General features: G+C 44.7%; 350 protein-coding genes and 8 pseudogenes (2 of these 358 running past the window's edge). 94 read left to right on the top strand and 264 right to left on the bottom strand.

Going from position 1 to position 461,373, the window contains the following annotated elements:
• On the top strand, nt 1–1,146 hold the 3' portion of the coding sequence (gene pdxR / locus NKT06_RS16455) for a MocR-like pyridoxine biosynthesis transcription factor PdxR (RefSeq protein ID WP_253436587.1). Its footprint begins 246 nt before the window's first position; the window shows 1,146 of its 1,392 coding nt (coding positions 247–1,392); the start codon falls outside the window, past its left edge; the stop codon is at nt 1,144–1,146.
• A 207-nt stretch (nt 1,147–1,353) separates the two neighbouring features.
• On the opposite strand, the gene NKT06_RS16450 is transcribed toward pdxR (NKT06_RS16455), so the two are convergent.
• From NKT06_RS16450 to NKT06_RS16440, 3 genes are all read right to left on the bottom strand, one after another.
• Nucleotides 1,354–2,187: an EamA family transporter gene (locus tag NKT06_RS16450; protein WP_253436584.1), complete on the bottom strand. Its 834-nt coding sequence runs from the start codon at nt 2,185–2,187 to the stop codon at nt 1,354–1,356.
• A 53-nt stretch (nt 2,188–2,240) separates the two neighbouring features.
• The gene (locus NKT06_RS16445; protein WP_253436581.1) at nt 2,241–3,206 is read right to left on the bottom strand and encodes a hypothetical protein; all 966 of its coding nucleotides are present in this window, start codon (nt 3,204–3,206) and stop codon (nt 2,241–2,243) included.
• Between the two features lie 288 nt (nt 3,207–3,494).
• Nucleotides 3,495–4,022, bottom strand: a complete 528-nt coding sequence (locus NKT06_RS16440) for a DinB family protein (protein WP_253442611.1) — start codon at nt 4,020–4,022, stop codon at nt 3,495–3,497.
• A gap of 397 nt (nt 4,023–4,419) precedes the next feature.
• Here NKT06_RS16440 and NKT06_RS16435 point away from each other — a divergent pair.
• Nucleotides 4,420–5,457 (top strand): annotated as a pseudogene (locus NKT06_RS16435) (DJ-1/PfpI family protein); the annotation flags it as partial.
• Between the two features lie 197 nt (nt 5,458–5,654).
• Here the strand turns inward: NKT06_RS16435 and NKT06_RS16430 are convergent.
• The 3 genes from NKT06_RS16430 to NKT06_RS16420 form a co-directional block, all read right to left on the bottom strand.
• The gene (locus NKT06_RS16430; protein ID WP_253436574.1) at nt 5,655–6,653 is read right to left on the bottom strand and encodes a glycoside hydrolase family 43 protein; all 999 of its coding nucleotides are present in this window, start codon (nt 6,651–6,653) and stop codon (nt 5,655–5,657) included.
• 463 nt (nt 6,654–7,116) lie between these two features.
• Nucleotides 7,117–7,698, bottom strand: a complete 582-nt coding sequence (locus tag NKT06_RS16425; protein ID WP_253436571.1) for a TetR/AcrR family transcriptional regulator — start codon at nt 7,696–7,698, stop codon at nt 7,117–7,119.
• Nucleotides 7,699–7,790: 92 nt separating this feature from the next.
• The gene (locus NKT06_RS16420; protein WP_253436568.1) at nt 7,791–8,801 is read right to left on the bottom strand and encodes a fumarylacetoacetate hydrolase family protein; all 1,011 of its coding nucleotides are present in this window, start codon (nt 8,799–8,801) and stop codon (nt 7,791–7,793) included.
• 165 nt (nt 8,802–8,966) lie between these two features.
• Between NKT06_RS16420 and NKT06_RS16415 the strand changes: the two genes are divergently transcribed.
• Together NKT06_RS16415 and NKT06_RS16410 are read left to right on the top strand one after the other, a co-directional pair.
• Nucleotides 8,967–9,989: an MBL fold metallo-hydrolase gene (locus NKT06_RS16415; RefSeq protein ID WP_253436565.1), complete on the top strand. Its 1,023-nt coding sequence runs from the start codon at nt 8,967–8,969 to the stop codon at nt 9,987–9,989.
• Nucleotides 9,990–10,554: 565 nt separating this feature from the next.
• A complete protein-coding gene (locus tag NKT06_RS16410) occupies nt 10,555–11,706 on the top strand; it encodes a glycosyltransferase family 2 protein (protein WP_253436561.1) in 1,152 nt (383 codons plus the stop codon).
• A gap of 478 nt (nt 11,707–12,184) precedes the next feature.
• Here the strand turns inward: NKT06_RS16410 and NKT06_RS16405 are convergent.
• Nucleotides 12,185–12,397: pseudogene (locus NKT06_RS16405) on the bottom strand (winged helix-turn-helix transcriptional regulator); the annotation flags it as partial.
• Nucleotides 12,398–12,411: 14 nt separating this feature from the next.
• Here NKT06_RS16405 and NKT06_RS16400 point away from each other — a divergent pair.
• The gene (locus tag NKT06_RS16400; RefSeq protein ID WP_253436558.1) at nt 12,412–13,050 is read left to right on the top strand and encodes an SDR family NAD(P)-dependent oxidoreductase; all 639 of its coding nucleotides are present in this window, start codon (nt 12,412–12,414) and stop codon (nt 13,048–13,050) included.
• A gap of 404 nt (nt 13,051–13,454) precedes the next feature.
• On the opposite strand, the gene NKT06_RS16395 is transcribed toward NKT06_RS16400, so the two are convergent.
• The 4 genes from NKT06_RS16395 to NKT06_RS16380 form a co-directional block, all read right to left on the bottom strand.
• Nucleotides 13,455–14,414, bottom strand: coding sequence for an NAD-dependent epimerase/dehydratase family protein (locus NKT06_RS16395; protein ID WP_253436555.1), 960 nt, complete (start codon nt 14,412–14,414; stop codon nt 13,455–13,457).
• A gap of 36 nt (nt 14,415–14,450) precedes the next feature.
• Nucleotides 14,451–15,641 carry a glycine C-acetyltransferase gene (locus NKT06_RS16390; protein ID WP_253436552.1) on the bottom strand — a complete coding sequence of 397 codons (1,191 nt, stop codon included), beginning with the start codon at nt 15,639–15,641 and terminating at the stop codon, nt 14,451–14,453.
• Nucleotides 15,642–16,096: 455 nt separating this feature from the next.
• Nucleotides 16,097–16,465 (bottom strand): nuclear transport factor 2 family protein, encoded by a 369-nt coding sequence (locus NKT06_RS16385; protein ID WP_253436548.1) that lies wholly within the window; start codon nt 16,463–16,465, stop codon nt 16,097–16,099.
• Nucleotides 16,466–16,847: 382 nt separating this feature from the next.
• Nucleotides 16,848–17,798 carry a YheC/YheD family protein gene (locus NKT06_RS16380; RefSeq protein WP_253436546.1) on the bottom strand — a complete coding sequence of 317 codons (951 nt, stop codon included), beginning with the start codon at nt 17,796–17,798 and terminating at the stop codon, nt 16,848–16,850.
• A 12-nt stretch (nt 17,799–17,810) separates the two neighbouring features.
• Here NKT06_RS16380 and NKT06_RS16375 point away from each other — a divergent pair, with 12 nt between their 5' ends.
• From NKT06_RS16375 to NKT06_RS16365, 3 genes and pseudogenes are all read left to right on the top strand, one after another.
• A complete protein-coding gene (locus tag NKT06_RS16375) occupies nt 17,811–18,626 on the top strand; it encodes a DUF6492 family protein (RefSeq protein WP_253436544.1) in 816 nt (271 codons plus the stop codon).
• Between the two features lie 11 nt (nt 18,627–18,637).
• Nucleotides 18,638–20,017 carry a sugar phosphate nucleotidyltransferase gene (locus NKT06_RS16370; RefSeq protein ID WP_253436541.1) on the top strand — a complete coding sequence of 460 codons (1,380 nt, stop codon included), beginning with the start codon at nt 18,638–18,640 and terminating at the stop codon, nt 20,015–20,017.
• Nucleotides 20,018–20,083: 66 nt separating this feature from the next.
• Nucleotides 20,084–20,514, top strand: a pseudogene (locus tag NKT06_RS16365) (transposase); the annotation flags it as partial.
• Nucleotides 20,515–20,588: 74 nt separating this feature from the next.
• Here NKT06_RS16365 and NKT06_RS16360 read toward each other — a convergent pair.
• Nucleotides 20,589–21,032, bottom strand: coding sequence for an ASCH domain-containing protein (locus tag NKT06_RS16360; RefSeq protein ID WP_253436537.1), 444 nt, complete (start codon nt 21,030–21,032; stop codon nt 20,589–20,591).
• 234 nt (nt 21,033–21,266) lie between these two features.
• Between NKT06_RS16360 and NKT06_RS16355 the strand changes: the two genes are divergently transcribed.
• The 4 genes from NKT06_RS16355 to NKT06_RS16340 all read left to right on the top strand — a co-directional run bounded on the left by NKT06_RS16355 (nt 21,267) and on the right by NKT06_RS16340 (nt 24,017).
• A complete protein-coding gene (locus NKT06_RS16355) occupies nt 21,267–22,103 on the top strand; it encodes an alpha/beta fold hydrolase (protein WP_253436534.1) in 837 nt (278 codons plus the stop codon).
• Nucleotides 22,104–22,402: 299 nt separating this feature from the next.
• The gene (locus NKT06_RS16350; RefSeq protein ID WP_253436532.1) at nt 22,403–22,864 is read left to right on the top strand and encodes a nuclear transport factor 2 family protein; all 462 of its coding nucleotides are present in this window, start codon (nt 22,403–22,405) and stop codon (nt 22,862–22,864) included.
• Complete coding sequence (locus NKT06_RS16345; RefSeq protein ID WP_253436529.1) at nt 22,861–23,442, top strand: TetR/AcrR family transcriptional regulator; 582 nt, start codon at nt 22,861–22,863, stop codon at nt 23,440–23,442. The genes NKT06_RS16350 and NKT06_RS16345 overlap by 4 nt, the downstream gene beginning before the upstream one ends.
• Nucleotides 23,443–23,546: 104 nt before the next feature.
• Nucleotides 23,547–24,017 carry a DinB family protein gene (locus NKT06_RS16340; RefSeq protein WP_253436526.1) on the top strand — a complete coding sequence of 157 codons (471 nt, stop codon included), beginning with the start codon at nt 23,547–23,549 and terminating at the stop codon, nt 24,015–24,017.
• Between the two features lie 247 nt (nt 24,018–24,264).
• On the opposite strand, the gene NKT06_RS16335 is transcribed toward NKT06_RS16340, so the two are convergent.
• The 5 genes from NKT06_RS16335 to NKT06_RS16315 all read right to left on the bottom strand — a co-directional run bounded on the left by NKT06_RS16335 (nt 24,265) and on the right by NKT06_RS16315 (nt 28,719).
• Nucleotides 24,265–24,801, bottom strand: a complete 537-nt coding sequence (locus NKT06_RS16335) for a GNAT family N-acetyltransferase (RefSeq protein ID WP_253436523.1) — start codon at nt 24,799–24,801, stop codon at nt 24,265–24,267.
• Between the two features lie 328 nt (nt 24,802–25,129).
• Nucleotides 25,130–25,555 (bottom strand): MarR family winged helix-turn-helix transcriptional regulator, encoded by a 426-nt coding sequence (locus NKT06_RS16330; RefSeq protein ID WP_253436519.1) that lies wholly within the window; start codon nt 25,553–25,555, stop codon nt 25,130–25,132.
• A gap of 236 nt (nt 25,556–25,791) precedes the next feature.
• Complete coding sequence (locus NKT06_RS16325) at nt 25,792–26,523, bottom strand: NADPH-dependent F420 reductase (protein WP_253436516.1); 732 nt, start codon at nt 26,521–26,523, stop codon at nt 25,792–25,794.
• A gap of 97 nt (nt 26,524–26,620) precedes the next feature.
• Nucleotides 26,621–27,361 (bottom strand): oxygen-insensitive NADPH nitroreductase, encoded by a 741-nt coding sequence (nfsA, locus tag NKT06_RS16320; protein ID WP_253436513.1) that lies wholly within the window; start codon nt 27,359–27,361, stop codon nt 26,621–26,623.
• A gap of 20 nt (nt 27,362–27,381) precedes the next feature.
• A complete protein-coding gene (locus tag NKT06_RS16315) occupies nt 27,382–28,719 on the bottom strand; it encodes an NtaA/DmoA family FMN-dependent monooxygenase (RefSeq protein WP_253436510.1) in 1,338 nt (445 codons plus the stop codon).
• 267 nt (nt 28,720–28,986) lie between these two features.
• On the opposite strand from NKT06_RS16315, the gene NKT06_RS16310 reads away from it, so the two are divergent.
• Nucleotides 28,987–29,340 (top strand): winged helix-turn-helix transcriptional regulator, encoded by a 354-nt coding sequence (locus NKT06_RS16310; RefSeq protein ID WP_253436507.1) that lies wholly within the window; start codon nt 28,987–28,989, stop codon nt 29,338–29,340.
• A 358-nt stretch (nt 29,341–29,698) separates the two neighbouring features.
• Here the strand turns inward: NKT06_RS16310 and NKT06_RS16305 are convergent, their stop codons facing one another.
• The 4 genes from NKT06_RS16305 to NKT06_RS16290 all read right to left on the bottom strand — a co-directional run bounded on the left by NKT06_RS16305 (nt 29,699) and on the right by NKT06_RS16290 (nt 34,281).
• Nucleotides 29,699–30,415 (bottom strand): class I SAM-dependent methyltransferase, encoded by a 717-nt coding sequence (locus tag NKT06_RS16305; RefSeq protein ID WP_253436504.1) that lies wholly within the window; start codon nt 30,413–30,415, stop codon nt 29,699–29,701.
• A 252-nt stretch (nt 30,416–30,667) separates the two neighbouring features.
• Nucleotides 30,668–32,272, bottom strand: a complete 1,605-nt coding sequence (locus NKT06_RS16300) for an extracellular solute-binding protein (RefSeq protein WP_253436501.1) — start codon at nt 32,270–32,272, stop codon at nt 30,668–30,670.
• Nucleotides 32,273–32,405: 133 nt separating this feature from the next.
• On the bottom strand, nt 32,406–33,296 hold the full coding sequence (locus NKT06_RS16295; protein WP_029880772.1) for a carbohydrate ABC transporter permease: 891 nt from the start codon (nt 33,294–33,296) through the stop codon (nt 32,406–32,408).
• A gap of 28 nt (nt 33,297–33,324) precedes the next feature.
• Entirely contained in the window at nt 33,325–34,281 is a 957-nt protein-coding gene (locus tag NKT06_RS16290; protein WP_253436498.1) for an ABC transporter permease, read from the bottom strand.
• 222 nt (nt 34,282–34,503) lie between these two features.
• On the opposite strand from NKT06_RS16290, the gene NKT06_RS16285 reads away from it, so the two are divergent.
• Entirely contained in the window at nt 34,504–36,261 is a 1,758-nt protein-coding gene (locus NKT06_RS16285) for a cache domain-containing sensor histidine kinase (protein WP_253436495.1), read from the top strand.
• A 67-nt stretch (nt 36,262–36,328) separates the two neighbouring features.
• Here NKT06_RS16285 and NKT06_RS16280 read toward each other — a convergent pair whose 3' ends face one another.
• The 7 genes from NKT06_RS16280 to NKT06_RS16250 all read right to left on the bottom strand — a co-directional run bounded on the left by NKT06_RS16280 (nt 36,329) and on the right by NKT06_RS16250 (nt 53,171).
• Nucleotides 36,329–38,449 carry an alpha-galactosidase gene (locus tag NKT06_RS16280; RefSeq protein ID WP_253436492.1) on the bottom strand — a complete coding sequence of 707 codons (2,121 nt, stop codon included), beginning with the start codon at nt 38,447–38,449 and terminating at the stop codon, nt 36,329–36,331.
• 167 nt (nt 38,450–38,616) lie between these two features.
• Complete coding sequence (locus NKT06_RS16275) at nt 38,617–43,194, bottom strand: S-layer homology domain-containing protein (RefSeq protein ID WP_253436489.1); 4,578 nt, start codon at nt 43,192–43,194, stop codon at nt 38,617–38,619.
• A 298-nt stretch (nt 43,195–43,492) separates the two neighbouring features.
• Nucleotides 43,493–45,025, bottom strand: a complete 1,533-nt coding sequence (locus NKT06_RS16270; RefSeq protein WP_253436486.1) for a response regulator — start codon at nt 45,023–45,025, stop codon at nt 43,493–43,495.
• A gap of 100 nt (nt 45,026–45,125) precedes the next feature.
• Complete coding sequence (locus NKT06_RS16265) at nt 45,126–47,456, bottom strand: glycoside hydrolase family 95 protein (RefSeq protein ID WP_253436482.1); 2,331 nt, start codon at nt 47,454–47,456, stop codon at nt 45,126–45,128.
• A gap of 100 nt (nt 47,457–47,556) precedes the next feature.
• The gene (locus tag NKT06_RS16260) at nt 47,557–49,629 is read right to left on the bottom strand and encodes an alpha-galactosidase (RefSeq protein WP_253436477.1); all 2,073 of its coding nucleotides are present in this window, start codon (nt 49,627–49,629) and stop codon (nt 47,557–47,559) included.
• A gap of 129 nt (nt 49,630–49,758) precedes the next feature.
• Nucleotides 49,759–52,134 (bottom strand): glycoside hydrolase family 95 protein, encoded by a 2,376-nt coding sequence (locus tag NKT06_RS16255; RefSeq protein ID WP_253436474.1) that lies wholly within the window; start codon nt 52,132–52,134, stop codon nt 49,759–49,761.
• Between the two features lie 608 nt (nt 52,135–52,742).
• Nucleotides 52,743–53,171 carry a MarR family winged helix-turn-helix transcriptional regulator gene (locus tag NKT06_RS16250; RefSeq protein ID WP_253436471.1) on the bottom strand — a complete coding sequence of 143 codons (429 nt, stop codon included), beginning with the start codon at nt 53,169–53,171 and terminating at the stop codon, nt 52,743–52,745.
• A gap of 164 nt (nt 53,172–53,335) precedes the next feature.
• On the opposite strand from NKT06_RS16250, the gene NKT06_RS16245 reads away from it, so the two are divergent.
• A complete protein-coding gene (locus NKT06_RS16245; RefSeq protein WP_253436467.1) occupies nt 53,336–54,646 on the top strand; it encodes an amidohydrolase family protein in 1,311 nt (436 codons plus the stop codon).
• 72 nt (nt 54,647–54,718) lie between these two features.
• Here NKT06_RS16245 and NKT06_RS16240 read toward each other — a convergent pair.
• The 12 genes and pseudogenes from NKT06_RS16240 to NKT06_RS16185 form a co-directional block, all read right to left on the bottom strand.
• Nucleotides 54,719–54,929: pseudogene (locus tag NKT06_RS16240) on the bottom strand (LysR family transcriptional regulator); the annotation flags it as partial.
• Nucleotides 54,930–54,936: 7 nt separating this feature from the next.
• The gene (locus NKT06_RS16235) at nt 54,937–56,841 is read right to left on the bottom strand and encodes a DUF2961 domain-containing protein (protein ID WP_253436464.1); all 1,905 of its coding nucleotides are present in this window, start codon (nt 56,839–56,841) and stop codon (nt 54,937–54,939) included.
• A 77-nt stretch (nt 56,842–56,918) separates the two neighbouring features.
• A complete protein-coding gene (locus tag NKT06_RS16230) occupies nt 56,919–58,709 on the bottom strand; it encodes an L-fucose isomerase (RefSeq protein WP_253436461.1) in 1,791 nt (596 codons plus the stop codon).
• A gap of 25 nt (nt 58,710–58,734) precedes the next feature.
• Nucleotides 58,735–61,452, bottom strand: a complete 2,718-nt coding sequence (locus NKT06_RS16225) for an alpha-L-rhamnosidase (protein WP_253436458.1) — start codon at nt 61,450–61,452, stop codon at nt 58,735–58,737.
• Between the two features lie 21 nt (nt 61,453–61,473).
• Nucleotides 61,474–64,458, bottom strand: a complete 2,985-nt coding sequence (locus NKT06_RS16220) for a glycoside hydrolase family 2 protein (RefSeq protein WP_253436455.1) — start codon at nt 64,456–64,458, stop codon at nt 61,474–61,476.
• A 45-nt stretch (nt 64,459–64,503) separates the two neighbouring features.
• On the bottom strand, nt 64,504–67,554 hold the full coding sequence (locus tag NKT06_RS16215; protein ID WP_253436451.1) for a family 78 glycoside hydrolase catalytic domain: 3,051 nt from the start codon (nt 67,552–67,554) through the stop codon (nt 64,504–64,506).
• Between the two features lie 105 nt (nt 67,555–67,659).
• Nucleotides 67,660–69,408: an extracellular solute-binding protein gene (locus NKT06_RS16210; RefSeq protein WP_253436448.1), complete on the bottom strand. Its 1,749-nt coding sequence runs from the start codon at nt 69,406–69,408 to the stop codon at nt 67,660–67,662.
• A 78-nt stretch (nt 69,409–69,486) separates the two neighbouring features.
• Nucleotides 69,487–70,407, bottom strand: coding sequence for a carbohydrate ABC transporter permease (locus NKT06_RS16205; RefSeq protein ID WP_253436444.1), 921 nt, complete (start codon nt 70,405–70,407; stop codon nt 69,487–69,489).
• Nucleotides 70,408–70,432: 25 nt separating this feature from the next.
• Complete coding sequence (locus NKT06_RS16200) at nt 70,433–71,374, bottom strand: ABC transporter permease (protein ID WP_253436441.1); 942 nt, start codon at nt 71,372–71,374, stop codon at nt 70,433–70,435.
• A 251-nt stretch (nt 71,375–71,625) separates the two neighbouring features.
• Nucleotides 71,626–73,449 (bottom strand): cache domain-containing sensor histidine kinase, encoded by a 1,824-nt coding sequence (locus NKT06_RS16195; protein WP_253436438.1) that lies wholly within the window; start codon nt 73,447–73,449, stop codon nt 71,626–71,628.
• A gap of 5 nt (nt 73,450–73,454) precedes the next feature.
• Nucleotides 73,455–75,068, bottom strand: coding sequence for a response regulator (locus NKT06_RS16190; RefSeq protein ID WP_253436435.1), 1,614 nt, complete (start codon nt 75,066–75,068; stop codon nt 73,455–73,457).
• 3 nt (nt 75,069–75,071) lie between these two features.
• Nucleotides 75,072–76,424, bottom strand: a complete 1,353-nt coding sequence (locus tag NKT06_RS16185; protein ID WP_253436432.1) for a glycoside hydrolase family 140 protein — start codon at nt 76,422–76,424, stop codon at nt 75,072–75,074.
• Between the two features lie 313 nt (nt 76,425–76,737).
• On the opposite strand from NKT06_RS16185, the gene NKT06_RS16180 reads away from it, so the two are divergent.
• On the top strand, nt 76,738–80,340 hold the full coding sequence (locus tag NKT06_RS16180) for a chitobiase/beta-hexosaminidase C-terminal domain-containing protein (RefSeq protein ID WP_253436428.1): 3,603 nt from the start codon (nt 76,738–76,740) through the stop codon (nt 80,338–80,340).
• A 226-nt stretch (nt 80,341–80,566) separates the two neighbouring features.
• Nucleotides 80,567–81,001, top strand: coding sequence for an Rrf2 family transcriptional regulator (locus NKT06_RS16175; protein WP_253436425.1), 435 nt, complete (start codon nt 80,567–80,569; stop codon nt 80,999–81,001).
• Nucleotides 81,002–81,054: 53 nt separating this feature from the next.
• On the opposite strand, the gene NKT06_RS16170 is transcribed toward NKT06_RS16175, so the two are convergent.
• The 6 genes from NKT06_RS16170 to NKT06_RS16145 form a co-directional block, all read right to left on the bottom strand.
• Entirely contained in the window at nt 81,055–81,417 is a 363-nt protein-coding gene (locus tag NKT06_RS16170; protein ID WP_253436421.1) for a VOC family protein, read from the bottom strand.
• A gap of 166 nt (nt 81,418–81,583) precedes the next feature.
• A complete protein-coding gene (locus NKT06_RS16165) occupies nt 81,584–82,069 on the bottom strand; it encodes a nitroreductase family protein (protein WP_253436418.1) in 486 nt (161 codons plus the stop codon).
• 17 nt (nt 82,070–82,086) lie between these two features.
• Nucleotides 82,087–82,662 (bottom strand): nitroreductase family protein, encoded by a 576-nt coding sequence (locus NKT06_RS16160; RefSeq protein ID WP_253436415.1) that lies wholly within the window; start codon nt 82,660–82,662, stop codon nt 82,087–82,089.
• Nucleotides 82,663–82,667: 5 nt separating this feature from the next.
• Nucleotides 82,668–83,165 carry a MarR family transcriptional regulator gene (locus tag NKT06_RS16155; protein WP_253436412.1) on the bottom strand — a complete coding sequence of 166 codons (498 nt, stop codon included), beginning with the start codon at nt 83,163–83,165 and terminating at the stop codon, nt 82,668–82,670.
• Nucleotides 83,166–83,482: 317 nt separating this feature from the next.
• The gene (gene ilvD, locus NKT06_RS16150; protein WP_253436409.1) at nt 83,483–85,174 is read right to left on the bottom strand and encodes a dihydroxy-acid dehydratase; all 1,692 of its coding nucleotides are present in this window, start codon (nt 85,172–85,174) and stop codon (nt 83,483–83,485) included.
• A gap of 17 nt (nt 85,175–85,191) precedes the next feature.
• Nucleotides 85,192–85,857: a GntR family transcriptional regulator gene (locus tag NKT06_RS16145; RefSeq protein ID WP_253436405.1), complete on the bottom strand. Its 666-nt coding sequence runs from the start codon at nt 85,855–85,857 to the stop codon at nt 85,192–85,194.
• 261 nt (nt 85,858–86,118) lie between these two features.
• Between NKT06_RS16145 and NKT06_RS16140 the strand changes: the two are divergent.
• Nucleotides 86,119–86,244, top strand: a pseudogene (locus NKT06_RS16140) (Rrf2 family transcriptional regulator); the annotation flags it as partial.
• 65 nt (nt 86,245–86,309) lie between these two features.
• Here the strand turns inward: NKT06_RS16140 and NKT06_RS16135 are convergent.
• From NKT06_RS16135 to NKT06_RS16105, 7 genes are all read right to left on the bottom strand, one after another.
• Entirely contained in the window at nt 86,310–86,738 is a 429-nt protein-coding gene (locus tag NKT06_RS16135) for a GyrI-like domain-containing protein (RefSeq protein WP_253436401.1), read from the bottom strand.
• Nucleotides 86,739–87,253: 515 nt separating this feature from the next.
• Nucleotides 87,254–88,423, bottom strand: a complete 1,170-nt coding sequence (locus NKT06_RS16130) for an LOG family protein (protein ID WP_253436398.1) — start codon at nt 88,421–88,423, stop codon at nt 87,254–87,256.
• Nucleotides 88,424–88,732: 309 nt separating this feature from the next.
• Nucleotides 88,733–92,536, bottom strand: coding sequence for a GH32 C-terminal domain-containing protein (locus NKT06_RS16125; protein ID WP_253436395.1), 3,804 nt, complete (start codon nt 92,534–92,536; stop codon nt 88,733–88,735).
• A 368-nt stretch (nt 92,537–92,904) separates the two neighbouring features.
• Nucleotides 92,905–94,953: a glycoside hydrolase family 16 protein gene (locus NKT06_RS16120; protein ID WP_253442609.1), complete on the bottom strand. Its 2,049-nt coding sequence runs from the start codon at nt 94,951–94,953 to the stop codon at nt 92,905–92,907.
• Between the two features lie 155 nt (nt 94,954–95,108).
• On the bottom strand, nt 95,109–96,650 hold the full coding sequence (locus tag NKT06_RS16115; RefSeq protein ID WP_253436392.1) for a response regulator: 1,542 nt from the start codon (nt 96,648–96,650) through the stop codon (nt 95,109–95,111).
• Between the two features lie 3 nt (nt 96,651–96,653).
• Nucleotides 96,654–98,492 carry a sensor histidine kinase gene (locus tag NKT06_RS16110; protein WP_253436388.1) on the bottom strand — a complete coding sequence of 613 codons (1,839 nt, stop codon included), beginning with the start codon at nt 98,490–98,492 and terminating at the stop codon, nt 96,654–96,656.
• A 74-nt stretch (nt 98,493–98,566) separates the two neighbouring features.
• Complete coding sequence (locus NKT06_RS16105) at nt 98,567–100,219, bottom strand: extracellular solute-binding protein (RefSeq protein WP_253436385.1); 1,653 nt, start codon at nt 100,217–100,219, stop codon at nt 98,567–98,569.
• 198 nt (nt 100,220–100,417) lie between these two features.
• Here NKT06_RS16105 and NKT06_RS16100 point away from each other — a divergent pair, with 198 nt between their 5' ends.
• Nucleotides 100,418–100,675 (top strand): GlsB/YeaQ/YmgE family stress response membrane protein, encoded by a 258-nt coding sequence (locus tag NKT06_RS16100; RefSeq protein WP_105598914.1) that lies wholly within the window; start codon nt 100,418–100,420, stop codon nt 100,673–100,675.
• 261 nt (nt 100,676–100,936) lie between these two features.
• On the opposite strand, the gene NKT06_RS16095 is transcribed toward NKT06_RS16100, so the two are convergent.
• The 9 genes from NKT06_RS16095 to NKT06_RS16055 all read right to left on the bottom strand — a co-directional run bounded on the left by NKT06_RS16095 (nt 100,937) and on the right by NKT06_RS16055 (nt 108,451).
• Nucleotides 100,937–101,788, bottom strand: a complete 852-nt coding sequence (locus NKT06_RS16095; protein ID WP_253436381.1) for a type II CAAX endopeptidase family protein — start codon at nt 101,786–101,788, stop codon at nt 100,937–100,939.
• A 365-nt stretch (nt 101,789–102,153) separates the two neighbouring features.
• On the bottom strand, nt 102,154–102,945 hold the full coding sequence (locus NKT06_RS16090) for an SDR family oxidoreductase (RefSeq protein WP_253436378.1): 792 nt from the start codon (nt 102,943–102,945) through the stop codon (nt 102,154–102,156).
• 498 nt (nt 102,946–103,443) lie between these two features.
• Nucleotides 103,444–104,331: an RCC1 domain-containing protein gene (locus NKT06_RS16085; protein ID WP_253436375.1), complete on the bottom strand. Its 888-nt coding sequence runs from the start codon at nt 104,329–104,331 to the stop codon at nt 103,444–103,446.
• A 443-nt stretch (nt 104,332–104,774) separates the two neighbouring features.
• On the bottom strand, nt 104,775–105,143 hold the full coding sequence (locus tag NKT06_RS16080; protein WP_253436372.1) for a YhjD family protein: 369 nt from the start codon (nt 105,141–105,143) through the stop codon (nt 104,775–104,777).
• Nucleotides 105,127–105,495, bottom strand: coding sequence for a YolD-like family protein (locus NKT06_RS16075; RefSeq protein ID WP_253436369.1), 369 nt, complete (start codon nt 105,493–105,495; stop codon nt 105,127–105,129). The genes NKT06_RS16080 and NKT06_RS16075 overlap by 17 nt, the downstream gene beginning before the upstream one ends.
• Nucleotides 105,492–106,709: a DNA polymerase IV gene (locus NKT06_RS16070; RefSeq protein ID WP_253442607.1), complete on the bottom strand. Its 1,218-nt coding sequence runs from the start codon at nt 106,707–106,709 to the stop codon at nt 105,492–105,494. The genes NKT06_RS16075 and NKT06_RS16070 overlap by 4 nt, the downstream gene beginning before the upstream one ends.
• Before the next feature lie 315 nt (nt 106,710–107,024).
• Entirely contained in the window at nt 107,025–107,393 is a 369-nt protein-coding gene (locus NKT06_RS16065; RefSeq protein WP_253436366.1) for a DUF4180 domain-containing protein, read from the bottom strand.
• Between the two features lie 13 nt (nt 107,394–107,406).
• Nucleotides 107,407–107,829 (bottom strand): GNAT family N-acetyltransferase, encoded by a 423-nt coding sequence (locus NKT06_RS16060; RefSeq protein ID WP_253436363.1) that lies wholly within the window; start codon nt 107,827–107,829, stop codon nt 107,407–107,409.
• A gap of 40 nt (nt 107,830–107,869) precedes the next feature.
• Nucleotides 107,870–108,451, bottom strand: coding sequence for a TetR/AcrR family transcriptional regulator (locus NKT06_RS16055; RefSeq protein ID WP_253436360.1), 582 nt, complete (start codon nt 108,449–108,451; stop codon nt 107,870–107,872).
• 197 nt (nt 108,452–108,648) lie between these two features.
• Between NKT06_RS16055 and lpdA the strand changes: the two genes are divergently transcribed.
• From lpdA to NKT06_RS16025, 6 genes are all read left to right on the top strand, one after another.
• Nucleotides 108,649–110,049, top strand: a complete 1,401-nt coding sequence (lpdA, locus tag NKT06_RS16050) for a dihydrolipoyl dehydrogenase (protein WP_253436355.1) — start codon at nt 108,649–108,651, stop codon at nt 110,047–110,049.
• 72 nt (nt 110,050–110,121) lie between these two features.
• Nucleotides 110,122–110,544, top strand: a complete 423-nt coding sequence (locus NKT06_RS16045) for an HlyD family secretion protein (protein WP_253436352.1) — start codon at nt 110,122–110,124, stop codon at nt 110,542–110,544.
• A complete protein-coding gene (locus tag NKT06_RS16040; RefSeq protein WP_253436349.1) occupies nt 110,528–111,676 on the top strand; it encodes an ABC transporter permease in 1,149 nt (382 codons plus the stop codon). The genes NKT06_RS16045 and NKT06_RS16040 overlap by 17 nt, the downstream gene beginning before the upstream one ends.
• Before the next feature lie 128 nt (nt 111,677–111,804).
• Nucleotides 111,805–112,368, top strand: coding sequence for a GNAT family N-acetyltransferase (locus tag NKT06_RS16035; RefSeq protein ID WP_253436346.1), 564 nt, complete (start codon nt 111,805–111,807; stop codon nt 112,366–112,368).
• 40 nt (nt 112,369–112,408) lie between these two features.
• Nucleotides 112,409–114,139 (top strand): sensor histidine kinase, encoded by a 1,731-nt coding sequence (locus tag NKT06_RS16030; protein WP_253436343.1) that lies wholly within the window; start codon nt 112,409–112,411, stop codon nt 114,137–114,139.
• Nucleotides 114,117–115,733 (top strand): response regulator, encoded by a 1,617-nt coding sequence (locus NKT06_RS16025; RefSeq protein ID WP_253436340.1) that lies wholly within the window; start codon nt 114,117–114,119, stop codon nt 115,731–115,733. Before NKT06_RS16030 ends, NKT06_RS16025 begins: the two co-directional genes overlap by 23 nt.
• Before the next feature lie 102 nt (nt 115,734–115,835).
• Here the strand turns inward: NKT06_RS16025 and NKT06_RS16020 are convergent, their stop codons facing one another.
• The 4 genes from NKT06_RS16020 to NKT06_RS16005 form a co-directional block, all read right to left on the bottom strand.
• Nucleotides 115,836–117,521 carry an extracellular solute-binding protein gene (locus NKT06_RS16020; RefSeq protein ID WP_253436337.1) on the bottom strand — a complete coding sequence of 562 codons (1,686 nt, stop codon included), beginning with the start codon at nt 117,519–117,521 and terminating at the stop codon, nt 115,836–115,838.
• A 46-nt stretch (nt 117,522–117,567) separates the two neighbouring features.
• Nucleotides 117,568–118,446 (bottom strand): carbohydrate ABC transporter permease, encoded by an 879-nt coding sequence (locus tag NKT06_RS16015; RefSeq protein ID WP_253436334.1) that lies wholly within the window; start codon nt 118,444–118,446, stop codon nt 117,568–117,570.
• Nucleotides 118,447–118,463: 17 nt separating this feature from the next.
• The gene (locus NKT06_RS16010) at nt 118,464–119,429 is read right to left on the bottom strand and encodes an ABC transporter permease (protein WP_483311576.1); all 966 of its coding nucleotides are present in this window, start codon (nt 119,427–119,429) and stop codon (nt 118,464–118,466) included.
• A 234-nt stretch (nt 119,430–119,663) separates the two neighbouring features.
• Nucleotides 119,664–122,330, bottom strand: coding sequence for an endo-1,4-beta-xylanase (locus tag NKT06_RS16005; RefSeq protein WP_253436330.1), 2,667 nt, complete (start codon nt 122,328–122,330; stop codon nt 119,664–119,666).
• 437 nt (nt 122,331–122,767) lie between these two features.
• Here NKT06_RS16005 and NKT06_RS16000 point away from each other — a divergent pair, with 437 nt between their 5' ends.
• Nucleotides 122,768–123,424 (top strand): TetR/AcrR family transcriptional regulator, encoded by a 657-nt coding sequence (locus tag NKT06_RS16000; protein ID WP_367399897.1) that lies wholly within the window; start codon nt 122,768–122,770, stop codon nt 123,422–123,424.
• 74 nt (nt 123,425–123,498) lie between these two features.
• On the opposite strand, the gene NKT06_RS15995 is transcribed toward NKT06_RS16000, so the two are convergent.
• The 7 genes from NKT06_RS15995 to NKT06_RS15965 all read right to left on the bottom strand — a co-directional run bounded on the left by NKT06_RS15995 (nt 123,499) and on the right by NKT06_RS15965 (nt 134,822).
• Nucleotides 123,499–125,724, bottom strand: a complete 2,226-nt coding sequence (locus tag NKT06_RS15995) for an MMPL family transporter (protein ID WP_253436327.1) — start codon at nt 125,722–125,724, stop codon at nt 123,499–123,501.
• A gap of 207 nt (nt 125,725–125,931) precedes the next feature.
• Entirely contained in the window at nt 125,932–126,603 is a 672-nt protein-coding gene (locus tag NKT06_RS15990) for a response regulator (protein ID WP_253436325.1), read from the bottom strand.
• Nucleotides 126,604–127,815 carry a sensor histidine kinase gene (locus NKT06_RS15985; RefSeq protein WP_253436322.1) on the bottom strand — a complete coding sequence of 404 codons (1,212 nt, stop codon included), beginning with the start codon at nt 127,813–127,815 and terminating at the stop codon, nt 126,604–126,606.
• 220 nt (nt 127,816–128,035) lie between these two features.
• Entirely contained in the window at nt 128,036–128,788 is a 753-nt protein-coding gene (locus NKT06_RS15980) for an SDR family NAD(P)-dependent oxidoreductase (RefSeq protein ID WP_253442605.1), read from the bottom strand.
• A 294-nt stretch (nt 128,789–129,082) separates the two neighbouring features.
• The gene (locus NKT06_RS15975) at nt 129,083–130,315 is read right to left on the bottom strand and encodes a cytochrome P450 family protein (RefSeq protein WP_253436319.1); all 1,233 of its coding nucleotides are present in this window, start codon (nt 130,313–130,315) and stop codon (nt 129,083–129,085) included.
• 119 nt (nt 130,316–130,434) lie between these two features.
• A complete protein-coding gene (locus NKT06_RS15970; RefSeq protein ID WP_253436316.1) occupies nt 130,435–131,862 on the bottom strand; it encodes an MFS transporter in 1,428 nt (475 codons plus the stop codon).
• 230 nt (nt 131,863–132,092) lie between these two features.
• Complete coding sequence (locus NKT06_RS15965) at nt 132,093–134,822, bottom strand: glycoside hydrolase family 78 protein (protein WP_253436313.1); 2,730 nt, start codon at nt 134,820–134,822, stop codon at nt 132,093–132,095.
• Nucleotides 134,823–134,975: 153 nt separating this feature from the next.
• On the opposite strand from NKT06_RS15965, the gene NKT06_RS15960 reads away from it, so the two are divergent.
• Nucleotides 134,976–136,199 carry a helix-turn-helix domain-containing protein gene (locus NKT06_RS15960; protein WP_253436310.1) on the top strand — a complete coding sequence of 408 codons (1,224 nt, stop codon included), beginning with the start codon at nt 134,976–134,978 and terminating at the stop codon, nt 136,197–136,199.
• A gap of 35 nt (nt 136,200–136,234) precedes the next feature.
• Here the strand turns inward: NKT06_RS15960 and NKT06_RS15955 are convergent, their stop codons facing one another.
• The 7 genes from NKT06_RS15955 to NKT06_RS15925 all read right to left on the bottom strand — a co-directional run bounded on the left by NKT06_RS15955 (nt 136,235) and on the right by NKT06_RS15925 (nt 143,098).
• A complete protein-coding gene (locus NKT06_RS15955; RefSeq protein ID WP_253436306.1) occupies nt 136,235–138,481 on the bottom strand; it encodes a glycoside hydrolase family 3 C-terminal domain-containing protein in 2,247 nt (748 codons plus the stop codon).
• 179 nt (nt 138,482–138,660) lie between these two features.
• Nucleotides 138,661–138,993, bottom strand: coding sequence for a chaperone CsaA (gene csaA / locus NKT06_RS15950; RefSeq protein WP_253436304.1), 333 nt, complete (start codon nt 138,991–138,993; stop codon nt 138,661–138,663).
• Between the two features lie 25 nt (nt 138,994–139,018).
• Nucleotides 139,019–139,342: a putative quinol monooxygenase gene (locus NKT06_RS15945; protein WP_253436301.1), complete on the bottom strand. Its 324-nt coding sequence runs from the start codon at nt 139,340–139,342 to the stop codon at nt 139,019–139,021.
• Between the two features lie 67 nt (nt 139,343–139,409).
• Nucleotides 139,410–140,261 carry an SDR family oxidoreductase gene (locus NKT06_RS15940; RefSeq protein WP_253436298.1) on the bottom strand — a complete coding sequence of 284 codons (852 nt, stop codon included), beginning with the start codon at nt 140,259–140,261 and terminating at the stop codon, nt 139,410–139,412.
• A gap of 359 nt (nt 140,262–140,620) precedes the next feature.
• Nucleotides 140,621–141,196, bottom strand: a complete 576-nt coding sequence (locus NKT06_RS15935) for a TetR/AcrR family transcriptional regulator (protein ID WP_253436295.1) — start codon at nt 141,194–141,196, stop codon at nt 140,621–140,623.
• A 121-nt stretch (nt 141,197–141,317) separates the two neighbouring features.
• The gene (locus NKT06_RS15930; RefSeq protein ID WP_253442603.1) at nt 141,318–142,418 is read right to left on the bottom strand and encodes an L-dopachrome tautomerase-related protein; all 1,101 of its coding nucleotides are present in this window, start codon (nt 142,416–142,418) and stop codon (nt 141,318–141,320) included.
• 293 nt (nt 142,419–142,711) lie between these two features.
• A complete protein-coding gene (locus NKT06_RS15925) occupies nt 142,712–143,098 on the bottom strand; it encodes a hypothetical protein (protein WP_253436292.1) in 387 nt (128 codons plus the stop codon).
• Nucleotides 143,099–143,179: 81 nt separating this feature from the next.
• Here NKT06_RS15925 and NKT06_RS15920 point away from each other — a divergent pair, with 81 nt between their 5' ends.
• From NKT06_RS15920 to NKT06_RS15900, 5 genes are read left to right on the top strand one after another with little or no spacing between them, the layout of a single operon-like run.
• A complete protein-coding gene (locus NKT06_RS15920; protein ID WP_253436288.1) occupies nt 143,180–143,422 on the top strand; it encodes a spore gernimation protein GerQ in 243 nt (80 codons plus the stop codon).
• Nucleotides 143,423–143,433: 11 nt separating this feature from the next.
• Entirely contained in the window at nt 143,434–143,820 is a 387-nt protein-coding gene (locus tag NKT06_RS15915) for a spore coat protein (RefSeq protein WP_253436285.1), read from the top strand.
• Entirely contained in the window at nt 143,817–144,953 is a 1,137-nt protein-coding gene (locus tag NKT06_RS15910) for a zinc-dependent alcohol dehydrogenase (RefSeq protein ID WP_247897573.1), read from the top strand. Before NKT06_RS15915 ends, NKT06_RS15910 begins: the two co-directional genes overlap by 4 nt.
• Before the next feature lie 31 nt (nt 144,954–144,984).
• Nucleotides 144,985–145,185, top strand: a complete 201-nt coding sequence (locus NKT06_RS15905; RefSeq protein WP_253436282.1) for a hypothetical protein — start codon at nt 144,985–144,987, stop codon at nt 145,183–145,185.
• A gap of 11 nt (nt 145,186–145,196) precedes the next feature.
• Complete coding sequence (locus NKT06_RS15900; protein WP_253436279.1) at nt 145,197–145,493, top strand: spore coat protein; 297 nt, start codon at nt 145,197–145,199, stop codon at nt 145,491–145,493.
• A gap of 120 nt (nt 145,494–145,613) precedes the next feature.
• Here NKT06_RS15900 and NKT06_RS15895 read toward each other — a convergent pair whose 3' ends face one another.
• The 4 genes from NKT06_RS15895 to NKT06_RS15880 form a co-directional block, all read right to left on the bottom strand.
• On the bottom strand, nt 145,614–147,062 hold the full coding sequence (locus NKT06_RS15895; RefSeq protein WP_253436276.1) for a glycoside hydrolase family 1 protein: 1,449 nt from the start codon (nt 147,060–147,062) through the stop codon (nt 145,614–145,616).
• A 15-nt stretch (nt 147,063–147,077) separates the two neighbouring features.
• The gene (gene licT / locus NKT06_RS15890) at nt 147,078–147,917 is read right to left on the bottom strand and encodes a BglG family transcription antiterminator LicT (RefSeq protein ID WP_253436272.1); all 840 of its coding nucleotides are present in this window, start codon (nt 147,915–147,917) and stop codon (nt 147,078–147,080) included.
• Nucleotides 147,918–147,961: 44 nt separating this feature from the next.
• The gene (locus tag NKT06_RS15885) at nt 147,962–149,860 is read right to left on the bottom strand and encodes a beta-glucoside-specific PTS transporter subunit IIABC (RefSeq protein ID WP_253436269.1); all 1,899 of its coding nucleotides are present in this window, start codon (nt 149,858–149,860) and stop codon (nt 147,962–147,964) included.
• Nucleotides 149,861–150,243: 383 nt separating this feature from the next.
• Entirely contained in the window at nt 150,244–150,672 is a 429-nt protein-coding gene (locus NKT06_RS15880) for a nuclear transport factor 2 family protein (protein WP_253436265.1), read from the bottom strand.
• Nucleotides 150,673–151,000: 328 nt separating this feature from the next.
• Between NKT06_RS15880 and NKT06_RS15875 the strand changes: the two genes are divergently transcribed.
• Genes NKT06_RS15875 through NKT06_RS15865 form a run of 3 tightly spaced genes read left to right on the top strand, consistent with a single transcriptional unit; the run spans nt 151,001 to nt 153,939 of the window.
• Nucleotides 151,001–151,960, top strand: coding sequence for a phosphatidylinositol-specific phospholipase C/glycerophosphodiester phosphodiesterase family protein (locus NKT06_RS15875; protein ID WP_253436262.1), 960 nt, complete (start codon nt 151,001–151,003; stop codon nt 151,958–151,960).
• The gene (locus NKT06_RS15870; RefSeq protein WP_253436259.1) at nt 151,950–152,648 is read left to right on the top strand and encodes a response regulator transcription factor; all 699 of its coding nucleotides are present in this window, start codon (nt 151,950–151,952) and stop codon (nt 152,646–152,648) included. The genes NKT06_RS15875 and NKT06_RS15870 overlap by 11 nt, the downstream gene beginning before the upstream one ends.
• A complete protein-coding gene (locus NKT06_RS15865) occupies nt 152,623–153,939 on the top strand; it encodes a sensor histidine kinase (RefSeq protein WP_253436256.1) in 1,317 nt (438 codons plus the stop codon). The genes NKT06_RS15870 and NKT06_RS15865 overlap by 26 nt, the downstream gene beginning before the upstream one ends.
• A 124-nt stretch (nt 153,940–154,063) precedes the next feature.
• Here the strand turns inward: NKT06_RS15865 and NKT06_RS15860 are convergent, their stop codons facing one another.
• From NKT06_RS15860 to NKT06_RS15850, 3 genes are all read right to left on the bottom strand, one after another.
• On the bottom strand, nt 154,064–154,768 hold the full coding sequence (locus NKT06_RS15860) for a hypothetical protein (RefSeq protein WP_253436253.1): 705 nt from the start codon (nt 154,766–154,768) through the stop codon (nt 154,064–154,066).
• 126 nt (nt 154,769–154,894) lie between these two features.
• The gene (locus NKT06_RS15855) at nt 154,895–156,247 is read right to left on the bottom strand and encodes a sensor histidine kinase (RefSeq protein ID WP_253436250.1); all 1,353 of its coding nucleotides are present in this window, start codon (nt 156,245–156,247) and stop codon (nt 154,895–154,897) included.
• Between the two features lie 71 nt (nt 156,248–156,318).
• Nucleotides 156,319–157,035 carry a response regulator transcription factor gene (locus NKT06_RS15850; protein WP_253436246.1) on the bottom strand — a complete coding sequence of 239 codons (717 nt, stop codon included), beginning with the start codon at nt 157,033–157,035 and terminating at the stop codon, nt 156,319–156,321.
• A 154-nt stretch (nt 157,036–157,189) separates the two neighbouring features.
• On the opposite strand from NKT06_RS15850, the gene NKT06_RS15845 reads away from it, so the two are divergent.
• A complete protein-coding gene (locus tag NKT06_RS15845; RefSeq protein ID WP_091029919.1) occupies nt 157,190–157,447 on the top strand; it encodes a GlsB/YeaQ/YmgE family stress response membrane protein in 258 nt (85 codons plus the stop codon).
• Between the two features lie 240 nt (nt 157,448–157,687).
• Here NKT06_RS15845 and NKT06_RS15840 read toward each other — a convergent pair whose 3' ends face one another.
• The 3 genes from NKT06_RS15840 to NKT06_RS15830 all read right to left on the bottom strand — a co-directional run bounded on the left by NKT06_RS15840 (nt 157,688) and on the right by NKT06_RS15830 (nt 160,132).
• A complete protein-coding gene (locus NKT06_RS15840; RefSeq protein ID WP_253436243.1) occupies nt 157,688–158,119 on the bottom strand; it encodes a universal stress protein in 432 nt (143 codons plus the stop codon).
• A gap of 5 nt (nt 158,120–158,124) precedes the next feature.
• Nucleotides 158,125–159,357, bottom strand: coding sequence for a CynX/NimT family MFS transporter (locus NKT06_RS15835; RefSeq protein WP_253436240.1), 1,233 nt, complete (start codon nt 159,355–159,357; stop codon nt 158,125–158,127).
• 214 nt (nt 159,358–159,571) lie between these two features.
• A complete protein-coding gene (locus NKT06_RS15830; RefSeq protein WP_253436236.1) occupies nt 159,572–160,132 on the bottom strand; it encodes a helix-turn-helix domain-containing protein in 561 nt (186 codons plus the stop codon).
• Between the two features lie 148 nt (nt 160,133–160,280).
• On the opposite strand from NKT06_RS15830, the gene NKT06_RS15825 reads away from it, so the two are divergent.
• On the top strand, nt 160,281–161,255 hold the full coding sequence (locus NKT06_RS15825) for an NAD(P)-dependent oxidoreductase (protein ID WP_253436233.1): 975 nt from the start codon (nt 160,281–160,283) through the stop codon (nt 161,253–161,255).
• Nucleotides 161,256–161,417: 162 nt separating this feature from the next.
• Here the strand turns inward: NKT06_RS15825 and NKT06_RS15820 are convergent, their stop codons facing one another.
• Nucleotides 161,418–162,053, bottom strand: a complete 636-nt coding sequence (locus NKT06_RS15820) for a TetR/AcrR family transcriptional regulator (protein WP_253436231.1) — start codon at nt 162,051–162,053, stop codon at nt 161,418–161,420.
• 128 nt (nt 162,054–162,181) lie between these two features.
• Between NKT06_RS15820 and NKT06_RS15815 the strand changes: the two genes are divergently transcribed.
• Nucleotides 162,182–163,756: an FAD-dependent monooxygenase gene (locus NKT06_RS15815; RefSeq protein ID WP_253436228.1), complete on the top strand. Its 1,575-nt coding sequence runs from the start codon at nt 162,182–162,184 to the stop codon at nt 163,754–163,756.
• Between the two features lie 242 nt (nt 163,757–163,998).
• Here NKT06_RS15815 and NKT06_RS15810 read toward each other — a convergent pair whose 3' ends face one another.
• From NKT06_RS15810 to NKT06_RS15795, 4 genes are all read right to left on the bottom strand, one after another.
• Nucleotides 163,999–165,930 (bottom strand): fructose-1,6-bisphosphatase, encoded by a 1,932-nt coding sequence (locus NKT06_RS15810; RefSeq protein ID WP_253436224.1) that lies wholly within the window; start codon nt 165,928–165,930, stop codon nt 163,999–164,001.
• Nucleotides 165,931–166,017: 87 nt separating this feature from the next.
• A complete protein-coding gene (locus NKT06_RS15805; RefSeq protein ID WP_253436221.1) occupies nt 166,018–166,422 on the bottom strand; it encodes a VOC family protein in 405 nt (134 codons plus the stop codon).
• A gap of 985 nt (nt 166,423–167,407) precedes the next feature.
• Nucleotides 167,408–168,244, bottom strand: coding sequence for an ABC transporter ATP-binding protein (locus NKT06_RS15800; RefSeq protein ID WP_253436218.1), 837 nt, complete (start codon nt 168,242–168,244; stop codon nt 167,408–167,410).
• A gap of 359 nt (nt 168,245–168,603) precedes the next feature.
• Nucleotides 168,604–169,233 (bottom strand): histidine phosphatase family protein, encoded by a 630-nt coding sequence (locus NKT06_RS15795; RefSeq protein ID WP_253436215.1) that lies wholly within the window; start codon nt 169,231–169,233, stop codon nt 168,604–168,606.
• A 245-nt stretch (nt 169,234–169,478) separates the two neighbouring features.
• Here NKT06_RS15795 and NKT06_RS15790 point away from each other — a divergent pair, with 245 nt between their 5' ends.
• Nucleotides 169,479–171,035: a glycine betaine uptake BCCT transporter gene (locus NKT06_RS15790; protein WP_253436211.1), complete on the top strand. Its 1,557-nt coding sequence runs from the start codon at nt 169,479–169,481 to the stop codon at nt 171,033–171,035.
• Nucleotides 171,036–171,209: 174 nt separating this feature from the next.
• Here the strand turns inward: NKT06_RS15790 and NKT06_RS15785 are convergent, their stop codons facing one another.
• Both NKT06_RS15785 and NKT06_RS15780 read right to left on the bottom strand, forming a co-directional pair.
• Complete coding sequence (locus tag NKT06_RS15785) at nt 171,210–171,371, bottom strand: hypothetical protein (protein ID WP_253436208.1); 162 nt, start codon at nt 171,369–171,371, stop codon at nt 171,210–171,212.
• Between the two features lie 210 nt (nt 171,372–171,581).
• Nucleotides 171,582–172,508: a LysR family transcriptional regulator gene (locus tag NKT06_RS15780; protein WP_253436205.1), complete on the bottom strand. Its 927-nt coding sequence runs from the start codon at nt 172,506–172,508 to the stop codon at nt 171,582–171,584.
• Nucleotides 172,509–172,651: 143 nt separating this feature from the next.
• Here NKT06_RS15780 and NKT06_RS15775 point away from each other — a divergent pair, with 143 nt between their 5' ends.
• Entirely contained in the window at nt 172,652–173,671 is a 1,020-nt protein-coding gene (locus NKT06_RS15775) for an alpha/beta fold hydrolase (RefSeq protein ID WP_253436202.1), read from the top strand.
• A 155-nt stretch (nt 173,672–173,826) separates the two neighbouring features.
• Here the strand turns inward: NKT06_RS15775 and NKT06_RS15770 are convergent, their stop codons facing one another.
• Entirely contained in the window at nt 173,827–174,576 is a 750-nt protein-coding gene (locus NKT06_RS15770; RefSeq protein WP_253436199.1) for a pentapeptide repeat-containing protein, read from the bottom strand.
• A gap of 241 nt (nt 174,577–174,817) precedes the next feature.
• Here NKT06_RS15770 and NKT06_RS15765 point away from each other — a divergent pair, with 241 nt between their 5' ends.
• Together NKT06_RS15765 and NKT06_RS15760 are read left to right on the top strand one after the other, a co-directional pair.
• Nucleotides 174,818–175,477 (top strand): TetR/AcrR family transcriptional regulator, encoded by a 660-nt coding sequence (locus NKT06_RS15765; protein WP_253436196.1) that lies wholly within the window; start codon nt 174,818–174,820, stop codon nt 175,475–175,477.
• A gap of 111 nt (nt 175,478–175,588) precedes the next feature.
• Nucleotides 175,589–176,749, top strand: a complete 1,161-nt coding sequence (locus NKT06_RS15760; protein WP_253436192.1) for an alpha/beta hydrolase — start codon at nt 175,589–175,591, stop codon at nt 176,747–176,749.
• Nucleotides 176,750–177,091: 342 nt separating this feature from the next.
• Here NKT06_RS15760 and NKT06_RS15755 read toward each other — a convergent pair whose 3' ends face one another.
• The 3 genes from NKT06_RS15755 to NKT06_RS15745 all read right to left on the bottom strand — a co-directional run bounded on the left by NKT06_RS15755 (nt 177,092) and on the right by NKT06_RS15745 (nt 179,030).
• Nucleotides 177,092–177,238: a hypothetical protein gene (locus NKT06_RS15755; RefSeq protein ID WP_253436189.1), complete on the bottom strand. Its 147-nt coding sequence runs from the start codon at nt 177,236–177,238 to the stop codon at nt 177,092–177,094.
• A gap of 186 nt (nt 177,239–177,424) precedes the next feature.
• On the bottom strand, nt 177,425–178,330 hold the full coding sequence (locus tag NKT06_RS15750) for an alpha/beta fold hydrolase (RefSeq protein WP_253436186.1): 906 nt from the start codon (nt 178,328–178,330) through the stop codon (nt 177,425–177,427).
• 88 nt (nt 178,331–178,418) lie between these two features.
• Complete coding sequence (locus NKT06_RS15745) at nt 178,419–179,030, bottom strand: DUF2239 family protein (protein WP_253436183.1); 612 nt, start codon at nt 179,028–179,030, stop codon at nt 178,419–178,421.
• Nucleotides 179,031–179,189: 159 nt separating this feature from the next.
• On the opposite strand from NKT06_RS15745, the gene NKT06_RS15740 reads away from it, so the two are divergent.
• Together NKT06_RS15740 and NKT06_RS15735 are read left to right on the top strand one after the other, a co-directional pair.
• A complete protein-coding gene (locus NKT06_RS15740; RefSeq protein ID WP_253436179.1) occupies nt 179,190–179,357 on the top strand; it encodes a spore coat protein in 168 nt (55 codons plus the stop codon).
• A gap of 322 nt (nt 179,358–179,679) precedes the next feature.
• Nucleotides 179,680–180,063: a collagen-like protein gene (locus tag NKT06_RS15735; RefSeq protein WP_253436176.1), complete on the top strand. Its 384-nt coding sequence runs from the start codon at nt 179,680–179,682 to the stop codon at nt 180,061–180,063.
• Between the two features lie 196 nt (nt 180,064–180,259).
• On the opposite strand, the gene NKT06_RS15730 is transcribed toward NKT06_RS15735, so the two are convergent.
• Nucleotides 180,260–181,999, bottom strand: a complete 1,740-nt coding sequence (locus NKT06_RS15730; RefSeq protein ID WP_253436173.1) for an ABC-F family ATP-binding cassette domain-containing protein — start codon at nt 181,997–181,999, stop codon at nt 180,260–180,262.
• Between the two features lie 222 nt (nt 182,000–182,221).
• A complete protein-coding gene (locus NKT06_RS15725; protein WP_253436170.1) occupies nt 182,222–183,082 on the bottom strand; it encodes a DUF421 domain-containing protein in 861 nt (286 codons plus the stop codon).
• Nucleotides 183,083–183,598: 516 nt separating this feature from the next.
• On the opposite strand from NKT06_RS15725, the gene NKT06_RS15720 reads away from it, so the two are divergent.
• The 3 genes from NKT06_RS15720 to NKT06_RS15710 all read left to right on the top strand — a co-directional run bounded on the left by NKT06_RS15720 (nt 183,599) and on the right by NKT06_RS15710 (nt 186,122).
• Nucleotides 183,599–185,371, top strand: coding sequence for a methyl-accepting chemotaxis protein (locus tag NKT06_RS15720; protein ID WP_253436167.1), 1,773 nt, complete (start codon nt 183,599–183,601; stop codon nt 185,369–185,371).
• A gap of 225 nt (nt 185,372–185,596) precedes the next feature.
• On the top strand, nt 185,597–185,848 hold the full coding sequence (locus NKT06_RS15715; protein ID WP_253436164.1) for a (4Fe-4S)-binding protein: 252 nt from the start codon (nt 185,597–185,599) through the stop codon (nt 185,846–185,848).
• Nucleotides 185,841–186,122 (top strand): GNAT family N-acetyltransferase, encoded by a 282-nt coding sequence (locus NKT06_RS15710; RefSeq protein ID WP_253436160.1) that lies wholly within the window; start codon nt 185,841–185,843, stop codon nt 186,120–186,122. Before NKT06_RS15715 ends, NKT06_RS15710 begins: the two co-directional genes overlap by 8 nt.
• Before the next feature lie 138 nt (nt 186,123–186,260).
• Here the strand turns inward: NKT06_RS15710 and NKT06_RS15705 are convergent, their stop codons facing one another.
• The 9 genes from NKT06_RS15705 to NKT06_RS15665 form a co-directional block, all read right to left on the bottom strand.
• Entirely contained in the window at nt 186,261–187,928 is a 1,668-nt protein-coding gene (locus tag NKT06_RS15705; protein ID WP_253436157.1) for a glycoside hydrolase family 13 protein, read from the bottom strand.
• A 59-nt stretch (nt 187,929–187,987) separates the two neighbouring features.
• A complete protein-coding gene (locus NKT06_RS15700) occupies nt 187,988–189,616 on the bottom strand; it encodes a glycoside hydrolase family 13 protein (RefSeq protein ID WP_253436154.1) in 1,629 nt (542 codons plus the stop codon).
• A 36-nt stretch (nt 189,617–189,652) separates the two neighbouring features.
• A complete protein-coding gene (locus tag NKT06_RS15695; protein ID WP_253436150.1) occupies nt 189,653–190,546 on the bottom strand; it encodes a carbohydrate ABC transporter permease in 894 nt (297 codons plus the stop codon).
• A gap of 13 nt (nt 190,547–190,559) precedes the next feature.
• Nucleotides 190,560–191,474, bottom strand: coding sequence for an ABC transporter permease (locus NKT06_RS15690; protein ID WP_253436147.1), 915 nt, complete (start codon nt 191,472–191,474; stop codon nt 190,560–190,562).
• 61 nt (nt 191,475–191,535) lie between these two features.
• The gene (locus tag NKT06_RS15685; RefSeq protein ID WP_253436144.1) at nt 191,536–193,272 is read right to left on the bottom strand and encodes a type 2 periplasmic-binding domain-containing protein; all 1,737 of its coding nucleotides are present in this window, start codon (nt 193,270–193,272) and stop codon (nt 191,536–191,538) included.
• A 252-nt stretch (nt 193,273–193,524) separates the two neighbouring features.
• A complete protein-coding gene (locus NKT06_RS15680) occupies nt 193,525–194,928 on the bottom strand; it encodes a response regulator transcription factor (RefSeq protein WP_253436141.1) in 1,404 nt (467 codons plus the stop codon).
• Nucleotides 194,925–196,637, bottom strand: a complete 1,713-nt coding sequence (locus NKT06_RS15675; protein ID WP_253436137.1) for a sensor histidine kinase — start codon at nt 196,635–196,637, stop codon at nt 194,925–194,927. Before NKT06_RS15675 ends, NKT06_RS15680 begins: the two co-directional genes overlap by 4 nt.
• 179 nt (nt 196,638–196,816) lie before the next feature.
• On the bottom strand, nt 196,817–197,314 hold the full coding sequence (locus NKT06_RS15670; RefSeq protein ID WP_253436134.1) for an SMI1/KNR4 family protein: 498 nt from the start codon (nt 197,312–197,314) through the stop codon (nt 196,817–196,819).
• Between the two features lie 155 nt (nt 197,315–197,469).
• Nucleotides 197,470–203,856, bottom strand: coding sequence for a rhamnogalacturonan lyase family protein (locus NKT06_RS15665; RefSeq protein WP_301289955.1), 6,387 nt, complete (start codon nt 203,854–203,856; stop codon nt 197,470–197,472).
• A 208-nt stretch (nt 203,857–204,064) separates the two neighbouring features.
• Here NKT06_RS15665 and NKT06_RS15660 point away from each other — a divergent pair, with 208 nt between their 5' ends.
• On the top strand, nt 204,065–204,937 hold the full coding sequence (locus tag NKT06_RS15660; RefSeq protein WP_253436131.1) for a helix-turn-helix transcriptional regulator: 873 nt from the start codon (nt 204,065–204,067) through the stop codon (nt 204,935–204,937).
• A gap of 126 nt (nt 204,938–205,063) precedes the next feature.
• Here the strand turns inward: NKT06_RS15660 and NKT06_RS15655 are convergent, their stop codons facing one another.
• Nucleotides 205,064–205,801: an SDR family NAD(P)-dependent oxidoreductase gene (locus tag NKT06_RS15655; RefSeq protein ID WP_253436128.1), complete on the bottom strand. Its 738-nt coding sequence runs from the start codon at nt 205,799–205,801 to the stop codon at nt 205,064–205,066.
• Nucleotides 205,802–205,977: 176 nt separating this feature from the next.
• Between NKT06_RS15655 and NKT06_RS15650 the strand changes: the two genes are divergently transcribed.
• Nucleotides 205,978–206,592: a TetR/AcrR family transcriptional regulator gene (locus tag NKT06_RS15650; protein ID WP_253436126.1), complete on the top strand. Its 615-nt coding sequence runs from the start codon at nt 205,978–205,980 to the stop codon at nt 206,590–206,592.
• A 23-nt stretch (nt 206,593–206,615) separates the two neighbouring features.
• On the opposite strand, the gene NKT06_RS15645 is transcribed toward NKT06_RS15650, so the two are convergent.
• The gene (locus NKT06_RS15645; protein WP_253436123.1) at nt 206,616–208,685 is read right to left on the bottom strand and encodes a helix-turn-helix domain-containing protein; all 2,070 of its coding nucleotides are present in this window, start codon (nt 208,683–208,685) and stop codon (nt 206,616–206,618) included.
• A gap of 146 nt (nt 208,686–208,831) precedes the next feature.
• On the opposite strand from NKT06_RS15645, the gene NKT06_RS15640 reads away from it, so the two are divergent.
• From NKT06_RS15640 to sdaAA, 4 genes are all read left to right on the top strand, one after another.
• Nucleotides 208,832–210,076 carry an MFS transporter gene (locus tag NKT06_RS15640; protein ID WP_253436120.1) on the top strand — a complete coding sequence of 415 codons (1,245 nt, stop codon included), beginning with the start codon at nt 208,832–208,834 and terminating at the stop codon, nt 210,074–210,076.
• A 91-nt stretch (nt 210,077–210,167) separates the two neighbouring features.
• Nucleotides 210,168–211,613 (top strand): M20 family metallopeptidase, encoded by a 1,446-nt coding sequence (locus tag NKT06_RS15635; protein ID WP_483311575.1) that lies wholly within the window; start codon nt 210,168–210,170, stop codon nt 211,611–211,613.
• 4 nt (nt 211,614–211,617) lie between these two features.
• Entirely contained in the window at nt 211,618–212,286 is a 669-nt protein-coding gene (sdaAB, locus tag NKT06_RS15630) for an L-serine ammonia-lyase, iron-sulfur-dependent subunit beta (RefSeq protein WP_253436116.1), read from the top strand.
• Between the two features lie 44 nt (nt 212,287–212,330).
• The gene (gene sdaAA, locus NKT06_RS15625; protein WP_253436113.1) at nt 212,331–213,206 is read left to right on the top strand and encodes an L-serine ammonia-lyase, iron-sulfur-dependent, subunit alpha; all 876 of its coding nucleotides are present in this window, start codon (nt 212,331–212,333) and stop codon (nt 213,204–213,206) included.
• A gap of 302 nt (nt 213,207–213,508) precedes the next feature.
• Here the strand turns inward: sdaAA and NKT06_RS15620 are convergent, their stop codons facing one another.
• The 6 genes from NKT06_RS15620 to NKT06_RS15595 all read right to left on the bottom strand — a co-directional run bounded on the left by NKT06_RS15620 (nt 213,509) and on the right by NKT06_RS15595 (nt 220,899).
• Nucleotides 213,509–214,240: a hypothetical protein gene (locus NKT06_RS15620; RefSeq protein ID WP_253436110.1), complete on the bottom strand. Its 732-nt coding sequence runs from the start codon at nt 214,238–214,240 to the stop codon at nt 213,509–213,511.
• A 51-nt stretch (nt 214,241–214,291) separates the two neighbouring features.
• Nucleotides 214,292–214,642 carry an SH3 domain-containing protein gene (locus NKT06_RS15615; protein WP_253436106.1) on the bottom strand — a complete coding sequence of 117 codons (351 nt, stop codon included), beginning with the start codon at nt 214,640–214,642 and terminating at the stop codon, nt 214,292–214,294.
• Between the two features lie 183 nt (nt 214,643–214,825).
• Nucleotides 214,826–216,481, bottom strand: a complete 1,656-nt coding sequence (locus tag NKT06_RS15610) for a glycoside hydrolase family 43 protein (RefSeq protein ID WP_253436102.1) — start codon at nt 216,479–216,481, stop codon at nt 214,826–214,828.
• 62 nt (nt 216,482–216,543) lie between these two features.
• Nucleotides 216,544–218,520, bottom strand: a complete 1,977-nt coding sequence (locus NKT06_RS15605) for a YjhG/YagF family D-xylonate dehydratase (RefSeq protein ID WP_301289954.1) — start codon at nt 218,518–218,520, stop codon at nt 216,544–216,546.
• Between the two features lie 16 nt (nt 218,521–218,536).
• Nucleotides 218,537–220,003 carry an alpha-ketoglutaric semialdehyde dehydrogenase GucD gene (gene gucD / locus NKT06_RS15600; RefSeq protein ID WP_253436099.1) on the bottom strand — a complete coding sequence of 489 codons (1,467 nt, stop codon included), beginning with the start codon at nt 220,001–220,003 and terminating at the stop codon, nt 218,537–218,539.
• 20 nt (nt 220,004–220,023) lie between these two features.
• Entirely contained in the window at nt 220,024–220,899 is an 876-nt protein-coding gene (locus tag NKT06_RS15595; protein ID WP_253436096.1) for a fumarylacetoacetate hydrolase family protein, read from the bottom strand.
• A gap of 373 nt (nt 220,900–221,272) precedes the next feature.
• Here NKT06_RS15595 and NKT06_RS15590 point away from each other — a divergent pair, with 373 nt between their 5' ends.
• The gene (locus tag NKT06_RS15590; RefSeq protein WP_253436093.1) at nt 221,273–222,187 is read left to right on the top strand and encodes a helix-turn-helix domain-containing protein; all 915 of its coding nucleotides are present in this window, start codon (nt 221,273–221,275) and stop codon (nt 222,185–222,187) included.
• Between the two features lie 123 nt (nt 222,188–222,310).
• Here NKT06_RS15590 and NKT06_RS15585 read toward each other — a convergent pair whose 3' ends face one another.
• Nucleotides 222,311–223,732, bottom strand: coding sequence for a family 43 glycosylhydrolase (locus tag NKT06_RS15585; RefSeq protein WP_253436089.1), 1,422 nt, complete (start codon nt 223,730–223,732; stop codon nt 222,311–222,313).
• 135 nt (nt 223,733–223,867) lie between these two features.
• Between NKT06_RS15585 and NKT06_RS15580 the strand changes: the two genes are divergently transcribed.
• The gene (locus NKT06_RS15580; RefSeq protein ID WP_253436086.1) at nt 223,868–224,707 is read left to right on the top strand and encodes a helix-turn-helix transcriptional regulator; all 840 of its coding nucleotides are present in this window, start codon (nt 223,868–223,870) and stop codon (nt 224,705–224,707) included.
• A 206-nt stretch (nt 224,708–224,913) separates the two neighbouring features.
• On the opposite strand, the gene NKT06_RS15575 is transcribed toward NKT06_RS15580, so the two are convergent.
• The 6 genes from NKT06_RS15575 to NKT06_RS15550 form a co-directional block, all read right to left on the bottom strand.
• On the bottom strand, nt 224,914–225,075 hold the full coding sequence (locus tag NKT06_RS15575) for an ROK family protein (RefSeq protein ID WP_253436083.1): 162 nt from the start codon (nt 225,073–225,075) through the stop codon (nt 224,914–224,916).
• Complete coding sequence (locus NKT06_RS15570) at nt 225,053–225,796, bottom strand: ROK family protein (RefSeq protein ID WP_253436080.1); 744 nt, start codon at nt 225,794–225,796, stop codon at nt 225,053–225,055. The genes NKT06_RS15575 and NKT06_RS15570 overlap by 23 nt, the downstream gene beginning before the upstream one ends.
• Nucleotides 225,797–226,054: 258 nt before the next feature.
• Nucleotides 226,055–227,008, bottom strand: coding sequence for an alpha/beta hydrolase (locus NKT06_RS15565; RefSeq protein ID WP_253436076.1), 954 nt, complete (start codon nt 227,006–227,008; stop codon nt 226,055–226,057).
• Nucleotides 227,009–227,071: 63 nt separating this feature from the next.
• Nucleotides 227,072–228,124, bottom strand: a complete 1,053-nt coding sequence (locus NKT06_RS15560; RefSeq protein WP_253436073.1) for an LLM class flavin-dependent oxidoreductase — start codon at nt 228,122–228,124, stop codon at nt 227,072–227,074.
• A gap of 29 nt (nt 228,125–228,153) precedes the next feature.
• The gene (locus NKT06_RS15555) at nt 228,154–229,032 is read right to left on the bottom strand and encodes an NAD(P)-dependent oxidoreductase (protein WP_301290372.1); all 879 of its coding nucleotides are present in this window, start codon (nt 229,030–229,032) and stop codon (nt 228,154–228,156) included.
• 150 nt (nt 229,033–229,182) lie between these two features.
• Nucleotides 229,183–229,767, bottom strand: a complete 585-nt coding sequence (locus NKT06_RS15550) for a TetR/AcrR family transcriptional regulator (protein ID WP_253436067.1) — start codon at nt 229,765–229,767, stop codon at nt 229,183–229,185.
• 142 nt (nt 229,768–229,909) lie between these two features.
• On the opposite strand from NKT06_RS15550, the gene NKT06_RS15545 reads away from it, so the two are divergent.
• Nucleotides 229,910–230,119, top strand: coding sequence for a hypothetical protein (locus NKT06_RS15545; protein ID WP_253436064.1), 210 nt, complete (start codon nt 229,910–229,912; stop codon nt 230,117–230,119).
• Nucleotides 230,120–230,284: 165 nt separating this feature from the next.
• On the opposite strand, the gene NKT06_RS15540 is transcribed toward NKT06_RS15545, so the two are convergent.
• The 8 genes and pseudogenes from NKT06_RS15540 to NKT06_RS15505 form a co-directional block, all read right to left on the bottom strand.
• Nucleotides 230,285–231,457, bottom strand: coding sequence for an MFS transporter (locus NKT06_RS15540; protein WP_253436060.1), 1,173 nt, complete (start codon nt 231,455–231,457; stop codon nt 230,285–230,287).
• Between the two features lie 24 nt (nt 231,458–231,481).
• Entirely contained in the window at nt 231,482–232,300 is an 819-nt protein-coding gene (locus NKT06_RS15535) for a MerR family transcriptional regulator (protein WP_253442595.1), read from the bottom strand.
• A 252-nt stretch (nt 232,301–232,552) separates the two neighbouring features.
• On the bottom strand, nt 232,553–232,972 hold the full coding sequence (arsC, locus tag NKT06_RS15530; RefSeq protein WP_094939782.1) for an arsenate reductase (thioredoxin): 420 nt from the start codon (nt 232,970–232,972) through the stop codon (nt 232,553–232,555).
• A gap of 25 nt (nt 232,973–232,997) precedes the next feature.
• Nucleotides 232,998–234,319, bottom strand: a pseudogene (locus NKT06_RS15525) (arsenic transporter).
• A 48-nt stretch (nt 234,320–234,367) separates the two neighbouring features.
• Nucleotides 234,368–234,694 (bottom strand): ArsR/SmtB family transcription factor, encoded by a 327-nt coding sequence (locus NKT06_RS15520; RefSeq protein WP_253436058.1) that lies wholly within the window; start codon nt 234,692–234,694, stop codon nt 234,368–234,370.
• A 186-nt stretch (nt 234,695–234,880) separates the two neighbouring features.
• On the bottom strand, nt 234,881–237,349 hold the full coding sequence (locus NKT06_RS15515; protein WP_253436055.1) for an FAD-dependent oxidoreductase: 2,469 nt from the start codon (nt 237,347–237,349) through the stop codon (nt 234,881–234,883).
• On the bottom strand, nt 237,346–237,660 hold the full coding sequence (locus NKT06_RS15510) for an ArsR/SmtB family transcription factor (RefSeq protein ID WP_253436052.1): 315 nt from the start codon (nt 237,658–237,660) through the stop codon (nt 237,346–237,348). The genes NKT06_RS15515 and NKT06_RS15510 overlap by 4 nt, the downstream gene beginning before the upstream one ends.
• A gap of 231 nt (nt 237,661–237,891) precedes the next feature.
• On the bottom strand, nt 237,892–239,706 hold the full coding sequence (locus NKT06_RS15505; RefSeq protein WP_253436049.1) for a glycoside hydrolase family 43 protein: 1,815 nt from the start codon (nt 239,704–239,706) through the stop codon (nt 237,892–237,894).
• A gap of 256 nt (nt 239,707–239,962) precedes the next feature.
• Here NKT06_RS15505 and NKT06_RS15500 point away from each other — a divergent pair, with 256 nt between their 5' ends.
• Complete coding sequence (locus NKT06_RS15500) at nt 239,963–241,327, top strand: alkaline phosphatase (RefSeq protein WP_483311621.1); 1,365 nt, start codon at nt 239,963–239,965, stop codon at nt 241,325–241,327.
• A 67-nt stretch (nt 241,328–241,394) separates the two neighbouring features.
• Here the strand turns inward: NKT06_RS15500 and NKT06_RS15495 are convergent, their stop codons facing one another.
• A complete protein-coding gene (locus NKT06_RS15495) occupies nt 241,395–242,117 on the bottom strand; it encodes a DUF421 domain-containing protein (protein ID WP_367399896.1) in 723 nt (240 codons plus the stop codon).
• A gap of 316 nt (nt 242,118–242,433) precedes the next feature.
• On the opposite strand from NKT06_RS15495, the gene NKT06_RS15490 reads away from it, so the two are divergent.
• The 3 genes from NKT06_RS15490 to NKT06_RS15480 all read left to right on the top strand — a co-directional run bounded on the left by NKT06_RS15490 (nt 242,434) and on the right by NKT06_RS15480 (nt 243,689).
• A complete protein-coding gene (locus NKT06_RS15490; RefSeq protein WP_253436042.1) occupies nt 242,434–242,640 on the top strand; it encodes a hypothetical protein in 207 nt (68 codons plus the stop codon).
• A 26-nt stretch (nt 242,641–242,666) separates the two neighbouring features.
• Nucleotides 242,667–243,125 (top strand): hypothetical protein, encoded by a 459-nt coding sequence (locus NKT06_RS15485; RefSeq protein ID WP_253436038.1) that lies wholly within the window; start codon nt 242,667–242,669, stop codon nt 243,123–243,125.
• 93 nt (nt 243,126–243,218) lie between these two features.
• A complete protein-coding gene (locus NKT06_RS15480; RefSeq protein ID WP_253436035.1) occupies nt 243,219–243,689 on the top strand; it encodes a ferritin-like domain-containing protein in 471 nt (156 codons plus the stop codon).
• 124 nt (nt 243,690–243,813) lie between these two features.
• On the opposite strand, the gene NKT06_RS15475 is transcribed toward NKT06_RS15480, so the two are convergent.
• The 12 genes from NKT06_RS15475 to NKT06_RS15420 form a co-directional block, all read right to left on the bottom strand.
• Nucleotides 243,814–244,701, bottom strand: coding sequence for a cation diffusion facilitator family transporter (locus tag NKT06_RS15475; RefSeq protein ID WP_253436032.1), 888 nt, complete (start codon nt 244,699–244,701; stop codon nt 243,814–243,816).
• Nucleotides 244,702–245,031: 330 nt separating this feature from the next.
• Nucleotides 245,032–250,107, bottom strand: coding sequence for a golvesin C-terminal-like domain-containing protein (locus NKT06_RS15470; protein WP_253436029.1), 5,076 nt, complete (start codon nt 250,105–250,107; stop codon nt 245,032–245,034).
• Between the two features lie 262 nt (nt 250,108–250,369).
• Nucleotides 250,370–251,578 (bottom strand): SGNH/GDSL hydrolase family protein, encoded by a 1,209-nt coding sequence (locus tag NKT06_RS15465; RefSeq protein ID WP_253436026.1) that lies wholly within the window; start codon nt 251,576–251,578, stop codon nt 250,370–250,372.
• Nucleotides 251,579–251,595: 17 nt separating this feature from the next.
• Complete coding sequence (locus NKT06_RS15460) at nt 251,596–253,812, bottom strand: FAD-dependent oxidoreductase (RefSeq protein ID WP_253436024.1); 2,217 nt, start codon at nt 253,810–253,812, stop codon at nt 251,596–251,598.
• A gap of 111 nt (nt 253,813–253,923) precedes the next feature.
• Nucleotides 253,924–255,534, bottom strand: a complete 1,611-nt coding sequence (locus NKT06_RS15455; protein WP_253436020.1) for a response regulator transcription factor — start codon at nt 255,532–255,534, stop codon at nt 253,924–253,926.
• The gene (locus NKT06_RS15450) at nt 255,527–257,272 is read right to left on the bottom strand and encodes a sensor histidine kinase (RefSeq protein ID WP_253436017.1); all 1,746 of its coding nucleotides are present in this window, start codon (nt 257,270–257,272) and stop codon (nt 255,527–255,529) included. Before NKT06_RS15450 ends, NKT06_RS15455 begins: the two co-directional genes overlap by 8 nt.
• Before the next feature lie 93 nt (nt 257,273–257,365).
• Nucleotides 257,366–258,949 (bottom strand): extracellular solute-binding protein, encoded by a 1,584-nt coding sequence (locus NKT06_RS15445; RefSeq protein WP_253436013.1) that lies wholly within the window; start codon nt 258,947–258,949, stop codon nt 257,366–257,368.
• 65 nt (nt 258,950–259,014) lie between these two features.
• Nucleotides 259,015–259,884 carry a carbohydrate ABC transporter permease gene (locus NKT06_RS15440; protein WP_253436011.1) on the bottom strand — a complete coding sequence of 290 codons (870 nt, stop codon included), beginning with the start codon at nt 259,882–259,884 and terminating at the stop codon, nt 259,015–259,017.
• A gap of 13 nt (nt 259,885–259,897) precedes the next feature.
• Entirely contained in the window at nt 259,898–260,845 is a 948-nt protein-coding gene (locus NKT06_RS15435) for an ABC transporter permease (protein WP_091018885.1), read from the bottom strand.
• A 247-nt stretch (nt 260,846–261,092) separates the two neighbouring features.
• Nucleotides 261,093–261,848 (bottom strand): class I SAM-dependent methyltransferase, encoded by a 756-nt coding sequence (locus NKT06_RS15430; RefSeq protein WP_253436008.1) that lies wholly within the window; start codon nt 261,846–261,848, stop codon nt 261,093–261,095.
• A gap of 17 nt (nt 261,849–261,865) precedes the next feature.
• Nucleotides 261,866–264,154, bottom strand: a complete 2,289-nt coding sequence (locus NKT06_RS15425; protein ID WP_253436005.1) for a preprotein translocase subunit SecA — start codon at nt 264,152–264,154, stop codon at nt 261,866–261,868.
• 116 nt (nt 264,155–264,270) lie between these two features.
• The gene (locus NKT06_RS15420; protein ID WP_253436002.1) at nt 264,271–266,568 is read right to left on the bottom strand and encodes a copper amine oxidase N-terminal domain-containing protein; all 2,298 of its coding nucleotides are present in this window, start codon (nt 266,566–266,568) and stop codon (nt 264,271–264,273) included.
• 228 nt (nt 266,569–266,796) lie between these two features.
• Between NKT06_RS15420 and NKT06_RS15415 the strand changes: the two genes are divergently transcribed.
• Genes NKT06_RS15415 through NKT06_RS15405 form a run of 3 tightly spaced genes read left to right on the top strand, consistent with a single transcriptional unit; the run spans nt 266,797 to nt 270,459 of the window.
• Complete coding sequence (locus NKT06_RS15415; RefSeq protein ID WP_253435999.1) at nt 266,797–268,260, top strand: spore germination protein; 1,464 nt, start codon at nt 266,797–266,799, stop codon at nt 268,258–268,260.
• Complete coding sequence (locus tag NKT06_RS15410) at nt 268,253–269,341, top strand: GerAB/ArcD/ProY family transporter (RefSeq protein ID WP_253435996.1); 1,089 nt, start codon at nt 268,253–268,255, stop codon at nt 269,339–269,341. The genes NKT06_RS15415 and NKT06_RS15410 overlap by 8 nt, the downstream gene beginning before the upstream one ends.
• Complete coding sequence (locus NKT06_RS15405) at nt 269,338–270,459, top strand: Ger(x)C family spore germination protein (protein ID WP_253435993.1); 1,122 nt, start codon at nt 269,338–269,340, stop codon at nt 270,457–270,459. Before NKT06_RS15410 ends, NKT06_RS15405 begins: the two co-directional genes overlap by 4 nt.
• Before the next feature lie 94 nt (nt 270,460–270,553).
• On the opposite strand, the pseudogene NKT06_RS15400 reads toward NKT06_RS15405, so the two are convergent.
• A pseudogene (locus NKT06_RS15400) lies at nt 270,554–271,037 on the bottom strand (GyrI-like domain-containing protein).
• A gap of 105 nt (nt 271,038–271,142) precedes the next feature.
• Here NKT06_RS15400 and NKT06_RS15395 point away from each other — a divergent pair.
• Complete coding sequence (locus NKT06_RS15395; protein WP_253435990.1) at nt 271,143–272,117, top strand: helix-turn-helix transcriptional regulator; 975 nt, start codon at nt 271,143–271,145, stop codon at nt 272,115–272,117.
• Between the two features lie 164 nt (nt 272,118–272,281).
• Here the strand turns inward: NKT06_RS15395 and NKT06_RS15390 are convergent, their stop codons facing one another.
• The 7 genes from NKT06_RS15390 to NKT06_RS15365 form a co-directional block, all read right to left on the bottom strand.
• Nucleotides 272,282–273,511 (bottom strand): multidrug effflux MFS transporter, encoded by a 1,230-nt coding sequence (locus NKT06_RS15390; protein WP_253435987.1) that lies wholly within the window; start codon nt 273,509–273,511, stop codon nt 272,282–272,284.
• A 139-nt stretch (nt 273,512–273,650) separates the two neighbouring features.
• Nucleotides 273,651–274,874, bottom strand: a complete 1,224-nt coding sequence (locus NKT06_RS15385; protein WP_253435983.1) for a macrolide family glycosyltransferase — start codon at nt 274,872–274,874, stop codon at nt 273,651–273,653.
• A 70-nt stretch (nt 274,875–274,944) separates the two neighbouring features.
• The gene (locus NKT06_RS15380; RefSeq protein WP_253435980.1) at nt 274,945–276,309 is read right to left on the bottom strand and encodes an MFS transporter; all 1,365 of its coding nucleotides are present in this window, start codon (nt 276,307–276,309) and stop codon (nt 274,945–274,947) included.
• A gap of 195 nt (nt 276,310–276,504) precedes the next feature.
• Nucleotides 276,505–276,792, bottom strand: a complete 288-nt coding sequence (locus tag NKT06_RS15375) for a HesB/YadR/YfhF family protein (protein WP_253435978.1) — start codon at nt 276,790–276,792, stop codon at nt 276,505–276,507.
• A gap of 23 nt (nt 276,793–276,815) precedes the next feature.
• Nucleotides 276,816–277,175: a HesB/IscA family protein gene (locus tag NKT06_RS15370; RefSeq protein ID WP_253435976.1), complete on the bottom strand. Its 360-nt coding sequence runs from the start codon at nt 277,173–277,175 to the stop codon at nt 276,816–276,818.
• Nucleotides 277,165–277,512 carry a winged helix-turn-helix transcriptional regulator gene (locus NKT06_RS31910; protein WP_367399861.1) on the bottom strand — a complete coding sequence of 116 codons (348 nt, stop codon included), beginning with the start codon at nt 277,510–277,512 and terminating at the stop codon, nt 277,165–277,167. Before NKT06_RS31910 ends, NKT06_RS15370 begins: the two co-directional genes overlap by 11 nt.
• A 12-nt stretch (nt 277,513–277,524) precedes the next feature.
• On the bottom strand, nt 277,525–278,883 hold the full coding sequence (locus NKT06_RS15365) for an MFS transporter (protein ID WP_253435974.1): 1,359 nt from the start codon (nt 278,881–278,883) through the stop codon (nt 277,525–277,527).
• A gap of 166 nt (nt 278,884–279,049) precedes the next feature.
• Between NKT06_RS15365 and NKT06_RS15360 the strand changes: the two genes are divergently transcribed.
• Both NKT06_RS15360 and NKT06_RS15355 read left to right on the top strand, forming a co-directional pair.
• Nucleotides 279,050–279,709, top strand: coding sequence for a helix-turn-helix transcriptional regulator (locus NKT06_RS15360; protein WP_253435972.1), 660 nt, complete (start codon nt 279,050–279,052; stop codon nt 279,707–279,709).
• A gap of 194 nt (nt 279,710–279,903) precedes the next feature.
• The gene (locus NKT06_RS15355) at nt 279,904–280,308 is read left to right on the top strand and encodes a VOC family protein (RefSeq protein ID WP_253435970.1); all 405 of its coding nucleotides are present in this window, start codon (nt 279,904–279,906) and stop codon (nt 280,306–280,308) included.
• Between the two features lie 192 nt (nt 280,309–280,500).
• On the opposite strand, the gene NKT06_RS15350 is transcribed toward NKT06_RS15355, so the two are convergent.
• Nucleotides 280,501–281,181, bottom strand: a complete 681-nt coding sequence (locus NKT06_RS15350) for a TetR/AcrR family transcriptional regulator C-terminal domain-containing protein (RefSeq protein ID WP_253442591.1) — start codon at nt 281,179–281,181, stop codon at nt 280,501–280,503.
• A 136-nt stretch (nt 281,182–281,317) separates the two neighbouring features.
• Here NKT06_RS15350 and NKT06_RS15345 point away from each other — a divergent pair, with 136 nt between their 5' ends.
• Complete coding sequence (locus NKT06_RS15345) at nt 281,318–282,670, top strand: MATE family efflux transporter (protein ID WP_253435968.1); 1,353 nt, start codon at nt 281,318–281,320, stop codon at nt 282,668–282,670.
• 67 nt (nt 282,671–282,737) lie between these two features.
• On the opposite strand, the gene NKT06_RS15340 is transcribed toward NKT06_RS15345, so the two are convergent.
• The 6 genes from NKT06_RS15340 to NKT06_RS15315 all read right to left on the bottom strand — a co-directional run bounded on the left by NKT06_RS15340 (nt 282,738) and on the right by NKT06_RS15315 (nt 292,131).
• Nucleotides 282,738–283,721, bottom strand: coding sequence for an alpha/beta hydrolase (locus tag NKT06_RS15340; protein WP_253435966.1), 984 nt, complete (start codon nt 283,719–283,721; stop codon nt 282,738–282,740).
• Nucleotides 283,722–283,877: 156 nt separating this feature from the next.
• Complete coding sequence (locus tag NKT06_RS15335; RefSeq protein WP_253435962.1) at nt 283,878–285,176, bottom strand: NCS2 family permease; 1,299 nt, start codon at nt 285,174–285,176, stop codon at nt 283,878–283,880.
• Between the two features lie 375 nt (nt 285,177–285,551).
• Nucleotides 285,552–285,680 (bottom strand): DUF6254 family protein, encoded by a 129-nt coding sequence (locus tag NKT06_RS15330; RefSeq protein ID WP_219845137.1) that lies wholly within the window; start codon nt 285,678–285,680, stop codon nt 285,552–285,554.
• 107 nt (nt 285,681–285,787) lie between these two features.
• Entirely contained in the window at nt 285,788–290,245 is a 4,458-nt protein-coding gene (locus NKT06_RS15325) for a carbohydrate binding domain-containing protein (RefSeq protein WP_253435959.1), read from the bottom strand.
• A gap of 41 nt (nt 290,246–290,286) precedes the next feature.
• The gene (locus tag NKT06_RS15320) at nt 290,287–291,165 is read right to left on the bottom strand and encodes a carbohydrate ABC transporter permease (RefSeq protein ID WP_253435956.1); all 879 of its coding nucleotides are present in this window, start codon (nt 291,163–291,165) and stop codon (nt 290,287–290,289) included.
• A gap of 15 nt (nt 291,166–291,180) precedes the next feature.
• Complete coding sequence (locus tag NKT06_RS15315) at nt 291,181–292,131, bottom strand: ABC transporter permease (protein WP_421889768.1); 951 nt, start codon at nt 292,129–292,131, stop codon at nt 291,181–291,183.
• A gap of 146 nt (nt 292,132–292,277) precedes the next feature.
• On the opposite strand from NKT06_RS15315, the gene NKT06_RS15310 reads away from it, so the two are divergent.
• Together NKT06_RS15310 and NKT06_RS15305 are read left to right on the top strand one after the other, a co-directional pair.
• Nucleotides 292,278–293,987 (top strand): sensor histidine kinase, encoded by a 1,710-nt coding sequence (locus tag NKT06_RS15310; protein ID WP_253435953.1) that lies wholly within the window; start codon nt 292,278–292,280, stop codon nt 293,985–293,987.
• A gap of 11 nt (nt 293,988–293,998) precedes the next feature.
• Complete coding sequence (locus NKT06_RS15305) at nt 293,999–295,639, top strand: response regulator (protein ID WP_253435950.1); 1,641 nt, start codon at nt 293,999–294,001, stop codon at nt 295,637–295,639.
• A gap of 159 nt (nt 295,640–295,798) precedes the next feature.
• Here NKT06_RS15305 and NKT06_RS15300 read toward each other — a convergent pair whose 3' ends face one another.
• From NKT06_RS15300 to NKT06_RS15270, 7 genes are all read right to left on the bottom strand, one after another.
• A complete protein-coding gene (locus NKT06_RS15300; protein ID WP_253435947.1) occupies nt 295,799–297,484 on the bottom strand; it encodes an extracellular solute-binding protein in 1,686 nt (561 codons plus the stop codon).
• Nucleotides 297,485–297,674: 190 nt separating this feature from the next.
• Nucleotides 297,675–298,388: a beta-glucanase gene (gene bglS / locus NKT06_RS15295; protein WP_253442587.1), complete on the bottom strand. Its 714-nt coding sequence runs from the start codon at nt 298,386–298,388 to the stop codon at nt 297,675–297,677.
• Between the two features lie 348 nt (nt 298,389–298,736).
• Entirely contained in the window at nt 298,737–299,441 is a 705-nt protein-coding gene (locus NKT06_RS15290; protein ID WP_253435944.1) for an ankyrin repeat domain-containing protein, read from the bottom strand.
• Between the two features lie 10 nt (nt 299,442–299,451).
• A complete protein-coding gene (locus NKT06_RS15285; protein WP_253435942.1) occupies nt 299,452–300,960 on the bottom strand; it encodes an S-layer homology domain-containing protein in 1,509 nt (502 codons plus the stop codon).
• Between the two features lie 119 nt (nt 300,961–301,079).
• Entirely contained in the window at nt 301,080–301,772 is a 693-nt protein-coding gene (locus tag NKT06_RS15280; protein WP_253435939.1) for a response regulator transcription factor, read from the bottom strand.
• Between the two features lie 6 nt (nt 301,773–301,778).
• The gene (locus NKT06_RS15275; RefSeq protein ID WP_253435936.1) at nt 301,779–303,248 is read right to left on the bottom strand and encodes a sensor histidine kinase; all 1,470 of its coding nucleotides are present in this window, start codon (nt 303,246–303,248) and stop codon (nt 301,779–301,781) included.
• Nucleotides 303,249–303,968: 720 nt separating this feature from the next.
• Nucleotides 303,969–305,048 (bottom strand): collagen-like protein, encoded by a 1,080-nt coding sequence (locus NKT06_RS15270; protein ID WP_253435933.1) that lies wholly within the window; start codon nt 305,046–305,048, stop codon nt 303,969–303,971.
• 623 nt (nt 305,049–305,671) lie between these two features.
• On the opposite strand from NKT06_RS15270, the pseudogene NKT06_RS15265 reads away from it, so the two are divergent.
• Nucleotides 305,672–305,806: pseudogene (locus NKT06_RS15265) on the top strand (helix-turn-helix domain-containing protein); the annotation flags it as partial.
• Nucleotides 305,807–305,826: 20 nt separating this feature from the next.
• On the top strand, nt 305,827–306,051 hold the full coding sequence (locus NKT06_RS15260) for a cupin domain-containing protein (protein WP_253435930.1): 225 nt from the start codon (nt 305,827–305,829) through the stop codon (nt 306,049–306,051).
• Nucleotides 306,052–306,110: 59 nt separating this feature from the next.
• Here the strand turns inward: NKT06_RS15260 and NKT06_RS15255 are convergent, their stop codons facing one another.
• The 6 genes from NKT06_RS15255 to pdxS all read right to left on the bottom strand — a co-directional run bounded on the left by NKT06_RS15255 (nt 306,111) and on the right by pdxS (nt 315,804).
• Entirely contained in the window at nt 306,111–306,959 is an 849-nt protein-coding gene (locus NKT06_RS15255) for a stalk domain-containing protein (protein WP_253442585.1), read from the bottom strand.
• Nucleotides 306,960–307,142: 183 nt separating this feature from the next.
• A complete protein-coding gene (locus NKT06_RS15250; protein ID WP_253435927.1) occupies nt 307,143–308,225 on the bottom strand; it encodes an ABC transporter substrate-binding protein in 1,083 nt (360 codons plus the stop codon).
• Between the two features lie 301 nt (nt 308,226–308,526).
• Nucleotides 308,527–310,800 carry a beta-glucosidase gene (locus NKT06_RS15245; RefSeq protein WP_253435922.1) on the bottom strand — a complete coding sequence of 758 codons (2,274 nt, stop codon included), beginning with the start codon at nt 310,798–310,800 and terminating at the stop codon, nt 308,527–308,529.
• 19 nt (nt 310,801–310,819) lie between these two features.
• Nucleotides 310,820–312,052, bottom strand: coding sequence for a PTS sugar transporter subunit IIC (locus NKT06_RS15240; RefSeq protein ID WP_253435918.1), 1,233 nt, complete (start codon nt 312,050–312,052; stop codon nt 310,820–310,822).
• 203 nt (nt 312,053–312,255) lie between these two features.
• Entirely contained in the window at nt 312,256–314,715 is a 2,460-nt protein-coding gene (locus tag NKT06_RS15235; protein WP_253435915.1) for a GH39 family glycosyl hydrolase, read from the bottom strand.
• A gap of 204 nt (nt 314,716–314,919) precedes the next feature.
• A complete protein-coding gene (gene pdxS, locus NKT06_RS15230) occupies nt 314,920–315,804 on the bottom strand; it encodes a pyridoxal 5'-phosphate synthase lyase subunit PdxS (protein ID WP_253442583.1) in 885 nt (294 codons plus the stop codon).
• Between the two features lie 146 nt (nt 315,805–315,950).
• On the opposite strand from pdxS, the gene pdxR (NKT06_RS15225) reads away from it, so the two are divergent.
• The 3 genes from pdxR (NKT06_RS15225) to NKT06_RS15215 all read left to right on the top strand — a co-directional run bounded on the left by pdxR (NKT06_RS15225) (nt 315,951) and on the right by NKT06_RS15215 (nt 320,192).
• On the top strand, nt 315,951–317,441 hold the full coding sequence (gene pdxR, locus NKT06_RS15225) for a MocR-like pyridoxine biosynthesis transcription factor PdxR (protein ID WP_253435912.1): 1,491 nt from the start codon (nt 315,951–315,953) through the stop codon (nt 317,439–317,441).
• Between the two features lie 60 nt (nt 317,442–317,501).
• Nucleotides 317,502–319,523, top strand: coding sequence for an ATP-dependent DNA helicase (locus NKT06_RS15220; RefSeq protein ID WP_253435909.1), 2,022 nt, complete (start codon nt 317,502–317,504; stop codon nt 319,521–319,523).
• Between the two features lie 141 nt (nt 319,524–319,664).
• The gene (locus NKT06_RS15215) at nt 319,665–320,192 is read left to right on the top strand and encodes a DinB family protein (RefSeq protein WP_253435906.1); all 528 of its coding nucleotides are present in this window, start codon (nt 319,665–319,667) and stop codon (nt 320,190–320,192) included.
• A 77-nt stretch (nt 320,193–320,269) separates the two neighbouring features.
• Here NKT06_RS15215 and NKT06_RS15210 read toward each other — a convergent pair whose 3' ends face one another.
• The 5 genes from NKT06_RS15210 to NKT06_RS15190 form a co-directional block, all read right to left on the bottom strand.
• Nucleotides 320,270–321,211 carry a family 43 glycosylhydrolase gene (locus tag NKT06_RS15210; protein ID WP_253435903.1) on the bottom strand — a complete coding sequence of 314 codons (942 nt, stop codon included), beginning with the start codon at nt 321,209–321,211 and terminating at the stop codon, nt 320,270–320,272.
• 30 nt (nt 321,212–321,241) lie between these two features.
• Entirely contained in the window at nt 321,242–322,957 is a 1,716-nt protein-coding gene (locus NKT06_RS15205; protein WP_253435899.1) for a discoidin domain-containing protein, read from the bottom strand.
• Nucleotides 322,958–323,028: 71 nt separating this feature from the next.
• The gene (locus NKT06_RS15200; RefSeq protein WP_253435894.1) at nt 323,029–324,714 is read right to left on the bottom strand and encodes a type 2 periplasmic-binding domain-containing protein; all 1,686 of its coding nucleotides are present in this window, start codon (nt 324,712–324,714) and stop codon (nt 323,029–323,031) included.
• 24 nt (nt 324,715–324,738) lie between these two features.
• Entirely contained in the window at nt 324,739–325,608 is an 870-nt protein-coding gene (locus NKT06_RS15195; RefSeq protein ID WP_017688372.1) for a carbohydrate ABC transporter permease, read from the bottom strand.
• An 18-nt stretch (nt 325,609–325,626) separates the two neighbouring features.
• Nucleotides 325,627–326,421 (bottom strand): ABC transporter permease, encoded by a 795-nt coding sequence (locus NKT06_RS15190; protein ID WP_253435891.1) that lies wholly within the window; start codon nt 326,419–326,421, stop codon nt 325,627–325,629.
• A gap of 408 nt (nt 326,422–326,829) precedes the next feature.
• Between NKT06_RS15190 and NKT06_RS15185 the strand changes: the two genes are divergently transcribed.
• Together NKT06_RS15185 and NKT06_RS15180 are read left to right on the top strand one after the other, a co-directional pair.
• Nucleotides 326,830–328,539: a sensor histidine kinase gene (locus NKT06_RS15185; protein WP_253435888.1), complete on the top strand. Its 1,710-nt coding sequence runs from the start codon at nt 326,830–326,832 to the stop codon at nt 328,537–328,539.
• Nucleotides 328,539–329,888, top strand: a complete 1,350-nt coding sequence (locus NKT06_RS15180) for a response regulator transcription factor (protein WP_253435884.1) — start codon at nt 328,539–328,541, stop codon at nt 329,886–329,888. Before NKT06_RS15185 ends, NKT06_RS15180 begins: the two co-directional genes overlap by 1 nt.
• Nucleotides 329,889–329,991: 103 nt before the next feature.
• Here the strand turns inward: NKT06_RS15180 and NKT06_RS15175 are convergent, their stop codons facing one another.
• The 9 genes from NKT06_RS15175 to NKT06_RS15135 form a co-directional block, all read right to left on the bottom strand.
• Nucleotides 329,992–330,441, bottom strand: a complete 450-nt coding sequence (locus NKT06_RS15175) for a GNAT family N-acetyltransferase (RefSeq protein WP_253435881.1) — start codon at nt 330,439–330,441, stop codon at nt 329,992–329,994.
• A gap of 182 nt (nt 330,442–330,623) precedes the next feature.
• Complete coding sequence (locus NKT06_RS15170; RefSeq protein WP_253435878.1) at nt 330,624–331,478, bottom strand: AraC family transcriptional regulator; 855 nt, start codon at nt 331,476–331,478, stop codon at nt 330,624–330,626.
• A 108-nt stretch (nt 331,479–331,586) separates the two neighbouring features.
• On the bottom strand, nt 331,587–332,711 hold the full coding sequence (gene dnaN / locus NKT06_RS15165; RefSeq protein ID WP_253435875.1) for a DNA polymerase III subunit beta: 1,125 nt from the start codon (nt 332,709–332,711) through the stop codon (nt 331,587–331,589).
• A 27-nt stretch (nt 332,712–332,738) separates the two neighbouring features.
• Nucleotides 332,739–332,975, bottom strand: a complete 237-nt coding sequence (locus tag NKT06_RS15160; protein ID WP_253435871.1) for a ribbon-helix-helix protein, CopG family — start codon at nt 332,973–332,975, stop codon at nt 332,739–332,741.
• Nucleotides 332,976–333,294: 319 nt separating this feature from the next.
• Nucleotides 333,295–333,903: a class I SAM-dependent methyltransferase gene (locus NKT06_RS15155; RefSeq protein WP_367399895.1), complete on the bottom strand. Its 609-nt coding sequence runs from the start codon at nt 333,901–333,903 to the stop codon at nt 333,295–333,297.
• 59 nt (nt 333,904–333,962) lie between these two features.
• Nucleotides 333,963–334,844, bottom strand: a complete 882-nt coding sequence (locus tag NKT06_RS15150; protein ID WP_253435865.1) for a phosphotransferase family protein — start codon at nt 334,842–334,844, stop codon at nt 333,963–333,965.
• A gap of 578 nt (nt 334,845–335,422) precedes the next feature.
• On the bottom strand, nt 335,423–336,661 hold the full coding sequence (locus NKT06_RS15145) for a DUF418 domain-containing protein (RefSeq protein WP_253435862.1): 1,239 nt from the start codon (nt 336,659–336,661) through the stop codon (nt 335,423–335,425).
• Nucleotides 336,662–336,826: 165 nt separating this feature from the next.
• The gene (gene map, locus NKT06_RS15140; protein WP_253435859.1) at nt 336,827–337,567 is read right to left on the bottom strand and encodes a type I methionyl aminopeptidase; all 741 of its coding nucleotides are present in this window, start codon (nt 337,565–337,567) and stop codon (nt 336,827–336,829) included.
• A 332-nt stretch (nt 337,568–337,899) separates the two neighbouring features.
• Nucleotides 337,900–339,840 carry a glycoside hydrolase family 127 protein gene (locus NKT06_RS15135; protein WP_253435855.1) on the bottom strand — a complete coding sequence of 647 codons (1,941 nt, stop codon included), beginning with the start codon at nt 339,838–339,840 and terminating at the stop codon, nt 337,900–337,902.
• A 129-nt stretch (nt 339,841–339,969) separates the two neighbouring features.
• Between NKT06_RS15135 and NKT06_RS15130 the strand changes: the two genes are divergently transcribed.
• Nucleotides 339,970–340,821: an AraC family transcriptional regulator gene (locus tag NKT06_RS15130; RefSeq protein ID WP_253435853.1), complete on the top strand. Its 852-nt coding sequence runs from the start codon at nt 339,970–339,972 to the stop codon at nt 340,819–340,821.
• Nucleotides 340,822–340,970: 149 nt separating this feature from the next.
• Here NKT06_RS15130 and NKT06_RS15125 read toward each other — a convergent pair whose 3' ends face one another.
• The gene (locus NKT06_RS15125) at nt 340,971–345,023 is read right to left on the bottom strand and encodes an S-layer homology domain-containing protein (RefSeq protein ID WP_253435848.1); all 4,053 of its coding nucleotides are present in this window, start codon (nt 345,021–345,023) and stop codon (nt 340,971–340,973) included.
• A 296-nt stretch (nt 345,024–345,319) separates the two neighbouring features.
• Between NKT06_RS15125 and NKT06_RS15120 the strand changes: the two genes are divergently transcribed.
• Nucleotides 345,320–346,444, top strand: coding sequence for a GerAB/ArcD/ProY family transporter (locus NKT06_RS15120; RefSeq protein ID WP_253435845.1), 1,125 nt, complete (start codon nt 345,320–345,322; stop codon nt 346,442–346,444).
• A gap of 165 nt (nt 346,445–346,609) precedes the next feature.
• Here the strand turns inward: NKT06_RS15120 and NKT06_RS15115 are convergent, their stop codons facing one another.
• From NKT06_RS15115 to NKT06_RS15100, 4 genes are all read right to left on the bottom strand, one after another.
• Nucleotides 346,610–347,878, bottom strand: a complete 1,269-nt coding sequence (locus NKT06_RS15115; RefSeq protein ID WP_253435842.1) for a cytosine deaminase — start codon at nt 347,876–347,878, stop codon at nt 346,610–346,612.
• Nucleotides 347,847–349,124 carry a cytosine permease gene (gene codB / locus NKT06_RS15110; RefSeq protein WP_253435839.1) on the bottom strand — a complete coding sequence of 426 codons (1,278 nt, stop codon included), beginning with the start codon at nt 349,122–349,124 and terminating at the stop codon, nt 347,847–347,849. The genes NKT06_RS15115 and codB overlap by 32 nt, the downstream gene beginning before the upstream one ends.
• A 769-nt stretch (nt 349,125–349,893) precedes the next feature.
• Complete coding sequence (locus NKT06_RS15105; protein WP_253435836.1) at nt 349,894–350,928, bottom strand: ketopantoate reductase family protein; 1,035 nt, start codon at nt 350,926–350,928, stop codon at nt 349,894–349,896.
• Nucleotides 350,929–350,942: 14 nt separating this feature from the next.
• Nucleotides 350,943–351,689, bottom strand: coding sequence for an acetoacetate decarboxylase (locus tag NKT06_RS15100; RefSeq protein ID WP_253435834.1), 747 nt, complete (start codon nt 351,687–351,689; stop codon nt 350,943–350,945).
• Nucleotides 351,690–352,074: 385 nt separating this feature from the next.
• On the opposite strand from NKT06_RS15100, the gene NKT06_RS15095 reads away from it, so the two are divergent.
• On the top strand, nt 352,075–352,962 hold the full coding sequence (locus tag NKT06_RS15095) for a LysR family transcriptional regulator (protein ID WP_253435831.1): 888 nt from the start codon (nt 352,075–352,077) through the stop codon (nt 352,960–352,962).
• 95 nt (nt 352,963–353,057) lie between these two features.
• On the opposite strand, the gene NKT06_RS15090 is transcribed toward NKT06_RS15095, so the two are convergent.
• Nucleotides 353,058–354,464: a family 4 glycosyl hydrolase gene (locus NKT06_RS15090; protein WP_253435828.1), complete on the bottom strand. Its 1,407-nt coding sequence runs from the start codon at nt 354,462–354,464 to the stop codon at nt 353,058–353,060.
• A 176-nt stretch (nt 354,465–354,640) separates the two neighbouring features.
• Between NKT06_RS15090 and NKT06_RS15085 the strand changes: the two genes are divergently transcribed.
• Complete coding sequence (locus NKT06_RS15085) at nt 354,641–355,492, top strand: helix-turn-helix transcriptional regulator (RefSeq protein WP_367399894.1); 852 nt, start codon at nt 354,641–354,643, stop codon at nt 355,490–355,492.
• Nucleotides 355,493–355,600: 108 nt separating this feature from the next.
• On the opposite strand, the gene NKT06_RS15080 is transcribed toward NKT06_RS15085, so the two are convergent.
• The 5 genes from NKT06_RS15080 to NKT06_RS15060 all read right to left on the bottom strand — a co-directional run bounded on the left by NKT06_RS15080 (nt 355,601) and on the right by NKT06_RS15060 (nt 362,513).
• On the bottom strand, nt 355,601–356,671 hold the full coding sequence (locus tag NKT06_RS15080) for a phosphotransferase enzyme family protein (protein WP_253435822.1): 1,071 nt from the start codon (nt 356,669–356,671) through the stop codon (nt 355,601–355,603).
• Nucleotides 356,672–356,896: 225 nt separating this feature from the next.
• Nucleotides 356,897–358,363 (bottom strand): glycoside hydrolase family 1 protein, encoded by a 1,467-nt coding sequence (locus NKT06_RS15075; RefSeq protein ID WP_253435819.1) that lies wholly within the window; start codon nt 358,361–358,363, stop codon nt 356,897–356,899.
• A 42-nt stretch (nt 358,364–358,405) separates the two neighbouring features.
• The gene (locus tag NKT06_RS15070; protein ID WP_253435815.1) at nt 358,406–360,343 is read right to left on the bottom strand and encodes a beta-glucoside-specific PTS transporter subunit IIABC; all 1,938 of its coding nucleotides are present in this window, start codon (nt 360,341–360,343) and stop codon (nt 358,406–358,408) included.
• Between the two features lie 158 nt (nt 360,344–360,501).
• Complete coding sequence (gene licT / locus NKT06_RS15065) at nt 360,502–361,350, bottom strand: BglG family transcription antiterminator LicT (RefSeq protein ID WP_036615740.1); 849 nt, start codon at nt 361,348–361,350, stop codon at nt 360,502–360,504.
• A 230-nt stretch (nt 361,351–361,580) separates the two neighbouring features.
• The gene (locus NKT06_RS15060) at nt 361,581–362,513 is read right to left on the bottom strand and encodes an ArsR/SmtB family transcription factor (protein WP_133384811.1); all 933 of its coding nucleotides are present in this window, start codon (nt 362,511–362,513) and stop codon (nt 361,581–361,583) included.
• A gap of 225 nt (nt 362,514–362,738) precedes the next feature.
• On the opposite strand from NKT06_RS15060, the gene arfA reads away from it, so the two are divergent.
• A complete protein-coding gene (arfA, locus tag NKT06_RS15055; protein ID WP_301290366.1) occupies nt 362,739–364,232 on the top strand; it encodes an arabinosylfuranosidase ArfA in 1,494 nt (497 codons plus the stop codon).
• A 569-nt stretch (nt 364,233–364,801) separates the two neighbouring features.
• Here the strand turns inward: arfA and NKT06_RS15050 are convergent.
• The 7 genes from NKT06_RS15050 to NKT06_RS15020 all read right to left on the bottom strand — a co-directional run bounded on the left by NKT06_RS15050 (nt 364,802) and on the right by NKT06_RS15020 (nt 371,274).
• On the bottom strand, nt 364,802–365,383 hold the full coding sequence (locus NKT06_RS15050; RefSeq protein WP_253435808.1) for a hypothetical protein: 582 nt from the start codon (nt 365,381–365,383) through the stop codon (nt 364,802–364,804).
• Between the two features lie 506 nt (nt 365,384–365,889).
• The gene (locus NKT06_RS15045; protein WP_253435805.1) at nt 365,890–366,453 is read right to left on the bottom strand and encodes a GNAT family N-acetyltransferase; all 564 of its coding nucleotides are present in this window, start codon (nt 366,451–366,453) and stop codon (nt 365,890–365,892) included.
• Nucleotides 366,454–366,652: 199 nt separating this feature from the next.
• Entirely contained in the window at nt 366,653–367,672 is a 1,020-nt protein-coding gene (locus NKT06_RS15040) for an alpha/beta hydrolase family protein (protein ID WP_253435802.1), read from the bottom strand.
• Nucleotides 367,659–368,306 (bottom strand): GNAT family N-acetyltransferase, encoded by a 648-nt coding sequence (locus NKT06_RS15035; protein WP_253435798.1) that lies wholly within the window; start codon nt 368,304–368,306, stop codon nt 367,659–367,661. The genes NKT06_RS15040 and NKT06_RS15035 overlap by 14 nt, the downstream gene beginning before the upstream one ends.
• On the bottom strand, nt 368,303–369,094 hold the full coding sequence (locus NKT06_RS15030; protein ID WP_253442581.1) for a helix-turn-helix domain-containing protein: 792 nt from the start codon (nt 369,092–369,094) through the stop codon (nt 368,303–368,305). The genes NKT06_RS15035 and NKT06_RS15030 overlap by 4 nt, the downstream gene beginning before the upstream one ends.
• A 177-nt stretch (nt 369,095–369,271) precedes the next feature.
• Complete coding sequence (locus NKT06_RS15025; RefSeq protein ID WP_253435795.1) at nt 369,272–370,114, bottom strand: CPBP family intramembrane glutamic endopeptidase; 843 nt, start codon at nt 370,112–370,114, stop codon at nt 369,272–369,274.
• Nucleotides 370,115–370,359: 245 nt separating this feature from the next.
• Complete coding sequence (locus NKT06_RS15020) at nt 370,360–371,274, bottom strand: DsbA family oxidoreductase (protein ID WP_253435792.1); 915 nt, start codon at nt 371,272–371,274, stop codon at nt 370,360–370,362.
• A 130-nt stretch (nt 371,275–371,404) separates the two neighbouring features.
• Here NKT06_RS15020 and NKT06_RS15015 point away from each other — a divergent pair, with 130 nt between their 5' ends.
• The gene (locus NKT06_RS15015) at nt 371,405–371,752 is read left to right on the top strand and encodes a winged helix-turn-helix transcriptional regulator (protein WP_253435789.1); all 348 of its coding nucleotides are present in this window, start codon (nt 371,405–371,407) and stop codon (nt 371,750–371,752) included.
• Nucleotides 371,753–371,961: 209 nt separating this feature from the next.
• Here NKT06_RS15015 and NKT06_RS15010 read toward each other — a convergent pair whose 3' ends face one another.
• On the bottom strand, nt 371,962–372,426 hold the full coding sequence (locus NKT06_RS15010; protein ID WP_253435785.1) for an NUDIX domain-containing protein: 465 nt from the start codon (nt 372,424–372,426) through the stop codon (nt 371,962–371,964).
• A gap of 111 nt (nt 372,427–372,537) precedes the next feature.
• The gene (locus NKT06_RS15005) at nt 372,538–373,422 is read right to left on the bottom strand and encodes a LysR family transcriptional regulator (protein WP_253435782.1); all 885 of its coding nucleotides are present in this window, start codon (nt 373,420–373,422) and stop codon (nt 372,538–372,540) included.
• 124 nt (nt 373,423–373,546) lie between these two features.
• On the opposite strand from NKT06_RS15005, the gene NKT06_RS15000 reads away from it, so the two are divergent.
• The 4 genes from NKT06_RS15000 to NKT06_RS14985 all read left to right on the top strand — a co-directional run bounded on the left by NKT06_RS15000 (nt 373,547) and on the right by NKT06_RS14985 (nt 378,235).
• Nucleotides 373,547–374,557: an alpha/beta fold hydrolase gene (locus NKT06_RS15000; protein ID WP_253435779.1), complete on the top strand. Its 1,011-nt coding sequence runs from the start codon at nt 373,547–373,549 to the stop codon at nt 374,555–374,557.
• A 186-nt stretch (nt 374,558–374,743) separates the two neighbouring features.
• Nucleotides 374,744–376,348 (top strand): type 2 periplasmic-binding domain-containing protein, encoded by a 1,605-nt coding sequence (locus NKT06_RS14995; RefSeq protein WP_253435774.1) that lies wholly within the window; start codon nt 374,744–374,746, stop codon nt 376,346–376,348.
• An 87-nt stretch (nt 376,349–376,435) separates the two neighbouring features.
• The gene (locus tag NKT06_RS14990) at nt 376,436–377,326 is read left to right on the top strand and encodes an ABC transporter permease (protein ID WP_253435771.1); all 891 of its coding nucleotides are present in this window, start codon (nt 376,436–376,438) and stop codon (nt 377,324–377,326) included.
• Between the two features lie 18 nt (nt 377,327–377,344).
• Nucleotides 377,345–378,235, top strand: a complete 891-nt coding sequence (locus NKT06_RS14985) for a carbohydrate ABC transporter permease (RefSeq protein WP_253435768.1) — start codon at nt 377,345–377,347, stop codon at nt 378,233–378,235.
• A gap of 104 nt (nt 378,236–378,339) precedes the next feature.
• On the opposite strand, the gene NKT06_RS14980 is transcribed toward NKT06_RS14985, so the two are convergent.
• A complete protein-coding gene (locus NKT06_RS14980; protein WP_253435764.1) occupies nt 378,340–380,085 on the bottom strand; it encodes a cache domain-containing sensor histidine kinase in 1,746 nt (581 codons plus the stop codon).
• 28 nt (nt 380,086–380,113) lie between these two features.
• Entirely contained in the window at nt 380,114–381,730 is a 1,617-nt protein-coding gene (locus NKT06_RS14975; protein ID WP_253435761.1) for a helix-turn-helix domain-containing protein, read from the bottom strand.
• A gap of 187 nt (nt 381,731–381,917) precedes the next feature.
• Between NKT06_RS14975 and NKT06_RS14970 the strand changes: the two genes are divergently transcribed.
• The gene (locus tag NKT06_RS14970) at nt 381,918–382,193 is read left to right on the top strand and encodes a hypothetical protein (RefSeq protein ID WP_253435758.1); all 276 of its coding nucleotides are present in this window, start codon (nt 381,918–381,920) and stop codon (nt 382,191–382,193) included.
• Between the two features lie 95 nt (nt 382,194–382,288).
• On the opposite strand, the gene NKT06_RS14965 is transcribed toward NKT06_RS14970, so the two are convergent.
• The 10 genes from NKT06_RS14965 to NKT06_RS14920 all read right to left on the bottom strand — a co-directional run bounded on the left by NKT06_RS14965 (nt 382,289) and on the right by NKT06_RS14920 (nt 396,534).
• Complete coding sequence (locus NKT06_RS14965) at nt 382,289–384,949, bottom strand: FtsX-like permease family protein (RefSeq protein ID WP_253435755.1); 2,661 nt, start codon at nt 384,947–384,949, stop codon at nt 382,289–382,291.
• Nucleotides 384,942–385,631 carry an ABC transporter ATP-binding protein gene (locus NKT06_RS14960; protein ID WP_253435751.1) on the bottom strand — a complete coding sequence of 230 codons (690 nt, stop codon included), beginning with the start codon at nt 385,629–385,631 and terminating at the stop codon, nt 384,942–384,944. Before NKT06_RS14960 ends, NKT06_RS14965 begins: the two co-directional genes overlap by 8 nt.
• 111 nt (nt 385,632–385,742) lie before the next feature.
• Complete coding sequence (locus tag NKT06_RS14955; protein ID WP_253435748.1) at nt 385,743–386,990, bottom strand: HAMP domain-containing sensor histidine kinase; 1,248 nt, start codon at nt 386,988–386,990, stop codon at nt 385,743–385,745.
• Nucleotides 386,987–387,682, bottom strand: coding sequence for a response regulator transcription factor (locus tag NKT06_RS14950; RefSeq protein ID WP_253435745.1), 696 nt, complete (start codon nt 387,680–387,682; stop codon nt 386,987–386,989). Before NKT06_RS14950 ends, NKT06_RS14955 begins: the two co-directional genes overlap by 4 nt.
• Before the next feature lie 304 nt (nt 387,683–387,986).
• Nucleotides 387,987–388,613 (bottom strand): hypothetical protein, encoded by a 627-nt coding sequence (locus NKT06_RS14945; RefSeq protein ID WP_253435742.1) that lies wholly within the window; start codon nt 388,611–388,613, stop codon nt 387,987–387,989.
• 163 nt (nt 388,614–388,776) lie between these two features.
• A complete protein-coding gene (gene cydC / locus NKT06_RS14940; RefSeq protein WP_253435739.1) occupies nt 388,777–390,504 on the bottom strand; it encodes a thiol reductant ABC exporter subunit CydC in 1,728 nt (575 codons plus the stop codon).
• Entirely contained in the window at nt 390,501–392,285 is a 1,785-nt protein-coding gene (gene cydD / locus NKT06_RS14935; protein WP_253442579.1) for a thiol reductant ABC exporter subunit CydD, read from the bottom strand. Before cydD ends, cydC begins: the two co-directional genes overlap by 4 nt.
• Before the next feature lie 53 nt (nt 392,286–392,338).
• Nucleotides 392,339–393,352: a cytochrome d ubiquinol oxidase subunit II gene (locus tag NKT06_RS14930; RefSeq protein ID WP_253435736.1), complete on the bottom strand. Its 1,014-nt coding sequence runs from the start codon at nt 393,350–393,352 to the stop codon at nt 392,339–392,341.
• Nucleotides 393,352–394,716 (bottom strand): cytochrome ubiquinol oxidase subunit I, encoded by a 1,365-nt coding sequence (locus NKT06_RS14925; protein WP_253435733.1) that lies wholly within the window; start codon nt 394,714–394,716, stop codon nt 393,352–393,354. The genes NKT06_RS14930 and NKT06_RS14925 overlap by 1 nt, the downstream gene beginning before the upstream one ends.
• A 423-nt stretch (nt 394,717–395,139) precedes the next feature.
• Nucleotides 395,140–396,534, bottom strand: coding sequence for an MFS transporter (locus NKT06_RS14920; RefSeq protein ID WP_253435730.1), 1,395 nt, complete (start codon nt 396,532–396,534; stop codon nt 395,140–395,142).
• A gap of 109 nt (nt 396,535–396,643) precedes the next feature.
• Here NKT06_RS14920 and NKT06_RS14915 point away from each other — a divergent pair, with 109 nt between their 5' ends.
• Nucleotides 396,644–397,519 carry a LysR family transcriptional regulator gene (locus tag NKT06_RS14915; protein WP_253435727.1) on the top strand — a complete coding sequence of 292 codons (876 nt, stop codon included), beginning with the start codon at nt 396,644–396,646 and terminating at the stop codon, nt 397,517–397,519.
• 30 nt (nt 397,520–397,549) lie between these two features.
• Nucleotides 397,550–398,116, top strand: coding sequence for a GNAT family N-acetyltransferase (locus NKT06_RS14910; protein ID WP_253435724.1), 567 nt, complete (start codon nt 397,550–397,552; stop codon nt 398,114–398,116).
• Nucleotides 398,117–398,197: 81 nt separating this feature from the next.
• Here NKT06_RS14910 and NKT06_RS14905 read toward each other — a convergent pair whose 3' ends face one another.
• The 4 genes from NKT06_RS14905 to NKT06_RS14890 all read right to left on the bottom strand — a co-directional run bounded on the left by NKT06_RS14905 (nt 398,198) and on the right by NKT06_RS14890 (nt 402,071).
• Nucleotides 398,198–399,169, bottom strand: a complete 972-nt coding sequence (locus tag NKT06_RS14905) for a hypothetical protein (protein ID WP_253435721.1) — start codon at nt 399,167–399,169, stop codon at nt 398,198–398,200.
• Nucleotides 399,169–399,660, bottom strand: a complete 492-nt coding sequence (locus tag NKT06_RS14900) for an RNA polymerase sigma factor (RefSeq protein WP_253435717.1) — start codon at nt 399,658–399,660, stop codon at nt 399,169–399,171. The genes NKT06_RS14905 and NKT06_RS14900 overlap by 1 nt, the downstream gene beginning before the upstream one ends.
• A gap of 166 nt (nt 399,661–399,826) precedes the next feature.
• Nucleotides 399,827–401,407 carry a histidine-type phosphatase gene (locus tag NKT06_RS14895; RefSeq protein WP_253435716.1) on the bottom strand — a complete coding sequence of 527 codons (1,581 nt, stop codon included), beginning with the start codon at nt 401,405–401,407 and terminating at the stop codon, nt 399,827–399,829.
• A 244-nt stretch (nt 401,408–401,651) separates the two neighbouring features.
• Nucleotides 401,652–402,071, bottom strand: a complete 420-nt coding sequence (locus NKT06_RS14890; protein ID WP_253435714.1) for a DUF3237 family protein — start codon at nt 402,069–402,071, stop codon at nt 401,652–401,654.
• A gap of 142 nt (nt 402,072–402,213) precedes the next feature.
• Between NKT06_RS14890 and NKT06_RS14885 the strand changes: the two genes are divergently transcribed.
• Both NKT06_RS14885 and NKT06_RS14880 read left to right on the top strand, forming a co-directional pair.
• A complete protein-coding gene (locus NKT06_RS14885; RefSeq protein WP_253435712.1) occupies nt 402,214–403,416 on the top strand; it encodes an MFS transporter in 1,203 nt (400 codons plus the stop codon).
• Complete coding sequence (locus NKT06_RS14880; RefSeq protein WP_253435710.1) at nt 403,409–404,053, top strand: TetR/AcrR family transcriptional regulator; 645 nt, start codon at nt 403,409–403,411, stop codon at nt 404,051–404,053. Before NKT06_RS14885 ends, NKT06_RS14880 begins: the two co-directional genes overlap by 8 nt.
• Nucleotides 404,054–404,162: 109 nt before the next feature.
• On the opposite strand, the gene NKT06_RS14875 is transcribed toward NKT06_RS14880, so the two are convergent.
• The 8 genes from NKT06_RS14875 to NKT06_RS14840 all read right to left on the bottom strand — a co-directional run bounded on the left by NKT06_RS14875 (nt 404,163) and on the right by NKT06_RS14840 (nt 417,520).
• Nucleotides 404,163–406,424: a glycoside hydrolase family 3 N-terminal domain-containing protein gene (locus tag NKT06_RS14875; protein ID WP_253435709.1), complete on the bottom strand. Its 2,262-nt coding sequence runs from the start codon at nt 406,422–406,424 to the stop codon at nt 404,163–404,165.
• A 153-nt stretch (nt 406,425–406,577) separates the two neighbouring features.
• Entirely contained in the window at nt 406,578–407,498 is a 921-nt protein-coding gene (locus NKT06_RS14870) for a carbohydrate ABC transporter permease (protein ID WP_215077816.1), read from the bottom strand.
• Nucleotides 407,499–407,513: 15 nt separating this feature from the next.
• Nucleotides 407,514–408,455 (bottom strand): ABC transporter permease, encoded by a 942-nt coding sequence (locus NKT06_RS14865; protein WP_253442577.1) that lies wholly within the window; start codon nt 408,453–408,455, stop codon nt 407,514–407,516.
• Between the two features lie 175 nt (nt 408,456–408,630).
• Nucleotides 408,631–410,304 carry an ABC transporter substrate-binding protein gene (locus NKT06_RS14860; protein ID WP_253435708.1) on the bottom strand — a complete coding sequence of 558 codons (1,674 nt, stop codon included), beginning with the start codon at nt 410,302–410,304 and terminating at the stop codon, nt 408,631–408,633.
• Between the two features lie 41 nt (nt 410,305–410,345).
• The gene (locus NKT06_RS14855) at nt 410,346–412,007 is read right to left on the bottom strand and encodes an ABC transporter substrate-binding protein (RefSeq protein ID WP_253435707.1); all 1,662 of its coding nucleotides are present in this window, start codon (nt 412,005–412,007) and stop codon (nt 410,346–410,348) included.
• 120 nt (nt 412,008–412,127) lie between these two features.
• Nucleotides 412,128–413,867, bottom strand: coding sequence for a sensor histidine kinase (locus NKT06_RS14850; protein WP_253435706.1), 1,740 nt, complete (start codon nt 413,865–413,867; stop codon nt 412,128–412,130).
• The gene (locus NKT06_RS14845) at nt 413,849–415,435 is read right to left on the bottom strand and encodes a response regulator (protein WP_253435705.1); all 1,587 of its coding nucleotides are present in this window, start codon (nt 415,433–415,435) and stop codon (nt 413,849–413,851) included. Before NKT06_RS14845 ends, NKT06_RS14850 begins: the two co-directional genes overlap by 19 nt.
• Before the next feature lie 102 nt (nt 415,436–415,537).
• Nucleotides 415,538–417,520: a hypothetical protein gene (locus tag NKT06_RS14840; protein ID WP_253435704.1), complete on the bottom strand. Its 1,983-nt coding sequence runs from the start codon at nt 417,518–417,520 to the stop codon at nt 415,538–415,540.
• 159 nt (nt 417,521–417,679) lie between these two features.
• Between NKT06_RS14840 and NKT06_RS14835 the strand changes: the two genes are divergently transcribed.
• Nucleotides 417,680–418,531, top strand: coding sequence for an AraC family transcriptional regulator (locus NKT06_RS14835; RefSeq protein ID WP_253435703.1), 852 nt, complete (start codon nt 417,680–417,682; stop codon nt 418,529–418,531).
• 132 nt (nt 418,532–418,663) lie between these two features.
• Here the strand turns inward: NKT06_RS14835 and NKT06_RS14830 are convergent, their stop codons facing one another.
• The 15 genes from NKT06_RS14830 to NKT06_RS14760 form a co-directional block, all read right to left on the bottom strand.
• Nucleotides 418,664–420,976 carry a glycoside hydrolase family 95 protein gene (locus NKT06_RS14830; RefSeq protein WP_253435701.1) on the bottom strand — a complete coding sequence of 771 codons (2,313 nt, stop codon included), beginning with the start codon at nt 420,974–420,976 and terminating at the stop codon, nt 418,664–418,666.
• Between the two features lie 297 nt (nt 420,977–421,273).
• Entirely contained in the window at nt 421,274–421,465 is a 192-nt protein-coding gene (locus NKT06_RS14825; protein WP_253435699.1) for a hypothetical protein, read from the bottom strand.
• Between the two features lie 180 nt (nt 421,466–421,645).
• A complete protein-coding gene (locus tag NKT06_RS14820; protein ID WP_253435697.1) occupies nt 421,646–422,608 on the bottom strand; it encodes a GGDEF domain-containing protein in 963 nt (320 codons plus the stop codon).
• Nucleotides 422,601–423,236 (bottom strand): chemotaxis protein CheC, encoded by a 636-nt coding sequence (locus NKT06_RS14815; RefSeq protein ID WP_253435695.1) that lies wholly within the window; start codon nt 423,234–423,236, stop codon nt 422,601–422,603. The genes NKT06_RS14820 and NKT06_RS14815 overlap by 8 nt, the downstream gene beginning before the upstream one ends.
• On the bottom strand, nt 423,226–423,600 hold the full coding sequence (locus tag NKT06_RS14810) for a response regulator transcription factor (protein WP_253435693.1): 375 nt from the start codon (nt 423,598–423,600) through the stop codon (nt 423,226–423,228). Before NKT06_RS14810 ends, NKT06_RS14815 begins: the two co-directional genes overlap by 11 nt.
• Before the next feature lie 282 nt (nt 423,601–423,882).
• Nucleotides 423,883–424,785 carry a carbohydrate ABC transporter permease gene (locus NKT06_RS14805; RefSeq protein WP_253435691.1) on the bottom strand — a complete coding sequence of 301 codons (903 nt, stop codon included), beginning with the start codon at nt 424,783–424,785 and terminating at the stop codon, nt 423,883–423,885.
• A 12-nt stretch (nt 424,786–424,797) separates the two neighbouring features.
• Nucleotides 424,798–425,700: an ABC transporter permease gene (locus NKT06_RS14800; protein ID WP_253442575.1), complete on the bottom strand. Its 903-nt coding sequence runs from the start codon at nt 425,698–425,700 to the stop codon at nt 424,798–424,800.
• Between the two features lie 173 nt (nt 425,701–425,873).
• Nucleotides 425,874–427,529, bottom strand: a complete 1,656-nt coding sequence (locus NKT06_RS14795; RefSeq protein ID WP_253435689.1) for a type 2 periplasmic-binding domain-containing protein — start codon at nt 427,527–427,529, stop codon at nt 425,874–425,876.
• Nucleotides 427,530–427,668: 139 nt separating this feature from the next.
• Nucleotides 427,669–429,210: a response regulator transcription factor gene (locus NKT06_RS14790; RefSeq protein WP_253435687.1), complete on the bottom strand. Its 1,542-nt coding sequence runs from the start codon at nt 429,208–429,210 to the stop codon at nt 427,669–427,671.
• A gap of 13 nt (nt 429,211–429,223) precedes the next feature.
• Nucleotides 429,224–431,005: a sensor histidine kinase gene (locus tag NKT06_RS14785; protein ID WP_253435685.1), complete on the bottom strand. Its 1,782-nt coding sequence runs from the start codon at nt 431,003–431,005 to the stop codon at nt 429,224–429,226.
• Between the two features lie 4 nt (nt 431,006–431,009).
• Nucleotides 431,010–432,125, bottom strand: a complete 1,116-nt coding sequence (locus NKT06_RS14780) for a response regulator transcription factor (protein WP_253435683.1) — start codon at nt 432,123–432,125, stop codon at nt 431,010–431,012.
• Nucleotides 432,126–432,508: 383 nt separating this feature from the next.
• Entirely contained in the window at nt 432,509–433,348 is an 840-nt protein-coding gene (locus NKT06_RS14775; protein ID WP_253435680.1) for a formylglycine-generating enzyme family protein, read from the bottom strand.
• A 134-nt stretch (nt 433,349–433,482) separates the two neighbouring features.
• Nucleotides 433,483–434,118, bottom strand: a complete 636-nt coding sequence (locus tag NKT06_RS14770; RefSeq protein ID WP_124114710.1) for a glycoside hydrolase family 11 protein — start codon at nt 434,116–434,118, stop codon at nt 433,483–433,485.
• A gap of 72 nt (nt 434,119–434,190) precedes the next feature.
• Nucleotides 434,191–434,964 (bottom strand): alpha/beta hydrolase, encoded by a 774-nt coding sequence (locus NKT06_RS14765; RefSeq protein WP_253435677.1) that lies wholly within the window; start codon nt 434,962–434,964, stop codon nt 434,191–434,193.
• A gap of 41 nt (nt 434,965–435,005) precedes the next feature.
• Nucleotides 435,006–436,289, bottom strand: coding sequence for an SGNH/GDSL hydrolase family protein (locus NKT06_RS14760; RefSeq protein ID WP_367399860.1), 1,284 nt, complete (start codon nt 436,287–436,289; stop codon nt 435,006–435,008).
• A 290-nt stretch (nt 436,290–436,579) separates the two neighbouring features.
• On the opposite strand from NKT06_RS14760, the gene NKT06_RS14755 reads away from it, so the two are divergent.
• On the top strand, nt 436,580–437,722 hold the full coding sequence (locus tag NKT06_RS14755; protein WP_253435674.1) for a family 8 glycosyl hydrolase: 1,143 nt from the start codon (nt 436,580–436,582) through the stop codon (nt 437,720–437,722).
• 195 nt (nt 437,723–437,917) lie between these two features.
• Here the strand turns inward: NKT06_RS14755 and NKT06_RS14750 are convergent, their stop codons facing one another.
• The 14 genes from NKT06_RS14750 to NKT06_RS14685 form a co-directional block, all read right to left on the bottom strand.
• Nucleotides 437,918–439,576 (bottom strand): ABC transporter substrate-binding protein, encoded by a 1,659-nt coding sequence (locus NKT06_RS14750; protein ID WP_483311574.1) that lies wholly within the window; start codon nt 439,574–439,576, stop codon nt 437,918–437,920.
• A gap of 20 nt (nt 439,577–439,596) precedes the next feature.
• On the bottom strand, nt 439,597–440,526 hold the full coding sequence (locus NKT06_RS14745) for a carbohydrate ABC transporter permease (RefSeq protein WP_253435665.1): 930 nt from the start codon (nt 440,524–440,526) through the stop codon (nt 439,597–439,599).
• 27 nt (nt 440,527–440,553) lie between these two features.
• Entirely contained in the window at nt 440,554–441,528 is a 975-nt protein-coding gene (locus tag NKT06_RS14740) for an ABC transporter permease (protein WP_253435662.1), read from the bottom strand.
• A gap of 156 nt (nt 441,529–441,684) precedes the next feature.
• A complete protein-coding gene (locus tag NKT06_RS14735) occupies nt 441,685–444,045 on the bottom strand; it encodes a helix-turn-helix domain-containing protein (RefSeq protein ID WP_253435660.1) in 2,361 nt (786 codons plus the stop codon).
• 247 nt (nt 444,046–444,292) lie between these two features.
• Nucleotides 444,293–445,996 (bottom strand): RICIN domain-containing protein, encoded by a 1,704-nt coding sequence (locus tag NKT06_RS14730; protein WP_253435657.1) that lies wholly within the window; start codon nt 445,994–445,996, stop codon nt 444,293–444,295.
• A gap of 276 nt (nt 445,997–446,272) precedes the next feature.
• The gene (locus tag NKT06_RS14725) at nt 446,273–447,220 is read right to left on the bottom strand and encodes a carbohydrate ABC transporter permease (protein WP_253435654.1); all 948 of its coding nucleotides are present in this window, start codon (nt 447,218–447,220) and stop codon (nt 446,273–446,275) included.
• Nucleotides 447,221–447,237: 17 nt separating this feature from the next.
• Nucleotides 447,238–448,083 carry a carbohydrate ABC transporter permease gene (locus NKT06_RS14720; protein ID WP_253435651.1) on the bottom strand — a complete coding sequence of 282 codons (846 nt, stop codon included), beginning with the start codon at nt 448,081–448,083 and terminating at the stop codon, nt 447,238–447,240.
• A gap of 53 nt (nt 448,084–448,136) precedes the next feature.
• Nucleotides 448,137–450,713: a DUF5696 domain-containing protein gene (locus NKT06_RS14715; protein ID WP_253435648.1), complete on the bottom strand. Its 2,577-nt coding sequence runs from the start codon at nt 450,711–450,713 to the stop codon at nt 448,137–448,139.
• A gap of 17 nt (nt 450,714–450,730) precedes the next feature.
• Nucleotides 450,731–451,366, bottom strand: coding sequence for a YIP1 family protein (locus tag NKT06_RS14710; RefSeq protein WP_253435645.1), 636 nt, complete (start codon nt 451,364–451,366; stop codon nt 450,731–450,733).
• On the bottom strand, nt 451,350–452,813 hold the full coding sequence (locus tag NKT06_RS14705) for a hypothetical protein (protein ID WP_253435643.1): 1,464 nt from the start codon (nt 452,811–452,813) through the stop codon (nt 451,350–451,352). The genes NKT06_RS14710 and NKT06_RS14705 overlap by 17 nt, the downstream gene beginning before the upstream one ends.
• 15 nt (nt 452,814–452,828) lie before the next feature.
• Nucleotides 452,829–453,710, bottom strand: coding sequence for a carbohydrate ABC transporter permease (locus tag NKT06_RS14700; RefSeq protein ID WP_442029942.1), 882 nt, complete (start codon nt 453,708–453,710; stop codon nt 452,829–452,831).
• The gene (locus NKT06_RS14695) at nt 453,707–454,663 is read right to left on the bottom strand and encodes a carbohydrate ABC transporter permease (RefSeq protein WP_253435636.1); all 957 of its coding nucleotides are present in this window, start codon (nt 454,661–454,663) and stop codon (nt 453,707–453,709) included. Before NKT06_RS14695 ends, NKT06_RS14700 begins: the two co-directional genes overlap by 4 nt.
• 19 nt (nt 454,664–454,682) lie before the next feature.
• Nucleotides 454,683–457,580, bottom strand: coding sequence for an extracellular solute-binding protein (locus NKT06_RS14690; RefSeq protein WP_253435633.1), 2,898 nt, complete (start codon nt 457,578–457,580; stop codon nt 454,683–454,685).
• Between the two features lie 105 nt (nt 457,581–457,685).
• On the bottom strand, nt 457,686–459,041 hold the full coding sequence (locus NKT06_RS14685; RefSeq protein WP_253435630.1) for an ABC transporter substrate-binding protein: 1,356 nt from the start codon (nt 459,039–459,041) through the stop codon (nt 457,686–457,688).
• Between the two features lie 275 nt (nt 459,042–459,316).
• Between NKT06_RS14685 and NKT06_RS14680 the strand changes: the two genes are divergently transcribed.
• A complete protein-coding gene (locus tag NKT06_RS14680; RefSeq protein ID WP_253435627.1) occupies nt 459,317–460,084 on the top strand; it encodes a response regulator transcription factor in 768 nt (255 codons plus the stop codon).
• 129 nt (nt 460,085–460,213) lie between these two features.
• Here NKT06_RS14680 and NKT06_RS14675 read toward each other — a convergent pair whose 3' ends face one another.
• Nucleotides 460,214–461,373 carry the 3' portion of a response regulator gene (locus NKT06_RS14675; protein ID WP_253435624.1) on the bottom strand. It continues 466 nt past the right edge of the window, so 1,160 of the gene's 1,626 nt are visible here — the last part of the coding sequence; its start codon lies beyond the right edge, outside the window; its stop codon occupies nt 460,214–460,216.

Raw genomic sequence — 461,373 nt, 5'->3', positions numbered from 1 at the left:
CTACAGCCTGAAGAAAGGATCGACATGGATGAGGATGTCTCTCCAGCCGGTGGGAGTCGTTTATCCTATATCGATTTTCGTCCCAGCTTTCCTTCTCTTGAGCATGTTCCTCTCCAGAAGTGGAAAAGAGTTGCACTCGATGTGTACCATAATTTCCCTCCTTCTATACTCGGATATCAGGAGGATATGGCTGGTGATATGGAGCTTCGACAAGCAATTGGTGATCATCTTCTCCATATCAAGGGCCTTCACTGCCTGCCTTCGCAAATTATCGTTACGGCTGGAGCAACCCAGGCTTTTTCGATACTCGGCAAGCTTTTATTGACAGCTGGTGAAACGATTGCAATGGAAGACCCAACGGCAACATTTATTCATAATATCTTCGCTGAAACGAGCGCCCGGATTGTGCCTGTGTCCGTAGATTGCGATGGTCTATGTGTAGAGCAGCTGCCAACCGATGTGAAGCCCAAATGTATTTTTGTAACGCCGTCTCATCAATTTCCGTTTGGGAGTATTCTATCAATTAGCAGACGCCTCCAATTACTTGACTACGCTCGAAGCACAGGCGCCTACATTATAGAGGATGATTACGACAGTGAGTTTCGTTACGGGGGAATGCCTGTTCATGCCTTACGAGAGCTTGATACAGAGAGGGTAATCTATGTAGGAACATTTAGTAAAAATATGTTCCCTGCATTAAGGCTCGGTTATATTGTAGCCCCACAAGAGTTGGTAGAATCAATCGTACAGCTCAAACGTATGGCCGATATGCAGTGTCCTGCCTTATCACAATTAACATTGGCCCGCTTTATGAACGAAGGACACCTGAAACGTCATATTTTGCGAATGAAACGAATCTATCATAAACGAAGAACTCACCTGCTTCATGCGTTAAGGGATACATTTGGAGAGAACGTGCAAATATCGGGTGATGCTGCGGGTTTGCATCTTATCGCAACTTGGCCAGGACGACATGCCGATCTTTTGACTGCAATGGAACTGGAGGAACATCGTATCAAGATCTACCCAGCCGAGCGATATACCATTCGCAAAGATCAGCATAATGATAGTCTGATCATGGGGTTTGGCAATGTGAACGAGGCCCAGATTTCGGAAGGGATTCAAACGCTTGCGCAATTTATATAATATAGTGAGCAGTTATGTTCAGCTAACCTGACTATCTAAACATCACAAGTAAAAAGGAAGGGCCTCTGCCCTTCCTTTTTTGACATTTATTTTATTAGATAATCAAATGATTCCCTCATCGAAATAGGATACCTGAAGGTATGTGAATCATTCGTGCTTGTAATCAATGAATAGACGGTATGCACTCTGTTCATCCTCTACCCCTTTCTAGATGCTTACGATAATGACTCCGAGAAGAATAATGCCAATACCTGTCAATTGACTCTTCGTCAGCTTTTCTTTCAAAATCCATCCGGCCATAAGTATAGTAACGACACTATATAAGGATGTAAGTGCTGTTGTGCTCGTGGTATAATCAACGGTTTGTCCCATATTAAAAGCGAGTAAAGCTCCTGTATCCAGCAGAGCGGCTACAACCAGAATCAGACCGGTAGACAGGCCTATGCGCGGGAGTTGGATTTTTTTTACCCGAAGAAGTATGAACGCACAGAAAAATTGTATGATCCGTGTGACGAGTACAGGAAGAGTCACCCCCAGATGAGGAGTGATGTATCCGATTGCCCAAAAATAAAAACCGATGCAGATTGAGGCGATAATTGCCTCCGGTATGCCCGACAACGTCACTTGTTGTCCAACGTTTTTACTTGATCTCGTTACCGTCAACACACCAATAATGAGCAGTATGACACCAATAATTGAATTGAAAGGCAATCGCTCACCGCCCACAAAAGCAAGAACCGCAGTCACCACAGCAAATCCCGAGCCAATTGGAGAAACGATGGATAGAGTCCCCTTTTCAAAAGCCCGATATAACAGTAACGTACCTACAAAATTGACTACACTGATGCCGGCTATAGCAGTCCAGACCATTAGGTTTTGATCCATATGCGGGGATTGCGTAAGTATATACCCTCCCAGCAAAAGTGAGGCAATGAACTGAATCCCGAGCAAGGCAGGCAAAGTTTGAACTTTTCTGGTGGCCTGGGTAACCATAAAGTCCGACAAACCAAAACATAGTGCTGCAATCAGGCCAAATATCATACGTTTATCCTCCAAATTTCGCTTTCTGCCCATGCACCCGAATTATTTATTGTTCATGATGACACAGAATTCTGGCCGCAGCTCTTATTCTGCTCCAGCTGATGTTTACGGTTCAGAGTCCTCTTTTCCCCATATTTGTATAACAATACGAAGCTGAACATAAACAGACTTGCAAAAAACGTGACAAGAGGTAAACTCCAAACATTTTCTTTGGGGAAAATAAAGGTTAACAGCGGTATAGCGTACAGAGCAGGAATTCGGGCATGAAAAAAGCGGGATATCATGACGACTACAATCATATCGATAAATGCAGCCAGTACCTGCGAATCCACCTGCATAAAAATGAGAACGCCAACGGCAGCAGATAGCGTTAGCGTAGATCCCTGCTTAAACGCAATTTTTGCTGTGTACATCGGCTTTTGGAGCGATTCGTAAACGACTACAAAAATAGGCGGAATCACTGCCATTTGTTCATAACCCAGTAACGAGCAAACACTAAGCCAGCATAGCGAAATTCCTAGGAAGATCACCATGTATTTGTATTGGATCATCGACTTTGTTGCGAGATGTTTATGAAGCTGAGGCACAACAACTCCGGCCATTAAAGTCAATGTGAAACCAAAGACAATCCATACAAATGACCAATCCTCTGTATGAATAGCGAGTGGTAATAGACCTGTAGCAATGGCGGGTGCAAGATTCGAACGTATTAACCTCAGAAAGAACATCATGATCATTAGTGTAAGTACCACTTTGATCGGATAAAGGATCTGAAACTGATTAATGACCAGTCCTATCGTAGCTGTTACGGTCGGTGCAATGAAGATGACAGAGGGTCGTCTAATCCACCCTGGTTCTCTATATACCCACATGGCGATAGCCATCGCTGCAACCTCTGGTAAAATGATCTCTGAATGTTGTAACCCTACGGATAAACTGATCATGAATAGAATAAATGATATCGCAATAACGTAAGGCCACTTGCCTGGTTTGTTCGTTGCGGAATCGGCTAGGCTCATATGCTCCCCTTTCGTTCCAACTTCACTATATCGCTGCTGTTGAATCGTCATAGCTATGATTGATTTGCGTTTTTACAGCATGCTGTTAGATTTATGCTAACATGAACATTTTGAATGTTTTAAGTACCACTATATGAATTTTTTTGCATACCAATTTTGAGTTGCAGTGAAAGAAGAAAGTAAATATGTAATGATCTTCAGCGTTATTCTTTACAAATGGTGTTGTGTAGGGTGTTGTGTAGAACAAAAAAAGTCGCTAGATTAGCGACTTTAACACGATATATGAAATTAACTTCTGTTTAAAATGCCCAGATAAGCACTCCAGGGTCCAACATCAGTCCTGTATCTTTCCGCCATCCCCCTGACAATCTGCGCAATATGCGTAAAATCATGAACGACCCATGCTGAGAGAAGCTCCCTCAACTTTACCAGGCCAAATTCCGGATGCAAGCCAGTCTTCTCCAGATTGGGATGTGAAAGAATGATATCGTTGAGCGAGGAGATACTTTTCATTCTGCTCATGCTAAATTCCTGTAGTGCCTCTTCCACGGTTCGTTCCGATGTCTCCTTCAAGTGGGAGAAACGGTCGAAAGCAGGGAACAACTGATGTTCCCCTTCCAATACAATGGATTCCACTCGGGGAATCCAGTTATGCTTCTCTGCTTCAATGAGATGTTCAATCACTTCTTGTACATTCCAAGTTCCTTCACCTTCATTAGTTTGCAGCCATGTGTCTGAAAGACCAGATAAGAAGCGCTCCAGAGTTTGCGGTGTACGCTCCAAAATTTCAATAGCTTCATTTAAACGGAAATTAATATTCATGCACCTCACTTTAAAATAATATCATTCAATGAATTTTACTGTGCCACTACCTTCTATCCTTACTAATATCTCGAACGCAAACTAACAAAAAGGCTCCACGGAGTTTCATTAAGATTCTGCTATTTCTTCTTTCTTTAACATTTGTCTTTTTCCTTCTTTTCTTTAAGCTTTCAGATTAAATTCACCGAATTGAAAAACTTTCACCACGTCAAACGAAGAGTATAGCTCTAATGAGTCTTGTAGAAAAAACAAAACAGACTTAAGTCCAGTACCTCTTCCACCCACAGTCAAGGGCTGCAATCCATCCTTGGCCAGGTGTGTTTTAGATCCTCAATTGATATATTTTTTGAGGTAAAATATTATTTAGTTGGAAGGGGAACGGTAAGTTGCTGATATGGACCAAATGCTTGGCAAAAGTCCAGATATTATCGTGATTCCTTTTATGCCGATTCTGGATGAGAAAAAATATGCTCCCGTCCGTGAATGGATTCGTAAGCATACGAGTGAAAAAACCATACTATTATCCATATGTAATGGTGCAGAGAATCTGGCCGATACGGGGTTGCTGAACGGTAAAAGTGCTGCGACACACTGGGGAGACATTCAACGTTTGATCAAAAGTTACCCCGAAATTCAGTGGGTGAAAGATCAGCGTTATGTTCCCCAGGGTAACATCGTCTCTTCAGCTGGTCTTACATCTGGAATGGATGCAACCCTATATGTCATATCTCAGCAGTTAGGTGAGGCAGCCGCGAAGCAGGTAGCGAATACACTCCAGTATCCTTCCTACCATTATGTCATTGAGCCGAAAATGGAACCATTCACGGCAGGATTGAGTGATATTACATACATATTGAATCAATCCTATCAATGGAACAAGGCAAAAGCAGGCGTACTGCTATATCCAGGTGCAGATGAATTAGATTTGTCTGCTGCCTTTGATACCTATGGAGCATCTGGGACAACAACGACTTTAACGATATCACGTGAACATCAACCGATTGTAACCAAGCACGGTTTGAATTTGGTTGCGCGCTATCAGATGAATGAGGTTCCCACTCTGTCCAAGATGATTGTTGTTGGCCCTCAGGCCGAGACTGCAGCTGCTGAGGATATCGGGCAATGGAAACAGCTGAACAACAATACGGAATTGCTATTGTTACACAAAAATATGCAGGGAAGATTTGCAATGGACCCTGCGTTTGAAGATTTATCTAAACAAGAAGATGTTATGACTGTTGAATTTGCTGCCAAACGTCTTGAATATCGTGCGACAGACCATTTAAAACTAGAAGGAGCCCCCTTCTCAAATGAATCGTTTGGAGTACCCGTGATCCTTGTTCTGCTCTCACTGTTGGCAGGTTATTTCTTGGATCGGCAATTATTTGTTAAAAAACGAAAGGTAATTTATAGAGTTCGAATCTGGTAGACCTCACAAAACAGAATGATAGCAGTCTTGTCTTTCTTTTTAATCCCCCTCCACTTCTCAAATATTCTTTGTTCAGCAGAGATTTTCTCCAAGTTTGAGTGACACAACTGATTCTTCTACTCAAAAAAGCAGCCCCATCAGGAGCTGCCTCATGTTATGCCTTATCTTGTAATCTTCTCTGTTTCTAACCCGCCAGCTTACTCGGCATCCTGATAAGGATTGATCTTCTGGATGGTTCCGTCTTCGTTGTATTTCAGCTCGGAATATTTAACGCAGCGCTTGTGGTTGACGCCTTCCGACAGGGAACTGTCGTGATAGAACAGATACCACTTGTCTTCAACTTGCACAATGGAGTGGTGGGTTGTCCAGCCGATAACCGGAGAGAGAATCTCGCCCTTGAACGTGAATGGTCCCATCGGGTTTTTGCCGATCGCATATACGAGCTTATGCGTGGTTCCTGTAGAGTAGGATAGGTAGTAATAGTCGTTATATTTATGCATCCATGGGCCTTCAAAATATCTCCGTTCCTCATCCCCGGCCAGAATCGGATTCCCGTCTTCATCGACAATCGATATCTCGGCAGGCTTGCCCTGGAAGGACAGCATATCGTCGCTAAGCAGTGCAACTTGCGGTCCAAGTGCCGGCTGATCAGGAGCCGGTCCTTCTGCATCTGGCACGAAGCTGCCGGTCTGCCATTTCTCCAGCTGGCCGCCCCAAAGTCCGCCGAAATAGATGTATGACTGACTGTCGTCATCCACCAGTACGGCCGGATCGATACTGAAGCTGCCTTCCATATAATTCGGCTGCGGCGTGAACGGGCCTGCCGGAGACTCTGATGTTGCCACACCCAGACGGAAAATGCCGTCATGATCCCGTGCCGGGAAGAACAGAAAATAGGTATTGTTCTTATAAGCGGCATCCGGTGCCCAGAGCTGCTTGGAGGCCCACGGAATATCTCTCAGATGCAGCGCTTCGCCGTGATCGACCACCGGCGAATCAAAGTTGTTCATCGAAAGGACATGATAGTCTTCCATTTTATACTGGTCGCCGTTATCGTTGCTCGGCTCGTCATGATCGAGGTCATGGGAAGGATAGATGTAGATTTTGCCCTCGTAGACATGGACGGACGGGTCCGCAGTGAAGATGTGGGTTACAAGCGGCTGGTGGGGCTTAGGTAGTTGTTGTTGTTGATTCATAAGGCATCTCCTTTGTATTGGAATTGTTCTCCTTTAGTTTCGGGCGTGAAGCAAGCGTTTACAAGTTCTAATATTATTGTACAAGCCCCGCCTGTACTTTCCTATACACATAGTAAAGATCTTCCCCCTAAAAATGTACAATTCCCGCCTCTCCCATTAGGCCGGGAATATACACTAATTTCTCGCATTTTGCTTGCCTGGGTGGGCATTTTTGAATACTTTTAAGTGATGGGATACGGTTGGACGGGATAGATACACCATCATTCTAATACTTTCTTTTCTTCTGACAATAACATTCATTGGTTACAACCAATTCGCCTGGTTTAAACCAGGCAGAAAAAAGGCGCTCTCCCGCCAATAAGGCTTCCAGAATGGGCATAAATCGATCAGACCTCTTATAAATGAATGGTAAAGTTAGTCGAGCAAAAGCAGCCTTTGGCATATTTAAATAAATCAACAAAGCTTATGACTGAGACAAAATTCCTTTTACAAACAATGAGACACTGTGTCTGTAGAAATCTTCCTCGGTGACGAGTTGGGTCTGATATTGCCGGTGAATCAGCTCGCTCATCTGAAATCCGTAACACATCGAGAGAAAAGACATGGCGGTAAGACGCTCATCCTGTATGGCTATAACTTTTTTCTTCTGCAGGCGTTCAAAATATTCAACGAGCAAGGAGTGCAGCTTCACCGGCGGATCGGCCAGCACTCTGTCCAATTCGGGAAACATTCCTTTGTCGCGGATGCCAATCAAAATGATGTCCGAATTTTTATGAAAAAACAGTCGGTACTGCTGACTTACATTCAGCAGATCGACTTCCGGATTGTCGGTCGCGTCCTCTTTTAACAGCTTCTCAAATTGCGGGATATCCGAATGTCTTTCAATGATGGCTTCCAATATGCCTTGCTTACTTCCAAATTGCCGGAAAATCGTAGATTCATTGACTTTAGCTTCCGTTGCAATGGCTTTGGTGCTTACTCCCCGATAGCCATTCTTTTTGATGAGCCGTGTCGCGGCTTCAATGATTCTGTCTGAAGTTTGCATTGTATTTCTCCTTTTGCACATGTTAACCCCATTCTACTACAAGTTTTGCAGATGAAGCAGATTCAGAGTTCATCATTTTGATAAACGTTTATTTAAGGTAAATCGCTTCTTCTTTCCCAGCGGCTTGCTTCCGTAATCTTGACATGATCAGGCACCAATTGCGTGAGCGTGCCTAATTTATCAAATGTAATCTGGATTCGGTCAGAGGGCAGCAGCCATTCTTCGGTCTCGATTGCGCAGCAATCCGGTATCGTCCCCATTCCTATAATCGTGCCCGGGAGTGGCGTGAAAACTTTGAGAACCTCCTCCATCACTTTTGCAGGGTGTGCTGCATACTCGGATGTGCTTCCCTTCCAGTGCAGTCTCTCCCCGATGCGTATATCCACATCCAATCCCAGCGGGTTGTCGATTTCATCCGGCGTTACCAGAAATGGTCCTATTCCTTTGCTACGATCGAAATCTTTGCAGCGCGTCGGTCCGGTCATCGCCTGGAAATCCGGCCACTGCACATCGCGGACAGTACTGTCGTTAAAAATAACATAACCTGCGATGCAATTCCCCTTCCCTGTTACAAAGGCCAGCTCCGGCTCGATATCCAGGTATGAAGAGTATGATGGCCAATGAATCGTATCCCCATCGCCAATTACAGCATTATGGTTACATTTGTAATAACTGAAATTCACTTTATTCGGATCTTGCTGGAATTTTTCGGCGATTTTCCGTTTAAGTTCTTCTCTTTCCGGTCCTGTATATTCTCTTTGCAGCAGATTTACGCCAGCATTTCTCAGATGTCTTGGCGTCAGCCCGAAATCGATAAGCGCAGCCGGATTCGGAACCGGCGGTAGGAGATTTACCGCTGTAATCGGGCTGATTTCATTTTCATTGAATTGATGCAACTGTTCGATAGCATATTGCATCATTTCCTTAGCAGCATCATAACTCGCCGGCAAATAATGAAGATAGCTGTTCATACTTTCAAGACTGTCAACGAATGTTCCCTGCTTTTTCATGATTGCAGCAAAAGACATGACAAATCTCTCGTTAATTACAAGCCCAAACAAAGGTTCCTGGGATGTATTGGTTTGAAAGGTTACTAGTTTCATGTTGCAGCGCCTCCATCCATGTAGTGTGATGTTGTTCTATTAGTAGCATACAGTATGGGAACAATGCATGCAAGTACATGCTTGCATTTCTGTTTTCCATTTTCTATAATGAGGACATAGTCAGTATGACTTACCAAAAAAACATATACACGAAGGAGAATTTTTATGAAGTATGGACGTATTATTCAAAAACCTCGCGTTAAATTTTTTGAAGTCGCAGATGATGTCTTTGCCGGTATTTCGCCGTATCGTGGCATCAGTTGGGCCAATGCCGGGTTCATCAACAAGGGTGAAGGGCTGGTGTATGACACGTTTTTCGATTTGTTCCATGCGCGGGAAATGCGGGAGGCTTTTAAGGAAGTAAGCAACGGCGGCTCTCCCGCATATGTAGTGAACTCGCACTATAACAGCGACCATGCTTGGGGAAACAAAGCGTTTGAAGATGCTTGCATTATTATGCACAAGGAAGCATCCAGAGAGCGTCTTACCGAAAATATCGCCTGGATGGACAGCGTCATCAGAAGAGGAAAGGATTCTCCGGAATCGACTTCGGGCGAGCGGTTTTTTGCAGCGGAATTTGAAGGATTCGACCTGGAAGGCGTAGAATGGGTACTCCCGAATATTGAGATAAAGGACGATATTAATATCCGTCTTGGCGATACGGAAGTCATGATTTACAACGTAGCTCCGGCCCACTCCGACAGTGACTTGCTGCTGTGGATGCCAAAAGAAAAAGTGCTGTTCGCCGGGGATGTTGTGTTTAACGGTTGTACGGCATACAGCGAAGAGGGAACCCTCAATTGGGTTAAAGTGCTTGACCGCATTATTGATGAAATTAAACCCGAAATCGTTGTACCAGGACATGGCGCCATCTGCAGCCTGGACTTCGTGAAGGAGCAAAGAGACTACCTTCTGAACCTGATCAGCGAGTTCAACAAGCATTACAATGACGAAATTGATGCCTTGTCCCTGACTAAGCAAATTGATATTTCCCGCTTCCTTCATTGGATTCAGCCAGAACGCTTATATGTTACAGTGGACATCCTATTGAAAAGCAAACGAGGGTTACCACCCCTTCCAATTTGGAACGAGGTGCCTGCTAAGCTGGAAGATATGAAAACTTTTCTGGCCGGAAAATATGGTAATCAAATCAAGCCATGGGACCCTATGAGTGTTTGGCAAGAGTGAATAGCAATTTGAAGTTTGCCTAACGAAAAACAAAAACGACCCTGTCGCAGACGATGCGAACAGCGGCCGTTTTTTTTGATTTGTTCCACGGAATTAAAATGGAGTTGCACTTATGACTTACTTTTCCGATGAATCAAAATGGAATTCATTCTAAAACAGCCCATCATCAGGCAGATTCCAATTGTCAGTCTTTTACTCCATGACCGTTTCATCGCCTCACGTCGCTCCATTTAATTCGTATCATTGAAAAGCAACTTTGTCATCGCTCCTCATAAAGTTACCGTTTGCTCGCTGTAATGGATATCCTTCATGATTGCCCTATATATCCAAAATTTGATATTCCCTTCCGCAGCACAGGATTTGCACATCCATGCAAGAGATCAGGATCACCTTTCCAGATTGAACGGTAAGCAAAAGAAGGAGATCGGTCGAGCCCGTTTCCGAAATCATAGGGTGTTTGACCAGTCGCTGCTACATATATGGAATAAACTAATATCACTTCTTACTTGAACGTGTTCGATCTTTTTCATAAGGAGCGTCCAACAACGTGAAGGAGGAAACAGGAATGGCAATTCGCTACAGCGTCATTATTCCAACCTATAATCGGGCCCATCAGTTATCGCTTACACTGGCAGCCCTTGAGACACAAACCTATCCGAAGCACCTTTTCGAAGTCATCGTAGCTGATGACGGTTCCACTGATGGAACGAAAGAACAGATCCAGGCATTCCAGTCTTCATATCCTTTGACCTACGTATCGCAGACGGAGCAACGTGGCAGATCAGCGATACGGAATTTGGGACTTCAGCATGCCAAAGGGCTATATGTTATCTTCTGTGATGCTGACTTTCTGGCATTACCCGAATTTATCCGAACCGTGCGTCAATATCATCGTAAAAATCCCAGAGCCGTCGTTTCGGGTTTTCCACATTCTTTTGCGGATGCTTATACCCACTACTATCCAGATTTCTCGCCATCGGAAAAAGATCATTGCCGTTCAATCCTCACCCCTTCAAACTTATGGCGTCCCGAATTTGATGCAGCGAATGAAATCGTCCCACTGGTCACACCGGAAGATATCATTCATCAGACAGATACATTGTCCAAAGTGATTTTCCCAACCAAAATACCGCCTGGTGTTATCAAACAATTTGCCAGCACCGATGTGGCTCCATGGATGCTGCTCGTCACGCGGTGTGTTTCCATTCGCCGAAGCCTTCTGAATCGAGTTGGAGGTTTCAATGAACGGTTTGTACTCTATGGGCTTGAAGACTGGGATCTGGGCTACAGGCTGCATCGTTTGAAAGTGCCCTTCTACTGTATGAAAGAGGTCGTAGGTTATCATCAGGAACATCCCACTCATTTCCGAGGGGAAGTGCTCAATACAGAGAATCTGAAAATCATGCTTGAAACCTATGGATTCAATGATTCCGCACTCAATTTATTCTGCGTTGTACCACCATCAGCTGACCTCGAAACCTACAAAAAAACGCTGCGAATCTTGCGCAGAGGCTTCCGGTCCAGAAAAACACGATCTTCCGCACGATTGTTAAAAAAAACATTACGGATTGCCGCCAAACACTTCGTGCTTCCAACCGATGTGGAAGCGTATAAAAAGTCACTCGCAAGAATACAGAGAAAAGCAAAAGGCAGAAAAAGTCGGGTGGCTCGCGTTTTACAGGATATGTCGCAGAGGTCTGAAAAACTGGTGGAGTAGTTAGCTGTATCAATAATTTCGCCCATACCTACTCCTGCTCCAATTGCATTCACTTTTTTTCATACAACAAAAAGCTCATATCTACATCTTTGTGGTATTATCCCCTTTAAGTAGACACTTAAAAAAAATATGATGTTATCATGGGGGTTCAAGTGACACTTCGAGGGGATATTTTTATGGCGAAAAAAGGGCAATCATTTCAGACGTATACCAAAGAATTCAAATTGAATGCAGTTAAATCATATGTCGAAGGTTCTTCAAGACACAAGGTGGTTTCTGAGCGCAAGGGGATTCGAAACTGTTCATAACTGAAGGTGTGGGTCAAAAAGTGGAAAAACGAGGAATCGTTCGATGAGTGAAAAAACAGTATCCCGAATCCACTGAAGGGACATCCCCGTGCAGCCTTTGGCAGCGTGGAGCGACATCTCCCTGTTCAGGCAGTCCGCCCAGAACCAAATTGAATCCCGCTATGAAAGACTTAGGATAGAAACTCTTTACCCCATACTCTTATAGAATCGATGATACTAGACAATTTATTTCCTTGTTCAGTTAGGAAGTATTCTACTTTGGGTGGCACAGTGCCATCCACTACCCTCTTCACAATCCCATCCGCCTCGAGTTCCCTGAGTTGTAAAGTCAACATCCGTTGTGTAATCCCTGGTATTAATCGTTTAAGTTCATTAAATCTGACTAAGGGTATTGGTTTTGAGACAGCAAGACAATTGGGAAGAAAAAGGTCATGAGGCCGTAACACACTTGGAAACGGAGAACATTAACGCTAAAAGGGTGGTTCTTGATGTCACAAAACCCAGCTCCGTTCTCTCCGCAGTAGAATGGATTGAACAAGAATATGGATACCTTGATATCTTGATTAATAATGCAGGCGTGTTTTTTGAAGGCAACACATCTCCAAGGGAACTGGAACTGTCCGTTCTCAAGAGTACTTATGAGACAAACGTTTTCGACGTATTTTCTGTCACGAAAGCATTACTTCCATTGCTCCAAAAATCTTCTGCCGGAAGAATCGTAAATCTTTCCAGCGCATTAGGTTCCTTGACTTTGAATTCAGACCCAACGTCGGAATTTTATAATGTGAATTCGCTCGCCTACAATAGTTCCAAAACGGCTGTAAATGCTTTAACTGTTTTCTTTGCTAAAGAATTAAGAGATACGCCTATCAAAATCAACTCGGTTTGCCCTGGATTTACAGCTACCGATTTAAATGGTAATAGTGGCTATCGTACAGTCGAACAAGCCGCTTCCAGTGTAGTTAAGCTTGCCACAATCAATAATGATGGTCCAACCGGTAGCTTTTTTGATGAAAATGGAGTTGTGCCTTGGTAAAGAAAATCTCCAGTGGTACAGTCTAATGTAACGTTAGAGCCAACAACAGCAAAAAAAGGTGAAGAAATTGTGTTAACATGCAAGCTGGATGGTACCTACGACGAGACTGGTCTACTCGATCCACTATTACTGAATTTTCATTTCGTTATTGTTGACGATAAGATCGTCAGCCTATCCATTTTTAAAGATAACCACATAATCCAAAATGACACAATGTTCTTGTCCTTAGCTTGGGACAAGAAAAAAGCCGCTAAAATAGCGACTTTGATTGGAACAATGTTCTTGTACCCCATTGGCGATTGACGTTGTTCTTCCCTTCATTTTATCCGGGTAGCGTCAAACCTCCTCTTGATGCAGGTTCTTTTGTATCTCTACTCGCTTTGTACAGTATATTTATAATAACTTTAAGCTTTGCGAAGCATTTGTCTCTCGCTTAGCTGTGATAGCATATCCTTCGTCATAGCCTTCAAGTCGTAGCGGGCATGAAATCCCCATTCTGTTTTTGCTGCCGTCGCATCAATGGAATGCGGCCAGCTATCGGCTATCGCCTGTCTCTTCGGATCAACGTCATATTCGAGGATAAAGCCGGGAAACTCCTCCCGAATCGCTGCAGCAATCGCCTCTGGATCCACGCTCATTGCGGTGACATTAAATGAATTTCGGTGCATCAACCGGGATGAATCCGCTTCCATTAAATCGATGATAGCGTTCAGGGCATCCGGCATATACATCATGTCCATGTTTGAGTCTTTGGCGATATACGATGTATACCGGCCTGCCGTCACGGCTGCGTAATAAATTTCCACCGCATAATCCGTCGTTCCTCCGCCGGGAGGCGTCATATAAGATATCAATCCTGGGAATCGCAGCCCCCTAGTATCCAGGCCGTACTTGTGAAAATAATAATCACAAAGCAGTTCGCCGGACACTTTGTTCACGCCGTACATCGTATTGGGCCGCTGGATTGTATCCTGCGGGGTATTGTATTTCGGAGTCGTAGGGCCAAAAGATCCAATGGAGCTTGGAGTGAACAATTGGCAACCGATCTCTCTGGATACTTCAAGTGCATTTATCAATCCGCCCATATTCAAATTCCAGGCAAGCAGGGGTTTCTCCTCTGCGGTAGCCGACAGCAGCGCAGCCAAATGCATGATGGTATCCACTTCGTACCGCTTGGCGATTTCGAACATCGCCTTATCATTCGTCACGTCCAGTAGCTCGAATGGTCCGGATCGGGTAATTTCGTGGGCTGATGACCTGAGATCCGTAGCAACGACGTAATCCGCACCATAAATCTCACGTAATTTAACAACTAACTCAGAACCGATTTGGCCCAGTGCCCCGGTCACCAAAATCTTGTTCATAAGACATTCCTCCCGAAATATACTCCCGCGAATGCACTAAATCAGCTTCATTTCCTTGCCAACTTTCTCATAAACAGAGATCACTTGGTCGAGCATCTCCTTGGTATGGGCAGCTGTCGGCATGTTGCGTATTCTTCCAGTTCCTTTCGGGACCGTAGGAAACAGGATTGCCTTGGCGTAAACGCCTTCTTCATAGAGCCGTTTGCTGAACTGTTGGGTGGTTACTTCATCGCCAATGATACAAGGTGTGATCGGAGTTTCGCTTTGGCCTACATCATATCCAAGCCGGCTCAAGCCATTTTTCAAATGATTGCCGTTCTCCCATAACTTCTCAATCAGCTCTGTGTCATTCATCAAAATGTCGATAGAAGCGCTACAGGAAGCGATTGCAGCCGGAGGTAGCGATGTCGAGAACAGAAACGGACGGCTTCTCAGCTTCAACCATTCGATCAGTTGTTTTTTACCCGCCACATAACCGCCGACAACGCCGATCGCCTTGGAAAGAGTACCGATTTGAAAGTCAATGCGGTCGGACAATTCAAAATGCTTTACGGTTCCTGCACCTGCTCCGAGAACGCCCGAACCGTGGGCATCATCCACATAAGTAATCAGATCAAATTCTTCTGCTATTTTCACGATTTCGGGCAGCTTTGCTATATCACCATCCATGGAGAAAACCCCGTCGGTGATGACCATAATTTTACGGTACTGACCGGATTCCTTGGCCTCTTTTGCCTGCTGTCTTAAATCATTCATATCCGAATGCTTAAAGCGAATCACCTTGGCTCTCGACAGGCGGCAACCATCAATTATTGAAGCATGGTTCAGCTCATCGGATAAAATCGCATCATGCTGGTCCATTACCGCGGATATAGCAGCCATATTACAGTTAAATCCCGATTGATACACGATAACGGCTTCCGTTTTTTTGAAACGAGCCAGTTTTTCTTCAAGCTCAATATGAAGATCCATCGTACCATTAATTGTTCTCACAGCCCCTGCCCCTGCCCCGTATGTCTGCGCCGCCTTAACTGAAGCATCAATCAGGCGGTAATCTGTTGCCAAGCCCAAATAGTTATTAGAAGACAAATTGATTAGGGACTTTCCGTCAATACGAATAACAGGACCATTTGCACCCTGCAGTGTATCGATGAAGTTATATAGACCTCTATTCTTTAGATCTTCGATGTTCGAACTTAAAAATTGGTCCAATGCTTGACTTGACATTCGATTCCCTCCTTGATATACGTTTGTCCTTGTACAGGAGACATGTCATTTTGCGAAAAAACCTTGTTATAAAGGGGGTTAAACTGATTTTAATGTAGCATCTTTTTTGTTCTTTGTACACATGTGGAGGACAAAAATCAAAAAAATACGCAAATAAACATAGTGATTATTCCCTCATCCCCGGAAGCAATCGCTATTTACCCCAGTCCAAACGGGGTTCTTACGTGGCCAACGCAATGAGATGACTCCGTACGGAAGCGATTGTCGAAGTTAGGCTCTCCTGACCACTTTGAAACTCATCTAATCGAAAAAAAGAATATGTTCTTTTCCATTTCGCCAATCGGTAGAATTTCTTGTCTTTGGTTTGGGGCAAGAACTTCTACCGATAACATAAAAAAGCCGCTAAAATATAGCGACTTCAATTCAATGGGGCCATGTTCTTGTCCACGACATCTTTAATCAATCTTACATGGTCTAAAAGTTTCATGTTTGGCTTCATACTCTTCTATTAATCGAATTTTATCTCCATCAAATCTAATCATTGATATACCATCAAATGAATAAAGTTGTTTTTCTTTTGCTTTAAAATACCATTCTACAAAAAATAGATTTTCATTTACTTGATGAATATTTTTTATCTTCCATTCTAAGACAACTTGCTTCAGTAACATTTTTTTGATCCACAAATGGACTTCCTCTATACCCACATACATTGCTCCATAACATTCGCGGTAGATAATATCATCAGAAAAATACGTATCTAAAAATGTAAAATCTCTAGTTACCCACATAAAGAAATATTTTTTTATAATTTCTTCTTTCATAAGTACTCCTCTATTTTTTAATTAGCGCAGTTCTTAACTAGTGTTAATTAGATTTTCTAAAATATTGTTCATCTTAAGCACTCCATTGTTAACAGACGATGAATCTTTCTGAATTATATCACGAGGAAAGGATAATTGTTGTATTCCTTAGAGGCAACTTACACAATTCTAAGACGGATCTTCTATTTTCAAACTAACCTGCCCGTTAGCCATCCATGCCCCTCTCGGGGCACTACAGCGTACAGTCACTACTTTGAGCAGGGACAGCAAGAAGCGATCGTAGGACAATCCAGACGAAGGCTCGAGAATCATGGTTTTCAGGTTGCGCTATCTACCTTCGAGGCCTCTTTGGAGTGATATTGTTATAAATAAAAGAGAAACGTTACTTTGTTTTTTTAGCAGCATGGCGGTAATATTTTATCACCCTGTGATACATTGTCTTGTCCTTTAATTGATTGAAAATATAAGGGTCCGGTTTGACGTTCACCTCAATAATCCAGGGTTTCAAACTCCGGTCTAGCCCAATATCCACGCCGATTTGCTTAAGGTACGGGTATTTTTTCTTCATGTGGCGTGCAATACGTAATCCAAGCTCATTCATCTCCTGGATGAGTTCATTTCTGCGTTTCAGGGATGCATGTGATTCCAGCAGTCTGTGAACATCCATTGGTTTACCACCGCTGTGATAATTGGTCACGATTTTTTTCGGATGACCGAGTCGGCCGATGATTCCCGTAGCCTCCCACTGATTGTCGGGACTTAACTGTATCATCACTCTTATATCAAAACGCCTCTTGTTGTGCTTAAGCAGATTGATTCCTCTCTGAATGAGATAGCTTCTTTTATGCACCAGACGTGCAAGACTTGCATGGAACGAGTCAAAGTTGTCAAACGACAGGCGTTTTTCTTCAATCTGATAGGCAAAATTCTGATGACTCACCATCTCCGCCTTTATGACACCCATTCCGTAAGTGCCAATCTCGGGTTTAATATAAACCATACCGTATCTGCTGAGCATGGACCGCAGGTTGGCTTTGTTATATCGCTGCGTATCAGGTATAAATGGTTTGATAGAACCATTATTGAGGATCACTTTTGTTTTCAACCATTTGCTTCTTAACGGCTTCAATTTATCAACCTCCATATAACACACACTTCTCCTTTCAGCAAATGAATCAAACCCTGCTGTTTCATCAAGATCATGCATTATATGTAATACCGATAAAACAACCCTAAACAAATGCCCTTGTTCGTGAAATTGGTATATTCGCACATGCCCTGACCAAACCAATTTTGCACACATATCATGAACAAGATGTAACCATTTGTCCAAGGAGTTGAGAAGATGCCAGTTCGGCATGGAATACAGTTAAATCGTGAGCCTATGATCGATGTTCTTATACCTGCGATCGAAAAAGATTTGAGCACGCTTCCTAAAGTTATCGATAGTATTCGCCGTTATGTGCGGCACCCGATTGGACAGATTTATATTGTTTCCCCGACCAGCAACAAAATCAGAAACCTTTGTTCCCGCAAACACTGCATTTTTGTTAACGAGCGGTCAGTCCTGCCTATCACGAAAAACGATATAGACTATCAATCATCCCGCTGGGACCGCTCAGGCTGGTTATATCAACAACTGCTTAAAATGAACGGGGATCACATTGTGAGAGCGAAGCACTTTCTGGTGATGGATGCGGATACGGTGCTCATTAAACCTCATTCATTTATTGTTGAAAATAAGACGGTATTTTACTGTCGCGACTGGAGTCAGCCGGAATATTTCAACACCTACCGCAAGCTGTTAGGCATGAAAGCGCCGCGCCCACGCTCTTTTGTCACCCATTATATGCTGTTCGAAAAATCGAAACTTTCTGCTTTGAAAAAGAAAATTGAAACGATCCATCAGCTGCCATGGTACAAAGCGATTATCTCGAATATCAATAAGAAAAAGCAGTTTGGGTTCTCCGAGTATGAAACCTATGCCAATTTTATGTATTCGAAAAACCCGGCCAGCATGATTCTGAAGAGTTCCATGAATAAAAGTCTGAACATGAACGCTTCGTCGTTAAAAGAACAACAAATTCGCAATTTTGCGCTTAAATACCGGTCTCTTTCCTTTCACAAACGTAAAATCTATAGCAAAACTAAAGGAGTTTAAGGAGGAAGCCCATGCATATTGTACTGCTATGTGGCGGCGCAGGGAAAAGGCTTTGGCCGCTGTCCAATGAGCTTCGCTCCAAGCTGTTCGTGGATATACTTCCGTCACCTGCAGGCGGAAGGGAATCCATGATCAGCAGAGTATGCCGCCAGCTTGACAGCTCAGGCCTACTGGATTCAACGCTCATCATTTCACATCAGGACCAGACCGACATTACAGCCCGTCATACCAAAGGCAAGATACCGGTCATTGGAGAACCTTTTAAGCGGGGGACTTTTACCGCAGCTGCCTTGGCGGCTTTGTATCTGAAATCCTCCGGAGCAGCTGAACCTGACGATATGATATGTATCGCGCCAGCGGATGTGTTCGCAGATGAGGACTTTTTCAGGAACTTCAAATTACTTCCGGATATATTGAAACAGACGCATGCCGATATCATTTTAATTGGGACAAGGCCCACATACGCTTCAGAACAATATGGATACATCCTACCAGGAAGAAAAGAACCTAATGGTTATGCACCGGTTACACAATTCATAGAGAAACCTGAATTGGATGTCGCTGAAACCCTGCTACAGCATGGCGCATTGTGGAACTGCGGGGTGTATGCCTTCTCTCTTGCGTTTATGTTGTCCCATATTGAAAGAAATGGCCTTCCGGTTCATTACGAACAATTTTTAACCCTGTATGAACAGTTGCCTGAACGCAGCTTTGACAAACAAGTTGCTGAACAAACGCAACGGGCTGTTGTACTGCCATATGAGGGTGTATGGCAGGATATCGGGAGCTGGGATGCTCTGTGTGATCAGTTGGATTCCAATGTATTGGGATACGGCAGAATATCGGAATCCTCCCCGGATTCCTACATCGTTAACGAGCTCCCCTACCCGATCCACGTCATCGGAGTCCCAGGTATTATCACTGTCGCAAGTCCGGACGGAATTCTCATAGCCAACAAAAAAGATTCAAATGAAATTAAAGAGCAATTGGGCAGCATTCCATTGCAACCAATGTACGTCGAGGCAACTTGGGGCAACTATCGCGTCATGGAGAGATCGGTAGAAGACGATAATACAATCGTAACCACATTGAATATGACGCTTTTGCCTGGCAAACATATCGGATTGCGCCAGCATCGATCAGGGTGCCGAGCATGGACTGTCATTTCAGGCAGTGGGCAGGTGCTTATTAACGGGCAGATCAGGCAGGTGACCACAGGCAATCAGATTGCGATTACCATGAATAGCCTCTTTTCTATTCTGGCCGAAACCAGGATGGTCATTCTTGAGGTCCAGCTTGGCGTACCGGAGAATGAAGTAAGCATGCCTTATGAAGCAGAGGATTGGAATGTAATGATTGAGCTTGCAAGATCTTATAAATCACCGGAGTAATGCAAGATGAAGAAAAAAGCCGCCCATATGGCGACTCCTTATGCTTTCTAGACAAAGGTATGCCTATGTATGCGCCGATCCGAGAGTTGGGCAAAATCAAAAGCAAAAGCATTACTGGCTGCAGCGGAACGGAATCATTTCGAAAGGCTCCGTTCCCCACCCATCTTATCAGCATTGAAATGTACGTGAGCATATTACTTCATTATCGAGAGCATCTGAGTATCCTAGAAAAGCAAATGGATGCCTTCGTTAATGAATTGGTGGAAGAATATCAGATTATCCAATCGATTCCCGGTATTGGTGAAAATCGCGGCAACGTTTATTTCGGAAATCGGTGAAATCGATTGGATTAATCACCCCAAGAAGTTGGTCGCGTTTGCTGGCGTAGATCCTGGCTCCCACATATCGGGGAAGTTTACAGTAACACTCAACCGATTACAAAACGTTGCTCCAGTAGGCTTCGACATTCCTTATTTTTGGCCGGCCTGGGATCATGTTGTTGTTCCTCGACATTTATTTCATGTTAATAATGTCAGAACCCACGTTAATTAATATTAATTGTTTACATAAGTCATATCATTAACTCTTCGTCTATCGGATATTCCCATAGTCCCAGTTTTCCCTTCACTGGAATATAGGGCTTCAGCAGACGGAAACCCGCTACTTCCCACGCAAAATAACCTGGACTGTAATCCCCTAACAGGAAGTCCTCTCCCGTCACAACCTTCCCGCAATCCAGAATGGCTGACGTATGATTAGCATCGATGACTTGATAACAATTTGAAAGCTCGCAAGTTGCAAGGATAACCCCCGTAGGGAGGTTTTGTTCCGTATAGCCATTCTTGGCGAGTAAAGAACGTATGGGTTCATTTTTGCAGGCCTGCTTATCGACTTTCTGGCTTGCATGAATGGCCAACGGACCGCGATACCGGGTCTTCCAGGATCTTGTTTCATAGAGAGTCTCGCCTTGGACAAGCAGAGTCGCCCATGGTTGAATCATAGATAATACTTTCATTCCTCTACGCTCCATTTCTGTTCATAATGAATTATGATTCCCCAAACATTCTCGAGACTTTCCATACCCGCAAGTACCCACGCTAAGATATGAGCTTGCAACTATAAACCGATCGGTTTATACTAATACAAACGGTATATAAAGTAGGTGATCCATGAACAAGCCCCATTCATATTTCTGAGCCAAATAGTCTCTGTATAAACAAAAATATAACAACTAATGGAGGTATTTTCCATGGCTAAAGTAAATGTAGGCGCTGAGAATGAACAACCAATCGAACTGTATTATGAAGATCATGGTGCGGGAAAACCAATTATTTTAATTCATGGCTGGCCTTTGAGTGGACGATCCTGGGAGAAGCAAGTTCCTGCACTAATTGAAGCAGGCTACCGCGTTATCACATATGACCGTCGTGGATTCGGTCAGTCTTCTCAACCTTGGGATGGTTATGACTATGATTCATTTGCATCGGATTTGCATAAATTGATACTGCACCTTGATCTGCGTGATGCCACATTAGTTGGATTCTCCATGGGTGGCGGAGAAGTTGCACGTTATGTGGGAACCTACGGGACAGAACGCGTTTCTAAAGCCGTATTTGCGGGAGCGGTTCCTCCCTATCTCTATATAACCGAAGACAATCCTCAAGGCGGATTGGATGATGCAACGATTGCAGAATTCCAAAACGGGGTTAAAGCGGATCGGCTAGCATTTTTGGATGGTTTTACAAGCAACTTTTTCGCTGCTGGAGACCGTGCAGACCTTGTGAGCGAACCATTCCGTATCTATAACCGTGATATTGCAGCTCTGGCTTCACCTAAAGGCACATTGGATTGTATTGCTGCCTTTGCCCTTACGGATTTCCGTCAGGATCTGGAGAAGTTCAACATTCCAACACTGGTTATCCATGGCGATTCAGATGCCATCGTGCCTTTGGAGGTGAGTGGACAACGTACTCATGAATCCATCCCTGGCAGTCGTCTGGTCGTTGTCGAAGGTGGACCACACGGATTCAATGCGACCCATTCTGAACAATTTAATGCAGCATTGATCGAATTTTTGCAAGATTAAATTTAATTCGACTGATCATTTTAGCTAAAAAAACAAAATGAGAGAAAAAGTAGAACGCCTCCTATAGAGGAGACGTCCTGCTTTTTCATTATTTCATAGGATATGCATATGAAGAATGAACACCCTCTTGATCATTGGTAATACACAAAAAGAGCCACTACGCATAAGATTGATGGCAACTTGGTACATTATGAGTCTGAACCGATTCGACATTTGTATTGAATTTCGGATATAAACTTGCACTTATAAACCGATCGGTTTATATTAATACAAACGGTATAGAAAGTGAGGAAGATTTAATGAATAATTTAACTCCCCCATTCACTCGTGAGACAGCAATCCAAAAAACACGTATGGCAGAAGACAGCTGGAATAGCCGAGACCCTCAGCGCGTCTCACTTGTGTATACTGAGGATTGTTATTGGAGAAATCGGAGCGAATTTATAACAGGCCGCCAAGAAATTGTCTCTTTACTAACTCGAAAATGGGCCAAAGAACTGGACTACCGCCTTATCAAGGAGCTTTGGTCATTTACGGATAACCGTATTGCAGTTAGATTCGCATATGAATGGCGTGATGATAGTGGCAATTGGTTCAGATCGTATGGAAACGAAAATTGGGAATTTGCTGACGACGGCTTGATGCAGCGCAGATTTGCTTCGATTAATGACATGCCGATTAAGGAAGAGGAACGAAAATTTCATTGGCCTCTCGGCACGCGCCCCGCTGAACACCCAAGCCTAAGTGAGTTAAACCTATGACGCGCACTGTTTTTGAAAAATCTGATGTCATCCCTCTCGTTACTGAGGTATTTCGTGAATTAGGTTATGAGGGTGCATCTATGAGTAAAATTACAGCCCGTACAGGTCTATCTAAAGGAAGCTTATATTATTTCTTTCCGGGTGGAAAAGATGAGATGGCTGCTGAAATTCTTGCTCACATTGATCAATGGTTTATCAAGAACATTTTTGAACCGCTCGAAAAGAATGAACCTCGGGCAGCCATTGATCATATGTGGCAAGAGGTCGATACTTATTTTCAATCTGGTCAGCGTATATGCCTTATTGGTGCATTTGCTTTGGACGAAACAAGAGATCGATTCGCTGCTGTAATTCGGCAATATTTTATAAGATGGATTGAAGCCTTAAGCGCGGCACTAGTTCAAGCAGGTATCTCTAAAGAGACTGCTGACCAAATTTCAGAAGAAACCATTGCTAGTATTCAAGGGGGATTAATTCTGAGTAGAGGACTTCATGATGAATCCTTTTTTGAACGTACATTGGCAAATCTGTCACAACGAGTCTCAACTTATGTTTCTAAAAGCAACTCTGGTCAGTGACACAAAAGTGTTCTTTAGTAAAACTGGCGGAATTTCTTCTCCTCAAAAAAACAAGTAATTTTTTCTTGACGATTTCATTAGCGACTTTATCGGAGGTCAATATCATGAGCAATTTTGTCGTAAAACAATTGGGATTTGTTCGCCGTCAGGCAATTGATTATGTGAGGAATATAAATGACTCTGCCTCGGAAATCATTCCAACAGGTTTGAAAAACAATATAAAATGGAATCTAGGCCACATGTATGTTATTCATGAGAAATTCGCTTTCCAACTTAGTGGACAAGAAACCAAATATCCTGCTAATTTTAGCAAGTTGTTTGAATCAGGAACTAAACCGTCTGACTGGAATATAGAGCCTCCAACGATGGCACAGATAATCGAATTGTTAACTGAACAAATGGAAAGGGTTGAATCGGTACTTTTAAGCAAATTGAAAGAAGAAATCAATCCTCATTACAAGTCTTCTACAGGACTTACCTTTACAAATGTTGAACAATTACTGGGTTTTTTGATTTACCATGAAGCAATGCACTTTGCAACAATTAAAAATATCAAGAGCATAATTGACAGTTAGGATTAGTAAAGAATTTGTTAAAACCAATGTCTCGCCACGAAATATTGAGTTTTCTTATTAATCTTGTCCCTCGACACTTGTTTCGTTGATCTATTGCCTTTTAGTCATTGAACTATCCTGCTCGCTAGTTAAAACGAAAAGCAGCCAATCACATTGATCAGCTGCTTTCTTCGTTTTATTGAGCAAACGTCACTATACTCTATAACGTAAAGCTATATGGACACAGTACTACTCATATTCTAAAGAACTAACTGTATGGGTTAAGAATCGCGAGTATCTGATGATCCTCCCATTTTCCATTAATATGAACATTCTGTCGAGCAATGCCTTCTTTTTGAAAGCCAACCTTCTCAAGCACTCGAATTGAAGCGATATTATGCGTCATTGCCCCTGCTTCAATTCTATGTAATTTTAATTTATGGAAGCCATGGTCAACGACTAACCGAACAGCCTCAGTCGTGTAGCCTCTACCATTACTTTTTTGATCTAAGTCGTATCCGATATATGCACTTTGAAGAGGGCCCCGCATTACGTGAAAAAGGCTTACCGTCCCCACTAACATATTATCGGTGTTTGTGAAGATTCCAAAATTATATGCTTGGTCATTTTTTCTAGCTTCGACCTGCTTTTGAATATGCTTAAGCTGTCCTTCCAGCGTATAAAATTCGTCGGTGCGTATCGGTGCGTAGATTTCAAAAAAATCACGATTTTCTTTCTGCAACTGGAGTAGTCCAGCAGCATCATCGACGGAAATATCCCTAATATGTATGTTGACGCTTCTCAAAGTAAGCCCTCCTCTTATAAATATTTGTGTAAATGATAGCATATGTACTATTCAAACTCAAAAATGTAACCTCATCGAATTTAAAACTATCCTGCCCATTAAACTGAGAATATTAAGAGTTTTGGAAATCTAAGTACAAGACATCAAGCAAGTTAAGGGATTTCAATATGTTCTTGTCCATTCCGGTAATCGGTACAGATAAAATAAAAAAGCCGCTAAATTAGCGACTTAAGTGGAAACCTGTTCTCGTCTCGCGACATTCGGTCAGTGCTGCCGCGTATCTTCGCTCAATTAATTACATTTCAGCAAAACTGCAACCGATCCCCGGTCATATTATATTCCTCTCCATTTGCTGCATTAGCTTTCTTAAGATCAGGCGTTCTTCCTCAGAGATAGAGTGAAGCAATTTTGCTTGTTGCTCCCTCCATTTTTTATCGACTGGTTGCTCTAATTCTTTTCCTTTTTCGGTCAGGTAAATACGCATGACTCGCGCATCTTGTACATCACGTTTGCGATATATAAATCCGTTATGCTCCAGTGATTTAACCATATTTGTTACTGTTGGAGGCTCACACTTTAAGTGTTCACATAGCTGCATCTGTGTTACGCCGTCACCCATCCACAGACGATAGAGCAAATTATCCTGCCCTACATAAAGATTAAGTTCCCGCAGTGATTCACTATAATTTCGACGCATTTGGGAGGAAATCCGATCTAAAGACTGTCGAATGTCACAGTCTACTGCATCTGTCATGTATGTTCCCTCCCTTTAAGCGATTAATATTAAGCAAACTAAATGTATCACGACGTTATTTTAGGAGTCAATTCACTATCATGTTAAACTCATCCCGGTGCAGATCCATCATTTTTAGCAAATATCTCTCTGGGAATCGTACTGCATGTGACCCGAAATTTCAAAAAAACGACAGATAGACATTATTGTGTGTCCTCATCTGCCGCTTCTTCTAAATTAGTATCAGAGTTATTACTTTAGGAATTATACATCTCTCTATTTAGATTGACGATTTCTTCATGCGAAAATCCACCAGAAACCGCGATCAGCTTCTCCATAACTTTGTCCCGCAGAAATGGGGCTTGTTCTTTTTTTGCCTTTTGAAGTGCTTCACTTAATTCCTCTTTGGTTAGTTCTGTGCAATATGCTGGTGTTCCAGGCTGCTGTCTCCATGAATCATTTAAACTCCCGCTATCCACTGTATCGAAACCTACTTCGCTGACTATGCTCATAATTGTTTGCTTTTGCTGAAGATCGTCACCGGCAATAGCTGCCGCAATGCGACGACTGCTCCCTTCCGGTTTACCTTCATATTCTAAAGTATAGGCTAACAAATTATTAAAAGCTTTGATAATTGATCTGCCTAATTGTTTTGTGACCCAGACACTTTCAACCATCCCGTTCTCGATCTCTTCAATTTTCACTCCCATTTGAGGATAGTAATTGGAAGTGTCAACGACAATAACTTCATCCGCCGCTTTTTCAACTACACTACGAATATTAGGCAGCGCATGAAGAGGAATAGATATGATGAGAACATCAATATTGGAAATGACATCTTCTACCTTCACAGGAGTTGCATTAAGTGGTTTCCCTTCGAGACGTTCTACACCACGAGCATCTGCAATTTTCACATCGTGATTATTATTTACCAACTTTTTCGAAATAGATAATGCAATGGGTCCCGCGCCAATGATTCCGAATCTCATTTTGTTCACTCCTATTTAATATTTAATATTTAATAATGGTGTCATTTTACCTCATACATGTCATTTTGATACTCGGAAAGGTTTCCGTGAGCAATGGTTATTTTTTAGCAAATCCTTGTTTGTTCAAATAGTCCATCATTTGAGGTAGGATACTTCTTTGAAGATGATCCTGTATGTGATCACTCCATCCTGTTACTTTTTTCACTGTAAAAGGAGCTCTTATTGGACGATTCTCATAGTATTTCAACATGGTTTCGTCATAAATAGCCAATTTATCTTGGTCGAGTGCCCGATACTGATTTTCAAGTAAAAGCATAGATTGAGGCAGACGAGGTTTTAGTTCAGGTTTATTTCCCGTGGGACTGCCTATGCATAATCCCACTAACGGAATCACATACTTCGGTAAGCCCAACAAGTCTGATAATTCCTCAATATTAGCTCTGACCGCACCAATAAAAACACCGCCTAGTCCCATAGATTCAGCCGCAGTTAATGCATTTTGTGCCATGAGCCCGGCATCGAATGAACCAATCAAGAGGAATTCAATATATTCGATGTCTACATCCGGAGCAATTTGATGGTTTCGGTTAAAATCCGCACAAAAAATCCAAAACTCTGCCGCCTCTTCAATATAAGGTTGATCAACACAAAGTTTTCTCACCTTTGTTCGTAGAACCGGATCAGTGATACGAACAATGGACACGGCCTGCAAAAGACTGAACGATGAAGTTTGATTGGCGGCCTTAAAGATCGCATCGACTTGTTCCTCTGCTAAAGGTTGCGATGTGTACGTACGATACGATGTGTGATTATGAAGCAACTCAAGTGTGTGATTCATGTAATCTCTCCTTTATTTGTTTATTTCAATTCCCGCATCCCATATTCGTATGGAACGCCCATGTTCTCTCGAAGGGTTTTTCCTTCGTATTCGGTGTGAAACAAACCACGTTTCTGTAAGATAGGCACAACCTGGTTTACAAAATCCGCAACGCCATCAAAAGCTATATCGGGGACGACTGAAAAGCCGTCACACGCTTCAGCCAAAAACCATTCTTCTAAAAAATCAGCAACTTGTGTGGGTGTGCCTGCAACGACAGGATGATAATTAATGACCCCATGGGCAAGAACATCGCGTATGGATAGCCCTTGCTGCAGTAATTTCAAGGCTTTTGGTGATCTTGGGTCCATTGGATGAGCATATGCATGTTTCAACAAGTCAGCAGGTAATCCCTTATCAATATCTATCGAGTTTACCGACAAGGGTAAACCGATCATTGAACCGAGATAACTTACCCGACTAGGAATCTCCTGAGGATTAAAGCTCATAAGCTGTTTTCGACGTGTCAAGGCTTCTTCTTCGGTTGAAGCTAGCGAAAACATAAAACCCGCAAACATCTTGATATCATCAGGTTTTCGGCCAAAATGAACGGCACTTTGCCGAATCGCTTGTCTTTGTTCACGAGCAGATTCGATATCATATGGATTCGCGTACACACCCGAGGCATATCTCCCAGCTAATTCTAATCCCTCATCCCCTCCTCCCGCCTGAAAAATAACAGGTTGGCCTTGTGCAGAAGGGGGAATTGGCAAAGGACCACGAGATGCATAATATTGACCTTGAAGGTTTATTGGCTTGATTTTGTCCATATCAGCGAATGTTCCTCCTTCTACATCAAGTGTCCAAGCATCGGACTCCCAACTCCCCCACAAAGCCTGAACAATTTGTATACTTTCATGTGCTTTGTCATACCGTTCTTTACGGTTGGCAACTTTTGCACCAAAATTGGCAGCTGCTGAGGGGTCGGATGTAGTAACCGCATTCCAACCTACACGTCCTTGACTAATTACATCCAGTGCTTTGAACTGACGTGCAATGTTGTATGGATAGTTGAATGTCGTAGAAAGTGTAGCAACAAGTCCAATGTGTTTCGTTTCTCGGGCTACGGCCATTAGAGCCAACGTTGGATCCATTGGGAACGCAGGCGTCTGAGGGCCTAAGTTCACAGTTAATGAAGGAGTATCGGCAATAAAAATCATTTGAAACTTCCCCTGTTCGGCTATCTTCGCCCGTTCTACATAACTATCTATATTTGTATAAGCTGCTGGGTCAGTGCCAGGCACTCTCCAAGCGCTGAATTCACCGCCGTATCCTGAAACCATCTGTAGAGCCAATTGCATCTTCTTGTTTTTTTGCATATAATTTTTCTCCTTCATTCCATATAAGCAAGTAGTGGATTTGAAATACACAATAAATTTAATAGTCTAACTTGCTAACGATGACATTGAAAAATATAATAATTACTTAGCATGCTAAATATATAACTAAAAATTTTTTTTTTTTAAAACAAATTAAATTGTTTTGGTTGTTGACCCAATCTTAAGTGTGTTCGTTTGTTTTGCAAAGAGGGCAATATAAATGTACATAGTACATCTTTCTGTACCTATAGAATAGGAGTGATATCAATGCGGGTTTGTAATGAAGGATTTGAGCAAGAGTTCATCGATGGAAATAGTGATATGTACGCGATAGCCTTTACCCAGAATGTTCTTTCCGGACGGTGGAAGTATTTTATATTATGGTATCTAAAAGATGAAACACGTCGTTATTCGGACATCAAAAAATTCCTTGGGGATCTCTCTCAGGGCTCACTTACCAAGCAACTTAAGGAATTAGAGAATGATGGCGTTATTCAACGTGATATTTATCCGGAAGTTCCTCCACGAGTCGAGTACTCTTTGACAGAAAAGGGAATGAAGTTACTTCCAATCCTTGAAAAGATGGAGGACTTCGGTAAAGAATTCGGTGGAAACCGATGATTTGAAGATAGTTTTCTTCACAGCCCTAACACTTGATGCTTGATATTTGATCATAATTTTTTACCGTTATGAATAAAGTGAGGATTCTGAAAAGGTCCGGCTTGTACATCGATGATCAATAAAGCTGGCTTGTCGAACATAGCTATCCCCCCGCTTAATTCTTCATTCATTTCTAAGGTTAGAATTTCCTTAATCTCAATAAATAAAAGCAGCTGATCAATACGATCAGCTGCTTTCTTGGTATGATTAAGCTATCGTTTCCCGTTAGTTTAATCACTAGATAGAATTAAATTAAAGTTTGATCAGTTTTCAACTTATCCTTATTTAAGGAGCACTATTATAGTGCATTTTAATGACTCTATTTTACACAATGAAAAATAAAGGATCGATTTTTAGAATTTGCGTGTTCAAATTCCCAATCGCCATATGTTTCAATTTCCGAAAACCCTGTTTGTTTCAGCGACTCATCCAATTCTCCTTGATTTCGAAATCTGATCTGCATTTTTTCATGAACTAGGACTTCGTCTGTTTTTGTATTTTTCACAGTTTCATAAAAAGTATAGATATCTCCCTCAAACCCTTCATATTCTGTATAGATTTCGAGAGGGTCTCCACTTCGCATATCTTTAGCCAAGTCCGGAGTCCTATCCTTCTCCCACTCTTCCCACACTTTGGCCAAAGGGTTTCGAATATCAAAAATAAAGTGACCGCCAACTTTTAGGGATCGAAATATGTCTGAGATTACTTTCTTCCAACTGTCATCAGTAAGAAATACCTGTGCCACATTGGCAGTCATAATAACCGCGTCATAGGTATTGGTTTGTAAATTCGAGCTATCCCCTACAATCCAATTCACATTGCCTGAATTATCTTTAATTCTCGCCATTTCAATCGCTTCTTCATGGGGATCAATAGCTGTAATTTTATAACCGTACGGAACAAGATGAGTAGTCCATCTTCCTGTTCCGCAGCCTAAGTCAACGATAGACTCTATTTTTAATTTCTTTAGCAATGCAAGGAAAAATTCGTCGTCCCTTCCCCAATGGTTAATCTGGTCATATACTAATGGAATCATAAATTTCGTTTCCCACTTTCTATAGCATTTTTACTAGTTCAACATATAAGAAATGGTTTAGTCAACACTTCGTTCGGATGATCCCGGACAAGTTCAACGATGAACCTGAATATTACATAAAGTATAAACTGATATTCTTGATCTTGAGATAGTTCAACTGAGCTGCCCGTTAGCTTATGATAAAATGCGTCCATAAATAAAAAGCGCCCGGGCAAGCACCCGGGACACTCCAATTTATAAGTTGATTTCCAATTATTTCGAAGACCACAGTTCCATACGCTGAGCATATTTCTCGTTAATGATATCTTCCACTTTTTCATCGCCAGCCTTCTTCATATCCTCCAGCATCTTGTCAAACACAGAGTTGGCTTCAGCTTCACTTGGAGCAATAATGGCTCTCGTAATGCTCTGATCCATAATATCCTTCACCTTCTGGGCGGTAAGTGCTTGAGGTGTTCCCCCATCTGGATTCAGGTTATCATACTGCGCTGTATCCCATACAGAATCCCCAAGACTCTTAATGGCCAGTTCATCCACTTCACTGCGTTGGAATTTAACGGCCATGTCATAAGGCTGTCCATTCGGATCCAGACCATTTTTGATAAACCATAACCATTTACGAACGCCACTTTTCTTCACCGTATCATCCCAGTTATCCTTGAAACTCTGCAGGAATGCAGGGTCTGGTTGTCGCTTGCCATCCACCATGGTATATTGTTCGCCTTCCTTACCCCACAGCAGCAAATGCTGTCCTTCATCACTCGCCAGATAATTAAACAGCTTTATCGTTTCTTCCGGGTGTTTGTTGTTTTTGGTAATGGCGATTGCATCCCATCCAAGCGAGCTTCTTGGGCCAAATGACGTTTGGGCCGGATCTACACCTGGAGCAACAACCTTGTATGCGAACAACTGATTCTTTTCCCCGCCATCCTTTTTCAGGGCCGCATTGCCGTTACCTGGGTCCCAATATGCTCCTGGGGTAGCGAATACCGCACCAGTTGTCAGCTTTTGAATCCATGTCTGCGTCTTGCTAATCGCAAATTCCTTCTCAATCAGACCTTCTCTATATAACCTATTCATGTATAAAAGCATTTCACGATATTTAGGGTCCTTAACATCATATTGCAGACGTCCGTTGTTGTCATAATACGTTTTTAAACCCCACATGCCTTTGAATGTTCCCAGATTCGCGCCCATGTTTTCACCGTTCATCGTCATGGGAATGGATTCTTTGCCATCAATCGTGTTGTATTTTTCTTTGAAATTTTTCAGGAGTGCTTCAAACTCGTCCGTGGTGAGTGGCTGTGAACCATCGGCTTTGTCTGGAAGGAACTCTTCCAACAGACTCTGTCTCATCAGCATGCCGAAGACCGGATCACTGTCGAGTCCATACCAGTTTGCCAAATAGTAGTTTTTGCCGTCTGAATATCGTGTTTTGGTCAAGGTTTCGCCGTACATTTCTTTCAGATCCGAACCATACTTTTCAATTAACTCATCCAGTGGAATGAATGCGCCGCTTGAAATGTACTTATCGAGGGAAGCATCTCCACGACTCATGACCACCACATCCGGATAGTCACCACTCGCCAGCATCAGACTCAGTTTTTCCGTTGGATTCCCCGTTGGCTGTTGGATGGAGATCTCTATGCCCGTCTTTTTGGTAATTTCCTGGGCCACTGCATCGGTAAAAGGTTCTCCTTTGGTATTGCCATCAAACCAGGTCAGCGTAATCGGCCCTTGTTCCCCGTCTTTACCCGCTGTGTTGTTCTCCCCATCACTGGAGGAGCAGCCCGCAAGCAAACCAACGACTAATGCAGCTGTAATCCCCATGGTCATCCATTTTTTTGTCTTTGTCATTGACACCCTAATTCCTCCCAATGAATAAATTCCTGTCGTGCTAGATGGAGCATTTCCAAAACGATCTCTGCCCACCCCCTTTCAGGAAGAGGCTACCGGACAAGCCTTCCCTGCAACCGGATTATGGAATAGATTAACTCTTCACCGCTCCCAAAGTCATGCCTTTGACAAAGTATTTTTGCAGGAACGGATATACCATAACGATCGGCAAGGTAGCTACCATCGTAGCAGCCATTCGAATGGTATCGCTTGAAACGGCATTTCGTTTGGCCGAGTTGGCCAGCATTTGCGTTTGAGAGATCATGCCACCCGTCTGGAATTGATTCAATATTTTCACGAGCACGGCTTGCAGAGTCTTCAGGTCCGAACTATAGGTGAACGCATAGGAATCAAACCAGGCATTCCAATGCCCAATGGCTTGAAAAAGCCCGACTGTTGCAAGTACTGGTGTTGTCAGCGGCATCACAATCCGAAAGAAAATCGTCAGATCGTTAGCCCCATCCACCCTCGCCGATTCTTCAATCTCATGGGGTAGCTGCTCCATAAAGGTACGGACGATAATCATATAGAAGACATTCATCAAACTTGGCAAAATGAACACCGAAAATGTATCGATCATGTTCAACGCCTTAAGTACCATGTAGAACGGAATCAGTCCGCCACTGAAATACATGGTGAAGATAAAGTACAGGTTCCATCCTTTGCGACCGATGAGATTCCGCCGACTTAGCGGATACGCAAGCATCGTAATGACGAGAACCGATAGCGGTGCGCCAATCAGCGTTCGTTTGACGGTTACCCACAGCCCGTTTAGAATCTCGCTATCTTTCAAAATCTGCTGATAGCTGTCCAAGGTCAAGTCCCTGGGCCACAGATAAACGCCGCCCCGTACCGTATCCTCCGCGCTGTTCAATGAAAGAACGAGTATATTCCAAAACGGAAGAAATGTAACGAGTAATACGAGAATAAGGATGAAATACACAATAATTTTGAAAATACGATCCCCGAATCTGTTCAGAATCATCACAAGCGCTCCCCTCTGTCTTTTATAATTAGAACAACGCCTGGTCGTTCACTTTTCTGGAAATCCGGTTCACGATGAGGACAAGAATAAAGGCAACAACGGATTTGAACATCCCCACGGCAGCCCCGTAAGAGAACATGCTGTTCTGTAGTCCGTATTTGTAGGCATAAATATCGATAACTTCGGAGTATTCAAGCACGGTATTATTTTGCAGCAGGTATTGCTGTTCAAATCCTGCATTCAAAATGCCTCCGACCGCAAGAATAGCCAATATGACAATGGTAGGGCGCATGGATGGCAGTGTAATATGCCACATTTGCTTAAATCGGCTGGCTCCGTCCACCCTGGCCGCTTCGTAAAGCTCCGGATTAATGGAAGCGATTGCGGCGAGATACATAATGGCGCTGAACCCCATCTCTTTCCACATGTTCGACAATGCGATAATCCACCAGAATAGAGGCCCGTTCTGCAAAAATGCAACTGGTTCTTTGATGATGCCCAGCAGAACCAGAATATTGTTAAGCATTCCATCCGAAGCCAGCAGCGTAATCACAATGTTGGCTGCGATAACCCATGAGATAAAATGCGGCAGATAAGAAACCGTCTGTACAAAACGCTTGAAAAATCCCTGTCTCGCTTCATTCAGCACAAGCGCGAGGATGATCGGGGCAGGAAATCCGAAGAACAGTGTCAGCAAGCTTGTCGCAAGCGTGTTACGCATAACCCGGTAGAAATCTCCTGTAGTAAAGAAATACCCAAACCATTGGAAACCTACAAATTCGGCATGGAAGAACTGGTAAAAGAATGATCCCCCACCCGGCTGATAATTCGTAAACGCCATATACAGTCCAAACATCGGACCATAGGAAAATAACAATGTAGCAATAAAGGCAGGAAGCATAAGCACGAATAACCATTTTTGCTCTTTTAGTCTGCTTATCAGATTATTGCTCCTGACTGTTTTGATAGCGCTTACCTTATGCATTAAATACCCTCCCTTTTTCTATACAGCAGCATGGCCGGCCATATCTGGATTCAACTTCTCTCCTATTATCATAAATTTGACGCCAATCGCTTGCCATAGTCGAATTCTCCGAAAGATACCGCTTTTTAAAGATGTTTTTGTAAAAAGTGAGGATTGGATTTCCATATTCACTCTGCTATGATGAACTGTGCAACGAATAATCAGTCAAGAGAGGGCTCCCGAATGCGCCAATTCTATCGAAAATACATATACATGCCTTTTGTTAACCTGAGCTTTCGTTCCAAATTGTTCATGGTATTTGTTCTGGTCACCATCATTCCAATGATGCTATTGGTTTATTTTTCCTATGAACTTACCAAAACGAAACTTACCGAGCAGATCTACATCAATATGACGAACTCAACAGCTCAGATCACCAAAAATCTGGAGAACAAGCTGGACAGTTATGAACATATTTCCGCCTCTATTTATTTGGATAACCGCCTTGCCAATTACCTGACGAACGAGTATCAGGATGATCCATCCTATCTGGACGTCTATAATTACATCGGCAATCGGATTGACACGGTGATGGCTGCCTACCCTGATTTTGATAGCGCATTCATTTATTCGGACAATCCATCACTGCCCAAAGACAATTATTATATCCGGCCAATTACACCCGAAGTTCAGAACACGGAACTCTTCCATAAGTTGAAACAATCCTATGGGAACATCATTCATCTCTCATCGCCGCAGACCGAGAATGGCCCTGCCATGTTTACCCTCGCCCGGATGCTGAACAACAATAGTAATCAGTACCCCTACGGCATGCTGGTCTTTCAAATCTCAGAGTCGGTCATCTATTCCTTAATGGAAAAGGAAGCAGGCGGAAAAGATATTTTCATCATTAATGACAAGGGAATTATTCTGTCATCAGCGGACAAACAGTTAATTAATACAAGCCTGCCCGAACTTCTTCATCAACATTTTGATGATACGGCTTCAGGGAGATTTGATACAACGTATCAAGGCGTAAAGGCTCTAGCGGTTTATAATACGCTCAAAAACGGCTGGAAAACGGTATCCATCTTCCCTTACGACAGTATTATCAAGGATGCCAAAGCTCTCTCTCAGCTTATTATCAAAATTTCACTAGGCTTCATTGGCGTGGCGTTGCTGCTCATTTATATTACCGCATCGCTGTTCAGCAAACGCATCAGGACGTTAATACGAATGATTCGGCGCATTGAGCGGGGAGATTTCAACCCTACCCATGAGGAACAAATGGGCAGTGATGAGATAGGACAGCTTCACTTTGCATTCGAACAGATGACAACCCGGTTGAAAAGCCTGGTGACGGAGGTCTACCAGAAGGAGCTGCAGAGCAAGGAAGCCGAGCTTGACCTGCTTCAAGCACAGATTAATCCTCATTTTCTGTATAATACACTCGGCTCGATCTCCTCTCTGGCCGTAAAGCATCAAGATCCCCAGATTCAGGATATGGTCCTTCATCTGGCCAAGTTTTATCGGATATCCCTGAATAAAGGAAAGAGCATCCTGACCATCAATGAGGAACTGAAACTGACGCAGAGCTATAATGCCATTCAGCTTATTCGATTTAAGGGCAAGCTCAACATCATCTACACGATAGATCAATCGATCCTGCCCTACTCGACCGTGAAGCTTGCGTTACAACCTTTTGTGGAGAATGCAGTCATTCACGCTCTTTGGAATCAAGATCGGCCCCTAAATATTCATATCAAGGGCGTCATCGAGAACAATAGCATTATCTTATCTGTTATAGACGATGGAATGGGCATGCGGCGTGAGACGCTTCAGTCTTTGTTTGAAGAGAAAGAAGGTCGAGGCTATGGCATTTCAAATGTGGATCGGAGAATTAAGCTGAAGTTCGGTGAATATTACGGTGTTAAAGTGTATAGCAAACTAGGCATGGGAACCACGGTCCAAATTCGTCTGCCACAAAAAGAGATCCAATAAAAAAGGAGTGCGATGCAGCCACTATTGGCTTGCAAAGCACTCCTTTAATCCATTCTACAGCATCCTTTTATACCTGCTCACGGATACGGTATACCAGACTGTCGAAATCGCCACGTAGAGGCAGCTCCACCCCGATGTTCATCAGCGCACGGCCACTGACCGATAACCCCAGCTCTTCAATGAGATAGGTCTTGTCAGCCTGAAGACCTGCCAAACGCAGTCTGGGCAACGGTTCACCCAGCTTCTGCGAGTGAAGAAAAGCGAACAGCACATGGTCACTTCCAGCTGCATCGCTGTACTGTACAGCGGTAACTCCCTTATGACGAAGCGCAGTCAAACGGAATTGTCTACCGAATTGTACCAGGTGGCGAATGGCTTTGTATTGTCCGATGAATTCCCCGGACTGCTCGATCCATTCATCACTCCACTCGTTCAGATTAGAACCAATACCAAGCGTGCCCATCATTGCACTGTGGAAACGATACTTCAGGGAGACGTTTCGACCGTTCATTCCTGTAGGTGACTCGGTCACCCAACAGGTCATCATACGTGGTGTATACGTATAGGAGAAGCCTTCCTGAATGCTCAGACGGTCGAACGCATCCGTATTGTCACTCGGCCAGGATTGGTCCGCATAACGGAAGATGCCCAGATCAATCCGCGAGCCACCTCCTGCGCAAGTCTCAAACTCCACATCCGGGAACTTGGCTCTCAGCTGTGCCCATATATCATAGAGACTCTGGACATGCCTTACCCATACCTCTTTCTGGCGGTTAATAGGGTGCCCCTTCATGCCAGGCTCCGTGATGGTCCGATTCATGTCCCATTTAATGAACTTAATCTCATGGTTGCCAAGCAGTTCGGTCATAAAATGGATAATGTATTGCTTAACCTCAGGCTTGGAAATATTCAGCAGCAGCTGATTGCGAAGCTCCGTACGTCCCCGGGTCTCAAAATGATATACCCAGTCTGGATGTTCTCTATAGAGATCACTATCCGGGTTGACCGACTCCGGCTCTACCCATATGCCGAATTCCATCCCAAGTCCGTGAACCCGGTCAATCAGCTCCACAAGTCCGTTCGGAAATTTCTCCTGATTCACGTTCCAGTCACCCAACCCCGCACGGTCGGAATGCCGCTGCCCAAACCAGCCGTCATCCACGACAAATAGTTCCACACCCATCTTGGCTGCCCGCTCGGCAAGCGCCATTTGGTCCTGTGCGTTCACATCGAAGTAGGTAGCTTCCCAGGAGTTGTACAGCACTTTCCCGATTTCACTGCGAGGCAGTATGTACTTGTATTGATATTGATGCAAGCGGTGGCTCATTCCGCCAAAGCCTTCTGGGCTGAATCCGCCGACAAAGACAGGCGTCTCAAACGTTTCGCCCGCACCCAGCAACCATTCATTGTCAAAATCACTGATGCCACCTGTTACCCGCACATGCGTGAATGGGGTCTTCTCCGCAACAATCTTCCAGTTGCCGCTCCAGGCCAGAGCACCAAACCATACCCCACCGCCGCTTTCTGTCGAAAGACCATCATCAATCGCAAACCATGGGTTGGCATGACCGTCCGTGAAACCTCTCCGCGATTCAAGTACCTTTTTTCCCTCTGTCAAAATGGTATTGCGCAGTTGGAATTCACCCGACCATTTCCCCGTAACATGCGTCAGGCGGTAATCCTGGAGATATGGCAAAGTCCAGGCTGCGGATTGCATGCTTTCCAGCACAATATCCCCCTGTCCCTTATTTACGATATTGGCGTAGCGCTCCACCAGGTCAAATTCGGGGATAACCCGATATACCAGCTGTGTTTCAAGTGCATATACCTGATCCTTCAACGTGATCATCAACGTCTGTCTGCCATCCTGTTTAATGATCTCGTGACGGTCATACCTTACCTGAAGATCGCGGACACCATCAGACATACGCAGCTTCAAAGATGGCTCTGTATAAGATGCTCCTCCCCAGAAGCTATACTCCTCCACCTCTCCTTCCACTTCCGCGTCAAAAGAGCTGTGGGATTGTAGATGGAGCAACGGAGCGCTGTCCTCGATGTCCACGGGGTTACCCCAATACAGATGCTGGAGGTGTTCCCTCTCATTAATTCCGAAAATGTAGGACGAATTTAGCGTCTGTATTGCAAATATACGTAGTTGTTCATTATATTGAATCGTCAAGTTTATCATCCTTTCGAGTTCCTGTTACCCTCGTGCTGTGTGTTGTGAACATACTTATTATTGTAGGAAGCAGGAGTTACATTAGCCATATCGCATTCTTACAATCCATAGGGGAAATCGTCTGTCATTTCAAAGGTATGAAAATAAGGCTGCGATTGAATTCGCAGCCTTAAAGCCTACTTCAAAATTAAGTTATAGATGACCTGAGCCGCCTCTGCACGGGAAGCTATCCCTTTAGGCAGGAACTGCCCTAGTTTTTGGCCTTGGACCAGTCCTAGTCGGGCTGCATCCTTCACCGAAACAGCTGCCCATGAAGAAACCTGAGCCATATCGGTAAACAAGATATCTGTAGAACCAACAGGCACTTTCCCATCATTCAGTTCGTATGCTTTCATCAGCATCACCGTAATTTCTTCACGGGTAATCTGTGCGTCCGGTTGGAAACGGGCTGCGCTTCGGCCGTTGACAATACCGGCTTGGGTCGCAATCGAGATGGGTTCCGCGTACCAGGCATCTGTCGCTACATCTGTAAATTGTACTTTTCCCGCTGTGGTCAGTCTCAGAGAATGAACGAGCATGGCGGTGAATTCAGCGCGAGTGACTGCCCGTCCTGGCTCAAATTGATCCGCGTTTGTGCCTTCGACATACAGCTTAGCTGCCAACTCCTTGATTACAGAGCTGGCCCAATGATTGCCCGGAACATCGGCAAACGTTCGATTCAGTTCCAGAACGGCATACTTGCTGAAGTGGCTCACTTTAGTTGTTAATACGCCATTCACATAATCCGATTTGAGAAATTCCAATTTCCCATTTTCGTTAATATAATATATTCCTCCCTGTGAAGGATCGAAGCCCTCAGCTGCTGCTAGGCTCAGCGTAATGGGGTGATCAAATACAGACAGTGTTTCGGTTGTACCTGATTTAGTTGTTGCGGAAAGACTGAATTCATAGATTTCTCCCTTAAGAGCAACGGTTGCCCGAGATGATGATTCCACAGAGGCAATGACCTCCCTGGCCTTGCTGCCAAGCGGAACCATTTTCAGGGTAATTGTACTATCATCCTGTTGCCCTGCTGGTAACTTATCCAATAGCTGCTGAAACAAACTCGAAGGAATTTGCAGGGTTAGCTTGCCTGATTTCACTTCCAGTGGATGGTTGCCGAGCTGGCGTAAAACAGCAGATGACAATTGTAGCTCCTGAGTACCAGCCTTGATGTCCACAACGGCTTTCCCTGCCCCACTGTCCACTTTCAGCATATCGGCTGTAATGACCAGTTTTGCTGTATCGTTCTCCGGAGTCGCGCTGCTGCTGGAGTTTCCGCTAGTATTATTGGTATTGTCATTGTTGCCAGGGTTGCTTGGATTACCTGGATTACCTGGATTACCTGGATTTTCCGGATTGCCTGGTTTTTCGGTCAATTTAACCAACTTCGATGCAGCCGGTCCAAGCGAGATGGACCATGAACCCGTGGCTGACGAAGATTCACCTGTCCACAAGTCTTTTAAAGTATAGGTTTTGGAATCATTCAGTCCGGCGCGGCCCAGATCGATCGTTTTGTTTGCTGAACTGTTGCCGTTGTAATTAAATACAGCAAGGTAATAATCATTGCCTTCCTTCAGAACAAACGTATCTGCGGCGTTGGCGTTTGTATTTCCTTCAAGTGGTTTGAATACTTTGCCTTTCAGCGCCACTTGGAGAACATCCGTGTTATTGTACAATGCTGTCATGTACTCCTGTGCCTTCGGATCATTCACATCATCGGAATCTAGCATCACCGTACCGGCAATTACACCGGAATTCACCCGGCTGCGGGCTTCCTCTAGGGTTGAAGCACTGCTTAATGCCAAATGATCTGGGTCTGTATAGGAATAAATCGTCCCATTTTGCCAGAATCCATATGTCAATGAATTAAGCATGTACTCCGTCTCATTGATTTTGCCATAGGTGTCACAAGAGATCCGTCTGCTATGCGCATACTGACTTGGAAAAATCGGTGCAATGGACGCACTAATAAACATTTTTCCATCCAATCGCTCTTCAACATAACGCATCCCTTCATTGTATGCCTGGATTCCTGTCGTCACGGTAGTGTCATAGTGTTGGCCTTCCAGTGAGCCATGGGTCAGGAAATCCAGTTTAATGAATGTGAATCCAAGTGATTTAAACTTATCCAGAAAATAATCCATACGCATTTGACTCCCCGGATGTGTCACATCCAGTGCATATGCTCCATCCAGTGTAGGCAGAGGTTTCCCTTCAGCATCCTTAAGCACAATATCACCATACGTATATTGCCCGTTGGTACCATCCACTTTTTGGCTCATATCGTTGCCCCAATACACAAACGGTCCCCAATAGATGCCTGCATGCTGACCATTGTTCTTAATTACGGATACGGCTTGGGCAAGCTCTGCATCACTCAGATTGTCCCAGTAGGAATCCATATTAATGAATACATTGCCGTTATTGTTGAACTTCTTAAGATTGTTCTTGAAATAATTGGACACATCCACTACGTTCTGATAAGACAGCCCGCTATCATAAGCTCCCCAGCTATTCCAACCTACTGGAACACCTTGTGCCAGCTCCGGATTCAAGGCTAGGGGAGGCGTGATTATCGCATTGGCTTTACCGTATTCTTCAAGTCCTGTACGATAATCACTGAAACCGCCTACCATAATCATAGGTGAGGATATTTCAGTACCGGTCAGGCTGCCATGTGGCTGAGTATCGCGGGTAACGTCACTGGCTGCACCACCATATACAGCAAATTCATTCAACCGATTAGCTGAGCCTTTCCAGTCAATACCTGTCTTCCAGGTGTCATGGGTTACTGAACCGATCACAAGACCGTTACGTGTTGAGTTATTGAACACCGTTGTCATTTCGTAACTGGTATCCGCCCGGTTCATCGTTTGAGATTTATAGCGAATCCAGGCATCGTTGTCAAAAGGTACCGTAAGCACACGGTTATCCGAGCTGACACCGATATCCACACCACCTGTATTTTTCACGGTAATTGGGGACATGTAATTACTCTGGATGTCTGTATCACTGATGGCGTCCAAACGGTTGAGGAAATACAATTGATCTTCATAAAACCGGTAGACTTGCTTCAGGGTTGGTTTTCCAGTGGAAGTATGAACAAAAGTCAGCTCCACGCCTTTGCCGAATCCATCCTGAATCTCCAGCGGTGCTCCACCGCTCGCATGACTCTCATAACCTTTGGTTTCCAAAAGGCTCTCGCCAAGTTTAATGCTGCTGAAAATCCCCCGCATCTTCTGCCCTTCTGCCCAGCTATAGCCGACGAATCCAGTTTGGGTATTATAAGACACTTCGTATTGTCCGTTCGATACCTGAAGGCCATACGTGTAATCAGTCACCGTAATATCCCCGTATCGTTGAGAGTCACCCGGTGTTCCCAGATCGTCATCTCCTTCACCTGGATTTTCGGGTTCTGTCTCTATCGCAGGCTCTACGATAATCCGGTCCAGATCGGGAGAATAGCCATTATTGTCTGAAAAGGTAATCGTATTCTCGCCTTCAGTTAATGGGAGTGTAAGATCATACGTACCTACCGTATCCCAATCCGGGGTTTTGGGCAGATCGTGGAACTGCTCTTCCCCATCATTCGCATGGACATAGAAACTCCGCGGATCACCGGAAAAATAATCTACCTTAACGCGGTAATCACCTGTCATGGGGGCTATAATTTTATTGAACGTCAAAGAGCTCCCGCCATTCAGATAGCCGACCTTTTTGCCGCCGGAAGCATTCGGGCTCTCTGTTACGCGTGCTTCACCAGTCAGTGTATTGCCCGAATCTTCGGCTTCATAGCTAAGCGTATACGGGATCACTTCAATTCGGTCAAAATCGGGGGAGTACCAATCATGATCCGAGAACGTGATGGTATTCACTCCCTTATGGAGGGAAGCTTCCGCATCATACGTGCCTACCGTATTCCAGCTTGCCGTTTTGGGCAGATCAATCATCTCATCCGTCCCATTGTTCACCTGCATATAGACAGGTCGCTGGTCACCAGAAATATAAGATATCCGGATCAAATATGTACCATCTGCCGGTACGTTTACATTCGTAAATTGCAGTGAACTGTTTTTGTTCATATCCGTTACTTTTTTTCCGCCTGAACTGATACTGCTGTCCACCACCTTGGCATTGCCTTTCAAAATATTGTCGGCTGCTTCTGCCTCAATGATTGCACCATGCAAATTTTTCTTCCAGTCGTCTCCGCCCCCTTCTCCCGGGTGGTCACTGTCCAAACCGCGGATCACAATCTTGTCGATGTCAGGAGAATACCAGTTGTTGTCATCAATCAGGATGGTGTTGGTACCCGCGTTCAACGGAAGAGTCACATCATACGTTCCCACCGTATCCCAGTCGACTGTCTTGAGCGGTTCTTCAAATTGCTTTTCCCCGCCATTCGCACTAATATTAAACGGCCGCGAATCACCTGAAATGTAGTAAATGGAAATCTTATAATTTCCTGCCTCACTTACAGTAACATTGTTAAATTGCAAGGAACTGCCTTGATACATGCCTCCGACCTTTTTGCCGCCTGAAGCCGTCGGGCTATCGGAGATTTTCGCGTTACCAAGCAAAATATTCCCCTCGGCCTCGGCTTCATAGGTATTCATATCATCGGCGTGAGTTGTTCGGACGAACTGGCCCCCGCCAACTACCAAGCAAAAAATGATTAAGCACACCAATCCTTTTTTCATCATCCGTCCCAACATAACATGCCTCCATTATCTTTTGATTGAGTCAGGTCTCCATATGCCTATCCTGCGGTGGTTCACAGCCATTATCTGTAATCGCTTTCATAAAGAGCTGCTAAATCCCATCTCTCCTCCTTCCTTTCCTATATGCCTAATTGTAAAAAGGAGGAGAGGGATGTTCCATACCACAATGTTACTATTCATACAGGAAAGCCTCTTTCATTTGCCATATCATGGGTTACTCAGAGGGAGCCTATCCAAAATCATGTTCAAGGAAAACGGGAGGATCATGATCGTTACCAGACAGCCTGTATCGTCATATACTTTTCCTGTATTCGTTGGGTGTTACGCCCTGTGTCTTCAGGAAAAGAGATATAAAATAAGATGTACTTTCATAGCCCACGTTCTGCGCGATATCGTGAATCTTGAGCGAGCCATCTGCCAGCAGTTCCCTGGCTTTATCCAGTCTGATGCGTGTCAGATAATCGTGAATGGTCATCCCTGTTTTGTCCTTAAATATGGATCTCAAATAGTTCGGTGACAAATAGACCTGATCAGACAGGCTGTTGATGGTAATCGGCTGATTGTAATTCTGATCGATGAGGGTGCGGACCTTGTGAATCAATTTTGCATTTTTGTCCATAAACCGCTCACCCAGCATACTCACCGCATCTTCCGCAGTACCGAGAATCAGATCCTCGATCTCATGCAGAGTCAGTGCATTATAGATGGAATGATACAGCTCAGCCCGCTTTGGAACAGGTTTATGAAGCTGCTCCAGCAGCTCATTAACGAGATCTATTGACCAGTCGCAGATGATTTTTTTCTTGACTCGCAGTGTTGCCAATCCCTCAATATACCCATGCAGCTTCTGTGCAGCCCATTCAAAGTCTAGTCGGTTAATGGCCTCAAACCATTCCTTTTGTTCAAAAGGGGGCATATGCTCTGTATAAAACTGGTTCGAAAGCTTCTCCGCATGAATAATCGTGCCTGTACCTTCATAGAAACGCTCGTTCAAGATGGTTCGCGTCTGTTCATACAGACAGTGAATGTTGGATAACTCGGTCTCTTGTCCGCCTACAGCAGCCGTTACCGTAAAATCCAAGGCACTACGAATAGCCTCCGCCAAGTCTTCCCACGCATAATGTCCCGGCTGTTGGGACGCTTCCATAAATACACCGGTCTCTCCTTCCTTGTAATCCACAAAGATCGCTTTCAGGTTCTTCGCTTTGAAGAAATGATCGAGAAAAGACACCAGCCGAGCCGTACATTCCTCCAGACTTTGCTGTTCCTCTTCAGCCTCCTTGGGATCGATACTAAACAAGGCCATTGCATATCGTGTGGTCTCAGATTGTCGGGTTAGACGGCTGAAACTACAAGCGAGATCAAGAGCACGATCCTCATTTTTTTCGTAAGATAACTCCTTCAGGATATTGGCTTTGGCCGCCTCCATGGAACGGTTCTTCATTGCAACTTCGTCACAACGCTGTTTAACTTTACTGATAACGCTTTCAATTTCATTTAAATCCAAAGGTTTTAGCATATATCCCACGGCCCCTACGTTGATAGCCGATTTTACATATTGAAATTCATCGTGCCCGGTCAGAAACATCACTTGGATCGAGTCGTAGCTCTCATGTATCTTTCTCGCCAGATCAATACCGTTCATGATCGGCATCTGAACATCGGTAAGAACGATATCAGGCTGGGTGGCCTCGATCTTCTCCAAGGCCTCCCTGCCGTTACTCGCCGTTCCCATGATATAGATACCCATCTCTTCCCAACGGATATAATCCCTCATCATCTCAAGTCCCAGCTCTTCATCGTCTACCAAAAAAATACTATACATCAACGTCCCCTCCCTTTGTCTCTGTCTATCTCTATTATATGTTTTTCCCCCCGTGAGACCATGGTCCATATAAATGAAAGTTATTTTCAAGTATAGATCGTTATTTTACCAACTCCAGCTCGCTATTGAAATAGTAACTTTCGCCTGCTTCGGCATGAAGGATCGTTCTATGGTTGCCCCAACAAATGGTGAATGTTTCCGGCGAGAAAGTGTGAATGTTCGTAGAGGTCGGCCTTCCATTCTCCCAAACGATGTCAACCTCGGCATTTCCTTTTGCTCTCAACCCGGTTATCGAGCCGGTGCTCCATGCCTGTGGAAGCGCTGGCAGAAGGTGAATCTCGCCCGCATAACTTTGCAGCAACATCTCCGCTACGACAGCTGTACCGCCGAAATTTCCATCAACGACAAAAATATTACTCTCAGCTCCAGCAATTCCGGATTTGGAATAGGTGAATAGATTATCAAAGCACAGGCCGCCGATCAAATGTGAGAGGTGTTTATATGCCGTCTCCCCATCGTGCAATCTCGCAAAACCCAGTCCAAACACAGCAGCTGTAAATTCAACATCCTCCAGCTCTTCCTGGACCATGCGGTTCTCCAGCGTTACTCGTGCTGCCGCACTGAGTTCCGGTGTATGGTCAGGTGTAATCTGATTGTCCGGATACAGCGCATACATATGAGACAAATGCCGATGCTCCGGCTGCACCTCTTCATAATCTTCCAGCCACTCCTGTAACTGGCCTTTCTTGCCGATCTGTAGAGGTGGAAGCTTGCTGATTGCTTCTTCCAGCTTGCGTCCGAGTTCCTCGTCTTTATTCAAAAGTTCAACTGAATGAAGACAAAATTCGAAGAGCCTGCGCACCAGCATCTGGTCCATTGTTGTTCCCATAGACAGCTGCTGTGCCGCCTCTCTCGAATTATCGGGATAAAAATGATTCTCCGGCGAATTAGAAGGACCCGTCACCAGCCAACCGTTCCGAGGATGCTCACACATGTAGTCCAGATAGAAGGCCGCGGATTCCTTAAGTACAGGATAGGCCACATTCTCTAGGAAAACACGATCCTGACTATACTCATAATGCTCAATCAGGTGTGTAGCCAGCCATAATCCACCTGTAACGTTCAGCCCCCATGAGGTCTCCCACCCAGGCAACGTAAAGCCCCATACATTGGAGAAGACATGAGCGATCCAACCTTCGCATCCATATACATTACGAGCCGTTTCCCTGCCCGCCTGTGCCAGGTCCTCAACATACCGAAATAACGGAAGATGGCTCTCTCCAAGATTCGTAATCTCTGTGGGGTAATAATTCATCTGGGTGTTCACATCAAGGTGATAATCACAGCTCCAGCCCATTCGACACGCTTCACCGTCATTCCAGATTCCCTGGAGATGAAGTGGCAGCGGTGAGTTCTCACGAGAGCCCGCAATGGTCAGATACCGTCCATATTGAAAAAATAATGCAAACAGCTGCGGATCTTCAATCCCCTCACCCTGTTCCAACAAACGAATGCGTTGGTCTGTAGCCAGACCGGATTTCCCCTTGTGCCCCAACTGAATATCTACCTTGTCATATTGATCACCGTAATCACGGATATGATCCTCCCTCAGCAAGGCATAACCCTTCTCTAAAGCCCTCATCAGCGTAGACTCGTTCTCTGTTTCCCACTCCTGATCTGTACGGCGATAATCTGTGCTCACACTAAAATAAATCCATGCCTCATCCGCTCCGGTCACAGTCAATCGATCATCTCTACTTGCGACAGTCCCTCCGGATATAACCAACTTGAGCAAACCCTTGGCCCATACGCCGCAAGTCCCATCACTATGTACATTTTCCGTTGCCTGTCCTTGGAATTCAAGCGTGTTATCATCTAAGGCTATAACCTTGAAAGATTCCGTGCCTGCCTGCAAACCAAGTGTAAAGGATACGCCACCCGGAGCATCGCTCCAAATTCGGGAGGCCACTATATCATCGGCGTGAGAAGCGAAAACTTCACGAAGAATCGTCATGTCATCATCCTTCCAGAAAGCCCCGGCCAACGCATGAGTAAGATCCAGCTCACGTTGGAAGCTTCCAACTTCATCAGAACTCGAATTCTTCTTCCCAAAATCAATAACAACATCACATAATCCAAGATGGGTGCCGAAATTACGCTTCTTTGGCTGCAAATGTTGTTTGGCAAGTCGATCTCCTTCATCATAATCGCCGGAGAAGAAATAGCTGCGCATCTCTTCCAGTGCAGCCTTGCCTCCTTCAGAAGGATGCTCCGGGTCAATCCGCCCCGACCAGAAGGTAACCTCGCTCATACTCCATACCTCACGATGCGATGACGCCATAACAACTGCCCCTATTCTTCCATTGCCCAGCGGCAAGCCTTGAGACCAATCCGCTGCAGGGGTTGAATACCACATAGTAAAATCGTTCATATCATGTCCTCCAGTCCCCAAACAAATAAACGCGCGATCTGTGAGATACAAAAGCGCGCGTTTGACTTTGTTTTTATTTTAAAATCGATCATGGTTCCGCTTAATTATTTGACTCCGATCCGTTTTCCTTCACGGTCAATCTGAAGATTTTGGATTCCGCCGGTTCCAGCGAGACAATAAGCTCTCCAGACGTTTCCCCTTGTGGGCCTTCCCACAGATCTTGCACATTGTATAGGGCATTGGCGTTTAGCCCGGCCCGCTCAAGCGAGATGGATTTCACCGCTGCCTGTGCAGAATCAAAATTGAAGACGGCGAGATAGAAGCTCTTCTCTTCCGACGATTCCAGGACAAACACGTCAGAAGACAGTTTCCCAAAATCACCTTCAACTGGACGGAAGGTTTTGCCCATACGAGCAACGCTCAAAATATCCTTGTTGCCAAGCCACTCTTTTGCTCGTTCGGCAGCTTCCTCTTTACGGAAGTCATCCCCGAGCAGAAGCACCGTACCGGCAATAACTGAAGCGGTCAGACGGCTACGTCCTTCATGCCAACCGGTAGCTTCCTGGTTGAAGCTCTTGTACAACACCGAATGATCAGGATCATTGTAGCGATAGAGCGTATTGCTCATCCACCAGCCGTGAGTCAATGAGTTCAGCAGGTATTCCGTATCCGCAAGTGTACCGAAGACATCACAGGAGATACGGCGGCTGTGGGCAAAAGCATAAGGAAATAATGGTGCGATGGACAAGTTAATGAAAAACGGTCGTCCGATTACTTCTGGTGAGATCTTATGCTGCAAATAAGACATGCCATAGTGATAAGCAGCGATCCCTGTAGTAATATCCGGGTTGTGGTGCTGTCCTTCCAGCGAGCCATGTGCCAAGAAATCCAGTTTGATATATTCGAAACCTTCCGCAATGAATTTATCCGTGAACCAGTCGATTCTTTGCAGGTTGCCGGGATGTGTCGGGTCTATTGCCAGACCACCGTCTACATCTGGCAGAATTTCGCCCTCACTGTCACGCAGCAGGATATCTGCATAGGTGTATTTGCCGTTCGTTCCTTCGACCGCCTGACCGAACTGATCAGGCCCTCCCCAGAAGGCAAATGGGGTCCAGTACGTTCCCGCTCTATGTCCATTTTGCCGCACCCGGTCCAGCGCGCTCTTCATCTCTTCCGGCGTAAAATTGTCCCAGAAAGCATCAAAGTTGATGTATAACGTTTCCTCATTCTCGAATCCAAGCGGCTGTACTTCATTTTTCAGAAAATCGCTGGTCGCTGTATACAGATCATAGTCCAGATCACTCATGGCCGCGGACCAGCTGTTCCATCCGATCGGAACGCCGCCCTCCCAAGGTAATTGAGCCTCAATCCAGGTATTCGCCTGACCGTAGGCTTCAAGACCTTCACGGTAGTCTTCATAGAACCCGATGAATACCAGGGGAGATTCCACTCTTTTTCCCTTCACATAGCCATGAGGCTGGGAATCGCGAGTCAGTTCACTCACAGCACCACCGTACAGATCAAGTCCCTCTATCTGTCCGCTTTTTTCGCTTTGCATACGAATTCCTGTTTTCCATACCTTATGCGTAAGGGATCCCATCACAATTCCCCGGCGGCTGTCGGGCGCGAACAAGGCTGTCGCCTCGTAACTCTCCACATCAAGCGGCGGCTTGACCACCGTATATCTCACCCATTTATCGTTGTCAAACGGAACACGCAGAATGCTTGGTTCATTCTGGCCGGATTCTCCGAGCGATATGGTTTTGGATTGGATGACAGCCATGCGATTCGTCTTAAGCTCTTCATCACCGACTATAGCGGTCTGCACCAATACATACGGTGAGGATTCATACATATAGAAATGCTGCTCCAGTTGGGGCAGCAACGAAGCTTTATGCAGAACGACCAAGCGGATGCCTTTTCCAAATCCTTCTCGAACAATATCTTCCTGTGCCGTCAGCTCATGGTTCTGATAATGATCCGTGTTGTATTCCCGGCCCTGCCAGCGAAAAGCACTACGAATGCCTTTCACATGGGAAGAATGCTTGCCGATGCAGGACACTTCACCATTCTCAAGATTGATCTCCAGGCTCACGTGCCCATTTGTAACGCTTACAAGATTAACATTCTGTTGCTGCACTTGTACGGCTGTATCGCGAGTTAGCATCATATGCCTCCTTATTGTTGCATGCTGTGCCATGAGTGGAGCTGGTTACGTCTCTCCTGCCCAAGTCTGCCCTCATTATAAAGACGGAACAGAGCATTTTCCATGCAACGATCTTCCGATCCATAACGCGATTTAACTCATCTTAATCTTGTAGGTACGTCCTGCAGATGTAGGGAAACTTATGATATTTGAATCGGTGTTCTCCGTTTCAACTACGCTGCCGTCAAGTGTTACCTCAACTGGACCTTCACCTTTAAGCACGCAGTCCCGGCCCAGGTGTGAAGTGATATACGCTTCTGCAAGTTGTCCGTTGTCCCACCGGATACTAACCTCAAATCCGCCTCGGGCACGCAGGCCGGAAACATTGCCCTGCTGCCAAGCATCCGGCAATGCAGGTAGCAGTTCCATATAAGTACGGTGAGATTGCAGCAGCATCTCGGCTATCCCGGCAGAGGCAGCGAAGTTGCCGTCGATCTGAAACGGAGGATGTGCTCCCAGAAGATTCGGATAAACCCCTCCATGGTTGTAGTGTTCCGACGCTCCATCTCTGACCAGGCGTAACATGTTGGATAGCAGACGCAGGGAACGGTTTCCTTCCCCGAAACGACTCCAAAGCGCAACACGCCATCCCAGACTCCAGCCTGTGCTTTCGTCTCCCCGCCGCTCAAGTGAGGTTCTGGCTGCGACAAACAATTCCGGCGTCTCCTCGTCCGAAAGCTGTCGACCCGGATACACGCCTACCAGATGCGAGGTATGCCGGTGATAAATGTCCTCATCCTCAAAGTCCTTCGACCACTCCTGCAATTGACCATATTTTCCGACTTGCAGCGGGAGAAGACGCTCACGGATGCTCACCAGTTCGTTTCTGAAATCCGGGTCTGTTCCAAGAATCTCCGAGGCTTCAATACAGTTGGTGAACAATTCCCAGATCAATGAGATATCCATGGTTGAACCCGGACTGACCGCTGCTACACCTTCTGATGTTCGGAATTTATGCTCCGGCGAAGTCGAAGGTGTAGTCACAAGACGACCGCTACCATCGTCAATAAGCCAGTCCAGTGCGAACAGGGCTGCCTCCTTCAACACAGGATAAGCGGAAGTACGCAAATACGTCTCGTCTCCGCTAAAAGTATAATGCTCCCATAAATGCTGAGTCAGCCAAACACCTCCCATCGGCCAGAAGGCCCAGCTTGGATCACCGTCACCATAATTGCCCACCGGTGCCGTATGTCCCCAGATATCCGTGTTATGATGCGCGGTCCAGCCGCGAGTTCCATAATTGACCTGTGCGGTCTCAACGCCCTTCTTCGCCAGATTGCTGATCAAGTCCAGTAAGGGCTCATGGCATTCGGCCAGATTGCATATTTCAGCAGGCCAATAGTTCATCTCCGTGTTGATGTTCAACGTATAATTGCTGCTCCAGGGAGGACGAGTTACTGCATTCCATATACCCTGAAGATTCGCGGCTTGTGTTCCCGGACGGGAGCTTGAGATCAGCAAGTAGCGCCCATAGTGAAAGAGCAGTTCCACAAGCCCCGGGTCCTCCGCTCCATAGGTAGTAATCCGCTGTTCGGTCGACATCTCCTCCGGAGCAGGTGAATTCCCAAGCTGGAGCTTCACCCGATCGAACAACCTACGGTAATCTTCAATATGCGAGTCAAGCATGCTGTCATATGACTTGGCTACCGCCTCATCCAGAAATGAACTTGCAATGAAGGAAGCGTCTTTTCCCTCGACTCCCGGAATGGCATCCATACCGTTAAAACTTGTAGCTGCGCTGAAATAAAAGGTTGCCGTTGTTGCACCCAATACATGAATTCCATTGCCATCCACCGTTACCTGTCCGTCCTCTGTCTTCACCGCTAGCTGTCCTTCAAATACCATTGCCTTGTTATGTTCAGAGTCACCGTACCGAATAGGCTCATCGCTTGCAAAATAGCTCGGATCTACATGTTCCGGGGCTGTTCCTTCCAGAACAAAACGTTCTTCCCTAGCACTAGTCACATGCCGAAGCGGGCTATCCAGTGACGCATGTACATTCAGCGCGCCTTCCACACTAGCAGCCAGCCGCAGCACAATTACCTGATCCGGATGCGACGCAAACATTTCGCGGGTATAAATCACATGGCCAATCTGATATTCAAGGCTGTGCACTGCATTTTCTACATCCAGCGTCCGCTTGTAGGAATGGTAGATATCCCCGTGTTCAAAACGCAGGAGTAAATCTCCGAAGGGCAGGTACGATTGAGTGTACGGGCCCATCATCTCTCTGGTCAGCGTGTCTGCTTCCGTATAACGTTCCTCTTGTAACAGCGTGCGGACCTTTGGCAGAGCATCCTTTGCCCCAGGATTGTTGCCGTCCTTCGGATAACCGGACCACAGTGTATCCTCATTCAAGCTGATTTTCTCCTGCTCCACCCCACCAAAGATCATGCCGCCAAGACGGCCATTACCTATGGGAAGCCCTTCCGTCCATACATGTGCAGGTTTGTCATATTGAAGTTTCATGTGCACTCTCCCTTAAAATTTTCTCATTTGCTAGCTAATTCTATTTGGAACATCCGTAAACGTGTTATCGACAAGGTTAACCTTGCTGCATGCGCTTACATAAACTGTTTCTTCAAGGCAGGATAACTTTCCTGTCTCTGTGGTAGACAATATTTTATTCGACTTGAAAACCAACCCACGAGTGGACTTGGCGTTCAGAATCTGGACATCACTGCAAGATGCGAAACGGTGTCCAGGTTATGTTCTCAATGACATCCTGGCTGCCAATACCATCCGGTAGCGGATGAGCAAGAGTCAGCAAAAGCTCACGCGCTTAAATGCTCAACAACAGTCACTTTGTTGGAGGCGTATGTCGTCAACGAACCGGAACGGACAGATTCGATCTCATCACCAGATAGATCACTAACAAATCGGAAATGGCACAATGTTCTTGTCCCGCGACACTTTTGATTATCATCGTCTTTCTGCCCGGTAGTCGAATAAGGCCGCTGATCCTGTTGATCAGCGGCCTCCTTTGGTTTTATGAGACTATTGTTTCCCGTTAGTTTAGACGTCTTTGCATGGCAAACATTCCTTTAGCTTTAGGCTATCTATATATTTCCTCTTCTTTATATGCTTTCATTAATTTTGATTAGCAATTTCTTTAAGATTTGCTTCTCCTCGTCATTAAGGGTTTGAGCAATTTCATCCTCTACTTTTTGAAATGAGTTATTAAAATCTTCAATCAATTCAACGGCTTTTGGTAAAACATATATATTTTTTTGTCGTTCATTATTGACCGGGATTTTACGTTCGATGAACCCTTTTTGCTCTAGACCTTGAAGCATGCTTGTAACGCTTGCCCCTCGCAGATGAAACCGATCAGCAATATCCTTTTGAATAATATGATTATTTTGATTCTCATAAATATAATCGATTACTTTTCCTTGTTGAGAAGTTAATCCTAGCTCTTTTATACTCTCATCCGCTCTTTTCTTTAACTTAAGCCCGATAATCTGAAACAATTCCATATAAGGCGTATCTTTTCGGGAATGCATGACCATCCATCTCCCTCTCTAATTGTTAGGAGTCTAATTGTAAGTAACTAAACTATACAGCGATCCTAATATACTTGTCAAACAAATATTAGATTGTTGACTGTTAGGTATCTAACAGTTATACTCCGAAGTGTTCAGTCAAAAACGCATTAGGAGGAATTAGGATGGAGAATGTAAAACAAAATGCTGGGTTAGAAGAAATTACGGCGATTACGAATGTACGAATCTTTGACGGATATCAAATTATTGCTCCCAGACATATTATCATTAGTGGAGAGTCCATTATTTCAGTAGGCGGAGACATTCCAGCCGATGCAACAATTATCGATGGAGAAAATGCAACATTGATACCTGGTCTTATTGATGCACATGTCCATACCTCAATTGGCGGATTACGAGATGCCTTGAAATTCGGTGTTACAACAGAACTCGAAATGAACGGCGATTTTACTAAAAGAGGACGCGAAATTCAGCTGAAAAATGTGGATGACATCGCGGACGTCCGTTCTGCTGGTACAGCGATTACCGCTCCTGGTGGGCACCCCGATGAATTACTGCCAGATGGAGATGAAATACCTGAATTCGTATTGAAGGAACTAGAGAAGTTACCAGAGGCAGACCGGGAAGCCATGTTGGCCGCTTACGCTCACGATCACGACGAAATACCTCAAGTGACGACGGTTGAAGAAGCGATCAAACATGTGCATACCCAAGTGGAGAATGGATCGGACTATATTAAGATCATGATTGAAGAAGGAACGGTCATGGGGGCACCTGGCCTGCCTGTTCTAAGTGATGAGATTCTAAAAACAGCCGTTACTGAAGCCCATAAGTTCGATAAGTTGGTCATCGCCCACGTTTTGACGGCTTCCTCATCGAAAGCAGCCATCAATTTTGGAGTCGACGGTTTGGGCCATTTGTTTATCGACAGACCCGAGTGGACGTCCGAATTGGTTAAATCCATAGCTGATTCTGGAGCTTTTGTTACACCGTGCTTGGTATTGAATTCATCGATTATTGGTAATCCGGCATCGGAACTCACGAGTGATCCACGAGTGCATTCCAAATTAAGTCCGGATTGGATCGATATGTTGAACTCAAGTTTCAATACGTTCCCACAAGGCAATATGGAGAACAGCTTTAAGAATGTGATGGATCTTCACCATGCCGGAGTTGATATTCTTGTAGGGACGGATGTAGCACCGGTTCCCGTTCCAAACCTTGGTGGACTTGCTCATGGGGCCAGTGTCCACCACGAAATGCAGCTGCTGGTGAAGGCCGGGTTCACTCCGATCGAAGCTCTTCAGTCGGCTACTGCCAAACCGGCCCGTTGTTTTGGTCTACATGATCGCGGCCGGATTACCGAAGGTGCGCGTGCTGATCTTATTCTCATAAACGGTGATCCGACCACTAATATTTCTGATACCTTGTCAATCCAATCCGTGTGGTTCAATGGTTCGCAACAACTAGGTTAAACCTAGTCAATTATGACGTTGCTAATTGTAGAATTACCAAGAAGAGGGACTTCAAAATGAAGTCCCTCTTCTCGTTAGGGTACCATTAAGTTTTTTCATTGTCATGGACAGCACTACGAGCTTCTTCCAATTTTTCAAGTACGTCTTGGGCATGCGGTAAAAAGCGTTTGCCCGCAGTTTTAAAAGCGAGTTGCTTGCCCAATCGATCAAAGAGTCGAACGCCCAGCTCATCTTCCAATGCTTTAATTTGCATCGTGACATTAGAAGAAACGTAGCTCAGCACTGTTCCTCTATTTCATTGTATAAACCCAATAACGAAATTCGTTCCATGCTCTGGCCTCGCCGTCCTGAATAAATTCGATTAGAATATGAAGCTCCTTCTTGCCTTTGGTATAGGATTCAGGGATTACAAACTCATCATCCAGCCATCGTTTATAGGGATTTCGGTCCGCCGTGTACCACGTTCTTTCTGTTACTTTCACCCCATCTACATGAACGAAGGCCCGTTGTCTCCCTGTGATCTGATCGCACCTCCGCCGCAGTCTTACGCCTCTGTTATCCTCCCTGATACGGATTGTGAATTCACTATAAACATCTGTCTCATGACCTCTATCACGAATCATGATATCGTCTTGGTCGCCTTCATAAGCTGAATCCAGAGTATAGTAACCGCGGCTGCCTTCTGTTTTGTAATCATGGTTCCTCTCCGATATGGGATCGCCAATATTTATTTCGTCCGTCAGAACCATTCCCGGTTCGTCCACACCATAGTAGAACAGAATGCCTGAATGTTCGAGATACTGGTTGTTATACTCTCCTGCTTCAATACCAAATACGAGCTCCGTCTGAAACGGATACCAGTCACCGCTGCACATTCTGACCATGGACCATGGGTTGTCAGGGATTCCGTCATAGGCACTGGATGGATTACATTCAGGCGGCGTCGGAAATCCCCAACCATAACATACCCAGCTCTCGGAACCGTCGCTTTCAACTTGTGGTGTCGCATTGCCGTCAATGTGGATACGGACATCGCCTTCACAGCTGATTGTGCCCGGTTTACGGGTAAAACCTGTTACGTGCCCAGCCACCATGTGTCCTCTTCCCTTGAGTTGACCGATGATGCTGTCCGACCCTTCTGTTGCCTGGCGTTCATAATATTTCGATGTGCGAAAATAACCGGTTCGACTCTTCTCATAAACCGCGTTTCGCTCTTCTGTAAATTCAATGTGTAATTCGGATAACAAGACGTCACGGTTCCCTTTGTTCACCAGTTCAATCACCGCATGCTCCCAGTACGGCATGGAGAAATAGTTATAGAATAATCCGTCTCCTCTTCTCCCATGCGACAGTACACCGACAGGATTGAATCCAAGCTCGTTGCCGAAGAATACACCTATGGGGCACCAAATATCCGGTTGTTCATGTTTATCCCAGCTTGCTTTGATCCAGAGGTGTTGCAGGTCTTCGGATGAAAAGGAGTGGGGATTGAACGCAGCGCTTATTGAGGCGATACTGCCTTGACCCACCTCTTCCAGAATGGTTCGTTTCTCTCCTGCGTTAACGGCCAACATTTCGTAATATCGAGATTTGCATCTTACGGCTGTTTTGGGATCTTCACCAACCCGAGACCACATTTCGATCAGCGGGGCATAGTTTTCTTTTCCGGTGAACGTAGATATATGATCAGAGGCATCATAGGAATGATAAACGACATGGCCCCACCCGCCATCCCCTTTGGCTGCTCCTTTCAGTTGAATGTCCGAGGTAATTCTGCACGATTTCTGAAAGGGCATAGGGACATAACTTCGAACGACGCGTATCGGTCCGCGCCCATTGTCCTCGGGTCCAATATAAGCGTCTGCCAGCGGAGTTACGAAAGGAAATTTATTCCCGAATTCGGAGGCCTTGATCACAAATTGGGGCGTATCTTCGCCGTCAAAATAAAAGGAAAAGGTGGGTTCCGGACTTTCGGGATAACGGTGTTGGACAAAATTATAGATGCAGCCTGGACCGCAATAATCAAAAATCACCCACTCGTTCCTGTCTTTATAAAGCCACCAATCCCAGTCTGCATTGCGTCCTTGCTTGTCGATGCTTCCTTCATAGTGAACCTGCACGCCGTCTTTTAGTACAGGAAGCAAGTCGAACTTTTCCATATTGCCAATCCCTTTAGGCTGTAAATGAGTCGTCATATGTCAGCAACCTCCGAGTCATGAATGAATACCTGTCCATAGTCACAAAGGATTTCCAATCCTGTCATCCTCTCTACTTAGCCATATAACGGGCCATATGCAGCACAAGCACGATAGTCTGCACCCTCATGATCTTTTGTGCCAAATGCTGTCCAGGCGCTGGGCCGAAAAATGCGCTTTGCTTCAACATTGTGCATGTTAACCGGAATGCGCAGTATGCTCGCAAGCGTAATTAAGTCGGCTCCGATATGGCCATAGCTTACAGCACAATGGTTCGAACCCCAGGCTTCCATCACGCTGTAGACGTCATCAAATATCGGATCACCTGCTACCCGATTCGGGACAAACCATGTTGTTGGCCACGTTGGTGTCGTTCGCAGATCCAGTCGTTGATGTACTTCCTCCGGCAACTCCAACGTATACCCTTCCGCAAGCTGAAGCACCGGCCCCAGCCCTGCTATGAGGTTAATGCGTGCCATGGTGACGGGCATCCCCCCACGGGTTGTATAATCGGTAGAATAGCCTCCGCCTGCAAATTGGTCCATATAGGTTGGTCGCCAGCTAACCGCATTGAGGCAGGCATGAACTTCCTGTTCATCAATCTCCCAGTGAGGCTTCATCGCGGGCTGACCGTCGCGAAGCTGCTCCCCCGTTCCATCGAGCGCAGCCGGTCCCGAATTGATCAGATGAATGAACCCTGCCGCAGCCAGGCCATCAGGTTGCCAGTCTGTCACTCGTTTCACGGCTTCCGGACTCCAGAATGCACGAACATCGGCAAAAATCTGGGCAGTATGCGACAAATAGTGATTAAACAACATGGTGATGGCGTTCAGATTGTCGTTCTCGGTGGCGACCATATAGGGTTCGCGAATGCCATTCCAGTCGAATGAACTGCACAGAATCGCTTCAAGCACATCTGCACTGGGAAGGTGATCGGTCCATTCACGCTGTCCCTGGAACCCGGAAGCAATGGCGTTATAACCATACGCCTCTTCTTCGTATCCCATTTTGGCCAGTTTGGGATTGCCAATCATCAGATCACGCACAATCATCGTCATGCGAATGGAAGTTTTCCAGTTTTCCTTTTTGCTCTCTGGATCGATTTGAACCGACTCCGGATTGGGATCAGGCCCTTCTTTGCAATGAAGATCGGCCCAATCCATAGCTGAGTGGAATTCCTGCTCGTCATAAATATGCTTCTCCAGCCTGCGCGTAACCTCAGTCATGTCCACATAAGCGTTGCGCATGCCCAGATAACGCTGGTAGAAATCTTCGTCTATAATACAACCTGCGATGCCCATGGAGACGGAGCCTATCGACAGATAGGATTTTCCTCGCAGCAGTGCAGCAGCAAGACCCGCACGGGTGAACCGGACTAGTTGATCCCGGACATCCTCTGGCAATTTACGTTCCTCCAGATCCTGAATATGTCTGCCGTAGATTTTGAAAATGGGCAGGCCTTTCTGGTTATGCGCCGCATGCAGCGCAGCCAGGTAGACCGCACCGGGCCGTTCGGTGCCATTGAATCCCCAGACGGCGTGCGGCAGGGTTGGATCCGTTTCCATCGTTTCAAGTGGATAACACCAACCATTTGCTACCGTGACCAAGACGCCGACACCTTCCTTCCTGAATTGCTCGGCACAACGGGCTGCTTCGCTCATTCCGGAGATGCATGTATCAAAGATGACAACTTGCACTGGGGAGCCGTCCGGGTTTCGGAGAACGGAGGTAATCGCAGCAGCAGCTTCGTGCGCCAGTTCCATCGTGCTTTCAGCCAGCGCAGCCTTTACAAGCTTACGGCGATCCACGATTGGGCGAATGCCGATCTTTGGAAATCCGCTCTCATAACGATGCTTCATATCCGTCATCTGTATTTCCCCTTTTCTTCATATTTTATCGGATTGTATCGATTGGGATGGAGAAGATGTGTTGTCCCGGGTTCAATGTGTGAGAACGGCGTAGATTCGCGGCATTCACCATATCAGGAGGCACGACAAATGTGGCTGTAGTTCCTTCAGGGATCTTCACCTCCATGTGCAGACCTGCCTCGTCTTTTTTCCATGCTACCGCAATGGTTCCATGTGCCGTCCTGAGCGATGCGCTCACCCTTTCCAACTTGGAGGGGATCTTCGGCTCAATCCATATTTTTTTGTAACCGGGTGAGTCGGGCCTAATACCAGCCAGTCGCGTGTAAAAAGAAACGCTGATGCCCCCGAACATGGCGTGGTCATGGGAATGCATGCCACCTTTCTCGCTCCATTGCTCCCAGAGCGTCGTGGCTCCGCGCTCAATCTGGTATCCGAACCCGGGATATTCCTTCTTGCTCAGAAGCTCATAGGCAACATCGATGTATCCGTAGTCCGCCAGTGCGTCAATGAGATATCTGGTGCCATAGATACCTGTATGAAGATGACCGCCGTGTTCCCCAATAGCTTCCACTAGCCGCTTTGCGGCCGAGGCCCGCTCTTTGATCGGCACCATGCCAAAAGCGAGCGGCAGAAGCTGAGCGGTCTGGGAACCGCTGCTGTAAACGCCGTTCCCCACGTCCCAATGGCGATGAAAGGCCAGGTTGATATCCCGAGCCAGCCCCGAATAATGTTCATGATCTGCGCTCAAGCCCAGGATCAACGCCGTTTCGGCAACAATGGACGTGATTTTGTAGTAAATACTTGTATTCACCAGTTCGACTTCGTGGAAGTAGTTTTCCCAACCATCATCATTGGGAGGACACCAGTCCCCAAAGCCCTCCTTCACCTGATGGTCTGGCCATACCTGATGCAGATGGTCAATATATGCTTGCATGGACGGATAACGCTGGCGTAAAATATCCAGATCGTTATAATGCTGATAGAGACGCCAAGGAAGAAACACTTTGTCCCCGCTCCAGTCCGGGTTGGTCGTGCTTTCTTCAATATCTCCGAGCCATTTGCGATAGTAATTCTGCATATTGAAATGGTGCATGCCGGCTTCCTCAACAACAGCAGAATCCATGAGACAAGGCGTACGTTCATCTCGCTGACAGCAGTCCGTGGGTATGCTGACCAGATTGTTGAGGTACGACCAGCGAATATTGCTGTAGAGCTGATTGAGTCCTTCATCCGAACATTCGAAGCTGCCTGCCGGCTCTACGTCTGCATGAATCGGAATGGCCTGAATGGAGAGATGATCTGTTTCACCGCTGACTTCCACATAACGGAATCCGTGATACGTGAAGCGAGGTTCATAACGTTCTTCCGCCTCCCCACGGAGAATGTAAGTGTCGGTTGCTTTGGCATTTCGATTCGTCCAGGGATCAATGTTGCCTTGCTCATCGACCAGCTCGCTGTATCTCAGCCGCACTTGACTGCCTTCCGGGCCTGTTACCTGAATGCGAACCCACCCTGCCATGTTCTGACCAAAATCGTATACGCCCACGCCCGGACGTGGCTTTAAGACAGCGATGGGCTCGACCGGGTTGTGAGGTACAACAGGAGGTTGGAAGTTCGCTTGAAGCTTGCCGACAGGTGGTTCGGCAGTCACAGCCTTCGACCAATTTCCGTTTTCAAGATATCCCGGTTGATCCCAACCGATGTACTCCTGTCGTGCATCATAGGACTCTCCGTCATAGATATCATTGGAAAGTATCGGGCTTGACGCGAATGACCAAGATTCATCCGTTATGATGGTGCGCTTGCTGCCATCCTCAAACTGGAGGTCCAATTGCATGATAAAGGCTTTATCCTGATTCCATTTCCATCCCCACCTTGAATAATTGAAATGGTAACCATTCCCGAGCCACACGCCGAGTACGTTATCGTTGTCTTGAAGCAGATGGGTCACGTCATAGGTGTCAAAGAGCATTCTGCGGGAATACGGCGAATTGGCTGGAGCCAGAACTCGGTTGTCCGCCCGGTTCCCGTTGATGCAAAGCTCATACCAACCCACCGAATAGATGCGCAATCTGGCCTGGAGTGCGGACGACGGCAATTCAAATGTTTTGCGAAACAGAGGGCTGTCAACAGGAAGGGGTGCCTCACAGATCGACAGCATATTTTCCTCAAGCACGAGCCCATTCCCCGAAGAGCTAATCTTATCTGTGGTAAAATGAGTCGTCTTCGGATCATAAAAGCGGTTGGAGTACAGCACGCGGCCATCACTCCCGCTGAGTTTTAGATCACGGAAGGTTGCCTTTTGCCCGTCTGTCGTCCGGAATGCAATCGTTCCTTCATAATCTGCTGCCATGCAGCGATACGTGTAATGTTCATCGATGGATACCTGCCATTCCCCGGCTTCCGTAGTTATCTTAAGTGATAGATGTTGAGGAAGTTTGTGCAGTGCAGGTAAAACAATCCTCCCCAAAGTCTGGCGTACGTCTTCTTCAACGCGGTAAATGTACACGTGCGTCTGCTGTGCATCTTCTTCAGGCTCAAGCAGTTCAATACCGCAGTGATTGCCTTCGTTATGATAACCGAACAGAAATGCTGCACCGCCTTCTTCCACGCTGAGAATGACTTCCGCCTGATATGAATTCCAGTCATGAGGCTGGACTACCGGGCGCGTAATCCACTTGGCACACCATTCGTCAGATACTGATTTCTCCTTCGTTTCCGCCATGTTCTTCATGGATGTCATGTTGTCGCTCCTTCCTGTCAGTCAGCACGATTTACTTGTGATGGACACGCCAATTCGGGATATCTCCAACGCATTCCAGGCACTTACCGTAATGCCGTCCAGTATCACGTCAGGCCCGATTTCAAACGGGATACGTCTCTCTTCTCCCGCAAGCAATCCAAAATCATTGTCATCCAGATAACAACTCCACTCGTCTGGAAAATGGTGAATCATCACTCGAATCGCAGGCACGTTTCCCATGTTTCGAATGACAATGAAGCCGCTCTGATCTTGGGTCTCTACAGACCATTCAAGCGCAGTGCGCGGAAGTTCACGCAGCGGTGCATCGGAGCGTTCGGCGTACAATGCAAATGCCTGCTTAGCCTCATCGCCAGGATATTCGTTTGCTTGATGGCGGTGCTCCCTCTCAAAAGTGATCAGCTCTGGAGTCTTCGGCTGGGCATTAAACCAATACCACTGATCGGACACAAGATCTCCATTGCTTTCATGAAGCGTGACGACAATCAAGAACGGCCGAATTGCTGATTCTTCCGGCAACGTGACTTCCAGTTGATCGATGCAGCTCGCCAGCCCGGTCTTCACGGTTAGAGCCGGATAATTCCACTTCATCATCTCGGTTAATTGACTGTCGTACATCGAGACTTGGATAGCTGCATTGATAAGAGCGTTACGCGAATCGTTCACGACATGCAGTGCTGCGCGGAATATCTCATCTGGCTGCCACGCATCCAGTTTGGTGCAGGTGATAAAGGCATTTTGCGGACGTGAAGCCTGTTTGGCACGATAATAGGAAAGCTTGGCTGTTCCGTAATAATCGACCACCGCCCACGAATGTCCGGGAAAACAATCCGTGAATTTGTAGTACCAGAAGCCGCTCTTATCTCTTCCTGTTCCCGCCCTCTGTAAATCAGCGGTCAGTCGAACCGCATCACCTTGAGCGGTCTGAGAATACGTGATGTAGTCCTGCCAGTTGCGGATCGGTCCGTACGCCGCGTAGCGCATGACTTTAATGACATCCTTCAGACCGAACTGGTGAAAATGCGCTTTCCAACCCCTGCTATCTTCCGTTGGAGGAAATGACGCTAACGCTTCTTCCGGCATATAGCGCAGACAGCTTGAAACATTGGTCTGACTTGGAATGCCGAATTCGCCGTAAAACACCGATGGCATCGCTAACGTTGCCTCATCCAGGGATTCACCCCCGTGATATACGTTCCAGTTATGCACACTTCCGCCCCATGGATCGGTTCGATGGAACGGACGGGACGGATCGTATCCGCGGCATCTTTTTCCGACCAAAAATAATCCTTCATCTGCACCGCCATGATTGCCATTCTCATTGCCGCCCCCCCACATGATCAAGGAAGGGTGGTTTCTGAGCCGTTTTACTGAAATTGTGGTCTGGCGGTCTATAACGCCAAGGTCCGTCAGTGGTGAATCGGGCGGACCCCAGCAGAGCGGGAATTCCTGATAGACCATAATGCCTTTTTCATCACACAGATTATAAAATTCGTCACTTTCCACCAAGCCGCCGCCCCATGCCCGGAGCATCTGCACATTTCCTCTGCGGGCGAGCTCCAGCAGTCGTTCATACTGCCCATTCTGATGGTCAAGCATGGCATCAGGCCAACACCAGTTCGCGCCTTTGATGAACATTGGCTCGCCATTGATGACAAACTGCCAGCGATATTCCGTTTCCGGTGCTACATCGTTCATAGGACGCATTTCAATCGTACGGATGCCAAAAGACGTGTGAGCTTCGCCAACGTTAATGGGCCCAGAATTGGATCCAGATAACACAAGCTCATAGAGAGGCTGTTCCCCGTAACCCGTCGGCCACCAAACCTCGGGATCAGTCAGTCTGACTACGGTACTGAATTTGCTGCGACCATATGGCACTTCAATGGAATACGTAAAAAGGGTATCCCTTTGGCAAAATGTCAGGTTATCGGGGTCAATTGAATTCACACCCGTTTTCGATTTCTTCGACCGGATACACCCTTTGATGGATAATTCCACTTGCTCAACGAGACTGCTCTCAGCCGTAAACTCCAAGTGAAGCACAGCTTCATCCGAGGTGTGGGACAGGGTTACAACATACGGATCAAGCAAAGCTATGTCCGGTTCGGCCACCACCTGTACATCTTTCCAGATGCCGAGTGAAATCAGGTGTCCATAATGCCAGCCAAAGCCCGGACTGGGCTTCATCAGGCCGTTCCAACTTTGAGGTGCTGGGTCCAGTCGAACGACAACCACATTGGATTTATCACATCGAACCAAGTCTGTAATGTCATGAATCGGGCCGCCAAACATGCCCTGATGATGTCCCAGTGATGCGCCATTGAGAAATACGGTGCCCGAGTAGTCGATCCCGTCGAATTGCAAGGAAAGTCGGTCTCCCACCCATTCTTCAGGCAGTTCAAATGATGTAGCAAACCACCATTCCATGCATTCCACGCGTGTCCTGCGGAACCAGACGGGGGTCTCTTCAGGCATGCCGTGATTCTCCAGTTCATCGATCGTATTAGTATTCCAGTGGGGATCTTCGAGCAGTTCCTGATCAACCAGCGCTTGTTGTACCGTTGTGGGCACGCTGACTTCCAGCCAATCGCTTCGATCGTGAGTCGGTTCGTACCAGCGTTCCCGCATGCCTTCACTCGTCCGGGCTTTTCGTCCATACCAGCCCGTTGCAGGCGCCGGATCTCCATGATCAGCCGCCTCGCCTCCCTTCATTCGCCAGATTCCGGACAGAAGTAATGTTTTTTGGTAGGCAGAATTGCGAACGTTGTGGTGATTGGCATATGTGAAATCAGCTGATGGCTCTGCATCGGCATGGCGGGATGCTATTGAAATGTGCACTTTGTCTGTCGTACAGCGGATTGGAATGCGGCTGTCCATCTCCACCCATGCATCCCCATGCAACGAGGAGCGGGCGTAGGCCTCGTCCTGAACTTCGTCTAGAAAGCGTTTACTTTCATCCGAACGGTAATATGAGATGTGTGTCATCGCGTTAACTCTCCATTCTTGATCAGTTTCGCTTTACATGTGCACTCATAATGTCCTGTGTACCAGTACTGGTCGGTATCCTTCAGGTGCTTCCATCACAACTGCAATTTCTTTCGGAGCACATACTTCCAAATGAAACGTGGACTCGCTACCGTCCTCTTCCCGAATCTCCCATTTCACGTCGATCCTTCCGTTGCCAGGCAGAGGTACAGCTCCTTTTGCCCATTGCAGATGGCCAGGCTGGGGGGCAACTTTAACTCGGGTCCAACCGTCTGCAATCGGGCGAACCCCGAGCACGGATGTTCCCAAAAAGTAACCTGGTGCTGCCGACCAGGCGTGACAATGACTGCGTGTCAGGTATTTCGGATTAGGCCGATTCTCGGCAAATCCCGGATACATCTCCCAGCAAGTAGTCGCCTCATGTTTCACCATTTCCCCAAACTTCTCTCTCATGTCCCGGAGCATTAGATCTGTCTTGTTGTTCATCACTAGCGCTTCATAATAGAAGAACGTCATGAACGGACTTCCTATAGCTACAAAATCCTCAGGTGGCGATGTTAAGTACGCGTTGAGCTTCTCCTTTCGCTCATTAGCTGCAATACCGGTAACCAGCGCCATCACCTGCGTCTGCATACTATAGGTGCGGGAAAGAGAGCCATCGGCATGGATGCAGTCCACATAAGCCTGCCGATCCTCACTCCATAGATAACTGTTTATGGCGCGGGTTACTCTTTCCGATGCGGAACAGTAGTATGGGCTGTCTTCTGCGCAACCTGCCAATTCGGCCAATTGGGCCGCATCTGCCAGCGTGCGCGCAAATATCGCATTTTGATGGGTGACCGTTCCGTCGTTCGGCTGCTCCAATGGTGCCCAGTCCAGCAGATTCCAGGCTTCAATGAACAATAGTCCTCTGGCATCGATATGTGAGATATAGTGATCGAGCGTGAACTTTACCTTTGGCCAGATTTTCGCTGCAAAGTCTCTGCTTCCTGTATGACGGACATATTCCAAGCAAGCAGTGACCCAGAAAAACGTCCAGTTTGGAATCACGCTGCTCCAGCCGCTAGGCACCTGATTCACATAGAGCGGCGATTGCCGGTTTGATCCCGGAACAAGCTGCAGACAATGTTTTACGATATCTGTTGCACCGAATACATAGTAGTTCACGAGCGCTTCATTACGGCTGTCGCCAACCCAAAATACCTGTTCATACGTGGGACAATCTACAAATGTATCTTCCATGCACAGTAGGGTAGTATGCTTGCTGATCTCCCAAATGTCATTCAGGATCGCGTCCGAACTATGGAATCGGCCGATCTCTGCCACCGGATAATTGCTTTGGACAAGGCTAATGCCGAACAGCCGTACTGGTCTCGTATTCCCGTGTATGGTAAGCATGAGATAACGAAGTCCGCGCCGAATCGGCGATTCGTAGCGTTGTCTGCCTTCGCGGCATACGTAGCGAAGCGTATTATCCACACCAAAGGTATCCTGTCGCCAGTCGCCGTCCATATACTCGAAGCCATACGCGTCGATGACGGTACCTTCCCCCGCATCGACCTCGAATCGCAGATAGCCTGACCATTCGCGGCCAAAGTCCAGAATCAGCTCCGTGCTCCTTCCGCCAGAGCTTGTCGGCACGATTGCCGGCTGCCGATTGGCGACGCATACCTGCTGCAAGTCCGCAGGAACGGGACGCGGCTGCTCCTGCATCTTCCAGATGCTGGACGCAAAGATTGAAGCTTCCGAGCTAAGCCTCTCGGGAAATGGCTTCATCCAGCTGCGGAATGGAGCAAGTTCAGGGACGGAAGCCAAGCTGCGGCATCGCAGATATGCATCGGCGTCCGGAAATGCCTTCTCGTCCAGAGGCTGATTGCCGCCAAAGCCCTGATATGCACGGATGGGATCGCGATCGGGCTGGTGGTCGATATGCACAAGGGTGGCAAACGGACCAATCAGGACAAATGGTGTGTTGCTCATGGGCGCATCTTCGAATGGGGACACAACCGTAAACGGAAGATCGCAGTCGATTCCAAAGTGCAGTCCTCCGCCATGATCCTGCCCTGCCAGCTCGATCAGCAGCAGATTCTCCCCCTGCCGCAACCTAACCCGCTGAAGCCTGCGCGGCCGTTCTCCCTCCATATCTGATGCAGGATAATATGAGCCGTTAAGCGTGATGCCACGAAGAGCATGGAACGCGCTGAAAAATCCGACAACTGCTTCGGCTTCGCTACTTGCACGAATGACCGCTGCGACATAGCCGGCAAAGGATACCGGATTGGCGTGCATCCGACTTGCCGGCTCCATCGCTTCACGTACATCAAGCACATGCGTCCAGGACACAAGAGATGCTTCTTTCAATGATTCCACTCGGACAGGCCATACTTCTTGCTCCGTCAGTTCCGGAATATCATTTGCAACCAAACATTCCCATGGCGCATCCCCAGGCGTGCCGATGATGCGGGCAGGAGTCCAAATGCCTTGCTCTTCGAGCGACAAGGTTTCAACTCCCTGCCAACGATCATTCCAGCAGCGAGCATCCACCTGTTCGGCAAAGCCAAGCTGACAGGACATGCGTGCCGACCTTTGTTCATATCCGTCATGCAGAGCGGTCTGCCAGGATGCATCCGTACCCACAATAAGTTCTCTTCTCAGGTAACCCCCATCAGCCTCATCGCGAACGGACTCCAGTTGAGCGAGAAGCCCGCCCCTTCCCGGCAAATACGCAAACGTAGCTACACCATAGCTGATAACAAGTACAGCCAGCGTATTACGACCGGAATGCAGCAGATGGCCCACTTCATGCACGTGATAGTTAAGTTCAAAAGGCCAAGAGCGATTGGGTCCTCTTCCGCACAGCACTCCGTTGACATATAACACATATCGGGCATCTGCTGTGATGGTTACCTCGGCGCTTCCATGGTCCCCATGATGCCATTCGAATTCCCGGCGAAAACAACGCCATTCGTTGCGCGGCCAGTCCTCGCCTTCTCCCCAGATCCATGAGGCATGCCACGTGAATGCTTCCGTCTGAACAGCGCTCTCTTTCCGTTCCGTCGGCAGATCCCTCCCGCCAGTCGATAAAATATGCTCCACGGCTGTATCAACTCCCGTTTGACTGAATGTTTTAAAAGAAAAGGAGCTAAAACTTCACAGCTTTAGCTCCTCTTCGTGACGCTTGTCGTTACGAGCGAAGTCGTATTACAGCCCGTGAGCTTGACGAAGCCGCTGTACTTCGGCGTTATACCAGGCGGTAAACTCATCTGCTCCTGCTTTTTTGAATGCCGCAAGTGCAGCCTGTTTATTTGCTTCGAACGCCTGCTCATCCTTGGAAAGAATTACTTTGGCCGCTTCGCGCGCTGCCAGTTCTTTAAGTTCTGCTTCCTGTTTCTTCAATTTGTCGTCCAAGGTTACGCCTGGAACGGTGTTCCGCTGTACGATCTCCTCGTCCGTCATGCCGTCCATCCAGCTGGTGAACGTATTTAGTTTGCCTTGATCGATCCAATTTTTAAATACCTCTCCCGAGTAAGAAGCGCCATAGTGTTCTGCAAAATCTTTCTCAAGCGGGGTGGCCGCTTTGGACAGCGCCTCCTCCGAGGTAAAGAGGTCGACCGGCATTTTGTCATCGGGATTGACCATGTCACCGCCCAGACCGATGATGTTGCGATCCAGTGAAAGTCCGGTTGCTTCGTATGGAGCTCCGCCTGCTGCTTTTAATGCGAGTGTTTCGTCCGTAAGTGTCGGTTTGCCGTCTACCATCTTCCAGTGCTTGCCTTCTACGCCGTTATACATGGTGCGTGCACCTTCATAGGAGTATATATAATTGAGGAATTCCATCGCTTTTTCAGGATGTTTGGATGTTTTGGATATGCTGTAGGCTTTATCCTGCCATCCGAGCGGATTGACTGCTCCCGTCCAGGCCAGTTTGCCAGCAGGCACAACCAGATATCCTTTGCCATCATTGGCATGCTGTGCATTGAAATCCCCCATTGCCCAAGTGGCGGGGCCGACAACGATCTGTCCTGCAGTAGCCTTAGCCATGTAGTCATTGTTCTTCATCGTCAGGGAATCCGGATCGAGCAATCCTCTGCGTTGAGCCTTATTATAAAAGTTAAGTGCAGTCCAGAAGTTGGAGGACTCGTCGGTCAAGTTACTGATGAAATCGCTGCCGCCAACTTTGGATGCAGTGAGGTCGCTTGTAGTCCCTACATTCTCGGTAAAGATGATTGGCGGAATCGTATAAGGCCATAATCCCCAATCTTGCCACATGGACACGCCGTACACTTTTTTGCCGTCTTCGGTCTGCGGGTGCTTTTCCACAATTTTTCCTACAACGTCCAGCAAGTCATCCATCGTAGCCATTTCCGGGGTGCCAATCTCCTTATACCAGTCCCAACGAATCGTCGGGCCTATGGTGATTGGCGCAATGGAAGTACCCGGTTTGGATTGCACTTGGGGAGGCAGGAAATACAGGTTTCCGGTACCGTTGCTCCAGTTCTTTTTGCTGTATTCGACCACAGTACCGATGTTCGCCGTAATGTCTTTGCCGGATGTAGCGAGCAGGTCGTCGAGTGGAACGATTAGATCCCCTTCAATCAATTGTTTTTGATATTTGTTCACGTCCGTACGCACCAGGTCGGGCAGATCGCCGCCAGCGAGCAATACATTGAATTTGTTTTCGTCTGCTTCAACGTATTCAATTTTGACACCGATCTTCTCGGCAATAGCCTTGGCCACTTCGTTGTTCTGCTGCGTATTCCACTTGGAGCCGGTTTCCATGATGAGCACTCGCAGCGTCACGAGGTCTTTGTCCGAGCCGGTATCTGACGAACCGGTTTCGCCTGTGCTGGTCTGGCCCGTTCCCGAGCCGCTGCCCGTACAAGCTGCCAGCAGCAAAGACGTCATCATGAGCAGTGCAATTACTTGACGGAACGACTTTTTAGTTCTCATGTCATAACCCTCCTGTTTCTTCTTCTATAATTATCGGCGATTGCCGGATAATCCGGTGTGATTGCACCATATACAACCTTAACCCTTGACGGCTCCCATCATGATGCCTTTGACAAAATACCGCTGCAGCATCGGATACACCAGGACAATCGGCAGCGTGACAAGCATCGTAATGGTCATGCGAATGGACTGCGGTGTGAGCGTCCGGACAACATCGCCGCGGGTCAACTCATCTGTCGTCATGTTGGACAGGTTACTGGACTGGTTCAGGAAGTTGTAGAGTACCAGTTGCAACGTTTGCAGCTTCGGATTTTCCACCAGGAAAAAGTTGTCGAACCAGGTATTCCACTGACCTACGGCGGAGAATACGGCAATGGTGGCGATAATCGGCATCGACAGCGGGAAAATAATGCTCCGATAGATCCGGAAGTAGCCGGCACCATCGATCTTGGCCGATTCCTCCAGGGATGCGGGTAGCTGTTCGATGAACGTTTTGATCAAAATGATGTTAAAGCCCGACATCGCGCTTGGAATGATGTACAGCAGGAAATTATTCTGCAATCCATACGTTTTCATGGTCAGATACCATGGGATAAAGCCTGCATTGAAGTACATGGTGATCAGTACAAAACGGTAAATGATTTTGCGGAACGGCATCTCTTCTTTGGTAATGAGATAGGCAAAGAAGGAACAGCTGAACACTGTAATCAACGTTCCGAGCACGGTCCGGGAGACACTGACAATGGCAGCGTCCATGATGCCCGGCAATTTCACCGTCGCTTGATAAGCTTCAAGGGAGAAGCCGGCTGGCCAGAAATATACCCCTTTCTGGACCTCGATGGGATCGCTGATCGAATAGATGAAGATATAGTAGAAAGGATATATGGTGATGATGACAAGCAAGGACAGCACGATGTAATTAAAAAGGGTGAACGTAAGGTCTTTCCAGTCGGTGTGGCGGACGGGACGAAGCGTCTGTCCTGCGGGTTGTGTGCGCATATTTGTTTTGCTCCTTTCCCTGGGGTCAGACGATGCCTTGACCGCGAACTTTCTTGGATAGAATGTTGACGCTGAAGAGCAGCAGAACGCTAATTACGGTTTTGAAAATGCCCACAGCTGTCGAGTACGAGTAGTCACCTGTCACCAGTCCGAGCCGGTATACGTAGAGGTCAAGCACTTCAATCCGGTCTGCAATCATGACGTTGCTGAACACGAGATACTGCTCAAATCCTGCGGACAGCAGGTTGCTGACGGAGAGCAGCAAAAGCACAATGAAGGTCGGCATGATGCTTGGCAGCGTAATGTGCCAAATCGTACGCATGCGCCCGGCGCCATCCACCTTGGCTGCATCGTACTGTTCGCTGTCGATGCCAACGATGGCAGCCAGATAGATGATGGCGCTCCATCCTGCGGACTTCCACAGCAGCAGCAAGGTTTGCACCGTCCATACCCGGTCATAGTTACCAAGAATATCCACGGGTGGACTGCCGATCCCCGTTTTCATCATGATGGAATTGACGGCTCCCTCCGTACTGAACATGCTGAATGCGAGGGAAAATACGATGATCCAGCTAATATAATTCGGTAGTGTAGAGACGGTCTGCACCAGCCTTTTGAACCAGCCGGAGCGGACTTCCGAGATCAGTATGGCAAGCAGCATCGGTACGGGAGCGGTTGCAATGGACAACAAGCTTAGTGCCAGCGTGTTCGCCAGCACGGGTCCCATCCGTGGATCATCCAGCATGTTGCGGAAATTTTCCAGCCCCAGGAAAGGGGTTTGTTGAAGTGGGATGCCTGGTTTGTAATCAAAGAATGCGTAGATCCATCCGAATAAAGGTACGTAGCTGAAGGCCAGCGTAAACAGTACAAATGGTGTGGCCAGAAGCAGGAGGTGTATGCCGTCCTTGCGATTCAGCTTGCCGGTCCTTTGGGTTACGGCTCTGTTCAGGGTCTTGGTACGTTGCATATGAATTTCTCCTTTGTACGTGTGCTTTCGTATTGGCTTATTCATATGATAACGCTTTCTTTATGGCCCTTGAATGAAAGATCTCCTGATTTGCTTGAAAAAAACAAAGCTGCCCCGCAAGCTGACTTGAACAAATTTAAGGCTCCGCTTGAACGAATAAACAGTGTCCTAATATGAAAAAAACGCCCTCATGTGCTGCCTTTCGGCGAAGCTCACGAGAGCATGGATCATTTGAAGCCGCAGCTCCTCTTCTATAATCGATGTACAGGCAATGTAACGATGGCCTCAGCGCCTTGATCGGCCGGAACGAAATGAATACCGAAGTCCGGTCCATAATACAAACGAATCCGTTTATTGACGTTATTCAGTCCGATTCCGCTCCCGCCAACAGTGGATATGGGCGATTCCCCCTTGGCCAGCTTTTCGTTTAACTTTAAGATGCTCTCTGCATCCATTCCGACGCCGGAATCGGTGACCCTCAGCATCAGACGTTCCTGGTCAACCGAGGCCGTAATTCCAATCTGAATGGCAAAATCTTCGCTCTGTCTGCCGGAAGCAATGGAATTTTCCAGCAGCGGCTGCAGGATAAAACGTGGCACCTGACAATCCATCCACTCTTCAGCCACGTCCATTGTAAATGTAATATTATTGTTGAATCGCATGTTAATGATCTTCAGATAATTGTCCAGATACGACAGTTCGTCCCGCAGAGAACACATGGAGTCTTTGCTGGAGAATACGGGGCGCAAAATATTGCCCAGTGCTACAATCGTATTTACGATGTTGTCCGCCTTCACAATGACAGCCATCCAGCGAATCATGTTCAAGGTGTTGTACAGGAAATGCGGATTGATCTGATACTGCAATGCCTCCAGTTCCAGCTCCCTCTTTTTTTCCTGAATCTCATTGTTTTTGTCCACCAGTTCTACCATGCTGAGCGACATCTCATTAAAGCGGCGAATGACCGTGCCCAGCTCATTATTCGGAACGTGATCGACGGTAACCCCGAGTTCACCGCGGCTCATGTCTTTCATTTTGCTAGACAATTGGTTGAGCGGTTTAATGATTTTGCGAAGCCAGAAATAGGAGGCTATGAATATCGCAAGTACACTAATCGTGAACACGAGTACAAGCATTCGTTGAACGCCCAGAATCTGGTCTGCGTACTGACTGAGCGGAATTTCTTTCAGCAGGTACCACCCGCCGTCATGAAGTTTGTAATATACAACCTGCATGCTGCGTCCGGCCTTTTCGTCATCCAGGCTTCCGTAAGCTCCGTCCGTAAGCTCCGCACCCGGTGTGAAGTGGCTCTGCGTACCCACCCGATCTGCTTCACTGGCCGAAATGATTGTTCCGTCAGCGCTAGCGATATACATGTCGCCTTCTTCACTGTTCAGCGCCGTAGCGTAGATGGATGATAGATACCGTTCATCGATATTAAAAATCAGCGTGGCGCTTGTTGTTGGATCATAGATGGCACGCGTGCCACGCATCAGGCTGATCAGGTAACCATCGTCCTCTCCGGTCAGATAGGGATTGTAGAATGATTTTTTGATTCCGGAATGGATAACCAGATGAGGATACTGTTCGAGCGTTTGACGGAAGGGCTCGGAAGTAAAGAAGCTCTGCTGCCATGCGTCCCGATCATAAACGAGCGTCCGCTTCTGACTTCCTCCTACTGCCCCGAGATTGTTCGCCGTAATATAAATCGAGTCAATATAGTTATAGTTGTCGATGAAATCGGCAATCACCCGCTGCACGTCGTTTTTCGATTCGAGAAATTCCTCTTCCGTTTTCTCCGAAATTTTGTACAAAAACTGCTGAATGTGATCATCCCGCAAAAAAAGCATGGATAGGCGATCGATCTCTTTCACCAGGCCGCCTATGTTATGGTCAAGCTGTTGGAATTGCTGGTAGAGCAAACGTTCGTTCTGGATTTTGATCATATTCTGCATAAAGGAATAAATAAAATAAGAAGCCCCCGCCAGTACGGCGAGGCTGATGACCATAATATACAGAATAAGCTGTGTTCGGAGCTGTCTGGAGACAAACAGGGATTTGACGGATGTCCTCATTCATGTCACCCTCTGTCTTTGAGCGTCGTTTGGCGCCGATATTCGTTCGGATTAAGACCCGTGATTCTTTTGAATACCTTGCTAAAATACGTATACTCGGGCGAAAAGCCGACCAGAGCCGGCACATCGGAAGAGCGCAGTTGATTTTGGGCAAGCAGGTCCTTGGCACGTTCAATCCGATAACGGTTCACATAATCAATATAAGTGATCTGCAGCTCTCTCCGGAACAGGTTGCTGAGATACCCCATGCTTAGACCTACATGGTCTGCAACCATCTGGAGACTGATGTTTTCGGTATAATGACGTTTGATGTACTCAATGGCGCGGGTAATCTCATCACTCATTTGTAAGCGCTTGCGAATTAAATCAACCAACGTGTCAATATAGATAACGACCTGGTCAAGCATATCCGGCATCGTGTCACAGATTTCCAACTTTTCGGTCATGCTAAGCAGCAGCGTTTTTTCATTGTTATGATCATATACATTCGTATTAATCCACTGTACAAACTGGTAAATGGTGATCTCCATTGATTTTCGCTCTTCGTTCATGCCGCGTTCAATCTCATCCAGGAATTCATCGTATTCTTTCTGTTTGAGCGACGGAAGCAATTCCCGAAGAGGTGTATGACTTCGAAGCCGTTCAAGTCGTTCAAGCACGCCCGAATGGTCTGCACGCCCTGTTCCTTGATGATGTTGTCCGGGACCGGTGATGAATTTACGCTGTAACGCGCGTTGTGCCTCGGCGTATTGTCTCGGCAGCGAGTCATATCCCCCATTGATGCTGCTGATCCCGAACGAAACGGTACTGTTGAAATAATGACGGATCGTATCCTGAACATGTTCGAGCAACTGCCGAAGTTCCTGCACGATGGATTGTTCGGACAATATATCGGCATAATGCAACACAAGCGCGTAATGCCGGTCGTTGATCTGAACCGCCTCTCCCCGTTTATAACCTGACATGATCTCGCTTAAAATGTTTAACAGCGACATCTTGACTAAGTGGCCGTGTTCATCCCGAAAACGTTCCTTGAGCGAGGCATATCGGTCCACTTCCATTACACACACGACGAGACGAACGGGCGAAAGACGCAGACCGCTCTCCGAGACGAACCTGGCGAATTCCTGCGTTGAGAAGATGCGATAGAACATAAAATCTTTAAACATCTTTTCCTTCACAAGCTCCATATCCGGAGACGCCGTCCCTGTCTTTTGCGATTGAGGTAGGATAATATGCTGCTGATCCAGCTCTTCCCTGACCCCTGTTAGTACCTGCTCAATCTCTTCTTCGGTCATGGTTAGTTTAAGAATATAACTGGACACATCCAGTGTCAGTGCTTTGCGAGCCAATTCAAATTCTTCCAGACATGACAGCACAATGACGCGTGTATGTTTGTCTTGCCTGCGGATGTTGGAGATCAGCTCCATGCCATCCATTCTGGGCATACTGATATCGGTAATGACCACGTCGGGTTTCTCGCGCTCATAATAATCCCATGCGGCCAGGCCATCCGGGAAATCGGCCGTAACCTCCAATCCGAATTTGCTCCATTCGACGGAGTTCTTTAGTCCGATGCGAACGAGCATTTCATCCTCCACGATCATCACCTTATACATGCATTAGACCCCCTTCAAAATCAAAATCCAGTCATTCCCTCTTCCGCTGGTTGGGGCTGCAAAACGTTTAATGCCTTGATTCGGTATTGTAGAATCTGAATCTGAAGAAACCTTGGTTGTATCTCCTGTTCTGGGGCAAAACCACATGGCATTTGCTTTCTTGCCCTCAATATACCCCATGACGACATCGACGTACAAGCCATTGGGCAGATAAATGTAAGCGTTATATTTACTCTGCGCAGCTACGGCATGATTTGCGCCTGCACGGTTCTGATGAATCAGATTCGAATTGGGTCTCCAATCCGGGCCCAGCTCCCCTTCGAGTAATGCACGCGCATGGCGCATCTGCTCCGCACCAGGACGATGCAGTGCTTCCCGCCAGGACATAATGAAATAATCCCCTTGGCTGTTCGATTCCATGAGATCATGCGGACCTTGGTACATTGACCATATGGAATGGTGTCCATACGTATGACCCAGCGCACCAGCAAATAAAGCGTAATACGCAGCTTTCCTCACATCTGCTGCATCGAAATAGCCTTGTTCACCCCTGAAGCCGACAGGAATATCCTCGTAACATGGCTCGGCATCAAGCGTGGGTTTCGCCGGCTTACGTTCATAATCTTGCTGTACACGTCTATCATTGGTAATCTCCCGCTCCCCGTGTCCGGATTGAATCATGTTGAAATCAAGCCACGGCTCATCATGCAGTTGGCGAGAAGATGAATCGCATCCCGGTGGATGGAACGTCATTAGCTGCCGGGCACCACCTTGTTTCAGCCCCTGTGCCATGGACGTGACAATTGCGAAATGACGCTTTGTCTCCAGAGGACGGTCTCCCCCCAGTACCCAGATAATCTGAGGATATTCAGCGTATCGCTCTCCCAGCCATTTTCCGTAATCAAAGGCCGTTTCCGGTGAAAATATTTCTGGCCCTTTCCCCCACTTCCTGTTGAACTTGTCACCCCAAGTCGGGAGCAGTGCAACATACAGACCCAGATTGCCTGCAAGTTGAAGCATAGCGTCTACATGATCCCAATAGGAGTAAGGTCCATCGGTATCCGGACGGATTGGTTCAGGTTGACCGTTCTCGTCCATATGAAAAGGCAGTCTGCCTTGAGCATCGCCCGTTGTGGTACCGCTGAACTCGGCCAGCAGCACCGTTTGAATGACCGTGAAACGCTGGTTGGCCCTTGTACGAAGGTACAGTTCAGTCTCTTCCCGGTTCAAACGATGCAGAAGTTCCCAAGCCGTGTCACCGAGCCAGAAAAAAGGGACTCCTTCCGACGTTTCCAGATAGCGACCGGTGTCGGAAACCTGAAGCGCAGTGATGGTAGAGTATGGATTAGTTGACATGTTATTAGACCCTCCCTATTTTTACAGTTCCATGGGCATTGCAAGTGACGATCATTTTCATGTTTCTGACGAAACACTCTCTAATGAAAGCATAAAATGCACATTTGTATTCGTAAAGGGCCTTTACCAAGCAGAATCGTTCAACCCGGCTTCGTTTTGTTCAACCTCAGCCGATATTTTTTCAACTGTTTCAATGGATAATTCAAATCTGACTTATATTGTAAACGCTATCATTTTAAGTGCCGCAAGTCGACTGACATGAACCACCTCATGGAGTAACCCTTGCGGTAAACCATGAAAAAGGAGAGCTGAAATGAAAAGTAGATCCGGTCGTTTAGCTTCACGATGGGCAATTCCGTTCCTTATATCCACCATGCTCGCTTCGTTTGTTCCCGCTCCTTCCCTGATTTACGCGAATCAGAACCAGAACCAGAATCTGAACGGTACCAGCCACACGATTACGATTGATACGAGTGATGTGATTCAGGATGATTTTCTCGGCGTCGGCGTCAACACCATTCCTACCGCCCTCATGCCCGGGCAAACTCAATACGGCTATTCGGAAGCCCATTGGGAGGTTGACAACAAGCGAATTCAGACTATTCAGCCCAAGGTGGCCAGAGTGTGGTTTCAGATCGACTGGATGGAACCTGCGAAAGGAACCTATACGTGGGACAGTGCAAAAATGAAAGCTTTCTACAAATATCTCGACGCCTTCAAGGCTGCCGGAACCGAAATTGAGCTGAACTTTGGTTGGAAAGTCGGATCAACTGTGCATGACTGGTTTACAATACCGGGCATTGACCCATGGACGAGTGCGCCAGCCGATTTGGATGCTTATGCCGCTTCTGCCTCCGCCCTGCTGGAGGAGTTGATACTGAACCGCGGTTATGACAATGTGAAATATTTGACGTTTTACAACGAACCGAACGGCAGTTGGGACTTTGAGGCTCCCGGTGACCAGAAGGCTTATTATGCCGAAATGGTGAATAAAACGAGTGCCAGGCTGACTGCGGATGGTCTGCGCGATCTGATCGAAATCTGGGGTCCTGAAGAGACGGGCGCTCCGGCCTGGATTGAGTACATGAAGCAATATGCGGATGATGCCATCGATGGATACAGCTTCCATGTATATGGGGAATCGTATGAAGGGCTCGGCAACGCCTTTGCGCTGCGGAAAGGGTATGTTGGCGACAAGCCGCTACACCTGACCGAATTCGGCTGGGCAGATGATCAGGCGAGCAATTGGGATGCGGGATATGCGAACTCGGTCATCCAAACCGCCAATATGGGTGTGAAATCAGCCCTCATGTGGCAGTTAAACGGGGTTTGGACCAATGATCCTACCGGCGGAACGAACGGCACATATACGATGTGGGATGCGCTTGTTCTGGGGCTGACCCCTCGCAAAACATTTTATATCGCAGGCATGCTGAACCGTTATATTCCTGAGCATAGTGAGGTTCTGGCTGTGGACACGGGCGGTTCGACCGATGTACGCGCCGCGGCGTTCAGAGGCGACGACGGCAATTATACCGTGCTTGTGGAGACCAAAGCCGGCACGGAAAAAGAAATCAAGCTGAATTTTGGCGATACTGCGGTGAATCAAACGTTCCGCAAATTTGTATACAACAACGATATTGTTCAAGAAGCCAACGCGGTTCTTCCTCCGGTTGCAGCAACTTTTCCAGGAGGGAATTCGTTGACAGACAGCAACGTGGATGGAGATTACAATGTGATCATCTACACGACCCGACCTGCCGAGACCCAGGTCAAGCTGGATGAAGTTAATCCTACGGTTCGCTCAGGTGACTCCATCACGCTTGGGGCAGAAGTAATTGATAATACCGGAAGTGTGACTTGGAGCGTGGTTGGACAAAACAACGGCACCATTAACAGCAGCAGCGGCGTTTATCAGGCACCTCAGGTGACGGATGAAACGTTGATTGCCGTTCGTGCAACCAGCACGGCCGATCCATCGGCGTATGGCGTCGCCCTCATACGCGTCCTGCCTTCTTCACAGGCGGGTAAAGTTGAAGTTCCAACATTCAGTCTGGATCGGCACATATTCCCTAGCTCCGAAGTGCTCTATCTGGAGACAACGACGAGCGGAGCGCAAATACGGTACACGACAGACGGTAGCGAGCCTACAGCCCAGTCTTCCCTGTATGTCAGACCGATTGTTCTGAACGAAGGTTCGCTTGCACTCTACAAAGCCAAAGCATTCAAAGATGGCTTGCAACCATCCGGCACGGTGTCCTCCCTGTATCAAATTGGACAAATCAGCAGCGCACCGGACGGGTATAAGCTGTGCATGATCGAAAACGGCGGAGAGTGTTATTTTCAGGGTAAAGCGGTTGTCGCTTACGGTGCAGACGGATTATTTAATTATTCCATTCAGGAAAACGGCGTTGCCTGTACAAGTGCCATTCTGGGCGATCCGATTCCGGGTGTAGACAAGCGTTGCTTTGTTAACCCCGAAATACCGGATGAGCTTCCTGTGGTCACGTTCTTCAACGCTGGTTTTGAAAAACCGGCTACCACATCCGCCAGACCGGGACCCATGACCAACGGATGGGTGTTCGACAGCCGTTCCGGCGTGCAGCATAACAACGGTCCATTCCAGGCTACTGCTGCGCCTCAAGGTGTACAGACAGGTTATCTGAAAACGGATGGTGGCGTCTCCGGCACGATAAGGCAGTCGATCCATTTCAAGCCGGGAACATACCAAATGTCGTTCAAGGCGGCCAAACGCACCAGCTTTGGGGGCACGCAGTCCTTTGACATCTATTTCGATGATCAGGTCATTGGCTCGTATCGGCCTGAATCCGGCAACTTCCAAACTTTCCGAACGGAGCCCTTCGAGACGGCTGGGGGTAAACACACGATCAAGTTTGTAGCCACAACGACTGAAGGTGACAATACGGCTTTTATCGATGATGTACGGATTACGTTACCACAGACTCCGGAAGACCCTTATATCACCAATTCGAGCTTTGAGTCACCTGTGGTTACTGATCCATCGGGCACGGTGAGTGGCATAACTGCTGGATGGAGCTTTAATGATCAGGCGGGGATATTGCGAAGTGGCAGCAGCATGACTTCTACTCCAGCACCTGCCGGGGTTCAGGCTGCATTTGTTCGAATTCAGGATGGCGTTCATGGTTCATTTCAACAGTCGCTGACGTTTCCTGCAGGCAGCTACGTCATTAACCTGAAAGCTGCTGCTCAGAATGCAGGGCAAGCTCAACCGGTGCAGATTGAAGTGGATGGGCAAACGGTCGCAACGATTATGCCGTCCGGCAGCACCTACGCATCCTTCACCACGGATTGGTTTACCGTTGAACCTGGATCGCATACGATTCTATTTTCCGCAACAGGGACAGGCACAGGTGCAACCTTTATTGATCAGGTTTCCATAGAAAAGGTTGCCGTTCCTGACTATGCCGTTCTGCAACATGGCGGATTCGAAAGTCCGACCGTCACGTCCCAGAACGGAGTAGCAGTGGCAAGCGGTGACGGCTGGAGCTTCAAAAACAATGCAGGCCGAATTCGCAATGGCAGTGTGTTCGGTGCTTCCAACGCACCTGAAGGCACGCAAGCTGCATACTTGCAGACCCTTAATGGCAAGCAGGGCGAGTTCAGCCAATCGGTGATTTTCCCAGCAGGCAACTACGCCATTCAATTTCAGTCTGCGAAGCGGAGCAGTTTTGGAGGGCAACAGTCGTTTGATGTCTACGTGGATGATCAGTTGCTCGGTTCATTTATACCGACAAGCGGTGCTTATGCTGAGTTCACCACGAATTCCTTTCAGCTCATCAAGCCGGGAAAACATCAAATCCGGTTTGTGGCAACTTCGGGAACCGGGGACAACACAGCTTTCGTGGATGATATCGTGATTACTGTTCTTCCATAGAAACATAAGCAGAAATTCATTACCTTTCATTAGGAAAAGGAAAATCATAACCACGCGCTCGGTGAGCTGTATCTCGGTTGTTGGAAACTTTCTGACGATTGGAGGTGCAGTTCATAGCGGGTGGTTTTTGACATTCCTCATATCCACTCTGTTACCTGGTGACGAAGCCGTCGATTGACCTGTTCTTTGAAAGAAACTATACTATTCAGCAAAGAAGGTGAGTAGATTGAAACAAATAAGTAGTCGCTTTTCGATGGCAGTCCATATTCTTTCCATGATCTCGCTGGACCCCCTATATAGTACAGGCGATCGAATTGCGCGTAGCATCAATAGTAATCCTGTAGTCATTAGAAGGATTATGGCTCAGCTCAAAAAAGCAGGTTATATTGATACAAAACCAGGAGTTGCGGGGGCCTCTCTTCTGATATCTCCTGAAAAACTAACCCTACTGAGTATTTTCCAAGCAGTCGAATCTGTGGATGAAAATCAGCTTTTCAAAATTCACAAGGATACTGACCCAAATTGTTCTGTAGGAGTGAACATTGAATCCATTCTATTACCCCAATTCTCTAATGCACAGAAGGCTATGGAGCATGAACTCGCTTCTGTTACCCTAGCTCAAATTGTGGAGCAACTACGGATAAAGTCAAATACAAAATAAAGCTGCTCCTCTAATGGAGCAGCTTATTTTGTATTCTTTGATTTTGCACCAATTCAGACAGAAGCTTCCGCAGGCTCAACATATTCAATAAAACTACCATCAGGATGTTGAACAAAAACGCTTGGACCAATAGGACCATGCTGATCTCTTACGATAGGGGTATTTTGTTTTGTTAGTTCTACCTTCAATTCGTCCATGGAATCGACATACACCACTGCTCGAAGTGATCTAGCGGGCTCCAAGGCCTCTGGACTTCCCGATACAATGACGTAAGGATATACTGTGGCTAAAGATAAGCCAGCCTCGGGAATATTCCACGTTCGATCCATAGTTCGATTAGCAAGAGATTCATAATATGCAACGGTTAACTCCAGTTGCTCGGTAAAAACGGGGATAAAATGATTTATAATTTTCATGATAACCTCCAATTTGATTTTAAATATAACCATAATGGTTATAACTAATTTAGTTATATATAAACGTTGTGACTTTGTCAAGCTTTCAAAAAAGATCAACACGGTCAAAAACGTGGTCGATAAAATAAAAAAAGCCGCTAAAAAAGCGACTTCAATGAAAACCACCCTAGAGAAGTTCAAAATGAAGTTGAGTCTCAGGAAAATTAGCAGTTCCTTTCCACTGATTTGCACCGTATCCCAATTCTAGAACTGCAGCAATACGCTCGTTACTCAGTACACCAAACACTTCAGTACGGCTCGAGTCGTACATCCAGTCATGCAATGTACAGCGCACACCCAGACTCTGCTCATGAGCCAACAAGCGGAAATTCTGAATGAGGCAGCAGACCGCTGCAAAATCCTCTTCCTGCTTATGTTGATCAGCCTCTGTTTTCACCAAGACCAGAAGATACGCAGGGGCCCGCTCCTGCAATCCCTGCATGATGTCCCCATATCGGTTATCAGCAAATATAAATCGCCACGGCTCTCGGAGTCCATCATTTGGCGCCCATACGGCGTGATTGAGCAACTCAAGGATTAGATCCTGCGATACCGGTTGATCCAAAAATTCACTCGGACCGACCATGTCTCCTTCCAGATCTGACAATTTCATTTTTACATCCTCCTCTTCTATGTAGACTGCCCTCGTAATACGGTCCACTTTTGCTCGGCTGGTGTTCTTTTCCGACTTCTTGGTGCTTTGTCGAAATATCCTATATGAAGAATGCCAACAAATCTTTCATCCTCACGCAGGCCAATTCCTTTGAAAAACCCTTCATGCTGGATCATGGACTCTGTATCCCATAACATTCCTAACCCATGTTCCCAACCCATCAGTTGGAAGCACTGCATCATCCCGCAGGCAGCCGCATAATTGCGGTCATTGGTGAGACGATCCGGTCCTACAGTCGACATAACAATGACGTGGGCAGGAATATCGGTAAATCTCTTTTTGAAAACATCCAGAAGTTTCCCGGGAATTAGTTTGCCAATCTTGCTCTGCGACATCTGTTCGAGCATGCAGTCCACCAACCGTTTGCGCGCTTCTGGAGTCCCGGCATATACCACACGCCACGAGCGAGTCTCACCAAATGGCTGAAGCCGATTAGCCTTACGTAGCAATTCAACAACTAACTCTTGGTCCACTGGCGTAGAGTTACATTTACGAATGCTTCTGCGCGCCCTGATCAATTCCGCCAGACTCACATGCTTCACTCTCCTTCGTTCGATCTGGATTCAATATTGATGCTACTGTCTTGAAGAAATTGATGGATTACTTTTAGCTCTGTTTCCGAATATTTGTCGAGCGTACGATAGAAGCGTTCAGCCTCATGTACATGCAGACGTTCATGCAGTTCAAAGATCTTTTTGCCTTGCGGTGACAACCGGAAATAACTCTCCTTCTTGTTGTCATTCATTTTTGTGCGTTTGACGAATCCTTCCTCCAGCAGTTTGTTGCCAATTTTGGTGATGCTTGCTTTGGATAAATTCATCGCTTCGGCAATACCTGTGTTGTTAATAGGCTCATGCTTGCCTATGCAATCTATCATATGAACCGCGGTCAAATGCTGAGGGATTTTCTCGATGCTTTCTCGTTGGGCGATACTTAGGAAATGCTCGATTTCTGTATCCTTGTGGTTCTCATATACATGTAAGAAACGGATAAATTGGTCATGAAGCAACTGTTTTGTTCGATCTTTTGAAGTCATCTTGTGATCGCTCCTTATTTACTTGTAAACAAAAATATTCCTCTAATAATAAATTGTTTTTAAATAATTTATTTTATTTTGTTTACTGGTGAATAATATATCATGAATGATACTGATTATCAACAACAAAACCCCGCTAATCTTTTCTGATTAACGGGGTTTTAAAATTCAATCTTTTTACATACGTCTGTTGGAGCATCTTATGGTGCGACATTCTTAATCTCTAAAGCTGGCATTTTTTTGTTTCACGTGCTTCATGCATCCGTTGTAGCAGCTTCTACCGTCCTATTTTTTATGCAGCATCAATATTTACTTGTTTATTCCATTAGATCTGTTACTGCACCTTTGGAAGCAGAGGAAACTAATTTGGCATATTTGCCGAGTACACCTGATTTTACTTTCAGCGGAGGTTGTACCCACGCTTTCGCTCGAGCGGCTAACTCTTCTTCTGATACCTCAACCTTCATCTCCTGGATGTCACTGTTAATGGTGATCATATCCCCATTTTGGAGCAAAGCGATCGGTCCACCTACTTGTGCTTCAGGTGATACATGGCCGACTACAAATCCATGCGAACCACCCGAGAATCGACCATCGGTGATGAGAGCAACTTTCCCGCCGAGTCCTTTGCCTACGATGAGTGCTGTAACGGAAAGCATCTCCGGCATACCTGGTCCACCCTTCGGACCACAGTAACGTATGACCACGACGTCGCCTTCTTTAATTTCATCATTCATAATCGCTACTGTCGCCTCATCTTCGCTATCATACACCTTAGTCGGGCCAGAGAACTGTTGTATCTTCATACCTGACATTTTGGCAACAGCGCCTTCAGGAGCGAGGTTTCCGCGAAGTACAACTAATGGTCCATCTGGCTTCAGCGGATTATCGAGTGGACGTATAATCTCTTGATCATTCGGAAGTGGAGCAGCTTCCGCTAAATTCTCCGCCAACGTTTTACCGGTTACCGTGAGGCAATCCCCATGAAGTAATCCCTCAGCAAGCAACAGCTTCATTACCCCTGAAACGCCACCGATATCGTTCAAATCCTGCATCACATATTGACCACTCGGCTTCAGATCCGCTAAATGAGGAACACGCAAGCGAATGCGCTCAAAATCATCCAAGGTTAAATCGACTTCTACCGAGTGAGCAATAGCTAGCAGATGGAGAAATGCGTTAGTTGATCCCCCCAGAGCCATAACAACAGTGATCGCATTTTCAAATGCTTTCTTCGTCATAATATCTCTTGGATAGATCTCCTGTTCAAGCAGTGAGATGACCTGTTTACCGGCTGCTTCGCATTCCTTTGCTTTATCCGCTGAAATCGCTGATGTCGAAGAAGAACCAGGTAAACACATCCCCATGGCTTCCGCAGCGGCTGCCATCGTATTCGCGGTATACATGCCTCCGCAAGCGCCTGGACCTGGGCAAACACTGCATTCGACCTTATGCAACTGTTCATCTGTTATCTTGCCATCTTGATATTGACCAACGGCTTCAAATGCGGAAACGATATCCACTTTTTTGCCGTCGAGATTACCTGGTTGAATGGTTCCCCCATATACATAAACGGAAGGAATATTCATGCGTCCAATAGCCATCAGACATGCAGGCGTATTCTTGTCACAACCACCGATCGCAACAACACCGTCAAAACGCTCGGCTCCGGTCACAATTTCAATCGAATCAGCGATAGCTTCCCGACTTGGTAGTGAGAACAACATCCCGCCGTGCCCCATCGAGATTCCATCCGAAACGGTAATCGTATTAAAAATCAGTGGAGCACCGCCGTTATCGCGTGCGCCCTGCTTAGCTTGTACCGCTAAATCATTGATGTGCATATTACACGGTGTTACCTCACTCCACGTACTCGCTATTCCGATCATTGGCTTTTTAAAATCCTCATCTTGAAAACCAACTGCACGCAGCATCGCTCTGTTCGGTACACGGTTAGCACCTTCACTAATTACCTTGCTTCGAATACGAAGATCTTTTTTATTGTCCATGTGTTTCTTCCCTCATTTCAAAGTATTTCGTTCAGTTCCTGCATCGGTCGAATAAAATTTTGTTTCATTAGTACGTGAGCATCCTCACTATTTTTTCCTTCAAATGCTTTAATAATCAAATCATGCTCTTCGACTGAAGCTAGCGTAGCTGTAATCGGTTGTTTTAAAAACACATATTTAAATCGTCTAATGTGAATCTGGAGAGATGCATTAAATGTGGCCACATAAGGATTATCTGAGAGCTCCACAATATAATTATGAAATTGCTCATCCACCTCCATAGCCTGATAAACTTGTCCATTTTTAATGGAACTAGCAAATTCCAAATTTATGGATCTTAGTTCCTCGATTTGTTCTGGAACAATAATTTGGGCAGTGATTTCAGCAGCTAAGGCCTGAAGAGCAGCCATGGTTGAATACATCTTAAAAATATCGTTTTTCTCAATATTCGTTACTCTTGTTTCTTTTCCTGGATGCATAGACACGAGGCCTTGAACTTCGAGTAACTGAAATGCCTCCCGAATCGGTGTCCGGCTGACTCCAAGCGATTCAGCCAATTCTGCATCCATAAGCTTTTCACCTGGTTGCAGTGTTCCATCAATAATCCATCGCTGAATTTGAGAAAATGCTCTTTCTTTTGCGGACATACGGACTGGTAGGGCAAAATCTTTGGGAATTGGCATTGTTTTTCATCCTCATTACAATTTATTCTTATATGCAATATATCGCATACAGGAGTGAGAAACAATTATTATTTCATTTTGCTGCTTCGAATGAGCGCAGGCAGCACGATTCAAGTTTTTCTCAAACTTGCGAAGACCCAATGAGCTCATCATTGGGTCTTCGCGTTGCTCTTCGATGCTACTCATAGTCTCAACCACTACTCTATACTGCTTACCACTCTCTAAATAGTAATTTATTTTGACATCAGCAGTCGCTTTTCGATGGCAGTCCATATTCTCTCGATGATTACGTTGGATCCCATATATAGTACAGGTGATCGAATTGCACGTAGCATCAATAGTAACCCTGTTGTAATTAGAAGGATTATGGCCCAGCTCAAAAAAGCGTATCCTTCATTACTTTCTGCTTTTTTGTTCATCTTGATTTCTTCCTCTCCTTCAGAGATACGTTACTAAGATGGCGAGCTAACGGGAATATATATGTCCAATACCGAATCCTCGTTTGTTGGTCCTAGATATCGTTGGTCGTAACGCGCGAACTCTGGGGCATTCGTACGAACGCTACCTGACTGGGGTAACCACGTTTCGTAAATGTATTGGAACGTATCGTTGAGTCTCGCTAATGTCCCCTTATGAGTAAAAACCGCATAAAAAATGTCTTCCGTTTCCGGCTTTCGCTTAATTTCAAACATACGCTGCCTAAAGCTCCGCCATAACATTCCGACCTCATCCGAATTGACACCCGGTAACGACATGCCGACCAAATGCAGATTGTCCAGGTAGACAAAGGCTGGCACGAGGGAAAAGCCCTTATGCAAATGTTGCAGCCCCACTTCATCCAAAGGAAGCTTCTCCATGGCCCGGAACAACGTGTCCTTCATATCCCTTTGCTTGCGAAATTGTCCTGGCGAGATGGAGAACATTTTCCGAAAGGCTCGGGTGAATGATTCCTGGGACTCGAATCGGTACTGGATGGCAATATCTATGATCCTTTGGTTGGTATGAAATAAATCGTAGCTGCGTGCGTCAATCTCCGCTTGCGTATGTACTCTGAGACAGAGGAACGCGTAACTGATAGGAAGATCCTGTGAAAATGGTAAGGCGACATATCATCGGGAAGCTCTTCTGGTCTTTTAATAGAGTCATATGTTGCATTTAATCCTTACATTATATACATTGTAACAGTAACTTCGATGTCTAAATAATGAATCTATCATATATAAATATAGTGGATATATGCTCATAAATTGAACATCATATCCACTATTTTTAATAGTCTAATTCATGAAAAATAAAGTGTTAGACTCGGTAAGCGATCGGAAGCGATTTTCAAAACGGCAAACCGCGTCAAATCGACAACTTCGGTCTTATACTTTATTTTCCCCATACAGTAACATCATTTCCTCCTCTGACTAACAAGAGTCTCGATCTTTAAGGCCATTAGTTCTGTATCGATATTGTTGATGCCAAACCTGGTTAGTTTGTGCACAACTTCGCTCGCAGACGGTGCATTCTCAATAATGATTTCGACTACTTCGTCAGCATCATCAACCAACCGGATATAACGTTTAAATTCTTCTTCCTTCATATTCTCTGTAACCACAAAGAGTTGATACAGCAAATCCAAAACAGGCATGTGAAGCTCACCATCCGGAGTATCTGGAATTGACCAAAACTTGCTATCAAGAAAAAGCATTGATGCAATAGGAGCTTTGTTTTCACCATTATCTGTGTCACGGTAATAAACTTGGGCAGCATCCTGGAATATTTCTTGTATCGTTCCTCCCCTCCCCTCTGAGAATACGATACCGCAGGAAGCAAGTGTTACGAGAACATCTTCCCTTATGCTATTGAGAAAGTATTTTGCGACATGGGTGGCAAACGGAGTAAATGGTTCATGCCCGTAATGCCACGTTGGAACAGCCAAACTTCGATTCATTGGAGTGAGCTGATTCTTTAATTCATTAGCAATTTCCCAAGCGGGTAGCATCCATCCGTGCAGTTTAGTTAACAATTCTTCGTTGATACTTTTCCCATCTTTACTGATGATATCTTTCATGTTTTTCGGGAATTCATCGTATGGTTTTTTGGCTAATTTATTGATTGCAGAAGAAAGTGATTCATCGGATCGTCCCGCAAAAAGAGCCCCAAGGTGTGTAGCTTCCATACAACCTGGCCCGCCACCACTTACGACAATGAAACCAGATTCAGAAAGCATCTTGGCAATTCGTGCAACCTTTTGGTATGCATCACTGCCACGTGGCTCTTTATGTCCACCCATAATTGCGACAGGACGGCGCCCTTCCTGCATCTCGTTTGCCAAAAATGAATTCATCTCACGGACAACGGATGTGTCGTGTAAAGCTTCCATCATTGCCGCATAGGGATCTTTAACGGTAGTACCTCCTTGTTGATGGAAATATAAAAAGCACTGAAAATCTGGAGTTACCGGCAGACTTGAAGGATTCTCTGGATTAAAGTGTCCAAGTAACTCAAATGGATTATAGAGCTTGTCGTGAATTGGGTTGAACGGAGGGTGTGTTATCGTTTCAATAGGTTTATTCATTGCTACTCTCCTATTTCTGGTATAGATTTTTTGTAACTGTTCGTTAAGGGATTGCTTAATCTCATCAATTGCCTTGGTAAATATACATAAGAATGACTTAGGTTCTAATCTAACCGATTCCATTTTTAAATATTCTAACGTTCTTCTTTTGATTTAGTGTATTGAGATGTTTTACTACATAAAGTTAACGAAAAAAAGCCGCTCATAAAGGCGGCTATCGTTGGCTATAGATCATGTGATAGAATACTTCTCTTAAATAAAGCCATTGATGCTATAAAGCGAAAGAGAAAACAATTTTAATAATTTTTATTATTTCGCTAATATCCATTTTTGTCGATCAAGAGATGGATTCAGTTCACTTAGCAAGAGTTCGGTCCCATCTTCCGATACTTCTAATGCTTTTTGATGATGAACCGAGGTGATATGAACTGATCCGTCTTTGTTCTCGTGAAGGACCCAACGCTGGTTATTGTACCCTAAGTAATGATATAGCTGAAGTTTGTTCTGCCCTATATCCAGATCAAGCGTCTGACCGGCTGTAGTACGAATCGAATACGAACCTGCTTCGTCTCCTGTCGGAACAAATACCCACTTTTGGACGGAAGCTGCACTTGCATCTTGCAAGGCAATGCGCTCCCCATTGACAAGGTTCACTGTATAAATGGATTTCTGTGTTGCGGCATTTACAAGGCTGGACTTAATGAGGTTTGCAGGTTCATCGTTGCTCACATTGACGTTCTGATAAGATGCGGAGCCGCCAAATACATGGAGTCCAAAGTGGCCTTCTGCAAAAGTACCATCCATGATATCTATGACTTTTTGACTGTCCACGTGCACGATAATATGCGGACCATTCGCTTCTATTTTCACCTTATACGTTTGACCTGGTTGAATGAAAGTGGGTACTTTTGCAAGAACCTGCCGTTCTTCAAATCCTCCATTGATTTTATAGAACAGACGGATTGCCTTCATGTTAGGGTCTAGATTCAGATAGTAACCACTTCGACCATCCTCGCTAGCCCTGAACAAAATAGAACCTGCCCCTCCTGTTTCATCGAGCATCATGTCTGCTTCATACGTAAAATTCCCAGCCTTCTCTTTGGCAATATAATTCGCATCGCTAAAATATTTACCACGGATCCCATGTTCACTAACTAGCCATGAAGCAGCAGACAGATCTTTAGTCCATCCACTCAGGTTTGTTCGGAACTCGCCACCTATGACTTTAACGAGCACACTAGTGGAAGCTTTACCATTCGGAGTGGATACGGTGATTGTGGACTCCCCTTCTTTTTTCGCCTTAATAACTGCGTGTGAGTTGTCTGCCAAGTCTATGGTTATTACTTCTTTATTACTAGAATTCCACTTAAGTGGTTGAACGCCTAGACCTGGTCCATACTCAACCATCGCCTGCAGTGTATTCGACTCCCCAATACCTAGTTCCCGAACCCTCGTATCCATCTTTATCTGAGCTTTTGCAGGAATGTCCTCGTTCCAGACAGATTGAAGTTGATGCACTTTCAAGGAAACAACATTCACACTACCGCCTTTTACATAAAAGCTTATCGCTCTACTAGCAGGGTCCGGAAATATAACATCTGAAAAGACGACTTTGCCGTCGTTACCAAAGGCTTCAACAGAAGACTCATCCACAAGAATACGCATCTTAATCCGATTATTCTCCATGTGCATAGGTGCTTCATGTTTCTTACTGAAAAGGCTTGAAAAATCCGTTTCACCGGATGCAGTTCGGTCCACAAACATATGACTATCACTTGTCTTATAACCCACGACCGTCTTCTGATTTGCACCCTCACGAATGTTAAAGCCAAACTCGGTCGCTGTGCTAGCTTTAGGGATTTCAATTTCAGCTTCAATTTCGTAAACACCGGAAATAAGACCTTTTAACAGATTCCCGGAAGAAGGACTCACCGACTTGTTAGAAGCAGAATACAAAGGTTTACGTAATGATTCCAATTCTTTGATTGGACTTTGCATCATCCGAATTCCATCTTCGGTCGTTACCAATGATACTTCTCTCGGAATGGTTAGTTCACCTTTCCAATTGGACGTTGGGAAAGCGAACGGATAGTCCCAATTCGTCATCCACGCCATCATCACTGTGCGATGATCAGGCATGTTAGCGAAAGACATCGATGCGTAAAACTCTTTACCAAAATCTGTTCTTAACACCTTACCCGCCGGATTATCATTCACGAATTTCCCATCGGCTGTTAAATGACCGATAAAATACTCGGCATCTGATCCGCCTGTTTTTGGATTTGCTCCCGTACTGATCATCATAACCCACTTCTTCTGTGACGTTCCGTCTACCGGAAGCTGGAACAAATCCGGGCATTCCCATACGCCTCCGCGTACGTAATCCCCATATCCCCAATTATCTGTCAATGTCCAGTCAAGTAAATTCGTTGATGTATAGAAACGAATATGATCTCCTCCGGACACAACCATAACCCAGCGGTTATTCTCATCATCACGGATTACTTTCGGATCGCGGAAATCCCAAGTCCCAGCATCTTCTCCGCTCTTACCTGGGTTCTCGATCACAATCGGGCGTTCCTTCGAATACTCCCAAGTACGACCTTGGTCTTTGCTGTAAGCCAGACCTATACGCTGGTTCCCATTCGGGCTATCCGGATTAAAGGAAGTGTAGTATGCAATAAGGCCCTTTCCTCCTGAATCTCCGAATAAACCAGATGCATTTGTCATATCCGCAACAGCGGACCCAGACCAGACATGACCTTGATCATTCCACGGAAGTGCAATCGGAAGCCGTTTCCAGTTCAGCATATCTGTACTTACCGCATGCGCCCATGTTCCTCCATCCTGATGGAAGAGATGATATTCTCCTTCGAAGTAGACGAGTCCATTCGGATCACTTGCTGAACCACGTATTGGCGTGTAGTGATATTGTGGACGATATATTTCGTTATAATATTGTCCCAGTTCCGTCACATAAGTATCCTGGAAGTAAGCCGTCCCTTGTTTCACAACAATTCCAGTACTTCCAATCCTGTAGGTTGAATCTTTCACGTCAATCGCGGCCGTAGTGTATCCATCCAGAAAGACCTGAATTCGATCTCCTTTTGCCTTGATTTCCACATGATGTTTGGCTCCTACCTGACTCGGATAAGTACGTAGCGAACTTGCAATTACTGTTCCTTTTGTATTTGTCAAACTTACACGGACCTGATCTCCTTCCTTCGTAAGGGTAGCTTCATATCCTTCAGCTCCATCGGTGGAAGATCGAAATGCGAGAGCTGCAATAGAATCGGGACGCAGGGTAATATTTCCTTCATACACCATATCAGCCGCCTCTTTATTATAGATTTGCTGTGCTTTGCTCTCCTGTTCTACCGTCCCTCTTTTGCCGCCGATATCAGGCTGCCATTTTCCCTTGTTAGAAAGCACCGAACCCAAATTACCTTTCAGATCACTCACTACGATGTTCGAAAATAAGGCGGACCCATCCCATACATGGAGTCCAAGGTTCCCACTTTGATACGAAATGTCCTGAACATCAATCAATGGTTGATATTGATTGCCCCAATATACTTTTAACGAGGAACCCACTGCCTTCACTTTGAGATGATAGATCTGCTCCATTTCAACAGAAACTTTACGCTCCTCCTTTAATTTCGCATCTCCATTTCTTGCATCTCTTAATCGAATCAGACCAGCATCCGGAACGATTTGCAGCATGTACGAGCTAAAGCCATCCTCATTAGAACGAAACAACAATGTAGCGTCTGCCTTCGTATCCATGATCATGACATCAGCTTCATAGATAAAATCATCGGACACCGTCTCTGAGATGGCCATTACATTTTCTTTAGGTTGTGAAGTTAGCAAGATTCCTTCAGAAGTATCCTCTAATTTCCCTTTTCCTTTCACTTGCCAGCCTATCAGATTGGTGTTTAATTTGGATGCGCTTTCAAAAATGTCAAGCTCCTCCTTTGCCTGTTTATTTGTTTCCTGATCAGCGAGCACAGCACTAGCTGCAACTGATTCAGATGTAACAATACCGGTTGAAGTCAGAGCTAATCCCGTTGCCATCAGAAGACATATTGTGAATCTAGATTTATCTTTCATTTCTTCCCCTCTTTTCTGGCCGTAATGTGTTTGAAATACATTTCTTATTAACAAAATAATTCACCCGTTTTCATTTGTCAAAGTATTTTTGGTTTATTGCACATATTTATATATAAAAAAATCCACAAAATAAGTTTACATTTGCACATTTTATGGATTTTAATTGATAATAACAACTTTTTTTAAGTCAGTCTAATTAGTCTTCTTTATTTTTAAACAACATAGTTTACAAATGTAAACGACCGATTCCCAGGTAGAAATATTGGGAATCGGTCGTAAGCCTAGTTTAAAGTATGAGATTTCAGGTTCTTCGGTTTGCCCGGCATCTGTTCGATCTGATCTTCATTCTCCGTATCGGAAATTGCAAATTACTGTTCTTTATACACGCGTACATAATCTACTTGCATAGTCGCCGGGATATCGGAGGCATTTGGAATACGGCCGCCGTCAAAGTTTCCGCCGACTGCCAAGTTCATAATGAGGTAGAACGGCTCATCGAAAGGTGCATTCGGATTATTCGGTGCAGCTGCGGAATACCACTGCTCGTTAGTGACTTTATAGAAAAACTTGCCGTCCACATACCATTTGATGTTGTCCTCTTCCCAGACTACCGAGTATACATGATAATCATTGGCAATAGTTTGCCCTGCCGGGAAGTGATAATCGCCGCCCGAATACTGGTTCCCGGGCCATTGTCCACCAAAGTGTATGGTACCGCTTACTGATCCAGGCAGACGGCCTCTCGCTTCCATAACATCAATTTCACCTGATGCAGCCCAAGTGCCGTATACCGAGTCTTGTGGAAGCATCCACAGTGCTGGCCATACACCATCACCGGTAGGAAGCTTGGCACGAAAATCGACTCTGCCGTACTTCAAGGACAGTTTATCCTTGGTGTTAATCTTTCCTGAAGAATACTGTGCATACCGATTCGGATCTTGTGGGAAAGATTTGCTGTCGTTCATAGCTTTGATATTCAGCTTCCCGTCCTGTACATATACATTTTGAGTGCTGTTTGTGTAGTGCTGCAGCTCTGCATTACCCCATCCCCATGTAGCGGGATCGTTGTTGAGATAATATCCTGTTTCATAGTTCCATTTGCTTGTATCCAGCGTAGTTCCGTTAAATTCATCCTGCCAAATGAGGTTCATGCCCGCGATAGCCGGGTTGGTTGGTGTTCCGATGGAGATATCCTCTTGATCGGATACATCCGGACGCGGAGCATTGGGATTGCCGATAAAGGTATAGTTGACGAAGTTGTTGCCAATATTTCCGCCCGCCTGACCGTTCAGTGGATAGCCGATACGAATCTGCATATTTTCTTGGATCGGCTGGAACCAAAGGCCATAGACGTAATCGGCCCAGTATCCCCACTGGTTGGCATCGGACATATTGTTGTACCCATTACCGGAGTATGCAAATTTGCTCTGGCTGGAGTTACTCAAATCAACCCATTGTCCGTTGATGTTAATTTGGTATACAAAATTGCCCAGTTCCTTGGCGATTGGCGCCCCCCCATCAATTTTCGGAAGCGGAACCCCAATGGAACCATTCGCATCTGCTGTGAAGGTTGTTCCTTCGTATGGCGTAATGACATACGAATTTCTTGTAGGTTCATTAAACGTAATCGTATAAACAAGATTAGCCGAAGAAGTCTTTGATTCCAATTTGACATTGATCGACTCCGTTACGTTAAACCAGTACCCACCGCCGCCATCCGTGAATTGGCCAAAATTTTGATCGTAGATCCAGCCGCTGGCTGCGTTATTGTCAATATCAATCCAGGTGCTGCTGTTTACAGGTTTGACATACACCTTCAAATCATCCGCAACAGCTTCATAAGTGATCGCAGGATTATTGTTGAACGTTGGATATGTAAAGCCTGCACCGCCTGTGAAACCTGCTGTGATCTGTGGACCTTGTGTTGCATTCATCGCTGTAATGGTTGTTTTGTTGATGTTTTGGAATACAAGTTGATACTCCAGCTTAACACCATTCGCTTTGGAGTACAGTTGAATCTCGGTTGTTGCGGAGAGTGTGAACCAATAGCCATTGAAGCCGCCATCGCTCCAGTGCCCCCAGTTTTGGTTATAGATATAACCGCCTGCCTGGTCGATATCAACCCAGTTGTTTCCTACTTTTACATTAACGCCTACATCACTGTAAACGTCATTCCATGTTGCTGAGCCCCCATTGAACTTAGGCATAACAAATCCGTAGCTGGCCTTGCCAACACCTGATTTTGAAATAACAGGCCCGTCTGCGGGTGAAAAGTACTCCATTGAGGTTACAGTAGTTCCGGCTGCCTGAACCTTTGAAGCTGGCAGTATGCCAACACTAGCCAGCATCACAACCACAAGCAACATACCGAGTACCTTTTTCATAAACCGTTTCTGCGTAAAGTGAGATGGTTTCATCATTGCCCTCCTTTAATAGAATAATAGCTTCTCCCAATCCATGTGCATTAAGGAAATCGCTTACATGGGGGGGGATATCTTTATTCTAGCGAATAGGTTAATTTGCTGAAAAGGTACAATTGTTTTTGTGATATCCCAATTTTTTGGGTTTTAATTCAATCTGCCCTCTGCCGCATCATCTGTCGGTACTCTGTGGGTTGGATCTGCATCACATGTCGGAACGCGCGTGTAAAGCTTTTGTAGCTCTCATATCCAACCATAGCAGCAACCTCAACAATTTTATGATCCGTTTCGGCGAGAAGCCGCCGCGCTTTATCCAGACGCACATCTCGTAGGTATTCAGCAAAACCTTTACCCATATTCTTCTTGAACAGATTTGAAAAATAAGCATAATTAAGCGATACATGATTGGATACCATCGCAAGGTCCAGTGGTTTATGGTAACTCTCGTGTATATAACGAATGGCTTCATTGAGATCGTGCGAATGGCGATAGCTGCACTTATAGTCATAATAGAACTGATTCAGCCGAAGCAGCTGCTGTTGCAGTGCTTGTATATAATCACGCATCCCTTGATAATCAAAGAGATTACGCAATGATTCAAGGTCCAGCACTTCTTCCCCCATATAAGGGCGAATAACTCGTTCGTATTCCTCCATCATCTGAACGGTGGCAGCGCAGAGCTGTTGGGTATAGCGAATAGGATAGCGTTGCAGCACCTTTTTGTGAAATATTGTAGAAATACCCTGAGTAATTATTCCACTGTTATCTGTTCCGACTGACTGGAAGAGTTCATATAGGTCTTCATAGGGAAGTTGCCACTGCTGCTCCATATGCTCAATATGTGCCGGAAAGATACTGTACTGATCAGGAAACAGGTAACTGTGGCGATAGAGCTCAAGCACTTGGTTATAGCTGTCTGGTAGTTCTTTTAACCCCTGAATCGGGTTAGTCATGGCCGTTATGGCATCGATCTTTCCTTCCTTGAGTGCTGCAGGAAAAACACCTGGATCTATGGACGCATCCACCGCAAGGATCAGGTATGGGCGATGTTGCAGGCAAATACAACCTTGTCTGCCAAACACACGATAAGCAATGGATTCCATACTATGGGTGCTGCTGGCTCCGGGCTGGTTAATGCCAACTTCTTCCCTCAGCAGGGCTAGGCGATAATTACGCCATAACGCATCATTTTGTTCCTCAATCTGAAGAATCCATGCGTCATCACTTAACGCTCCTTGCATAAACATTCTTAATTCTTTACGATCGGTCTCTTGGGCGAGACGGGATACATGCTGCATATTATGTGTAAGTGCCTGCCGTGTCTGGATCTCTTGCCATACATGCTCCAGGGAATTTTGCAGATCCTCTCGCTTCAAAGGTTTTAGCAAGTAGCCCTTTGCCCCAAGCCCGATCGCTTTTTGGGCATATGTAAAATCACTATAACCGCTGATAATGAGGTATTCCACATCCATATATTCCTCTTTGCTTTGAGCCATGAGTGCCAACCCATCCATATCCGGCATCCTAATATCGGTAATAACGATGTGAATGCAATGCTGCCGCAATAGGCACAGCGCCTCCATCCCGCTCGCGGCACAATATATGTTGTTCAGTTCCAGAGGAAATTGATGCAGCATGGCCTGCAGGCCGTCACGAATGTGTTTTTGATCGTCCACAATCAGGATATTAATCATGCTCTACCACCCTCCAAGATTACCATTTTCCCAAGGCAAGCGTATCGTTACACAGGTATATGCACCTTGCACACTATCAATCCAAAGACCGCAATTCTTGCCATAATGAAGCTGCAACCGCTTATTCACGTTTTCCAAACCAAGCCCGCTCCTGCTAGTAACCATCGGCGTATCCGATTCGCTTCGCAGTACTGCCTGAAGACGGTGTAACATCTCAGGCTCTAACCCCTCTCCGTCATCTCTTATGTTAATGAACAGCAGACTGTCATTCTCCACAGAAAAGGTAATCTCTATAGATACCCTGCCACCTGAAGGTGCCCCGTGATGAACGGCATTTTCAACGATGGGCTGCATACACATCTTGGGAATGGCGTAGCGAAGGATCTCCTGAGGAAGATCTGCCGTCATAACGATACTGCCGCCTTCCATAAAGTTGATAAATTCAATATAACTTTGGATATTGGCAAGTTCCTCACGAAAAGCAACGGTATCGTTACGCCACTGCATGCTGTAGCGTAGCTGGGAGCCCAATGACACCAATGAATTGGCTATTGTAGGCTGCCGCTGTACCTCTGCCACCATCCGGATCGATTCCAGAGCGTTATATAAAAAGTGGGAGTTAATCTGCGAATGCAGGGAGTGTAACTGTGCGTTTTTGGCAATTAACTGCTTATCCACGACCTGTGTCATTAGACGTTTGACTTCATGTAACATTTTATTGTAATTCACCGCCACCTCATCGATTTCATCTCCTCTTTCGTTCTCATCCAGGCCTGTATCAATCATTGCATCCAGCTCGCCTTTCCGTACCTGACGCATTGAAACGAGTACGCTGTCCAATCGCCGGAAAATACGCCGCGTCGTTTGGGATACGAGTAGCATAATTAGCAGCAATACACATAATGTAATCGTTACCACAAATGCATACCAACTGCGCGGTCCCTTCATCAATGCCTGATGGGAAGCAATATCGACCACATAAGTGTTCAACGGAGCGATGTATCGATACAATACATAGTAACTCTGATCTCCCACCCTGACCTGAAGCGGGCTTTCCTGCGGCGATATATCCAGCTGCCGATGAATACTGCCAAGGATCTCCTTCAGCCCCAGCCCGTACTTTTCCGAAAACTCATGCTGGGGATTGTAAACATACTGGGGAGGATCACTTGCGTTCATCAATACCGAAAAGAAGTCCCCCTTGTTCTCCTGTAGCAGGTCGCTGAAAAACATGCTGTGGGGAACTCGCACTTCCATAATACTAGGGCGTTTTTTTTCTTGCCCTTGAAGGCGAACCAGACGATAGTAGGATAAGGTGTGCTCACCATCCCTAAAAGAAAATAAGCGGTAAGCCGCACCACCTTCATCCCGAAGCTTTACCCAATAATCCTGCGGCGAAAATTTCTTGTAATGATAGATTTCAGGCCAGATTTCATATAAGTTTGGGTTATCGACGTAAAAGCTAAGCTCACTGATCATCGCATTGCTTTGAATGATATTGAGCATTTGCTCATACTGGTTTTGCTTGAACTTTACCAGACGCAGTCCATCCACAACCATATTGGAATGAATAAAATCCACAAATGACTTTTGAGTGAGGGCTGTGTTGGAAGCGTTCTCAATCATGTCCATTCTTCTGCGCAATTGTTCATTCAGCCATGAAACGTGACTGTTGCCTGTTGCCATAGCGTCCTTATATAACTGGTTTTCTTGCATACGGATATACACAAAGGATATCAAAATAACAGGTATGGCAATCATCAGGCTAAATGCCAGAAAGAGCTTTTGGGATATACGGGCATTGCGATAAAGCTTCTTCAATCTCGTTAGCAGGTATTTCATTCTGATGTATTCACCACCTTTGTTATACCATATATTACTAGTTAGCTGAAAGGTAACCATGTATTAGGGAATGGTTATCTGGCTATCTTGGCTTTCCGCAGTTCCAGTTCAGCCTGGCGATATTCCATCACCTGGTTAAAGCCGTAGTTCACACGACGTATCAGAAAGTTTTCGAAAATTTTGTCAAAGGCAGCTTCATCCTTCGCTGTAATCAGTTCTGGAAGCACCTCTTCCCAATTCTGAGAAATACGTGACCAGGCTAACGCTATATCGGAATCCCCTACAGGATCGAGTCCTCTATAGATGCCGCTGTCCAGATCGGCGTGTTGGTTAGCGAACGCCTCCATTTGCTTAATGGACGGAGTATGTTCTGGTCTCCACGGGTTAACGAAAGCAGGGTTTCGCAGCATCCAGTAGGTATCCATAATGCCATATTCCTTTTCCAGCCGCTCCCGATCCGTGTCATGCAACTGGACCATTGCCGCCGTCAACCGGGGTTTGCCATTCTCCATCGTCCAGGTTTCACCTTCTTTGCCCAAAAATAAATCCCTTTGGCCTTCTTCGCTGGCCAGATAGGTCAAAAATCGGATGGCTCGTTCAGGGTTTTTCGTGGATCTGCTAATCATCGTAACCATCCAGCCATCCATGCTGCCGGGGAACAGTTTGGCGGATTCTCCCCTGCTGCTCCGGGGTCCATCTACAGCAATATAGTATGAACTCTGATTCGTAAGGACTTCCAATTTTGAATTGAGGTCCGATATGTCTGTCCATTCCCGAATCATCATAAAGTATTGGGCATGATTGGTTTTTTCCTGCACCTGTGCACTGGAGTCGACCAGAAAATCAACATTAATCAGGCCCTGCTCGTAAGCGGTACGAAATGTTTTCAGCCACTCGATATAATCGGGATCTGTCATTCGGTCGTATACTTTACCGTTCTCCTCATGGGGGATTGCAAGGAGATTTTGCAAATAATCGGTCATCCCATAGGATGCATTCCCCTGTGCCCAAAATGGACTGATGAGCTGACCTTTATAAACCGAATATTGATTCTTCAGCAAGTGCAGTGCATCTAGAAAACCTTTCGGTGTGCTAAGGTCCGGTTTGCCCATCGATTCATACAGATCTTTGCGTACGAGAAAGGTTTGGTTCGCTCCCGTCAAGCCGGTTGAACGGATCTGTTCGGGACTGTACGCATCATTGGGAATGACATAGGTATGACCGTCCTCCTGCCGATACCACTGTAGAGCACCATCACCTGCTACATTGTAAAAGTAAGGATCATACTGGTTGGCGAGCTCATCCAGGGCATAGATGAGATTACTCTCTCGAAGTTTTTTAACCGCACTCTCCCAGGAGCCGATGGTTATCAAATCCGGCAGACTACCGGTCGTCAACATCCGTGATAACATCTCGCTTGGTTCACCGGTTGATACTTCAAATTCGATATTGACCCCTGTTTTTTGGGTGACATATTTGGAAGTCAGGCTTTCACCCCAAGTGTGCCCGTACCATTCGGCCCCAACGAACCACGTTAGATTCACGGGTGTGGTATCCAGCTTCCATGACGGTTCTTCCAGATTCAGAGTGAGGCTCTGCATCTCTTCTGTGAAGTCAGCCTTTATCGAAGCACCCTTATCTTCCGATTGCTCTGACTCGGAACAAGCAGCCAAGCCTGACATCAGACACATCATCAACAAGGCTAAAATAAAAGAACTTCGAAACATGAACACCTAAGTGCCTCCTTTCTATATTGGTCATCCTTAATCCCATCTGCACCAGCATTCATACGAGTGGTGGTACAATCGATTTTACTACCCTTGGATTAAAATGGAAATGATTTCATGGTTGATTCTCTGATGATCCGCAACATTCCCCCTAACGAAACATAACTTGTAATAAATCAATGGAAGGGAGACCAATTCGTGTATTTAATCTGGATAATCATTGTCGGTGGGCTAATTGGCTGGTTAAGCGGAAATCTGATTGGACGGGATGTGCCGGGAGGCGTACTCGGAAATATCATTGCTGGTTTTGTTGGATCATGGTTAGGGTATGAACTGTTGGGACCGAGGGGGCCGGTAGTGGGTGGATTTCATATCATACCCGCGATCGTCGGGTCGATCATTGCTCTCTTAATTTTCTATGCTCTGGCACGCGGTGGAGCGTTCCGAAGACGTTAACAGGCGGAGACGTAAACCTGTTGTATATTGGAAAATCCTGATCAGAGATGCTGCGACATCAGCGACTTTCATCAAAAAGGCCCGAACCGATAATCTTAGAATGATTAACGATTCGGGCCAGTGTTCTTACATATCATAATCTTTAATTATAACCACAGCAAACTCCTTTCTATACCAGTCAAAATCAATAATAATCCTTCCATCGTTATAGCTGACTTGAAAAATATCTTCTTGATCCAAGAATTCCGTTCCTGAAGAGAATCATATGCGCTGCATATAGTCGGATTTTCTGGAAAAGATCCAGACAGCAATCGGCATCACACAAGCTACCAATATACCCGACTCACCCGTCCATAGGAAGTCATTACCTCCTTTTGTTAAATGGTCAAATGAATCTTGAATAATGGCATTCCAAGAAGCGTGAAGCAGAATTGCGGGCCAAATGCTGCCTGTACTCAATCGAAGGTGACTAATTATGAAGTTAAAAGAACTGATGGTAATAAGGAACAGTACAATGGACAAGGCGAGTGACGGTCCCGAATAATAGTTCCCTAGCAGAATGGCAGGAATATGCCATGTTCCCCAGATTAAACCGCTTGTTAGAATGGGTTTAGGCACTCTCGCTTTGATGAGTCTGGTGAGCATGTATCCCCTCCATCCCAACTCTTCTCCCGCACTGCTGATTACACCGATGGCCGTACCTACGAACATTTGGTAGATAACCGATAGGACAAGGCTGACAATGAAGACATCGCCTGACTTCACATAGTCCACCAACCCCGTAACCCAGGCGAATCCGTAAGCACACAAACCAATGACAACCGGTAATAACAACACAAATGGGATGGTCTTTAAGGTTCGCTTTCCTCCGATTCGCAGTGAAATATCCGAAAAACCTTCATGCAGTACTATACGAGCAAATATGGAGGATAGGCCAGGTGCCCACATGAGCAGCAGACCAAACATGGGTGATACATTTAACGCCAAAACATAGCTGATAACCGTTAATGGAATCAGCATAGCGAAAAAAACGAATAATCCTTTCCTTGATGATTGAATCGTGCTTCCGTCTTCGGAGTTCTTTTTTCTGTCTTTTATCATAGATGTACTCAATTCATTCCACTCCTTATTATGTATTCCGATTAGGAGTATAACAGTGTGGGAGAATTCGCGAAACAAACCTGAGCCTAGCACTCAATCGAGACTTTAGGCTAGTTAGAATAAGACTGGGGACGGATATATGGTCACTGATAAAAAGATCTGAACTAAACGTATGTGTATCTATTCGGCAAATGGGAGTGCACGACAACGTAGGTTAATATCCCCCTTTTGCTCTCCCTAAAAAGCTAGTAAATAGCTCGGTTGAGTCATTCCGCTTAAAGTGAAATTTAACAAAGGCAGCCGATTACTTTAATCGGCTGCCTTCTTATTTTCGTTAAACTATTGTTTCCCGTGAGTTTAATGAACTGTTTTCCTAATTAAAACCCACCTCTAGAATGGATGATTTGTCCGGTGATCCATTGGGAATCGTCGCTTGCCAGAAAAGCAATCAGACGGGATACATCTTCAGGAAGACCGATCCTGCCCATCGGAAATCCCGGTAGCAAGGCTTTTTTCACTTCTTCTGACATCCAACCCGTATCGGTAGGACCGGGATCAACCGCATTCACAGTAATGTGAAAAGGAGCTAGTTCAGCAGACAGACATTCGGTAAAGGTGGAGACGGCGCCTTTCGTTGCTGCATAAGCGAGATTGCCAGGCATCGGCCCCTTACCCTGACCGGACGTAAGGTTGATGATCCGGCCGCCGTTAAGGGCCTGACGGCCGGCCAGTTCAACCTCCAGCATACGCGCAAATTCGGCCGATAGCATGAACGTACCTCGAATGTTCATGGCGCAGTGCGCATCGATCAGTGATGCAGTCAATTGACGGAAATCAGCTGATACGCTGTACGTAGCGTTGTTGACGAGAATGGTCGGCAGCCCGACAGCCGAACGGCACGCATCAAGCACTCGCGCTGGAGAAGTGGGATCGGTAAGATCGACCTCCATATGTGCTGCCTTAATGCCATAGGAGCGAAGTTCTTCAGCGAAGAGATCCGGCCAGTTCTTGTCGGCATCTCCCGGATTCTCTATCTTATCGTAATCGTACAGATGAGTATAGAACACATTAGCGCCTTCGTGTGCCAACGCGCGGCAGACGGCAGTTCCGATCCCTCCAAGGCGGCTTGTACCTGTCACGATAGCGGTTTTTCCATGTAGTTTGGTCATTTTATTTCCTCCGTTTAATAAGGGAGGGAGAAATCCATTTTTCATTGGAGATGGAATTATCCTAGGTATAACAAAAACGGATACATCAAGTATCCGCGCCCGGGTTTGATCAAACGGTTCCTCGCGTCCCTTGAATGATTGCAGATCGGCATCACAAACGAGGCGTGTGGTAATAACCAAAACACCAAGTCGAGCGATCCAGTTTAGATCATCATTACAAGGAAGTCCACATTGTCCAGCGAGTCCCCTTTCCTACATCTCCAGTTCAAATATTACGAGTTAGACCCAATTACTGTCAAGATAAATACAGGTTAGGTGCCAAATATCGCAATTCTTATTGAACTAACCTGCCCGTTCGCTTAATGGAACAGATCAAATATTCTAGTCGATATGATTACTATGTTCCCATTCTTTTCAACAATGGAATTAAGTTCTTGCCTTCAGAAAGTAAATTGTGCTCTTAGCTCGCTACATAAGTTCTGTCATGATAATATTTGATTATTGTTGGATGTGACTCCATCCGCTTACATCACATTGTCCATAATCATTATCACCTACAGTCACTAACGTACCATCAGATTTCAGTCCAATTGTATGGGCACAGCCCGCCGAAACAGCTCTAATGTCGTGCCAGCCCCTTACATCGCATTGTTGATGTTTATTGGAACCCACAGCAACCATCGTACCGTCAGACTTAAGACCAACGGTATGATAACTCCCTGCTGTAACTGCGACAATATCGCGCCAACCGCTTACGTCGCATTCCCCTTCATTATTTCTACCCGTAGCCACTACCGTGCCATCCGATCTAAGCCCAACAGTATGAAGATATCCGGCCGAAACAGCCAATATGTCTTCCCAGTCGTTTACGCTACATTGGTTATATTTATTGTTACCAACTGCTGTAACCGTTCCGTCTATTTTTAGACCGAGTGTATGCCAGTCACCCGTCGTGACCGATACAATATCATGCCAGCTGCTCACGTTGCATTCCCCTTCATTATTTCGCCCCACCGCAACCACGGTGCCATCTGATTTAACCCCAACAGTCCGGCACCAACCTGCCGAAACAGTTATTATATCGCGCCATTCGCTTACATTGCATTGATCATGCTTATTCCAACCTGTAGCTATTACAGTACCATCAGATTTCAGACCGACGGTATGAGCATTACCGGTGTTCGTAGCCATATGAACGTTACCAGCACCAACGGCTACGATACGGGACCAATCGCTTACATCACATTGACCGTATTTATTATCACCCACGGCTATTACTGTTCCGTCAGATTTAAGAGCAACGGTATGACGACGACCTGCCGCTATGGTACAGTTACGGAACCGTTTCGTCTCAAACACCGCTTCCTTCCGTGAATTGTAGTCCATATCTTTCCTCCCCTCCACAAATTAAAATCCTCCGTTGTTCAACGGTAAGTCATAACGTTTAGCGTTCATATCTTTCACAGAAAACAATCTCAAGAGTCACCAACATATTACTCTTATTCAACGTTGTATTGTAATACTCCTGGCTGTCAAGATAACGGAACCATGCCGTGCTAATCCAGATATGTTGATACCACTCCTACGAAGTATACATTCTTGTTTTAGTCGCGATAATATGGATAAATGTGTCTATCTATATGTATCTACCTTGTGATTTATCTCATTTTATATGGTGTAATATGCCAATTTAAAAATTTGAGACAAAAAATACCGACCCTTCAATTTCAAAGGTCGGTTTACCCAAATCGGGAGAAGAAAACAATGGTTATAGCTGTATTATATCCACCCTATGCCGTTATATACCGTATTCTGCTCTAACCCTATGTTTATCTTGGCATATCAGTAATATCAACGCTCATATGTTCAGTAAGCATCAAGGTCACATCCACTTTCACTTTGCTCCACAATAATGTCATTTTGTGAAGGTAACCTCTTACCGAATAATTTACTGTTAAACTCAGCTCGGATCTCTCCTCTTCAATGATTTTTATATGATGTTCCTTTAAACTTTGTTTTGATTTGTACATCTCTAAAGCAATTTTCTTTTGGGTACCGTCCAGGTAATCAATATACACCGATTTCATCTTAAAGTTTGAAGCGTATATTTTATGTTTATCTACCTCCAGAGCACCTAAAAGATACGGCATCTCTACAAGCCTCTTCACAAGTGCAAGTTCCTCAGAAGTTTGTCTCACCGTACACACCTCCTCCTTCTTCAAACTTTACAGTGACCAATTGATCAAAATCGACCCATTCAAATCCATTATCCATTTCAATTTTTATTTTTTTTCCAAAGGCACTGACTGAAGTGACGATCCCGTGTATATACCGATTGCCTGACTCATTAAACACTTCAAAGGTGGCTTGCAATGTATAGTTGAGGGACATATCTATATGTTGAGCAATAATTTCCCACTCATCTTCATGAATCAGTGGTTTCGCTTGAACATGAATTTGAGTACGATGCTGTATAATTCGTTCTTTATGTTGTGGAAGCATCATGCGGCTCGATTCCCATAATCCATTGGCCTCCAGTTTTTTGCTCATTTGTAATGCCCCCCAATTTTAGATGCTCTATCGATCGCTTGACCCGCAGCTGTTATGGAGCTCGCTCGAAGAATGGCAATGTCGCCATATCGATCCTTAATGTTGTCCATCACCTGATCAATGGCTCGTTTTTGCTCTTGATCATCAAAGAAAGATAGTTGATATGTATCCGCGTTGGATAATTGAGACAGGGATACGCCTACACGGCGCACAGGTTGCCCATCCCAATGTTGATGGAATATGCGTTTGGCTATCTTGCACACATCAACGGTTATGTTTGTAGGATCAGACAGTTTAACCTGCCTGTGAAAACCAGTGGGGTGATCAAAATCTGCTCCCGATACACTCACAGATATGACACTACCCATCAGCCCCTTTTTACGGGCTCTTCTGCACACTTCTGTACAGATATCGAGAATAACCACTTCGATCTCCCATGCTTCTGTGAAATCTCTAGGCAGGGTCATTCCGTTTCCGATATCCTTTTGTGTATTGTGTGTGTTGACGGTTACCGGCGAATTGTCGAGTCCATTGGCGACTCTCCAGATGACTTCTCCATTAACACCCCACTTGCTTCTTAATTTAGAAAGAGGCGTATTCGCCAGGTCTTTAATGGTTCGGATGCCCATCTTCCACAGATGTTTTTCCATTCTTGAGCCAATTCCCCACATATCGCGGATAGGCTTATCTCCAATGTGAAGATGCAACTCTTCTTTCTTTAAGTGAAAAATGCCACCCTCCGCTTTTTTAGCAATCATATCGCAGCACAATTTACTGATAATTTTGTTTTCACCAATGCCTGCTCTGGCGTAGACCCCTGTTTCATTATAGATTTTGTCTTGAATTTGTTTGGCCAAATCGATTGGATCATTACCAAATAGATGCATAGACCCTGTAAAATCAGCGAATAATTCGTCTATACTGTATGGCTCAACCAGATCGGTGAATTCCTCAATAATGGACATGATTTGGGTGGATACTTCGATGTATTCTTGCATGTGAGGTCTGACAATGATCAGTTCAGGGCACTTCTGAAGAGACTGCCAGAGTGGTTCTGCGGTAGATACCCCCTTAGCTTTAGCTAATGGACAAGCGGCAAGAATAATGCCAGAACGTCTTGCTGGATCGCCTGCAACGGCGAGAGGTCTATTTTTGTATTGGGGCATTTTTGCCTTTTCGACTGAAGCATAAAAGCTCTGCATATCAATGAGCATGATGGTTCGCTGCTTAGTCCACACTGAAATCACTCCTGTACATTTAAGAACGTATGTTTGTATATATTATAAACCGAACATGTGTTCTTTATGCAAGAGGTAAATATTTATATTTAGCATAGGACCAAGTGAAGGATTCAAATCATACGAAGTCACACCAACAAAAAAAGTCGCTAATTTAGCGACTTCAACGGAATTATTCTTATCATTTATGAAATTTCCACTGAACCAGTCGTTCCTGATCTTGTTCCCGGTATGACACAATATCCATCTCAATCTCTCCAGTCTCTCCAGTCTCTCTTTAGTTAACTTGGATCACTGTTTCTTGCTTAGCTTTTCAATAGCCAGTTCTTCCTCTGTTACGAAGAATATATCGTTCCCCTTGTTGCTTTCATAGATAAAATCTCGAAGGCTTTTGCTGGTATAACCGGAAAAATCACCAATGATCGCAATTTTGGTCTGGTAATTAATGAACTTTTGCAACACTTCACCTGCCAGGCGTGTTTTCAGATCAAAAAACACTTCACTAACAGCAGATTTGTTAACTATAATACGGTGACATTCGGCCTCATATCGAACCGTAGCCATAAGGTCGATAGCGGATTGAACATCGGTAATTAATTTTTCATCACTCGTAACGTAAGCAATAGATACTCCATTTTCGTTTATTTTTCTGATATTCATGTCTTCTTTTCCCTCATTCCTTATATTGAAGAACCCAATATCTTGATCCAGGCTCACCTTCTTCTACGACAGCCTTCCAGCCTTGCTTTTTATAAAATGTGAGTGCTTTATAATTATCAGAGACACATTTTAATGTGACTGGCGTTCCCAATTCGGCCACGGATTGCTGGAGTAACTGCTTTCCCACCCCTTTGCCAGCAGCACTCGGGTGCACAAACAAATTATGAATAAAGCGGTCAGGTACATATAGTGACGCAAATCCAAGTACTTGATCGTTTTCCTCTGCCAAAAGAATCTGTTCTTCCGATGTATCCCGGTCAAAATCGTCTAGTCTCATCTCATTGGCATTGGCCCAGTGAAAGCTCTCCCGCCGGGAATCCAAATAAATATGTCTCAATTGTGGATAGTCTGCAATACGGGCTTCTCTAATGATCATCCGATCAATCCCCCATTCCTCTGTTTCATCAATGTCGTTGTTACCTGGAACCGACCTTTACCATTTGTTTGGCCTGCACACGACCTGCCTGTAACAAGTCATCACTGAACTTCGCATCACTAACTGCCCGTGCTAATGCAACGGTACCTACCATACTGCTTACCAACGCATAACCATCAGCGGTATTCATCCCAGCCATAGTTGTAATAAACGCGATAAAACGTTGCAACTCCTGCGTGTAAGCTTGTCGAATATCCTCCGATAATTGGGATATCTCACCCGATAAAGCTGGTAAGATACAACCGACTTCTGTCTGATCTCGATGCAGGGAGCTTAAATAAAAATCAATGACGGCTTCAATCGACGTCTGATCTTCCTCTTTGTTTTTGTCTGCAATTCTCTGCAGCATTTCAATGGTGTCACTAATGGCGAAATGACAGGTCTCCATCACAAGCTGATCTTTATTTTCAAAATGGGAGTAAAATCCCCCATGTGTTAGTCCAGCACCTTTCATAATATGTGGAAGACTAATATTCCGCACGCCGTGGGTTCGAAATGCTTTGGCCGCGCTGGTAATAATATGGTTCCGAACTTTGAGTTTGTGCCCTTTCGGATAAGGCATCCTGCTTCCTCCCCCTTGTAAAGGTCAGTATTTAATGTTTTTTAAAATATTATAGTTATCATATTATTTAATGTCAATTCATACTATCAGCACCTTCAGCAACGGGAGAGCGACTACAAATGGAGTATTGACTCCTTTTAAATATGATGACTATAATATATTACGATCATCATATTTTAAATTTGGAGGTACCAATCATGAATTCATTAGAAGTCGTAGATACGCTGGTCATTGGATCAGGGCCTGGCGGTTATGTGGCTGCTTTACGTTCGTCACAACTAGGCATGAAAACAGCCATTGTAGAGCGCCAACAGATCGGAGGTGTCTGTACGCATGTAGGCTGTATTCCTTCCAAAGCGCTTATTGCTGAAGCGGAGCGTCTTCATTTACGCAGACAATGGGGGGCTGTTGACGGAGCTTCTTCTTTTCAGGAGGCTCAGGTGTTTAAGCAAGCTGTGGTGGATAAGCAGTCTGGAGGGGTTCGGTTTTTGCTTAAAACGGCGGGTGTGACTGTTATCGAAGGAGAAGCAAGCTTGATTGATGCGAATACCGCTGAAATATATCACGCTGAACAGAATGTGCGTCGAATAGGCTTTAAGCATCTCATCCTGGCAACCGGTTCCCGTCCGATTGAAATAAGCTCTCTTCCTTACGGCGGACGGATTCTCTCTTCCACTGAGGCGCTATCGCTGCCCGACATTCCGGAGCGTCTCGTTGTGGTTGGCGGCGGTTATATTGGCGTGGAACTGGGTCAGATGTTTGCGAGATTTGGAACCAACGTTACGATGCTCGAGGGGGGTGAACAGATTTTGCCCGGATTCGAAGCAGAGCTTGTTGCACCTGTCGTTCGTCAACTGAAAAAGGACGGGATAACCATCTTAACCGAAGCTAAGGTTACAGGGGCAGACCAATATACGAGTCACATCGATCTCCACTATATGCGTCAGAATGAACACCATGTTGTTCAAGCTGACTATGCATTAATTACGGTGGGCAGGAAACCGAACACAGATGGAACTTTGGGTCTTGAACATATAGGTCTGTCCCCTACTCCACAAGGCTTGATCGAGATTGACATACAGTGTAGAACATCCATCCCGCATATCTATGCCATTGGAGATATTGTTCAAGGCCCTGCTTTGGCTCATAAAGCTTCTTATGAAGCAAAAATTGCAGCAGAAGCTATCGCGGGCAAACCCTCTGTCATCGATTACAAAGCTATTCCGCTCGTTGTGTTTTCTCACCCGGAGATTGCGAGCGTTGGTCTTAGCGAAACGGCGTGTAAGCAAAAATCAATTCCTGTTGTCGTTGGCAAATCTGTATTCTCTATTAATGGCCGTGCACTGGCTCTGAAGGAAACCGAAGGATTTGTCAAAATTGTCGCTCACGCTGCTTCTGGCCTTGTATTAGGTGCACAGATTGTCGGGGCTGAAGCTTCTACGCTAATCTCCGAGTTGTCCCTTGCGATTGAGATGGGAGCAACGGTAGAAGATATAACCATGACCATTCATCCGCATCCAACGCTAGGCGAAATCATCATGGAGGCCGCAGAACAAGCCCATCAGAGAATGGAACAAAGGAAACCGGATGTCGTTTGATTACGCTTGGAAAATTGTGTGTTAACCCACTCTTATCATAATAGAGAGTAATAAGATTAGGGAGAGATCATCTTGAAGTCTAAATGGAGATTATATATCGTCATAACTTTGATCATTATTTTGGCAGGCGGTTTGTTGATCGCGAAAGGTACAGACGCCGTGAGTCAGGCTGAAAGTAAAAAGCAGGGAATATTGAATACTGAACCTAACACTGAAGGATTTTATGTTGATCTTTATATTCCGGAATCGCAGATTAACCAGATTCAAGCAGATCAAAAGGTGAACGTTCGTTTTCCATATCTGGAGAATCTTCTTGTAAAGGAAGGTGTGGTTACGTCGATATCCCCCTCTCCTCAATTCGCCAATCTGCGCATGACGCGGGAAAAGGGCCAAGCAGATCTAAGTATGTTTCTGATCCGGATTTCTATTCCAACCAGTACAGATTTGCTTCCGGGGATGACTGCGGAGGTGCAGCTTGATGAAATCACTGGCTGATGAATGGAAGCACATACGCGGGAGTAAGTGGATCGTTATTATTTTTGCTGCCCCTCTAATTGCCGCTGTATTTTTCGGGCTTATGTTCTCCCAAAATCAGTTGAGCGAAACACCGGTAGTGGTTGTGGATGAGGATCACTCTTCGTATTCAAGGCAACTCATTGAAGAATTCAATGCTTCTCAATATATGAAAGTCACGAATGTGTTTCCCAATCGCCTCTCTCCGGATACGCTGCTGGCGAACGAGAAGGCAGTGGCAGTCATTTTCTTGCCGGACGGATTAGAGCAACGTAAAGACAAGGGACTGCCCTCAAGTATCGGGATATGGATGGACAATACGATGCCTTCTAGCCTTAGTGGTATCCGGCCTGCAATTCAAGAAATAATAACAACCGAAAATATGACGCTTGCTGTATCACGTCTTGCTCAAACCGGCATGGACATCGAATCAGCAAAAGCTCTGGTGTCCCCGCTATCTCAAGTGCAGCGCATGTTATATAATCCAAATTCAAGTTATATCGGTACCATGGTGATTGGATTTGTAAATATCATCATACTGATGCTCACGACGGGTGCGGCTGGCGCGATCGTTCCCCGCCTTCGGCAAGAGGGTAAACTTTTGTCAGCTGGGACTTCTCCCTTCAAGCTATGGATTCGGGCCTTGCCTTATGTGATATTAAGCACCTGCTCTTCCCTGCTCAGTTATGGGATGTTAAAACAAGTGGGACATATGCGATTCGAAGCGGCGCCGTATATCTTTATCGTTCCTTTATTGCTGTATTCGATGGCATTATGTTTGCTCGCAATGTTGCTTGGTTATTCTGTTCAAAACGTATCTAGAGTTGGTGCCAGAATGAGCTTGATCCTATATCCATCATTTCTAGTAACAGGTATTCAACTGACGCCGCTTGCATTTCCAACATTTTTTCAAGTTACGGCATGGGCTCTGCCTATGAATTGGCTCAATCGTATGATTCGTGGAATGGCCTTTAGACACGGTGAGTTGACTTTTTATAGTGTAGAGTTAGGAGCTTGTATACTGATTATCGGTTTGGCTTCATTAGGTATAGGATTATTCCTGCGAAGAGAATCACAGGTGCCAACGCCAACACTTGAAGCAAAAGCAGTTTAAGAATGGACAATCGCCGTAAGCCTGTGAGAATAATAGGCTGCGGCGATTTATGTTAGAATCAAAACCAGAGATATGAAGCCGCCACCACCTGCAAGCGAACATTACACAGAAAAAGTGAGGTTTATGATATGAAGAACTCAAACGAAGTATATTGCGTGACTGAGCGTCTTGTTATTCGCAAGTTCAATTTGCAGGATGTACATTCTTTCTATCAATACCGGGCTAATCCAGATGTTTCCCGTTTTCAATCTTGGGAAAATTATACGCTCCAAGAAGCTGAAGCATTTATCAGCAAACAAATAGTACATTCCCCTAACCAGCCCGGGACCTGGTTCCAATACGCAATTGCTCTAACGGAGTCGGATCAGTTAATCGGCGATTGTGCCATTCATACACGTGCAGATGAACCTCAAATTGTTGAGCTCGGATTCACTCTTGCACCTGAGTTTCAAGGCAAAGGATACATGAATGAGGCACTTTGTGCCCTGATGGACTATGTATTTGGCGCTCTAAATAAACATAAGATGATCGCTTTTGCCGATGTAAGAAACACAAAATCGATTCAAGTGTTAGAGCGATTGGGCATGAGACGTGAAGGACACCTGCTTGAAAATTACATGTCCAAAGGCTTCTGGATAGATGAGTTTCAATATGCAATGCTGCAATCGGAGTGGTTGAACAAACAACAATAAAGCTAGAGATGATCGTTCTTTTTCTACAGGAGGAAATGACATGTTGAAGGAAAAGTATGCCACAGAGAACGGCTCTATTTTTCAAAAGCTGGCATTCGGTCTAGTTTTGATGTTTATGCTGATTGTACTGATCTTCTGGTGGATCTATCGATTAAATGTGGAAGATATTCAACGAGAGTTGGAAAAGAATAAATTGGGCGAAGTGCGATTCATGTCCTCCCAGCTATCAAATCAATTTGAACAGGTATTAATGAATGCGCTAACATTATCAGAGGATCAATCCGTCAGAGGTTATACATATGTTCTGCATTACGGAAATGATTTTGCTAAATACAAGGCCAAGCTGGAGCTCATTGAGAAGCTGGCTTTAAACAGTGCTTCCACCTCATGGAACAATACCATTATTTTATATTATCCGGATCAAAAGGATACGGTATCTTCTGATCCCCAGTTCTCGTTCCGATCATTCTCTATGTCCACAGATCCGCTCGATCAATGGATACTACATATGAACAAAGATGGTACAGGTTATTATTCACATCTCACCAAGGGACATCGAGGGCCGATGTATATCGAGATCAGGATCTCATTAGACGTATTGCAGAAAATGATGTCTGATTATACATCCGGAACACCGATGCTGTATGATTCCCATTTTCAAACAGCCATTCGCGGTTCAGGCTCCCTTCAACTTGCCCAGGCTGATGCTCAGGTTGTTCCACAGCTTAGAAATGACAGAGGTTTCTTTGAAATCGCCTTTCAGGACAGGAATTACTTCATCACGTATATGAAAGCAAGTATTCTGGATTTGTACTTTATCGATTATCATCCAACCAATCAGCTTCAGCAATCCATTTCACGTAACAATACGTTGTTTGTGCTGGCACTTGTAGCCCTGCTGCTTCTTTCGCTTTTGTACATCTTGGCTCTGCGTAATCAGATTCAACAACCCATTATTCGGTTGCGTAAAGCGATCGACCGGTTTGACCGGGGAGATTTCTCCAGCCGTGTCGACGAAACTCAGATTCTGGAATTCAAAATCCTGGGTCGATCATTCAACCGAATGGCTGAGAATACGCAGACATTAATTGAGCAGGTCCTTCTTGGAGAGCTTTCTGTCAAAGAGGCCAGACTCAAGCAGTATCAGGCTCAGATCAATCCTCATTTCCTATACAACTGTCTCAACTATATTCAGAGCAAATCGAGTGTAAAGGATTATGAATCAGTCACAGCCATGACGTTGGAGCTGGCTTCCTACTGCCGTTATATTCATCGTATTGAAGATATGGATTCCACGCTGGGTGAAGAGCTTCGTTTTGTGAATCATTACATGTCCATTATTCATATGCGAAAAAAAACGATTACTTTTGATATCGATGTACCCAAAGAGCTTCTCTCGGTACGTATCCCTCGTATGATTTTGCAGCCACTCGTTGAAAATGGGGTCAAACATGGGATTGAACCCTCCATGGGTTCAGGGCAAATTACGATTCGCGCGGAGCAGGACCAAGAGGTCATCCGTATCATTATTGCAGATAATGGTGTAGGTATGCCCAAAGAGCGACTGTCACTGATCTGCAAACATATGGATGAACTAACCCGCCCAGAGGAACAGATCGGAACTGGAGTTCGAAATGTCAATCAGCGAATCAGACTCACATATGGCAAACGGTCGGGCTTGTCCGTTCAATCCATCTTATATGAAGGTACCCTGTGCATCATTACTATACATAAGGAGGATATTGCAGATGCATCAGATTCTGTTAGTTGACGATGAATCCTATGTGATTGATGATCTTGAGATCTCATTTCCATGGGATGATTATCGGATTGAGCGTATTCACAAAGCATATTCCGGAATGCAGGCCTTATCCATTCTGGATGAACAGACCGTAGATATCGTGATTACCGATATTTCAATGCCGGTGATGAATGGACTTGAGCTGATTCGGCAGATCAAGGCGGCTAGACCCAACCTGCCCTGTATTTTGCTTACCGGTTATGCCGAGTTCGAGTATGCGAAAGAAGCGACCAAACATGGGGTTGTTGAGTATTTATTAAAACCGCTTGATATCGAAAAACTGGCGGCATGTCTGGAGAGTACGGTACTTTCCATTGAGGAGCATATCCGCAGAGCCTTGTTTTATGAACAGGCGATGAACTCGTTTCGCGAGCACCTGCCTTCACTTAAGGACAGGCTGCTGAATCAGTTGATTGAAGGTAATCGTTATACTGAAGATGCTCTGAACGAGAAGTTGGAACACTATCATCTGCCCTTCCATGCCGAAGATGAAGTTCAGCTTGTTCTGGTACGACTGGAAGAACATTTCACCAGACATACGACGAGCAGCCTGCAATTGTTTGAATACGCTGTGACCAACATTGCATGTGAGTTATTCAATACAGTTTTTCATACCTGGCATTGTCGAGATCGTTATGATTATCTGGTTTTCTTGCTAAAGTTAAGTCACAGGAAGCAATTGCCGGAGCAGGATCAGGTTGAGGATCAGAATCAGGATCTCACACATATCTCCCTACAGCTGCATCATAATGTCAATGAATATCTGAAAGGTGGCATTTCCGTCATCCTGAGCCAAAAGGGTGAACTCCAGCATGATATCCGTGACATGTATGAGCAAGCCCTGTCCGCTCTCAAAAAGCAGGTAGGTAACGGTACAGGGTACTTCCTTTCCCTTCAGGAAAGCTATCGTCCCGTATCCATTCGTTCCTTGCATATATTATATGAACCACCAACCTTCAATCATTTGCTTGAAACGGGACAATGGGAAGTATTCAAAGAACGTCTGCACCGAATTGAGGCTGGGTATAGCACGCTGCCTGAACAAACCGAAGAACATCTGGATGAGATTCAGATTATATTGTTATCGGCCTTCCATTACATTGCCCACAAAAATCATGCGCTGTTATCCGATCTGGTCGGAAACGAATGGGTCACGCGTGTGCCTTTTCGGTCCGTATCCCAGCTTACAGATTGGGCGGAGAACATGCTTGATCGGCTGCGTATGAAGCTGGAAGAACAGTCTTTAGATGAGCAACATGACGTCATTCATCAGATCAAGACGTTTGTTTCCACCCATCTGCACTCCCTCAGTCTCCAATCGATCGCGGATCATGTATCCTTGCATCCGGTTTACGTCTCCAAACTGTTCAAACAATTACAAGGCATCAGCTTGAGTGAGTACATTCTAAGTGTCAAAATGGATCTTGCCCTATACCTGCTTAACCATTCGCAGGATAAGGTATATGAGATTTCCGATAAACTGGGCTACGCCAACTCCCAATATTTCATCAAGGTGTTTCGCGATAAATTTGGTATGACGCCTCAGGATTACCGGGAGCAATAAATCAGAGTATCATGAAGAAAGTTAGCGTAAAACAAAGTAAAAAACCGCACTTCATGTACACAGGTAAATGAAACTCCTTGTACATGAAGTGCGGTTCCTTTTTTATTTTATCGTGTCATACCATGCGTTTACTTCTTCCGTGATCTGTTTACCGCCAGAAGACATGTACTGTTGCACGAATGCATCAAAATCATCAACAGGTGCTTGGCCATAAATGATTTTATTCAACACTTCTTTTTCCAGCTTGCTCAGCATATCGCCTCGGGAAACTTGTGTTTTCGTGGGTACACCCGTGAACATCTCAGGCATGATAATATCTTTTTGGTCAATGACAATCTTGGCGGCCTTAATCTGTTCAGGGATACGGTCTGCCAGGTTTTTCTCATACTGAGTGGTTGGTTCTTTCCCACCTGCAAGTTCTGCCAGGGTATTCATCATCAGGTTAGGGATAATCGCGCCGTCAAACGTCAACGTATAACGGATCGCATCAATCCAGCCACCAGGAATTTTATCGCTTTGCAGTTCTTTATAAACGGTTCCGTCTGGAGCGATGTCATAATCATAACCTTTAGCAAATCCGTGCACGAACGTTGTGCTGTCCGGATTAGCCCAGTGATCAAACAAATAGTTCTGATATACAAAGAATGCATCTTTATGTTCCATATCCTTATTAATGAGAACGGCTCCTGTACTTATTGGCGTTCCATGTCGTCCCATCTTCCCGTCAGGGCCGGCCGGAAGTGGATATGCTTTATATTCAGCATCAGGCACGTTTTTTTGCAGATCCGGGAGCGGCCAGCCTGTCATCCAGTAAGGGCCAACGATTATACCGGACTTGCCTGCAGTAAACGCCTGCGTTGCTTTGGGCTCATCATAAAGACCAGCTTCCTTATCAATGTATCCTTTTTCCATCCATTCTTTCATTTTCGTCAGTGCGGGTTTCATCTCTGGCTGGATGGAGCCGTAGGCAAGTGAACCATCTGCGGCTTTGTTCCACTGATTAGGCATCGCTCCAAACATGCCAAAAATCCAGCCGGATTCCGACATCCAGGTGTTCAGATCATTCTTGAAACCTACAGACAAAGCAATCGTATCCTTCTTACCGTTGCCATCCGGATCTTGATTGACGAAGGCATCCATTACCGCCTCCAACTTGGCTAAGGTGGTTGGTGCTTTCAAGTTTAACTTCTTTAGCCAATCTTCCCGAATGTACATAACTGGATCATTATTGTAAGCGTTCTCCAGAATGGGGATAGCCATTCGCTTACCATCACGGATATACGGGTTCCATACGTTTGGATCTTCCGCCATCGCTTTTTTGTAAACATCGGAGGCATATTTATCAAATAATTCCCCCGCATCCGTGAATTGACCCGATTCGATCAAATCACTGATCAGCGTGGAGTCACCACGGAAAGAGATAATATCCGGCATTTTCTGACCCGAGGTTAACATGAGACGAAGTTTGGTCTGATACGCATTATTTTGTTCACTCACCGTCCATAAGTATTTAATATCAATCCCCAGTGTATCGTGAGCCCACTTCGTATGAACGTTATTTTCAATGTTTTCCCCATTTTTGAACTTCAAGCTGCTGGTGATCGGAAATACAGTCGATATGGTAACCGGTTCAACATATTTACCATTTTCAAACGGAGCGGAATAAAATTCGTTACTGTCGCTAGGCTTGTTCTCTGATGTCGATTCATTGCTGCACGCTGCGAGCACACCAGATAACATTGTGGCAGCCATCAATATGCGAAGCGGTTTTTGCCATGTTTTAAACATGTTGTCTCCCCCATATCATTCTAAATTGGTTAGATCTAAATCCGTCTTACTCTTTAACAGCACCAAGTACAATCCCTTTAACAAAAAAGCGTTGCAGTAAGGGGTATACAACCAAAATCGGTGCCATGCCAATGAATATCTGAGCCGCCTTGATCGTCCGTTGTGAGATGTTCTCCAGGTCTTCGGGCCGCACGGAAACTTTACTGAAGTCCTGCTGTACGATGATCGTCTGGAGGAAGGTGGCTAAAGGATACTTTTCATGATCCGTCAGGAAAATCAACCCATCGAACCAGGCGTTCCAGTGCCCTACCATGGAGAACAGGGAGAGTGTAGCGATGGCTGGCATCGACACGGGCAAAAAGACAGAGATCAATGTTCGAAAATAACCCGCACCATCGATGAAGGCAGCCTCCTCCAGCTCTTTGGGAACGTTGCGGAAGAAATTCAATAAAAGAATCATGTTCCAGACAGATACCGCTCCGGGAAGAATAAGCACCCACATCGTGTTGAGTAAATTGAGTTTCTGGATAAGAATGTAGAATGGAATTAATCCTCCGCTGAACAGCATCGTAAATACAAAATACCAGGTGTAGATGTTACGCCGCTTGAAGCTGCGATTCTCCCGAGATAAAGGGTAGGCCGCCAGCGTGACAATAACCATACTCAGGATTGTACCCAGCACGGTTCGCTGTACAGCAATCCATAGGGAACGAAGGAAGTTCTCATTAGCCAATGTTTTCTCATAAGCATCAAGCGTAAATTCAACCGGAAAGAGTCCAACCAGATTCGCATTGGCAGCTGCTTTACCGCTGAAGGAGACCGCGAGAATGTGAATCAACGGGATTATACAGAGTAGTGATAATAAAATTAAGAACGTATAGTTAAACACGGTGAATACTTTGTAAGGCTTGGTTTTATGATACATGCGGTAAGGTCTCCTTTCTAGAAAATACGGTAGTTCGCAAATTTATAAGCTGCACGGTATGCAATCACGATCAACACGAATCCGACCACCGATTTGAAAAGTCCGACTGCAGCCGAGAATCCAAACTTACCATCGATGAGACCTACCCGATAAACAAAGGTGTCGATGATATCACCCTTATCGTAAACGAGCGGATTATACAGATTGAAAATCTGATCGAATCCTCCGTTCAGGATATTCCCGAGGGACAACGTGCCTACAACAATCATGATGGGAATGAGAGCCGGAATCGTAATGGACCAGGTTTGCTGCCAGCGACTTGCTCCGTCCACCTCAGCTGCCTCGTATAGTGCTGGATTAATGCCTGCCAGCGAGGCAAGAAAGATAATGGCACCGAAACCGAATTCCTTCCAGATATCACTTGTAACAACGACGATTCTAAACCAAGTGCCATCCCCAAGGAAAAAGATTGGTTCAAGACCAAATACCGCCCCAAGAAACTGATTGATCATGCCTTTCGTTGCAAGCATGTCCAGCAAAATTCCGCCTAGAATGACCCATGACAGGAAGTGCGGCAGATAAACGAACGTTTGTATACTCTTTTTGAAGGTTTCCTTCCGTACTTCGTTAAGGAGTAAGGCAAAGATCAGCGGTGCAATCAGACCTCCAATCAGTTTCAACCCTGCAATAATCAGGGTGTTCCAGATTACCTGCACATTCTCCGGCATACTGAACAGGAATTGGAAATGCTCCAATCCGATCCAGGAAGACTTGGCAAACCCGAGCCAGGGCTTGTAATCTTGAAAAGCAATGACCAATCCGCCCATCGGTATGTACGCAAATATGAACGTCAAGATAACTGCTGGCAATAACATCAGATCCAGTGCCAGCGTTCGCCTGGAGCCTTTATTGCGTTTGGTACGCCGGGGACTCGGACGAATCACATTGACTTGGGTGGGTGTGTTGGCTTTTGCATTACTCATTCGTGTGCTCCCCCTCTTTCTCTATTGGTTTCAGAGACGTCAGCCAAGGTTCTGTTTAATCTCCGTAGGTTTAAGTATAGATTGGCTCCCTCCAAGTCAACATGATAAAACCATAGCTTCGATAACAAATTGTTAATATGACTTGTCGTTTATACGAAAAGAACCCCCATACCTATGGATCGTTCTCTCCACAAGTACGAGGGTTCTGACTTTACAGGGATAACTAACGAAGATCTAATGTTTGTCTTTTTCTACAAAAGAGAGAATGCCATACTGGGACGTATTTCTCCAGCTTTCATTCGTTGTATCATTCCACTTCGCTACGTTTTGCTTGCCCTCGCCCTGGTTATCATTAATTTGAAGATCGAAACCGATCACATCTCCTGCTTTGGGCGTCAGGGACTGCAACTTGATTCTGGCTTCGACCAGATATCCTTTTTTGGTTTTCTTCACCGCACTTGCGAACCGTCCAGGCGAGGCACTGCCAGCGAAGGTCCCCACGTTGTCTGCGCTGACTCTGAATTGGGCGTCATCATATTGAAAATACGGTGTGCGCTGGTGATTTTCGTCCAGGAAAATCTCAACCGAGTCCTGATCCCATGGGTTAATACTATCCGTGATGATGTTTGGGTCTGTAACGTCGATCAGCAGATACAGATACTCACCTGACCACATCGCACGAGCCACAGCCTCAGCGCCTGCATCCTCATTCAACCGTTTTACTTCAAAAGGAACGGCCTTATTCCACAAAGCTTCTTTATTTCCGTCAATCTGAATATGAGCTTGCACAGCTTCTACGGATTTTGGCATAGGGTCAAGTTGAATCACTCCGTATTTGCTGGTATCTGTGTCCTGGGATTGTGTTCGGTCATTCCAATACAGTGCTTGATTTGGTTGCTCTCCACCTGCACTGCCGTCCGTCACACGGATATCGAAGCCGATTTCGGAGCCGGAATCCACCTTTACATGACTCCAAGGAATGGACAATTCTACCTGATACCCGCCTTTCGTTTCTCTTACACGAGATGAACGCACATCCTTACCCTGATATTTGCCCGTACGTGTAATCACAATATGTCGGTCATCTTCTTCGTAGGAGGAGGTCTTGCCATTATTAAAATCAACAAAGATGTCTACGCGGTCATTCCCATCGACTTTTGCATCTTGTACATCGACCAGAAGATAGAGGTTTTTTGGGTCCCATAAGGTACGGAAGCTGGCTGTACCGGATGATTCTCCCTTCAATGGTGTAGATACGGCTTTATTCCATAGTGGGTCATGAAGCGTTTTTTTGTTATCGGGTTTACCCGAAAGAGAGATAGCTCTCTGTGTCAAAACAGGTAAGCTGGACTCATCTACAAGTCCCCAGTAAGCTTTTTTGGCTTTCAGTTCTGAATCAAACAACATTGCCTGGTTGTTGTAAGACCTCTCATCCTGAAGTCCCCATAGGGTTACGGAAGAGATCTGATCTTTGTGTTTTTGATACAGATCCATTAATTCCTTGTAGCGATAAGCCTGTTGTACAGCAACTTCAACGGGCATCTCTTCACCAAACGGGATTCCGCTATCTACATCCAGTTCCGTGATCTGAATATCCAGTCCAAGTCCAGCGAACAGGTTGATGGTTTTCTCGATTTCTTCTACGGGCGGGGAAGCCAGATTATAGTGGGACTGCAAGCCCACGCCATCGATCAGTCCCTTTTCTTTCAGTCGTTTGACCAACTGATACATATGCTCTCTTTTCTCAGGGACTTCTGTGAAGTATTCGTTATAATATAGTTTGGCATCCGGATCGGCTGCACGCGCGAATTCATAGGTTTTTTCTATATAATCCGGTCCGATGAGTTCATAAAAAGGGCTTTTACGTAAACCACTGGCATCACCATTACTATCGGCAATCGCCTCATTTACCACATCCCAGGCATCAATTTTCCCTTTATATCGGGTCATGACGGTTTCAACGTAATCCTTAATCCGGGCAAGTAATAACTCCCGGCTTGCAGGCTTGCCCTGAGCATCTTTCAGCATCCATTCTGCAGCATCAATATGCCACAGCAGCGCATGTCCGCGTACACCCATATGATGTTCCTCGGCGAACTTAACATATTGATCGGCAGCCTCGAATTCATATACGCCTTCGGAGGGCGATATGTATCTCGGTTTCATTTCATAGGTTGCAGTCAGGCTGTTAAAGTGTTTCGACAGCAGTTGTCCATATGCGCCATCCAGCTGCCAGCGATATGCCGCTGCACCAATGGGAAAATCATCTTTATACAAATCTTTCAGAGATAAAATATCTTCTTCAATCTTCGGTTGCTCGGATTGAACAAAGGATACATCATCCACATAGAACGATAACGTATCTACGCTATCCTCAGAGATGTAAGGCGTTTCAATGAATAGTTTCAGCTCAGCAGGGTCATCGCTGTACTGGAATGTTCCAGTGACCTTATGCCAAGTATTCCATTGGGCTTTAGCGATCTCCACGCTACCGATCGAATTCCAGCTTTCGGCATTCGTTTTTTTATACGCGGTGAGCTGCAATGTTTGATCGGTAGCTGGCTCTTGTGTAAGCTTGACATATGCTGTAATTACATATAATTGATTACGCTGAAGCAGCTCTTTCATCGAGAACATGGGTCCATGATAGGAGCGTTCACGGTTGGTAACCAACATGCTTGACTTCCCTTCATGTGCTTCCTTTTCTGTTACTGTGAGGTTTTCCGTACCAATCCGTGCAGTCCATCCCTGAAGTGTACCATCTTCAAAATTGGTGCTGAACTGTCCTGCTTCTGTACCTGTGACTTCATTGGCTGCGTGTGAAACATTTGCAAATGGAAGGGTGGTTAAAACGAGCAGTAAAACTAAAAATCCAATATTCCATTGACGTAATTGTTTCATGTGATCCTCCTTTTCATTGATTATCCAATTTCTAGATTATTTAACAAACATCCAGATAAATGGATTATATTTCTTTTGTTATCGCTTACATATAACAAAAATCGAATAATGATAACAAAATGTTATCATCTGCTATGTAGAGCGTCATAAACTATGCTGCATCAGAATGTCTACTATCGTTATTACTTAAAAACGCATCGGGGATATCTACTCCAGCTTCAAGAACTACGGGTGATCCAACATGATCTTTGTTCTTATTCTCGTATGTTGCAATAACCATTTTAGTTTGTTCATTTATAATGAAGTCTCCCTCTATAGCTAATCTTGGCTGGTGATCTGATTAGGGTTATTTGAGTATAAAACCGTTGCATACCTTGCTTCGTTGACAAATAGAATTGCAATTGTTAGCATAACCTGAGTTACAGAGACAGGAGGTTATCCCTATTCAACCCCGAGAACGCCAGGAAAATGAGCGTAGCGAGCTGCGAGAAAAACGTCGTTTAAGCATCATTGAAGCTGCCATTTCTATTTTCACACAGCAAGGATTCGAAAAGGCCACCATGCAGGAAATTGCCAAGGCTGCGAGCCTTGGCGTAGCTACTGTATTCCGCTATTTTCCCAAGAAAGAACATTTGATTGTTGCCGCTGCTTCATATATTGTTCAGTCCGAAGTGATTATCTTTGAAAAGATTGTGCATGGAGAAGGAACCTGTTACGAGAAATTAAACGAAATATTCGATGCCCTGATCTTCTTTCAGCAAGCAGAACATCAACAAAACTCCAAGTTGATTGAAGCCTTTGAATGTTACGTGGCGCTTTCGAAAGAGCCAGTAGAGCATATGGAATTGTATCAAACCGAATATAACAAAATCATCGGACTTTTTACCGAATTGGCAGCGTTGGGAGAACAGGATCATTCTGTCCGTGCCGGTTCAAATTCCGTCAACATTCTACTTACGATGATGAATGTATTCGGAACATTTTCCAAGAAAATGTCCATGCTAGAAGGTATCGATGCATTCAACACTCGTGTAGACCCATCCGAGCAATTCAACTTACTTAAATCTCTTTTTCTAGAGTCTTTGAAACCATGACTTCAATTCGTATGAACGCGTCCAAACTGATTCATGACATCCAACGGAGAAGGCGCTGCAGTAATGGGCAGCCCTCATCCTCTACTTTTTACTTCTCGTAAGTTTTTCTCCTTAATAGTTTGATCAAAACCACTGGTGGCTTTATGGTTTTCTCGCATAACCGACTCGCCCTCTACATCGATGTTAGGCAACAAGCGATCAAGCCATGCCGGGATATACCAGGCGCTTTTTCCAAGAAGGGTCATTATAGCCGGCACAAGTGTCATACGCACGATGAAAGCATCCACGAGTATGCCAAATGCCAGGGCTAATCCCATGGATTTGATAATGGTATCTTCTGCAAAAATAAAGCTGGCGAACACGGCAATCATAATTAAGCCTGCAGCAGTAACGACTGGGCCACTATGGTTTATCCCGCTTTTTACCGATTGTCGTGCATCTCCAGTCTGAGTGAAGTCTTCACGCATTCGGCTGACAAGGAACACCTCGTAGTCCATGGCAAGTCCAAACAGAATTCCAGTGACGAGAATAGGAAGGAAACTAAGCACCGGCCCAGGCTCAGGGATACCGAACATACTGGCCAGATAACCATCTTGAATGACCCAGACAATAAAGCCGAGTGTTGAACCTAGTGTAAACAGAAAACCAAGTACAGCCTTGATCGGTACAAGCAAAGATCGGAAAACGAGCATAAGCAGTACAAAAGCAAGACCAACAATCAATAAAGCGAACTTAGGTAATGCCTGTTGCAATTTCTCGGAAATATCAATGTTAACCGCAGTTCCACCCGTAACCATAATCTCGACCTGTTTATTGTTTTGTTGATCGGCTTTTTCACGTATAGTCTCCACCAGTTCAGTCGTTCGAATATCGTGCGGGCCTGTCTTGGGTAACACTGTAACGATGGCTGCATTTCCCGATGGACTCGGTATTGCGGGTGTTGCACTAGAGACATTCGGCAGATCGCTGATGTAAGCCGTCGCTTGAGCGATTGCTGCTTGAGGATCGTCACTTTGATTAGCTTTGGCGACAATCACGAGTGGGCCATTGAACCCTTCACCGAATCCCTCAGCCATGAGATCATATCCACGACGCTCTGTCGTTTCAGTCGATTTCAGGCCATTGTCGGGCAAGCCAAGTTGCATATGCAGAAAAGGCAAGGTACACATCGTTAAGACGGCAATACATAGAATGGCAGTAAGCCAAGGCTTTCTCGTGACAACTCGACTCCATGCGTTTTCGTTTGTTTTCTCTTTTTTGCTCCCGGACCATTTTCTCAGCCAACGATTTTCGCGGGACGGACTGATGCGGTCTCCTGCTGCAGCCAATATGGCAGGTACGAGAATGATCGCAATGAGGACAGCTACAAATACGCTAATAGCAGCCGCAAGTCCCATCATCGTAATGAAGGGAATTTGTACGACGGATAACCCCACTAGCGCGATAATTACAGTCAGCCCTGCAAATACAACCGAGCCTCCTGCTGTTGCGTTAGCCTGAGCGATCGCTGTTTCTCTGTCATATCCTTCTGCCAACTGCTGACGGTATCGTGACATGATAAATAGTGCATAATCAATACCGACTGCTAAAGCAAGCATGACTGCTAACGTAATGGAGAATGATGACATCGATACGAAATTAGAACCAATGATTACAGTCATTAGACCAATTCCAAGTCCTATGACCGCTGTAAGTATGGGTAGTCCTGCTGCTAGAAACGAAGTAAACGTAAATGCTAGAATCATGAAGGCAATTAGGATACCAATGACTTCAGATATGCCCCCTACTTCTATTTCAGAAAAGGCAACACTGCCTCCAATCTCTGTTTGAATCCCTTCCTTACCGAGCCACTCTGCAATGTTCAACACATGTTCTTTCGAGTGCTCACCCACTTCACTGGCGGGTTTAGAATACGTAATGTCCGCATAACCAATCTTTTTATCCGCACTTAGAGTCATTGACTCAAATGGGCTAGCTACAGATTTGACTGATAAATCCGTCTTTACATCTTTCAGGGCTTGCCGAATGTAATTTTTGTTTGCCTCCGAAGTCAATGAATCATTTTTCGCTTTGAAAATGAGCCTGATCTGACCACCGTCATCTGATGATGGAAACTCTGAGTTTAGTACTTTCGCCGCCTGATCCGACTTCGTTCCTGGTATAGTCATTTCACCCGTAAACGAAGTACCCATACCAAGTCCTAAAGATGCAAGTACAATAAGAAGTGATAGCCCCATCGTAATGACCATTTTCCGTTTTCTCGTTGACCAAACCCCGAGACGATATAACCATTTTGCCATAACTTATTTCTTCCCCTTTCACTTCCACAAAAATCCAAGAGCTATCTAAGGAAATGCTCTGTACCCTTATGTTAACGAAATAAAACCAAAAAAAAATCGTACGAAAGGGCAAGCCTTTCATGTACGATGGGGCATAGAAGGGATAGGTCATAACGGGCATACCATTTTTATCTTTGATTACGAAAGGGTGCCTTACAAGTTATAGGTTTACAAGTGTAAGATCCCCTTCTCGACAGCTACTGCAACAGCTTCTGATCGCGAATTCACTCCAAGTTTGTTGTAAATGTTGGTGAGGTATGCTTTTACTGTTCTCTCGGCAATACCCATATCAAAAGCAATATCTCTGCTGCGTAAACCACGAGCCACGGCTTGTAAAACGAGTAACTCTCTCTCACTAATCAGGGTTGACTCCTTGTCAATTAATAGTTGTGGCTGTGTTTTGGGTTCTTGAGCAGACTTCGTATGAAACGCAAAGACTCTTGACGTTATTTCAGGTTGAAGTAGTGTTTCTCCACGAATGGCAGAATCCAACGTTCGAAATAATTGTTCTCGGCTCGTATCCTTGAGCAAGTACCCTTTGGCTCCAAGGGAAAGTCCCTCGATCATCAAGTCATCTTCGTTGTATGTAGTTAGAATAATGACAGGTATACGAATGTGTTGCTCGTTCATACGTTTCAAGGTATCCAAACCACTGAGTCCCCCGGGCATATTCAAGTCCAGGAGAATGACATCAGGCTGTTTGTCTAACATAATTCGGATAGCTTCTTCTCCTTCCTCAGCCTCTCCTACAATTAGATAGTTTTCACTGGTCTCCAATATTAATTTAAGTCCTTCACGGACCACCCAATGATCATCGACGATGAGTATGTTATATTTCATTCAGATTTCTCCTTTTTCAAGTGGAACACGAAACAAAATAGTCGTTCCTTGTTTTCCGCTTTCAATCTCAATGTTGCCACCTATCAACCTGGCCCGTTCATTCATCCCGATCAAGCCATAGTGCCCGGATTGTTTTCCGATTCGGTCTACGCTAAAGCCCCTTCCGTTATCTCGTATAATAAGATGGAAATCTTCTTTCTCCATAGCCATGTGAATGGTTACGCTCGTTGCCTGAGCATGCCTGGCTATGTTCATTAGCGATTCACTTAAAATGTGCAATACGTGCTCCATTCCTACTTTGGATATGAAACTCGGAGCATTCCCGTCCAATACAACTTCAATTCCGGTCGCCTGTTGGAAACGTAGCGTCTGTTCCTGTATTGCCTCTCCAAAGGTAATAGCCGGTGTGGCCTTGGTTCGAAGGTCATCAATGGCTTTGCGTGCATCAGCCAAGGTTTGGCGTGCTTGGCCCATTGAACTGCGGATAATCTCGTGGGCGCGCGGAAAACTCCCTCGATTCATGTGCTCATCGACGGCCTCCAGCTGCATTATAATACCGGCGAGTCCTTGAGCCAATGTATCATGCAGATCTCTTGCCATACGTTGTCGCTCGCTTGTTAGCGTCAATTCCTCTACTTTTTGATGAGCCTTCTCCAGCTCATGCAGAAACGTTAATGTTCTAACACGGGCATTGACCTGACGATAGAAAAGCACCGCATAGGATACCACGACAACGATCATCATTAACAGTAATAGAATTAACAAGGCAACATCCGTACCAGATCGTGTAAACAGGGTTACCGTGCAGAATAATAAATATAAAACAAATGCAACCAGTACGATTTTTGCCGTCTCATAATAAATGGCAAAGGTTTGTCCAATCAACACCGGAATTAAACCGATCAACACAGCAGGCATTCCATCTGGCATTAACATGGCACTGCCGTAAATTAACCCTGCTTGAAGAAGTATATAGAGCAATTTGGATCGTTGTATAATTTTGTTTACTTCCCAGTACACCATGGTATGGATTAACATTGCGGCTACAAAGATAATACTGGGTACTAATATAGGGGCTGACATCGTTTGCAGGATCAAAGTAGCCATGGCAACAAGCCAAAGCCAGATGATTATGGGAATACGTGAAGACGCAATCGGGTCCGTTTCTTCATTTATTCCGGACGGATTTGCCTTCTTCCGTACTATTTTCATGGGATCACCTCTTGTATAAGTCATTATAGTCCAAATTACGACCAAAAAGATGTACGATCGTGCATGCCCTTTCGTACATCCCTTTTTGTAATGAAAATCGTCCACAAGTTAGACTTATGGACGATAACTTTGAATGATTATGCGAAACTTGCCAAAAGGGTTCTCCCTCCGGACAGTTCCTATATTTATAGCATTTCAGAAGGTGAACTTGAACCAATGATTAGAGTGTGATGCCACCATCTGCGAGGATGATTGATCCTGTCATGTAACTGGAATAATCAGATGCAAGAAACGCAACGATCTGGGCGAGTTCTTCAGGCTCTGCATAACGCCCGATCCGCATATTCGGAAACTCTTCAGGCACGTAACCGCTCTCCTGCAGCGATTGGGGAACCGCAGCCGTTAATGTTGTAGCTACCCCGCCTGGACAGATGGCATTGATACGAATACCTTTGCGTACATATTCAAGGGCCGCCGCTTTGGTCAAACCTGCAACCGCATGCTTGCTTGCGGTGTATGCAGCCAGACTGTGTTCAGCACGAATAGCCGTAGTAGACGCCGTATTAATGATATGCCCGTATCCCTGTTTATCCATAACCTGCAAGGCATATTTCATACCTAAAAAGATCCCTTTCACATTCACATCCATGATCCGTGTGAATTCTTCCTCGGAGATATCCTGAAAACGTTGGAATTTCTGGAGTATGCCCGCGTTATTGAATGCCACATCAATTTTTCCATAGGCTTCTACTGCTTTTTGAATATAGTTTTGAACATCACTCTCTTTGGATACGTCAGCCTGTACAAAAGTAGCTTCGCCGCCATTTTCGCGAATCAGTGCTAACGTTTCTTCCCCTGTCTGCTCATTGAAATCAACCAGTACAAGCTTCGCTCCGCGAGATCCCATCATCACCGCGCTGGCTCTTCCAATCCCACTGCCAGCCCCCGTAACAACGATCACTTTACCTTCCAGAGAAAACCCTTCTTTATTTCCTGTTGGTGCATCAATTTCTTGCTTCTGAACTGTTGCTCCAAACGCAATGGCTGCAAGTTCCTGCTTCAAAATCTGAAGAGTAGACAAAGGAATATCTACCTGAGGCAATGCAGCTAGTTGATCCAACGTAAAGTTAGTGGCCATCTTGAGCGTTGGTTCCTTCACGAATTCAGGCAAATGCTTCTCCAGTACAGCAAACGATTCTGCGTTGTTCAACAATTCACCAATTCGGATATTCTCGTCATAACTCATTAGGTTCATCTCTCCAATATATTAGTATACGACCGGAAAAGCTTTGAGTCCCCGGATGATCATTCCTGGCCTCCACTCCAGCAGTTCCGCATCCGTATTTAACCGGATCTCCGGCAGCCGGTGAAGTAGAGCGTTGATCGCAACTTCGCCTTCAAGTCTCGCAAGTGGAGCGCCAAGACAATAATGAATTCCTTTACCAAAAGCAATGTGGTCATTGACTTTGCGAGTAATGTCAAACGTATCGGGGTTTTCATATTGACTGGAATCCCGATTCGCTGACGATAAAGCGACCAGCATCATGTCTCCTTGGCGAATTTGTATTCCTTGAAAATCAACGTTTTCCGTAGCCCAGCGAACATTGCTAATTTCTGCCGGCCCGTTAAATCGCAGCACTTCCTCAACCGCCGCTTGAATCAGATCCGGTTGTTCCATAAGTAGTTGCTTTTGCTGGGGATGTTCCAGCAACGCCAACATTCCGTTCCCAATCAGATTCACTGTTGTTTCATGCCCTGCTATGATGAGTACGAACACTAGTGCATATAACTCCTGCTCCGTTAGTTTGTCACCTTCTTCCTCAATGCTGATGAGATCGCTGATGAGGTCTTGTTGAATATGATTGCGCCGCTGCGTGATCAGTTCTTGTAAGTAATTCACAAAAGCCTTCATCACTTCATCGCTCTCCTGGTTCATCTGCGGATTGCTGACACTCTCCATAATGGTATTGGACCAGGCTCTGAATTTGTCTTGATCCTTCAGCGGAACACCTAACATTTCACAAATAACGATAATGGGCAGCGGGAAGGCATAGTCCTCGATTAAATCAAACTCCCGAGAGTTTCCGGCCTGAATCTTATCTAGCAATTCATCGCTTATTTCCACGATTCGTCCCCGCAGCCTCTCAATCATGCGGGGAGTAAAAGCCTTCTGAATCAAGCGTCGCAGTCGACGATGATCTTCTGGACCAACACTGATCAGATTCCGTGAGATAATCGCCTGATGCGGAGGAAGGGACGCCTCCGTTTCATCGTTCCTGTTATCGAGAACCCCGGTTACAAAGCGACCATCCTGCAAAATGTTGACGGCATCCTCATATCGGGTAACCATCCACGCAGCATGCCCACTTGGCAGTAATAGTCGATGGACAGGCTCTTCGGAACGCAGTTTTTCGTAGACTGGGAAAGGCTGCTGAATGAAAGAATGATCCATGAAATCTACTTTGGACTTGGAACGACCTTGATTTTCATTGGTAAACATCACATCACCCCTTAAAATGATAGTATTAATATCACTACAATATAAAGACTATCATATTTAACAATTCACTTTCAAATAAGTTCATTTATTCCCAGTAATCCGCGATAACTTGCATCTTCCTAAGGATTCAAGCGTTCTTCCAGTTCTTTTACAATTTGAGGATACTTCTCATCCAAATCGTATTTGCGCAAGCAGAGATACGTAAGAACGAATATCACCAAAGGAAGATATACCGTCAGAACCAGAATGCTGGTAATCGCTGAATCCGCCTGTGTTACTAACGCTCCATCGTAGCTGCCCATGGCAAGAATCCAGCCGATCATCGCGGCAGCCAGGCCCGTACCAATTTTAACGCCAAAGCTGTTTGCGCTATTGACCATCCCAACTAAGCGTTTACCTGTCTTCCATTCACCGTATTCCACGGTGTTGTTCACCAACACTCCGCCGACAGCCATCATTGGAATGGTTGCCAGTGTCGCAATACCGCCAAGTACTATAGCTGCAATAAAGTTATATGGCATAAAGCAACGAATAAGTGATGAAACGATGCCAAGAATCATGCCTATCCGTGCAGTTCTGGTAAGTCCGAATTTCTTGATCATGGGTCCCACCATAACAAATCCAAAAAAAACCGGGACTAATCCAACTGCCCCCATGATTCCGATCAGGTTCTCATTCCCGAGAATATACTTGGTGTAATAGATTCCTGTTGAACCATTAAGCGTGTAGAGCATGTTGATCAATAACTGAGCAAACAGCATGATGACCCAGTATTTGTTCTGGAATAGGAGCTTGATGCTTTCCCAGAAAGGAATGTTATCGCTTTCAACAATACTTGCGCCAGCATTGTTTTCTTTGGATGCTAAGAAGGTCAGGATTAAGGAAATGAAAGATACAATACCCAGAACAACCGCAACGATAATCCATGCTTTTTGATCCCCACCAAGCATATTGGTTAATGGAATTAATGCGATAGCGATAATCATCCCGATAATATATCCAAAGATGGTTCGGGTAAGGCCCATTTTACCGCGTTCTTCTACACTTCTGGTACGGATCGCCATCAAGCTTCCGAAAGGGATCGCAATTCCCGTATACACAATAGCTGAAGCAAAGGCAACTGTAGCTAATGCATAGAAGGTTTTTACCGTTGATGATGCCTCGGCGGGCACTGTGAACAGTAATATGATAGATGCCATTGCGGGGAGAGCCATCCATAGAATCCAGGGTCTAGCCTTTCCATATTTTGATTTTGTCGCATCAACGATCCTACCCATCAGCAAGTCTGTTATTGCATTGATAAATTTGGTGATGAGCATAATCGTGCCTACTGTGGCAGCAGCAATCCCTACCTTGTCTGTATAAAAATAAGTTAACATCCCAATCAGTCCGCTGATGGAGTTTAAGGCAAATTGCGCTGCTCCGTCACCTAAGTAATGGTAAGGGCGCATTGTTTTCTGAATGCCTTGGGCATCAAGACCTAATGCCTTGGACTTCTTGCTTCCCTTTACAACTGATGGATTAAGGATTTCTCGCTCTGCTTTCATTGCTGTTCCCCCTTATTTCATTCGCTTCATGGTACCGCTTTCAAACATTATTTTAGTCCTCCTCAAGGGTTTAATATGGTAACTTCATTATTTTTTTAGTAAATTCGTATTGGTGCTTATCCTTTTTTTAAGTGCTATTTTTTCGTTCTTCCATAACGAATTTCTGTAATACAAAATGGCGCTGCTCGTTTCCTGCAGCGCCTTCATAATCAACCCTTTCCCCTTCATACCTAAGATGCATTGAGCATTTGGATGACTCTTCTAAATAACTGTTCGGTCTCCTCTGGCGTATTGGCGAGCAATTCACTTACAGATAAATCATAAGCATATTGAATCATCGGGTGATCCAGCATACCGGGAGCGTGCTCGTTTAACATTCGAACTGCTGTGGGCTCTTCCACAATCTCTTTGAGTGTCGAATCCATGGTAAACCGTTCTCTTTCGAGACTGGTTTGCGTCGCATATTCGAAGCTGTAAGATCCGGAACCAACCTCCACAGGCACAGGTTTCTCAGGCAGTACAATAATTGCGGTTGTATTTGCTGGTATCGTTACATTTACTATAATGTTACCCGCCCTGCATGACCAAGAGCTTTTTATCTCTCCGTAGACCGAATCAAAAGCAGCATCTACCGAACTGATTCCTCGGATGAATTGAGGTTTTATCAGAATCTTCTTATAACCTGCCTCAATTGGATTAATTCCCGCGAGTTTTCTATACATCCATTCCCCAATGGATCCATAGGCGTAATGATTCAAGGAATTCATACCTGATGTATCGAAATCACCATTAGGCAGAATGGAATTCCACCGTTCCCATATCGTGGTAGCCCCTTTTTTTACGGCGTACAACCAAGATGGGAAATCCTCTTTCAGAAACAAGGTACCAGCAAGGTCATGCAGGTCATTGTCCGATAAGGCATGGCACAGATATGGAGTACCAACAAATCCTGTCGTGAGATGGTTTTTATGTTTCGCTATATTGTTTTCAAGCGTCTTGCGAATCCGATCCTTGTATCTCTCCTCGGCAAGGTTGAAGTGTAGCGCTAACACGCAGGCCGTTTGAGTTTCGCTGACCAGTCTGCCAGTTGAAGAGATATATTCTGCATTGAAAGCCTGTTTGATCTGGCTATGCAATTCTTCGTAACGGACGGCATCTTCGGTTTTGTCCAGAAGCTTGGCTGTTTTTGCAACCAGTTCGGTCGAATATGCATAATAAGCGTTTGCTACCAGATAAACATCTGTAGCCCCTGTTCTATCGTTACTAATCTCCTCTTTGTCCAACCCTAACCAGTCCCCATATTGATAACCAGTCTGCCATAATCCATTCGCTCCACAACGTGCAGTAATATAATCAATCCACCCCTTCATGCTGTCATATTGTTCTCGCAGCAATCGAAGATCTCCATAGGTTTGGTACATGACCCAAGGGACAATAACAGCGGCATCGCTCCAGGCAGCAGCACCTTCCTGATTTCCAAGAATGTTAGGAATGACATGGGGAACCCCATATTCCTCCGTCTGCTCAGAGGCAAGGTCGCGCAGCCATTTCTTGAAGAAGGAGGCAACATTCATATTGAACGCAGCGGTCCCGGCAAATACTTGTGCATCTCCTGTCCACCCTAGACGCTCGTCTCTTTGAGGGCAGTCCGTCGGTATATCCAGAAAGTTACCTCTTTGGCTCCACTGAATGTTGCTTTGCAACTGGTTCACCATGGCATTGGAGGTCACGAAACGGCCTGTTTCCTCCAGACTTGAATGCAGCACGCAAGCTGTGAATTGATCGAGCTGGATCTCATCTACCCCTTCAATGGCGATATACCGAAATCCATGGAAAGTGAAATGAGGACGGAAAATTTGATCTTTACCGTTACAGATCAATTGATCAATGGATACTGCCTGTCTTAACGTATCCGGATAGAAATTTCCTTCCTTATCAAGAACCTCAGCATGCCGTATGGTTATCGTTTGACCTTTCCGCCCTTTGGTTCGAAGCTCTACAAACCCAGTAAGGATTTGCCCGAAATCAATGACACATTCTCCTTTTGGAGTTGTAATCAACTGAAGTGCAGGGAGCCTTTTTGTGATTTTGACAGGTTCACTTTCCTGAGCAACAAGGCGATTTTTATCGAAAGAGGTTGTTTCCACATGAAAGGACTGACTTTCATGAAAACATGAATCATAAGTCTCGCCCATGTAAATTTCACTTGAACGGATGGGTCCGGTAGTCACCTGCCAGGTTTTGTCGGTTGCAATGATCTCTTTTGTTCCATCCGTATAGACAATATGGATTTCAGCAAGTGCAGCAACTCTATCCCCGTAATGGTTCGGAGTGCAAGTAAAACCAAATATGCCTTTATACCAGCCATTCCCCACCGTAATCTCTATTTTATTCTGGCTCTCCAGCATCCCGTCCAAACGGTAAGTCTGATATTGCAATCGCTCGTTGTAATTCGTCCATCCAGGTGCAAAGTAGTCTTCTCCTACTCTTGTCCCATTGATCGCAATTTCATAAACACCGAGGGAAGTGGTATAGATTCGGGCTTGCTGAATTTCCTTTTCGACAGAGAATTCTTTGTAGAAAACGGGTGGAGCACTTTCTTCGCTCGGGAATGGATGTGTAATCCACTCTGCCTGAAAGTTGCTGCCATTCAGCAACCCGGTCTCAAAATGTCCTTCCATGACTGCGTGATTACCTTTGTTATCCCAAACTTCGACTTGAACCTGATACAAAGTCGAGGCCTGTAAACGAGGACCAGCATATTCCACTAAAACGGAGACGTCTTCATCCCTCTTTTCAGAATCCCAGATTTTCTGCAAATCTTGTGTGACACTTATTCGGTAAGCGGATTGCATTACGTCCTGTTCAGTAGAACCTAATTTCCATGAGAATCTTGGGTTTACTGTGTCCAGTCCAATCGGATTATGCATGTATTCAATCCGGAAATCTTTTAATTCCATGAGATGACCACCCTTCAACATAGATCTCACACACCTAAATGTTAACGCTTACTAAAATATCATAAAGAAATTTCCTCATACAATATGGTAATATAATTGTAATTTTATAATTTTGATGTGATAAAATGATTAAAAAAAGGAGTCACACACAAAATGGACCTAAAACGTCAATGTAAACTTATTGCAGAACTTTTTGATATGTCCATCTTCTTTGTAAGCTCCACCGGAGAGGTTCAATTCGAACTGATGGGTAATCGAATACTTAATCCGCTGTATAAAAATGATAAACAATTCTTTTTTTCAGTGTTGGGGTTTGATCCATCCGTGTGTAAAGAAGATCCTTCAGTTGTAAGAACGATGTTTTTTGAGAACTACATTTTAATTCGTATTGGTAACGATCTGAACGATGAAGGAACCATCATTTTAGGACCTTCCCTTCCATTTAGCTTGATTGAACATAAAATAAATGGGCTCATTAATGACACACATCTCTTTGCGAACCGGGAACAAGTATATCATTATTATCAGTCTGTTCCTGTGATAACCCATGAGAGGCTAATTAACATCACGATCTTGGTTAATCAAATGTTTAATCACGAATTGATCGAAGCTGAGGATGTAGTACAGGACTATTTGCGCGGTATTCATATCAAGGAAAAAGAAATACAAAGTTCCATAAATTCATCAAAAGGCTATGATGAGATGCTCCATCACAACCCGCTAAATGAAAAGAAATTGTTAACGATTGTTAAGGACGGTAAATTGGATATGCTCAAACACTTTACACAACTTGGTCGTGAAAATACAGGAGTCCTGTCCAAATCAAGTCATATCCGTTCTAAAAAGAATCTTGGCATCATCGGTATAGCTCTTGCAGCCAGAGCAGCAATTGACGGGGGTCTCTATTCGGAGATTGCTTTTTCGGTAAGTGATGTTTACATACAGCGCCTTGAGGATCTACGGACCGATAAAGAGATCGATCAATGCTGCTTGGAAGCATTTTTTTCGTTAACCGAGAAAGTCTCTCAGGTTAAAGAATCACAGCATTCTAAAATCGTAACACTTTGCAAAAATTATATATATAACCACCGTTATTCCAAAATGACACATGAAAAAATTGCTGAACATGCCGGTATTAGCCCAAACTATCTATCGGTACTCTTTAAAAAAGAAGTAGGAGTTCCCGTTAATAAATATATTCAACAGATTAAAATTGAGGAAGCTAAACATATGATTCACTTTACGAGCACTCCACTTTCTGAGATCGGGTCTCTTTTGAGTTTTACGGATCAGAGTTATTTCACCAAGATTTTTAAAACACACACAGGTAGAACCCCTAAGCAGTATCAACAAACGCATCATATGTTAGAGGAATAAGCCCGATGGCGGGCTTATTCTAACGATGCATTCATTCAACGGTTAACAGCGGATAAGATACTTTGAAGTGTTTCTTCTGTGAACAGACCGTTGCTCATAAGTGCTGCATTGTGCAATGTGGTACCCATAATTAATTCCTGCATTCCCTCACCCAATCCTGCTTCATTCCCGTCATATTGCCCCATCGCAGCCATAATTTCAGCTCCGACGGGATGCTGCAGTAATTCACCGAATGTGGAATGCCTAGTAATTGGTTTGGTAACTATTACGCTCGATTCTACCTCGATCGTTTCAGTGAGTTCAATCTCTCTTGAAGATTTTCCGACCATAATGTCGAATTTCCCCGTCTCCACATGCCAGTCTTTCAGCTTAACATCGTAGTAAGCAAAGGCTCTTTTGCCCAGTTCAAAATGTACAGTGGTCTCTTCACCAGGCTGAAGTGAAACTTTGGCGTACCCCTTCAATTCCTGAAGTGGACGTGGGACCGTTGATTCCACATCACGTACATATAGCTGAACGGCCTCTTTTCCCTCTGTTTCACCCGTGTTTTTAATTGTTACTGAAACCGCTACACTGTCGGTATCTTTGATCTGTTTATGACTGACCTGTAGATCACTATATTCAAATTGGGTGTAGCTTAAACCGAAGCCAAATGGAAACAAAGGCTCAACATCTCTTGTATCGTAATGACGGTAGCCAGTAAAAACACCTTCTCGATATTCGACAGTCTCGCCGTCTCCGGGGAAATTCAAGTACGACGGATTGTGGATCAGTTTTTTAGGAAATGTCTCAGCCAGTTTCCCGCTTGGATTTACGCTTCCAAAGAGAATATCAGCGATTGCACCGCCCAAAGCCTGACCTCCAAGGTATGCCTCCAATACACCCTTAACTTTATCCAGCCAAGGCAGTTCAATGGGACCTCCATTGCTCAATACAACAACAATGTTCTCTTGAACCTCCGCGACTGCTTCAATTAAAGTTCTGTGACTTTCGGGCAATTGAAGATGTTTCCGGTCGAAACCTTCGGACTCATAACGTTCAGGCAGCCCGGCAAAAATAACTGCAACCTGTGCATTCTTTGCGGCAGCTACTGCTTCTTGGATCAGTTCTTCGTTTACAACATCTTCGTCCAATGTATAACCGGCCGCATACGAGATGTTTGCACTGTCAGTGGCTGTTTTAAGGATTTCTTCATAGATGTTATCCAGCTTCGTTGGTATAACATGTGAACTACCGCCGCCCTGGTAGCGCGGGTGCTGCGCAAATGCTCCGATAACTGCAATGGAATCTTTGGTGTTTAGAGGTAGAATGCTCTCCTCATTCTTGAGCAGGACCATGCATTCGCTTGCCATTTTTCTGGCCAATTGGTGCTGTGCCTCTACATCAACCGATAATGACTTCCGCTGGCTATCTACAGCTTTGAATACAAGTGACAACAATCTCTCAACAGACTGATCCAGCACCTCTTCGCTCAGCTTTCCCGATTGAACAGCTTCAATAATTTTCTTGCTTCCCGCACCATGACTGGAGGGCATTTCCAGTTCCAGACCGGCAGCTAGTCCCTGATCCCGTTCATTGACAGCTCCCCAATCCGAGACCACTACGCCTGAAAATCCCCATTCATCCCGGAGAATTTCAGTCAGTAACCGGCTGTTTTCGGAACAAAATTCACCATTTACTTTGTTATAAGCGGCCATGACGGTCCATGGCTCTCCCTCTTTCACTGCATGTTCAAAGCTTGCAAGATAAATTTCCCGTAGAGTCCGTTCATCCACCACTGCATCGACAGACATACGCTTATATTCCTGGTTGTTTACAGCAAAATGTTTGATAGAAGTACCCACGCCTTGGCTTTGTACGCCTGAAATATAGCTAGCTGCCAAAGTCCCCGATAAATAAGGGTCTTCAGAAAAATATTCAAAATTTCGGCCACACAGCGGGGAACGCTTGATATTCACAGCAGGCCCCAAAATAATCGAAATATCCGCTGCTTGTGCTTCTTGTCCGAGTGCTGTCCCCATCTTATGGGCGAGTTCACGATTCCACGATGAGGCAACTCCACTTCCGGATGGGAAGCAGGTAGCTGGTAAACTTTTGTTTATACCTAGGTGGTCCGCAGTCCCGTCTTGTTTTCTAAGTCCGTGAGGCCCATCTGACATCATAATAGAGGGAACCCTAAGACGGTCAATGGCATTGGTATTCGTGAAATCTTTACCTGAGCAGAGTTCTGCTTTTTCTTCTAATGTCATTTGCTTGATCATTTCTTGTAAATTAGGATTCATTCGCTCTCCTCCGTTGGCAAACGTTAATAATGTAATCGGTTACTTCATAAGAGTAGAGCAAATGACCCTGAATATATGGTAAGATCGTTTTCTTTTTGGAAAAATAATATCTTATTTATAATGTGTGAACTCCGTAAGTGTTTCTTATTTGTATTCAGTTAACGTTCTCGTCGTCTAACTTATGCAATAGGAGTACCGTTAGGGATTTCAGTATCCGGCTTTAATAGAATAACATCTCCTTTTTCCGGGACTCCGCCCAAAACTAATACCTCCGATTTGAATCCAGCAATGCGCCGAGGAGGAAAATTGACGATTCCAACAATTTGTCTTCCTATAATGTCCTCAGCCTTGTAACGCTTCGTTATTTGTGCACTTGAGGATTTCATCCCGATCTCCGGTCCAAAATCAATCTTAAGCTTAATCGCAGGGATCTTTGCTTCTTCAAAAAACTCCGCTTCCTTAATCGTTCCCACACGAATATCTAGTGCTGTAAAATCATCGATCGTTGCCAATGCTTGACCTCCCGAATGTTCTAGTTTAATGCGCTGGACGAAACGGTTTCAGGAGTCGAATCCCTTCCTCAATGGATCCCTCCATCAGTTCTAAGAGCTGAGGCACCAGTTCCTGCATCCGCGGGGCGTTCAGGTGTCGATCGAGAGCATCCCGGTTTTCCCAGCGCTCGTAGATGATAAATGTACCAGGCTGGCCTTCTACCTCGTGAGCTTCATAGTCAATGTTACCCTGGTCGTTCCGTGACGGGGTGACAGCTGCAGTCATAAACGCCTTCATCTCAGCTTCTCTCCCTGCCTTGGCTCTCGCCTCCCAGAGTACAGTAACGTAACGGTTATTGGTATCGTTCATGTTGATTCCTCCTAAGTTATCAATAATGCATATTCAAACGGTTGTTGTGACATCAGTCATACTTCCGTTACTGCAGCTTCATCTGGCTGCGGAGCATCCGGTCGAGAAGTTTATCCGGGAGAATACGAACCAGTCGGGTCAGCAGTGCCGAATCTCGGCCAGCCGTATAGCGGGTGCGCGGATTACTTGCGTGGATGGCTCGTGAAACTACTTCTGCCACTTTCTCAGGAGGAATACCGCTCGTTGCCCACGATTCAGCCTGCGCCTTCACGGCGTCAAAAAGACGATCATGGCGTCTGTGTTGATCGGGCGTCATCAACTTGGACAGCCGATTGGCTGTCGTAACCCCTTTCTCCGACAGGCTGGTGCTGACACCGCCCGGAGTAATCATGATAACTTTGAGTCCGAACGAGGACATCTCTCTGCGGAGGCTGTCATTGATCGCTTCCATCGCGTATTTTGCAGCTGAATAAATTCCGAAACCAGGCATTGAAATTTTGCCGCCAACGGATCCGATATTCACTACGCGTCCGCCGCTCTTCAGCAAGGCCGGAGTAAGTGCTTGAATAACCGCAACTTGCCCGATCACGCTGACTTCGATCTGACGGCGTAATTCATCCAGCGGAACCATCTCAAGAGGTGCATTAACGGCAATGCCGGCATTGTTGACCACGGCACGCAGCGGGCGACCAAGCGGATCTTGCTCCACTCGTTCGGCCAGCGCCCTTAGTGTGTCGATAGCAGTAATATCGAGAATCACCGGTTCGATATTTTTTTGTTTGATTTTGTCGGCATCTTCCTGACGGCGAACCCCAGCTAAAACGTGAAATCCTTCAGCGGCGAGCTGCTCCGCGGTAGCCCTGCCGATTCCACTCGAAGTACCTGTGACGACAACCATTTCTTGAGTTTTATATGGCATTGTAAACCTCCTGAGTTTGATAAGTTATGAATCACTGTATAGCACTGTTATACGGTCATTATAGCACCGCTATATAGAACTGTCTATAGCGGTGCTATATATTTTTGCATAGTGTGGTCCTCCTGCGATCTGAACATCATTTTGGCGTGCGCAGGGTGATATACTTCGATGCTCCCGAGATGCCGTGTCGTAAGGAATGAGATTATCGAATCCCTCTGAAAATGAAAAAGATCGCCATCCTGCTTGGATAGGCGATCTCTCTTATGTGTACCATTTGTGCTTCTTCATCTTTACCATGAAACAAAACAAAGCCCACATAGGGGCTTTGTTTGGAGTCTCCAGGCTCTTTCATCGATCCCTCATTTTGAACCTGTATCCGGCATTGGGATCAAGATGATCTGCATCACGCTTTCTCGAATGAGATCAACGACGTCAGGCTGGGGTGGGGGTGCCTTGCGAATTTGGGACGTCACATACAACCAAGAGGCCGTATTGGCAGAAGCCCAGACCAGATCTGCTGCAGCTTCGGCCGAAACAGCTAGTTTTCCTGCGGCAGCAACTCTTTGAACATTTTGCACAAGTGCTTGGTACGACTGATCTGCCGCCTCAATATGGGCGCCCTCGAGTAGTCGCCCCATCATTGCCGCATATATCCGAGGACGGGCTGCCGCGAAGCGGACATAGTCATCCCACCCCTGACGAAGCGCCATCTCTGGAATAGGAGACTCCACTGCGGCAATTTTACTATCAAATAACTGTTTGAATGCTTCCACTATAGCTGCACTCAGGAGTCCATCGGCATTACCGAAGTGGTGGTAGAGTGTTGGAGCTGTAACCTGCGCGATTGAAGTGACAGCTCGCGTCGAAAATTGGGCTCCTCCCTCTTCCTCCAGTACCTTAAGAGCAGCTGCTAATATTTTGTCATATGTGCTCATAACTTCTATTATAGCAGTGCTATATATATATGTCCATGACGCAGGTTGTACTCCTGAGACTATGAATCCCGTTTGGTATCACAACAGGGTGAAACTCTGCCTCTTTAAGTTTTAATCGATTCTATTGATCAAAAGGAAGTGCAGGTAATTCATCAATTTTCATACGGAGTAAACTATACGGTTTTTGTCGCAGATCTTTTCCATAATGAAATCTTGCCTGCCTATGTAATTGATTCACAATTACATATAAGTATTGATCCGGACCAATAGAAAACGTATCTGGCCATAAAATTCGGGGATCATGGGCGATGGTTTCCATGATTCCGTTCGGCAATATCTTGCGAATGCTATCATTCTCATAATCTCCAGCATACACGTTTCCTATTGCGTCCGTGATCATCCCATCCGATGCTCCCTTCTCTCCCCAATACTGCACAAGATCACTTAATTTGAAATCCGGTATCGTTCTGTCTCTTAACGATTCGGTTGAGATCGAGTATAGCTGGCGACTGGTTAATGGACAATAGAATAACATTTTCCCATCAGGGGAAATGGCTATCCCATCAGAGGCCAAGCGAAAGGGAGATGTGGAACCATCCGCGTTTCGATTCATCAAAATTTTACCTTCCACTTTCGGTACAAAATACGGATCGGGTGAGGTTGAGCTTGCTCCATGCAACCGTCTATACGCATTGCCGTTTTCTAGATTTACGACGATAATAGCGCCGGGACCATTGGAAGAAGAATCCGTTATATAGGCGTAACCTGCGTTACCTACACGAAAGTCAAATCGGACATCATTCAGATACGTTGTTGGTAAGACCACATCATCTGCAAATATATATACTTTTCTTATTGTATTTGTTTCTAAATCTACCGCGACTAATTTTGCCCCTCCTATAATTGGCTCAGAAAAATTAGGTGCAGCCGTATCCAGTACCCACAAGGTTCCTCTTCCATCTGTAACAACACTTTGCACACTGATGAAAGACATAGCGTTATTCGATGGGTTACTCAAGTTCGTTTCTAAGTTAGGATATGGCTGCAACTGACCCTCAACAATTTCCGCTACGGTAAATTTAACGTCATCTCCCCATTTCGGAAAGCAAACAAAGATACGCCCGGTTTCGGACACGCTAACACCTGTAGGCATAGCCCCGTAAAAGGAATGAACGAGTTCTAACTTACCAAAATATTCTTCCATAGGTAACATAGGCTGTATGATGTCCTCCTCAACATAGTTGGATAGATATTACCTATAATTATGTTCAAGACTTTTTCTAATGCCTGGCCCTGGTTTATTCTTTTTCAACCTCGATTATAAAATTGTCCCATACATCTAAAACACAAAAAAACTTCGGCGTAAGCCGAAGCATGTTGACCGTAACTATATGTGTTCCATGAAAATTGCTTCCTCCGATCGTCAGCGCAGGGTAAATCCCCATGCAAAGAGTATCGGAGAAAATACGGAATAGAAGGAAAAACGCTGCCAAGCTTATCAGTACTAGGACCGTTTTATTGTTGGTCCGGCAGACGTAATGCGTTTGCTGAAGTTTGCGCTTGATCTAAAAATTCCTCTGCTCGGGTCAATTGCTGTCGGGCAATCTCCAATGCTTGTGAATCTGTTGCATTCGATTCATTTAATGAGCTTATCGCCTGATTTAAAGCTGTCTGCACTTCAGAAACCGCGTTAGATGCATGCTGCTCCAGTGCATTTCGACTCGATTTAAGTGCACCTTCTGCCGGTTTTCTTGCATTTTCGGTGGCTAGATCAATTTTGTTTTTATTAGGCACAGTGAGTCCTCCTCCCTTTTGCAAGATCATATAAAACACAAAAATAAGTATCGGATTACGATTTTGTTTATATTCCTGCAACGGATTGGGAATATTCGGATCTTCCATCCCCCGCAATCCATTTTAGTATAAGATCCGATTCGTTGGAAAATCTAACGTTGATGAAAAAAAGGAGGTGATCAGTTCTCCATGAACAACCCAACACTAGCGCCGCATGAATCGATGGAACTGCATGAAGCTTTAAACTTCAAAACACTGTGCATCGCCAAGTCAAAACTGATGCAAGGCCTGGTCTTTGACCAAGAGCTAAAAGCTTTAATGCAGAAAGACGTCACTGAGTCCATACAACAGATCGCCGAGCTGCAAGCCATTTATGCGAAAGCTCCTTTCCAAGCGCCTGTTCCAAGTAGTCCGACACCTATAACACATTAAGGGGAACTCAAATGAATAGCGATTATTTAGACCCGATTAATTCATTAAATATGCCGGAAATGGCAGATATGACTTTTGCCATGGACTTCCTTATTCGTGCCAAGGAAGGTGTACGTAATTTGTCCATCGCCCTGACGGAAACAGCTTCACCAGATGTAAGAGCCCTTCTGCACACTCAGCTTAAACAAGGAATCGCAATGCACCAGGAAATCTCGGAGCTCATGATTCGCAAAAAATGGTTCCATCCCTATGAGCTGAATGAACAGTACCAACTCGACCAGCTATCGGCGAATAATACGGTAATGATCGGGCAGATGAATCTGTTCCCTGGAGATACGTCGCGTAAAGGGATGTTTGATCGGACCCCAGATGAACATATTGGAGGACATAAAGCATGAAGGCGGTAACGTATCAAGGGGTTAAAAATGTCGTGGTCAAAGAGGTTCCGGATGCGAAGATTGAGAAACCGGACGATATGATCGTAAAGATCACCAGTACAGCCATTTGCGGTTCTGACCTTCATCTGATTCACGGGATGATCCCTAACCTTCAGGAGAACTATGTCATCGGACATGAGCCGATGGGGATCGTAGAAGAAGTAGGCCCTGGCGTGACAAACCTAAAAAAAGGCGACCGTGTAATCATCCCGTTTAACATCGCATGTGGAGAATGCTTTTATTGCAAAAATCAGCTGGAAAGCCAATGTGACAATTCCAACGAGAACGGAGATATGGGTGCATATTTCGGCTACTCGGGAACGACCGGCGGATATTCTGGCGGGCAAGCTGAGTATTTACGGGTTCCGTTTGCCAATTTCACCCACTTCAAAATTCCTGAGAACTGCGAACAACCGGACGAAAAGCTAAGCTTGATCGCTGATGCCATGACCACGGCATTCTGGAGTGTAGATAATGCCGGCGTAAAAAATGGAGATACGGTCATCGTGCTCGGATGCGGCCCAGTCGGACTCCTGGCCCAGAAATTCTGCTGGCTGAAAGGAGCAAAGCGGGTCATTGCCGTTGACTATGTCGATTACCGCTTGCAGCATGCGAAGCGAACGAACAACGTCGAAATCGTAAACTTCGAACAAGATCAGAACATTGGCAATACGCTCAAGGAAATGACCAAAGGTGGCGCCGATGTTGTCATTGATGCAGTAGGAATGGACGGCAAGATGAGTGATCTTGAGTATTTAGCCAGCGGTTTGAAACTGCAAGGCGGTACTATGAGTGCATTTATCATTGCATCTCAGGCTGTCCGCAAAGGCGGAACCATTCAAGTCACTGGGGTATACGGTGGACGCTATAACGGATTCCCACTGGGTGACATCATGCAGCGAAACGTGAATATCCGTTCCGGACAAGCTCCAGTTATTCACTATATGCCGTATATGTACGAGTTGGTTACGTCTGGAAAAGTGGACCCCGGCGACATTGTTACACACGTCATTCCCCTTAGTGATGCCAAGCGTGGTTATGAAGTGTTCGATACAAAAACGGACAATTGTATTAAAGTCATCTTAAAGCCTTAAATATGGATAGATACATGGGAGGATAATTCGAATGAATTCCAAATACGCATTGCATGAGGTGCTCGAAGTACATGAAATTGCTGCATTCAAGACGGTTTGCCTGACAAAATCCCAGACCATGCAAGCTCTCGTAACCGACCCGGAGCTCAAGCAAATTTTGCAACAAGATGCGATATTATCACAACAGCAGCTTCAGGAGCTTGGTGGAGTGCTGACTAAAGCGACTGTATAGGAGATAACAAAATGAACCCAATATTAGAACACATGGCAGGCCTTCATACGCTAACGGATGATGTGATCGCAATGGATCTGTTGATAAACGCCAAGAGTGGAGTCAGAAATTATGCCATGGCTGTGACCGAATGTGCCACTCCCGAAATCAAGCAAATTTTGATGAAACAGCTCGATGAAGCCATTGACTCTCATGAAAAGATATCAAATTATATGGTACAGCATGGCTTATACCATCCCTTCCATATTCCAGAGCAAATTCAGCTCGACCTGAAAAACATTCAAACGGCTATGAACATTCCGTCCTGACAGCGTTTAACCACTGCCGGAGACTTCAGAGTGCATAAGGAATCCTGTGTCCAAGTCTCAAGAATAATAAGACTCTCAAGAAAAAAGGGTGAACCTTAGTTCACCCTTTCCCATTCATAATTATAATCCATTGTTAGAAATCAGATTTTTGTACCAGAAGAAGCTTTCCTTCCTTCTTCTCTCCAGCGTACCATTTCCGTCATTATCCTGATCTACGTGGATTAAACCATAACGCTTCTCCATTTCAGAAGATGAATAGCTGATTAGGTCGATGATTCCCCAGACCGTATACCCCATGATCTCAACGCCATCCAATAACGCTTCATGCATCTGTTCGATATGAGACCGCAGGTATTCGATACGATAAGGATCGCAAATTGTACCGTCTTCTTCAACGGTATCGTAAGCACCCAGTCCATTTTCTACAATGAACAAAGGAACCTGGTAACGGCTGTACAGGTTGTTGAGCGCCAGTCTCAAACCAATCGGATCAATTTGCCATCCCCAATCACTGACAGGCAGATAGGGATTCTTGATGCCTCCCATTGTGTTACCACTAACCGTTTCCAAGCCTTCGCTGTCCGCACTGGCCACAAATGAATTATAGTAACTGAACGATATGAAGTCGGCCGTATTTTCTTTTAACAATTCGCTATCACCTTCGGCTTTTTCAATAACGATGTTCTGCTCTTTAAAATATCTTTCCATGTAACCCGGATAAGCGCCGCGTACTTGCACATCGGTAAAGAACAGATTGAATTGATTATTTTTATGAGCAGCCAATACGTCTAGTGGATTACATGTGTGAGGATAGTGAAGCAAAGTTGTTAGCATGCAACCTATTTGGGCATCTGGATTAATTTCATGACAAAGCTTTACTGCATAAGCACTTGCAACGAATTGATGATGCAGCGATTGGTATACGGCCTGCTCAACATTCTCATATCGATCAGGAACAATTCCACCGTTGGTAAATGGATGACGAACGATGCCGTCAATTTCATTAAATGTGATCCAATATTTCACTTTATCTTTATAACGGTTAAATACCGTTGTACTGAAGCGGACAAAGAAATCAACAACCTCTCGGGATGTCCATCCTCCATAATGATCGACCAGATACATCGGCATCTCATAGTGAGACAAGGTAACCAGAGGTTCAATGCCATTTTTAATCATCTCATCAAACAGGCGATCGTAGAAAAGCAAACCTTCTTCGTTTGCATTCGTTTCATTCCCATTTGGGAAAATTCGAGTCCACGCTATGGACGTACGTAATGTTTTGATGCCCATCTCACCCATTAATGCAAGGTCTTCCGGATAGCGATGATAAAAGTCAATTCCTCTTCGTTTCGGATAATTCACCGTAGATTGATCCTTAAGGGCGGCCTCCAGCTGCTCCGAACTCACAGCGTTTTGCTTTTTATAGTCACCTATATTTTTCTTGTTCATAGCCGTATCTGCAGTGGAAATGCCTTTTCCTGCTACGTTCCAGCCACCTTCTGCCTGATTCGCTGCGATCGCTCCGCCCCATAAAAATCCTTCGGTAAATGTTCGGGTTGTAGTCATACAATCATCCTCCTGTTAATCCGTTCTGTCCATCACACGGCTGATGTGAATAATGAGGTATAATCTCTCCTCCTTGGACATAAACCGTTCGAATTTGGCACCAATGTAGTTGTTGATCTTCGACACACAGTTGCTTTCCTCCGGATATTTGGTTGAAATTCGTTCCAGCAATTCATCATCCTTGGATTCAAGCATCGTGTTCTCCAGTAATCGCTGAACAAAAAACTGCAGATGAGTCAAAAAACGTGAATAGTTAATACTTAGCGTGTCCATCTCAATTCCATAATGAATACGAATGATATTCAGAATATCTTTCACGGTGCTAGTCATCATCATGACCTGACTCATGTTCTGTTCCGTTTGTTGTGCATTGACCAGATGGAAGGCAATGTTGGCTGCCTCCTCTTCCGGCAAATCCAGTTCAAGTTTATCTTTGATAAACTTTAATGCCTGCTTCCCAATGAGAAATTCTTGCGGGTAAAATTTCTGAACTTCCCATAACATTCGATTTTGTATCGTAATATTGGATTTGAATCGTTTGGCAGCCATATGAAGGTGGTCTGTTAATGAAAAGTATAGATTTTCACTGAGATCTCTTGATAATACTTGTTTTGCATAGGATATGATTTCGTCTGCCAAAATTAAATACTCCTTTGGCGTCTCTTTCATCAGAGCTGTTATATCCGAGGACATGCCTTCATTCTCAACGACATATACCTTTTCGATCTCATTTTCGTTAATGATATCTCCAGGTTTGCTTCTGAATCCGATTCCCTTGCCCATCGCAATAACTTCTTTCTTGTCATTACGCTTGGCCAGAACAATACTTGTATTGAGAACCTTAACTACTCTCATATCCATGCTCCTCTATGTTCAGGGTGAATGTCACCCTACTAATATTACAAAATGGTTATAAGTGGTGTCTCAGGTCCTATTTTTTCGGCTTGCTCATGTCCAAGGATTTCAAGATAATCACCACTGTTTGTTACAATAACAGGTGTTGTTGTATCGTAGCCTGCTTTTTCAATAGCTTCCATATCAAATTCAATCATCAATTGGCCATGTTTCACCGTGTCGCCTTCTTGAACAACCACATTAAAATGCTGACCCTTTAATTTTACAGTATCAATTCCGATGTGAATCAGAAGTTCAATGCCTTCTACCGATCTCAAGCCGATCGAGTGTTTGGTCCGAAACACGGTTTGAACTGTTCCATCAAATGGAGCAACGACTTGACCTTTGGAAGGTTTGATCGCCATTCCTTTCCCCATCGCTTCTTGGGAGAATGCTTCATCGTTCACAGCCTTTAACGGGATTGCCTCTCCTTCAATCGGGGAGAAGACAACCAAGCGTGATTGCAATTTCTCTTTCTTCGGAGCTGCTGGTGCTGTTTCCGCCTGAGTGGTTCCTCCCGATGAAGCATTTGCATTAGACTCTGCTCCGGGGTCATTGAAGCCGATGAAATAAACGGCAATTGGCGTAACCGCGATAGAAATAGCTGCTGTAATCAGCGCATAGGTAAAGTTATTTTCAGCCCCGATAAACATGGGTAAAGAAGCAAGACCCGGTCCGACTGCAGCATAAGCCTTCAAGTTGACAATACCTGCAAAGAGTCCTGCTGAGCCTGCTCCAATCATACAAGCTACCAAAGTACGCTTCAGCCGCAGATGCACCCCGTACAGTGCTGGTTCGGTAATGCCAAACAATCCCGATATACCGGCTGGTAACGCAACTTGCTTCAATTTCTTGTCCTTAGCCAAGAACCAGACCGCAAGCGCCCCAGCGCCTTGTGCCATGTTAGAAGAAAGCATCGCACTATGAATTAATGTTTCATAGCCTGGTGAAACCATAGCTGCGAAAATAACCGGATAAAACACTTTGTGCATTCCGAACATGACGATAAATGGAAGGAATACAGCCAATATGACAACGGTTAACCAGCCGATTTTACCTTGAATCCAGAATAAACCGTCCGACAATCCTACACCCAAATAGTTACCAATTGGTCCCAGAACCGTGAGAGCCAGTGGTGCCATGACAAGAATAACAATTAAAGGTTTAAGGAAGATCTTCACTGGTCCCGGTGAGACCTTATCTGCGAATTTCTCGACATAAGACATAAGCCATACTGTCAGAATAATGGGTAAAACGCTGGATGCATAACTGATGTTAGGCACAGGAATACCCGCGATGTGGACGGGTACTTCTCCTCCGAGCAGCGCGATCATTTTGGGGTGTAATAATCCCCCCGCCAGTGTGGCTGCAATATAAGGATTGGATTTAAATTTCTGTGCACTGGAGTATGCCAGCAGAACAGGCAGGAAATAAAAAGCCGCGTCAGCGATATTAAACAGTAACACATAGAGCTGATTTTCTTTTGACAGAAGGCCTAGGGATGTACACAACAAAAGCAACGCTTTAAACATCCCTGCTGCTGCGATTGCTGGAATGATCGGCTGGAAAATGCCCGTAATCAATCCGGCAAAACTCTCAAACAAACCTTTGAAGCTCAGATCTCTTTTCTTGTTTGGCTCCGGATTTTCATCTGTGTTTATTGTGACTATTTGTTTAAGTTCATTATATACATAACTAACATCGTTACCGATAATAACCTGATACTGTCCCCCGCTGTATACGGCTCCCATGACGCCATCCATGGCTTTAATTTCTTCAGTTTTTGCTATGGTCGGGTCCTTCAAATTCATTCTTAAACGGGTGGAACAATGCAGAAAATCATTGATATTTTCTTGTCCGCCTACATTTTCAAGAATAACCTTTGCGGTTTCTTTGTAATTCATACCACACCTCACCCCTAAAATTGTGCATAAAAAAAGGCCTAAATAGGGCGGGTACACTTCATGTACAAACCACCCAATTTAAGCCTTGCCTGCCGAACAGTAACACGCCAAATTGAATCATATATGATATTGTTTAGGTCTTAAATAAACGTTTACATCGCTAATATAGCATGCACTTCGACAAAAAGCAACAAATTGTATGGATGTCCGCTTATCATGAGAGATCTTTTATCGTCCATTACTGTATCAGCCGACATCTAAACAAACAATAAAAAAACTGCTATCGCTAGCAGCTTACTGATTTAAAAAATAGGTTACTATGTAGCAAGTCAGCCATGGTTGCTTACCAGAGGTCTATGAAGTCACAACCACCTATATTCATCTTACGAGAAATATTCATTGTAAGCATCTTCAGTCGTCTGTACGTTCTTCATATACATAATCTTTCCCTCTTCATTTAAACGCATAATATCTATACCTTCTTTGGTGAAAACCGTGCCATCTACTGCTTGACCGCATACTGCCCAGTTAGTTCGATAACTGCCGTCGGGCTGAATAACCCATGCATCCCACATATGTTTAATGTCTTTATTGTATTCATAAATAGTCTTAATAACTACTTCGAATCCTGTACGACTGCTACCGTTTGAAACAATTTCAGCATCCTGCGTGAACAGGGATAACAAGTCCTTCATAGCCCGATCGTCAGTGCGAGATGCATCAAACAAGCGGAAATAATTATTTAACATCGTGATGTTTGCATCGGTGTTCAGAGAGTTGGTAGTATTGCCAGCGGTTGCTGTATTGGACATGTTATTACCTCCTGTATTGTCTATACTGTCTTATGCAGTATAGTTTTCAGTTCGAATATTTTCGAACTGTTTGGTCTGAAAAGAAATATAACACACTTCCCACATAGCTGCAATACATAATTCGAAAATTTTCGAACAATAAAAAATAAGCTAAATAGACAATCCCTCGAAAGATATAATCTCTTTTTATAGCGTTTTCTCCACGCTGGGTCAGGGTCATTGAATAGTGCATGTACAAACTTCATAAATTCCTTCGTTTTTATACCACTCCTTCTTCATTTGCGTCCTGTAGCATGACTTACATCGGGATAACGAAGGAGCAGAACGAATGAAGAAAACGATGATGTTAACCTTACTCATAGTCATTACGGCGGGAATGATCTGGTGCAACTGGGGGCTTGTAAGGTCAGGTCAAAATCAGCCGGGTTCTATAGCTGGCACCAGCGGCTGGCAGGAAAATAGGCTTATTGCACATGCATTCGGTGGAGTTGACGGTGCTAGCTACACCAATTCTTATGAGGCATTTATAACCAATTACAATAGAGGGTACCGTTTGTTCGAGGTTGATCTTGTGCAGACGACGGACGGGAAGCTTGTAGCCAGACATGATTGGTCGCAGAAGCTACAGCCGGACTTGGCCGCTCATCGCGGACGAAACGTAACCAAGCTTCAGTTTGCAAACTCGCTTATTATGGGAAGATTCCACCCTCTTACCCTGCCGGACATACTGCAGCTGATGAAACAATATCCTGATTTTGACTTAATTGTGGACACGAAAGCATACCGCAAAGAGCAAATTCAGCAGCAGTTTGCGCATCTAGTCAATGAGGTTCGGCGTACGGATCCTGCACTGCTCAACCGGGTTATATTTGAAATCTTCAGCCCGGAAATGTATGACACGGTTATGGGAATCCACCCCTTTCCAAACAAAATATATTCACTTTACAAAACTGGCGCCTCCGCCGAAAGTATTGTAGAATTCGTAAGGGACAAACAACTGACAGCCGTTGCCATGCCTGCATACCGCGTGTATCTAAACCCCAATTTAGTTCCAGCACTGAATAAGTTTGGGGTAAAAAGTTATGTTCACACTGTCAACAGCAGACCGGTTATGCAGATTCTGTCCAGGTTTGGGGTACATGGGTTTTACACGGATCAGGAAGAATCACCAGAGGAGCTAATGCTTGCAGACGCTCCCCCCGGCCATGTTGAATTTTCGCGATACATGAGTTCCGGATTAGCAAGTATAAGAAATATCGTGATGAAGGTGAGAAACAATGGCTACTAATAACATTCTTGTTGTAGACGATGAACCGGAAATTCGGGAAGCGCTCGTTATTTATTTGAAAAGTGAAGATGTGGATGTATTCACTGCCTCTAACGGATTGGAGGCGCTGGAAATTCTTGAACAAGAAACCATTCATCTTATTATTATGGACAACATGATGCCGCAGCTCGATGGAATTAAAACGACATTTAAAATTCGTGAAAACAAAAATATACCGATCATTATGCTTTCCGCCAAGTCAGAAGATAGCGACAAGATTTTGGGACTCAACGTGGGCGCTGATGACTATATTACGAAGCCGTTCAATCCTCTAGAGCTGATTGCCAGAGTCCGATCTCAGCTGCGCCGGTTTACGAATTTAGGTTCCTTTCAGTCAAACAGGGATGAGCTCATTCAAGTAAGAGGACTCGTGCTGAACAAAAGCTCGAAGACTGTTGAGATAGATGGTGAGGACGTCAAACTAACCCCGAAAGAATACAAAATTTTGGAGCTGCTGATGGAGAACAAAGGCAGAGTTTTCTCAATCGAAGAGATTTATGAGCGCGTGTGGAATGAACTGATCTTCACTTCAGAGAATACGGTTGCCGTACATGTGAGAAACATCCGTGAAAAAATTGAAATCAATCCCAAAGACCCAAAATATTTAAAGGTGGTATGGGGAATTGGATACAAAATTGAGAAAAAATAAAGCCGATCGGAAGGTTCCAATCGACCTTATTGTCATCATTGTCGCCGCGATCTTATGGATCCTCTTACTCATAAACTCGTATTCATACACGGGGTTGAGTATTGGCTATTCAACTTCAAGTTACATACAGGTACTGCTTGCCTTAATTATTCTTTGCTTACTGACAAGCAGGCTGTTTCTTTATTTAAAGGCACCTCAAGCTAGACGTTCCTTCTGGCATGGCAGCCTGCTGATGGATTACTTTCATATTTGGAGAACCGGTCTTAGAGCCAGTTTGCAAAACTGGAGATTAACGTTTGGCATCATCATGATGTTTCTGCTAACCGCGATAGCGGGCATTTCTATTTGGGAGGCAGACACATATTACAGTGGATACGAACAGGGCTTGCTCATACTTTATGTATTGCTGTATGTGCTGTTCCTGGTTCCGTATATCCTTTCCAAGCTTGGCCGCTTCATCGCCATCATCAACGGGAGCAAAGAAATTGCCGAAGGGAATATTCAGAATACGATTCAGGTAACCGGCAAGGATGCCTTATCCAAGCTTGCTGGCTATATTAACAATATGAAAGCCGGGTATCAAAGCGCGCTGGAGAATCAAATGAAGAGCGAACGGTTAAAAACAGAGCTGATTACCAACGTATCGCATGATTTGAAGACCCCGCTTACTTCTATTATCAACTATGTTGATTTGTTAAAAAAAGAAGATCTGTCTACGGAGACTACCCGAGCCTATATTGAAACCCTGGACCGGAAGGCGCTACGGTTGAAGCTGCTGATTGAAGACCTGTTCGAAATCTCAAAGATCGCCAGCGGTACGGTAGAGCTGGATATTGAGTACGTCGATGTCGCAACTTTGTTGACACAGGCGATTGCCGAGTCCAATACCAGTATGGGACAAACGTCGCCTGTGATTCGGGAGAGGATTGCAAAATTCCCCATCCATGCACATTTGGACGGCAATAAAATTTGGCGTGTATTCGAAAATTTAATTGGCAACGCGCAGAAATATTCGCTTCCAGGAACCAGAATCTATATTTATTTGGACGAGTCTGATGATCAGGTACAATTCAAGATTCAAAATACTGCTGCTTATGAGATTGATTTTGCTGCGGAAGAGTTGTTCGAACGTTTCAAAAGAGCAGATGAATCCCGCCAGACTGAAGGCTCAGGCCTAGGGCTGTCCATTGTGAAAAGCATCGTTGAGCTGCATGGCGGGGAGATTAAAATCGAAATTCATGGCGATCAATTCAACGTTATTCTGCATTTACCCAAGCAGCGCATTATCTAAAAGGCCTAAAACCAAGTTAACCCTCAATGCTCCTTTTCAGGATGTATGAGGGTTAACTTTTCATTTTTATTCAGGTATTAAAGGTGAATCGTATGAATGACTTACCGACATGACTCACTAAATATTAGTCCAGAAGACTGTAGATCTGAATGCTCTCGACCTTGGCATCCTTGATATGAAACGACATCACATCCACATAATTGGATGGCTCGTAACGGAAGTCATCCTCCTCATCTGGAGCTCCATCCCCAAGCAGTTTCCCCTCAGGGTAGGCGTTTTTGAGTGTATCCAGGCTGTCTCCTGCTTTAATGTTTCGCACTGTCGCGTACTTAGGATCTGTGATTTCGATATGAAAGATGGAGTCTTGTTTGCCCTCCGGTATACTGATGGTTTTAATCTCCAGACCGGGATACGTGTACACTTTTTCCGTAAAACCGATTAAGTTATCCATATTTGTTCCATCGTCAGCACTGTACGTATGAGATTTCAGGTTATCCGGTTTGCCAAGCATCTGTTCCATCTGATCTTCATTCGCTGTATCCGAAATCGCAATGGTGTGCTCATTATAGACAAAAGCAAGCTCCTTCAGCACCACATTGCCTTCCTTCTCCATCGAACCTTCTTTAATCGCTTCAGTACCCTTTTCTTCCGAATTTACGGAAGCAGGCGTATTAGTATTGGTTGCTCCTTCGCCTTTGCTTTGTTCATTTGCTGTGGTCTGTCCGGTTGCGGGAGATGTAGCTTCACTGGATTGACAGCCCGTTAATGCCCCCGTTAGTAAAGCGCCTAGTACGATAAACCCTGCAGCTTTCTTTGTTAATTTCATCATGATCCCTCCATAAATGTTTGATTTGTTCTTATGAAGTGATTATAAATAAAAGATTTGTTAGTCTTATAACAGAAATGTACCAATCTTGTAACGTTACCTATTTAGGCTTGGGTTTTAGATGCAGGGCTACGCTCGGGGCAAAACAATTGTAACGGTCGTCCCTTTTCCCAGTTGACTTTCGATGTCGATATATCCATTAAACCGCTCTACAATCTCTTTGCAAATGGAAAGTCCAAGACCCGAACCATTTGCTGTACTTGCATTTTTCGCCCGGTAAAAGCGTTCCTGAACTCGCTCCAGCTCATCGCCCGCGATGCCTATGCCTTGATCACGTATCCGTATAACTACTTCGCTTGGCGTATGTTCCAATTTCAATTCGATCAGCGATGGACTGCCTGAATATTTGATGGCATTGTCCACAAGATTAGCGATCGCATGGGACATCAGCATTGGATTCACGTTGGCTTGCACTCTTGTCGTACCCTCATCTTCCGGTTCTTGCTCCGCCTGACTAACTCTGATCTCGATCCCTTTATCCTTAGCCTTGGCTCCCATATTCATTGCAACTTGCTGAATCAGTTCGTTCATTTCCGTCTTTTCGACTTCCAAATTATTAGAACCAGCCTTATCGAATCGGGATAGTAATAACAGTTCATTAATTAAGCGGGTGAGCCGATCCGATTCCTGCAACAGATGAGCATAGATTTTTTGCAGCTCCTTGTTCTCAGTCTCCCCTTCAACCAAGTATTGAGAGAAACCACGAATGGCTGCCAAGGGTGTTTTTAACTCGTGAGATACGTTGGAGACAAATTGTTTCTGGTACTGAATGTAATCATGAAGCTGTCGCCCCATGGAATCCAGCCCATCTGCCAGCATGCCCAGCTCATCCTTCCGTTTTAGATGAACTCTCCGAAACTCCTGTCTGGAGAAACTTTGCGCAGCGCCAAGTAGTATCTTAATCGGCTTGGTTGTATTGCGTGCAATCCATAGACTGGCTAACGTAATCAGTACAATGAAACCGCCTGCACCTGCAAACAGGATATAACGTATTTGATCCATGATGGCATAAAAGTAGGAAATGTCCTCCACGAACTCATACACATAAGCGTTTTCGTAGAATTGATCCTGAATGGGCGTCGCAAAATAAAGCAGATGATCTTCCGTGACGGTGTAGGCATAACTGCCGCTTAGTGCTTTCTCAATATTTTTGTCAAAAATAAGCGGTTTGCCATCATTAATGATGATGCCATCCACAGCCAAGCCCAGCAATTGCTTGGAGCTGTCATAGATACGTACTTCCTTGCCTGAAGCTTTCAGCTTCTCCAGCGCAAGTCTGACGATTTCCTCCGTCTGCGGCTCTCCTGACGATGACCTATGCTGAGCCAGCACCTCACGGAAGGACAACTCGGACAGATCTGCCTTCTCCATCATCTGTTTCTCAATGGTAACGAAGCTGTAGTAATCAATGGCTTTGTTCACTGCAAATATGATGATGCCAAAAGACAGCAGGGAGAAAAATAAATAATTCAGCAGTAACCGGGTTGCATATTTCAGGCCTCGCCACCTCCAAGTTGATAGCCAAATCCATAGATCGTCCTGACATACTTCGGTTCATCCGCGTTATCCTCGAGCTTCTTCCGTAATCGCATGATGGTCATATCCACACTGCGACTGTCTCCCATAAAGTCATATCCCCACCCAATCTGCAGCAATTCATCCCGGGTAAAGATTTTTTCTGGCCTTTTGAGTAACGTTTCCAGAATTTTAAACTCTTTGGCCGTTAAAGACACAGGTACATCGTTTTTCAGCACTCTTCGGCTTTCCAGGTCAAATGTCAACTCTTCATGAATGATGCGTGTAGATGTCACCTCTGTTCCTTCGCTTGATTCCTCCTTGCTCTCGTTTCTTCTCAGAATCACCTTGATGCGAGCGAGCAATTCACGATTATCAAAGGGTTTGGTCATATAATCTTCCGCGCCTAGTTCTAGTCCAAGCACCTTGTCGATTACCTCATTTTTGGCTGAGAGCATAATCACAGGAATGGCGCGTTTTCCGGTAATTTCCTTGCACAAGTCATATCCGGAGCAATCTGGCAGCATCAGATCAAGTACCACTATATCGGGTTGAAAAGAGTCGAGCAGCCTCAGGCCCGTTTTGCCGTCCTCTGCGGTCTGCACATCATAGTTTTCTCGCCTTAGCACCAGCTCAATTAAATCTCGAATAGCGATTTCATCATCAATGACTAAGATTTTCTTCAAAATGTACACGCACCCCTATCTACCCTTGTTCTCCAACGTCTTCAATCCTATATTAACCCATCTTAGCACAGACGCTTTAGATTCCTCCACCGACAGGAAGATGAGGTATAATCCAACGAACCCCACATAACTTGTAATAAACCCGAAGAAAGGAGAACAATCCATGGATCTGCTCTGGGTACTCATTGTTGGTGGACTTATTGGTTGGTTAAGCGGCAACTTGATTGGGCGAGATGTACCGGGCGGTGTACTTGGGAACGTTATTGCGGGTTTTATCGGTTCCTGGTTAGGAACGGAATTGCTGGGACCAAGGGGACCGGTGATTGGCGGATTTCACATTATTCCAGCCATCGTTGGCTCCATTATTGCCCTGCTCATCTTCTTCGCTCTCGCACGCGGCGGGGCCTTCCGAAGACGTTAATCAAGAGAGGCGAAGACCGATACCGTCGTTCATTAGATAAAAGGACCGAAAGCATTCATCGATGGGAGATGAACACTTACGGTCCTTTTTTTGTGCTGACTTTATCCATTCCTTCAAGCCTGAAAAGGCATTGGAAGATCAAACACTCCGCTGATCCTTCATCATTTTCGGCAACTAAAGGATAGAAAAACAGCGGCACTTGTAGGACACATTATCCTGAAATGCCGCTGTATAGAGGAGTTAATGAACAATGAGGACTGGGCAACTTGATAACTGTGAAACCTTGTGGCTAACACTTCCAAGCATCATTTCTTTTATGCCTCTTAGCCCACGGCTCCCGATAATAATAAGTTGCTGCTCCGTATCCCTTGCATAATTCAATATTTCATGCCCAGGATCTCCCTTAAGATGAACAGTTTCCGGGTTAATTCCCGCAGATTTTAATTTAGATTTGGCTTGATGCAACTGTTCCAAACTCGCTTTCTCCATTTCGTTCATTATGTCTTCCAGAAAATTCTCTGGTAAAAACGTCATGCCGATCGGCACATAACTCTGGCTAACATGAACCAAGGTAACTTGAGCTTGTTTATTTTGTGCTATTTCAACGGTTGCATCAAGGAGTTTGTTCGTTATTTCACCTTTATCAATGGCCACCATAATTTTGTCAAACATAGTTATCATCCTTTCCGTGACATTTCGTAACTATTTTGACTACCCACAAAGCGGTTGTTTGCAGCTCCTATACCCACTAAAAAGAGTAAGATCGAAGCCCCTAGAAGAATGAAAAGTGGCAGGTTCCAGCTATTTGTTGCATCATGCAGATATCCTATAAGAGCTGGACCAATTGCGGCAAGAAGATATCCGATCGATTGGGCCATACCAGATAGTTCCGCTGCTTGATGCGCATTTTCAGTGCGTAACCCGAAAAACATCATGGCCAAACTAAAGGCGAAGCCTCCACCAATTCCGAGTATGATGATCCACAAAAGAATGATATTGGAACTGCCGTAAAGAAGTCCGAGCGTCCCCGTCAAAAGCAAAATGGTTGTGATGACTACTAACAAACGTTGATTAGACATACGCCCAGCAACCACAGGCACAATAAAGGTAAATGGAAGCATAGCTAACTGCATGATCGAGAGGTACCAGCCTGATTGGTTGGATTCAATTCCTTGCTGCTTTAAAATTTCGGGCAACCATGCGATCAACACATAGAAAATCATGGACTGTATCCCCATAAAGATCGTTACTTGCCAGGCAAGCGGGGATCGCCAGACATTCACATCGTTGCTGGCCATCTGTTGACTCGTCTTGGCTGTTTGGTTCGTTTGATTTCTTAATTGGGGTAACCAACACAGGATCGATACAAAGCTTAGTATCCCCCATACCGCCAGTGCTCCCTGCCATTTTAGCCCTCCGTTTATGGCTAGCGGTACACTGATTCCCGAAGCGATTGCCCCAGATAAATTCATTGAAATGGAGTAAATTCCTGTCATGGAGCCAATTTTATTAGGGAAATCCCGTTTAATTATGCTGGGCAATAATACATTACAAACGGCAATTGCGAATCCAAGAACTGCTGTCCCAATAAACAGATTAACTGCGCCAGATAAAGATCGTATTACAATACCAACAGTCAGCAAGATTAAGGCAAGCAAAATGATACGCTCAACCCCATATCTTCGTCCTAACTTTGGTACGAGAGGTGATAATAAAGCAAAGGCAAGCAAAGGTACCGTTGTGATCAGACCTGCTAATGTATTTGAAATATGAACGTCATCCCTTATAAATCCCACTAAAGGACCAACTGAGGTTAAGGGAGTACGTAAATTAGCTGCAATAACAATAATGCCGAGAATGATCAGCGCTACAGAGGATGGCACGAATTTATTATTTTGTTTATTCGGCATTCTTCATTTCTCCTTCCTGAATTCTTACGTCTTATTTTTGCTACTTGTTGGCTGGAAACTTTGCTATAACATCCGCGCGAATAAGAAAAGTATATTATACTATACTTTATTAAACAATAATTATTTTATGATATACTAAAATAACCTAAAAAATGCAACTCCGAATTTCCGTCATGGAATTCGGAGTTGCATTTAATAAGTGGCTTTTCGACTTTTAGAAACCATACTTTAAGGATATATGAAGCACTGTTTCGCTATTTGTATGATTGGTATAGGCGTGAGGGTAATCTGCACGAAAACTGATCGTATCATATTGATTCAATGTGTGAATCTCTCCATTGACTTGTAACTCAATGGAACCAGTCATTACTGTCGCAATTTCAGTTGTGTTCACATGATGACCTTCAGGGTAATATGAGCTATTTGGCTGTAAATAAGCCCGGCACATTTCAATATCATTGCTTTTAAAAACGGGTTCAATGATCCAATTTTTTTCATCATTAGAAAACCGCAGTCCCTCGCCTGCCCGATACAAACTAACAGGTTTCTCTGCTGTGAACAAAGCCAATAGCGGTAACGATATTCCTTTTGATATTTTCCATATAATGGCCAAAGTTGGATTTGTCTCGCCACGTTCGATATTTCCCAGTGTAAGTTTGCTTACGCCTGTTAATTCTGATAAGTCGTCTAAGGTCATGTTTTTTTCTTTTCTGTACTTTTTCAATGCACCGCCGATTTGTAATACAATTTGTTTTGATTCATCTATTTCATCCATTTGATATTCACCTCAACAAAAAACTATATAGCTAGTATATTGTTTATTTAGATTCTTTTCCATACGCTCCTAACGACGTTACTCAATAACGAACATCATACGTGTTATATTTGAAGAATCGTATAGGTTATGAAAGGTGGTTTAACAAATGAAGATTCTCATCGTTGGCTATTTTAGCGAGACCTCAAAATCAAATATTGTAAGGTGTTTTCCACAAGACTGGAACGTTGTAATTGTCCCGCCCGGAAACGAAATGCTGCATCATATTGAAGATTGCCATGTAATCATCCCTGAACATATTAAAGTGGATCACAGCCTGCTTTCTGTCGCAAAAAAATTGAAATTGGTACAGACGGGTGCAGGATATGATAATGTGGATGTCCCTGCCTGTACACAGCTCGGCATTTGGGTGGCCAATGCTGCAGGAGTGAATGCACAGGCAGTGGCCGAGCACGTAATGGCACTGATATTGTCTTATTATAAAAACATATCGTTTCTGGATACTTTCATGAAAAACAAGATGGATGAACATCAATTGGACTATACAGGAAGTGAATTAAAAGGCAAAACGATGGGGATTATCGGTTTGGGCGCTATCGGAAAAAAAGTAGCTGCGTTTTGCAGGGTCTTTGATATGAATGTGCTGGCTTATGCGAGAAATGCCACTGCACAATCGGATGATTTGGTGAAAATGGTGGATTTTGATACGCTTGTAAGCACATCGGACATCGTCAGTGTACATGTACCCTTGAATCAACAAACCAAACAGCTGATCAACAAAGCGACATTCAAAAAAATGAAGAATACATCTCTTTTTATCAATACAGCCCGCGGCGGGATTGTCAACGAAAAGGACTTAATGGATGCATTAAAAAACGGGGATATTTCAGGTGCATGCCTGGATGTGTTTGAATCTGAACCGCTTCCTATTGACAGTGATCTCCGGAATCTGGGTAATGTGATCCTTACTCCCCATACAGCGGGAATGCCTGATGGTCGGAAATATCATAAAACAAGATATGATTTTTTTATAAAGAATATAAAACGTGTAGAAAATGGTGAAGAGCCTGAAAGCAAGCTCAATCAGTTACCTTGCCCTCCCTCCACGGATAATCTAATGTAAGAATAAAGGTCTGGGCAGTTTAGTTTGCACCCAGACCTTTTTCCTGTTCTGCTTTTGAACGCCTACATATCCTCAGCATATGTTTACGCTAATTTAGCAGCCCCACCAGTATTCTATCGTTAAGTAAAATCGCAATTAGTATGATGATGGTTGATTTTCGTTTTAAACGCCACGGGGTGCATATGCGCAAAGAAAGACACGTACCCCTTCAGTGATGATACGTTTGGTTTGTTCCGCCCCCAATGTTCCTGTTTGTCCAGGTTGATTAAAGACCAATAAAAACGTTAATGCAGTGAAATGTTTCGTAGCCATTTCAGGATCGGGAACATCGAGCAATCCGTCTTGACCAAACGCTGTAAATCTCCTGGTGAGCCCTTCTTCAGTTGCCTTATCCAGCTTTTCCAAAAATGAGTCTGGCAGGTTGGCAGCTTCCACCATTACCAGACGGATCAAAGCCATATAGTCGGATGAGCCGTTCGCAGAAGCTACAATTTGCTCGCAAAACAAGATGAGTGCCTGTTTCAGATCTGTGAATTCCGAGAGGTGGTCTGAAATCCCTTGCTCAATCATGTCAAGAACCGCAGAACTGGAATCTTCCACAACGGTAAGCAACAGGTTCTGTTTGTCACCATAATAATCATAAACGGTCCGTTTGGAAACACCTGCTTTTGCTGCGATCGCATCGACACTGGAACGCTCAAAACCATCTGAAAGAAATAGATCTCTTGCTGCTGTAATAATTTTAGCTCGTTTGTCAGAAGAGCCCTTTCGGATTTTCTTGTTTTCCGTATGTTCCATTCTTCTATTCCCCCTATATGTATACTATCTGAAATCGATTAGAGTTAAAGCTTTGTTTACAAACTACACTGCACGGTGTAGTATAACACGTGTAACCTATCAAAACAATGATCAAGGAGGATTCAACCATGAATACCATGCGGTCTTTTGTTGATGTTCTTATTGTCGGGGCCGGTCCCACGGGGCTTACACTTGCCTGCGATCTTGCCCGTCGAAACGTCGCCCATCGTATTATTGAACGAAGCACCTTATACAACGTTGCTTCTCGTGCTAAAGGAATCCAGCCTCGCTCGCTTGAAGTCGTCGATGATTTGGAGGCCGTTCATCACATTATTGACACGGGTGTTATGGATTTGCCTGTTCGTTATTATACCGCAGATGGCAGGAGTGTGGATAAGCCGTCTATTACCGTGGCAGCCAGCGTCGAACTCGCAACCCCCTATCGTGATCCAGTCTGGATTGCTCAATTTGATGTGGAAAAAGCATTGCGCGACCGATATGCAGAGCTTGGTGGGCAAGTTGAGTTGGGCATGGAAGCTGTAGGGCTTGTTCAGGATGTGGATGGTGTAACGGTAACCGTGAATTCACCACAAGGAGAAGAGCACATTCGCGCTCGTTATGTCGTCGGCGCTGACGGGGGGAAAAGCAATATTCGCAAATTTATTCACTTACCGCTGGTTGGAGAAACACACGATCATGAGCGATGGTATCTTGGCGATGTACGATTGGAAGGATTAGACCGTGACCGTATCTATATCTGGACATCTTCGGAGGGGATGGTCGGAGTGACGCCGCTGCCGAAATCCGATATTTGGCAACTGCAGGCTACCATTCCAGCAGACCACGAAGAACCAGAGCAGCCGTCGCTAGAGACATATCAAGCCATGTTTGACCGGCGCGCCGGGGCTGGACGTGTTCGACTCACAGATGCTTCCTGGCTGTCCATCTACCGGGTCAACGTTCGAATGGTAGAACGTTATCGTAAAGACCGCGTTTTCCTTGCTGGCGATGCTGCCCATGTTCATTCACCTGCAGGCGGTCAAGGTATGAATACCGGCATACAGGACGCGTACAACTTAGGCTGGAAGCTCGCTGCTGTCATTCGCGGAGCGGATACCTCCTTACTCGACACGTACGATGAAGAGCGCCGTCCTGTGGCTCAAGCCGTGCTTGAGGACAGCACGAAGAAGATGGGAGTGGTCGTTGCAACGGCGACAGAAAGCGGAGAGTTGTCCCAATCTTTGAGCACCATATCCGACGATCTGACGAGTGGGCTTCTCATTTCCTATCGGTCAAGTTCTCTTATCCGTCCGTCTCCTCTAACCCATGTTACCTCTCCCTCTCCTGGGGATCGTGCTCCTAATGCTACGGGCCTGAAAGGCACCGGGTTTGCAGGAAGTATCTTTGACCTATTGCGCGGCCCACACTGGACGCTTTTGGCTTTTGCAAACTGCGTTGATTGTATTGTTCCTTCCTTGAATAACTTCACCAACGATGAACTCCATGTGCATTATATCCTGCCATCGAACGAAGATGGGACGGAAGGCTTAATAGACACAGTAGGGAATGCCTATCGAATATACGATGTAGCAAGCAAAGAACTCGTCTTGATTCGTCCTGACGGTTACATCGCACTGCGTACCTCTCTGGATGATACCGCATTAATTTCGAATTACTTGAATTCCATCTATCGCGTAAACTGATTTGGACACTATATGAGGTTTTAAAGTGCAGAACCTATACTCAAGAGGAATTACTCATCTTGAACACTAATAAGGGCTAATTGATCCCTGTGGCGGTGGCATCTCAGAGGCTCCTGCCTCTGTTACATCGCTCTGTAAAAAAAGAAAAACTCGTATAGGCAGGGGATTTACTTCCCTGCCTATACGAGCGTCTGTGTCTAATTACACTCCAACATTTAATCAGGATGTTTTTAGCAATCGTTTTAATTCATATAGTGATATTCCAGAAGGTCCTTCAAATTTGAGATTTTCTGCAGCAGCTTCTCTCCAACATTGGTTTCCTTCACGAGTTTTCGTTCCAGTTCTTTATCCACCAGTCTTTTTACAGACAATACGTCCGTTCCGTTGCATAACACATCTTCTTTTGAATTGAATTTCTGATGGGCGACGAGCTGCATGCCAAAGGAATTAAACAGCAACGTATATCCGGCAATGCCCGTTGTGGATTGATAGGCTTTGGAAAAACCGCCGTCAATCACGATCATTTTACCGTTTGCTTTAACAGGGCTCTCTCCGCGAATTTCTTTGACTGGTGTGTGGCCGTTAATGACATGTCCATGATCCGGATTCAAATCAAACTCTTGCATGATTTTTCGACAGACCTCTTCATTCTCACGTAAATGGTAGTATGGATTCTTGTTCTCTTTATGTGCTTCTTTATCCTGGATAAAATACCGTTCAAAAGTAGTCATTTCTCTCTTTCCAAAGAGCGAGGAACATTCCCCTGTCCAGATGTACCATACCATATCCGTCGCCAGATCTTCTGTCTCTTCCGGATGCGCAAAGGCGTAGCGTAAATGATCTTCAAAAACATCAAGCAATTGACGGCCCGCATACGTCTTGTCTTCAATCTGCATTTCTTCCATATTTCCTTCTTCGTCCAAAGGAATACAGCCGTGGATTAACAAATTCCCGTTGTATTTTAAATAAAGACTACCCTTCTTCATAAGAAAGTTCATATGTCTGGCCAGCTTTTCGGAATGCTGAACGGAGAACAGGAGCTTTTCCATCACCTGACGTTCTTCCTCCAGCAATTGTTCAGGCTTTTGCGGATTTACAGTGCTGAAACAGGTGTTTTCCAGCGGGTACGTTTTTCCGCAGATATTGATTTCATTGTTGTCGTAATCAATCTTCTCCAGCAAAAGCCTCTCAGACATATTAAAGTACGGACGTCTCTTGATAATCGGGATTTCCAGTTTAAACTGGATCATTGCAATGGCCTGGTGAATTTTGGTGATCTGCAGAATTTCCTGCTCCGATACGTTATGGCCAGCTTGCAGTTTAGGTCTAAAGGGCAGATTGTCTTCGTAATATTTCTCCGCCAGATTTAGCAGTGGGCGCAGATTGATTCCGTACACATCTTCAATGATGTCCAGATTGTCGTACCTGGCGCAGATCCGGATAATATTCGCAAGGCAGACCAGAGAACCCGCATATGCACCGATCCAGAGGACATCATGGTTCCCCCACTGAATATCTACAGAATGGTAGTTGATTAGCGTGTCCATAATTTTATCAGGGTCCGGCCCCCGGTCATAGATATCTCCAACCACATGAAGATGGTCAACTACCAGGCGCTGGGTCGTATAAGCAAGGCCGATGATGAGCTTGTCCGCCTGGCCCAAGGATATAATTTGTCGATATATTTCCTCGTAATAAGGGTCCTTATTGTTGGTCGAATCCGTCTTGTATAGAAGCTCTTCTACAATATATACATATTGCTCCGGCAGAGCTTTACGCAATTTCGAGCGCGTATACTTGGAAGAGGCATAAGAGATAAGCTTAAGCATGTGTTCAATCGTTCGTCTATACCACTGGTTCAGAGCCTGTTTATTGCTCAGTTCACCTATAACCAGCTGTATTTTTTCTTCCGGATAATAAACCAATGCCGCAAAATCATTGATTTCTTGATCTGTCCAAGCTTCCCGGAATAATTCTTTGATTTTCTCTCTGACGGTACCCGAACCGTTTCTTAGTACATGCTGAAATGCCTGGAACTCCCCATGCAAATCGCTGACAAAATGCTCGGTTCCCTTCGGGAGATTGGAGATCGCTTCAAGGTTGATGATCTCGGTTACAATCTTTTCTTCCGTATCATATTTTTCGGCCAATAAATCTAGAAACTGCTCATCCAAAACAGATGTCCCCCTCCAAAGAAGTAATGTCTTCCCCAATCATACTCCAATTCGTCGTAGATGAACAAATTTCATTGAAACCGTACGTTAATGTCTATCTTTAAACCGTTTAATCGCATCCTCGGTCACGGGCTCAAAAAGGTTAAGTAGGTTGCCATCGGGATCGCGGAACAGCATGGAACGGTTTCCCCACGGCATCATGGTCGGTTCTTTTACCCAATGATCGACAAATGACTTTAAGCGCTCATATTCGGCTTCCACATCATCGACTCGAAACTCAATAATGACAGTACGGTTATTGGCGCTCAGTACAGCATCCGTACCGAACAACTGCGCCGTCTGGGAATGGCCTATTGCAAGGGTGCATGATGGCACAACGAGTTCGGCAAATACCGGCGCAGGTCGTTCTGCCGTAACCTCCAAGACTTTTTCGTAGAACTCAACGAGACGATCCACGTCGTCAGTAATGATGCGTACAGAAGAAAAATTCACAATATATCATCCTTTCTAAATCTGACTGTGTCCTACAGTTGTTGTAAAACAGAATTGTTACTATCTATATCCTTTTACATTTACATATCCAATGATAAAAAAACGCTACTGACAACGTTATGTCAGTAGCGTTTTAAAATAATTGGGGCTTTCGTTCACTTCACTCTAAAATTGTTTTGAGCATATTTGGATACGACGGGTACCGCACTGAACAGATATCCTACAGTAAGCACGATTAAGACAACAGTGAGCACCCACAGAGTTGGATTTAAAAACATCGTTATAACAAAGCCTAATGAAATAAGACTGTTCACTAATGTAAAAAGAGGATTATTGGTGTCCAACTCCGTTGTGTAGGGTTGGAACACATAATATACCAACAGATGATGTACTGAGAAAAATATGGACAGTGTCATCGTCATAAACCAGATGGCAAGCAATGTACTTATATCCCTTCCTTCAGACAAAACAAGTATAGAGATACTTAGTACGGCTGCTAGACACGCACCTAATTTTAGATTTAAGAATAATACACTTCTAAACCTTAGACGAAAATGTTGCTTCGCATGCTTGCGATAAAAGGAGTAGCGCATAAGCTGCATATCACAATGGTAAAATAGCCCCTTACAAACCTCTCGACCTATTGTCAGGCTTAGCATAGCCATAATGAGTATAGGCGTAAATCGTTCCACCGTGTTTAGAGAGACATGGTCTCTGAAAATGAGTGCGAAGAAAGATAGTAATAATCCGATGATCATAATAGCTGTTAAACGTCTGCGAAAAGGCAATTGGATGAGATGATCGTGCCGAGTAACCAGGAGGTTGTGAATTTGGTCGTATCCCCTCTTATTCGATGAAGTTTGCACACGATCATGCAGGTTAGCCGAGGAATCGCTGCTATGCTCATGATCTTTTGACTGAACCATTTTTTGTTGAAGATTAGCCATCATGATTTCCGTATTTAACAAAGGATCAGCTTGGTTCGTTACTGCGCGTACTGCTGCTGTGTAATCGGTATGTTTGAGTAAGACATAACCAGCAACAGATTTCCTGCATCGGCACTCTCCTTCTCAACTCCGTTTTCCATCTGTTTCCGTTCATTTTCTGTCCGAGCAATCTCGCTTTCATTTCGCAATAATTCAATGACCTTCTCTTCAAAATCGGGCTGGATGAGGATATCAGGGGAAATATGCGTCAAACTGCCATCATTTAGAATAATTAATTCATCACACAGATCCGTTGCCAGTTGTAATATATGAGTTGAGAAAATGAGTACATGATCCTTCTTCATATCACACAGCAATTGTTTCATCTCGCTCGCAACGATGACATCAAAGGAAGTGAGAGGTTCGTCCAGCAAGATTACTGTTGGTTTAGTGAGCAAAAATAACATCATTTGCACTTTGTTTTTCATCCCATGTGAGTAGTGCTTAATGAGTTTATGCCGGTCTTCCTGTGTCATGTGCATCATATCAAAAAGAGCGTCAATATCGTCTCCTCGCCCTTCAATCACTTCGGAATTAACATCAATGAAAAAACGTACAAACTCATATCCCGTCAGAAACTCCGGTAACAATGGCATGGAATATACGTATCCAACATCATCTATCTCGATGTTACGGGATGTGGATTCGTCCACGACTTTCATAGTGCCACCATCTGCCTGTATCTCGCCACCTAAACAATTAAATAAAGTTGTTTTTCCAGCACCATTTCGTCCCAGAAGGCCATATATCTTTCCTTTTTCAAATTGAAAACTGAGATCGTTTAATACTTGTTGATCACCAAAACTCTTCCTTACATTCTGAAGTACCAGTTTCATTTATTTTCTCCTCACATTCACCATAATTAGTTATTCGTTTACATGAATCTTCATTCATAGATACAACAAAGTTACTGTTCTCGTTTGCAAACATATTTAAAAGTTGTTTAGTTTTCATAAAATCAGTCCTCTCATTAATTTAAGAATCGTCTTTCTTGATCGATATAGCCAATATTGGTAAAATAGACAATCCTTCTTGTTGTATTCTATTTTGAACGTGGAATCCCTCTCTTTGAACCACTTCACATAAGTATATGATCTTATTAATTTCTGGATTCTTATTTTTCCATCAGGAAACGATAAAAAAGCCGCCAAAATAGCGACTTGAATGAGAATATGTTCTTCTTGTCCCTCGACATCTAAGACATTCCAGCTTGCTGTAAAACATCTTCTAATTTCAATTTTCCAACAATTTGATACCCTTTTTGGTCTCCCAGTGGTTTGATAATGACTGTCTCCATACTCGAGAGTTCTCCTAATCCCAGACCGTTAGGAAAAGAGTGAGCTACAATAAGCCTGTTCGAATTCGTTGGAGAGGTTTGCTCCACTTCATTTGTAAATGCTTGAATTGTACTGTTTATATTTTCTGTATCCAGATTTTGACTGAGTTTATATATGTTTAACCAAAATGTATTTTCTTTTACATTTTGTGCACCAAAAGCAATCTGAGCAGTTTGGAGAGTTCGACAAAGGGGGCTTGCTTCCACGGGGAAATGGACGGGGATATTTAGTTTCCGAATAGCATGACCATACTTCTCTGCCTGTTCCTTTCCAACCGCACTTAAATTCCTCTGTGTGGAGCAATCTGTCAAACTAAAATCTGGTTGATCTACTCCAACTGTTGCATCTCCATGTCGGACATAAAGGATGTAACCCCCTTTTTGTAGATCATTTATGAGAGAAGATGTGGATATTTCTGATGCTTCGGCAGTATGATATGCCCCAAAGAACAGAAAAAGACTAATGACTAAAGTGGTTACACGGTACATGGATTTTCCACCTTTTTCTCCCTACTCTCCCCCTTGTTATCATATTTTATTCAACATTTCTCTCCTTATGGGACATCAATAATTGATAAATCCTTCCCTCTGAAAAAAAGGACTTTTGCCACACCTGTTTCAATACACGTCGGATTGTTTTATTTTATCAACAGCTGGCTTTCCGAATGATTATTAGCTGGACTAGTACATACTAAGGAAAAGTTGGATGAAGCTTACATAATGGAGGTCTCTTCATGGTATTTACCATCACAATTATCATCGTTACACTGTTTGCAATATGGGGAGCCGTTGCTCCTGATCAGCTGGCGGACGTGGCTAACGTAGCCTACAACTTCTCTATTCACAATTTTGGCTGGTTTTATTTGTTAGCGACACTGTTCTTCCTGATCTTCGCTTTCTATCTGGCATTCAGCCGATTTGGCGGTATCAGGCTGGGGGATGACGATGATGAACCGGAATATTCTACGATTTCCTGGCTGTCCATGCTGTTTAGCGCTGGTATGGGCATTGGATTGGTTTTCTGGGGAGTTGCTGAACCGCTGTCCCACTATTTATCTGCACCAGAAGGAGCAGAACCCGGAACTGCGCAGGCAGCAAGACTTTCCATGCGTTATTCCTTCTTTCACTGGGGGCTGCATCCTTGGGCGATCTATACCGTCATCGGTTTAGCGCTTGCTTACTTCCAGTTCCGCAAAGGATACAAAGGGCTGATCAGTTCCACCTTTATTCCTCTGATCGGTGAGCGTCTTGCTGCAGGCTGGCTTGGTAAGTTCATTGATATTCTGGCGGTTATCTCTACGATCTTTGGTGTTGCGACCTCGCTTGGTTTGGGTGCACTTCAGATCGGTGGGGGGCTGAATCACTTATTCGGTATACCTAACTCGGTTGTGACCCAAGTTGTCATTATCTCAGTTGTAACCGTATTGTTTCTAATCTCGGCAACTTCCGGACTGGATAAAGGGATTAAGATTCTGAGCAATACCAACCTCGTTATAGCTGTGTTGTTGATGCTGTTTGTGTTGGTAACTGGACCAACTTCTTTTATATTCGACACTTTCACAACAACCTTGGGCAGTTATATGCAGAATATTATTAACATGAGTTTGAGATTGACGCCGTTCTCAAGAGAAACCTGGATTGGAGCATGGACGTTATTCTACTGGGCATGGTGGATCGCATGGGCTCCCTTTGTCGGTACTTTTATCGCAAGGGTATCCAAAGGAAGAACCATAAAAGAATTTGTAATTTACGTCATGGTTATTCCAAGCCTTTTCGGATTTGTCTGGTTCTCAGTCTTCGGCGGAACAGGACTTCACATGGAATTGTTCAATGCCGCTCATCTGGCGGAAGCCGTCAAGGAAGATGCGACAACCGCTTTATTCCTTATGTTGGAGCAGTTGCCTTTAGGCACAATCGTAGCATTCATCGCTACTGTCCTGATCATGATCTTCTTTATTACGTCGGCTGATTCGGCTACCTTTGTGCTTGGCATGCTGACTACAGATGGCAAGATGGATCCGAGCACAAGAGTGAAATTAACTTGGGGAATCATGCAGTCCGCTATAGCGGTAGTGCTGCTGATTAGTGGGGGATTGAACGGCCTTCAGACGGCCTCCATCGTGTCTGCCCTGCCGTTCGCTGTTGTCCTTATCGGGATGTGTGTCTCCTTACTCAAGGCACTGCAGGCTGAGGACAAAGAGCGACGTCAGAAGGAAAAACGGCAGCGCCAAAAGCTGAAACGACTGCTGGAGGAACATGAAAACTTGCAGCCTGAAGTTCCAGGCACGTAATGTATCTTGTTGATCTCGTTAGAAAGTGTGCCTGTCTTTTCTTCGAGAATTGTAGTACAAGCTTCTCCTTGTTCTATTACACGCAAGTACATAAAAAAACCAAAGTTCCGATCGGAACTTTGGTTTTTTTTTATGTAACATTTGGAGTTTTTTTGATTCTCGTTGACTTTCGCATCAGGTGCTTTGGATACCTTTAATAACTTCAACCTTTTTGTCTCCTGCTGACTTCGCTACCTCCAATGTTGTTTTACCTTGGAAAACGACGATCCCGCCAGTAGCCAGCATAGAAACGATTAAAGCTGCGCTAAGGGTTGTGCAAAGTTTCTTCTTAATCATAATGATACCTCCGATTTTTTTTATATGGATTCACGTCACCCAACACGATGTGCCGTGTCGATCCAGTAATCAATTTCGTTTATACTTGGTCTCGACCAATTACATTATTTCACTTTTATATTGGGTATTCCCACAGATGATTGTATTATAGCTTACTTACAATGATTGTAAAAGGTTTAAATGCAGATGCAGCATGAAAATAAGTCCTGACTATGTGGAAATTGCATGAATGAACGGTTTATTTTCATTCTGTACATGAAAAGCTTCCCTTGCTGTTTCAATAAACGATGACATGATTGGTGAAAGCCACTTTTCTTTATGCCACAACATCTGTGTATACACCCGCAAATCCGCAATTTGCCATGGAAGAACAACTAGTTGTCCGCGTTCAACTTCGGCTTCTACAACGATTTCAGGAAGAAAACCAATACCGAGTCCTGAGATCGCACATTGTTTAATGGCTTCAGCGCTTTGAAACTCTAGATATGTGATGTTATCAATGCCCTCTTTCTCAAAAGACCGGTCAAACATTGCTCGATATGGACAACCCTTTTCATTAGTCAGGAACACTTCTCCATGAAAATCTTCCAACTGCAACGTTGTTCGTTTAGCAAGCGGGTGATCTGGAGCCGCTAACAACCGGAATTTTTCCTCTACAAGTGATTCCACGACCAGCCCGTTTGAACGAATAGGTTCGTCTAGCATATAAACGATATCCGTGGTTCCCTCAAATAATGTTTGCTTGAGCTCTTGATTAGGCACTGAGCGAAAGATCAATCGAACTCCCGGATGTTGCGAACGAAACTGTTGAAAGATAGTTGGAAGCCGGTAGGAGCAGATGACCTCATTCGCACTTATTGTTAGGGTACCGGTTAGTTTTTCATTGTCATGAACAACACTACGAGCCTCCTCCAATTTTTCAAGTACATCTTGGGCATGCGGTAAAAAGCGTTTGCCCGCTGTTGTAAGAGCGAGTTGCTTGCCCAACCGATCAAAGAGGCGAACTCCCAGCTCGTCTTCCAATGCTTTAATCTGCATCGTGACGTTGGAAGGAACGTAGCTAAGTACTTCTGCTGCCCGCGTGAAGTTTAATGTTGCTGCAACCGTACAAAACGTATTCAGTTGGCGAAATTCCATTGATGTTCTCCCTTCATCTTTCAATTTTATTGAATGCTATCTTGAATTCCATTCACTTTTAATGAGACTATCACGGCTCTATACTAAGCACAAGAGATCACAGTGAGCATGTGGTTTTTCAATTTGAAGGGAGCGACTATACGATGGATTATGAAATTTTTAATTTGGGTGATGTCATTTTACAATCAGAAGTGACGTTACCAAACGCCTATCTCGCTTATAAAACTTACGGAAAATTAAATGAAAAGAAAGATAATGTTATTGTCTATCCAACCGCTTTTGGAGATCAGCATGTTCAAAATGAATGGCTCATCGGCAGCGGGATGGCACTGGATCCAGAGAAATATTTTATTATCGTTCCTAATTTGCTCGGCAATGGCCTCTCTTCCTCTCCCAGTAACACGCCTCCTCCATTTGACCGGTCAAACTTTCCACAAGTAACGATCTATGACAACGTTAGATTACAGCACCGACTGCTGGTTGAGAAATTCGGTATTCAAAAGATTGCTCTCGTCGTAGGGTGGTCTATGGGCGGCATTCAGGCATTTCAATGGGGGGCTAGTTACCCGGAGATGGTTGAACGAATTGCACCTTTTGGAGGAATCGCCAAGCCTTGGCCTCACACCTATGTGGTTCTGGAAGGTGTGAAATCTTCCCTGCTATCAGCGGTCCATTTTGACTCAAGTAAATTAAACCAATTGACTTCTGCAGACATGCGCGCCGTTGGTCGGGTATATGCCGGATGGGGGTTATCACATGCGTTTTACAGAGAAGAAGTTTATCATGAGATGGGATTTGAATCATTGGAAGATTTCGTAGCTGGTGTCTGGGAAGAGAGTTTCATGAATATGGATCCGCATAATGTTTTAAGCATGTTATGGACAGGACAGCATGCAGATATTAGTGCCAATCCCTCCTATAACGGAGATTTTGATAAAGCGCTTAAAAGCATAAGAGCACTTGCCTGCATCATGCCAGGGAGCACGGATCTCTTCTGCACAGCGGACGATAATGAATATGAAGCGGAGCGTATTCCTAATGCTACTTTTAACCCAATACAATCCATCTGGGGTCATTTTGCTGGTCGGGGGATCAATAGTACCGATAATCAATTTATTGATGACAATCTAAAACATCTGTTGTCACTTAGCACAAAAGTATAAACTATCACTTGCATTGGATGTGTCACTTTAGCGAAATTTTCTTTTTTCTTCAATCGGGACACGAACAGTACAAAAAAACAAGTCGCTAAAATAGCGATTTAATGGGAATATGTTCGTGTCCTTTGACATTTTTCCGCGGCCGAGTTGTTTACGCATTATTCCAGACTGCTGAAAAATCGTTCAACAAATACATCACCATATATTTTCTCCATATGCGCCGTGTTAAAAATATATTGTTCCATATGCTCAAGCTTGCGCAGATTGCGAACCAGTACTTTCCGATCGTCGTCAGATAGATTAGGGTCTTCGTCTATCTTCTTCATAGCCTTTTTCACACGTGAGGATACCTGCTCAACATACAAATGGTTTTTGGATTTTGGCGGAATACATTGCGTCAGGTCACAGCCTACAAAACGAACACCGTCAAGGATGCAGTTTTCAAAATTGGCGATTAGCTTTTGTTTGCCATCTCCTTCAAACGTAATATCCACTAGCTTGCCGGTAAAGGAACAATTGACGATATTCGCCGCTTGTAAAATCCGGTCATTAAATCGACATTTAAAAAAAGTACAGTCGATAAACGTAGCATTCTCCAATGTCATGCCTCTCATATCGCAGGAGGAAAATTCGCAATTGGTGAAAACAGCTTCGTTCCTCGCAATGCCAACAGAGCGCAAGTCGGAACGAATAAATGTACAATGATTAATCGTACTACCGGCAAAAAATCTCGCATTGGTAAGATCGCAGGTATTAAATACAAGATGATGCAGGTTGCAGCTCCAAAATATTGGAGAACCAACATTCGAATTTGTTATGGTTGTTTCGCTGATCGTTTCGTGTTCATACCTGACAATATCAGTGAATATTTCGTTGTCTACTGTCATACCAGACTCCAGTCTTCTCATCCCAATCACCCTATCATTTCTTTAAAATATTTTAAAATTATGAAAATAAGATCAAAGCAGGAACCCTGCTGATCTACTTTCATCTTCTCACTTCATACATATTGTAACAAACTTAAAATACCTCATGTTAATGAACATAACAGTGGTTTCAATCATTCATATTTATATTTCTAAACTTGACATGTGAATCAATTATCGGTATGGTGTGAATCAGTTCACACTTTGAATAAAGGAGTATTCTATGCCCAAAAATTCTTTCTTTCGTTTAGATGAAGCAAGGCGCGCGGAAATATCGAATAACGCTATGCATCTTTTTGTTAATCATCTTTACGAGGATATAACGATGAAGATGGTTTTGGATTGTTTGTCCATGCACCCCGGAACATTTTATCGCTATTTTGAAGACAAAGATGACCTTTATTGTCTCTTAGTACGTAATGTCACCCAGAAAAGAGCTGCGTATTTCAATAACAGTAATGAAGATTCCCTTTACCGGTTTTTCCTTACAGGTTTATTTGGAAACGTTAATGGTACGGTGACCGAACCGCTGAATGAGTTGGAAATCAAACTCACTAAAACATTTTTAAACATTCCTGAGAACACTTTGCTTAAAGTATATCTGGATGTGCTAAAGGGAGAATCATTCCCTTTAATCAAGGACATTTTACGCCGAATGAGGGTTGATGGATATCTTCGACCCGATCTTGACGACGATCTGATTTCTTTCATGTTTGAGTCAATGCAGTTTAATTTAGTCATGTTTTTTAGGGAATTCGATATTAAGGACTCTACTTTGCAACATAAGCTTAGCAGGTACTTTGCTGACTTTATGAGTCATGGGCTGCTTGAAGATCATCAATATTCTGACATAGTAAGCGATCTCAAGAAAGCCAAGGAGTAGATATGATTCACTGAAGACCGAACGCAATCGTTTTCCAGTTTTGAAAAGCGCTCATAGCACAATCTATGTATTTCATTTCGCCACTTTTATTAATGAAAGGGGAACAAAAAGATGAAAACGTATGATGCATTTCCAGAACCAATTGGCGGGTACACTGTTGGTCGAACCCAGATGGATTTTGAGTACACCGCATCAGATCACTCCAAAAGAGAACTGACGGCGTTTGTGTATTATCCGTCTGATAGTAACGAAGGCAAGACGACATCAACGTACATGTTTCCTGAAGTCTACGAGATGTTTAATGAGCAGCCACTTGTCACGGCATTAAAGGACGTTTTCTCTATAGATATCAAGACCCGATGTTACGACGACCTTGCTCTCTCCGGGAAGGAAAAGCGCTATCCGGTGTTATTCTATGTTTGCGGCGGGGGCGGTTCTCCAGAATGGGGTACAGTGATCTGCACAGACTTAGCAAGCATGGGATATGTTGTGGTGAGCATCGGCCATCAGAATAGCACAATGTATAAGCGTAAAGATGGGCGCTTGTTTAATGTATCAAAGGGTTTTTCGGATGCCCTTATAGCGTTCTCTGAAGATCCGGAGATGCTGGCGTTGGCAGGTAAGATGGAGATGCGGCCTGACGATAAAACTGCTATTGAGATGTGCCATAACGTGCTTACACTGCCGATACTTGCCAAGGTAACAGAGTATAGTGAATTACAGGCAGAAGACGTAAGGTATGTAGCTGATTATCTTTACAAACTGGACTCTGGAGAGCTGGATTCCATCTTTAAGGGCAGATTGTTGCTTGACATCGGCATGGGCATCGTTGGACATTCTTATGGAGGGCTTACGACGGCGATGGTTTGCCGGGACGACGACCGTTTCGCCTGCGGGATTGGCTTGGATAGCGGTGCGTTCGGGCTTCAGGGCAGCGACCTTAAGAAACCCTTCTTGCTACTGTTTAGTGAACCCAACTATAACATGAATGCGATAATTGGGGCTAACAATAGCATGGAAACTTATTATTTCTCTATTGATCGTGTTGCACATTTAGATTACTGCGACATTGTGTTTACCCGTGTGAATGAGGAAATCAGGGGCGAACGGGATGCTATGGAGATGCGAAATCTTGTTACAGACTATACGAAGAACTTCTTTGATCATTACATCCTGCAGAAAGCGGCAAGTGTGGAAAGTTTGGCATACGATGGCGTGGAGCTGATCAAGAAGTATCAGCAACAAGTGACATCACCGAAAGATTGCAGATAAACGCATATCCAAAAGCTAACCACAGAAAAAGCCGATTCTCTTTATTTGCATATGGATCTAATCGATAATGGGGACAAGATCCTGTACTTGGCTCGGGACAAGATCTTGTCCGACTGTTTTATACCCTCCTATCCCCTTTCCGCCCAGAGTACATGCAAAAAAAGCCGCTATATAATAGCGACTTTCAAGGGAATATGTTCTTGTTCTTGTCCAGCGTCATTTCTATTTTCATCCTGTTGAAGTGTTGTGACTCCGTTAACTTTCGCTCCAGGTGCTTCGAGTCCCCCTGATTGAGATCATTTGAGTCGTCTCGCACCTGTTTTTTTCATAGGAAAGTCCCGCTTATTTAATAACTTCAACCTTTTTTTCCCCTGCTGACTTCGCCACCTCAAACGTTGTTGTACCTTGGATAGCGACAATCAGGCCCGTAGCCAGCATAGAAACAATTAAAACTGCACTGAGGGCTGTGGAAATTTTCTTCTTCACCATAAAACCATACCTCCGATATCTATTAGGTTATAAGCAGCTTAAGACCACGACGATCCTAGGAAACCACTGGGTAATCCACCTAGTATTTGTATTATATCGTACTGACAATGATTGTAAAAGGGAAGTATTTCTTCTGATCCAATAAAGTATTAGACTTTGAAAATGAAGTTGAGCAGCATATCTGATTTATATGCTATCCTTAACGCTGCTCCGGGCTGTCCGTACAATTCCATCAACAACAGTTTCAAACAACTGTGTGGGCAGATCATGTCCCATGCCTTCAAGTAACATATATTCTGAGCCAGTGATGGCTTGAGCAGTGTCTTCTCCGCATGCTGGCACAAACATGGAGTCTTCCGCTCCGTGGATGACTAACGTGGGCACATCTATTTTTGCGAGTTGCGGACGACGGTCGCCAGAAACAGCAATAGCTGCGATTTGCCGTCCAATACTCCCTGGATCATAAGCTCGCTGAACCTCTTCTCGAATCATTGAACGATATTCGTTCTCTTCAAAAGGATAACCTGTACCGGCAATACGTCTGGCAAAAGCTACGCTATGAGCGATGTATCCTGCCTCATCCTCTCTCGGGTTCGGAGCTGGACGAGTCATTAACGCCATGACTTCTGGCGAAGTTTGCGGAAGTTCGGGATTGCCTGTAGTTGACATGATTGAAGTCAGCGAGAGGACACGTGCCGGATATCGGCTGGCAACAAGCTGGGCAATCATGCCGCCCATCGAACGTCCAACAATATGTGCTTTCGCGATACCCAGTGCATCTAACAATTCAATCGTATCATCAGACATATCCTCAAGCGTGTAAGGTATATTGGGGAGTTGTCCTGACATAAGCGTTCTGGCGAGTGTTTCGAAATCAAGTGTATCGTGATGACTAAAATGAGTAGATAACCCGGTGTCTCTATTGTCAAAACGAATCACCCTGTATCCTCTAGCTGCCAGCATTTCACAAAAGGGAATGGTCCAACGGATCATCTGGGTACCCAGCCCGGCGATTAACAGTATGGCTTCATCCGTTTCGCTGCCATAACTGTCATAAGCGAGTTCAATACCGTTCACTTTTAATATATTCATTGTGATGTTCTCCTTGAATTTTAATATTTCGGTAACCATACCCACTTTCCTACTTTGTCTGTTGTTGTACCCATCGCTGAAGTGGTTATCAACTCTCTTCCTGTTTGAATGCACCCTTGGCTAAAGTCTTAATATAGTCTCTGATATCAGGCTTCCAATGATCAATCAATCCATAAAAGAGATCTTCATTCCCGGCATACAATGCTCTCAAAGCCTCCTCATACTGAGGGAAATCACCCGCCATTGCTGTCATAAAATGATAACTTGCTTCTTGTGCGGCGCGAACTTTACCTTCATTCTCACCCGTACGGCGAGCTTCATCTATCAGTTTTCGCAACGTTACCGAGGCTCCTCCGGGCTGAGCTTTAAGCCAGTCCCAATGTCTGGGAAGTAAAGTAACTTCACCGGACACCACGCCCAGCTTGGGACGGCCAACCCTGCGAGCAGGTTGTTCATGTTCATTGGAATCCGGTATATGTCCAACTTGGCTGTTTAACCGCTCAAGCACCTCAACGGTGTTTCCACGAAAATCAATATCCAGTGGTTTACCCGTCAAATCGTCAAAAATAAGCAATTGTACGAATTTACTGTCCTCCAGGGTATCTTTTACGGTTGCGACAACATGCTGTATTGTACCTTTGGCCAAACAATCTTTCTCTAAAAAGGCAGTACAGCTAATTTGAGCAGGTGAAGATTGCATGTTATACCCTCCTTTTTCATTCCTTCTTCAATAATTATACCCGGGTAAAAATACATAGTCAATATTACCCGGGTATAATTATTATTATGTCGTCTCTAATCGTATTTGTTTTTACAGCAACTAATTTTGCGCCTCCTTTAACAGGCTCAGAAAAATTGGGTGCACCCGTATCCAATATTTGATGAACAGCTCGATGAAGCCATAGACTCTCATGAAAAAATATCAAATTACATGGTGCAGCATGGTTTATACCACCCTTACCATATTCCTGAACTAATTCAGCTCGATCTGAAAAACATTCAGACTGCTATGAATATTCAGTCCTGACACCGTTTTTGATTTTAGTCAGAGATTTCTGAGAACAAAAATGTTCCTGTGTCAAGAATTTCAACAATGAGAGAAGCCGGGTACACCCCGCCCTTTTTTCGGTTGCTTCACGAAACAAGCTTATTCAAGCGTTCCTTTTCCTTCGTTTTTTATGGCAGATCCACGACCGCCACCTCCCATGACACGGCCGAACCGATCTGCTAAGTGATAACTGCTAGACCTTTCGACTTGAATATTAGCGGCCTTCTATAGGCTCCCACCCATTCCCCTGTTCAATGGCCTACATACAATACATTAGACTAATGAACAGGAGTGATGTGATATGACATTTTTACCTCCTTTTGGACCTGGTGGAGGGTTTGGTGGACCTGGGTTTCCCGGAGGACCAGGAGGACCGGGTGGAATGCCTGGTCCGCCATCGTTTCCCGGGGGTGGAGGCGGCGGACCACAAGGCGTGCAGGCACCTCCCGGGCCGCCACCATCATTCACTCCACAGCAACCCGCTACCTTGTATGCTGTAGATCCAAGGGCCATATCCGGCTGTCTGTTTCGCTACACATATATTTGGCCGGATCGTGGTCCCGGCTTCTGGATGTACCCGGTATTTGTAGGTAGAAATTCGGTGGCTGGTTTCCGCTGGAATGGATTCTTCTGGCTATACACCGGCATTGATCTGCAGCGAATCAGTTCGTTTAGCTGTTTCTAGAAGTAATCCCCCTGTATGCGGATCAATCTGCATACAGGGGGATTTAGATTTATGGAGGATTCCCCTAGTCTAGAGCAACTGCGACGAAACGAAAAAAAGAGGGGCTGTCGCCCCTCTTCTCGCTTACTGACACAGCCATTGGATAAGAATCACTATCCCACCAGCAGTTAAGGTCACATCGTTGAACGCAGACGAATTAAAGCAACTTAATCAGCTTTTCTAGCTCATCTACCAAACTTTTTGCAAGTTCAAAATTAGTATCTTTTAAAGCCAATTCGATTTTCATTTCAACAGACTTTTTCTTTTGTTCCGTTTCTAGATAGTCTTCATTAAAATGACTCGTATAAATCATCTCTCTAAATTCTTGTATACTCATTTTAGTAATCGTCTTGTCTTCAATGATCAAAACATAATCCATACCATTTACAACAGAATAGAAATCATGAGAAATCATGAGAATCGCACCTTTGTACTCCTCAATAGCTTTCTCCAATGCGATTTGTGTATAGATGTCTAAATGGCTTGTCGGTTCATCAAGAAGCAATACGTTGGCATGACTGGCAGCAACTTTAGCCAATTGAAGCATATTTTTTTCTCCACCAGATAAAGACTCTATCTTTTGATCAAGGATTTCTCCTTCGAAGCCATAGTGCAAAAGATGCGATCTAATCTCATCATATGTTTGAAACCCTGCATCAATAAAGTCGTTTAGTATGGTGTTCGAATCCTTGAGCATTTCGCCTTGAAACTGAGATAAATAAGCCAATGTAGCTTCAGCATTTATTTCAATAGAATCCTGATTATTTTGGAAGATTTCGCGGAGTAACGTCGTTTTCCCGGTACCGTTTGGACCGATCAGGGCTACTTTATCTGTCGATTTGATCTCAAAGTTCACATGTTCCAAAAGTAATTCGTCAAAGGAAACGCTATAGTTATTGACGTTAACCACAACGGTGTCTTCCATTTCCTTTTCGATGCCAAAATGGATATTCGGCTGTTTGATATCAACAAAGGGCTCTTTAATTCGACGTGCTTCCAAGCGCTCTTGAAACCTAACTCTGGCTTTTAACGCTCTGCCTCTGGAGGCTTCTGAATTATACGTGGCGATCTCTCTGAGATTGTCGATGATATGGTCGTATCTCTCAATTTCTTCAGCTTCAGCAACCGCAATTTCTTGTAACTCGATCTTAGTCTGAAGCAGTGAGAAGTTATAGTCGATGTATCGCCCGTCAAACTCTTGGATCTCCGTGTTTTCAAGGTGTATTATTTTATTGAAACAATGATTCAAAAGATAGCGATTGTGCGTAACAACGAGCAGCATTCCCTTGTGGGAATTAATCAATTTTTTAAGTGCATTCAGGTTTTCAAAGTCTAGAAATACATCGGGTTCGTCCATGATCATTAAGTCTGGACGATTCAGCATTTCCTTCATTACTTGAATAAGTTTGAATTCCCCGCCGCTTAATTCGGATACATCAAGGTCTTTTAGCTTCATGAGGTTAGCCAGATTTAGCTGTTTATTAATGGTGTTTTCAAAATTATCCCCATCCATTGCCTGGAAGGCATCCAAAGCCAATTGAACCTTTTCCAGCAGCGAATCCATATCCGATGTCGTTGCCATTTCCGCATAAAGGGCTGTGATTTCATCTTGTATCTTGATGAACTCTTCTCCGATATATTCAAAAACAGTCATTTCTTTCGTGTTATCGACTTGCGAGAACTGACTCACATACCCGATTTTGCAATCGGGGTCTATCTCTAACTTGCCATCGAACAGATATCTTTCCGGATCCATCAATATATCGATCAGTGTACTTTTCCCACTGCCACTTGTTCCTATAAAAGCGCAATGTTGCGCCTCTTCAAGCGTAAATGAAATGTCTTGATATAGTTCCTTTTGCGGGAACGAGAAGGATAAGTTTTCAACTTTTATCATCGTGTTACCTTTCTTTATAACTAAATTGGTGATTATTATTAAATAATTTGTCGAACACAGACTTTTAGAGTAACACTGTTTACCACCAAGCACAATCCATTTGTAGCCCTTACCCTCACTTCAAAACTACGATATTGAACATTTTGTTTAAGAAATTGACTGAAGTTAATGAAAAGTGTCATTTCTCCCCTGATTGATCATATATATCCCAATCAATCAACGCTATGATTGTTGTTTTTGATAAGCGTGCATTGCCGTTTGAAATTGATCTAATGCTTCTTGATATTTGAGTCGATCCTTATCATTTGATGCAAGTTGCTTTCGCAATATTAAATCATCTTGTAATTGTTTCACTAACTCCGTAATTTGATCTTTCGGACTTGAATTTGCAGGCTTGGGCAAAGAAGCTGTACCTGTCTGAACAGAGAGTTCTCTCTTCCCATCCACCTGACCAATTGAAACTTGATCCAGAGTTAAATTAAGCTTGCGAAGCTCTTTTTTTACCCACTCTTCGCTCAATCCTGCTGCTTTTAAAGTGTCTGGCAAGACATGCCCATCCATGATGATCGTACTTGGCTCTCTTTCAGTAGAAATATGGTAGCCTAATAAGTTGGCTGTGAGTGGCTGATATTCTTTCTTTAACATCACACTGATGTCTCCACTTTGTTCCATGACTGCAAACTCAACATCGGCAACTCTAAACACATCTTTTTTTCGAAGTTGTTCCAGAAATTCATCGATCGTCAATCGTTCTTTCTTTAATGCCTTTTCAATTACTGTTCCATTCTCAATAAGAATCGTTGATTTTCCATCTACAACATCACGAAACTTTTTACTTTTCAACGTAAAATACTCGGCCCCCGCTGACACGGAAACCCATACAAAAAGTGCGATAAATCCCAAATACCAAGTTGTATCTGTATCTAACGAAATATAACCAATCAAGTTTCCTAGAGTTATACCTGTTATATACTCAAACAAGGATAATTCAGAAATTTGGCGCTTGCCTAGAATTTTGGTGATGATGAACAGGATTGTTACGGCAGATAATGTTCGAAATGCGACTTCTAACCATTCTGGCACGTTAAATGTTCCTTTCTCTTTGAAAGTAAGGTACTTGGGTGATCACTATTAAAGGTTATAATTACCATGAGTTCAAGATTGTATGCAAAGAACATTTATTTCTACCTGATGCTCTTAATTCGGAATGGATACAGACAGAAATGATTGAGAATATATTTAGCAAAACGTCGTATCTTTCAATTTCTTCAGCTTCAGAACCGCAATTTCTTGTAACTCGATCTTAGTCTGAAGCAGCGAGAAGTTATAGTCGATGTATCGCCCGGTCAAACTCTTGGATCTCCGTGTTTTCAAGGTGTTGTAGCCATTGCCCTCACTCCAAAAATAGAATACTTTCTATATTTTAATCTCAATCAAATGAAACTTAATATGAATAAGGTTCCAGTTTTCTGCCTTGTAACCTATATGTATATACAAATTTAGGGTTAGTCTTCATTTCCCCCTGCAATATTACGATAAATAGTATGGGGTTATACGAATAACCATATTTACTTTTTTACATCCAAGGGGGAACCGAACGTGAGACAGACTCGCAAAATAAAGATGGATTTAAGGTTCAAACTGTATTTGATCATTCTGGTTCCGCTACTGGCCATGGGCGGTCTAATCATGTGGACCACCATCGACTCCAGTGAAAATGCATCATTAATGACCATGCAGCATAACAATCAGCAGCTTGCTGTGAATACCGCCTCTCAACTAGGTCAGGAATCGGAATTAATTAAGACACTAGCCTCTACTGCCTCAGAAGAGAGCAGTGAATACAAAAGTCTTAGAGACGAACTCGTTAAAGTTAGGCTTCAATCGGGAGCCTTATATGTTTATATGTATAACAAAACTTCGGACGGGTGGATCTACACTGTGGATGGAGCGAATTGGGATGATTCTGAATATAGCCCGTACGGCACTGCAATGGAATTCAACCCCCAGATTCAGGAACGCTTATTACGTGGAGAAGTCATCACAACAGGTATTGTAGACGATCCAACCTGGGGACAGCTGTTGTCCTCCTTTACACCAATCAAGGATTCGCAAGGTGCGATTATTGGCTATCTGGGCATTGATATATCTGCTGAAGCGGTGAATCAAGTCTCCGCGATATCCGTGAATAATGCCTATCGGACCATTATACCGATTTTCGTGGTTGTACTGATTCTATCGCTGGTCATGATGCTATTGGTGGTAAGAGGCATCCTCAGACAAGTACGCGATATTAAGTCAAGCCTGGAACAGGTCGCGGATGGGAATCTCAAAGTTGTATCCACACATATGACCAACGATCAGCTCGGTGACATCAGTGATCTGATTAACGTCATGGTTGCGCAATTGACGAACATACTGATGGGAATACAACAAGGTTCGAATATGCTCCAGCAGTCCTCGGCCAATATTGCGGAAACGGCTCAGACGAACCAGCGTCAGACTGAAGAACTCTCCAGAGCAATCGAGGAAATTGCTATAGGCTCCATGAAACAGGCAGAAGAAACCGAACATTCCGTACAGCATTCGGAGAATCTCGGCAAAATTATGGATGAAGTAGGTTCTTATGTGCAACAGTTTACCCATACTTCAGAGCAGCTGTCTGCCGTACAAGTACAAGTTACACGTGAACATGAGGTTCTGCTTGAGAAAGGCCGGGAGAATGCCAAGCGGGTTGAGCATCAGCAGGAAATTTCCAGGTCTCTAACCACTCAATCGGAACTCGCATCCTCCATTAGTGGACAAATCCACAATATCCTGAAACAAACCCAGATTCTCTCGCTGAATGCTTCAATCGAAGCAGCCCGTGCTGGCGAGGCGGGTAAAGGATTTGCGGTCGTTGCTGGTGAAATGGGACAGCTCGCTCAGCAGTCCGAACGTTCGATCCAGGAGATTGATGTGATCCTGGGTTCATTTGTTCAAGAAATTCACCGGATGGGCAATCATTTTGAAGCGAACATGGTGGCGGTTAAGGAACAGGAAGAACAGATCGCGGATTGCCTTCAGGCGTTCAGACAGGTTAGCAAGTTATCGACTGAAGTGCATGAGCTTGCTCAGCGTTTAGAAAACCGGACGATGGATATGCACTCCATTAGACAAGAGGTGGAACAGCACCTGAGCTATATCGCTTCTGCAACCGAGGAAACTTCAGCCATGGCTGAAGAAGTCACGGCCAGTGCTGTAGAGCAGCAGCGATCAGCGAGTGAACTGTCGAACATCTCCGGGCAGCTCGCCGGCCTTGCTGGCAACCTCAAATCCTATTCTGATCAATTTCAGATCGAAGTGACTAAATCAGTTCCCCCATCACATTAAGGGTGTTGCTAGATGATGCGTACGAGGCCGATGAGATATACACTCCGGAAGAAAACGATCTGTAAAGGACAGCATCCACCAACGTAATAGGAGATTTGTCACGTTGACTAATTAAGGATTCCTCATTTATAATTCGGACATTGAGAGCCAAGCAGATACTGCTTGCCATGTAAGCCTGAACTTATAGTTCTGTAAACAAACTCAACGCGAAAGATGTGAGTAATTATGAGTAAACAAAAGGTATACTACGGTAAAGATATCGAGGTCATGTTTAATTCGGATGTCTGCATTCATTCCGGGATTTGCGTAAAGGGCCTCCCTGCTGTTTTTGATTTAAGCAAGCGTCCTTGGGTTGACCCTGATGGTGAGACTTCGGAGGCCATTGCCCGGCATATCGACACATGTCCAAGCGGAGCGTTGACGTACAAGCTTGTGAATGATGAATACTCAACAAAGAAAGAGGATGAACATGCATAATGTAGAACATGAAGTTGCCAATAAAAGATTTCTGATTCAAGATAACGGCGATATTGCTGCGGTGATGACGTATGTAATCTCAAGTCCAGAACTATACATTATTGATCACACATTGGTCGAAAATGCATATAGAGGACAAGGGCTTGGGGATGAACTTATCAAAGCTATGGTGGAATACGCGCGGGAAAACGGTATTAAGATTTTACCTTTATGCCCTTTTGCCAAGGGTCGTTTCGAACGTATCTCCGAATACGCGGATGTTCTCCATCAATAAAACTAACATTCGCTGCTGAATTTCATGTGGCTATCAAATGTAACGGTTTATTGGCGAATTTTGATACTCCTGCCAAACAACAATAAAAAGCGTCTATATCATTCAGAACTGATATAGACGCTTTTTTACGTTTCCTGCTTATACGTTATCGCTTAAACCAACGATTGTTTCGAACGGTCGCAACACCAGTGGCAGCATGCCATTCTCATAGTTGGTAAGCCAGATCTCCGAGAAGTTGAGGCCAAGCTCATCTTCCTCAAGCTCCACGATGTGTTCGGTAAGATTGCTGACGACCAGCACCTGTTGGTCTGCCAGTGTACGTGTATATGCATATACACTTGGATGATCCGGCATAAGAAGCTCATAGATACCATAAGTCAACGTATCGTGTTTTTTTCGCAGCTGAATCATTTGTTTATAAAAGTGAAGGATGGAACGTGGTTCCTGAAGTTGTTTCTCTACATTAATATTGACGTAGTTGTCATTCACTTTTAACCATGGCTTACCTGTGGTAAACCCGGCCTGTTTGGACGAAGACCACTGCATCGGCGTTCTGGAATTATCGCGACTTGAAGCCCAGATGATGTTCATGATCTCCTCATGCGACATCCCCTCTTCACGTTTGATCTGATATAGATTCCGATCGGCTATGTCGTTATAATCTTCTATCGAAGGGAAAGCCACGTTGGTCATGCCTATTTCTTGTCCTTGATATATGAAAGGCGTACCTTGCATGAAAAAGTACATGGCGCCAAGCGCAGTGGCACTTTCATACCAATATGCACTGTCATTTCCCCAAGATGAAACTTTGCGGGGCTGATCATGATTTTCAATAAACAAAGCATTCCAACCGACGTTTTCCAGGGATTTCTGCCACTTGGTCAAGACGTTTTTCAATTTGAGGATATCCAGTTCTCTGTCCGTGCTGTTTTTCCAGAGGTCAAGATGTTCGAATTGGAAAACCATATTAAATTTCCCTCTGACTTCACAGATCCAATCCAGCAGATCTTCCTGGTCCTCTACCTTTACTCCGTTCGCTTCCCCAACAGTCACCACGTCATATCTGGACAATGTATTCTCTTTCATTTCTTGCAGATAACTCTGGATTCCTTTGACATTCATATGTTTTTCAAAAGAAGAGATGTATTTGAAGCCTTCTTTAACAGGCATGTCCAAGAGGCCCTCTTCCTTATGAATATGGCTAATGGCATCAACACGGAACCCATCAATCCCTTTATCCAGCCACCAATTCATCATTTCATATATTGATTTACGAACATCTTTGTTTGCCCAATTCAAATCCGGTTGTTTTTTGGAGAACAGATGAAGATAGTACTGCCCGGATGCTTCATCATATTCCCAGGCAGAACCGCCAAAGATGCTCTCCCAGTTGTTCGGTTCCTCTCCGTTCTTCCCATCTCTCCAGATATACCAGTCTCGTTTGGGGTTATCCAGCGAAGCTCTGGATTCAATAAACCACGGGTGTTCGTCACTTGTATGATTAATCACTAAGTCCATAATAAGTTTCATGCCGCGATGATGCACTTCATGCAGTAATTGGTCAAAGTCTGCCATCGTGCCGAATTCATCCATAATGGAACAGTAATCACTGATATCATAACCATTATCATCATTGGGTGACTTATACATCGGACAGATCCATATCAAATCAATACCGAGATCCTGGATATAATCCAGTTTGGATATGATCCCCTGAATGTCACCAACACCATCTCCGTTGGAATCCATAAAACTTCTTGGATAGATTTGATAGGCTACTGCTTCTTTCCACCATACTCTTTTCATTGAATATAATCCTTCTTTCTTGAGAACTGAACATGATATAACGTATTACGTAGTATGCTTTAACTATGAATAAGGTACATTCTTGCTTCATATGGGCGTAATATGCTCTCTGAGAGTTCACCTGTATAATTGGATATCAAAAGTTGATTGGACTTTGTTAAATGCTCCTGAAGCGAAAGTTCGGTTGTATACCCCTGGAAATTGCACACCACCAAAATCGTAGTACCATTCAACGTGCGGGTATAGGCAAACACTTCTGGGTTTTCTGGAAAGATCAGCTCATAATCACCATATACAATGACTTCATGGTCTTTTCTAAGTTGAATCAACTTCCGGTAATAATGGAATATGGATTCGGGATTATTCAAACTTTCCTCGGCATGGATATGCTTATAATTCGAATTCACCTTAATCCAAGGTTCCCCTCGTGTAAAACCTGAGTTATCAGAAGTATCCCATTGCATAGGTGTTCGTGCGTTATCGCGGCCCTTGGCGTAGATCGACTCCATCACGCTGCTTTCAGGATAACCTCTCCCCATTCTTTCCTTATAGAAATTGAGCAATTCAATATCTCGATAATCCTCAATCGCATATTTTACATTCGTCATACCCAATTCTTCACCCTGATAAATATAAGGCGTGCCTTGCATGCCATGAAGAAGGGTAGCCAACATTTTAGCCGATTCGATCCTGAATTCTCCATCGTTCCCCCAACGCGAGACAATTCGGGGCAGATCGTGGTTGTTCCAGAACAAACTGTTCCAGGCTTCGCCTTCCAGCTCCGTCTGCCATTTGGACATCACTTTTTTCAATTCCAACACATCCAAAGGTTTAAGATCCCACTTTCCTTTGCCTTCTTGTTCATCCAGGCTGATGTGTTCAAATTGGAATACCATAGAAAACTCGCTGCCGTCCGGGTTGCTGTACAGTTTGGCGATCTCCGGAGTGGCGCCCCACGTCTCTCCTACGGTCAGCAGGTCTTCCGCGTTTTGGAACGTCTCCTTGCTTAGTTCCCTGATATATTTATGCAGATTTGGTCCGTTACCCGTAATCTTTGCATCCGGTTCTTTGCCAATTAAGTCGATAACGTCAAGTCGGAAACCACCAACACCCTTGTCGATCCACCAATTGATCATGTTGTATATCTCCTGCCGGACTTTCGGGTTTTCCCAGTTGAGATCTGGCTGTTTGACGGAAAATAGATGTAAATAATATTGCCCGATTTCAGGCACCCATTCCCAAGCTGAACCACCGAAGGTGGACCCCAAGTCGTTCGGAGGTGTTCCTTCAACACCATCTCTCCAGACGTAGTAGTCATGGTACGGATTGTCTTTGCCTTTTTTGGCTTCTTGAAACCATGGGTGTTCATCCGATGTATGGTTCAACACCAGATCCATGATGATCCGAATATCTCGTTTTTTGGCTTCAAGAATTAACGTTTCCATATCTTCCAAAGACCCAAACATCGGATCGATATCCTGATAATCTGAAATATCATAACCGTAATCGTCCTGAGGAGACTTGCAAACAGGTGATAACCAGATCGCACCAATGCCGAGTTCTTGCAAATAATCCAATCGGGATACAATGCCCTTCAAGTCGCCGATGCCATCTCCGTTATGATCTTGAAAGCTCCGTGGATATATTTGATACACAACGGTTTCTTTCCACCATTTTTTATTTTCCATGTTCCATCAACCTTTCTAACACACGTAAACGTGGTTTTATTCTTTGACCGATCCTACGACAATGCCAGTCACAAAGTATTTTTGCAGTAACGGATAAATCAGCAACAGCGGGATAACAGCGACCACGATTTTGGCTGCGTTCAGGTTTTTGTTCGAAATTTCGGTCAAATTGCTGAGTTCGCTGGAGTTCGTGCCGGCTTGAAGCAAATCGGCAATGTTTACGTTAAGGGACTGAATATAGGTCATTAGCGGATAATTGCTGACTTTGGTCATATAGATCAGACCGCTGAAGAAGTCATTCCACGTCCCCACAATACTGAACAAGGCAACTGTCGCCAGCGCTGGAATGGACACGGGAACATACACTTTGAACAAGACTTGAAGCGGATTGGCCCCATCAATGAATGCTGCTTCTTCAAGCGCTTTAGGTACAGCAGAGAAGAAGTTCATCACGAGGATGACACTGAAAATCGGCACAGCGCCTGGCAGGACAAGTGCCCATATCGTATTCAGCATATCCAGATTTTTGATCAGCAGGTAAGTCGGAATCATACCTCCACTGAACAACATGGCAAAAATCATGATATTCATATAAATGTTTCTGCCTTTGAATTCCCGCTTCGATTTGGATAGCGGATAAGCCATCAAAATAATCAGAATCATATTAAGCACAAGGGCAAGTGCGACACGTAGAACAGATATGCCAAAGGAACGCCAAAACTGAGCATCATCGATAATTTTGGTATACGCTGCTGTTGTAAAATTGACGGGAAAGAGACCTACTGCATTGGCAGATACCGCCTCGCTGCTGCTGAATGATATGGCAACGATATTCCATAACGGAAGAAGGCAGACCAATGCCAGCATAATCACAATGGCATAGATGACAAACCGGCCAATTCGTTCTTTAAAGTTTGCAGAATAGGACACAGGTTTGGCCTCCTTAGAATATTTTTCGATCTGTGTATTTTTTGGCCAACTGGTTGGCAGACATCAGCAAAACAATACCGATCACGGACTTAAACAAGCCAACAGCCGTACCGAAGCTATACTGTCGCCCAACGAGACCAATCCGGTAAACGTAGGTGTCCAGAATATCCCCCGACTCATAGACAACTGGGTTATACAGATTATAAACTTGATCGAAACCTGCGCTCAAAATGTTGGTCAGGCTCATTACGCCCATGAGCAGAATAATAGGCAGCATGCCTGGTAAGGTAATATGCCATACTTTTCTCCACCAACTGGCTCCATCCATGCCTGCCGCTTCATATAGACCGGGATCAATCGACGTAATCGCTGCCAAATAGACGATGGAACTGTAACCAAACTCTTTCCATACGTCTGTACCGATAATCAGTGGCTGGAACCAGGTGTTGCTACCAAGGAAATTAATATTTTCCAGGCCAAAGAACGCCAACATTTGATTGACGATTCCATCCAAACTGAACATGTTGACAACGACGGATGCCAGTACAACCCAGGATAGAAAGTGCGGCAGATAAACAATCGTCTGCACGGACTTTTTTACGTATTTGATACGAATTTCATTTAACAAAACGGAAAAAATGATGGCCATCATCGTTCCAAGCAAAATCTTGCCAATCGCAATCACCAACGTATTGCTGACGACCTGCGCGATATCCGGCAGCTTGAACATATACATAAAATGCTTCAGCCCTACAAATTCAGAGCCAAACATCCCTTTCGCCGGTACATAATCTTGAAAGGCTGTGATGACGCCTACCATTGGGATATAGCTGAATACCAGCAAAAACAAAATGCCCGGCAGCATCATCATATGGTACATGGCACCTGGACCGAGCCGCCCTCTCGCTTTCAATTTCCCCTGTTTCATGGATGAACCCCTTTCGTTGAAGAAAGGCTGCGTATCGCAGCCCTGCTACTGTGCATGAATATTATTGTTTGGATGCGATCTCATCTTCAATTTCCTGAATGACTTGATCACCACCTTGTTTTTTCCAGTTATTCACGAATGTATCGAAGTAATCCAATGGTTCTGAACCCGTTATAATTTTGATAAACGACTCCTGCTCCAACTTCGTCAGATTGGCCCACGTCTGTTTCATGCTTGGTGTAGTTCCAGAGAAAGCAGGTGTCATCCATTCGAATTTCTTTTCCTCTGTCAGTTTGTCGATTAGTCCAACACCGTTGATCCGTGAATGGTATTTTGACCAAGCAGTCACGTCATCCGTATCCATGTCGTTCAAATAGGTTTTGATGCTGCCGATATTGTTTTTCGATTCTGTTGTGCGAACCTCATCCAGACCAATCTCACCTTTGATGCCGCGAACAACGTCAGAGTAATCATCCAGCAGCGATGTAGCGGAGTTGACTTCGATATTAAAAGGTCTCGTCGATCCGTCTACCCCGGTCTCCTGGTACTTGGCCGCTTCCGGCATGGTTGTAGCGGCATCTTTATCATTGGCCAGTTTATCGTAGAACAGGTTAAGAATCTTAACGGCCAGTTCAGGGTGTTCATATCCCTTTCTCACCACGATAAACTGATTGGAAGGATTGGCATGCGCCACGTTTACTTTGCCGTCTGCATCTTCCAGCGTATAAGCCGAGAATTTCGCATTTTTATCCATCTGTTTCGCACTGATCAGTCCCCAGTCAGGGATATGCCACGGTCCAAAAGCAATACCGCTTTGGCCATTGGCGTAGAGTGCGGTAATATCGTCAAACGTGCGGGTCCCAAACTGCGGGTCAATGATGCCATTCTTGAACCATTCCGCCATAATCCCCAGCATCTGCTTCGTTTCTTCTGTCGTAGAACCATACACGATTTTGCCGTCGTCACCATTCATCCAGTATTGCGGGAAGGCTCCCTCGGTTGAGGCCACACCCAGCATCGTATAAGCAGAACCATTATAATCGGTTGTATTCATCGTGTTCACAAATGGAATACCTACCGGGTTCCCGGATTGGCCAGGGTCTCTTTCCAGGAATTCCTGTGCCGTTTTCTCTACTTCATCGAGCGAGATGGCACCGTCTCCGTCTGCATCAAGTTGAATCCCCAACAGATCCAACCAGTCCTGACGAACCCAAACCATCGTGGGTGCGGAATCCAGAGAAGTCGCCGGAAGTCCCATCAGTCGTCCATCAATCGTCGCATTTTCTAATGCTCGACCATCATAGGAATCGTATATCTGCTTGATATTGTCCGTAGCATATTGATCATATATGGCTGTCAGATCCTCAATCAGATCGTTATCCACCAGCTCTTTCAATTCATCTTTGGAATCAACACGCATCATGTCTGGCAATTCCCCGGACGCGATGGCGAGCGAAACCTGACGGCTATAATCTTCGCCATTAGCTTCAAATTGATCTGAAATTTGTGCGTTAAACGTGTCTTTGACCAGCCGAGTATACGCGTTATTCTCATAGGTATCTCCACTCGGCAGTTTCGGATTGGCTGTGGTTACCCTTCCCATGGTAACGGTAATTTCGTCTTTATAGGCACTGAACGGATCTCCCGGCGTTACCTCATATTTGCCTGCTTCTTCTGCAGTAGGCGGAGTGGAAGAATCTCCACATGCCGCTAGGGCAGCAACCATTAAGGCAGACATGGACAGCACGGCCAGACGTTTCGTCAACCGTTTGCTTTTCATGGACCATTTTGTATTCATCTAATTCGATTCCCCTTTTTCTGATGTTTAATTTTTGTTTGCGCTTTCATTATAAAATGAAGTGTAGATTAATGGAGATAGGGATTGTTCGGTCGTTTGGATAGAGAAATGTGTACAGTTTTCAATTGAAACTACGAAGCACTTCCAACTTGTGAGCATTTACCCTACCTGTTGATCTACATTCGTCTAACTACTCTCACTCTGAATCAAAAACAAAAGCCGTCAGCTCCTGAAACAGGAAGCTGTCGGCTATTAATTCCCTCTGCCTTGCTGCCGATACTCGCTTGGAAGAAGACCTGTCAATTCGCGAAAAATCCGGCTGAAATACTTTTCATCCGTATACCCCACTCGCTCCGCAATCCAGAAAATCGTATTATTCGTATTGAGCAAGTACTCTTTGGATTTCTCTACCCGGATGAAGCGGGAGTACTCATTAAAGGTTTTGCCCATCAGATCTTTGAAACATTGACTGAAATAACTTCGGCTGATATTGAGTTGTTGGGAGAGACCTGAAGCTGTATAGGCTTGTTCCATATCATGCTGCACGATCATCACTGCTTTTTTCACGGCATCGATGATTTCCGGCGAATATGACGTCTGTTCATCTGCCTTTCGAATGGTTGCAGCTGTCTGCTTGATCCATGATTCAACCTCGTACCAGGACTCGAAAGAATGAATCATGGAGATTCTTCCAAGCGTGGTTTGGGCAAAAAGATGGTTCCATTCCATCACGATTGAGTACAGCAATCCCATCAACTGACCTTTATGTAGTCGTAACGATATAAACTGGTCAATGAGTTGATTGTAGTAACTGTCGTGGTGGGTCCATGGTGTCTGGAACCAACTTTGCTTAATCCGATCCACATCTTCATCCTGCGGTTCTTTTAAACATGTGTTGTCCTCATTCATCGAAACGGTAATGACTTGGTTATTGGGGTTGTACGCATAGAATAATGACGTATCTGTATAATTCATAATCCAGTTTTTGATCTGTGACCATGTGCGCTCTTGTACATCAGACAAAACCAACAACGTACCATGGGGAACTTGATGCAGCGATTCCTTCAATTGATGAAATAGTTGATCCTCTTCCGATGGGTGAACAGCCCACATGCAGCTATTACGCTCAACCTCCCACCTTACCTCATCTTCATGCGCAGTTATCTCCATTGGCCACTTATGCTCTGATTTTCGATCCTGTGAAACAAGTGCATACACATGTTGATAATGGACATTGATTTCATTCTGCGAAGGCATCTTTCTTATCGTGGTCGTCAACCCGTTGATTCGGGTATGTATCCGTTGTAAAACATGCTCGAATTGTTCTTTCTCCAGTTGGACTTTGGCTATATAGTCAATGGCTCCGAGTCTAAGTGCTTCCTGGATATAATCGAAATCCTGATGAAGTGTTAACACAACGATATGAAGTTCCGGATAGAGCTGCCTCGCAGCTCGCATCAGTTCGATCCCTGACATAACGGGCATCGCAAGATCCGTCAGCATCAGATCGACTGGTTGGGTTTTCAGGAAATCCAGTGCTTTCGCCCCATTGCTGGCCTCTCCTACAACCTCCATGCTGAACTCGTTCCATGGCATCGCAGAGCTAATGCCTTTGCGTACCAGCTTATCATCATCTACAATCAATACCTTAATCATGCCGAGATATCTTCTCCTTTAATAGGCAGTACGAGCAGGATGCTTGTCCCTGTCCCCAATTCACTCTCGATCACCAGTTGTGCTTGGTCCCCGTACTGTGCCTTCAACATGCGGTGAACATAATTGAGCCCGATGCCCATCCCTACTTTTTGTTGTTCTGCTACACGATTGTTTAGCAGATTATGAATGGTTTCTTCGGTCATGCCTGCACCATTATCTTGTATCATAATGTTCAGCGTTGCAGTGCATGTCACTTCAATCTGAATAAAACCTTCGTCACTCAATCCATGATATAACGAATTTTCAACCAGCGGTTGCAGAATGAAGCGGGGCACAGGAATTTGAAGCACTTGTTCATCTGCAGTAATGCGGACGTCAAATTCAAAGTCATACCGAATTTGCTGCAAAATCAGATATTGTCTTAACGCATCAATCTCCTCTTCCATCGTGGATACTTGCCCTAATTTGCCCAGATTGTAATAGAGCAGCTTGTTCAATGACTGCACCAGCTTGTCGATCTCCCCTTGACCATTCATGACGGCCAACCAGTGCACTGTATCCAGTGTATTCATCAGAAAGTGCGGGTTGATCTGATAGAGCAGTTTTTCCACTTCCAGGTCTGCACGAATCTTCTCTTTCTGCTGAACTTCCTTGAAGAGGTCACCAATCTGATGCTGCATATTCGAAAATTCACCGAGCAGAAAATCAAATTCGGGAATCTGAGTACGAGCTCGGCTCCCCGTCGTTTGAGGGTTCTTGGACATCCCAGCGATTTCCGAATGGAACAGCCCGAGTGGTTTGTATACCATCTTCCACAGGAGCCAAGCGAGAAACACCGTAAAGCCGAGGAAAAATAAAGCGACCAGCAAAATTTGAAGCAACCACTGGTTTTTCTCCTGTTGATATTGAGCCTGCGAAATGACCGATACGACACTCCATTTCTGTGAAGAATCCTCCTTGAACCAGTGATACCCGCGGGATATTCCGTCCTTCGCAGGATCGGCTGTTAGGCTGGAGAAATTCTCCCCGACCTTCATGGATTCCGGTATTTCACTGTACACAATGTTTCCTGAACCATCCAGAATGAGATGGGATAAGGCGCCGTTGTATTGAGTGTAACCCAGGGTATCCTGAGTAAGGCGAAAGCCGGATTCTACGTAAATATACACATCGTCCCTTTTGGAAAGTTGTACTTTTCGCATCGCAGACAGAACGAGTTGATCATCGAATCGGTTCATACTGATATGAGGGCCGTAGTACTTAATGCCATAGGTTTGGGAGAGCACAGGCAAAGATTCAAACGATAAACGGTCTTTGATTGGAAAATTGCCAAACTGTGTGGTGCCTTCTTTTTGGAAGTAATACAACGTCAAACCGATATTCGGATTGGTAAATGTAACCACACTTAATTCACTCTTTAATTCCTCCCGAGCCTCAATCAATTGAAAGATATCAGCGGATGGATTCAAAAATTCATCCAGTCTCTTGCCTGATGTACCACTATAGGACAATTGCTGCGTAACGTGATTCAGATTGGTGATTGAATTCTCCAATGAGGATGTCACCTGCTGTAAATTGCTACGGATGCCATCATCAATTTTATTGGCGAAGATGGAGTCAATGGTATAATAAGAGATTGCAAATATGCTGATAAAAGGGATAAACGCACTGAGAAAGAACAGTAAAAATATTCTTTTTTTAAGAGTCATGGGGTCCTATTCTCCTTCTGAAAATGAAACAGCAAGCTTCCTGTGTATGGAAGCTTGCTCCAAGTCCAATTTCCTTTCATCATTATAGATTGATATTCAAATAAGTCAAACGCTTTCATAGTGGAGGGTCACATCTAAGAGATTAATAGATGAAGTTCTCTAAAAGGATCGAAATTTGCTCAATAAAGTGCTATCGATTTCGACATAATGAGTTCCATAAACTCATTCAGATGATTAGCCACTTTTTTAATCTCTTCAAATTCAGGTTCTTCTCCATATACGATCGCTCCTATTTCATTGGATAAGTCAATAGCATAGAAGGAATAAACACTGTTAACGGAAATCATGATTGGTAGATAATGATTCCACCATGTCGTTATTTCTGATCTCCATTGATCGTCTTCGTTTGCTGCTTCCAAGCTGAGCAGTTCAAATTCATTCCATTGAAAATCAGCATCTGAGCTATTTTTGTATTCACTCTCGCATAGGAACCATGTCTTTTCATCAGGGGTAATGCATTGTTGCATAACGCGTAAAAAATCTAAATATTCTTCAGGAATAACTTTGTATCTAATTATGAAACTAACATCTAAATCTAAATGACAATTCGATTTCTGAGTTATGTTCCAACCGTTTGACTCAGCCCAAATCATAAATTCATGGATTTTGCTGCTCAAAGTGCACCTTCTTCCCTCAAAATGGACTCTCTTTACAATTTTATCGCAAAATAAGTAAAAAGTGCTACTCCTCAAATGGATGAGGAATAGCACTTTTTTATAGACCTAACCTACTTTAATTCATTGTGGATAATGGAATGCCTCAAACCTCTCAGCTACTCGCGCACCGTCACATTTAATTTGGTTGATCTGGTTTCCCCTGAAGGATTACGAAGTACAGCTTCATACTCATAGATTCCAGGTGCCCTTCCAGAGATTGCGGTAACCGCAGATTGTGCGCTAGGTGAATGAGATTGCAGCGATTGTGTGTCAATCCATACACCATTTTCGTAAAGTTCGTATTCGGTTGCGTTTGTTCCCCACCATAGATTCATGGTGACATGATAGTTGCCGTCACCGTCCCAGTTGTCATGCGCCAGAACGGCTTGCCCCGGGGAAGCATCCGTGACAACAACTGTCAGCGGCGTACTCATGGTTGTACCCAGTGCATTGATCAATTCTCCAGTATAGATGTAGGTGCCGTTTTTCTTTCCAGTAATATCAACTTGCACAGATTGGGCAGATGGGGATTGATCCACCAGGGAAATTTCCTTAATCAATTCACCATTCTCATACAGCTTGAACTGATTGCCGTTATTTCCCCACCACAGATTCATCGTGACGGTATAGTCCCCGTCTTTGAGACCCGTGTCGTAACGATTATTGTCAGATAACACTGGAGTGCCAGGGGCCCCGTTTGCTAGTGGCGTTGTCTGATGGAGCCATTCCTCCCACTTGATTAGTACACTTGCCTGCTCATCCGTAAATACGGTTCCTCTAGCTGCTTGAACGTCATTACCGTAGGATGCAAGCAGTTGACGCGCTTTTGCTCCTTCACGATGGTTTGCTGCCTGTTTGGCCTGTTGTAACGTGTTCGCAAGCTGATCAGCAAGAACACCGGCATTCGGATCGATCGATTCATCAGCAAAGGTGTTGGTCAGATTGATCAGGCTGTCGAATGTAGCAATAACCGCAAAACGATATTCTACCGTCTGTTCCCAGCCTGCCAAATCAGAGACGGTTGCCGTAACCTGATTCAGGCCGGGTTCCAGTGTATACGCCGGAGTGTCCAGAAGCACACCCTCCGGTTCTGCCACACCGGATACCGTATCGGAAGCTGTATAGCCAATTTCCACGGGCTGATCAATGGTGTATTCGGTTTGCCCATGAATTTCAATGGTTGGAGGTACAAGATCAATGGATATGGACAACAATTGTTCGCTCTCTTTGTTACCGTCAACATCGACGCTCCAGTAGGTGATCGTATGTGTACCTTCTTCAGTTAGGGTCAACTGTGTGCCACTCACCGTTTCGCCACCATTGATTTGATAATAGGTCCCTTCGATTTCGGAATCTTCATCGGTTGCTGTAAAGGTCACTTGTACAGGAGAAGTATACCAGTCGTTTTGCGATTCCCCTTCCACAGTTGCCTTAGTGTGCGGGGCTTCCTGCTCCGGTGATTCCCCTTCCAGCGTAACAAAATCAGATAAAGGGATATTTAAATCTTTGACAAGGCGTGCCACGAGTTCAGACACCTTGATTGCACCGTTCATCTGCAAATGTGTGTTGTCTTCGGTTGTACCTACCCACATGAATATCGATTTGGTTCCTTCAGTGCCAAGTTCCTGAAAATGCTCCCAACTAGCCTGATTCAGATCGATGATGAGGGTGTCCGTTTCCTGCGCCGTTTCTTTCATCGCCTGTACGTATTCCGGGAAGCTTTTGTTCAGCAGTTCTCCGGTAAAATCACGACGATTCACTGGCGTAACCAGAACCGGGATCGCCCCTCTTTGCAGAGCACCGTTAATGTATTCTTTCAAATATACTTTAAACTGCTCGGGCGTAAGATATCGCTCCGGACGTGAAGGTGTGGAATCGTTATGAGACCACTGCATGAACAGATAATCGCCTTTGTGAATGTCGAGCAGAATATCGTTGAGATACCCGCCGACCAGGAAGGTCTTGCTACTGAGCCCTCCAACTGCCCGGTTATCAATGCTGACTTCATTTGCATCAAAATATCCACCCAACGTCTCGCCCCAACCTGCTTGCGGACGGTAGCTCTCCGCGTAATTAGCCACAGTGGAATCGCTGGCCAAATAAATAACAGGTTTATCGCTTGCGCTGTGATCTGGCAGACGCTCTAGCTTCAGCGCATTGATCTTCGGTGCATTTCCGGTAAAGTTGAAGTTAAATACCCCATCAATCAGAGCAATGTCGTACGTCATTTCTTTGAATTCGCCCTTGGGAACTGTTGTGAGCGGCAACTTGGTCATTTGCTCTACAACAACATTTGCGCTGGTTGATTCCTCCGCGTCCCCGATGGTCATCGTTACCCGATAATTGGCTGGCTCCATTTCAGCCAGGAATGAGGTGCCATTTACTCTTGTGAAATCCTCTTTGAGCGCATCCCCGGTCTCCCGGTTCTCATCTTTGGTCAGTGCAGTATCGGCAAAGCCGTACCCGTTTCCTTGGATGTACGCTCTCTTGGCATCTACCTTGATGTATCCTTCGGCAGCGCCGCCGGAACCAAAGTCAAATTTGTATTCGTTTATTTGTTCGCTCGGTTCACTTGTCAATGAATCCTTGGCAACAGTTAACATATTAAACGCATGGTCAACTTGAGCTTGGGTGGCTTCCGTATTGAATATCGCTTCCGCAGCGACCAAAGCCCGGTTCACCACTGCTTTGGATGAATCAGTATAATTCGACAGATCAAGTGCTTTGATCTCATCGTACAGAGCGATTAAGGCCGTCTGATCGCCGCCCTCCGAAGGAAGCTGCGTACCTTCAATCCGCACGTTATCGATCTGGGTAGTCCAGTTCAACGTGCCTCCACCACCTTTTCTCGTGCCCAGGAATCGAATCGCTCTGACGTTGTCCGCATATGCAATGGAACTCATAGGGATATCTTGGATCGTCTGTGTGACGGCCGGATCTGCTATGTTCGTTAATGTCAGATCCAATGTTTTCTCGGCAAAATTAACGGTAGCATCCACATTGATCCACTGGTTCTTGGAAATATCTGTAGCCGTTCCCCCTTCAGGTATGGCTGTATCTCCTGTGCCGTAGTCCGGATTATATGCACCGACATAATAATGAATTTTGGTGCTTCCGGTTTTGGTATACAGCGTGAACAGGGCATTTTCGTTGGAATCCTGGACCGTGAGATGACCTTCTGAAGGATAGGCACTCACATTACCGGATTGCCAGTCAAAATTCACCTTCACCTGATCGCCGTTTACCGCATCAAACAGACGGAACACCTTGGCCCGATTGCCTGATCCGGAACCTGTGACAGACAGTACCTTATTTCCGGACTGTTCAACCACCGTTCCCGCCATGGTTCCTGCAATACCCGTGGCATTGACCATCGCATACTGGTAGCCCGCAGCGTCGCCTTCAAAATCCTCCTCATAGAGCTGGGTTTCCGGTTCTGGTTCGGGCTCGGAAATATCCGGGTCGATGACCAGGGCTGAAATGCTTAGCTCCATGTTTTTGACCGCACTTGCAACAAGTCCGGCAATTTTCTGTGCACCATAGCTGCTGAAATGGGTATTATCGTTAATTCCATTCGGGTATTTTGGATATTCACCCGGATTAGCATATAGAAATACTTTTTCTGTAGCTGTATTACCAATTTTGTCGTAGTACGCAATACTTAACTTGCTCAGGTCAATCAGCGGCACGTCAAGCTCCTCCGCCACTTCTTTGGCAGCCTGCACGTATGCCGGGAAGCTGACATTGAACTCCTGAGTCACCGTATTGAAGTCTCTGCGTCCCACCGGAGTGAGCAATACCGGTGTAGCGCCGCGCTGTTTGGCACCGTTTACATAACGAGCCAAGTAGATCTTATAGTCCTCCGGTGAGGCATACCGGTCCGGTATCCCTGCACTGGCGTCATTGTGACCAAAGGATATGAAGAAGAAATCCCCGGGCTTGATTCGTTGCAAGATCGTATCCAGACGACCGTCTACCATGAAGGATTTGCTGCTTCGGCCGCCGATCGCATCGTTCACGACGACTGCCCCGTTGGAGAAATAACGTCCGAACTGCTGACCCCATCCTTCTTGAGGAGCCTGCATTTCACTGTACGATTGCATGGTTGAATCACCGGCCATATAGATCGTTGTTGCCGCACCGGCCACTTTCTCTGGATATTTCTCGATGAGGATGTCCTGGATGTCTATGGCTGTACCGGTGAATAAGAAATCGAGCTGTCCATCTACCAATGCAACATCATAGGAATACTCGAGCGGTGCTCCCGCTGTCACATTTGTTACGGCGAGCTTCTGAACGAATTCGGATTTGACCCCAACGTTCGAGTTGTGCGCATCATTGCCCAATCGCAGCGTCACTTTATAGTTGGCATTTGGCAGGTCAACAGCAAATGTCGTACCTGTCGCAACCGAAACCTCATTTTCGCCTACGGTAACACCACTTGTATCCTTAAACCCATATCCCGTCTCTTGTGTATATAACGTGTCCTGTATAGCCGTACTTCCTGAAGCTGTCTCTGTACCAAAATCAAAGCGGTAAACCGGCTCCGGCATTTCTGCTTCGCGTGTCAATGCCAGATCGGCTTTAGGAAATGCTGTAGCTTCCGCTCCAAGATAAAAGCCGGTATGAGGCGGCTGATTGTAGGCTACATTTTGCCAAGCTACGCCAAGTCGATACACGGGGTCCTGCATCAGCGTAGGAATGCGATAATCTGAAGGAATGGTTGTCGTGTAGAGACGATATTCCGAGCTATCTTCGCTCCGCAGCAGAATTTCCTCACGCCAGTCGCCAAGAATATCTGCCTGAAGCGCCGGATTCCCTTTGGTATGATTGTTCGTTAACGTACCGGTTGCCCGGAAGATTTCACCCAGCTTTTTGTTTTCGTAATCCCATTTGTAAATGAGTGGAATTCCTTTGGCGGTACTGTTATCCCACTGATGGTCAAACAGCTCCCGCTGAAGATCTCCATCCCACCAGATGGCGAAGTTGGCAGTTTTGGGTCCTTCGTCCACCGTGTAGATCGCCTCTCCGGCAGCCGAATAGGTATTGGTTACAGGTACACTTTGCCCGTTGGTAACGGTCGTGGCCCATGATTCGTAACCCGGATAGTTCGGATCAATGTCCGCTGACATCCCGCGGCCGGTATCAAATCCTGTTTTCTGCCCCCAAATAATTTCACCTGTTGCCGCATCGCGCATCTCCAGTCCGTACGCCGCATCTGAATGCTCGTGCACGCTTACGACCTGGTAGCCATCTCGATTCGGGTCAAGCTGGCCAGCGTGCATGGCATCACCGTGTCCGAGTCCGGTACTGTACATCAAGCTGCCGTCATCGTCTATAGCCAGCGCACCGAACATAATCTCGTCCTTGCCGTCATGGTCGGCATCCAGTACACTCAGATTGTGATTGCCTTGTGCTTGATATTGTGACCCAGCTTCGTTCGTGTCGAACGTCCAGCGCTTGACGAGTTCCCCACCAACATAATCATAAGCAACAAGTACTGTGCGGGTATAATAACCCCGGCTCATCACGACACTTGGTTTCGTACCGTCCAGATAAGCAATCGCGCCAAGAAAACGGTCTACACGGTTGCCATACCCGTCACCCCAATCGCTGACGTTGCCTCTTGGCGGATCATAATTCACTGTGGATACGGCTGCACCAGTCTCACCGTCAAACAGCGTGAGATATTCCGGCCCTGACAGTATGTATCCGCCGTCATTGCGATAATCCTTCGTCCCGTCACCAATAACTGTGCCTTGGCCGTCCTTCGTGCCGTCCGCCGTCTTGACAACAACCTCAGCCTTTCCGTTGCCATCCAGGTCATACACCATTAACTGTGTGTAGTGCGCTCCGGCACGGATGTTTACGCCCAGGTCAATCCTCCACAGCTTCGTGCCATCCAGTTTGATGGCATCGATATAGACATTGCCAGTATAACCGGCCTGCGAATTGTCCTTGGAGTTACTCGGACTCCACAGGAAGACGATTTCATATTCGCCATCCCCGTCCAAGTCAGCTACCGAAGCGTCACCTGCATAATAGGAGTAGGTTCCACCGTCCTTGGTCCGTCCGTCGGCCGGTTTATCCAGCGGAATAGGCAGATAATCGTTATGCCAGACCGATACAACCTCCGGCTGCATCTGCTCCTTGCCTGAAATAACAGTGGAAATCTGATATTGCGAACTGTCGAAACCAGTGGTGTCCACATAGTTTGTCACGTCGCTTATGGGCGACGCATTCACTTTGGTTCCATTTTTATATATATTGAAAGCGATATCATCTGGATCGTTGTTTAAATACCTCCAGCTCAGAAAAACGCCGTTGTCTGCAAGTACCGCAACCAAACCCCGGTTCAGGTATTCTGCTTGGCGGCCCGGCAGGCTGTTTGATGATGACTCTGCACGCATCGGTGCTGGAGGAACAGCCAGTGAAATAACCATAAGGAGTGCTAAAAAAGATACAAACATCGATTTCTGGATGGAAACAGTTCTTCGGATCATTCGATTAACTCCTCCTTATCTAAAAATTCAATTTTAGAATCATCACTTCGATCCTGCCCTGCTTGTTGTCATATGAACACAATTTACAGCCACCTCCTCTTTATGTTACCGCTTACATTTATCTTACAGGTCTAAAAAAAGACAGACAATCTAAAAAATGTGACGTATTATATAAAATAATTGACTTTTTTAGGAAGGAGATTAACGTATGGTTCATACGGTTTCTTACGCTTTTCGTAATGACGATACATCAATCATGACACTCGACTCTATTGGATGGCAGATCGTTTCAAGCGAGGAATATCGTTGTCCCAGTGATGATAGACCGGACCCGGGACACGTTGTTTTTCAATACACGCTTAATGGTCAGGGTTATCTGGATATCGATAATCAAACGATTCCTTTACCCAAGGGACATGCCCTACTTGTTAAAATCTCCGGAGAACATTGCTATTACTATAAACAAGAGAACAACGAACCATGGGAATTTATATGGATTAACATTCGCGGGGATGAAGCCAACCGAATTTGGGATATGATTCATGATAATGAGGGACATGTCATTCGACGAAACGCGGATTCTCCCTTGATTCAAGAGTTATGGCAAACCATCCATTTGATTCATCAAGAGAAAGTCACCGACAAGTATCGGTTGTCTATGCAAATCTATCGTTGGTTGCTTATCTTGGTGCAGACGAGTCGGGATGCAGAGAGGGATATCGGTGCCCTTTCCATAACAACGATCGAAAAATGTAAAAAGTTCATCCGGGAGAACTATGCCTCCCCATTGACGCTGGATTTGCTGGCCAGCCATTGCGATATCAATAAACACTACTTGTGCAGGTTATTTCAGAGATCCGAGAAAACATCACCGCTAGCCTATCTCAAAGACAGACGCATTGAGGTGGCAGTTCGACTTCTCCGCACAACGGAACTTCCGATTTCTCAAATCGGTCAACAATGCGGCTTTGAGAGCCCCAGCTATTTCGGCAAAGTTTTTCGGCAATATATGTCCATGTCACCCAAAGAATATCGCATGAATAAGTTGGAATTTCCTTACGAGGCCATTTACTATGAATAGCCAAGCTCGCTGTTTGTTAGTTGTCCTTGGTTCGGAAACTGCCTTGTACCAACTAAAAATAAAAAAGCCGCTATAATAGCGACTTTTCAATGGGACTATGTTAATGTACCTCGACAACTGCTGCGCTTATTGAGCGGTGTATCCTCCGTCTATGATCAGGCTATTTCCTGTCATATATGAAGAATCGTCACTAGCTAGGAACAGAACGGCTTTCGCCATCTCTTCTGCCTGACCCAGACGTTTCATTGGTGTTGCCGCAGAAAGTGCTTGCTTGCTCTCTTCCGGGATAATCGGTGTATCGATGAAACCTGGGCAAAGGGAGTTCACCCGAATATTCTGCTCAGCATACTCCAGCGCGAGGGAACGAGTCAGATTCACAACGCCACCTTTAGCTGCATTGTAAGCTGCTGAACCAGGCGAACCAACCCATCCGTACATGGACGCCGTGTTAACGATTGTGCCTCCGCCAATTTTCAGCATTTCGCGGATCGATTCACGAGCGACCAAGAATACGCCGTCCAGATCAACATTGACCGTATTGCGCCATTCGGCATAATCAAGCTCATGCGTTGGATGAACACGTCCGATTCCCGCATTGTTGAATACGATATCCACTTGACCAAATGCTTCTACGGTTTGTTTAAAAACCTCAGAAACCTCTTCTTCACTTGTTATGTTTGCTTTAATAAAAAGAGCCTCTGCTTTAAGCGCTTTCAGTTCCTGCTCAAACGCCTTGCCTTTTTCTTCATTCAGATCCACCAAGACCACTTTAGCACCTTCGGAAACGAATAAGCGAGCTGTCGCTGCACCAATCCCGGATGCTCCTCCTGTGATGACTGCAACTTTATCTTGAAGTTTGCCCATGAATAAATCCCCCAGTATAATATTTTGAATAGCGCCTATATAAATAGTGCTATATGATGTTTACAAAACTAATTCTATGCTTAAAATTGTAACATTCCAATCATTAAGATATGACCAAGTGTCTACCTCGTAGACACTTCATAAAAACATGTCTATATTTATAGGAGTTTTTTCGAATGAATAATGAACTTATTGTGACAGCTCAACATCGTAATCGAACCAAGGAGCACCTAAAAACCGCTCTGATTCAGCTTATCAAGAAAAAAGGATTCCATGGTGTGTCTGTCAAGGATATCGTTGATCAGGCGGGTTACAATCGCAGCACGTTTTATTTACACTACCAGGACAAATATATTCTCGCCGAAGAATTGTTGAGTATGACACTTCAAGGATTAAGGGGTGCAGTAGGTAAACCCTATTGGCACGGTCAAAAAGTTTCAACAAACAAGCTTGATGCCGAATCTTTTCAAATCGTGGATTATATCTACGAACACCGTGACTTCTTCGAACTGATTCAATACGATGACACGTTACCCGGTCTACATACAGGTTTCCCCCAAACTATACTCAAAATCTATCAAGAACAGTTTGTCTTTGAGACCATCAATAACTCCCCGGTGAACATGGACTACTTCAAGTACTATACCGCCTACGGTTTTTTTGGACTATTGAACAATTGGATATTAAGCGGATATCGTGAATCACGCGAGGCATTTATCAAAAACGTGATTGATCTCACCAAAACGCATATTCACTCTTTTCATTATGTCGGTAACACGTTTGATTCATGATCTCGAGTAAATTGATTTGAAAATCACGATGAACGATATGTCTGCCTTAGATAACAGGCCAGTTGCAGATGAAGCAGATGCTCCTGATTACTCAGGGACATGTCCAGAATCTCTTCGATTTTATGAATACGCTGATACAACGTATTGATATGAATATGAAGTGCTGCCGCAGCCTGGACTGCAGAACTTCCGCAAGCCATATACGTCATGAGGGTTTCCTCTAGTCCACCGGTCTGCCCTTTGGCAGGCCGAAGGGGCTCAAATATCTCTGCCATAAATGCATTCAAATCCTCAGCCGGTTGCCGAATAAACAAACGGTTAACACCAATATCCGTATATCGGATTGTGCCTTGTTCTCCCCTTGTCTTCTGATATGCAAGCGCCTTGTCCGCTTCCTGGTATCCTGTATTAATGGCATCGACTCCAGACCGCACGGAACTTAATCCCCCCAACAATTTCACATGATTACGATGTTCCCATTCCGGCAGCAATGCGCTGAACTGTTGCTCCAGTTTGCCGGGCTTGTACGATTCCGTCAGCACAAGCAACACTGTAATTCGTCTTTCATTGCCAAACGCAATGGGCAGCGCTCCTGCTGGCATTTTCTCTCTGAGATATGCTACCAATTGCACAGACAACGCGCTAAGTGTAGAAGGGTTGACCCACTCCGCAAACTCCAACAGTCCCACTACAATGGTGGTTGAAGGAATGATTCCAATTTCCCCGGACTTCTGCCAGTAATCCTCAGAATCCTGACTGAGCCTTAGATCGTTGAAAAATTGCTGTGTTTTTTTGAAATAAAATTCGGCCAGGGACTGCTTGCGCATCAATTCCAGGGCCAGAATAGAGCTTCCCTGCTCCAGCGCAATTAATTGTAGCGGTTCTAGCTTTGTGTTCATCTGGATAATGAGATAACCTAGGCACTGATTGGCCGAAGCAATCGGATACAGATATTGATACGACCGTTCGGCTTCTCCCTCGATACACGTCAGATAATCCGGATGGTGCAAGGATTCGTACAAGCTGCGAAGACTTTCCGTATTCCAGCCGTTCAGGAATTTGTTTCGTTTTGGAATCCATTCGTTGTCGATAAAATCCACAAAGGTCATCGGTACGCCAATAACACGTACCAGTTCGTTAACGATAGATAACGCGCCCTTATTTTGCAGCGAAAGCCGCATGAGCGAGGAGTGAATCTCATCTCGTTTCATGAGTGTTGCGTTCTGTTTGCTCAGATTCTCGTACAGTTTGGCATTCGTGATCGCAATTGAAACCTGATCAGCAAAACTTTGCAGCAGCCGCACATCCGACTCCGTGAATAGGGGGACCTTCCCTTTTTGATAAACGATTAATACACAATCCGATTGGCCTTCCACCTTGATCGGCACCGAAATGATTGAACCTATATTTTGAAAATTGTACGCCGAATTCAGATGATATTTGTTGTCCATTGTCATGTTGCCAAAATCATCTTCTACTGAAGATAAACCGTTATAGAGCTTCGGTGTACCTCGCTTAAAGGTGTTCCCAATGATTCCTTCACCTGGTTTCAGTTTCATTCTTAGCATACCTTCGCCCATTTCCCCTGCTCTTGCCTTAACCGTTAACGCATCGATCGCAGGGTCATACCTCCACAACACACCTATGCACTCATAAGGGATAACCGATAATGCACTTACCAAAATCCGTCCAAGCAACTCGTTCAGATCCAGAAGTTGAGTCACATCCCTAATGCTGTTCATGATTTCATTCAAGGCTCGTTCATTCTTGCTTGCCACAGCTTCCGTATAGTATGGGTATAGCAAAGACGACAGTGTAACTAAATCTTCCGCAGAAAACTCCAAATTCTTAAAAACCCGGATGGTTACACATATATTGTTATTGTATGGAAGAAAAACTAACATTATTTCTTCTGATTCCCGTTCTACTTTGGGATGTTGCAGTGGAAGATGTTCTACAAAAAAAGGCGGTGTCCCTTCTCTACTGCCGATCGCTTCAATCAGTACCCAATCCGTCCAGTTACTACTGATCCATACCTCATAATCACAGTTCCCCAAGCGTTCCTGCAAGACTTTATGTAAGATTCCATTCAACCCAGCCGCCTCCTGTCAATGTAGGTTTTCACATCTTGATTCAGATAATTATACAGAGATATACATTGTCTTGAAACCCCTACATCATGTAACTTTAAAGCAACACAGAAATTTAGTTAACATTTGATGAGAAAGAAGGTAACGCGATGTCTAAAATCATGCACAGTAAAAACTTCAAGTACATTGTTCTCACTCTCTTGTTTCTCGGCTGGTGTCTTGGCAACCTGGACCGCTTTGTCATCAACTATGCCATTGTCGGCATTACTCAGGATCTGGGCCTAAGTCCTTCCGCACAAGGAATCATCCTCAGCAGCTTTTTTCTTGGATATGCCATTATGCAAATTCCAGGCGGAGCACTCGCCGACCGTTTCGGTTATCGGAAAGTAATTCTCGTTTCCTTGTTCTCGTGGTCTGTGTTCACTATTCTGACTGGTTCAGCCTGGTCGCTGTTCTCACTCATCTTTGTTCGTTTCCTGTTTGGGATCGGAGAAGGCAGCTTCTTCCCTTCCGGTTCCAAGGCGATTGCCACGAACTTTCCCATTAATCAACGCAGTGGAGCCATGTCCATTATGCTGTCGTCCGCAGCCATTATGGGGGTAATTACTCCGATTCTAACAGGACATGCCCTTGTGACCATTGGCTGGCGCAACCTGTTCTATATCATTGGTGCAGGGGGCATCCTCATCACAGCCTTGATGTTCTTTTTATTAAAAGAACCCGCCAAGCCTGCACTTTCGGCCTCCAGCTCGGGTCTACCACCCAAAACATCGCTGAAAACCGTCCTGAAGACGCCCATGATCTGGAATTTGTTCATCAGCTACTTCAGCATTTATGCAGTGAACTGGGGGCTTCAATCCTGGATGCCGACGTATATGGTCAATGTCCGAGGACTGGATATGACTCAGATGGGACTACTCGCCGCCATTCCGGCTTTGGTCAGCATTTTCACCATGATTCTAAGTGGCTACGTGCTTGACCGCATTCCCGCTGGCAAAGATCGAATGATCGCTTCCGTGTTCGGTGTACTTGTGGCCTTGTTCCTGTATCTGATGGGCTCCGCGGGCAGCATCACCACATTCATTACGTACATGACAATCGTTACGGCAATGGCCGGATTTATCTCAACACTGATCATTTCGAAGTCCCTTAAAACGATGCCCGAATCTGTCGTCGCGACAGCCAATGGATTCATCAATACAGGTGCACAGCTTGCAGGTTTTCTCACTCCGATGCTGATCGGATTCCTGGTTGAAGCCTCCGGGGGGTCTTACGCCACTGCCTTCATCATGCTGATCGCTTTTGCGCTGATCTGCTCCATTACGCTGATGTTCTCCCGTCGTTCGAATTCCGATCAGGGTAACACGACTGAGATGCAAGCAAAAGCGGTCTAAACATACGAGTTTGCAGCCACATGCTGCTTCGACATTTAGTGCAAGTTTCATACTACAAATCAACCATTTTAACGAATAAGGGGTGCTATGAATGATGACTACAACTGTAGATTTGACCCAATATCTCTCGGAAGCCATTGAAGGAAAACGCAATATGTTCACCAATGCCAGTGACCAAATCTGGGAGTTTGCAGAGACCCGATTCGATGAATACCAATCAGCAGAGCTGCTCATGGGGGTGCTGGAATCCGAAGGTTTCACGATCGAGAAAGGTGTGGCGGGATTGGAAACTGGATTTATCGCTTCATATGGTTCGGGGCTGCCCGTCATTGCTCTCTTGGGTGAATACGATGCACTTGCCGATCTCAGCCAGGAAGCCGGAATCAGCACATATCAACCTGTTCAGCCGCGTGGAAACGGTCATGGATGCGGGCATAATCTGCTCGGCATCGGTGCATTGGCTGCTGCCGTCGCGGTCAAAGACTATCTTCAGGAGCATCCGGAGACCCCAGGTACGGTGCGCTTTTACGGATGTCCTGCCGAGGAAAGTGGATACGGTAAAACCTATCTGGCTCGGGAAGGTTATTTTAAAGATGTAGATGCTGCCCTCTCCTGGCACCCTCATTCTATGAATGCCGTTATGCATGGAAGCTCCAATGCAGTCATTCACGGTACATTTACCTTTAAAGGTATTAGTGCTCATGCTGCTGCCGCTCCTCACCTAGGACGCAGTGCTCTCGATGCAGTTGAGCTGATGAATATCGGTTCGAATTATATGCGGGAACACATGATTGATCAGGCCAGAATTCATTATGCGATCACGAACTCAGGCGGCTTGGCTCCCAATGTAGTGCAAGCGGAAGCCGAGGTCACGTATCTCGTTCGAGCTCCCAAGAGCGCACAGGTACGCAGTCTGTTTGAACGTCTGGTGAAAGTGGCAGAAGGGGCTGCCTTGATGACCGAAACAACGATGGATTTTAAATATGAAGGTGCCTGCGCCAACCTGATCCCGAACAGTACGCTTGAAAAAGTGATGCATCAGCATCTCGTTGCCTTCGGCGCACCTGAGTATGAAGAAGATGAATACAGTTATGCCAAAGAGATCTATGACACGCTGCCGCTCCAAAATCAGCAGGAAGCTGGCGCGTTAGTTGGTCCTGAGCTTGCTCCTCTTCTTGCCGAGCGGCCGCTGCCGAACTTTGTTGCCCCTTATTCAGATGAGACGGAAACGTTCATGGGCGGTTCAACCGATGTAGCCGATGTCAGCTGGAATGTGCCGACGGCGCAATGTATTACAACGACGATGGCATTTGGAACGCCGCTTCACGCATGGCAGACCGTTGCTCAGGGTAAGAGCAGCTTTGCTCACAAAGGTATGTTGCTCGCAGCCAAAGCAATGGCGGCTACGGCTATTGAGTCCATTTTAAATCCAGAGATCATCAAGGAAGCACAACAGGAATTACGGGACAGACTCGGCGGAGAAGCCTATGATTGCCTCGTTCCTGCAGATGTGCAACCGCCGAAACGGGGAGAATAAGACTGTGAGGTTCAAAGACGTATTTTCGATTATCGGTCCAGCCATGGTTGGACCTTCAAGCTCCCATACCGCTGGAGCTGCACGGATTGGACGGACGGCTAGACATCTGTTCGGCGAATGTCCTTCACATGCGGAGATCCTCATGTTTGGTTCTTTTGCCGCAACGTACAAAGGACATGGAACCGACACCGCCATTGTGGGCGGTCTGCTGGACATGGACACGGATGACCCCGGACTTCCTGATGCATTTGCCCATGCAGATACTGCTGGTATGGAAACCATCATCCGTCCGGGGACAGGCCTGTACCCTCATCCGAACACGGTCGAAATTGCATTAACCAACGCGGCAGGAGATCGCACGTTGAATATGGTAGGCACGTCGATCGGTGGAGGAAATATCGAAATCGTCCGAATCAACGGCTACAACCTGAAGTTGACGGCGCTCTATCCTACTCTCATCATTCGTCACAGCGATGAACCTGGTGTCATTGCTGTCGTTACTCGACTGCTCGTGGATAATCGCATCAATATTGGACATATGTCTGTGGATCGAAAGAACCGACGCGGTGAGGCCATGATGGTGCTGGAATGCGATGGCAAGATGAATCCTGCTGTGGTTCAAGAGATCGAAGTCATTCCAGAGGTTCAGGAAGTCACTCTACTCTCTCTTTAGCTTAAATATCTAACTTCAGTTATACCAAAAAGGAGCTTGCGCCAATGAATTTCCGAACATTAAAACAACTTGCTGAATTGGCGGAGACCCGCAACCTTCGCCTCGGCCAGCTTATGTTGGAAGAGCAATGTTATGAGTCTGGCGAAGACAAGGACGCTGTTTTCGATCAAATGCGTGAGTATTACGGAATTATGAAAAGTGCGGTTCATCAAGGTCTTCATACGGATACAACTTCCAGAAGCGGATTGACTGGAGGAGATGCCCTCAAACTGATGGCTTACCGTGCAGATGGACAATCGTTGCTCGGCGACCATGCCAGTCTGTCGATGAGTTACGCACTTGCGGTGTCCGAGGTCAACGCTTCCATGGGCCGAATTATTGCTACACCGACGGCGGGTTCTTGCGGCATTATTCCCGGGGTATTTATTAGCAGCCAGGAGCGGTTTGGATGGACTGATGAACAAATGGTCTATGGCCTGTTCGCATCTGGAGCTATTGGTTACGTCATTGCCAACAATTCGTTCATCTCTGGTGCGGAAGGTGGTTGTCAGGCTGAAGTGGGTTCTGCCATCGGGATGGCAGCTGGTGCATTGGTGGATATCCGGGGCGGGTCCCCTTCTCAGTCTATCCACGCCGTTGGACTCGCTCTGAAAAACACCCTTGGCCTGATCTGTGATCCGGTTGCCGGTTTGGTTGAAATCCCTTGTATTGTTCGCAACGGATTCGGGGCGATTACAGCGCTGGGAGCTGCCGATATGGCTCTTGCTGGCGTACGCAGCATCATCCCTTCGGATGAGGTGGTACAGGTGATGCTGGAGGTCGGATCAGCCATGCCCGAATCTCTACGCGAAACAGCCGGCGGTGGCCTCGCCCAGACACCAACGGGACGCAAAATAACAAGGGATTTACAGCACAAATAAAAAACGGGCATGTCATTTATACGAGAGATTAAAAATTCTCCAGCTAAATGCATGCCTAATAACGAAGTAGACCATGACAACGGTAAACATACTGCTTAAACAAGACGCCCCTCGCAAACTGAGCATTGATACCGCGCCGCCCAATTTCCGGCTAACCGTCCAGTAATACACTTAACACGCTTTATCTCCGAAGCACTGGGATCTATATTCACAACATCACCCTTAAGGTCTAATTGGTTTAGAAGCTTGTCTATTTTTTAGCGACTTTAGTTGTTGGATAATGTTTTCTAGCGGCATAATAATTAGTGTTCCAGGGTTACAGAATACTTTTCAGTGCCTTTTTTATTAATCAAAGCAACTTCTAAATCAGATACCCATGTAAGTTCGCCTAGATGTCTAGCGTAGGCAAATTCATCTGGTTGTTCTGATTTGACCTTCTCTAAGAGTACTTGCGTACCATCTCGTTGTAAAACGGATATGAATATATCCATGTTTTCTACATTATGATGGCATATAACTTTAGCATTGTACTTCTTATTAGGGCTCTTTACGGATCTTTTCCAAGTCCATTCATTCACATAACCCAACTTCTCTATTTGCAAAGCGATCTCCCTAAATGGATCAACCTCCCAATTATTACGTAGAGCAAGTTTCTCTATGCCTTCCATTAGCATTCGAAGCGTAGTCTTTTTTTTCTCCAACTCATTTTTTTCATTAAAGTCATTCAAACTAAATTGGATTGGTACCGAACACACACCAGAAGTGTTAACAATCCGTTCATCCGTAATGTTTTCTACACATTCTACTAGTACTTTCCGACAATCTTTCGTATTGTATTTCCCAAATAGACGTTCATACATCGCTGTAATACAGCGAGTTTCCAATCTAAAAGAGCGTCTTTTCCATTTCCAATTCAACGCATAATCTAATTTTATTGCTTCGCTGTACTCACATTTTTGTTTTTTCATTATAGATTCAATATTTTCATGATCTACAATATAGGGTAAATCCAAATCAAATTCTTTTAGATACATCTGGATCTCTCCTTAGATTACTCCCAATTGTTAGTGCATAATTTCCTGATTTTAATCCGATGGAGTTAATACCTTATTTGGTAACCAGCCCTTTTCACCTTCTGCGGTATGAACAAAACTCCATTCATTTAGTTCAAATTCTTTTGTAACGATGATACCGGGTTTTACGGTTAATTCGTGTGCAGAATAATCTGATAATGCAGTCGCGATCTGTTCTTCATTGGGAGTGCTTAATATTTGCTTCGGTACCCAGCCACATTTTTTAGAATGCACGGATTCACAGAAAATCCAGTTGGGGAATTCAGTATCTTCTCTCCCATATAGGATCGTATCTCCTTTAGCTAAAACGATGGGATCAGGATAGTTTGAATTATGGGGTTGAACAACTTTATATAATTTCATAATACGCCTCCAACTATTATGTTCGACCTGTTACCGACAAACATAATATCATATTATTATGTAGTTATTCATCCCTGTTCAGATAAAGCAGCGCCCCCTTCACAAGGGAGCGCTGCTTTATCTGAACAGAAATATTTTATTACGAGTCAACCTTACAACATTTAGGCGATATAACAGAATATTCTAATTTCTTGATAACTCTCCAGACACACCATCCGCAGAATCTATATGGCCCAATGCATTTACTTCATGCTTTGTTTCTCTATACACAAAGTAATCAAAATCGGCATGTTTTCGGGTTCCGCCGAGATCCTGCACACAAAGTCCGATGTAGGTTCCCGTAAACCGAATATACTCTGGAGATTCATCGGACAGATGTGTGATATCAACCCACTCGCCTACATGATTCCAGGATGAATCACTATTTAACACATAGTAAAAGCGGGCGCGATCATGATCAACCACTGCTTTTAAGCGGAGCGTATTCATCGATTCTAGCGGAATATCCTCCAACAGTTCGTCGTACACCCCGTACTTGGACTGAATAATTCCCAAGCACCGCCCCTTCTCTTCATGATAAGTTACACGTAAATAGAGATAGTCCTTGGTATCGTAGTACAAAATTAATCCTGCCATTTGCTGTGGATGGTCCGGCGCAAATTCCAGGGCTGTTTCGGCTTCACACTCAAACGTTTGTAATCTCCGCGCGATCATGCTTTGCCTATGCGTTGAACTCATCGACTCCATACCGTGCAAGCGCAAGTGACCGGGACGTTCCGTCAAGCTGAGCCAAGTCGGGTCGGGTGGAATGCGAAGAGTATTCCAGTCATTCCGAAGCTCGAATTGATCAAAGTGATCCATTTCCGCTATCGGTTCAAACGGATGTGCCGTAATCTTTGGTGCAATGACCTGGACCTCGGGATACCGGTTACCGCTAGCAAGCTTCAGCCAGCCGTCCTCGCTCCACGTACACTTCTGAAGTGCGGTCTCACGTCCAAGAATGCAATATTTGTGATGAACGGGTCGTCCGACAAGATGAGCCATGTACCATTCGCCGGTATGCGTTTCGACTAGACTACCGTGGCCTGCCTTTTGCAGAGCCAAATCCGTTCTGCCATATGAAGTAAGGATCGGATTTGCAGGATCAACCTCGTAAGGGCCTTCTAGTGTACGGGAACGTGCTGCTGTAACCGCATGCTCATAACCGGTTCCCCCTTCAGCCGTAATGAGATAATAATAGTCCTTGTGTTTATACAGATGAGGTGCTTCGGTCAGTCCTAGAGCGGTTCCTTTAAAAATGTTCTTGGCTGGCCCGACCAGCTTTTGCTCCCGAACCGAATACTCCTGCAGAACGATGCCTGCAAACCGATTTTTGCCCTTCCGGTGATCCCAGATCATATTGACCAGCCAACTGCGCCCGTCCTCATCATGAAACAGGGAAGGATCAAAACCGCTGCTGTTCAAATACACGGGTTCCGACCAAGGGCCTTCGATATCCGTTGCGGTCACAAGGTAATTGTGGGTATCTTTAAAAGCGCCTACCCGACTTTTGACATCGGTGTAGATCAGGTAAAACACGCCGTTGTCGTAACTAAGACAGGGTGCCCACACACCTCCGGAATTAATGTTTCCCTCCATGTTTAACTGCGTTACACGAGTCAGCGGAGAAGCGATGGGCCGCCAATGAACCAGATCCCGGGAATGGTGAATCCGTACACCAGGGAACCATTCAAAGGTGGACGTGGCAATATAATAATCCTCCCCCGCTCGGCATATGGACGGATCGGGATGGAAACCGGCAAGGATGGGATTGGTGATCATATTCTTAATCTTATTCATGGAAGAAACCTCCGGTATGAAAGTGATGATCTGTACAACAGCAGATACACGAAAGGTAGATATCAGGACCAGCCCAGCGCTTTTTTGCCGGCTTCCAGAGCGGTTATGATCCGCTCTACATCGTACACATTCCCTCTCCATGTCCCACCGCTGACCGATTGTAGTGCAGCCCAGAGCTTTGTATCATCCGGCAAAGCTTCATCAGGCCTCATATCCGGATGGAATGACCTTTGTGCCAGAATGACAGCACCTTCTTCCGGAGAAACCTCGTTCTCTCCTTCTCCGATAAAGTTAATGCTGCCCTCCAGTGTATTACGATCCACCACGATGTCAATCAGGTCTCCGTTACGCAACTTGCCAATCGGCCCACCTGCCAGCGCTTCGGGGCCAACATGACCAATACACGCTCCGGTGGAAACACCGGAGAACCGGGCATCCGTAATCAGTGACACGTATTTGCCAAAAGACAAATGCTTAAGCGCAGAGGTTAGCTGGTACGTCTCCTCCATTCCAGTTCCCGATGGACCTCGCCCGAGAAGCACAACCACATCCCCAGCCGAGATACCTCCGGTCTTAATCGCACGGATCGCCTCGCGTTCGGTGGTAAATACCTTGGCTCTGCCACGATGACGGTATACGCCATGCTCATCCAGCACATCAGGATCAATAGAGGTGGACTTGATGACAGAACCTTCCGGAGCGATATTCCCGGTTGGAAATGTTACGGTAGATGAGATTCCGAGCCGCTGGGCGTGTTCTGCACTCATGATGACACTGTCCGGATCGATGCCGTCCTGCTCTTTCAACTGCTTCCGCATGAGATGACGGCGTTCGGAAGATTCCCACCAATCCAGCACCTGCCCCAATGACGTACCTGTAACCGTTGGTACAGACTCATCCAACAGACCAAGCTGCCTGAGGTGAAGCATGACCTCTGGAACCCCTCCGGCCTGAAAGACACGTATGGTTGGATAAAAGATCGGTCCGTTTGGCAGGGCGCTAACCAGTCTTGGAACATTCTTGTTGACCTGTATCCAGTCCTGTACCGTGGGTACGGTTAAACCAGCTGCATGGGCAATCGCGGGTATGTGAAGAAGCAGATTGGTCGATCCGCCAAACGCAGCATGCACGGTCATCGCATTGCGAATGGATGCATCTGTGATAATGTCAGCCATCCGCATCCCCTGAGACTCCATATGGATGAGTGCACGTGAAGATTGGCGCGCCATTTCAATCCAGATCGGTTGCCCGGAAGGTGCAAGTGCAGCATGCGGGACTGTCATGCCCAGTGCCTCTGCTACGACCTGGGCTGTAGCAGCGGTACCTAGAAACTGACAGCCTCCTCCTGGTGTAGCGCATGCCCGGCATCCTAAATCCGACGCCATTTCCAGAGAAAGCTCCCCGTTGACGTACCGTGCACCGATCGTCTGAATTTTACCGGCATCCTCTCCATCGGTAGGCGGAAGTGTGACGCCACCGGGAACGATTACGCCGGGCAATTGCGGCATGCCGGCAAGCGCGAGCATCATGGCTGGAAGACCTTTGTCACAAGTGGCGACGCCAAGCACGCCTTTACGCGTCGGCAGCGAGCGAATTAGTCTGCGAAATACCATAGCAGCATCGTTCCGGTAAGGAAGTGAGTCGAACATGCCTGTTGTCCCCTGTGATCTGCCGTCACACGGATCGCTGACATATCCGGCAAACGGGATTCCGCCCCGACTTGACAGCTCTTCTGCGGCAGCTTTCATTAGCAGGCCGACCTCCCAGTGTCCCGTATGGTAACCGAGGGCTGTCGGACTGCCGTCCTCATTGCGTATGCCACCTTGTGTACTTAAGATCAGAAATTGTTTTCCGTTCAATTCCCCGGGCTTCCAGCCCATTCCAACATTCTGGGACATGCCGAACAAGTCGCCGCTTGGCGCATTCCGCAGCAAATCATCCGTTAAAGGCAGACGTCCGGCAGCACCTGGAGCATGTGCTATGATATCGAAGTCGTTGGATGGCTTCTCCCCCATAATCGACGTAATCTGTTCGTACATGATAGCCTCCCACAGTTTATGACTTCACGAAGACCGTTTTGATGGCCGTAAAAAACTCAATCGCCGCTTGCCCCTGTTCTCTGGAATGTGAACTTGACATCTTCATTCCGCCGAACGGAGCCTGAAGCTCTACCCCGGCCGTTTCTGCATTAATTCTGACGAGTCCCGCATCCATGTCCCGGATGAAAGACAGCATGGCTCCGACGTTCTGTGTATAGATGGAAGCACTTAAGCCGTAGTCACTGTCATTAGCCGCTTCGATCGCTTCCTCCAGCGAATCTACCGCAATCAAGGCCAGAACCGGGCCAAAGATTTCTTCGCGGGCAATGGACATATGGGATTCGACCCCTTCAAATACAGTCGGTTGCACATAGAATCCCTCTTCCAGTCCCGGACCGTCCGCTCTTTTTCCACCAGCAAGAAGAACGGCACCTTCATTCTGACCTTTTTGGATGTAACTCAGCACGGTATTGAGCTGTCCTTCGCTTGCACATGGACCCATCCAGCTTCCGGCAGACATGCCGTCACCCAGCCGGATTTCCTGGATTTGCGAGAGCAGCTTTTCTTTAAAGGCATCGTATACTTTCCGTTCAATAATGACCTTGCTTGTCGCTGTACATTTTTGCCCTGTTGATTTCAATCCACCGCTGATGGTAGCTTCCACAGCCAAATCCAGGTCAGCGTCAGCCGCAATGATGATCGGGTTTTTGCCACCCATCTCAAGTTGATACTTGGCCCCACGTGCTAGCGCTGCAGCGCCGACCCGTTTCCCCACTTCATTGGAACCCGTAAACGTTATTCCCCCCACATCCGGATGCTCGGCAAGTGCAGATCCGATCACTGAGCCTCTGCCGCAGATCAGATTAAGAACGCCTGCCGGGATGCCCGCCTCTTCAAAACATTCCATGACTTTAGCGGCAGTGACCGCAGTTTCCTGAGCCGGCTTCAACACAACCGTGTTGCCATAGATTAAGGCCGGAGCCGTTTTCCAAATCGGAATAGCTACAGGGAAATTCCAAGGAGCAATAACTCCTACTACGCCAAGGGGGACGCGGGTCGTAAACATCAGCGCTTCGCTGTCTGTCGATGGGATAACGTCTCCTGTTTTTCGCATGCCTTCTCCGGCGTAATACCTTAAGATCGCGACACCGCGCATCGTCTCTCCTTTGGCTTCAGGAAGTGTTTTGCCCATTTCTCTGGTCATCGCCTCTGCAACCTCATCGGCCCGGCGTTCCAGCACATTTGCTGCCTGAAATAGATAGTTGCCGCGTTCCGCGCCCGATAACCTCCGCCATTTTTTGGCTGCTTCCTTCGCCGCTGCGACAGCCCGGTTCAAATCCTCTACGCCGGAAGTGGGTACGTAGCCAACGACCTCCTTCCGGTTCGCCGGATTGATACTCGGTTCGTTCTCACCGGACGCGGCCTTCACCCATTCTCCGTTAATATAATTGCTGTATGTCTGCTCCACTTGAAATGCGGTCATAGTCTTATCCTCCTTATAGATTAGTTTGAAATGACAGAATTCACGAGTGTCCCGATATCGCTAATGGATATTTCGATGCGGTCTCCAGGTTCAAGTGTAAATTCATTAGGGGGGACGATACTTGTACCTGTCAAAAGAACCGTCCCGTCAAACAAATCATTGTCCCTTGCTAAAAAAGAGACCAATTCATCCAGCTTACGGTTTAATTCACTTGTGTTTGCCTCGCTTTTGACAACCAGTTCACCTGCGCGATAAATTTCGCAGACAATGCTGAATGCGTAGGGATTCTGCACCGTTTCTGCCAATCGGATAGCTGGACCGATGGAGCAGGAGTTGCGCCACATTTTGGCTTGTGGCAGATACAGCGGATTCTCCCCTTCAATATCACGGCAGCTCATGTCATTACCGGCAATGTATCCTACAATACTTCCGTCACCCGCAAGCACCAATCCAAGCTCAGGCTCCGGGATCTGCCACGTGGAGTCGCTTCGGAGCGTGACGGCATCATTCGGACCTACCGTTCGTGCTGCCGTAGATTTAAAGAAGATTTCGGGTCTTTCCGCATCGTATACCTTATCGTAAAAGGTCGTTGCATCCATTTTTCCATCCGTAGCTTCATAATTTCTCGCTTCCCTGCTGCGTTGATACGTAACACCTGCCGCCCATACTTCCGGGGCATCCACTGGCGTGATCAGGTGCAAGGTAGTCCAATCATCCGTCAGCTTGTTTAATGGTTTAAAAGCGCTTTCAACAAGTTGAACAGGTGATATCCCTTGTTCTTTTGCTTGATGGATCAAAGTCATAAAATCGGCTTGCGGCAAACGATAGGCTTTTTCATCATCCGTAACGGCTGCCAGCCACTTTTGTTGCCCGTCCAGAAATCGAATAATTCGCATTCAAGCTTGCCCCCATTCTCCCTATTGGGTTGATAATATTACCATAGCACCAGCCGGGTTTCGTGACGATGTTCTAATCACTCCAGCGAATTACCCTTTTCACGCATTTTTTTTCTGTTAAGATAAATCTATATCAGTTGAACTAAAGATGATTTACACGGACACTCCGATGACAGAATAACCTTCCAATCACTGTTATCCCCAGATTTTTTTGATTCCCTCTTCACAAGGGGAAAATCCGGTGATAAAGGCGACCGCTTCGCTTTTTCAGGTTTTTTCTGTCCTCTCCGTTTCTGTGTAAATAGTTAGTTCAATTGATATAGACGAAACGGTAAGATGTTGGTATATAGAAGGATAAGGAGGTTGGGGTGCTGTGACCAAGCTTTCGGAAGCCGTGTATTTAGGTCGTCTGCCCGATGTTCGCATGTCTTTTCAATTATTGGGGCTACATGCAAGAAAAGTGGATTCAAGCTGGACTTATCCGTCTCATGAGCATTCAATGTATGAAGTGCACTGGATGATGGACGGCCAGATGAATATGGTTGTTAACGGACAGTTATACAGTCAGACCGTAGGCGATCTTTTGTTTATTCGCCCTGGTATGACGCATTCCTGTACGGGTGCCGGACCGGAGGGATTCACATACTTTTCCGTGCATTTCAGTGTACATGATACTTCCTTTTGCAGAGAACTCAACCGTTGCAAAGACATCTATTACCCGGCAAATTCGAATTTGGCTCTAGGGCTTTCTTCTTCCCTGTCTACCTTGTATAATCTGGCCACAGAGCATTTGTCGAGTTCACTATCTTCTTCCAAGCAGATGAAGGTACATGCCGCTGTGTTCGAACTGCTAGGTTCTCTGGTCGGACAATTATCTCAGCAAGCCTCCGTTAGGTTGTCGAGAAAAGAAACCATTGCCCATCAGATTGCTGAGCACATTGAGGATTCGGTGAGATATATCCATCTTCATGGGGAGATTCAGGAGAGCGAGCGAACCTGGATTCAGGACATTGCCAAATCGCTGAGCATTAGTCCGTCACAGGTTAATCGTATATTTCGGCAGGTTTACGGCATCGCTCCGCGTAAATTTCTATCGGAAACCCTTCTGAACGAAGCGCAGCGCTTGTTAAAACAAACCGACCTGAACATAGATCATATTGCGATGATGCTGGGGTATAAGACCAATGCGCATTTCAGCCGCCAGTTCAAGCGGTGGACAGGCATCGCGCCAAGTGAATTTCGCAGTCATTCGCAGCAGGCTGTAGAAACCAACGATGCGGATAACTAAAAGTTTAACGATAAAAAAACCTCAATCGTCTGATCCGCAGAGACTGATCGGTCAACAAAGCAGCTACTGGATAACCAGCAGCTGCTTTATTTTGCCTGGATTGCTCAGATCATTTCTGGAGGATTACGCTAAAATAAATGATGCAAGGCTGGCACTTCCTGAACCTCTGTACGTAAAATACAAAGCCTGTACACCATCCGGAATCGTTATCTCGGCTGAATAGGGTTTCCAATGATTTGTGAAATGTACCGGGATTGTACCGAGGACAGGACCGTCCCATGCGGTTTTGACCTCAAATGCCCCGTGACAATATCCCCGTACCTTGATCGAGACCTGGCGAATTCCTCGGCAATCAAAATACTTAAACCCTGCCGTTGCGGATTCAACCATGTTGGCAATATAACCGATCTCTTCATCACCATCTCTTCCATCCTGGGTTATCTTCGGAAATCGGCTGTCCAGCCAGGCGCCTGCCCCGAAACCTCCCGTGTACTTCTGATCATCTCTGGTCAAAAGATTACATGCAAGATATGCGGGGTACTCGCCTTTTCCTTCAAGCGGTCTACCACTCGGACCACAGGAGGTCATTTCCACCTGAGGAATGCTGCCGTCCTCTTCAAAAGATATCTTCTCAATACAACCCTGGCGGTTGAATGCGTCCCCATTGGTATGACGGTGATAGAAGACATACCAGTCTCCGTTAATCTCCACAATGCTGCCATGGTTATTGCCTCCATAATACATGGGTTTGTCAGCAGGTTTGTAGGAGTCGATATGGAGATCACAGTTGCTTACGATGACGCCCTGATATGTAAATCCTCTGTTTGGAAATAGGCTGGTGGCATAACATAATTCATGCATAACGATAGAGGAATACACTAGGTAGTAGGTATCCCCTCTCTTCCGGATGGAAGGCGCTTCAAAAAATTCATGGCCCTCATAACCGCTGCCCTCACTGTAAGGCTCGCTTGGTGCTACGAATACAGGTTCTTCCACAATCGTCAGCATATCCGGACCTAGCATCGTGGACATCGCGCCATGTCTGGATTGATCTCCGGCCGCACAGAAGCCGGTATATAGATAAGTGTGCTGTCCTTCAGTCATCACGCCGGGATCGAACTGGGGCTCGTCCCCTTCTCTTTCACCCAGACGAGTGCCGTCGCCATATTGTACATAACCATAGAATTCATATTTGCCGGCAGGTGTGTCACATACAGCCACCGAAACAACGGGTACCTTATCCAGCACATAATACAGATAATACCGCCCATCGGGCCCCACTGTTACATCTGGCGCATACAGACACATATGTCCATTCGGATTCAGTGGGTCATCTGTTTTTCGGTAGATCACCCCTTCATTTCTCCAATCCCCAAGGTCATTCACGGGTGCAGACCAGCATACATAATCGTTCAGACAGAAGGCATGTCCGTTAAAACGGTCATGTGAACCATACACATACACTCTTTCATTGAATACATAAGGCTCACTATCAGGTACGTACTCCCAGGATGGAAGATATGGATTCAAACCTTGTTTATTCATTCAACGCACACTCCTTATTTAAAGTTATAGACGATCTATTACACTGACGATAACTTTCGTATAATAGGAAACAACTACAATGTTTCATAAGTGTCTCTATTTATTCCATAACCTGCATGGTAAAGGTGAAGATCAATGAATACTATTTTTTACGTTGAATATGATGCTACCCATCGCAATCCGTTTCTGTTTGATATTCCTGAAGGTCATGATTGCTGGCTGTTAGTTGTTACGCAGACTCCGGCACAGTTCTGGGTGGGCGGGAAACTGATAGAGTATCCACCTCATTGTGCCGTTCTATATCCACCTCATCAGAAAATATATTACCGCTCTTGTACGGAGCAATATGTGAACGATTGGATTCGTTTTGAAAGTGATGAGATGTATGTAACCGAAACTTCCCTACCAAAGGGCGTACCATTTCCATTAGATGATCCTGAATTTTGTCACAAGCTGTTTCAATTGCTTGTTGCTGAGCATTCTTTCCAGAAAAACTACCGAGAATCAACGATAGATTACTTACTTCGAACGCTGTTCAACAAGCTGTTGGAGTCTTGCGTTCAAGAGAATATTGGCCCGCAGCATTATCCACTGATGAAGCTTCGAACAGAGATTCACAATAATCCGAGTCACCCATGGACAGTTGTTGCCATGGCCAAAACCATGAATATTAGTCCGGGGTACTTACAGTTTGTGTATAAGAACTCCTTTGGGGTGTCGTGTATGGATGATGTAATTCATAGCCGAATTCGGTTAGCTAAAGAGTATCTCAGACATCATCAATATACGGTTGCAGAGATCGCCGACAGGTGCGGGTATCGTAATGTCGAGCATTTTTGCAGGCAATTCAAACAAATGACGGGTGTATCACCTAAGCGATTCATAAACGACATGAAGAGCCCGGCTGACATAACAGAATGGAGAGATAAATCTCACTCTCTCGCTCTGTCCAATGGGCATTTACACATAACTTAGCCATCCAATTGGTATACGTCAACGAGTTTGTTAGCGTTCTCTGATGTCATTTTAAGTTAAGGTTTTAGCCTGTATAATGCAATGACATATTCTCAAGCATAATTGATCTATTATCATATTGTGATACTTTATAATGATATCTTGTTTTTGGCATATGCAGCCGCGCCGATCATTCCTGCTTGCCCACCTAATTTCGCTTGCACTATTTAACATGCACGGGATGAGAGCCTTAACGCATGTTTCTCAATAGTGTCACGCACTGTATTCAGCAATCGATCACCGGCTGCCGACATTCCTCCACCGATAATAATCACTTCCGGATTAAACAGATTGATTACGACCAAATCAGAGAATCTTTCCGGTCTCATGCATAACTTCAATAGCAAGTGAATCTCCAAGGTCGTATGCTTCCGAGATTATACGGGCAGTGATTGTCGTCCAATCCTCTCCGACCCATTCCAGAATCATACTTGATCGGCCTTCCTCAAGCTTGTCTGTAAAGGTTTTGACGATTCCTACCGCAGACACGTATCTCCCCAGACAGCCCGAACTTCCACAACGACAAGGCCGACCCTCCCGGTACATATTCATATGTCCGATCTCGCCTGCACTTGATGTAGTACCGTAGAGAACTTTTCCCTCATTGACAATACCAGACCCCAGACCAGTGCCTAACGTTATCAATATCAGGTTTTTATAGTCGGTGCCTGCGCCAAACTGCCATTCACCATACAGATTTACCCGAACATCATTGTCGATGTAAACAGGAAATTCAAAATGATTTTTCATATAGTTCACGACATGAATGTTATCCCAGCCTGGAAAATTAGGTGAAAATATGGATAGTCCCTGCTCCGGATCTAATAATCCAGGAATGCCCATACCCATGCACAGAATAGAAGCTGGCTGGATTCCCTCATAAGTCAGCATTTCTTGAATAATGTCTACCATTCGGTTTAATACATGGAACGGCCCTTTTGCCGCCTCCGTAGGGTTGCTTCTTTCGTGAATTTTTTGAAACTCCAGGGTGAAAATGGAGGACTTAATATTGGTTCCACCCAAGTCAATTCCGATTATGTATTTTCGCATAATAATCTCCGCTCTCATTTAATTTGATATCAAGGAACTTAACCTACTTGATTCACTGATCATCCAACTCTGTATATGCTCAACCTGCTCCATAACTCAATCGTCTTGTCAGAGTAACTTTCTATAGTATAGGTTCCGAGCTCGAAATTGAACAAGCGTCTCTATTCAAAAAGAAGTCACTACATTAGTGACTTCTTAGGAGATAAAGTTTACTATTATCAATTTTCTTGAAGTACAAAGGGTCTGTCGCATTAATCCTTATTCAAGGGTGCTACTGGGATGAAGTGCACGAGCCATTGCATCCATATAACCCTTAACAGCACGCTGACTCACTTCTGTTTCCGGAGCAAAAATTTCGAAAAGATGGAAGCAACCTGGATAGAGGTGAAATTCAACATCCACACCTGCTTGTGCTAATCGTGCCACATAGTCCATCGTCTCGTCCCGAAACAGATCGAGCTGACCTACACAAGTATAGGCTGGCGGCAATCCGGCCAAGTTCTCTGTTCTCGAAGGTACTGCGTAAGAAGAACTCCCACTGCCATCGTTCCCCTCACCAAGGTACATATTCCAAGCAGCCACGTTGTCCGTTCGGTTCCAGATTGAATCCTCTTCTATAATCTCATGACTAGATGGCGTGATGTTACGATTATCTAACATCGGGTACAATGGCATTTGAAAGATAATCGACGGACCTCCTTTATCACGTGCCATCAGCGCCAGTGCTGCTGTCAGCCCGCCACCACCGCTTGCACCGGCAATGGCAACCCGATTCACATCAATGCCAAGCGTTGCTGCCTCCACCGTCATCCATACCAATCCAGCATAACAATCTTCAATCGCTGCAGGATAAGGATGCTCGGGAGCGAGCCTATAATCGACTGATACGACAATACATCCTGCTGTCTGAACAAAACGTTCGCACAATTTGTCGTCCATATCTGGATGTCCTAACACGTATCCGCCCCCGTGAATCCATAACATGGCTGGTAGTAAATCATTCGTTCGTTCGGCTGGCTCATATATTTTGACCAGCATCTCGCCTCCTTCCCTCGGAATTTGCCGACTGGTTGTGGTAACATGCTCTGAGCTCTTCACAGAGGTAGCCGCTACTAAACTTCTGCTCCACTCTAGATTTTTCTCCAATTCAAACCCTGGAAATTGTGAATATACCTCTCTTAGTTCTGGTAATATCCGTGTCTCAATACTCATGATAATTCCTCCAAATATAATAATGATAATGAATTTGATCGTGTACGTTATTTCAGTTCATTCTTATCTCATTTCAGCTTCCCATTTGGAAATTTCCTCTCGTACTCGCGGTGCAACCTCTGTACCGAGCAATTCAATAGCCCGCATTACCAACTCATGTGGCATCGTGCTTAAAGGGACATACATCATGAAACGTGTAATTCCTACATGTTTGCGCAGATGAATAATTTTTTGAGCAACTGTCTCCGGATCACCTACATACAACGCACCATCAGAACGGCGGGCAGCATCATAGCTGGAACGATCATAATATGCCCACCCTCGCTCTTTGCCGAGTTTATTCATGCCGTACTGAGTGGACGGGAAAAAGAGTTCTGCGGCCTTTTCCGTATCTTCTGCAACAAATCCGATAGAATGTGAACCTACTCGAAGCTGTGATACATCATGACCCGCATGAGCTGCCGCTTTTTTATACATTTGTACAAGCGGCGCAAATTTCGTTGGATTTCCACCGATAATTGCCAAAACTAGTGGCAGACCTAGAATTCCAGCACGTATGGCAGACTCCTGGGTACCTCCGCTACCGATCCATACAGGTATAGAATCCTGAACAGGACGCGGGTACACCCCCAAATTATGTATCGCTGATCGATGACCTCCACTCCATGTTACTTTCTCCGATTCCCGTAATTTCAGAAGCAGTTCAATGTTTTCATTGAATAAATCCTCGTAGTCATGCAGGTTATAACCAAACAGCGGAAAGGATTCAATGAAGGAACCTCGGCCCGCTATAATCTCGGCACGTCCATTGGAGAGACCGTCAAGTGTGGCAAAATCCTGAAACACACGGACAGGATCTGCTGAAGAAAGGACCGTCACAGCACTTGTCAATCGAATTCGTTTTGTGAGGGGCGCCGCAGCGGACAACACCATTGCTGGTGAAGATGCTGCATAATCATCACGATGATGCTCACCTATGCCAAACACGTCAAGTCCTACCTGATCTGCTAGGACGATTTCTTCAACGACTTCTCGCAATCGCTGAGCGTGACTCATGACTACTCCTGTCTCAGTATCAGGCTTTGTTTCTACGAATGAAGTAACTCCTATTTCCATAATTAATCTCTCCTTATATTTTTCTTTCCTTAAGAGGAATGCTCAAGACAACGGATTAAAGCCGTCCAATCCAAATCACCATAACCATGGAAAATTCCTTCAGAGAGGTGTTGATGGATAAGTTGGCCTAAAGGTAAAGGAGCTTGTACGGACTTTGCTGCTTCGATAGCCAAGGCAACATCCTTTAACCCGAGCTTCATTTTAAAACCGGCTGGTTCAAAGCGCTGTTCGGTCATGATCGATCCATAGTTCTGATATACCGGAGATTGAAAAAGAGCATTCACAACATCCATATATCGGGACGGCTTAATGCCGTGCTTTTCAACCATGAGCTGCGCTTCCGACAAAGCTTCCAGCATGGAAGCAATTAGAAAGTTAACGCCTATTTTGACAATGTTACCTTCTTCGCCATGATCCCCCATCTCAAATACCTCTTGACTTAGTGTTGTTAACATGGGAAGAACTCGTTGTCTTGCATGTTCCGGACCAGCTAAAATAATACGCAATGTAGCTGCTTTAGCGGCATCCGGGCGCCCCATTACGGTAGCAGACACAAAGTGTTGCTGTCTCTCCGCATGCATAGCGGATAATTTCCGAGCCAGATCCACGCTGATCGTACTGGCAGATACGTGAATTCCATTTTCAGATAATCCGTTCAGTACGCCATTGGGTCCTTCAACAATCTCCTTCAAAGCAGCATCATCAGATAACATTGTAATTACAAGATTGCTTTCTTTCGCTGCTTCAAGTGGTGTTTTGGCATACCGTGCTCCTTGTTTTAGTAAGGGTTCAACTTTTTCGGCGGTCCGATTAAAGATGACTAATTCATGCCCTGCGTTCAACAGGTTTTGTGCCATTGGAAGTCCCATATTTCCAAGTCCAATAAACGATACCTTCATTGGGTGCATCTCCTTATTCATGATGGATTCTTTCAATAACGGAATGAATGTTCCAGAATGATTAAAAAAATTATGGTCTTACCTATACTCTTCAAATGGCATCTTTAAAATAAGAGGAACAGAATAACGGAACAATCATTCCGAAATTGTCAAAAAAAATTATATACTTGCAATTACTAAGCTAATCATCTTTCTGGCACGTTCCGGATTCTGACCCGTTTTGGCCATAATATTTATGCTTTGATGTAAATTCAGCAATAAATAAGACAATGTTTGGATATCGGTTGTTTTATCTATCTCTCCCGATTGTTGACCCTTCTCCAGAAGGTGACAAAAAGCTTGTTCCAAATCCGAAAAACTAGTCTGGATCAAGACATTTATCTGTTCATCTGGTGACTCCAATGTTGTAGCTGTATTCGTTACAAAACATCCGCCCGGTAGGCTGGTATCGTATGCTGAAGCAATATGATATTCAAAAAATTGAAGAATTCCATCTCTAACGTTGGATGCTTGTTCAAGAATGGTCTGCTTATTGGAACTCCCATTTTTATAATGCTCCAGGGCAACTCTGTACAAGGTTTGCTTGTCGGAAAACGTATCATAAAGACTGGATCGACTAATGCCCATCACATCCAGTAAATCCGGTATGCTGGCCGCCTCGTATCCTTTTTTCCAAAACAACAGCATCGCTTGGTGTAACGCTTGATTTTTGTCAAATTCTTTTGTCCTGGCGATAAGTAACACCTCCCGTTTCAGAAATATAACATATCTGAACTGATCAGTCCAGAAAAGAATATTGCAGATCGTAGCTTTATTGAAAATTTATCCATTAAAGAAATAAGACACAAGAATACATAAACTCCAGATTAATTATTTCAGCGGGAAGTTGGTCATATCAGATCCGCAAAACACACCTTATTGGACATCGGATAACCTGGCGTGGGCTAAGGCATGGTACGGAGCAGACAATGTGCCAGCCAATCTTAGAGGCAATGTGCTCATCATGCAAACTGACGGCAATCTCGTGCTGTACAACAATGAAAATCCGGCCTTGGGCTGGTATCCTGTCTGGGCTTCGAATACAGGTGGACAGTAGACAACATAACAATTGTTGATGGATTTATGCTCTATTCTGCCATGATGATGTAATGCGATTCTCATTATAACTTTGTCATACACCAAAAAGATCTCTTGTGCAGTGAATGCTGAAGAGATCTTTTTTTTTATTTTAGAAATAACCGACAAATGCAACTCAAAAAAATTACACTGGATCTGTCGTTCCCGTCCTGCTTCTCGATTTCTTAAATAGTAAGATGGCAAGAAGTAAAGCAATGCTTACAGCGGCAAAACCCAACCAATTCAAATACATGACAGATGTACGACTGATCACAAGCCCACCTAATCCAGATCCCAGTGCAAAACCAAATTGGATAAACGACGTATTTACGCTAAGGGCAATGTCAGGATTACGAGGTGCCAGTGTAACCAGATATAGTTGCTGGGCCGGAGATATGCTCCACGTCGCTAGCATAAAAATCATTAAAACCAAGATTAACATCATAAGATTAACTCCAGCTAGAGCGAACAAAAGAAGAGTCACCCCTTGTAACAGAAGGCCTAGACAAATTGTAAACTTTGATCCCTTTGCATCTGCCAGTTGTCCGCCCACTTTTGATCCGACAAAGCTGCAAATTCCCGCAAGAAACAGAACACCACTTATCTCGGTCATGGTAAGAGCGGATGTAGCTTGCAAGAAAGGCGTAATATACGTGAACAGTGTCGAATAGCCGCCTATATACAATAATGTAATAAGCAAGGCAGTCAGAATGAGTGGATTTTTTAAAATGGAGAGCTGCATTCTGAGGGTGATCTTTTCTTCCTCTTTGATTGCCGGAACCTTTTTGTAGATAATAAGTAATGGAAAAACACTTAACAATCCGATGAATATAAATAGAACTCTCCATCCAAACATTTCACTAAAAAATGTGCCCAATGGGACACCGAGCACTAGCGAACTGCTTAGCCCCATCAAAATGATGCCGATGGCATTGCCCCTTTTCTCTTTTTCAACGAGTCGTGTGGATACGGCCATAGCTATAACCGTAGCGATCCCTCCGCTCGCCCCTTGAATAATTCGAACCCATAGTAAAGTTTCGTAAGAAAGGTTTAAAAGCATAAGTCCGTTGCTGGCTATAAACACAATGAGGGTGGACAAGAGTAATTTCTTGCGATCCATATTTATGGTAATTGCAATGAGAATCGGGGCGATAATGGCCGCTGCGAGAGCAAACACAGTTACCAGTAAACCCACTTCGGAACTAGATACGCTTAAGTCTGCGGCGATCATTTCAATGACTCCCGTAATAATGTATTCAATAGTTCCAATCAGAAAAACAGCCAATGCGAGGACATAGATGATCCATTTATTTTTCACTTTACTTCACTCCGTCTTTTTCAGTTATCTATTTAGTATTGGAATTTGTATTTCTATGAATTGTGCATCTTTTTCTTGGGATAAAGGTAAATAAAGTTCCCTACCAGCTTCGTTCTCCTTGATCTGATAGTTATTCTTCTCAATCCATGTAGCTAGATGAACACAGGCATTACAGGCAAAGGCTGCATTAGAACGATAAGCTATGGTGGCCATCATGGGCTCAGCAGGAAGAGTCCGCAGTTGAAATTGGTCGGGAGGTGATCGCAGCTCACAGGTTAAGAAGTAACCTATTTCAAACTCGAACTCTTCCTCTTGTCCTGCGATTTCTTTCCACAAAACAACCTGAGGTCCGTCGATCATTTGGCGCATTTCTTTGGTTACTGACTGGTCAAACTGACGAAATAAACTCGGGATCTCCTCTTCCCTCCCGCACCCTGTCTGAAAAAGGAACTGCCGAGCACCTTCCTCTTTGATTCGGATTTCTTGCCCAGTTTCGACGTGCCCCTCTTCCTCTATAAGTTGCATGCGTTCCTCGATTCTGACGAGTTTGGCTTGTTCCGTATCGATAATCTGCTGAATTTCGCTTCTTTTTAGCTTAAACATGCCTTGGATATTCTCCAATGTAATATGTTCCTGTAACAGCTGTGTGATTTGTGGCAACGTAAACCCCAATTCTTTATAAATGAAGATTCGGTTGAGCTCGAGAAGCTGATCTGCGGAATAGTAACGGTAACCCGTATCGTGATCTACCTTTCTCGGCTTAAGTATGCCAATCTGGTCATAATAACGCAGTGTTTTTAATGAGACCCTACTCAGCTTGGAAAACGCACTGATTTTGAACAACATATCATCTCCAATCTTTTAACATAATGCGAGTATATAGTTTCCCGTACAGGGGAAAGTCAAGGGTGTATATGCTTCTCATTTGCCTAGCTAAAATCAACTACCTTCCTTGTCATCACTCTATGTTGCTGTTATGGGTAAGTCAAAGAACCGTTTCTGAATGAAACGTTCATTTTTTTTGAACAAAAAAATGCCACGTATGGTGGCATCCTCTCGATGTTCATGCAATTATCCTGCTCAGGCAGGTCTGTATTATTTTCCGGTTTCAGCAAATGTTTTAATGCGTTCCCCGATCTGGTCACGAACCCTTTGGAATACGGCCCATTTCTCTTCATCTGTACCTTGCGCTTTGGCAGGATCATCGAATCCCCAGTGTTCCCGCTTCACATGTGGAGGTGTCATTGGACATTTATCTGCGGCATCCCCACACAATGTGACTACAAAATCAGCATTGTTCAACAACTCTGAATCAATGATATCGGAAGTTTGAGTCGAAATATCAAGGTCAACTTCTTTCATGGCTTCCACTGCTTTGGGATTCAGACCGTGGGCCTCAATTCCTGCGCTATAGATGTTCCAGTCCTCACTCAGATATTTCTTGGCCCAGCCTTCGGCCATTTGGCTCCGGCAAGAGTTGCCAGTGCACAGGAAGTACAGTGTTTTTTTACTCATGTTCATCTTCTCCTCGTTGTTTGAATTATAGAATGCTTAACCACAGATACAGACCCACTAGCGTAATAAGCAGAGTCGGAATAGTGATAATGATACCTGTCTTGAAGTAAGTGCCCCATGAAATTTTGACACCTTTGGTGCTAAGCACATGAAGCCAGAGCAGTGTCGCGAGTGAACCAATCGGGGTAATCTTGGGACCTAAGTCCGAGCCAATAATATTGGCATAGATAAGCGCCTCTCGAACAGTCCCTGTAGCTGTGGTTGCATCAATGGCAAGTGCATCAATCAACACGGTAGGCATATTGTTCATAGGGATGAAATGATTGCCGCGATAAAGCCCATACCCATTGTTGCAGCAAACAATCCTTGATCTGCCACAGCCTGAATGACTACGGCCAACAGATCCGTTAAACCGACGTTACGTAGACCATAAATCACGATATACATTCCGATGGAGAAAAATACGATGGCCCAAGGTGCTTCTTTGACAACCAATGCAGTCGGCACAGCAGAACTCCGGGAAGCCATGATCAGGAAGAATATCGCGACAATACCCGCCACAAGGGATACGGGGATTCCGATAAATTCACTGGTAAAGTATCCAATGAGAAGAACCGCTAATACCACCCACGACAACCGAAACATCTTCATATCTTTAATGGCAGTTGCAGGAGATTTCAATTCACTCGAATCAAATCGTTTGGGAATACTCTTGCGGAAAAAGAGATACAGTACGCCGATACTCGCCACCAGTGAGAACAGATTCGGAACAAACATTCTTCCTGCGTACTCCATAAACGTAATACCAAAGAAATCGGCAGACACGATGTTGACCAGGTTACTCACAACCAGCGGCAAAGAAGTCGTATCCGCAATAAATCCGCTGGCGATAATAAATGGAAATACTCTCTTCTCATCGAAATTCAGTGCACGTACCATGGCTAGAACAATCGGTGTCAGAATCAGTGCACCTCCATCATTGGCAAAGAAAGCAGAAACCACTGCACCAAGGATGGAGACGTAAATAAACATACGTACACCATTGCCATGAGCGGCTTTGGCCATATTTAAGGCAGCCCATTCAAAAAAGCCGATACGATCCAGAATTAATGAGATCAGAATGATTGCAACAAACGCAAGCGTGGCGTTCCATACGATGTGTGTCACATCCCATACATCTTCCAAATTGACCACACCCACAAGTAAAGCAAGAATTGCTCCGCCGCAAGCAGACCAACCAATGGACAGGTTTTTAGGCTGCCAGATGACAAGGATTAGCGTAATTAAAAAGATCATGCACGCTAGCAGCGTAGAAAACAATATATTCCCCCCTTTCAGTTCCTCCATCTGAATTTATATTTGTATATAACAATATACTTATATATTGATTAAAAATTAATTACATACGGATGTAAAGTTCTCTTTATTCAAAGACTTAAGAATCGTTGCCGTGTCCGGCATCAGTTCCAAGACAGATTTAATATAGGGTGTATTCTCTACATTTAAAGAGTAGTATACCCACTGGCCACGCTTATTCTCCTTAACTAAGCCTTGATCCTTCAGCTTGCGTAAATGCTGACTAATTCCAGGTTGCGACATGTCTAGAATCTCTACAAATTCACACACACACCATTCACGTTCTTTGAGGAGTGTAAGGATCGTAAGGCGTGTTTTATCACCGAGCAATTTAAGCTTATCCGCTATCTCTTGCATAGAATCCATAGCACGTCCTCCTTCAATTAAATATAAGTGTATGCTTATATTATAATACCAAAACAATGAAGTCAAATTTTTACTTGATGATTAAGTCCAAAAAGCGTTGATTCGAATTCGAATCAACGCTTTTTGGAGATTGTGAACCCTCTTCAATAGTTAAAGTCCGGTAATTGTACAATCATTGATCATTTTTTAAATAAAAAGGTTATGATTTGCTTGTGAGGCTTGACCAAGATAATAACCGACACCACCAATTTTGACTTGGTCTATTAATTCTTCACGCTGGATTCCCATTAAATCCATAGACATTTGGCATGCAACGATCTCTGCTCCTTGTGCAATTACACTCTCTATCAATTCTTCCAACGAAGGCACATGATGTTTTTTCATCAAGCCACGGATCATTTTCGGGCCTGCTCCGAGCATATTCATTTGGGACATGCCAAGCTTCTGGCTGCCGCGAGGTAACATCATATCAAACATACGGCCGATCATGGTTTTGGATAACTTTTGCGGTTGCTGCTTACGAATAATACTCAATCCCCAAAATGTGAAAAATAGAGTTACTTTCCGTCCACTGGCTGCGGCCCCATTTGCAATAATGAGTGAGGCAATCGCTTTATCCAGATCGCCACTGAAAACTACCATTGTGCTGGCAGGATCGCTGATGGGAGAATCCGATACCGGTTGTGCTGTATTTTTAACAAGGACAGACTCAATTGTACCGCCTTTCAGTCTTTCCAACTGCAAGATGGTGGAACCTGACATCGTGGCCCATGCTTTGACATCTTCATAGAAGCCTGGATCGGAAGCTTTCACACGCAGGGTTTCTCCGTTCGAGAGTTGATCCATTTTCTGCTTAACCTGAATTAGCGGACCAGGACAACTTAACCCGCATACGTTCAAGTCATGATCAATACGTTGCTGCTGTGTTGAGTCCGTTGGAATAGATTCCTTCTCCTTTGCTTCCAGGGCAGGAACATGATGATCTTGTTTTGCAGCAGTAAATGGAGCAGGCTTAAACTGGGCTTGACGATAAGTTTTATAACCACCACTCAAGTTTTTCACGTTAAAACCATGCTGACGCAGAATTTGCGAAGCTGTGTAACCACGTAGGCCGACTTGACAGTAGAGCCAGATTTCTTTGGACGGGTCTAATTCATCTAACCGCTCACGAAGCTCATCGACTGGAATAGAGAGTGAACCCGGTATATGACCGTTTTGATGCTCGATTTCACTGCGAACATCCAGAAGTATCGACTGCTCCGGCTGACGATCAGCCAATTGATTATAGGTGAACGTCTGAACACGTCCAGTAATCATATTCTCTGCTGCATATCCAGCCATATTCACGGGATCTTTAGCAGAAGAATAAGGTGGCGCGTAACTCAGTTCAAGCTCTGTCAAATCCCGGAGATGTCCTCCAAAATGAATGGCAACAGCAATGTCATCAATTCGTTTATCGACGCCATCATAACCGACTGCTTGTGCGCCTAAAATTTTACCTTCCGGAGTAAACAGCAACTTAAGAGTAATTGCGCTCGAACCCGGATAATACGATGCATGAGAAGCAGGGTGTACGATAACCGTTTGATATTCCACGCCAAGACGCTGTAGTGTTTTCTCATTACTGCCTGTTGTGGCTGCTGTCATTCCAAATACTTTGATAATGGACGTACCTTGTGTTCCTTTATAGGTAGAAGGAAGCCCTGCGATACGGTCAGCAACAATCCGTCCTTGTTTGTTGGCAGGTCCGGCAAGTGGTATCGTTGCTTTAGTGCCATGAATGGTTTCGGTTACTTCGATGGCATCCCCAACAGCATAGATATGTGGCACACTGCTTTCTAGAGCTTCATTTACGATAATATGTCCACGTGCACCCAGCGAAATGCCGCTATTTTTCAAGAAATAAGTGTCCGGCGTTACGCCTATCGCAAGAATAACCATATCAGCTGTTAGCGTATGACCATCCGCAAGTTCGACCCCTATGCCCTGCTCCAGGGAATGGAATCCCTGAACACGCTTGGAAAACAGTAGGTTCACACCATGATTCTCCATTTCCTGTGACAATGCGGCTGCTAACTCGGGATCATATGGTGTAAGTACTTGTCCGTTCCCCTCAACCAGCGTTACATCCAGACCAGCTTCCTTTAAATTCTCAGCCATTTCCACACCTATAAATCCACCACCTATGACGATCGCAGACTTGTTGTTAGAAGAACTTATCTGGTCTTTGATCCGATCAATATCAGGAATATTACGTACGGTATAAATTAGTGGATTCTCCTTACCCGGCAGATCCGGAATGATCGGTTTTGCACCTGGTGACAATATCAACTCGTCATAGCTTTCTTCATATGCACCGCGTTCCTGCGATTGTATCTTAACCACTCGCTTCTGCGAATCGATAGCTACAACCTCACTTTTTATACGCACATCGATACGAAAACGTTCAGCCATCCCTTTTGGCGTTTGCACCAGCAGACGCTCGCGGTCCGCAATTGAGCCACCTATATAATAAGGCAAGCCACAATTGGCAAATGAGATATAGGGTCCTTTCTCAAAGATAATAATCTCGGCATGTTCATCCAGACGGCGAAGACGTGCAGCTGCAGAAGCACCTCCAGCTACACCGCCAACAATAAGTACTTTTTTGCTCATGATTCACAATCATCCTTTTCAAATAAAGTTTTAATAATCTGTTCAACCCGTTGATCGGCAAGCACATAGTTCACTTCAAGTCCATTTCGCTCCGTAGCAACAATACCTGCACTACGAAGCTTCTGGAGGTGTTGTGACACTGTAGATTGGGGAAGATCCAGACATTCCTGCATATAAGAAACATTACATTTTTTTTTCATCATCAGTCCCCGCACAATGCATAAACGAATGGGGTGAGATAAAGCTTTCAGCAGATTAGCAGGTTCATCGAACTGTTTAATATTATTGCTGTCAAAAGCGGGAATGTTCAAAAGTATTCCTCCTAAATCGTTATATCGTAATAATACGATTTATTGATATGTATGTCAAATGTATTCTCAAATGAAGGAGTTCAATTAGTTACATCCCCTCCTCAACCCTACAGTTTGGCTTGTATTAGGTGCATGACAAAAATGCCTGCCAAAACGCTAAAAGCGAATTCTGACAGGCGTTTCAAAGTGTATCTGCTCTTCATAAAATAGCGATTCAACTGACGTCTTATGTTAGAGTATAACAGGCTGGATCAGTCCGTCCTTACCAAACAGAAGTGGGTCCATACATATTTCGCGGTGATACCCCTTCCCAGAGGAAAATCTGGATAGTGGCGTCACAAAACGGTGATAGGCAATCCGGTACTGACCGGTTTCGGGCTCATTAAATATACAGTGATGACCTGTGCCCAGCATGCCCTTCTCGACATTTTTGCTCAGGATTGGGTATCGATAGGTAATTGGACCGTATAACTGCTCTGCCGTACCGTAATTCACATGATAGTCTTCACTGCCTGTGTCATCACAGGACCACGTAAAATGGTAAAGTCCACCCTGCTTCAACACGGTTATCGCCTCACGAAAATCATGCAAACCCGCCAGATTGATCATTGTGTCCTCAACGATACTTATCATGTCTTCACCAAGCTCCACAATGGCAGCATGTCCGTTGCCAAACAGCAAATACGATTTTCCATCCGTTTCGGTATAGATAGAAGGGTCGATAGCTTGGCCCATGGTGATGCCCAGACGTCTTAACTGCTCCATTGTGATCAAAGGCTGCGACTCGGCCAGGAATGGACCAATCGGTGTATCCGCTACAGCAACGCCGATGGCACTCTCGCCGTTCAGCATCTTGCCACAGAAATAAAAATAGAACTTCCCGTTTCGGCTGGCAATTGCCGGTGCCCAGGCATTACCGATTGCCCAGGCGACATCCTCTGTTCCCAGATCAAGGATCACACCTTCGTCTTGCCAATGCTGGAGGTCTGAAGAAGAAAACACCTTGAACTGTGTTCCCGACCACCCCTCAAAGCCATCTGTTGTCGGATACATATAGTAACGATCCCAAAACTGTGCGACATCAGGATCGGCATATTGTCCGGGAAGCACCTGATGACCATCCCCAAAAGCCGCGAGAAGCCTGCTGCACTCCTCAGCTGTGATTGGCAGGACACTTCCATGCCGCTTTTGAGTTGTTCCCATATCAAAATCACTATCAGGGACAATTCGGAATTCTCCGCTTCCCAGATCTGTAGTCAACAGAGGAAGATACCCCTTGCCTTCTGCAAATCGATCAACAATTAGGCACCATTCCTCCCTGTCATTGAATTTAAAGATCTGAGGTCCCTCCACACCTGCCACAGCCTCCAGTACAGGGGCTTGCAGCGTAACGAAAGCTCCTTTGTCGAGAGACTCTCCTTTTTCTACCCGTATGTTTTTGGTTGTTTCATCCTTGGAGTATCGATAGTAACAGCCAGCCGCAGGAAGAATCGTTGTATCAATAATATGATTATCCCGCTCAATGTATTTTTCCGATGTGGAGAACGTACGGAAGTCTTTTGTACGAGCGCTGTATATTTTTTGCTTTCGTTCTTGCTCCTGAGGTTCTTGCGTTGCAGAAGCCCAAAATACGAGAAACTCATCTGTTGTTTCATCATACACAGCTTCGGGTGCCCAGACACATCCAGCCCCCTCAACACCCAGTGTAACGTTCCATGGGGATGACCAGTTCACGAGATTGCTCGATTCCCATATAATTATGTCCCGGCTCCCGGCATTAACGGCATGAGTCCATCCTTTGCCGCTTGCGATGCGGAGATCCGTAGCAATCAGATAAAATTTATTTTCCTTGACTGAACGAATCAGAAACGGGTCCCGTACCCCCTTTTCTCCAAGATCGGAAAACAGCACAGGCGAGCCGCCATTAAGATCCTTCCAGTGAAGACCATTCTCGCTATAGGAGAAATAAACCTGCTCTCCGTCTGGTTGTTCGCCAATAAAATGTACAAAGAGATACCCATTAAAATTTGGAGTTGGTGTGGTCAATGGTAAGAGCCTCCTGAAATGAAATTGAATTTAAACTAACTAAATATAAAAATGAAAGCGTTCTACTTATGTTGTATCATACTTCAAAAATAGTGGCATGAGCAAAGAATTAACACATCGCTTTATTTTGTTTATTTACCTCAGGTATACAAAATTCTTGGTTTTCATTTACAAATGAATGCTAACCTTTTTAATGATGAACAAATGAATATAGATTCATGCATTCATTTTTGTTTTCGAGATATGATGAGGAGGAATCATTGTGAAATTATCCAAAAGAGTATTACCAGCGGTAGCGCTGACTCTGGCTGTATCGGCTTCTACTCTCTTGTCCGGCGGACAAGCAAGTGCCGTTCAAGCTGTAAGTGTGGAGAAAAAACAAATCAAGAACATCATCTTCCTTATTGGGGATGGCATGGGGACCTCTTATACTTCTGCCTACCGTTATATGAAGGATAATCCTTCAACGAAGGGCATTGACAGAACCGTATTTGACCCTTATCTTGTCGGGGCACAGATGACTTATCCGGATGATGATAAACAAAATGTGACGGATTCCGCTTCCGCAGCAACAGCCATGTCGGCAGGCGTTAAAACCTACAATGCTGCTATTGCGGTCGACCCCGCACAGAAGGAAGTCAAAACCGTACTGGAGCAGGCAAAAGAAAACGGGAAAGCCACCGGGCTCGTGGCTACATCGGAGATCACTCATGCCACACCGGCTGCATTCGGTGCCCATGATATCAGTCGAAAAAACATGGATGCCATTGCGGATGATTATTATGATGAGTTGATTAATGGCAAGCATAAGGTTGATGTTCTCCTGGGTGGAGGGAAATCCAATTTTGTGCGCGAGGGTCGTGACCTGACGAAGGAGTTCCAAAAGGCCGGATTCAGCTATGTGACGGATCGTTCCGCTCTCCTTGCCGATAAGAATCAACAAGTGCTTGGACTGTTTGCCGATGGAGGATTGGACAAGATGATCGATCGTACTGCTGCAACGCCATCATTGGCTGAGATGACCAATACAGCGATTGATCGCCTCAGTTCGAACGACAAAGGGTTCTTTCTAATGGTCGAAGGAAGCCAAATTGACTGGGCAGGACATGATAATGATATCGTTGGCGCAATGAGTGAAATGGAAGATTTCGCGGCAGCATTTCAGGCAGCTATTGATTTTGCCAAAAAAGACGGTGAAACGCTTGTCGTAGCTACTGCCGACCACTCCACGGGCGGACTTACGCTTGGAAAAGACGGCGAATACAACTTCTTCGTGGATCCGATCAAAGCTGCACTGCGGACACCAGACTTCATGGCCGCACAAATTGCGAAAGGTGCTTCGGTTGAAGAAACACTGAAAAGTTATCTGAAACTCGAGTTGAAGGCGGAAGAGATTGAATCGGTGAAAGAAGCAGCCAAAAGTGCAGATGTAACGAAGATTGATAATGCCATTGAAGCAATTATTAATAGTCGTTCGTTTACGGGTTGGACCACAGGTGGACATACAGGTGAAGATGTTCCTGTCTATGCCTATGGCCCGGCAAGTCATCGCTTCGCCGGTTTGATCGACAACACAGACAATGCCAAGATCATATTTGATATTCTCAGCAAGCATCAGTAATTCGGTAGTTTACGATCATCCCTTCTCTTCTTTCATCCGAAGAGAAGGTTTTTCTTTTTTGATGGTGTCACTCGACATCAATGGGATGCTTGATTTGATCCTCATAATAATCAATATAGATCCTGCCGTCGCTTCCTTTTACAGCATAGAATACATCGCTTATGTCCTTGCTTTTCAATTCAAGCTGTTGTATTAATTCCTTATCTGATATGCCATTTAGTTCTAGATTCTTGCTTAACATCGTTCCGTCCATAATTAACTCCACAGGCATGTGTTCAGGTTTGGATTCTACCTTCCTATGAACATCCTCAACCGTAGCCGTTCTATATTTGGCTTTTTTCATGACCGAAACTTGTCCATTCACTTCGAGTATGGCGTACTCTACTTCCTCCATGTTGAAAATGTCTTTCTGTCTTAGAGTTTGGTTTAAGGAATCCAATGTCAGCTTATTCTTGGCGAGATTATTTTCAAGGATTTTGCCGCCTTCAATTAATACGGTAGGTGACCCTTCTGCCAGTAGACGAATTTTTCTGCTTTTCAGATTTAATTTAGATAACAGATAAGAGGTTCCGGTAAAAACAATTAGAGAAAGAATAAGATGTGTGACTTCTATTTTTTCGTTAAAAGCTAGATTGGCAGCTATGGCTCCCATGATAACTGCTGTGATAAATTCATGGAAATTCATATCAGACAACGTTTGTTTTCCCAATATGCGCGCAATACCCAATAAAATCAAAAAGGCAAAGATACTTCGGATGAAGATGATAAGATGTTCGTACAATACAAGCACCCTTTCACTTGTTAGATAATTATGGAACTCTTTTGAGTATTCACCCAATCGTCCTTAAATATGTTGCCTTATATATAATCAATGAAACCAAACAACATGATCCTAAATCCCAAATAGAATGAATCGTTGGAAAGGTCGCCACCCTCTACTGAACTGCCCTGTCGTCATAGATGTAGTAGATATTGATGTTCTACTGCCTGTTGGCGATTTTATTTGCCATTTTTGTTCATTCTTGCCGGCCCGTTAGCCATGCATTATTTCCTATGATGTTGGGTACTTTAACATAACCATCTATGTGTTGAAGGAGAGAAATCCGATGAATGCGGTTAACGATTGGTTGAGGCAAATTGCCCACAATTATATATTGATTGTCATTGCCGCGATACTCTTTTTTACGGTCAAAGCAATCATTGGATACTATACGTACAAGCATTATGATAAAAAATTAAATGCACTGTCCGATCAAATGGATCGTCTTCTGGAGAAAAAAACAGCGGAGCGATCAATGGAGCATGAAAAATAGAAGCAACAAGCTTTGGAGGGAAATGTATGTTAGGGAATATACTCTTGGGTATGGTCGTCCCTATACTATTGGCAGTATGGATTTTACGACGGAACTTGAAGATCCTTGTTATCTATTATCCACTCGGCGTGGCTATTGCGTCTTGCATCAACAATGTGGGATTCAATTATTTCTGGAACATCCTCCCGAATACACGCAATCAGTCCTTTGCCGCTCTCCCTATGGACCTCGGAATCTATCCAATTGCCGGATGCTTGATGATGTATGCCATTTTAGTAAAAGGTACGAAGCCATGGGTGGCGATTCTCGTTTCAGCCTTGTCTCTCACATTATTAGAATGGATTGCTAAAATGTTGGGACATGTGATCTATTTTAACGGTTGGAACATCTTTTGGACTTTCTTGTCCTATCTCCTGCCATTTGTGCTTGCTTACGGGTACGGTATGTTATTGAAACATCTACAAAGCGATCGAAACCCGGTCTGAAAAGTTTACCGTACATACACAAGACAGCTATGGGTTAACGCGGATGGGCATACGTGCATATCTTAACGCATATTCGTCTTGGAGGGATTCGTAATGTATGTGGCATATCCTTATGGTTACAGGTACACTTTTACTCCGGTATGGGCAACATCATCAGCCGAAGCACTTGAATTAATCAAATCGGCTGTGCAGGGAGAACGAAACGATGAGATGTTCTATGATTCACTGATTCAGTTGTCACCTGATGCCAATCAGGCTGCCATCATCACGAGCATCCGTAATGATGAACATGGACATAATCAAATGTTTCGGCAAATGTACAAGGATCTTACAGGTCAGGAGATTTCGGGCGTAAGTAGTGAACCGGTTGAGACGGTTACCTCTTATCTTGCTGGGCTACAACAGGCGTTTCAAGGTGAATTGGCTGCCGTGGAAAAGTATAGAAAAATATGGTTTGGTCTCCCTTATGGCATATATAAAGACACGGTGTGGGGGATCATTCTGGATGAACAGAAACATGCGGATAAATATAACAATCTGATTACCTACAATTTGCCGAGATAGTCATGTAGGAGTTAATAATGCGTGGATTCGTTCAAAGAATAACAATTGGAATCAGCAAAAAACCAGTGAATGAGTTATATTCACTGGTTTTGCTTTGCCGGGTCACTCTTTTAAAATCTTAATATCAAATGCACTCTTTCAGCATATCAGGTTCCACATGAACGTGAACGGTGTATACGTCATGCTCCTCCATTAACTCGTTCTCCACGTCTGTACAGATATCGTGTGCTTGTTGAAGATCCAGCTCAGCATGGACGGTTATGACAACGTCCACTACAGCATTATTGCCATAATTGCGTGCTCTTACGTCTTTGACCTGCTCAACACCGTCTATTCCGGCAATCGTCTTTTTGTACTCCTGAATCAATTCAACATCAAAACCATCCGTCAGATGATGTGTGGCTTCTTTGAAAATGTCCCAAGCGGTCTTGCAGATCAGGAAACCTACGATGACAGCCGTTACAGGGTCCAGCCAGGGGAGGCCGAACTGGGAACCCACGATTCCAATGACCGCACCGGTGCTCACCCAGGCATCGGAGATATTATCTCGAGCTGCAGCCATGACCGCCTGACTTTTAATACGTGTAGCAAGTCTCTTGTTATAGCGATAGACCAGATACATGATAACCGCGCAGAAGATACCTGTGTACGCGGCGATGATATCCGGAGATTCATGTGTACCTTGGAACACAGAACTGATGGCTTCAAACAGTACTTGTAAACCTACTGCCATCATAATGAAAGAAGCAATTAGTGACGCAACGGTCTCTGCTCTCCAGTGACCGTATGTATGATCTTTGTCGGCTGGACGTTGGGCAAGCTTCAAACCGATCAGTACAGCTATGGAGGCCACAATATCGGTGGCATTGTTTAATCCATCCGCCTTGAGCGCTTCTGATCCGGCCATATTGCCAACGATCAATTTTAATAAGGTCAAACCTATGTAGGCGATAATGCTGATGATCGCTCCGCGCTCCCCCAGCTTTAGATTATCGTATTTTAGTTGATCCAAAATGATATCCTCCTGCAATCTTCATTTCTAGCACGTGTATGATAGTATCATTGAAAATTTGTGTGGGTCTAGAGAAACGTTTTGAGTGTGACGAAACATAATCTGAAAGCGGCAATTTTTTTAAGAGAACCCAAAAAAGTTGGATTTGGCAAACTTAAGTGGTTGATGGGTACGAGGAAGGAGGCCTACTGGCTTCCTTTCCTGTGACCACACCTTCTTGCTCCTAAACAAAAAGAGCCAAATGGATCGTTTTGATCCACTCGGCTCTTGGCGTTATTTTACAATAATTCGTATACCATCACTTGCCGTTGATTCATTTCCATTCATAATTCACTGCTCTTGTTCAGAACGTGTCGGTTCATCTGGTGCCTCATTTGCAAGCAACTGTGAATCATCGGAATGCCGTTCGAACATAACTGCGTCAACCCTCGTATAGATCATATCCGCAGGAAGCGTTGGCGGGTCTACCGTTGTAGGAGTAACCCTGGTTAAACGAACATACTCGCTGCCGTCTCCCTCGAAGTCGAACGTACCCAGATTAACCCAACCCGATGAGCCGACCGTTGCATCGATATAGGTGACCTCGGTACCCGTCTTATGCTTTACTTCCACTTTGACATTGTTATCGTTTGCCGTTGTATGGACGAGCTTGTAGATGGAAACGGTATATTTCCCTTCTGGAAACTGGCCTTTCCACGTTGCGGATGATCCTTGAACGGTTGAGTAGCGGGATTTAACCCCAATTTTATATCCGGCTAAATTACTTTGGCTCCAAGACCCTTCTGTTGTGTATAACCCTGTTGTATCTGTACTGTCTACGATAATCGTTAGGTCCTTAATCGTGATGGTCAAATGCGGTGTGGTTAAGGTCACTCCGTCAATCGTTACCGTGGCCCATACCTCAATGTGATCCGTGTCCCCATCGAGATTGAGAAGAGTCAACAACCCACTGCTGTCCACTTCAGCCAGATCCGTACGATCAACGAAATACTGAACATCGGCCTGTGTCAGATCACCGATCAAACCGTTATCCAAATAGCCGGTTACGCTTAGTTGTGCGGTTTGCGTCATCTGCAGCTCGTTCCGATCGGACTGAACTACGGCAGATTCCAATTGCGGTATCCTGTTCGGGTCCACCCACATTATTGCATCAGCTACGACTCTGGATTTGTTGGCCTTGTTCGTTAGTTCCACGTACCCGCTATCACCTGCAGCAAAAGGATAATCCCCCAGGTGCACCCAAGTACCGTTCGTCATTGTCTCATCAACAGTAACCGTATCGGAGCCTTCACTATGATAAACGGTAAACGAGGCATTTGTTGCCCAATTCTCACTAGTTGCAGTGATTTGCGGAATCTTGTAATACACACTGTAAGTGACATTTTCCGGCAGATCAGGCCGCCATCTCATTTTGCTTGTCGATGTGCCGGACGTAGATTTGGCATACACATAGTTATCATAATAATAATCGTTAGCCGTCGTATCCCTTATCCAGACACCTTCTGTCTCCGCCTCCGTATTATCCACAATGATAGATGAATGATCCTGCCCATCATCGGGCTGGACTGGCGTTTCCGTTACCTGATCTGGCAGATAGAGTGTGCGCTTGCGGGTCTGTTTCCCCTCCGATTCCACGTAATACGTGAAGGTTTGGGATAAATCATTCACCCGTATCGACCATTCCATCGGATAGATCGTATCCGGGACGGTCGTATACGTAGCCCCGCCATCCAACGAATAATGGATTGTCGCTGGTTTTGTCGTTTTGGCCTGCACATAAGCATCATAAACCGTTTCGTCAGGCTTAACGATCAGCATACCTTTAACCGCATCAATTGGACTGTGGGTATCAAAGAAATAACTTGCATCCGATGGTTCTGCCGTTCTGACCTGATGCAGCGGTACATCAATATCAAGTCCCTCTACAATGATAGCAGTGATTCCCTTGCCTGAAACCGTAGCTTGAATGATTCCACCACTCATAACTGCCTGCTCTGGTGTACCATTGTCGCGGATGATCGTTACAGTATAATCTTGTGCCGGGTTGAACCCAATGATCTGTTCATTCAATTCGATCGGAGTCTGAATTTCTTCTGACGATGCGTTGCTTAGCCCAATGTAAAATTTATCTCCACTCTCACCTGTGATCCAGTTCAATTGAGGATGATTGGTCTTAATGATCCCCTTTGGCATCCATAGCCAAACGTCGGAATTGCCATAAAATTGACCTGGTTTATTCCCATAGAGGTGATATTTGAACCATAGAAAATTCGTTTCGAATACGGATGGAAATGTAATATTCCCGTTCGATTTCAATGATTGTTCGCTGATCAAATAATCCATCGTTTGCCCGAGTTGCCCCGGAATATGGTGATAATAGATGGATGTAGCCCCGCTCGGGCCTTCCAGAGGAAAGTCCGGTTCAAGTTGGCTAACGGCGAAGCCTTTATAATAATAACCCGGATAACTGGAATACCGACCAATAACTGCATTATGAGCAATATCCTGCAGCAGTTTATCCCCTGTATAGAGCGACAATCTTAGCATGAATGGAGCTTCCTGAGCATTCATCCGATAATAGCCGGTTGTACTTCCTGCTTCAAACGTCAATCCGCTCGGTGAAACAAGCCAACGCTCCGCTTGAACCCCTCCGGCAATATCTTCGGGAAGTTTGAGCCTAGGATATTGAAATTTACCGCTTTCCGGCCAATGGAACGACTCCGCGTAATTATATGTTTCCGGCTGCGGAATCGTAACGTTCCCTTCAGGAACTGGACGAGCAACGAACATGGTTGCATACCGTTTAGCTTCCTTGTAAGCGGCATTCAAGTATTTGGGGTCCTGCGTTTCCTCATAAAGCTCCAAGATCTCCATCCACAGCTTGCTATAATAATAAATGAACTCATTTTTACTCACATCGACAGATGCAGGCGTATCGATATGTTGCGTGATATAGTTGTCGGCTGCATCCTTCGCAGCCTGTAGATACTGTGTCTCTCCCGTCATACGATACATCATCAGGGGCTGAATGACAGGCCCGCGGTCTTTCTGGTCAGGATCACGCATAAGGTACTCTTCCTCTGCCAGCGCCCGAATTCCTGCCGAAGTGCCCATCATCTGATTGACAGCGGCTACGCTTGAAACATCAAACGGCAGGGTAGCCATTTTCCATAAGGAAGGTACACCGTATACTTTTTTCTGCGTCGGCGACCAACCGATACCATTTCGCGATACGCCATACTGGACGGACGGCAATGCTCTCGTATCGTAAAGCTGGTCATCCCCGGTCAAATAGTAAGCCCCCAGAAGAACCGCATTCGAGCTTGTTCGAACGCTATCCTCATTTTCAATATCAATAAAACCCTTGGCACGGCTCCACCACCCGCTGGGTGACGGGACATAGTTAATAGAGTCATCCCCTTCCGGCTCGATCTTGAGCAAATCAATCATATTAAACATCGCGTCAGTAAGCGACTGATTTGACACATTTTCCCGGTATGCTGAATATTCGTATTCATTGCGAAGAATATCTGTGTAGGACTCATACAGATTGCTTTTTTGGGCGATTAATCCCATATGAAATTGATAGGTGCTTTCTGCGGTCATTTGTGAATAGGTCCCTAATTGAGGCGCATACAGGATGGGCTGCACGCTGCCTTCGTTGTTGACCAGGCTCATGCCCAGCCGTTGTTTCGTCACGCCTCCCGTCGGTTCAAATTCAACCGGAAGCTCTTCCGAAGGTACAAACACCCCATACGTCAATGGGTTCCCCGAACCATCATTCTTCTCAACCAGACTCATCGGAGCGCTCAGCTCCCGCAAGCTTGTTGATTCCACGGTACCTACCATTTTGGCATGTGACCGGAATCCATTTAACACTTCGTTGATGCCCGAGACTGTCTCTGTTGTGAAGGACTGATACCCTATCACATAATTGCCGTCACGGCGAGGTGTAAAGGCAAACGAAACATCTGGTTTATCCCCTGCCATGGACCAGTTCACTTGTAAATCGTAATCACTGCCGTGTGAGGAATCGGTTAATACCGCCGTTTGGCTGTCTGGAAAAGTGATCCCGTCAAATGTAATCCAGCGCTTATTCATCGTATCGTAGTAATTGGTTCGGCTGCCCGCATTCCCATCCAATAAAACCCATTGTTCCTCCAATCTTTCCGATTCATTATTAATTGGAGTCCAATTCCCAGTGTCCGTGTTCTTATAGAACATGTCACGAACGATGGATTTGCCCCCATCCCATGTCGCCTCGTAGAAGGTCGCTTTATAGTTATCATTTTCAATGCTGCCTTTTTCCGTGTAACTGAGATTGGCTAATGTGCGGCTCCGCAGCGGGGGCAACGGCGGGGCTTTCTGCTGGATATTTCCTTCGAATTTGACTGCATCGGCTCGAGTAATAATGGTACCCGTCGAAGGTTGCGTTCGAGTCAGTCTGACAAATTCGCTATCATCACCACTAAATTCATACTCCCCCAAATCAACCCACCCAGTTGAAGGACCTGACGAGGGTCTTAGATCCAGAAACTTCACATCCGTAATCCCGTTATGAACAATCTCAATTTTCACATTACTATCTGCTTTATCCGCCCAATCCAGCTTATAGAACGATATTCTCGCCGTCCCTGCTTCCAAGCGCGGATTCCATGTGATCGTTCTACCTACAGCATCCGTATATTTGGAACTGGAATTATTGTATCCCTTCACTCCCGCACTTGTGGTCCAATACGGAGCGGAGAATCCGTTATTGGCATTGCCTGCATCAACAGTGACGACATGATCAATGGTGAGGCTTCCATCATCAATGATGATCGTCTTATGTGGCTCTTTTTGCTCAATATTTCCTTCGAACTTGACCGCATCAGCACGTGTAAGGATCGTGTTCGTGGTGCCGGTAGACCGGGTCAATTGAACAAACTCTTCACCAACCCCGGAAAAATAGTACTCTCCCAAATCAACCCAACCCGCTGGCTCGCTAGATGAGGGTCTAAGATCCATAAAGACTACATCTGTTGTCCCATTATGAACAATCTCAATTTTCACATTGCTATCTGCTTTATCTGCCCAATCCAGCTTATAGAACGAAATTTTCGCTGTTCCTGCTTCCAAGCGTGGATTCCATGTGATCGCTCTGCCTGCTGTACTCGTATATTTGGAGCTGGAAAGATCATACCCCTTCACCCCTGTGCTTGTGGTCCAATTTGGAGCCGAATATCCATTGTTCTCGTTACCCGCATCAGTTGTCACAACATCATTAATCTTGATACTTCCGTCATCGATGATAATCGTCTGATAGGGTAAGGTCTCCGCATAAGCGGCCCTTATTCCAATCAGGCTGAAAGGAACTACGATCGTCAACATGAAAACAATAAAGAAAAACAGCTTCCTTTGGACCATACAATTCACAGCCTCTCCTCAATAATGGTAACGCTTTCAAGAATAGATTGCCTTTTGTTCGATTGGTCGTAAAAAAGCAATGATCTTACCCTTCTGACTAATCCGCTCTGCTGTTTTTATCTTAGCATGTCACTTCACGGTGAAATTTCTTTCATTTTAAGAATTTCTTATACGATTTTAAGTAAAAAACCTACATCTACCTGAGCACTTATTGCAGTCAGATAGAATGTAGGTTTTAACGTGTTTCAAGTGAAACAATTCATTATAATGGCGGCTGCACTAATAACAACTTTCCAAGCTGAATGACCGTTTGATTATACCAATCCGGATGCTGCTGAACATGTGCGATGCTTCTTACATTGCCACTTGCCTCAAACACGGCCGCTTTGTCTGTCTTCTCGTGATCGATCTCGAAGCGAACGGTATGTTTCCCATTCGGTAGTTCCGGCAAGAAAACATATTGATTTCGATTATGATCGTTATAGGGTGTGAATCGATCGATAACAAAGGATTCCTCTCCATCCACCGACACCTTCAATCTGCCAGAATCCGGCCCCCCGATATCGAATAAGCCGATGTGGGTTCCCTCAAACTCCACTGTGATCGTCTCTCCGGGATCAACTGCTCGCCATAGACTGGGGAACAACCAATCATACTCGCGCACTAAGGAAAAATCATCGGGGGTCATGTAAGACCATCCTGCGGAAAAATGAGTGAGTTGATCCAGTGGCAGCATGGTTGCATACTCCCAAGGATTGGCCGGGACCAGAGTGTCTTGCGGCAAATGATGTTCCACTTTTCCCACGTGATCTCGAAGTTCGCTCATTTTCTCAAATGACCGAGTGATGGTGTCCGTGTAAATCTGATGTCCTTCGGGAATCGTTGGATGGATCGAATCATGCGTAAAAATAACGGCACCGGGAATGGATGCATCTGCACTTGAAGTGAAAATGAGCTTTCCATCTGTAACCAATTGACTGACCGTCACGCCCAGATGAATCGAAGGAATGCCGTAATAGTCGGCGACTTCCTCTTGCATAAGAGCACCCTTCTGGTACTCGCCGGATTGAAATAAGTTCAAATCCCGCTCCTTAATCGTATATACGAACAGGATATCGGTGAATAGGCTGTGCTTGCGGATTTGTCGGACAATACCTTCGATTCGCGCCTTGGATTCGGGGACTCCTCCATCATTTCCGACAAATTCAACAAACACGAGATCAGGCTGATGACGCAGTACATCGTTCTGCAAACGGGCGCAGCCGAGGTCCGATCCTGTCCCATCAATGCCTGCGTTCACTGGGCGGATATCGGCCTGGGGATATTGCTCTCGCAGCCAATCCGCGGTCATGACCCTGTATCCTGCCGAACGTGTATTACTGCCGCCAAAATAAACGATGGTCACGGGTTCCCCATTTTCCAACTTCTGAATGACATTAGGCAGCCCTCTCCGAGGAAAAAATTCTTTCATCGCAACTTCACCCGACCTCACTTCGCATTTTTAGGAGCAAAAAATTTCACTGCAAACACTTCATAATAAAGTGAGCCATACGTTGCACAGAAATCAAACCGGATTTGGGTTACACCTTGTGCATTCACCAGATGTTTATTCAACGAAAGATAATTCCCGCGGACTTTAATTTCACTCTTTGTTCCGTCCTCTAACGTTAAGGTCACATTATAATCCTGGATCAGTGGCTCGATTGGATCGTCGAAATGCTCCAAATTCAGCTGTGAATTGAAGACAAGATGGATTTCATCCAGATTCTTGGGGCTTGCAAAACCAAATTCCAACCATTCCTGTCCTTCCGTCCGTTCCGAAATCCAACCGTTTGGCAGACCATAAGGTCTGGAGAAACCGTTGACGACATTCGCGGGATTATACATATCCTGGGATGGTATCAGATCCTTGAAGCAAATGCTCTTATTAAGCTTCTTCAGCCTGGATGGCTCTTCCGGTCTATAAAGGAAGCTCACCGCTCCAGTCATTTTCTCTTCATTGGTGTGTATCGCAAGGCTCTCTGAACCTTCCAATACGATGTAGACTTTGTCATCAGCTGGTTTCTCACAGCCCAGGTCCAGCGTAATCCAGTCATCGTAACCCGCTGAAATAAGCAATTGATAGTCTTTCAGCTCGCTGGTGGGAATATAGTTTTCCTTCCGCTCCCCGCCGTACAGCTTCACTTGCAGCGTTTCGGATTGCTCGGATCTATTTTTAATTTTAATAAGCACACTTTCAGCCTTGGATGTCTGAATCGGCAAGACCAAACATAATGCTTTGTCCAAGGAGATCTCTTCGGTTGGATGAAGATGTTCATAGCTTCGCTGAGACGAGGCACGAATCGTTAATCCATCTGCAAAATAACGATCCAACGGCTCTTGAAGCCCCACAATCGTTTGCCCGTCTCGAAGCAGCTGCGCCTGAAGTTCACCCATATGGGCTTTGACCAGGGTCGCGGGGTCTGTCTCATATTTTACGCATAACGCAGCAGCCGTCCCTACAGCCTGCCCCATACAACCACAGGTTGCCATGACCCTTGTAGACCCAAAAGCCACATGGGTAGTGCTTATATTGCGGCCAGCGAACATCAGGTTAGGAATATTGCGTGAAAATAAGCTGCGGAACGGGATATTATACAATCCCGGCACAAAATTCCATGCTGTAGCTGGTCCCTCATCATAGATGCCTTTATTCGCATGCAGATCCATATACCAGCCTCCGACAGATACCGCATCTTCGAAATGAGGTTTCGCAGTAAGATCGTCCTGAGACAGCATGTGTTCACCTATAAATCGTCTCGACTCCCGCTTTCCCGGAATCGGGCACACATAATCCAGTATGAGATTGTCTACATCATCAAACTCGCCGCTGTTTTTGATATAATCCCATATCCCGTACACCAATTTTCGTAGTTCCAATGCGATGTCTTCATTATTCTTGATAATATCCATATGCCCGCCGTATTCCAGCCACCACAATCCGCCAAGCCCATTGATTTTCCTTGGAAAAGATCGATGGTTTAATCCTTTTCGGATACTATCAAAAAACTCCAGCTTCGTAATATCATACGCAAATCCAGGCCTTTTGTAAGGAACGGCATAGTCTACGTCACGGGCTTGAAACAGAATCGTATCACCCATGGTGTAATGATCCGCCACTTCAGGAGCCAGCTCCTCTTGGTATTCATGCTTCGCTTCTCTTCCCCATCGGAAGTGAGCGCCTGCTTGATATCCAACAATTCCATCCCCGGAGCAATCGATGTAGGTTGGGCTTTCAAAACGAAATTTTCTCTCGGAAGCCAATTGAAGGCCCTCCACCCATTGGATTCTGCCGTTCTCCATACCCGTTTCATGTACGCATGTGTTCAAGAATAGAGAAATGTTGGGCTCATCATAAACCATGTCGAGTAAGACTGTATCGGAAAGTGAAAGCATCAGCTTCTTGTTGTATAACGGATTGTAATGAAATATCTTCAGCTTCAGTTCTTCTATTAACCCGCCCTCTCGAGCATAGTAGGATGGACTGTTTCCGAGATAAGCCGACCCGTTGATGTGCACTCTGACCTCGCTGCTCGCATTTCCCCCTAGAACTGGCCGATCATTAATAAGTGAAACCAGCAGCCCTTGGCGTGCTGCTGCAATGGCAGCACATATCCCTGCAATACCTCCACCTACGACGGTTACATCAGCTTTTATAGACTCCATTTTGATAACCTCCATGATTAGATGCTCCTATCATGGTAATGGTTTTGGCACCTATTTTTTTACAGGATTTCACGAAAAAATCATACATTTTTTGCATCCTTATTGGAATTCCTACCGTGTCATCTTGATTCGGTATTGCTTAGGTGTATCACCGGTATATTCTTTAAAAAGTTTGCAAAAGTAACCTTCATTGACAATGCCTACTTCCTCGCATAATTCCAATAAAGAATAATCCTTCACATGTAACAACTCGAGAGCGAGGTTGATTTTTTTACGGTTGATGTAGCTAATCACACCTTCGTTCATTGTTTTTTTGAATAAGCTGCTAAAATACGATGGCGCTAGATTCACTTCCTCCGCAATGGCCTCCAGCGTTAAACGCTGTTTCAGGTTTTTCTCTATAAAATGAATAGCACTCATGATTTCTGCACGATGTAACCGTTGGCCCGCATGCACGTATTCGAATGTGAAGTCGCCAATATAGGCGAGTTGCTCTTGAAATGCCATATATTCCATAGGGAATTCTGCTACTTCCGTGGTCAACTTGTTACCCGATTTAAACTTTAAGGTAATCTCTCTGTACAAGTCTCTAATCATGGGCGCCATGATGGATTTGTGGATTTTATGGTCCGAAACAAATTGCAACAGTTCGGCAAGTGCATTGTCCAGCTCTTCCTTGGAAATCTTTCGTTTCAGCCGTATAAGAAAATCATTCAGCTTCTGCTGAAAGTCTGCTTTTTTGTCATTATGGTATTGGAACCGATGCATCGGTGTTTTGACTACTTTTTCGGTATGATAATAGAAATCCTCACTCACATTTTTAGCTTCCGTGTACGCCTGTTTGATCGATTCCCAGCCTCGGTGTGGACCTCCAAAAGCGACCGATACCCTTTGATTCACATATTGATGCAAATGAGAGATGATCTGCCCTCCCAAGGATAGGCAAGCGTATTCCGTTTCCATATCACTGCGGTTATTTTCCCAGGATAAAAAGCCAATAAAACGATTATCAGACAGATCCGCAGCTACACCACGGCCACCACTCATCACCGTTTCTTCGATGATATTCGTAATCGCATATTTCAAGATGTTTTGATCTGTGGCAGCGTATTCGTTTCGGAAACTTTCATACGTATTCATCTCAACGATGAAGCAGCAATAGTTGGCTTGAAAGAAATGAAACTGCATGCGATTGGCAAAATCCGATGCCCGATGAGAAGGAATTTCACCCCGGATCAGTTCGTTAAAAAATTGCTTGCGGACTCTATATTTATTTTCAAGTACGGATACGTTTAACGAGTGAAATTCCGCTTCTTTTTTCTCAAACTCATTTAAAATTCCAGCTGCCTTATCCAATGCTCGATTCAGATCGGCTTCCCTTAGCGGAACCTTTACAATGTACTCCAATACGTTGGCTTGAATAGCTCGCTGGGCGTATTCAAAGGATGAATAAGCGGTCAAAAGTATGTACTGGGTATGGGGGAGTTCCGCCTTGAGCTGCTCAATCATGGAGATTCCGTCCATGCGCGGCATAACGATATCGGATATGACGATATCCGGCTTAAGTTTGATGATCTCCTCGATCCCATTTAGGCCATTATTTGCTTTTCCCACTAGAACAAATCGCTTATCCCTATGAGATAGCTCACTAAAAAACAATTCCAATCGTTGAATGATCAGATCTTCATCGTCAACAATGAAGCAGGTATACTCTTTACCCATTATGCATCTCCTTTTGCAATTCTGCCGGGAATAATGCGCGTATGCGGGTTATTTCCTTAGGTATGCTATTGATATCCAGTCCGAATTGGTCTCCGTAGTGAAGTCTTATTCGACCATGAATATTATTCAACCCGATTCTTTTTCTTTTTACTTCCTCTTCACTCGGTTCTGAGATTAAAATATGCTTTAATTTGTCGGCTGCAATTCCCTCACCTTGGTCAACAACTTCTATGATCACGATATCGTCTTCCCTGTACGCATGAATCGTAATAGGTCCCTCAATTTCGCCTCCGTTATAACCATGGAAAATACTATTCTCCACAAGGGGCTGCAGCAGCATTCGGAAAACTGGGAAATCCAGTAATCCTGCTTCAATATCTTCAATCAAATTGAAGTTTCGGTTATACCGAATGTTCTGGATCTCGATATAGTCCGCTACATTGCGTAATTCTTGACGTAGGGACACCTTCTCAGAAGCATCGTTTATCCCGTATTCCAATAATGAAATGAGCGACCCGATCACTACATCGACTTTCTCTATTTGTCCGAGACGTATAACATTGCTGATCGAACCAAGCGTGTTATACAAAAAATGTGGGTTTATTTGAGACTGTAACACCTGGATTTCCAGCTTCCGCTCAAGTTCATTATGAAGCTCGGCTCGGCGAATCAGTTCAACAATTTGCTGTAACATACGATCGAATGCGCGTGAAAGATCTCCAAACTCATCGTTTCGGTTAATGGTTATTGTCGTTGTGAGGATGCCTTGCTCCACTTGCTTCATTTTTGTTTTGAGCGTATAGAGTGGTTTCCTTATATATTTGGCAACCAAAAAAGAAATGAACAAACTTAACAGAAGACCCGCAGCTAGAAGCTCAATATAATAGGTTTCCAATCTGGATAAAGCTGCTTTCAAGCGTGATTCATCATTAACGGAGACAATGGTCCAGTTGAATTTTTCCGTTGGTTTCTTCAAAAGGGAGACGGGGATGACATCCTTCGTATGCAGTTGAAGGTTTGTTTCGGTCGTATCCAGAATTTCTTCCGCTGACGTCTCTCCGATTGAAAACGTATGATCTTGAATACTAAGGGGTCCTTTATTTTCAGAAAATCCGGCAATGATCTTCCCTGACGCGGTGATTAGAGCCAAATTCATTTGTTCCTGTTTATTAATCTTGAACAAGGTTTCTTCAATGGCATTTAGATCCAGATCAACCGCAATGGCCATAGGAAACGGAGCACCATTCAGATATCGAACCATCGTAACAGTCCAGCCGGAGTACTTTGATTTGTATGGTTCACTAACAAAGGTAGTCCTTCTATTTTTGTCAGCCGCATCATACAATGGCTCCCTTTCCGATAAAGGTTCATCGAATATTCGTGTAGGTGCACTTCCGCCTAGAATGGATAAATCGCTTTTGATCAAATAAATATTACTGACATAAATACTGTTGAGTTCATACAGCTCTCTTAATTGCTTTTTAATCACTTCGGTATTGTTAATGTTGGCTTTCACTGATGTTTCAACTGAGAAGAGAATCGTCTGGAAGGAGGAAAAATTAACGGTGAAATACTGGTCTACCTTGTCTAATATTTGATTGGTGTAATAAATATCATTGGTTCTTATTTCCTTTTGAACATAGCGATAAGACAATTGGCTTATCAAGATGATGCAGCCTAATACAAAGGCAAACACGATAAAAAATAATTTTAAAGGCAAGCTGATTCTTCTTCGCATGGATCATCTTCCTTTTAGTTCCGTTTTGTACTAAGAATAGCATATGCGAATAAAGAGAGGGGCTACGAATAGCCACTCTCTCTTTGTTTATTTTTACTTGATGAGGCCGGCGTCTTTAAATTGCTGGGTAGCTGTTTCCTTATATTTCTGCATGTCAAACTTGGTATCCAACGTTTGGAGGAAATTCTCCCAATTGGAGAGAGGTTCTTTGCCCGTCATAAATTTAACCAAGCTTTCATTAATGAAACGTTGGCGGTCAGCATCCAAGGTGTCGCTCGGGTCCGGAGTCAATAAATTACCGGGCAACGTTGGCCCCACATATTGCTGATTGTTCTTGAAAGCTTCCGCCGTCTTCGGATTCTGGAAGCTGAAGTACTCCGCATCATCACCACGCCGCGGCATTCTATAATGATCGACCCACAGGTACTTCTCTTTCATTTCCTTCGATAACTCGGAGGTTTTATTTTTGATCTTGCCATCTACGACATCCCAATGAATCCCTTTGATTCCGTATGCAAAATTCGGATAGGCTTCTTCATCCGTAAAGAGATAATTCAGCATGGACAAGATGCGAATGATTTTGTCCTCGTCCGCTTTTGCAGATATGGCCCATGAATTGCCTTGGAATGATTTTCTCTCTACAATCTGATCCCCGTAAGGACCTTTCATTGGAGGAATAACGATCCATTCCGGCACCTCTCCACTAATTTCTTTCATTTTCTGCTGATAATCCGGTTCAAGCCTGCGAGCATCTCTGATCATGAAGCCAACTTTACCCTTAAACATCTTTTGGTCCAACAGATCAGGTGAATTCATCGTCACCCAGTCCGGGTCTACGACTTTGGCTGCCATCATTTTATTAATGTAGGCAAGTGCCTCTTTCATTTTAGGATCGATAAACAGGAATACCGGTTCATTATCTTTTATCTCAACGGCCGAAGGAGGATTAACGCCAAACATCCACATCAAGCTATCGAAGCCGTAGGTTTGCAGATTGCCTTCTTTATTCATACCGCCGATGAATCCGTACGTATCGTTTTTGCCATTACCGTCCGGATCTTTCTCTGTAAAGGCTTTCATAACTTCGAACAACTCATCAGGTGTTGTTGGCACTTCCATATTCAGCTTTTTCAGCCAATCGTTGCGAATGAAGAAGCTACGACTGATACCGTTTACATTATCATAGCCTGGAACTCCGATCGTTTTCCCTTGATAGGACATCGCCTCCCAGGAGTCATTGCCAAACCGTTTCTGTAATTCAGGAAACTGATCCAGATAAGGTGTCAAATCCGCAAGCACACCTTGGTCGTAATATTGCGCAAGATCAGCGCGGCTCTTCAAGAAGATCAAGTCTGGAATATCCCCGCCTGCAATGAGCGTATTCAGTTTGGTTGTTGCTTGACCCGCTTGAGGAATCATCATATCCAAGTCGATGTTCATCTCTTCTTCCAACATTTGGCGTTGAATATCTTCATCCCGTGGAGGTACTGGAGCAGCAGCATTGAACGTGCCTTGGTTAAACATGGAGATCTTCATTTTGGTTGCAAACTGGCCAGACTGGCCTTGCGAATTACTCGAGGTCGATGTAACTTCTTCATTTCCCCCACAACCCGACAAAAGCGTTCCAAGTCCTAAGATTGCCGACAGAATAGCAAATGAAATCTTTTTACGCTGCATATTGACCTCTCCTTTGTTTGTATATTATCACGGTTTCCCCGTAATAAGTTAGGTTGGAACACCTTTTAACCTTTAACGGATCCCAAAAGCACACCTTTGGTAAAATGCTTTTGCAAAAATGGATAAACGATCAAAATCGGGACCGTAGTCACAACAACGGTGGCCATTTGCACAGCGAACGTACTGACAGCTCCGGAATTGGCGAGTGAATCAGCGCTTTGAGTTGCGACGTTAAGCAAGATGTTGCGCAAAATCACTTGAAGTGGCATGTAGTTGGAATCATTGATATATACAATGGCATCAAAATAACTGTTCCAATGCCCGACTGCGTAAAATAAAGAAATGGTGGAAAGCACGGGTAAGGACAGGGGCAAAATGATCCGCCATAACGTCTGAAGCTCACTGGCACCGTCTACCCTCGCGGATTCCTCGATTTCACCAGGTAGTTGCTCAAAAAATCCTTTAATGATCACCAGATTAAATGCACTAATGAGATTGGGAATAATCAATACCCACGGACTATTTAACAATCCGAGAGAACGAATTAGTAGATAGGTCGGAATTAACCCACCGCTGAACATCATGGTAAATACAATGAAGAGTAAAAACGGACTTCTTCCGGGCAAATATTTTTTGGATAACGGATATGCTGCGATTACTGTAAAAAATACATTTAACGCAGTCCCTACAATCGTTCGAAACAACGTAATTTTATACGCCTGCCAGATCCCCTGAGAAACGAATACTTCTTTATAGGCCAAAAAGGTAAAGGATTCGGGTATAATCACAATCCCTCTTCTTAATACTTCCGACTCTGGCGTTACGGAGACAGCAACCACATAGAGGAAGGGCAGCACGCAAAGTAGGGATAACAAAATAAGCATCACATAAACGACGGTTTGCCAGACTTTTTCACCGATTGTCATATGGATCATTCTAAAGACCACCTCACCAAATTTGCCCATCGAATTTTTTGGCGAGCTTATTCGCTGCCAACACCAAAGCAAATCCGATGACAGCTTTAAACAATCCTACAGCAGTAGCCAAGCCAATCTTGAGACGCTCCAACCCTTCACGGTATACCCATGTGTCGATAATGTCGATCTTCTCCTGATTAAATGTATTGGCAAACATGAATATTTGGTCAAAACCCGCATCCAGGATATGGCTTAATTTTAGAATCAGCATCAGAATAATGACTCCTCGAATACCAGGTAACGTGATATGCCATAGTTGTCTCCATTTGGAAGCGCCATCCATTCGAGCTGCTTCATATAAGCTTGGATCTATTCCTGCCAAGGCGGCAAGGTACAATATTGCCCCCCATCCAATATCCTTCCATACTTCAGATAAGATGATCAGCAATCTGCCCCAGGCAGGTTCCGTTAGAAACGAGATGGGTTCAAAACCAAAATCCTTCATAATCATGTTAAAGAGACCATCGCCTGGGGCTAGTAATGCCACCATAATTCCATACACAATGACCCATGACAGAAAATGAGGTAAATAAGTGATGGTCTGTACGATTTTCTTAAACCATTGGCTATAGACTTCATTGAGGAGTAAAGCAAGTACGATGGGCGCGGAGAATCCGAACAATAGCTTATACAGCGATATGATGATCGTATTTTTCATGATGTCCCAGAAATAAACGCCGTTCATAAAATCCGTAAAATTTTTGAATCCCACCCAGGGGCTATCCCATAGTCCCAAAGCCAGGTTGTAGTTTTTAAAAGCAATCATGATTCCCGCCATAGGAATGTATTTGAACACGGCAAAGTAAATTAAGGCTGGTAATAAGAGAGCATACATCACTTTGTGCTTTTGTATTGTCCTTATCCATGACTTTCGCTTTGTGGAGATGGGAACGGCGTCCGCTGCCAATTTCGCTTGCATTTCATCACCTCGTCTTTGTTTGTATTTGTATAATAGCACCCGCCTATCGGATAAATTTCTGAAATTTCAAGAATTTCTTATAAGATTTTAAGGAAGTGTACCAGGGTTCGTTTCAACAACTGAATCCAGACAAGCTGGACAAGAACTTGTTCTAATAAAATATAAAAAAAGCCGCTAAAATAGCGACTTTCAAATGGCTGTTATATTCTTATCCCTTATTGATATAACTGGGTATCATTTTGGTGATCTATACTTCTCCCCAATAAATTTCAGTTTCATAGTCGAATGCAACAATACCATCTTGATTATTTTTATCAAATAAATTCCGCAGTTCTGACATCATAGGATCGTAATTTGCATGCCCAGGTGCAGGACTGTAGGAAGATGATAGCAACCGGCCTTTCAATCCCTCGAAATCGAACTTCTGACTCATTCTGAATCGCATTTCATGCATCGAACCTTCCTTGAAAAAAGACAGCAGCATCGTTTGAGAAATATTTTTGTGATTAACTTTTTGGTAGTCGGTTCCATATGTATGGAGCAATTGATTGTACTCTTCACGAAACGGAGTACCGTGTGTTAGACGTGAATTCCAGATGAGTATTACTCTCCCGCCTGGTCGTAGAATTCTGCGAAACTCGATTTGGGCTGCGGATCGATCGAACCAGTGGAATGCCTGAGCGCAGACAATAAAATCAACCGATTGATCAGGTAATCCAGTAGATTCTGCAGAACCTGCTATACTCTGGAATTGCGGATTGCTTTTTAACGTTTGCTCGGCGGCTTCCCGCATGGCCTGATTTGGCTCGACCGTTATTACATAGCTTCCGCGTTCCAGAAGTAGCTTTGAGATGATCCCAGTACCTGAACCAATGTCTGCTATATTACTGTTCGCATCTAAACCAACTACGTCGTACAAATGGTCAATAGCCTCTTTTGGATAGCTCGGGCGGTATTTCAAATACGAATCGACCCGGCTCGTAAACCGTTCTTCACTGTTCATCGATCGTCACGCTCCCATCAATATTTTGACAACCTATATACCGGCCACAGTAACAGCTTCAAAATTTTACTGCCCCAAAAAGCAAATACCGTCGTTCCGGTCCATGAGCTGCGCTTATCTTGGCTGTATTGATCGTTGATCATATAAGTCCGAGTCGAAATAGGACTCTTTAGACCGAACTGTTCCCATTTGGCCGGATCATTTGAACCTCCAAGTTTTCTAAGCATATTCGCCGACTCATGATCTATTTTAGCCGGAATTTTCTCAAATGCTTGGGTGATTTGCGTATGAAACTCATCGATCGGGTTGCGACTGGTAATACTCTCGAGATGGATGCTTTCGCGAATGTAAGATAAGTATGCCAGATGGTCAGCCCAGAACTCATCCATATAAAAAAGCCGTACCCGCTGCTCCGATGGGCTCATTGGTCTTTCGCCTTTCAATATTCCGAGCCTTTCTTCGTATAGGATTCGCCTCTGATCCTCCACCATATCCGAATAACCGTTCAATTCCCGCTGAATATCGAAGTTTTGACCTATGATCACGCGCTGAATATGCTCGATTTTGCTGCGTAGCGCCGGATCATCAAGAGCCTCGTCCTGTCTGGTAGCGCGAAACAGTCTATGCATGCCGAAGCGAAGCATCAACTCGTCTTCCAGGCTTATATAAAATACGGAAGCACCCGGGTCACCCTGGCGGCCAGAACGCCCGCGCAGCTGGTTATCTATTCGCATGCTTTCATTCACATGTGTACCTATTACATATAATCCGCCCAGCTTGGCAACCACTTCTGCCTGAGCAGGATTACCGCCGCCAAGACGAATGTCGACGCCGCGCCCTGCCATATTCGTAGATACCGTTACCGCGCCTATTTCTCCCGCTTTAGCGATGATTTCGGCTTCTCTCGCATCGTTTTTTGCATTCAGAACCTGGCAAGGTACGTCAGCAGCGGCAAGCGCCTCCGCCAGCATATCAGACTCCTCAACGCTTGACGTACCAATAAGAATGGGACGTCCCACCCTATGAACGGAAGAGATCTCTTGTACAAGTGCCTTATATTTGGCTTCCTTATGGGTGTATATTCGGTGCTTGTGGTCGATCCGTATGTTTGGCTGGTTCGGTGGAATTTGCACGACCTGCAACGCATAGATATCCTCGAATTCCATTGCTGAAGCGTGCGCCGTAGCCGTCATTCCGCAGATTCCCGAATACAGGCTAATGAAATGTTGAATCGTGATCGTGCCGAGAATTCTCCCGCCGGCCTTCCACTGCAATCCTTCTTTCGCCACCAGCGCAGCTTGCAGCCCGTCCGGCAAATACCTGTTCTCGGCCACACGGCCAGTATGTTCTTCGATTAGTTCAATTCCACCATCCCGGACGATGTAATCGACGTCTTTTTTTAATAACGATTCCACATGCAGTGCACAATTCAATGATGTTAATAAATGACTGTTATGGCTATCGTACAGATTGCCGCATCCCAGAAGCAACTCCGCTTTCACAGCACCCGCATCATTCAAGTATACGTTCCGCTGGAATTCATCAAAATCGTAATGCTCTCCTGGCTGAAGCTGTCGGGCCACTTCTGCGAAAAGAACACCATCACTCTTGGTTGTGCTCGAATCGCCACTAATGACTAGCGGTACTCGTGCTTCGTCAAGAAGTAGTGAATCCGCTTCGTCGACGATGACGTAATGGAAAGCACGATGCACGGTATCAGCTTCATTTAATGCTATTGTGTCACGCAAATAATCAAACCCTGCTTCTTTAGCCGTAACATAGGTTATATCTTTGGCGTAAGCTTCCCGTTTCTCGAACAGGCTCATGCCCGCTTGAACCGAGCTTACCGTTAACCCGAGGAAGCGATAGATGGGGCCCATCCACGCTGCATCTCGATTCGCCAAGTAGTCGTTAAAAGTGAGCACATGAACGCCTTTGCCTGTCAAAGCGTTGAGATAAGCAGGCATAACAGCAGAGAGTGTTTTTCCTTCACCGGTATGCTGCTCGATCAAAAATCTTTCGTGCAAAGCGATAGCAGCCATAATCTGCACATCGTAAGGCTGTAATCGGAGTGTTCTCTTCGCAACTTCGCAGACTAAAGCATAAGCATCAACCAGAAGATCATCCAAAGGCGTGCCTGATCTTGCTTCTTCTTGCAGCCGAAGGGATTCCATTTGCAGGCGCTGATCGTCCCAAGCTTCCAAATTCCGTTTCCTTATAAGCTGCACTTTGTCTCGATAATCTTTCAACCAACGCTGGTTATCCCGCTCTTTGAATCCACGTATCAACTTGACGACTACATTCATCGGAATTCGATTCCTCCTTAGTCGAAATAAGATGTGAAAAGAAAAGACTCCATATGGAGTCTTTTCTGTCGATAATTAACGCGCCACTCAAACCATTCGTTATAAGAGACAACACCTTACTTCTCCGATGGGAGCGGTGTAAAGAGCAGATTGACCGGCAGGTTGCTTCCTGGCGCGGCTGAGAACAGAATGGTTACGCTCTCTCCAGTTGAACCGGTGCGGTAAAGCACACTTTGTTCACTTGAATTGGCAACCGCAACGTTACCTTCGGCAATCGATACCAACTGATTGTTCACCAGCGCTACTCCGGAGTACTTCCCTCCACGAGGGTTAAAGGAGATAAGCGTACGCGGTGCAACATTGGTCAGCGTGATTTTGTACAATACGCCGAAATTACCCGCATTGGATGCGTCTGTGTAAGCCATCGGATCGGTTCCTACCAGATTGGGATCGCTTGAATTGTCACCAAGTGGCAGACGGGCCGGTTTGATTCCCACGTGCTCATCGTACTTTATGATGCGAGTCGCGTTCGGGTACGTACCTCGGTTATGCACTCCGTCACGATCAAGCACGGGAAGCAATGGCAAGGCTTCGAACGGATCTTTATTTTCTTCCACCAGGATAACGTTATAGTCTAAGGAATAATCACTATATGCATCCGAATAGAGAGAGATGACTTGTCCTTCTTTCATCGGCGTTTTATTAAGTTCGGTCAAAATCAATTTGCTTTCCCCAGGTTGAAGGTACTCTTTCTTTTGATCCGCTCCAGTCTGAATTGACTTGAACCATTTATCAATAGACAATTTCCCGGCTACGGTCGCATACGGTGTAGGTCCGGCAAAGCCCATATTCTGTTGTTCGAATACAGCCGGATTTGGGTTGTTATTGGTTGCAATCACATACATTTTTACTCTTTTGCCTGTATTGTTCACGTGGTGAATCATGAAACGGGTCTGTCCCGAAGATGATTCTTTATACACAATGCCTTCCGTATTCACCGTTTCCGGACTGTTACTGCGGATCAACAAACTTGGCTCATCCATATACGTATACGGCACTTTCTCCATGGTAGTCACTTCACCGCCGTTAAAGGTAAATTTCTGTCCTACCGGCGTGAAGAGTAAATTGAAGTCGGTAAATGAATATAAGGTCTCATTGGTTATGGTGATAACCTTGGAGTACGTGTTCGTAGCGCCATGATTGTCAGTAACCGTAAGTGTTACCGTTTTTGGACCCGGTTCAAAGAACGCAAGTGAATTGTTCTCCCACACCGCTTTAACAATATTATTTTCATCATCTGTACTTTGGTCTGTGTATGTTATTTTTTCGCCCATTTTATACTGTTCTTTATCCGTGGCGAACATCGCTACAGGAGGAAGATTAGGACTCAATACTTCAATGGTAATTGAATAGGGATCACTCCATTGTCCGTTGGCATCCTGTACTTGATATGAAATCGTATATGTACCTGCTTGATCATATGAATCCTGGCGACCTGTCCAGCGTTCATCAACGATATCCATTCCATTGGGGGAACTGTTAGAAGTCACGTAGTCCACTTGATCGCCCGCAAAGATTTCCTTTTGGGAAATGGTGAAGCTTGCAACAGGTTTCGTATTCAGATTCAGCACAACCGTCTTGGCTGACTGATTCACTTTATAGGTGATGTTCAGGGCTTGAGTAATGGAAGTTAACGGCACCATGAACGTGTTTTTTTGCTGATAAGCAGGGCCTTTCATCGTTCTGGTCTCTCCATTGACGGTATAGTCCTTGCTGTTCGTCTTGAATCGGAGTTCATTGTCACCACTAATAATGATGGTTTCCTTGGTTTTGTTATCGTATTTGACCCCGTACCCCACACGGTCAACCAGCGCACGTATGGCAACATAGGATACACCGTTTTTTACTGCCATTGGCTGGCCAGCAAGATACGTTTTTCCATCCTGCTCCATTTTGTTGCTATTCATGTACAGTGTCAGATTCCCACCTGCTGCTACAGGAGACGTCCCATCAATGGATGGTTGCTCTATTTGAGCAGGTGTAGCTGGCGTTTCCCCCTCAGGGGCTTCCTCTTGAACCTCAGGTTTCGTGCCCGTTGCGTCAGTAGTGGTCTCTCCCCCATCCAATGCAGGTTTCTCACTATCTGTTTTGGATGTTGCTTGATCGCCGGTCGAGGTTTTAGTTTCCTTGGCTTCAGAGGACGGAGTATTGATCGATTTGTTATTGCTCTCTGTCTTCACTTCACGCTCTGCAATCGGCTGCTCTTGCTTTAACACCTCAACTGATTCTACATTGGCCGTGTTTACTGACGCGGTGTCACCTTGTGGTGCTGATTGCGCATTCACAGAACCGACTGCAAATGCTTGAAAAACGGCTAAAGCGGTAAAAATGGATAATTTCTTCTTCATATTCATGCGTTGTCTTTGGCTCCTTCTACTCTCTAGTAATTTATAACCCCTCAAAAAGTCATAATATTAGACGCTAGATTTAGGAAAAAGTTTCTAATTGGATTGTAAATTTTGGATTTTGACAACGATCTTTCAAACTTTGGTTATAAGTTCTTGAATAAAAAGCCTCTTTTGAATAATAGTCTTGATTTTGCACAAGATAATCCATGTCGCATTTTATAAAGAGGTGGATCAATGAACCCAACCAATCAGGCATTCTCTGAATTAAAAATGAATATTTCTTATGTGGAACAGTCCCTCTACTGTACAGACGATTTGAAACAACAACAGCTTCTACTTAATGGTGTACAGAGTGTGCTTCTCTATATCGATTCACTTGTAGATCAGGAGATCATTCAAACACATGTCTTAACAGCACTAAATGAGCATGCTCATGCGGAAATCTATCCATCGTTCACCACATTAGAAAGTCGAAAAGAAACGAATCTGCAAATTGGAGTAGACTCAATCATTCAAGGTAAATGTCTGTACATACTTGATGGATACCCGGAGTTTTACATTCTTTCTACCGAGAAGATGTATGTCCGTAGCACAACCGAACCGGAAAACGAAGGTGTTATTCGAGGGCCGCACAATGGTTTCATAGAGCAACTTTCCGTTAATTTGAATCTGCTTCGTAGACAAATTATAAGTCCGTCTTTAATCGTTCGATATTTTAACGTTGGCGAGAAGACACATACCAAAATTGCAGTTGTATACCTTCAAGACTTAGCCAATCCGGAGTTGGTAAACGAAGTTAAAGAGCGAATCACATCCATATCTTCAGATATGGTGCTGGCTCCAGGATTTATTGAAGAGTTTATCGAGGATAATCCCTTTTCTCTCTTCCCTCAGCAACTCAATACCGAAAGGCCTGACCGGGTTATTGCCAACTTGATGGAAGGACGTGTCGCCATACTTGCCGAAGGCAGCCCTTCAGCTCTTATCGCTCCAGTGACGTTTTTTGCTTTTTACCAGAGTCCGGATGATTATCATGGTCGCTGGATTGTCAGTTCCTTTTTACGGTTAATTCGAATGATGAGTTTTGTCATTGCTTTTACATTACCTGCTGTTTATATTGCGACCATTTCCTTTCACTCCGCTATTTTACCGATCGAGCTGGCACACACAATAAAGAAATCATTGGAGAACATCCCCTTTCCTGCACTTGTAGAGGCAATGTTGCTTGAATTGATCTTTGAAGTATTAAGGGAAGCCGGAGTCCGACTTCCGAGCCGAGTGGGACAGACCATCGGTATCGTTGGCGGTTTGGTTATCGGAGATGCTATCGTTCGAGCGGGACTTGTATCCTACACCATGATTATTGTGGTATCACTAACAGCTATCTCGTCATTTTTGGTACCTTCGCATGAGATGAGCTCAGCGGTACGTATTCTCCGCTTTCCAATGATGATTGGAGCTGCGCTTTTTGGATATATCGGTATCGCATTTGGTTTGGTAATTCTAACCATCCACTTATGTAAGATGGAAAACTTCGGATCGCCTTATTTTGCTCCAGTCGCCCCCTTCCGATTAGCTGACATGAAGGATGTATGGATCCGATTTCCTATTTGGGCACTTCGTCAGCGTCCTCATGATGCAAGGCCGCAGAAATTAAACCAGCAGAAGTTCTCTAGGAGTTGGAAAAAACGTGAATAAGGAAACAACGATCACTCGGGGACAATTGTTCTTGCTCATCATGAAATTTGAAATCGGGGTAGATATATTGTCTCTCCCTTATCGGATACATCTTTTGTCCAAAGGCGGTGGGTGGATCTCTGTTTTCCTTGGAGGGTTCCTGATTCAACTTGTCATACTGTTATGCTGGCTTTTGATGCGAAGATTCCCGAACTCGTCCATTTATGACATTGTCACGCTGATTACGGGTAAATGGATGGGAAAGTTGCTGATCATTGCCTACGTTGGATATTTCCTATTAATGGGTACTTCTGTCCTGGTGAACGCCTATGGTGTGGTTAACCGCTGGATGCTGCAGGATACTCCAAGGTGGGCTATACTAGCCCTCTTCTTGTTCAGCAGTATCTATTTGGTTCGGCAAAAATTACGAATCATTGCGCGAGTACTTGTACTCATCTCCTTTTTGGTCTTGCCCATGATGGTATTGATCAGTTATGGACTCAAGGAAGTCAATCTGTTATATCTTTTGCCTTTAACCGAAGCAGGATGGCCCAATATCATTAGTGGATCAACCGAAACATTAATGGCTATGTTCGGATTCGAGTTTTTTCTCGTTGTGTTTCCCATGGTTGAAGGTAGTAGCGGTGGAAAACTCAAGTCTATTACTTTGGCAAGTGCTGTAGTTGTGATGTTGTATGCATTTACCGTGCTTATTTGTTCAACGGCTTTTAGTCCGCAGCAACTTGACTTAATGCCTGAACCTGTCATTTATTTGCTCCGTTCGATCCCACTCGGGACTATGGATCGGGCAGATTTTCTGTTCCTCCCCATCTGGTTAATTTCAATTTTTGGGGCGATCTGCGGTTACTACTATACGGCATCTTATGGTATAAGTTATCTCTTCAAACAAAAACACCATAAAAAAGCTGTGCCTTATGTTGTTCTTGCTTCTTGTGTAATTGCCTATCTGCCACAACAGCGGGAAAAACTTGAGTTGATTAGTACGATAGCCAACAGATCGGCTTACTTTTTTCTCATGATCCTGCCTCTGCTACTGTTGGTTCTATCTTATATAATGAAACGAAAAGAGAAGATGATATGAGTAAACGAGGAAAAAACCTTGTCCTGCCGATCCTGCTTATGGTGATGACGGGATGCTGGGATCAGGATAGTTTGAAAGATGCCAGACTGGCTAATGCTTCAGCGTATGATATCACCTCAGAAGGTGAAATCATACAAACGCTCGAAATTGTCGATGATTCTGAGAGTCAACAAGGGAGCAACGGTAATGAAGTCCACTCAGGTACCGGGAGATCCGTCCGACAAAGCACGGATAGAATCCGCGCTAAAGTGACGGGTGATATCCGTTTCTTCAAATATGGGATGATCTTATACGGCAACAAACTCGCACAAAATGATATCTACCCATACTTGGATGTCTTATATCGAGAACCTGATTACCCGACCTCACATGTGAAAATTGCCATTGTGGATGGAGAGGCCGGCGATTTGTTACACCAAAAAAGAGTGGGTAGCATATTGATTGGTGAGTTTATAACGAAAAAAATTAAGAGTTTGGAGGAATTATGCATTTTTCCTGAAATGACGTTAGAGACCCTTCTCCCACCCATGCTGGATCCGGGACAGGACTTTACGTTGCCTTATCTATTTAAGAAGGGAGAGGAAATTGATGCTCGGGGAATCGCTCTGTTTCATGGGCAAAGGTTCAGAGGGAGTCTTAGTATCGAACAGGCTCCCCTATACGTTATTATGAGTGGTAAATGGAATAAAACAGCGCGATTTGTCAAAAAGATTCATCCTGGTCCTTCCAATAATCCACGGAACTATATCACTTACGAAGCGAATACCAAAAAAATCAAACGTAAACTCGCGGTAAAGGTTGCACATGATAGCCAAATTGATGTGAATCTCCATATCGAACTTCCAGTAACGATTGTTGAGTATGCAATGAATCATCTTCAGGAAAAGGAAACGATTGAACGTCTGAACCGTAAATTATCCGATGACATGACTCAGGAAGCAGAACAAATTATCAAGACACTTCAGCAGAGCGGGTGTGATTCCTTCGGTATTGGCAGACATTTAATAGCCCATCACCCGGACTTGTGGAAAAACCTAGACTGGAATCAACAGTATGCGCAAGTCCGTTTTCACCCGGAAGTAAAAGTTACAATAATCGGCAATGGTGTGTTAAATTAATAACATGCTGTCGTGCAATTGGAAAAGCTCTCTTCCATTTTGAAGAGAGCTTTGTCCTTCATATTCAACTCAAACGTCTTCAGATCTCCACTTCTTATCCATTCCTAACAACAGGAATCCACATTTCACCATATACCAAACCGTTTTTCTCTCCCATTTCAACTGTTGTATTCGGACCGCCAACATAGGCATAATCCTTTTCTACGGGGAGGGCTTGACCAAAGGCAATGCCAGTAAGCATATTACTGAGTGCTTCTGCCGTCTCTGCTTCGCCCTTCACAACCAGGTATTCTCCCTTAGGGAATTGGAGCACTCTCGTTGCTTCTGGCAGAGATTCTTCTGTCATGACCCCAGCATAATGCATCATCTTGTTATTCACTGCTTCGTTTTACGGCAAAAATGTATTCATTTGTTGCCAGGGACTTTAGTTTGTCCAGGCTTCCATCTTCTTTCACCTTAGACCAAAAATCCGCTTTCTCCTTGTTGATACCAGCATAATCTGTGTAGTCGCTCTTAAGATCTGTTCCAATACCTAGTACGACGAAGCTTTCTTTCTCTTCAAAATGATAATTACTCATTATTTACACCATCCTCTTTAAATTGTGATTTGATTTGTGTTTTCCCTTGATGGGTTTATAATAACCTTAAATCATGTCAGAATATGATACTGTTTAGGAGACCCAATGAAAAAAGTTGAACGCATTAATACCATCACGCGGTATATCAATAACCGAGCGCACTTTACCATTTCTGAAATCATGCGAGAATTTAACATTTCGCGTTCGACAGCCATTCGAGATATCAGAGAAATTGAAGCCATGGGAATGCCACTAGTCGCTGAAGTTGGGCGCGACGGGGGTTATTTTGTCATGAACAACTCCCTTCTGCCTACGGTCCGGTTTACCGATAATGAAATTAAAGCGTTATTCATTGCCTTTATGGCGACAAGAAATCAACAACTTCCTTATCTGAAGAGTCGTCAATCTTTGGCTGAAAAATTATTGGGCCTCATCTCAGAGAATCAGCAAGATGACCTTGTGCATCTGAATCAAATATTACTTTTTGAGGGGACCAATCCCCATAATCCAGACTTGTTAGATCTGTCAGACCTGCCCCACCCAACCTTGGAGAAACTCATCCAAATTCTTCTTATCGAACGTTATTTGTTAGTTACTGTCCAAGAAGACAAAAAAACAAAGTCCTATCCCATCGTTCTATTACACCTTCATCATCAAAAAGGCCATTGGATCATTGAAGGTTTTGACTTAGAGGAAGAAAATAGACGAATCATATCTGTCGACAATCTCATCCGTGTAGAAGCATATCCGACGAAAAAAAGACCCAGTATGAAAAAGATTGTAGAACAACTCAAACGAAATACGCAGGAAGAGGTCATCAACCTTGTTCTGGAACTTGGCCCAAAGGCGATTGCGCAATTCAAAAAATACCATCCTTTAAAGTTTTCGATTGCCTATACGAATCCGTACCAAACGACAGCCCTTCTAAAGGCATTTACGAATGTTCATAACGTAGACGAATTAACTGAAATTACCAATTGGTTGCTTTTTCTAGGTGAAGATATCAAAGTTAAGGAAATTCCGGAGGAAGTCCTAAACGCTGTACAAGAGAGATTTAACTTATACCAGTTGAAGCAGTGAGCGTCCCCTCCTCCCTAGTCTCTCCATTTTTCTAACAACGATTTACCGGAATTCAGGCTGAGCGTTCAGTACGAAAAACCAAAAAAAGCCGCTATGTTAGCGACTTGTAATGGAATCATATTCATTATGCCTCACGCCAATCCTTGGCGAGATTTCCTTTTATACTAAAAGTCAGCATTAGACTGGGCATGATTAGGTGTATGTTGCGAGATTTTTTTAACGAGTAGAAAATAAGTAACAATGGCAATAATACTGGTCATTAACAAAGTGAGTCCTAACGGGACGGCAGTGTCCTCACCTGCGATACCGACCAGAGGAGCAACCAATGCACCCAGTAGAAAAGGAACAACGCCGAGCAGTGCTGCTGCACTTCCGGCCATCTTAGCTTGACTTTCCATGGCCAGCGGGAATGCCGCTGTAGATGTAATGCCGATTGAGCAAACAAAGAAGAACAATGGAATGACCAAAGCGAAAAGTGGACCATGAACCAAAGTTACCACTAAAGCAGCGACACTTGCTATTAAAGCAAGCCATAGCCCGGATAGTAGAAGCGTTTGCTCAGGGATACGTTTGGCCAATCGACCCACGATTTGAGATCCGATGATCAAGCTGATGCCGTTCGAAGCAAACAATATAGCAAATACTGTAGGTGTAACACCATATATATTTTGGTAAATAAAAGGTGTTCCTGCCACATAAGCAAAGACCCCTGCCGTCATGATTCCCTGTGCCAGCATGTAACCTACAAACTTGCGGTCACGCAGAAGCGTTCTGTAATTACCCAATTGCTGTTTGAAGTCGGGAACCATACGTCTTTCGATAGGGTGTGTTTCTTTTAAGCTCCACTTTGTCATGATTAATAAGAAAATCCCCAGGAAAGAAAGAGAGATAAATACGCCAATCCATGTGGTGAAGGAAAGAATGCCACTTCCCGCGATCGGTGCTGCCAAAGGCCCCAAATTCCCTACAAGCAACAGCAAAGAGAAAAATTTAGTGAGTTCATGTCCACTATACAGATCTCTAGCTATCGCACGGGAAATGACAATTCCAGCGGATGCCGCAAATCCTTGCGTGAAACGAAACAAAATCAATAGTCCGATATTCGGAGCAAACGCACATGCCAAGGAACAAATAATGTAGGCCGCCATGCAGATCAACAATGGTCTACGTCTACCGTACGCATCACTCAAAGGACCCATAACGAGTTGTCCTACACCTAGTCCTAATAAACAGGCAGTAAGACTAAATTGTACAAGTGATGCCGTTGTATTCATATTTTGTGCAATCTCCGGAAAAGCCGGTAAATACATATCAATCGTAAATGGACCTAATGTAGAAAATAAACCTAGTAGTATTGCTAGTCCAAAAACATTCCAATTCGTGCTCTTCGCCATAATAAATAAAATCTCCAATTCCTTATATAATTTGCAAGCCTAATCGGAGTATAAGACATAGAGTTAACTGTAGGTCAAGTCTTGAGACCATTAAAACCAAAAAAAGCCGCTTATTAAGCGACTTTGAATGGAACACCATTTAAATTGTGTAACTTCCCCGGCCTGAACCCATATAACTCATGATCATTTCGGCAGCTCGCTTGTAACCGCCTGCCTGCCTTAAAGATTCACCAATGAGGTAAGCCTGCCGTCTATAAAGTGAATTGTGTAGTACTTCTGTTAATGCCTCTCTCAAATCAGTTGCACTGAGATTATGCTTATTTAAAGTAATACCCGCACCCAGCTCCTGTACCCGATTGGCGACAAGAGGCTGATCCGATGTTAATGGAATCATCACCATCGGAACGTTGTAATATAACGCCTCACTTGTGCTGTTCATTCCAGCATGTGTAATAAAAACATCGGTATGCTGCAACATGTCCAACTGGGCAATGTATGGCTTGACGATAAAATTAGGAGGAACTTGATCCGCCAGCGGCGTCATGTCCGTGTACTTTCCTGAAGACAGAACAACATTCACAGGGAGATCCCCTAATGCTTCAAAGCAAAGCTGATAGAAATCCAAGTTCTTATTTAAAATCGTACCCATAGCAATGTACACGGTTTGCGGGTACCGTTCACGAAGCAACTCAAACGAGAAGGTCGGAGCATCTTGACGTGTTATGATCGAAGGACCCGTGAAAATAAAACGATCATCCAGCTTTTCTGCCTGCGGCTGAAAATAACGGCTGGTGTACACAAGCTTTAACTGACCTGCATGAGCCGGAATCTCTTCCATGGCTGGAATACTCACTTGAAACTCTTCGGCTAACTCCGTTGTGATCTTCATCGTAGCCTCATAAAGCTCCTTGGTCTCCCTCTCATTCAGAACTGAGTTAGACCCGAGAGGCTCCACAAAAGCAAAGGACGCAATCGAGCACACCGCTGGAATTCCCAGTTTTTCTGCAAGAATAGTCCCTCCCCATCCCATCAGGGAATCAAAGATCATATAATCGAACTTTTGATTCTCGATCACCTGCAGCACATTGGGGATGATCCTCCGAATAATACCGCTTACCATCATATAAATGAACTGATAAGGATGCTTGTATTCCTGGGGTTTCAACACCGGATCATGAGAGAAGGCATCTTGTGGAAACGGATAGGTAATGATCTGGGCACCGGTTTGTTCAATTCGGGAACGGTACTCCTCCGTGCACACATAGATGACTTCCTCACCATTGTTCGTCAACTGAGTAACTAATCCTAACGATGGATTCACATGTCCTTCAGCTGGAGTAATGACTACTAATACACGTGCCATCTTACCCACCTCCCAATGCAATTAGTCCCCCCGTTCTTCGTGATGTATTTAACGACGCGGTCGTCATCCGTTACATGGAGATGTTATCCTTCACTTGGTTGATTGGATGATGTTCTTGATGAACGAGTTTGGTAATTCGTAGTGATGCTAAGAAACTTAACAAGACCCATAATAATTGCAGTGTTAACACGATCAAAACACCTGTCGATATTCCCCACTGTAACGTTTCGGACAAAGCAATCAGAGCTCCACCAACGCCAATGCTTACTCCCATATAGAAGGAATCCACAAATTGCAGATTGGCGGACATTTCTCCCTCTTTCCTGGGCAAGGCATGTTGTAAAGCAATGGCTGCCGTTGTAGGGTTGGCCAAACCAACACCGAATCCTGTAATCATTTGTGAGAGAAGGATGAGTATAATCCCGCCGTCCGTCAAAATAAGAGCCAGGATCACAAGTACAGTTCCAACGATCATAATCCCAATGCCCGTCATGACTCTGCCCTTTCGGGCACGACCTTGATCTCGTGCATCAAGCTTGGCTTGTAACCACGCTGCGGCGGACCAGCTGAGAGATCCTGCTGCTACAATGAGGCCCGCAAGGTCAGCTGATAACCCCTTCACTTCGGTTAGTGCCAAGATCACAAAACTTTCCGTTGTAAAATAACAAGCAACATATAGCCCTCTCGAAACTAAAGTAGCAGGCAATCCTTTTTGTACCGAGAAAGTGCCCACAGGCAGCAATTTGCGCATTGGTGGGATCATGACGACTAATCCACCCAAAGTGAGCACTATGCCTTTCCAATCGGTTATCATACCAAGTCCTGTGAGTAACAGCCCTGTTCCAACGGCAAGCAGAATCGCATACATAATCTTAGAGTCGGTTGCTCGCGCTGGACCTGTCAGATCTTGCTGAAGCTGCAAATTACGGAAAGAACGGAATGTGAGACTGAGCGCTATTCCAATCAAGGGTAGAACGATCCAGAAAACATACCGCCACGAGATGTAGGAAGCAATAAGGCCTGCTGCATAAGGTCCGATTAAGGTAGGCAGGACAAATGCCATGGAGAATGCGGCCAGGATTTGAGTACGAAGTGTATCTGGATAATGTAATGTCACACAGGTATAAATGCATGTGATCAGGGCCCCCGCTCCAAAGCCTTGAAGGGCTCTTCCGGCAATAAGCATATGCATATCGAAAGAGACAGCGGAGACCACAGTTCCTAACACAAAAACACTAAAAGATATCAGCATGGATGTAAAAACACCGCGCTTGTCAATCTGCTGACCCATAACCAAGGTTCCAACAAGCTGAGATAATAAAAATGCGCTGAAGATCCAACCGTATAAATGAATGCCCTCTAAACTTTGTGCCATTTTCGCGGCAATTGTCGTGATAGCCAGTCCTTCGAAAGCTACGGTTGCCAGAACCAGCATAATACCAATTGTAGTCGCCCTGTACTGAGCATCGAAAATCCCAATCTGATTGTTGTTTGTCTTCTACACCTCCGTTATTTGATGGTTATTATGGTAAATTAAACCTTTTAACTCCCTGAATATACATTACCTGTTCTACTTTGTAAAGTTAAATGTTTAAAAAGTGGAATCATGGTCTAGATTATGATTCCATGTTCAATAGGAGATTTTGCTTGAAAATATGCCATTTTCATTACAGTCAATTTGGAGAAGTTCATCCTCCAGGATCCAGGCATCTGTTTTTTCAACAAAGAAATGAAAGCCTCCAATGGATTGAACCAAAGCGGGATCGACTGGTGTAGCACTCGCATTGATGCCAATTGTAAAAGCATCGGAGCCTCCTCCAACATATTTTGCATAAATCCTTACATATTGGCCCTTTTCCAACTCCCATTCATTCTTAAATGAATCGATCGCTTGATCAGATACTACAAATGAGATCATTACTCTGCACCCCTTCCCTCAGTTTAATCACATTTTTTTACTTCGCCACGATAATTGGCCATTCTGAAACTCGCCCCGCATCCACACGAAACTTTGGCATTTGGATTATTCATGGTGAACCCGCCTAACATTCCGCTCTCTTCATAGTCAATCTCAAGACCATCAATATATGGAATACTGTTTGCGTGAACTAATATCTTAAATTGCTTTTTATTTAACACAATGTCTTCTTCTGCCTGCTGCTCATCCACGATAAGGGTATACGATAAACCACTGCATCCCCCTTCATCAACGCCTACTCTAAGGAAGGCATTATGGATATCTGCACTTGATAAGATCTCGACGATTTTGTCCGATGCTGTATCACTGACCTCAATGATCATCTTTATTCCTCCCGGTGGTATCATTTTGAAATTTGGTATCCCAGTCCATTAGACAGGGTATGAATGCTGCAAGAGCAGCTCCTTTTGGCGTAAGTTCATATATTATTTGCGTAGGGCGTGTCAGTATTGTTCTTTTGACCAAATGATCAAGTTGAAGACCCTTTAAACGTCTGGAGAGGATCATTTCGGAAATGGAAGGAATGCTTTCGAATATTTCACCGAATCTCTTCGGGCCTTGAGACAGAGCACATAAAATATGGATCGTCCATTTCGTCCCGATGATGCGATAAGCTGTAAATAGTTTATTCGGGTCTTCAGTGAACAATGGTCTGTACACCCACTTTCTTATTCATCCGCGTGGTGAGATCCGAGTGCTGGCAATGATACTCGTGACGATCAACAAGAGATGGAAACCCATGGCTACAATTAAGCCGGATTGAAGTGACAGACCGCCAGCCTGACACACGACAAGAATGGAACCACCAATGCCGATCACTACACCAGGTGTAAACGAATCTGCAAATTGCAGATTTGCCGAGGTTTGACCCACGCCTTCTTCCCTCGTTTGGGAAAATGCGACAACACCGCTAATCGGATGCGCCAATCCAATACCAACTCCTGCAATGATCTGACCAATAACTGCAATGGTAACGGTCACAACAGGTACCCAAAATACGATGGCAATCCCTATCGCAAGTAACAATACCCCAAGAAAAATTCTCATATGACGTCCACGGCCCTGATCTGCCGCATCCCACCGTCCTTGCAGATACGCAATGATACACCAACTTAATGCTGCACTCGCGACAATTAATCCGGCCTGTGACGGTGTAATTCCTTTCACGTCGATTAGAGCTAATACCAAGAAATTCTGTGTGCTGGTATAAGCAGCGAAGAACAACCCACGTGTTGCCAGAATTGCTGGCATACCTCTTCGCAACGTAAGTGTTCCCTTCGGTAGTAATTTACGGAGCGGAAATAACATCAATACTAGACCAATCACGACTAAAACAAATCCCATAATGCTCGGAAGCATACTTAAACCAACCAGGAAAATCCCTGTACCTAACGTTAAGAGTAACGCCATCCAAGTGGATGAAGATCCGCTATCCACTCCCGTCTTCTGCACTTTTAATTTCCTAAAGGCAGGTAAACTAAGCAATGCTGAAACCACTAGCACAGGTAAGATCCCCCAGAAAACAAAGCGCCAGGACCACTGATCTGCGATAAGACCCGCTACATATGGACCGAGCATAGACGGAAGAACATAGGCTGTACCAAATGCTCCAAGAATTTTGGCACGTAACTCATCCGGGTAACTTAAGGATATAGCCGTATATACACAAGTCATCATAGCTCCGGCACCCAAACCCTGTAGAGCCCGTGATCCTATCATGGTATACATGTCGCCTGCGGTTGCGGCAGCGATCAGCCCTACAATAAACAACAGAAGTGCAAAAGTGAACGGTGCTGCAGGTCCTCTTTTATCAATGATCCGACCGACGACCAGCGTCCCGATAATCTGCGCAAGCAGATACGTACTGAATATCCACCCGAACAGGCTAAGACCGTTTAAGTCTCCAGCAATTGAAGGAGCAATGGTGGTGACGGATAGACCTTCGAATCCAACGGCCATCACTGACAAAATAATTCCTATGGACAGTGCAAAATAACGCGGGCTGAAAATACTTTGATGATTAGACGACATGAAATGTAACCTCCAGGAAAATTGGTATGTATACGTCGTATCCGGATACTTAGTAAACATTTTTGTTTATAATGTCTAAGCTACAGTTCGGTTTTGACTTTGTCAACATTTTTGTTTAAAATGTAGTTAGTCATGTAGATTCAGTTGCGTCACAAGGAGGTGCACCATGAGCGGAAATCAGACTAAAAAGGATGTCTCAACCAGTACCCGGAGAGCGATTATTGATCTGTTAAAGGAGCGCGGGGGAATGGACGTTGTCGCACTCTCCTCTCAGTTTTCGTTATCCGGAATGGCTATTCGTCAACATCTGAATGCGCTAAAAGGAGAAGGATTGGTTACTACTGTGGAAGAAGCCCGTCCCATGGGTCGCCCCACCAAGCTATGGATATTAACTCCCGCGGCTAATCGTTTTTTCCCGAGCGGATATTCGGATTTATCCGTCAGCCTCATCAATTCGATGAAAGAAGCTTTTGGTAATGAAGGGCTGGACAAGCTGCTGGATGTTCGAAATAAAAATATGCAAAAACAATATCTTGAGTATCTAGGCGCTGCATCAGATGTTAGAGAGAAGTTGGAGAAATTAGCCGAAATTCGTACAAATGAAGGTTATATGGCCGAGGTTAAGGAGCAGGATGATGGCAGTCTCCTATTCATCGAGAAGCATTGTCCTATCTGTGAAGCTGCCGCGGTATGTACCGGTTTATGCAAGAATGAGTTACATTTATTCAAAACGGTTCTAGGCGATAATGTTCATATTGAACGGGGAGAATACATTCTTGCCGGAGGAAGAAACTGCGTGTACACCGTTAGGCAAAATAAACCATGACCAAAAGAGCAACCTCATTGGAGATTGCTCTTTTGGTTTGGGTTTTGAACTGATTAGAACGATTCGGACACGCATATATTCAAGCATTGACGAAGAAATATCAATACCTGTTATGTATATCACCGTTTATATAATTTTGGATTTAAGTAGAGTATAGTAAGAGTGTTGAAAATATACTTTAGGAGGCTACAGCCATGTCACAAAAAATCTGGATGAACCTGCCGGTGAAAGATGTTGTGAAATCCACTACCTTTTTCAATGAGATTGGATTCCAAGGGGAGAATGTTGGCAACGAGAGAGCCCAGCTTGTCATAGGCTCAACAACGATTCTACTGTTTCCGGATGCAACGTTTGAGAAATTTACAGGTGCAAAAATCACAGATACTTCCCATAGCGCAGAAGTTATATTTTCCATTGGTGCTGACAGCAGAGAGGAAGTTGATGCGTTTATTCAAAAAGTAGAGACTGCCGGAGGAACCATCTTTGGCAAGCCGGGTGAAACGGATGGCTGGATGTATGGCGCAGGATTTGCCGACCTGGACGGTCATCGCTGGAACCTGCTTTATATGGATGAGAGCAAAATGCCGAAAGGTAATTAAATTGCCGGTAACCTTTTTAAAGTCACTGGCGTTGCAGCTTCCGATAGAATCAACTTCTTGATCCTCGAATAACAAAGATGATAACACCAACCAGCCACTACTTTAGACGGATTGTTGTTATCATTCTTTGTTATTTTACCTATCCAATTACCACTCAGTAATCCTCGTTACTGTCTCCATTAATTCACGCGTCTACTTCTCATGCTCTTTAACCACTTGTTCGATCCCCAGCAATATAAGCTTCAAGCCGAACTCGAAAGCTCCTTCGGTTCCCATCACCTCAAACATACCGCTCTTATACATCCTACTGAAGATTCCAGCTTCCTTCTCACTCATGGAGTCCAGAAGTTGGATCATCTCCTCACCCTGAAGTGTTTCCTGATCCTTAATAACGGCTGATATATTGCGCTGATGCTGATAATCGTCCAGTACGAAATAGAATACATAGTTGACCAGTGTAAGAACGGCCTGTAATTTCTGCTCTTGCTCTAGTGGTGTTGATTCCATGCAGAGCAACATGCGGTTGGTGAAGCGGATCATGTCCGGCTCGTGGGGTAGCGTCATCATCATGAGCTGTGTGGAGCAAGGATATCGGCTGAGCACATTCCGTACGGTTAGCGCAAGCCCTTCCATTTGCTCTTTCCAATCCCCTTCGGCGTGAAACTCGTCCAGAATAATTTTCGATATCTGGTTGGCCAGACGCTGGTAGAGTGCCTGCTTGCTCTTGAAGTACCAGTATAGAGATGGAGCCTGAATCCCTAGCTTGTCTGCCAAGCGTCTCATGCTGAATTTCTCAATGCCCTCTTCCGCCAGAAGATGCCACGAGGTTTCCAGAATCTTATCTTCCGAAATCTGAGGCTGTTGTTTTTTCATCATTATCCGCCCTTTAATCTAACAGTGTAAGTTTATGCTTTACAGGTTCATAAGTTCATGATAACATCTAACACTGTAAGGTTCAATCTAACGGTGTTAGATTAGATCAATATTAACGAAGAAAGTAGTGACCCACATGGATGCAGAAAACCTCCATTACTTTGAAAAAGCACCAATCGCCAAAGCCGTAGCTCACTTTGCTGTCCCAATGATGCTAGGCACGTCAATGAGTGTTATTTACTCCATCTTGAACGCCTATTTCCTTGGTACACTGGGTAATACGGCAATGTTAACCGCACTCGCATTAACTTTACCTTTATTCTCGGTCATCATGGCCCTTGGTAATTTAATTGGTATAGGTAGCGGTACATTCATCTCCCGTTTACTGGGAGAGAAAAAAGTAGATGATTTGAAGCATGTATCTTCATTCGCCTTTTACAGTAGTTTAGTATTGGGAATTATTGTGATTGCCGTTGGGCTCCCGCTGATCGAACCAATCGTTCATGGGCTGGGCGCAACGCCTGAGTCCTTCGGATTTACGAAAGACTATGTGACGGTTATGCTTATTGGTTCACCATTTGTCATTTTATTTTTCACGCTGGAGAATATTGTGCGCTCAGAAGGTTCAGCAATTACCTCAATGACCGGTATGATTCTCAGTGTTGTTATAAATATTATCCTCGATGCGCTATTCATTTTTGTCTTCCATTGGGGTGTGATCGGGGTTGCATCTGCTACTGTTATATCCAACTTGGTTGCAAGTGCATTTTACGCTTTCCATATGAGTTATAAGAGTCAATTCTTAACCGTCTCCCTGAAATGGTTCAAGGTGACCAAGGACATCTTGAGCAATGTATTAAAAATTGGAGTTCCCGTCTTTGTTATGAGTGTCTTCTTAGGTGCAATGTCGCTTATTCTTAATCTTTTTCTTGTTGAATATGGAGATCAGGCTGTTGCGGGGTATGGAATCTCATCACGTTTATTGCAATTTCCTGAGTTTATTCTGATGGGCTTGTGCGAGGGAGTTGTGCCGTTGATTGCCTTCTCATTCACAGCGAATAAATTACGCATGAAACAAACGATTGGATTCACGATCAAATCTATTTTGGCGTTAGCCGTCCTGTTCGGTGTTATTGTTTATCTGATCTCTGACCACTTGATTGGTTTATTTACGACTGACCCTCAATTAATTGAAATGGGTAGCTACATTCTCCATGTGACCTTCTTATCCTTGTTTATTACAGGAATGACTTCTTTGTTTATGGGGATCTTCCAAGCAACAGCCCAAGGAACCGCGGCGTTTGTTATGTCCATCATTCAAGGGATTACACTAATTCCTGTCTTGTATATCGCTAATCAAATGAACGGCTTTCATGGAGTGATCTGGTCGCTCGTTATTGCGGATGCCGTGGCGTTCCTAGTTGGGGCCATCATGTTATATGTTTTGCGTACCAAATTGCAGCCGGATATGGCACAATTGGTACAGTAGTTTTGCTGATTGTATCAGAAAAAACCACGGCACCAAGTTCGGCACCGCAGTTCAATGATTAATCATCCTATTGGATTTGTTTCATGTAAGATTTGAATTCCTCGGCGATTTCTTTGTATTTCGTATGATGCAGGTAATGTGATCCTTCCATTGGGATCATTTTGCCCTGTGCCGATTGTTTGACTTGTTCTTCATGCAGTGGTATCCACTGCGGGTTATGCTCGTTATTGGATTGAACGAAGAGCAGCATCGGCAGATCATGAGGGTAAGTAAGCTTTTCTCCATTTTTGAAATTGGAACCCAAGTGTTTAAGCTCATCTACTAATGTTGGATTTGTCGAGACTTGATTCGAAATCAACCTCATCTGTTCTTTGGTATGTTCGTCGTATGCAAGTGATGCATCTGAATCACCGCTCACTTTTGAAAGTACTCTCATCAGACCTGATTGTTTAAGAAATTTCATGAAGTTCAAAGGTAATTTGACATCCATCCCCGGTTGATTCGGAACACTGCTGTCGATCCCGACAAAAGCTGAAACTTCATCCGGATACGTGTTCACATACGTCGCTGCATATAGTCCCGTGATGGAATGGCCCATCAGAATGTAGCGGTTAATCCCGAGCTGCTGTACAGCTTCATGAACTTCACTGACGATATTCTCGGTGGTTCTCTCCGTTTCGGTCTGGTCGCTTAACCCATAACCGAAAGGCTCAATCGCCACAACTTTGTAATCAGGCGTCAATTCATCGATTAACAATTTGAAATCAAGTACTGGTGACGGAGTTCCTTGTCCAGGCAAAAGCACAATCGTTTGTTCGCCGCTGCCTTGAATGGACACATTCATTTTTTTCCCATCGACATTGACATATTGGCCATACGATTCAATTTTCTTTTTCTCGATCCCATTACTGATTGTATGAACGACAAACGTGATGCCCATGAACAACACCAGCGCGCCGACAATACCTCCAATTATTTTTAACCATAAGTTCCGTTTTTTGCGGCCCTTAGTCCCCGTTGTTGTTATATCCACTGTATTTCCCACATCCATCTTCTCCTGTCTATATATCTGTAGAGCCGCTCTTGCGACATAGGTATAGTGTAACGATGGAAGATGTACCCTTCGTGACGGGAATATGAACGGAATATGAACTGCAAAAAAAAGAGAGCTGCTTGTTAGAGCAGTTCTCTTTAGGGTTAGACCATTTTAGTGGTCCAGGAATACAAGCTGAATGAAGAACAATACCGCAAAGATATAGAATATCGGATGAACATCCTTGCCTTTTCCGCGAAGCAACTTGAGTACCGGATAAAAGATGAAACCTACGCCGATCCCTGTCGCAATACTATGCGTGAGCGGAGTAAGGATGATAATTAAGAAGGCAGGAAATGCTTCTTCGAGATCATCCCATTTGATTTTGCTGATAACGTTAATCATAAAGTACCCAACAATGATCAGTGCCGGAGAAGTGATCGCCGGAATGCTTGAAATTACACTTACGATCGGTGTGAAGAACAACGTCAGAGCAAGAAGCACACTTACCGTTACCGCTGTGAGTCCCGTTCTTCCTCCTGCAGCCACCCCCGTGCTGGACTCGATGTAAGCCGATGTTGGGCTTGTTCCAAGCAAAGCGCCACTGGTTGTTCCTACGGCATCTGCCAATAGTGCGCCACGCGAGCGTGGAAATTTACCTTCCTTAAGCAATCCTGCTTGTTCGGCAACGCCGAGCATCGTGCCCGTTGTATCAAACAGTGTGATCAGCAGGAACGTAAATATGATCGTATACAAGCCATTTGAGAATACACCTGCCAGATCCAGTTGCAGAGCCGTTGACGTCAGGCCTTGCGGCATGGATACAATCGATTCCGGCATTTGGAATAGTCCCATGATCCAGGCAAGTATCGCTGTAACCACCATTCCGATGAACAGGTAACCCTTCACTTTGTAAGCCATCAGCACAACGGTAATAATCAATCCGATAATAGTCAGATAAGCCATTGGCTCAGCCAGGTTTCCGATCGTAATCAAATTCGATTCTGAATCGGCAATAATGCCGGCATTTTGCAGACCTACCGTTGTAATAAACAATCCGATCCCTGCCGTTATGGCATGTTTTAAGCTAGCAGGAATGGCATCTAGCAACATGTACCGGAATGATGTAAGCGATAAAATAATAAACAAAATCCCTGCAATAAATACCGCTCCCAGTGCAACCTGCCAGGACACGCCATACCCGGCAACGACGCTATACGCAAAGAATGCATTCAGTCCCATACCCGGCGCGATGACGATGGGATAATTGGACCATATTCCCATAATCAGAGTTCCCACAATACTTGCCAGTACGGTTGCAATAAATACTCCGTTGAAGTCCATGCCCGTGCTGCTGAGTATTCCTGGGTTTACGATCACTATGTATACCATTGTGAAGAATGTTGTAATCCCAGCGATAATCTCTGTGGGAATGCTCGTACCTCTTTCTTTGAGCTTGAACCATTTGTCCATGATAAAGCCAGCCTCCAACTTTCAATTTATACTCCTAAGCTAAAAACAAAAAAATCCTAAGCCTCATATAGGATTGTAATATTAACGCTCCTATATTCGTTGTTAGGATTAAAGATTTAACAGCTATGCTCTGTACGAAACATAAAAACGAAACATAAAGATACTCATCTCTGTTTTAACCTGAAGTCCATTTCGTATTCTAATTAAAATAACATGCGATGTCAACGATTTGACGATTTGTTCACAGTTATTTACGAACTATATATATACTATATCTTATGTTCATTCGTTTTTAGGACAGAGTGTATACACTTAGTGCTCAATGTTTACCACATATAAAAAGACTGCCAGTAATGTTCACTGACAGTCTTTCGTTTAATTCGTAGTAGGTTTCTCTTCATACTCGCTGGATAATTCTTTTAGCGATTTGATTTTACCATGGGGATGCTGTTCTTGCTTTCGTGACTTCCAGGCAGCTTCTTTTCGTTTCTTCTGGTCAGCCATAAAAGAGATCCTCCTCTGGAAACTGAGATGTGTACTACCCCTTTATGATGTCACTATAAGGCAACTTTATTCTACGTTTTTAGCCGCTAAGAGGATGAGAGTAGAAGCTAATTGGCAGGACCCAGATTAATCAAGTTGACATCGGACAAAGAGACCGTTGTGTTACCGTCTTCTGCGCCGTCGATGTTACCCAGATCAAATGAGATGCGAGTATTCGCATAGCTGGCTTCTGTTGCATCAAATGTAAACGTGAACTCCTGTTCTTCTGGAGTCAAATCAACTCGTGCACCAAAGAATCCATGCCATTCATAGTTGGCAGCTGCGTCGACCCATCCAATTCCCAAACCCACTTTTCTGGACTTCTCCGCTTTGGCTTTAAACGTTAATTTGTATTTAAAACCTTGCTGTATGCCAAATCCTTCATTGATGACTTGACGATCCCATGGGTTCTGTCCAGCATTACCAATCTTGGCATGAAGCTGTTGATTGCTAACTTGCATCTCAAGATCAGCTGCATTACCATCCGCGTAGGTAAACCAGCTGTCTTTACCTTTGGAGAAGTCTCCATTGGAAATAAGATTAACATGAGCTGGTTGCCCTCCTTGATCTGCATTCGGATTCACTTCATATAACTGAATATTATGGATGTTAATCGAGTGTTCACCTGCAGGTAGCGGATATCCTAGTCCGAATGCAAGTATGGCTGCCGAATCAGAGGTATCTCCCATGGTGATTGTATAACTATACGACTGTGGATCCGCAGTTAATTCCACTTCTTCTTCGAAATACTTCACAAAATCCCCTGCATTCTGAGAAAGGACCGCTTGCATGGATTTAGGACTTGAAGCAGATGCCTCGAAGGTAAGTCGGTATGATTTATTTGCATCCAGTTCGATCTGACCTTGTTGCAGCAATGCATCCCACCAATGTTCACTTGTACCAGGCAAGTTAATCGCTAATCCTTTGCTCTCTTCATGTGAAGCTGTAAGATCATTAGGAATTAGCTCCCAATGATTCAGATTCGCTGCAAGCTGGCTGTTCTGAATTTTGTTTTTTGAAATATCCACCCAACGTGTATTATAATCTGCTCCTTCAAAATTCACATAATAGGGTTTGCCTGCTGTCAAGTTGACCCCTGGGAAATACACGGTTTTGTATGTTTGCCATCCCCCCGTGTCTCCGAGATTCAGTTCGGATTGAGCAACGATTGTACCTTGTTCATCCTGAATGCTGAATCGTACCTCAGAATCACTTTTCCCGCTGGCCATTCGGGCAGACAGTACATATTCCCCCTCTTGGGCAACATCGATTTTATACTGGAGCAGATCTCCCTGATCCATGTAGCTGACGTGTTTGCCGCCTTCGACGGAGTCCTCCAATTGCAAACCTTGCATCATCCAGGCTTCGGTTGCAGGTATATGTGCGTAGCCATTCACGGACAGTGGTTTGCCACGTTTGGTCAGACGCACATTGTCCACATATACCTTGCCGTTGGAACTTCCGAATAACAGTCTAAGTTCGGATTGTGCGATTGCTGGCCCATCTCCAATGATGATCTCTCCGGTATACGTTTTCATTTCTTGACTCAATGAGAGGTTTTGCCCTTGATGAACCTGCACCGTATGCCCATTACTGCTGACAACATCGATATCGATGCTTCGTGATGAATCTGCCTTGGCATCAAAGGAGAATCCATATGTTGAATTGGCCTCCAGTTTCAACTCCGGTTGGTTCACCGAAACCTGTTGTGGTTCACCATTTGTCTGCGTAACATCCACAACCAGTTGACGTTCCATAATCGGGAATTTCAAGAAGTTATTCACGCTGACTTTGGCTTCAGCACTCTCCTGAACACTGGTGGTCCAGAAACCGAGGCGTTCCTTGCCTTGATCAAATGTACCATTATAGATGAAATTGCCATCAGGCAGTGTGTTTCGTTCTACAACTAATGGATCCGCCTCACCCACTTCAATCAGTCGAACATTGGCAAGCCAAACGGTTTTATCATCCAATCCCAAATTAAATTCGAATCTGGCATTATTATCTGATCCATCGCGCATGTTGAAAGTATAATCATAGGACTGCCAATCTGTCGTAAGTGTAAAGGTGTGATCACCCGAGTAATTCGTCCAACTTTTTTCGAATTGGTTCACTTTGGACATGATCGTACGGTTAGCAGAAGCTTTCGCATCAAACTGTATCTTGTACTTTTTGTTTTTCTTCATGTACATGGGCATCTGAGTAAGTTGAACCGAATAGTTTTCAGTCCCTGGTGCATCGATACTAACTTGTGCTGCTTTCCCTTTCTGCTCATCCTCTACAACTTGCACACTGCCCACTCCGTCAGCATTTGTAATGAATTTCCATTGCGAAGGAACACCGTTATCTCCAGATGCTTCCGCAAAACGATCATTGTAGAGTTGATTGCCATCGGCTTGTGGTTCACGCTGTTGTACAGGCTCGATCGGACTCGTTGTTACATCCGGCCAAGTGTTTAGATTTTTGTAAGAGTACACACGCACAAAATCAACATTCATTGTTTCTGAAGTGAAACTGCTCTCAGGTGAGCCCGGCCAGTCTCCTCCGACTGCCAGATTCAGAATCAGATAGAATGGACGATCAAATGGTGCAGGAAATGTATAATACTCCGGTTGACCCGCAGCCTTTGTTTGCCAGTTAGTCACTTCATGGTGCAACTTTCCATCCACATAGAAGCGAATCATGCCCGGCAACCATTCCACCTGGAAATCATGATAATCGTCAGCAAAAGTTTCTCCCTCCGGAAGAGTAAGGCTTCCCTGATCGTGTCCATGGGAACCATCAGGCTTCACACTATCATAATGCAACGTGCTATATACCTTGTTATTGCTCTGACTGCCGCCGATAAGCTCCATAATGTCGATCTCACCAGAGGCAGGCCATCCGCCATAATGTGCTTCATCCGTAGGCATCATCCATATGGCGGGCCACATGCCTTTTTCAATAGGAAGCTTCGCACGTACTACCACTTTACCGTAGGTCCAGTCGCCTTTTCCCATGGAGATCAGTTTACCGGAGCTGTAATCCTTACCATTTTTCGGACCCTTTTTCGCTTCGATCTGTAACACGCTTCGGTTCTGATCTTTCGTAATACGAGTGTTATCGGGGCTATAATACTGCATTTCATTATTATAAACCAGACCCGTATCCTGCACGGTCCATTTGGAAGAATCGATCGCAGAACCGTTAAACTCATCATTCCAGACCAGTTCCCATTGATCATGCGGAATCGTTGTTGCGGGAACCGGCTTTTCCCCCGCCGGGTTGCTTGGGTTCGATGGTGTAGACAGTGATTGTCCCTCTGGAGAAGATTGCGTTGGTGTGCTTGTCACATTGGTTGAACCACCCGGCTGCGATGAAGCAGGTTGTTGCTCTTCACCCAACATGGATGTGCGCAATCCTTGTTTTACTTTCTCTCCGTTGATAACAACGTCACTCGCGTCTACACTCAATTTGTTGATCGTACCTTTGGTATCCATTCGGGTCTGAGTCGCTTCTGCATGAATATTCATGGAATCAATGAGGCTGTCTGAAGCGATTTCCAGAATGGATTTTTGCATGACATGCAGCTCCTGAATGTTACTTTCTCCCGCAATGGCAACTCTGACGGGTTCCCCACGTTTGTCAACGACTACTCGATTCAACTTGGAGTTGCTAATTTCGATGGAATGACTCCCGCCACCTTTAATGATGACACTTCCTGTAACGGTTACGCCTTGAAGAACAACGCTCCCCTCACCAATGCCTTCTGCCAGCAGCAGATTACCGTTGACAACTGTATTTTTTAACGTGACATCCGTCGATTTAATAATCAAGTTGCCATCCACCCGGGAGTCATATATACCAGGAGCACTTTTCACATCGGTAATCATCGCCGACAACATGGTTGCTGTCTCTGCTCGTGTAATCGGAGATTTGGGATTTAATTTACCTTGGAAACCTTTTAAAATATTTTCTTTTACCAGATAGGTAATCGCTTTCTTTGCATAACTGGAAATATCATCTACATCCTGAAAATCCAATCGTTCATTATCTTCACTTGTAACCGTTGAAAGCTGAAAAGCTCGATCCACCATAACCGCTGCATCTTGGCGGGTAATCGGTTTTTGCGGTGAGAGATGTTCACGGTCTGTGCCTTCAATGATGCCAGAACCATTGGCCCGAACCATCACATCATAGTACCAATTGTCTGAAGTCAGATCAGCATATGAACCCGTCGCCGTATTACCGGTGAAACCAAACGCCCGATCCAAAATCATAACGAATTCAGCTCGGCTAATGACCTGAGTAGGCTTAAATGTTCCGTCCGTATAACCTTTCAGTACATTCAACTCTTGCAACCGTGTAACTGCAGATTGTGACCAATGCCCGGACAGGTCTGTATAGGGAACAGAGGAGTGCAGGCTTTTCGCCTGCACATTTCCCACCTCCGCTTGACCCTTTACACTTTCTGCTCCAGCAGTTGCTGGATAAACGAGCGAAGCCATTAAACTCGATGCAACCAACCATGCCAGTCCTCTTCTCATCTTACTTCCTCCCTCAGCTCAGTTATCCTTGCATAGTCTAGCTATTCCTTGACTGCTCCAATAACAATTCCTTTTACGAAGAAACGTTGTAAAAACGGGTATACCATCAGAATTGGAAGCGCACCGATAAAGATCTGTGCTGCGCGTACGGTCCGCTGCGAAATATTCTCCAACATGGAAGGATCCACGTTGATTTTGCTGAGATCTTGCTGAACAATAATAGTCTGTAACAGAGAAGCAAGCGGATAGTTTTTAATATCAGACATGTAGATCATTCCGTCGAACCAGGAGTTCCACTGATACACCATTGTAAACAAAGACAAGGTTGCGATCGCCGGAAGTGACAGTGGAACGTAGACCAGAATCAACGTTTTGATATGACCTGCTCCATCCAAATAGGCTGCTTCTTCAAGTTCTTTGGGCAGTCCGCGGAAGAAGTTCATCATGAGAATAACGTTCCACACCGACAGTGCTCCGGGCAGAATAAGTGCCCAGATTGTATTCATCAGTCCAAGCTTCTGGATCAGGATGTAACTTGGAATCAAACCGCCGCTGAACAAAATGGTGAAAACAAAGAACCATGTATACAAGGAGCGACCTTTGAAACTGATATCTTCCTTGGATAACGGAAATGCGGTAATAAGCATGATGACCATACCGATGATTGTGGCAAGCACAGTCCGTTTAAGAGACACCAGAAGCGAGTTGATGAAATTTGAATTTCCGAAGGTTTTCACATAAGCATCCGTTGTAAAACCAATGGGCCAGAAGCTGACCAGATTCGATGATGCTGGCGCCATACTGCTGAATGAAACAGCCAATATATGAATAATTGGTAAAATGCAGAGTAACGATAATATCCCAAGAAAAGTATAGTTAGCGATGCTGAATATGCGGTATCCTTTTGTTTTATAATACAAGCCCTTTTCTCCTCTCTAGAAAACTCGATAATTAGCCAGTTTGTAAGCCATTCTGTACGATATAACAATCAAAATGGTAGCTACCACTGATTTGAATAACCCCACTGCTGTGGCAAAACTCATCTTCCCGTTCAAAATTCCGAGTCGATACACAAAGGTGTCAATGATGTCGCCTTTGTCATACACAAGTGGATTGTACAAGTTGAACACCTGATCAAAACCAGCGTTGAGGATATTACCGATAGAGAGTGTCATCAGTACAATTGTAATCGGCATCAATGCCGGAATCGTAATGTGCAGCGTCTGTTTGAACCGGTTGGCCCCATCCACCTCGGCAGCCTCGTAGAGCGCAGGATTGATTCCTGATAGAGAAGCTAGAAATACGATCGTACCAAAACCAAATTCTTTCCACACATCGCTGACGATTAGCGTAATACGGAACCATGTGCCATCTCCCAGGAAGAAAATGGGTTCTCCTCCAAAGGCTACGACAAGCTGGTTCACCATGCCGCCCTGAGGGGACAGGATATCAAGCAAAATCCCACCGAGAATAACCCATGATAGGAAATGCGGCAGATACACAAGCGTCTGACTCACTCTTTTGAATGCCGTCAAGCGCACTTCATTGAGCAAAATGGCAAACAAGAATGGAGCGAACAGTCCCGCGATGATTTTGAAAAATGCAATGACCAGTGTATTCCAGATTACCTGACCTACATCCGGATATAAGAATAAATATCGAAAATTGTCCCAACCAACCCATTTGGATTCAGAAAATCCCAAGTATGGCTTAAAGTCCTGAAAAGCAATTACAATGCCGCCCATCGGTATGTACTGAAACACCAGTGCCAGCAATACGGCTGGAACGAGCATCATATGCAAGGTCCAATTCCGTTGCATATTCCAGCGCTGTTTGACCCTGGTGGAGCGCCGTTTATGCGGCGTTTCTAACGTATGTTCCTTCACTCCTGCATCCCCCATGTTCTAAATTTTGTATTTTACAAGTCATCGTGAACTTGTATATTAAAATTATAGCAATGGAAATTTGCGATCTATATCCTAATATTGCAACAACGATATCACTATTTTAATGAGATTTAGGAGGTTGGACTTTGTTTACACGCATGAATGTCTTCACCAAAATTACATTGTTGTTTGTGATGCTGCTTATTCTGGTATTGTTTCTCTACACATACTCGAACCGGGAAAGTGTACGTGTCATTGAACACGAGATTCAGAACAATACGATGAATCACCTGTCAACATTTGCCGATTCAGTCGAATCCAATATTTACCAATTGTCATTATATGGGATGTCTATTGGTCAAGATTCCAGCATTCAGGAATATCAACGCCCTGACTACAAGGATGTTCCCTATGAGCGTGTGAAGGTTGGAAGTGCCATACTGGAAAAGATGAATCTGTACAATGCAGCAAGCAAATGGCATTCGACCATCACTCTATACTTTCCTCGGATGAAAAAAGTGATATCGACGGATTACTATGCTTACATTCCGTACAGTGATAATGAATTTAAGGAGTCCCTATCGCAGTCCTGGACCTATGCCGACAATCAGTTTATCTGGTACACGACTGACCCAACGACAGCGATGGTGCAACCCGACAAAGCTCGATTAATTACCAAAATCAGTTTTCCAGTTCATCACTTAACTACCCTTCTCAATCAAAACAAGTTAAACAATAAGGGCGATCCATTCATTTTCCATCCCGACTATGGCCTAATCAGCAATAGCTCTGGGAAGGAAACTCTGACTGCCATCCTGCCCTCTCTGAAAGAAGCAAAACTGCAAGCCAGCGGTGGATTCAGCACAACGTTAAACAAAACGGAATATTACGTCTCCTATATTCAATCCAAGAGCTTGGGCTGGTATTATGTTGACTATGTGCCAATGCAACAGATTTTGAAACCGATTACGAGCAGCCGAAATCTGTTTTATGCTTCAATTGCCGTTCTGATCGTAATGAGTGTCGTTGTTTTATATACACTCTATCGCAGTGTACAGCTTCCGCTTCTCCAGCTGGTAAAAGGGACAAATCGCTTGTCCACCGGGGATTTTTCCGTTCGGCTGCATCACCCGGCACGCAATGAATTCAGTCTGTTATTTGCACGATTCAACATCATGGCCCAGCGAATTCAAGAGTTAATCGAGAATGTATATGAGGAGAAATTAAGGAGCCGCGAAGCTACGCTCAAGCAGCTTCAATCGCAGATTAATCCGCATTTTCTCTATAATTGTCTCTTCTATATCAAGAACATGGCCCGAATGAAAAATGAAAAGGCTGTGGTAGCCATGGCATTGAATCTGGGAGAGTATTACCGTTACATAACCAGGTCTGAAAAGGACCAAGCCACGCTTCGGGAAGAGTTGACGATGGTCAAAAATTATTTGGAAATCCAGTCACTTCGTCTGGAACGAATGCATTTTACAATCGACGTGCCTCATGATATTTTAGATAAAACAGTCCCCAGATTAACCCTCCAGCCTATTATTGAGAACGCTATTATTCATGGTCTGGAGCCCAAATCGGTGGACGGTGAGATTAAAATCTATGCGGACTGCAAGGATGATGTGTACACGATTATCGTAGAGGACAGCGGGCTTGGCATGTCTGAGAAACAGCTGGATCTTCTGAGAGATAATCTTCTTAAGCCGCTGGATGAGAATATGGGATGTGGTACATGGAATGTGCATCAGCGTTTGTCATTTCAGTACGGTGAAGGTTCGGGACTCTTCTATGAACAATCTTCAATGGGTGGAATTAAAGTTAACATCACATGGCACGATAATACAGACAAGTAGGTGAAAGACCCATGCTGCAAATATTACTAGTGGACGATGAACGATCAGTCGTGGAAACGCTGGCTGAGACCATTCCGTGGCAAAGCTGCGGGATTGGCACAGTACATGAAGCCTTATCCGGTTCGGTGGCGTTGGAAATCATGGAAAACCACGACATTGACATTGTCATTACAGATATACGAATGCCCGAAATGTCAGGTATAGCGCTTATTACAGCGATTCATGAAAAGTGGCCGCATGTACAGACGATTCTGTTATCAGGTCATGCTGATTTTGAATATGCAAAACAGGCTATCGCGCAGGAAAGCTTTGATTACTTGCTTAAACCGGTTAGCGATGAAGATCTTATTGAAACGGTCCAACGCCTCGTTCATCGAATTAAAGAAAAGTGGGAAACGGCAGCCTCCCATCAACGAGCCTTACACGCCTTTCAGGATCACCTGCCCTTGCTTCAATCCACCATGCTGCATGAATTGCTGACTGGAAAAGTCTATGATCCGAAGACACTGGCAGACAAGCTTGATCTGCTGGAGCTTCCCTACTCCATAGGTGAAGACCTGGGTATGTTGGTTATTCGCATGGAGAAACATCTATCCGAAATGGCACACGGTGACCTTGCCCTAATGGAATATGCGATATGTAATATCATTAGTGAAGTGATGCATAATCATTTTCATATCTGGCACACACGAGACGTTCACGATTACATTGTTGTTCTGGTTAGCATGAAACACTCCACAACGATGAGCTATAGCAGGAACGAGACACCTCAGACCCTGCTTGAGCAGTATGCTGCCCAGATTCAAACCAATGTTAAGTTATACTTGAAGGGTGCGATCTCGATTTCCGTCTCTAACTGGGGCAAGTTCCCTCACGAAATAGGAGAAATCTATGAGCGGTCCGTTATGTCCATGCGTAAACGGATGGGGCAAGTTCAAGGCTTGTTTGTCACAGCTTCCGATGAGACGGACGCCAATCCGCTTCATACGATCAGGTCACTTTATCAGCCGCCAACGTTGATCAGCCTATTGGAAGCTGGACGATTTGAGGATGTGGAACACAAAATTGAGCATATTTTTGAGGAATTGCTGCATTCAAGTGAACATCATGATATTGCGGAGTCAACCATTGAAGTGTATTTTGCTCTCGCTGGTGCATTTGCGTACATCATTCATAAAAATGGTAAACAAATATCTTCTTTGATTCCAGCGGAGTCCAATCGTTATTTTCATGCTCCCAGCTATTCTACTGCACAGCAGTTGCAAGACTGGTCCATACGTACGCTTTATTACATACGAGATGATGCCGAACAAGAGCTCAGAGACAATCACAGCACCATTGTACGCAGCGTCAAGAGTTTCGTAGACCTTCATCTGGCCGGAGATGTATCGCTGCCTGCCATTGCCGACCATGTGCATCTGCATCCAGTGTACTTGTCCAAAGTATACAAGGCGGAGACCGGTGAAGCACTAACTGCCTATGTATACCGGTTAAGAATGGAGAAAGCAGCCTATCATTTGCGAACGTCAACTGCCAAGGTATTTGAAATTGCTGAACTTGTTGGATACAACAATACCGCCTATTTCATACGAGTTTTCAAGAAATTTTATGATCTTACTCCTCAAGAATATCGGGAAAATCTACCGGTTTAAGGGATACTCAGACCAGACTTGACGTTCAAGTGAACTCACCGTTTCCCATATTCATATTGCATAACAAAAGGCATTGCGGGAGTTGCTCTCCTGCAATGCCTTTATGCTTCTTCTGTTACCGCACCGCATCGAATTCATGTTCGCGGCGCTGTCCGCGTCCTATTTTCCGCTTTTAACGGACTCATACCACTCATTTACTTCTTTTGTAATCTGGTCTCCACCTGAGGATTTCCACTTCTCAACAAAGGAGTCGAAAGCATCCACAGAGGTTTTGCCATATACAATTTGGGAGAAGGTATCTTTCTCCATCTTCGTCAAAATATCATTGTTCATCTGCATCGTCATGGAAGGTGCACCGGTAAACATCTGATTGAACACGATATCTTTTTGATCCAAAACAATCTTGGCTGCATCAAGCATAGGTGTAGGTACACCTGATTTGATTTTTTTCTCAAATGGCGTTGTTGGTTCTTCACCGCTTGCCAGCTTCGCGAGAGTTGTCATGCTCAGATTCGGAATTCGCGCACCGTCAAACGTTAAAGTGTACTTCTCGGGAGCATAACCGCCCGTAAGACTTGCATCGGTTGATGGTTTACCATCTACCATAACCCAATCGTATCCTTCCGCAAATCCATGTTCGAACTCATCGCCCTCTTTAGGATTCGCATAGTGATCAAAGAGATAGTTCTGATAGGTGAAAAAGGCTTCCGGATTCTTCATGTCTTTGTTAATCAGAATTACGCCGTTTCCGTTCGACGTACCATGTCTCCCTGCTTGACCATCCGGACCGGAAGGAATCGGATATGCCTTGTATTCAGCCTCAGGATTATTCTTCTTCACATCCTCCAGCGGCCAGGATGGCATCCAGTGAGGACCTACCACAATACCTGCTTTTCCAGCAGTAAATTCTTCAGCAGCTTTTGTCTCGTCATACACGCCGGCTTCTTCCGGGATATACCCTTTGCTCATCCAGCTTTGTAATTTGGCTAAAGCCTGTTTTGCTCCGGGTGTTACGGAACCGTATTCAAGTTTTCCATCTTCCGTCAGATTCCATTGGTTCGGCATGGTACCATAAGCGCCAAATACCCATCCGGCTTCTGACATCCATGTGTTCAGCCAGTTCTTGAAACCAATGGTCAATCCGTAGGTATCCTGCTTCCCATTGCCATCCGGATCTTGGTTCGTAAACGTTTCCATAATGACTTCTAGATCATCTATCGTTTTAGGTGCTTCCAGATTGAATTTCTTCATCCAGTCTTCACGGATCCACATGACAGGATCGCCGTTATAGGCATAGTCCAAAATGGGAATACCGATCTTTTTGCCATCTTGCATGTATGGATACCATACGGAAGGATCTTCGTTTACGGCTGCTTTCCATGTATCGCTCGCATATTTGTCAAACAACTCGCCGGCATCGACAAATTTTCCAGACTCAATCAATTCACGTACCAGATTGAACTCGCCGCGATACGAAATAATGTCCGGCATTTCAGCATTGGAGGCTAGTGATAGGCGCAGCTTTGTCTCGAATGCATTGTTGGTGGATGGTGAGATCCATTGATTTTTCAGCTCAATCCCGAGCTTCTCTTTAGCCCATTTCGTATGGACATTGTTGTCCTGGTCCTCGCCTGGCTTGAATTTTACATCCGGGCCCCAAGGCCGTAGATACGTGATAGACACTGGTGGATCATATTTCCCATTTTTGAGCTCTAACGTTGCCGCAGGAGTGCTCGATTCTGTTTTCTTGTCGCTCCCGCTACTGCATCCACTCAAGGCTGCAGATACAGCCAATACACCGATCATAACCAAGCTTCCTACTCGTCTCTTTTTACGTGTGTCCAACTTCGTTCCCCCAGTCTATGTAATGTTGCTTACAGGTTAATCATAATGAATGATTGATATTTATGCCCATACTAATTTTGCAACATTTATTGCATTAATTTAGGATATTGGATATTGAATATATAGATTGAATAATTACAATACCGTTTTATAGAGAAAAAAGCAGCCGTTAACGGCTGCTTCAGTCTACTTAATTACTCGTATATTTTACCCAATCGTACTCTGCATATAGCGGATTGGCACCGTTGTAAGGGCCGAGCCAGCTATCTACACCCGTTCCATTCCAGAGATTCATCATAATTTTGCCTGGTGTTTTTGGAATATTACTGGTTGCCGTATGTTTCAAGACACCATCAACATACCATTTGATATGTCCCGGCTGCCAGTCGAATGCGTACGTATGGAAACCTTGAGATGCATCAAAACCTAGATTGATAATCTGCTCATGATTGCCAACCCCATTGGTATAATAATTAAACTGCACTTTGGTGGTGTCTTTTCCTAAAAATTCGATGTCAATTTCATCCCATTGGGTGCCATGTGAGGGCCCTGTGTATGTGAAAAATGAGGAAACCACACCTGTGTTCTTGGCAGGTTTCATACTGACTTCATACAAGCCGTATCCATACGTATTCGTGGATCGGTACTCTCCGCAATCGAACTTGTTTTGTGCAGAACTGGTCAAACCAAGCTTAAGCTTTCCATCACTTGTGAAATTAACATTGTTAGCCCGCCAGGTACAGTTGAACATTCCCCCATTGGAATACCCATCCGCCTTTTGCCATGTGCTTGCGTTAAAATAGGTTAGAGGCTCCCAGAACACATAACCCGCGAAAGCGCTTACTGAAAAAAACAAAGAAACGATACCTGTTACCGCCAAAGTATACCAAGACTTCCTCTTCATCATACACCTCCATGAATGATTCCAACATGTAAAAGTTAATATTACTGAGTGCAGGTCAATAAGGTAAGTATAACTGTACTGCACCTAATAGATAGCGCTTACATGGTTGGTATTTCCATTTTATCTGGAAGCAGAGTGGTACACTATAGAAAATTTCAAAGCAGAGATATTCATTTTTTAAGATTTCCGTATCTAATTATGACACGCCAGGAATATGCTGATTTTATAAATGAAATATTTAATATAATGAAGCGCCTGCCCCTCAACATAGAGGAAGCCAGACACTCCATGAATACGATTTTACATGTAGCTCAACATTTTGGTTTCTTTATTGACCCTAGATAATCTCTATTGAGCTCCAGCCCGTACCAAAATGTCTTCTATTTCCTTAAAGCCTTTCTGCTTCGCATGACTGAGCGGTGACACACCATCACGATCTGTTATATTGACGTCTGCTCCATGCTCAATAAGTAATTGAATGGTCTCTTGCTGTAGTGCATTGCCATCGTTTAATATGATCGCTTCCAGAAGCGCTGTCCATCCCAATTGATTCACGTGGTCCACATTCACTGAAGTTTGGGTTAGGAGTTCTCGTACCACCTCCACATATCCATGCTCCGAAGCCGGAATAAGTGCCGTTCCTCCATATCGATTCGTTATCGCTGGGTCTGCTCCCGCCTGGATCGTTAACTTCAAAATGTCCAAATATCCTTCAGCCCCAGCGTACAGGAATGGGTTATTCTTCATATCATCTTGTACATTTACATCTGCACCAGCTTCAATCAATATTTTTGCTGAGGCCAGATCGTTGTTATATGTTGCCATCATGGCAGCCGTTCTTCCGCTCTGATCCTGAGCATTGATATTGGCGCCCGCTTGAATCCATTTTTGAATATTTTCGTTATCTCTATCCTCTACCGCCTTAAACAACTTTTCTTCCAGTGAAGTCATGTTCTTCTCCTCCACATTCGAGTCGTTTTTCACTTCAGGTACACAGCCTTGCAAGATGAACATACTACTTATCAGAATAACGATGATTAGCGACTTACTCATACTGCCTCCTTTACTCCAGTGTCAGGGTAACCGAAGAAGAGACGCTCCAATCTCCAACTGGGTTTAATGTATAGGTCTTACCTGGAGTCAGCTTTCCGTCATTCGTAATGTCGAATACACCTGTAGATCCTTTTCGACTTGAGTATTTATAAGTGGCTGTCAGAACTTCCCCGCTAGGCGCTTTTAACGTTACGCTCCGACCAGAGAACAGCTCATCTTCGGGATCTTGGGCAAGCGTAACTTCAATGGAGGTTTCACTCACAGCCTGAGCACTTGCAACCTCCAGCGCATCATACGATTTTGCAGTGAATGAAGCATTTTCGAGGTTTGCCCAGTCTGAAGAAACGGTATATGTTACACCTGGTTTCAACACTTGACCTTCAGGCATACGGAACTTCGGTTCTTGTTTGCCGTCTGTCGATTGTGTGAACGGCACATATCTGGCAATGATGGGCTCGCCACCTTCTGGCGTAATTACAACTTGTCTTGCCTGCATGGATGAAATGATTTGAAACGTTTTGCCTCCTGCTTGCTCTTGATCATTCAGCACGAAAGCATTCGCGCCTCGACCACCACTGTAAGCCGAGATAATGTAACCGTAATCCACGACTCCGTTCTCTTGCAATGCTTCAATCTCGAATGTATCATTCGTGACTTGACTAGCTGTAGTCATGTTTATTTTCGTGCCACTGCCTTCAAAGGAACCAACGTCTTGGCCTTTGTAAGTAAGGTTGTACACTTCACCAGCATCTTGTACGGACGTTGGAACGATGTAAGTGGCAATCGAACCTGTTTTCAAACGGGGCATATTGGTTAAGGTCAGCCCACCACTAAACGCAAAGTCCGTTTGTGCCTTGGCAAAAGCTTCATCCGTTGCTGTCAGTGGTTGGTCAAACGTAACGATTAACGTAATGGCATTCAGCGATCTAACGCTCTTGATTTGAGCTTGCTCCGAAGGAATGGCTCGGTGGGCTGTTTGCAGGAGTACGGCTGCTTCGCCGCGTGTTGCTGGACCGTTCTCAGAGTAGAACTCGCTCATCCAATGGTGAACGGATTTTACGTCACGCTGCATCGCTTTGGATACGACCTGTTCGAGTTCAGCATCTGTCACTTGAGCTTGTGGCTGGAATTGTCCATCGTTTGCCTCCATGATTCCGAGTTCAACAAGCTTTGACGCATAAGGTGCATACCACGCATTCGGGTTCACGTCCGTTATTTCTAAGGTTTCGCCCGTCTTGCCTTCCAAATTAAACGTTTTGTAAACCAAGGACGCCAGCTCAGCACGCGTAATCGCTCTATGTTCACCCATGGATTGATCTGCGTACCCATTCATGATCCCCAAACTATTCAGATCCTTGACAGCAGCTTCAATCTGTTGTTGGGTAAGCTGTGTGGTTGTTGCCGCGATGTTAGTAACGTATGTAGCTGCATGTACTTGATTCCCAGTTAGCGGGAATACTGCTGTACCTAATGCAGTTATGGTTAGAAATGTAGCGATTTTGCGGGTTGTAGAATTCATGGTTGAATTCCTCCTCTATAGGTTGTAGTTGCTTGTATCTATAGAATAGAGGACAAAAAGAAACTCCCAATGATAAAGTTATTAACAAAATATAAACTGGCTCTAAATTTTCACGAAACTTATGCAGTAAACCGGTAGCCTGCGCCCCATACGGTTTCAATATACTCCGGATTTTTGGGGTCTGTCTCCAGCTTGCCACGCAGTTTGCGAATATGGACGGTAACCGTTGCTATGTCTCCAGTGGAATCCATGCCCCAGATGCGCTCAAACAGATCTGATTTGCTGAATACACGATTGGGATGACTCGCAAGAAATACAAGTAACTCGAATTCCTTGGTTGTAATCGCTACCTCTTCGCCATTAACGAAAACGCGGCGTGATCCTTTGTCAATGTGAAGCCCCCTAATGTGGATTTCATCCTGCTCAGCTGGTTTGTTTTTGCTAAGTAGTCTCTCGTATCGGGTCAAATGAGCCTTTGCTCGCGCAACCAATTCACTTGGGCTGAACGGTTTTGTAATAAAGTCATCCACTCCCAGATTAAATGTTCTGATCTTATCGATTTCTTCCTTTTTCGCGGAAACGACAAGGATGGGTACCTCCTTTACCTCGCGAATGCGCCTGCAACATTCGAAGCCGTCGAGTCCCGGAAGCATCAGATCAACAATGATCAGATTGTAGTCCCCCTCCAGTGCCTGCTTCAGGCCTTCATCTCCGCTGTGGCATAGATCCACGGAAAATCCATTGAGCTCAAAATAATCCCGCTCCAGTTCCGCAATCGTTGTTTCGTCCTCAATGATCAAAATGTTTGCCATGACTCATTAGTCCCTCTCTTCATTTAGCCGTTTCAGTTTGATATATATGCTCGTGCCATTATTGGGCTTGCTTTCTGCCCAGATGAAGCCCCCATGTCCATCAATGATCTGGCGGGCAATGGCCAGCCCAAGCCCACTTCCACCCGTTGAGGAGTTGCGAGATTGTTCTGCGCGATAGAAGCGTTCAAATATATAAGGCAGTGCCTCTTCGGCTATCCCTCTGCCATTGTCTTTAAACGCCATCGTAATCCAATTCTCATCCGCTTGAAGTGTAATCTCGAATCGTTTGAGGTCATTCTCCATGTATTTGAGTGCATTATCCACCACATTGACAACGGTACGTTTTAACTTCTCCGGATCCACAGCAGACATAGCGGGACCAGACACCTGGTTATTCCAATGCAAGGCAACACCTTTGTCCTCCAGATCGTATCTCAACTCTTCAATGCTGTCTTCCAGGAAATCAGCGATATCAACTGTCTCGAACAGGAAAGGCTCTTGATTCAAGTCAAGCTTCGAATACAAAAACAGTTCATCCACCAGCTTATCCATGCTAACTGCTTTGGAGTGAATGATATTAACGTAACTCTCCATTTTCTCCGGAGTACTAGCCACTCCGTCACGAATGCCCTCAATATAACCTTTAATATTAGTAATTGGGGTACGAAGATCATGCGAAATGTTGGAAATGAGCTCTTTGCGGTTCTCTTCGTCCTGCTGTCGTAACGCATAGGAGCGCTGCAATTGATTCCGCATACTCTCAAATGCTTCACTGAGTTGTCCAACTTCATCATTGGAGTTTAATTGAATTTTAAAGGATAGATTGCCATCCTTAATATGCTCGGCTGAGCTTCGTAGTTGATTGAGCGGCTTAATGAAACTACGCGTGATCCAGCGGAACAAGAGCAGATTCGCGATGATCAGGACGCCGATAAGCAGTAATGACATCACAGGTAGCAGCTTGCGAGTAAGCTCTGCGAAGGGGCTTCTCTCACGTATGACGAAGATACTTCCCCGTTCCCCATCTGAATATTGAAAATCAAACTTTGCATACGCATAAAATCGTTCACCAATATTGAAAGTGCTTCGAATCTGATAATTGTTAAGATCATAGGCAGGCAGTGCTTGCTTTAGTTCTGGCTGGTTGAAGGTCAACGATTCGAAGATCTGGCTATTCTCCCGTCTGACGTAGAGCCCAGACTTCTCAGCCCGCAGCTTCATGTCATATTCACGCAGTAAAACCTTGTTCTGCAGATCATCCGGGTCATTTTTGGCCAGAAACTTCATCTCTTGAAAGATCGATTCTCCCTGTTCAGTCAGTGGATTGATCTGATAATGCACCTTGTAAATATCGCGAAAACTCTGTAGATCCCCTGTGGCTGCAATCGTGTATAGGCTAGCCGTAAGCAGGATGAACAGTAAACTTATAACGAGCATGCCCGTGAAGGACAGTAGCATTTTTATTCGAATGGACATGGGTTCCCCTTCTCAAATAAACATTTGGATTAGTTCGTGCTTGCCTTCAGAATGTCTGCGGCGTATTGTTTGCTGCTCATCTGCACTTTCATAATTTTGTTATCCCTTGTTGTCCAATTATAACTAAATTGTAGAGCTTAACAATCCTTTCGGGAAGTACGCACTTTGAAGCGAGGTAGTTACACGCACGAAATTAATGCATTTTTAAAGTTGTTATCCAAACTATGTAGAGCAACTATTCAGATTAAATCCGAGGATCCGACTCTACATTCCTTTGATGATGCTTGGGAGGCTGCAGCCGGTACAGCTATGGTTCATCCAGACCTTCTCTATAGGAGCGAGACGTCCGTATAATTCCCACGTATTCAGCTGCCGCACGCCGAGTTTCATAATTCACTGAATTTATAAAGACAAACATAACAAAAAGCATAACCCTCGAACATTTCCGTTCGAAAATTATGCTACTTTCCTTATGGCTAATCATCATTTTAATATAAACAATCCACGATAAATTTGCAGTCAGGTCGTTTCCATAGCTTAATATACAACCTCAATATGTTAATAAAGTAAACGTCTAATTATCATCCGTTAAACTCCAATTAACTGAAACGAATAGCACTTATGTTTCTTACTTCTGCCGTTGCGCTCGTAACGTTTGTAGTTGTTGTAAATTGCAAAATTAAAAAATATGTTATTGCCGTTGTAGTAGGAGGGAAAGTACTAACAGTGCCGCCAATGGGATAAATCCTTATTGTACCTGCGGCATCCCCCCTTTGGGTGTAGTTCAACTGGATCCCCCCCCCCCGCTCCTGCAAAATTGGTCAGGGTAATGTTACAATCGAAGCTCCAGTTATCTTCCACAACCACTGCGATCTGCGAAGTAAAGTCCAATTTTACAAGATCATCTGCCGGAATAGAGCCTGGGTCTACAGTTACGGAGCCAAGCGTAATTGTTCCTGCCAACGGAAGATTAAGCAACCCGGGCTGACTGTCAAAAAACAGCGAAGAAACTGCCGCCGCCCCTGTGGCTCCTGTTGCTCCTGTTGCTCCTGTTGCTCCCGTCTCGCCTGTGGCTCCTGTTACTCCTGTTACTCCTGTCTCGCCAGTTGCTCCTGACACTCCTGTCTCACCTGTAGCTCCCGTCACTCCGGTTTCGCCAGTGGCTCCTGGTACTCCCGTCTCGCCTGTAGCTCCCAGCACTCCGGTTTCGCCAGTGGCTCCCAGCACTCCGGTTTCGCCTGTGGCTCCCGTTGCTCCGGTCTCGCCTGTGGCACCTGTCGCTCCGGTTTCGCCTGTGGTTCCCGCCGCTCCCGTTTCGCCTGTGGCTCCCGCCGCTCCGGTTTCGCCAGTAGCTCCCGTCACTCCCGTTTCACCTGTGGTTCCAGTTGCTCCGGTCTCGCCTGTGGCACCTGTCGCTCCCAGTTCGCCTGAAGTATTATATCCAGCTCCTATAAGTTCACTCGACACCAGACGATGCGCAGTCACCAGCTCTCCATTCTGGTCTCTTCCCCATACCGAAATTTTGGCGTCTGCCACAGCGGCGTCACCCAATGTAAAATTAAACTCAACTGCATCAAAATTCGCATCAAAGTCTTTCGTTATCACTTGATTAGGCAAAACACTAAATAACTCTTCAACATATAATGTACGGACGTCCGATAAATGATATCCTTGAACCAAGATATGATATACATCGGTTAAATTGTGATTGACCATTCTTACCGTCATTCTCTGGGTAGGCCGCACACCACTTCCTGCAACAATATGATTTTCGATTGGCCCCGTTGATAAAACTGCCATACTAGATGCCTCCTTTATTCAGAGCCTCTCGGTGAATCGAGCTCATCTACTATGATTATGTAGAATACCAGGCAATCGTGAAGTACAAGTTGCCCATATACAAGTTCAAGCATGGGTTGAATGACTGTGTCCTGACTCCTCCTGCATAAGAACATGCTGATGAAGCAACTGAAGTCAAGAGCAAAGATCTTGTATATGCTCTGTTATCGGACGATTTCCCTGCATGATATTCCTGCCCCTCTATCTATTACAGCGTTTTGCAAACCATCTCGAATCCTTCAAAAAGTGAATTAAAAAAGAATAACCCCACCTTATTAGGCAGGGTTATTCTCCATTTTCATACCAGCAGAAGCTTCTGTAAAGAGATATGTTTTTTTCGAATAAAGCAATTGCAGATCTACAGGTTTTGCCCATATGTAAAAATGAGGTTTCTCATATGTATTCTCGTAATTTTTGAAGAGTGGTTGTTTTATATATCGACAGTGATAATGATTATCAATAATGTTATAGTAAGATCTGCAGCGATTTATCTCAACAGGCCGGCAATCATTATTGAAACGAGGTATGGAATGTGAAAGTAGACGTTAATCAGTTAGCAGCGCATTTTGCACACATTTTTGGCAAATGACGCGTCTGTAAAACAGATTGCTGAAACCGTTGGCATTGCTGACCCCTTTTATTTTAGTAGAGTGTTCAAAAAACAAAATGGCGTCTCTCCTACTGCGTATCGTCAGAAGTTCATCAATAATTCAGCCTGATTTCAACAGGCATCCATGTTATGCCTAAATCTAAAGAGGAAACTGTTAAGTTGTTTTCTGTGCTCGAAAGTGAGATGATTATTGATTTTCGTGATGGTCAAGTGAGACTTTCCAAAGATGAGATGTTTATTGTCCCTAAGGGAGTTGAGATTAAGCCTTCCGCCGATAAGGAATGTCACATCATGTTAATGGAGCCTGGAAGCGAAGTTGTCATACCGAACTTATCCCCCATTGCTCCTAATTAAATGTTATCTTTGCCGCCGATCACTCTGATCAGCGGCTCTTTGAGATATTAGATATCTATTCAACGAGGAAGCACTTCAAGCACTTTACCACTTCCATCTTCGATAATACGTATACAGTTGTCATCGATGAGTTCAATGGTACCATCTTCATTTAAAATCTCATGCTGCCCCGTTACCCCGTGAGCAATGGATTTGCGAACCAGACCTTTGTTTTTGAATACCAACGTGTAAAGATCGTAGTCTTCCGTTTCTCGGTTAGTATGTTCTATGATGACAATAAGTAGATTTTGAGGACTCCGCTTGAAATTGATCTTGAGATCATGGGTATTTACATTCATATCCTTTATACCTAATGGAATCAGACTCTTTTTTCCAGTAACTGCATTCGTAATTTCAAGATCACCTTTTGCAGCACGAATCATATAGATGTATCCCATGTTGCTGCCATAAAAAGTATCGGTATAACTACTCAGCCCAGTCACGGTTACCTTGTTCGTCTTCGTATCTTGATGAGTCACTTCCCCGTCCATAGCAGTTGCAAGAAAACTAATGGGCACATAAAGGTTACTAATATACCACACAGGTTCACTGCCCATATCTACTTTTTGACCATCCACTTCGGCAATTTTACTTCCCAAGTGCACTACAATATGCTTCTGACTGTTCTTCAGTACGGCCGTATTATCATCGTCCATCCCCCACGGCAGACCTGCCTTAATACCCAGTGAGAACAAGCTTCCGTAAGTGACTCCATCCTTGTGTAACGTCTCAACATGGTTAATACGGCCGTCTGCCCACTGAATTTCCAAATCAACGTATTTTTTTGCTGCTTCAGATTTTTGAGCCCCCAGTGGTAATAAGACGGACATCACTAATGCAACGACAACTACTTTTTTCAAATACTTCATTTTCACAGCGACTCACCCCATTCATGTGATTTTTAATCTTATAATAGTAACGTTAGATTCCAAATAAAGTTTGACTCCACTCTCATTATCATTCAACGAGTTAACCCGGTTCAACTAGAGTCGGAGATCGGGTTCCAGATAACAAAAAAAGCCGCTAAAATAGCGACTTTTAAGGGGACTCATTTACAACCCGAGATCATCAGCGAGCCCTTCAACACCTGTGAAGATGGAATCTCCGTAGCCCCAGAAGTTGTTGAAATCAATAATGTAGATTTTCTTGTTCTTAACTGCATTAATGTTTTGCACCTGCTTGTTGGCTAGCAGCTTTTTAATCGTTTCTTCTGGATCAATGCCACCAGCATACCTGGAAATAATCAGGGCATCTGGATTAATCTCGATTAGCTTCTCCAGACTAAGTGTGCCGGTTTCATTAATCAGCATATTATGCATATTGATCAATGACATTGCACTTTCAATAAACGTATCTCCGTTTCCGTTGTAGATTCCAATGGTTCCATCACCATTATCTGAAAAAGATGCATAGTTGATCGTTTCAGCGCTAGCTCGGGCCGACAAGGCATTCTCTCGCGCTTTTAGCGTCTCAATATATGCCGCTGCATTCGCTTGTACGTTGAATATCTCACCTAATTCAGTAATATCCTGATACAGGCTATCTAACGATGCATCAGGAACACTGGTGCTTTGTACATACGTTTTGATCCCCATATCATTCAAGCTGCTTACTGTACCAACACCCCAATCCGCATCCTCAAACAATCCACCACGCCCCACAACCAGGTCAGGCGAAGCACCTATGGTCACTTCCTTACCTACATAACCTTCAGACAGCACAGGAATTTGTTTAAACTCATCCGCAATATCTTCAGGTACACTACCAAACAACGCAGCTACACCCACAAGCTTGTCTGTCAAACCAAGGCGAATCATTAGTTCGGCTGCACCTTGGGTATTAGCAACTACTCGTTCAGGTGCCTTGTCAAACGTTTGATCCTTCTTCACCCAGGTGCCGTTCTCTGTTGTATAGTTTGAAACGGTTACCGGGTAAGTTGTTTCAGCAGGTGTTGAAGCGTCTGCGTCGGTTTGTTCCCCGTTTGTTGCTGCATTCGTGGCGCTGCTCTCCGCAGCTTGCTGTGAGCTGCCATTCGTATCTTCGCTGCCGCTATTGTTGCTTGAACACGCTGCGAGCACCAGAATCATTGCAGTAATCAAACATAGAATCATCCCTTTTTTAACGGATACCAACATGTAAATAATCTCTCCCTTTTGAATTCTCTTTTGTCTTTTTGACCAATATGTAAAATCATTATTGTTAGTATATAGTAAATGTCGAAGGTTGTAAATGAGAACAATAATCAATATCATTTACATGATAAATAAAAAGAGCCCCCGTATGGGTGGCCAGTTCGTATCGATCGGCATTTATATCGTTTATTCGAGTAAGTTGTGCATAGCGTTCTGTAGCTTTTAAACGATATATCCCGTAAGGTTAGAAAAACCAAGTTCATGTCCTTTGTTTAGGATCGAACTTGGTTTTTCTTTTACTTAACTATTCATTTCGTGCCTGATTAACCTTGGTGATAAGTTCATGAATAATTTCATCAGGTGAACGTTCATTCATCCATTGTTGACCGAACATTTGGAATACTTTGATCATCGGGAAATCTGCCCAGAATCCCACAAACTCCTCATTAAGATATACCTTGTCTGTAACATGCTCGTTCATTTCATTCAGGCAATGTTCCAATTCCTGTTTTGCTGCCGGATCACTCATCCACTCACTAAGCAGACTGAATTTGTGGAAAGTGATTTCTTCCTTACCAAAGTCACAATGCAGACGTTCCGTAATTCGGAGATCTTTGGACGAGCTGCCAAGTGAAATTTGGAAAAATCCGGTCTCTGCCACCCAACGATTATACTTGGTGTTGTAGTATGAAAAGTCTCTCTCTTCCAGTTCAAAAGTAATCATACGTTGTTCACCCGGCTCCAGTTCAACTTTAGTGAAAGCTTTTAATTCTTTCTCTGGACGGGTCCATGTGCACTCTTCATCGTGAACATACAGTTGAACAACTTCTTTCCCCTTGCGCTTACCGGTATTTTTCAATTGGAAGGACACAGTCACACCGTTATGGGTCTGAGCCACTTCCAGATCCGTATACAAAAACGATGTGTAAGACAATCCGTGTCCAAACGGGAATTGAGGTGCCAGTTCTTTCCGGTCATAATATCGATAACCTACGAAAAGGCCTTCGCGATAATACAGCTTGCCGTTCTCTCCGCGAATTCGCATATGTGAGGGGTTGTCCGACAGTTTAACAGGGAAGGTCTCAGACAACTTGCCCGATGGATTCGTCTGTCCGAATAATACATCTGCAATCACTTTACCCATGCCTTGACCCGACAACCATGAATGAATCACACCAGGAACATGTTGTACCCATGGACGCATCGCCAGTGCGGAACCGCTGCTCGTCACAACGATGCACTTGGGCTGAACCGCCGCTACCGCGAGAATTAATTTTACCTGATGCTCGGGTAGATCAATGCCTTGCAAATCATGCATCTCCGATTCGGCATATTCCGGTTGGCCCACAAACAATACAGCAACATCGGAATTCATGGCTAATGAGACACTTTCCTTAATTAGCTCATCATTGATAGAGTCATCCTCCGGGTACCCTTCTGCATATTTCATGGTCGTGGCATCACCAGCCAGATTCTTTATCTCGTCCCATGGAATATCGACTTTTGTAGGTGTTACCTTCGCGCTGCCCGCTCCCTGAATTCTTGGTTTTTTGGCAAACCGTCCGATCACGGCAATCGACGAAATGGACTCCTTCCCTAGGGGAAGAATCGCGTTCTCATTTTTCAGAAGCACGATACTCTCGGCCGCCGCTTTACGTGCAAGTGCATGATAGTCCGAATCTGGAGATGATTCCAAATCTTTTTTGCCCGTTACCCGCTCAACCAGTTTCAAAATTCGACCCACGCTTTGATCCAACTTTTCTTCGGACAGGCTTCCGTTCTGAACCGCTTCAATGATTGCTTTGGCATTGTAATGAGCGGGACCTGGCATCTCCAGATCAAGCCCGGCCTTCAGACCACGTATGCGGTCATTGACAGCTGTCCAGTCGGATAGGACAACACCTTCATAACCCCACTCTTCTCTCAAAATGTCATGCAGTAAATGTTCGTTCTCACTCGTATAGGTTCCATTCAATAAATTATAGGAACACATGACCGTCCATGGGTCGGATTTCTTAATAATACGTTCAAAGGCGCTCAGGTAAATTTCGCGAAGCGTCCGCTCGTCGATTTCCGAACTGGTCACCATTTTCTCGAATTCCTGGTTGTTGCCTGCAAAGTGTTTGATAGAAGCGCCCACGCCTTCGCTTTGGATTCCGTTTATAAACGCCGCACCAAGTTCCCCCGTCAAGTATGGGTCTTCCGAATAGTATTCGAAGTTTCTTCCGCCAAGCGGCGTTCTTTTCATATTTACACCAGGTCCAAGCAGCAGCTCGACGTCCATCGTTTTCGATTCACGTCCCAGTGCCACACCGACTTCATGCAACAATTCCGTATTCCACGAAGAACCGATGGCTGAACCCGTAGGGTAACAGGTTGCAGGTACATTTTCCGTTGTAATACCCATTTCTTCATCACTGTTCGTTTTACGGATGCCGTTTGTCCCATCATACATATGAACCGGCGGAATGTTTAACCGCTCGATTCCTTTCGTCATCCACATATTCAATCCTGCGCAGAGTGAAGCTTTCTCTGCCAGGGTCAATGCCGACAATAATTCATTGATTGATTTATCCATAGTACTCACCCTTCTGATATTAATTTTCTTCCTGTTCTTTCTTCAGTTCCTGTGCATCATACAGTTTGAAAAACGGAAACCAGACAATAAATACAATCACTAGGACAACAGCCAGCAAGATGAGCCCATTAAATCCGGACATAATGTAGGTGGACAGGCCGATCGGTGTATACCATAGCTGGAAGATCTGGCTTGGAATTCGTACCCAACCCCAGTCGAGAGCCAAGTACACAATGACCGGTGTGATTAGTGCGTTAATCCACATCGGCACCATGAGTAATGGATTAAAGGCAATCGGTGCTCCGTACACGACGGGTTCATTGATGTTGAACAAGGACGGGATAATAGTTGCCTTGCCGACAGATTTCAGCTTTTTCGAACGTGCCATCAGGAACCAAACAACTAACGGCAAGGTCGCTCCCATTCCTCCAATACCCAGCCATCCGGAGAAAAAGGTTTCAAACGTGTTGATATTGACGGGATCTTGTCCCGCTGCGACAAGAGCTGCATTTTCTTCAATTGCAGGTATCCAGATCGCGTACCAGATCGGTGTCATAACCCACGGGCTTACGCCAAAGGAATACAGTACTACGCCGATAAAGTTGAACAATAAAAATCCGGTTAAACTTTGTCCCACGGCATTGATCGGCTCAAAAACGTTCACGATCAGTCCAAAAATATCAAAATGAAGCTGATATACAAGCACCCATCCTGTTGTTAATACCAGGGCGATCGGGACGAGAAAATCGAACCAATCCATAATGAATTCGGGAAGTGAAGATCCCTTTTTGAAGAACGAAAATTTGTTGCACAAGATCATGACAAGAGCAACGAATACACCTACCAGGAGTGCTGTAATCATCCCCGAAGGTCCGAATCGTTCAAGAATGAACTGAATGGTACCGTCTTCGTTTAGAGTTGGGTTAAGCAGCATGACGAACAGAGATATGCCCGTCATTCCCGCAAGCAACTTGATTTTGTGTCGTTCTCTTTTTTCCATCACGACATAAGGTGTCAAAAAAGCAATAAACAACCCCAGCAAACCAAAACTGAATGTCGTGATGGGTGTCAGGTCCGGCATTCCCGGAATGAAATCCTGCAAAATCGAAATCAATGTAATAATTGAACCGATGAAAATCATCGGAATGGCGACCATGATGGCTTCTTGAATCGAAGAAACCCAAATATTGTTCGTAAACGCCTCCAATCTTGGCGCAAACGAATCTGTCATCCATTTCATGAAACGCTTCATCCTAAACTCCCCCTGTCTTCCTCTATGCTGCCACAACCATAGTATATCGATTTATGTTAACGCTTTCTTGTTGGAACTTGCCGCATCATGGATCGTTTTTTGCCCAATCTATCGCTACAGTTCTAGCTTGCCAGCCTGAACAAGAATTAAACAACAAAAAACATCCCTTCAATACTGAAAGGATGTCTTAAAAGCACTTTTTTCTAATATTGTCTGTCCAAAATGAGTAACATCACGCCATGAGGGGGAAGCACCACTTCCTTGCGCCAACATTCATCCCTTACCATCTCTGTCTTCATTATCGGGCCGCTCCTTCCGTTTAAAAAGAAGATTTCTTCTTCCGTCAAGGAATAGGGCGATCCCATGCGGGTCCACTCATCAAATACCGATCCATACTCCCGGTCCAATTGATAACTGGTGCATTTATAAAGTCCCTCGAGATTGCTCAGGGTTAGTTCATAAGCTTTGCTGCCTTTTTCCTCAAATACGTCATAGCGGGTTGAGCTGGATAATTCCGACCAATCTCCACTTGCAAACAGCCGGTCTACATGCACATAGTTATAGAACAAAAACTGCATGCTTCCATCCCTTTTTCGGGTTGCGACATACCCGTCTCCCTTGACGAGCAGCTCATCCCCAAGCTTTTGCATAAGTTCAAATGCATAATAGCTGGGTTTCTTCAGCCCATCGCGGTTAATCAGGCCAAAACCTCCGTAGAAAGGAGAAGCGGGAACGATACTTTCTTCGAATACATCGGTAAAGGACCAGAAAGCCATCGCTTTCACGTCACCGAGCGTGTTCATGGTGTGGTAAATGACAAATGGAGCCATGAACATGGTATCGTGCAGCAAGTTTCGGTCATACAGCGAAAAGTTCCACTCGGTGACATGAAGTTCAACATGAGCGTACGATGACGCATTCATTTTTTGACGCATAAGCTCAATACTCTCTTTATAAAAAGCAGGATGCATGATTTGGGTTAATCGATCATCTTCAACTTTAAGTTTGGGATACTCCGAATAGATGTGGAATGAAAAAAAATCGAGAGCCACTTCCCGCTTGCTGCAATAAGACAAAAATTCCTCAGCCCAGGTATCGTTCCAGAGAGATCCGTAACCCATAGCTGGACCTCCTACCTTCAGTTCCGGCAAAATCGATTTGATGGCATGAACGGTCGATTCGTAAAACGCAAAGTATTCTTCCTTGCTTCCTGCCCAACAAACACCAGCCAGGTCAGGCTCGTTCCATACTTCGAAATACCACCGTCTCACTTCATCTGCCCCATAACGATTTAAACAATGGCGAACGAATTCGCCAACAAGCGCCTGCCACTTGGCAGGGGAGGATGGCGGGCTGATATTCCCCCTCCACCAAAACAGCGTTTCTTTGGATCTCGCCAGCTGGCTCGGCATAAAACTTAATTCCACAAATGGCCGAACGCCCTGATCCAGCAGGAAATCATACAACTTGTCCACGTAAGACCAGTTATAGAGGGGCATGCCCTGCTCGTTCTCGCTGTACACCATCATCTCGTCATTGAAGATGCCGTGAAACCGAATATTTTGAAAAGGTATTTTCCCTTTCAGCGCGGAGAACTGTTTTCGCCAATCTTCACGCAAACCCTCAATGGCTCTCCCTGCCGTCATGGTCATATTCCAGTGCTTTTCATAGACAGACGATGTCTGATCCGCACGAATTTCAATGCTAGTTTGGTCTGACAGATGTGTAGACGGTACAGGGAGCGTGTCATGATCGGCGTCTACCTTAGCATCCAGATATCGATACAGTGAGCCTATCGCATTCAACGTTTCCATCTCGTAATAATCTCCGCTTGAAGATTCCTCATACGTTTTGGGCTTGCGGTTCACATTCAACTGATGGGGTTCCGGTGTACGCGAAGCTTCCCGATAGGAGCCGGGCGTGCAGCCGTACTTTTCCTTGAAGTATTTGTTAAACAGCTTTACATTCGCAAATCCACAATCCAGCGCGATCTCCGAAATATTTTTATCGTTTGCTGCGAGTTGAGCCTGAGCCTTCTCCAAACGAATGAGCGTCAAATACTTTTGGAAAGGTATCCCGATTTTATCGGTAAAGAAGTGGGAGAAATAATGCAGACTTAAATGTTCGGAATCGGCCATATCCTGCAGCGTAATCTTCTCATTGTAGTGTAAATCAATATATGTGAGGACCCTGTTCAGTCTTTTATAGTCATAATCCCTGCTGCCGTTTTCCAATGCGGAATTTGTTCCACTGGAAAAATACCTCTGCAGGCAGCCGCATAACATCTGTAATCTGCCCATAGTGAAATTTTGATAACCCGGTGTTTTTTTGTTGATCTCCCATACCATCTGCGCAAGATATTGTTTAATGCTATGCAGCCAGGAAGCGTCCTGCTCCACATTTAAGGCAGAGTTACAGGAGATAAACGCATTATTGTTCATCAACTCAGGACCGAACTGCAATGTCAATAACACGTTGTCCTGATTGGTTCGTTCGATCTTATGGACTGACATACTGTTAACCACGATTACATCATCTTCATGCAGTGTATATTGCTGCTGGTCCAGATACATGATGATTGAACCATGAAGAACATATACAACTTCCACTTCCTTATGCCAATGGAAATCAATATGCTTCACCGAGTTCACGAAGAGTTTCATAGGCAGATCGTCCTGATGTTGAATAAACTCGTATAGATAGCGAATTGTCCGCACCTTCCTTCATACCGCTTATTATAGGCACAGCATTTTGAAGATATCAACAAGCTGGGCAGTAAGAACAAAAAAGCCGATCCATTAAGTTCAATGGATCGGCTCTTCTTTATAAATGTTCAAATTACCTATTCAACCAGATGCCCTGCTATCTTACCAACCGCGGTTGGACATGCGCTCTTCAGGAGCCAACTTAGAAATTTCGATCCCTTTCATAGGGGCGCCCAAGTTTTTGGATACTTCGGCAATCAGTTTGTAATCCGTGTAGTGTGTTGTAGCTTCAACGATGGCACGAGCGAATTTCTCAGGGTTATCTGATTTGAAAATACCTGATCCTACAAACACACCATCTGCTCCAAGGTGCATCATTAGTGCTGCATCCGCCGGAGTAGCCACTCCGCCTGCTGCAAAGTTAACGACAGGAAGTTTTCCATTTTCATGAATTTCGCGCAGTAATTCATAAGCTACGCCCAGATTTTTGGCTTCAGCGTACAGCTCGTCCTTGGACATGTTTTGCACTTTGCGAAGCTGGCTGTTAATAAGACGCATATGACGAACTGCCTCTACAATGTTGCCCGTTCCAGGCTCGCCTTTTGTACGAATCATCGATGCTCCCTCGCCAATACGGCGAAGAGCCTCTCCCAAATCTTTGGCTCCACATACAAATGGTACAGTGAACTCATGTTTATCAATATGGAACACTTCGTCTGCAGGCGTGAGAACTTCACTTTCATCCAGATAGTCCACACCCAGCGATTCAAGCACTTTGGCTTCTATGTAATGACCGATACGTGCTTTGGCCATAACTGGAATAGATACAACTTTCATAACTTCTTCAACGATCGTTGGATCTGCCATACGAGCTACTCCGCCGGCTGCGCGAATATCAGAAGGTACCCGCTCAAGAGCCATAACTGCTGTTGCACCTGCCGCCTCAGCGATTTTAGCTTGCTCTGCGTTCATAACGTCCATGATGACGCCACCTTTTTGCATCTCAGCCATTCCTCTTTTTACACGATCTGTACCTGTTTGCATAATTGTAGTCCTCCTATTAACTTTTGGGTGATTTTCAATAAAGGCATCGCTCTAAACTATGATTTAGTATAGAATGAGAATGGTCATATAAAAAGATCCAATAATTTTGGTTTTTATTGTACCACTTCAATGATAACTCTGGAGGGCATATGCAATTTCATGTAGCTTACAGTTCATACTTGAACCGAAAATATACCAAGATGAAGGCTCTTTATCATGCGATTCGTGATGCTATTCATGAAGGCAATCTAATATATGGTGAGAAGTTACCCTCGACCAGAGAGTTAGCTGCGACGTATCACATTTCCCGGGGAACCGTGAATCAAGTGTATGATACGTTGACTGCGCAAGGTTACATTCTTTCAGAGCATGGAAGAGGAACCTTTGTCGCGTATCAGTTGGATTTGAACAATGATGCGTCCACTGTAAAAACATGTACCCATCACTTATCAGCCTGGGGGAATCGTATTCAGCAGTTGGGACAGCAGACGATTCAAAGAAATGCACATACCAATGCTCCACCACATGATTCCAGAATTGATTCCGACGAAGTGATCGACTTTAGCAAATACCAACCTGATTTCTCCAAGTTTCCTTATGATGAATGGAATAATCGACTGTATGCAGAGATAAGGCAGCGTGAGCATCACCTGGAAACAACCTCAGCTATGGTGAGTTCAACAGGTGAGCCGAGATTGAGAGAAGCTATTGCTGCCTATCTTCGGAGAATGCGGGGAATTCAAGTCGATCCGGATCATATCGCCGTGACTGCTGGTTCCATGCAAGCCATAGCTCTACTCACTCAGTTACTTGCAGATCCAGGGGATTATGTAGTAACAGAGAGTCCTTGTTATGTCGGGATATCTCAAGCTATTTGGGCTGCGGGTGCAAAGTTGATTGAAGCCAATCTTGATGGCCAGGGAGTTGTACCTCAAGACTGGGAAGCTCGCATGTTGTTTGTCACGCCGTCACGACAGTTTCCTACTGGCGAGATGCTCAGCCTTGAGCGCAGACAAACCTTGCTGGACTGGGCACATCGGCATGATGCCATGATTGTCGAAGATGATTATGATAGTGAATTCCGATATCGCGGAATGCATGTTGAACCGCTAAAAACACTTGATAAAGCAGGTCGTGTTATCTACCTCGGCAGCTTCACAAAAACCTTACCTTTAGAAGTACGACTTGGGTATGTGGTTCTTCCCCCTACCTTGGCAGACACCTTTAGAAAGGCGCAGGCATTATACGAGCCAAGACCCGTCAACCTGATCGAACAACGGGCATTAGCTGCATTTATGACAAGCGGTCAATATGAGCGTCATCTGCGCAGGATGAATCGTCTGTACAGTCGTAAATTCCATCTCTTACTCAAACTGTTGAACCAGCAGCTCTCTACGTGGTTTGATTGGGTAGAGAATGAAGCAGGTCTGCACGTGTTTGGCTGGTGGCGAGGTAATGTGACCTCTTATGAAGCCTTTCGGGCATCGGCTAGGTTACAAGGTGTGGTATACTCAGAAGTCAACAGTTCAACATCTGATGGTACGAAGTATGGGATCTATTTATCTTTTGCACATTTGTCAGATGAACAATTACAGGAAGGCGTATCCAGATTAAAAAATGCCGTGATCACTCCATTGTGAAGTACATCGTCTCCAAAATGCAGTACAAGAAGATCATCATTCGGAAGAGGGGCGATCGTTATGAATTGGTTAAATGAACTCTATAAAGTAAATCAACGGGAACCGCAAAAGGAAATCGAACGTTCTTTGGTTAACGCGATCTTCCGAATATATGACCGGTTCCCCCGAATCGGCCTTAGAGAGCGGATCGGACAGCAAGAAATGTCTCTCGATATCACCGATGCTTATATCCATGGACATCATGCCATGATTGAAGCTGGTGTCGGAATCGGCAAATCTTTTGCGTACCTGATACCAAGTCTGCTCACGAATCAAATGTCTCAGAAACCTGTCATTATAGCTACATCCTCCATTCAGCTTTCGGAACAGATACATAAAGATTTAAGGATCATTGGCAGTCGGTTGGGATTTTCAACGGTTCGCTCCGTCGTGGGGAAAGGCATGGGTCAATATGCTTGCCGAAGCAGGGCAGCGGAATGGATCAGGTCTGATGATCCCAACGCCTCCGTGTCTCCTCTTGCCCAGCGCATATTAGATTATGAGATTGATGAACGAGCTGATATTAAAGCTGGAGTAAGTGATGCCGAATGGTCCCACGTTTCTGTGAATGATTGCAAATTTGAACGTTGCCAGCATAAAAATGCATGTTTGTTTTATGATATGAGAGCAAAATTGAATGCAAAAGCTCACGAGATTGATTTTATTATCGTGAACCAGGATCTGCTCATACGGGATTTGATGAAGAAAAAAGAAGGAACGAAGAGCATCATCTCGGAACAGCCTGCTCTGATCGTCATTGATGAAGCGCATAATCTGGAAGCAAAAGTTCGAGACGCCAGAACTCTGGAGTTCACTTACAAGAGAATCTGCCGCGTTCTGGATACCACGGTGCAGCTGCTCACGAAGCAGTCCGGGGATAAGGGGCTCTTTTCACAATCCAATTTTATTAAAAAATGTGCCCAGCATATATTCAAACAGGTAAATGTGGATCTGCTCCACCATGCCAAGCAGGATAACGACCGAATCAAAGTGTCGGAGATCAAAGGAATAGTGTTGAACCAAGCGTTGGGTCATCTGAAAGATTTCAGTCTACGCCTTTCCATTTTGACCTCCCGCCACGAGCGGGAAATAGATGATGCTTTTGAAGCCATCAACGGGCTCATTACACTCATCCATGTCTTGGCTGAAACAGAAGACAACTATCTCTTATGGGCGAGTAGTCCCCTAGGTGTAGCCACGATCAGCATCTGTCCCAAAGATATAAGCCAATTTCTGAAATACGCTTTATTTAATGACAAGGTGCCTGTAATCCTAACGTCGGCGACGTTGTGCCAAGGCGGAGATACACTAGAGGAACAATACTCATATTTGACACATTCCCTCGGTTACAGAGGGGAGTTCATGGATCGCAAATCCTCCCCTTTTGACTACACCAATCATGCCATGATGTACATCTCGAACAACGTTCCATATTACCACCATGACCAGCGCGAAAACTATATTGAAGCAGCTTATAAGGAATTGGTTCAACTCTGTAATTTAACTCAGGGAAGAACAATCGTCCTTTTTTCAGCAAAAGAAGACATGAAGTACATTCACAAGAAATTGATTTCAAGGGGTAATGAAAATACATGGGCAGTCCATGTTCAAAAAGAGGGATCTTCCCAAGATAGTGTCATCGCCGAATTCAGGAAAAGCAAAGGAGTACTCCTGGGTACCGGTGTATTCTGGGAAGGTGTGAATATCGAGGGCTCTGACCTGTCACAGGTCATTATTTTCCGTCTGCCCTTCCCAGTTCCTTCAGACCCTGTTTATGAATATAAGGCATCCGTAACGGAGAATCCATTTATGGATGTGTTTGTACCGGATATGCTTCTCCGATTACGTCAAGGAACGGGACGTTTAATACGTAGTGAAACTGACCTTGGTATACTCAGCATACTTGATTCCCGTCTCAGCGCAGCGGCAAAAAAGACTTACCGGGAACAAGTGCTGGAGACCTTGCCGTTCAAAAAAGTGACGGAGGATTTTGAGGTATTGGAGAAGTTTGTCCAAAATAAAGGGATACGACATGCGGATTAGAAGTGGTACAACCAAATGATACAAAACAGCTCAAAACACATGAGAAGGCCCTTCCGCTCATAAAGCGGAGGGCTAATTTCATGCTGTAAGATATATGCTAGAATATTATTCATAGATTTGAATTCCAAAGGAGGCATTACCATGGTTGAAAGACCAACTACAGAGGAGTATGCAGCTTATTATGAAGGGTACATCCAGCTTGTTCCTGATGGGAACATCATCGAAAGGCTGGAGCAGCAGGCCAACATCGTACAAAATTTGCTCTCTTCATTAACAGAGGAGCAAGCCAATTATCGTTATGCCGAAGGTAAATGGAGCGTGAAAGAGGTCATGGGCCATCTTTTGGATAACGAACGCATTATGAGCAGCCGATTGCTTCGTATCGCCAGAGGCGACAAAACGAATCATCCCGGTTACGATCAAGACGTACTTATGCAGAGCGCCCCCTTCAATGCATATACCATGGCTGATATAAATGAAGAATATGCCGTCACACGCCGCTCTACCATTCTTATGCTTCGTCACCTCACACCGGAAGCTTGGCTCTGTAGAGGAATCGTCAATGATAATCCTGCTTCAGCTCGATCGATAGCATATGTTATGGCTGGACATGAGCTCCACCATTTATCCGTACTTCGCGATCGCTATTCAATCGATTTGAAATTATAAAATTCATGCAAGAAGACTTTGAACCTACATTTTCGTAGTATCAAAGTCTTTTCTCATCAGTCGTTTTATCGTTCAAATTATCGTTCAAAATGAATCAGATGTGCTTCCTCTCGCAAAGATAACGTGGCATAATCCTTTAGAATGGGAATGTCCCCATTGAACTCAATGGGCAGTACCACATAGCTGGACTGAAAGTAGTCCGATCCGTTCCAGCGATCCGCAAAGTACAGGTACTCCTGCTCGGATCGCTTCAGTACAAACGCTGGCTGGGTTCGATACGTCGTTTCATCCCCAAAATCGCTGAGCATTCCCCATGGACCATCCATCGTATTAGCTATCGCGTACTTCCCTTGATTGGGTTCCCAACCGGTGCAAAATGAACTCATCATATAATACTTCCCGTTCCGCTTGAAGACAGCCGGTGCCTCCCGATATTCCCCCTGCCACAACTTTCCGACAAGACGTTCCACATTAAGATAATCTTCCTGTAGTCGATAGATATGAAGGTCCGCATTGTCTCTTGCAGCCGAAATAAAATATGCCGTTCCGTCATCGTCCTGAAAGAGTGTGCAGTCACGCGACATATACCCATAGGGATTAAAGCTTCCATGATAAACAAAATGGCTATCCGGATAATCCGAGGTGGCGATGGCGCATGCAGCATCGTTATAATTATCTCCATTCTCATAGTGAACCCAAAGTACGAACTTCTTGGTCACCGCGTTGAACAGCACTTTAGGCCGTTCGAGATTTACCTTTCCGCCTTTGTCACTCATTAAATTCAGATTCGTACGAACTCGAATGGATGCCACTGGAGTAGAGATCGTAATGATATGGTTCCTAAACTCCCAGTTGAATAGATCCTTGGAACGATAACAACTAACATATATATCCTCTCTTCGATCTTCGCCATACCAGTAATAATAATCGTCATGGAATAACATATGTCCACCATGGGCGTGGATCGGCTGACCGCTTGTATCATTCCAGGTGCCACCATTGGTTAATTGATTATTCACACCGTTACCTCTCTTCTTTTAAGAACATCGTTAATTGGTGTCCGATCCAAATACCTTCACTTCCCACAGCCTTGGGGTGTACCAGTTGTTAGGGTTGTTATGGAGCGTCGCATTTAACATATTAATCCGTACGTACCTGGCGGTAGTGTTCGATAGAGCATCTGAGGTGAAACCATAAGATGTATTATTGGTTCGATCCAACGCCACGGCCCAGTTTACATTATCCACGCTGGTCTCTATTTTATATTTGTAAAATCCTTCAGAGCCTTTTTGCATCCACCAAGAGATCTGCACATTACTCAATTGTTGAACGGAGCCAAGATCGACCTTCCACCAATGTGGCCAGGAACTGCCTGTGGCCACCCATTCGGTTTGATAGTTACCATCATTAGCATAACTTGCCGGGTTCGTTCCGGTAGCCGTTTGCGCTGTTGCCGGTTTACCTTGTGACAGGAGTTTTCCATTTTGAACTGGAACTAGAGTGTCATCGCTTGTGTTGTACAGAACTTGATCAAAATAATCATAAAATGCATAACCATCGGAGAACCACACGGGAAGCAATCGTTCCTCTGTTGTTCCATTTTGCGTACCTGCCCAGCCGAACATCCAGCGATACGCAACCATAACTACGTTGTTGCCCGTATCTGGCTTCACCCGCATAACGGAACCAGATTGCGCCGAGAAGGTCGACGTGTTGCCAATCGTCCGTAATTCAGACCAATCTCCGTCTATGCTTGTTGATGATGAATATAAAGGTATGCTCGGATACCAACCTGCTGCTTGGGAAGAGAACAAATAATAAATGCCATCCTTTTTGATCAGCTTGGGCAGTTCCCTGTGTTGATTTTCATATATAACAGAAACTTGATAATCCACATCCAGCCAATCAGAGGTTAACTTATACAGAATCGTGTCCGAATTATTATTGGCGGTAGAGATCAGATAAGCTGAGTCATCGTCATCTTTGAAAATGGAGATATCTCTGGACTCGTTCCCTTCGGGTCGAAAGCTTTTGTGAAATGTAAAGTCTTCTCCAGGCGTGGCTGAAGCCACAGATACCCTGGCAAGTGTGTAGTCTGTGCTGTTTTCATAGTGAGCCCAAAAAACAAACTTATTCGTGGGCGCATGGTATAGAATATTAATCCCTTCAAATTTGGAATTCGCCAGATCGGGGTGATCCGTGTAGGAAAGCACCACTTTGTCGTTACCGTATGTGATGTCATCCGTTGACGTCTGTTGAATCATTTCGCCAAAACCGCCTGATGACTTTTGTACAAAGTTAAACCTATAGTAGGTATCCCCCACTTTAAGTTCATTCGGGAGCATCAGAGTGGATTGCGTTGTGTTATCAAAAGTTGTGAGGTTTTCTGGAAGACTGTAAGGGATGTATTCTGGCGAGATCGCAGAGGTTAACAAGGAAGTCCCGCCATATGCCTTCACTTGATATTTATACGTGTTACCCAAGTTGAGCTCGTAATCATCCGTCGTTATACCGGTTAAGGTCTGTAATAATGTATAAGGTGCATTGTTCTCGGATCTGTACAATTCGTATGCAGTCGCTCCCTGGACAGGTGCCCAATGGATTTTGGCATTGGATACTTCGGATTCATTTTTCAACACAAACAGCGTTGCAGCAATCTTGGTCTCTTCACTAGCAGCGTGAACAGTTTGAACGGAGGACGTTAAATGAACTGTTAACAGCATCAATGCAATGACGATAGCCATCCACGATTTACCTTTGATCATGTCTCATCATCTCCTTTTTTTAGGAAACCAACTCCCTGTTGCCGGAAGGCTGGTCCAGGTGAAACTAGACTTTATTTCAAATTCATCAGTGTCATTACATCGGTCTCGCTGGCTTGGTTGTACCAATCATTCACTTCTTCGATAACGGTGTCTCCGCCTTTTTCGTGCCACTGTTTAACAAAGGTATCAAATGCCTCAAGCGGCTCATTGCCATATATGATTTTGGTGAAAGTTTCTTGTTCCATGGTGGTCAACTGTTCCCACACATTTTGCATCGTTGGTGTTGGTGGACCATTAAACTCATTTGGTAATAAAACATCCCTGTTCTCATACGAAATCCGGTATCCGTCCTGGGTCGTTTGGTCCTTTGAAGCACTTTGAATGAGGACACCCGTGTCGGCTTTAACTCCGTTCGCCAGATCGTAGTACGATTGGCCGGGACCATCAACACTCGGTGTATTTTTGGTAAATGCCATTTTCCCAACGCCTTGTATAGCCTCTAATGGCTTATTAAATTTTGTTGGATCAAAAGTGACTTCATCGTTGACGATATCGTAATCGTATCCCTGAGCGTAGCCGTATTTAAAATCACCCGTGCTGAACGCCGCGTCGTACATTTTATCGTAGTATAGGAAGAAGGCTTCCATGTTCTGAAAGTCCTTGTTAAACATGAACACACCATCGTTCAATTGGGCTGACTGATAGGTCTTATCACCGTTCACACCTTGAATGGTCGGATAAGCACTGATTTTTGCACCCTCTACATTTTTCTCTACGTCCTTCACACTGTCGTAAAGCCAAGGACGACCAATGATGATGCCAGCTTTCCCCTCCGTAAAATCGGACAGTGCGTCCCAGGCCCCTTGGGTAGCCAATTCTTTGTTCAAAAATCCTTTTGCGTACCAATCGCGTAACTTGGCAAGTGCCTCTTTGTTGCCAGCAGCCACAGATCCATAGGTGAGTTTGCCGTTATTGTTATGCCATTGCCTTGGAAGATGTTTACCCGTGTATGCGCTGAAAATCATGACCGGATCGCTGACCCAGCCCGTGTTGTAGGAATCTTTACCCGAAAATGTAAAGCCGTATGTGTCTTTCTTGCCGTTCCCATCCGGGTCCTCATTGCTGAACGCCGCGATGACTTGTTCAAACTCCTCAATCGTTGTTGGCGCTTTCAAATTCAACTGGTCCAGCCAGTCCTGGCGGATCAACATGACTTCGCCTTCCGTCAGATTGGGCGCGATGGCCATCCCGTACACCTTACCATCCCTAACCACTGGATTGAAGGTGGTCGGGTATTGTTTGTATATTTCTTTAAGCCGATCAGGCATGTATGTCGAGATGTCTTCTGTAATTTCCTTGACCTGCCCCGACTCGATCAGATCATTGACCAGCATGGTATCATAGACGGGTAGAACGTCTGGCAGTTTTTCCGAACCCGTCAACGCCAGCCGCAGCTTGGTATTATACTGGGAAGCATCCCCGCCCAGCAGGGTGGTTTGGATCTTGATGCCCAGATTTTGTTCGCCCCAACGGGTCAACACATTGTCATTCAACGTCTCACCGTTGATGTACTTTCCGGCGTTTTCATCCTGTTGTTTGGCGATGGTGATCGTAAATGGCGGATCATATTTACCGTCCTTCAGCACCGATGCCGGTGCGGTCTCGGAAGCACTCTCCCCTTTGCTACAGCCAGCCATAAGAACAGCCGACAGCATAACCATACTTACCATTTTCCATAAATCATTTCTATTCTTCATGGATTCATGTCCCCTTTACTCTAACTATTCTTTGACAGCTCCCAGTACAATCCCCTTCACGAAATAACGCTGCAAAAAAGGATAAACCAAAATGATCGGGAGCGTGCTGACAAAAATTTGAGCTGCCTTGATACTTTGCTCCGACATGGCTGCCACCTCGGACTGGCTCATCGCCATGTTCTGCATGTTGCTCTGCACGACAACGGTCTGCAGGAACGAAGCCAGCGGATACTTGCTCGCATCCGACATGTACAAAATCCCGTCAAACCAGGAGTTCCAGTGACCCACCATAATGAACAAGGATACGGTCGCTATGCCAGGAAGGGATAATGGTAAATATATTTTGCTGAGGATGACGAAGAAGGACGCTCCATCAATGAATGCCGCCTCTTCCAAGGCTTTGGGAATCGTTTTGAAAAAATTGACGAGAAGAATCAGGTTATAAGCACCGAAAGCACCTGGCAGCACAAGAGCCCATATCGTGTCTTTTAATCCAAGGGCTGTGATCAATATGTAAGAAGGTATCAAGCCCCCCGAGAAGAGCATGGTAAAGATAAAAAACCACATGAGCACGTTGCGTCCTCGAAATTCTTTGGACAGGGCATATCCTGCGCAGGTAAGGATAAACATGCTGATGGTCGTACCCAACACGGTTCGAGTAATGGATGTCAGCATGGCACCGTTGAAATTGGAATTGTTGAACGTTTTTACATAGGCATCCACGTTGAATCCGACCGGCCAAAATGACACCATATTCCCACTAATGGCCGCTTTGCTGCTGAGCGATTGTGCCAATAGATGAAGCAGTGGTAGAAAACACGCCAGACCAGCCAGTATCATGAACGCGTAATTAAAATAGGAGAATACTCTATAGCCTGTCGTCTTATGGTACATGATCCCTCTCCCTCCTTGTTAGAATATTTTGTAATTGGCATATTTATAGGCCAGCCTGTAGGAGACAACGATCAAAATCAAGCTGATTCCCGATTTGAACAGTCCGACAGCGGTCCCGAACCCGTATTGCCCGTTTAACAAGGATGAACGGTAGACATAGGTATCAATGATATCTCCTGTACTGTAGACAAGCGGGTTGTACAGATTGAATACTTGATCAAAGCCTGCGTCCAGAATATTGCCTAGACTCAGCGTAGAAATGACGATGATCATGGGCAACATGCTTGGTAAAGTGACGTATCGAATTTGCTGCCGGCGTGTGGCCCCATCAATCTCTGCCGCTTCGTAATAAGAAGGATTGATCCCGGCAATGGTAGCCAAATAAACAATCATGCCGAAGCCAAAGCTCTTCCACACGTCGCTGATGACAACTGTGAATCGAAACAGATCAGGATCACCCAAGAAGTAAATGGGATCGTTTCCGAAAATTCGGGTCAAGATGTGATTGATTCCTCCGTCTAATCCGAGAATGTCGATCATCAATCCTGCCACAGTAACCCAGGACAAGAAATGCGGCAGATACACCAGTGTCTGTACACTTTTCTTAATGCCCATATTTCGGATCTCACTCAGCAGAATAGCCATGACGATCGGAACGATAATACCGACAATAATTTTGGAAACGGCGATAATCAGCGTATTCACGATCGCTTGTGTGGCTTCTTTGTACTGGAAAATTCGTTCAAAATTATCTAATCCGATCCACCGGGAACCTCCGATGCCAAGCCATGGTTTGTAGTCCTGAAATGCCATGAGCAAACCTACCATCGGGCCATAAGAAAAGATGCAGACAAACACAAAAGCGGGAATACACAGTACGTACAAAGGCCAGCTTTTCTTAAGTTCTTTTTTTAATGAAGATCGCTGGGGAATCTTTGTTTTTGTTTTTTTCGGGGATCTGGCGGGCACAGTTTCGTTAATGTTGCATACCTCCTCTATGATGGCTTTTTCGAAAGCGATCCTTGAAGATAAGCTTAACAAAAGCGCTTTCATTCCAAAATGCCAAAATTTCAAGATCATCACCCCGACCTGAAGCAATTTAAAACCGCTTTCATATATCGCGGATGCTGCCCTTCCGCTTTTCAAAGGTTTGGCTTATATTAAGGTTAATCCGATCTGGAGTTTGAACTGCTACGTTTGGTGATATGAAAGGAACCACATATGATCAGAAAAATGTATATGAAACGATTCATCTATTTCTTTGTTTTTTTTCTGTTGCTAACGTTGAGTTTGTTTTTCGTAATGAATCGATTGAGTTCCAAGACACTGGAAGAAAATCTGATAGGCGCTTCCAAAAACCAGCTTGATTATGTGAAAGGCATTCTTGACGGAGTTATGTACGAGGCAAATATGTATGGGGTTCAGTATGCAGCTGACAGTGATGTCCGGTTTTATCAGAGGCATGTTATCGAGCTGAGCAATTACGATTCCCAAATGAAGAAAAACGATATCGTTGATCGCTTGCGGCAAACGCTTCTATCCAGTCGCTCCATCGAGTCCATTGGCATCTACTGGAAGTCTGAAGAAACGTTTCTGTCCACGAACAATACGCCGGAGGCAAGGCTTCCATTTAAGGAGGTTCATCAACGAGGATGGCAAATCATCGGCAATAGCTTGTATTACTTTGCCCTCTATCCTTACATCCAAAAATCCGGACAAAATGAACCGACTCAGTACGTCGTTGGTGTAAAGCTGAATACCGATTATTTGAAAAATCTGCTGAAAAAGGCTGTAAACAATGACAGCTCAAACGCACTATTTCTGTTTAACGCTGATCAGTTATGGAGTGAAAAAGAAGTTGATAATGAACTTTTGAAAGCGGTTACTGATATGGTTTCTCCACAGCCGGAGGTCACTTTAAAATATGATTATCACACCAATTCGGACGATTACTATGTTCTTTCACGATACATTGAATCAATCGACGCCTACCTGATTACATATACACAGACGAATGATTTCCTGCAACCGCTTGATCGCAATCGCAGAGTTTTCTTTGCCAGTATTTTAGCCGTTTTTACGCTTGGTTTGGTTGTGATCTTTACGTTTTACCGGAACTATTACCGTAATATTCGTTTGTTGGAGCGAAAGTTTTCACAGGTTGAACAAGGCAATCACAACACACGTATTACCGAAAATACGGATAGAGAGTTTTACAGCCTGTTTAGAAGTTTTAATCATATGGTTACCGAGATCCAGGATCTGTTCGTATCCTTGAAGACCGAAACGGAACTCAGACGAAGTGCGGAACTTCAACAACTCCAGGCTCAGATCAATCCTCATTTTTTGTACAACAGTTTGTTTTTCATCATGTCGGTGGCCCAGTTTTCACCTGATTCGGTCATGCGCATGAGCAAACATCTAGCTGAATATTATCGTTATCTAACCAAGTTGGATCGGCATGAAGTCACGCTGGAAAGCGAGCTTCAGTTTGCGGAACATTTCCTGATTATTATGGCGCTCAGTAAAAAAATGGAGTACAGCATTAATCTTCCGCCAGAGCTGGCCTCCCTTTCCCTCATGCCGCTGATTATCCAGCCCGTGGTTGAAAATGCGATTCAACATGGAATTGAAGCACAACAAGGTGCCCATCGGGTGAAAATTGCTGTAAAACAGACAGAGGCTGCGATCACGATCAAGGTCTCCGATGATGGGAAAGGTCTTTCGCTGGATGATCTCCGCAGCCTGGAGGCTCGGCTTGAGAGTGATACCCCGCCTGAAGGAATTAAAGGCGTAGGGCTCTGGAATGTAAATCGACGTCTGAAAAATACGTACGGCGAACTCAGCGGGTTACATTTTACTACTAATGATTGGGGCGGCTTGTCCGTCCTGCTGCTCATCAGCATTCCCGAGGTGAAAGGAGATAACTAATGCGATTATTAATTGTGGATGACGGACATTATGTCGTTGAGTATATGAAGCACTTACTCGATTGGAACACCTTTGGCATAGATCAGATCGAGACGATGACCAATTCGATTGAAGCAAGGGACATACTGACTCTAAACCACATCGATATTCTGATTACTGACATCCGAATGCCTGAAGTCTCTGGTATTGATCTGCTTCAACATATCCACCAACATGGCTTGTCAACCAAAGTTATCATCCTCTCCGGTTACTCCGAGTTTGAATATGCGCAACAAGGGATTCGCCTGGGTGCACTCGACTACCTGCTCAAACCTGTCGACAAAGATGATGTGGAGAAAGCCATGTCCAAGGCCATCACGCATATTACTAAGACACGGCCCGCTCAATCTATCGCATGGGAGAACTTCAATGGATTGGAGTTCCTGCTATCGCTGCTTGGTCATAACGAGACATTAAATAAGGAGTATGAGGCTTATACAAAATTTTTAGGGGGACGCCACTTTTGCTTTCTCAATCTGGAGGGTTTCACACAAGAACATGAGAGCGTTATAAAATATGTTGTCGGAGACAAATTGGATCGTCTCGTATGGGCTGCTGGAACCCGACTGATTGCTTTTATACCGGAAGAGTCTGCTGGAGAACTGACTATCAAACTGGAGCAATCGGTCGTCTCTCCTCCATTTTTGTTGACTGATCGAAACATGACCCGACAGATATTCTACAGGTTCTTCCTGAATGAGGCTGTACACTCAGAAGACTTCACTGGCATATTCAGCCATTCCCCATCATGCGGCGATTGGGAGTCTGCCGGAAATATCCTAAAAAAATATGATCAAATCTGTCTCCAAAAGCAAAAAATAATATTTCTCATGGAAACCATTCGATATGTATATCTGACGGATAAGGATCGTGATACCTCTGAGACCGTGGATTGGATATTCAACCAGTTACGGCATCCTGATGAACTATCGTCAACTCTCATGAATCGGGTCAGTCGAATCCGAAACAACAAACAGATGTCCATTCAAACCATCATCGACAAAGTGCAAACGTATATCGAAGACCATCTGTCACATGGACTTAGCCTGGATGAACTGGGCAAAGTTGCACATCTCCATCCGGTCTACTTTTCCAAACTGTTTAAACAGGAGACGGGCGAAAATGTGTCAAACTACATTTCAAGGAAGAGGCTGGAGAAAGCTTCTCAACTGCTTCAAGATTCGGAACTCCGTGTCCACGATATCGCGCAAATGGTCGGTTACAAAAAAAATCAATATTTTATCCAGTTGTTCAAAGTGGAATACGGAGTTACGCCCTACCAGTACCGCAGAAATATGATCCATCAATGACTCCGTATGATAAGTTACATAATGATATGTGCAATGCAGTACCGAAAAAGCCCAACATCCTACTCTTGTACTTACAGAGTGAGTTGGGCCTATTTAGTGCCGTTTAACCTTGAGTTAGGTCGATCATCTTATCAAAGCAATATGAATCTCTGTCATAGCCGTTATGTTCATAAAAAGCATGGGCGTTGGTTCGCTTCATTCCACTACATAAAATAATACTTGATATTCCCCGTTCTTTAGCATAAATTTCAGTCTGTCTTAGTAGTTTTGTACCTATTCCTCTATTTTGCAGCTCCCTTTTAACAGCAAGAGCTTGAATATGTAGATAACCCATTGGAACGCCTACAGATAATGACTGTACAATTGTTACAAAACCGACGACATCATTATCTATTAGTGCGACAAATGTTTTGTAATTCCCTGCCTTATTCATCTCTTCCACAGTCACTCGGAAGTTTGCATCATTAACATTATGAATTTCAAGTACATCATTCCATAAAATAACAACTTCAGCATAATCTTCGGATATAATTTCTCGTATTTTAATATTCATGCTAACCCCCCTCAAGATAAATTAATCGGACAATCTCCCCTATGACTATTGGTGATAAGGTTCTAGTCGCGGTCTGTAATGGCAAGTTATAAGGCCATCCTTTGTGGGGATGACCTATATGATAATCTTAATTTCTCCGTTGTCTTCTTCGTTAACCCCTGCATTTCGCTCATATAAAAGCGTTACTTTTTCTTCACGGGTATCCAGATCTCACCTGAAACATTCCCATGTCGTGCCATTCCATAATACATTTCGAAAGTAGGGCCCTCAATCTGTTCGTATTCAGATGTCGGAAACCACTCAGAATAAATTCGTACCCATAGTTTTTGCATATCACTTTGCGGCTCCGGGAAAACCGCCCACGTTAATGGTGGGACAGCAAGTTTTGTGAATCTCTCCGGAATTTCAAGCCCCTTAGGTACATGATAACAGATCATGTATTTGAAAGATTCTTTCGTATGATCATAAAGGGCAGCGTGTAGCATGGTATCACCAAAACGTCCAAGTAAGTCATTCATATGATCAACGCTGCCATCATCATCGCATTTTATACGGAATTGAGGTACTTCAGTGAACGCTGTTTTCTGGTCTGCATTTATAATTCCATATACTCCAAACATCTCAAAAGAATCTCTTTGCTCAATACGGTAATTCATTTCGACATCCCCTTTTATTGAAATATGAAAGGACATTCGAGGATAGGCTTTTAGCGAAACGCCTGTATCGCGTGCAGATGTAGGCATAATACCATGAAGATTCTTAAAGGCCCGTGCAAACGCCTCTGGCGATTCATATCCATATTTCATAGCTACATCAATAACCTTTGTGCTTGTTGTCTGCAATTCAAATGCCGCCAATGTCAACCGTCGACGTCGAATGTACTCCGATAACGATACCCCAGTAATAAATGGAAACATTCTTTGAAAATGATAGGTAGAGCAAAAGGCTCGCTGTGCTATTTCATCAAATGAAATAGTGTCCGCTAGATTTGTTTCGATATATTCCATGGCCCCATTCATCCTATCCAACCAATCCATCGTAGTAGTCCCTCCCTTCAAGGTAATTTTATGGGAAATAAATAATGAATACCTTGCAATTTCTGCACGAAAAAGTCAGGTGAAAGCTTGCTCTTATATATGATACGGTCACCGGGTCATCACTGGAGTGATCAAGAACAAACTAGACATGAGCGTATTATCTGGAAGTACAACGATAGGACTGGTTTTCCCTGCGAATCTTATTCGTACACTCGCGCAATCCATGTTTCGAAGTATATCGAAAAAGAACTTCCCATTAAGTGATATCATAAATTCTTCCCCACGCATCTCTAATATTGGAATTTCATTCTGAATCTCTCCAACATCGGCTGTTTTGGACAATAGTTTTAATGTGTCTGCATTAGCTACTAGTTTGATCACATGTGCACTTGCCATTACAGTTACACATTCAACCGCTTTTAACAAACATGCTTTATCAACTGAGATTTCACACATATACGATTGAGGAATTACATTCATCATGGATGGGAACGTTCCTTCAATAAGAGCCGACTCCACTTTCAGTCCATTTGTCGTGAAATTAACTCGATTGTTAATCACTTCAATTTCAGTCGTTTCATCTGCTTTATTTAACATTTTCGACAATTCATAGAGATTTTTCGCTGGAATAATAACGTTCACACTGTTGTTGGCAGCATCTTCTAAATTTAAGGCTCGGTATGCAAGCCGCACTCCGTCTGTAGCAATTAGGTTTAGACAATCATTACGGAATTCCAACGAAACTCCTGTTAGTATGGGGCTGGTATCGGACGTTGAAGCTACGATCGCTAGCTGTTTAATAGTTGAACGAAATAAGGCAGTATGTATGCGCATTTTGATAAGAGGGAATGCCTCTCCATGATCCATGGATGGGAACTCTGAAGGATCCATTCCGCATAAACGTAATTGAGAATGACCGGATACAATCAAAAGAATCATTGGCTCTTTAATTTCAAGTCTAACCTTGTCATCATTAAATTTACGAATAATCTCGTGAAAATAACGCGATGGTATAACGATAGCCCCTGTTCTTTTTACAGTCAGAGAAACACCATCTTGCGCAATCATAGACTGTATCGTCATACTTGTATTACTTGCCCTAAAAGTAACGCCATCTGCACCTGCTTGAATATGTATTCCTTGAAGAATAGGTATCGAACTATTTGCTGCTACTGCCTTTATCACATATTGTATGGCATTCATAAGAGAATCTTTTGTTATCTCTACCAGCAAAGACCTCACCTACCTCGAATAAAAAAATTATTTTGTATAGAAGGACTCAATGATGTTACGTATAGCTTCCGAACGAGAAAGTTTATGCTCTGTGCAATGGTTTTCAATTTCCCCCCACATGTCCTCAGTTAGAGTTAAAGATATTTTTTTGGTTACACCTATACTCTTTCTCCCGGAACCTTCTCGCAGGCCGCCTCTCGAAAAGACAAAACCTAACTGGCCTTCTTTATTAGAGACACCAACTTTAATCTTATTGTTGTTCAATATAATAACGCCCCTCTATTTGATTTAGGTAACCTTATTCATATATATATCTTCTCATCTTATCATAGCTCTATATAGATTTACAATATTTTCAAACCATTCACTGACCGATCGGCTGTGAATCATATTCTGTATCATCAAATGGGAAATCTTCTTTTGTGAGACACACGCTTGGGTAGGCTTAAGGTGCTTATAAACCAGGGTAAGGTGTCTAAACCAACCATTTTATTTTCTAACTTTGTGCTGATTAATTATTACCTATGATAAAAAAGAAGCCACTCCGACAAAGGAGTGGTTCTTCTAAGGATGAAGCTTCAATTTATTTATTAGCCACAATTGTAAATTCCCATGGTATATTCTCATTTTCCCAACCACGGTGCTCATCAAATTTCTTTATATTAAAGCCAGTAGTAATAACGGAATTTATTATTTCGCTAAGGGTATACAGCCTAATCGAAACATCTGGAAAGTCCTGTTGTTCATCTTGATCGAAATAATGTTTATATGCTACATCGCCATTATGTAATTCTTCGTCAAAGTAGTTTGCTTGGATAGAGTATTCGATTGGAGTATTAGAGGAAACGAGACATTTTCTTAAAGGATGAAAGTCACTCAGAACCATTACACCATCATCCTTAAGTAACGAGAACAGTAGCGACATGAAATTTTCAATGTCATTGAAATAGTGTAAAATTCCGCCTTCCAAATATAACATGTCAAAATGACCACCATACTTTTCTATATCTATATCATAAATATCAGTAACCACATATTGAATAGACACATTGGCGGCATCTGACAGTTCTAGAGCATATTTTTTATTTTCCTCAGATATATCGAATACAGTTACATCTGCCCCTAACAATGCTATTGGGACTGCTTTTCTTCCGTTTGAACCACAAAGGTTAGCAATCCTTTTCCCGGCAATCTGTTCAAAATACGGCTTATGTTTTTTAAGCTGTGCAAGGGGATTAGCTATTACTCTGTTCAGAAACCTACCGAATTCCTTAGAATAAGAATATTCTCTTGAAGGAACGCATGATTTTTTTCAAGTCCTCTGTTTTTACACCAAACAACTGCGCTGAAAGCATCGTACATATCGTAAAATGGCAGCACTCTTTCCAGAGCCACCATAGGTCGAATCGATTGATAACCTTTAATGAACGGAATCTTTGTTCTCGGATTGACTTTCCAGATATATCGATTAACCTTTGTGAAATCTATTTCCGAGGAACCACTACGAGCGCTCTCAAAATCAATAATGCCAGTAACTTCGTTACCATTCACCAATATATTACCTGGTCTAAAATCCATGTGAACAATGCATGGTCCGTCAGGATGGGGTAAAGCAGAGAAAACTTCATCAAAGTGATGAACACATCTCTCATACAATTCTGAGTCAAGAATTTCTTGACAGGGCTCTTTCCACTTTTCAAAATTACTTCTAATATGTAATCTCCAATCATTTTGGTCAAGGAACTTAAAACCATCGGTTACATGATAACCATACCCAGGGGTTTTAACCTCATGGAGCATAGCATGATACACGCCAATCTGATAAGAAAGTTTCTCATCAATCTCTCCTGTACAAGGCATACCTTCAATTGCTGAAAGCAGCAATGCTCCAGTTGCACTTTCATCCCCATACCAAACGTCCAATATCTTTGGAACAGGTATTACACCCTTTAATTGTTCGAGGATCTCAAATTCACGGAATAGTTTATCCTTATTAAATGGGATTTTCACAAACACGTTTTCTCCACAGACAAGAGTAAGTTTGTATACATCAGAACTGAATGACTCTGGAACATCTTCAATATGTAAGACATTTAACTTTAGTTTTTCTATAACTTTGAGAATGGTATTCATATATCGCCTCCTGTTTTGGAGAATACATGGATCAAAGCAGATTATTCTTATCCATCATTACTGTTCTTTTCGTTTGAAAAACATCTTGCCAAGCATAAGTCCCATAGCAGATGAAATGATCAGATATCCAAAGAACAAGAAAAGTAAATAAACACCATGAAGATCTGCGGGAATCTGTTTTACTCCTTCAAACCATACAAAACGAAAAGGATAAAAGATGACTACCCAAATGATCAGCAAAAAAAGAAGAAAATTAATTATTTTTAGCACAATAACGATCCTTTCAAGTCTGAGTGGAAAAAATTGAATGTACATGCTTCATTTTTCATTTCGCATTACCTTACCACTGCCCGCACTATAATAGTTAGCTTATGTATTGGAGTTGCTATGTTGAATCTATATAAACTACTAAATCTTAATAGGAAACATTAGGGACATTTCTTATTCTTCAGTGAGTATAACAAATAAAGGTAATATAATCACTCAAAATTAACAGCATAAATCGCTACGGCATAAAGAAGCCGTTTCTTTTATCAGAACGGGCTTCTTTTAGCGTTTCGCGATGACAATTTGTATGCTTACTGGACACTGGGTGCATTTTCATCCGTAGTTAAGTTCGTTCTTTTCTTCTTTCTTGGCTGCCCATTCCAGGACAGATATGTCCAAATCCGGAGAACATACTCGACTGGCCCATGGCTAAATTTCTTAAGATATAGCGGACTGAGCCACAATTGAACGCCGTAGACAGCAAGTGCAATCATTGATCCGATAAACACGCCAGCACTTCCAAACAGTCCCAGGCCATATCCATAGAAAATTGTCGTACAGATTACGCTCTGCATCAGATAATTCGTCAGTGAGAGACGTCCGACCGCCTCAAACCTGCACATTAGACATGAACGACGTCTTCCCGCATACAACATTGCAAATGCGTATATGTATCCAAGTGAAAGTAACGCTCCTCCCAGTGTCCCCCCGATACCGATGCCCGGCCAGCCTTCTGCACCGAATTGTGGCGTCAATACGCCGTATGCTTTGAGTATCAAACCAATTGGAATCAATAACGAGGCACGGCGAAGATAGATACGTCGCATCGCCCGGGGATCGCTAAACGTCCCCATTCTGGCAGCATACATGCCGAGCAGGAACATCGGTATCGTCATGAGTGGGGCTAACACCAGAGCTAGCAGGACGTATGACACCTCCAACTCCCCACCGAATGGATCGCCATTGTTGCTAAAATCTCTGATTTCCTGGTATGTGCCGCTACCGTATACATCCTGACTTTGAATGATGTAGTTCTCCATATGAATGGACTCAGCAGCCAGGGGGTTCATCGGATTGGATGCCGGGAGACCAAGTATCCCCGCTCCGATGAGTAGCAGTGACGCCCCAATAAGCAGCGTCTTGGGTTTTCGATTTAGGAACATGAGCAGGAAGAAACCGAGTACGCCATAAAACGTCAGGATATCCCCTTCCCATAGATAGATGATGTGCAGTAGTCCGATTCCAAACAGTAGGAGAAAACGGCGTGCCAGATGACACTTTGGTCGTAAATCTCGTGATTTTAGGCTTTCCGATAGCTTAATCATTCCGAAGCCAAACATAAATGCAAAAATCGGCATAAAACTGCCCACCACAGTGATCATCAGGAATGAGAGGAAAACCTGGTCTGCTCCCCCGATTCCGAACAGTTGGGGTTTACTCTGGCCATATATTCCGTATTGGAAAGCCAGCATATTCGCCAGCACAATGCCGGCCAGACTGAATCCGCGCAGTCCATCAATGAATTGAACGCGCTGTTTGGATGTGCTCAATCAATCACCTCTGTCTATAACATAAAGATCAGATCCTAAATATACGTTAAATCCTTCCATAATTTCAACATAAATTAATAAGCAAACGTATATATTACAATCTGTTATAACGTACCAATAAAACAAAAAAAGTCGCTAAATTTAGCGACTTCAGTTTGCACAACCTTATTGAGTAACAATAATTGGACCATTTTTAGTAAGAATAATCGTATGTTCAATTTGAGCTACATGGCTGTTTTTAGTAGCAAAGGTCCAGCCGTCTCCGGTCTGGAATACTTCTTCTTCTGAAGTTGAGACAAATGGCTCGAATGCAATAACCATGCCTTCTTTTAACAATTCATCATCCGATGGATCATTATAATTGTAGATGTGGTCAGGTGCTTCGTGTATCGCACGTCCAACACCATGTCCTGTAAGGTTTTTAATAACCGTTAGTCCATGCTGTCTGGCCGTTTGGAATACCGCTTTTCCTATTCCACTTTTTTTGGAGCCCGGTTTTGCTTTCTTAAGTCCTGCTTCGAATGCCAGTTTAACAACGTCGCATATTTTCGTTAATACTTCTTCACCTTCGCCTACAACAAACGAAATTCCCGTATCTGCAAAATAGCTGTTCTTGGAGCCAGACACATCAATATTCACGATGTCCCCTTCTTGAATAACCCGCTCTCCCGGAATACCATGTGCCACTTCTTCATTAACACTAATACAAGTAAATCCCGGGAAATTATATTCACTTTTTGGAGCAGACACTGCGCCAGCTTTCTCAAAAAGCTCTCCTGCCAAATCATCAAGTTCTTTAGTTGTTACGCCTGGGATGGTTTTTTGAACCAATTCATCTCGAATAGCACCAACAATTTTTCCGATTTCTTTCAAACCATTAAAGTCTTCTTCTGTTCTTGCGATCATTTTTTCTACCTCACTATCTTTATCATCAATTGATTAATCATATCCAAAGCAGCATAGCTTCGCAACTTTTTTTATCAATATGGGGCTGTAGTTGCTCACTTATCAGTTTCTCTGAACTTGTTGATTATGTCTGTCAGAACTTGAATATCGCCACGGTTAGCAGCATCCAAATGTCATGAGTCACGATCGTCACATAAATTCAGTTTTATAAGAGTGACTAGTCGGTGGAGTTCATCAAAATAGAAAAAACGAAGGTAAATGCCTTCGTTTTTTCTATTATGCTTATTTGGCGAGTGACTGCGAAAAAAGCCTCCAGTGATCCTACGTCCTCTTTAATATCGGAGCCATACGCTCATCTCACCAGCTTGGCGATTCCCCCATAAATAATATGGAATGGCCTTGAAACGTACAGCCTTTCTCTGCTTAATATAAGAACGGTACGGCATCCCGTCTAACCATAAATCGCTGTCGTCAGTCACTAGACCGTCGCCTTCTACGATGACACAACCACCTAGTAGATCTGGATCAGTATACTCCGTTAATTGTGGCCCCGCAGCCAACGCGATTGAAGTGAGCGGTGCTCCATTGTCTGCTTCTTCGATACAATAAACGAGTGGGCCGCGTTGAATGGCTACTTTGCCAGCATCTGCCCGAATGGATGGGTGTGCAGCAATTAACTTTGGCCTAACCGGAAGCAGCCACTCTACTGTATTTCCATCTGACCAACTGCGCTTTATTTTTGCGTACCCATTCTCAACATGAAAGTTTTCCCATTCACCATTTATTTTCAACATTGGCTGTCCGTCCTGGAACCAATTCGGTATACGTAGCGCAAGTTCAAACTCTACAGGTTCGCCTTTCTGAGGAAGCTGAACCGAGAATTCAACATGACCGTTCCAAGGCAGCTCAGAGTGTTGATGTAATGTTATTGTGGTGTCGGCAAGTTGGAAGGAAGCTTTGCTTCCGATATACAAATGAGTATAGATCGTTCTCTCATCTTCTGATATATCGTATATATAATCATCTAACGAACTTATTAACCTTGCAACATTGGGAGGACAACAGGAGCAACCGAACCATTTTTGTCGGACGGGTTTGACGTGATGTTTATCCGGATTTTTAAGACTTGCTTCTGGCCATACCTCAAGTGGATTGACATAGAAGAAATGTTTCCCATCCTTAGACATGCTACCGAGAACATTGTTGTACAGCGCTCGCTCCATAACATCCGCATATTCACTTTTCGCTTCCAATTGAAGCATGCGGCGCGCCCAGAAAATCAAGCCAATGGAAGCGCAGGTCTCTGCGTATACGGAATCATTCGGAAGATCGTAGTCAAACGTAAAAGCTTCCCCGAGATGTGTCGAACCAATGCCGCCGGTAATGTACATTTGTTTGCCTGTTGTATTCGACCAGAGTTGTTCACAGGCCTCCCTCAGCCCGTCGTCACCTGTTAGTCTCGCAAGATCAGCCATCGCTGTGTACATGTAAACTGCCCGAACAGAGTGTCCAACCGCTACTTTTTGCTCACGAACAGGAAGATGAGATTGATACGTTTCCAGATTAGGCGTTCCATGGGACCAGATGTTTGTCCGGTTACCACGTTCCCACTCCTCGATAAAATAATTCGGCTGTTTGCCACGTTCATCTATGAAGAACCGACTAAGATTCAGATAACGCTCTTCACCTGTAATGGTATGCAGTTTGACCAATGCTAACTCAATTTCCTGATGCCCGCAGTAAGCTCTTATCTGTCCGGGCTTGGGTCCGAACATACGATCAATCAGATCAGCGAATCGGCAAGAGATGTCCAGTAATTTACGCTTGCCTGTCGCCTGATAATACGCAACTGCGGCTTCAATTAGATGACCTGCACAATATAGCTCATGCGCTTCGTAAAGATTGGTCCATTGCTTCCCAGGTTCCTGAATTGTGAAATAGGTATTCAGATAACCACTGTCATGTTGAGCTTGAGCGATCAATTCAATAGAATCATCGGCGATCTGCTCCAACCTCGGATCGGGGTGATGACGGAGCGAATAAGCAACGGCTTCCAACCACTTGTAGAGATCACTATCCTGAAATACCCACCCGCCAAACTCTCCTTGCTCCAAGCCAGCAGCAATACGGAAATTTCGAATGGCATGACTAGGTTCAGCATCCTCCACCCTGTCGTTCAGAGCTTCCCATTGATAGGGAATGACTGTTTCTCGTACAAGATCGGAATATGTATTCCAGAATTGGTCTTGAATTACGATTTGCTTTTGTCCCATTATACACACCTCAAAATTATAAAATTTGACTCTTTATAAAGTCGAGTATATGCTTTTTCTTAAAGTGAGAGTAGTAATGGAATGAGCTTTTTTCTATACCAAATGACACTAAAAAATGAGGTTAATTCATTGAATGAAGAATTCATTGTTGCGTTACAAACCCCACCTCTTCCCTATTATTGGGAATCTGGTCGTTCAACGTTCCGTGTAGGTGACCGTCATCCGAATCGAAGAAATTTCGGCCTGTTTGATGTGCTGCTCGTGGTAGATGGAGAACTACATATCGGTGAGAACGGGACGGAATGGACACTTGCTACAGGTGATGCACTAGTATTACTGCCGGAAGGTGAGCATTACTCTTTCAGGCCCTGCGAACAGGAAGCAACGTTTTACTGGGTTCATTTTGAGCATGTGGACTGGCATCAAGGTCCCTTAATAGAAGATTCGGAAGCAGCCATTCTGTTATCGCCATTCGATAAGCCAAAGTCAATACGAATACCTAAGAGAACCACATTGCTAAACCCCCAGCTCGCATTTGATATGATGCAACAGCTTTTGGAACTGCCGGTAGGGGAGTCCTTTTGGGAGAAGCAGCAACTGCTCTTCAGCTTTCTGGCTGTACTCGAAAATGGCATCTCTGACATGGCCAAAACGCCTGCTTCACGACTTGCCGAGAAAGTAGCTGTTTTCATACAGCAACACTACCAGGAAGAGATCACCAATGAAAAACTCTCGTCGGCATTACACTTCCACCCTAGCTACATTGTTCGCTGTATGAAAATGAAATTCGGTGTCACACCTGTTCATTACTTATTACAATTCAGGATGGAGCGTGCCAAGCAGCTGCTAGTTTCGACGGAGTGGTCAATAGATCGTATAGCCGCTGAAGTGGGTTTTAAATATTCCCCTTACTTTTCTACCTGCTTCAAGCGAATTGTTGGAGTACCTCCCCTCCAGTTTCGCAGGAAATATCTTAACTAACTGTTCATGGAGACGCTTATTGCCCACTAAGCAACCCTTCGGCTACTCTTTGTATGGTTTAATGAGAAATCCAAATTAAATAATACAAAAGAAACCAATGAGAGAAGAGAAGTCTCCCATTGGTTTCTTTGTGCATTAATTCCTCTAAGTTATTCTACCTTCTCCAAAAGTCCGATAATAAGGGTAATCGCCTCCGCCCGAGTAGCTGTCTGTGTCGGTGCAAAACGATTGCCGCCCACACCGCCTACCAGTCCGGCTTCTACAGCAGAAGCTACATACGAAACTGCCCATGCCGGAACATCCTTGGCATCTTTGAAGTTTAGTTTCGCATTAGAATCCGTAGCGATTCCGCCTGCACGTACGATCATGGCGACCATCTCTGATCGGTTTAGTGTTTTACCTGGTCCGAAAGATCCATTGGTGTAACCATTGACAATGCCCAAGGATGCAGCTGCTGCAATATAAGGTTTGGACCAAGATGGTATCTTGTTTTCATCGGTATATTGAACATTATTGTTTACGTTATTCAGATTTAATGCGCGACCCAGCATTGTGATGAATTCGGCACGTGTAATCTTCTGATTCGGACGGAATGTATCATCGCCATAACCATTCACGAATCCAGCTGCAAGTGCCTTATCAATGGCAGATTTGGCCCAGTGCCCAGTCGTATCTTTAATTGGTGGTGTATTTTCACTATTACTATTATGGTTTGATCCTGTCCCTGTCCCATTTCCGGGATTGTTTCCGTTGCCAGTACCGTTGTCGGGACGGTTATCGGTTGCCGTACCTTCAGCGTTTTCTGAGGAGTTATTCCCGCTGCTTGACCCATTACCTGGACCGGGGTTCGATGTGCCTGGATTAGATGTACCCGGATCTGGAATCGTAGTCTCTGTTTTCTTCATAATGCCAAACTGATCGATGATGAACGGAGTGGCCCCATTCACATTCTGATCAATTTCATACGTTATCGCTGTCAATTTGCTACCATCTATTGTAATACCCACAAAGTTTTGGACCTGACTACGTTTTGGACGGCGGTTGTCACTTGGGTCCGGACCATATTGTGCCGCATGATTTTCTTCCGCGCGTTCAAAAAGACTGTAGTAAGTTTCCCCCAGGCTTGTGCTTTGATTTTTGTAATATACTTTTGGACCTGCTGTTGCCGGAATCAGATAGATCGTGCCATCCGGATTCACAGAGTACTCCATCTTCTGTCCATTTAGCATTTCCGTGATCATTGCTGGTTGACGTGAGTTCCCCTTCTGATCAATCGGTTTCGTACGTGCATAGATATGGTCATGCCCCTGAAGAACAAAATCAATGTCGAGTTCCGCCATGATCGGAGCAATCTTGGAGCGTACTCCATTCACTCCCATAATGTCAGAGTCTGTTGCATGATTAGATGTTGTGTATGGGCCTTTGTGAATATTGACGATGATCCATTCGGCTCCCTTTTTCTTGGCAGCCTGAACATCTTCCTTCAGCCACTTGACTTGCTCTAGAGAAAAGTTATCATACTCCGTTGAATCTTCATTGGAATTCAGTACAACAAAATGCGCATTGCTATAGTCGTACGAATAATAAGCTCCAGTTTCTGTTGCAGAATTCACCGGAGGCTGTACATTAAAATGATCAATGAAAGCATAGTTTTCGTCCTCATGATTCCCGGAGGAAGGCACAATGGTTGTATTCAATAGGCTCTGCTGTGAGTGTCCGAGCAGCCAGTTCCATTGTTCTTCTTTGACACCTTTATCAACAATATCACCGTTATGCACTACGAACTGAGCATCGGGTACTGTAGCCAGTGCTTTGGCCAACGTCTCGGAAGAAAGAATAGCCTCATCTTCTTCTTTCGCTTGCGTATCCGCCAGATCAATGAAGGTGAATTTGCCTTTTGCCGGTGCTGTACGGAACGTACCTGTAGCACTCCATACTTGCTTGGAAGCGTCGCCTACACGGAAGAAATAGTTCGTATTTGCTTTCAAATCTGTCGCTTCTGCTTTGTGCATCCGCTCGATTGCAGCATTGGCAGGCTGAGCAGAACGTCCTTCAAACCATTTGGCTTGTGTGAAATCAGGTGTTGCTGATGTTTTCTCCACGACTTGAAGGTCACTTTGCACTAGTTTATCCGATGTATACCATGTAAAACCTTTGCTCTTGGTCGGATCTCCATGGAACGTTACCGTTATTTTGTTGATCTGTTCTGGATCGGGAACCGTATTCGTTTCTTTGAGAATTCCGAATTGATCTACAATGAACGGCACTCCGTTATTGGTATGTTGGTCAACCTCATACGTTACAGCAGTAAGTTTGTCGCCATCGATTGTGAATGAAACAAAATTCTGAACCTGGCCTCTGGCTGTGCTTGTAGTATCACCATACTGCCTTGCATGATTCTCTTCAGCACGCTCGAACAAGCTGAAATATGCTTCACCTAGTTCTGGCTTTTGGTTCTTAAAATATACTTTTGCCCCTGCGGTAGCTGGAATCATATAGATCGTTCCATCAGGCTTCACTGCGTATTCGATACGCTGTCCGTTCAGAGTCTCCTTAATTTTGGACACGTCTTCAGCCGTGCCATCGCTTTTTATGGGCTTTGTCCGTGCATAGATATGGTCATGTCCTTGAAGAACCAAATCGATGCCCAGTTCATTCATCAACGGAGCAATTTTATTTCGTACACCGTTTGCACCGATAATATCGCTGTCTGTGGCGTGATTGGATGTCGTATACGGCCCTTTATGAATGTTGACGATGATCCACTCTGCTCCGGCAGCTTTTGCCTCTTCCACATCCTGCTTCATCCATGCCACTTGCTCGTTGGAGAAGTTCGCGTATTCCGTGGAATTTTCGTTGGAGTTCAGTACGATAAAATGAGCTTTGCTGTAATCATAAGAATAGTAAGCACCTGTTACTGTTGCAGCATTGTCTGGTTGCTTCAGGTTAAAGTGCTCGTAGAACGCATAATTCTTGTTCTCATGATTACCCGCGGATGGTGCAATGGTCGTGTTCATCAGACTGGATTGGGAGTGACCAAGCAACCAGTTCCATTCCTGCTCTGACGTTCCATTTTCTACAACATCCCCATTATGAACAACAAACGCAGCATCTGGAACCTGGGTCAACGCTTTGGAGAGCGTAGAGCCAGATAGAATAGCCTCATCCTCTTCCTTAGCTTGGGTATCCGTCAGGTCAATAAACGTAAAGGCTCCGTTCGTGGGAGCTGTTTTGAATGTGCCAACCTCACTCCAAACGCCCAGATCTTGATCGCCAACGCGAAAATAATAGGAGGTATCCGGAATAAGATCTGTTGCTTCCGCCTTATGCACCATCTCTCCCGGAGAGTTGGAAGCCACGGACGAGCGCCCGTTGAAGCTTTGGGCCTGACTGAAGTCAACAGCCGTTCCTTGGTTCGGCACCACTTGAACAGTGCTTTGTGTGGATGCAAGAGGTGTATACCAAGTGAAGCCTTTACTCGTTGTTGCATCACCATAGAAGGTAACTGTTACTTTACTGATATCCAGTGATGGCGCTTCCGCCAACGCTTTAAGTTCCATATCAAAATACAAATCTGAGCTGCTATCGCTTTGTTGATGAACTTCGACCGCAATTTCGTTGTTGCCATCGTGCAGGTAGGCTTTCAGCGGTTCGGTCAGATCTATGTCCTCATACATTACAGGCAAGTCCTGACTGGATGTTGCTTTGGTCTGGTACTGAATGTCACCCTCAGGCATGCCAAAGCGACGTACTTCCACACCGTTTACATAGATAACTGCCCCATCATCAATCCCGAATGTACCGAGAATTTGTCCATAGCCATCAATTTCATCCTTATTAACGGTTAGGTTTGTTCTTAAATAGGTCGTGCGGTATTTTAACTTTTTATCTTCACCATAGCTCACTTCCGTTTTGAGAGGCCCGAAATAGGAAGTGCTTATACCGTTACCGTTATCCTTGTAGCCAAACGGGGCGGGTCCAAATTCCCATGATGAATCATCGTATGAAGTACGCCATTGCGATTCCAGATTCTGCCCTTGATCGAAGTATCTCCAATTGGCATTGCGTTCTAACAGAATGTCAGGGTCAGATAACGATGCGGCTTGAGCGGAATTTACTCCCCCAATACCCGCGAACCATCCGAATATCAAAGAAAGCGATAACAGGATGGGTAACATCTTTTTGTAGAAGTGACTGATCATAATTCTCTCCCTTGTCTGTTTAATAGATTGGCTTATGTAATTCCAAACAGAACTAGCATAACAAGACGAAATCAAGGGTCCATTACCTGAATGTAAAACTTATGTAAAAAATTACATTTTACTAAGTTCATATAAGATTTAGTTGTTACAATTAGAGAGACAGAATCAATCTATTTGTTCAAAACTATAATATATATTTCATGGGTAATAAGCTTAACTGATCGAATTGAATTCTTACATAAAATAGTTGAGTTGGGTAACACTACAAACAAATTCTCCAGTTTGGAGTGAAGCCTGTGAGGACATCCGCATCAACAATCAGTACCTCTGAAGTAATAATTGTAGTTATTAACTCAATCCTTGGTGCAGGAATACTAACGCTTCCTCGTACGATTAGCAAGGCGGTAAAAACACCAGATGTATGGATCTCCGTCATTCTGGCTGGCCTGGTCGTAACCATAATCAGCCTGCTTCTTGTAACTTTATGTCGTCGATTTCCCGGTAAAACCGTGTTCGAGTTTATTCCTGAGATCACAGGAAAATGGATTTCTTATCTATTAGGACTTTTAATTATCGTATATTTTATTGTTCTATGTTCATTCGAAGTCAGAGTCATGGCTGAAATTACAAGTATGTACATCCTTGAGCGTACCCCTAGTTGGGTCACGATTATGGTCAGTTTGTGGATTGGTATTTACATGCTAACGGGTGGTCTTAAGGTCATCATCCGTGTCTTTTCAATCGTTCTGCCCGTTACGCTGGTGTTGCTCGCGTTGGTGTTCCTTTTAAGTACTAAAATGTTTGATATCAATAATCTCAGACCGGTTCTGGGTGAGGGGATCATGCCTGTATTAAAGGGACTTAAGCCTTCATGTCTATCCTACTCCGGATATGAAGTTTTGCTCATCGTCACAGCTTACATGACAGACGTAAAGGCAAGTAATAAGACTGCTATTTTCAGCATACTTATATGTACGATTATATATATGGTAACCATTGTTACAGTCGTGGGAAATTTATCATTGTCGGGTGTTGAGACACGGATGTGGCCAACGTTTGATATGGTTCGAAGTTTTGAAATTGAGGGATTTTTATTTGAGCGTTATGAATCGCTTTTCATCGTATTTTGGCTGATGCAAATTTTCGCAACCTATGCCTTTAAGCACTATTTTGCATCCATTGGTATTCGAGATTTGTTTCGTCTCAAAAAGATTACCGGAATACAATTTGCGATGTTACCCGTGCTTTATTTGATTGCTTACTTGCCTAAAAACCTGGAGGAAACGTTAGCATTGGGTGATTTTCTCGGTAATATGTCCATTTTTTTATTTGGTTTGTTACCACTGCTGCTGCTAATTCTTAGCTTTATTCGTAAAAAAGGCGGGAAGCAAGCTGCTAGTGGAGACCTTAAGGTTGGTTGAGTGTTGAGTTGTTGCTCAGGAGCACCTTTTCGCTCTTCTGGCTCCAGTAGCATAATGCATTGCGTAATCAGTACAAAAAAGCAAAAAAAGCCGCTAAAATAGCGACTTTCAATGGAAACATATTTTTCATCATTTACATGCAGACAGCAATAGACTGATATCTATCTATTTATTGAAAGTAACTTTCTCTGAACTGCCTTCAAAAAAGATTGAAGTGTCCCTTGGCTTCGATTCTGCAATTTTACGACCGCCTCTGAAGGAATAAAGCACGCCAGCTTGTTTGCGAACAGCCTCATATTCGTTCTCTGCTTCAAGTACGATGAAGTTAGCAGGTTTGCCTTCTTCAATACCGTATACATCCTCGATGTGTAACGTTCTTGCGCTGTTTTTGGTAATGAGGTCAATCGAATTCACGATTTGGTCGTAACCAAGCAGCTGCGATGCATGAATCCCCATGTGCAGCACTTGCAGCATGTTACCTGTACCCAGCGGATACCACGGATCGAAAATGTCATCGTGACCAAAGCACACATTCAGACCCGCTTCCTGCAACTCTTTGACCCGAGTCAGTCCTCTTCTCTTCGGATACGTATCGAAACGTCCCTGCAAGTGAATGTTGACTAGCGGATTGGAGACAAAATTCAAATTAGCCATTTTAAGCAGACGGAATAATTTGTACGTATAAGCGTCATTATATGACCCCATTGCTGTTGTGTGGCTTGCCGTTGTGCGTGAGCCCAGTCCACGTTCGTAGGCTTCCTTGGCAACAACTTCTACGAAACGAGATTGCTCGTCATCGATTTCATCACAATGGATGTCGATCAGACGATCGTATTTTTCGGCCAGATCAAACGCAACTTTCATGGAATCAACGCCATATTCCCGGGTGAATTCGAAGTGTGGAATGCCACCGACCACGTCAACGCCCATTTTCAGTGACTCTTCCAGCAATTCTGCACCGTTTGGATAAGAGTGGATGCCTTCCTGTGGGAAAGCAACAAGCTGAATGTCCATATATGGAGCCATTTCTTCTTTGACTTCAAGCATCGCTTTAGCTGCGATCAAGCTTGGATCGGTAACGTCCACATGAGTCCGTACATGTTGGATGCCCTGTGCCAATTGCCACTTTAATGCTGTTTTGGAACGTGTTTTGACATCCTCATGTGTCAAGAAAGCCTTGCGCTCTGACCAGCGCTGGATACCTTCGAACAGTGTCCCGCTGAGATTCCATTCCGGTTCACCTGCTGTGAGCGTTGTATCGAGATGAATATGAGGTTCAATGAATGGTGGCAGGACCAGCGATCCGTTGACATCGAGGATCTCTTCATTGTCGTTCACCTCCTGCGACTGCGTGATTCGGTCAAACTTCCCGTCTTTCACAACAATATTCCATAGTCCTTCTTTACCCCGCAATTTTGCGTTCTGTATAATCATTTGTTTTCCCCATTTCTTTGGAATCTTTGGCAGGAACAATTAACATCAAGACGATATAGGCTACTGCTGTACCAAGTAGTGCGTTCAGTGGTGTTACGCCAGGAGCCAGTTGGGCGAATGCCACGCCTATGGCCCAAGCGACCATCGCTACCCAGTTTACATTTTTGAACGACATGTCAGCAAATGGCTTATAGTTTCTACGTTTCACAATGAAGTAATCTGCAATAATAATAGCTCCGATGGATGGTACCGCCGCGCCCAGTACGTTAAGGAAACTGACGAAGTTGTTGTACATCCACATGGCGAATACAGTACCGACGATGCCGTTAACAACGACGAAGAATTTCTTTGAAATTTTGGTGATGTTGGCAAAACCAAGACCTGAAGCGTACAGTGCATTATCATTCGTCGTCCAAATATTCAAGCCCAGAACGATGATCGCCGGGATGATCAATCCTTGCAGGAACATGACCTCCGAGATATCAGCCAGGTTATAGGCCATTGCGCCAACTGCTCCGAACAGAAACATAAGTGAGTTACCCAAGAAGAAAGCAATAACGGTTGCGGTAACTGCCTGTTTGGATGTACGGGAGAACCGGGCAAAATCGGGTGTCAGTGTTCCGCCACTGATGAATGATCCGATACAGATCGTTAATGCGGCCGCCGCAGTAAGTGACTGTGTCGGCGTGTATTCAAGCAACCCCTGCAAACCTCCCAGCGAACCTGCACCTTCGAACATGGAGTATCCACCGAGAATGGCAATTGCAGGAACTGCGATATAACCGAGAATGACGAGTGACTTCATACCGAAGATGGCGGATGCCGTCATGGCAAGTCCAAACACAATGATCAACAGATACACGTTCCAATCCATGGCTTTGGCGACCGGAATCGCGAACATGGCTACGCCGACTCCGAACCATCCGACCTGTGTGAAGCCTAGAAGGAACGAAGGCAGATACGATCCTTTTGCACCGAATGCATACTTAGCGAGCAAATGTGTGGACAAGCCTGTTTTGGCAGCGATATGCGCCAGTGCCCCTGTATAGATACCAAGCACCAGATTACCTGCAAGCACGATGCCAATGAACTCCATGAACGTCAAGCTGACGCCCAACGTGCCTCCTGCCAGCATGCTTGCTGAGAAAAATGTAAAACCGAGCATGACGGATAACGTCTTCCAAAAGTTGTTTCTTTGTCCTTTCGGCACAGCTTGCCATGAAAACTCTTGATCTTGTTTGCTCATCAGAATACCCCCAACGTAAAGTGTATCTGATACCAAAAAAAGCAGAAAAAAGAGGCTACTCGTCAAGTTATATACCGACAAGTAGCCTCTTTTTGCATCATAACCCGCGCGAAGACACAGAGCATCCCATGACGGGATATGCCCTGATTCTCGCGAGATTATGAAATCCGCTGCCCTTGCCAGCCTCTCTGGACTGAATTAAAGGTACCAGTATTCAATTACATACTATTATTTTGGAAAAACCTGCAGTTGTCAATGTCATTATTATCCAAAGGTTATTAATCCCTTATACAGCAAGTTATTTTTTTGTAGCAATCACCTCTCGGCTTTCGCCCCACCGAATCGGTATAACAACTGATCATTCATGGCAGACCTTGGATGCATATCAATTACGCTCCAGTTCAAAGTTTGGTTATAAAATCCTGAAAGTCCGACTCTGTTTGCCAATACAACAAACAAGGATGTCCCACAAGTCATAAATATGACGGAGGACACCCCTAATTAATGTGATTTTGTTGTAATGAATTTGACACACGCTATTCGCTCTCATTGGCCTAGTTCCGAGATCTAACGAATCACAGAGACGTTATTCTCTTGATTCGGTCAATTTTTTAGATATTGGCACCGTTTTAGGACGAATAGCGTTAATCAGGTTCGTTAAATCTTGTATATGTTGATAATCAGTCATATAAGATGCGGTAGATTCGTTAGCGCTTAGGAAGAGAGACCACTCCTTTGGAGAAAGCCCCTTCAGTGTAAACATATGAATTTATTTTTGTGTACTTAACAGTTCTTCAAAAGCTTTTATATTCGTGTCAAAATCAGGAACGGTTTGTGTTTCTTCAGCAGATTTGACCAGTTTTACAACCAAATCATTATAAGGTGTCGCAATTCCGGTACCTTCTGCCTTGCTTGAAACCACCCCGTTAATATAATCAATCTCTGTTTTGCGGTTCTTCTCCAGATCTTGAAGCATGCTTGCTTTGAGCAGTCTGGAGGGCTCCATCACGTAACGTAATGTTTTCACCCGTTCAGGGATATCTTCTTTGCTGTTCAGTTCGAGTGAAGCGATGTCGAATCCATTCATTTTAACCAATGTGACCCCATTGGCGCGAGCAACTTTAATCGTCTCGTCCGCAATATGAGCTGCACTCACAATGCCAGCTTCATGATCGATGATGTCCCCATATTCCCCATTCAATGCAGCGGACAAACCACTGAATGCATTGTTGATCAGCAATTTGGACCATTTGGTTCCAACCAGATTATCAGAAATATGTGTTCCACCTACAAGGTCCAACACCGATTTCACGCGTTGAATTCGTTCGGTGATCTCACCATTCAATTCACCAATCTGAAAAGCATACTGCTTAAATTGAGTGTACTCGGTTGTGAGACTTGATACACCTGGTTTAATAAACGTAGCGCCAAACTCAACGGAGCCTGCAATGACACGTTTTTCGCCAACAATGGACGCCACTTTTTCTTCCGGAATCCCGTTCTGCAAGGAACACACCATACTGTCTTCTTTCAAGAATGGAAGTAATTCCTGAAGAATCGAATCGTTATAGAGTTGTTTGGTCAAAAGTAAAACGAGGTCATATTGTCCTGATTTCTGATCAGGCGTAATTGCTTTTACTTTGGCCTGAAACTCCGTGGTACCCGTTACTTTAGCACCCGTTTGATTTAAAGCTTCAACATGTTCTCGATATGCATCAATTAACTCAACGTCCAGTCCACCATCCGCAAGGTATGCACCTACGATGGTTCCCAAAGATCCTGCTCCTACAATTGCAATTCTCATTTTATATTTCCTCCTTATTTCTCTTCCAGGTAGTTGTATACAGGTTGTGCAGCGTTTAAGGTTAAGTTGGTAAGGATATGAGAAGCCGACACCACTTCCAACACAGGCAGATCTGCAAGAGGTGCCAATGCGTGTTCGAACAGTTGGAGCCGGGCAGGTCCTGTCCAAGCCTCTTTCACTTCGATGTCTGTAATCTGAGTTCGGATCAGATCACATATTCTTAAATTCCCGGTATAGTCTGTCGCAATCTTAATCATGAAGTTAGGTCGGCATATTTCGCGTTTGGCGATATCTTTATCCATCTCCACATGTTTATAGCCCATCGTTGCCGTGGCTACACGCAGCGTTCCATAATCAAGTGTGCCAACAAGTGTATCTGAATCGGTATACAACTTGGGTGCGCCCAGCTTTTTCGGATAGGCGGTGAGCTCTCGACCACTGGCTATCGCGGGGAAATTGTCTACGTACATCGAATGCACATAATCGCCTTCCTCCCCATTGAATTGCACAGGGATAACTTGTCCAGCTTCCGTGTAGGCACCCAATCCAGATACATCGGGCATCCACATCACTTCGAATTTAACCAATGCATCAGTAATTTCCAAAGGCTCGGGTACGGCTGCTCGCAATGCTTTTTCATCGGTTCGGTAAATAATATTCAAGTATTCACGATTCACGAATTTGTACGGTGGCATTGGGTATGCCGGAGCCGTTAGGGGTGTATTCAGATTTTTAGCTATGTTATTCACATCGATTTTCATCAAAGACACCTACCTTATGTTTTGGTTCTATATAAGTTGAACTCAAAATTATTTACACTGACACTACGCTGACAGAACAACCTTCCAATCGCTGTTATCCCCAGACTTTTCGATTCCCTTTCTAAAGGGGAAAATCCGGGGCTAAAGGCGAAGCGTATGCTTCCGATGCAGCTTTCTTCCAGAAAGCTTTTAGCTTCGCTTTTTCAGGTTTTTTCTGTCCTCTCCGTTATTGTGTAAATCAGTAGTTCAACTTATAAAGTCAGGTTTTTGGTATTTCAAATTTGATCTATATCTTATAAAAAAATTCTACATCAATATTTAAATTTAATATAATACATAATAAGTACTATATATATTTATCAAAATAAATAAGGAGTGCAGATAAATGGAATTGCTTCAGCTCAAATACTTTCAGACCGTTGCCTACACTGAACACATCTCCAAGGCAGCTGCTCAATTGAATATTGCTCAACCTTCCTTAAGCTTGACGATTAAACGACTTGAAGATGAACTGGGTACGCCTTTATTTCACAGGAGAGGACGAAGCATTCAATTAAATGCCTCAGGTGAAATTCTATTGAAGCATGTGAACCGAATTTTTATTGAAATTGAAAATGCAGAGATGGAGATTAAAGCGGAGGAACAGCAAATATCCAATACGATCAGGATCTCGATTACGAATACACGATTCCTCACGGGTCTTATTAGTGACTATATCAATACTTTTCCTGATACCAAGCTCCATCAAGGCATAGGGACGCGTGCTGAGATTATTACAGGTTTGAAGAAGGGTGAGTTGAATCTGGGCATTACGGGGCATCCGATTCAGGATGAGGAGATCGAGAGTGTTGTGCTTGTCGAGGAGGATATTGTTCTGGTTGTGCCAACAAATCATCCATACGTCGGAGAGACAAGTATCTCATTAAGTGTTGTTGCAGATGAGCCCTTTATTTCCCTTGCAGATAATAAGGAGTACAGCGGGTTTACAACGATGCTCTGTGAAAAAGCAGGCTTCCTGCCCAATCTTGCATTTGAGGTCGATTCTCATACTCTGCTCGAAATTATCAGGCTTAATCAGGGTGTTGCATTACTTCCTATCTCCGTATGCAGAACACTCGGGTTAAGTTATGTAAAAATTGCTGATGATTCAGCGATATATCCAATCAGCCTCTCTTGGGTCAAACAAAAATGGTTATCTCCTGCTGTAAGAGAATTTCGTGATTTTATTACTTCGTACTATGAAGACCATGCTGGCTTGTTTAAAGTGCAATAGAATATCTTCTTAAATTAAAAATGATAAATGATAAAAATAAAGACCACGTTAATCCTTTTGAAGGAAACGACGTGGTCTTCTATCGATATCTGTTCCTAGCTGTACTGTAGTCTATCCTTGTACCAAACGTCCGGAATCATCTGACGTTCCAGTTCCAACAATTCACGGATGATTTGGTCCGCGTCACGGATGGAACTCACGAGCGGGTCAGTGAGCATCGCTCTTCGCAGCTTCTCATAGCTTTGTTCCAGCACAGCTTCAACCGTAAGCTCATGCGTATCAAGTACAAGTTCTTGCATCCCTCTGATCCCACGCGGCATCTCGCCTACATGGAGTGGTTTCGCGCCATCCATATTTACATCGCATAGTAGTTCCAGGAAGGAATCTGCATTCATATTGGTTACAGCACCTTGATTGAGTGTATTGATAAAGAACTTCTTGCCCAAGTTCCCCACCATATTTTCAATGATATCGGTCGCATGATCCGGGCCAAATATGTTCATATAGTCTGCAATCGGTATAGTACCTGCAAGAAAGTCATCCACCTGCTGCCACATCTCATCATGCCGCTGATACCTGTCCTCTGTCTCCCAGATTGATAACGGAGGAATCGTGTCCGTTGTCTTGCCAAGACCTTGCCAATATCGAACGTATTCCTTCGTATGCGCCGTGCAAGTGGGAATGATTCCGAAAATATCATACAGTTCGTAGGTAATGGCATCGTTAAAAAGAGCTTTGGCTCCCCGATCACCGCCGTTGTTCTCTTCACCTGCCATCCTGCGCATGGCTTCTGCGATCGTGGGCATCACATTTTTCCCTTCATACTCGGCTTTGAGCAGCCAAGTGAAATGATTAACGCCGGCAATACGGAAATCGAATTTTTGGTTGATCTCTTCGGTGAACTCGCTATTGTCTCCAATGATCCCGGCTCGTACGGCATAATAGGCTTTTTTATGCGGCATATGATGACTATCGCACAGCGCAAATGATTTAAGTTTCGGTGCATAACGATGTAATGCGATGCCGTGAACGGTAGATGGATTAATATAATTGATCACCCAGGCCTCCGGACACAGTTCCTCGATGTCCTTGGCACATTCCATAATCACCGGCAGTTCCCGCATCGCGCGAAAGATCCCGCCAGGGCCAATCGTATCACCGGAACACATGCGAATCCCATACTTTAGAGAGACTTGGCAGTCGATGCCCCGATATTTCACCGATTCTTCCGCAAAGCTGAGCACAACGAAGTCGGCTCCCGGTAGTACCTGTCTTCGGTCCACTGAACCCTCAATCTTTAGGGATACGTTGTTCTCCTTGGCAACCATTTCCGCTAGTGTTACCATTTTTGAGAGTCGTTCCTCGTCCGTATCCACCAAAGCCAGCGTTCCCTGATTCAAATATGGGGAGTGTACCATCTGCCAGATGGACTGACGACCAAAAAATAGGCTGCCCGCTCCAATAACAACTACCTTTGGATGCTGTGTACTTGTAGCATTCATCAATAACCCCTCCTTGTAACGATATAAATTCATTATAGGTGAGTGAGCTGGAATCGGAATGTGTGATAGTTTTCAAAAGATGTCATATCGTACGATGGTTAACAAGGAGCAGATCCTTTGGTATGATAGGGAAAAATGAAGGATGTCATAAAGTAGAGAGGAATCGGCTGAATTCGATGCATGCAGGAACTGTAAATATGAGTATAATCGACGAGCTCTCGGAGTATATCACGCTTCGCATGAGCTCTTATCTGGAACAGACGCATGACAGTCATTGGATTGAACGAAAGTCACATTCTGATTACGATCTGTGGTTCATTACAGCAGGATCTGTCAAGATTACCATCGATGGAATCGAACATATGGCGGCCCCGGGTGACGTCGTGTTTTTTTATCCGGATATGCCCTACACGGCTTCCACGACCGGAGAGTTGTGCCGATTCGTATACATGCACTTTGATTTCAGCATCGCTGAGCAAAAGCGAATTCTCGGCGAGTTTCAACTCCCAGGCATCGTACCTGGTAACCTGATTCAGGAGGAATCAACGCTGTTCACCTCGTCCTATCGAAGGTTCAAGCAGAGTAACGGCGCTTCCGCCAGTCCACTTTACTTGAAAGCCTCTCTGCTTCTCGTCATCGCCAAAATTTTGGAATTACATAGGCAAGGCCTGTATCACGGTGAGTTTCTGAACGATCGGAAACCGAGGAAAATTGAAGGAAGTCTGGAAGTTCTGCAGAATGTATTCCCATACGTGGATGCGAATCTGCATCGTGCCATCCGAGTTAACGAACTTGCAGATATTGCCGGCGTCTCCGAGAAATACTTTATTTCGTTGTTCAAGAAAATTCTAGGTATTACACCTGGGCAGTACATTAATCAAATCAAAATGAACCGGGCCAGAGATTATCTGTACGAGAAAAAATATACGATCCAGCAAATTGCCGGATTTCTGGGATATCCCGATCCCTTTACGTTCTCCAAAGCATTCAAAAAATTTTACAACGTGCCTCCTTCCAAATTTGAATAACATACCGTAGACAAACATCCTGTGGACAAACAAAGAGGCAGACCGTAAACCAGCTGCCTCTTCGTTTTGGTTGATCATTAATTATTCATGGTCTGGATGTGCGTCCCTTCAGCGTTCCTCATATTCAAAGGGAGCTTCAGTGGAATACATCTCATGGAAAAATCCTTTATACGGTATATCCTCTTCCAAACATTTAATGAGATACAACATTTCTTCGTCAACTTCCGGTTCTTCGCCGGCACGCTGCATTTCTTCAAATTGACCTAAAATGTTCTCCAAGAGGGTGACTTGGATAAACAAAGGCAACTTCTCCAACATCGAATCTTCGATCTTGGTCTCGGAAGAATAACCAGCAAGGGCGGTTTGGAAATAGTCATCCATGAACTGTTTGCGTTTGTCCGCATCCGGCTCAAATTGAACCCAGCCGACTCCGTGTGTCCATAGATCTGCCAGATCATACATATACCAACCGAAGCATGAATTATCGAAATCATAAACGGTGATTTGACCGGTATCAAAATCGATCGAATAATTCCCGTCATTATAATCGAAATGAATCATGCCAAATGTCTCCTGGCTCGACCCCATTTCTTTTACCGCTTGGAGAAGTTCCACCATTTTGCTTCTGAGCAAAGAGAATGATTTAGGGACCAACCTCTCGATATACTCCGTATTATATTTGTCAAAAAAATGATGCCTGCGATGAACAGGAGCATAGCTTTTGGATAGCTGATGCATTTTACCCAGGACTTTACCGCTATTATAGTAGTATTCCGTAAGTGGTACCCCTTCACGATACTGATAATGGTTCTCTACCAGCAACTTTCCCTTGGCCTTGTTAAACAGGCATACAAAGAACGTATGCTCACCATCAGTGATCTCTTCCAGCAGATGGACATTCTTGGAACTCACTACATTCGAAACGCTGGCTCCATGATCAAATAAATACCGGATATACTCCAGTTCGGCAATGTAATCTTCCCGCTTTCGGTCAGGCAAAAAAGAAACTCGTAGAATTAGCGACTGGAACCCCTCTTGCTCACAGGTGTAAACGACATTCCGTCCACCCTCATGAGGCGGAATAAGCTGAATGTGGTAACCCTCCAGATGAAACAGCTCGGATACCAGCGACAGTACATGTGTATTGCTAATGTTAACAGCCTCGTTAAAGTTAATCATGATCTCCTCCAGTAAACATTGTCGGGACGGTTTCCCGCACTGCAATGTCCACAAAAGGAATCTCTGTAACGCAAATATCCTTTTGTGAACCTAAAGCATAATCACCTTGTTAGACATTGAATTCACTCCTCTTGTTTGAATAAAACAATTTTACGTAATTATCCCTTATTTGACTAGTGAAAAATAAAGACCGCCCATATGGGCGGCGTGTAAAATTTTATATAATTACAGCGTTTCTCCGTTTGTTTCAATAACTTGTTTGTACCAGTGGAAGGAGTCTTTGCGAGTTCTTTCAAGCGAACCTTTGCCAGCATTGTCTTGATCTACATATATGAAACCATAACGTTTGCCCATTTCAGAAGTCGAGCAGCTAATGATATCGATAGGCCCCCAGCTAGTGAAACCCATCAATTCAACGCCGTCAGCGACAGCTTCTTTCATCTGCTCAATGTGGCTACGCAAGTAATTGATGCGATAAGGGTCATGGACTGCCCCGTCCTCTTCCGGTGTGTCGATAGCACCCAGCCCGTTCTCAACGATGAAGAGCGGCATCCGGTAACGATCATACAATCGGTTCAGCGCGACGCGAAGACCAATCGGATCGATAGGCCATCCCCATTCGGTAGCTTTCAGATGAGGGTTTTTGATCTGACTTACCAGCATACCAGAGTTGCTGTTGTCATTGGGGTCATATTTTCCGATATACGTCATGTAATAACTGAAAGCAATAAAGTCCACGGTATTATCCCGAATAATGGCATCGTCGTTAGGAGCTTTAACCAGTTCAATGCCGTTTTCCTCAAAATATCTTTGCATATAGGATGGGTATTCGCCCCGTGCCTGTACCTCTGGGTAGAACAGGTTCATCTGATCTTCCTTCATCGTCTGCAACACATCTTCCGGTTTACTAGAAGCAGCATACGTTTCCAGACGACAGATCATGCAGCCAATCTGAGCATTGGGCATCTTCTCTTTACCACTTTTGACAGCCAGTGAGCTTGCAACAAATTGATGATGAGTTGCCTGATAGGCTACCTGCTCTGGTGTACCCTTAATTTTATCTTCCAGAATGCCGCCGCCAGTATACAGACTTGTCAGCATCATATTCATTTCATTGAAGGTAATCCAGTATTTCACTTTGTCTTTGTAACGGTCAAACAGCGTATTGGCAAATTTCAGATACAGATCGATCATCTCGCGGCTTTCCCAGCCGTTGTATTTGCGGGTTAACTCTACGGGCATCTCGTAGTGAGAGATCGTTACAAGCGGCTCAATGCCGTATTTCAAAAGTTCGTCAAGCACGTTATCATAGAAGGCAAGACCCGCTTCATTGGGAATTGATTCTTCTCCTGTCGGGAAGATCCGTGTCCACGCGATCGAAAGACGAAACACTTTGAAGCCCATCTCCGCAAACAAGGCAATGTCTTCTTTGTAGCGGTGGTAGAAATCCACGCCGTTCCGTTTCGGGAAATATACGTTGGTGTTACCGCTCAGGTATTCTTCCAATTGAACAGAATCGACGTCGAAGGTGAAATCCTTGCCATTGCGCTCCTCATGAGGAACGAATGGAGCCATGTCTGAGGTAGAGAGTCCTTTGCCGTCTGCGTCATATGCACCTTCCAGCTGATTGGCAGCGGTAGCTCCGCCCCATAAAAATCCTTTAGGAAATGAGTGTTTAATTGTTTTTGTCATGTTGTTTCTCTCCTTTTTTTGTGTATGGTATTCATGAAGCTGTTAACGAACGGTGAGGAGAAGCAATTCATTCATTGGAATCACCCCCTTCACCTGAACAGGTACTACATCGAGGTAATCCGGCGTATTGGTTACGATGACTGGTGTCACAAGGTCAATACCCGCACCCTGAATGCCATCCATATCAAATTCCAGAAGTAAATCACCCTTCTTCACTTCTTGTCCAGCAACAACCTTCACGTCAAAAAATTTCCCTTTGAGCGATACACTGTTTAGTCCAACATGAATGAGAATGTCAATTCCACTGGATGAGGTCAGCATAATCGCATGTTTACTTTTGGCGACCAACGTGACGGTTCCGTCAAAAGGAGCTGTAACACGTCCATCCTGCGGACGAATTGCAATACCTTTCCCGGTCATTTCCTCAGCAAACGTTTGATCTGGAAGCTCTGCGAGCGGCACCAATTCACCAGTGAGCGGGCTGAACACCTCTCCCTTCTTTTCCGCGATGGAATGTACTGTGACAGGTGTCACCGTTTCTTGAGAAAAGGCAGTAGTTGTATTCAGTTCCTGTTCGGTTAATGTTTGTGCTGAGTCGGACATGGCGGAATTGCGTGTATTTGGCTCTTCCCACTTGAGCAGCAAAGTCACTACGAAAGAAACGCTAAAGCTGATGCCAATTCCGATTAATGCATACCAGAAATTAGACATGCCACCATTCGGGCCAATGTATAACGGAAGTGAGAGCAATCCTGGTACAGCAAAACCGAAGCATTTCAGACCCACTGCGGTAATAAAGCCACCCCCTGCTGCCCCACCAATAAGTGAAGCGTAAAACGGTTTTTTCAGCTTCAAGGTGACACCATACAGTGCGGGTTCAGTAATACCAAGCAAGGCGGATATGCCACTGGATAAAGCAATGGATTTCATTTTTTTATCTTTGGTCTTAAGGAAAACAGCCGTGACTGCACCAGCCTGACTCATATTGGTTATCAGGTTGATCGGCAGCAAAAGCACGTCATATCCAAGTTTGCTCAGATTCTGCAATGTGCCTGGGAAGAACGCATAATGCATACCCGTCATAACAATCAGAGGCATGAGGCCGCCGAGAATAATGCCGGTTAACGGACCTGAATGGGCAAAGAGCCAGGAAGTACCCATTTCCAGATAGATGCCCATGTAATTCCCTAGGGGGCCAATCGCAATTAATAGAATTGGCACCGTGATGACTAGCACAATCATCGAGGTAAAGATGACTTTGACAGGACCGGGAATAAAACGATCGACCCAGCGATGTACATAACTCAGAAGCCACACACCCAGAATAATGGGAATAACGGACTGGGTATAATTCACAATGGACACGGGCAGCGAGAGAAAACGAATTGGTTCAAGCTGGTTTGCCAGATACGCATTCAGAATCGTTGGATACAATAAAGTACCTGCAAGCGTCAGGGCGATATATTCATTCACTTTGAACTTGCGGGCAGATGATAGAGCCAGAAGGAAAGGCAAGAAATAAAAGGCCGCATTAGCGATTGAGGACAGAACTTGATACTCCCCGCTTTTCTCCTGTATCGCGCCAAGTGTAACGAGCAGTGCCAGAATCCCCTTTAACATCCCGGTACCTACGATGGCAGGCAGAATCGGAGTAAAAATGCCGGAGATTGTATCCAAAACAGCATTAATCCCTTTAGAGCGCGGCGCGTCTGTTTCAGGCTTTGATATGCCACTATGCTTCATCTGATCCTCGATCTGCTCATATACGGCTGCAACCTGGTTACCAATTACCACTTGAAACTGATCGTTCTGAAACTGTGCACCGAGCACGCCATCGAGTGCTTTGATCTGTTCCAATTGAACTTTGTTTTGCTCTCGAACATTGAAGCGAAGTCGTGTGATACAATGCCAAGCTTGCGTAATATTTTCCTGTCCGCCCGTTAATCGAATAATTTCTTTGGACAACTCCCGGTGATTCATGATGCTTCCTCCTTTTTTGGCGAAAAAAAAACCAAATGTATTACCGGCCCGCCGCAGATGCGGAGTCGGAAACATTTGGTGGTGCCTGATCGAATCAGTAACACTCCATATTCAATTCATATTGATGATGGTATAACTTCAAACAGGTTGTATTGAGATTAATCCATATCGGTACGGGATGTCACTCTCTCGATGTGTATCATGAGATATACCATCTCATCGGGAGTAATCACGAATCCGCGTTGCCTCTCCATCGCCTCCTTTATTTTGAGTGCGCATTGGAAGCTGATAGGATATCGCTCCGACAATACATCATATAGAAATTGCTGATCTTTAAAAGAGAGCACTTCCCGGTTCAACTGACGTACAATGAAGTATCTCAGATGGGTGATGAACCTGGAAAAATCAGCAGATTCCTGATTCAGTACCATTCCGAAATGTTCCGTCATGATCCCTATAATGTCGTTAATCATCTGTGTAATTTTAATTGTTTGGTTCATGCTGCCCGAGTCGAATTGAGAGTTCACGAAATGAAGGGCAATAGAGCTTGATTCACCAGATGGCAGTGAGACCAGAAAAGCTTCATTGATTTTTTGAACTGCCCATTCTCCGGCACGGTATTCGGCAGGATATAGATGGCGAATGTCCCAGTGAAGCGGATTTTGCACATCCACGCCTTTTTTGAAACGATCCAGCGCAAAATGAATATGGTCCGCCAGTGTTAACAGGATCGAGTCATTCAGCTTTTTTCCAATCAGCGTCTTGCCTTCTTCAATAATCTGATCCGTAATGTCGATGACTTGCAGAGGGATATCGCTGAGAAATTGCTCGACTCGCTGATATTTGTCATTCGAGCCGATTCTGAACATTTTCTGGATCTGGCTCTGCTCAATCGGCTGTCCTTTCACTTTTTTGAAGCCAACACCCGTTCCGATGACAATGACTTCGCAACCTTCCGTGTCTTCCGCCAGGGCGATGTTATTGTTTAACGATTTTTTGAACCTCATGATGTTCTCACCCCCAATATACAAAAAGCACCACCATGATCCAGAACACAAGTCAAACAAACTTGTGAAATCCAGATTGTGGTGGTGCCTGATCGAATCAGTGACACTCCTTATTTAGCTGTATTCTATACCAGCCATGTAATCGTTGTCAATACCATTACTCTGGAATTGTTATGCACTTCGTTCATATGGAGATTACCTCTATATAAACTAACATGAAATCGCATATCCTATTCATCCGAAGTTTGGTTTTCCTGAGCATTATAATAGTACCGAATCAGGATATCCTGATCATAGTTGCCAAAACCTTTGCCAAACAGGGTAAGCCCACCTCGGCCAGCTACTCCCTCTTCCGGCTTCAATCCAAACGTCCAGTAGGTGGAAGAATCCAGTTGCAGATCATGGATACGCACATCCGAGATGCGCTGGCCATCCATAAACGTCCCTTCTCCGTTAATGCGCAGTACTTTCAGTACACCATACTGGTTGACGTCCAATTTCCACCATAGCGGTGTATGCTTGCCTTTCCGATCCCCAAAGTCCCCTGGGCTTGTCCATGTTCCCAAGTGATTGCCATTAAGTGAGAAGCGAATGTCGGAAGGCCAGTTTTCATTGACTTGGGGTGCTTCCGAACTGAGTTCGAGTGAAATTTCAATTTCCTGGAGATGCTGTTCTGTATTGAGATAATTGGGAATCTTATATTCCAGAAAACCTCGTGCCATCCAAAGGATTCCCGCGTTCACCCGATCCGGATCCATGAAGCAGGCTGGTGTGTCATATTGTCCAATCATTTGCGTTGTTGTTGCAATGCCACAGGTGGGCCAAGCTTCGTAATCCGTATACTGACCAACCGGAATAGAGACTTCATGGTAAGGAGCATCTACTGGGTCAGGAGAAAGATTGATAGTCATAAATTCTTGCAGAATAAAGCAGTATTTATACGTTCCACCGTTCTCGCGCTTCATGCGGCTGCCTACGATGCCCGCTTTCTGCAATTTGCTTACATGTGTACTAACGATGGCTTTGCTCAGGTACAGCTCTTTGGCAAGCGCATTAATATGCATCTCCCTGTTTTGCAATAATAAACGAACGATATTTAAACGGGCCTCGCTGGCGAGCGCCTCATATATGATCAAGGACGGGGCATCCGTGCCAAGCATCATGACCTTCACTTCCTTATCTCTATAGAATTCAATATATTATTGATTTAGGATTCGTTTTTTAGCGAACCCTGCGAAATGAACTTGCTCAATATAATAGCATTATGATACACATTAGATAACAAATCAATCAGTTGATTTTGCTTTTATGCGAACTCATCTCGAAATAAAGTTTATTACACACCTAAAATTAATTCTATGGAGGTTTTCCCATTGCTTACATCCAAAATGCTTATTGATAAAGACTTTCAGATTGCTGAAGTAGATCCACGTGTCTATGGTTCATTTATAGAACATCTGGGACGGGCCGTATACGGCGGTATTTATGATCCAGGTCATCCCACGGCAGATGCTCAAGGTTTCCGTCAGGACGCCATTGAAGCGATCAAGGCTCTGAACGTACCCATCGTTCGGTATCCGGGCGGCAATTTCGTATCCGGTTACAATTGGGAGGACGGCGTTGGTCCGGTAGCCGAGCGCAAACGCAGACTTGAACTCGCTTGGTGGACGATTGAAACGAATGCAGTGGGAACGAATGAATTTGCGGACTGGGCCAAACTGGTTGGAACCGAAGTGATGATGGCTGTAAATCTGGGTACTCGCGGTATTGATGCGGCCAGAAACCTGATTGAGTACTGCAACCACCCATCCGGCACATACTGGAGTGATCTGCGTATCTCTCATGGTTACAAGGACCCGCATAAATTCAAAACCTGGTGTCTTGGCAACGAAATGGACGGCCCTTGGCAGATTGGTGCAATGACTGCATATGAATACGGTCGTATTGCGAACGAAACAGCCAAAGCGATGAAATGGGTTGATCCAGAGATTGAACTCGTTGCATGTGGCAGCTCCAGCCGTGACATGAAGACATTTGCAGATTGGGAAGCAACTGTACTCGATCTCACCTATGAAAATGTAGACTACTTGTCCCTGCATCAGTATTACAATAACAACAAAGACAACACGTATGATTTCCTGGCGACATCGCTGGATTTGGATCAATTTATTGATAGCGTGGCTTCGATCTGTGATTTTGTACAAGCCAAAAAACGCAGTAAAAAGAAATTGATGCTGTCCCTGGATGAATGGAATGTCTGGAAATCCATTGGCACAAGCCGTATGGAAGAACGCTGGCAGATTGCTCCTCCTGAATTTGAAGATGTATACACGCATGAAGATGCACTAGCCGTGGGTTGTTACCTGATTACCATTCTCAAGCACGCCGACCGTGTAAAAATGGCTTGCCTTGCTCAGTTGATTAACACCATTGCACCAATCATGACAGAAAATAACGGAGCAATCTGGTTCCAGACGACGTATTTCCCGTTCATGCACGCATCCAACTTCGGTCGTGGTACAGTATTGAGATCCATCACAACTTCACCTAAATATGATTCCAAAGACTTTACAGATGTTCCTTATCTCGAAGCGATCAGTGTGCATGATGAAGAGAACGGCACGATCACGATCTTTGCGGTGAACAGACATCTGGATGAGCAATTGGAACTGAATGTGGATCTGCGTTCCTTCGGAGAAACCACATTTGTGGAGCATATCGTATTGGAGAACAACGACTTAAAAGCCACCAATACCAAAGAAAACCCACGCAACGTTCTTCCTCACAACGGCGGGCACACAACCGTAGATCAAGGTAAAGTGCAAGCTGTACTGAACAAAGCGTCGTGGAACGTCATTCGTTTGAAAACCAAACAGGCATAATCAGAGCGGAATAGCGTTTGCTCCTACTCTGCTGGATCAGAATTGTTTTTCGCACCGCGTGCAGCTCCCTGCGCGCGGTGTTTTTACTGTATAACAGTGATCGGTCGAACTACATGGTAACAAAGTAAGATGTTAGAGGCGTATTTGAAACCTCATTTTTATACTTGCAACGAAGGAATTTAACAAACACAGGAGAAGTTATGCTGCAGAATCAGCCCCTTTTTCACACTATATCTTGCATTTGCAGCAAATAGGGTGTGCCATGTTCGTTAGAATTTTAATGGCTTGATATAGACCCGAATAAGGTTTCTGAGGTTGGTTAGCATTGAGCAAGCATGCGAAATCGAGCTTGTTCGAACCTCATATACAGCATAAACAAATAAGCCACCCTCCGTTTGCCGTACGGAGAGCAGCTTGCAGTAAAGCATCTAGCGAAGAAGCTGAAACAGAACAGAGAAGAAGATAAGGAACAGAACAGAAAGAGATCAGATCACCCATTACACTAGCAATCCTTCCTTCCCAAATACAACGAAGGGTTGTGTTCTATTTCACGATTTTCATTTCAAGTATTATCCTCGTTGTGCTTCCTCTTCACCTTCGGCTTCTGCCGCAGCTTGGCTTGCTGGAGTCATCAGCCCTTGAACTGCGCCCATAAATGGCTGAATCTGCTTAATCATGCCATACCCCATTTTGACTACAGGTGTAAACCGCTGGATCATGCCAAATAACCGCATACCACCGCCTAACATACCTCCAATCGAGCCTGCACCGCCAAGTCCGCCAAAGCCACCACCTAACAATGAACCTAACATAGGCATGAAAGATGATACCTGGGCTTGCCTAGACGTTGAGCGAGACATTGACCGGGATCGTACTTGCGACTTACGTGTGTTGTTCATCCGTTTACGGTTTCGAGAGGATGCTGTTTTTCTTGTAGCCTCTGCTTTAGGTTTGCTTTTGCGAGCACTGCCTTCAGATGAGGGTGCTGTGATTGCGGCCTGAGTAAGCTTTCCGCCCCCGGTAAGCACTACGCCTTCGCCGTTAACGCCAGAGATGTACCCGACGTACGTTTCGCCATTATGAAGAGTCACACAGACCGGGCGATCCTTGAGCCGTTTCACCCGGACGTGTATTTCACTGGTTTTAGCCATGGAATTCACCTCACTTGACTTGATCTACTTCAGTCTACGCAATGGGTGGACGACTTGCCTGTGCGAATAGTACATCCGTGTGCCGAAATTGAATGGAAAGATTGCTTTGTGGAACCTTTTCCATCTCCTACCTCAACCTCCGCATATGCTCCGTTCTCTCATCATTTCATTGAATTCAGTCGCACGTAATTTAGCTGGTGCACACTTCGCTTTGTTTTGAGTCCAAGTCGTTTCTCCACAAGCCACAATATGTGATCCGATGACGTATGTATATATGTTCAGGTGCGGCGTTATATCTTTCATACTCTCTTTAACCAGCATATAACGCTCGACGCCGTTCGAGGCATTCACTGCTTCCTGAGCGTACTGAATTGATCGCTCGCAATGACCCGATCTGCGTTCAATTTCTGCAAGGAGCGCAGATCGCATCCATTGTTTTTAATCGAATTAAGATGTCCCTGGCCTGTTCACTCTGCCCGTCTTCATTGTGAAATAGTTTGAGGTGGCTAACTCTTCCGGTAAGCAACCTTGTGAAAAGCATTGATATAACGAAACAGTGCCTCACCATCATCAGGCACATGCGTGCTTCTGTCCAGTGGCAGCATCATTGCCTGATATGGTTCTGGCACCATTCTATATTGATGGACATAGGAGGTCAAAATGAACCCATTGCGTTGCCAGAACTGAATGCGTTCCTGATGAGCCACCGTTGTCCCGGACTCTGCCTCGATAAGTATCCCTTTGATTTCATGTTCCCCTAACGCCCAGGCTCTGAGCTGCTCCAGCATCCAGGTTCCTATGCCCAACCCGCGCAGCTTCTGATCAACTGCGAGGTAGTCAATGATCAGAATGCGGTCCACAGCCTTCCCCACCAGTCCAGTAACAGCCATCGCAACCACTTTTCCCTGATGCACGCCCGTATGTAAATAACCAACCCCTCGGTCTAGCATACTGCGCAGAATCACTTTTGTCTTCGCACCGCTTTGAAAGGCTTCATGATAGATCCGCTCCATCCGTGTCCACATTGCTTCATCCCACTCCTCTAAAGTGGTAAACTCTAATTCCAGCATCTCGTTCGCCTCCAGAATTTTATTATAACGACTTCAAGACATGTAAGAGATATTCCTTCCGATTTCATGGATTATGAACATTTGAATAGACCACCCATATCATCGCCAACCTGCTATATGTATATTTCATCGAATGAAATGAATAAAAGAACGTGATAATAGCGACTTCAATATAAAATCGGTGCTCAACCTGTTCTCTTTATAACGCCAATTTGGTCAGGAATTGTTCAATCTCGTCCATATACCCAGGGGTGGTAATACTTCTTGGAGCAAACAGGAATCTCAGCCCCATTCTCCATTCCGAGCCTGCAATGGATGTAGGAAGCATCGAATGCTCCGTATTTTGAAAAATCTTCTTGTGAAGCAAGTACGACGGCTTGACTTCCTGACGATATGCACTCTCGGTATCCTTGATATCGACATTGACGTCATCTTCTCCAAGCAATAGCAGTACTGGTGTTTTGAAATTGTGCAAATCCACCGTTGCATCCACTGTGAAGTTTTTGCTCACAAAGTTCCAACGATCCTTGATCATCTTCTCCTCACCTTGACGTGCAAGCCTAATGTATTCCTCATAAGAACCATGACGTTTCAACACATCATTAATCTTGTTATTGTAATCCACCTGTGCTTGTATCTCAGTGGCCGAAAATCCATCCTTGGCCATTTGACTCCGTGTGTAGTATTCTCCCTGTCTCAGCCAATTGATCGCTGGAGAAACGAGAATACTAAATGCGAGATTTTCCTTGCCTGCAAGCTTGGGAATGACCCACCCCGCCTGACTTGCTCCCCACACACCAATCTTGGAACCATCAATCATCGGTTGCTCTTTCGCCCAAGCGAAAGCTTGCTCGGCTTCAACTACGCGATCATCGATGCTTTGATTCAGCCAGTTGCCTTCGGATCCACCTATGCCGCGTTTGTCCAGCGACAACGAAGCGTATCCTATGGAAGCAAGGCGCTCCCACAATGGCTTATATCCATCGCTATGTGTCGAATCAATCGGACCATCCCCATGGATGAAAAGCACGAGTCCCAGCTTGCCTGATTCGTTCTTAGGCAGAGACAGTGTACCTGTCAGTTTGCCTTGTGGGGTTTGAATTTCGATGTGTTGTTCGACCATACTGTAGTCCTGTTGCACAATAATGTACGTTCCTGTACCCACAATTAATAAAATGAAGACGAGTAGTGAAATCCAGATTCTTTTACGTTGAAGCATGTTCGTCTCCTTTGCGGGTCATATAATTCCATTGTTGTTCACCGAGAAGCATGTCGGTCATCCAGCTTTTTGTACTGTTTTGTGTGTGAAACTGCAGACGTTCGTACATCTGAATGGCTTTCAGGTTGTGACTTGCCACATGCAGACTGAGATACGACATCTGAGGGGATTGCAGCATGTATTGCTGCGCCCAGGCGAGTAATTGTCTGCCGATTCCCTTACTCTGATGTTGTGGATGCACAACGATATCCGCGATGTAACATTCCTGCATCACAGGTTCGTGTTTCAGCAAATGAATTCCCGTTAACATCAGAAGGCGTCTCCAAGCGCCGATGTGATTGCAAGCGTCCCACACCTGGGAACCTCTCACCTTTCCAGCGATCTGTTCATGAGAGCCTGGCTTCCACTTCAACGACATCGTGCCCACAATGACATCGTCTTCTCGTGCGACCACGCGCAGATTTCCAGTATCTTGGGGAACATGATGCAGCATCTGTTCAAAGGCTGCAGCCAGATCTGACGAGGATATTGCAGTGGATCTCTGGAATTTATGTCCAAATCCATAAGCCATCAGTTCGCTGGCTATTTTGTAACCATCAGGCTGGATGCGCTCAATCTGAACGAGATGTGTCATAAGACAACCTCCTGTTCTGTTATGATCTGTGACAATAATTCATAATGAAGCTTGTGGGGTGTGAACAACGATAAATACGATTTTTCCACCATGAGTAGTGGCCCCTGACAGACATATCCCGCCTCTTCGGCGTTAGCATAAAAATGCTGAATGTGAGCAGCCAGTTGTTCTTCATTTTCCACAAAAAGATGACAGGACAGATACGTACCCGCTGGCAGCATCAGATGATGCATTCCTTCCTGAGTGGGAGTGTACATGCCTACGATGCCGGACGAATCGTAGACATAATGGAGATCTTCTTCAAACAGATTGGTGATCTTGCCTTTGTGCTGTACAAGTGTCTGCGCATTCAGCGTGGCAGTAGCCTCCATCTCAAACCATAGTGATAGCGGCGTGGCTTCGCGCTGAATGATGTGACATGCTGTCTCCACCGGATCTGCAAGATGTGCTTTTTCCTCCAATAACTTCTCCATAAAATGCTTGGTCTCCTGAAGTTTCTTAATCTCAGCTTCGGTATCGGTCAGTGCCTGATGAAAGAGCAGTGTGATCTCTTCGGGAGTAAGACGTGTCAGACATTCTTTGATCACTTGAACGGACAGCCCCATCTTGCGCAGCAATAAAATATGGGCAAGCCGGTACACTTCATCCATGCCATACATTCGGTACTGATTATCAGCTGTGTAAGCTGGATGCAACACTCCCTTTTCCTCAAAATAACGAATTTGATGTACCGATACGTGCATCAGCTTGGCCAATTCGCTAATTGTAATTTCAGCATTCACTGTCATCTCCACCTTCGCTGTTCTTCCTACACATAGCATAAACCTTAGGCCTGACCCAAGGTCAAGCCTCGTTTTCAATTCAAATCAGTTTTTCGCAGATGTACAAAAAAGCAAGTCATATTGCTGACCTGCTTTGGATTTGATTTCTATTTTCGAAGTCGTGTTACAATGAATCTACTCATTTTATTGGGGGGGATGAAGTGATTTAGAGGATTTTCTCTTCTTACTTATAATATTGCCGTTCCTGTAAGCGTTAATCAGCATAGGAATTGCAATCAGTAGACTGACGAACATCGGTACAATGGAGGCTTCAAGGCCGAAGTTTCCTCCAGTCAGAAGTGTTGAACCTGTCATTTGAACTTCAAATAAACCGTCCAAGGCCATGCCCGAAACCGGTATACCTAACATGCCCTCAAACGCATTCCATACAAAATGGAGTCCCATGACAAACCACAGGTTTCGCCGCCACAAGAAGCCTGCCCCCAGTAACACACCTGCCTCTATGAATATCGCGATAGAGCTCCAGATGGTGGCTCCGGGGTTAGCGAGATGGGCTAAACCAAAAAAGAGCGAAGTTACGGCCAACGCGATCCAGCTTCCGATCAGTCTTTCCATCGCTTGCAGGAACAAACCACGGAACACCAACTCTTCTACAATAGCCGAACTAATCGCCAAAGCGAATATGGGCGTGATGGAGTGTTCGGTAGACCATGTGAACGTATATCCCCCAAGCAAAACAATGACACCTACAGAAACCCCAATAAAAATCAGTCCAACAAAAGCACCAAAAATGGTCTCGGTTCCTGCCCTTTTTCTATGTATCTCTTCAACGTTGCGCTGACCTGCCAGAAATCTCATGATAAGCCAGTATATAGCGATGAAGAGAACACCTCCAGCCAGGGCATGCACAATAGATATGAAGCCATCTGAACCAATAAATATCCTGCTAGACATTGAGCCAAACACTACCAAAATAAATGCTCCTGTAAACATCCATACCAACGGAAACTGAATAATTTTCCTCATCTGAAGCCCAACACTCCTTACTTGAATGGTTTGAAGTTTCGTGATCAAGTCTCCCTATAGCTTATGATGTGCTTATTAGTATCAGCTCTGGTCCAGGTCAAAAGTAAGTTTAGTTTAAACGTATTTATTACTCAATGATACACAAAACGGGCAAGCCACATATGTGACATGCCCGTTAGATTCACTCCATCTAGCCTGCGTATATTCAAAATCACACCGGATCGAGGTTTTTGTATTTTCCTGCCTCAGATCTGCTCAATATACATCTCATTCAAGATGTGACCGATACGATATGTGTGCTCTGCCAATTCAGATTTCACATATGATGCAATGTCACTCTTTTCGATATTGTACATGACCTCCATTTCTTTAGAAAAAAGAAGGTGTCCCTCATCGATTTTCTGCTGCAACGAGGGTATCTGTTTTGGTTTCAGATCAACAACCAGCACCTGCTGAAGTGCTTGCACATATGTTTCAAGAGAACGTGCTCCGACAATTTTCATCCCTTGGTTCTCTTTATTTACAATGATAATGGATGGGAAACCTCTAACTCCCAAACCAGCAACACGCTCAAAGTCTTCCTCTAATAAATCTTGTGCAGATTGCTGTGCAGCTGCGTCAACCACTTCTTTTCCATTCAAACCCAGTTGATTGACGATATCCGTCAGCACATCATCTTCTCCAATATTTTGATTAAATGCAAACACGGCTTCACGCGCACGTCTTAAAAATTCATGCTCTTTACCAGGGTGTGTACTCTGAATGACCTTAAATACGCGAGATGGCGGATAGGAAGAAAGTATTGGATTATCGTGCCATAAGGAACCATCGATGGGCATACGTGAATGTTCACCCACTTCCCTCCAATGCCCTGCAACGTCCGAAGGCTTCTGAATTCCGTTAGCGCCATCCGAGAAACCATTCCAGTTAGCCAGTAGCCCACCCATTTTGATTTGCAACGTAAAATAATGACCGTATTCCTCAACCAACCGATGAAGCACCGGCTCTAGCGCCCAGCAGTGAGAGCAAATCGGATCTGTTGCGTAATAAATGGTTACCCTTTTCTCAACGTGATTCAGATTAATTTCTTGCATAGCCTCTTCTTCGCTCACACCACATATGCCTGTTTCCAGATCACACATCATAGATTCATTACTCACATTTATCCCGCCTTTATCTTTATGAATTGATTTCATTGTGTTAGTTTAATTATATTGTCTACAATCTTTTGAACAAGTACGATTCTTTTTCTGACTTAGTATCAAAAAGTATACTATTGGAGGGTATCAAGTGAAATACGAGTTTAATTTCGATCAGTTATGTCCAGCGACTTATGCATTTCAGGTCATTGGAGGCAAGTGGAATCTTCCGATCCTGGCGATCCTCAGTGAAAATGACTGTATACGTTACAATGAATTAAAAAGAAGATTGCCTGGTATTACCGGAACGATGCTAACGAACTGTTTGAAGGATTTGATTCATTCCGGCATCGTGCATCGGGAGCAATATAACGAGGTACCACCGAGAGTGGAATATTCGCTCACCGAATCGGGCAAGGAATTGGTTCCTTTAATTGAATCCATGGTCATGTGGGGTCAGAAACATATGACAGCAGGTGTGAAGGAACAAGATATATAACACCTCGCCTTGGCTGGCCTAGCCTTATGTAACCTCTTGGTCTAGATGGTCATATTTGAATTGATCAGTACACTTTGCTTAACGGCAAAAAAGGCTATTTCACTGGACCATCACGTCCTTGAAATAGCCTTTCCTTATGTAAATACAAGACTGCCGCTTGTTTATGAATCACTTCATATTCATTCTCGGCTTCAATGTGTTAGACACAACTAACCATACAGTTCCTCATCTTCCTCATTTCCTAAATACATAACCGTTGGTTCTCCCCCAACCAATCTAAGAATCTGCTTTCGTAATTTTGAAGGAAATAAAGGTAGTTCGTTTATATTTTTAATTTCAAGCCATTCATATTCCACTTGATTTTCGTCACTCGGCAGAATAGAACTATCTTGGTCCATCAAACCTATGTACTCGCACAAAAAAACAAAATCTACACGATGAAGAGCTTCACCGTATACACCTTCAATAACGAATTCCAATGATAACGGTTCTACCTCTACTCCGATTTCTTCTCCGACTTCACGCTTCACAGCATCGGTCAATGTCTCACCTGCATTCTGGCTCCCGCCCGGCAGGATATAGATCACTTCATCATGATCATCCTGCTTCATTGCAAGCATCCTTCCATCTTTGATGATCAATGCTTTTGCAGAATTTCGAATCTTTCTTTCCATTTTTAATCCCCCATATATGTCTGTATCAAGTTGTTGAAGGTTGATTCTATTTAACTTTACGATCTCCATGAAGAGTATTTTAACATATACATCTAAACAAATTCTGAACAATCATTTCAACTCACTCTTAGCGACTTGGATGAAAGCAGCGATGGATGGAGAAATCCATTTTTCTCGATGCCAGAGCATTTGCGCAGAAAAAGATACATCTGATAAATCCCACGGCAGAGCAACCACTTCCCCATCGCTCAACTCTTTCTTCAAAGCCATTTCAGGTAATAAAGCGATCCCTAGACCAGCCACAACACATTGTTTAATGGCTTCTACACTATGAAACTCCAGCTCTGTCAGAACATCTGCACCTTTCTTCGTTATGGATTGGTCAAAATAAGTGCGATACGAACAGTTCTTTTCGGTCAGCAAAAAATGCTGTTTGTGGAAGTCATCAATGACCAACGCGGAACGCGATGCTAACATATGATCGGGAGAAACCACCATTTGAAAGGTCTCATCCTTTAAAAACTCTGACTGAAGGTCTTTGGAATTCATAGGCTCATCCAATACAAAAACGACATCGGCATGCCCTTCTCTCAGACTCGATTTAAGCTCTTGCCCAGACAAGGGGCGGAACAATAACCGTACACCAGGATAGTCCGCTCGGAAGCGTTTGAACAAGGCTGGAAGAAGATATGCACACAGCACCTCGTCTGCTCCGATCACAACCGTTCCCGCCAATTCTCCGTGCTGACTGGATATGCACTTTGCTTCCTCTACATCGTTTAATATCTTAGTGGCGTAAGGCAGAAACTGTTGGCCAGCATCCGTTAACACGACCTTTTTGCCTAATCGATCCAGCAATTTCACCCCAAGCTCTTCTTCCAGCGATTTGATTTGCATGGTTATGGTAGAGGGTACATAGCTCAAAAATTCAGCAGTTTGACTAAAGCTGCAAGTCGATGCAAGTGTCCAAAAGGTTTTTAACTGGCGTATTTCCATGAATCAGGCACCTCCTAAGTTCAAAATAAATGAATGATATGTTCGATAACGTTTCGTTGAATTGATAATAGACGTATTGTAGAGTGAAATCAAGTTATTACTATTTTATAAGGAGAATCAATCTATGAACGATTATGAAACATATAACCTTGGAGATACATTACTTCAATCGGGACAACAGCTCCCTCAAGCCTTTATCGCTTACAAGACCTATGGAAACCTAAATTCGGCAAAAGACAATGTTATTGTCGTCCCAACATGGTTTGCTGGACTTCACACTGATAATGAATGGTTAATCGGAGCGGACAGGGCGCTGGACCCCAGTCGGTATTTTATCATTGTGCCTAATATGTTAGGTAACGGATTATCGTCCTCTCCCAGCAATACTCCTGCCCCATTTGATAGAGAGAACTTTCCTCTCATCTCCATGTATGACAACGTGCGTGCCCAACATCAACTTATCACTCAAAAATTTGGAATCTCCAATATCAAACTTGTTGTGGGCTGGTCTTTGGGTGCTATGCAGGTTTTTCAATGGGGAACGAGTTATCCCGATATGGTCGAACGGATCGCCCCATTTGGCGGGACAGCAAAAAGTAGACCCCATACACAGTTGGTATTCGAAGCAATGATCGCGGCGTTACAGGCAGATTCCAATTTTAAAAATGGCCGATATGAGCGCCCTCCGGTTGCTGGTCTCGCTGCAATGGGGAGAGTTTATGCTCCATGGGGATTTTCGCAGGCGTACTATTTGGAGAAATTGTATCAATCCGAAGGTTACGATTCTTTGAAATCTTATGTAGAAGATTACTGGGACAAGGTGTTTCTATCCTTTGATGCTAACGACTTAATCACCATGCTTCGTACAGGAATATATGGAGACATTAGTGATAATCCCGTAGATGACGGCAACTTCGAACAGGCTTTAAGCAAGATCACTGCTCCTGCACTCGTTATGCCAGGGTCCAGTGACTTGTTTTTCACTCCAGAAGACAGTGCGTATGATGTTCAACATATGCCGAATGCTGTTTTTCAGCCCATCGAGTCCAAGTGGGGACACTGCTTCGGGATTGGAGCTAACGAAGTGGATTCACTCGTTATCGATCGTCATCTAAAGCAATTTTTGGAGACATGAGTAAAAAAAGAAGGCGTATAAAGTAAAAAAAGTGCACAAAGCTTATTAAGCTTTTCTTCGCTACGACTCAAAAGTAAAAAAACGTATGGGTTCTGGTCAATAACCTTTATATCCCCTTTCCCCTTTCTCGTTTAGAATATTTTCAAGAAAGCGTTATTGAAATAGGACTGATAAGGGGGAAAAGAAATGAACAAGAAAACGAAAGCTTTACTCTTGTCTGTGTGCATGTCAACCTTATTACTCGCTGCCTGTAGCAGTGGAAACGGTGCCGAGAAAGATCCAACTACGGACCCGGATTCCAACGAGGCTGGAACGACAACCATTCACACCGTAACATCAGAATACTCTTCTGCCAAATATCCAAAGGGCGATGATATCACCAACAATGTGTGGATTAAGCGATACAAAGAGAAGTTCAATATCGATGTGAAAACAGACTGGGTCAGCGATGAATACGATACCAAATTGAATTTGGCTATAGCATCGAACGATCTTCCTGACGTATTTAGAGTTAATCCATCACAACTGAGACAGTTGGTCGAAGCAGATATGGTCATGGACCTCTCCGAAGTATTTGATCAACACGCTTCGGATCGACTCAAAGGTTATATGGAAGCGGATGCAGACAGTTACGAGTCCGGAAAAAAGGACGGCAAGCTGTACGGCATACCGCAGATGCACTGGGGATTAATTGAACAACCAGACTTCATCTGGATTCGGAACGACTGGAAAGAAGAATTAGGGCTCCAGGACCCGAAATCTGTGGAAGACATCAAGAATATCGCACTGAAATTCATGGAAAAACACGGCGGTTATGGTATAGCGGTAGATCAATCATTAGATTACCTCAACCTGCTCGCTATTGCATGGAATGCACATCCAGATATGTGGATGGAAGATGCCAGTGGCAAACTCGTATACGGATCTGTACAGCCTGAGATGAAAAATGCGCTGGCGGAGTGGTCAGAATGGTACAAGCGAGGCATTATTGATCCGGAATTTGCAATCAAAGACTTTAATGCGATGAACGCGGATATCGTGGCTGGCAAAGTCGGAATGCAGCCTTATTACCAATGGTGGGGTTATAATCCGGGTGTCGATACCGTATCCAATCTGGGTAAAGACGCTATCTTCTATCCTTATATCATTCCTAGCGTCGATGGGAAGGAAGCCAAACAATCCATCTTTTTCGCCAACAACAATTATATTGTCATGAAGAAGGGATTCAAGAACCCCGAGAAAGTGATCCAGATTTTGAACGACTATGCTTATATCGTGGATGAAGGCAATGGCAAGGAATCTACAGAAACGCTATCTGCTTTGCTGGATAACGATATTGCCCATGTTGTCGGTGCATTCCGTGTACTGAATCCGAATTCAGATTACGAGCAATTTGAGGCGGTGTCGGCTGCCCTTGAATCCAAGGATACCAGTGGACTTACGACTTCGGGTATGTGGCAAAAATATAATAACAGTGTTGAATTCATGGAGAACGCAACTCCAGGAGCAGTCGGTGATTATTTGCAACAAGGTGCTCCCAAAAATGCGTATGGACTTGCCAAAAAAGTACTCGACAGCGAAAACTATACGAAGACAGCCTTATGGGGTGTTACACCAGAGATCCTGTCAAGCTATGGAACAACCTTGGATGATATCCTGACGGAGGGCTTCACCAAGATCATTATGGGTAGCGAAAGTATCGATTATTTCGATGTGATTGTCCAGAATTGGCGTGCAGCCGGAGGCGATGATGCAACCCAGGCAGTCAATGAGGCATATGGGGCAAAATAATCTCGTTCATAAAGAGGGGATGAGGGTGATCTCACCCCTCTATTTGGTAGCGATTACATTTCCCGCACGATGAACGGAGGAATATGAATGTTGAGAAAATGGAAGCAGCAGAGTCCTTACCATCTCATGTTGATCCCAAGCCTGGTCTTGGTCTTCATCTTTAGTTACATTCCTTTCTACGGACTTATTATCGCGTTTCAGAAATACAATCCGGGACTCGGCTTCAACTCGCCATGGGTGGGATGGGATAATTTTACGCACGTATTTAATCAGCCGAACTTCGTAAGAACCATCTGGAATACACTGTACATGTCTGTCTTCAAGATTATCGGTGGGATAATCGTGCCCGTTATTTTCGCATTACTCCTTAACGAGGTACTGCACAGTGGAATCAAACGTACATTTCAAACCCTTGTATATATTCCGAATTTCCTCTCTTGGGTCATTATGGCTGGCATCATGCTGGACATACTGAGCTCGGACGGCATTATCAATACCTTTTTAAGCGTATTCGGGATTGCACCGATCTCATTTCTTGGCACACCCTCTATATTTCCCTGGACGATGATTGTGAGTGACATATGGAAAGGCTTCGGGTTTGGCACGGTTGTTTATTTGGCAGCCCTGACCAGTATTGATCCAGGACTCTACGAGGCCGCAGTAATTGACGGCGCCAAACGCTGGAAGCAAACCATCTATATTACCTTGCCTCTCCTCATGCCAACGATCGTCTTAATGACTGTACTGTCGCTAGGAAATGTACTGAATGCTGGCTTTGACCAGATCTATAATCTCTACTCCCCTGTTGTCTATCAGACTGGTGATATTATTGATACCTATGTATATCGATTGGGAATCCAACAGGCACAGTATTCGATTGGTACCGCTGTCGGGTTATTCAAATCGATTATTTCCAGTATTCTCGTTGCTGTCTCGTACATTCTGGCTTACAGAGTGGCTGGTTATCGTATCTTCTAAGAAGGGGGAACTCACATTATGATCCATGATAAAAGTATGAGCAGACGTGTATTTCTTATCTTAAACTACACTATATTGCTTCTAATTTCTCTCCTATGTATCCTGCCGTTTATCAACCTGCTGGCTGTTTCATTCAGCAGCAGCGCAGCTGTATCTGCGGGGAGTGTTACGTTCTGGCCTGTGGAATTTACGACAAAAGCCTATGAATTTGCATTAACGGGAGGATCATTTTTCTCCTCTCTCTGGGTAGCCATTCAACGAACCGTTATCGGAACGTTGGTGAATCTGGTTCTGATCGTACTCACGGCCTATCCCCTCTCCAAATCAAAACAAAAATTGATGGGGCGTAATATCTATATGGGATTTTTCATCGTAACCATGTTATTCAGTGGAGGATTAATTCCAACATATCTCGTGGTCGTCAAAATGGGACTAATTGATTCCATATGGTCTCTGATCCTGCCCGGGGCTCTCCCCGTATTCAGTATGATTATCCTCATGAATTTCATTAGGGGTTTGCCCGAGGAGATTGAAGAATCAGCCATTATCGATGGTGCTGGTCCAGTTCAGGTATTGCTTCGGATTCTGCTCCCACTTCTTAAGCCCGCTCTCGCAACAGTTGGTTTGTTCAGTATCGTTGCCCACTGGAATTCGTGGTTCGATGGCATTATCTATATGAACAATCCAGCCAATTATCCATTACAAAGCTACCTGCAGACCCTTCTGCAAAGTTTTGAGCAAATTATGCTGAAATCCGGCTCGGATTATACGCAGCTGTTATCCATGATGAACGCCAGAACGGGACGCGCAGCTCAAATGTTTTTGGGTGCCATTCCGATTTTACTCGTGTATCCGTTTTTACAGAAATATTTCACCAAAGGTTTGGTGCTAGGTAGCGTCAAGGGGTAAACCAAAGGGCTTGCAGTTCATCTGCAAGCCCTTTGGTTCTATCTAAACTTATGTTTATGATCGCTGTACCGCATTATGAAATGCATAATTGAAAGCATGAATGACTATTTGGCTTCTATGATGGCAGGCAACAGAATGGAGAACTTGGTACCTTCACCTACTTTACTCTCCACCTGTATTCCATAAGGTTTCCCAAAATGAAGTTGAATTCGCCGCTGCACATTATGCAATCCAATCCCATTTGTTCCCGTACCTGCACCGGACTTTTCTTCCATGAGGTTCTGCATCGTATGATGATCCATACCAACGCCATTATCGCAGATTTCAATGACAACTTCATCCATCCGCAGTTGAATCCGAATGGTGATGATTCCGTCTTCCTCTAGCTCGGCCAGGCCATGAAAAATTGCATTCTCCACAATGGGCTGCAGGATCATTTTGGGCATCCGATAATCCAACACTCTATCCTCAATTTCATATCTCATCTGAATACAATCATAGTACCTGACATTCTGGATCGTTACATAATTTGCTATATTATCGAGTTCCTCACGAATCGTTACGAGGGTTCCATCGGATTTTGTGGCATAGCGGAGCATCGAGATTAGGGCATCAGTCATATCCACGATTTTGTCAGCTTGTTGCATCGAGGCGATCCATTTCACCGACCCAAGGGTGTTATATAGAAAATGAGGCTTGATCTGGTCATGGAGCGCACGCATCTCGGCCTTGGCTTTTTCTATCTCTTCCTGCTGCATCCGTTCGACCAACCGCTTCAACTCGTGAGACATTCTGTTAAATCGAATGGATAAATGTCCTATCTCGTCTCTTGAGCCAATAGGTTCGACTTGTTCAAACTGTCCTTTCTCAACTAGAGCGATATTCCGTAGCAGTTTTTTAATGGGAGTTGTGATCACGTGAGATAGAAAGATCGATATGACGGCAGCAAAAAGAACAATGACTATGGCGAGCGTCACCAGATTACGTCCCAATATTTTGCCATCAGCAGTCAACTCATCCAAAGGCATATATAAGTAAGTTGTCCATTTTTGCTGACTGAGGGGACTGGTCACCACGACATTGAGTGATTCAGGTGGACGAACGTTGTCCCGGAACAATGTCCCGATTAATCGTTCGTTCACGTTATATACGATCTTGTCATCCTCATCAACGATCATGAATCTGGAGCGTAGCCCTTCCTGCAAGTTTCGATTGACAATTTCGATGAATTTGATATCAATGCTGACAACGATTACACCAAGCAGCTTTCCACTAGACACATCATGAATTTTGCGAGCGTGCGACACTGCCAGTATTTTATTCTCCAATTGCTCATCGATTCGTGTTGTGAGGGTAATGGTTCGATCATCATCATGCATGAACTTTTTAAACCATAATTCGTTCGCTACTTTGAAGTTCGGATCAATGGGTTGATGTGGGCTGACAAAAAGGTCCTGTCCCCCGTTCATATTGTAGAGGTAGATGGAAAATACGCGATCTTTCATCATGATATAATTCATCAGAATATTGTATGCGGCAATCTCATGTTGTTCATCACCCTCTCGCAGGAAATCCTGGATCGGAAAACTCCCTTCATGAGTCGCAGACAGATTGTCACTAAGGCCATTGCTGGCTAGCAACGTGATTTTCTCAATCTCCTTGAGGAATTCGTCAATGCGAATATTCGTTTGTTTGGCCAGATCGTTTAATAACGTTGTATAATTCTGTGCCAATAAACGCTCTGAGGAGTAATACGAATTGATTGTCATCACCAACACGGGAAGGATAATGACGGTCATGCAGATCACCATAATTTTGTGCTTAATTTGGAAGGGCTGAACATGCTTCATATGCTGCACCTCTATTCACCGATTACATTCATCCCTGCTGTAATTCGCGATATTCCTCAGGAGTGACCCCTACCGATTTTTTGAAAATCTTACTGAAGTACGTGTAATTATGATAGCCCACCTTTTCTGCGATTTCATACACTCTCATTCCTCTGCTCAATAGATACGCCTTGGCATGTTCAATCCGAACTCGGGTCAAGTACGTGATAAAGTTCTCTCCTCGTTCCTGTTTGAACACGCGGCTGAGATACGACGGATTCACACTGATTTGGCTAGCGATACTTTGCAATGAGATATCTTCCGCATAATACTTGTCGATCAATTCAGTGGCGAGATCGGTGTAGGTGCTTTCCTGTTTGATTTGGGAATCGGTTTGGAAGTAATACGCAATATGAGCAAGCATATCTTGGTGGATATCCTCCCAATACTCCCCCTTTAGAACAATTTCATATGGCGATTTCTCTGTTAACGAAGGTGCACCTCTTTCCGTAGCTCGGGATAGATGGGAGTGTATCGTTTCCATTACCATGATATATTGCTTGCGAATGCTATTCTCATCCGCTCGTAGCTGCTCCAGATTGGATCGGATTCCTTCAAGGAATTCCTCCGCTTTTTTATTGTCCTTGCTTACCCACAACTTCAACAAATCTCGTTCTTGTTGCGGGCTTAAAGCTCCCTTAACTTCATGTCGATCTGGAGATTGAAGCATATGCTCGTAATACAATACCTGATTGCTACCTGTGAAGAAACCTTCTTGTAGAGCTATTTCCGCCTCTTGGCAGGCCTTTTTGATGTGAAGGAAGTCGGGAACCATTGTACTTACCCCAGCCGTGAGCGAAAGATTCATAAAATCCTTAATGGAAGACAGCAATTTATTACATAGTTTATTTAAGTCTGCATGTACCGTTTGGCTCTCAGGAAGTACATTGACGATCACCCAATATTCAGAAGAACTTTCAACAAAAATCTCCTTCTCCCACTTCGATGGAATGATCTCTTCCATAATATTAAGAATCGAAAATCGGAGCAGCTTTTCCCCCTTCTCGACATATTTCCGCTTTGCATCCTCGTAATAGTTCACGATGAATTTGATGACGACGAGCTGGTCCGATTGTATACGAAAATGCAGTTCTTCTGCTTTGGAGACGATATCCTCCTCACTGATGAATCCGCTTACAACATCTTGGAAGAAACTATCCTTTAGATATCTTATGCTCTTGGAATAATCCTGTGCTATAGAGGGTGTGTTGGTTGGGTGAACATGTTCACTTTGCAGTTTCTGTCCAACAGTGCTCAGGAGTTCAATAAGGGAGGATTCGGTGATCTCGCTTTTAATCAAATAATCTGAAGCACCAAGTTTTAGCGCCTCTTTCACATAATGAAATTCGTCAAAATTACTCAGGATGACATACTTACAGGTTTTCAGTACGCAGGAGGCCTCTTGTATAAGCTGCAACCCATCCATAATCGGCATCTTGATATCTGTAATAATTAGATCAGGCATCACTTCAAGCGCAAGGCTCAATGCCTCTTTTCCATTTCCCGCTTCACCAACAACATAGAAATTGTACTCTTCCCAATTCAGCATGGAACGAATTCCAACCCGCATGAGCAATTCATCATCTACGATCATCAGTTTATACATGCGTATCCCCCAACATGAACCATTTTTAGATATTTTACCATTAAACGAAAAATTGCGAAGGAGTCTCGCGAACCTTCTTGGATTGTAGAAATCATAAATATCACTTTTACAGAACGTATGTTCCTGTTATAATCAGATTAACGTATTTTGTGCAGTATATAATCTCTACCTGGAAAGGATACATATCATGAATTTATACAAATTTGAATTAACGGTGAATGGATATCTGTTACGCGTTCATTTTAGTGCATCAGAAGAAAGTGGACTGAAATGGTGCAAACGAATTGCTTCTGAATTCCAGAGCAACGTTGCTAATTTGGAGGTTAAAGTTGATATACATAAAAAGCAAAAACAAAAGCATGCACGGGAATATCACGGTAAACCGTATCTATATGATCGAACTTTGAGGAAAAAGCCACTTGCGAAGAAAAATAAGGCGTCTGAATCATCTGCTGTTATGTAAAGGTGTTTACAAGACGTTCTTAAAACAAAAAAAAGCCGCAATCTATTTATGCGACTTTTTTAAGGGATATACTATTTTATAGTTCTCCAGTTTCTCTAGGTTTCCTTTCTCAGTGCCTCTACAATACTCGTTTGGTTTAATCGATACATCGGCCAAGCTGTAGCAACGAGTGTTGTTGCTATGGCACCTGCACAAGCAAGAACAATACTGGACCATGGAATGGCCCAACCTACGTCGACAGAACCTTTGAAGAGATAATGTATCCCATAGCTCAGTACTGTTCCGAGTATACTACCGTATACTGCAGCGTACACGCCGTATAAAACACCTTCTAATAAGATCATTTTCCCAACATTACGCTGTGTCATGCCGATCGCTTTGAGCACCGCAAATTCTTTGGTTCGTAGAATGAGATTGGTGCTGACGGTGTTCAGTATATTCAGGAACGCAATCAGGACAATGACACCAATGAATCCATATAAAAAGATCTTGGCGGTTGTCGCGTCGTTTTTAGCTTGGGCGAGTTGCTGCACCTTATCTGTGTAGCTGTAACCTGCATCTTTTTGGGGCAGGGATTTGAGATAGTCCGTGATCGGTTTGTTGGAAATATCGGTCTTGGCAAGAATAAAGATTCTGGAGTACGTATCGTTACCTGTAACCTTCTCTACGACTTCGGGCGTAGTGATGAATTCAAGCACTGCACTCTCATTATAGTTGCTCGACAACAAGCCTTGATCAACAATTCCAGTTACCGTCAGTGTTGTGTATCCACGTCCCTTCTCGTCAAAGTCCAAGCTGCGTACTTGGATGTGATCCCCAACCTTGAATTGGGTTTGATCCATAACGATCTGTCTGCCATCCTCAGTTGTCATTCTTAATTTCTGATTGACGATCACGCCATTTTCCCGGTTCATCTTCTCTTTGTCGATCTTACCAGCCGTTAGTTTGGATTTCAAAGCATCGAGTCCGTTATCTCCGTAGGATTCGAGGTAATTATTGTCTGTCCGGTACCCCTCTCCCTCTTCAACAGAGTACATTCCCGGACGGAGTTCATTATACTTGGGATTCACTTTTTCTTTCGGAAACATAGCCATCACTTGATGATTGTAATACGGATAAGCATGTTCTACTGCCTCAAGCTTATCAATGTCAGAATATACGGAATCATCGATCCGTTTGGAAGGTCCTTCATAGATTACCGAGTAGGAGTAATCGATACCTGATTGCGATGTCTGCCCAAGCAAACCAGCTAGTCCACTAAAGACGATATATAAAATCATGCTGACCACTATAGAAAAAGCGGTGATGCGGAAGCGCTTTTTGTTCCTCCTGATGTTTCGACTAGCAAACTGCCCTTCGATACCTAACAGTTTTCCCAGCAGCTTTGATTTCCGGACAGATGTTACGTTCTCGACATTCAGGCTACCCGAGCTATGAACCGCCTCAAGTGGAGATACCTTCGCTGCCAGTCTCGCAGGTCCGATAGCCGACAGATAAACAGTCAATAATCCCAGTACCCCCGCTATGATCAGGATTGGAAGGGAAATGACCATTTGCATATCATTCAGAAATCCCAACGCCAAAAAGCTGATGTTGTAAAACAGAAGTTTCATAAAAACAGTTCCCATTAATAATCCAATAGGAATGGCAATTAGACTAAGTATTGTAGCCTCTTTGAGAACTAATTTACGTATTTGTGATGGGGTAGCACCAATGCACCGCAGCATTCCAAATTGTGAGGTCCGCTCCAGAACAGAAATATGAAACGTATTATAGATCACTGCACTCGTACAACCCATAATAATAATGATGATTGCTGCGAATGCATATAACAAACTATGGTTTACACCTTCATAGGTGCTTTTGCCATACAACTTAAGCAGTTCATTATTATACTCAATACGAATATTTTTATATTGAATATCCTTATCCAATGCTACGGCAGAGCCTTGATCCACTTGGTCTAGCTTCAATGAAGATATTATCGCTTCCGCCTTCGCCTGAATCTGATTCATCGATTTCATTTTGACATAAATAAAATAATTTTTACCCGCATCGATGTTTACATTATCTTCATACGTGATGGCTGGTACGATGAAGCTGGAAGACCACGAAGCGTTACTACCTGTCTTCATAAATCCCACAACGGTGAATTCTCTCTCTTTTTGCGGACGAAAGCCTTCATCCAGATCCCAGCCAAAATCACCCAGACCATGGACAGATTTGATCTCCCCCGTTGATGCGACCGTTCGTTCTCCCAGACTCAGAGTAATTGAATCTCCAAGCTTTGGTTTGGTCGCAAAACGATCCAGGCTCCAGGTCGAAAGAATAATTTCATGCGAATTTTGGGGCAGCCTGCCCGAATCCAGCTGAACCTGAAGCATGTTCATCGCATCGGCATCATAACCTTTGAGATTCAAATAACGATAAGGTGCTGCAAACGGATTTTCTTGTTTTTCTTTCTCACTCGTTTTGCTGATGACCGAATAACCTTCTCTGCTAATGATCCCAGCACTCTCTACGGATGCATTATTGACGACTTTTGAGACTGCTTCTCCAGGTAATCCGTTAAAAGAAACATGGTAATCCCCGTACTCTTGAACGGTTTGCCGAACCACCTTGTCTCTGAAGCTAAGGCCTATGGTTCCTATGGCTGTAAGTAGAGTCACAGACAAAATAATGCCAACGATCGTTAGTATTGATCTTTTTTTCTGCCCTAGCAAATATTTTTGGGTAAGACTGGTATACCTATTCACGATCTTTCACCCCTATTTGCTGCAAGAGTGTACCATCTTTTATATTTACAACACGGTCCGCTCTCTGGGCCACATTTAAATCATGTGTGATCATAATCAAGGTTTGATTGTATTTTCTGACGGAGAAGGTAAGCAGATCCACAATCTCTTTACTGTTCTTGCTATCCAGATTGCCGGTTGGTTCATCTGCCAGAATAATCGATGGTTTATTGATCAATGCGCGTCCAATTGCAGTTCGCTGCTGTTGCCCGCCTGATAATTGGGACGGAAGGTGCTGCCTTCGATCGCTGAGTCCCAGCACGCTCAATAATTCCTCAAGATAACCCTCGTCCACATGTTTATTCTCAAGCAGCATAGGCAATTTAATATTTTCTTCAGCAGTTAACACCGGGATCAGATTGTACGATTGAAAAATAAAACCGATTTTGCGTCTTCTGAACACAGCCAATTCATTTTCACTTTGAGAATACAGGTCTATACCGTCAATAATGACTTGGCCACTTGACGGTTGATCCACTCCCCCGAGCAGATGCAGCAATGAGCTTTTGCCAGATCCGCTGGCGCCCACGATCGCAACGAATTCTCCTTGATTGACGGACAGATTAACATCTCTCAATGCTTCCACCCTAGACTCAGCACTTCCGTATATTTTACATAAATGTTCGGTCTTCAAAATTTCCACCCTGTTGTACCTCCAGTTGTATGATTAACATTGCTTGATTGTTATTATAGGTGTGGAAGCTTACGTTGAAGTGAAGAAGAAGCTTACATTTTCGTAAGCTTCTTCTTCAGTCTACTCTTTTTTGAAAAACGAAATTCTGAATGTCGTTCCTTCTTGAGGCACACTCTCCACCGTAATGATGCCGTTTTGTTCCTCAATGATTGATTTGGTCAAAGCCAGACCTATCCCTATACTGTTGGGCTTGTTATGATTCTTGCCTTTATAAAATCGCTTGAAAATGTGAGGTATATCATCGGGATGAATACCTTCGCCGTTGTCCTGAATAATGATTGTATCAAACAGTGCGTTTTCCTCCAAATGGATTTGAACCTCCCCCTCTGCTGGGGTGTGTTCCAGTGCATTTTTTATCAAATTCATGACAGCTTCCTTAAGCCATTCTTCATCTGCTTGCACAAACGCATTCTCACTTCCGAGAATGGTTATGTTTTGCCGCTTCTGGTCTGCTACCGTCCGGAGTGAATAGACAACGCTCTCTACCATCTGTCTAAGCTCGATCCTTTCTTTTCGAAATCCAATTGCTCCCGCTTCGACTCGTGCCAGCTTGAGCAGGCTGATGATGAGCCATTCCATTCGATCAAGCTGCTGGCGACTTCGTTCCAGAAACGTCATTCTCATTTCTTCTTTCATCCCGGGATCATTCAGCAGATTTTCATTGAACACAATCAGAGAAGCCAGGGGTGTTTTGAGCTGGTGGGAAATGTCGGATAACAGATTGCGCAGGAAGGTTTTTTCCTGCCGGAGTAACTCCAGGCTGTTGGTTAATCTCCCAGCCATTGCATTGAAGCTCCGGCCAAGCGAGCCGAAGTCTCCATCCTCTGTCTCAGGCAGTTTTTTATCGAATTGCTGTTCCACAACCTGCTCCGCCGCATAAGAAATGGTTCTGATTTTCACAAAAAATTTACGATACTCCCACAAAAGCAATACCATGAGTGGGATCAGGAACAACAATACTTGAACCGCTGTTTTCAAGGGTAATGCTCGTCCTGAAAGAGCCGGCTGCTCTTCTAAAGGCATGCCCTCCTGATAACCGTATTGTGCAAGGATACGTTGCCCCTCAGCGATTTCATCGGTCTGGGCTCCTTGGGTAACAAAGTGAATCACCTCATTCTCCAACTGGGGATCTTTCATCAACAGATGTCCGATCAGGGCGCTATTTTGATTCACGATGGTTGTATTGATGCTATCAACTTGATACTGCATGTATAAAAACATCATAAACGACAAAAGAACTTGCAGAGCAAGTACTTTAATGGCGATGGATTTCCACTCTGGATTTCGCAGGACTTCGATCATGTTCATTTCCCTATAACTTCCATGTTCCATTTATATCCGATTCCCCGAACGGTTACGATATACTGCGGTGCTGCAGGAATATCTTCGACTTTCTCTCTTAATCTGCGGATATGGACAGAGAGCGTATTATCATCAATGAAGTCGCCCGAGAGATCCCAGAGATGATTCAGAATTGAACTCCTGCTGCATATCTGCTTCGGATGAGAGATCAACATCAATAGTAGTCGATATTCCAGTGCCGTCAGTGTAATTTCACTATTGTTTTTGAGTACAGTTCCTTCTAAAATACGCACCTGAATGTTATCGGATATCCATAAGCTTACTTCTTGTTTTCCCTTGTTGTTACGTCGTAATACGGCTTTAATTCGTGAAATAAGTTCTTTGGTTCGAACAGGCTTGGTTACATAGTCGTCTGCTCCAAGATCAAGCCCTGCGACCACGTTTGCTTCCTCATCCAAAGCCGTCAAAAAGATAATGGGCACTTGCGACGTTACCCGAATCTCACGGCATAGTTGATATCCCGATCCATCAGGCAAAGTGACATCCAACAAAATCAGATCGATCGACTTTGCCTGCAGTGCCTGTCTGGCTTCTTCCAAGCTACCCGCCACCACGACCTCATATCCTTCATTGGACAGTGTATACTGCATACCAAACACCAGATTTTCATCATCTTCGACGAGTAATAAACGATTCATCGTACACCTCTGCTCATGCTATTTTGAATTTGCTTTTATTTCATTTTGATTATGGAGTTCCTGCGTCATTATACATCATTTGAGTTTCTACGCTATAACATTATGATTAATGGGATGTTCCATGAGGTTCCTTCTGGAGTGTACAAGTTTAAGATTTTCCTCATATAGGCTAACTGGTTAGGGTACATTTTAATTCTGTAAACTCTTGTCCTTCAATACTAAAGATAAAAGCCTGCTCCTATGTGGAACAAGCTTTTATCCGTGTCAGTTGTACTATATGCCAAGAAAGATTTATGTTCACCGTTTAGTAGCTCTCTGATTCCTTAAATATCATATAACGATGGACACCTCTGACAGCTTGCATTGCTTCCTGTAAATGCTGAATCGCATTTTCGCGTTGTCCCGCTTTTAGTTCGATCGCTGCAAGAAGCGAAGATCTCATCCAGAGCTTACTAATGGATTTTAAGTGTTCCCTCGCCTGCTCACTTCTTCCTTCTTCCATAAGCAAATACGTTTCATAATATGTACGATAATCCGATCTTCGCATATTCTGCACCGCAGTACGAACAGCTACCAAGTCATTGCGATAGATGCCGTAAGCTGCATTATAGACTGCTTGTGTCCTTTTATTTGTGTCTTCATTTCTAATGCGCTCTATTGTGCGTTCCAATTCATCATCAAGTCTGTTTGCGAGAACGTAATAAATATAAAGCCTTGGATTATTTTCCTGTCTGCGTAGAAAGGCCTCAACGCGGTCCATGCGTGTTTCCCAACCCAGAGGATAAAAAACACGAATGGTAAACATGATCAGAGTAGCGGTGAGAACGACCCCAAGTATCCAAAACAGAGATTGGTCATTCATCTTCATGTACACAACAAATAAAAATACGGACAAATAAAAAACAATATCCCACTTATATTTTCCCATCATCCATCTCCTTTATAGACATAAAAAAACTATTATATCAAAACAAACCCCAAAGAGTATATGCAATGCATCCTTTGGGGTTTAGTTAAATTTATAAAAATTGATTCTTTGAAATTTTCTTCATTAACGACAACCGACAGCATTGTCTACTCAATAGACTAGATTCTCACGCCCCAGCGTCTCCAATCATTTGTCGTTCAATTTGTTTCATCTCATAAAAGTATCCTTTTTGCTCCATCAGCTCGGAGAAAGAGCCCGATTCCACAATCTTACCTTGGTCCATGACCACAATCCGATCCATCTCTTCCAGTCCCATCAGCCGATGGCAGATCAGGAGAAGTGTATCTTCGGCAGCTTGTGCAAGAAGATGCTGGAGCACATGTTTCTCTGTGACGTAATCCAGCGAAGAAGTTGGTTCGTCCAGCAGCCATAACCGTCCTTTGCGCAGCATGGCTCGTGCAAGAGCCAGCCGCTGTTTCTCGCCATCCGACAGGTTCTCTCCTTTTTCATATACCATGTCGGTCAATGATTTATTCGGCAATTGTACTTTATCCAGCACATCCGACAATTGTTCATCCGAATGTTCTTCTCCGTTCAACAGCAGGTTATCCCGGATGGTTCCCCGGAAGAAATGGCTTTGCTGCAACACAACATTTGCCCTTTGCCAAATACTCTCCTCATTCAGTTCCTGCACCGGAACATCGTTTAACCGTATATCACCAGACGTTGGTATACGCAGCTTGAGTAACAAATCGATAATCGTTGACTTGCCTGACCCGCTTGGCCCGACAATTGCTGTTTTGGAGCCTGCTGCAAGTTGCAGGGATAGCTCCCTCAGCGCCGGTCTCCATTCCCCTTCATATTGGAAGTTAACACCGGATAGTTCAATCGAAACCGCCTGATCGGCTGACAACTCACCGCTTGGCTGCGAAGGATCTACATCGGAGGTCGGCACCGTTACCGCCAGTCGCTGAGCGGCGTGTTCACTGTCCTGCTTATATAGAGGTAATATAGCCATTGCGGCAGCTTCTTCGAACACGGTCTGCGTGGCGAGGATCAGCATGGCGAGGAATACACCTGCAAACACTCCATTCACAATTAAGAAGGCGCTGAGTGCTAGCACACCCCATGTAACAAGATACGTCACAAAAACGTGCATAGATTGCCCGCGCAGCAGGTGCGAAGCGGCTTGTTTCTGTTCCGTTGCCAATGCAGCGGAAGCTTGCTGAAGCTGTTGCTCACGCTGTTCCAATTGGCCGTAGACTTTCAGATCCCTGAAACCATACAATACTTCGGTTACTTCCGTGGACAGCAAAGCTCGTTGCTGGCGGACACGTCCGTGTATTTTTCGCTGTCCCAACAAGACAAGGCCTGGTACAACAAATGCCGTAATCAGCATGCCAAGTACTAACAAACACGCAATCCAGATTGAAAAGGCCGAAGTGAACAGCATGGTTGCCAAGAACACCATAACAACAATGATGGGTGGATATGCGACCCGCAAAAAGTAATTTTGCAAGCTTTCCACATCGCCCACGATCCGCGCAAGCAGATCCCCGCTTCGGTTTTTGTTCAGTATACCGGGCGTTACCGGGACCAGTTTGGCAAAGAAGGCCGTCCGCAAACGGCTCAGCATGGAGAATGTTGCCCTGTGCGAATACAAGCGTTCTCCGTAGCGGCTTGCCGCTCGAAGGAAACCAAGCAGTTTCACCATGGAAGTGAGTACAATTAAGGTGTACAGAGGTGGCGCAAATACCGTTTGCGATATCATATACCCACTCGCGGAAAAGAGAGCTACACCTGCTATGCCGGCGATAAATCCGCCCAATATCGAAAGTAAGATATCTTTGCGCTCCTGAATCATCGCTTTTGACAAAATCGTCAGCTCGCTCATGCTAACCCTCCTTTCCGTTGTACATCTACCATCTCCGCATATTGAGGCAGGCGCGCCAGAAGCGCTTCATGATGTCCTGAATCCACCAACACCCCATTGTCCATAAACAAAATGTTGTCTGCATGTTGAATCGTATATAAACGGTGTGCCACCGTAATCATCGTTGCCGTTTTGGCTAATAACACAATAGATTGTTGCAGTACCCGCTCGGTGTGAAGATCCAGTCCAACTGTGGGTTCGTCGAACAAAATAACGGCTGGTCGCTTCAGAAAAGCTCGTGCCAAGGCAAGTCGCTGCTTTTCCCCACCAGATAGCCCCCGACCACCTTCACCAACAAATGTATCCAGTCCCTGCTCCAATTGTGCAACAACACCAGCAAGCCCTGCTTCCTCTGCCGCCTGCTCAATCTCAGCCCTGGATACGTTCCGACCCGCGCCAATCGCGATATTTTCGGCAAATGTACCTGCAAAAATATACGGATGCTGTGTAATGTAGCTAACACGCTCGAACCATGCAGCCTCATCATGTTGCAAAAGCTGGCTTCCGTTAACCAGAACCGCTCCCGAATCTGGTTTCAGCAAACCAGCAATGAGATGAAGCAGCGTGGTTTTACCTGATCCACTTTTGCCTACAATAGCAATCTGTTCTCCAGGTCCAATCGAGATTGGTCCTGTCTCAAGTCCAAAGGAATCAGGTGTGTACTGGAATCGGACATTGTTCAGTTCAATGGTTGGTGGCATTGGAATCAACTCGGCGCGAGTTGTACGAAGCTCTTCCGTCTTTGCAATTGCATCGACATCGGTTAATTCGCTTTGATCCGGTCCTTCTTCAGGCTTCGTTTGTGTGCTCTTGACACTTGTCTCCGCAAGCATCTCTTCCACTTTGCGAATCGCCCCCATACTGGTTCGCCCACTGTGAAAAGCCGTTCCTGTATTCTTCAATAGACTGTAAAACTCAGGGACGAGCAGCAACACAAGAAAGGCCGTGTGGAAGGACATCGATTTGAAAACGAGTAACTGAATAGCCAGTTCGAGCGCGACAATACCAATGCTTAACATCACGATTGATTCCAGCATAAACGTATTTGTAAATGCAATTTTCAAAATGCCCATGGTAGCATCACGATACCCCAGACTGCTGCGTTCAATTTCCTGCTGCTGACGGTTAGCCCGTCCGAATATTTTTAACGTAACCAGTCCCTGAAGCGAATCCAGAAACGTACCCGAAAACTCGGCCAGTTGTGCGTATTTCTCTTCAGATTTGTTCTTTGTCTGTAGTCCCACCAAAATCATGAACAGCGGGATAAACGGTGCTGTAAACAGCATAATGTAGCCTGTGTTGGCGTGCTGGGTAAACGTAACGATCAGAATCAGTATCGGAATCATCGCAGCTTCCATCATACGCGGCATGTACTGACTGAAATAGCTGTCAGCTTCATCCACTGCATCCAGAGCAACGCTGACCTTTCCTCCCGTCTGTCCACGAAGGGTTGAAGGAATGGAAGCGCGGGTAAGGTTCTGCAACACAGAAGCTCGCATACTTGTCTTGGCACGTGCAGCCATATGCAAGCCCACTTTCCCGTTGCCATACGTCAACAGTGTGCGCACAGCCATTACAGCCAGCAATAGCCCAAGCAGCAGCATCACCGATGAGAAGGAAGCTTTCTCTACAAAAATCCGTTGAACTGCTTCAGCCACCAAGGTGGCCTGGCTTATAATAGCCACACCAAGCGCCAGCGAAATGATCGCAAGGAGCAGCCTGTTTGTTCGTTGTAACGACATTTGCTGCGAGATCAGATTGGATTTGGCTTTTCTCTTCACGGAAAGCTCCTCCTTTATTTTTTCCCTTTCACATAATCCGCATCAAACAGGAACAGTTTGAAGACCAGAATAAGAGAAGGAATTAACAGGCATAGCCCACCGATAAACACAACCACTAGCGCAAAGCCCATAGCTGGCGGTGTTGCACTGCTCTGAATCGTGATGTATGGATCAAGAATATAAGGATACTGCCCAATGCCATAAGCGAAAAAGGCTGTGAAAAATTGCAGCATGATGAAAATAAAAGCTAATCCGTAACGGCGTCCGTTATATAACAGCCACATGGCAATCATGAAAAATGCAACGGATAGCGCCAGCAGCCACCATAAATCCATCATGTTTTGAAAATGACGCTCATTGTGTTGACCCAAATAGATAAATGCAGTCAGCGCGAGAATAATGGTCGGTGTGCTCCAGAACAAAGCATAGTTCCGCATCAGCTTCAATGCCGAATGATCCTCTGCCCGAGAAGCGTAAAATGTGAGAAATGACCCGCTAATGAACAATACCGACACGATGGCTAGACCAACGATGCTCCACGATAATGGATTCGTAAACAGCGCCCAGTAATCCAGAGAAACGGTATCCCCCTGCTTCAAAATAAAGCCACCTTCAGACAATGTCAGTGCCACAGACAACGATGCTGGAATAAGCAAACCTGTAGCTCCGTATAAAAACAGATATACGATGTTATTTTTGGAACCATAATTCTCAAAGGCGTAGAATGAACCACGAATGGCAAGCAAAATGACGGCAATACTTCCCGGAACAAGCAGCGCGGAGCCATAATAGTAAGCAGTATCCGGAAAAAATCCAACGATGCCAATATAGAAAAAGACAAAAAATACATTGGTGATCTCCCAGACCGGTGATAGATAACGGGAGATCAGACGATTAATCAGGTGATCCTGCTTCGTCAGGCGTGCATAAAAGGCGAAGAAACCTGCTCCAAAATCAATGGAAGATACAATAAGATAGCCGTACAAGAAGAGCCAGAGTACGGATATACCAATTAATTCATAACTCATCAGGCCTGCCCCCCTTTCGTGGCTGATTGATCATGCTTGTCTTTCAACCATTTCTCCATCTCAAGCTCAGCAGGATTATTATTGAACAGACGTCTCAATACGAGAACACAGATGACGCCGAGCACGATGTATAGAAGCAAGAACACGAAAAATAAAATTCTTACACTTGGTGAAGAAGTAGCGGCCTCTTCCACTCGCATATAACCTCGGATGATCCATGGCTGCCGCCCGATCTCTGCATAGAACCAGCCCATCTCAACAGCCAGAAAAGCGAGCGGTGCACTGAGTGCAACCATACGAAGCATCCACTTGTTAAACTGATTACGTTTCTTCCAAAACACAAACACGAAGTACAAACTTGATATAGCGAGTAGAGCAAAACCTATTCCAGCCATTAGATCAAACAAATAATGCACAAGTAATGGTGGATGTTCATCTGGTGGAAATTCGTTCAGCCCGGTTACCTCGGCGTTAAAGTCTCCAAAAGCAAGGAAGCTGAGCACTTTGGGCAAATGAAGTGCGCCTATAATTTCATGTTCAGCATTCAGCCATCCTAATAAAATCAAATCCGCTCCGCTTTCTGTCTCGAAATGCCACTCGGCAGCTGCGAGCTTCTCCGGCTGATGCTCAGCCAAAAACTTGGCAGATACATCTCCAGCTAAGGAATTTAATAAACTGAAGACCAGCACAACCGCCATCATGAGGTTCAAGCCTTTTTTGTGATAGGCCGACACCCCTTTTCTCAGCATCGCAAAGGCTGCTATTCCTGCTAACAAAGCAGCTCCTGTCAGATAAGCCGAGCTTAATACATGAAATACTTTGGAGAATGTCGCCGTATTCAGCATCGCTTGTACAGGATTCACTGCCAAGAACTGACCTGCTTCCATGACAAAACCTTCAGGCTGGTTCATGAATCCATTTACTGTCGTGATAAAAACAGCAGACATGCCTGCCCCGGCGACAATCGGAATGGTCAGCAACCAGTGGATATACGGATTTTTGAACCGATCCCACGTGTACAGATAAATGCCCAGGAATATCGCTTCAAAAAAGAATGCGAATACTTCCATAAATAGTGGCAGTGCAATAACATTACCGGCCAATTTCATAAAATTCGGCCACACCAGTGCCAATTGCAGCGATATCGCTGTACCTGTCACCACACCAACTGCCACAGATATGACAAATCCTCTGGACCACCTCTTTGCCATAAGTATGTAATGGTGATCTTTCTTCCGAATGCCGATGAACTCTGCAATAGCAATCATCAAAGGTACACCGACACCAAGCGTTGCAAAAATAACGTGGAACCCGAGTGTCAAACCAGTCACCAGTCTGCTCCATAACACCGTATCAATAGCCATTCTTTATGTTGCCTCCTTTCAAATTCTGTTGATTTTTAGTGATAAACTCTTGCTTATGATCAGGTCTGCTACTCACTGGTTGCATTTAATATCAGTTTAGGACGTTCCTGTAGTTCGTGTGTTTAGGATAAGAGAAAAATTTCACAAAGTACGATACAACGATATCTTGCCACATGTACTTTGCGATTACTCCTGTTGATTCCTGATATTAAATGCATAGAAAATGCTATGCGAGACCTATTAATCAAAATTATTATATCTTCATTTTTACCTAATTCAATCAAAGTCACGTCTTCTACCCTAAACGTTCAAGAAAGGATCAACTCTTTCTGACAACTTGGTGAAAAACAAAAAATACACCCAATGGAGCTATTGATTCATTGGGTGTAAACGTGGTATTGCAAGGTGGATTCACTATTTTATTTACTTGCTTACTTGCTCTGGAATCACCGCATCTGCCTCGCGACGTACGCTCATGATGATCAGTGATGCAGCTAATACCGTAAGGATGATTCCAAGCATCTGAAATCCTGTCACATTGAATGTATCTCCCATAACAATACCAATCAATAACGATGATATGATGGTCCCAAGGTAGCGGGATGTATTAAAAATCCCCGATGAAACACCTATCATTTCTTTGGGTGTGCTTTTGAACAGAGCTGCTTGCATGCCAACCGCGTTTAGACCGTTACTTATGCCAAATAAAGCCAAGGCAACAATGACAACAAAGATTGGAGAAGTTTCATTCATGAAAACGATGAATACAGAGCCAATGGTCATTAACCAAGCTGATACGATTAAAGCTGGCCGTGATCCCGATCTGTCAATCCAGCGCCCTGCGATCGGAGCAATAATGACTGAACATAACCCCAAAGCTAGCATGCTCATTCCTGTATGAACTTCGTTGAGATGACGTACCTGTTTCAAATACGTAGGAACTCCAAAAAAAAGTGCGTAAAACAGGATGTTTACCAGCATGTATTGCACATTCACCCAAGTCATCTCGGGATATGTGGCAAACGTTCGCAGTGGGATGAAAGGCGTGGCTGCTTTTAATTCATGTCGGATGAACATGACGAGTGTGATTAACCCGATCCCTCCTGTCAGCAGATGCCATGTTGAAATATCTCCTGTGGAATTTACTGAAAGTAAACCGATGAGCAGAGCTACCAAGGCTACCGTAAACATCAGAATACCTGGTGCGTCAACTAACGCAAGCCATCGCCGAATGGACATGTGACCAGAGATAGACGGAGATTGCTCGTCCTTCGGGATTGTTTTCCAGGCGAACCAAAAGCTTGCCAAGACAAACGGAATATTAACGAAGAATATGCTGTGCCAGTCCCACCAATGAATCAAAACTCCACCAATAAAAGGTCCAATTGCAGCCGCTCCAGAAAGGAATATCGCCAAGGTGGACAAGGCGGAGGCTTGTTTTTCAGTCACGTTAATTCTGACAATCGCCATTCCGACGGCTACCATCATGCTTGTGCCAATCGATTGAACGATCCGGAATACGATGAGCCACGAAAAACTGGGAGACCACGGAGCTAGCATGGACGATACAAAAACAATAACAAGACCCATGAGGAAGATCTTCCTGCGGCCAAACAAATCACTACACTTACCCATGACGGGTTGAGCAACAGCACTGGCAATGTAAAATGATAAAATGATCCACGAAACGGCTGTAAAACCAAGTTGGTACACTTGTTGTAGCCTGGAGATTGCCACCGAAATCATGGAGGAATTCAACGGATTCAACATAATTCCGAGTCCAACAGCTAACATCAATCCTTTATTTCGAACGTTCATCGGTGCATCACTCCTTCTTCTGCTGTCATCTTACTAGAAAGTATTCATTTATTCCAACGCATTGTATGTTATGATTTGATGAACTTGAAGGAATGAAGGGATGTTGCATATGGAGCTTCTTCAACTAAAATATTTCCTGACGGTGGCCCGATGCGAACATGTTACGGAGGCTGCGGGAAAGCTGCATGTTACGCAATCCTCTCTGAGCAAAACGATACAACGATTAGAGGATGACCTGGGAGTCCCCTTATTTGATCGAATCGGGAGAAAGCTGCGACTAAACGATTTTGGAAGAACATTTCTTCGCCGAACTGAAAAAGCCTTATTTGAATTGGAACAGGGACAACGGGAAATAGGCGACCTCTCCAACAAAGATCAGGGTACACTGCAATTGGCGGTGACTACGGCCAGTACTTTGCCAGGTATACTACGAGAATTTCGCAAAAATCAACCGGACATTCAGTTCCATGTGCAAATGGTTTCGTTAGAGAACATGTCCAGACTTCTACATCGAGGCGAGGTGGACTTTTGTCTCTCCTCCCCTCCGATTGAAGGTGAAGATATTGAATGTCAGATACTATATGACGACCCGATCGTAGTTGCTGTTCCTATGGATCATCGATATGCAGAACGAAGCAGCATTCAACTAGCCGAGCTTAAGGACGAATCGTTTGTTGGGGTAAAACAAGGCTATGGTGTTCGTGATATGGTGGATTCCATATGTCAATCCGTTGGTTTCCTACCGAAATATGTATATGAAGGTGACGAACCTGCAAGATTAACAGCCCTTGTTGAAGCGGAGATCGGTCTTGCTTTTATACCTAGCACAGCCAGAAACCCGCATGAGCGCATTAGATATCTTCAGGTAGAGGATCATAGACTCGTTCGGGAAATCGCTCTACTTTCGCACAAAAACAGGTATATTTCAAAAGCCGCTTTAGAGTTTCGCAGCGTGGTTATGGAGTATTTCAGTGCTATGCCATGAATAAAAATTCAATCCAAAGGAGATGTCATTTTGAAATTAAAAGCAGAAAAATTTGATCATATTTCAGAGACAGAACGATTAGTAATCAGACCATTACAGAAAAACGACTACGAGAATTGGTTGAATGAATTTGAAAACCGCTTGCCCTCCCAGCACCGCCATGATAAAGGGAAAATGGATATGAGTGAATGTACACTGGATTGGTTTCATGATCTGGTGGATCGACACCAGGAGTTAGCGCGTACAGATGCGGTTTATGTATTTGGTGTCTTTAGAAAGGAAGATGGCACACATCTGGGTATGGTTGATATTGCAACCTTGGCGAGAGATGATTTTCAATGGGGAAGCTTCGGATATACGATCCATAATCAGTATTGGCGAAAAGGTTATGGCAAAGAAGCTGTGAATGAGGCTCTTCATATTGCATTCGAACATTTGAAATTCCACCGTATAGAAGCCCATATCAATTTGGATAATACCCCTTCTGTGAAGTTAGCTGAAAGCGTTGGTATGGAGTTTGAATGTGTACGTAAAGGTTTCATACACGAAAATGATGAGTGGACCGATCATTTGGTTTATTACAAAAATTTTAATTAAACGACTCCACCGATAATCCAAAGAGCGAACAAAGCACTTTCGTGCCCTGTTCGCTCTTCTTCATGCATCGATTCCTTCGCCTCACTCGCCTAAGCTGTTCCAGAAGGATTGAAACGCGCCTTTCTCAACTTCGAGAAATGCAGGAACATTACCGTAACGCACCAGACCTTCACCAAACAGAACCAGTGGAACCTGTGTTTTATCTTCCAAGGTGAGATAGATCATCTTGCGATCTTCTTTGCCGTAGAGGTTCTCTTCCAATTCCGGACTCGTTGCAATTGGTTTGGCAGCAGATAACGCAGAGATGAAGCTTTCCAGTGATTCATCCGCTGCTAACGGCTGAAACTGCTGCTTTCCGTTGTTCCAGCTATCAAACGTCTCCCATTGCGCCGAGGCAACGTTGCCTTCGAGATGCAGCTTACCGATCAGGTCGGCACCCGTACCAATGGTGATCCCGTTGTTCTTGTCGAATAGTTGTGCATACACTTGACCATCGATCTCGGTGTAAGACATGATGCGGAAGTCCTTATCGTAGCCATTCACCGCATAGATGTCTGCTTCGCCAATGTTGGAAGCAAGCTCTGTGTATTTATCCTGACCACTCAGCTCATCGATGCCGCCAGTTGTTGTGCCAAGCTTCTCGCCACGCAGGTCGAGTGCATTTGCACCTTCAAGCAATGTTGGAGACTGTGTATAGATGTTCCCTCCATATACAACCAGTTGCATCATATCTGCCATCGCGCCTTTCCCCTGTGAATCCGGCAGCTCCATCTTCGGAATCACAATCGGATCAAACGACGCGCCCGGAGTCACCTCTGCCACCTGAGGAGTTGGTGTGGCTGGTCCATTGAATTGCTGCCACACACTCGGCGCAGCCAATCCAATGCTGGCAGCGATAACAACACTTGCTGCAATGTATAAGGGTTTGCGTTGACGTTTTGGCCCCTGATGTTGCGTGTTCAAAGCTTGCTCTACCCGCTTTTTCATTTGTTCGTTTGTTTTCATATGACTCACCGCTTTCTTATAGTTTTGTTTAAATTGTTCTTCGTTCATTACAGTTCCTCTCCTTCCAGCTCCAGTTTTAACAGCTCTCTTCCTCGCTTTAATCTCATCTTCACCGCTGACTCGCTAATCTCCAGGATTTCGCTGATTTCCCGAATTGCATAATCTTCGTAATAATACAGATGAACCACCGATCTATACTTGAGGGGCAGTGACAGCACGAGTTCGATCAGCGCGTGATCTTCCGGGTTGTCCGTCGTAAGAGCATCGACACCCTCCAGCTTGACCTCCCGTTTGCGCCAGCCTCTGCCTAATAAGGATTTGCAATGATTGGTGATGACCCGAATCAACCATGCTTTCTGATGCTCTGCATCGTTGAATGTAGGGGCTTTTTCTATTAGTTTGATGAAGGTATCCTGAGTGGCTTCCTCCGCATCTTCCCGTCTGCCAAGGTGCACCATGGCAATTCGGAACAGCGTATCTGCATATGTCTCGTAGACTTTCATCACATGATCGCCCAGCTGGGGCACTGATCGCTGCATGGTTGTTATGCCCTCCTTTATACCTCTAACACTCTTACGGACGGCATTTGGTCACATTTTGTTTTGGATTTTTTTTCGTTATGCCTTTCGTTCCAATTAAAAAAAGAAAGCAGCCCCGTTTAGGAGTTGCTTTCTTCATGTTCATCAACAATTGTATATTTACCAACTAGAATTTTTTCTGTAAAAGTTCGATATTATCTTCCAAGCTGCTATCCAGCTCTACGCCTACATTCTGCAGTTTGTTTTGGTAATATGTCTTCACATCTTCCCACTTATAGTACGGATAAGTCTTTGTTTCGATCGGGAACGCGATTTCTTCCTCATTTCTAAGCATTTTCACGAGAACATCCTTACCATTGGAATACAAGATCCATTGGATATTTGCTCCCATCGGTGAGATAACCGAGCCATTCCAGTTTTGGGTCACATCTTGTGGTTTGTCGATACTCACATTAGCTCCGGCGATATCCAGGAATGAAGATAGTGGAATGATGGTTTCTGCGTGAGCAAAACGAAATATACCAGCCGTGTCTTTCTGTTGAATGGATTGTTCGGTAGACACGATCAATTCTTTGACCAGAGGTGCAATGATATTCTGCGGCAGATCCGTTGACGTTAAAGATGGACCTTTTTCATAAAAGTCATTAATATTGTCAACGCTCTCGTACCACTTTAACTGATTGGTCGTAAAATACCGCCCGAATTCGAAGTCACCTTCTCCTTTAATATTCGAAGATATAATGTACAGTTCGTACAAATTAGAAGCTGCTTCGGTTGGGTTGCTGAGCTTCACTTTTCCTTTCTCATCCTTCAGCTCGAACTCTCCAGAATTCAATCTCTGATAAAAGTCTTCAGAGAAAAATTGCAAAAGAACCTCTTTTGCATAACGCGTTCCAATACTCTGTGTGACATAATCTTCGTATAACTTAACCCAGTCTCCATCTTCTACGTACTCGTTATACTTCGTAGCCAAGTCGTAGGGCCGCAGATAGGGGTCTTTCCCTTCTTCAAAGGCTGAAGCCAGAATGTCTATCTTGTTATCTCCCAAGCTTTCCTTTAATCCATCAATAAACTGATCTCTGCTCTGGGGCGTTCGATCTTTGAAGGTCGCCTGAGCAATCACTTTTTTATCCGATGTAAATAGTTCTTTGAAGTTCTGTCCAACTCTGGTTCCTATTCCTTTCAGTTCTTCTCCACCCGTAGTGGATAACAAGCCATAATGGTCTTTTTCAACCTTCATCAGTTTGCCAATTTCCTTCTTCAGCTCTTTGCCCAGATTGGTAGCCTGCCCATCCTTCTCAGCGATGTCGAGTAGTTCAAAGAGCGTCTTGTCGTACTTGGCACCGGATAGATGTCTGGAACCGTGTCTACCTATGTAGTTAATAAATACGGGTTCATATCCATTAGGAGCTTTTGTATAACTTGTTTCCTTAAAAGGGTATGGCGTTTTGGTACCGCGGTATCCAAGTTGATCGTTACTTTTTGCTCCAACAAATACCGATTGGGTATTGTTATCCCAGTCTACCTCTTGTCCCAGAGCTTCCCCAATCGCTCTTGTCGGTACATAAGTGACCCCATTGTAGAGAAATGATTCACCTTCCACCTTTTGTCCGTTCACGACCACATTAGCCGATTGTTCAGCAACTTCGATCATGCGTTTGGATCCTGCACCATATACGTCAAACATACTCACAGACGTTAGCATGGTGAGTGATACGACTGAAATCCCGATTTTTTTGATCATCATATTGATTAGTCTTCTCCTTAATCCGCCTGATATTGGTTTATTTTCGCTCATCATACTATAGGTGAGAAGTGTCTGCGCCGTATCCATCCTTTGTTAATTGATTGTAAAAGAATACATGTAAATTTGGACGTAAACGTGCATAACAAAAAAGAGCCGCTCATTTCGCGACTCTATCTCTTCATAACAATGTGATTTTTTCCGCGGCACACGAATAAAACAGTTTCCCTCTGTTCCGTGTTAGTTATCAATGTGTCCTATATATTTTTATATCTACTCCTGACTCCGTCGGATAACCTTCTCCAACCAACGTTTCACTGTTCAAAAAAGATAAAGCTTTGCTATCCGTAATCATTTTGGGGGTAGTGCGGAATAAAGCAGTTTTAAGCGTTTTATCAATATTTCCGTTGTTTTCGATATAAATTTTGCAGCTATCCCCTTTGTAATCTGTCCCTTGAAGCATGTATCTTGCCGAAAGCGTATGCGGGTCACCATTCTTCCCGATAATCTGAGTATCCACTCCTCCATACAGCACCATTCCCTCAAAGTACTTTCCGGTTACACTGCCTGTAAAAGTAATCATGACAACTGAATTACCTTCACTATTCTGTAAATCAAATGATCTCTCAATGTTCACATGTACCGTAAATAATTCCTCTAATTTCACGCGTTCCCACCTCCATATGAATTCAATTATAGCTCTACTCACCTAAAAAAGATTTACATTTACATATCTCCTTCGAATCATTTAAAATGGTTTACATACTGTAAAGGTTAACACCATGTTAATGAAGGAGCTTATGACAAGCATGAGTACATTACCAAAAGCAATTCGCTTTCCACTGTTCATTCTGATGTTAAATCTATTTATCGCTTTATTGGGGCAAGGGATGCTCATCCCCATATTGCCGGAGTATTTGAAGCTTTTTCATGCGGGAGGCACTGTCGCAGGATTTCTCGTAGCGGCATTTGGTGCCGCTCAATTCTTCTTTTCACCTCTGGGAGGACAATTGTCCGATCGATTTGGACGCAAAAAGTTGATCATGGCGGGTATGTTTCTGTCCGTTGTTTCAGATATCATATTTGCGTTGTCGACAGCATTGCCGTTCCTCTATGTCGCACGATTTATCGGTGGAATCAGTCTCGGTTTGATGGTTCCTGCGAACCTTGCTTATGTCGCTGATATTACAACACCGGAGACTCGTGCGAAAGGCATGGGCTATTTCGGCGCAGCAATGAATTTGGGAATGGTTCTCGGACCTGGTCTGGGTGGTCTCATCGCCGAGATGGGTATTCGCATGCCCTATTTCTTCGCGGCTGGTCTGGGACTGATTGCGGCATTGATGACGCTACTATTGCCTGAGACACTTCCCCCGGAAAAAAGAACTGGCTCCATCCGACTTCAAAAGGGAGATCACTTGGGTAAGAAAATCTGGAGTTCATTTAAAGTACCGTATTTTAAATACTTGATTGTGCTGCTTGTTATGACCTTTGGCCTCATGAGTTATGAGACCGTATTCGCTCTTTTTGCAGAACAAAAATATGGATTCAACGCTGCAACGATCTCCATTATTATTACTCTGGGTGCGATAATCGGTATCGTTGTGCAGATCTGGCTTTTGGATTGGTTTGTACAGAGAATCGGTGAAGTTAAGCTAATCCGTCTTTCCTTAATCATTACGCCCATCGCTTTATTATTAATGTTAATTAAAGTAAACCTTGTCTTTCTGTTATTCGCTTCTGCGTTATTCTTTGCCTTCAACTCGTTTTTGCGGCCTTCGCTCAGCACGTTAATATCCAACCATGCTGGAGATCGGCAAGGCTATGCATCGGGTCTGAATACGACATTTTCCAGTCTCGGAACGGTGATTGGCCCGCTGATTGCAGGACTATTGTTTGACAAAAACATAAACTTCCCGTATATTTTTGGTGCAATTATGCTTCTCGCTTCTCTCGGACTTACCTTGAACGCATTTCGTTCGAAGAAAGGACAACGGTATATAAGTGAATGAAAACTGGCATCAACAATTGGGAAATAAACATCGTGATGATTTGATTGCAGCAGGTAAGGAGCTTTTTTTGAAATATGGATTGCTCCAAGTAAAGATTAAGGATGTATGCACCAAAGCTAAACTTAGTAGAGTGACATTTTATAAACATTTTCAGTCTATGGATGAGCTTCTTTTAGCTATTCAGATGCAACTGATTGAACATTTAACGGATGAGGTTAGCCGTGCATCAGTGAAGGACATGAACGGACGAGAACAACTCACGGTGATGTTGAATGCATGGGTTGTTTATGCCCAGGATCATCCAGACTACATCCGGTTTATTCAATTATTTGATATCAACTATGAGATGTATGATTTTAGCCCTGAATTAAGAGAAACATACGATCGATTCAACCAGAATGGGAAAGAAAATCATTTCCTGATGGGCGCTTTATCCCAAGGCGTTGTTGACGGCAGTATCAAGAATCCGTCCCCTCCGCTCGATCTTGCTCAGTTTATCTTCACAACGATGATGGCCATGCTCCAGCGCATGGTAACGATTCGTGCTGCTCATGATAATGCACTGGATATGCGGATGACGGAGCAATTTGTGAAGATGCTACTCCAATTTGTTTGTAATGAAGAAATATCCGAGTGATGGCATGGTAGATGGATCGGTGAAATCAACGTTTAGTTTAAAATAAAAAGACGGATTCCGTATGCAGGAATCCGTCTTTTTTCTTCATTTTCTCTTCATTGATTATCCTTTAATCCGTTTGTACGGGCAACTGTCCTCCAGCTTTCAATTGACCAAGCAAAGCTTTGATCCCGGCAGACGTGTTTGGCTCCTGCTTTCCATACACTGCAAGCCCTGAGCGCACGTTCTGAAGATAGATCATCTCGTAAGGGTTACCTAATGACAACAGCGTATATCGCTGATTACTCTGGTTCATCGCATTGATCAAGGATTGATACTCGCTCCATCCGAACTGGCTGGCTACATTCCGGAATTGGTAAGAAGCAAGAATGACATAGTCGGCTTTGCCAATTACCTGGAGCGTTTCATTCATTTTGCCTTGTCCAACAAGTGCAATTTCAGTCTTTAACGACAGATTATTAGCGGCTTGTAACAGTTGTTTTTCAAGCTGTTTCGCCTGATCCTGCTCGGCTGCAACAATAACAACCCGATCGCCTTGCTGAATTTGATCTGGAAGCATACCTTCGCGGCTGCTGAGTACGGTGACCGCCCGCTCTGCGATTTTCTGCTCCACCGCTCGATGCTCCTTCGATCCAATAATACCGTTAAGCTGAGTTAGCTTTTGCGCAAGAGTCTGGCTGCGTTCAAACAAACCATATTTCGCTTTCATCTCCAGGATTCGTTTCACAGATGCGTGTATAGTTTCATCCTTGATCGTTCCATTGTTCACCGCATTCACCAGCGTTTGATGGGCCGCTGCTGAATCTTTCGGCATTAGGATGATATCAACACCTGCGGAAACGGCGCGTTCTACCGATTGATTCTCCCCAAAATGCTCCGCAATGGCATTCATGGTGAAAGCATCGGAAATGATGAGACCTTCATATCCCAGCTCTCCGCGAAGAAGTCCTGTCAGTACTTTTTTCGATACGGTGGCAGGAATCGGCACACGTTCACCGTCTTTGAGCGAAGTGACATGTTCGTTATCAATGGCAGGAAAAGCAATATGCGCGGTCATAATCATCTCTACACCATTTTTGATTGCAGCCTGAAATGGCTTTAATTCTACAGCATCCAGCCGCTCGCGATTATGAGTTAGTACCGGCATACCCAGATGGGAATCTACCTTCGTATCTCCGTGACCCGGAAAATGCTTCACTGCCGCCATCACCCCTGATTGCTGTAGCCCTTTTATCGTTGCCAGACCAAGCCGTGTCACCAAATCCGCATCTGAGCCAAACGAACGTATACCAATGATGGGGTTATCTGGATTGCTGTTGATGTCCAGCACTGGCGCAAAGTTAATCTGAATTCCCAGTGCCTTCAGCTCCTCCCCCGTCAGCTGACCAGCCGCTTCGGCAAGCGCTGCATCTCCAGTTGCACCCAGCGCCATCTGACCTGGCAGATTCGTACCACCCGGTATTCGCTTAATGACGCCTCCTTCTTGGTCGATACTAAGAAATAGAGGGATATCACCTGCTTCTCTTTCTATATCATGTGTGAACGTTGTAAGCTGCCTCGCGTCAACAATATTTTTGTCAAAAAGAATAAGCCCGCCCAAATCTTGATCATGGATACTGCGTTTCAGCCCTTCATTAACGGTCGTCGTCGCTTTACCATTCCATTGCCTAATATCGGGCATAAGCATCTGACCCACTTGCTCGCTTACCGTCATATAGGATATCAGCTTATCCCAATCTTGCGCCCGAATGGCTGCTTCGCGTTCGAAGCGAATTACTCTCGCCATAAATACGGCATATTCAGCGCGCGTGACAGCTTGATTTGGACGGAAAGTGGCATCCGAATAACCACCGACCAAGCCGTTTGAACTCATAATAAGAATAGGCGCTACAGCCCAATGTTTGTCCGTATCGGTCCATTTTGCGAGATTCTTACCTTCTTCGAGTGAATATGCCCTTGTAAGGAAGGCCGCAGTCTCTGCGCGGCTAAGCGGTGCGTCCGGACGGAAGGTTCCGTTAGGGAAACCACTCGCAAGTCCATTTTCAGCAGCTATCATGATTTCTCGATGGAAAGGGTGTGTCGTTGGAACATCCGAATAGGTTGTGCCTTCCACTGCTCTCTGAAGCTGATCTGGATAAAGCTCCCGCACCATAAAAGTGACGGCTTGCGCCCGTGTCACAAGTGCCTCAGGCTTGAAAATCCCATTGCCGTATCCAGCCACTGTTCCCCGTTTCGCCATATACGTGATGCCATCCTCTGCCCACTTTGAATGTTTTAAATCAACAAACGTTTCTTCCGCAGCTGCCGTCCCCACGCCTATAAGCATAGAGCCGAGAACAGCACCAATCATCGTCATCCATTTTACATGCATTTGTTTCACTCCTGTTGTTATTCTATGGATGAATAGACGCTAATACGGTATAGTTTGTTGCGTTTACATAATTCTATAAAATGATGAGACTTTACGTTGAAGGATTTTTTTGTCCCCCATGTTAATGCTTAACAGTATCCGTCATATACTTGACTATCCCTTCACCCCGCCAATCGTCATGCCTTGTACAAAGTATTTCTGCAAGAACGGATACACCATCAGAATAGGAACACTCGCAATAATGGTCATGGTCGCTCGAATCGAGGTTGGTGTAACCGCCGTTGCATTGCTCTCGGCAGACTGATAAGCATCACTTGCTGACGAAGTCGCGGAGGTCGTTGAAGTTTGCAGAATCTTCATTAATTCGTATTGCAACGTGCTTAATTCTTTATTGGATGAGTTGTACAGGAATACATCGAACCAGGAATTCCATTGTCCCACGGCTACAAAGAGTGATACGGTTGCCATTGCGGGAATCGTTAGCGGCAGGACAACGCGGATAAATGTCGTGAACTCCCCTGCCCCGTCAATACGGGCTGACTCCAGAATGCCTTCAGGAAGACCTTCAATAAATGAACGGATGACAATCATATTGAACACACCGATTACACCCGGAATGATATACACCCAGAAGGAACCGATCAATCCAAGGTCTCGAATCAGCAGATAACCGGGGATCAAGCCCCCGCTGAAGTACATGGTGAACACAAAAAACATCGTAACAAACTTGCGAAGCACAAATTCCTGACGACTAACCGTATACGCCAGCATGGCTGTACAGAAGACGGACACCACGGTTCCAATGACCGTACGCAGGGCCGAGATCAGCGTTGCGTGATAGATATCGGATTCGCCAAAAATGTATTTGTAATTGTCCAGTGTCCATACACGGGGCCATAGATATATTCCACCCCGAATGGCATCATTTGCATTGTTGAAGGATACGGCAATCATATTAACAAAGGGATAGATCGTCACAATCATCAGACATACCATGAAGATCATGTTAATAGTGTCAAATGCTCGATCCCCGGTACTGCTATTTCGCAAGCGGGATGTGTTTCCTTTTCGCATGGCATAGGCCTCCTTTTAGAATAGTCTGCTCTCTCCCATTTTTTTTGCTATATAGTTCGCGGAGAAAAGGAAGATGAAGCTGACCACAGTTTTGAAAATGCCTGCTGCTGTACCCAAGGAAAAGTTCCCCATCCCTAATCCATATTTCAGCACAAAGATGTCCAGATTCTCCGAATAGTCCATATTCATCCCGTTACCCAGCAGATATTGTGGTTCAAATCCGGATTCCAGAATACTTCCCATGTTCATGATCAACAAGATCACAATAACCGGTTTTAAGCCAGGCAGCGTGATATATAACATCCGTTTGAAGCGACTGGCTCCATCAATCTCGGCAGCCTCATATTGCGCCGGATCAATCGCCGTAATTGCTGCCAGATAGATAATAGTGTTCCAGCCGACATCCTTCCACACCTCGGTTGCCCCCAGAATACCCCAGAAGTATTCACCTTTCCCCATCCATAGTACCGGACTGTCAATCAGGTGAAGCTTCATCAGCAGCAGATTGATAATTCCGTCTGGTGACAGGACGGTTAATACAATACTGGAAGCAACAACCCACGAGATAAAGTGAGGCAGATAACTGACGGTTTGCACAAAACGTTTAAATATGACATTTTTCAGCTCATTTAATAAAAGGGCCAGTGTGATCGCTGTCACAAATCCCAAGACCAGTTTGATGGAACTCATGACAAGCGTATTGCGCAGCACCCGGTAGAAGGTATTGTCTTCAAATAACGTACTAAAATGCTGCCAGCCTACCCACTGCTGATCCGAGAAGGACCTCGCCGGTTTGAAATTCTGAAAAGCCATGGTCCATCCCCATAACGGCAGGTACTTGAAGATAAAAGCCCAGATGACAAAAGGTATACACATCCAGGCAAGTGTTCGTTGTTGGACAAGACGTTTGAAGAACAAATGTGCTCTGGTTCCCTTCGGACTCGAGGCTGGCGGCATCGAGTTAAGGGAGATATTAGGTTTCTCCACGGTGAACCGGCTCCTTTCCCATGCTGTTCATCATGCGAGGAGAAAGCGGAGTTTATGCTCTTACGTCTTCTCCTGCGCATGTACAGTTTGTTTTAACAAGTTTGTTCAAAAAAAGACCTCTTGAACACGTACTTAAAGGTTCGTATCACCATTTTCCTGCGACACGATCCTTCACAACTTTGGTAATGGTCGCTTCATAACCAGCTTTGTCCAATTTGTTCAATTCAGCCATGTAGGCATCCCATAGCTTATCAAAATTCGATGGTGCTCCCAAGATCATTTCCGGCAAGTATTTACGTTGCAAATCATCCGATTTGGTCGTGAAGATCTGTTCTGGTGATCCTTGCTCCAATGCGATGGACCAAGCCGGGAACCAAGGCCGCTCTTCCGGTTTGTTGAACAATTCACTAAAAGTTTGGATACCGTAGGCTTCAAGGAATTTCTTGTCTCCCTCGGTGTAAGATGCAGCGGCCACTTCCGGCTGGTTGCCAGGGCTATAAGCGTTACCATCGGTTAGTGTAGATTCACCGCCATATTTCGGCCAGTCTGTGCCAAAGTAGGTGAACCCGAATTTACGGCTGAGCTCCAGATCATCATGTGCCTTGCGTTGATCTTCATTTGCATAATAAAATCGGCCCTTTTCATCCACACTGTACGTCTCGTCCTTGATGCCCCATTGCACCAGAACCTGATTCTCCTCCTTCAGCAAATTATCAAAGTATTTGATGATACGAACAGGGTCTTTGGCATTCACCGAGATACCTGTTGCATAGTTGTTGACGAAGCCGGGAGGATCAACATATTGATCCTTAATTCCTTCATCAAACACGATCGGAAGTGGTGCATAGCGCTTCTCATCAATGCCTGCCGAGAGCAGGTTTTTCGACGCATCCCCAATCTGCCAGCCATAATTGAAGTACCCTAACACACGACCCGAAGTCAGTTTAGCCAAATACTGGTCTTTGTTCATCGTAAAGGATTCCGGATCCAGCATCCCTTGAGCATTAATCTCATTTAACTTCTTAATCCATTTTTTCTGAGCATCTGTTCCAGCGACGACTTTCGCTTCATGGGTAGTCATGTCCACCATGACACTGCCATCGTTCGGATAACCGGCGAGATGCATTGCTGGATTTTGCAAGGTGAAGAAGTTATTGGCGACACCTGCAAGTGACACAAATCCGATCGTCTCTGCACCATCAACCGTTGGATATTTTTCCTTGTAATCCTGAATCAGATCAAAATATTCATCCAGTGTAGTGATCTTGGGATAATTAAACTCTTTGAGCACAGAGCGCTGAATCCAGAATGCTCCCCCACCAACATTTGGACTACCTGAATACTCACCCTGATTAGCCGTATAAGGCAGCGCATAGATTTTTCCGTCTTCTGCATTTTTCATTTTATCGAAGTATGGTCCATATACCCTTTTGATATTAGGGCCGTATTCCTCAATCAGATCATCCAGCGGAATATAGGCCCCGGCATCCAATAACTTTGACATCTCACCACTGGAGCTAATGACATCAGGATAATCTCCACTGGCGATCATGACACCGGCTTTTGTCGCACTATCACCTACCAGATATTCCAACTTCCAGTCCACACCTGTTTGTTCTTGCAACACTTTACCGATTGTTGTTTCGCTTGCCAGAGTATCCTTCTTGCCTGGAGAGAACATATAATATGAGAACGTGACTGGACTGTTCTCATCATCACCTGTGGCTGAAGGTGATGACGAATTGTTCTGACTGCACCCAGCCAGCAAAACGGTCAGTAATACAGCTAAACTTGCTATTCTAACTTTCGTTTTTAACATGTGAATATTCCCCCGTTCCTTATGGTCTCTATGGATTGCACTCACCATTTGCCAGCTACACGATCCTTCACTGCCTGTGTTATCGTAGCTTCATATGTTTTCTTGTCCAGTTGATTCAATTGACTCATATACTCATTCCATGTGTTCTCGAACGTGGAAGGCGAGTCCATAATCATTTTGGGTAAATATTTCTTCTGGAGATCTTCTGCTTTGGTGATGAAAATCTGTTCAGGAGAGCCCTGCTCCAATGCAATGGACCAAGCAGGAGACCAAGGACGCTCATCCGGTGTGCTGAATAGTTCTGTGAATGTCTCCACACCATATTTCTCTAACAACAGCTTGTCACCGTCCGTGTAACTAAAGGTAGCCACTTCTGGTTGATTGCCTGGTCCATAGGCGTTGCCATCCTCCAGTACGGAGTTATTGCCGTAACGAGGCCAGCTGTAATTAAAATAGTCAAAGCCGAATTTACGACTTAATTCCGGATCTTCATGTGCCTTGCGTTGGTCATCATTTTTGAAATAAAAACGGCCCTCATCATTCACGCTATACGTCTCGTCCTCAATGCCCCATAGAACCAGAATCTGGTTCTCTTCCTTAAGCAAATTATCAAAATATTTAACAATTCGTACGGGATCTTTGGCATTTACGGTAATTCCGACACCGTAGTTGTTCACAAAGCCTGGCGGGTCCACATACTGGTCTTTGACGCTGTCATCAAATACGATCGGTAGAGATACATATCGTTTATCATCAAGTCCAGCCTTCTTGAGGTTGTTGGTTGCATCTCCAACCTGCCAGGAGTAACTGAAATATCCCAGCACCCGACCAGACGTCAACTTGGCAAGATACTGATCCTGGTTCATTGTGAAGGATTCGGGATCAAACATCCCTTGTGCGTTAACTTCGCTTAGCTTCTGAATCCATTGTTTCTGATAATCAGATCCGGCTACCAATTTGGCTTCATGGCTCTGCATATCCACCATCACACTGCCATCGTTTGGATATCCAGCCAGATGCATGGCCGGATTGAGCAGGGTGAAAAAGCTGCCCGATTCACCCGCAAGTGTGGCGAAGCCGATGGTTTCTTTCCCATCGATCTGCGGATGCTTTTGCTTGTATTGCTCAATCAAGTCAAAATATTCGTCCAGCGTTTTGATCTTGGGATAGTTGAACTCTTTTAACACAGCACGCTGAATGTAGAAGCCAGTCTGGAAGTTAGGCTCTGACACATAACCAATGTTGGCAGTGTACGGCAAGAAATATATCTTTCCATCCTCCTGTCTGAATTTGTCCATATAAGGCCCGTATACCCGCTTGATGTTAGGCCCGTATTGTTCGATCAGTTCATCCAGCGGGATAAAAGATCCTGCATCCATCAACTTGGCCATTTCACCACTGGAGTCGATGATGTCGGGGTAATCCCCACTCGCAATCATTACACCTGCCTTGGTTGCACCGTCGCCGACCAGATATTCCATCTTCCAATCAACGCCTGTTTGTTCATGTAACGCCTTGCCAATGGTCGTGCTGCTTGCCAGAATGTCCTTCTTGCCACCGCCAAACGTGAAATATTTAAAGGTGACCGGGGTGTTGTCATTACTGTCAGGATAAGAGGCTTCCGGGCTGGCTTTATTGCAACCTGCCAGCGTTACAGCCAGTAAAATGGCCAGACTTGTTATAATGTTTCTTTTTCTAAACATGTAGCAAATGCCCCCTTAACGTATTGTTTGTGTCTTAAGCCTTCTCAATATATCAAGATAGCGCTTTCAAAGTTACCCATGAAAGTGTACCTCCTACTTTGAAAAGTATATCCCTCATATTTAGTCGCCTGGCATGGCTGATGGATCAAGTGGAAGCTTAATTTGGATACGTGTTCCTTCTCCTTCCCCTGTCTGGATGTCGAATGTAAAGTGATTTTTATAACAAAGTTTTAAGCGACTATACGCATTTTTCATGCCAACATGCTCTCCCATATCCGTGTTCTGATTCAGATAGCTCAGCAATTCTTCCAATCTAGCTTGTGACATCCCTATTCCGTTATCCGTTAGTCGAATAAGGAGCTGGTCATTTTCTGTTGAAACGAAGAGTTGAATGATACCTACACCCGGAGATGACTCAATTCCATGAATACTTGCATTTTCAACAAAGGGAAGGATCACCATCTTGGGGATTCGGTACATCAGTACCGCAGGATCTGCCTCAATGGTATATTGAAGTTTTTCTCCAAAGCGGTATTTCTGGATTTGCAAAAAACTCTCGATGAGTTCCAATTCTTCCTTCACTGTCACATCATTCTGATTCCAACTGATCGACTTGCGAAACATCTTGGCCATGTTATGCACAATTTTGGCGGTCTCTTTCTCGCCCTTGATGAGGCTCCTCATCCGTACCGACTCCAGGGTATTAAACAAAAAATGAGGGTTAATCTGACTATGGAGTGCATGAAGCTGAGCTTGCTGCTGTTTTAACTCCAGGTCTTTCTTCTGAATGTCAGCTAGATATACCTCATGAATCAAGTTATGGATCGTCTCGGTCATTCGATTGAATTCCATCGTGAGCTGACCGATCTCATCTCTTGCATCTTCAGGAGGAATCGTCTGAAAATTCTGTGTTTTCACTTTTTTCATATGTTTTAGAATCCGCACCAGTCTGACATGGATGGATCTGGACATGGCCGCGATGATGATGGAAGGCAAGACAAAATTAATGCAAGCCAGCCATACCACGAAGGAACGGGACTTCCGTACCTCTTTCAACACAATTTCTTCATCCATAACGCCATGCAGGGACCACCCTTCCAGATAGTTAATGCCTGTATACGTAAGTTCAAAGGGAATCATTTTGTTCGGAAACTGGATCTCATTGTAACGTTTCCCTATCTGAGATGCTTCTGCTGTAGAATCATTTGAAAATTGGATGTGTCCTCCTGGATCAACTAAATACACTTTTCCGTCGAATCCGCTGTTGTGAAAATACTGCTTGATCGTCTCCATGTTGAGGTCAATTTTAAGTAACTGCTCTCTCTCCCCAGTGTCCAGATTGTCGAGCCGTTGAACCAGACTTAACATCTGATCCGATGAGATCAGTGCCGGATAAGGAGCGGAGTATGCCTGAAATTGAACGTACCAGTTAGAGCTTCGGACCACGTCAGTTAATCGATCAATATAACCGGAAGATAGAATGGTAGAATTATCGGTATACACTTGATACCAGCGAATCCCCTGATTCAATTGACCGGAGAATTGACCCTTCAGGTACGAATTATAAGCGTCAATGTACTCAAAATGACTTCGAAACGAACGTGAGATGGTGTCATTGAATACATGATCCGTATATAACGAATAAGAGAGTCCGACGCCCTGATCAATGGTTACACGCAAGTCGTTCTTCAGATTGTTCAAGGCCATGCCGGCATCACGAGTTTTCTGACTACGAATATTGGCGGATGTGACATTGTAGAACACCACATTGGTAACAACGATGGGAATAAACACGGACAGGACATACATCAGCAATAGTTTATCTCGAAGCTTCATGTAATTCAGGTTCCATCTTGGCATTGTGCACCTCGCTGCTCATTTCCCATAAGGAGATTGCGATACTCTGTAGGCGATAACTTAACGAGTTTCTCAAACTGTGTTACAAAATAATCCGCATTCTGAAATCCCACTCGTGCAGCGACCTCGTACATTCTCAGATCCGTCTGCCGCAATAATTTCTTCGCCTCATGAATTCGTAGGTTCAGCAGATAGTCATTGAAGTATTGATTGTAGCTTTTGCGGAATAACCGCCCAAGATAAACGGGATTCATGTAGAAGAGCGCAGCAATGCTTTTGAGATTGATGTTCTCGGTATAATTTGCATCAATATATCGTTTGATCTTGCTGATATCCCCTTTGGACCGCTCCATCCGCAAATGAAACACATAATCCTCGGCTTCCTCCAGCGCCATGAGAAAAGCATTCTTCAGTAGTCTTAAATTCCAACCTTCATGACTTTGTTGTGCCAGCTCCTTTAGCTGCTGCAACCCTTCATCATTACCACCCATTTCGTGGACTACCGCGAGAATACCCGTTATATAATGCAAAAGAGAACCAGCTACAGCCTGAGGAGAAAATCGATTCATATGAAACAATTTGAATTTCTCTTCTACAATGTTATGGTAAGTAGCCCTATCCCCCTCTTCCAGGCTCAAGATTAATTGATCCACCTCGTCCTGGTATACATTGAAAACAAACAACGGTTTGTCTTTGATCTCGGTATAACGCACGACACCACCAGTTTCTGCATATTTATGCTTGGCTGCTTCTTTAGCCGCCATAAAGGATTGTGGGACATCTCCAATTTCTTTGACGAGTGTTCCTGCGTAAAGACCGATGTCCAGATTAAGCTTTTTGCTCAGTGTTATATGAATAGAAAGCAGTTTATCCTGTAACGTCGAGCCGCCTTGATCATGTATAGGCCACAACATTAATAATGCAAACATGCCGCGGTGTTGCTCACTGATGAACATTTTGCATAAATTACTCTCCAGAGAATGTACTGCTTCACGTAGCTGTTCAATGGTGATTTTGATTTCATCTAATCCGGTCTGAAGTTCGATCAAAGTCATGAGCAGACTGGAGTTATGATTGATCCCGAGCATCTCGGCATATCGATGTTCATCCTGCTTCTGTACATGACCTTTGATCAGATCCTCCAGCATAATGTTACTGGCCTGGCCCTCAGCCATGAGGATATGTTTTCTTTTGTTGCAAATGAGATTAGCCGACTTCTGCAACGTCGCCGTCAGTTCTTCATCATCAATAGGCTTCAGAATATAGTCATGAACACCGTACCGGATTGCCTGCTGTGCATATTTGAAGTCATGATAACCACTGATGATAATGAACACAGGTTCCAGATGAGGCATTTTCTCTACGGCACGAATAAGTTCCAGTCCATCCAGGATCGGCATACGAATATCGGTTATAATCACGTCTGGCTGCAGGCGTTCAATCAGATTCAGTGCCTCTACACCGTTCTCTGCCTCTCCGATAATCTCCATATCAAGATCAATCCAGCTTATGAGTTCATACAGCCCTTTCCGTACATACATCTCGTCATCTACAAGTAATACTGATAACATCCGTTTGTCCCCTTTCCTCCAACGAAAATAAACCGCCGGTAGCATGTTCTCTCTATCGGCGGAATCTAACATGGTGACTGTTGTAGTTATTGCAACATAAATTCATTCATGGCGTGCATAATCCCAATAGTCGCCAACAAGGCCTTCAATGATCGAGCCACTGGCCCATGGCATCAGGCAAAACCAGGTGCTGGCTGGCGAACCATCCGCATATTTTTCAGTGACCAATCCTTCTGAATGACAGAAGCGTTCAGACATCCATCCTTTTTTGCCATAGCCAAATTCTTGATCATAGCGATTATAGGTCTGACACCCCCACCCAATGGTATCCATCATACGTTGACGCACATAATTCTCTTCCCGGTGTTCAACGTAGTACAACAACTCATCCACCAGATTGCTGGACATGGGATGAATATGGGGATTAGCTACTGAAGTGACACTTCCCCCGGAACTGGACCAGCCTAGTGTACTAAGCGGCGGAATCTTAACAGGTGAGTTGTAACAAAATTTGAAACTGAATTCATAGCTGATTGCATCTCTCATGTGATCCAGGAACAGCTCGTCGCCAGTCAACGCATGTAAAAACCGAACAGCTTTGATGTAAGCCAGAATGCCTTCCGAATCAACAGCCTTGTCCGCATCCAGCGGAGCGCCGTAACATTCCATGTGTTGCACATAAGTGTTGTAATAGTGGGCTTCACTTCGTCTGAGCTCATCCAGAGAAGAGGTATTATGAGTTAACCAGCTATAATATGCCTTGGCGGCAAGACACCAGACTCCACTAAAGGCATCATATTCAAGTCCTGCCCCTGTCCGCTCTGACAAAATAGTGGGATATTCTCCATCCGTATTCTTCGTGTACTCCAGACGATCAAGCACTTGCTTGACGTAAACAAGCCAATCATCGTGACTCACATTTCGAATGCGCTTCTCATAATCGTAGCTTTTCAGAATGTAGAACATCGCTTGAGCTACAAGGTAAGAGGAATGTCCTGGGGTACGCATGCCGTCGAACCACCAGCCTTTAACACTCCATATTCCATCCTGATAGGCATCGTATGGAAGTCCGGATTCGGAATTCATGGCATTCTCGATAATATTGGTAATGCAGGATAACGCCTGCTGTCGCATAGGCTCATTATTCAAGCGCAGTGCGGCCATAAGCATAGGAGCAGCTATCGTCATACCATTTGTCCAACTGATTGAGATAATTTTGTTGTATCGGTAGCCACTTGTTTCAGCGGCATCTTCATATACAAATGTGGAATACTGACGATCCTCCGGAAGCCAGGCATATTCATGGATGGCATTGGATAAATCCACTACCGTTGTCTGAATGCCACTTCCTTCTCTTGGTTTCTCGTGATACCGCCCATAGATTGTTTCCAGTGCGGGATTGATACCCAGTTCTGATTCAGACTCGTAGTTATATAGTTCAAGAGTGAGCCCAACCGATTCACCTGCCGCAAGTTCAAAACAGTTTTCTCCAAGGGCAGCTCGCTCATGGACAAGTCTGGATTTGATAAATAGCAACGGCGCATTCTCATATCCCAACGTATATCCGACCGTACCCTTTTCAATAGAACATGTGAATCCCCCATATTGCACGAACGTTCCTTCCATTCCTGGATACCATTGCTGCTTCTGGCTTCCTGTATTGATCCAGTAAGGACTTGCACTTAGACCCAAAATCCGACCTTCATCATAGATAAGTGCAGCCGGATGAGACAGACGATCGCTTCGGACCATCCACCACGGTGATGAAGGGCGAGAGGGATTGCCCTCCCTTAGTCTGGGGAACTCATTTGGGACATTCTGGGGTGCTTCGCCCCGGTTGCGGCCATACATAAATGCAGGCAAAAAAAACCTCGGATTCTGTTTGTCCAACGGCATTTCCACATGAATAACCCCTGCCCAGGCAGTATGGCCCTCGTTGTAAATCTGAATGTCTGCTTGCCATGGGTCTTCTGCACTGCCGTTCCCGCTTCCAACTTTTACGTCAGCCTTAAGAGCATGCTTGTTCAATGCCGTGTACTCTACGTTGTCTTGCTCTCTACTTCGTGCCGTGAAAATCAGATCCATCTTTTCCTCCAATCGCGTTGTACACACTTAGGTGTAAACGCTTGCAATTATGTATCCATCATGCTAGGATGGTTACATTTTATAGGTTCACGTCTGCAATTTCATTGCATAAACGGCTATATTTATTGCGCGAAACGACAAGGAGGTCATATATCTGATATGAATGAGACTTCAGAATACCTGTTTGATCCAATCCAGAATGAGCTGTTGTATCTTCATCGCACCACCACGTATAATATGGGAACGTTTTATCATCGACATAATGCATATGAACTCTACTTATTTCTTCGTGGCAATGTGAATTTCTATATTGAGAACCGTTGTTACCATTTGCAACGTGGCGATCTGCTCGTTCTTAACCCGGAGGAGATGCACCGTTCCTTTGCCTTGGACAAAAACGAATATGAGAGAATTACCATAAATCTGAAAAAGTCATATCTGAACCGCTTGTCTACGTCAACCACCAACTTATCCGCATGTTTCGACTACCGTCCCAAGGGTAAGGGTAATATCGTACATCTTGAAGAGCACGAGCTTCAACGAGTGCTGCAATTAGCTGGTGAGCTTGAACAGTGTCTCTCATCAAGTGACTATGGAGCGGATATTCTGAGGAATATTTTGATTACTCAGTTACTCCTTCTAACGAATCTAACTTTTCAAAATACGGATTTTGTTGCAACGGATATTATGCCTGAACTAGTTCGAAATACGATGGATTACATTGAATGCAATCTCACCAAACAACTGACCCTCGAACAATTGTCAGAGGCTACGTTCACGAATAGCAGCTATATTAGTCGCCAATTCAAAAAACACACCGGACTCACCATTCGAGCATACATTCTTAGTCGCCGTATAGAGCTGTCGAAATCTTATTTAATTGAAGGTTTAAGTATTACAGAGGCCTGTTATCAATCCGGTTTTGGGGATTATGCCAATTTTATTCGCAGTTTTACCAAGCTGGTCGGGACTTCACCCGGTAAGTTTGTCAAATATGGATTCCATCTTTAAACATTACATTGAGCAAAAACACGCTACTTTTGCCTGTTTTCATTTACACAAAACAAAAGAGCGAATTCCCCCGTCAATGTTGTCGGGTGATATTCGCTCATGTAAATCGGTAACTTATTAATGACTAATCTATTATTTCCATTGATATCCTTTTAATTCAATCATGGAATTGGGGCCTGGAAAGGTTAATTCTATCTTTTGGTCCTGATAGGATACGGTTACAGATGATTCTGCAATAGAGCGAATTCTGGTATTTAACAGACGACCCGCTTCCCATTCCAGATCTAATTCAAATCCGCCGCGAGCCCGAATTCCATGAATATATCCTGTTGGCCAGGCTGCGGGCAGAGCAGGTAACAATCGGATTACTTCGTCATGGCTCTGGAGAAGCATCTCTGCTATACCTGCAGTACCTCCAAAGTTACCATCAATTTGAAATGGAGGATGGTCACAAAACAGATTGGGTAACGTGGAGGAACGTAGAAGTTCCACGATGTTATCGTGTGCAAGTTCCGACTCCTCTAATCGTGCCCACATGTTCAGAATCCACGCCCTGCTCCATCCTGTGTGTCCACCACCGTGTTCCAATCTTCGATCGAGTGTTACGCGCGCTGCCTTAGCCAGATCAGGTGTGGATTGCACCGTAATTTGCGTTCCGGGATGCAAAGCGAATAAATGGGAAATATGTCTGTGGCCAGGTTCCAATTCATCATAGTCCTTACTCCACTCCTGGATCTGACCATGTTTTCCAATGGAGGTCTCCGGTATCTTGGTTAAAGCGCTACGAAGTACTTCACCAAATTCCTGATCTTCTTGCAAGATCCGGGTGCTCTCAATGCAGCGCGTGAAGAGTTCTCTAATAATCTGGTTATCCATTGAAGCACCAAAACATAAAGACCCCGACTCTCCATTGTCTAATATATAGCGATTCTCCGGTGAGGACGAAGGACATATCACCCAATTTCCGGAAGGATCTTCTACTAGATAATCCAGAATAAACATAGCCGCATCTTTCATCGTGGCGTAAACTTTTTGAAGAAACTGAACATCCTGATTGTATTCGTAATGGTCCCACAGATGTAATGAAAGCCATGCTCCTCCCATGGTCCAAAACGTCGATGTCATGCATACATCCTGCGGAGCGGCGTCTGCCCAGATATCCGAATTATGGTGGGCGACGAATCCCCTGCACCCATACATGATCCTAGCAGTTTCCTTTCCTCGAACTTGCAGTCGCTCTATAAAATCAAACAATGGAACGTGACATTCAGACAGATTGCAGCTTTCTGCAGGCCAGTAATTCATCTGTGTATTAATATTAATCGTATATTTGCTATCCCATACTGGAAGCATGTCTTTATTCCATATCCCTTGAAGGTTTGCCGGTAAAGAACCTGGACGGCTGCTTGAGATAAGCAGATAACGACCAAATTGAAAGTATAGACTCACCAGTTCAGGATCAAGCTTACCAGCTCTAAGCCGTGCGAGGCGTTGATCGATTGGAAGTTCGGAACAAATAACATCTGTATTATCATCTTCGAGATGTATATCCATCTTTTTAAATAAAGATTGATAGTCCGAGACATGATTGGCGAGCAGTTCGCTGTATGTCTTGGTTGAAGCGGCCTCAATTCTTCGGAGGCACTCCACTTCAAGTTGTTCCTTGGGTACTCGAAAATCCGTGCAAGCTGAGATTAGAATAGTCGCTGAATTACCATCCTTCAGAGAAAGCTGACCGCTTGAATAATGAATCTGCCCCCCTTCAGATATAAGGCGGATCGCGCAACAAAATCGAATTCCTTCTTCTCCCCCACTCCTTCCTCGAATGATCAAGTTATTCGTTCCACGCTTCTCGATCCGATCCAGATTGGATTGGAACCCAACAGGATGTTTGAGACTACTGGACCAGTGTGTTGATTGCAGAACAGTTCCTCTGCCAAAAATAGTGGAGAAAGATAACTTTTCAGGTACGCTGGATTTGAGATGAACCACGAGTACTTGATCCGGGTAGCTAGCAAAATAATCACGGCTGTAAATGGATTGATCTACGGTATAATTTACGCTTACCTTACCTTGTTCCAGATCGAGATGTCTGTGATATTCATTCGGTTCTTGTTCACTGTGATCCATAGCGATGTAGAAGTCCCCTAATGGCTCATAATGCCTTTGCCCGTCAGGTACACCTACCAGAGTATCCGCTGCGAGTTCTTCTGCTTCCCTAATCTTGCCATCAAAAATCAGGTTTCTGATCTGAGATAAAGAGTCAAGGGCTTGAGGATTATTCCGCTGCATCGGACCACCATACCACAGACTATCTTCATTAAGCTGAATTCTCTCGATCTGTGTTTTCCCAAAAATCATGCCTCCAAGAGTTCCATTCCCGATAGGCAATGCCGCTTCCCATGTTCTAGCAGGTTCATTAAACCAGATATTTTTGGTCTTCACGTTAAAACCTCCAACGAATAATAATTCCTCACATTTCTTCTCATGTTTAGTATGTTCCGTCTGTATGTTATTTCAGTGTACTGTAATCTCTTAGACATTTAAATGAACAAAATTAACTTGAATTATCACAATCTTATCCCGGCATTAGAGGTGGTTTAATGATAAATTTCGAAGCTGGCGAATTTTTATTCTGGGCTAGGAAATATAGCGATTGGCAATAAAAAAAGCCGCTATATCAGCGGCTCACCAGGGGGCCATACTCTGGTCCCTTTCAATGTTGTAGTGTCAACGTTAATTCTAAGGTTTAATATTCGCTTGCTTACCATCAGGAGCCACCGGATTATCGATCGTCCTCACACCCCTGCGCTTCTTGTAACCTTTGAATATAAAATACCCCACGATGATTAAGATGATCGGCATTCCGTACAGTAATAGAATATAGAAACTGAACAGCAAAAGTGCGATTATCGCACCATCTATTTCATTCAATCTGTGTACTCCTTTATATGTCACTGGTTAATTGATTACTACATACTCGGTAACTACTCTCGCATCTTCCTGTGTAAAAAATGTAATTCATACGGAAAAACATATTTTTTCTTATGTTCATTGTATAGACAAATAAAGTTGCTACTGCGCAACTTTATAAAAAATACATTTTTAGATTTCTTAAGCATTTTCAGGTTCATAAATCCCGTATCCGTTCTTGCCATTCTTTTTAATCTTGTACATGGCTCCATCCGCATGTCTCAGTAGTTCAGAAGGCTCCTGTCCGTGCTTGGGAAACAGGCTGATACCTATACTCATCGAAAGGTTGATGTAGTTTCCTGCAATTTTGAAATGGGTACTGAATGCAGCTTCCAATCTTTTGGCGATAATTTCAGCATCATGATCATCTTTCAGATGGCTTAAAATGATAAATTCATCCCCGCCAAGCCGTGCTACAGTATCCGCACTTGGAATCGATTCGCTTAATCGCTTCGCCATTTCCAGCAGCACTTGATCACCAACATGATGTCCATATGTATCATTCACTTGTTTAAACCCATCAGCATCCACAAACATAATCGCAAGTTTACTATTGTTTCTTTGAGCATTACTGATAGCCCAGGCAAGACGGTCATTATAAGCGAGACGATTAGGCAGACCCGTAAGTGGATCATGCAGAGACAGATGTTTGCTGATCTTTTCGGAGATTTTGATTTTGGCGTACTCCGTCTCCAGTTCTTTGATCAGATTTTTAAGTTTATATACACGTGTGTTCGTGTTTGTCATGTCAGTAATCTGAATAAGCGCATAACTGCGATCTTCATGATAGAGCGGTTCAACATGCATATTTTGTCTGAATAATTGCCCGTCTTCTCCGTCATTAGGAAGAATGAATGCCTTATGTAAAGCACTTGAGCAAAATCTGCTTTGTCCATGATACAGCGCATTTTGCAAAATATTCAGATACATGTTCGACTTAAACCGTGGGCAGACCTCCAGCAGATTCAAGCCGATTACCTCTTCCGCATTCTTGCCCGTAAAGCGCTCCAACCAGGCATTCCACACAACAACTTTCAAATGTCTGTCCACGATCATGATCCCCATATGGGCTTTGTTCAAAGCTTGTGAAATAAGATTATCCATTATCCCCCTCCAACAAAGCGTCCATTTTGGCAAGCAGGCTTGATATGGAGTTCATGCTCAATGCTATGACAATGATCCCTGTCACATCCGTATCGGCAAGTAAAAACGAGGTATGTAAAACCAGGACATAGACTTCATTCTGAAGCAATATTTGTTGATCGGAATTGGTGACATAGATCAGTTCAATATCAGGCAGGACATATTCCAGTTTGATCTCCAGGAAATTTCCGAATTCTCCAATAATGGCGTTAAGAAGAACATTGCTAACTTCCTTCAAAACGTCCAAATCCGTGTCCATCAGGTTCGGATCTTCCGTTATAACGCTCTCACCCAGTTCTCCAAGGCAGATGTTGGCCAATACTTTAGCCTGCTCTACAGGAAACATCAGAAATGCTTTTCCCTGAAATTCATATCCAAATTGTAAAGAGGATCTGAACAGATGCCCTTCACTAAAGAAAATATTGTATCTTCGATCTCCAGGGTCAACATCGGATATGGAGATTAGTTCCACCTCCGGAATACTCAAAACAATACGCTTGTCTACAATCTCCGACAACATGTTAGCCGCTTGTCCCACGTAAACGTTCACAAGTTCAGTTAGCAAATCCTTCTGTAAATCATTCAACATGATAGGCCGCCTGAATGAGTTGAATCATGGTGGTTGCCTTTTCTGCGGTTAACGGTTTATTCAAAAATCCAGAAATACCCAACAATTCAACTTCATCCCTAGTTGTCTTCTGAATATCTGCAGATAGAATAATAATTTTGACTTTGCTATCCGTTTCCCGAATCATTCGAAGCATTTCTTGTCCGTTCAGACCAGGCATCAGCAGGTCGGTGGTTATAAAATCAGGTTGAAACTCCTTAAATAGGTTGTAACCTTGCTCTCCATTGTTAGCAATCTGAATCTCGCATTCTGGAATATGGTCAACAATAAGCTTTGTAAGCAATTTCTGTACGAAAATGGAGTCTTCCACGATTAATACTTTCATTTTCTCTTCAGTCTCCTTGATAAAATGGTAAGAGCTCGGGATGGTCAAGCGCTTTGGACAGTTCTTGATAGAGGGCATTCTCGCGCAGTGGCACCCTGAAAAGAGACTGACTAGTGAATCAAGTAAATATAAATTATATTAACTTTAATTTAATTGTCAACAACATTGTTGAATAAGTTAAATTCGTGTGCAATTGACGTACTGGGCCCGCCGTTTAAAAAACATGAAAAAACGGTCACCCGGGTGACCGTTTTTGATCGGTTATCTGGAACTGCATTAAGTTTACTCTTTTACCCCTCCAAGCTGCAAGCCATGAACGAAATACTTCTGTAAAAATGGATATACAACCAAGATCGGCAATGCGGCTACAATTGTAATGGCTGCCCGAATAGATACGGGTGTAACCATGTTGCGCGCGGCGCCAAGATCCGCTCCATTGGCAACAGCTGCACTGCTGTTGGAATTCATCGAAGAAGATAATAGCTTCATCAACTCATATTGCAGCGTGCTCAGGTTTTGTTTGGAAGAAGCATACAGAAACGTATCGAACCAAGAATTCCATTGGCCGACTGCAATGAACAATGCAACAGTAGCCAGTACCGGTTGGCACAGTGGTAGAATAATGGATATGAACGTTCTGAAATCTCCAGCACCATCAATCTTGGCCGATTCGATTAGTCCCTCGGGTAGTGTCTGGATATAGGTACGAATAACAATCATATTAAAGGCACTGATCAGCCCAGGAATAATGTACACCAGAAAGTTGTTTAACAAATGCAAATCTTTCATTAGGAAGTAAGTTGGAATAAGACCTGCGCTAAAGTACATCGTAAGAACAACGATAATGGTAATGGGCTTTCGTAATATATAATCTTTTCGACTTAGTGTGTAAGCCAGCATGGACGTTAAGAATAGACTTAAGACTGTCCCCAAAACCGTTCTCGCCACAGATATACCGAAGGCGCTGAAGATGGTCCCTCCTGCAAATACTGCTCTGTAGTTTTGATCTGTCCATACCCGAGGCCACAGATAAATCCCACCCCGGATGGTGTCATTACCGGCATTGAATGATACGGCGAGTGTATTCACAAACGGATACAGGGTAACAATCGCGATGGCGATCATCAGTATACCATTTAACGTATGGAAGACAATCGGTTCAAGCCGAGATTTATTTATTCCCATCTCTAGTCCTCCTTATATTAATCGGTCTTCCCCGAGCCGTTTGGAAATAGAATTCGCCGCAAAGATCAGCGTAATACTAACCACTGTCTTGAATATTCCTGCTGCGGTAGCCAAAGAGTAATTTCCGATCTGTAGTCCGTATTTCAGGACAAATATATCTATCGTCTGTGACCAGTCGACAACCACGCCATTACCTAACAGATACTGAACTTCGAATCCAGCTTCCAGAATCCAGCCCATATTCATGATCAGCAAAATGATAACAATGGATTTGATTCCGGGTAAGGTCACATACAGCATTTTCTTATATCGGTTCGCACCATCGATCTCTGCCGCTTCATAGAGCGAGGGATCGATAGACGTAATGGCCGCCAGATAAATAATGGCATTCCAGCCTACTTCTTTCCACACATGAGATGCGCCTACAATGCCCCAGAAATATTCCGGAACGCTAAGCCACATAATAGGTTCTTGAATGATGTTTAACTTCATGAGCACCACATTGACAATTCCGCCGTCTACAGACAGTGAACTTGCCACGATGCCTGTCACGATAATCCATGAGAGAAAGTGAGGCAAATACGATATCGTTTGAATGGTTCGTTTATAGAACTTATGCTTGATCTCATTAAGTAAAATGGCAAATATAATGGCTGTTGCAAATCCGAGCACCATATTGATTACACTCATCGCAATGGTATTACGAAGCACGTTAAGAAATGCATCGTCAGTTAGCAAAAACTTGAAGTGTTTGAGCCCGACCCATTCCTGCTGGGTGAAACTCTTGGCAGGACTATAATTCTGAAAGGCCATAACCCAGCCCCAAATGGGATAATACGAGAATACGAGAATGTACGCAACGATGGGTAATGACATGAACATCAGTTGTCTCTGTCCGCGCAACCGTTTTAACATTGGTGTTTTGACAACGGCTGTATGGGTAGTTTGCTCTGGTATGGCTCCAGGCGTGTTCGCCATCTTTCACTCCTCCTATTGGCTTGCAGCGACTTTATGCATGATCCCCGGAAGGTACTCGCCTGAGTAATTCCCTAGTAAATACCTTCCGAGCGAATCATTGCCGCATTTTTTTATTTAACGGACCAGTTCTCGATTCTCCATTTCAGTTGTTCATTAATTCGGTCTTCATAGGATTTAATATCGATTTTCTTGTAAGCGTCCACATATTCAGTCCAAATGTTATCGAATTCATTCGGTTTTGACATGATCGCTTTAGGCAAGAATTTCAATGAAGTGTCTGTCATTTGTTTGTTCGCTACCGCAGCATCAGAGCCTTCTTTCAGATCGACTTGCCATGCTGGATAGTACACTGGATTTTCTGGTGCAGGAGAGAAGAAGTCACTCCACGTTTTAAAGCCATATGCATCCAGAAGTTCTTTATCTTCCGGTTTGAGGTTGTCATAGAATTCCTCAGGTTGGTTGATCGCTCCAATGGCGTTGCCATCTTCAAATGTTCCTTCGAGTTTTGGTGCTGCAGCATAGAAACCTTCTGCTTTGTTAACCAATCTCCATGCCGGATCATCCTGCTCTTTACGTTGCTCTGGTGTACGATAGAATCTTCCTTCTTCATTCACCTGATAGTCTACACCCTCTTCACCCCATGACAAGAGCTTCTGGTACTTCTCGTCCATAAGCTTATCGAGGAATTTGATGAGTGCGACAGGGTCTTCGGCATCTTTACTGATACCAAAACCATTGTTCAAGTTAATGACCGGACGATCCAGATAGTGATCTGTGATACTTGTATCATAGACTAGCGGGAAGCCTACGTATGTCTGACCAATTTTGCCCTGTGCTACAAGTGGGTCTTCCCCAGCTTGGAAATTCCAGTGCTGGTCGAACATACTAAGCACACGTCCCGAAGAAATTTTGGCCAGATATTGATCATAGTTCTGAACAAAGGCTTCTTTATCCAGCAATCCTTCATTATAGAGATTGTTTAGTTCCTTATAATACCGTTTGGAGATATCTTTGTCGGCAAAAACGGTTGCCACTCCGTTATCATCTACGACTACGCCCCCGTCATTGGGGTGACCCGTAAGATGTTCAGGTGGGTTAAGCAAAGGGAACGTCCGCCAGTCTGAAGCCAATGTCGTGAAACCAATCGTCGGTTGACCATCAATCGTTGGATTCTTGGCTGCGTAATCACGGATCAACTTCGTGAAATCATCCAACGTTTTAGGAGTCGGGTACCCGGCATCCTTCAGTATGGACTTTTGAATCCAGAATGCAGGACCAGAGTAATAGTTACTAATGAACTCCCCTGTATACACTCCATAGTTAGGCAACCAATAAATGTGTCCGTCACTGGAGTCTTTCATCCGGTTCCAGTCTTTACCGAAATGCTTCTTCAGATTAGGTGCATGCTCTTCAATGAGATCTTCGAGCGGAATAACCGCACCGGCTGATACCAATTTGGTATCTGCTGTGATCAAGTCAGGGAAATCACCACCGGCAATCATAACGCCGAGCTTCTGTTGAAGATCACCCACGAGAAACTCCATCTCAAGATTGACGCCGAGCTCATCCTGGATCTTCTTGTAGATCCGGTTATCTTTAGCTGGCGCCTGATTTGGCGTTCCGATAAAGGCCGTGATGTTCAGTACCTCTTTCCCATCCTTTGTAGTCGCTTTCTCATTGTCACCGCTGCATCCTGCAAGTGCCAAACTTAAAGCCAGAACGAGTGATACGGAACCCCAAAGCTTCTTTTTCTTAAGTCCCCCCATGTACTTGCCCTCCTTGGAAGTGGTATGTCTTACTGTTTTTAGTATGAAGAAATGTATGCGGTTACAAAATATATATATTTAAGGTCCACCCCCCTGTAATTGCAGGTCTTATTCAGGAGGAGTTCTTCTTTTCCAAAGATCAATTCGCATACTTTTGTCTGTATTCTAAAGGTTTCATGGCTGTACGTTTTTCGAAGTGTCTGAGAAAATGCTGGTAACTGCGGTACCCTACCTGCTCTGCAATCGCACTTGATGTCTGATTCGTCTGCTGAAGGAGACGCTTCGCTTCTTCCATTCGCAGATCATGTACAACCTCGATTACACCTTTTCCGTACTTTCGCAAAAAGGACTGCCCTAAATGGACTGGGTTCACGTAGAATCGCTCTGCGAGCTCTTGAATCGTAAATGTCTCTCTGTAATGCATCTGCACATATTCAGCAACCGTCGCCTGAATGCCTCCAAGTTGCCTTTCCCGGAAAAGAGCCAGTTCTGACTTGCATTGCAAACAGAAATGTTCCAGATTGTTAGCAACTTTTTCTATATTTCGTTGGCCCTTCTCCAGAATTCCGCTTGCCAATTCGTTCATTAGAGCATTAGGTTCTCCTCCTAATTCTCTACACAGGGACAGTCCGCGGAATATAATGTGTGTAGAGAAAATATGTACAATCTCTGGCGCAGCCTTCATCTGTATAAACAGTTCAAAGGCACTACGAATGGAACTCGAGAGTTCCTCGACAGAACCGTTTTCAAGCAATTCGCTAATATGGTCCACCTCTGATAGCGTTTCCGGATCAAACTGCCAATTCTCCAACTGAATTTCTTCGGCAAACAAAAGGCGCTTTTGATTAAAAAACAAATAACGCCCAACCTCCTGAGCGGAGTGTAAGGATTCAGATAAAAGCTCCACTTTGTTGACCGTTAAACCAACCGCGATATGAATATCTTCGCAGCCGTTATTTTGCATGTTGTTCATCAAACGCTGGGCAAAAGCTTTAATTGCTTCAGATGTCCCATTTCTATCCTTCGCTTGCTCCCCCCATACCAGTCCCAATGAGTCTCTTGTTCTGTCTATCACATAACAACAAGTTGTTACATCAGCCGTTTGTTCGGCTACGGAACAGGCTTCCTGAATATCTCCCTGAAAAGCTATCCGCAGGTATGCCCAATGGGACTTGTCTAAACGAGGAAGGATTTCCGACATCTCCTGCTCCGATATATTCTGCTTATCCTTCATCAGTGCGGACAAAAACGCTTTGATCCTTTGCTCGTTTGCATGTTCCCGAATACGCTCCTGGTTTTCACGCTCCTGCAACTGCATACGGAGACGGACCAACATGTCCTCTGCTTCTATACTGTCAACGGGTTTGGTTAAATAGTTGGAGACACCTAATCGAATAGCTTGCCTCGCATAATTAAAGTCACTGTATCCACTCGTGATGACAAACAGCACAGATTCATGTTCCAATCGTCGTGCTTCTTCCACAAGTTCCAGCCCATTCATGACAGGCATACGAATGTCTGTCACCACAAGATCAGGCTGATCTTCTTGTATCATACGAATCGCTTCCTCACCATTGGCGCACACACCTTTGATTTCAAATCCATGCTTTTCCCAATTGATCAGAAGCTGTAACCCTTCAATGGCATACGGTTCATCATCGACTAACAATACTTTATACATGAGAGATTACCTCCTATTTCCTCTGTTCCAGCCTGGAGATCGGTATACGGTACCCTGCAATGGTTTCCTCTCCTGGTACACTGCTTAGATCGAATATCGCATTTCCTTCATAAAAGAGTTCCAACCTCCGGTAGACATTGCGGAGTCCAACATGCTCGCCGTTCCTGGGTCTTTCAGAACGAATATCTCTCAGGAGCTCCGTTAGTCTCCCTGCATCCATACCGATTCCATTATCGATCACCTGAATAACCAGTTCAGAAGCGTTGCGTCTCGCCGTTATCTTGATCTGTCTTCCATTTTTTCGCGCCTGCAAGCCATGTTTGCATGCATTTTCAACGAGCGGTTGAATACTCATGCGGGGAATGAGCAACGAAGCAGCATCAGGATCAACCTCGAAGGTATAATCAAAAAGCTCCCCGAAGCGAAACTTCTCAATCTGGAGATAAAGATTCGTAAATTGCAGTTCTTCATGTAAGGGAATCAGATTGTCCGAATGACTGAGCAACTGTCTCATCAACATGGACAGACTTTTAATAATCTCAATGACTTCCGTATATCCATTCTTCGTACTAACCACCAGCAAGGCATTCAATGTGTTAAATAAAAAATGGGGATTCATCTGACTCTGGAGCATGGACAATTCGGTCCTTACTTGATCCAACTCCAAATCTTTTTGACGGATTTCCAGTTTATACACGTCATTAATCAGCGTATGAATTTTACCAATCATGATGTTAAATGTTCGAATAAGCCCGCCGATTTCGTCGCGGCCTTCCTGAATTTCAATCAGATCGAATCGTTCATTGCGAACCTTCTCCATATGTCTGGATAGCTTGCGAATCCGATAGTGATAGGAACGCAAAATAATGTAGATCAACACAGAGGGGACTACAATACTTATTGCCAGTAACCCCAGAATGGATTTGAAGGCTTCTCGCAACAGGTGGTCAAGGTGACGCGTATCGGCAACTCCAATCAATTTCCAACCCTTAAGGTACGCTAGATTCCCCAATGACTTTTCGAGCGTATAAGCAGAATTGCCAGATTCCTTGGCTATTGAATCGTTTTCCGTGTTAGATAAGTCGGTTTCGCTGAATTCCCCACTTGAAACGACAGTTCGATTGTTGCTATCGACCAGACGCAGCTGAAGACTATCTGATTCACGATTTAAAATGCTATACACCCGGCTAAGTTCCAGATCGATCTTGGAATACTTGTTGTAATTGGCAAAGGAAGTATAGGTATCCATTTTGCCAATCACACTGATCCTTCTTCCCGCGTTAAATCCGGACGGCTCAACATAATCAACGACAAGAATGCCTCCACTGGTGGATTTCAGCTGTTTCAATCCAGGAAGTACATTCTTGTCTTTCATCACGATATAGTGACTGCCGGTCTGAATGGTATCGTTATCCGTATAGATACGCACCTCCAGAATATTCGCTGACATATACCTTGTTAATTTATCTCGCAGAAATGCATGGTACACGTTGTAATAATCGACGGGGGAAGGATAGGTCCGATCCAAAGCCTCGTAGAGCGAATCGTCTGCTGCAATAATTCGGCTCAGAGCAACGCTCTCATCAATCATGCCAAGCAGTTCCCCCGCTGCCCTGTCGATGGATTTGCGCAGATTTTCCTGTTCTCTAATCTTGATATCCGCAGAGGTTCGTTGATAGAAGAAGATATTAATCGTTATTACAGGAAGGAGAATACTAAGTACATAAATAAGCAGAAATTTGGATCGGAGAGGAATATCATTAACCTTACGGAACATCCAGAATTTATGACGCATATGATCACCCTTGGTTTTTGTTTTTATAGACGGATGGAAGCTCCCCTGTATGTGCTCTGAATTTTTGGGTGAAATATTCAGCATCATGATATCCCAGACTGAATGCAATTTCAGTGATCTTCATATTGGTGCGTCGCAGAAGTTTACGGGCTTCCTCAACTCGAAGCTGGTGCACATAGTCAATGAAACTGACTCCCATCTCCCGCTTGAACTGTTGACCCAGGTAGGCAGAATTCACGTGAATACGATTAGCTACATCTTGTAATTTAATTTTGCTTCGATAGTGTTGCTTCAATTCATTCACTGCTTCTGCAACAAGCCCTCCTGTACGCGACTTTTGCTTCAATTCAGACTGGGAAAGTTGCTCGGACAGTCGAACACACAGGTCTTGTAATGTGCCAGAAGTCCAACTCGCAGCCTCATGCCATTCTTTTTCACATAGTATTTCTCTGCAAACCTCTCTTTTTCCATATTTCCGTAGCAACTCCCCATGGATATATCGGATGACATGATGTATCCATTCCAATGAAACTTCTGCTGTCTCACTCTTCTCTAGTAATGCACTCACTGCATTATCAATGGAAAAAGTGTCTCCGGCTTCAATCGACGCCAAGATATCTTTGGAGATGTTCATCATTTGCTCTAAATCATATTCTTCGCTTGTTCGATATTCATTAAGATGATTTTCATGGGCTTCATCTGTAACCATGATTCCATGCTGCTGTTTTTGCTCATTTCTACGTTTGTCCAGAGGTTCAATCATTTCCATAAGGATTTGATGAATTTCCTCTGGAACAAGAGGTTTAAGCACATACTGATCGACCTGATACCGTATGGCTTGCTTGGCATAATTAAAATCGGAGTATCCTGTAACGATAACGATTTTAGAGGTATAAGCGAGATCTTCTCGCAAGGTGTGAATCAAACCGAGACCATCCATAACAGGCATTTGAATATCAGTGACGACAAGATCGGGTTCAACCGAGTTGAATAAAGCAAGTGCTTCCTCCCCATCCGTTGCCGTTCCACAGAGTTCATATCCACAAGCTCGCCAGTCGATCATCGTTCTCCATCCTTCTAGCATAAACGGCTCATCATCCGCGACAATGACCTTGTACATTAGCTCACCTCTCTTTTGTCCGTGATCAGCTGCATGTATTTTATCTATATCTATGGGTAGATTTCATTTGTTCCGAAAACGCTAAACAGCAGAACAACAGCAGGATTGTTGTCTGCTCGCACAACTTGGAGAATTTCAGGATCAGAAGATGTATGCAATTGTATAAGAAATAACATTTTCACCAGTCTAATCGTCATTAATCGATAACTTAGAATTGTATCTATCAGACGTATTATAAGAACGCTCCGATTATAACGAAGCGCCGGGAATGACAATACAAGTGTAACGCTTACATTTTTGCGCAACAACCTGATAAACTATAGGTTTTCACCCGACAAATTATAGGTCGAACTCAGAAGTAATCCACTAACAGGCAAGAGATTTTATTCTCCACGCACAATACGGAATCCTTGATCAGGCCCAAAACCATTTGCATCAAATTTGCCTCGGAATGCTATTTCATTGTTATTTACACCACCAATCCAGCCTCCGCCTTTCACCACTCGCCAGGATTGTTGTGGACTCTCTGGATCGCTATACCAGTCCCAGCACCATTCTCTCACATTCCCAGACATATCATAGATTCCTAACTCATTCGCCTTCTGAGTTCCGACTTTTTGGGTTTGATTACGATTGCTCTCAATAGCGGGCCAGCTCCAGTCACCTGTCAGAATCTTGTCGCCGGCATTTATCCAGTACCAAGCAACTTCATCAGGATTATTACTTCCACTGTATGTGTAATTTAAGCTCTTTTGGCCTCCGCTTGCAGCGTATTCCCATTCTGCTTCTGTAGGTAAACGGTAACCGTTGGCGCCTTCGTTGATCGTTACATTCCATTTGATATTGTCGTTTTCATTGTGATTATTCGTGTCCAGGTTGTCCTTGTCTATATTGTAATAAGGTTTCAGGTTTTCTTTTATACTTTTTTGATTACAGTATTCTACTGCGTCATACCAGCTGACCATTTCAACGGGCAGGTCATCTCCCTTGAAGCCAGACGGGTTTTCCCCCATAATTTCCATCCACTCTTTTTGAGTCACTTCATATTTGCCAATATAAAAGGAGTCCAGCGTTTCATTTTTATTAATCTGACTCGGCTTACTGCTCTTGAAAGCCCCTCCTTCGACGAAAACCAAGTCATCGTTTAATTGAGAATTACCGGCTGAACAAGCACTCAGACTAACAACCATGGCAATTAAGGTTAACCATACTAGCTTCCTCATTCAATTATTCTCCTTTGCTAAGCTTGAATCCGGCAACGTCGAGGTCCGTTAATCTGCTGAATAACGGTTCCTCAACGCTTCCGGAAAATTGAATTCAAATGCAAGTGCAGACGTTGAATTGCATTACATCATTTTTACCAAACCGTCACGTTTGCGCTTCCGCTGCTTTGATAACCCTCTGTAGCCATCACCTGATAGGACCAACTATTTCCAAGGTACATCCCTTTGCTCGCCCACGCATTCACATGATTGCTGAACGTAATGGTAGAATTGACACCAGTCGGTCTCTTGGACTGTCTAACACTCCAATACTGAGGGAAAGTCTGCGTACCATCAATGGAAGGAGCATTGTATCTCATCGTTGTATAGATGTCATATGTGCCACCATCACTAGTCACCGTGCCCTTATACGTTCCGGTCGGACGATACGTTCCCCAGCTATCCACCACGTAATATTCAATTAAAGCGTTTCTAGTCCAACCATAGAAGGTGAGATAGCCGTTACCTGAAGGAGCGAACACACCGGCATTGTAATTGACTACCCGATTAGGTGTGCCATATGTCCACCCTTTCCCGACAACAAAGTTCCCAGTATTTTGCCAATTCACACTGTAATTTCCGCCCGATCCATTCACGGCGTTGACCGTTCCTCCACCATCTGTCCAATTCTGCCAATAATCTGTTGCAGCACTGGATGTTGCTGCGAAGACACCAAAACTCATGGAAGCTGCAAGAACAACAGTCATTAATTTTTTACCGAATTTGAACATAGAATGATACCTCCCGATATTTTAATAGATTTGGTTGATACTACAATCCGATATGAATGATCTTCAGCATATTCACTTGAAAAGTCGTTGCGAAAACAGATACAGATCGTTCTTCCATACAGGCCAATCATGTCCTCCACTTTCCTCATGCCAAATGTGAGGTACTCCGTGTTGTGCCAAATATCGGTGAACCTCAAAACTAATCTCTATTAGATTGTCCTGCTCACCGCAAGAGATCCATAACAGCGAGAGTAATGAAGGCGCTTTCGAAAGATCGGGGACAAGCAGCTCCGGACTTCTGGTGTTTGGGGCTGCAGAGAAAGCACCGATCCATGCAAAATGGTCCAGATTGCTTAATCCGATATTTAAGGATTGACCTCCACCCATGGATAAACCAGCAATCGCTCTTTTATCCCGGCTTGTATGCACAGGATAGTTGGACTCCATGTAAGGGATCAAATCGTTCAGCAGATCGGATTCAAATCTTTCAAATGCTTTGATTTTTTCAGGTTCAAACAAGTCTCCTTCGGCCCGGTCATTCGTCATTGCGCGACCATTGGGGAAAACAATAACCATCGGCTCAAGCAAGTTATCGCTGTACAGATTATCAAGAATAATTTGCGGAGAACCATGGGTATGCCATTCGGTTTCGTCTCCACCAATCCCATGCAAAAGAAAAAGTACAGGATACATCGTTGTCGAAGAAAATTCTGGTGGGGTGTACACCATCGCTTTACGGGAATTGCCAACCGTCCTGGAAGGATACTCTACCGTCTCCATGACTCCACGTGGTATATTCTCCCGATATTGGTCATATCCCGTTGCTGCTGATGAGATCAATTTCATTCTCTTTTCCTCCGAACATATGAATGACTATCAGTCTTCAATTAATCCACATAGCCAAAACCCAGAATGGTGAAGCATTTATGTTCATGACCTTCCGTCATTTCGATCTCGATGGAGTGCTCCTTAACATGCTCTTCATTAAGCAGAAGTGTGGCATGGCAATGGGTCCAGTTGATCTTACGCGGATCGACTTTTTGGACAATTACCCCATCTACCCTGATATGTGCAGTTCCGAATTCGTCGTTACCAGAATCCTTGAAGATCAGAATGAGGCGTTTGCACTGCAAACTTATCTTAAAGCTGCTCTGCGACTCTTTTCCCTCTCCTGAATGCATCCAGTTGTTGGGGAACTGGGGTGTACCATAGTCATGAGCATCCATCTCAGCCATCTGCAGATCCGTATCCGTTTTGCAAAAAGAGCCTGCATCGATTCGGGCAATGTTACTGCCGTTTGTCCGATCCAACAGCTTCACATTAACAAATTCATTTCCAATTAGCGGAGCTTTTTCAATATCATGATCTTGCTCATCCCATTCCGAAAGATTCGTCACGTCGAACAAATATTCCAAACAATCGGCCATAATCCGGTGCCCCGTGTTAGTCGGATGATATATATCATGGAAAAATTGCTTTTTGGAAATAATGTTGCCCTCATCTTTTGTCTTGTTGAACTGATCTACGACAGCATCTTTCACACTTACCATTGGCAGATCATAATGCCAGCCTACCGGAGCAAGACGATCCTGCAGATTCCAGTCATTTTCGAATACACTGAATAACAAGATGACCGCTGGCTTGTTATCGGCAGCAAGTGCTTTGAGCACCAGACTCTCGTAACATTTACCTTGGGTTTCATCATCTGCATCATTAACTGCGAATTCGATTATGACAATATCCGGCTGAACAGCACCTCCCCTTAACACATCACGATCATAACGTACAATCCCCAATTCCGAAGGAGTTCCACCTACACCTGCTTTAATCAGATGAATCGGACTCTCTTTTGAAAGCGCAAACATAAACTTGAACGACTCATACGAACGATAAGCGTAACTTTGGAGATGAATAGGTATTGCACCAGCACCTTGGGTAATAGAGCCTCCAATATAAGCTATAACGACAGGTTCACCGTTTTTTGCCTTCTCAATGGCTCGTTTTAATCTGACATTATTCCCTTTGTTCAGAAGAGACCGGCCAATCATGTCGCGATATCCATGTGATTCAAAGTCAATTGCGGGCTTGACTGACGACGCTGTCACTCCAACTGGATCGCGCGGTGCAGTGAATTCCGTGTTTTCACCTGCATCTTCTGAATCCTGGAGCATAAATCACCATCACATCCTTTCGGCTAGATTCTGATCATCCTCAAACCACATTTAAAGGATCACAGCTTGTATTATGATTAGATCAGGTGTGACCCTTCTCCCAAAGTGTATCGCTTACATAATTTTACAACAACCTGGCAAAGTATAGGATTTCAACCACTATATCATTTTAAGTTGAGTACAATAACATGCAGATCAGAACACCTATAATTTTTCATGTAAACGCTTTAATTTGTATACTATTTCCATGTTATAATTTTGAAAAACCGCATTGGTAAAGGAGGAAACTCATGAATATCACGGGTCAAGGTGCGTTAGATACGGGGACTTATACGAATCTGTTTCTGAAGCTAGGCTACGATGAAAATGAGATTATGAGCAGATTGGAAGAAACATGGAACGAGCTGTTTTATGGCGATGAAAATACTCGAATATATTACCCCATGGGTGAGGACAAGGGATATTTGCTGGATACTGGTAATCTCGATGTTCGCTCTGAGGGCATGTCCTATGGCATGATGATGGCTGTTCAGATGGACAAGAAGGAAGAATTTGATCGAATCTGGAATTTCTCCCACACGTTTATGCAGCATACCGAGGGTCGATACAAAGATTACTTCGCTTGGCATTGCAAGCCTGACGGGACCCGACTCTCGCAAGGACCTGCTCCTGATGGTGAGGAGTTTTTTGCCATGGCGCTTTTTTTCGCCTCCAACCGCTGGGGCGATGGCGCTGAACCTTATGATTACAAGGCACAAGCCCGCAAGATCCTTCGTGCCTGTATACATCAGGGTGAAGACGGCGAAGGTGACCCAATGTGGGACCCGGAAACGAAACTGATCAAATTCATTCCAGAAACACCGTTTAGCGACCCGTCCTATCATCTGCCTCATTTCTATGAACTATTCGCGAAATATGCGGATGAAGAAGATCAGGCTTTTTGGAAAGAAGCGGCTGACGCTAGTCGGGCATACCTGCATACAGCCTGCCATCCTGTAACCGGACTTTCACCTGAATATGCGAACTATGACGGCTCTCCGGCTCCAATACAGCCACATGGGGATTTCAGGCATTTTTACAGTGATGCATATCGTACTGCTGCAAATATTGCGCTGGACTGGGAATGGTTCCGCAAGGATCAATGGCAGATCGAACAATCCAATCGAATTCAGTCCTTCTTCAGTGATATTGAAATTTCTGATTATCGTCGTTATACCATTGAGGGTGAACCTTTTGACGAACCTTCACTGCATCCTGTAGGTTTGCTGGCTACCAATGCCATGGCTTCACTGGCTGCTGACGGTCCACATGCGGACTCATTTGTTCGCAAGTTTTGGAACACGCCTCTGCGTCAGGGAGAACGACGTTATTACGACAATTGCCTGTATTTTTTCAGCATGCTGGCTCTAAGTGGAAGATATCGCATGTACTAAGCGGAATTGCCCGAGCCGTTAGCTGCAAAGAATTTACGGATAAAATTGAGTATTGCATTGTACCGAGCTGATGCCATGATATTAAGATCCTCTTATACGGCTTATCACCAAAAAACGTTCCTGGCTCGCATATGCTTACTGCGGACCGGGAACGTTTGCATGTGCCAAAACAGGCAACAATATCTTTTCTCTTAATTATTTGGAAACCGAAGAAGCATCATAGGAAGACTGCATGATCTCCAGATAACGATTGATGTTCAGTCCCTCCAGTCCTTTCACATAATCTTCCCAATCCTTATCCAGACTTTTCGCTCCCGTGATGAATTGCAGCGCATTTTGATCAATATAGTCTTTGAGATTAGTCTGCATCATGCTCGTTTCATCCGCCAGAGACGGGTCAACCCAGAGTGCCCAGTGAGGGAAAACGTCCGTTGGCTCTTTGCCTTCCATTAATAAAGTAGCCTCATACAGTCGCCGTTCATAACCGTCATTGGCATAGATGTCCTTGCCTTGTACTTCGGCGTCACGATAGGCACGGTGATGATTGTATTGACTCAATGCTGCCCAGCTGTCATTACGAGGTTCTTCACCGGAAGGAAGCGGAATGGCCTTGTAGAGCGGCTCTATCTGATCATTGAGCGCCACTTCGCCTTCCTGTGGTTTACGCCAGCTTGTGCCCTCTTCTCCCAGATAAGATGCCATGGTCCCTTCTTGGGTGTAGAAATAATCCAGCAGCTTTATGGCTGCAATCTGCGTTTCCTCGCTGGCCTTGTTCGTCAGTACAAAGGACGCTCCGGGATCGATTGGATAGTTATACGTAGCATAGGCGGCATTTGGTCCCTTCAGTGGAGGGATGGGATTGTAATCATTTCCGTAAGGTGAACCTTCGGCAGTGGTTACAAATAACGATGGATGCATCGCTGCTCCTGCACCGAGAAGCTGTGCATCGGCGTTATCACCGATCTTTTTGAAAGCACCCACGTTCTGCGTAAAGGCCCCCGGATCGATCAACCCTTCATCATACAGGGATTTGATATACGCAAGTCCTTCTTTCCACTCAGGCTTATTCGCTACGGTCTCCACTTTCCCTTGGTTGACTATGAGATAATTCCGATCGTCGTCATAGATAAAACCGTTCATTAAATAAGGAATAATGTGCACCCCAAAATTCTCGGTAGAACCACTTAGCGGCACTTCATCTGCCTTACCATTTCCGTTTGGATCTTTGGTTTTAAATGCCCGAAGCATTTCCTTAAACTCTTCTGTCGTTGCAGGCTCGGTCAAACCTAATTGTTCCATCCATTTGGTGTTGACCCACATCTTGTTCGGGTATGAACAGTGAAAACATTCATTCAAACCCGTCAGACCGTAGATATTTCCATCTGGAGCGGTATTCATGGCCCGATAATAGTCATTGCTTTCAAGCACTTTTTTAATATTCGGGGCATGTTTCTCAATCAGATCATTCAGCGGTAATATAACCCCCTGCTGACCAAACTTCAACAAGTCTGTCTGGGAGAACCGATCTACCCACGGGATAAGCAGATACAAGTCCGGATAATCGCCGGAAGCCAGTGAAATCTGTCTTTTCTCCGCTGCACCATCGAATGGAACCGTGGTCCAGTTGAATTGGATATCAAACTTCTCTTCCATTTTCTTCGTGAATTTATTGGTGGACAGATTGGTGTCCGAGCCTTGGTGTGCAAACACATTAATGGCTGTCTTGCCTGACGAATCGCCGCCTTCTCCGTTCCCCTTTTCAGAACTTGAACATCCGGCAAGTACCAACGAGGTAAACAGCATACAGGCAAGAATGATGAAACCCGCTTTTTTCAATACAATCCTCTCCCTCATGAATAATAGAAAAAATGGACCTATCCTTTGACTGAGCCAATCAACATGCCTTGCACGAAATACCGTTGAACAAAAGGATAGATGATCAGGACCGGCAGGCTGGCCATGACAATTAACGAGTACTTCATGAGTTCAGCCATCTGCTGCTGTTTGATCATTTCCGATGCGTCCATGTTCCCCGTACTGCTGTTCAGAATAAGAATGCTGCGCAATATCAGCTGTAGCGGGTAGAGCGATTGTGATTTCAAATAAATGAGAGCGTCAAAGTATGCATTCCATTGACCAACTGCATACATGAGCGACAACACGGCAATGATTGGTTTGGCGAGCGGCAGAATGACGCTGAAGATAAAACGGATGTCACTGCATCCATCGATGTCTGCTGCTTCGGACAGCTCTTCCGGTATTGAATTTTGGAAAAATGTACGTGCAATGATGACTTGCCAGACCCAGATAGCATTGGGAATCAGCAGCGCCCAGCGCGTATCAATCAGCCCCATGGTTTTGACCACCAGGTAGGTAGGGATCAAGCCGCCCGAGAATAGCATGGTGAAGGTGATAAACATCATTAATGAGCTGCGACCAACAAACGTCTTTTTGGATAACGGGTACGCAATCATTATAGTCAGAGCCACGCTGATCAAAGTGCCGCAGGCTGTGTAGAAAAGGGAATTGGCATACCCCGTAAGGACTTGATCATTGCGTAATACAGACTTGTAACCGTCGAATGTCAGGTCAATGGGCCACAACCAGACTTTTCCTGAGGAGACGGCAGCAGGGCTGCTGAGCGAAGAACTCACAATGTATATCAAAGGATACAACACGGCAATCAGCACCACCGTCAGCATGAAGTAAACAACCGTTATAAATACGCGATCTCCCCAAGATTCACGGATCGTACTGCTGCTCCTGATCCGGGAACGACCGGTATCTGTCTGTGTGTTAGACATGAATTAGTTCTCCTCCTTTCGCTCCCGTTACCATAAGCTTGTATTGGACAGTCGCTTGGCGACCGCGTTTACGATTAATAGCAGAACCAGGTTAATCACCGAGTTGAACAAGCCAACCGCAGTAGCGAAGCTGTAATTGGCATTCAGCAATCCTATTTTATAGACATACGTGGAGATGATTTCCGAGGCAGACAGGTTGAGCGGATTTTGCAGCAAATATATTTTTTCGAATCCGACAGCCATGATGTTGCCTACACTCAGAATCAGAATGATGACGGCTGCCGGAAGCAGTCCGGGCAGATCAACATTAATGATTTTCTGCATTCGGTTGGCTCCGTCCACTTTGGCCGCTTCATACAGGGATGGATCAACACCCGCGAGAGCGGCCAGATATATGACAGCGGAGTATCCCATTCCCTGCCACACATCGGAGAATACGTAGATGGATCGAAACAGTCCGGGCTCTCCGAGAAAATTCACCGCTTCAAAACCAAGAGCACCTGCGATTGTATTGACAATACCCAGCCGTGGAGACAGAAAGAGCATAATGATGGAAACCATAACAACGGTAGAGATGAAATATGGAGCATACGTCACCATTTGCACGATTTTTTTGAATCGTATGTTTTTGATTTCATTCAGCGCGAGTGCCAGTAATATTGGAATCGGGAAACCGACAATCAGGCTGTAAAACGAAATGTAAAGCGTGTTCTTGATGAGTGTGATAAATGCCGGATTTTGAAAAAGTAATTCAAAATACTTGGTTCCAGCCCACGGACTGCCCCAGATTCCCTTGATGACGTTGTAATCTTTAAACGCCAGAACCGCATTCACCATCGGTACATACTTGAAAATAATAAAGTAAGCAATCGGTGGCAGGATCAGCAGATACAGCTGCCAATGTCGCCTCCAGCTTCTGGATAATGCTCGCTGCAAGGCAGACGATTTACTTGTCTTTTCTACGGACTTCGATTCACTGGTCATTGTTGTTCTCAGAATCATCCCCCCATTCAAGGCTCTCATTCATACTGAGCTTCAGTACAATTTGGTAGCGCTTACTTTCGGGGTAATCATAAGATTTTCTCTGGGGATGCGTAAAGGTACAGTTACACCGGTAACGTACATAATACGAATATAAATCCCTGTAAACAGCCTACATTAACCGTTATGACCGTCCATTTTCCGAAACACGCTCGGCGATATGCCGCGTACCCGCTTGAACGCTCGACGGAATGAATGCGCACTGTTATACCCGGTGGCCTCGGCTATCTCGTCAATGGTGCGACCGGTGGACTGCAACAGGTTGGAAGCAGCTTCAATGCGCACATGTTCTACATAATCAGAAAGATTCTCTCCCGTATGTTCTTTGAACAATTGAGATATATACTTCTCCGATTTGCTCATGTACTCGGCAATTCGATAGATGGTCAAGTTTGCATCTCCATAACTTTGTTGAATAAATTCAATCATTTCGACCACCGTATCCGCATGTGCACCTGCTCTTCTAGTCTGGAAATCACCGCAGATGTCTTCTGTCAGCTGCTTAAACTTTTCGCGCAGCGTAGCGATCGTTTCGGTCATCTGAATGGAAGTCACCCGGTTTTTATATTCCTCCAGCAGGCAGGCATCCAGTTTGAATTTTGGTTCGTCCAGTTTCAGAAACGTTCCCTTCAGCTCCATGATGAACTGCTGCGTCATCTCGTAAGACAGTTCCCGCTCCTCCAAATTGCGAAGAAATAATTGCTCCAGAATACGTATCGCCTCTTCAGGCTCCCCGGCTTTGATGGTGTTCAGCAGCCGCTGTTCAGACTCAATCGGATAATAGAACATTTCATTTTCCTTCATCGTATCTTCAAATCTCACCAGATGATCTGTCCCCATATGAATGCCATAATCCAGGGCTTGTTTGGCTTCGTCAAAGGAGCGACCTGCATCATTCCAGACCTCATACGCTGCCCCAGTACCGATCGTTGTGGATATCCGATGTTCCCTGTAGATCACTTCCATTAAAGTGTTCAGTTCTTGTTCACATCTTCGCATCGCTTCATTTAGTGGATTTTCATCCAATGGGCAGGCAAAAGCAATCTGATCCGTTCCCCAATCCGTAATCAGCACCTGAGCATTCCACTCTGTAAGTACCTGCTTGACGAGAAGCCTTGCGACGCCCAGTTCATGAATCGTCTCTTCACTGTCCGGATTGGCATAGCCGTTTACTCTCACCAAACCTGCTAAGCCCTTGCTGCTATGAAGTGAAATATGTGCCTGTGATGAGATGACCTCAAGCTCAGTGGAGGTATAGAATTCCCCGGTTAACAAACGTTTGATAAAACCGTCTCTCAATAATGGAATCTGCTCATTCATCGTATTTGTAAGTGAGTCATTATTTGCAATCAGATTGTTAATATGGCTTGCCAAAAAATCATATTCATTGCCCCGTTTGCCGGGAAAATCGGTGATGTGTTCCCGGAAAGTGGCCAACAGTTTGTAAACGGGGGCACTATTCCGATAAGCCAGAACCAGCCCGAACAACAATCCCAGGGCAATCGTTGCCAAAGTAAAGGCCAGTGTGACTTGTTTAATCTGGTCCGCTTTGGTCATGAGTGCTTTCTCGGGAATGCCTGCCATGTAATTCCATCCATTTTGACTGGATTGAATCGATATCAGCAGTCGATCATCGCTTCCAGGCTGAACGCTCTGCACGTTCTGCACATTCTGCTCCGTTTCGGCAGCATTACCTTCGATCCGGTGACTTTGTGCCACTTGCTTGGCCTCGGCCTGATCAATGCCTAGCGAGAAAATGATCTGTCCTTCTGCATCGGTGACGAGAGTCCAACCACCATATTGATCCACAATATTTTGAGTGAGGCTCGCCATCTTATCCTGATCAATCATGACACCAATTGTCGCTTGCGGTTTGTTGAAGCTGTTCAGAGGAAGAGATTGCAGAAATGTGATGGCCGGAACGTCTGCAAGCACGGTACCGACGATTTCACGTTTATAGTTTCGAAGCGGTATGATCTCGTTAAAGTGCGGCTGTTTCAGAATTTGGTCATACCACTGTTCAAACGACATGCCTTCCAGCTGATTGGCAGCATAATAATGTTCTGGACGATAATATACGGTTCTTGGTGTGATAATGGCATTGTAGTTTGGAATGTGAATGAAGAAATGGGACAAGTATTCATTGGTGCTGCTGTACATGGAGAGGCTGCGCTGCATGCGGTTCATGCCGTAGACATTGTAGAGATCATGCGGCTTCGGGCCAGCAATTAAATTTTGCAAATCCGGATTGACGGCAAGCTGTCTAGTAAAGGCTTCGACTTGAAAAAGATTTCGCTCAATAATCTCTTTGCCGAGACTCAGCGACTTGTAGCTGTTCTCAATGGAGCTGGAGCGGGCCGCTTCAATGGAAGCTCGATAAGAGGCATATCCCGCAATTTGAGGAATCATCAGAATGACAAGATAGGAAATGAGGAAACGGCGGAACACGGGTGAAAATTTGGACCATAGGAGCTGCATATGTACCCCCCTTTTTTTATCAAGCGCTTACATTTCTCTGTGATTAGGTAGCTGTTCCATGATACACCGGGCATTTCTTCTTAGTGAAGGTACAACTTCTTTCTTATGGTACATTTTCGTACTACAGCGTACAATGCTTGCATGAAAATAAATGTCTCTCTGGTGTTTGGTGCTTAAAAATGAACGCAAAAAAAACCTCCCCAAGACAAGTAATGGCTTGGGAAGGTTCTTTTTAACGTTTTGGTTTTTAATTGCTAACGGCAACAAATTTCCATTGTTGGTTTGTAGCACCCGTGTAAGTGTTCTGCTGCAGCTTGGCTCCATCCGAAGTGGAAGCGTTTGCCACTTCAATCGCTTTGTTACTGTTCACGTTAATGATACTCCAGTACCCATTACCAAGATCGTTGACCTTAAAATGCTGAGCGGTTGTGTTCAGATTGCTCATGAGTTGAACCACTTCCCCATTGGTGTTGGTACCGTTGCGAATGTCGATGACTTTGTCCGGTGAGTTCACACTTGTCAGTGTATAGTTACCGTTGCCGATCGAGGTCAGAACCCACTTCTGAGGGTTGCCGCCCAGATCACTCCATTGCTGGAGCTGAAGATTGTTTTCGTTTAGACCACCAGGGACATCAATAACCTTGTTGGAATGCCGGGCTACAATTTTATAGGTTGCACCGGATACAAGACCTGTTGTTGGTCCACCTGTTCCACTGCCCGGGTAAGTCTGAGCACGTTCATGGTACCAGTTAAACAGGAATCGTCCCATGGCACTCCGTGAAGCATCTCCATCCCATTTCAGTCCAGCCGTTGGGTCGGCAAAGGAGCTTCGTGGTCCTTCACTTAGAATGAATCCGTTCATATGAGCTGCAATGCTGACATTGCCTGCGGCGTTGAAGATTGTTTTGGTATTGGTACCGAAACCTTCATTGCTGCCATTAAACAGGTTCCAATAGGCCGAATCGCCAGGTTTGTTTTTGAACCAGGTTACCTCGGTAATGTTAATTGGATATTTGTCAGCGGCTGCCTTCACGTTGGTATTCCACTGGTCTTGCAGGATGGAGAAATTGTCATATGCGCCATAACCAGGGTACCAGTGAACCGCATATCCATAGTTGTTGAGCGGGTCAGTTAATGGATGACTTGCCGTCAAGCTGTAAAATTGGTTGTATCCCAGACCTGCCGCCCAGATGACATTGTCTGCACCTTTGCTGCGAATTGTTGAAATCATGGAATTTTGGAAATTACGCAGGTCATTCCAGTGATCCACAAAGTCATTTTCCCCGTTGTATCCACCCCAATGTCCATTGGCATAGGATTTCACCGGTTCGTTGATCAGTTCGAAGTGAACGTTGTCTGCACTTTTGATCTCCGGGCGTGAAGCGAGATAACCCCAGATTTCGTTGAATTTTTGCAGGTTGGCAGGTGTTGTTGCCTGATCATCCTTCAATGTGAAGTCGAGTCCCAGGACCACATATACGCCTTTGCTCTTGGCATATTGAATATATGGAATAATGACATTTTGAGTAACGGTCTGCACACCGGCAAAGTTATATGTACCCGCAGCCACATCTCCCATATCCTGACGGTCGATAAACAGACGTACCTGATTCATATTCCAGCCATGATTGCTTCCGTATTTCGGGCTAGTATCCGCAAATGTATCGGTAATGTCCTTCAGATAAGCCAGAGTTGCTGCATGACGGTTATTTCCGTGCAGATTGAGGTAATAATTGCTATCCTGATATGTCCAGTAGGCGCCTGAAGGTTGATGCCAACCGTTCAGAAGCACAGGCTGGTTGTTGCTGTTCACCAGGTTTTTGCCGTTAACGTGAAGCTTACCCATCGGCATGCCCACCCATGCCTCGGCTCGGTTGCCTCCCCATGGGACAATGGTGATCAACAAAGCAAGAATGATTAAAAGTTTACAAGATGTCAAAATCTTCTTCACTATAACTCCTCCTCTTCTGATGTAATGCCTTACTATACTACGAAGCAAGCTCTGTCATAGCATCCCTAAACCAGCATATCGCTCAGGTCGGAGCCCGCTCCCGCAACCCATTCCATACCAGAAATGGAATTCTGAGGAGCAAAGGGTTGCGGTACTGAAGCGAACAGTTTTGCAAAAGATCGCTGCAAGCCCCCTTTTTACAAGTGGAATGTTCCATGGAATCCCTCCTTCCTTATCCAGGCTGATCGCCGCGCCAAAGGTACAGGTGAATTTAACTTAACCGACGATTCCTGTACGCTCTACACTCTCTACGAAATATCGCTGTACAAACAGATAGATGACGATCAAAGGCAGAATCGCAAGAAGAATTCCTGTATCCTGGATCATGCTCAGATAGAATGGATCAGCTTGGGAGGCAGCGCCGTCGCTGACCTGCTGAGCCAGATTATAAGGAAGAGATGACAATTGGGTCGACATGACTTTACTCGAAGTCAGATAAGTTGTCGTATAGAAGCTGTCATTCCACTGCCATACGAACGAAAACAACATGACCGTTACCATGGACGGAATCGCATTGGGCAACATAATGGTTGAGAATGTTCGCCCGATGCCCGCACCGTCCACATAGGCCGCCTCCTCCACTTCCTTTGGAATACCTCTGAAGAATTGCCGGAAAATAAAGATATACAAGCCAGCCTTGAGCGAATTTGCTGTAATCGCCGTCAGAATGAACGGCCAATAGGTGTTCAGCAGATTAACCGGTTTTCCTGTGATAAGTGTCATAAGTCCCATCAGATCAAAGCTCTTCAGATTCAAGTATACCGGAATCAGAATGGTCGTCGGTGGAACAAGAATGGTCAGGATAACCCCGGCAAACAGCCAGTTGCTTCCCTTAAACTTCAGTCTGGCGAATCCGTATCCTGCAAGCGCACAGGATGCTGTAGTCAGCAGTGTGGTTGTTGCAGATAGTGCAAATGTATTAAACAGCGTAGCCCAATAATCCATGACGCGTATAGCCTGCTTGAAATTGTCGATGGAGAAGTTCTGCGGGATCCACACTACCACTGCGGAATACAGATCGCCTTTATCCTTGATGGACGTTGATACCTTCTGGAATATGGGAAACAGGATAACGAAGGAAAGCCCGGTAATCAGGACAAACCGGATCATGGCCCACAGCCAGCCTTTCCAATGCTCCAGCGATAATAATCGTGAAGTTGTCACGTAGAGCACCCTCCTTTCTAATCTTGATAGAAGACACGCTTCGAGAAGATGATGGATACGATAACGAGAATGATGGCAATCGCCAGGAAGTAGACCCATGCCATGGCGGAGCTTAAACCAAAGTCGAACTTGACGAAGCCAGTATCCCGGATCAGTTCTGTCATGGCATTATTGGCAAACGAATCGATAATTGTATAGATCGCATTGACAAAAATCAGCGGGCTGACCATCGGAAATGTAATTTTCCAGAATGCTTCATAACCCGTAGCTCCTTCCATCTTCGAAGCCTCATACAGCTGAGGGGAGATTGTCTGGATGCCTGCCAAAAAGATCAAAATCTGTACACCCGATTGACTGACGATCTGATAGATCCGATCTACGGCGCTGCTCAGGTACGTGACGATCCAGTCGCTCACTCCGGCATTAACCATCAGATTTTCGAGTTCAAATGTCCCGAGTGAACTGCCGCCTGTACTGCTCTGGTTCACCGCTTCAATCAGACTCGTGCTCTCCAATGTCATAATCACTCCCGATGCCAGAATAACGGGCAGGAAAAAGATCGACCGCGCAACAGCCCGGCCCCTGAACTTCTGATTCAGGATGACAGCAAGGAACAGACTGAATATAACGATAAGTGGTACGTTGATGAGTACGTCTGTGATTGCCTCGATTAACGCACGGTTGAAGCTGGTATTGACGGTTAGCGCCTGAATGTAATTAGCGACACCGGTGAACTGAATCGCAATGCCTTCCGCGTTGGCCTGAATTGTACTCATGCTGTATCGCAGAGAGGCTAGCAGCGGAATGAAGAAAAATAACACAAAACCAATGAGCCAGGGGAGCACGTAAATTACGCCCCACATGGCTTTCTGCTGAGCATACGTACGACTTCCCCATTTCCATTTCAGGAGCGTCTTCAGAGCTGCTCACCACCAGTCACGTAACTTTGGGCTTCCACTGTAACGTTGTCAACATCTACAGGGAAGTCGTTATAATTGACGATTACGAATCCGCCACCTTCATACATGGTTCGGAACACGCCCTCTTCAATGGATTCATGGGACATCATGGAACGTCCCGTAAATGGCTGGTTTACATCGTTGACCTCGTTGTAGATGTCAGCAGCCAGATCGATCCATTGTGCGTAATTCGCCGCGTAAAGTTGATCATAATCTGTTTCCTTCACAACATGGTTTGGTGCATTGAACCAGGCAAAGTAAGGGCTGGCTCCATATTCAATCAGCTTCAACACATACTGTCTTGCGTCCGTATATGTGGAGAGATTGTATGGCATGCCTGTATAACTAATGCTGCCGTGTACAACGAGCTGATAGAATGGAATCTCTTCATCCTCCAGCTTGAAACGGCTGCTGTTCATTGGAGCATCTGTCAACCCGGTTACATACGGCAGTGCGTAAGCGTTTCCGCCTTCCGCAACGACGGGGCCTGCCTGCTGTTCGATCTGTTCGAGTGCTTTCTTGACAGAGCCCAGTGCTTCCGTTCGATCCATCAACTTTTTCGGATTCATGTCGCTGTTCAGCTGAGCGGCCAGGTCATTCAGACTCAACGAAAGTTCATCCTTTTGAAGAGACTTGAGTTCATCCAGCATCTCTGCCGTCACGTTCTCCAGCAAGTTGGGCGACAGCACATAGGATGGTGAACGATCCCTGTCACGACGCTGTATGGCCTGGTTCATCGGATACATAACCGCCGGTTCCTGGGTTAAGGTTCGGGAAGCTTCTTTAGAAGGTTTAAATCCTTTTTTGGATAACACATTCATCAGAGCAATATCGGGATAAAAGCCGATGCCTGTTTCTTTGGTGAATGCACTGAATTCCCGCAATCCCTTTTTGCCACCCACGGCGCCGTCCACGTTGATGGAATCGGGCATCCTATGATAAAGCCCGCCGTTAAACCACCCGGCATAGCGAACCTGTATATTGGATACCTTCTTCTCCTTCAAGGTGGTGAGAATGCTTTTGGCTTCATCAAATGTCGTCAGAGCCTCCGTTGAATCGTACGGTATGCCCAACATATGCTGCTTTGTTGTCATGGCACCGAACAGTTGCAGATAAAACGGAACGTCACTCTGATCCTTACTCGCGTTCGGCTCGGGAAGTCCGCCATTCTGCATCAGATAGTCCCGATAAAGAGAGGCGAGCCCGGAGTACGAGGCCTTATCCGCCCCTACAAAAGCGTATCGAACGGCGAAGTCGGACACCGTCGGATTCTTCTGGAATTTCGGAAGTGTCCGAACCATATCGCTTGCCTGAAGTGTCACATCGCTTTTGTTCACGACATAAAAGCTTGGATATACGTTGTTATAACTGTTTAGCTTACCGCTGATATCGGCATTCACAACGGCAACGGCATCCCCTTCCTCAACAATCCCCAGGAATGCCCCCTCTTTTCGAATGAGTCCAAACACCGGCAATCGGGCTTTGGCTTCATTCGAACTTGCCTCCCGCAGTTTCATGGTCATATCCGGTCCGTAAATATCTTGTTGATAGGCAGGATACTGCAACTTCCCATTATTAAAATGGATAAGGGCCCCCGATCCGTCCGGCACCAGCATGGAACCTTCTTCATTCGATCCTCCGGCACCAAAATAGTCCAGTATGGATATGTTATTGATCGGATATTCTTCTGGAAAATGAATGCCTGATGAAGGAACACGCACCAGCAGATCTTCTCCATCCAGCTCATATTCCATCGTGATCATGAACAGCCGAGGTCCGCTACGTTCCTGTTCAATGCCGAACTCGGCATGATCCTGAGCCAGGTCCTCCGGTGTGTAACCGGCTGTGTCAAAAGCTTTCAACGCTCGGGATAACTGAAGTCCCTGCATCGCCTTATCAATCCGGACGTAAGTGCCTTCTTCTTTGTCCTCTGCGTATCCGACCTTCAAGGCACGCTGCCCAGCCTTATCAAGCTGAGCAAGCAGCTTTTGCTCAAAACGCTCTTTGCTGATCTTCATCGGCAAATCTTCAATGGATCGCTCGGTGCTGCCAAACTGGTAATTCACCCGTACGCCGTTTGGCAGTGACTCGAAGCTGATCTGCTTGTGTGCGGCACTGTCCGTGAAGGAATTCACCGTGCTGCTCTGACCCAGGCTGTTGAAGAAGCTGAGCTTGGTTTGTGAAGACAACAAGTCTTTGTTTATCCCTGCGGCAATTCCATCCTGTTCACGATCTGCAGGATTGCTGCGCCAGATCTGCCCGCTCTGCGTGTGAATCACTGCAATCTCGGCAGTCTCTTCGTGAATGAACAGCTGAAGCTTATCATTCTGTGCAATGCCAATCATGCCTGGAAGTCGGGTATCACTGAAAGAAGATTTCAGTTTTTCTCCGGGAGGCAGGGAGAGAACGTCCGTTGGATCTGCGGCAGATACCGCCTGGTTGGTCAGCGGTGCTGGCGAGAACTGACATCCGCTGAGCAGCAGACTGCCCGCGAGCAGCATTCCTGTTATTTTTTTGGCTACGGTATATTTCATCACATTCTCCTCCTCCCTTAGCCCCGAAGCACTAATTCCTGATAGATGGTTACAACAAACGATACAATCTGCTGTACAAGGCTAAAGAACAAGAGGCACAGAAATGCCATAAAGGCCATAGCTACAAGTGTCAGTAGCATTGTAAGTATCGTTTTGGCTGGTGTATACTGATGAACCGTCATATTTCCCACAAATAACAGGTATACCGTCCAGGCGACGGCGAGTGCATTGGAGAAATAATAAAAGGCAGTTTCTTGTGCAGAGATCACAAGACTCAGCCAGATCCACGGAAAATGGACTAGAAAAAGGGGCACCAGTGCAAAACAGGTCGACATAAAAATTTCAGAGAACTTGCCTTCCCCATCCATCAAGGTGGTTAACGACCAGTTGGCCACACACCAGAAAAGGACCGGCACGATCACATATACCATTTCGAGCAGACTGTTCAGGTATTTGGGATTACTGAGATTAATCAGAAAACCACTGTATTGGGCATGTAAAATTTTGGTGATGACCAGCAGTACCAGAATCATGAAAGCAATCAACAGTGAGTTTCTCTGGTTGCGCTCATATTTTAATTCCCAGTATCCATCAAACGGATGGAAGATCAGATGCAGCGGGTACTGATATAACTGTTTACTTGATGCCTGCATTCGTTGTCCTCCTTTTCTGCCTGCGAACGATGATGACGGTAACAAACGCAGCGACAGCCAGGAATAAACCGGACATCATCCATGAAAAATGCTCACGCATCAGCTCTTTGCGATACAAAAGAAAAGCTTTGGAATAACCTTTAGGTTCCATACTGCGCTTAAAGTATTTCGCAGATTCGCCGTATTCCTTCTGACGAAGCAGTGCTTTGCCGATTCCGGCATAGGCATATTCCAGATTGGCGTTCATCTCGGCAACTTCAGCAAACAGTACACTGGATTGCTCCTCGTCACCGTTGTAATAACTGCGAACTGCATCATGGAGCGTGCGTCCATATTCGGTAGTTTGAAAGACAGTGATTTCGCCAAGCGCTTTATCCAGAACTAACATGCGGTCTCCCGCACGTTCCAGGGCAACAGGTGTATTAAACTGGCCCAGGCGGTTCCCGATGCCGCCAAAAATATGGAGCAGATACCCGTCTCCATTGTAGGTGAAGATTCGGCCCTTGCTGGAATCCAGTACGGAATACATGTCACTGTCTCCCACGTCCACATCAATCAGACGGGATGGCCCGGCTTCCTGGGTATACACCATATCACCTTGCGGGGTCTGATAGCCTTCTCTGCGCAAGATATCTGTCCCCTGTGCATTCAGTTTCTTGACCGGATCTTTGCCGCGATCCCCGCTAGTCGCGTAGATGAAGCCTTCTTCATCCATATCCAGATTGGTAAATTCCGTCGGAGTGAACATAACCATCTGACTGCGCTGCTCACGTGTGGCGAAGCGTTTCCATAGATACTCCACCGGGTCCACCTGAACTCTGTTTGCCCCAATAAACGACGAGAACGTACCGTCGGCGCTGAACTCCATGAATCCATCAAATACGCCCTCGGCCATGACGTAGATGCGTTCCCCCTTGTCCATAACAACACGCATAGGCTTGAATTGGAAATCCGCTTTTAACAGGTCCGATTTGGGCTCTGCGACAATCTTGACCAGCATCCCTTTTTCATCCAAATGTACGACCCGATGATTATCCGAATCCGCGACCAGCAGATGGCCTTTATCGTTAACGTACAATCCCTGTGGATTTTTAAAATGATCTTCCTTGCCTTCTTGCTTAAATGAATCAATCGTCCGTACCAGCTTGAGGTTGCGATCCATCTCTATAATGCGGCCATTGCCCGAATCGAGCACAAAGACGTGCTGATTGGCGGTAACATGCATGTCGCTTGGCTCTTTCATAGGAATCGTGTTCAGCTTCTTGCCGGTGATAATGGTTGTTGCCTCATATGCCGCTGGTGCCGGAACTGCGTCACCCCAGAAGGAGTAATGATACGCATCCGTTTTACCGTCTGCACTCACATACGATGCCTCTTGAACGAACAACAGGAGGCAGATCATGCCCATGATGATCGATTTGCGTTTATTCCATGTGCTTCTCCGCACCTCGCTGCCTCCTTTCTACTCTTTCATGCCTGAAGTGGCCATCGTCTGCATGACACTGCTCTGGGAGATGATAAACAGAGTGATCGGTACAATCATCAGCAGCAAGGCCACAGCCGCACCAACTCCCGCCCGAGCAATCCCTCCCTGTACAATCTGACTGAGCGCATAATGCAGCGTTTTGAGATTTTCACTGTAAATGAAACTCCCGCCGTCCGTCCCCCATAACGCAGGGAACTGGAGGATCATGAGCGTGAGCCATGCCGGCTTCACATTCGGCATCACAATGCTCCAAAATATGCGGTATTCATTGGCGCCGTCGATTTTGGCTGCTTCCAGTAATGCATCGGGAATCTGCTCCATGAACTGTTTCATCAGGAACAGTCCCAGGGAGAAAGCAAGCGATGGCACGATAATAGAAGCATGTGTGTTAATCCATCCAAGCCACGACATAACCATGTAGTTTGGAATCGCCGTGACATGCGGTGAGAACATCAGAGACAGAATGACAATCGTGAACAACACTTTCGAACCTGGAAAACGATATTTCGCCAGCGGATAAGCCGCCGCGGATGCAAGAAGGATGTGCCCTGCTGTCCCCAGGATTGTAATGAGCAGGGTGTTAGCAATATAACGGGATAACGGCACCCATGAATTGCCCATAAGGTTGATCAGATCGGCAAAATTCTCTGTTGTCGGATTATTCACCCAGAATCGCGGTGGAAAAATAAACAGCTCATCCAGTGGTTTGAATGCATTGTTGACAGCATAGATCAGCGGGAGCACCATAAATGATCCAAACACAGCCAGCAGTGCAAATAACATCAAGCTGACGGTAAATGACCGATTCAGCCTTTTTGGCATGCCAAACATGGCACGTACTTTGCTGGTCATTGTCATTCACCTATCTTTCTGAGCATTTTTTGCGTCAAAACGTTCGTACCAAGCATCAACGCAAATAGTACGGTTGCAATGGCTGAAGCGTAGCCCATCTCAAATCGGATTGTACCGAAGTCCATCAGATGTGTGACGACGGTGTGAGCTGCATAGTTGACACTTGGGAAACCGGCCAATGCAATCGATATCTCGGCCACGGCGAATGAAGCCGTAATCTGCATCACCGCACCAAACATCAGTTGCGGTCTCATCGAAGGCAAGGTGATGTACCAGAGTTCCTGCCAGCGATTCTTAATCCCGTCCACGGTGCCGGCTTCAACCAGAGAACGATCAATGGTCTGCAATCCTGCAATAAAGGCCAGGAAGCTCGTTCCGAGGCTGAGCCACAACTGTACAATTATGACAATTGCGAGCACGTACTTCTCGTCTGCAAGCCATTGAATCGGCTCCAGTATGACACCAAGGCGCATCAGGAAGCCGTTCATATACCCGTAGCTGTCACCAGAGAAGATGATCAGCCAGATGAAGAAGACATTTCCCGATATGGAGGGCGCATAGAACACCAACGTCATGACCGCTCGAATTTTGGGAGACAGCTCGTTGATGATCCATGCAAACAAAAAGCAGGCGATATAACTGAGCGGACCCGTGATTACGGCAAAAAGCAGTGTGTTTTTGAGCGCAATCAGGAATACGTCGTCATTCAGAAAAAGCCGGGAATAATTTTGCCACCCGACAAATCGCGGCAGCTCCAGCATGTTGAAGTGAAAAAAGCTGAGCCCCAGTGAAATGCCGACCGGGATGACAGTAAACATGAAAAAAATCAGCATGAACGGTGCCATCAACACATAATAATGCCTGCTGAGATACAGATCCCTTCTCAAAAGGGACCACCAGCCGACCTGGCGGGTATGGACGGCAGGAGCGGCGGCTGTCTTGGTTGTTTTAGCTTGCAACCGTTACCCTCCCTTTCCTCTATTTCAGATTAAATTCCTTACGTTTCAACTCAATCTCATCATCAATGTACAGTACATAGTCCGATAAGGCTTCACGCGGATTTTCATTCGCATTGACCACCTTACGGAAAGCGTTATCCAGATGCCGTCCCGTGAAATAACCTCCAGGAAGCTGCGGGATCCCCTGTACCCATTTCCATTGCTTCTCCAGATTTTCATAATCCTTGACGGGCCAAGGAAGCTGTTTCAAAGCTTCAATGTTGGCTGTTGGGTAACGGGCTGCCGCCCCCATGAGGCCTTCCATCTCTCGTCCGTATTCAATCTGGGTCTGCTCGTCAGTCCACCATTTCATGAACTTCCATGAGGCTTCCTTGTTGCTGGCGTTCTCAAGCATCATTACCGCGCTTGTTGCGCTGGCCACCTCATGCCTGATGGAACCGTCCGGAAGCTGTGTACCAGGCACAATGGTAAAGTCCCAGAGATTGCGAATTTCCGGAGCCAAGACTGTCAACATGTTATAGGTTGTATAGTCCGCAATTCCAATCGGCATCTCACCGGTACGGAAGCGGTTTGGAAAGTCCGCTTTAAGCGGGAATTTATAATTGGTATAGAATTGTGTCCAGCGTTTAAACGCATCCATCGAAATTTCCGAATCAAGTGCACTCTTCTTCTGATCTTCCGTATAGAAGGTGCCATCATTCTGGTACAGCAGCATCGCAAAAGTCGAGTTCGGCACAAGGTTTGCGTTGTTCAGCGTATCCTCGATGGGCAGATAAAATTCCATATTATGCTTTTGCAGCACAGCAATGGCGTTATACACGTCCTGCCACGTTTTCGGGGGTTCCAGTCCCAATTCGTCCAGGATATCCTTGCGGTAAAAGAGCATCGGAAAATGTTGCTGTTCCGGGAGTGCATACACACCGTCGTTATATCGGTATGGTGTCAACCCGCTTTCACGGAACCGGCCCGCAATTTCCTCGAAGTCGGGGAATTTGCTCAAATCCGCTGCCGCACTTCTCATCGCATAGTTTACAGGGATGTCCTCACCCATTTGCATGGCAATGTCGGGTCCTTCACCTGCAAGCGTTGCGGGAAGCAAAATGTTGGGTGGCACGAGACGCAGCTGCACGGATACATCCGTATCCGGAGTAAACGAATCATCGATCATGCCTTTCAATACCTGAGCCTGATCCCGTCCAGTCGTGATCCATACCGTAATGGAATCCTTCTTTTGTTCCACGTTACCGATGCTGTCGTAATCTTCGGTATACGAAGCCACGTATGCACCCAGCTCATGTTTCACCTGCTGAATGGCCGTCGCTTCCGCATTTGGCAAGGCTTCACCCGGCGGAGACACGACGAGGTAATCCAGAGTGATCGGCTGTTCACGTACTGACAATATCCAGGTACCCAGGCCACCTACGTTAATTTTGAACGTATCCAGTCGTTTAGGAACAGTCTCCGGCTTGGCCGCCATATCTTCAAGCTGCATGACCATGGCGTGCAGCACGGCAACTTTATCACTTTGCTCACCCGTTGCCTTTTCCAGATAATCCGCTACAGAACGGAGCGTGTCTGCCTGTCGTTCAAAGACTTCCGTCATCTCCGGGATGCGTTGTTCCAACTGATAATCCCGAAGCGGATCGGGGCTGTTGGAGGTGATCATCAGAATTTTGCGATACATCTCATTCAATTCCAGCACGCTGGATTCCACGGTACGAAGCAGCGGAGCAATGTCGCCTAGCGTAACCGTCATTCGAATCCGGTGTTTTCCTTTGTCGAGATGAAACTGGTAAGGCTGATTTTCTGCCGCTCCCAGAACCTGAGTTTGCCAGGATGGGCTGTAGTTGAAGCGAATGCGTTTCATTTCTTTAAACGGAACTTCGCCGTTGATCGTCAGACTGCGGGTAGCGTAAATACCGCGCAATTGATCCTGTTTTACCTTTAACGCGATTTGATACAATCCGTCTTCAGGCACGTCGATTTCCCACTCGATCCATTCACCCGGCAGCTTCCAGTTGATGCCCCCGATCGCATTCATGCGAATTTTGGACACATCATAAGGTTCCAGCGATGGGCTCGAACGATCCGAGATGGGTGCCAGTGTAGGAGACGACTTGCTGACTGCTTGTTCCCCTTGTACTTTCAGCATGACAGGAGCCGCTGGTTTCAGCCCCCGTGAGGCATATGTTGCCTCAAGCTCTGCATAGGTCGGGATCTCCCCTTCCTGATACAGCTCAATATAATCGATCGCCATACTTTCTCTTAACGAAGTGAGCGATAACTGCGGGTTTCCTTTTTCAAAATAAAACTGAAAGGGCTCCTCGAAATAGCCTCCGCTATCCTTGAAGGAAGTCAACTGCCACTCGGGCTGTTCCACTTGTCTTGGTCTGAGATCGTTATCCCGATCGTCACGACGAACGTTATCCTCGCGATTTCCCCACACCCTGTCAAACAAGAGAACATCGGCCCCTCGAAATGGAACCTCCCCGTTCACCTCGAGTCTGCGTTCAATACCCGAGCTTTTACCCTCTACAGGGTAATAGTGAATGCGAATATTGTACAAACCGCTCATTTGAACGGGAACATCCCAACGAATGGTTCCAGTTTCCGGCGTAATTACAGCGCTCCCATCCAGTCCTGCATAACCTTGCACGACCTCGAATTCCCCGTCAGTTGCCTGAACATAAGATTCGCCTTCAATGCGTATTGTTTTCTCGGGTTTAGCCGAATTGGCATGAGTAGTCAGATAATGGTCATAACTGTATGAATCCTCGGTTGCCGATACTGCGTCAAAGTCCTCAAGCGCATGTACCGTCCCCGGATAACGATCCCGCGATGGATATAGCGTCCATATGGAGAGTACCAGGGCCAGGACAAGCACCAAGATTAGTCCCTTTTTCTTACGTGACCGCATGTTCGAATGTATCCCCTTTCCTCTAAGCGTTGCGAGAACTGGACGATTGACTAACCCGGACAGACCGCACCATCACTGGTGCGTTCTGCCCGTGTGTCATGATGCTTATTTGTATACCTCATCAATCGCAGCCTGGAAAGGTGCCTTGTATTTCTCAATCAGCGTAGATACAGATACCCCTTCTTTGAGCTCTCCATCAAAGTCCCAGAAAGGCAAGGACGGGAATGTATTATGGTCGAGAACCAGCATTCCTTCTGCGACCTCCCTGGCGTTGTTGATATCAGCTTCGTCAGTCAGATGTGTCTCCAGTGTGGATTGGCCCGGATACTCATAGATCGAATCAATCTCGTTAATTTTCTCCCAGATGTACATCAGTTGTTCCGGATTCTCTACTGCTTTAGGAATCGTTATAGCCTGGTAACGTGACTCACCAGAGTGATACGCTGATGCACTTGGACCTTTAGGGAATGGTACAAAACCGATATCGTAATCCTTCATGTCTGTCATAATGCCTTCAACCTCGTACATAGCACCTGAATACATCAACGTATTGCCTTGACGGAAGAACGTGGACGGCTCAGTCCAGTCGCCGCCTTCAGAAGCTCTACCGACCTTTTCCGTAGCCAGTTTGGACAGGAAATTCAGTGCTTCCTTCGTTTTTGGGTCTTCCAGATTCTGCTTATCCTCTAGGGTCAGGGAAGCTTCATTGGAATACAGAATTGGTTCAAGCAATCCTGTCTGAGCGAGTCCCCAAGTGTCCAGCTTGCCATCGTTGTTCCGATCCTTGTTCGCTTGTTTCGCAACACTGAGGAACGTATCCCAGTTCCATTCATCAGCATCCACATATTCCTGCAACGGCTTCAAGCCCAGCTCCTGCATGAGGGTGCGATTATAGAAAATTCCGTTGATAAAGGAGGACTGGTCCTCGGTAAAGCCGTAACCTTTGCCTTCATATTGCATATATTCCTTCGTTGTTTTCTGATTGAATACTTTGTCGTTTTTAATATAATCATCCACTGGCCACAAGAGATCCTGTTTGGTCAATGCGGGAATGGCATAGTTTTTGCCCAATCTCACCAAATCACCAAGCGGTTCCCCTGCCATCAGGGAAGCGACCACCTTTTCCTGATATTCGCCAAAATCAATGGAAACGTATTCAATATTAAAATTGTGTTTTTTCTTCAGCGCTTCGAGATTCTCAAGGCGTTGAATGTTGTCCGGGTTGTTCCCCTGTATTTCCATGTCCCACCAAGCAACAACTTTGATTGTTCTGCCGCCCATGTCAAAATCCATTTCTGGCGTAGAGTTTTCATTCTTCGGCTCGGTTTCTGCGGGTTTTTGTTCCTCCTGTGGTGTTGTCTTTTCCGGCTCGGGTTGAGCGGTAGGTGCAGAACTGCATGCAGCGATTACCAGCAAGACCGCAAACACCAGGCTCAGTAGCATGAACTTGTTTTTTCTCATCGTCTTCCCCCCTGATTGTCTTTTGCTATCACAGTGTATCGTCCAAATGAAAGCGTAAACAACCTGCCTAAATACAGGTGTTTACCCCGGCTGAATATAGATTTTCGTGATTTTGTGCGTACAAATTGCATTCTGGGTTTCAATTGGTAAAGAAATGCACTCTCTACAAAAATATGCACATTGTATGCGCTTTCTTTTATTACCATAATGAAATTAAGTCATAATTCAGTTAAACCTGGCGGATTACAATTCAGCAGAAGGCGAGGTATTGCTTCATGTATGATATTTTACTTGTGGATTTCAGCCGTCGTTTGTGCGGAGAGTTGCAACAGATGTTGCTACGGAGCAAAGCTCAATATACTATTGCAAATTGTGTGTTCTCATCGTCCGAGGCTTTGACCGCATTGTCAGAACGAGACTTTTCCCTTGTTATGGTACATACAGAGAGGTTTGATACCGCGGGGCTCTGGTTATGCAACGACATTCGACTAAAAAGTCAGATCCCCATCCTCCTGATGGGTGGAAGAGATCACTTCAGGTTCGTTCGCAAAGCCCTTACGTATCAGGTGAATGATTATCTCCCGTATCCTGTTAGTCCCTCTTCTTTACTTAACAGTCTGCATGGACTTCGATCCCACCTTGAAACCGATCCGGCACACAAAACGTCGTCGTTCTTCAAAACGCCTGTTCAAATGAATGGTAAGCCCATGCACTCCAGTCATGTGATTCGTATCGTCAAAGCCTATGTACGGGATCACCTGAGTGATGAAATCACGCTGAAGAAGATCTCTGACATGCTTCATTTTAACTGCGCCTACCTTGGACAGAAGTTCAAACTAGAAGAGAAAATGTCTTTCAATGATTATATGCTCCAGCAACGTATGGAAAAGGCCCAGCAACTGCTGTCTTCCACGAATCTGCGAATATATGAAATTGCGATTGAGGTAGGCTATAAGGATATTGATTGGTTCTATAAAAAATTCAAAGCGTATGCCGGATCGAGCCCCAATGCATACAGACGACAAAAAATTCACACGGCCTAAGGTGGTTCGCCGATTCGGTGAGTATATCCATTAGATAACAACCACAACAACCGCAGGATGTATTCTACTCCCTGCGGTTGTTGTGGTTGTTGTGGTTGTTTGAGCTAGTCAATTCCAGAGAATTTACAATTAACGTACCAAAAGGGATTCCCGGTATTCTTGGGGAGTCATTCCCGTTATTTTCTTAAAAAGTCGGGTAAACGAATGCGCTGCCTCGTATCCCACTTGGAGTGAGACCTCACGCACCATAAAATTCGGGTTCTGAAGCAATTCTTTGGCTCTTCTTATTCGGCAGTCGTCAATGAACTCGGATAGGTTAATTCCCATTTCCTGCTTAAAGAATCGGGACAGATAGGATGGATTAAAATGATGAAGTTCTGCCAGTCTTACTAAAGAAAGATCTTTCTCAAGGTTCTCCTTGATGTAACTGCATAAGGAATGAATGACAACATTAGCGCGCTCCTGTTTATTTGATCTTTTGTACCGGACTAGTTCATCGGCAGCACGATATAAAAATTGTACTGCATCCTTCATGCAAGTATACTCCCCTAGATGCAGCAAGCTTCGTTGATCTGGGATCTTCTGTTGAAGACCCCACCGATTGATGGTCGAATGTAATAATAAGGCCAGATTGTAGTAGGTTTCCATTGCACGTTCCATCGTGATATCCTGTTGCAGCAGTTCACCTGCAAGCTCCTCAAATATATCGTAAAATGGCTGAATTCGCCCCGTTTCCAAATATCCTGACATAATCTCAATCCGGTTTGAGATACGCATGGATTCTTTGGGTACATCAGATGAGAGGTCATTGCGATGATCCGTGATTACCATAGATACGCCATCCCCTATTTTCATCCACTGGAGTAATCTCAGACGTTCATATTGTTTGGTTAACTCGGACCATTCACAGCTTTGACTGCTTAATGAGAATGCAATGGATACACCAAGAGATACCATACAAGCTTCCTGCACCAGTTCCAGTGTGCCTTCTAGAAATCGTACAAGTTTATCATTGGTCATCTCTTCTTCCTGCTTCGGCTGTAGCAACCAGATCGTATCTCCATAATGGTCCGTTACACTGACGCACACTGTTCGCTCATGCATTAGAGAAGAGCCGATAATACGAACAGATTCCTGGACTTGTGTGAGATCTGAACCTTTTTCTGGCGGATTATTGAACCGACCCAGTATGAGATAAACAGGTGAGTTGATCTGTAATCTTATATCTCTTCTGAATAATTCGTCCTGCATATCAATAGTAGAAGCCATAAGCGCTGTACAATCTTGAA

Source organism: Paenibacillus sp. 1781tsa1, assembly GCF_024159265.1.
Lineage (GTDB): Bacteria > Bacillota > Bacilli > Paenibacillales > Paenibacillaceae > Paenibacillus.
This window is presented reverse-complemented; position numbering and strand designations above follow the sequence as displayed.

Excerpts from the sequence above, each read along its gene's own strand:
- NKT06_RS14850 (WP_253435706.1), bottom strand. The coding sequence starts at position 413,867 with ATGCCAAGATGGAACCTGAATTACATGAAGCTTCGAGATAAACTATTG.
- NKT06_RS14755 (WP_253435674.1), top strand. The coding sequence starts at position 436,580 with ATGAATATCACGGGTCAAGGTGCGTTAGATACGGGGACTTATACGAAT.
- NKT06_RS14750 (WP_483311574.1), bottom strand. The coding sequence starts at position 439,576 with ATGAGGGAGAGGATTGTATTGAAAAAAGCGGGTTTCATCATTCTTGCC.
- NKT06_RS16035 (WP_253436346.1), top strand. The coding sequence starts at position 111,805 with ATGAAGAACTCAAACGAAGTATATTGCGTGACTGAGCGTCTTGTTATT.
- NKT06_RS15375 (WP_253435978.1), bottom strand. The coding sequence starts at position 276,792 with ATGATCTCATTTGTAGTATCTGATCAAGCGATCGATTCATTTAAGAAT.
- licT (WP_036615740.1), bottom strand. The coding sequence starts at position 361,350 with ATGAGGTTCAAAAAATCGTTAAACAATAACATCGCCCTGGCGGAAGAC.
- NKT06_RS14700 (WP_442029942.1), bottom strand. The coding sequence starts at position 453,710 with ATGACAATGACCAGCAAAGTACGTGCCATGTTTGGCATGCCAAAAAGG.
- NKT06_RS16010 (WP_483311576.1), bottom strand. The coding sequence starts at position 119,429 with ATGAGTAATGCAAAAGCCAACACACCCACCCAAGTCAATGTGATTCGT.
- NKT06_RS16265 (WP_253436482.1), bottom strand. The coding sequence starts at position 47,456 with ATGAACGATTTTACTATGTGGTATTCAACCCCTGCAGCGGATTGGTCT.
- NKT06_RS14990 (WP_253435771.1), top strand. The coding sequence starts at position 376,436 with ATGTTGAGAAAATGGAAGCAGCAGAGTCCTTACCATCTCATGTTGATC.
- NKT06_RS15580 (WP_253436086.1), top strand. The coding sequence starts at position 223,868 with ATGAATACTATTTTTTACGTTGAATATGATGCTACCCATCGCAATCCG.
- NKT06_RS15100 (WP_253435834.1), bottom strand. The coding sequence starts at position 351,689 with ATGAAAATCGATGTGAATAACATAGCTAAAAATCTGAATACACCCCTA.
- NKT06_RS16025 (WP_253436340.1), top strand. The coding sequence starts at position 114,117 with ATGCATCAGATTCTGTTAGTTGACGATGAATCCTATGTGATTGATGAT.
- NKT06_RS15885 (WP_253436269.1), bottom strand. The coding sequence starts at position 149,860 with ATGAATTACAAAGAAACCGCAAAGGTTATTCTTGAAAATGTAGGCGGA.
- NKT06_RS15800 (WP_253436218.1), bottom strand. The coding sequence starts at position 168,244 with ATGAAACTGGTACTTCAGAATGTAAGGAAGAGTTTTGGTGATCAACAA.
- NKT06_RS14895 (WP_253435716.1), bottom strand. The coding sequence starts at position 401,407 with ATGATGATCAAAAAAATCGGGATTTCAGTCGTATCACTCACCATGCTA.
- NKT06_RS16105 (WP_253436385.1), bottom strand. The coding sequence starts at position 100,219 with ATGTTTCGAAGTTCTTTTATTTTAGCCTTGTTGATGATGTGTCTGATG.
- NKT06_RS16125 (WP_253436395.1), bottom strand. The coding sequence starts at position 92,536 with ATGAAAGATAAATCTAGATTCACAATATGTCTTCTGATGGCAACGGGA.
- NKT06_RS15490 (WP_253436042.1), top strand. The coding sequence starts at position 242,434 with ATGAATGCGGTTAACGATTGGTTGAGGCAAATTGCCCACAATTATATA.
- NKT06_RS16005 (WP_253436330.1), bottom strand. The coding sequence starts at position 122,330 with ATGAAACAATTACGTCAATGGAATATTGGATTTTTAGTTTTACTGCTC.
- NKT06_RS16255 (WP_253436474.1), bottom strand. The coding sequence starts at position 52,134 with ATGAAACTTCAATATGACAAACCTGCACATGTATGGACGGAAGGGCTT.
- NKT06_RS14800 (WP_253442575.1), bottom strand. The coding sequence starts at position 425,700 with ATGTTAAAACGGTTGCGCGGACAGAGACAACTGATGTTCATGTCATTA.
- NKT06_RS15685 (WP_253436144.1), bottom strand. The coding sequence starts at position 193,272 with ATGAATACAAAATGGTCCATGAAAAGCAAACGGTTGACGAAACGTCTG.
- NKT06_RS16055 (WP_253436360.1), bottom strand. The coding sequence starts at position 108,451 with ATGCCTTATCCGAAAGGGCACAAACTCAAAGTTCGGAACCATATTATT.
- NKT06_RS14845 (WP_253435705.1), bottom strand. The coding sequence starts at position 415,435 with ATGTTATCAGTATTACTTGTAGATGACGAGATGTATGTACGGAAAGGG.
- NKT06_RS16330 (WP_253436519.1), bottom strand. The coding sequence starts at position 25,555 with ATGACAGATGCAGTAGACTGTGACATTCGACAGTCTTTAGATCGGATT.
- NKT06_RS15830 (WP_253436236.1), bottom strand. The coding sequence starts at position 160,132 with ATGGATGAAATAGATGAATCAAAACAAATTGTATTACAAATCGGCGGT.
- NKT06_RS14690 (WP_253435633.1), bottom strand. The coding sequence starts at position 457,580 with ATGCGGTCACGTAAGAAAAAGGGACTAATCTTGGTGCTTGTCCTGGCC.
- NKT06_RS16250 (WP_253436471.1), bottom strand. The coding sequence starts at position 53,171 with ATGCATTCCCGAAAAGATACGCCTTATATGGAATTGTTTCAGATTATC.
- NKT06_RS15985 (WP_253436322.1), bottom strand. The coding sequence starts at position 127,815 with ATGAAAATAGTACGGAAGAAGGCAAATCCGTCCGGAATAAATGAAGAA.
- NKT06_RS15700 (WP_253436154.1), bottom strand. The coding sequence starts at position 189,616 with ATGGAAAATAAAAAATGGTGGAAAGAAACCGTTGTGTATCAAATATAT.
- NKT06_RS16205 (WP_253436444.1), bottom strand. The coding sequence starts at position 70,407 with ATGCGCACACAACCCGCAGGACAGACGCTTCGTCCCGTCCGCCACACC.
- NKT06_RS15465 (WP_253436026.1), bottom strand. The coding sequence starts at position 251,578 with ATGAAAGAATTTTTTCCTCGGAGAGGGCTGCCTAATGTCATTCAGAAG.
- NKT06_RS15425 (WP_253436005.1), bottom strand. The coding sequence starts at position 264,154 with ATGAATGTAGTCGTCAAGTTGATACGTGGATTCAAAGAGCGGGATAAC.
- NKT06_RS15905 (WP_253436282.1), top strand. The coding sequence starts at position 144,985 with ATGAATTCCAAATACGCATTGCATGAGGTGCTCGAAGTACATGAAATT.
- NKT06_RS16155 (WP_253436412.1), bottom strand. The coding sequence starts at position 83,165 with ATGACTTCAAAAGATCGAACAAAACAGTTGCTTCATGACCAATTTATC.
- NKT06_RS16305 (WP_253436504.1), bottom strand. The coding sequence starts at position 30,415 with ATGATTCCATTAGTATATGACCAGATTAACCATTGGGGAAGGGACGAC.
- NKT06_RS14765 (WP_253435677.1), bottom strand. The coding sequence starts at position 434,964 with ATGAAATTGATCTCATCAGCAGCAACGGGATATGACCAATATCGGGAG.
- NKT06_RS16370 (WP_253436541.1), top strand. The coding sequence starts at position 18,638 with ATGCATATTGTACTGCTATGTGGCGGCGCAGGGAAAAGGCTTTGGCCG.
- NKT06_RS16430 (WP_253436574.1), bottom strand. The coding sequence starts at position 6,653 with ATGAATCAACAACAACAACTACCTAAGCCCCACCAGCCGCTTGTAACC.
- NKT06_RS15860 (WP_253436253.1), bottom strand. The coding sequence starts at position 154,768 with ATGATGAAATTAACAAAGAAAGCTGCAGGGTTTATCGTACTAGGCGCT.
- NKT06_RS15595 (WP_253436096.1), bottom strand. The coding sequence starts at position 220,899 with ATGCGAATTATTCGATTTCTGGACGGGCAACAAAAGTGGCTGGCAGCC.
- NKT06_RS15895 (WP_253436276.1), bottom strand. The coding sequence starts at position 147,062 with ATGACTACAACCCGAACATTTACCGAAGGATTTTTATGGGGCGGAGCG.
- NKT06_RS15355 (WP_253435970.1), top strand. The coding sequence starts at position 279,904 with ATGTCACAAAAAATCTGGATGAACCTGCCGGTGAAAGATGTTGTGAAA.
- NKT06_RS15680 (WP_253436141.1), bottom strand. The coding sequence starts at position 194,928 with ATGATTAAGGTATTGATTGTAGATGATGATAAGCTGGTACGCAAAGGC.
- NKT06_RS15220 (WP_253435909.1), top strand. The coding sequence starts at position 317,502 with ATGAATTGGTTAAATGAACTCTATAAAGTAAATCAACGGGAACCGCAA.
- NKT06_RS16085 (WP_253436375.1), bottom strand. The coding sequence starts at position 104,331 with ATGGACTACAATTCACGGAAGGAAGCGGTGTTTGAGACGAAACGGTTC.
- NKT06_RS15635 (WP_483311575.1), top strand. The coding sequence starts at position 210,168 with ATGATGACTACAACTGTAGATTTGACCCAATATCTCTCGGAAGCCATT.
- NKT06_RS14770 (WP_124114710.1), bottom strand. The coding sequence starts at position 434,118 with ATGTTCAAATTCGGTAAAAAATTAATGACTGTTGTTCTTGCAGCTTCC.
- NKT06_RS15760 (WP_253436192.1), top strand. The coding sequence starts at position 175,589 with ATGAAAACGTATGATGCATTTCCAGAACCAATTGGCGGGTACACTGTT.
- NKT06_RS16290 (WP_253436498.1), bottom strand. The coding sequence starts at position 34,281 with ATGCATAAGGTAAGCGCTATCAAAACAGTCAGGAGCAATAATCTGATA.
- NKT06_RS15385 (WP_253435983.1), bottom strand. The coding sequence starts at position 274,874 with ATGGCACGTGTATTAGTAGTCATTACTCCAGCTGAAGGACATGTGAAT.
- NKT06_RS15280 (WP_253435939.1), bottom strand. The coding sequence starts at position 301,772 with ATGGCAAACATTTTGATCATTGAGGACGAAACAACGATTGCGGAACTG.
- NKT06_RS15335 (WP_253435962.1), bottom strand. The coding sequence starts at position 285,176 with ATGGACAAATGGTTCAAGCTCAAAGAAAGAGGTACGAGCATTCCCACA.
- NKT06_RS16060 (WP_253436363.1), bottom strand. The coding sequence starts at position 107,829 with ATGATCATTAGAGAAGCCCGTATTGCAGACTATCCACAATTGAGACAT.
- NKT06_RS14930 (WP_253435736.1), bottom strand. The coding sequence starts at position 393,352 with ATGAGTTATGAATTAATTGGTATATCCGTACTCTGGCTCTTCTTGTAC.
- NKT06_RS15470 (WP_253436029.1), bottom strand. The coding sequence starts at position 250,107 with ATGGTCCAAAGGAAGCTGTTTTTCTTTATTGTTTTCATGTTGACGATC.
- NKT06_RS16425 (WP_253436571.1), bottom strand. The coding sequence starts at position 7,698 with ATGCAAACTTCAGACAGAATCATTGAAGCCGCGACACGGCTCATCAAA.
- NKT06_RS16410 (WP_253436561.1), top strand. The coding sequence starts at position 10,555 with ATGGCAATTCGCTACAGCGTCATTATTCCAACCTATAATCGGGCCCAT.
- NKT06_RS15820 (WP_253436231.1), bottom strand. The coding sequence starts at position 162,053 with ATGGAACATACGGAAAACAAGAAAATCCGAAAGGGCTCTTCTGACAAA.
- NKT06_RS16385 (WP_253436548.1), bottom strand. The coding sequence starts at position 16,465 with ATGAAAGAAGAAATTATAAAAAAATATTTCTTTATGTGGGTAACTAGA.
- NKT06_RS15035 (WP_253435798.1), bottom strand. The coding sequence starts at position 368,306 with ATGACACATCTCGTTCAGATTGAGCGCATCCAGCCTGATGGTTACAAA.
- NKT06_RS15710 (WP_253436160.1), top strand. The coding sequence starts at position 185,841 with ATGCATAATGTAGAACATGAAGTTGCCAATAAAAGATTTCTGATTCAA.
- NKT06_RS14710 (WP_253435645.1), bottom strand. The coding sequence starts at position 451,366 with ATGCAGGCATCAAGTAAACAGTTATATCAGTACCCGCTGCATCTGATC.
- NKT06_RS15955 (WP_253436306.1), bottom strand. The coding sequence starts at position 138,481 with ATGAATCCTAATTTACAAGAAATGATCAAGCAAATGACATTAGAAGAA.
- NKT06_RS14860 (WP_253435708.1), bottom strand. The coding sequence starts at position 410,304 with ATGTTAAAAACGAAAGTTAGAATAGCAAGTTTAGCTGTATTACTGACC.
- NKT06_RS15305 (WP_253435950.1), top strand. The coding sequence starts at position 293,999 with ATGCTGCAAATATTACTAGTGGACGATGAACGATCAGTCGTGGAAACG.
- NKT06_RS15615 (WP_253436106.1), bottom strand. The coding sequence starts at position 214,642 with ATGAAATTATATAAAGTTGTTCAACCCCATAATTCAAACTATCCTGAT.
- gucD (WP_253436099.1), bottom strand. The coding sequence starts at position 220,003 with ATGACCGCATTTCAAGTGGAGCAGACATACAGCAATTATATTAACGGA.
- NKT06_RS15870 (WP_253436259.1), top strand. The coding sequence starts at position 151,950 with ATGGCTACTAATAACATTCTTGTTGTAGACGATGAACCGGAAATTCGG.
- NKT06_RS15960 (WP_253436310.1), top strand. The coding sequence starts at position 134,976 with ATGGACCTAAAACGTCAATGTAAACTTATTGCAGAACTTTTTGATATG.
- NKT06_RS14985 (WP_253435768.1), top strand. The coding sequence starts at position 377,345 with ATGATCCATGATAAAAGTATGAGCAGACGTGTATTTCTTATCTTAAAC.
- NKT06_RS14740 (WP_253435662.1), bottom strand. The coding sequence starts at position 441,528 with ATGATTCTGAGAACAACAATGACCAGTGAATCGAAGTCCGTAGAAAAG.
- NKT06_RS16245 (WP_253436467.1), top strand. The coding sequence starts at position 53,336 with ATGGAGAATGTAAAACAAAATGCTGGGTTAGAAGAAATTACGGCGATT.
- NKT06_RS15285 (WP_253435942.1), bottom strand. The coding sequence starts at position 300,960 with ATGAATTCTACAACCCGCAAAATCGCTACATTTCTAACCATAACTGCA.
- NKT06_RS16355 (WP_253436534.1), top strand. The coding sequence starts at position 21,267 with ATGGCTAAAGTAAATGTAGGCGCTGAGAATGAACAACCAATCGAACTG.
- NKT06_RS14875 (WP_253435709.1), bottom strand. The coding sequence starts at position 406,424 with ATGCATGTAAAATGGATGACGATGATTGGTGCTGTTCTCGGCTCTATG.
- NKT06_RS16360 (WP_253436537.1), bottom strand. The coding sequence starts at position 21,032 with ATGAAAGTATTATCTATGATTCAACCATGGGCGACTCTGCTTGTCCAA.
- NKT06_RS15070 (WP_253435815.1), bottom strand. The coding sequence starts at position 360,343 with ATGAATCACCGGGAGTTGTCCAAAGAAATTATTCGATTAACGGGCGGA.
- NKT06_RS14955 (WP_253435748.1), bottom strand. The coding sequence starts at position 386,990 with ATGAACATGATCGAAGTCCTGCGAAATCCAGAGTGGAAATCCATCGCC.
- NKT06_RS15415 (WP_253435999.1), top strand. The coding sequence starts at position 266,797 with ATGAACCCAACCAATCAGGCATTCTCTGAATTAAAAATGAATATTTCT.
- NKT06_RS15260 (WP_253435930.1), top strand. The coding sequence starts at position 305,827 with ATGCCTAAATCTAAAGAGGAAACTGTTAAGTTGTTTTCTGTGCTCGAA.
- NKT06_RS15025 (WP_253435795.1), bottom strand. The coding sequence starts at position 370,114 with ATGAGGAAAATTATTCAGTTTCCGTTGGTATGGATGTTTACAGGAGCA.
- NKT06_RS15665 (WP_301289955.1), bottom strand. The coding sequence starts at position 203,856 with ATGATCCGAAGAACTGTTTCCATCCAGAAATCGATGTTTGTATCTTTT.
- NKT06_RS16190 (WP_253436435.1), bottom strand. The coding sequence starts at position 75,068 with ATGTATAAGGTGATGATCGTGGAGGATGAAATGCTCGTTCGCATCGGA.
- NKT06_RS15115 (WP_253435842.1), bottom strand. The coding sequence starts at position 347,878 with ATGATTATACAGAACGCAAAATTGCGGGGTAAAGAAGGACTATGGAAT.
- NKT06_RS15445 (WP_253436013.1), bottom strand. The coding sequence starts at position 258,949 with ATGCAGCGTAAAAAGATTTCATTTGCTATTCTGTCGGCAATCTTAGGA.
- cydD (WP_253442579.1), bottom strand. The coding sequence starts at position 392,285 with ATGTCGTTACAACGAACAAACAGGCTGCTCCTTGCGATCATTTCGCTG.
- NKT06_RS15395 (WP_253435990.1), top strand. The coding sequence starts at position 271,143 with ATGAAAAAAGTTGAACGCATTAATACCATCACGCGGTATATCAATAAC.
- NKT06_RS14775 (WP_253435680.1), bottom strand. The coding sequence starts at position 433,348 with ATGAGGAAGCTAGTATGGTTAACCTTAATTGCCATGGTTGTTAGTCTG.
- NKT06_RS15775 (WP_253436202.1), top strand. The coding sequence starts at position 172,652 with ATGGATTATGAAATTTTTAATTTGGGTGATGTCATTTTACAATCAGAA.
- NKT06_RS14715 (WP_253435648.1), bottom strand. The coding sequence starts at position 450,713 with ATGAAATATACCGTAGCCAAAAAAATAACAGGAATGCTGCTCGCGGGC.
- NKT06_RS15380 (WP_253435980.1), bottom strand. The coding sequence starts at position 276,309 with ATGCTGGTTCTGGCAACCGTAGCTTTCGAAGGACTGGCTATCACGACA.
- NKT06_RS14905 (WP_253435721.1), bottom strand. The coding sequence starts at position 399,169 with ATGAACGAAGAACAATTTAAACAAAACTATAAGAAAGCGGTGAGTCAT.
- NKT06_RS15610 (WP_253436102.1), bottom strand. The coding sequence starts at position 216,481 with ATGAATAAGATTAAGAATATGATCACCAATCCCATCCTTGCCGGTTTC.
- NKT06_RS15970 (WP_253436316.1), bottom strand. The coding sequence starts at position 131,862 with ATGAAAGCAGAGCGAGAAATCCTTAATCCATCAGTTGTAAAGGGAAGC.
- NKT06_RS15435 (WP_091018885.1), bottom strand. The coding sequence starts at position 260,845 with ATGCAAGCGAAATTGGCAGCGGACGCCGTTCCCATCTCCACAAAGCGA.
- NKT06_RS15555 (WP_301290372.1), bottom strand. The coding sequence starts at position 229,032 with ATGCACCCAATGAAGGTATCGTTTATTGGACTTGGAAATATGGGACTT.
- NKT06_RS15770 (WP_253436199.1), bottom strand. The coding sequence starts at position 174,576 with ATGAGAAGACTGGAGTCTGGTATGACAGTAGACAACGAAATATTCACT.
- NKT06_RS16325 (WP_253436516.1), bottom strand. The coding sequence starts at position 26,523 with ATGAGATTCGGAATCATTGGCGCGGGACCCATTGCATTATCTATTTCG.
- NKT06_RS15655 (WP_253436128.1), bottom strand. The coding sequence starts at position 205,801 with ATGGGCAAACTTCAAGATAAAGTTGCAGTCATCACAGGAGGAGCATCC.
- NKT06_RS16220 (WP_253436455.1), bottom strand. The coding sequence starts at position 64,458 with ATGACACACATCTCATATTACCGTTCGGATGAAAGTAAACGCTTTCTA.
- NKT06_RS15405 (WP_253435993.1), top strand. The coding sequence starts at position 269,338 with ATGAGTAAACGAGGAAAAAACCTTGTCCTGCCGATCCTGCTTATGGTG.
- ilvD (WP_253436409.1), bottom strand. The coding sequence starts at position 85,174 with ATGGACAATAAAAAAGATCTTCGTATTCGAAGCAAGGTAATTAGTGAA.
- NKT06_RS15460 (WP_253436024.1), bottom strand. The coding sequence starts at position 253,812 with ATGGAGTCTATAAAAGCTGATGTAACCGTCGTAGGTGGAGGTATTGCA.
- NKT06_RS16445 (WP_253436581.1), bottom strand. The coding sequence starts at position 3,206 with ATGAGCCTAGCCGATTCCGCAACGAACAAACCAGGCAAGTGGCCTTAC.
- NKT06_RS14820 (WP_253435697.1), bottom strand. The coding sequence starts at position 422,608 with ATGGATAATCTTATTTCACAAGCTTTGAACAAAGCCCATATGGGGATC.
- NKT06_RS15875 (WP_253436262.1), top strand. The coding sequence starts at position 151,001 with ATGAAGAAAACGATGATGTTAACCTTACTCATAGTCATTACGGCGGGA.
- NKT06_RS14760 (WP_367399860.1), bottom strand. The coding sequence starts at position 436,289 with ATGCTCCAGGATTCAGAAGATGCAGGTGAAAACACGGAATTCACTGCA.
- sdaAA (WP_253436113.1), top strand. The coding sequence starts at position 212,331 with ATGAATTTCCGAACATTAAAACAACTTGCTGAATTGGCGGAGACCCGC.
- NKT06_RS15050 (WP_253435808.1), bottom strand. The coding sequence starts at position 365,383 with ATGGCTAAAACCAGTGAAATACACGTCCGGGTGAAACGGCTCAAGGAT.
- NKT06_RS15365 (WP_253435974.1), bottom strand. The coding sequence starts at position 278,883 with ATGTCGTCTAATCATCAAAGTATTTTCAGCCCGCGTTATTTTGCACTG.
- NKT06_RS15925 (WP_253436292.1), bottom strand. The coding sequence starts at position 143,098 with ATGGAAGATCCGAATATTCCCAATCCGTTGCAGGAATATAAACAAAAT.
- NKT06_RS15585 (WP_253436089.1), bottom strand. The coding sequence starts at position 223,732 with ATGAATAAACAAGGTTTGAATCCATATCTTCCATCCTGGGAGTACGTA.
- NKT06_RS15605 (WP_301289954.1), bottom strand. The coding sequence starts at position 218,520 with ATGTACGAACAGATTACGTCGATTATGGGGGAGAAGCCATCCAACGAC.
- NKT06_RS15350 (WP_253442591.1), bottom strand. The coding sequence starts at position 281,181 with ATGAAAAAACAACAGCCTCAGATTTCGGAAGATAAGATTCTGGAAACC.
- NKT06_RS15570 (WP_253436080.1), bottom strand. The coding sequence starts at position 225,796 with ATGCGAAAATACATAATCGGAATTGACTTGGGTGGAACCAATATTAAG.
- NKT06_RS15795 (WP_253436215.1), bottom strand. The coding sequence starts at position 169,233 with ATGTACCGTGTAACCACTTTAGTCATTAGTCTTTTTCTGTTCTTTGGG.
- NKT06_RS16295 (WP_029880772.1), bottom strand. The coding sequence starts at position 33,296 with ATGATTCTGAACAGATTCGGGGATCGTATTTTCAAAATTATTGTGTAT.
- NKT06_RS15245 (WP_253435922.1), bottom strand. The coding sequence starts at position 310,800 with ATGGATAAATCAATCAATGAATTATTGTCGGCATTGACCCTGGCAGAG.
- NKT06_RS16230 (WP_253436461.1), bottom strand. The coding sequence starts at position 58,709 with ATGACGGATATGAAGCATCGTTATGAGAGCGGATTTCCAAAGATCGGC.
- NKT06_RS15030 (WP_253442581.1), bottom strand. The coding sequence starts at position 369,094 with ATGACAGTGAATGCTGAAATTACAATTAGCGAATTGGCCAAGCTGATG.
- NKT06_RS15390 (WP_253435987.1), bottom strand. The coding sequence starts at position 273,511 with ATGGCGAAGAGCACGAATTGGAATGTTTTTGGACTAGCAATACTACTA.
- NKT06_RS15705 (WP_253436157.1), bottom strand. The coding sequence starts at position 187,928 with ATGAAAAGAGTATGGTGGAAAGAAGCAGTAGCCTATCAAATCTATCCA.
- NKT06_RS16145 (WP_253436405.1), bottom strand. The coding sequence starts at position 85,857 with ATGCCAATTCCCAAAGATTTTGCCCTACCAGTCCGTATGTCCGCAAAA.
- NKT06_RS15755 (WP_253436189.1), bottom strand. The coding sequence starts at position 177,238 with ATGGTGAAGAAGAAAATTTCCACAGCCCTCAGTGCAGTTTTAATTGTT.
- NKT06_RS15150 (WP_253435865.1), bottom strand. The coding sequence starts at position 334,844 with ATGAATACCATTCTCAAAGTTATAGAAAAACTAAAGTTAAATGTCTTA.
- NKT06_RS15990 (WP_253436325.1), bottom strand. The coding sequence starts at position 126,603 with ATGAAATATAACATACTCATCGTCGATGATCATTGGGTGGTCCGTGAA.
- NKT06_RS16285 (WP_253436495.1), top strand. The coding sequence starts at position 34,504 with ATGCGCCAATTCTATCGAAAATACATATACATGCCTTTTGTTAACCTG.
- NKT06_RS16260 (WP_253436477.1), bottom strand. The coding sequence starts at position 49,629 with ATGATGCTAACTCGCGATACAGCCGTACAAGTGCAGCAACAGAATGTT.
- NKT06_RS15690 (WP_253436147.1), bottom strand. The coding sequence starts at position 191,474 with ATGAAACAGGGGAAATTGAAAGCGAGAGGGCGGCTCGGTCCAGGTGCC.
- NKT06_RS15560 (WP_253436073.1), bottom strand. The coding sequence starts at position 228,124 with ATGGAAATAGGAGTTACTTCATTCGTAGAAACAAAGCCTGATACTGAG.
- NKT06_RS16110 (WP_253436388.1), bottom strand. The coding sequence starts at position 98,492 with ATGAAATACCTGCTAACGAGATTGAAGAAGCTTTATCGCAATGCCCGT.
- NKT06_RS16020 (WP_253436337.1), bottom strand. The coding sequence starts at position 117,521 with ATGTTTAAAACATGGCAAAAACCGCTTCGCATATTGATGGCTGCCACA.
- NKT06_RS15845 (WP_091029919.1), top strand. The coding sequence starts at position 157,190 with ATGGATCTGCTCTGGGTACTCATTGTTGGTGGACTTATTGGTTGGTTA.
- NKT06_RS16130 (WP_253436398.1), bottom strand. The coding sequence starts at position 88,423 with ATGAATAAACCTATTGAAACGATAACACACCCTCCGTTCAACCCAATT.
- NKT06_RS15480 (WP_253436035.1), top strand. The coding sequence starts at position 243,219 with ATGTATGTGGCATATCCTTATGGTTACAGGTACACTTTTACTCCGGTA.
- NKT06_RS14975 (WP_253435761.1), bottom strand. The coding sequence starts at position 381,730 with ATGTATAAACTGATGATCGTAGATGATGAATTGCTCATGCGGGTTGGA.
- NKT06_RS16315 (WP_253436510.1), bottom strand. The coding sequence starts at position 28,719 with ATGCAAAAAAACAAGAAGATGCAATTGGCTCTACAGATGGTTTCAGGA.
- NKT06_RS14805 (WP_253435691.1), bottom strand. The coding sequence starts at position 424,785 with ATGGGAATAAATAAATCTCGGCTTGAACCGATTGTCTTCCATACGTTA.
- NKT06_RS15745 (WP_253436183.1), bottom strand. The coding sequence starts at position 179,030 with ATGCAATCTTCACCTGCTCAAATTAGCTGTACTGCCTTTTTAGAGAAA.
- NKT06_RS15730 (WP_253436173.1), bottom strand. The coding sequence starts at position 181,999 with ATGATAAAAGTTGAAAACTTATCCTTCTCGTTCCCGCAAAAGGAACTA.
- NKT06_RS15095 (WP_253435831.1), top strand. The coding sequence starts at position 352,075 with ATGGAATTGCTTCAGCTCAAATACTTTCAGACCGTTGCCTACACTGAA.
- NKT06_RS15045 (WP_253435805.1), bottom strand. The coding sequence starts at position 366,453 with ATGCTGGAATTAGAGTTTACCACTTTAGAGGAGTGGGATGAAGCAATG.
- NKT06_RS15040 (WP_253435802.1), bottom strand. The coding sequence starts at position 367,672 with ATGCTTCAACGTAAAAGAATCTGGATTTCACTACTCGTCTTCATTTTA.
- NKT06_RS15060 (WP_133384811.1), bottom strand. The coding sequence starts at position 362,513 with ATGATGCTTGGCACGGATGCCCCGTCCTTGATCATATATGAGGCGCTC.
- NKT06_RS16275 (WP_253436489.1), bottom strand. The coding sequence starts at position 43,194 with ATGTTGGGACGGATGATGAAAAAAGGATTGGTGTGCTTAATCATTTTT.
- NKT06_RS15965 (WP_253436313.1), bottom strand. The coding sequence starts at position 134,822 with ATGGAATTAAAAGATTTCCGGATTGAATACATGCATAATCCGATTGGA.
- arfA (WP_301290366.1), top strand. The coding sequence starts at position 362,739 with ATGCTTATTGATAAAGACTTTCAGATTGCTGAAGTAGATCCACGTGTC.
- NKT06_RS15815 (WP_253436228.1), top strand. The coding sequence starts at position 162,182 with ATGAATACCATGCGGTCTTTTGTTGATGTTCTTATTGTCGGGGCCGGT.
- NKT06_RS15325 (WP_253435959.1), bottom strand. The coding sequence starts at position 290,245 with ATGAGAAGAGGACTGGCATGGTTGGTTGCATCGAGTTTAATGGCTTCG.
- NKT06_RS14865 (WP_253442577.1), bottom strand. The coding sequence starts at position 408,455 with ATGCCGCCAGCCTCGAGTCCGAAGGGAACCAGAGCACATTTGTTCTTC.
- NKT06_RS15485 (WP_253436038.1), top strand. The coding sequence starts at position 242,667 with ATGTTAGGGAATATACTCTTGGGTATGGTCGTCCCTATACTATTGGCA.
- NKT06_RS16115 (WP_253436392.1), bottom strand. The coding sequence starts at position 96,650 with ATGATTAATATCCTGATTGTGGACGATCAAAAACACATTCGTGACGGC.
- NKT06_RS15125 (WP_253435848.1), bottom strand. The coding sequence starts at position 345,023 with ATGATCAGTCACTTCTACAAAAAGATGTTACCCATCCTGTTATCGCTT.
- NKT06_RS16195 (WP_253436438.1), bottom strand. The coding sequence starts at position 73,449 with ATGAGGACATCCGTCAAATCCCTGTTTGTCTCCAGACAGCTCCGAACA.
- NKT06_RS15620 (WP_253436110.1), bottom strand. The coding sequence starts at position 214,240 with ATGTATCTAAAAGAATTTGATTTGGATTTACCCTATATTGTAGATCAT.
- NKT06_RS15780 (WP_253436205.1), bottom strand. The coding sequence starts at position 172,508 with ATGGAATTTCGCCAACTGAATACGTTTTGTACGGTTGCAGCAACATTA.
- cydC (WP_253435739.1), bottom strand. The coding sequence starts at position 390,504 with ATGAGCGAGCTGACGATTTTGTCAAAAGCGATGATTCAGGAGCGCAAA.
- NKT06_RS16280 (WP_253436492.1), bottom strand. The coding sequence starts at position 38,449 with ATGATAAACTTGACGATTCAATATAATGAACAACTACGTATATTTGCA.
- NKT06_RS14945 (WP_253435742.1), bottom strand. The coding sequence starts at position 388,613 with ATGATGGGAAAATATAAGTGGGATATTGTTTTTTATTTGTCCGTATTT.
- NKT06_RS15270 (WP_253435933.1), bottom strand. The coding sequence starts at position 305,048 with ATGGCAGTTTTATCAACGGGGCCAATCGAAAATCATATTGTTGCAGGA.
- NKT06_RS16310 (WP_253436507.1), top strand. The coding sequence starts at position 28,987 with ATGCGGGTTTGTAATGAAGGATTTGAGCAAGAGTTCATCGATGGAAAT.
- NKT06_RS14745 (WP_253435665.1), bottom strand. The coding sequence starts at position 440,526 with ATGTCTAACACACAGACAGATACCGGTCGTTCCCGGATCAGGAGCAGC.
- NKT06_RS15915 (WP_253436285.1), top strand. The coding sequence starts at position 143,434 with ATGAATAGCGATTATTTAGACCCGATTAATTCATTAAATATGCCGGAA.
- NKT06_RS15250 (WP_253435927.1), bottom strand. The coding sequence starts at position 308,225 with ATGTTGGTATCCGTTAAAAAAGGGATGATTCTATGTTTGATTACTGCA.
- NKT06_RS15170 (WP_253435878.1), bottom strand. The coding sequence starts at position 331,478 with ATGGATTGGTTGGATAGGATGAATGGGGCCATGGAATATATCGAAACA.
- NKT06_RS16040 (WP_253436349.1), top strand. The coding sequence starts at position 110,528 with ATGAAATCACTGGCTGATGAATGGAAGCACATACGCGGGAGTAAGTGG.
- NKT06_RS15420 (WP_253436002.1), bottom strand. The coding sequence starts at position 266,568 with ATGAATATGAAGAAGAAATTATCCATTTTTACCGCTTTAGCCGTTTTT.
- NKT06_RS15090 (WP_253435828.1), bottom strand. The coding sequence starts at position 354,464 with ATGAATGCTACAAGTACACAGCATCCAAAGGTAGTTGTTATTGGAGCG.
- NKT06_RS14685 (WP_253435630.1), bottom strand. The coding sequence starts at position 459,041 with ATGAGAAAAAACAAGTTCATGCTACTGAGCCTGGTGTTTGCGGTCTTG.
- NKT06_RS16450 (WP_253436584.1), bottom strand. The coding sequence starts at position 2,187 with ATGATATTTGGCCTGATTGCAGCACTATGTTTTGGTTTGTCGGACTTT.
- NKT06_RS14735 (WP_253435660.1), bottom strand. The coding sequence starts at position 444,045 with ATGCAGCTCCTATGGTCCAAATTTTCACCCGTGTTCCGCCGTTTCCTC.
- licT (WP_253436272.1), bottom strand. The coding sequence starts at position 147,917 with ATGAGAGTAGTTAAGGTTCTCAATACAAGTATTGTTCTGGCCAAGCGT.
- NKT06_RS15340 (WP_253435966.1), bottom strand. The coding sequence starts at position 283,721 with ATGGATGTGGGAAATACAGTGGATATAACAACAACGGGGACTAAGGGC.
- NKT06_RS16030 (WP_253436343.1), top strand. The coding sequence starts at position 112,409 with ATGTTGAAGGAAAAGTATGCCACAGAGAACGGCTCTATTTTTCAAAAG.
- NKT06_RS16070 (WP_253442607.1), bottom strand. The coding sequence starts at position 106,709 with ATGCTCATTGATATGCAGAGCTTTTATGCTTCAGTCGAAAAGGCAAAA.
- NKT06_RS15345 (WP_253435968.1), top strand. The coding sequence starts at position 281,318 with ATGGATGCAGAAAACCTCCATTACTTTGAAAAAGCACCAATCGCCAAA.
- NKT06_RS15750 (WP_253436186.1), bottom strand. The coding sequence starts at position 178,330 with ATGAATATATTAAAAGTGAACGGTATTGAACTCGCTTATGACAGTTAT.
- NKT06_RS15330 (WP_219845137.1), bottom strand. The coding sequence starts at position 285,680 with ATGGCTGACCAGAAGAAACGAAAAGAAGCTGCCTGGAAGTCACGAAAG.
- NKT06_RS16235 (WP_253436464.1), bottom strand. The coding sequence starts at position 56,841 with ATGACGACTCATTTACAGCCTAAAGGGATTGGCAATATGGAAAAGTTC.
- NKT06_RS16075 (WP_253436369.1), bottom strand. The coding sequence starts at position 105,495 with ATGAGCAAAAAACTGGAGGCCAATGGATTATGGGAATCGAGCCGCATG.
- NKT06_RS14870 (WP_215077816.1), bottom strand. The coding sequence starts at position 407,498 with ATGCGAAAAGGAAACACATCCCGCTTGCGAAATAGCAGTACCGGGGAT.
- NKT06_RS15185 (WP_253435888.1), top strand. The coding sequence starts at position 326,830 with ATGATCAGAAAAATGTATATGAAACGATTCATCTATTTCTTTGTTTTT.
- NKT06_RS15005 (WP_253435782.1), bottom strand. The coding sequence starts at position 373,422 with ATGGAAATACGCCAGTTAAAAACCTTTTGGACACTTGCATCGACTTGC.
- NKT06_RS16200 (WP_253436441.1), bottom strand. The coding sequence starts at position 71,374 with ATGCAACGTACCAAGACCCTGAACAGAGCCGTAACCCAAAGGACCGGC.
- NKT06_RS15255 (WP_253442585.1), bottom strand. The coding sequence starts at position 306,959 with ATGAAGTATTTGAAAAAAGTAGTTGTCGTTGCATTAGTGATGTCCGTC.
- NKT06_RS14720 (WP_253435651.1), bottom strand. The coding sequence starts at position 448,083 with ATGTGGGGCGTAATTTACGTGCTCCCCTGGCTCATTGGTTTTGTGTTA.
- NKT06_RS15430 (WP_253436008.1), bottom strand. The coding sequence starts at position 261,848 with ATGAACAGTGAAGAACGGTTTACGAGCCGGGTCGATTCGTATTTGAAA.
- NKT06_RS14950 (WP_253435745.1), bottom strand. The coding sequence starts at position 387,682 with ATGAATCGTTTATTACTCGTCGAAGATGATGAAAATCTGGTGTTTGGT.
- NKT06_RS15205 (WP_253435899.1), bottom strand. The coding sequence starts at position 322,957 with ATGATCAAAGGTAAATCGTGGATGGCTATCGTCATTGCATTGATGCTG.
- NKT06_RS15085 (WP_367399894.1), top strand. The coding sequence starts at position 354,641 with ATGCATGCAGGAACTGTAAATATGAGTATAATCGACGAGCTCTCGGAG.
- NKT06_RS16225 (WP_253436458.1), bottom strand. The coding sequence starts at position 61,452 with ATGACATCCATGAAGAACATGGCGGAAACGAAGGAGAAATCAGTATCT.
- NKT06_RS16395 (WP_253436555.1), bottom strand. The coding sequence starts at position 14,414 with ATGAACAAGATTTTGGTGACCGGGGCACTGGGCCAAATCGGTTCTGAG.
- NKT06_RS15920 (WP_253436288.1), top strand. The coding sequence starts at position 143,180 with ATGAACAACCCAACACTAGCGCCGCATGAATCGATGGAACTGCATGAA.
- NKT06_RS16120 (WP_253442609.1), bottom strand. The coding sequence starts at position 94,953 with ATGAAACCATCTCACTTTACGCAGAAACGGTTTATGAAAAAGGTACTC.
- NKT06_RS15660 (WP_253436131.1), top strand. The coding sequence starts at position 204,065 with ATGGTTCATACGGTTTCTTACGCTTTTCGTAATGACGATACATCAATC.
- NKT06_RS16345 (WP_253436529.1), top strand. The coding sequence starts at position 22,861 with ATGACGCGCACTGTTTTTGAAAAATCTGATGTCATCCCTCTCGTTACT.
- NKT06_RS16420 (WP_253436568.1), bottom strand. The coding sequence starts at position 8,801 with ATGAAACTAGTAACCTTTCAAACCAATACATCCCAGGAACCTTTGTTT.
- NKT06_RS16170 (WP_253436421.1), bottom strand. The coding sequence starts at position 81,417 with ATGAAAATTATAAATCATTTTATCCCCGTTTTTACCGAGCAACTGGAG.
- NKT06_RS15765 (WP_253436196.1), top strand. The coding sequence starts at position 174,818 with ATGCCCAAAAATTCTTTCTTTCGTTTAGATGAAGCAAGGCGCGCGGAA.
- NKT06_RS15575 (WP_253436083.1), bottom strand. The coding sequence starts at position 225,075 with ATGAGACCGGAAAGATTCTCTGATTTGGTCGTAATCAATCTGTTTAAT.
- NKT06_RS16165 (WP_253436418.1), bottom strand. The coding sequence starts at position 82,069 with ATGAAATTGTCAGATCTGGAAGGAGACATGGTCGGTCCGAGTGAATTT.
- NKT06_RS15515 (WP_253436055.1), bottom strand. The coding sequence starts at position 237,349 with ATGAGCAAAAAAGTACTTATTGTTGGCGGTGTAGCTGGAGGTGCTTCT.
- NKT06_RS15910 (WP_247897573.1), top strand. The coding sequence starts at position 143,817 with ATGAAGGCGGTAACGTATCAAGGGGTTAAAAATGTCGTGGTCAAAGAG.
- NKT06_RS15455 (WP_253436020.1), bottom strand. The coding sequence starts at position 255,534 with ATGGGTAAAGAGTATACCTGCTTCATTGTTGACGATGAAGATCTGATC.
- NKT06_RS15940 (WP_253436298.1), bottom strand. The coding sequence starts at position 140,261 with ATGCCATATAAAACTCAAGAAATGGTTGTCGTCACAGGTACTTCGAGT.
- NKT06_RS15935 (WP_253436295.1), bottom strand. The coding sequence starts at position 141,196 with ATGAGCACATATGACAAAATATTAGCAGCTGCTCTTAAGGTACTGGAG.
- NKT06_RS15995 (WP_253436327.1), bottom strand. The coding sequence starts at position 125,724 with ATGGCAAAATGGTTATATCGTCTCGGGGTTTGGTCAACGAGAAAACGG.
- NKT06_RS14925 (WP_253435733.1), bottom strand. The coding sequence starts at position 394,716 with ATGGCTATTGATACGGTGTTATGGAGCAGACTGGTGACTGGTTTGACA.
- NKT06_RS16065 (WP_253436366.1), bottom strand. The coding sequence starts at position 107,393 with ATGAATATCAGAAAAATAAACGAAAATGGAGTATCTATTGCTTACGTT.
- NKT06_RS15275 (WP_253435936.1), bottom strand. The coding sequence starts at position 303,248 with ATGTCCATTCGAATAAAAATGCTACTGTCCTTCACGGGCATGCTCGTT.
- NKT06_RS14885 (WP_253435712.1), top strand. The coding sequence starts at position 402,214 with ATGAGTACATTACCAAAAGCAATTCGCTTTCCACTGTTCATTCTGATG.
- NKT06_RS15520 (WP_253436058.1), bottom strand. The coding sequence starts at position 234,694 with ATGGATTCTATGCAAGAGATAGCGGATAAGCTTAAATTGCTCGGTGAT.
- NKT06_RS15675 (WP_253436137.1), bottom strand. The coding sequence starts at position 196,637 with ATGACTCTTAAAAAAAGAATATTTTTACTGTTCTTTCTCAGTGCGTTT.
- NKT06_RS15370 (WP_253435976.1), bottom strand. The coding sequence starts at position 277,175 with ATGATCATTGAGGTCAGTGATACAGCATCGGACAAAATCGTCGAGATC.
- NKT06_RS15790 (WP_253436211.1), top strand. The coding sequence starts at position 169,479 with ATGGTATTTACCATCACAATTATCATCGTTACACTGTTTGCAATATGG.
- NKT06_RS15180 (WP_253435884.1), top strand. The coding sequence starts at position 328,539 with ATGCGATTATTAATTGTGGATGACGGACATTATGTCGTTGAGTATATG.
- NKT06_RS15945 (WP_253436301.1), bottom strand. The coding sequence starts at position 139,342 with ATGAACGATACCAATAACCGTTACGTTACTGTACTCTGGGAGGCGAGA.
- NKT06_RS15000 (WP_253435779.1), top strand. The coding sequence starts at position 373,547 with ATGAACGATTATGAAACATATAACCTTGGAGATACATTACTTCAATCG.
- NKT06_RS16270 (WP_253436486.1), bottom strand. The coding sequence starts at position 45,025 with ATGTATAGTATTTTTTTGGTAGACGATGAAGAGCTGGGACTTGAGATG.
- NKT06_RS15565 (WP_253436076.1), bottom strand. The coding sequence starts at position 227,008 with ATGAGTATTGAGACACGGATATTACCAGAACTAAGAGAGGTATATTCA.
- NKT06_RS15715 (WP_253436164.1), top strand. The coding sequence starts at position 185,597 with ATGAGTAAACAAAAGGTATACTACGGTAAAGATATCGAGGTCATGTTT.
- NKT06_RS15290 (WP_253435944.1), bottom strand. The coding sequence starts at position 299,441 with ATGAGTAAGTCGCTAATCATCGTTATTCTGATAAGTAGTATGTTCATC.
- NKT06_RS16090 (WP_253436378.1), bottom strand. The coding sequence starts at position 102,945 with ATGACCAAACTACATGGAAAAACCGCTATCGTGACAGGTACAAGCCGC.
- nfsA (WP_253436513.1), bottom strand. The coding sequence starts at position 27,361 with ATGAATCACACACTTGAGTTGCTTCATAATCACACATCGTATCGTACG.
- NKT06_RS14835 (WP_253435703.1), top strand. The coding sequence starts at position 417,680 with ATGAATGAGACTTCAGAATACCTGTTTGATCCAATCCAGAATGAGCTG.
- NKT06_RS15240 (WP_253435918.1), bottom strand. The coding sequence starts at position 312,052 with ATGAAGCGTTTCATGAAATGGATGACAGATTCGTTTGCGCCAAGATTG.
- NKT06_RS14900 (WP_253435717.1), bottom strand. The coding sequence starts at position 399,660 with ATGCAGCGATCAGTGCCCCAGCTGGGCGATCATGTGATGAAAGTCTAC.
- NKT06_RS14980 (WP_253435764.1), bottom strand. The coding sequence starts at position 380,085 with ATGAAGCATGTTCAGCCCTTCCAAATTAAGCACAAAATTATGGTGATC.
- NKT06_RS14915 (WP_253435727.1), top strand. The coding sequence starts at position 396,644 with ATGGAGCTTCTTCAACTAAAATATTTCCTGACGGTGGCCCGATGCGAA.
- NKT06_RS15235 (WP_253435915.1), bottom strand. The coding sequence starts at position 314,715 with ATGAAACTCTTCGTGAACTCGGTGAAGCATATTGATTTCCATTGGCAT.
- NKT06_RS14795 (WP_253435689.1), bottom strand. The coding sequence starts at position 427,529 with ATGGGGGGACTTAAGAAAAAGAAGCTTTGGGGTTCCGTATCACTCGTT.
- NKT06_RS15200 (WP_253435894.1), bottom strand. The coding sequence starts at position 324,714 with ATGAAGAATAGAAATGATTTATGGAAAATGGTAAGTATGGTTATGCTG.
- NKT06_RS14680 (WP_253435627.1), top strand. The coding sequence starts at position 459,317 with ATGTATGATATTTTACTTGTGGATTTCAGCCGTCGTTTGTGCGGAGAG.
- NKT06_RS16135 (WP_253436401.1), bottom strand. The coding sequence starts at position 86,738 with ATGAAGGACACGTTGTTCCGGGCCATGGAGAAGCTTCCTTTGGATGAA.
- arsC (WP_094939782.1), bottom strand. The coding sequence starts at position 232,972 with ATGAGTAAAAAAACACTGTACTTCCTGTGCACTGGCAACTCTTGCCGG.
- NKT06_RS16180 (WP_253436428.1), top strand. The coding sequence starts at position 76,738 with ATGAAAAGTAGATCCGGTCGTTTAGCTTCACGATGGGCAATTCCGTTC.
- NKT06_RS15195 (WP_017688372.1), bottom strand. The coding sequence starts at position 325,608 with ATGTACCATAAGACGACAGGCTATAGAGTATTCTCCTATTTTAATTAC.
- NKT06_RS16390 (WP_253436552.1), bottom strand. The coding sequence starts at position 15,641 with ATGTCAAGTCAAGCATTGGACCAATTTTTAAGTTCGAACATCGAAGAT.
- map (WP_253435859.1), bottom strand. The coding sequence starts at position 337,567 with ATGATCGCAAGAACAGAAGAAGACTTTAATGGTTTGAAAGAAATCGGA.
- NKT06_RS14810 (WP_253435693.1), bottom strand. The coding sequence starts at position 423,600 with ATGAAAGTATTAATCGTGGAAGACTCCATTTTCGTACAGAAATTGCTT.
- NKT06_RS15735 (WP_253436176.1), top strand. The coding sequence starts at position 179,680 with ATGACATTTTTACCTCCTTTTGGACCTGGTGGAGGGTTTGGTGGACCT.
- NKT06_RS15360 (WP_253435972.1), top strand. The coding sequence starts at position 279,050 with ATGAGCGGAAATCAGACTAAAAAGGATGTCTCAACCAGTACCCGGAGA.
- NKT06_RS15175 (WP_253435881.1), bottom strand. The coding sequence starts at position 330,441 with ATGAATATTAAAATACGAGAAATTATATCCGAAGATTATGCTGAAGTT.
- NKT06_RS14790 (WP_253435687.1), bottom strand. The coding sequence starts at position 429,210 with ATGTATAAAGTATTGTTAGTCGATGATGAACCGTATGCCATTGAAGGG.
- NKT06_RS15840 (WP_253436243.1), bottom strand. The coding sequence starts at position 158,119 with ATGTTTGACAAAATTATGGTGGCCATTGATAAAGGTGAAATAACGAAC.
- NKT06_RS15440 (WP_253436011.1), bottom strand. The coding sequence starts at position 259,884 with ATGATCCATATGACAATCGGTGAAAAAGTCTGGCAAACCGTCGTTTAT.
- NKT06_RS15900 (WP_253436279.1), top strand. The coding sequence starts at position 145,197 with ATGAACCCAATATTAGAACACATGGCAGGCCTTCATACGCTAACGGAT.
- lpdA (WP_253436355.1), top strand. The coding sequence starts at position 108,649 with ATGAATTCATTAGAAGTCGTAGATACGCTGGTCATTGGATCAGGGCCT.
- NKT06_RS14780 (WP_253435683.1), bottom strand. The coding sequence starts at position 432,125 with ATGTACAAGGTCATTGTCGCGGATGATGAGCCGTTTATGCTAGAAGGA.
- NKT06_RS14855 (WP_253435707.1), bottom strand. The coding sequence starts at position 412,007 with ATGTTTAGAAAAAGAAACATTATAACAAGTCTGGCCATTTTACTGGCT.
- NKT06_RS15975 (WP_253436319.1), bottom strand. The coding sequence starts at position 130,315 with ATGTTTACCAATGAAAATCAAGGTCGTTCCAAGTCCAAAGTAGATTTC.
- NKT06_RS14920 (WP_253435730.1), bottom strand. The coding sequence starts at position 396,534 with ATGAACGTTCGAAATAAAGGATTGATGTTAGCTGTTGGACTCGGAATT.
- NKT06_RS16300 (WP_253436501.1), bottom strand. The coding sequence starts at position 32,272 with ATGACAAAGACAAAAAAATGGATGACCATGGGGATTACAGCTGCATTA.
- NKT06_RS14995 (WP_253435774.1), top strand. The coding sequence starts at position 374,744 with ATGAACAAGAAAACGAAAGCTTTACTCTTGTCTGTGTGCATGTCAACC.
- NKT06_RS14970 (WP_253435758.1), top strand. The coding sequence starts at position 381,918 with ATGAATTTATACAAATTTGAATTAACGGTGAATGGATATCTGTTACGC.
- NKT06_RS15825 (WP_253436233.1), top strand. The coding sequence starts at position 160,281 with ATGAAGATTCTCATCGTTGGCTATTTTAGCGAGACCTCAAAATCAAAT.
- NKT06_RS15135 (WP_253435855.1), bottom strand. The coding sequence starts at position 339,840 with ATGGGACAAAAGCAAATCGTAATTCAAGACCAATTCTGGAATACATAT.
- NKT06_RS16350 (WP_253436532.1), top strand. The coding sequence starts at position 22,403 with ATGAATAATTTAACTCCCCCATTCACTCGTGAGACAGCAATCCAAAAA.
- NKT06_RS14815 (WP_253435695.1), bottom strand. The coding sequence starts at position 423,236 with ATGTTGAATGATTTACAGAAGGATTTGCTAACTGAACTTGTGAACGTT.
- codB (WP_253435839.1), bottom strand. The coding sequence starts at position 349,124 with ATGAGCAAACAAGATCAAGAGTTTTCATGGCAAGCTGTGCCGAAAGGA.
- NKT06_RS15650 (WP_253436126.1), top strand. The coding sequence starts at position 205,978 with ATGAATAATGAACTTATTGTGACAGCTCAACATCGTAATCGAACCAAG.
- NKT06_RS15880 (WP_253436265.1), bottom strand. The coding sequence starts at position 150,672 with ATGTCCAATACAGCAACCGCTGGCAATACTACCAACTCTCTGAACACC.
- NKT06_RS15075 (WP_253435819.1), bottom strand. The coding sequence starts at position 358,363 with ATGACAAAAACAATTAAACACTCATTTCCTAAAGGATTTTTATGGGGC.
- NKT06_RS14785 (WP_253435685.1), bottom strand. The coding sequence starts at position 431,005 with ATGCGTCATAAATTCTGGATGTTCCGTAAGGTTAATGATATTCCTCTC.
- NKT06_RS15190 (WP_253435891.1), bottom strand. The coding sequence starts at position 326,421 with ATGGCATTTCAGGACTACAAACCATGGCTTGGCATCGGAGGTTCCCGG.
- NKT06_RS14840 (WP_253435704.1), bottom strand. The coding sequence starts at position 417,520 with ATGGATCTGATTTTCACGGCACGAAGTAGAGAGCAAGACAACGTAGAG.
- pdxR (WP_253435912.1), top strand. The coding sequence starts at position 315,951 with ATGCAATTTCATGTAGCTTACAGTTCATACTTGAACCGAAAATATACC.
- NKT06_RS16015 (WP_253436334.1), bottom strand. The coding sequence starts at position 118,446 with ATGTATCATAAAACCAAGCCTTACAAAGTATTCACCGTGTTTAACTAT.
- NKT06_RS15640 (WP_253436120.1), top strand. The coding sequence starts at position 208,832 with ATGTCTAAAATCATGCACAGTAAAAACTTCAAGTACATTGTTCTCACT.
- NKT06_RS16340 (WP_253436526.1), top strand. The coding sequence starts at position 23,547 with ATGAGCAATTTTGTCGTAAAACAATTGGGATTTGTTCGCCGTCAGGCA.
- bglS (WP_253442587.1), bottom strand. The coding sequence starts at position 298,388 with ATGAAGAGGAAGTCTTGGTATACTTTGGCGGTAACAGGTATCGTTTCT.
- NKT06_RS15835 (WP_253436240.1), bottom strand. The coding sequence starts at position 159,357 with ATGCCGAATAAACAAAATAATAAATTCGTGCCATCCTCTGTAGCGCTG.
- NKT06_RS15450 (WP_253436017.1), bottom strand. The coding sequence starts at position 257,272 with ATGCGAAGAAGAATCAGCTTGCCTTTAAAATTATTTTTTATCGTGTTT.
- NKT06_RS16415 (WP_253436565.1), top strand. The coding sequence starts at position 8,967 with ATGAAGTATGGACGTATTATTCAAAAACCTCGCGTTAAATTTTTTGAA.
- NKT06_RS16210 (WP_253436448.1), bottom strand. The coding sequence starts at position 69,408 with ATGAGAACTAAAAAGTCGTTCCGTCAAGTAATTGCACTGCTCATGATG.
- NKT06_RS15010 (WP_253435785.1), bottom strand. The coding sequence starts at position 372,426 with ATGGAAAGAAAGATTCGAAATTCTGCAAAAGCATTGATCATCAAAGAT.
- NKT06_RS15215 (WP_253435906.1), top strand. The coding sequence starts at position 319,665 with ATGGTTGAAAGACCAACTACAGAGGAGTATGCAGCTTATTATGAAGGG.
- NKT06_RS16375 (WP_253436544.1), top strand. The coding sequence starts at position 17,811 with ATGCCAGTTCGGCATGGAATACAGTTAAATCGTGAGCCTATGATCGAT.
- NKT06_RS16185 (WP_253436432.1), bottom strand. The coding sequence starts at position 76,424 with ATGTCAACTAATCCATACTCTACCATCACTGCGCTTCAGGTTTCCGAC.
- NKT06_RS15105 (WP_253435836.1), bottom strand. The coding sequence starts at position 350,928 with ATGAGAATTGCAATTGTAGGAGCAGGATCTTTGGGAACCATCGTAGGT.
- NKT06_RS15785 (WP_253436208.1), bottom strand. The coding sequence starts at position 171,371 with ATGATTAAGAAGAAACTTTGCACAACCCTTAGCGCAGCTTTAATCGTT.
- NKT06_RS15080 (WP_253435822.1), bottom strand. The coding sequence starts at position 356,671 with ATGATTAACTTTAACGAGGCTGTTAACATTAGCAATACACATGTACTG.